Annotated in this window: 392 protein-coding genes, 4 tRNA genes, 3 rRNA genes, 9 pseudogenes and 2 riboswitches (1 of these 410 only partly in view); of the genes and pseudogenes, 242 read left to right on the top strand and 166 right to left on the bottom strand. The window is 66.9% G+C overall.

Annotated elements, in window-relative coordinates:
* Both ACVWZ8_RS02040 and ACVWZ8_RS02035 read left to right on the top strand, forming a co-directional pair.
* Positions 1-1,125: the 3' portion of a thioredoxin domain-containing protein gene (locus ACVWZ8_RS02040; protein WP_456503630.1), read on the top strand. It extends 1,176 nt beyond the left edge of the window; 1,125 of the gene's 2,301 nt are visible here — the last part of the coding sequence; the start codon falls outside the window, past its left edge; the stop codon is at positions 1,123-1,125.
* Positions 1,122-1,565: an HAD-IA family hydrolase gene (locus ACVWZ8_RS02035; RefSeq protein ID WP_426976530.1), complete on the top strand. Its 444-nt coding sequence runs from the start codon at positions 1,122-1,124 to the stop codon at positions 1,563-1,565. Before ACVWZ8_RS02040 ends, ACVWZ8_RS02035 begins: the two co-directional genes overlap by 4 nt.
* Before the next feature lie 52 nt (positions 1,566-1,617).
* Here the strand turns inward: ACVWZ8_RS02035 and trhA are convergent, their stop codons facing one another.
* The gene (trhA, locus tag ACVWZ8_RS02030) at positions 1,618-2,337 is read right to left on the bottom strand and encodes a PAQR family membrane homeostasis protein TrhA (protein WP_426976531.1); all 720 of its coding nucleotides are present in this window, start codon (positions 2,335-2,337) and stop codon (positions 1,618-1,620) included.
* Positions 2,338-2,488: 151 nt separating this feature from the next.
* Here trhA and ACVWZ8_RS02025 point away from each other — a divergent pair, with 151 nt between their 5' ends.
* Both ACVWZ8_RS02025 and ACVWZ8_RS02020 read left to right on the top strand, forming a co-directional pair.
* Positions 2,489-3,250, top strand: a complete 762-nt coding sequence (locus ACVWZ8_RS02025; RefSeq protein WP_426979830.1) for an isoprenyl transferase — start codon at positions 2,489-2,491, stop codon at positions 3,248-3,250.
* Positions 3,251-3,480: 230 nt separating this feature from the next.
* A complete protein-coding gene (locus tag ACVWZ8_RS02020; protein WP_456503629.1) occupies positions 3,481-4,923 on the top strand; it encodes a PhoH family protein in 1,443 nt (480 codons plus the stop codon).
* 54 nt (positions 4,924-4,977) lie between these two features.
* On the opposite strand, the gene lepB is transcribed toward ACVWZ8_RS02020, so the two are convergent.
* The 5 genes from lepB to ACVWZ8_RS01995 form a co-directional block, all read right to left on the bottom strand.
* Complete coding sequence (lepB, locus tag ACVWZ8_RS02015; RefSeq protein ID WP_456503628.1) at positions 4,978-5,463, bottom strand: signal peptidase I; 486 nt, start codon at positions 5,461-5,463, stop codon at positions 4,978-4,980.
* A 5-nt stretch (positions 5,464-5,468) separates the two neighbouring features.
* A complete protein-coding gene (locus ACVWZ8_RS02010) occupies positions 5,469-7,067 on the bottom strand; it encodes a multicopper oxidase family protein (RefSeq protein ID WP_456503627.1) in 1,599 nt (532 codons plus the stop codon).
* 114 nt (positions 7,068-7,181) lie between these two features.
* The gene (locus tag ACVWZ8_RS02005) at positions 7,182-7,712 is read right to left on the bottom strand and encodes a hypothetical protein (RefSeq protein WP_456503626.1); all 531 of its coding nucleotides are present in this window, start codon (positions 7,710-7,712) and stop codon (positions 7,182-7,184) included.
* A gap of 68 nt (positions 7,713-7,780) precedes the next feature.
* A complete protein-coding gene (locus ACVWZ8_RS02000; protein ID WP_456503625.1) occupies positions 7,781-8,431 on the bottom strand; it encodes a GNAT family N-acetyltransferase in 651 nt (216 codons plus the stop codon).
* Positions 8,432-8,467: 36 nt separating this feature from the next.
* Complete coding sequence (locus ACVWZ8_RS01995) at positions 8,468-9,289, bottom strand: hypothetical protein (RefSeq protein ID WP_426976537.1); 822 nt, start codon at positions 9,287-9,289, stop codon at positions 8,468-8,470.
* Between the two features lie 59 nt (positions 9,290-9,348).
* Between ACVWZ8_RS01995 and ACVWZ8_RS01990 the strand changes: the two genes are divergently transcribed.
* The 3 genes from ACVWZ8_RS01990 to ACVWZ8_RS01980 all read left to right on the top strand — a co-directional run bounded on the left by ACVWZ8_RS01990 (position 9,349) and on the right by ACVWZ8_RS01980 (position 11,199).
* The gene (locus tag ACVWZ8_RS01990) at positions 9,349-9,924 is read left to right on the top strand and encodes a prepilin peptidase (protein ID WP_456503624.1); all 576 of its coding nucleotides are present in this window, start codon (positions 9,349-9,351) and stop codon (positions 9,922-9,924) included.
* Between the two features lie 113 nt (positions 9,925-10,037).
* On the top strand, positions 10,038-10,676 hold the full coding sequence (locus tag ACVWZ8_RS01985) for an META domain-containing protein (RefSeq protein ID WP_456503623.1): 639 nt from the start codon (positions 10,038-10,040) through the stop codon (positions 10,674-10,676).
* A 52-nt stretch (positions 10,677-10,728) separates the two neighbouring features.
* Positions 10,729-11,199 carry an NUDIX hydrolase gene (locus tag ACVWZ8_RS01980; RefSeq protein ID WP_456503622.1) on the top strand — a complete coding sequence of 157 codons (471 nt, stop codon included), beginning with the start codon at positions 10,729-10,731 and terminating at the stop codon, positions 11,197-11,199.
* A gap of 114 nt (positions 11,200-11,313) precedes the next feature.
* On the opposite strand, the gene ACVWZ8_RS01975 is transcribed toward ACVWZ8_RS01980, so the two are convergent.
* Positions 11,314-12,999, bottom strand: a complete 1,686-nt coding sequence (locus ACVWZ8_RS01975; RefSeq protein ID WP_456503621.1) for an MDR family MFS transporter — start codon at positions 12,997-12,999, stop codon at positions 11,314-11,316.
* Positions 12,996-13,667, bottom strand: coding sequence for a TetR/AcrR family transcriptional regulator (locus tag ACVWZ8_RS01970; protein ID WP_426976541.1), 672 nt, complete (start codon positions 13,665-13,667; stop codon positions 12,996-12,998). Before ACVWZ8_RS01970 ends, ACVWZ8_RS01975 begins: the two co-directional genes overlap by 4 nt.
* 151 nt (positions 13,668-13,818) lie before the next feature.
* Between ACVWZ8_RS01970 and ACVWZ8_RS01965 the strand changes: the two genes are divergently transcribed.
* On the top strand, positions 13,819-14,487 hold the full coding sequence (locus ACVWZ8_RS01965; RefSeq protein WP_456503620.1) for a VWA domain-containing protein: 669 nt from the start codon (positions 13,819-13,821) through the stop codon (positions 14,485-14,487).
* Between the two features lie 134 nt (positions 14,488-14,621).
* Here ACVWZ8_RS01965 and ACVWZ8_RS01960 read toward each other — a convergent pair whose 3' ends face one another.
* From ACVWZ8_RS01960 to ACVWZ8_RS01950, 3 genes are all read right to left on the bottom strand, one after another.
* On the bottom strand, positions 14,622-16,058 hold the full coding sequence (locus tag ACVWZ8_RS01960) for a class II fumarate hydratase (protein ID WP_426976543.1): 1,437 nt from the start codon (positions 16,056-16,058) through the stop codon (positions 14,622-14,624).
* A 74-nt stretch (positions 16,059-16,132) separates the two neighbouring features.
* Entirely contained in the window at positions 16,133-16,747 is a 615-nt protein-coding gene (locus ACVWZ8_RS01955; protein WP_426976544.1) for a carbonic anhydrase, read from the bottom strand.
* A 9-nt stretch (positions 16,748-16,756) separates the two neighbouring features.
* Positions 16,757-17,437, bottom strand: a complete 681-nt coding sequence (locus ACVWZ8_RS01950) for a DUF4245 domain-containing protein (RefSeq protein ID WP_426976545.1) — start codon at positions 17,435-17,437, stop codon at positions 16,757-16,759.
* A 221-nt stretch (positions 17,438-17,658) separates the two neighbouring features.
* Between ACVWZ8_RS01950 and glpX the strand changes: the two genes are divergently transcribed.
* A complete protein-coding gene (gene glpX / locus ACVWZ8_RS01945; protein WP_426979832.1) occupies positions 17,659-18,681 on the top strand; it encodes a class II fructose-bisphosphatase in 1,023 nt (340 codons plus the stop codon).
* A gap of 10 nt (positions 18,682-18,691) precedes the next feature.
* On the opposite strand, the gene ACVWZ8_RS01940 is transcribed toward glpX, so the two are convergent.
* From ACVWZ8_RS01940 to ACVWZ8_RS01915, 6 genes are all read right to left on the bottom strand, one after another.
* Complete coding sequence (locus ACVWZ8_RS01940) at positions 18,692-19,681, bottom strand: endonuclease domain-containing protein (protein ID WP_426976546.1); 990 nt, start codon at positions 19,679-19,681, stop codon at positions 18,692-18,694.
* Positions 19,682-19,891: 210 nt separating this feature from the next.
* Positions 19,892-20,872 (bottom strand): lipid II:glycine glycyltransferase FemX, encoded by a 981-nt coding sequence (locus ACVWZ8_RS01935; protein WP_426976547.1) that lies wholly within the window; start codon positions 20,870-20,872, stop codon positions 19,892-19,894.
* A 4-nt stretch (positions 20,873-20,876) separates the two neighbouring features.
* Complete coding sequence (gene manA / locus ACVWZ8_RS01930) at positions 20,877-22,169, bottom strand: mannose-6-phosphate isomerase, class I (protein ID WP_426976548.1); 1,293 nt, start codon at positions 22,167-22,169, stop codon at positions 20,877-20,879.
* A 103-nt stretch (positions 22,170-22,272) separates the two neighbouring features.
* Positions 22,273-23,916, bottom strand: a complete 1,644-nt coding sequence (locus ACVWZ8_RS01925; RefSeq protein WP_426976549.1) for an LCP family protein — start codon at positions 23,914-23,916, stop codon at positions 22,273-22,275.
* 10 nt (positions 23,917-23,926) lie between these two features.
* Positions 23,927-24,529: a 5-(carboxyamino)imidazole ribonucleotide mutase gene (gene purE / locus ACVWZ8_RS01920; RefSeq protein WP_456503619.1), complete on the bottom strand. Its 603-nt coding sequence runs from the start codon at positions 24,527-24,529 to the stop codon at positions 23,927-23,929.
* Positions 24,526-25,722 carry a 5-(carboxyamino)imidazole ribonucleotide synthase gene (locus ACVWZ8_RS01915; protein ID WP_456503618.1) on the bottom strand — a complete coding sequence of 399 codons (1,197 nt, stop codon included), beginning with the start codon at positions 25,720-25,722 and terminating at the stop codon, positions 24,526-24,528. Before ACVWZ8_RS01915 ends, purE begins: the two co-directional genes overlap by 4 nt.
* Positions 25,723-25,960: 238 nt before the next feature.
* Here ACVWZ8_RS01915 and ACVWZ8_RS01910 point away from each other — a divergent pair, with 238 nt between their 5' ends.
* Positions 25,961-26,524 carry a GtrA family protein gene (locus ACVWZ8_RS01910; RefSeq protein ID WP_456503617.1) on the top strand — a complete coding sequence of 188 codons (564 nt, stop codon included), beginning with the start codon at positions 25,961-25,963 and terminating at the stop codon, positions 26,522-26,524.
* Positions 26,525-26,560: 36 nt separating this feature from the next.
* On the opposite strand, the gene ACVWZ8_RS01905 is transcribed toward ACVWZ8_RS01910, so the two are convergent.
* On the bottom strand, positions 26,561-27,265 hold the full coding sequence (locus tag ACVWZ8_RS01905; RefSeq protein WP_456503616.1) for a TIGR03089 family protein: 705 nt from the start codon (positions 27,263-27,265) through the stop codon (positions 26,561-26,563).
* A 369-nt stretch (positions 27,266-27,634) separates the two neighbouring features.
* On the opposite strand from ACVWZ8_RS01905, the gene ACVWZ8_RS01900 reads away from it, so the two are divergent.
* Genes ACVWZ8_RS01900 through ACVWZ8_RS01890 form a run of 3 tightly spaced genes read left to right on the top strand, consistent with a single transcriptional unit; the run spans position 27,635 to position 33,433 of the window.
* Positions 27,635-28,180 (top strand): WhiB family transcriptional regulator, encoded by a 546-nt coding sequence (locus ACVWZ8_RS01900; protein WP_426976553.1) that lies wholly within the window; start codon positions 27,635-27,637, stop codon positions 28,178-28,180.
* Positions 28,181-28,209: 29 nt separating this feature from the next.
* Positions 28,210-31,680 carry a glycosyltransferase family 2 protein gene (locus ACVWZ8_RS01895; RefSeq protein WP_456503615.1) on the top strand — a complete coding sequence of 1,157 codons (3,471 nt, stop codon included), beginning with the start codon at positions 28,210-28,212 and terminating at the stop codon, positions 31,678-31,680.
* Positions 31,673-33,433 carry a DUF5719 family protein gene (locus ACVWZ8_RS01890; RefSeq protein WP_456503614.1) on the top strand — a complete coding sequence of 587 codons (1,761 nt, stop codon included), beginning with the start codon at positions 31,673-31,675 and terminating at the stop codon, positions 33,431-33,433. The genes ACVWZ8_RS01895 and ACVWZ8_RS01890 overlap by 8 nt, the downstream gene beginning before the upstream one ends.
* Before the next feature lie 57 nt (positions 33,434-33,490).
* On the opposite strand, the gene ACVWZ8_RS01885 is transcribed toward ACVWZ8_RS01890, so the two are convergent.
* Positions 33,491-34,027, bottom strand: coding sequence for a metallopeptidase family protein (locus tag ACVWZ8_RS01885; RefSeq protein WP_456503613.1), 537 nt, complete (start codon positions 34,025-34,027; stop codon positions 33,491-33,493).
* Positions 34,028-34,184: 157 nt separating this feature from the next.
* On the opposite strand from ACVWZ8_RS01885, the gene ACVWZ8_RS01880 reads away from it, so the two are divergent.
* From ACVWZ8_RS01880 to ACVWZ8_RS01855, 6 genes are all read left to right on the top strand, one after another.
* Complete coding sequence (locus tag ACVWZ8_RS01880; RefSeq protein ID WP_456503612.1) at positions 34,185-34,574, top strand: DUF3499 domain-containing protein; 390 nt, start codon at positions 34,185-34,187, stop codon at positions 34,572-34,574.
* Positions 34,575-34,656: 82 nt separating this feature from the next.
* The gene (locus ACVWZ8_RS01875) at positions 34,657-34,890 is read left to right on the top strand and encodes a Trm112 family protein (RefSeq protein WP_456503611.1); all 234 of its coding nucleotides are present in this window, start codon (positions 34,657-34,659) and stop codon (positions 34,888-34,890) included.
* Positions 34,891-35,060: 170 nt separating this feature from the next.
* Positions 35,061-36,539 (top strand): adenosylhomocysteinase, encoded by a 1,479-nt coding sequence (gene ahcY / locus ACVWZ8_RS01870; RefSeq protein WP_426976559.1) that lies wholly within the window; start codon positions 35,061-35,063, stop codon positions 36,537-36,539.
* A gap of 146 nt (positions 36,540-36,685) precedes the next feature.
* Positions 36,686-37,909, top strand: a complete 1,224-nt coding sequence (locus ACVWZ8_RS01865) for a L,D-transpeptidase (protein WP_456505894.1) — start codon at positions 36,686-36,688, stop codon at positions 37,907-37,909.
* A 180-nt stretch (positions 37,910-38,089) separates the two neighbouring features.
* Entirely contained in the window at positions 38,090-39,289 is a 1,200-nt protein-coding gene (locus ACVWZ8_RS01860) for a L,D-transpeptidase (RefSeq protein WP_426979836.1), read from the top strand.
* 160 nt (positions 39,290-39,449) lie between these two features.
* Positions 39,450-40,694 carry a TIGR01906 family membrane protein gene (locus tag ACVWZ8_RS01855; protein ID WP_456503610.1) on the top strand — a complete coding sequence of 415 codons (1,245 nt, stop codon included), beginning with the start codon at positions 39,450-39,452 and terminating at the stop codon, positions 40,692-40,694.
* A 21-nt stretch (positions 40,695-40,715) separates the two neighbouring features.
* Here ACVWZ8_RS01855 and ACVWZ8_RS01850 read toward each other — a convergent pair whose 3' ends face one another.
* Together ACVWZ8_RS01850 and ACVWZ8_RS01845 are read right to left on the bottom strand one after the other, a co-directional pair.
* Positions 40,716-42,545 (bottom strand): AMP-dependent synthetase/ligase, encoded by a 1,830-nt coding sequence (locus ACVWZ8_RS01850; RefSeq protein ID WP_456503609.1) that lies wholly within the window; start codon positions 42,543-42,545, stop codon positions 40,716-40,718.
* Between the two features lie 59 nt (positions 42,546-42,604).
* On the bottom strand, positions 42,605-44,317 hold the full coding sequence (locus ACVWZ8_RS01845) for a dolichyl-phosphate-mannose--protein mannosyltransferase (RefSeq protein WP_456503608.1): 1,713 nt from the start codon (positions 44,315-44,317) through the stop codon (positions 42,605-42,607).
* Positions 44,318-44,528: 211 nt separating this feature from the next.
* Between ACVWZ8_RS01845 and rsmI the strand changes: the two genes are divergently transcribed.
* Positions 44,529-45,350 carry a 16S rRNA (cytidine(1402)-2'-O)-methyltransferase gene (gene rsmI / locus ACVWZ8_RS01840; protein ID WP_354242865.1) on the top strand — a complete coding sequence of 274 codons (822 nt, stop codon included), beginning with the start codon at positions 44,529-44,531 and terminating at the stop codon, positions 45,348-45,350.
* Between the two features lie 225 nt (positions 45,351-45,575).
* Entirely contained in the window at positions 45,576-47,075 is a 1,500-nt protein-coding gene (locus ACVWZ8_RS01835) for an NAD-dependent succinate-semialdehyde dehydrogenase (protein WP_426976563.1), read from the top strand.
* A gap of 42 nt (positions 47,076-47,117) precedes the next feature.
* Here the strand turns inward: ACVWZ8_RS01835 and ACVWZ8_RS01830 are convergent, their stop codons facing one another.
* The 3 genes from ACVWZ8_RS01830 to ACVWZ8_RS01820 are packed head-to-tail and all read right to left on the bottom strand — an operon-like array spanning position 47,118 to position 52,236.
* On the bottom strand, positions 47,118-49,643 hold the full coding sequence (locus ACVWZ8_RS01830; RefSeq protein ID WP_456503607.1) for a transglutaminase family protein: 2,526 nt from the start codon (positions 49,641-49,643) through the stop codon (positions 47,118-47,120).
* Positions 49,640-51,076 (bottom strand): DUF58 domain-containing protein, encoded by a 1,437-nt coding sequence (locus tag ACVWZ8_RS01825; protein ID WP_456503606.1) that lies wholly within the window; start codon positions 51,074-51,076, stop codon positions 49,640-49,642. The genes ACVWZ8_RS01830 and ACVWZ8_RS01825 overlap by 4 nt, the downstream gene beginning before the upstream one ends.
* An 11-nt stretch (positions 51,077-51,087) precedes the next feature.
* The gene (locus ACVWZ8_RS01820) at positions 51,088-52,236 is read right to left on the bottom strand and encodes an AAA family ATPase (protein WP_426979837.1); all 1,149 of its coding nucleotides are present in this window, start codon (positions 52,234-52,236) and stop codon (positions 51,088-51,090) included.
* A 234-nt stretch (positions 52,237-52,470) separates the two neighbouring features.
* Here ACVWZ8_RS01820 and ACVWZ8_RS01815 point away from each other — a divergent pair, with 234 nt between their 5' ends.
* The 5 genes from ACVWZ8_RS01815 to ACVWZ8_RS01795 all read left to right on the top strand — a co-directional run bounded on the left by ACVWZ8_RS01815 (position 52,471) and on the right by ACVWZ8_RS01795 (position 58,949).
* The gene (locus ACVWZ8_RS01815; RefSeq protein ID WP_426976566.1) at positions 52,471-53,358 is read left to right on the top strand and encodes a TatD family hydrolase; all 888 of its coding nucleotides are present in this window, start codon (positions 52,471-52,473) and stop codon (positions 53,356-53,358) included.
* A 281-nt stretch (positions 53,359-53,639) separates the two neighbouring features.
* Positions 53,640-54,818, top strand: a complete 1,179-nt coding sequence (locus ACVWZ8_RS01810) for a transglycosylase family protein (protein WP_456503605.1) — start codon at positions 53,640-53,642, stop codon at positions 54,816-54,818.
* Between the two features lie 232 nt (positions 54,819-55,050).
* On the top strand, positions 55,051-55,986 hold the full coding sequence (rsmA, locus tag ACVWZ8_RS01805) for a 16S rRNA (adenine(1518)-N(6)/adenine(1519)-N(6))-dimethyltransferase RsmA (protein WP_456503604.1): 936 nt from the start codon (positions 55,051-55,053) through the stop codon (positions 55,984-55,986).
* A 94-nt stretch (positions 55,987-56,080) separates the two neighbouring features.
* The gene (locus tag ACVWZ8_RS01800) at positions 56,081-57,043 is read left to right on the top strand and encodes a 4-(cytidine 5'-diphospho)-2-C-methyl-D-erythritol kinase (RefSeq protein ID WP_426976569.1); all 963 of its coding nucleotides are present in this window, start codon (positions 56,081-56,083) and stop codon (positions 57,041-57,043) included.
* Positions 57,044-57,119: 76 nt separating this feature from the next.
* Positions 57,120-58,949 (top strand): ABC-F family ATP-binding cassette domain-containing protein, encoded by a 1,830-nt coding sequence (locus ACVWZ8_RS01795; protein ID WP_426976570.1) that lies wholly within the window; start codon positions 57,120-57,122, stop codon positions 58,947-58,949.
* A 446-nt stretch (positions 58,950-59,395) separates the two neighbouring features.
* Here the strand turns inward: ACVWZ8_RS01795 and ACVWZ8_RS01790 are convergent.
* Positions 59,396-59,596 (bottom strand): annotated as a pseudogene (locus ACVWZ8_RS01790) (TetR/AcrR family transcriptional regulator); the annotation flags it as partial.
* A 186-nt stretch (positions 59,597-59,782) separates the two neighbouring features.
* Here ACVWZ8_RS01790 and ACVWZ8_RS01785 point away from each other — a divergent pair.
* From ACVWZ8_RS01785 to ACVWZ8_RS01675, 23 genes are all read left to right on the top strand, one after another.
* A tRNA-Gln gene (locus tag ACVWZ8_RS01785) sits at positions 59,783-59,854 on the top strand.
* Positions 59,855-60,067: 213 nt separating this feature from the next.
* A complete protein-coding gene (gene glmU, locus ACVWZ8_RS01780; protein WP_426976571.1) occupies positions 60,068-61,558 on the top strand; it encodes a bifunctional UDP-N-acetylglucosamine diphosphorylase/glucosamine-1-phosphate N-acetyltransferase GlmU in 1,491 nt (496 codons plus the stop codon).
* Between the two features lie 5 nt (positions 61,559-61,563).
* A complete protein-coding gene (locus tag ACVWZ8_RS01775) occupies positions 61,564-62,544 on the top strand; it encodes a ribose-phosphate diphosphokinase (protein WP_426976572.1) in 981 nt (326 codons plus the stop codon).
* A gap of 241 nt (positions 62,545-62,785) precedes the next feature.
* Positions 62,786-63,382 carry a 50S ribosomal protein L25/general stress protein Ctc gene (locus ACVWZ8_RS01770; RefSeq protein WP_426976573.1) on the top strand — a complete coding sequence of 199 codons (597 nt, stop codon included), beginning with the start codon at positions 62,786-62,788 and terminating at the stop codon, positions 63,380-63,382.
* Positions 63,383-63,512: 130 nt separating this feature from the next.
* Positions 63,513-64,100 carry an aminoacyl-tRNA hydrolase gene (pth, locus tag ACVWZ8_RS01765; protein WP_456503603.1) on the top strand — a complete coding sequence of 196 codons (588 nt, stop codon included), beginning with the start codon at positions 63,513-63,515 and terminating at the stop codon, positions 64,098-64,100.
* Positions 64,101-64,305: 205 nt separating this feature from the next.
* Positions 64,306-67,047 carry a LuxR C-terminal-related transcriptional regulator gene (locus ACVWZ8_RS01760; protein ID WP_456503602.1) on the top strand — a complete coding sequence of 914 codons (2,742 nt, stop codon included), beginning with the start codon at positions 64,306-64,308 and terminating at the stop codon, positions 67,045-67,047.
* Positions 67,025-69,739: a LuxR C-terminal-related transcriptional regulator gene (locus tag ACVWZ8_RS01755; RefSeq protein WP_456503601.1), complete on the top strand. Its 2,715-nt coding sequence runs from the start codon at positions 67,025-67,027 to the stop codon at positions 69,737-69,739. Before ACVWZ8_RS01760 ends, ACVWZ8_RS01755 begins: the two co-directional genes overlap by 23 nt.
* Positions 69,740-70,052: 313 nt before the next feature.
* A complete protein-coding gene (locus ACVWZ8_RS01750) occupies positions 70,053-72,791 on the top strand; it encodes a LuxR C-terminal-related transcriptional regulator (protein ID WP_456503600.1) in 2,739 nt (912 codons plus the stop codon).
* Between the two features lie 59 nt (positions 72,792-72,850).
* Entirely contained in the window at positions 72,851-75,529 is a 2,679-nt protein-coding gene (locus ACVWZ8_RS01745; RefSeq protein WP_456503599.1) for a LuxR C-terminal-related transcriptional regulator, read from the top strand.
* Positions 75,530-76,864: 1,335 nt separating this feature from the next.
* The gene (locus ACVWZ8_RS01740; RefSeq protein ID WP_456503598.1) at positions 76,865-78,403 is read left to right on the top strand and encodes a sugar transferase; all 1,539 of its coding nucleotides are present in this window, start codon (positions 76,865-76,867) and stop codon (positions 78,401-78,403) included.
* Between the two features lie 69 nt (positions 78,404-78,472).
* Positions 78,473-78,919 (top strand): adenylyltransferase/cytidyltransferase family protein, encoded by a 447-nt coding sequence (locus tag ACVWZ8_RS01735; RefSeq protein WP_456503597.1) that lies wholly within the window; start codon positions 78,473-78,475, stop codon positions 78,917-78,919.
* A gap of 108 nt (positions 78,920-79,027) precedes the next feature.
* On the top strand, positions 79,028-80,209 hold the full coding sequence (locus ACVWZ8_RS01730; RefSeq protein ID WP_456505893.1) for a DUF1972 domain-containing protein: 1,182 nt from the start codon (positions 79,028-79,030) through the stop codon (positions 80,207-80,209).
* Positions 80,206-80,979, top strand: coding sequence for a CDP-alcohol phosphatidyltransferase family protein (locus tag ACVWZ8_RS01725; RefSeq protein WP_456503596.1), 774 nt, complete (start codon positions 80,206-80,208; stop codon positions 80,977-80,979). Before ACVWZ8_RS01730 ends, ACVWZ8_RS01725 begins: the two co-directional genes overlap by 4 nt.
* Before the next feature lies 1 nt (position 80,980).
* Positions 80,981-81,742, top strand: coding sequence for a hypothetical protein (locus ACVWZ8_RS01720; RefSeq protein ID WP_456503595.1), 762 nt, complete (start codon positions 80,981-80,983; stop codon positions 81,740-81,742).
* A complete protein-coding gene (locus ACVWZ8_RS01715) occupies positions 81,739-86,268 on the top strand; it encodes a PKD domain-containing protein (RefSeq protein ID WP_456503594.1) in 4,530 nt (1,509 codons plus the stop codon). Before ACVWZ8_RS01720 ends, ACVWZ8_RS01715 begins: the two co-directional genes overlap by 4 nt.
* Positions 86,269-86,284: 16 nt before the next feature.
* The gene (locus ACVWZ8_RS01710) at positions 86,285-87,328 is read left to right on the top strand and encodes a glycosyl transferase (protein ID WP_456503593.1); all 1,044 of its coding nucleotides are present in this window, start codon (positions 86,285-86,287) and stop codon (positions 87,326-87,328) included.
* Positions 87,325-88,500 carry a glycosyltransferase gene (locus ACVWZ8_RS01705; RefSeq protein ID WP_456503592.1) on the top strand — a complete coding sequence of 392 codons (1,176 nt, stop codon included), beginning with the start codon at positions 87,325-87,327 and terminating at the stop codon, positions 88,498-88,500. Before ACVWZ8_RS01710 ends, ACVWZ8_RS01705 begins: the two co-directional genes overlap by 4 nt.
* Positions 88,487-89,428 carry a glycosyltransferase family 2 protein gene (locus ACVWZ8_RS01700; protein WP_456503591.1) on the top strand — a complete coding sequence of 314 codons (942 nt, stop codon included), beginning with the start codon at positions 88,487-88,489 and terminating at the stop codon, positions 89,426-89,428. The genes ACVWZ8_RS01705 and ACVWZ8_RS01700 overlap by 14 nt, the downstream gene beginning before the upstream one ends.
* A gap of 100 nt (positions 89,429-89,528) precedes the next feature.
* Positions 89,529-90,407 carry a glycosyltransferase family 2 protein gene (locus tag ACVWZ8_RS01695; protein WP_456503590.1) on the top strand — a complete coding sequence of 293 codons (879 nt, stop codon included), beginning with the start codon at positions 89,529-89,531 and terminating at the stop codon, positions 90,405-90,407.
* Between the two features lie 8 nt (positions 90,408-90,415).
* Positions 90,416-91,300, top strand: coding sequence for a hypothetical protein (locus tag ACVWZ8_RS01690; RefSeq protein WP_456503589.1), 885 nt, complete (start codon positions 90,416-90,418; stop codon positions 91,298-91,300).
* 22 nt (positions 91,301-91,322) lie between these two features.
* Positions 91,323-91,724 carry a hypothetical protein gene (locus tag ACVWZ8_RS01685; protein WP_456503588.1) on the top strand — a complete coding sequence of 134 codons (402 nt, stop codon included), beginning with the start codon at positions 91,323-91,325 and terminating at the stop codon, positions 91,722-91,724.
* Positions 91,717-93,075, top strand: a complete 1,359-nt coding sequence (locus ACVWZ8_RS01680; RefSeq protein WP_456503587.1) for a hypothetical protein — start codon at positions 91,717-91,719, stop codon at positions 93,073-93,075. Before ACVWZ8_RS01685 ends, ACVWZ8_RS01680 begins: the two co-directional genes overlap by 8 nt.
* A gap of 348 nt (positions 93,076-93,423) precedes the next feature.
* A complete protein-coding gene (locus tag ACVWZ8_RS01675; protein WP_456503586.1) occupies positions 93,424-95,859 on the top strand; it encodes a right-handed parallel beta-helix repeat-containing protein in 2,436 nt (811 codons plus the stop codon).
* Positions 95,860-96,021: 162 nt separating this feature from the next.
* Here ACVWZ8_RS01675 and ACVWZ8_RS01670 read toward each other — a convergent pair whose 3' ends face one another.
* Entirely contained in the window at positions 96,022-97,623 is a 1,602-nt protein-coding gene (locus tag ACVWZ8_RS01670; protein ID WP_456503585.1) for a lipopolysaccharide biosynthesis protein, read from the bottom strand.
* Positions 97,577-98,656 carry a polysaccharide pyruvyl transferase family protein gene (locus tag ACVWZ8_RS01665; protein WP_456505892.1) on the bottom strand — a complete coding sequence of 360 codons (1,080 nt, stop codon included), beginning with the start codon at positions 98,654-98,656 and terminating at the stop codon, positions 97,577-97,579. Before ACVWZ8_RS01665 ends, ACVWZ8_RS01670 begins: the two co-directional genes overlap by 47 nt.
* Positions 98,657-99,129: 473 nt before the next feature.
* On the opposite strand from ACVWZ8_RS01665, the gene ACVWZ8_RS01660 reads away from it, so the two are divergent.
* Positions 99,130-100,443: a SufS family cysteine desulfurase gene (locus ACVWZ8_RS01660; protein WP_426976593.1), complete on the top strand. Its 1,314-nt coding sequence runs from the start codon at positions 99,130-99,132 to the stop codon at positions 100,441-100,443.
* Positions 100,444-100,455: 12 nt separating this feature from the next.
* Positions 100,456-100,911, top strand: coding sequence for a Fe-S cluster assembly sulfur transfer protein SufU (gene sufU / locus ACVWZ8_RS01655; RefSeq protein WP_456503584.1), 456 nt, complete (start codon positions 100,456-100,458; stop codon positions 100,909-100,911).
* A gap of 21 nt (positions 100,912-100,932) precedes the next feature.
* Here sufU and ACVWZ8_RS01650 read toward each other — a convergent pair whose 3' ends face one another.
* The 5 genes from ACVWZ8_RS01650 to ACVWZ8_RS01630 form a co-directional block, all read right to left on the bottom strand.
* A complete protein-coding gene (locus ACVWZ8_RS01650; RefSeq protein ID WP_456503583.1) occupies positions 100,933-102,246 on the bottom strand; it encodes a UDP-glucose dehydrogenase family protein in 1,314 nt (437 codons plus the stop codon).
* A gap of 27 nt (positions 102,247-102,273) precedes the next feature.
* Positions 102,274-102,720: a VanZ family protein gene (locus ACVWZ8_RS01645; RefSeq protein ID WP_456503582.1), complete on the bottom strand. Its 447-nt coding sequence runs from the start codon at positions 102,718-102,720 to the stop codon at positions 102,274-102,276.
* 128 nt (positions 102,721-102,848) lie between these two features.
* Complete coding sequence (locus ACVWZ8_RS01640; protein ID WP_456503581.1) at positions 102,849-103,070, bottom strand: SCO4848 family membrane protein; 222 nt, start codon at positions 103,068-103,070, stop codon at positions 102,849-102,851.
* A 4-nt stretch (positions 103,071-103,074) separates the two neighbouring features.
* The gene (locus ACVWZ8_RS01635) at positions 103,075-103,572 is read right to left on the bottom strand and encodes a DUF2505 domain-containing protein (protein WP_456503580.1); all 498 of its coding nucleotides are present in this window, start codon (positions 103,570-103,572) and stop codon (positions 103,075-103,077) included.
* Between the two features lie 46 nt (positions 103,573-103,618).
* Positions 103,619-105,130 carry an SDR family oxidoreductase gene (locus ACVWZ8_RS01630; RefSeq protein ID WP_456503579.1) on the bottom strand — a complete coding sequence of 504 codons (1,512 nt, stop codon included), beginning with the start codon at positions 105,128-105,130 and terminating at the stop codon, positions 103,619-103,621.
* 244 nt (positions 105,131-105,374) lie between these two features.
* Between ACVWZ8_RS01630 and mfd the strand changes: the two genes are divergently transcribed.
* On the top strand, positions 105,375-109,067 hold the full coding sequence (mfd, locus tag ACVWZ8_RS01625) for a transcription-repair coupling factor (protein WP_456503578.1): 3,693 nt from the start codon (positions 105,375-105,377) through the stop codon (positions 109,065-109,067).
* A gap of 6 nt (positions 109,068-109,073) precedes the next feature.
* On the top strand, positions 109,074-109,904 hold the full coding sequence (locus ACVWZ8_RS01620; RefSeq protein WP_456503577.1) for a metal-dependent hydrolase: 831 nt from the start codon (positions 109,074-109,076) through the stop codon (positions 109,902-109,904).
* Between the two features lie 44 nt (positions 109,905-109,948).
* On the opposite strand, the gene ACVWZ8_RS01615 is transcribed toward ACVWZ8_RS01620, so the two are convergent.
* Entirely contained in the window at positions 109,949-110,326 is a 378-nt protein-coding gene (locus tag ACVWZ8_RS01615; protein ID WP_456503576.1) for a hypothetical protein, read from the bottom strand.
* A gap of 60 nt (positions 110,327-110,386) precedes the next feature.
* Complete coding sequence (locus ACVWZ8_RS01610) at positions 110,387-111,475, bottom strand: metallophosphoesterase (protein WP_456503575.1); 1,089 nt, start codon at positions 111,473-111,475, stop codon at positions 110,387-110,389.
* Between the two features lie 166 nt (positions 111,476-111,641).
* Between ACVWZ8_RS01610 and ACVWZ8_RS01605 the strand changes: the two genes are divergently transcribed.
* Entirely contained in the window at positions 111,642-112,352 is a 711-nt protein-coding gene (locus ACVWZ8_RS01605) for a response regulator transcription factor (RefSeq protein ID WP_426976602.1), read from the top strand.
* Positions 112,353-112,364: 12 nt separating this feature from the next.
* Here ACVWZ8_RS01605 and ACVWZ8_RS01600 read toward each other — a convergent pair whose 3' ends face one another.
* The 7 genes from ACVWZ8_RS01600 to nirB all read right to left on the bottom strand — a co-directional run bounded on the left by ACVWZ8_RS01600 (position 112,365) and on the right by nirB (position 121,299).
* The gene (locus ACVWZ8_RS01600; RefSeq protein WP_426976603.1) at positions 112,365-113,774 is read right to left on the bottom strand and encodes a sensor histidine kinase; all 1,410 of its coding nucleotides are present in this window, start codon (positions 113,772-113,774) and stop codon (positions 112,365-112,367) included.
* 311 nt (positions 113,775-114,085) lie between these two features.
* Entirely contained in the window at positions 114,086-114,319 is a 234-nt protein-coding gene (locus ACVWZ8_RS01595; protein WP_426976604.1) for a hypothetical protein, read from the bottom strand.
* Between the two features lie 53 nt (positions 114,320-114,372).
* Positions 114,373-115,110, bottom strand: coding sequence for a deoxyribose-phosphate aldolase (deoC, locus tag ACVWZ8_RS01590; RefSeq protein WP_426976605.1), 738 nt, complete (start codon positions 115,108-115,110; stop codon positions 114,373-114,375).
* 182 nt (positions 115,111-115,292) lie between these two features.
* Entirely contained in the window at positions 115,293-116,153 is an 861-nt protein-coding gene (locus ACVWZ8_RS01585) for an FAD-dependent oxidoreductase (protein ID WP_456503574.1), read from the bottom strand.
* A 147-nt stretch (positions 116,154-116,300) separates the two neighbouring features.
* Positions 116,301-117,404, bottom strand: coding sequence for a uroporphyrinogen-III synthase (locus ACVWZ8_RS01580; RefSeq protein ID WP_456505891.1), 1,104 nt, complete (start codon positions 117,402-117,404; stop codon positions 116,301-116,303).
* 101 nt (positions 117,405-117,505) lie between these two features.
* Positions 117,506-118,540: a uroporphyrinogen-III C-methyltransferase gene (cobA, locus tag ACVWZ8_RS01575; protein ID WP_426976607.1), complete on the bottom strand. Its 1,035-nt coding sequence runs from the start codon at positions 118,538-118,540 to the stop codon at positions 117,506-117,508.
* A gap of 2 nt (positions 118,541-118,542) precedes the next feature.
* Positions 118,543-121,299: a nitrite reductase large subunit NirB gene (gene nirB / locus ACVWZ8_RS01570; protein ID WP_426976608.1), complete on the bottom strand. Its 2,757-nt coding sequence runs from the start codon at positions 121,297-121,299 to the stop codon at positions 118,543-118,545.
* A gap of 270 nt (positions 121,300-121,569) precedes the next feature.
* Here nirB and nirD point away from each other — a divergent pair, with 270 nt between their 5' ends.
* Positions 121,570-121,962, top strand: a complete 393-nt coding sequence (gene nirD / locus ACVWZ8_RS01565; protein WP_426976609.1) for a nitrite reductase small subunit NirD — start codon at positions 121,570-121,572, stop codon at positions 121,960-121,962.
* A gap of 30 nt (positions 121,963-121,992) precedes the next feature.
* Here the strand turns inward: nirD and ACVWZ8_RS01560 are convergent, their stop codons facing one another.
* Positions 121,993-123,735, bottom strand: coding sequence for a phospho-sugar mutase (locus tag ACVWZ8_RS01560; protein ID WP_426976610.1), 1,743 nt, complete (start codon positions 123,733-123,735; stop codon positions 121,993-121,995).
* Positions 123,736-123,864: 129 nt separating this feature from the next.
* Between ACVWZ8_RS01560 and ACVWZ8_RS01555 the strand changes: the two genes are divergently transcribed.
* Positions 123,865-124,350, top strand: coding sequence for an RrF2 family transcriptional regulator (locus tag ACVWZ8_RS01555; protein ID WP_456503573.1), 486 nt, complete (start codon positions 123,865-123,867; stop codon positions 124,348-124,350).
* 106 nt (positions 124,351-124,456) lie between these two features.
* On the opposite strand, the gene ACVWZ8_RS01550 is transcribed toward ACVWZ8_RS01555, so the two are convergent.
* Both ACVWZ8_RS01550 and ACVWZ8_RS01545 read right to left on the bottom strand, forming a co-directional pair.
* Positions 124,457-124,723: a GlsB/YeaQ/YmgE family stress response membrane protein gene (locus tag ACVWZ8_RS01550; RefSeq protein WP_456503572.1), complete on the bottom strand. Its 267-nt coding sequence runs from the start codon at positions 124,721-124,723 to the stop codon at positions 124,457-124,459.
* A gap of 171 nt (positions 124,724-124,894) precedes the next feature.
* On the bottom strand, positions 124,895-126,160 hold the full coding sequence (locus ACVWZ8_RS01545) for an MFS transporter (RefSeq protein WP_456503571.1): 1,266 nt from the start codon (positions 126,158-126,160) through the stop codon (positions 124,895-124,897).
* 134 nt (positions 126,161-126,294) lie between these two features.
* Between ACVWZ8_RS01545 and ACVWZ8_RS01540 the strand changes: the two genes are divergently transcribed.
* Positions 126,295-127,191, top strand: a complete 897-nt coding sequence (locus tag ACVWZ8_RS01540; RefSeq protein WP_456503570.1) for a helix-turn-helix transcriptional regulator — start codon at positions 126,295-126,297, stop codon at positions 127,189-127,191.
* Between the two features lie 85 nt (positions 127,192-127,276).
* Here ACVWZ8_RS01540 and ACVWZ8_RS01535 read toward each other — a convergent pair whose 3' ends face one another.
* On the bottom strand, positions 127,277-128,095 hold the full coding sequence (locus ACVWZ8_RS01535; RefSeq protein ID WP_456503569.1) for a purine-nucleoside phosphorylase: 819 nt from the start codon (positions 128,093-128,095) through the stop codon (positions 127,277-127,279).
* 104 nt (positions 128,096-128,199) lie between these two features.
* Between ACVWZ8_RS01535 and ACVWZ8_RS01530 the strand changes: the two genes are divergently transcribed.
* Complete coding sequence (locus tag ACVWZ8_RS01530; RefSeq protein ID WP_456503568.1) at positions 128,200-129,615, top strand: NAD(P)H-quinone dehydrogenase; 1,416 nt, start codon at positions 128,200-128,202, stop codon at positions 129,613-129,615.
* 154 nt (positions 129,616-129,769) lie between these two features.
* Here ACVWZ8_RS01530 and ACVWZ8_RS01525 read toward each other — a convergent pair whose 3' ends face one another.
* Positions 129,770-129,916 (bottom strand): hypothetical protein, encoded by a 147-nt coding sequence (locus ACVWZ8_RS01525; protein ID WP_456503567.1) that lies wholly within the window; start codon positions 129,914-129,916, stop codon positions 129,770-129,772.
* A 93-nt stretch (positions 129,917-130,009) separates the two neighbouring features.
* Here ACVWZ8_RS01525 and ACVWZ8_RS01520 point away from each other — a divergent pair, with 93 nt between their 5' ends.
* Positions 130,010-130,189, top strand: a complete 180-nt coding sequence (locus ACVWZ8_RS01520) for a hypothetical protein (RefSeq protein WP_426976616.1) — start codon at positions 130,010-130,012, stop codon at positions 130,187-130,189.
* An 11-nt stretch (positions 130,190-130,200) separates the two neighbouring features.
* Here ACVWZ8_RS01520 and ACVWZ8_RS01515 read toward each other — a convergent pair whose 3' ends face one another.
* From ACVWZ8_RS01515 to ACVWZ8_RS01500, 4 genes are all read right to left on the bottom strand, one after another.
* The gene (locus ACVWZ8_RS01515; protein WP_456503566.1) at positions 130,201-130,893 is read right to left on the bottom strand and encodes a hypothetical protein; all 693 of its coding nucleotides are present in this window, start codon (positions 130,891-130,893) and stop codon (positions 130,201-130,203) included.
* Positions 130,894-131,088: 195 nt separating this feature from the next.
* Positions 131,089-132,645 carry an FAD-dependent oxidoreductase gene (locus ACVWZ8_RS01510; RefSeq protein WP_456503565.1) on the bottom strand — a complete coding sequence of 519 codons (1,557 nt, stop codon included), beginning with the start codon at positions 132,643-132,645 and terminating at the stop codon, positions 131,089-131,091.
* Entirely contained in the window at positions 132,642-134,870 is a 2,229-nt protein-coding gene (locus tag ACVWZ8_RS01505) for a molybdopterin oxidoreductase family protein (RefSeq protein ID WP_456503564.1), read from the bottom strand. Before ACVWZ8_RS01505 ends, ACVWZ8_RS01510 begins: the two co-directional genes overlap by 4 nt.
* Before the next feature lies 1 nt (position 134,871).
* Positions 134,872-136,296, bottom strand: coding sequence for an MFS transporter (locus ACVWZ8_RS01500; RefSeq protein ID WP_456503563.1), 1,425 nt, complete (start codon positions 136,294-136,296; stop codon positions 134,872-134,874).
* 302 nt (positions 136,297-136,598) lie between these two features.
* Between ACVWZ8_RS01500 and ACVWZ8_RS01495 the strand changes: the two genes are divergently transcribed.
* Positions 136,599-138,011 (top strand): MFS transporter, encoded by a 1,413-nt coding sequence (locus tag ACVWZ8_RS01495; protein WP_456503562.1) that lies wholly within the window; start codon positions 136,599-136,601, stop codon positions 138,009-138,011.
* A gap of 100 nt (positions 138,012-138,111) precedes the next feature.
* Here ACVWZ8_RS01495 and ACVWZ8_RS01490 read toward each other — a convergent pair whose 3' ends face one another.
* The 3 genes from ACVWZ8_RS01490 to ACVWZ8_RS01480 form a co-directional block, all read right to left on the bottom strand.
* Complete coding sequence (locus ACVWZ8_RS01490; RefSeq protein WP_456503561.1) at positions 138,112-138,843, bottom strand: glutamine amidotransferase; 732 nt, start codon at positions 138,841-138,843, stop codon at positions 138,112-138,114.
* A 64-nt stretch (positions 138,844-138,907) separates the two neighbouring features.
* Positions 138,908-140,689: an acetyl/propionyl/methylcrotonyl-CoA carboxylase subunit alpha gene (locus ACVWZ8_RS01485; protein WP_456505890.1), complete on the bottom strand. Its 1,782-nt coding sequence runs from the start codon at positions 140,687-140,689 to the stop codon at positions 138,908-138,910.
* Positions 140,690-140,891: 202 nt separating this feature from the next.
* Positions 140,892-141,596, bottom strand: coding sequence for a Maf family protein (locus ACVWZ8_RS01480; protein ID WP_426976624.1), 705 nt, complete (start codon positions 141,594-141,596; stop codon positions 140,892-140,894).
* Positions 141,597-142,363: 767 nt separating this feature from the next.
* On the opposite strand from ACVWZ8_RS01480, the gene ACVWZ8_RS01475 reads away from it, so the two are divergent.
* The 3 genes from ACVWZ8_RS01475 to ACVWZ8_RS01465 all read left to right on the top strand — a co-directional run bounded on the left by ACVWZ8_RS01475 (position 142,364) and on the right by ACVWZ8_RS01465 (position 145,948).
* On the top strand, positions 142,364-143,698 hold the full coding sequence (locus tag ACVWZ8_RS01475; RefSeq protein ID WP_456503560.1) for a DUF222 domain-containing protein: 1,335 nt from the start codon (positions 142,364-142,366) through the stop codon (positions 143,696-143,698).
* Between the two features lie 92 nt (positions 143,699-143,790).
* Positions 143,791-145,035, top strand: a complete 1,245-nt coding sequence (locus ACVWZ8_RS01470; protein WP_456503559.1) for an ISL3 family transposase — start codon at positions 143,791-143,793, stop codon at positions 145,033-145,035.
* 487 nt (positions 145,036-145,522) lie between these two features.
* Positions 145,523-145,948, top strand: coding sequence for an N-acetyltransferase family protein (locus ACVWZ8_RS01465; RefSeq protein ID WP_456503558.1), 426 nt, complete (start codon positions 145,523-145,525; stop codon positions 145,946-145,948).
* Positions 145,949-146,086: 138 nt separating this feature from the next.
* Here ACVWZ8_RS01465 and ACVWZ8_RS01460 read toward each other — a convergent pair whose 3' ends face one another.
* The 3 genes from ACVWZ8_RS01460 to ACVWZ8_RS01450 form a co-directional block, all read right to left on the bottom strand.
* Complete coding sequence (locus ACVWZ8_RS01460; protein ID WP_456503557.1) at positions 146,087-148,630, bottom strand: MMPL family transporter; 2,544 nt, start codon at positions 148,628-148,630, stop codon at positions 146,087-146,089.
* A gap of 1 nt (position 148,631) precedes the next feature.
* The gene (locus ACVWZ8_RS01455) at positions 148,632-149,366 is read right to left on the bottom strand and encodes a TetR/AcrR family transcriptional regulator (protein WP_456503556.1); all 735 of its coding nucleotides are present in this window, start codon (positions 149,364-149,366) and stop codon (positions 148,632-148,634) included.
* 72 nt (positions 149,367-149,438) lie between these two features.
* Positions 149,439-149,828, bottom strand: coding sequence for a YbjQ family protein (locus ACVWZ8_RS01450; protein ID WP_456503555.1), 390 nt, complete (start codon positions 149,826-149,828; stop codon positions 149,439-149,441).
* A 193-nt stretch (positions 149,829-150,021) separates the two neighbouring features.
* Between ACVWZ8_RS01450 and ACVWZ8_RS01445 the strand changes: the two genes are divergently transcribed.
* Complete coding sequence (locus ACVWZ8_RS01445; RefSeq protein WP_456503554.1) at positions 150,022-150,615, top strand: hypothetical protein; 594 nt, start codon at positions 150,022-150,024, stop codon at positions 150,613-150,615.
* An 88-nt stretch (positions 150,616-150,703) separates the two neighbouring features.
* Here the strand turns inward: ACVWZ8_RS01445 and ACVWZ8_RS01440 are convergent, their stop codons facing one another.
* The 4 genes from ACVWZ8_RS01440 to ACVWZ8_RS01425 form a co-directional block, all read right to left on the bottom strand.
* The gene (locus ACVWZ8_RS01440; RefSeq protein ID WP_456503553.1) at positions 150,704-152,158 is read right to left on the bottom strand and encodes a dicarboxylate/amino acid:cation symporter; all 1,455 of its coding nucleotides are present in this window, start codon (positions 152,156-152,158) and stop codon (positions 150,704-150,706) included.
* 168 nt (positions 152,159-152,326) lie between these two features.
* A complete protein-coding gene (locus tag ACVWZ8_RS01435) occupies positions 152,327-154,021 on the bottom strand; it encodes a DUF885 domain-containing protein (RefSeq protein WP_456503552.1) in 1,695 nt (564 codons plus the stop codon).
* 68 nt (positions 154,022-154,089) lie between these two features.
* Positions 154,090-154,317, bottom strand: coding sequence for an acyl-CoA carboxylase subunit epsilon (locus ACVWZ8_RS01430; protein WP_426979842.1), 228 nt, complete (start codon positions 154,315-154,317; stop codon positions 154,090-154,092).
* A gap of 14 nt (positions 154,318-154,331) precedes the next feature.
* Positions 154,332-155,915, bottom strand: coding sequence for an acyl-CoA carboxylase subunit beta (locus tag ACVWZ8_RS01425; protein ID WP_426976631.1), 1,584 nt, complete (start codon positions 155,913-155,915; stop codon positions 154,332-154,334).
* Between the two features lie 242 nt (positions 155,916-156,157).
* Between ACVWZ8_RS01425 and ACVWZ8_RS01420 the strand changes: the two genes are divergently transcribed.
* From ACVWZ8_RS01420 to ACVWZ8_RS01385, 8 genes are all read left to right on the top strand, one after another.
* Complete coding sequence (locus ACVWZ8_RS01420; protein WP_456503551.1) at positions 156,158-157,048, top strand: SDR family oxidoreductase; 891 nt, start codon at positions 156,158-156,160, stop codon at positions 157,046-157,048.
* Between the two features lie 79 nt (positions 157,049-157,127).
* Entirely contained in the window at positions 157,128-158,075 is a 948-nt protein-coding gene (locus ACVWZ8_RS01415; protein WP_426976633.1) for a biotin--[acetyl-CoA-carboxylase] ligase, read from the top strand.
* Positions 158,068-158,679: a PH domain-containing protein gene (locus ACVWZ8_RS01410; protein ID WP_456503550.1), complete on the top strand. Its 612-nt coding sequence runs from the start codon at positions 158,068-158,070 to the stop codon at positions 158,677-158,679. Before ACVWZ8_RS01415 ends, ACVWZ8_RS01410 begins: the two co-directional genes overlap by 8 nt.
* Entirely contained in the window at positions 158,669-159,970 is a 1,302-nt protein-coding gene (locus tag ACVWZ8_RS01405; protein WP_456503549.1) for an adenylate/guanylate cyclase domain-containing protein, read from the top strand. The genes ACVWZ8_RS01410 and ACVWZ8_RS01405 overlap by 11 nt, the downstream gene beginning before the upstream one ends.
* A gap of 86 nt (positions 159,971-160,056) precedes the next feature.
* A complete protein-coding gene (locus tag ACVWZ8_RS01400) occupies positions 160,057-160,920 on the top strand; it encodes a PP2C family protein-serine/threonine phosphatase (RefSeq protein ID WP_456503548.1) in 864 nt (287 codons plus the stop codon).
* A gap of 14 nt (positions 160,921-160,934) precedes the next feature.
* The gene (gene ligA / locus ACVWZ8_RS01395) at positions 160,935-163,184 is read left to right on the top strand and encodes an NAD-dependent DNA ligase LigA (RefSeq protein ID WP_456503547.1); all 2,250 of its coding nucleotides are present in this window, start codon (positions 160,935-160,937) and stop codon (positions 163,182-163,184) included.
* Entirely contained in the window at positions 163,181-164,011 is an 831-nt protein-coding gene (locus ACVWZ8_RS01390) for an inositol monophosphatase family protein (RefSeq protein WP_426976638.1), read from the top strand. The genes ligA and ACVWZ8_RS01390 overlap by 4 nt, the downstream gene beginning before the upstream one ends.
* Positions 164,012-164,132: 121 nt before the next feature.
* Positions 164,133-164,636, top strand: a complete 504-nt coding sequence (locus ACVWZ8_RS01385) for a GNAT family N-acetyltransferase (protein ID WP_456503546.1) — start codon at positions 164,133-164,135, stop codon at positions 164,634-164,636.
* A gap of 274 nt (positions 164,637-164,910) precedes the next feature.
* Here the strand turns inward: ACVWZ8_RS01385 and ACVWZ8_RS01380 are convergent, their stop codons facing one another.
* Together ACVWZ8_RS01380 and ACVWZ8_RS01375 are read right to left on the bottom strand one after the other, a co-directional pair.
* A complete protein-coding gene (locus tag ACVWZ8_RS01380) occupies positions 164,911-165,591 on the bottom strand; it encodes a response regulator (protein WP_456503545.1) in 681 nt (226 codons plus the stop codon).
* A complete protein-coding gene (locus ACVWZ8_RS01375) occupies positions 165,584-167,323 on the bottom strand; it encodes an ATP-binding protein (protein WP_456503544.1) in 1,740 nt (579 codons plus the stop codon). The genes ACVWZ8_RS01380 and ACVWZ8_RS01375 overlap by 8 nt, the downstream gene beginning before the upstream one ends.
* Before the next feature lie 99 nt (positions 167,324-167,422).
* Between ACVWZ8_RS01375 and ACVWZ8_RS01370 the strand changes: the two genes are divergently transcribed.
* The 4 genes from ACVWZ8_RS01370 to gatB all read left to right on the top strand — a co-directional run bounded on the left by ACVWZ8_RS01370 (position 167,423) and on the right by gatB (position 172,677).
* The gene (locus tag ACVWZ8_RS01370) at positions 167,423-168,931 is read left to right on the top strand and encodes a CitMHS family transporter (protein ID WP_456503543.1); all 1,509 of its coding nucleotides are present in this window, start codon (positions 167,423-167,425) and stop codon (positions 168,929-168,931) included.
* Positions 168,932-169,278: 347 nt separating this feature from the next.
* On the top strand, positions 169,279-169,575 hold the full coding sequence (gatC, locus tag ACVWZ8_RS01365) for an Asp-tRNA(Asn)/Glu-tRNA(Gln) amidotransferase subunit GatC (RefSeq protein ID WP_426976643.1): 297 nt from the start codon (positions 169,279-169,281) through the stop codon (positions 169,573-169,575).
* A gap of 4 nt (positions 169,576-169,579) precedes the next feature.
* A complete protein-coding gene (gatA, locus tag ACVWZ8_RS01360; RefSeq protein WP_456503542.1) occupies positions 169,580-171,175 on the top strand; it encodes an Asp-tRNA(Asn)/Glu-tRNA(Gln) amidotransferase subunit GatA in 1,596 nt (531 codons plus the stop codon).
* Positions 171,172-172,677 (top strand): Asp-tRNA(Asn)/Glu-tRNA(Gln) amidotransferase subunit GatB, encoded by a 1,506-nt coding sequence (gene gatB / locus ACVWZ8_RS01355; RefSeq protein WP_456503541.1) that lies wholly within the window; start codon positions 171,172-171,174, stop codon positions 172,675-172,677. The genes gatA and gatB overlap by 4 nt, the downstream gene beginning before the upstream one ends.
* 93 nt (positions 172,678-172,770) lie before the next feature.
* On the opposite strand, the gene ACVWZ8_RS01350 is transcribed toward gatB, so the two are convergent.
* Positions 172,771-173,679, bottom strand: coding sequence for a LysR family transcriptional regulator (locus ACVWZ8_RS01350; RefSeq protein WP_426976646.1), 909 nt, complete (start codon positions 173,677-173,679; stop codon positions 172,771-172,773).
* Between the two features lie 165 nt (positions 173,680-173,844).
* Between ACVWZ8_RS01350 and tdh the strand changes: the two genes are divergently transcribed.
* From tdh to ACVWZ8_RS01315, 7 genes are all read left to right on the top strand, one after another.
* Positions 173,845-174,891, top strand: a complete 1,047-nt coding sequence (gene tdh, locus ACVWZ8_RS01345) for an L-threonine 3-dehydrogenase (protein WP_456503540.1) — start codon at positions 173,845-173,847, stop codon at positions 174,889-174,891.
* 73 nt (positions 174,892-174,964) lie between these two features.
* Entirely contained in the window at positions 174,965-176,182 is a 1,218-nt protein-coding gene (locus ACVWZ8_RS01340; RefSeq protein WP_426976648.1) for a glycine C-acetyltransferase, read from the top strand.
* 2 nt (positions 176,183-176,184) lie between these two features.
* Positions 176,185-177,294: an NAD(P)/FAD-dependent oxidoreductase gene (locus tag ACVWZ8_RS01335; RefSeq protein ID WP_456503539.1), complete on the top strand. Its 1,110-nt coding sequence runs from the start codon at positions 176,185-176,187 to the stop codon at positions 177,292-177,294.
* Positions 177,295-177,305: 11 nt separating this feature from the next.
* Positions 177,306-178,529: an imidazolonepropionase gene (locus tag ACVWZ8_RS01330; RefSeq protein WP_456503538.1), complete on the top strand. Its 1,224-nt coding sequence runs from the start codon at positions 177,306-177,308 to the stop codon at positions 178,527-178,529.
* A 67-nt stretch (positions 178,530-178,596) separates the two neighbouring features.
* On the top strand, positions 178,597-179,994 hold the full coding sequence (locus ACVWZ8_RS01325; RefSeq protein WP_456503537.1) for a phenylacetate--CoA ligase family protein: 1,398 nt from the start codon (positions 178,597-178,599) through the stop codon (positions 179,992-179,994).
* A 148-nt stretch (positions 179,995-180,142) separates the two neighbouring features.
* On the top strand, positions 180,143-180,937 hold the full coding sequence (locus ACVWZ8_RS01320; protein WP_456503536.1) for a cytochrome P450: 795 nt from the start codon (positions 180,143-180,145) through the stop codon (positions 180,935-180,937).
* A 145-nt stretch (positions 180,938-181,082) separates the two neighbouring features.
* Positions 181,083-181,322, top strand: a complete 240-nt coding sequence (locus ACVWZ8_RS01315; protein WP_426976653.1) for a hypothetical protein — start codon at positions 181,083-181,085, stop codon at positions 181,320-181,322.
* A 242-nt stretch (positions 181,323-181,564) separates the two neighbouring features.
* Here ACVWZ8_RS01315 and ACVWZ8_RS01310 read toward each other — a convergent pair whose 3' ends face one another.
* The 3 genes from ACVWZ8_RS01310 to ACVWZ8_RS01300 all read right to left on the bottom strand — a co-directional run bounded on the left by ACVWZ8_RS01310 (position 181,565) and on the right by ACVWZ8_RS01300 (position 182,828).
* Complete coding sequence (locus ACVWZ8_RS01310; RefSeq protein ID WP_426976654.1) at positions 181,565-181,813, bottom strand: helix-turn-helix domain-containing protein; 249 nt, start codon at positions 181,811-181,813, stop codon at positions 181,565-181,567.
* 213 nt (positions 181,814-182,026) lie between these two features.
* Entirely contained in the window at positions 182,027-182,230 is a 204-nt protein-coding gene (locus ACVWZ8_RS01305; RefSeq protein ID WP_456503535.1) for a thioredoxin family protein, read from the bottom strand.
* Between the two features lie 118 nt (positions 182,231-182,348).
* On the bottom strand, positions 182,349-182,828 hold the full coding sequence (locus ACVWZ8_RS01300; RefSeq protein ID WP_456503534.1) for an HAD-IC family P-type ATPase: 480 nt from the start codon (positions 182,826-182,828) through the stop codon (positions 182,349-182,351).
* 311 nt (positions 182,829-183,139) lie between these two features.
* On the opposite strand from ACVWZ8_RS01300, the pseudogene ACVWZ8_RS01295 reads away from it, so the two are divergent.
* Positions 183,140-183,346, top strand: a pseudogene (locus tag ACVWZ8_RS01295) (Tn3 family transposase); the annotation flags it as partial.
* A 104-nt stretch (positions 183,347-183,450) separates the two neighbouring features.
* On the opposite strand, the gene ACVWZ8_RS01290 reads toward ACVWZ8_RS01295, so the two are convergent.
* Positions 183,451-185,946 (bottom strand): ATP-dependent Clp protease ATP-binding subunit, encoded by a 2,496-nt coding sequence (locus ACVWZ8_RS01290; RefSeq protein ID WP_456503533.1) that lies wholly within the window; start codon positions 185,944-185,946, stop codon positions 183,451-183,453.
* 624 nt (positions 185,947-186,570) lie between these two features.
* On the opposite strand from ACVWZ8_RS01290, the gene ACVWZ8_RS01285 reads away from it, so the two are divergent.
* Positions 186,571-186,939, top strand: coding sequence for a hypothetical protein (locus ACVWZ8_RS01285; RefSeq protein WP_456503532.1), 369 nt, complete (start codon positions 186,571-186,573; stop codon positions 186,937-186,939).
* A 12-nt stretch (positions 186,940-186,951) separates the two neighbouring features.
* Here the strand turns inward: ACVWZ8_RS01285 and ACVWZ8_RS01280 are convergent, their stop codons facing one another.
* Entirely contained in the window at positions 186,952-187,632 is a 681-nt protein-coding gene (locus ACVWZ8_RS01280; protein WP_456503531.1) for a histidine phosphatase family protein, read from the bottom strand.
* Positions 187,633-187,720: 88 nt separating this feature from the next.
* Between ACVWZ8_RS01280 and ACVWZ8_RS01275 the strand changes: the two genes are divergently transcribed.
* Complete coding sequence (locus ACVWZ8_RS01275; protein ID WP_456503530.1) at positions 187,721-188,554, top strand: CPBP family intramembrane glutamic endopeptidase; 834 nt, start codon at positions 187,721-187,723, stop codon at positions 188,552-188,554.
* A 127-nt stretch (positions 188,555-188,681) separates the two neighbouring features.
* On the opposite strand, the gene ACVWZ8_RS01270 is transcribed toward ACVWZ8_RS01275, so the two are convergent.
* The gene (locus tag ACVWZ8_RS01270; protein WP_426976665.1) at positions 188,682-189,320 is read right to left on the bottom strand and encodes a VOC family protein; all 639 of its coding nucleotides are present in this window, start codon (positions 189,318-189,320) and stop codon (positions 188,682-188,684) included.
* A 202-nt stretch (positions 189,321-189,522) separates the two neighbouring features.
* A riboswitch (SAM riboswitch) is annotated at positions 189,523-189,638 on the top strand.
* 64 nt (positions 189,639-189,702) lie between these two features.
* Here ACVWZ8_RS01270 and ACVWZ8_RS01265 point away from each other — a divergent pair.
* The 3 genes from ACVWZ8_RS01265 to ACVWZ8_RS01255 all read left to right on the top strand — a co-directional run bounded on the left by ACVWZ8_RS01265 (position 189,703) and on the right by ACVWZ8_RS01255 (position 194,096).
* On the top strand, positions 189,703-191,019 hold the full coding sequence (locus tag ACVWZ8_RS01265; protein WP_426976666.1) for a bifunctional o-acetylhomoserine/o-acetylserine sulfhydrylase: 1,317 nt from the start codon (positions 189,703-189,705) through the stop codon (positions 191,017-191,019).
* 114 nt (positions 191,020-191,133) lie between these two features.
* Positions 191,134-191,249, top strand: a riboswitch (SAM riboswitch).
* Positions 191,250-191,260: 11 nt separating this feature from the next.
* On the top strand, positions 191,261-192,496 hold the full coding sequence (gene metX / locus ACVWZ8_RS01260; protein ID WP_456503529.1) for a homoserine O-acetyltransferase MetX: 1,236 nt from the start codon (positions 191,261-191,263) through the stop codon (positions 192,494-192,496).
* Positions 192,497-192,713: 217 nt separating this feature from the next.
* Entirely contained in the window at positions 192,714-194,096 is a 1,383-nt protein-coding gene (locus ACVWZ8_RS01255; protein ID WP_456503528.1) for an MFS transporter, read from the top strand.
* A gap of 143 nt (positions 194,097-194,239) precedes the next feature.
* Here ACVWZ8_RS01255 and ACVWZ8_RS01250 read toward each other — a convergent pair whose 3' ends face one another.
* On the bottom strand, positions 194,240-195,139 hold the full coding sequence (locus ACVWZ8_RS01250; protein WP_456505889.1) for a LysR family transcriptional regulator: 900 nt from the start codon (positions 195,137-195,139) through the stop codon (positions 194,240-194,242).
* A gap of 169 nt (positions 195,140-195,308) precedes the next feature.
* Between ACVWZ8_RS01250 and mmsB the strand changes: the two genes are divergently transcribed.
* Both mmsB and ACVWZ8_RS01240 read left to right on the top strand, forming a co-directional pair.
* Positions 195,309-196,211, top strand: a complete 903-nt coding sequence (gene mmsB / locus ACVWZ8_RS01245) for a 3-hydroxyisobutyrate dehydrogenase (protein WP_456503527.1) — start codon at positions 195,309-195,311, stop codon at positions 196,209-196,211.
* A 92-nt stretch (positions 196,212-196,303) separates the two neighbouring features.
* Positions 196,304-197,788, top strand: a complete 1,485-nt coding sequence (locus ACVWZ8_RS01240; protein WP_456505888.1) for a CoA-acylating methylmalonate-semialdehyde dehydrogenase — start codon at positions 196,304-196,306, stop codon at positions 197,786-197,788.
* An 87-nt stretch (positions 197,789-197,875) separates the two neighbouring features.
* Here the strand turns inward: ACVWZ8_RS01240 and ACVWZ8_RS01235 are convergent, their stop codons facing one another.
* From ACVWZ8_RS01235 to ACVWZ8_RS01225, 3 genes are all read right to left on the bottom strand, one after another.
* Positions 197,876-198,355, bottom strand: coding sequence for a hypothetical protein (locus tag ACVWZ8_RS01235; RefSeq protein ID WP_456503526.1), 480 nt, complete (start codon positions 198,353-198,355; stop codon positions 197,876-197,878).
* Positions 198,356-198,457: 102 nt separating this feature from the next.
* Entirely contained in the window at positions 198,458-199,624 is a 1,167-nt protein-coding gene (locus tag ACVWZ8_RS01230) for a winged helix DNA-binding domain-containing protein (protein WP_456503525.1), read from the bottom strand.
* Positions 199,625-199,652: 28 nt separating this feature from the next.
* Positions 199,653-200,504, bottom strand: a complete 852-nt coding sequence (locus ACVWZ8_RS01225) for an SGNH/GDSL hydrolase family protein (RefSeq protein ID WP_456503524.1) — start codon at positions 200,502-200,504, stop codon at positions 199,653-199,655.
* Between the two features lie 106 nt (positions 200,505-200,610).
* On the opposite strand from ACVWZ8_RS01225, the gene ACVWZ8_RS01220 reads away from it, so the two are divergent.
* Complete coding sequence (locus ACVWZ8_RS01220) at positions 200,611-201,261, top strand: alpha/beta hydrolase (RefSeq protein WP_426976673.1); 651 nt, start codon at positions 200,611-200,613, stop codon at positions 201,259-201,261.
* A gap of 76 nt (positions 201,262-201,337) precedes the next feature.
* Here ACVWZ8_RS01220 and ACVWZ8_RS01215 read toward each other — a convergent pair whose 3' ends face one another.
* Complete coding sequence (locus ACVWZ8_RS01215) at positions 201,338-201,574, bottom strand: RNA-binding S4 domain-containing protein (protein ID WP_426976674.1); 237 nt, start codon at positions 201,572-201,574, stop codon at positions 201,338-201,340.
* A gap of 33 nt (positions 201,575-201,607) precedes the next feature.
* Here ACVWZ8_RS01215 and ACVWZ8_RS01210 point away from each other — a divergent pair, with 33 nt between their 5' ends.
* The 3 genes from ACVWZ8_RS01210 to ACVWZ8_RS01200 all read left to right on the top strand — a co-directional run bounded on the left by ACVWZ8_RS01210 (position 201,608) and on the right by ACVWZ8_RS01200 (position 205,167).
* Positions 201,608-202,576 (top strand): DMT family transporter, encoded by a 969-nt coding sequence (locus ACVWZ8_RS01210; RefSeq protein WP_456503523.1) that lies wholly within the window; start codon positions 201,608-201,610, stop codon positions 202,574-202,576.
* A gap of 213 nt (positions 202,577-202,789) precedes the next feature.
* On the top strand, positions 202,790-204,175 hold the full coding sequence (locus ACVWZ8_RS01205; protein WP_426976676.1) for a glycine--tRNA ligase: 1,386 nt from the start codon (positions 202,790-202,792) through the stop codon (positions 204,173-204,175).
* A 2-nt stretch (positions 204,176-204,177) separates the two neighbouring features.
* Positions 204,178-205,167: a GNAT family N-acetyltransferase gene (locus tag ACVWZ8_RS01200; protein WP_426976677.1), complete on the top strand. Its 990-nt coding sequence runs from the start codon at positions 204,178-204,180 to the stop codon at positions 205,165-205,167.
* 54 nt (positions 205,168-205,221) lie between these two features.
* On the opposite strand, the gene ACVWZ8_RS01195 is transcribed toward ACVWZ8_RS01200, so the two are convergent.
* From ACVWZ8_RS01195 to ACVWZ8_RS01180, 4 genes are all read right to left on the bottom strand, one after another.
* Positions 205,222-206,643: a short-chain fatty acid transporter gene (locus tag ACVWZ8_RS01195; RefSeq protein WP_456503522.1), complete on the bottom strand. Its 1,422-nt coding sequence runs from the start codon at positions 206,641-206,643 to the stop codon at positions 205,222-205,224.
* 74 nt (positions 206,644-206,717) lie between these two features.
* Entirely contained in the window at positions 206,718-207,548 is an 831-nt protein-coding gene (locus ACVWZ8_RS01190) for a lysophospholipid acyltransferase family protein (protein ID WP_456503521.1), read from the bottom strand.
* 2 nt (positions 207,549-207,550) lie between these two features.
* Positions 207,551-208,426 (bottom strand): DUF1295 domain-containing protein, encoded by an 876-nt coding sequence (locus tag ACVWZ8_RS01185; protein ID WP_456503520.1) that lies wholly within the window; start codon positions 208,424-208,426, stop codon positions 207,551-207,553.
* A complete protein-coding gene (locus tag ACVWZ8_RS01180) occupies positions 208,426-209,178 on the bottom strand; it encodes an alpha/beta hydrolase (protein WP_426979847.1) in 753 nt (250 codons plus the stop codon). The genes ACVWZ8_RS01185 and ACVWZ8_RS01180 overlap by 1 nt, the downstream gene beginning before the upstream one ends.
* 374 nt (positions 209,179-209,552) lie before the next feature.
* On the opposite strand from ACVWZ8_RS01180, the gene ACVWZ8_RS01175 reads away from it, so the two are divergent.
* From ACVWZ8_RS01175 to ACVWZ8_RS01145, 7 genes are all read left to right on the top strand, one after another.
* Positions 209,553-210,926, top strand: coding sequence for an FAD-binding oxidoreductase (locus ACVWZ8_RS01175; RefSeq protein ID WP_456503519.1), 1,374 nt, complete (start codon positions 209,553-209,555; stop codon positions 210,924-210,926).
* Between the two features lie 150 nt (positions 210,927-211,076).
* Complete coding sequence (locus ACVWZ8_RS01170) at positions 211,077-212,513, top strand: YibE/F family protein (protein ID WP_426976682.1); 1,437 nt, start codon at positions 211,077-211,079, stop codon at positions 212,511-212,513.
* Positions 212,514-212,578: 65 nt separating this feature from the next.
* A complete protein-coding gene (gene dusB, locus ACVWZ8_RS01165) occupies positions 212,579-213,760 on the top strand; it encodes a tRNA dihydrouridine synthase DusB (protein WP_456503518.1) in 1,182 nt (393 codons plus the stop codon).
* Positions 213,753-215,042 (top strand): deoxyguanosinetriphosphate triphosphohydrolase, encoded by a 1,290-nt coding sequence (locus tag ACVWZ8_RS01160; RefSeq protein ID WP_426976684.1) that lies wholly within the window; start codon positions 213,753-213,755, stop codon positions 215,040-215,042. Before dusB ends, ACVWZ8_RS01160 begins: the two co-directional genes overlap by 8 nt.
* A 63-nt stretch (positions 215,043-215,105) precedes the next feature.
* Positions 215,106-217,046 carry a DNA primase gene (dnaG, locus tag ACVWZ8_RS01155; RefSeq protein ID WP_456503517.1) on the top strand — a complete coding sequence of 647 codons (1,941 nt, stop codon included), beginning with the start codon at positions 215,106-215,108 and terminating at the stop codon, positions 217,044-217,046.
* An 89-nt stretch (positions 217,047-217,135) separates the two neighbouring features.
* Positions 217,136-217,208: transfer RNA gene (locus ACVWZ8_RS01150), tRNA-Asn, on the top strand.
* 135 nt (positions 217,209-217,343) lie between these two features.
* Positions 217,344-217,416, top strand: a tRNA-Asn gene (locus ACVWZ8_RS01145).
* 77 nt (positions 217,417-217,493) lie between these two features.
* Here ACVWZ8_RS01145 and ACVWZ8_RS01140 read toward each other — a convergent pair.
* Both ACVWZ8_RS01140 and ACVWZ8_RS01135 read right to left on the bottom strand, forming a co-directional pair.
* Positions 217,494-217,901 (bottom strand): hypothetical protein, encoded by a 408-nt coding sequence (locus tag ACVWZ8_RS01140; protein WP_426976686.1) that lies wholly within the window; start codon positions 217,899-217,901, stop codon positions 217,494-217,496.
* A gap of 304 nt (positions 217,902-218,205) precedes the next feature.
* Positions 218,206-219,429, bottom strand: coding sequence for a multidrug effflux MFS transporter (locus ACVWZ8_RS01135; RefSeq protein WP_456503516.1), 1,224 nt, complete (start codon positions 219,427-219,429; stop codon positions 218,206-218,208).
* A 180-nt stretch (positions 219,430-219,609) separates the two neighbouring features.
* Between ACVWZ8_RS01135 and ACVWZ8_RS01130 the strand changes: the two genes are divergently transcribed.
* The 6 genes from ACVWZ8_RS01130 to ACVWZ8_RS01105 all read left to right on the top strand — a co-directional run bounded on the left by ACVWZ8_RS01130 (position 219,610) and on the right by ACVWZ8_RS01105 (position 224,999).
* Positions 219,610-220,485 carry a phage holin family protein gene (locus tag ACVWZ8_RS01130; RefSeq protein ID WP_426976688.1) on the top strand — a complete coding sequence of 292 codons (876 nt, stop codon included), beginning with the start codon at positions 219,610-219,612 and terminating at the stop codon, positions 220,483-220,485.
* A 55-nt stretch (positions 220,486-220,540) separates the two neighbouring features.
* The gene (locus tag ACVWZ8_RS01125; RefSeq protein WP_456503515.1) at positions 220,541-221,164 is read left to right on the top strand and encodes a CDP-alcohol phosphatidyltransferase family protein; all 624 of its coding nucleotides are present in this window, start codon (positions 220,541-220,543) and stop codon (positions 221,162-221,164) included.
* A complete protein-coding gene (locus ACVWZ8_RS01120) occupies positions 221,164-222,069 on the top strand; it encodes a DMT family transporter (protein WP_426976690.1) in 906 nt (301 codons plus the stop codon). Before ACVWZ8_RS01125 ends, ACVWZ8_RS01120 begins: the two co-directional genes overlap by 1 nt.
* Before the next feature lie 112 nt (positions 222,070-222,181).
* Positions 222,182-223,372 (top strand): glycosyltransferase, encoded by a 1,191-nt coding sequence (locus tag ACVWZ8_RS01115; protein WP_426979848.1) that lies wholly within the window; start codon positions 222,182-222,184, stop codon positions 223,370-223,372.
* Positions 223,373-223,472: 100 nt separating this feature from the next.
* A tRNA-Ile gene (locus ACVWZ8_RS01110) sits at positions 223,473-223,546 on the top strand.
* 262 nt (positions 223,547-223,808) lie between these two features.
* Positions 223,809-224,999, top strand: a complete 1,191-nt coding sequence (locus ACVWZ8_RS01105) for an acyl-CoA dehydrogenase family protein (RefSeq protein WP_456503514.1) — start codon at positions 223,809-223,811, stop codon at positions 224,997-224,999.
* Between the two features lie 78 nt (positions 225,000-225,077).
* On the opposite strand, the gene ACVWZ8_RS01100 is transcribed toward ACVWZ8_RS01105, so the two are convergent.
* Positions 225,078-225,602, bottom strand: a complete 525-nt coding sequence (locus ACVWZ8_RS01100) for a M23 family metallopeptidase (protein WP_456503513.1) — start codon at positions 225,600-225,602, stop codon at positions 225,078-225,080.
* 509 nt (positions 225,603-226,111) lie between these two features.
* On the opposite strand from ACVWZ8_RS01100, the gene rpsB reads away from it, so the two are divergent.
* The 6 genes from rpsB (at position 226,112) to ACVWZ8_RS01070 (ending at position 231,312) form a co-directional block, all read left to right on the top strand.
* Entirely contained in the window at positions 226,112-227,053 is a 942-nt protein-coding gene (rpsB, locus tag ACVWZ8_RS01095; RefSeq protein WP_426976693.1) for a 30S ribosomal protein S2, read from the top strand.
* 171 nt (positions 227,054-227,224) lie between these two features.
* The gene (gene tsf, locus ACVWZ8_RS01090; RefSeq protein WP_426976694.1) at positions 227,225-228,061 is read left to right on the top strand and encodes a translation elongation factor Ts; all 837 of its coding nucleotides are present in this window, start codon (positions 227,225-227,227) and stop codon (positions 228,059-228,061) included.
* Between the two features lie 236 nt (positions 228,062-228,297).
* On the top strand, positions 228,298-229,035 hold the full coding sequence (gene pyrH, locus ACVWZ8_RS01085; RefSeq protein WP_426976695.1) for a UMP kinase: 738 nt from the start codon (positions 228,298-228,300) through the stop codon (positions 229,033-229,035).
* A gap of 129 nt (positions 229,036-229,164) precedes the next feature.
* Complete coding sequence (gene frr, locus ACVWZ8_RS01080; protein ID WP_426976696.1) at positions 229,165-229,722, top strand: ribosome recycling factor; 558 nt, start codon at positions 229,165-229,167, stop codon at positions 229,720-229,722.
* Positions 229,722-230,642, top strand: coding sequence for a phosphatidate cytidylyltransferase (locus ACVWZ8_RS01075; RefSeq protein ID WP_426976697.1), 921 nt, complete (start codon positions 229,722-229,724; stop codon positions 230,640-230,642). Before frr ends, ACVWZ8_RS01075 begins: the two co-directional genes overlap by 1 nt.
* A gap of 43 nt (positions 230,643-230,685) precedes the next feature.
* On the top strand, positions 230,686-231,312 hold the full coding sequence (locus ACVWZ8_RS01070) for a DivIVA domain-containing protein (RefSeq protein WP_426976698.1): 627 nt from the start codon (positions 230,686-230,688) through the stop codon (positions 231,310-231,312).
* 9 nt (positions 231,313-231,321) lie between these two features.
* Here ACVWZ8_RS01070 and ACVWZ8_RS01065 read toward each other — a convergent pair whose 3' ends face one another.
* The 4 genes from ACVWZ8_RS01065 to ACVWZ8_RS01050 are packed head-to-tail and all read right to left on the bottom strand — an operon-like array spanning position 231,322 to position 235,170.
* On the bottom strand, positions 231,322-232,788 hold the full coding sequence (locus ACVWZ8_RS01065) for a sodium/solute symporter (protein ID WP_426976699.1): 1,467 nt from the start codon (positions 232,786-232,788) through the stop codon (positions 231,322-231,324).
* Positions 232,789-232,795: 7 nt separating this feature from the next.
* Entirely contained in the window at positions 232,796-233,188 is a 393-nt protein-coding gene (locus tag ACVWZ8_RS01060) for a hypothetical protein (RefSeq protein WP_456503512.1), read from the bottom strand.
* Entirely contained in the window at positions 233,185-233,904 is a 720-nt protein-coding gene (locus tag ACVWZ8_RS01055; RefSeq protein WP_426976700.1) for a LytR/AlgR family response regulator transcription factor, read from the bottom strand. Before ACVWZ8_RS01055 ends, ACVWZ8_RS01060 begins: the two co-directional genes overlap by 4 nt.
* Before the next feature lie 48 nt (positions 233,905-233,952).
* Positions 233,953-235,170, bottom strand: a complete 1,218-nt coding sequence (locus ACVWZ8_RS01050) for a sensor histidine kinase (protein ID WP_426976701.1) — start codon at positions 235,168-235,170, stop codon at positions 233,953-233,955.
* Between the two features lie 207 nt (positions 235,171-235,377).
* On the opposite strand from ACVWZ8_RS01050, the gene ACVWZ8_RS01045 reads away from it, so the two are divergent.
* Positions 235,378-235,758, top strand: coding sequence for a DUF485 domain-containing protein (locus ACVWZ8_RS01045; protein ID WP_426976702.1), 381 nt, complete (start codon positions 235,378-235,380; stop codon positions 235,756-235,758).
* Entirely contained in the window at positions 235,755-237,371 is a 1,617-nt protein-coding gene (locus ACVWZ8_RS01040; RefSeq protein ID WP_456503511.1) for a solute symporter family protein, read from the top strand. The genes ACVWZ8_RS01045 and ACVWZ8_RS01040 overlap by 4 nt, the downstream gene beginning before the upstream one ends.
* Positions 237,372-237,483: 112 nt before the next feature.
* Here the strand turns inward: ACVWZ8_RS01040 and ACVWZ8_RS01035 are convergent, their stop codons facing one another.
* A complete protein-coding gene (locus tag ACVWZ8_RS01035) occupies positions 237,484-237,987 on the bottom strand; it encodes a hypothetical protein (protein ID WP_426976704.1) in 504 nt (167 codons plus the stop codon).
* A 145-nt stretch (positions 237,988-238,132) separates the two neighbouring features.
* Complete coding sequence (locus tag ACVWZ8_RS01030) at positions 238,133-238,606, bottom strand: Lrp/AsnC family transcriptional regulator (RefSeq protein WP_426976705.1); 474 nt, start codon at positions 238,604-238,606, stop codon at positions 238,133-238,135.
* 196 nt (positions 238,607-238,802) lie between these two features.
* On the opposite strand from ACVWZ8_RS01030, the gene pdhA reads away from it, so the two are divergent.
* From pdhA to ACVWZ8_RS01015, 3 genes are read left to right on the top strand one after another with little or no spacing between them, the layout of a single operon-like run.
* Positions 238,803-239,981 (top strand): pyruvate dehydrogenase (acetyl-transferring) E1 component subunit alpha, encoded by a 1,179-nt coding sequence (gene pdhA, locus ACVWZ8_RS01025; protein WP_426976706.1) that lies wholly within the window; start codon positions 238,803-238,805, stop codon positions 239,979-239,981.
* Entirely contained in the window at positions 239,981-240,991 is a 1,011-nt protein-coding gene (locus tag ACVWZ8_RS01020; protein ID WP_426976707.1) for an alpha-ketoacid dehydrogenase subunit beta, read from the top strand. The genes pdhA and ACVWZ8_RS01020 overlap by 1 nt, the downstream gene beginning before the upstream one ends.
* On the top strand, positions 240,988-242,445 hold the full coding sequence (locus ACVWZ8_RS01015) for a dihydrolipoamide acetyltransferase family protein (protein ID WP_456503510.1): 1,458 nt from the start codon (positions 240,988-240,990) through the stop codon (positions 242,443-242,445). Before ACVWZ8_RS01020 ends, ACVWZ8_RS01015 begins: the two co-directional genes overlap by 4 nt.
* A 206-nt stretch (positions 242,446-242,651) precedes the next feature.
* Here ACVWZ8_RS01015 and ACVWZ8_RS01010 read toward each other — a convergent pair whose 3' ends face one another.
* A complete protein-coding gene (locus ACVWZ8_RS01010; protein WP_456503509.1) occupies positions 242,652-243,308 on the bottom strand; it encodes an SACE_7040 family transcriptional regulator in 657 nt (218 codons plus the stop codon).
* A 189-nt stretch (positions 243,309-243,497) separates the two neighbouring features.
* Here ACVWZ8_RS01010 and ACVWZ8_RS01005 point away from each other — a divergent pair, with 189 nt between their 5' ends.
* The 7 genes from ACVWZ8_RS01005 to ACVWZ8_RS00975 all read left to right on the top strand — a co-directional run bounded on the left by ACVWZ8_RS01005 (position 243,498) and on the right by ACVWZ8_RS00975 (position 251,659).
* Positions 243,498-245,105 (top strand): carboxyl transferase domain-containing protein, encoded by a 1,608-nt coding sequence (locus ACVWZ8_RS01005; RefSeq protein WP_456503508.1) that lies wholly within the window; start codon positions 243,498-243,500, stop codon positions 245,103-245,105.
* 7 nt (positions 245,106-245,112) lie between these two features.
* On the top strand, positions 245,113-247,341 hold the full coding sequence (locus ACVWZ8_RS01000; RefSeq protein WP_456503507.1) for an ATP-binding protein: 2,229 nt from the start codon (positions 245,113-245,115) through the stop codon (positions 247,339-247,341).
* Between the two features lie 100 nt (positions 247,342-247,441).
* A complete protein-coding gene (locus ACVWZ8_RS00995; protein WP_456503506.1) occupies positions 247,442-248,605 on the top strand; it encodes an acyl-CoA dehydrogenase family protein in 1,164 nt (387 codons plus the stop codon).
* A gap of 66 nt (positions 248,606-248,671) precedes the next feature.
* On the top strand, positions 248,672-249,490 hold the full coding sequence (locus ACVWZ8_RS00990) for a CoA transferase subunit A (RefSeq protein WP_456503505.1): 819 nt from the start codon (positions 248,672-248,674) through the stop codon (positions 249,488-249,490).
* Between the two features lie 2 nt (positions 249,491-249,492).
* Entirely contained in the window at positions 249,493-250,245 is a 753-nt protein-coding gene (locus ACVWZ8_RS00985; RefSeq protein WP_456503504.1) for a CoA transferase subunit B, read from the top strand.
* Positions 250,242-250,829 carry a MaoC family dehydratase gene (locus ACVWZ8_RS00980; RefSeq protein ID WP_456503503.1) on the top strand — a complete coding sequence of 196 codons (588 nt, stop codon included), beginning with the start codon at positions 250,242-250,244 and terminating at the stop codon, positions 250,827-250,829. Before ACVWZ8_RS00985 ends, ACVWZ8_RS00980 begins: the two co-directional genes overlap by 4 nt.
* Positions 250,826-251,659 carry an HpcH/HpaI aldolase/citrate lyase family protein gene (locus ACVWZ8_RS00975; protein WP_456503502.1) on the top strand — a complete coding sequence of 278 codons (834 nt, stop codon included), beginning with the start codon at positions 250,826-250,828 and terminating at the stop codon, positions 251,657-251,659. The genes ACVWZ8_RS00980 and ACVWZ8_RS00975 overlap by 4 nt, the downstream gene beginning before the upstream one ends.
* Positions 251,660-251,933: 274 nt before the next feature.
* Here ACVWZ8_RS00975 and ACVWZ8_RS00970 read toward each other — a convergent pair whose 3' ends face one another.
* The 4 genes from ACVWZ8_RS00970 to ACVWZ8_RS00955 are packed head-to-tail and all read right to left on the bottom strand — an operon-like array spanning position 251,934 to position 255,477.
* Positions 251,934-252,335, bottom strand: a complete 402-nt coding sequence (locus ACVWZ8_RS00970; protein WP_426976717.1) for a universal stress protein — start codon at positions 252,333-252,335, stop codon at positions 251,934-251,936.
* Positions 252,332-253,966 (bottom strand): tripartite tricarboxylate transporter permease, encoded by a 1,635-nt coding sequence (locus ACVWZ8_RS00965; protein WP_456503501.1) that lies wholly within the window; start codon positions 253,964-253,966, stop codon positions 252,332-252,334. Before ACVWZ8_RS00965 ends, ACVWZ8_RS00970 begins: the two co-directional genes overlap by 4 nt.
* Positions 253,967-254,470: a tripartite tricarboxylate transporter TctB family protein gene (locus tag ACVWZ8_RS00960; protein ID WP_456503500.1), complete on the bottom strand. Its 504-nt coding sequence runs from the start codon at positions 254,468-254,470 to the stop codon at positions 253,967-253,969.
* On the bottom strand, positions 254,467-255,477 hold the full coding sequence (locus ACVWZ8_RS00955) for a Bug family tripartite tricarboxylate transporter substrate binding protein (protein ID WP_456503499.1): 1,011 nt from the start codon (positions 255,475-255,477) through the stop codon (positions 254,467-254,469). Before ACVWZ8_RS00955 ends, ACVWZ8_RS00960 begins: the two co-directional genes overlap by 4 nt.
* A 276-nt stretch (positions 255,478-255,753) precedes the next feature.
* Between ACVWZ8_RS00955 and ACVWZ8_RS00950 the strand changes: the two genes are divergently transcribed.
* Together ACVWZ8_RS00950 and ACVWZ8_RS00945 are read left to right on the top strand one after the other, a co-directional pair.
* On the top strand, positions 255,754-257,331 hold the full coding sequence (locus ACVWZ8_RS00950) for a sensor histidine kinase (protein ID WP_426979849.1): 1,578 nt from the start codon (positions 255,754-255,756) through the stop codon (positions 257,329-257,331).
* The gene (locus tag ACVWZ8_RS00945; RefSeq protein WP_426976721.1) at positions 257,328-258,014 is read left to right on the top strand and encodes a response regulator; all 687 of its coding nucleotides are present in this window, start codon (positions 257,328-257,330) and stop codon (positions 258,012-258,014) included. Before ACVWZ8_RS00950 ends, ACVWZ8_RS00945 begins: the two co-directional genes overlap by 4 nt.
* A 13-nt stretch (positions 258,015-258,027) precedes the next feature.
* Here the strand turns inward: ACVWZ8_RS00945 and ACVWZ8_RS00940 are convergent, their stop codons facing one another.
* Positions 258,028-259,524, bottom strand: coding sequence for a lipase maturation factor family protein (locus tag ACVWZ8_RS00940; RefSeq protein WP_456503498.1), 1,497 nt, complete (start codon positions 259,522-259,524; stop codon positions 258,028-258,030).
* Between the two features lie 112 nt (positions 259,525-259,636).
* Here ACVWZ8_RS00940 and ACVWZ8_RS00935 point away from each other — a divergent pair, with 112 nt between their 5' ends.
* The 8 genes from ACVWZ8_RS00935 (at position 259,637) to ACVWZ8_RS00900 (ending at position 267,059) form a co-directional block, all read left to right on the top strand.
* Positions 259,637-260,341: a sulfite exporter TauE/SafE family protein gene (locus ACVWZ8_RS00935; RefSeq protein ID WP_456503497.1), complete on the top strand. Its 705-nt coding sequence runs from the start codon at positions 259,637-259,639 to the stop codon at positions 260,339-260,341.
* 113 nt (positions 260,342-260,454) lie between these two features.
* Entirely contained in the window at positions 260,455-261,639 is a 1,185-nt protein-coding gene (gene dxr, locus ACVWZ8_RS00930; RefSeq protein ID WP_456503496.1) for a 1-deoxy-D-xylulose-5-phosphate reductoisomerase, read from the top strand.
* Positions 261,640-261,676: 37 nt separating this feature from the next.
* Positions 261,677-263,008, top strand: a complete 1,332-nt coding sequence (locus tag ACVWZ8_RS00925) for a M50 family metallopeptidase (RefSeq protein WP_456503495.1) — start codon at positions 261,677-261,679, stop codon at positions 263,006-263,008.
* A gap of 308 nt (positions 263,009-263,316) precedes the next feature.
* Positions 263,317-264,075, top strand: coding sequence for a MarR family transcriptional regulator (locus tag ACVWZ8_RS00920; protein WP_456503494.1), 759 nt, complete (start codon positions 263,317-263,319; stop codon positions 264,073-264,075).
* Positions 264,072-264,572 (top strand): hypothetical protein, encoded by a 501-nt coding sequence (locus ACVWZ8_RS00915; RefSeq protein WP_426976727.1) that lies wholly within the window; start codon positions 264,072-264,074, stop codon positions 264,570-264,572. The genes ACVWZ8_RS00920 and ACVWZ8_RS00915 overlap by 4 nt, the downstream gene beginning before the upstream one ends.
* A gap of 127 nt (positions 264,573-264,699) precedes the next feature.
* Positions 264,700-264,993, top strand: coding sequence for a YciI family protein (locus ACVWZ8_RS00910; protein ID WP_456503493.1), 294 nt, complete (start codon positions 264,700-264,702; stop codon positions 264,991-264,993).
* 49 nt (positions 264,994-265,042) lie between these two features.
* The gene (ispG, locus tag ACVWZ8_RS00905) at positions 265,043-266,209 is read left to right on the top strand and encodes a flavodoxin-dependent (E)-4-hydroxy-3-methylbut-2-enyl-diphosphate synthase (protein ID WP_456503492.1); all 1,167 of its coding nucleotides are present in this window, start codon (positions 265,043-265,045) and stop codon (positions 266,207-266,209) included.
* The gene (locus ACVWZ8_RS00900; protein WP_426979851.1) at positions 266,172-267,059 is read left to right on the top strand and encodes a GNAT family N-acetyltransferase; all 888 of its coding nucleotides are present in this window, start codon (positions 266,172-266,174) and stop codon (positions 267,057-267,059) included. The genes ispG and ACVWZ8_RS00900 overlap by 38 nt, the downstream gene beginning before the upstream one ends.
* On the opposite strand, the gene ACVWZ8_RS00895 is transcribed toward ACVWZ8_RS00900, so the two are convergent.
* Genes ACVWZ8_RS00895 through ACVWZ8_RS00885 form a run of 3 tightly spaced genes read right to left on the bottom strand, consistent with a single transcriptional unit; the run spans position 267,056 to position 269,327 of the window.
* Complete coding sequence (locus ACVWZ8_RS00895; RefSeq protein WP_456503491.1) at positions 267,056-267,748, bottom strand: TetR/AcrR family transcriptional regulator; 693 nt, start codon at positions 267,746-267,748, stop codon at positions 267,056-267,058. The two genes, ACVWZ8_RS00900 and ACVWZ8_RS00895, sit on opposite strands and share 4 nt — an antisense overlap.
* A complete protein-coding gene (locus ACVWZ8_RS00890) occupies positions 267,745-268,488 on the bottom strand; it encodes an ABC transporter permease (protein ID WP_426979852.1) in 744 nt (247 codons plus the stop codon). Before ACVWZ8_RS00890 ends, ACVWZ8_RS00895 begins: the two co-directional genes overlap by 4 nt.
* Before the next feature lie 8 nt (positions 268,489-268,496).
* A complete protein-coding gene (locus ACVWZ8_RS00885) occupies positions 268,497-269,327 on the bottom strand; it encodes an ABC transporter ATP-binding protein (protein WP_456503490.1) in 831 nt (276 codons plus the stop codon).
* 441 nt (positions 269,328-269,768) lie between these two features.
* Between ACVWZ8_RS00885 and ACVWZ8_RS00880 the strand changes: the two genes are divergently transcribed.
* The 3 genes from ACVWZ8_RS00880 to ACVWZ8_RS00870 are packed head-to-tail and all read left to right on the top strand — an operon-like array spanning position 269,769 to position 273,895.
* Positions 269,769-271,580 (top strand): proline--tRNA ligase, encoded by a 1,812-nt coding sequence (locus ACVWZ8_RS00880; protein WP_456503489.1) that lies wholly within the window; start codon positions 269,769-269,771, stop codon positions 271,578-271,580.
* 29 nt (positions 271,581-271,609) lie between these two features.
* The gene (locus ACVWZ8_RS00875; protein WP_456503488.1) at positions 271,610-272,404 is read left to right on the top strand and encodes a sulfite exporter TauE/SafE family protein; all 795 of its coding nucleotides are present in this window, start codon (positions 271,610-271,612) and stop codon (positions 272,402-272,404) included.
* A 57-nt stretch (positions 272,405-272,461) separates the two neighbouring features.
* Positions 272,462-273,895 (top strand): pyridoxal phosphate-dependent decarboxylase family protein, encoded by a 1,434-nt coding sequence (locus ACVWZ8_RS00870; protein ID WP_456503487.1) that lies wholly within the window; start codon positions 272,462-272,464, stop codon positions 273,893-273,895.
* Here ACVWZ8_RS00870 and ACVWZ8_RS00865 read toward each other — a convergent pair.
* From ACVWZ8_RS00865 to ACVWZ8_RS00855, 3 genes are all read right to left on the bottom strand, one after another.
* Positions 273,892-274,974 carry an aminoglycoside phosphotransferase family protein gene (locus tag ACVWZ8_RS00865; RefSeq protein WP_426976735.1) on the bottom strand — a complete coding sequence of 361 codons (1,083 nt, stop codon included), beginning with the start codon at positions 274,972-274,974 and terminating at the stop codon, positions 273,892-273,894. The genes ACVWZ8_RS00870 and ACVWZ8_RS00865 overlap by 4 nt on opposite strands.
* A 55-nt stretch (positions 274,975-275,029) precedes the next feature.
* The gene (locus ACVWZ8_RS00860) at positions 275,030-275,755 is read right to left on the bottom strand and encodes a VIT1/CCC1 transporter family protein (protein WP_426976737.1); all 726 of its coding nucleotides are present in this window, start codon (positions 275,753-275,755) and stop codon (positions 275,030-275,032) included.
* Positions 275,756-275,954: 199 nt separating this feature from the next.
* Entirely contained in the window at positions 275,955-277,112 is a 1,158-nt protein-coding gene (locus ACVWZ8_RS00855) for a ferritin-like domain-containing protein (protein ID WP_456503486.1), read from the bottom strand.
* Positions 277,113-277,199: 87 nt separating this feature from the next.
* Here ACVWZ8_RS00855 and ACVWZ8_RS00850 point away from each other — a divergent pair, with 87 nt between their 5' ends.
* From ACVWZ8_RS00850 to rbfA, 5 genes are all read left to right on the top strand, one after another.
* Positions 277,200-277,817 (top strand): ribosome maturation factor RimP, encoded by a 618-nt coding sequence (locus ACVWZ8_RS00850; protein WP_456503485.1) that lies wholly within the window; start codon positions 277,200-277,202, stop codon positions 277,815-277,817.
* Complete coding sequence (gene nusA / locus ACVWZ8_RS00845) at positions 277,817-278,797, top strand: transcription termination factor NusA (protein WP_426976742.1); 981 nt, start codon at positions 277,817-277,819, stop codon at positions 278,795-278,797. The genes ACVWZ8_RS00850 and nusA overlap by 1 nt, the downstream gene beginning before the upstream one ends.
* Positions 278,798-279,020: 223 nt before the next feature.
* Positions 279,021-279,362 carry a YlxR family protein gene (locus ACVWZ8_RS00840; RefSeq protein WP_456503484.1) on the top strand — a complete coding sequence of 114 codons (342 nt, stop codon included), beginning with the start codon at positions 279,021-279,023 and terminating at the stop codon, positions 279,360-279,362.
* A 152-nt stretch (positions 279,363-279,514) separates the two neighbouring features.
* Complete coding sequence (infB, locus tag ACVWZ8_RS00835; RefSeq protein WP_456503483.1) at positions 279,515-282,463, top strand: translation initiation factor IF-2; 2,949 nt, start codon at positions 279,515-279,517, stop codon at positions 282,461-282,463.
* Between the two features lie 245 nt (positions 282,464-282,708).
* Entirely contained in the window at positions 282,709-283,218 is a 510-nt protein-coding gene (gene rbfA, locus ACVWZ8_RS00830) for a 30S ribosome-binding factor RbfA (RefSeq protein ID WP_426976746.1), read from the top strand.
* A 94-nt stretch (positions 283,219-283,312) separates the two neighbouring features.
* Here rbfA and ACVWZ8_RS00825 read toward each other — a convergent pair whose 3' ends face one another.
* Positions 283,313-283,720 (bottom strand): ScyD/ScyE family protein, encoded by a 408-nt coding sequence (locus ACVWZ8_RS00825; RefSeq protein WP_456503482.1) that lies wholly within the window; start codon positions 283,718-283,720, stop codon positions 283,313-283,315.
* A 118-nt stretch (positions 283,721-283,838) separates the two neighbouring features.
* Positions 283,839-284,486, bottom strand: a pseudogene (locus ACVWZ8_RS00820) (ScyD/ScyE family protein); the annotation flags it as partial.
* Between the two features lie 189 nt (positions 284,487-284,675).
* On the opposite strand from ACVWZ8_RS00820, the gene ACVWZ8_RS00815 reads away from it, so the two are divergent.
* Positions 284,676-285,161 carry a nucleoside deaminase gene (locus ACVWZ8_RS00815; RefSeq protein WP_426976750.1) on the top strand — a complete coding sequence of 162 codons (486 nt, stop codon included), beginning with the start codon at positions 284,676-284,678 and terminating at the stop codon, positions 285,159-285,161.
* A gap of 125 nt (positions 285,162-285,286) precedes the next feature.
* A complete protein-coding gene (gene trxA / locus ACVWZ8_RS00810) occupies positions 285,287-285,709 on the top strand; it encodes a thioredoxin (protein WP_426976752.1) in 423 nt (140 codons plus the stop codon).
* Positions 285,710-285,836: 127 nt separating this feature from the next.
* On the opposite strand, the gene ACVWZ8_RS00805 is transcribed toward trxA, so the two are convergent.
* Positions 285,837-286,046 (bottom strand): hypothetical protein, encoded by a 210-nt coding sequence (locus tag ACVWZ8_RS00805; RefSeq protein WP_426976754.1) that lies wholly within the window; start codon positions 286,044-286,046, stop codon positions 285,837-285,839.
* 164 nt (positions 286,047-286,210) lie between these two features.
* Positions 286,211-287,368, bottom strand: coding sequence for a pyridoxal phosphate-dependent aminotransferase (locus ACVWZ8_RS00800; RefSeq protein ID WP_456503481.1), 1,158 nt, complete (start codon positions 287,366-287,368; stop codon positions 286,211-286,213).
* Between the two features lie 106 nt (positions 287,369-287,474).
* Here ACVWZ8_RS00800 and truB point away from each other — a divergent pair, with 106 nt between their 5' ends.
* The 3 genes from truB (at position 287,475) to ACVWZ8_RS00785 (ending at position 289,316) form a co-directional block, all read left to right on the top strand.
* Positions 287,475-288,473, top strand: a complete 999-nt coding sequence (gene truB, locus ACVWZ8_RS00795) for a tRNA pseudouridine(55) synthase TruB (RefSeq protein WP_456503480.1) — start codon at positions 287,475-287,477, stop codon at positions 288,471-288,473.
* Positions 288,473-288,826 (top strand): hypothetical protein, encoded by a 354-nt coding sequence (locus ACVWZ8_RS00790; protein WP_426976758.1) that lies wholly within the window; start codon positions 288,473-288,475, stop codon positions 288,824-288,826. Before truB ends, ACVWZ8_RS00790 begins: the two co-directional genes overlap by 1 nt.
* An 88-nt stretch (positions 288,827-288,914) precedes the next feature.
* Positions 288,915-289,316, top strand: a complete 402-nt coding sequence (locus ACVWZ8_RS00785; protein ID WP_456505887.1) for a hypothetical protein — start codon at positions 288,915-288,917, stop codon at positions 289,314-289,316.
* Here the strand turns inward: ACVWZ8_RS00785 and ACVWZ8_RS00780 are convergent.
* From ACVWZ8_RS00780 to ACVWZ8_RS00765, 4 genes are all read right to left on the bottom strand, one after another.
* Positions 289,273-289,806, bottom strand: a complete 534-nt coding sequence (locus ACVWZ8_RS00780) for a VOC family protein (protein ID WP_456503479.1) — start codon at positions 289,804-289,806, stop codon at positions 289,273-289,275. The two genes, ACVWZ8_RS00785 and ACVWZ8_RS00780, sit on opposite strands and share 44 nt — an antisense overlap.
* 52 nt (positions 289,807-289,858) lie before the next feature.
* Positions 289,859-290,458, bottom strand: coding sequence for an NUDIX domain-containing protein (locus ACVWZ8_RS00775; protein ID WP_456503478.1), 600 nt, complete (start codon positions 290,456-290,458; stop codon positions 289,859-289,861).
* A gap of 325 nt (positions 290,459-290,783) precedes the next feature.
* The gene (locus ACVWZ8_RS00770) at positions 290,784-291,230 is read right to left on the bottom strand and encodes a hypothetical protein (RefSeq protein WP_456503477.1); all 447 of its coding nucleotides are present in this window, start codon (positions 291,228-291,230) and stop codon (positions 290,784-290,786) included.
* A gap of 570 nt (positions 291,231-291,800) precedes the next feature.
* Positions 291,801-292,190 (bottom strand): hypothetical protein, encoded by a 390-nt coding sequence (locus ACVWZ8_RS00765; protein ID WP_456503476.1) that lies wholly within the window; start codon positions 292,188-292,190, stop codon positions 291,801-291,803.
* 262 nt (positions 292,191-292,452) lie between these two features.
* On the opposite strand from ACVWZ8_RS00765, the gene ACVWZ8_RS00760 reads away from it, so the two are divergent.
* From ACVWZ8_RS00760 to ACVWZ8_RS00730, 7 genes are all read left to right on the top strand, one after another.
* A complete protein-coding gene (locus tag ACVWZ8_RS00760; RefSeq protein ID WP_426976767.1) occupies positions 292,453-293,472 on the top strand; it encodes a bifunctional riboflavin kinase/FAD synthetase in 1,020 nt (339 codons plus the stop codon).
* Positions 293,473-293,560: 88 nt separating this feature from the next.
* Positions 293,561-294,415 (top strand): tryptophan 2,3-dioxygenase, encoded by an 855-nt coding sequence (gene kynA, locus ACVWZ8_RS00755; protein ID WP_426976768.1) that lies wholly within the window; start codon positions 293,561-293,563, stop codon positions 294,413-294,415.
* A 35-nt stretch (positions 294,416-294,450) separates the two neighbouring features.
* The gene (locus ACVWZ8_RS00750) at positions 294,451-295,746 is read left to right on the top strand and encodes a kynureninase (protein WP_456505886.1); all 1,296 of its coding nucleotides are present in this window, start codon (positions 294,451-294,453) and stop codon (positions 295,744-295,746) included.
* Between the two features lie 139 nt (positions 295,747-295,885).
* The gene (gene rpsO / locus ACVWZ8_RS00745; RefSeq protein WP_354244612.1) at positions 295,886-296,155 is read left to right on the top strand and encodes a 30S ribosomal protein S15; all 270 of its coding nucleotides are present in this window, start codon (positions 295,886-295,888) and stop codon (positions 296,153-296,155) included.
* A 247-nt stretch (positions 296,156-296,402) separates the two neighbouring features.
* The gene (locus tag ACVWZ8_RS00740; RefSeq protein ID WP_456503475.1) at positions 296,403-298,652 is read left to right on the top strand and encodes a polyribonucleotide nucleotidyltransferase; all 2,250 of its coding nucleotides are present in this window, start codon (positions 296,403-296,405) and stop codon (positions 298,650-298,652) included.
* Positions 298,653-298,755: 103 nt separating this feature from the next.
* Positions 298,756-300,099 carry a M16 family metallopeptidase gene (locus tag ACVWZ8_RS00735; protein ID WP_426976772.1) on the top strand — a complete coding sequence of 448 codons (1,344 nt, stop codon included), beginning with the start codon at positions 298,756-298,758 and terminating at the stop codon, positions 300,097-300,099.
* Positions 300,100-300,210: 111 nt separating this feature from the next.
* Positions 300,211-300,678 (top strand): DUF1579 domain-containing protein, encoded by a 468-nt coding sequence (locus ACVWZ8_RS00730; protein ID WP_456503474.1) that lies wholly within the window; start codon positions 300,211-300,213, stop codon positions 300,676-300,678.
* Here the strand turns inward: ACVWZ8_RS00730 and ACVWZ8_RS00725 are convergent.
* Entirely contained in the window at positions 300,675-300,941 is a 267-nt protein-coding gene (locus ACVWZ8_RS00725) for a MoaD/ThiS family protein (protein ID WP_456503473.1), read from the bottom strand. The two genes, ACVWZ8_RS00730 and ACVWZ8_RS00725, sit on opposite strands and share 4 nt — an antisense overlap.
* A 7-nt stretch (positions 300,942-300,948) precedes the next feature.
* Positions 300,949-302,103 (bottom strand): GTP 3',8-cyclase MoaA, encoded by a 1,155-nt coding sequence (gene moaA / locus ACVWZ8_RS00720; protein ID WP_456503472.1) that lies wholly within the window; start codon positions 302,101-302,103, stop codon positions 300,949-300,951.
* Between the two features lie 237 nt (positions 302,104-302,340).
* Here moaA and ACVWZ8_RS00715 point away from each other — a divergent pair, with 237 nt between their 5' ends.
* From ACVWZ8_RS00715 to ACVWZ8_RS00685, 7 genes are all read left to right on the top strand, one after another.
* Positions 302,341-303,966: a molybdopterin-dependent oxidoreductase gene (locus ACVWZ8_RS00715; protein ID WP_456505885.1), complete on the top strand. Its 1,626-nt coding sequence runs from the start codon at positions 302,341-302,343 to the stop codon at positions 303,964-303,966.
* Between the two features lie 84 nt (positions 303,967-304,050).
* Positions 304,051-305,274, top strand: a complete 1,224-nt coding sequence (locus tag ACVWZ8_RS00710; protein WP_456503471.1) for a molybdopterin molybdotransferase MoeA — start codon at positions 304,051-304,053, stop codon at positions 305,272-305,274.
* A complete protein-coding gene (gene moaC / locus ACVWZ8_RS00705; protein WP_456503470.1) occupies positions 305,262-305,813 on the top strand; it encodes a cyclic pyranopterin monophosphate synthase MoaC in 552 nt (183 codons plus the stop codon). Before ACVWZ8_RS00710 ends, moaC begins: the two co-directional genes overlap by 13 nt.
* On the top strand, positions 305,810-306,322 hold the full coding sequence (locus ACVWZ8_RS00700; protein ID WP_426976782.1) for a MogA/MoaB family molybdenum cofactor biosynthesis protein: 513 nt from the start codon (positions 305,810-305,812) through the stop codon (positions 306,320-306,322). The genes moaC and ACVWZ8_RS00700 overlap by 4 nt, the downstream gene beginning before the upstream one ends.
* Positions 306,312-306,827: a molybdenum cofactor biosynthesis protein MoaE gene (locus ACVWZ8_RS00695; RefSeq protein ID WP_456503469.1), complete on the top strand. Its 516-nt coding sequence runs from the start codon at positions 306,312-306,314 to the stop codon at positions 306,825-306,827. The genes ACVWZ8_RS00700 and ACVWZ8_RS00695 overlap by 11 nt, the downstream gene beginning before the upstream one ends.
* Before the next feature lie 118 nt (positions 306,828-306,945).
* Entirely contained in the window at positions 306,946-307,701 is a 756-nt protein-coding gene (gene dapB / locus ACVWZ8_RS00690; RefSeq protein WP_456503468.1) for a 4-hydroxy-tetrahydrodipicolinate reductase, read from the top strand.
* A gap of 5 nt (positions 307,702-307,706) precedes the next feature.
* Positions 307,707-308,198: a hypothetical protein gene (locus ACVWZ8_RS00685; protein ID WP_426976786.1), complete on the top strand. Its 492-nt coding sequence runs from the start codon at positions 307,707-307,709 to the stop codon at positions 308,196-308,198.
* Here ACVWZ8_RS00685 and ACVWZ8_RS00680 read toward each other — a convergent pair.
* The gene (locus ACVWZ8_RS00680; RefSeq protein WP_456503467.1) at positions 308,195-309,430 is read right to left on the bottom strand and encodes a heparan-alpha-glucosaminide N-acetyltransferase domain-containing protein; all 1,236 of its coding nucleotides are present in this window, start codon (positions 309,428-309,430) and stop codon (positions 308,195-308,197) included. The two genes, ACVWZ8_RS00685 and ACVWZ8_RS00680, sit on opposite strands and share 4 nt — an antisense overlap.
* 116 nt (positions 309,431-309,546) lie before the next feature.
* Here ACVWZ8_RS00680 and ACVWZ8_RS00675 point away from each other — a divergent pair, with 116 nt between their 5' ends.
* From ACVWZ8_RS00675 to ACVWZ8_RS00640, 8 genes are all read left to right on the top strand, one after another.
* Complete coding sequence (locus tag ACVWZ8_RS00675) at positions 309,547-309,948, top strand: hypothetical protein (protein ID WP_426976790.1); 402 nt, start codon at positions 309,547-309,549, stop codon at positions 309,946-309,948.
* Positions 309,949-310,006: 58 nt separating this feature from the next.
* Positions 310,007-310,747, top strand: a complete 741-nt coding sequence (locus tag ACVWZ8_RS00670) for a carbon-nitrogen hydrolase family protein (RefSeq protein WP_426976792.1) — start codon at positions 310,007-310,009, stop codon at positions 310,745-310,747.
* Between the two features lie 58 nt (positions 310,748-310,805).
* Positions 310,806-311,714 carry a 4-hydroxy-tetrahydrodipicolinate synthase gene (dapA, locus tag ACVWZ8_RS00665; protein WP_426976794.1) on the top strand — a complete coding sequence of 303 codons (909 nt, stop codon included), beginning with the start codon at positions 310,806-310,808 and terminating at the stop codon, positions 311,712-311,714.
* 59 nt (positions 311,715-311,773) lie between these two features.
* A complete protein-coding gene (locus ACVWZ8_RS00660) occupies positions 311,774-313,465 on the top strand; it encodes a ribonuclease J (protein WP_354244566.1) in 1,692 nt (563 codons plus the stop codon).
* A gap of 210 nt (positions 313,466-313,675) precedes the next feature.
* The gene (locus tag ACVWZ8_RS00655) at positions 313,676-316,627 is read left to right on the top strand and encodes a DNA translocase FtsK (protein ID WP_456503466.1); all 2,952 of its coding nucleotides are present in this window, start codon (positions 313,676-313,678) and stop codon (positions 316,625-316,627) included.
* A 9-nt stretch (positions 316,628-316,636) separates the two neighbouring features.
* Positions 316,637-317,278, top strand: coding sequence for a CDP-diacylglycerol--glycerol-3-phosphate 3-phosphatidyltransferase (pgsA, locus tag ACVWZ8_RS00650; RefSeq protein ID WP_426976796.1), 642 nt, complete (start codon positions 316,637-316,639; stop codon positions 317,276-317,278).
* A complete protein-coding gene (locus tag ACVWZ8_RS00645; RefSeq protein ID WP_426976797.1) occupies positions 317,275-317,781 on the top strand; it encodes a CinA family protein in 507 nt (168 codons plus the stop codon). Before pgsA ends, ACVWZ8_RS00645 begins: the two co-directional genes overlap by 4 nt.
* A gap of 138 nt (positions 317,782-317,919) precedes the next feature.
* Positions 317,920-318,372, top strand: coding sequence for a helix-turn-helix domain-containing protein (locus ACVWZ8_RS00640; protein WP_426976799.1), 453 nt, complete (start codon positions 317,920-317,922; stop codon positions 318,370-318,372).
* A gap of 153 nt (positions 318,373-318,525) precedes the next feature.
* Here ACVWZ8_RS00640 and ACVWZ8_RS00635 read toward each other — a convergent pair whose 3' ends face one another.
* Positions 318,526-319,047, bottom strand: coding sequence for a MarR family winged helix-turn-helix transcriptional regulator (locus tag ACVWZ8_RS00635; RefSeq protein WP_426976801.1), 522 nt, complete (start codon positions 319,045-319,047; stop codon positions 318,526-318,528).
* A 41-nt stretch (positions 319,048-319,088) separates the two neighbouring features.
* Here ACVWZ8_RS00635 and ACVWZ8_RS00630 point away from each other — a divergent pair, with 41 nt between their 5' ends.
* The 6 genes from ACVWZ8_RS00630 (at position 319,089) to dapF (ending at position 324,892) form a co-directional block, all read left to right on the top strand.
* Complete coding sequence (locus ACVWZ8_RS00630; protein WP_426976803.1) at positions 319,089-319,307, top strand: DUF3046 domain-containing protein; 219 nt, start codon at positions 319,089-319,091, stop codon at positions 319,305-319,307.
* A 261-nt stretch (positions 319,308-319,568) separates the two neighbouring features.
* The gene (gene recA / locus ACVWZ8_RS00625) at positions 319,569-320,621 is read left to right on the top strand and encodes a recombinase RecA (RefSeq protein WP_456503465.1); all 1,053 of its coding nucleotides are present in this window, start codon (positions 319,569-319,571) and stop codon (positions 320,619-320,621) included.
* Between the two features lie 190 nt (positions 320,622-320,811).
* Entirely contained in the window at positions 320,812-321,291 is a 480-nt protein-coding gene (locus ACVWZ8_RS00620; protein ID WP_456505884.1) for a regulatory protein RecX, read from the top strand.
* Positions 321,292-321,366: 75 nt separating this feature from the next.
* Positions 321,367-322,944 (top strand): tRNA (N6-isopentenyl adenosine(37)-C2)-methylthiotransferase MiaB, encoded by a 1,578-nt coding sequence (miaB, locus tag ACVWZ8_RS00615; protein WP_456503464.1) that lies wholly within the window; start codon positions 321,367-321,369, stop codon positions 322,942-322,944.
* A gap of 63 nt (positions 322,945-323,007) precedes the next feature.
* Positions 323,008-323,943, top strand: coding sequence for a tRNA (adenosine(37)-N6)-dimethylallyltransferase MiaA (gene miaA / locus ACVWZ8_RS00610; RefSeq protein ID WP_456505883.1), 936 nt, complete (start codon positions 323,008-323,010; stop codon positions 323,941-323,943).
* Positions 323,936-324,892, top strand: a complete 957-nt coding sequence (dapF, locus tag ACVWZ8_RS00605) for a diaminopimelate epimerase (RefSeq protein ID WP_456503463.1) — start codon at positions 323,936-323,938, stop codon at positions 324,890-324,892. The genes miaA and dapF overlap by 8 nt, the downstream gene beginning before the upstream one ends.
* Here dapF and ACVWZ8_RS00600 read toward each other — a convergent pair.
* Positions 324,873-325,487: a class I SAM-dependent methyltransferase gene (locus tag ACVWZ8_RS00600; protein ID WP_426976813.1), complete on the bottom strand. Its 615-nt coding sequence runs from the start codon at positions 325,485-325,487 to the stop codon at positions 324,873-324,875. The genes dapF and ACVWZ8_RS00600 overlap by 20 nt on opposite strands.
* A gap of 555 nt (positions 325,488-326,042) precedes the next feature.
* On the opposite strand from ACVWZ8_RS00600, the gene hflX reads away from it, so the two are divergent.
* Together hflX and ACVWZ8_RS00590 are read left to right on the top strand one after the other, a co-directional pair.
* Positions 326,043-327,611 (top strand): GTPase HflX, encoded by a 1,569-nt coding sequence (gene hflX / locus ACVWZ8_RS00595; RefSeq protein WP_426976815.1) that lies wholly within the window; start codon positions 326,043-326,045, stop codon positions 327,609-327,611.
* Positions 327,604-329,793 (top strand): ATP-dependent DNA helicase, encoded by a 2,190-nt coding sequence (locus ACVWZ8_RS00590; RefSeq protein WP_456503462.1) that lies wholly within the window; start codon positions 327,604-327,606, stop codon positions 329,791-329,793. Before hflX ends, ACVWZ8_RS00590 begins: the two co-directional genes overlap by 8 nt.
* A gap of 90 nt (positions 329,794-329,883) precedes the next feature.
* On the opposite strand, the gene lexA is transcribed toward ACVWZ8_RS00590, so the two are convergent.
* Positions 329,884-330,633, bottom strand: a complete 750-nt coding sequence (gene lexA / locus ACVWZ8_RS00585) for a transcriptional repressor LexA (RefSeq protein WP_426976819.1) — start codon at positions 330,631-330,633, stop codon at positions 329,884-329,886.
* A 371-nt stretch (positions 330,634-331,004) separates the two neighbouring features.
* Here lexA and ACVWZ8_RS00580 point away from each other — a divergent pair, with 371 nt between their 5' ends.
* The 8 genes from ACVWZ8_RS00580 to ACVWZ8_RS00545 all read left to right on the top strand — a co-directional run bounded on the left by ACVWZ8_RS00580 (position 331,005) and on the right by ACVWZ8_RS00545 (position 337,457).
* Positions 331,005-331,442 carry a LysM peptidoglycan-binding domain-containing protein gene (locus ACVWZ8_RS00580; protein WP_456503461.1) on the top strand — a complete coding sequence of 146 codons (438 nt, stop codon included), beginning with the start codon at positions 331,005-331,007 and terminating at the stop codon, positions 331,440-331,442.
* A 123-nt stretch (positions 331,443-331,565) separates the two neighbouring features.
* Positions 331,566-332,684 carry a histidinol-phosphate transaminase gene (locus ACVWZ8_RS00575; protein ID WP_456503460.1) on the top strand — a complete coding sequence of 373 codons (1,119 nt, stop codon included), beginning with the start codon at positions 331,566-331,568 and terminating at the stop codon, positions 332,682-332,684.
* Between the two features lie 69 nt (positions 332,685-332,753).
* Complete coding sequence (hisB, locus tag ACVWZ8_RS00570) at positions 332,754-333,374, top strand: imidazoleglycerol-phosphate dehydratase HisB (protein WP_426976824.1); 621 nt, start codon at positions 332,754-332,756, stop codon at positions 333,372-333,374.
* Entirely contained in the window at positions 333,371-334,141 is a 771-nt protein-coding gene (gene hisH / locus ACVWZ8_RS00565; RefSeq protein ID WP_456503459.1) for an imidazole glycerol phosphate synthase subunit HisH, read from the top strand. The genes hisB and hisH overlap by 4 nt, the downstream gene beginning before the upstream one ends.
* A complete protein-coding gene (locus tag ACVWZ8_RS00560; RefSeq protein WP_426976826.1) occupies positions 334,142-334,300 on the top strand; it encodes a hypothetical protein in 159 nt (52 codons plus the stop codon).
* Positions 334,301-334,355: 55 nt separating this feature from the next.
* Positions 334,356-335,102, top strand: coding sequence for a bifunctional 1-(5-phosphoribosyl)-5-((5-phosphoribosylamino)methylideneamino)imidazole-4-carboxamide isomerase/phosphoribosylanthranilate isomerase PriA (priA, locus tag ACVWZ8_RS00555; protein ID WP_426976827.1), 747 nt, complete (start codon positions 334,356-334,358; stop codon positions 335,100-335,102).
* 13 nt (positions 335,103-335,115) lie between these two features.
* Positions 335,116-336,042 carry an SseB family protein gene (locus ACVWZ8_RS00550; RefSeq protein WP_456503458.1) on the top strand — a complete coding sequence of 309 codons (927 nt, stop codon included), beginning with the start codon at positions 335,116-335,118 and terminating at the stop codon, positions 336,040-336,042.
* A 74-nt stretch (positions 336,043-336,116) separates the two neighbouring features.
* A complete protein-coding gene (locus ACVWZ8_RS00545) occupies positions 336,117-337,457 on the top strand; it encodes an MFS transporter (RefSeq protein ID WP_456503457.1) in 1,341 nt (446 codons plus the stop codon).
* 130 nt (positions 337,458-337,587) lie between these two features.
* On the opposite strand, the gene ACVWZ8_RS00540 is transcribed toward ACVWZ8_RS00545, so the two are convergent.
* Complete coding sequence (locus ACVWZ8_RS00540) at positions 337,588-337,974, bottom strand: DUF1844 domain-containing protein (RefSeq protein ID WP_426976830.1); 387 nt, start codon at positions 337,972-337,974, stop codon at positions 337,588-337,590.
* Positions 337,975-338,418: 444 nt separating this feature from the next.
* On the opposite strand from ACVWZ8_RS00540, the gene infC reads away from it, so the two are divergent.
* From infC to ACVWZ8_RS00520, 4 genes are all read left to right on the top strand, one after another.
* The gene (infC, locus tag ACVWZ8_RS00535; RefSeq protein ID WP_456503456.1) at positions 338,419-339,495 is read left to right on the top strand and encodes a translation initiation factor IF-3; all 1,077 of its coding nucleotides are present in this window, start codon (positions 338,419-338,421) and stop codon (positions 339,493-339,495) included.
* 115 nt (positions 339,496-339,610) lie between these two features.
* Positions 339,611-339,805, top strand: coding sequence for a 50S ribosomal protein L35 (rpmI, locus tag ACVWZ8_RS00530; protein ID WP_009358635.1), 195 nt, complete (start codon positions 339,611-339,613; stop codon positions 339,803-339,805).
* Between the two features lie 120 nt (positions 339,806-339,925).
* Positions 339,926-340,375 (top strand): 50S ribosomal protein L20, encoded by a 450-nt coding sequence (rplT, locus tag ACVWZ8_RS00525; RefSeq protein ID WP_426976832.1) that lies wholly within the window; start codon positions 339,926-339,928, stop codon positions 340,373-340,375.
* 64 nt (positions 340,376-340,439) lie between these two features.
* On the top strand, positions 340,440-341,348 hold the full coding sequence (locus tag ACVWZ8_RS00520; protein WP_426976833.1) for a TrmH family RNA methyltransferase: 909 nt from the start codon (positions 340,440-340,442) through the stop codon (positions 341,346-341,348).
* Between the two features lie 152 nt (positions 341,349-341,500).
* On the opposite strand, the gene ACVWZ8_RS00515 is transcribed toward ACVWZ8_RS00520, so the two are convergent.
* A complete protein-coding gene (locus tag ACVWZ8_RS00515) occupies positions 341,501-341,770 on the bottom strand; it encodes a GlsB/YeaQ/YmgE family stress response membrane protein (protein ID WP_354247576.1) in 270 nt (89 codons plus the stop codon).
* Positions 341,771-342,021: 251 nt separating this feature from the next.
* On the opposite strand from ACVWZ8_RS00515, the gene ACVWZ8_RS00510 reads away from it, so the two are divergent.
* Positions 342,022-342,942 (top strand): cation diffusion facilitator family transporter, encoded by a 921-nt coding sequence (locus tag ACVWZ8_RS00510; protein ID WP_426976834.1) that lies wholly within the window; start codon positions 342,022-342,024, stop codon positions 342,940-342,942.
* A 57-nt stretch (positions 342,943-342,999) separates the two neighbouring features.
* Here the strand turns inward: ACVWZ8_RS00510 and ACVWZ8_RS00505 are convergent, their stop codons facing one another.
* On the bottom strand, positions 343,000-344,208 hold the full coding sequence (locus ACVWZ8_RS00505) for an MFS transporter (protein WP_426976835.1): 1,209 nt from the start codon (positions 344,206-344,208) through the stop codon (positions 343,000-343,002).
* 159 nt (positions 344,209-344,367) lie between these two features.
* Between ACVWZ8_RS00505 and ACVWZ8_RS00500 the strand changes: the two genes are divergently transcribed.
* The 6 genes from ACVWZ8_RS00500 (at position 344,368) to mctP (ending at position 350,276) form a co-directional block, all read left to right on the top strand.
* Positions 344,368-344,823: a (deoxy)nucleoside triphosphate pyrophosphohydrolase gene (locus tag ACVWZ8_RS00500; RefSeq protein WP_426976836.1), complete on the top strand. Its 456-nt coding sequence runs from the start codon at positions 344,368-344,370 to the stop codon at positions 344,821-344,823.
* Between the two features lie 69 nt (positions 344,824-344,892).
* The gene (locus tag ACVWZ8_RS00495; RefSeq protein ID WP_456503455.1) at positions 344,893-346,050 is read left to right on the top strand and encodes a Re/Si-specific NAD(P)(+) transhydrogenase subunit alpha; all 1,158 of its coding nucleotides are present in this window, start codon (positions 344,893-344,895) and stop codon (positions 346,048-346,050) included.
* Between the two features lie 63 nt (positions 346,051-346,113).
* Positions 346,114-346,437, top strand: coding sequence for an NAD(P) transhydrogenase subunit alpha (locus tag ACVWZ8_RS00490; protein WP_426979859.1), 324 nt, complete (start codon positions 346,114-346,116; stop codon positions 346,435-346,437).
* Entirely contained in the window at positions 346,434-347,807 is a 1,374-nt protein-coding gene (locus tag ACVWZ8_RS00485; protein WP_426976839.1) for an NAD(P)(+) transhydrogenase (Re/Si-specific) subunit beta, read from the top strand. Before ACVWZ8_RS00490 ends, ACVWZ8_RS00485 begins: the two co-directional genes overlap by 4 nt.
* A gap of 565 nt (positions 347,808-348,372) precedes the next feature.
* A complete protein-coding gene (locus ACVWZ8_RS00480) occupies positions 348,373-348,585 on the top strand; it encodes a DUF3311 domain-containing protein (RefSeq protein ID WP_456503454.1) in 213 nt (70 codons plus the stop codon).
* Positions 348,582-350,276, top strand: a complete 1,695-nt coding sequence (gene mctP / locus ACVWZ8_RS00475; protein WP_456503453.1) for a monocarboxylate uptake permease MctP — start codon at positions 348,582-348,584, stop codon at positions 350,274-350,276. Before ACVWZ8_RS00480 ends, mctP begins: the two co-directional genes overlap by 4 nt.
* A gap of 100 nt (positions 350,277-350,376) precedes the next feature.
* Here mctP and ACVWZ8_RS00470 read toward each other — a convergent pair whose 3' ends face one another.
* The 3 genes from ACVWZ8_RS00470 to ACVWZ8_RS00460 form a co-directional block, all read right to left on the bottom strand.
* Entirely contained in the window at positions 350,377-351,570 is a 1,194-nt protein-coding gene (locus tag ACVWZ8_RS00470) for an Rv2578c family radical SAM protein (protein WP_456503452.1), read from the bottom strand.
* A 179-nt stretch (positions 351,571-351,749) separates the two neighbouring features.
* Positions 351,750-352,388, bottom strand: coding sequence for an SIMPL domain-containing protein (locus tag ACVWZ8_RS00465; protein WP_456503451.1), 639 nt, complete (start codon positions 352,386-352,388; stop codon positions 351,750-351,752).
* A gap of 1 nt (position 352,389) precedes the next feature.
* The gene (locus tag ACVWZ8_RS00460; RefSeq protein WP_426976849.1) at positions 352,390-352,863 is read right to left on the bottom strand and encodes a hypothetical protein; all 474 of its coding nucleotides are present in this window, start codon (positions 352,861-352,863) and stop codon (positions 352,390-352,392) included.
* A 255-nt stretch (positions 352,864-353,118) separates the two neighbouring features.
* Here ACVWZ8_RS00460 and pheS point away from each other — a divergent pair, with 255 nt between their 5' ends.
* From pheS to ACVWZ8_RS00445, 3 genes are read left to right on the top strand one after another with little or no spacing between them, the layout of a single operon-like run.
* Positions 353,119-354,180, top strand: a complete 1,062-nt coding sequence (gene pheS / locus ACVWZ8_RS00455; RefSeq protein ID WP_426976851.1) for a phenylalanine--tRNA ligase subunit alpha — start codon at positions 353,119-353,121, stop codon at positions 354,178-354,180.
* Positions 354,181-354,182: 2 nt separating this feature from the next.
* Entirely contained in the window at positions 354,183-356,726 is a 2,544-nt protein-coding gene (pheT, locus tag ACVWZ8_RS00450; protein ID WP_426976853.1) for a phenylalanine--tRNA ligase subunit beta, read from the top strand.
* Positions 356,727-356,753: 27 nt separating this feature from the next.
* Positions 356,754-357,485, top strand: a complete 732-nt coding sequence (locus ACVWZ8_RS00445; RefSeq protein ID WP_456503450.1) for a 4'-phosphopantetheinyl transferase family protein — start codon at positions 356,754-356,756, stop codon at positions 357,483-357,485.
* Here ACVWZ8_RS00445 and ACVWZ8_RS00440 read toward each other — a convergent pair.
* From ACVWZ8_RS00440 to ACVWZ8_RS00425, 4 genes are all read right to left on the bottom strand, one after another.
* Entirely contained in the window at positions 357,478-358,845 is a 1,368-nt protein-coding gene (locus ACVWZ8_RS00440) for a M1 family metallopeptidase (protein WP_426976857.1), read from the bottom strand. The genes ACVWZ8_RS00445 and ACVWZ8_RS00440 overlap by 8 nt on opposite strands.
* An 81-nt stretch (positions 358,846-358,926) precedes the next feature.
* A complete protein-coding gene (locus tag ACVWZ8_RS00435; protein WP_456505882.1) occupies positions 358,927-362,805 on the bottom strand; it encodes a Pls/PosA family non-ribosomal peptide synthetase in 3,879 nt (1,292 codons plus the stop codon).
* Positions 362,806-362,999: 194 nt separating this feature from the next.
* Positions 363,000-363,965, bottom strand: a complete 966-nt coding sequence (locus ACVWZ8_RS00430) for a quinone oxidoreductase family protein (RefSeq protein WP_426976858.1) — start codon at positions 363,963-363,965, stop codon at positions 363,000-363,002.
* Positions 363,966-364,117: 152 nt separating this feature from the next.
* On the bottom strand, positions 364,118-365,221 hold the full coding sequence (locus ACVWZ8_RS00425; RefSeq protein ID WP_456503449.1) for a fatty acid desaturase family protein: 1,104 nt from the start codon (positions 365,219-365,221) through the stop codon (positions 364,118-364,120).
* A 223-nt stretch (positions 365,222-365,444) separates the two neighbouring features.
* Here ACVWZ8_RS00425 and argC point away from each other — a divergent pair, with 223 nt between their 5' ends.
* From argC to ACVWZ8_RS00375, 10 genes are all read left to right on the top strand, one after another.
* A complete protein-coding gene (gene argC / locus ACVWZ8_RS00420) occupies positions 365,445-366,488 on the top strand; it encodes an N-acetyl-gamma-glutamyl-phosphate reductase (RefSeq protein ID WP_426976860.1) in 1,044 nt (347 codons plus the stop codon).
* Positions 366,485-367,651 carry a bifunctional glutamate N-acetyltransferase/amino-acid acetyltransferase ArgJ gene (gene argJ / locus ACVWZ8_RS00415; protein ID WP_426976861.1) on the top strand — a complete coding sequence of 389 codons (1,167 nt, stop codon included), beginning with the start codon at positions 366,485-366,487 and terminating at the stop codon, positions 367,649-367,651. The genes argC and argJ overlap by 4 nt, the downstream gene beginning before the upstream one ends.
* A gap of 57 nt (positions 367,652-367,708) precedes the next feature.
* Positions 367,709-368,668 carry an acetylglutamate kinase gene (argB, locus tag ACVWZ8_RS00410; protein WP_456503448.1) on the top strand — a complete coding sequence of 320 codons (960 nt, stop codon included), beginning with the start codon at positions 367,709-367,711 and terminating at the stop codon, positions 368,666-368,668.
* Positions 368,665-369,936: an acetylornithine transaminase gene (locus tag ACVWZ8_RS00405; protein WP_426976863.1), complete on the top strand. Its 1,272-nt coding sequence runs from the start codon at positions 368,665-368,667 to the stop codon at positions 369,934-369,936. Before argB ends, ACVWZ8_RS00405 begins: the two co-directional genes overlap by 4 nt.
* Positions 369,933-370,910, top strand: coding sequence for an ornithine carbamoyltransferase (gene argF, locus ACVWZ8_RS00400; protein ID WP_456503447.1), 978 nt, complete (start codon positions 369,933-369,935; stop codon positions 370,908-370,910). Before ACVWZ8_RS00405 ends, argF begins: the two co-directional genes overlap by 4 nt.
* The gene (locus ACVWZ8_RS00395; RefSeq protein WP_426976866.1) at positions 370,910-371,446 is read left to right on the top strand and encodes an arginine repressor; all 537 of its coding nucleotides are present in this window, start codon (positions 370,910-370,912) and stop codon (positions 371,444-371,446) included. The genes argF and ACVWZ8_RS00395 overlap by 1 nt, the downstream gene beginning before the upstream one ends.
* A 70-nt stretch (positions 371,447-371,516) precedes the next feature.
* Positions 371,517-372,722 carry an argininosuccinate synthase gene (locus tag ACVWZ8_RS00390; protein ID WP_456503446.1) on the top strand — a complete coding sequence of 402 codons (1,206 nt, stop codon included), beginning with the start codon at positions 371,517-371,519 and terminating at the stop codon, positions 372,720-372,722.
* Positions 372,719-374,194, top strand: coding sequence for an argininosuccinate lyase (gene argH, locus ACVWZ8_RS00385; protein ID WP_456503445.1), 1,476 nt, complete (start codon positions 372,719-372,721; stop codon positions 374,192-374,194). Before ACVWZ8_RS00390 ends, argH begins: the two co-directional genes overlap by 4 nt.
* A 90-nt stretch (positions 374,195-374,284) precedes the next feature.
* Positions 374,285-374,815 carry a pyridoxine/pyridoxamine 5'-phosphate oxidase gene (locus ACVWZ8_RS00380; RefSeq protein WP_426976869.1) on the top strand — a complete coding sequence of 177 codons (531 nt, stop codon included), beginning with the start codon at positions 374,285-374,287 and terminating at the stop codon, positions 374,813-374,815.
* Positions 374,816-374,852: 37 nt separating this feature from the next.
* Complete coding sequence (locus tag ACVWZ8_RS00375) at positions 374,853-375,590, top strand: maleylpyruvate isomerase family mycothiol-dependent enzyme (protein WP_426976870.1); 738 nt, start codon at positions 374,853-374,855, stop codon at positions 375,588-375,590.
* A gap of 61 nt (positions 375,591-375,651) precedes the next feature.
* On the opposite strand, the gene ACVWZ8_RS00370 is transcribed toward ACVWZ8_RS00375, so the two are convergent.
* Both ACVWZ8_RS00370 and ACVWZ8_RS00365 read right to left on the bottom strand, forming a co-directional pair.
* Positions 375,652-376,179, bottom strand: a complete 528-nt coding sequence (locus ACVWZ8_RS00370; protein ID WP_426976872.1) for a methylated-DNA--[protein]-cysteine S-methyltransferase — start codon at positions 376,177-376,179, stop codon at positions 375,652-375,654.
* Positions 376,176-377,711 carry an AlkA N-terminal domain-containing protein gene (locus ACVWZ8_RS00365; protein WP_456503444.1) on the bottom strand — a complete coding sequence of 512 codons (1,536 nt, stop codon included), beginning with the start codon at positions 377,709-377,711 and terminating at the stop codon, positions 376,176-376,178. Before ACVWZ8_RS00365 ends, ACVWZ8_RS00370 begins: the two co-directional genes overlap by 4 nt.
* A 90-nt stretch (positions 377,712-377,801) precedes the next feature.
* Between ACVWZ8_RS00365 and ACVWZ8_RS00360 the strand changes: the two genes are divergently transcribed.
* The 7 genes from ACVWZ8_RS00360 (at position 377,802) to rrf (ending at position 388,998) form a co-directional block, all read left to right on the top strand.
* Complete coding sequence (locus ACVWZ8_RS00360) at positions 377,802-378,446, top strand: DNA-3-methyladenine glycosylase (protein WP_456503443.1); 645 nt, start codon at positions 377,802-377,804, stop codon at positions 378,444-378,446.
* A gap of 53 nt (positions 378,447-378,499) precedes the next feature.
* Positions 378,500-379,105, top strand: coding sequence for a hypothetical protein (locus tag ACVWZ8_RS00355; protein ID WP_456503442.1), 606 nt, complete (start codon positions 378,500-378,502; stop codon positions 379,103-379,105).
* A gap of 165 nt (positions 379,106-379,270) precedes the next feature.
* Positions 379,271-381,499 carry a HelD family protein gene (locus ACVWZ8_RS00350; protein ID WP_426976877.1) on the top strand — a complete coding sequence of 743 codons (2,229 nt, stop codon included), beginning with the start codon at positions 379,271-379,273 and terminating at the stop codon, positions 381,497-381,499.
* Positions 381,500-381,603: 104 nt separating this feature from the next.
* The gene (gene tyrS / locus ACVWZ8_RS00345) at positions 381,604-382,917 is read left to right on the top strand and encodes a tyrosine--tRNA ligase (protein ID WP_456503441.1); all 1,314 of its coding nucleotides are present in this window, start codon (positions 381,604-381,606) and stop codon (positions 382,915-382,917) included.
* Between the two features lie 558 nt (positions 382,918-383,475).
* Positions 383,476-385,001 (top strand): 16S ribosomal RNA (locus ACVWZ8_RS00340).
* A gap of 527 nt (positions 385,002-385,528) precedes the next feature.
* A 23S ribosomal RNA gene (locus tag ACVWZ8_RS00335) occupies positions 385,529-388,667 on the top strand.
* 214 nt (positions 388,668-388,881) lie between these two features.
* Positions 388,882-388,998: ribosomal RNA gene (rrf, locus tag ACVWZ8_RS00330) — 5S ribosomal RNA — on the top strand.
* Together the 16S, 23S and 5S rRNA genes form the textbook arrangement of a ribosomal RNA operon.
* Positions 388,999-389,139: 141 nt before the next feature.
* Here the strand turns inward: rrf and ACVWZ8_RS00325 are convergent.
* The 10 genes from ACVWZ8_RS00325 to ACVWZ8_RS00280 all read right to left on the bottom strand — a co-directional run bounded on the left by ACVWZ8_RS00325 (position 389,140) and on the right by ACVWZ8_RS00280 (position 400,341).
* Complete coding sequence (locus ACVWZ8_RS00325) at positions 389,140-390,864, bottom strand: amidase (protein ID WP_456503440.1); 1,725 nt, start codon at positions 390,862-390,864, stop codon at positions 389,140-389,142.
* Positions 390,861-391,934, bottom strand: a complete 1,074-nt coding sequence (locus ACVWZ8_RS00320; RefSeq protein WP_456503439.1) for an agmatine deiminase family protein — start codon at positions 391,932-391,934, stop codon at positions 390,861-390,863. The genes ACVWZ8_RS00325 and ACVWZ8_RS00320 overlap by 4 nt, the downstream gene beginning before the upstream one ends.
* Before the next feature lie 52 nt (positions 391,935-391,986).
* Positions 391,987-393,627, bottom strand: a complete 1,641-nt coding sequence (locus tag ACVWZ8_RS00315) for an amidohydrolase (protein WP_456503438.1) — start codon at positions 393,625-393,627, stop codon at positions 391,987-391,989.
* A 38-nt stretch (positions 393,628-393,665) separates the two neighbouring features.
* A complete protein-coding gene (locus tag ACVWZ8_RS00310; RefSeq protein ID WP_456503437.1) occupies positions 393,666-394,913 on the bottom strand; it encodes an MFS transporter in 1,248 nt (415 codons plus the stop codon).
* 111 nt (positions 394,914-395,024) lie between these two features.
* Entirely contained in the window at positions 395,025-395,639 is a 615-nt protein-coding gene (locus tag ACVWZ8_RS00305; protein WP_426976884.1) for a TetR/AcrR family transcriptional regulator, read from the bottom strand.
* A 202-nt stretch (positions 395,640-395,841) separates the two neighbouring features.
* Positions 395,842-396,627, bottom strand: a complete 786-nt coding sequence (locus ACVWZ8_RS00300; RefSeq protein ID WP_426976885.1) for a DeoR/GlpR family DNA-binding transcription regulator — start codon at positions 396,625-396,627, stop codon at positions 395,842-395,844.
* Positions 396,624-397,472 carry a class II fructose-bisphosphate aldolase gene (locus ACVWZ8_RS00295; RefSeq protein ID WP_426976886.1) on the bottom strand — a complete coding sequence of 283 codons (849 nt, stop codon included), beginning with the start codon at positions 397,470-397,472 and terminating at the stop codon, positions 396,624-396,626. The genes ACVWZ8_RS00300 and ACVWZ8_RS00295 overlap by 4 nt, the downstream gene beginning before the upstream one ends.
* Positions 397,469-398,458: a 1-phosphofructokinase family hexose kinase gene (locus ACVWZ8_RS00290; protein ID WP_426976887.1), complete on the bottom strand. Its 990-nt coding sequence runs from the start codon at positions 398,456-398,458 to the stop codon at positions 397,469-397,471. Before ACVWZ8_RS00290 ends, ACVWZ8_RS00295 begins: the two co-directional genes overlap by 4 nt.
* Positions 398,455-399,420, bottom strand: a complete 966-nt coding sequence (locus tag ACVWZ8_RS00285) for an ROK family protein (RefSeq protein ID WP_456503436.1) — start codon at positions 399,418-399,420, stop codon at positions 398,455-398,457. Before ACVWZ8_RS00285 ends, ACVWZ8_RS00290 begins: the two co-directional genes overlap by 4 nt.
* Before the next feature lie 3 nt (positions 399,421-399,423).
* A complete protein-coding gene (locus ACVWZ8_RS00280) occupies positions 399,424-400,341 on the bottom strand; it encodes an SIS domain-containing protein (RefSeq protein ID WP_426976890.1) in 918 nt (305 codons plus the stop codon).
* A gap of 424 nt (positions 400,342-400,765) precedes the next feature.
* On the opposite strand from ACVWZ8_RS00280, the gene ACVWZ8_RS00275 reads away from it, so the two are divergent.
* The 14 genes from ACVWZ8_RS00275 to xerD all read left to right on the top strand — a co-directional run bounded on the left by ACVWZ8_RS00275 (position 400,766) and on the right by xerD (position 417,073).
* A complete protein-coding gene (locus ACVWZ8_RS00275) occupies positions 400,766-402,010 on the top strand; it encodes an extracellular solute-binding protein (RefSeq protein WP_426976892.1) in 1,245 nt (414 codons plus the stop codon).
* A 107-nt stretch (positions 402,011-402,117) separates the two neighbouring features.
* Positions 402,118-403,077, top strand: a complete 960-nt coding sequence (locus ACVWZ8_RS00270) for a carbohydrate ABC transporter permease (RefSeq protein ID WP_456503435.1) — start codon at positions 402,118-402,120, stop codon at positions 403,075-403,077.
* The gene (locus ACVWZ8_RS00265) at positions 403,077-404,003 is read left to right on the top strand and encodes a carbohydrate ABC transporter permease (protein ID WP_426976894.1); all 927 of its coding nucleotides are present in this window, start codon (positions 403,077-403,079) and stop codon (positions 404,001-404,003) included. Before ACVWZ8_RS00270 ends, ACVWZ8_RS00265 begins: the two co-directional genes overlap by 1 nt.
* Before the next feature lie 82 nt (positions 404,004-404,085).
* Entirely contained in the window at positions 404,086-404,808 is a 723-nt protein-coding gene (gene nagB / locus ACVWZ8_RS00260) for a glucosamine-6-phosphate deaminase (RefSeq protein WP_426976895.1), read from the top strand.
* Positions 404,809-404,846: 38 nt separating this feature from the next.
* On the top strand, positions 404,847-405,983 hold the full coding sequence (nagA, locus tag ACVWZ8_RS00255) for an N-acetylglucosamine-6-phosphate deacetylase (RefSeq protein WP_426976896.1): 1,137 nt from the start codon (positions 404,847-404,849) through the stop codon (positions 405,981-405,983).
* Positions 405,984-406,519: 536 nt separating this feature from the next.
* Entirely contained in the window at positions 406,520-408,514 is a 1,995-nt protein-coding gene (locus tag ACVWZ8_RS00250; protein WP_456503434.1) for a hypothetical protein, read from the top strand.
* A gap of 6 nt (positions 408,515-408,520) precedes the next feature.
* Positions 408,521-409,510 (top strand): HAD-IIA family hydrolase, encoded by a 990-nt coding sequence (locus ACVWZ8_RS00245; RefSeq protein ID WP_426976898.1) that lies wholly within the window; start codon positions 408,521-408,523, stop codon positions 409,508-409,510.
* A gap of 9 nt (positions 409,511-409,519) precedes the next feature.
* Positions 409,520-409,864: a hypothetical protein gene (locus ACVWZ8_RS00240; protein WP_456503433.1), complete on the top strand. Its 345-nt coding sequence runs from the start codon at positions 409,520-409,522 to the stop codon at positions 409,862-409,864.
* Positions 409,861-410,682 (top strand): TlyA family RNA methyltransferase, encoded by an 822-nt coding sequence (locus ACVWZ8_RS00235; protein WP_426976900.1) that lies wholly within the window; start codon positions 409,861-409,863, stop codon positions 410,680-410,682. Before ACVWZ8_RS00240 ends, ACVWZ8_RS00235 begins: the two co-directional genes overlap by 4 nt.
* A gap of 13 nt (positions 410,683-410,695) precedes the next feature.
* The gene (locus ACVWZ8_RS00230; RefSeq protein WP_426976901.1) at positions 410,696-411,721 is read left to right on the top strand and encodes an NAD kinase; all 1,026 of its coding nucleotides are present in this window, start codon (positions 410,696-410,698) and stop codon (positions 411,719-411,721) included.
* Positions 411,722-411,724: 3 nt separating this feature from the next.
* Positions 411,725-413,464 (top strand): DNA repair protein RecN, encoded by a 1,740-nt coding sequence (gene recN / locus ACVWZ8_RS00225; RefSeq protein WP_456503432.1) that lies wholly within the window; start codon positions 411,725-411,727, stop codon positions 413,462-413,464.
* A gap of 100 nt (positions 413,465-413,564) precedes the next feature.
* Positions 413,565-415,352, top strand: a complete 1,788-nt coding sequence (locus ACVWZ8_RS00220) for a CTP synthase (protein WP_456503431.1) — start codon at positions 413,565-413,567, stop codon at positions 415,350-415,352.
* A 27-nt stretch (positions 415,353-415,379) separates the two neighbouring features.
* Complete coding sequence (locus ACVWZ8_RS00215; RefSeq protein WP_456503430.1) at positions 415,380-416,042, top strand: NUDIX domain-containing protein; 663 nt, start codon at positions 415,380-415,382, stop codon at positions 416,040-416,042.
* A gap of 104 nt (positions 416,043-416,146) precedes the next feature.
* On the top strand, positions 416,147-417,073 hold the full coding sequence (gene xerD / locus ACVWZ8_RS00210; RefSeq protein ID WP_426979861.1) for a site-specific tyrosine recombinase XerD: 927 nt from the start codon (positions 416,147-416,149) through the stop codon (positions 417,071-417,073).
* A 124-nt stretch (positions 417,074-417,197) separates the two neighbouring features.
* Here xerD and ACVWZ8_RS00205 read toward each other — a convergent pair whose 3' ends face one another.
* Positions 417,198-417,602 (bottom strand): hypothetical protein, encoded by a 405-nt coding sequence (locus ACVWZ8_RS00205; RefSeq protein WP_456503429.1) that lies wholly within the window; start codon positions 417,600-417,602, stop codon positions 417,198-417,200.
* Positions 417,603-417,798: 196 nt separating this feature from the next.
* On the opposite strand from ACVWZ8_RS00205, the gene ACVWZ8_RS00200 reads away from it, so the two are divergent.
* On the top strand, positions 417,799-418,290 hold the full coding sequence (locus tag ACVWZ8_RS00200; RefSeq protein WP_456503428.1) for an 8-oxo-dGTP diphosphatase: 492 nt from the start codon (positions 417,799-417,801) through the stop codon (positions 418,288-418,290).
* Positions 418,291-418,351: 61 nt separating this feature from the next.
* On the opposite strand, the gene ACVWZ8_RS00195 is transcribed toward ACVWZ8_RS00200, so the two are convergent.
* From ACVWZ8_RS00195 to ACVWZ8_RS00170, 6 genes and pseudogenes are all read right to left on the bottom strand, one after another.
* Positions 418,352-419,557: an IS30 family transposase gene (locus tag ACVWZ8_RS00195; protein ID WP_456505881.1), complete on the bottom strand. Its 1,206-nt coding sequence runs from the start codon at positions 419,555-419,557 to the stop codon at positions 418,352-418,354.
* Positions 419,558-419,794: 237 nt separating this feature from the next.
* Positions 419,795-419,962 (bottom strand): annotated as a pseudogene (locus ACVWZ8_RS00190) (transposase); the annotation flags it as partial.
* 104 nt (positions 419,963-420,066) lie between these two features.
* On the bottom strand, positions 420,067-421,206 hold the full coding sequence (locus ACVWZ8_RS00185; RefSeq protein ID WP_426976907.1) for a bifunctional 2-methylcitrate synthase/citrate synthase: 1,140 nt from the start codon (positions 421,204-421,206) through the stop codon (positions 420,067-420,069).
* A 63-nt stretch (positions 421,207-421,269) separates the two neighbouring features.
* Complete coding sequence (prpB, locus tag ACVWZ8_RS00180; RefSeq protein ID WP_426976908.1) at positions 421,270-422,172, bottom strand: methylisocitrate lyase; 903 nt, start codon at positions 422,170-422,172, stop codon at positions 421,270-421,272.
* Complete coding sequence (locus ACVWZ8_RS00175) at positions 422,172-423,692, bottom strand: MmgE/PrpD family protein (protein ID WP_456503427.1); 1,521 nt, start codon at positions 423,690-423,692, stop codon at positions 422,172-422,174. Before ACVWZ8_RS00175 ends, prpB begins: the two co-directional genes overlap by 1 nt.
* Positions 423,685-424,346 (bottom strand): annotated as a pseudogene (locus ACVWZ8_RS00170) (GntR family transcriptional regulator). Before ACVWZ8_RS00170 ends, ACVWZ8_RS00175 begins: the two are co-directional and overlap by 8 nt.
* Positions 424,347-424,535: 189 nt before the next feature.
* Between ACVWZ8_RS00170 and ACVWZ8_RS00165 the strand changes: the two are divergent.
* Positions 424,536-426,437 carry an AMP-binding protein gene (locus tag ACVWZ8_RS00165; protein ID WP_456505880.1) on the top strand — a complete coding sequence of 634 codons (1,902 nt, stop codon included), beginning with the start codon at positions 424,536-424,538 and terminating at the stop codon, positions 426,435-426,437.
* 63 nt (positions 426,438-426,500) lie between these two features.
* On the opposite strand, the gene ACVWZ8_RS00160 is transcribed toward ACVWZ8_RS00165, so the two are convergent.
* From ACVWZ8_RS00160 to ACVWZ8_RS00095, 14 genes and pseudogenes are all read right to left on the bottom strand, one after another.
* On the bottom strand, positions 426,501-427,979 hold the full coding sequence (locus tag ACVWZ8_RS00160; RefSeq protein WP_456503426.1) for an aminopeptidase P family protein: 1,479 nt from the start codon (positions 427,977-427,979) through the stop codon (positions 426,501-426,503).
* Positions 427,980-428,453: 474 nt separating this feature from the next.
* The gene (locus tag ACVWZ8_RS00155; RefSeq protein WP_456503425.1) at positions 428,454-429,929 is read right to left on the bottom strand and encodes an aldehyde dehydrogenase (NADP(+)); all 1,476 of its coding nucleotides are present in this window, start codon (positions 429,927-429,929) and stop codon (positions 428,454-428,456) included.
* A 39-nt stretch (positions 429,930-429,968) separates the two neighbouring features.
* Positions 429,969-431,474 (bottom strand): FAD-dependent oxidoreductase, encoded by a 1,506-nt coding sequence (locus ACVWZ8_RS00150; RefSeq protein ID WP_456503424.1) that lies wholly within the window; start codon positions 431,472-431,474, stop codon positions 429,969-429,971.
* Positions 431,471-431,788: a (2Fe-2S)-binding protein gene (locus ACVWZ8_RS00145; protein ID WP_426976914.1), complete on the bottom strand. Its 318-nt coding sequence runs from the start codon at positions 431,786-431,788 to the stop codon at positions 431,471-431,473. Before ACVWZ8_RS00145 ends, ACVWZ8_RS00150 begins: the two co-directional genes overlap by 4 nt.
* On the bottom strand, positions 431,785-432,969 hold the full coding sequence (locus ACVWZ8_RS00140) for an NAD(P)/FAD-dependent oxidoreductase (RefSeq protein ID WP_456503423.1): 1,185 nt from the start codon (positions 432,967-432,969) through the stop codon (positions 431,785-431,787). The genes ACVWZ8_RS00145 and ACVWZ8_RS00140 overlap by 4 nt, the downstream gene beginning before the upstream one ends.
* Entirely contained in the window at positions 432,966-433,694 is a 729-nt protein-coding gene (locus ACVWZ8_RS00135; protein WP_456503422.1) for a GntR family transcriptional regulator, read from the bottom strand. Before ACVWZ8_RS00135 ends, ACVWZ8_RS00140 begins: the two co-directional genes overlap by 4 nt.
* Complete coding sequence (locus ACVWZ8_RS00130) at positions 433,691-434,638, bottom strand: ornithine cyclodeaminase family protein (RefSeq protein WP_456503421.1); 948 nt, start codon at positions 434,636-434,638, stop codon at positions 433,691-433,693. Before ACVWZ8_RS00130 ends, ACVWZ8_RS00135 begins: the two co-directional genes overlap by 4 nt.
* Positions 434,635-435,636 carry a proline racemase family protein gene (locus ACVWZ8_RS00125; RefSeq protein ID WP_456503420.1) on the bottom strand — a complete coding sequence of 334 codons (1,002 nt, stop codon included), beginning with the start codon at positions 435,634-435,636 and terminating at the stop codon, positions 434,635-434,637. The genes ACVWZ8_RS00130 and ACVWZ8_RS00125 overlap by 4 nt, the downstream gene beginning before the upstream one ends.
* 99 nt (positions 435,637-435,735) lie before the next feature.
* Complete coding sequence (locus ACVWZ8_RS00120; protein ID WP_456503419.1) at positions 435,736-436,641, bottom strand: dihydrodipicolinate synthase family protein; 906 nt, start codon at positions 436,639-436,641, stop codon at positions 435,736-435,738.
* Positions 436,642-436,785: 144 nt separating this feature from the next.
* A complete protein-coding gene (locus ACVWZ8_RS00115; protein ID WP_426976920.1) occupies positions 436,786-437,658 on the bottom strand; it encodes a substrate-binding periplasmic protein in 873 nt (290 codons plus the stop codon).
* A gap of 51 nt (positions 437,659-437,709) precedes the next feature.
* Entirely contained in the window at positions 437,710-438,363 is a 654-nt protein-coding gene (locus ACVWZ8_RS00110; protein ID WP_456503418.1) for an amino acid ABC transporter permease, read from the bottom strand.
* Positions 438,360-439,004: an amino acid ABC transporter permease gene (locus tag ACVWZ8_RS00105; protein ID WP_426976922.1), complete on the bottom strand. Its 645-nt coding sequence runs from the start codon at positions 439,002-439,004 to the stop codon at positions 438,360-438,362. Before ACVWZ8_RS00105 ends, ACVWZ8_RS00110 begins: the two co-directional genes overlap by 4 nt.
* A 1-nt stretch (position 439,005) precedes the next feature.
* Positions 439,006-439,791 (bottom strand): amino acid ABC transporter ATP-binding protein, encoded by a 786-nt coding sequence (locus ACVWZ8_RS00100; RefSeq protein WP_456503417.1) that lies wholly within the window; start codon positions 439,789-439,791, stop codon positions 439,006-439,008.
* Positions 439,792-440,078: 287 nt separating this feature from the next.
* A pseudogene (locus ACVWZ8_RS00095) lies at positions 440,079-440,369 on the bottom strand (transposase); the annotation flags it as partial.
* A gap of 107 nt (positions 440,370-440,476) precedes the next feature.
* On the opposite strand from ACVWZ8_RS00095, the gene ACVWZ8_RS00090 reads away from it, so the two are divergent.
* From ACVWZ8_RS00090 to ACVWZ8_RS00080, 3 genes are all read left to right on the top strand, one after another.
* The gene (locus ACVWZ8_RS00090) at positions 440,477-441,658 is read left to right on the top strand and encodes a sensor histidine kinase (protein ID WP_456503416.1); all 1,182 of its coding nucleotides are present in this window, start codon (positions 440,477-440,479) and stop codon (positions 441,656-441,658) included.
* Between the two features lie 46 nt (positions 441,659-441,704).
* Complete coding sequence (locus ACVWZ8_RS00085; protein ID WP_456505879.1) at positions 441,705-442,391, top strand: response regulator; 687 nt, start codon at positions 441,705-441,707, stop codon at positions 442,389-442,391.
* Between the two features lie 126 nt (positions 442,392-442,517).
* Positions 442,518-442,679, top strand: a complete 162-nt coding sequence (locus tag ACVWZ8_RS00080; protein ID WP_456503415.1) for a hypothetical protein — start codon at positions 442,518-442,520, stop codon at positions 442,677-442,679.
* 69 nt (positions 442,680-442,748) lie between these two features.
* Here ACVWZ8_RS00080 and ACVWZ8_RS00075 read toward each other — a convergent pair whose 3' ends face one another.
* Positions 442,749-444,005: a sensor histidine kinase gene (locus ACVWZ8_RS00075; protein WP_456505878.1), complete on the bottom strand. Its 1,257-nt coding sequence runs from the start codon at positions 444,003-444,005 to the stop codon at positions 442,749-442,751.
* A 442-nt stretch (positions 444,006-444,447) separates the two neighbouring features.
* On the opposite strand from ACVWZ8_RS00075, the gene ACVWZ8_RS00070 reads away from it, so the two are divergent.
* Complete coding sequence (locus tag ACVWZ8_RS00070) at positions 444,448-444,912, top strand: MepB family protein (RefSeq protein WP_456503414.1); 465 nt, start codon at positions 444,448-444,450, stop codon at positions 444,910-444,912.
* A gap of 190 nt (positions 444,913-445,102) precedes the next feature.
* Here the strand turns inward: ACVWZ8_RS00070 and ACVWZ8_RS00065 are convergent, their stop codons facing one another.
* From ACVWZ8_RS00065 to ACVWZ8_RS00030, 8 genes and pseudogenes are all read right to left on the bottom strand, one after another.
* A complete protein-coding gene (locus ACVWZ8_RS00065; RefSeq protein WP_456503413.1) occupies positions 445,103-447,586 on the bottom strand; it encodes an ABC transporter permease in 2,484 nt (827 codons plus the stop codon).
* Between the two features lie 3 nt (positions 447,587-447,589).
* Positions 447,590-448,344, bottom strand: a pseudogene (locus ACVWZ8_RS00060) (ABC transporter ATP-binding protein).
* A gap of 261 nt (positions 448,345-448,605) precedes the next feature.
* Positions 448,606-448,827 carry a helix-turn-helix domain-containing protein gene (locus ACVWZ8_RS00055; RefSeq protein ID WP_456505877.1) on the bottom strand — a complete coding sequence of 74 codons (222 nt, stop codon included), beginning with the start codon at positions 448,825-448,827 and terminating at the stop codon, positions 448,606-448,608.
* Positions 448,813-449,016, bottom strand: a pseudogene (locus tag ACVWZ8_RS00050) (recombinase family protein); the annotation flags it as partial. The gene ACVWZ8_RS00055 and the pseudogene ACVWZ8_RS00050, both read right to left, overlap by 15 nt.
* A gap of 57 nt (positions 449,017-449,073) precedes the next feature.
* On the bottom strand, positions 449,074-449,886 hold the full coding sequence (locus ACVWZ8_RS00045) for an AAA family ATPase (RefSeq protein ID WP_456503412.1): 813 nt from the start codon (positions 449,884-449,886) through the stop codon (positions 449,074-449,076).
* A complete protein-coding gene (locus tag ACVWZ8_RS00040) occupies positions 449,883-451,310 on the bottom strand; it encodes a Mu transposase C-terminal domain-containing protein (RefSeq protein WP_456503411.1) in 1,428 nt (475 codons plus the stop codon). Before ACVWZ8_RS00040 ends, ACVWZ8_RS00045 begins: the two co-directional genes overlap by 4 nt.
* A 41-nt stretch (positions 451,311-451,351) precedes the next feature.
* Positions 451,352-451,963 (bottom strand): recombinase family protein, encoded by a 612-nt coding sequence (locus ACVWZ8_RS00035; protein WP_456503410.1) that lies wholly within the window; start codon positions 451,961-451,963, stop codon positions 451,352-451,354.
* A gap of 362 nt (positions 451,964-452,325) precedes the next feature.
* Positions 452,326-453,096, bottom strand: a complete 771-nt coding sequence (locus tag ACVWZ8_RS00030; RefSeq protein WP_456503409.1) for a hypothetical protein — start codon at positions 453,094-453,096, stop codon at positions 452,326-452,328.
* A 197-nt stretch (positions 453,097-453,293) separates the two neighbouring features.
* On the opposite strand from ACVWZ8_RS00030, the gene ACVWZ8_RS00025 reads away from it, so the two are divergent.
* The 3 genes from ACVWZ8_RS00025 (at position 453,294) to ACVWZ8_RS00015 (ending at position 458,086) form a co-directional block, all read left to right on the top strand.
* Entirely contained in the window at positions 453,294-454,700 is a 1,407-nt protein-coding gene (locus ACVWZ8_RS00025) for an IS1380 family transposase (protein ID WP_456503408.1), read from the top strand.
* A 515-nt stretch (positions 454,701-455,215) separates the two neighbouring features.
* Positions 455,216-455,797 (top strand): recombinase family protein, encoded by a 582-nt coding sequence (locus ACVWZ8_RS00020; RefSeq protein ID WP_456503407.1) that lies wholly within the window; start codon positions 455,216-455,218, stop codon positions 455,795-455,797.
* A 1,017-nt stretch (positions 455,798-456,814) separates the two neighbouring features.
* The gene (locus ACVWZ8_RS00015) at positions 456,815-458,086 is read left to right on the top strand and encodes a choice-of-anchor P family protein (protein WP_456503406.1); all 1,272 of its coding nucleotides are present in this window, start codon (positions 456,815-456,817) and stop codon (positions 458,084-458,086) included.
* Here the strand turns inward: ACVWZ8_RS00015 and ACVWZ8_RS00010 are convergent.
* Positions 458,004-458,429 carry an IS3 family transposase gene (locus ACVWZ8_RS00010; protein ID WP_456503405.1) on the bottom strand — a complete coding sequence of 142 codons (426 nt, stop codon included), beginning with the start codon at positions 458,427-458,429 and terminating at the stop codon, positions 458,004-458,006. The genes ACVWZ8_RS00015 and ACVWZ8_RS00010 overlap by 83 nt on opposite strands.
* Positions 458,430-458,799: 370 nt before the next feature.
* Here ACVWZ8_RS00010 and ACVWZ8_RS00005 point away from each other — a divergent pair.
* Positions 458,800-458,988, top strand: a pseudogene (locus ACVWZ8_RS00005) (transposase); the annotation flags it as partial.
* Positions 458,989-459,267 lie beyond the last annotated feature (279 nt).

Here is a 459,267-nt window from a genome sequence, read left to right as displayed (position 1 = left end):
ACCGAGGGCGCCAGCTATCTGTGGACCCCCGCGGAACTGGCCGGGCTGCTGGGACCGGGCGACGGCGCCGCTGTCGCCCGGCTGATGAACGTGAAGGCCCACGGCACCGTGACCGCCGGAGAATCCCCGCTGCACCCCGCGCGGGAGTTCAGTGCGGAGGACGCCGTGCTCTGGCAGCGGGTGCGGCCGGCACTGCTCGGCGCGCGTTCACGCCGGCCGCAGCCGGCCCGGGACGACAAGGTAGTAGCGGGCTGGAACGGGCTGGCCGTCGCGGCGCTTGCCGAAGCCGGCGCCGTGCTGGAACGGCCCGCGCTGGTGGCGGCCGCGGAACGGATCGCGGCGTACCTTGAACGGGTGCACTGGAGCGCAGGCGCCGAGGGGACCCCGGGCAGCCTGGTGCGGGTCTCGCATGACGGCGCCGCCCGGGGCATCGGTGGCCTCCTGGAGGACTACGCTTTCTGCGCCGAGGGACTGCTCGCGCTGCACTCCGTCACCGGCCGGACGCGCTGGTACCGGCTGGCCGAGGACATCCTGGCTGCTGCCTGCGCCCGGTTCGTCACGGAAGGCGCCCTGCAGGACACCGCAGGAGAGTCGGAACAGGTGTTCAACGCCCAGGGCCGCAGGGCAGCGCTGGATCCCTTCGACAACGCCGCCCCCAGCGGCGCGGCCGCCTTCGCCGGCGCGCTGCTCTCCTACTCCGCCCTGTCCGGCTCCAGCAAACACCGGGCACTGGCCGGTAAAATCCTCGGCCTGCTGCCGCCGCTGGCGGTCCGGGCGCCCCGGGCTGCCGGCTGGCTGCTGGCGACGGCCCAGGCAGCGCTCGCCGGTCCGGTGGAGGCAGCGGTCACCGGCCCGGACACGCCGGAGCGTGCCGCACTGCACCGGGAGCTGCTGCTCTCGCCGAGTCCCGGACTCGTGATTGCCGTCCAGGACACGACCCAGCCGGACACTACCGGGCCGGACACCGCCCAGCCGGACGCCGCGCCGGCCGTGCCGCTGTTGCGCGGCCGGGGACCCGCCCCGGACGGCTCGCCGCAGGTGTTCCTGTGCCGCGGGATGGTCTGCGAACTTCCCGTGGGTTCTGCCGCCCAGGTGCTGGCACGCCTCGCTAGCATGGCGGAATGACCTCTTTCAGCCGGCCGTCCCGGTGCGACTTCGAGCTTGTGGTGTTCGACTGCGACGGCGTCCTGGTGGACTCCGAAGTGATCGCTGTCCGGGTGGACCAGCGGGTGCTGGCGGACCTCGGCTGGGAGCTGGGGCTCGGGCAGACCGGTCTCCTGCACCGCTTCGAAGGAAGGATCTTCAGCGCCACTGAAGTCGCAAACGGCAAGCCGGCCCCGGATCTTTTCCTGCATGCCGCGGCTCGGCTCGGAACACCCCCGGAGCGGTGCGTCGTCGTCGAGGACAGCGCCTACGGGGTCCAGGCGGCGCGGGCGGCCGGGATGCATGTCCTGGCCTACGCCGGCGGCGTGACCCCGGCAGAGCGGCTGGCCGGCCCCGGCACCACGGTGTTCCACGATATGCGGCAGCTGCCGGAGCTGGTTGCCGCGGGACGTCCCGCCTGAGTTGGCCTCGTGAGGGAACCGCCCAGGCCCCCGGAACGGCCCAGTCCCGGGCTCAGCTCAGGACCGCGATGGCAATCGCGATGAAGTGCGCGGCAAAGGCGAAAACCGTGAGGGCATGGAACAGCTCGTGGAAACCGAAGTGCTCGTAGCTGAAATTCGGCTTCTTCAAGGCGTAGAAGACGGCCCCGGTGATGTAGAGGACGCCCCCGACGCAGATCAGCACGGCTGAGGCCACATTGGCGGCGAAGAAGTCCGGCAGGTAGAACAGGGAGCCGCAGCCCAGGGCGATGTAGATCGGCACGTAGAGCCAGCGCGGGGCGTGGGTCCACAGCAGCCGGAACAGCACGCCGAGGATGGCTCCGGACCAGATCACCCACAGCAGCAGTTCGGCCTTTGGCCGCTCCAGCAGGGCCCACGCCAGCGGCGTGTAGCTGCCGGCGATCACCAGCATGATGTTCGTATGGTCCAGCCGCTTCAGCACGATCTTAACGCCCGGGGACCAGTTCCCGCGGTGGTAGGTGGCGCTGATGCCGAACAGCAGGACCCCGGTGAAGGCATAGACGGCGGAGGCGATCTTCAGGTCCGGCGTCGGGGCCAGAATCACCAGCACGAGACCGGCTGCCAGCGCCAGCGGGGCCGTCACGGTGTGGATCCAGCCGCGCCATTTAGGCTTGATCATCAGCAGCTCGGCAAGCCGCACCGCGGCGTCGTCCACCGGGGTTCGACGTTCCGCCGGGCGCTCCGGCAGGGGCTCAGGACTGTTGCTTTCCATCCCGCCATAATATCCTACGGCTGAGTAAGTTACTGATCAGTAGCAGCTGCTTCGACGCGACATCGCGACTGCCCTGCACACGCCACCGCCCTCCGGCAGGTAGCCTAGGATGTGCACTGAAGTCGTACAAGGAAGCCAGGTGAATCTCCGGATGGAACTGCCCGGGTTCCTCTATGGCTTCTACGAGCGCAGGCTCCAGCGGTCCCTTGACCCGGGGCGGATCCCCAAACACATCGGCGTGATGGTGGACGGCAACCGGCGGTGGGCCCGCCAGTTCAACGCCCCGACAAGCCAGGGGCACCAGGCCGGGGCCGACAAGATCCACGAGTTCCTCGGCTGGTGCCAGGAGCTCGGCGTCAAGGTGGTCACGCTCTACATGCTCTCCACTGATAACATGAACCGCTCGGGCGAGGAACTCGACCTGCTGATGGGCATCATCGCCAACACCCTGGACCGGCTGGACGACGACGCCGACATTTCGGTCCACGCCATGGGGGCCCCGGAGCTGCTCCCGGACTATCTCGCCGAGCGGCTCAACAACCTCACGGCCCGCACTCCCGTGCGCGAGAAGATCCACGTCAATGTCGCCGTCGGCTACGGCGGACGGCGCGAGATCGTCGACGCCGTCCGTGAGCTGCTGCACGACGCCGTAGCCCGGGGCGCGGACATCGGGAAACTGGCCGACGAGCTCACCGTGGACGATATCTCGCGGTTCCTCTACACTCGCGGCCAGCCTGATCCGGACCTCGTGATCCGCACCTCGGGGGAGCAGCGGCTTTCCGGGTTCCTCATGTGGCAAAGCGCCTACAGCGAATTCTATTTTTGCGAAGCGCTGTGGCCCGCCTTCCGGAAGGTGGACTTCCTCCGTGCCCTGCGCGACTACGCCGGCAGGCAGCGCCGTTACGGCACCTGAGGCGTTCACCCCGAGTTCACAGGACCGCAACAAGAATCGCCGAAAAATAGGCGCGGGAATGCCGCGTTCGGGACGTACGTTAATCCCATCAGCAGGCAAACCGCCGGCTGATCGGGGAGGCCAACACGTGGAGCGGATATTCGCACCGGATGTATGGGAGGCCCGTCCGGCCTCCGGGCCGAGCCGCCTCACCAATAACAAATCCGGGCACGCCCGGGGCTGGAGTCGATGTGGCTAATTCTGAGCAACTGCCCGACGTCATTTCCGACCAGGGAGAGAAAGCTAGCTCTCGCGCCAAGCGAGCCACCACAAAGACCGGTGCAGCAGATTCTGACGCTGCGGCCGGTCTTGCTGTTTCCGGGGAAGAAACAGCAAGCGGAGCCCGGGCCCGGAGCTACGTGATCGACACCTCCGTACTGCTTTCGGACCCGCGGGCTATTCTGCGCTTCGCCGAGCACGAAGTTATCTTGCCAATCGTCGTCATCACCGAGCTCGAAGGCAAGCGGCACGATCCCGAACTCGGCTACTTCGCCCGCAAGGCGCTCCGTCTCCTCGATGACCTTCGGGTGGAGCACGGCGGACTGGACCGGCCCATCCCGCTCGGACACGACGGCGGCACGCTGATGGTGGAGCTGAACCACATCTCCGCAGAGGTGCTCCCCGCCGGCTTCCGCGGCGGGGACAACGACAGCCGGATCCTCGCCGTCGCCAAGAACCTCGCCAACGAGGGCCGGGACGTAACGGTGGTGTCCAAGGATCTGCCGATGCGCGTCAAGGCCTCTGCCATGGGGTTGCAGGCCGACGAATACCGCAACGAGCTCGTCAAGGACTCGGGCTGGACCGGGGTTGCCGAGATCGACGCCAGCGAGGAGGAAGTCTCCACGCTCTACGGCCACGAGCCGGTCTTCATCCCGGAAGCGGCCGAGATGCCGGCGAACACCGGACTGGTGCTGCATTCCAACCGGGGATCGGCACTGGGCCGGGTGGGGGCCGACAAGCAGGTCCGGCTCGTAAAGGGTGACCGCGACGTCTTCGGACTGCACGGGCGTTCCGCCGAACAGCGGCTCGCGATCGACCTGCTGATGGACGCTTCCGTCGGCATCGTCTCCCTCGGCGGGCGTGCGGGTACCGGCAAGTCCGCGCTCGCCCTGTGCGCTGGCCTGGAAGCCGTCCTGGAACGCCGGGAACACCGCAAGGTGATCGTCTTCCGGCCGCTCTACGCGGTGGGCGGCCAGGAGCTGGGCTACCTGCCCGGCTCCGAGGCGGAGAAGATGAACCCGTGGGCGCAGGCGGTCTTCGATACCCTCGGCGCGCTGGTCAGCCAGGAAGTCGTGGAGGAGGTCATGGACCGCGGCATGCTCGAGGTGATGCCGCTGACCCACATCCGGGGGCGTTCGCTGAATGACGCCTTTGTGATCGTGGACGAGGCGCAGTCCCTGGAGAAGAACGTGCTCCTCACGGTGATGAGCCGGATCGGCCAGAACTCCAAGATCGTCCTGACCCACGACGTCGCCCAGCGTGACAACCTGCGGGTCGGCCGGCACGACGGCGTGGCCGCCGTCGTCGAGACGCTCAAGGGCCACCCGCTCTTCGGCCACATCACGCTGACCCGCTCGGAGCGCTCGCCGATCGCGGCCTTGGTGACGGAGCTGCTGGAGGGGGCGGAGATCTAACTGTGTTGGCCTGGCCTGGCCTGCCGCTCGCCGTCGGCAGGCCAGGCCGGGGCTCTAGTTGCCGCCGGGAACGGTGCCGATGACCGCGGAGACGGGGATCGGTCCGAAGTCGCGGGAGTCGATGGATGTCTCCCGGTTGTCCCCGAGCACGAACAGCTCCCCGGGCGGTACGGCCACCCTGCCGAAGTAGACGCCGTCGATGGTCTTTTGGTCCACATAGGGTTCCGTTGCCGGCGTCCCGTCGACGTACAGCAGGCCGTCCAGGATCGAGACGGTCTGCCCTCCTTCCGCCACGACGCGCTTGAGTAGGATGCCGCCGTCCCGCCATCCGCCGCTGTCCGGTTCACGGAAGACGACCAGCTGTCCGGAATGGAGGTCCGCCACGTGCGGGGCGACCTTATTCAGCCAGACGACGCTGCCGGCCGCGATCGTGGGTTCCATGCTTCCGGAACTGACCGTGATCGGTTCAAGGACCCAGAGCCGGAGGCACAGCAACCCGCCCAGGCATACGGCCGCCGCGGCCAGGGTCCGGCGGTGCATGGTGATCAGCCCTGGACCGGATCAAAGACCGCCGGGGCCGCCGTGATCGGATCGTTCGGGTCGGCCTGGTCTGCGCGGAGGCCCACCCGGAACTGGAGCATCATGGCATGGTCCTCGTGGGTCAGGTTGTGGCAGTGCACCATGTACCGTCCGCGGTGGGGGCCGAACTGGACAAGCAGCCGGACGCTTTCTTCCTCGCCCACGTACACGACATCCTTGGGCCCCTTCTCATAGGCGAATGGGCGCTTCCCATTGCGGCTGAGGATCTGGAAGTCCACGAGGTGCAGGTGTATGGGGTGGAACCAGCCACCTGCGGTGTTTCGAAGCTCCCAGATTTCCACGGCGTTCAGGGCGGGCTCCGCCATGACCTTCTTGAAGCCGCTGGCGATGACGTCCTCCCAGGTCAAGTCATCGATGCTCCAGGTGTCGTCGTGGCGCTTGACCCGGAACTCGCGGGTCTTAGTGGCGGCAGCTGCCGTGAGGTCCATCGCATGGCTGGAGGCGAGTGTGGTCGGGATCCTGTTCCAGCTTGGATCCTTGGTGTCGACGGCATCGGCAACGACGTCGAACGCCATGATCTTGCCGGTGTTGTCGAAGTCGCGGTTGTTGTCGTTGGAAAGATTGCGGAGTTCGATCCGCGTGCCCGCCGCATACTTACGAAAATCAATCAGGACCTCATAACGCTCCGCATTTCCGTGGCGCCAGGATCCGACGGTCTGCGCGGCGGGCATCAGTCCGCCGTCGGTGGTGACCATGATGACGGGTTCCCCGTTGCTGAGGGTGAATCTGTAGGACCGCGAGACGGAGGCGTTGAGGATCCGGAAGCGGTAGACGCGCCGTTGGACCTTCATCACCGGCCAGGGCATTCCATTGACCAGGATGACGTCGCCCCACAGACCGGACTGGTCGCGGTCGTCAAACGCAAGCGAGCCGTTGGCTGCAAACATTGCGTCGCTGACGGTCAGCGGAATATCAAAGTTTCCCTGGGGAAGCAGGCCTTTCTCGACCGGATCGCTGATCAGGTACTGGGCGGCGAGTCCGGAGTAGACGTTCTGCGCGGTGAAATGAACGGCGTGATCGTGATACCAGAGGCTCCGCGCCGACTCGAAGTTCGGGTACTGGTAATCCTTGTAGAAGCCGGGCAGGGTGAGGTCATTCGCGTAGCCGTCGAACTGGGGAAGCGACGCGGAACCGTGCAGGTGCGTCGAGGTGGGCAGGGCATGGCCGAGGGTCGGGTGTTTGGCCGGCAGCTGGTTCCGCATGTGGACCACCGCCCGGGTGCCCTGGTCAATCCGGATGGTGGGCCCGGGGAAGATTCCGTTATAGCCGAGGATAGGCGTGGCCAGGCGGGGCAGTGTCCGCGCGTTGGCCAGCCTTTCCGTCACGGTGTAGTGCCGGGTCTTGACTCCGTTTGCGTCGACAGTGGTCTGGAACGCCAGCGGGGGCGGAATTGTCAGCGGCGTCCGGTACGGGCGGGGCATGTCGCTGTCACTGAGAGTGCTGGCAGATTTGGCACTGACACCCGAAATCGGGACGGTCACAATGCCTGCGCCGACCATTCCCAGCCCGCTGAAAAGAAGCGCCTGCCGCCGTGTTACGGACATGATGATCAGCCTTTCATCCGGTTACCCGGTTGTTCTTCCGCCAGAGTGGGCCATGGGACTTGGAATAACCTATGCCCGCGCCGCCAGGCCGATTGCGCGGCGGCCCGCGACTTGCTAGCCGCTGTGGTGTGCCAGGCCCAGGGACAGGCGGGAGTCCCCGGGGCCCTCCAGGACGAGGGCGACGGCCTTGTCCGGGACTTCGAAGACCAGGGTTTCGCCGAGTGATTCCCCCTGCCGCAGCCACATGTTCGACGCCGAGCTCCACACCGGCTGCGCCTTGAGGGAGCCGAGGCCGGACACCGAGAAATCGCGGGCATCCAGCTGCACGCCGCCGCTTTCCAGTGCGGTGATCCGGACCACGAGCCGCACCCTGTGGCTCCCCTCCGTCGGGTTGCCGGACAGTGAACCGCCGACGCCGGCCGGGGCCCAGCCGTCGACTTCCAGCGGGACGATTTCGCTGATGCTTGCCATGCCTCCCGGAACGATAGCCGAAGCGCCCAGTGGAACACTGGGCTCCGGTTTGGCCGTGAGGAACAGGTATGCCAGCGCGATCGCCAGGGCGCACAGCAGCGTGAGGGGGATCAGCAGGGCCCGCCGCCGTCCGGTGGACGGGCGGGGCCTGGTCTCGATCGCTGGGCCGGACATGCGGTCATTCAACCCCGGGCAACTTCGGAAAAGCCTGTGCCCGCTTTCCCCGGGCGGGCCCGCCCTCGCTAGCTGCCGATGCCCAGGTATTTTGCGGTTGGCTCGTGTCCCTGGACTTCCAGAGTCCAGTCGGGGCGTTTGAACGACTGGGGCGTGAGGCGGACTTTCTGGACGTCCTGCGCCTTGCCGCCCCAGGCGGCGCGGGTGACGCCGTTGAGTTCGTAGCCGAGGGAACGCGAGACGCCGAGGGACTGCTGATTCCACGCTGCGGCCTCGGATTCCGCGACCTCTGCGCCGAGGTGGTCGAAGGCGTACTGGGCGACGGCGGCGCGCATCTCCGTGCCGAGTCCCTGGCCTTGGGCGCTTTGGCGGAGCCAGGAGCCGGTGGTGACCGTCTTCAGGGTAGCGAAGTCCTTGGCCGCGACGTCCTGGCAGCCGATGAACTCGCCGTCGTGCCAAATCCCCAGCAGCAGCGTCCATTCTTCCGGGGACATGCCTCCACGGCAACGCCAGTACCACTGCGCCATATTCGGGCCGAGTTCGTGTGCCGGGGCTTCGGTCCAGGGGTTGCTGAAGGGCCTGCGGCCCGGTTCATGGATGCCGCTGAGGGCCGCTTTGACTGCCGCCGGAATCTCCTCGTCGCGGATGGGCCGGAGTTCCAAACGGGGCGTGGTCAGTGTGAGGCCGAAAGGCGGCCAGTAGGGGGCGAGTTCAGTCATCCCGGAAGCCTAACGGCGCGGGGCTGCGGCTGCCAGTCACACGCCCGGCGACACGTCCCAGCTGATGTGCCGGCGCACATCGGTGAGGTTCATGGATTCGGCGAGGAACAGATCGTCCAGCATGTACTCGTCTACGGCCAGGATCCGCATCCAGTGGCCATAGCCGTCCGAGTCATCCTCAAGCCAGCGGCTCGAGACGCAGACGCCGGTGCCGGCGTCGATCCTTACCAGGGTGCGTCCCGGCCGGCAGAGCGGCGCGTCCGGGTCCGCCGGGCGGTAACCGGCATTGGGCGTGACTGTGGTTTCAAGTGCGGGACGGCCCTCATGGTCCACGTCGGTGATGGCGCCCAGTTCCACGGCGTTGGAGTTGGGGAACTCAAGGGGGACCGGGGCGTTGCCAGCCAGCTCAACAGGGTCCAGGGCGGCGCCGAATCGGCCGTTGCCGAAGCAAGGCTCGCCGTAGGCCGCTTCAGGCCGGCGCCGGACCAGGCCACCGTCATCGTAGACCGGGGTGACGAGTTGCGGCGGCAGCAGCCACGACTTCCGCGTGGAACTGACGTAGAACACGTCGCGGGAATCATTGATGCCCGTGGTGCTGTGGAGGACAAGACCGTCGGCGGTCTCGAGCCGCAGGGCTCCAGGACGCCGCAGCCACGCGCGGACCAGGTCGGGAGCGCCGCCAGCGGCCTCGCCGGACGTCTCCGCGTCGGAACCGGGCAGCGGCCGGTCCAGGTACTCGAACCGCAGCGACTGCCACTTCCACGGCGAGGAACGGCACAGGTTTCGGAAGGCGGCCTGCTCCGCCGGCCCTCCGGGCGTGCGCGGCCCGGGCCGGATCCTGCTGTCCCATGCGGCCATATCCACAGTTTACGCGCGGGCCCGGCCACGGCTGCCGCAAAATCCCGTAGCATCCGAGGGTGATCCAACTGCTCGGGAACCTCGTTCAAGCGGCCCCGCTGGCCTTCTGGCTGGTGGCGGCTGCCTGCGCCTACTTTGCGCTGATGGCCGTGCGGCTCGCCGTGATCGACATCCGGTACCACCTGCTGCCGAACCGGATCGTTTTTCCCTCCTATGCAGTGGCCGGTGTCCTCCTGCTCGGCGCGGCAGCCAGCACCGCTTTCCTGGGCGTGCCGGCAACGGATGTCACGCCGGACGTCACCCCGGACGGCGCGGCCGGCCTGTTCGGCGTGCCGGGACTGCGCATTGTCGCCGGGGGAGCGGTGTTGTGGCTGTTCTATTTCCTGTTGCGGGCCCTCTACCCGCCGGGCATGGGTTTTGGCGACGTCAAGCTTGCCGGCGTCCTGGGGATGTATCTGGGCTTCCTCGGTTGGCCTCATGTCTTCGCCGGCACCATTGCCGCGTTCCTTTTGGGGGGATTGTGGAGCCTGGGCCTGTTGGCGTTGCGGCGCGGCACCCTGAAATCGAGCATCCCTTTCGGGCCGTTCATGCTGGCCGGCACGGCCGCAGCCATGGTGCTGCTGCCTGCCGCCTGACGCCTCGGCCAACTCACTCCCGGACGTCTTCCTTGTGCACCACGGGAGGCAACGGGCAAACTGGGCTCAACAATGCGGGTGGCCGCAATCGGACACCAATCGACGGGGGAGCCATGGCAGGATCACGGGGGCGCACCACGGGCGAGCGCGGCAAGCTGCGTCAGGTCCTGATCCTTTTTTGGCTGGTGGCCGCCCTTGGCGGCTGCGGAGGGTTGCCGGGGGATCCGGCTCCCAGCCCGCCGGAACCCATGCGCCCGGGAGGCTCCCCACCAGCGGTTCCGGGTGCTACGCCCGGATCCTCCGCTCCGGACTTGACGTCGGGTTCCAGGTCTCCGGTGGTCACAGCGTCCTCCACTCCCGGTCCGCAGACCCCCTATTGCGAGGGCGGCCCGTTGGGTTGCAGAATCTACCGCTCAGTCGGTGGGCGGGACGGTTCGGGTGAGCTTGGCTGGCTGAGGACGCAGCCGCTGGAAGTGTCGAGTGTGTTCGTTAACGGAACGTGGACGATTGGAGTCAAGACCCCGTGCAACCATCTGGGTGTCGAGGTGGATGTGCGGGCCGGTCAGTTGATCCCGGGCCGGACCATCTCGACAGCCATGGGCTGCCTCGGCCCTGAAAGCGGATACGAAGATTGGGCCATGCAGCTTTTTCGGCAGCCCGTCGACTGGGAACTGGACGGCGCCTCACTCATCCTCCGGAATGGACACGGGACTGTGGAATTCGACGACGCCGGCCCAAACACCCAGCTGTAGTTTCCGTGCCGCACGGCCTCGCGGCAGCGCTTCCGGCGGTTAGGCTGGCGGCATGGCTACCCCCGGCTTCATCCGCAGGCTCCGCGAAAAGATCGGCCACGAGATGCTCTGGCTTCCGGCCGTTCGGGGAGTGGTAATTGACGACGCCGGCCGGGTGCTGCTCGGCCAGCGCGCCGACAACGGCCAGTGGGGCCTGATCACCGGAATCCTGGAACCGGGAGAGGAGCCTTCGCCGGGTCTGCTGCGCGAGATCCTGGAGGAGACCGGCGTGGTGGCCCTTGCGGAGCGACTCGTCGCGGTGGACGCGGCGGGCCCGGTGACATACCCGAACGGCGATTTGTGCCACTTTCTTACCCTGGTTTTCCGCTGCCGGCACCTCTCCGGTGAGGCGATGGTCAATGACGACGAATCCCTCGCCGTGGGTTGGTTCCGTCCCGAGGAGTTCCCGGAGCTGACGCCCGGTCACCTCGAGTCGGTCCGGCAGGCGATGGAACCGGATGGTGCCGCCCACTTCCTGCGATGATGCGTTCCCGCCGAGTAAACCGGCCGTGGACCGACACAGGGAGCCGCACCCACCAACAGTGCGGCGTCCCTGCATGTGGCGTGGCGCCGAGCCGGGCGGCCCAGCTCCGCAGCTTTAGCCGCGCGGGCGCGTCAGCCCGGCGTCGTCCGCGGAAGCCGAAGCCTCAGCGTCCTTGGCGGCCGCGCAGTCCTGGTGGGCGTGGCGTTCGGCTTCCAGCCGCTCGGCCTCTTCGCCCCCCACTGCCTCGCCGCGGGCCACCATTCCGGCGGTGTCCGATAGCGGGATCTGCTTGAGGGTCAGTGCCAGGACCAGGGCGATCGCGAGGAAGGGCAGCAGGTACCAGAACACGGGCGCCAGCGAATCCGCGTAGGCACCGACGATGGCATCCTTGAGCTGGCCCGGGAGCCGGCTGAGGGCCTGCGGGTCCAACGTCCGGGTGGACTGTGAGGCCTGCTCGGCGGAGGCGCCGGCGCCCGTGAACGCCTTGGCCAGGGACTCGGACAGCCGGGCGGTGAAGATGGATCCGAAGACCGCGACGCCGAGGGAGGCGCCGACTTCGCGGAAGTAGTTGTTCGTGCTGGTGGCCGTGCCGATCTGCTCGGCCGGCACGGAGTTCTGCACCACCAGGACGATCACCTGCATGATCGAACCGAGACCGGCGCCGAACACCAGCAGCTGAACACAGATGACCCAGAGGGGGGTCGCCGCGGTAAGCGTGGTCAGCCAAAGCATCGCGGCGATGGTCAGGGCAGCCCCGAGGATCGGGAACAGCCGGTACTTGCCGGTTTTGGAAATGCGGATACCGGAAAAGATGGCCATGCCCATCAGTCCCGCCATCATGGGCAGCATCAGCAAACCGGACTCCGCGGCGGATGTGCCGGAGGACATCTGCAGGAAGGTGGGGACAAAGGCGATCGCGGCGAACATACCGAGGCCCAGGGTGAAGCCGATCGCCGTGGAGTTCACGAAGATCCGGTTCTTGAACAGGCTCAGCGGGATGATCGGATCCTCGGCACTGCGCTCAACCAGCACGAAGGCGGCGGCGGCCAGCACCGTGCCGGCGCCGAAGGCCCAGGTCAGCGGCGAATCCCAGCCTTCGTCCTTCTTGCCCCCGAAGTCCGTGAAGAAGATCAGGCAGGTGGTGGCTGCGGAGAGCAGCAGCACGCCGAGGACGTCGATGCGCTTCTCGGCCTTCTTGTTTGGCAGCGTGAGGGTGAACCACGCGATGGCGAACGCCGCGACGCCGATCGGGATGTTGATGTAGAAGGCCCATTCCCAGGTCAGGTGGTCCACGAAGTAGCCGCCCAGCAGGGGGCCGGCAACGGCAGAGAGACCGAAGATCGCGCCCAGCGGGCCCATGTATTTGCCGCGGTCCTTGGCCGGAACGATGTCCGCGATGATGGCCTGCGAGAGGATCATGAGGCCGCCGCCGCCCAGGCCCTGGACGGCGCGGAAGATCACGAAGCCCCAGAAATCGGTGGCGAAGGCGCAGCCGAGCGAAGCCAGGGTGAACAGCGCGATAGCGACGAGAAACAGGTTGCGGCGGCCCAGGATGTCACCGAACTTGCCGTAGATGGGCATCACGATGGTGGTGGCCAGCAGGTAGGCGGTGGTGATCCAGGCCTGGTGCTCGACTCCGCCGAGTTTGCCGACGATGGTGGGCATGGCAGTGGAGACGATCGTCTGGTCCAGGCTGGAGAGCAGCATGCCGGCGATGAGGGCGGAGAAAATGATCCAGATGCGTTTCTGGGTCAGCAGCAGCGGTTCGGCTGCCGGTTTGGGGCTGACGGCGGTGCTCATTGCGTTCCTTCGGGGGAAGTTGAGGGGGAAAGTTCAAAAGGCAGCGAAAAGAGGGTGCGTGCGGCTCCGACGTTCTCGAGCAGCATGTCCTTGTACGGGCGCGTGTTGCCTTCGGAGAAGTAAGCGGCGCTGGTCTTGCGGGCGATGGTGCCCAGGAGGACCACCGCCATGCGCACCACGGGGTGGTCAGGCGGGACGCCCTCCCGGGCGGAGAGCATCCGGGCGAACTCGGCCTCGCGCTCTTCGGAAGCGCCGATGATCCGCAGCATCAGCTGGGGTTCCTTCTGGATGACGCCGATCAGCTGGCGGGTCTCTTCCTCCGAGGCGCTCATCTGTTCGGACAAGCGGAGCGTCAGTGCCACCAGATCCCGGAAAAGGGTGGAGGAAATCTCCCCGCCCGGGGAACCCGCGCCGCCCCGGATGAAGTCCTCGAAAATTTCGGCCGGGAGTTCGTCGTCGACGTGCCCGATAATCGCGTCTTCCTTGGAACGGAAGTAGTTGAAGAAGGTGCGGCGGGAGATGCCCGCCCGTCCGCAGACTTCCTCCACGGTGTAGCCGTTGAGACCGCGCTCGGCCGTCAGGGACCGCGCGACGGCGGTGATGGCCGCACGCGTCGCGGCGCGCTTGCGCTCGCGGAGGCCGCCCTCGATATTTGCACTGTGACTCATAAAGTGTATTTTTGCACTGAAGTGACATAAGTGCAAAGCGTGAAAGATGATCCAGCGGGCCCTATATTGTCGGTGCCCGGCCGTAGCCTGTTCGTGTCCAGTCATCCGCTGGAACAGTTGGCCCGGGCGTCCGGGCCGGAAACGGGGAAACATGACAGACTCTGCTTTGACACACGTGTACGTCCTCCTGGACCGATCGGGGTCCATGAGTGCCATCGCCGACGACACGGTGGGCGGATTCGCGGCCTTCGTCCGTGAGCAGCAGTCGGTGGCCGGCCGCTGCCGGCTCTCCCTTGCACAGTTCGACGACAGCTACGAGCGGGTCTACGCCGCAGAGGACATCCAGGATGTGCCTCCCCTGGACCTGCAGCCGCGCGGCAGCACTGCCCTGCACGATGCCATGGTCCGGCTGATCGGGGAGGCCGGCGCGGAGTTGGCCGCCCTGCCGGAGGACCGGCGACCCGGCACGGTTCTCGTGGCCGTCCTGACTGATGGCCACGAGAACTCGTCGCGGGAGGCCACGGGCGCCATGGTCAAGTCGCTGGTCGAACGTCAGCAGAGCCAGTGGGGGTGGCAGTTCACCTACCTGGGCGCAAACCAGGACGCCGTGCTGACGGCCAGCGGCCTCGGAATCCGGGCAGAGGACGCTTTGACGTATGCCGCGGGAAACGTGGACGCGGCCTTCTCGGTCCAGTCGGCCAAGACCCGCCGGCTGCGTGAGGCCCGGATCGGCGGCGCCAGCATGGCGGATGCGGCCGCGGCAGCGGCCTACACGGCGGAGGAGCGGGAGGCAGCCGGGGGAGATCCGCCCGGGGTCTGAGGAGAGGCGCCTTGGCCGGGGTCCGGCGGCCACGAACGACGTCGGCCGGCAACCTTCAAGGAAAGCTGCCGGCCGACGTCGGACGTTCTTACGGAGTGCGGGTGCCGCCCGCGGTCACTACGACTTCGCGGTCACTAGGCCTTGTGCGGCGGACGCGTCATGGACATGACGTCCAGTGCGGTGTCCAGCTGCTCCTCGGTCAGTTCGCCGCGCTCCAGGAAGCCCATGGCCACCACGGTCTCGCGGACGGTCAGGCCCTCGGCCACGGCCTTCTTGGCGATCTTGGCGGCGTTTTCGTAGCCGATGAACTTGTTCAGCGGGGTAACGATGGACGGGGAGGCCTCGGCCAGGAAGCGGGCGCGTTCCACGTTGGCGGTGATGCCGTCGATCATCTTGTCCGCCATGACGCGGCTGGTGTTGGCCAGAAGGCGCACGGACTCGAGCAGGTTGGCGGCCATCACGGGGATGCCCACGTTCAGTTCGAAGGCGCCGTTGGTGCCGGACCAGGCGATGGCGGTGTCGTTGCCGATGACCTGGGCGCACACCATGATGGAGGCTTCGCAGATGACCGGGTTGACTTTGCCCGGCATGATCGAGGAGCCCGGCTGCAGATCCGGGATCGCGATTTCGCCGAGGCCGGTGTTGGGGCCGGAGCCCATCCAGCGCAGGTCGTTGTTGATCTTCATGAAGGAGATCGCGATGTTGCGCAGCTGGCTCGAGGCCTCGATCAGGCCGTCGCGGTTGGCCTGGGCCTCGAAGTGGTTGCGGGCCTCGGTCAGCGGCAGGCCCGTGTCGGCGGCGAGCAGTTCGATCACGCGCTCCGGGAAGCCGGCCGGGGTGTTGATGCCGGTGCCGACGGCCGTGCCGCCGAGGGGAACTTCGGCCACCCGGGGGAGGGAGGCGTTGATGCGTTCGATGCCGTAGCGGACCTGCGCGGCGTAGCCGCCGAACTCCTGGCCCAGGGTGACCGGGGTGGCGTCCATGAGGTGCGTGCGGCCGGACTTCACGACGTCCTTGAACTCGACGGCCTTGCGTTCCAGCGAGTCCGCCAGGTAGCCGAGGGCCGGGATCAGGTCGTTGATCAGCGCGGACGTGGCGGCCACGTGGACCGAGGTGGGGAAGACGTCGTTGGAGGACTGGGAGGCATTGACGTGGTCGTTCGGGTGGACCACCTTGCCGCTGCCGGCGGCCTTGAGGGCCCGGGAGGCAAGCTCCGCGATGACCTCGTTGGTGTTCATGTTGGAGGACGTGCCGGAGCCCGTCTGGAAGACGTCGATGGGGAAGTCGCCGTCGTACTTCCCGGCGGCAACCTCATCGGCAGCGTCGGCGATCGCCTGGGCCAGCTCGCCGTCGAGCACGCCCAGTTCTGCGTTGGCCTGGGCGGCAGCCTTCTTGACCCGCGCGAGGGCCTCGATGTGGGCGCGCTCCAGGGTCTTGCCGGAGATGGGGAAGTTTTCGACTGCACGCTGCGTCTGGGCGCGGTACAGGGCGTTCACGGGGACGCGGACTTCGCCCATCGTGTCGTGTTCAATGCGGAACTCTTCAGTGTTCAACTCTTCAGTGGAAGTCATGGGGCTAGCTTATTGGGAGGGGGCGCCCCATCGAAAACCGTGAACCGGCTGGCGGAAGGCGGCCGCCGGCGGGACTACAGTTCGCCGATTCCAGAAACGCGGTCGGCATGGCCGTCGGCCAGGCTGTAGGCGAGCCCGATCACGGCGGCACGGCCGCTGTCGATGGCGTCCGAGATCACGCGCGAGCTGTCCACCAGCCGCCGGGAGGTCTGCTTGACGTTCTCGACCACCATGTCGTTGATGCCGTCCTGATTGTTACGCAGTGAGGCCAGCACCGAGGGCGTGATCCGCTCGACCAGGCTGCGCATGAAGCCGACCGGCATCTCCCCGGTTTCCACGGCTTTTTTGGTGGCCGTCACGGCGCCGCAGTTATCGTGGCCGAGTACCACGATCAGCGGCACATCCAGGACGCTGATGCTGTATTCCAGCGAGCCGAGCACGGCGTCGTCGATCACCTGCCCGGCGGTGCGGACCACGAAGGCGTCCCCCAGGCCGAGGTCGAAGATGATTTCGGCGGCGAGCCGGGAATCGGAGCAGCCGAAGATCACGGCGAAGGGGTGCTGGTTCTCCACGAGGGAGGAACGGCGCGAGGCGTCCTGGTTGGGATGGGAGGATGCGCCGGTAACAAAGCGCTCGTTGCCTTCCCGGAGGCGCTGCCAGGCTAGGGCGGGAGTCAGGTAAGTGGCCACGGCAATACCTTACGGTGATGGAGGGGCGGAGGGTGAAACTGTTGCTTCGGGATTGTTGTCCAGGGACGTCACGACGGCGGCGGCCAGCACCGTGAACTCGTCGAGCTGCGCCGGGCCGCTCAGGATGACGGTAGTGCCGCGGTGGACGAGCACCATGCTCTTTTCGCCCTTGCCGGTGTCCCGGAGTTCCCAGTCGCGTCCCCCCGCGTTCCTGGTCCCCGTCAGGGGAGCATTTTTCACCTGCTGCAGCAACCACGTGGGATTGGACTGCCGGGTCTGCACCAGGCCGATGAAGGACTGCTTGGGCGTGATGTAGCCGACCTCCCAGGTCGCGACACCGGTACCCGTGCCGGACTCCCACCGGGCGTAATTCGGCCGGAATGCGTCGCCCGTGGAGGGGGCCGCCGGTGTGAATCCCGCCACACCTGCGGCATTCTTCGCAATGCCGCTGACATCGATGTCCGGCCGGTAGCCGTCGCTCTTCGGCGACGGGTTCAGGAGGACGATCGGCAGGAAAACGGCGATGCTCAGCGCCAGCGCAATGAACATACCGATCACCGAGGCGTTCGCGCGTTTCGCCGCCCCGGCGGCGATGACGGGCTTGACGGGCGGCTGGCCGGCCTCGGCCGGGGCTCCCTGCGCGGCTCCGCCGGCGGGGGGCACTGGGGCTGCGGGGGACGTATCCTGCATTTCACTCACCCCTCTATAGTCGCCCATCCCGGTGCCGATCTCACATTCGGGAGTACCGGCCCGTGGCAGAGTGAGGTGTTTCACGGCGTGGTCATGCCGAGACGTAGCATTCCCGGCGCGACTATGATCAGTAACAGACGAATCACCGCGACGGATCGATCTTGGCCGTCCGGGTTCAACGATCGCCACTCGAAGAAGAGGTTCACGTGTCACCAGCGTCCATGACCCAGAAGTACTCCACGCTTTCCCCGTCTCTCGCCGTCGGGATCGACGAGCCTGACCGCAACCTTGCACTGGAACTGGTCCGCGTCACCGAGGCCGCGGCCATCGCCGGCGGCCACTGGGTTGGTTTCGGCGACAAGAACAAGGCAGACGGCGCCGCCGTCGACGCCATGCGCTCCTTCCTTCAGACGGTCCACTTCAACGGCGTTGTGGTCATCGGTGAAGGCGAGAAGGACGAGGCCCCGATGCTCTTCAACGGCGAGAATGTCGGTGACGGCACAGGCCCCGAGTGCGACGTCGCCGTCGACCCCATCGACGGAACCCGCCTCGCTGCCCTCGGCATCAACAACGCCTTGGCCGTCCTGGCCGTGGCGGAGCGCGGCTCCATGTTCGACCCCTCCGCGGTCTTCTATATGGAAAAGCTCGTGACCGGCCCGGAAGCGGCCGACATGGTGGACCTGCGCCTGCCGGTCAAGCAGAACCTGCACCTCATCGCCAAGGCCAAGGGCGTCAAGGTCAACCAGCTCAACGTGATGATCCTGGACCGGGACCGCCACCGTGGGCTCGTGGAGGAAATCCGCGAGGCCGGTGCCCGCACGAAGTTCATCATGGACGGCGACGTCGCCGGTGCTATCGCTGCCGCGCGCGCCGGTACCGGTGTCGATGCCCTGATGGGTATCGGCGGTACGCCGGAAGGCATCGTCTCGGCCTGCGCCATCAAGTCCCTCGGCGGCGTGATCCAGGGCCGCCTGTGGCCCACGAGCGATGACGAGAAGCAGAAGGCCATCGACGCCGGCCACGACCTGGACCGTGTGCTGTCCACCAACGACCTCGTCTCCAGCGACAACTGCTACTTCGCGGCCACCGGCATCACCGACGGTGACCTCCTCAAGGGCGTGCGCTACTCCAAGGACAAGGTCCTCACGCAGTCCATCGTGATGCGCTCGAAGTCCGGCACCATCCGGTTCGTGGACGGCGAGCACCAGGCCAGCAAGTGGGAAGGCTACGCCCGCAAGAACTAGGCCGCTCCCTTCAGGTAGCGCGAACGTACGCTTGGGGCCCCGGATCGACGCGATTCGGGGCCCCAGCTGTACGCTCGCGCTGTTCTTGGCGGCCCAATGCGGCCCGGACCTTTTCGACGACGAACGGGTGGTCTCCCTCCAGGTCGTCCTTGGAAACCCTGATCTCCCGCCAGCCAAGGCGTTCGGTCGCCGTCTGGCGCAAGATGTCGAGCCTGTACTGCTGTGGGTCCCCGTGGTGTGCGCCGTCGTACTGCAGGGCGATCCGGTGTTCCGGGTAGGCCGCATCAGGCCAGACGGCGGGCCGGCCCCAGCTGTTGCGGACCATGTAGTTGAGGACAGGTTCACCCAGCCCGGCCCGGCAAAGGACGAGCCGCATTTTCGTCTCCTGCGGAGAATCCGCCCCCACCCGGATATCGGCCAGCGCTGCACGCGCCGTCCGCACCCCGCGCATACCGGGATGCGCGGCGACCATCCGCTGCAGCTCGCCGATCGAGGCCAGTGCAACGCGGGGCGCAGGAAAGTCCCGGCCGTGTCCGACGACGATCGAGTCGCCGGCCGCCACCAGCTCGTCCGGGGCCAGCAAGGACGCCAGATCCAGCCACGTCCGGGCCGCTGAGGTGACGCGCAGGCCGTTCAGATTGACGACCTCGCCGGCAAGGAAGGTCAGGCGGTGCCCGACGACATTCCGGCGCCGGGGTTTGCTGCAGTTGCGTTCCCTCGCCACATGGATCCGCCAGTCCTCCTGCAGCCACGCCGGGAGGCTCACACCCCAGACCAAGCCGCCGGAGTGATGGGTAATGATCGACACGCCGTCGAGGGCTGTGAAGGCGCGCAGGTTGGACGCCGCGCCGCCGGGACCCCCGGCGGGGATCCTGATGCCGCGGGAAGGAATGTAGACGTCCGGCCGGCGTGTGCGTTTCCGGGTCAGTCCGGCGTCATCCGAGGCGGCGGCTGTGAAGGAGCCAGCCAGGAGTTCCGGCGGCAAAGGCAGGCGGGGCATGCTTCAGTTTCGCCGGTCCGGGACCCCCGCACCCGGTTATCCACAGGCCGGGCCCCGCCTGACAGCGCGAACGGGCACCTGGCGCCCGGAAAACCGCGGTTCCGGGGCGCCAAGTGTCCGCTCGCGCGAGGGGAGAGAGGGGAGAGAGGGGGGAGAGGGGAGAGAGGGGGGAGCGAGGAGGAGGGAGAGGGAGAGCCCGGGGTGGAGGGGTTACTTCCGGAGCCGGGCGCGGACGCCCGTCTGCAGCCCCTTGACCAACGTCTTCGCGGCCTGGGCACACCGGCGGGCCAGCTGGTACGCGCCGTAGCGCAGCTTCCGCACCGGCAGGTCCCAGGTGCCGGGATAGGCCACCCCGCGTCCGCCGAAGGACTTCTTGAACACCGTGAAACCGGCCCACTTGTGGTCCGGCTGGTCTTCGGGGGCCACGCCCCAGAGGTCGACGTGCTTCAGGCCCTTGTCCCTGGCGTCGGCGATCAGGGTCACCAGCAGCGGAATGCCCGCGCTGAGCTTCCGGTGCGTGTCATCCAGCGCGGCGTGCGCGTAGGTGCGGGTGTCCGCCGAATCGTACGCCAGGGCGGCGGCGATCGGAGTGCCCTCCAGCTCGGCAATGAAGAGCGTCGCGGCCCCGGCCGGCATCAGGGAGCGGGCCACCTGGCTCAGGTACTCATCGCTCTGGGGCTTGAAACCGTTGCGCGCCGCGGTCATATGCAGGAAATCCAGCAGCACCGAGACCTCGGCCGGATCCTGGCTGGAGCGGAACGTCACACCCTTCTTGTGGATGTTCCGGTACAGGTTGCGGTTCACCGGCTTCATGTCCGCCAGGACGTCCTTGAAATCGCGGTCCAGGTCCACAATCCAGCTGAGCTCGGGCTGCTGGTTCGCCGGCGCGGGCTGCAGGCCGCGGCTGCGCAACACGGCGGCGGCGGGCGCTGGCAGGCCGGCACCTACCGGCTCAATCCGGACAAACACTGCCCCGCGGCTGCGCGCCAGATCCGTCAGGGCCGCCAGCGCGGCGTCGAACGCCTCCAGCGTAGAGGCCACCGGGCCGTAGGGTGCGTACAGCAGCTTCCCCGCCGGGTTCGTCTCCTCGACCGCGAGGAAGCTCCAGCCGGGCCCGGACTTTTCATGGACGGTCCGGCCCAGCGCGCGTTGGAAGTCGGCCCACGGGGGGCTCTGCAGGAAATAGTCCACGGTGTCAGGCTTTCAGTGCGGTGGTGACGGCAAAGGCCAGGGCTGCCTCGGTGGCGCCGGAGACGGCGTGCACGTTGACCGGCGCTTCGGCGGCGGGCAGGAAGGCGCTCGCGCCGCGGCCCAGGCGCAGCTCGCCCTTGGGGGAGTCGAGGAGGACGGCGCCGGCGACCACGATGATCACGGCGGCTCCGGACTGCGCCAGCGGGACCGGCTCGCCGCCGGGCTCCAGGTCCACCCGCTGCAGCTGGAATTCCCGGAACGGCGGCCGGAAGAGCTCCTGGCCCAGCATCGTGGTCCCGGCGCCGAGCATCGGCACGCCGACGGCCTCGAACGCAACGGTCTTGAGGAGCTCCGGCACGTCCACGAACTTGGGCGTCAGCCCGCCGCGGAGCACATTGTCCGAGGAGGCCATGACCTCGATCCCGAGGCCGTGGAGGTACGCGTGCACATTGCCGGCGGGCAGGTACACGGCCTCACCCGGCGCCAGCGAAATCCGGTTCAGCAGCAGCGAGATCAGCACGCCCGGGTCGCCGGGATATTCGCCGTTGAGCTCGACGACGGTCGACAGCTCCGCCTGGTAGGAGGCCGTGGGGGCGCCCGAGACCAGGGCGGCGACGACGGCGGCGGTCGCGTGCGAAACGTCCTCGCCGCCAGCTATCAGCCGTTCGAAGGCGGCGCGCAGGGCAGCCTGTTCGTCGGGTTGGGCCAGGTCTTCCAGCAGCTGCGGAACCAGCGGAGGGAGCTCGAGCCCAGCCAGGTCAAAGCACGCCGCCAGGTGCAGGAAGACGCCGCGGGATTCCACCGCCGGACGGAAGCCGCACAGTGCCTCGAAATCCGTCAGCGCGAAGATCATTTCCGGCTTGTGGTTGTCGTCCTTGTAGTTGCGCCCGGGGGCGGAGTGATCGACGCCTGCGGCCTCCTCCCGGGCAAAGCCTTCCCGGGCCTGGCGGAGCGTGGGATGCACCTGCAGGGAGAGCGGTCTGTCCGCGGCGAGGACCTTGAGCAGGAACGGCAGCCGGGGGCCGAACTCGGCGATGCTTTCGCCGCCCAGGTGATGCTCCGGGTCTTCCGCGATCAGCTCGTCCAGGGGCCGGCGTCCGTCGTCGTCAGCCCCCGCGGCGTGCGCTCCGCCGGAACCGGACGCGGCATACGACAGCGCCACGGACGGGGAGTCCGGGTGCGCGCCGATCCACAGCTCGGCCTCGGGCCCGCCGGACGCGGGCCTGCCGAGCAGTTTCGCAATCGCCGTGGTGGAACCCCAGGCGTAGGGCCGGAGGACGTTCTCGAGTTCGTACACTGCCTGGTCCCTATCTGGTTACTGACGTTCGGTCGCTAAAAGTTGGGTGGACCGCCGGATCAGGTCAAGTCCGCGTCCCGGATATCCGGAGCGCTTCCGGAGTCTAGAGCGGCGCGCACTGGCCGTTGGTCGCGACCAGATCGCGGATCGACTGTTCGTCGCCCTGACGCTTGAAATCGTTGAGCATCTCCTCCGTGATCGGCTCGCCGTCGGGCGTCGTGGTCACGGGGGTGAAGTCCGACGGCGGCGGCGGGGGCTGCGTGCCGGTTACCCCGCCGGCGGCGGAGAGCGGTCCGGGCGCCGCGGCCTGCGGGAGCAGGCTGTCATCGGCCGTTGCCGAGGCCTTCGCGGCGAGGAGCCGGTCCACCCGCTCGTGGATCTGATCGAAGTCCGGAACCGTTGAGAAGGAGGCGTCGAAGTCCGGCGGCCCGATGGTCAGGCGGCTCACTTCCTGGCCCTTGGCCTTCATCGCCAGGTCCACGAAGCTTCCGAGCTGGCCAGCGGAAATATTGGAGTCCACCACCTTGGTGCCCGCCTTGGCGATGTCTTCGAACTTGGACAGCAGCGTGGCCGGGTCGAGCTGCTTGAGCATCGCCTGCTGGACGCACTGCTGCCGCTGGATCCGGGCGTAATCGTCCACGAATTCCCGCGAACGGCCGTACCAGAGGGCGTGGTAACCATCCAGCGTCTGGTCTCCTGCCGGGATCCAGCCCAGCGGCATGCCGTGAATGCCGTTGGCCTCATCGACCATGTCGCCGCTCATCGGGACCCAGCCGCCCGCCTTGATCCGGATGCCGCCCATGGCATCGATGAGCTTGGAGAAGCCTTCCATGTCCACCAGCACGTAGGCCTGGACCTTGATGCCGAGCGTTCCGGACACCGCCTCCAGCGTGGCCTGCGCACCCGGGTCTTCCACCCCGGGGTAGAGGTCCTGGTGTTCGTTGGTGACTTCGGTGTTGATGGCGTTGATGAGGCATTCGTCGCCGCAGTCGTAGCCGTCGGGGTATATCTTGCGCATGGGGGAGTCTTCGCTGAACTGCGCGTTCTGGAGGTTGCGGGGCACCGAGATGATGGCGGTTTTGCCGGTCTTGGCGTCAACGCTGATGACGGAGAGGCTGTCCGGGCGGCGGCCCGTGCGGTCCGCTCCGGCGTCGCCGCCCATCATCAGGAAGTTGTACCGGCCCTCGGACGGCTCGATCGTGGGGCCGTTGGAGGAGAAGATGCTCCCGATTGCGTCCCGTCCCACGTTGAGCAGGTAGGCCGCATAGCCCAGTGAACCGCTGCCAAGGACCATCGCCAGCACGAGGGCCAGCACGACGGCGGGGCGCACCCCGGGTGCCAGCAGCGCCGGGCGGATCAGGCGCAGGGTGTTGTAGAACAGGGCGGCCCAGCCGATGGCGAGGACCGCGAGGCCGATGACCAGCAGGAGCGAGGCGATGGGGTTCGTCAGGAGGTTGATCAGCGTGGAACGCGCCGTCAGGAGAAGCACAACCGCCGCAAGGGTCAGTGCCCAGACGGTGAAGGTGACCCGCAGCGCGATCCTTCCGAGCCGCTTGTTGCCCGCGACGATCTGGGCGCTGCCGGGAACCAGCAGCGTCATCAGGACCAGCAGGAACGCGCGCTTGGTCAGGACCGGTGCCGCGGCGCCCGAGGGAAAGCGGACAGGGTCCGTCAGGGACGGCTGCGGCTGGTTCTGCCGGTCCGGCCGCCGTTTGTTCTGCGGAGCAGGGGCGTAACTATTGGTCATCGGGTGATCCTTAACGGCTGCTCCGCGTGGCTGTGCTTCCGTTCCCGTCGGAGAACACTTCGCTCACTTTTTGCCGGAGGTTGGCGCCTTTGCGCGTGGCGACGTCGTTGAGTTCCTGGGCGAACTCGACGAGGTCGGCCCTGAGCTGGGTGGCGAGGTCATCGGTGCCCGAGGCGAGCATCCGGACGGCGAGCAGCCCGGCGTTACGCGCGCCGCCGATGGACACCGTGGCGACGGGAACCCCGGCGGGCATCTGCACGATGGACAGCAAGGAATCCATGCCGTCGAGCGTCTTGAGCGGCACCGGTACACCGATCACGGGGAGCGGCGTGACGGAGGCGAGCATCCCGGGCAGATGGGCGGCGCCTCCCGCGCCGGCGATGATGACGCGCAGTCCGCGCGCGTGCGCGGTCTGCCCGTAGCGGATCATTTCGGCGGGCATGCGGTGGGCGGAGACGACGTCGGCCTCAAATGGGATGCCGAACTCGGCGAGCGCCTCGGCGGCAGCCTCCATCACGGGCCAGTCCGAGTCCGAGCCCATGACGAGGCCAACGATCGGGCCGCCGCTGAGTGGTTCGCTGCTCGCGGCGGGCATTTCGGTGCTGGCGCTCATGCGGTCTCCTCGGAAAGTCCAGATGGGGTGCCGGGCTGCGCCCGGCCGTTCCTGATGATGTTGGCCACCGTGGTGGCCCGCTCCCGGAGGGAGTCCACCTCCGCCGCGGACGTGCCGACAAGGTTGACGTGGCCGATCTTGCGTCCCGGCCGCACGGCCTTGCCGTAGCAGTGGACCTTCGCGGCGGGTTCGCTGGCGAGGGCTGCGGGGTAGGCGGAAAACAGGTCCTGGTTGTCGCCGCCCAGGAAATTCTTCATCACGACGACGGGGCCGAGGACGTCGGTGGCGCCGAGCGGCAGGTTAAGGATGGCGCGGAGGTGTTGTTCAAACTGGCTCGTGACAGAGCCGTCCTGCGTCCAGTGGCCGGTGTTGTGCGGGCGCATCGCGAGTTCATTGATCAGGAACCCTGCGCCGACGCCGGGCGTTTCGAACAGTTCAACGGCCATGACACCCGTGACGCCCAGCTCGTTGGCAATCCGGAGGGCTGCGTTCTCTGCCGCAGCGGCCACCTCGAGCGGGATGTCCAGGGCGGGGGCGATGACTTCGTCGCACACACCGTCGACTTGGATCGTGTGCACCACCGGCCAGGCCCTGGATTCACCGTCCGGGGTCCGGGCGACGAGCGCCGAGAGTTCGCGGCTGAACTCCACCTTGGCCTCGGCCAGCAGGGGCGACATCGCCTCGAACCACGCCGAGGTCCCGGCGGCGTCAGCGGCGGAATCAACAATCCGCACGCCCTTGCCGTCGTAACCGCCGCGGGGGGTCTTCAGGACCACGGGCCAGCCGGTGGCCTCGCCGAAGGCAGTCAGCTCCGCCACATCGGCGACGGCGGCCCAGCGCGGGTTGGGGAGTTCCAGCCTGTCGATGGCGGCGCGCATCACGAGCTTGTCCTGGGCGTGGACCAGGGCGTCCGGGCCGGGGTGGACGTTGACGCCGGCCCGGATCAGGGAGCGCAGATGCTCGGTGGGGACATGCTCATGATCGAAGGTCAGGACGTCCAGGCCGCGGGAAAACTCGAGCAGGTGGTCCAGATCGGTGTAGTCACCGACCGGGGCGTTGGCCACGGCAGAGACGGCAGAGACGCCCTCCCCTTCGGCAAGGACGCGGAGCTCGAAGCCCAGGGCGGTGGCCGCCGGGGCCATCATGCGGGCCAGTTGGCCGCCGCCAACAACACCGATTACAGGAAAAGTCACATCACCCAGCCTACCGAAGACCTCACCTTATCCCCGACTTAACCCCGAATTTGCGCCGTCGGACGCGGCAGGGACGGCGAATCCCGCCACATCGAGTCCGCGCTCCGACCAGGTTGGGAGGGCGCCCGTGCAGCTCCCAAGGCCCCCAGTTACCCCCTGCGGGGCGAGCTCCCGGCAATCGGCGCTAAAATAGTCCCTTGGCCCAATGGCCGACAGTTCCAGCAGGCCACGGAGGGTCATGATTACTACACTTAATGAGCGCATGCGCGGGCTTGCCTCGCTCTTCTGGCGCGAAGTGGCCAAATTCGGTGCCGTTGGAGGTGTTGCGTTCGTCATCGACAACGGACTCACGTACTACCTGATGCACGGTCCGATGACCGACAGCGAGGCCAAAGCCCGGTTTGTCGGCGCCAGCGTCGCCACCGTCTTCTCGTGGATCGCAAACCGCTTCTGGACCTTCCGGCGCCGCCGCCAGGACAACGTGGTGCGCGAGTTCCTGATGTTCATCCTCATCAACGGCATCGGCATCGGCATCTCCACCGGGTTCACCGCCCTCGCCAAGTACAGCTTCGGAATTACCGACAAGAACATGCTGTTCCTCGCGGGCGTCGTCGGCATCCTCGTGGCCACCGTGATGCGGTTCTTCGCCTACCGCTTCCTGGTCTTCAACAAGGAACTCGACGAAGAGCCGGAATTCTCCCACGACCACGAAATCATCGAGCGGCACCGGCACGCGGCTCCCGGCGTCCGGGTTCCTGAAGAGCAGGTCAAGGATCCCGAGCTGCCGGGCCCGCACTCCTAGGGTCCAGGGGCTACGGCCCGGCTTTAAGGACGGCGCCTAGCGGCCGTCGACGCGTTCCTCGCTGAGCAGCTTCTCCGTCACATCGACGTCGGGGTGCACCAGCACCACCGAACCGTCGGTCTTCCAGACGCCCAGCGACCGGGCCAGGGCTGCCTCGAGGCCGTCTCCGGCCGGCACCAGCAGCCGCAGTCCGGCGTCCTGCACCGAGGCGAAACTGTCCAACAGCCCGGCGTGCGTGTGCGCCGTCCCGGCGGTGCTCAGTACGGCCGGCCGGGATGCTTCCGGATCCACGTGCGGCATGAAGACGTCGCCGTGGGACCGGACTTCGGCGGCGTAGTCGACGACCCCGCTGGGCAGCTCGCCCGGCCAGCGCATGGCCAGGGCCGGCAGCGCCACTGCCAGGACGGCGTCGAACGCCCCTTCCGCGGCGGCAGGCCCCGGATCGGCGGTGGCCACAAGGTCCGCTTCTCCGGCATCGAGCACCAGTTCCATCCCCAGTTGCCAGGCCGCGAGGGCGAGGATCAGCGACTTCCAGTGCGCGGGCAGGTCCAGGCGCAGCCGCGTACCGGGCTCGGCGTCGAGCTCGTCCTGCAGGAGGTTGCTGGTTTTCGCCACCCAGTTGTCCAGGACCCGGCCCGAGAGTTCAACGCGTTCGCCCTCCGGCCCGTACCAGGTGAGCCGCGGCGAGGTGGACTGGCCGGAACGCAGGGCTGTCATCAGATCGAATGCCGGGATGCTCATGCCTTCATCTTGCCACGGCCGTCTTGCCGGGGTGCGCGGACCCGTGATCTTCGTCATAGGCGCGCCGGAGGCTTTGCTCCGGACGCCATCCAGCCCGCCCGGAAGATCCCCGGGATTTCGGTAAAAACGTCCGGAAGTACTCAGCACCCTGACAACTACGGTGCCGCCGTGCGGGGGGCGGGCGAAAAATCCCGGGCGTGGCGTGCCTCCGCAACAGGTCTCAAGTTGATTATTATCTCCGCCGCGGCTTGACTCCCGGATACTTACACACGTGTAATTAGGTATCGAAGGCCAATGCGTAGAAACCGGCACACAACCGAGTGTCCGAGTGTCAGGCAAAAGGCTGCAAAATCAGAGAGGGAAACGCCAATGGGGCTAGCAGAGCGTATCCATGAAGATGCCGTCGTCGCCGGCCAGGCCACGGCGAAATACCGTTCACGCGGAGTGCCGAGTGACTGGTACGTAGATCCGGCCGATCCGGTCGCAGCCGACCGTTACAACGAACACACTCGAGACTCACTCCAGGACCAGGCCACGGCCTTCCTGGCGGCGCACGATGAACTTCTGGCCGGCAGCCCGGACCAGGACAACGATCTTCACGACCCGCCGATGGAACTGCACGCACTCCGCGCAGGCACCACCGCGCAGCCGGTCTGGATCGGGTTGCCGTCCCGGCAGGACTTCGACGATGAAGGCGAGCTCGGATGGCAGACGGATGCGCTGTGCGCACAGACGGACCCGGAGGCATTCTTCCCTGAGAAGGGCGGCTCCACGCGCGACGCAAAGAAAGTCTGCGGGGCCTGCAACGTGCGTTCGCAGTGCCTCGAGTACGCCCTGTCCAACGACGAGCGCTTCGGCATCTGGGGTGGCCTCTCCGAGCGGGAGCGCCGCCGGCTTAGGAAGCGAGCAGTCTAATTCTTCAGGAAGTACGAGTCACCGCCGTCGTGGTCTCCCACGACGGCGGTGACTTTCTCCCCAGGACCCTGGCAGCGCTGGCGGGCCAGACCCGGCCGGCGGACGCTGTGATAGGCGTCGACACCGGTTCCCGCGACCACTCTGCAGCTCTCCTGGAGCAGGCGTTCGGCAAGGCCAACGTCGCTCACTTCGCCCAGGCCAGAGGCGGCATGGGCGCCGCCGTGACTGCCGGACTCGCCGCCCTCGCGCCATGGCCTGCGAAGGGCGGGACGGCGGGGGGCAGCGGCTCAACCGGCCGGCCCGGTTCGGAATGGATCTGGCTGCTGCACGACGACGCCGCACCGGCACCCGAAGCCCTCGCCGAACTGCTCCATGCCGTGGAACGGGCCCCGTCCGTCACCGTGGCAGGCTGCAAGCAGCTGGACTGGCACGCCGAGCGGCGGCTGATCGACGTCGGCCTCTCCACCAGCCGCTGGGCCGAACGGTTGACCCTCATCGACGCCGACGAACTGGACCAGGGACAGTACGACGGCCGCAGCGACACCTTTGCCGTCAACTCCGCCGGCATGCTCGTCCGCCGCGACGTCTGGGAGGAACTCCGGGGCTTCGACCCCGCACTTCCGGGCAGCGGCGACGACGTCGACTTCTGCTGGCGCAACCGGCTTGCCGGACACCGGGTGGTGGTGGTGCCTGCCGCCAGGATGTTCCACGTTTCGCACCGGCCCCAGGCGATGGGCAATGCGAAGGCAGCCCGGAAGGCCCAGGTCCACCTGCGGCTCAAGCATTCGGCTGGCTGGAAACTTCCGCTGCATGCGGCGGGCGCACTCCTGGGGAGCCTTTTCAAACTTGTCCTGAGCATCGCTGTCAAGGACCCCGGCCACGGTTTCTCCCAGCTGCTCGCTACCTTTGGCGGCCTGGGACGCCCCGCTGCCGTGATCCGCGGCCGGCGCAATGCCGCGCGGACCCGCCGCATCCGCCGCTCCGTCATCAAGGGGCTGCAGACACCGCGGCGTGAGGTCTGGGCCCACCGGCGCTCCCTGATGGAAGCCCTGGGCGCGGACGACGCCGGCGAGGCCCTCACCGGCCACGAACTGGCCGAGCAACCCAGCGGCGACGCCGCGGACGACTTCGCCGCCCTCGCCACCTCCGAGCGCGGATGGGTGGGCAACGGCGCGCTGCTCGCCGTGCTCGTCACCACGGTGGCGTCCCTGATCGGCCTGCTCAGCCTCTTCCAAGCCGAGGCGGTCTCCGGAGGCGCACTGATTCCCGTCTCGCTCCGGCTGGGCGAGGTCTGGGACCACGCCTCCGGCTGGTGGATCACCCTCGGTGCGGGCCTTCCGGGGCACGGCGACCCCTTCGGCTACGTGCTGTGGCTGCTGGGCGTGCTGGGCGCGGGGGATGCCAACGCCGCCCTGGTCTGGCTGCTGGTCCTCGCCATGCCGCTGTCCGCGCTCGGGGCCTGGTTCGCGGCCGGTGCGCTGACGCAGCGCCGCCGGCTCCGCCTGGCCGCCGCGTTCGTCTGGGCCGGTGCCCCTGCCCTTCAGGTGGCACTCAACCAGGGACGCGTCGGTGCGCTGCTCGCCCACGTCATGATGCCCCTGCTCGTGCTCGCCCTGCTGCGGGCCACCGGCACCGCCGTCGGCCACGGCCGTCATGCTGTTCAGGCCCCGGGGGAGAGGCGCACTAGCGTGCAGCCTCCCGCCAGGCTGCAGCCTCCCGCCAAGCTGCAGCCTCCCGGCAGGCTGCAGCCTCCCGCCAGGGCGGGTATTAACGGAACCCCGTCGTGGACCGCGGCGGCTGCAGCCGGGCTCGCGCTGGCCGTGGTCACCGCGGCTGCCCCGGCACTGCTGGTGCCCGCCGTCGTCGTCGTGGTCCTTTGCGGTGTGCTCCTGGGCCGGCGTGGCCGCACCGTGTGGTGGGCCCTGCTTCCCAGCGCGGCACTGTTTGTGCCGTTCGCTGTCTCCGTCATGGACCGGCCCCGGGCCGTGCTTGCCGATCCCGGCATGCCGCTGGGCTTCGACGCGGCGCCGCTCTGGCAGCAGGCGCTGGGGCAGCCGCTGCGGTTCGCAGCCGACGGCGGCCTGACCGGCCTCCCGTTCTTCGGCGGTTTCGGCGCAGCGGCGATTGTTCCCTGGGCGTTGCTGCTTGCACTGCTGATCGGCCTGCCCGCGCTGCTGCTCGCCGCGGCCGCGCTCTTCCTGCCGGGGCGGCCGGGCGTTGCCCGCTGGCTGTGGGCGGCGGCTGTCCTGATGCTGGCCGGGGGCTGGCTGGCGGGACACGTCGCCACCGGTGCCAGCGCGAGCGTCCTGGTCACGCCGTTCACGGGACCCACGGTGTCCGCTGCCGCGTTCGCCATCCTCGGTGCCGCGTTGCTCGGTGCCGAAGATTTGCTGGATTCTGCCGACCGGGCCGCCGCAGCGACGGCCGGGCGCAGGTTCCTGATCCGCGCCACCGCCGCCACGGCCACCGTCCTCCTGCTGGCCGGACCACTGGCAGGGCTCACGGCCTGGACCGCGCAAAACCTTCTCCAGCCCCCCACGCCGGCCGCGGAGTCCGCGGAGTCCGCCGACGCACCGTCAGCTGTGGATTCCACAGCGGCCGCCGGCCTGGTTGCCGGAACGGGAAGCCTCGGCACGCCACGGCTGGTCCGGCCGGCCATGCCCCGCACCCTCCCGGCCACCGCGGTCGACCGCGGCCAAGGCCCCGAACAGGCCCGGACCCTGATCATCACCGTCACCGGAAACGACGGCTACGGCGCCACCCTCATGCGTGGTGCCGGCACCACCCTGGACGCGCTGTCCACGGCCGCCGCCGCCCGCCCCATCCTGGGGCAGCCGGGCAGTGAGACGGTCCGGGACGACGACGCCGTCGCCGGTTCCCTCCGCGGTGTCGTCGCCATGATCGTCGCCGGACAGGGGGTGGATCCCCGCGAAGACCTGGAGCGGCTCGGAGTCGGCTTCGTGGTCCTGCGGGCCTCCGACACCGCGGCCCAGCTCACGGCCAGCAGGATGGACGCCGTCCCGGGACTCGTCGCCGTCGGCAAGACGGATGTCGGCTGGCTCTGGCGGATCAGCCCCCTGAACCAGCCGGTCATCGAGGCCGCCGACGTCGCGCACCGCGTGCGCATCGTCGACGGCGACGGTGCGGCCATCGGGCTGCTCCCCTCGGAGGCGGTGTCCGCCTGGGCCCCAGTGCCTGCCGGCCCGGAAGGCCGCCTCGTCGTGCTCGCCGAACGCGCCGATCCGGGCTGGAGCGCCTGGCTCGACGGACGCCGCCTGACCGCCACCACCTCGGGCTGGGCCCAGGCCTTCACCCTGCCCGCCGAGGGCGGCCAGCTGAGCATCCGCTATGAGGCTCCCTGGGCCCTTTGGGCAGGAATCGCGCAGGCCGTCGTGATCGGGCTGACCGTCCTGCTCGCGATTCCCATGCCGGCGCGCCGGCCGAAAACCGGGCTCTCACGGGACGAAGGCTCCCTGCGTAAGGAACATCAGCATGCATAAGGAAGCCAGCGACGGCGCGAAAGACAGCCCCGACGCCCCTGAACAGCAGGTAGCTGAACAGCAGGTAGCTGAACAGCAGGTAGCTGAACAGCAGGCAGCTGAACAGAAGACGTCGGGCAGGCCGGCCAGCCGAAGGGCAGCCGGCCCGGTGCCGACACGCCTGAAAATACCGCGGCGCGGGACAGTGGGGCGTGTCCTTTCCGCCCTCGCTCTCGTCGCCGCCGGCGGCGGGCTCGTGTCGGCGGCGTCGCTGGTGCCGCAGGAACGTGGCAGCAGGCAACTCGAGGCGCCCGTGGCGGCCGTCCCGGCCGGCGGCAACATCGGCGTCTGCCCGGGACCTGCCCGGCTGCTCGAAGGCACACCGGTGGGCACCGATCCGCAGTTCAGCCCGGAGTCTGCCAGCGCGAAAAGCGTCGTGAATGCTGTCGTGCTCAGCTCAACCGCGGGCACCCTGCCCGGCAGCCGGCTCGCCTCGCTGAAGGGCAAGACCCTCGTCGAGCTCGCCAAGGCCGCAGACCCGTCCGCGTCGGCAACCGCCGCCAAGCCCGCCGTCGGTGCGCCCGCGCCGCTGGCCGGGGTGGTGCGTGAGCGCGCCGTGGACGCGGTCAGCGTCCTGAGCGCCGATGCGCAGGCAAACCGCCAGCCCTCCGCCGGCGCCATCATGAGCTTCACGGCCGACGACGGGGACCTCCGCGGTTCAGCTGCCGCGGCCTGCCAGCAGCCTGCCAACGATCTCTGGCTGGTCGGCGCGAACACCGCGCTCGGCCGGACCGCCGTACTCAACCTCAGCAACGCCTCAACCACCCCGGCCACCGTCAGCCTGGACCTATACGGGGCAAAGGGCCTGATCCATGCGCCCGGAAGCCGAGGGCTCCTCGTGGCGCCCGGCAGCACCCGCTCCGTCATCCTGGCCGGGCTGGCCCCCGGTCAGGAACGGCTGGGCGTCCGGGTGCGCAGCGCCGGCGGCCCGGTTGCCGCCGTGATCCAGCAGAGCGTGCTGCGCGGGCTCACCCCTGGCGGAGTCGACTTCATCGTGCCGGGAACGGCCCCCGCGGCCCGCCAGGTGATCTCCGGCGTCGAGGTACAGGATCCCGCCGCCCTGGCGGCCCTCACTGCGAAGTCCGGTTCCGCTGAAGCCGGACCATCCCTTCAGATCGCGGTGCCCGGCTCCTCCGACGCTGTGGTGGCCGTCAAGCTGTACGGACGGGACGGGCAGAAAGCACTGCCTGGCGGGGGCGTCGTGGAGGCGAAGGCCGGAGCTGTCACCGAAGTCTCGCTGGCGGGTCTGCCGCAGGATTACTACACCGTCGAAGCCAGCTCGGACGTCTCCTTCACCGCTGCCGCCCGCGTCACGAAGGGACTGGCCTCGGAGGATGCCTCCGACGTCGCATGGTCGCCCGCCTCGGCCAGGCTCGGAAGCCAGCATGTTGTTCCGGTGCCCGCCGCCGGGGACCGCTTCCTGGTATTCGGGGCGCCGGGCGGACAGGCCACGATCTCTTACACCCCAATCACCGCTGACGGAAAAATTCGGACGGCCGCGGCCGCGGAGATCGCCGGTGGAACCACGGCGTCCTTCAAGGTGCCGGCCGAGGTGGAGGGTTCGCCGATCGTCGGCTACCAGCTGTCCGCCGCTGGTGAACCGGCCTACGGCGCGGTGCTGCTGCAGCAGGACAGCTCCCAGGACATCTCAACCATCGCGGTGGCGCCGGGAGCCGCAGGCCAGGAACAGGTCCCGGTTTCGCTGGGGTACTAGTCTGTTTTATTCGCTGAGGGACCGGCTGTTGTAGTCCGGGAGCCGGGCACGGCCGGGTCAGTAACGGCGGCGGTAGACCGGATCCAGGGATTCGGGGGGCACCCCGAGCATCTCGGCGGTGTGCTCCACGACGACGTCGTGGACGAGGTCCTGGAGTTCCTCCCGGCTGCCGCAGGCTTGTTCCACCACCCGGCGGAACAGGGTAATGACGGGACCTTCCTCGGCCGTGGCAGGGGTGTAGGCGCCCATCGGGGCGGGAGTGCCGTCCGATACGAGCTGCTCCAGGCCCGGCGGGATCTCGTCGACGGCAAAGCGGACACCATCCAGGGTCTTGCCCCAGATGTCATGGAGCCGCTGGGCTGAATCGAGCACGAAGTCATCAAAACGCTCGGAGCGGGTCCGGTACCCCGGCAGGGTGGGCAGCGTCAGCTCGCCCCGGAGCCCCCGGCCGTGCCTGTTCCTGCGGCGCTGCCTGAAGTTCTTCGGGGCAGCGGTGCGGCCGGAACCGGCCGGCGCGGAAACGGCGTCCGTGGCTGCGTTGTCGGGGTCAGCCAAGCGGACCGTAAAACCCGGATCTTGGTGCGATGACTGCATATCTTGACTCTAAACCCGGCAGATGATTTACGCGACACGGACCCCGCGACCCGCCGCCGCGGCCCTTGCGGCGGACCCGGGGATCCGGCAGGACCCGGCCGGACCGGGGTGTTTCAATGCGACGTTCCGGCGCCGAGGGGGAGTAGTCTGTGATCTCGTGGGTGCAATTCGTCTTTGTTCAAGGTCAGCCTGCCGCAATTCAGCGGTGGCCACTTTGACGTACGTCTATGCCGACTCCACCGCCGTTCTCGGACCCCTGGCAACCTACGCCGAACCGCATTGCTACGACCTCTGCGAACAGCACGCGGGATCCCTGACCGTCCCCCGGGGCTGGGAAGTCCTGCGGTTGGCCATGCCCGCTACGCCGGCAGGACCCGGCCCGGATGATCTGCTGGCACTGGCCAACGCCGTTCGTGAGGCGGCGTCGCGGCCCCCGGCATCCGAGACGAACCAGGGGCAGCGGAGCGCGCACCCCGCCCTGGAAGCGCCGGCCGCAGTCGAAGGCACCCGCCGGGGGCACTTGCGCATTCTGCGCGAACCCTCGTGAGCTGCAACTGGCGGTAGGCTGGGAACTGCAAAATCCGTAAGCCACCGGCGCCTGCTGCGGCGTCCACCAGGGAGCGTTCACCATGCCGAATCTCAGTCCCGAGCTGTTGTCTGTCCTGCGATGCCCCGTGACCGGATCCGCGCTGGTCCAGGAAGGCGAGGAACTCGTCGCCACCACGGCTGATGCAACCGGCGCGAAGCCTCGTTACCGCATCGAGGACGGTATCCCGCTGCTGCTGCCGCCGGAGCTGCTCTCGGCAGCCACCTCTGCCCCCTCCGACCAGCACGACGCCGGTCCCCGCCACACCGCCGAATAGGCCCCGCCGCTGGGGCCCGCCGAATAGGCCTCGCCGCTGGGCCCCGCCGACCAGGCACGGCACAGCTCCCTCGGGCCGCCCTTCGGCACCGAACCGCTTTCTAGTCACCGACAAGCAAGGTCACCAAACGCAGGTGCCCGACCCCCAGCCGGCTACAACAAAGGATTCACATGACTTTCGATTACAGGATTGCGGACATTTCCCTGGCCGAGGCGGGCCGCCACCAGATCCGCCTCGCCGAGCACGAAATGCCCGGACTCATGTCCCTGCGCGAGGAATTCGGCGCCGGCCAGCCCCTTAAGGGTGCCCGCATCGCCGGATCCCTGCACATGACGGTCCAGACCGCCGTGCTGATCGAGACCCTCACCGCCCTCGGTGCCGAGGTCCGCTGGGCTTCCTGCAACATCTTCTCCACCCAGGACGAGGCCGCCGCCGCCGTCGTGGTCGGCAACGGCACCGCCGAGGCCCCGCAGGGCGTCCCTGTGTTCGCCTGGAAGGGCGAGACGCTCGAGGAATACTGGTGGACCGCCCAGCAGATCCTGACCTGGCCGGGCGCGGACGCCAACCCCGACCTCGGCCCGAACATGATCCTGGACGACGGCGGCGACGCCACCATGCTCGTCCACAAGGGCGTCGAATTCGAAGCCCTCGGCGCCGTGCCGTCCGCCGCCGCGGACGAGTCGGAGGAAGGCCGCGTGTTCCTCGAGGTGCTGCGCGCCTCGCTGCAGGAGGACCCGCAGAAGTGGACCCGGATCGGTTCCCGCCTGCTGGGCGTCACCGAGGAAACCACCACCGGCGTTCACCGCCTCTACCAGCTCGCCGAGCAGGGCAAGCTGCTGTTCCCGGCGATCAACGTCAACGACTCCGTCACCAAGAGCAAGTTCGACAACAAGTACGGCATCCGCCACTCGCTGCCGGACGGCATCAACCGCGCCACCGACGTCCTCATGGGTGGCAAGGTCGCCGTCGTGTGCGGGTACGGCGACGTCGGCAAGGGCGCCGCGGAGGCCTTCCGCGGCCAGGGTTCGCGCGTGATCGTCACCGAAATCGACCCCATCTGCGCGCTGCAGGCGGCCATGGACGGCTACCAGGTCGCCAAGCTGGAATCCGTCCTCAGCGAGGGCCACATCTTCATCACCACCACGGGCAACAAAGACGTCATCATGGCCGAGCACATGGCGGGCATGCGGGACAAGGCCATTGTCGGCAACATCGGCCACTTCGACAACGAGATCGACATGGCCGGCCTCGCCAGGATCCCCGGCATCAAGAAGGTTGAGATCAAGCCGCAGGTGCACGAATGGGTCCTCGACGCCGGCGCCCCGGAAGAGCGCTCCATCATTGTCCTCTCCGAGGGCCGGCTGCTCAACCTCGGCAACGCCACCGGCCACCCGTCCTTCGTGATGAGCAACTCCTTCGCGAACCAGACCATCGCGCAGATCGAACTGTTCACGAAGCGGGACCAGCCCGAGGGCGAGCGTGAGTACGAAAAGCAGGTCTACGTGCTGCCGAAGATCCTCGACGAGAAGGTGGCCCGGCTGCACCTGGATGCCCTCGGCGTGGAGCTGACCGAGCTGTCCAAGGACCAGGCCGAATATCTGGACCTCGAAGTGGCCGGCCCGTACAAGCCGGAGCACTACCGCTACTAAAAGCCGGTGCCGGCTGGAAAGGGCTCCCGACCCCGCGGTCTGGAGCCCTTTCTTTGCGACCGGATCGTGGCGGAACGCGCGGTCGGGTTCCGCCACGAATTCGCCTATGCTGGCAGGAGAGCGTCTGGAAGGACCTGAGTATTGTGATCGCCCCGAGAAGCTGGAGCACCGGCTGCAAGCTGGCCGTGCTCGGAGCGGTGTGCGCCCTGGCCGCGGGCGGCGGAGCGTTTGCGGCGACAGGTCCGCTGGCCCGCGCATCCTTCGCGTCCGAGGCCACGTCGCCGGAGCGTTCGACGCCGGGACTGGCCTTCCCGGTTGTGGCGTCGGCAGAACTTGACGTCTCGCCGGCGGACGACGCCAAGCCGGTCAACCCGGCCGCGCCGGTGACCTTGAAAGTCAGCAACGGCCGGATTGAGCGGGCGGCACTCACAAGCGGTTCCGGCGACGCGGTGGAGGGAACCCTCAGCGCCGGCCGCTCCAGCTGGACCGCGTCGGAGCCGCTGAAGTTCAACACCCGCTACTCCTTCACCTTCTCCGTGGTGGACGCGGCCGGACGCAAGACCAACAACACGCGCAGCTTCTCCACGGTTTCCGCCGCCAATGAAGCCGATGCCGCAATTTACCCGCTGGACGGCATGAAGGTCGGAGTCGCACAGCCGCTGCAGATCACCTTCAGCGAACCCGTGCTGAACCGGGACGCCGTCGAGAAGGCCATCAAAATTACCTCCAGCGCGGGCCAGGCCGGGGACTTCCACTGGTTCAGCAACACCATGGTTCGGTACCGGCCGGAGAGTTTCTGGACCGCGAACAGCACCATCACGATGGACATGCAGCTGTTCGGAGTGGACCTGGGCAAGGGGCAGATCGGTAACTTTAATAAGTTGGTCACGGTCCACATCGGAGACAAGAAGCTCGCGGTCGCCGACGCCGCTGCGCACACCTTCTCGATCAGCATCAATGACCAGCCGGCCGGATCCTGGCCCGTCACGATGGGCGATCAGCGCTTCCCCTCCGCCCGGGGATACCTGGTTCTGATGGAGAAGCACCGGTACGACCACTTCGTCGCCGCGAGCATCGGCCTGAAGCCGGGGGATCCGGCGAACTACGGGGAACTGGACGTTGAGTATGCCACCCGGCTCACTCCCAGCGGCGAGTACATCCACCAGGCCCTGGATTCCGCGCTGCCCTACATCGGCAACACGAACGTGTCGCACGGCTGCATCGGCATGACGGCGGACCGGGCCGCCTGGGTCTTCAACAACATGACCAGCGGTGATGTGGTCCAGGTGGTCAACACGGAAGGCGACTTCGCGAATTTCGACGACGGCTTCGGGGACTGGAACATCCCCTGGTCGCAGTACGCGAACTGAGGCGGGTTCCGCGGGCAGTTCCGCGGACACCAGGAGTGGAATGACGTTGGGGGACGAAACATAAACATGGCCAAAATGACAAGAGTCAGGCGCCTCGGGCGCCGACGCGGAGAATCCGCAGGCCGCCTGCGGCCCGGGCGACGGAGCCGCGGAAAGTTCACCGGCCGGATCACCGGCAAGATGCTTGCCGTCGTCGGGATCTGCGCTGCCGTCGGCGCCGGCGCGCTCGGCGTCGCCACCGCACCGCAGTGGGCCCACGCTGACATGCCGTCAGAATCATCGGCGCCGATGCGGAACGTGCCGGGCCTCGCGGTTCCAGTGGTGAAGCCCGTCGAGCTCGGTGTGACGCCGACCGACGGCGCCAAGAGCGTCAACCCGGCCGCGGCACCCTCCGTTAAGGCGGTCAACGGCCTCGTGAAGGACGTGGTGCTGGAACCCGCCACCGGCGGTGGCCGGGTCCCGGGCAGCACCAGTGCCGACGGCTCCACCTGGACTGCGGAAGATCCGCTGGAATTCGACACCAAATACAAGTACAGCTTCACGATCGTGGACCAGGCAGGCCGGGAGACCAAGAAAACCCAGACCTTCAGCACGGTGGCGAAAGCGAACGAGGCCGATGCCGCCGTCTACCCCCTCAACGGCACCACCGTCGGTGCCGGACAGCCCATCGAGATTGTCTTCAGCGAACCGGTCCTGAACAAGGAGGCGATGGAGAAGGCGGTCACCGTTACCGCCTCCTCCGGCCAGGCCGCCGCCTGGCGCTGGTACTCGGACCGGCGCGTCCGGATCCGGCCCGAGGCGTTCTGGGCCGCCAACAGCCAGATCACGGTGGACCTGAAGCTCTTCGGGGTGGATTTCGGCAACAAAATGATCGGCAACTCGGACATGCTGGTGTCGTTCAAGGTGGGACCGCAGCGCCTGGCCGTCGTGGATGACACCACCAAGACGATGAAGGTCTACTTCGACGGGCAGCTGGTCAGGACCGCGCCGGTGACGCTCGGCGGCTCGGACTGGCTGTCGCCTTCGGGCTTCGCCGTCATCATGGAGCAGGAACGCAACTCGAAATTCAACGCCGGCAGCATCGGCCTGAAGCCGGGCGACAAAGGCTACTACCCGCCGCTGACGGTGGAATATGCCAACCGGCTGACCAGTTCGGGTGTCTACGTCCACCAGGCCCTCGCCTCGGCGTGGGGCGCTGTCGGAAGATTCAACGTCTCGCACGGCTGCGTCGGCCTCCTCCCGGCAGACGCCGAGTGGTTCTTCAACAACATGACGAGCGGAGACGTGGTCCAGACCCTCAATACCGGCGCGCCTCCGGTCGAACCGCTGGAAGGCTTCGGCGACTGGAACATCCCTTGGGCCCAGTACGCCAGGCGGTGATGGCGGGCACGGCCGCTACGCCTAAATAACCTCCGGAAATACCGTCACACGGGGTGGCACCTCGCCCGGCCAGAGGGTCTGGCGGTAGGCTCGGAGACAGATATGTTGCGTTGCCGGGCGCAGTCCTGGCGGCACGGAATCCTACGGAAGCGAAGCTGCAGTGACTGACACAGGTCCCACCCCTCCGAATCGACAGGATCCGCAGCTGGATCCGGCCGACGACGGCGATGAACCCGCTTTCGATTGGATGAAGCCGTCACCAGCAGGCACACGGGAATCGGGCAGCGACGAGCGGTCCGCGGGGACCGGAGCCAGCGCGACGCCTGGCAGCCGCGCCGACCGCAAGGCCGCGGAAGCGGCCGCCGGATCGTCGGCCGCCGGGCCCGGATCGCCCGCCAGCGAGCCGCTGCACACCTCCGCGCTGCAGATCCGTCCGCCTGAGGAGGACGTCGAGCGCCGCAATGCCGAACGCGAGCACGCGGCGAATACCAAGCCCGTCCTCCCGCGCGTGATGCAGGTCCTGTTGGCCATCTGCTACCCCATCATCCTGCTGGTGCTGGCCGTCCGGGCCGTGACCAGCCCCTTGTTCCTGTGGGTCGAGTACAACCGGCCCGGATTCCCGGGCGACGGTTACGGCTTCAGCACGGACGACCGCATGACCTACGGCTCCTACGCTGTGGACTACCTCAGCAACTGGGCCGGCCCGCGCTATCTCGGTGAGCTCGTCAACCGCGGCGGCGACCAGCTCTTCAAGGACGGCGAAGTCAGCCACATGGCGGACGTCAAGCTCGTCATCCTGGCCGCCTTCGGAGCCGGCATCCTGCTGCTCCTGCTCAGCCTCATCGCCGTGATCTACCTGCGGCGTCGCAGCACCGGAGGAGTCCGCCGCGGACTGTTCGCCGGCTCCATCATCACCCTCGTGATCATCATCGGCTTGGCAGTGCTGGCCGTGCTCGGCTGGGAGCAGTTCTTCACCGAGTTCCACCGCATCTTCTTCGCCAACGGCACGTGGACCTTCTCCTTGCAGGACACCCTGATCCGGTTGTTCCCGGGCCAGTTCTGGGTGGACGCCGGGATTGTGATCGGCGCCCTTGTGCTGCTCGCCTCCCTAGTCACACTGATCCTCACCTGGCCGACGCGGAAGCGCCGCGGCCCGCTGGAGAACGCTGCGGCCGCGGACAGCGTGCCCGCCGACGGCGCGGCCACGGAGGACGCGGCCGGAGAGTCTGCCGGAACGCGGTCCCGCGTCAAGCGCGTCAAGGCCCGGAGGGCCCGAGCCGGGGATAGTTCCGCGGAGGAGCCTGAAGACTCGGCGGCAACGGACGCCGACGCCGATACGGTGGCGGACACGGATCCGGCCCCGGCGGAAGGCCAGGCGTCCCGGGGTCACTCCAGCGCCGTCTAGGGGGCATTAAGCCGCCCGGATTCAGCCGTAAATCCGGTTGATCTGCGCCTGGAAATCCCGCACGACGGCGGCCCGCTTGAGTTTGAGCGACGGGGTCAAGTGCCCGGATTCCACGGTGAAGTGGGCGTCCAGGATGACGAAGCTGCGGATGGATTCAGCCTGGGACACGAGCGAGTTCGCCTCGTCTATGGCGCCCTGGATTGCCGCCCGGACCTGTTCGTTGCCCGTGGCTTCGGCCAGCCCCAGGGCTGGGACCTTGTGCGTGGCGCACCAGTTTTCCAGGCCTTCGGGATCCAGATTGACGAGGGCCGAAACGAACGGCCTGCCGTCGCCCAGGACGACGACCTGGCCCACGAGCTGATGCTCGCGGATCTTTTCCTCGAGCGGCCCGGGGGCCACGTTCTTCCCGCCGGCGGTGACCAGCACGTCCTTCTTCCGCCCGGTGATCGTCAGGAAGCCGTCCTTGTCAAGGGATCCGAGGTCCCCGGTGCGGAAGAATCCGTCCAGGAACGCTTCGGCGTTGGCGGCGGCGTCGGCGTGGTAGCCCTTGAAGACGCCGATCCCTTTGACCAGGATCTCGCCGTCGTCGGCGATCCGGATGGTGGTTCCGGGGACCGGGATGCCGACCGTCCCCACCTTGGTCCGGCTCGGGGTATTCGCGGTGCAGGGCGCCGTCGTTTCGGTGAGGCCGTAGCCTTCGAGGACCGGGACGCCCGCGCCCCGGAAGAAGTGTGCGTCGTGGGAGCTCAGCGGGCTGGCACCGGAGACGGCGTAGCCCAGCCGGCCGCCGAACGCCTGCCGCAGCTTCGGGTACAGCAGCCGGTCGAAGAGGGCATGCCTGGCGCGGGACGCCAGGCCGGGGCCGGGCCCCTTGCCCTGCGCCGCTGCGTCGAGGGCCTTCGAATAGTCGATCGCGGCGGCGGCCGCCGCCCCGAACAGCCGTTCCTGGCCGGCCAGCGCCGCTTTGTGCGCGGCTCCGGCATAGACCTTTTCCAAGATCCGGGGCACCACCAGCAGGAAGGTGGGCCGGAAACTGGACAGGTCCTCCAGCAGTTCCTTGGCGTTGGAGGTGTGGCCCAGGGTGGTTCCGGCGCTCAGGCAGATGACCTGGACGGCTCGGGCGAGGACGTGGGCCAGGGGGAGGAACATCAGGGTGCGGGAGCGGGGCTGCAGCAGGATTTCGGGAAGGAACAGCACAATGTTCCTGGCCACGAGGGCGAAGTTGCCGTGGGTGATCTCGCAGCCCTTGGGCCGGCCCGTGGTCCCGGAGGTGTAGACCAGCGAGGCCACGTCCGCCAGTCCCGCCGTGGCCCGGTGCCGTTCGAGCTCCCCGTCGCCCACACCGGTGCCGGCGGCGGCGAGGCTGGCCAGGTTGGGGGCGTCGCCGTCGTACTCCATCCGGACCACCGGGACCAGACGGTCCCCGAGCAGCTCGGAGGAGTCCAGAACGTTCTGGACGAGGGTGACCCTGGCCTGGTTTTCGGCGAAGACGCGCCGGGCGCCCGAGTCGTGGAGGATCCACTCGACCTGGCTGGGGGAGGACGTCTCATAGATGGGGACCGTCACACCGCCGGCAAACCAGATGGCAAAGTCCACCACCGTCCACTCGTAGCGGGTGCCGGACAGGACGGCTACGGTTTCCCCCGGCGTAATGCCGCCGGCGATCAGGCCTTTCGCCAGGGCCGTCACCTGGTCCAGGAACTGCTGCGCGGAGATGTCGGCCCAGCCGGCCGGTCCCCTGCGGGAGTAGAGCGCATGGACGGGATCCTTGGCATGTTGTGCCAGCAGCAGGTCCGTCACGTTGCTGTCCGGGTCCAGTTCGACGAGCAGTCCCGTACTTGCTTCTCTCACAGCCTGGTCTCCGTTCCGGGTCCGCGCGGGTGGCGGCGGACTTACCCTGTCATCCTGCCCTAGATCCAGGACGGCATCCACATCCGGAACCGCCAGTCCTGGTAGGGGATGGTCTCGGCAGCCCAGACGGGGTAGAAGAATGCGGACACGACGACGGCGGTGACCACGAAGAGCGTGACTAGGTACAACCCGGAGCGGCGCCGCCAGGGCGGATCCGTCCGTTTGCCCAGGACGAGGCCCAGGCAATAGACGAGGGCCAGCACGAGGTAAGGCTCGAAGGACACGGCATAGAAGTAGAACATGGTGCGTTCGGGATACATGAACCAGGGCAGGTAGCCCGCCGCGACTCCCGCGAGGACGGCCCCGGCCCGCCAGTCGCGCCGGCCGGCCCACCAGAAGAGCAGGATGCCCAGGCAGATGGCGGCGCTCCACCAGATCAGCGGATTGCCGACCGAGAGGATAGCCATGGTGCAGCTGCCCGTGCCGCAGCCGGGGCTGCCCGGTTTGGGGGATTCGTAGAAGAACGAGGTGGGCCGGCCCAGCACCAGCCAGCTCCAGGCGCTCGCTTCATAGGGATGGTCCGAGCTGAGCCCCTGATGGAACTTGTACGCCTCGAGGTGGTAGTGGGCCAGGGACCTGACGGCGTTGGGCAGCCAGCCCCAGTCCGCCGACGGGTTGGTCTCCGCCCAGTGCCGGAAATAAGCGTCCTGGGACCGGAACCAGCCGGTCCAGCTCGCGGCGTAGGTGAGAGCCGCGACCGGGACAATGCTCAGGAAGGCCGGGATACCGTCCTTGAGGATGCCGCCGCTGATCCAGCCGTGGATCCCGGCGATCCGCCGCGCGCTGAGGTCCCAGAAGACAGTCATCAGTCCGAATCCGGCAAGGAAAAACAGGCCGGACCATTTTGTCCCGACCGCCAGTCCCAGGCACACTCCGGCCGCAAGGCGCCACCAGCGGATGCCCAGCCACGGGCCGGAGGCGAGCTGGAGCGGGGAGGGCCGGCCGTCGGCGGAGGCCGCGGCCTGCCTGCCGAGCCGTTCCGCGAGCCGGCGCCGGCCGTCGTCGCGGTCCATCAGCAGCGCGCCGAACGCGGCAAGGACCCAGAACATCAGGAAAATGTCCAACAATGAGGTGCGGGACATCACCAGATGGTGTCCGTCCACCGCCAGCAGCAGCCCGGCCACAGCCCCGAGCGTCAGCGAACGGAACAGCTTCTGCGCAATCAGTGCCAGCAGCAAGATCGACAGCGTGCCGGTCAGGGCCGCTCCGAAGCGCCACCCGAAGGGGTTGTCGGGGCCAAAATGCCACATGCCGGCAGCGATCATCCATTTGCCGACCGGCGGGTGGACCACGTATTCGGGCGAGTCCAGCAGGACTCCGGGGTTGCCGGCGATGAAGGAATCGTTGGCCTTCTCCGGCCAGGCGCGCTCGTAGCCGCTGATCAGGAACGAATAGCCGTCCTTGACGTAATAGGTTTCGTCGAAGACGAGGTTGCGGGGCGTGTCCAGCCGGACAAAGCGCAGGACTCCGCCGAGGGCGGCGGTGAGGACTGGGATGAGCCAGAACCACAGGCGCAGCGACGGCGGATAGTCCCGCCAGCTGCGGACGCAGCCGATCAGGCGCTCCTTGAGAGCCTCGGGGGTGTTGGCCTCCGAGGGACGGCTGACCCAGCGATGCCCCTCCAGGTTGCGTCCGGAAGGTGCAGCTGAGGCCGCCGATCCGGCTGAACCGGCCTCGGCGGGCCGCGTGGGGGTCTGCGTCACGTTGCCCATGCTACCTTTCGCGGCTGTGCCCGTCGGGCCGCCCTGCCGCCCGCAGTAGGCTGGTCATGTGGACCCTCAACTCAGCACCTCCCCGAATCATCCCGACAGCGCCGGAATTCCGGCCGACCGCGCCGGGACTGACACCGGGCAGGACAACGCCCCTGACACCGGGCAGGACACCGCCCCGGCAGCCGCAGCGTCGCCCGGCGGACCGGGCCGGATCGTGCTGGCGGCGACCCCGATCGGCAACGTCGGCGATGCCTCGTCCCGGCTGATCGAGCTGCTCACGACGGCGGACATCGTCGCCGCCGAGGACACCCGGCGGCTGCACCGGCTGGTCCAGAACCTCGGCGTCACCGTGGGCGGCCGGGTGGTCAGCTACCACGAGCACAATGAGGCAGCCAAGACTGGCGAGCTGCTGGACCAGGTCCGGTCCGGGAAGACCCTGGTGATGGTGACCGACGCCGGGATGCCGTCGGTCTCGGACCCCGGCTTCCGCCTGGTCGAAGGAGCCGTGGCGGCCGGCCTTACGGTCACGGCCGTCCCCGGGCCCTCCGCTGTGCTCACGGCTCTGGCGCTCTCCGGGCTGCCCACCGACCGTTTCTGCTTCGAGGGGTTCCTGCCGCGCAAGGCCGGTGAACGGTCCTCCCGGCTGGCGGATCTCGATGCCGAGCGGCGCACCATGGTGTTCTTCGAAGCCCCCCACCGCCTGGAGCCGATGCTCCGCGCCCTGCGCGAACGCTTCGGCGCCGACCGCCGGGCCGCCGTCTGCCGGGAACTGACAAAGACGTACGAGGAAGTCATCCGCGGCAGCCTGCGCGAACTGCTGGAATGGGCCGAGAGCAACGAGGTGCGTGGCGAAATCGCCGTCGTGGTGGGCGGCGCCCCGGAACGGGAGCCCGGGAAACCGGAAGACCACGTGGCCGCGGTGAACGCGCTGATGGCGCAGGGGATCCGGCTCAAGGAAGCAGTCGCAGCGGTGGCCGAAGAGGCCAGGGTGAGCAAGCGGGAGCTCTACTCGGCGGTGCTCGCTGCGCGTTAGCCCGGCTGCCACCCCGCCGCATGGATCCGGCCTGTCGCCCGGTCGGCTGTGTAGCTGTGTAGTTGAGTAGCTGTGCAGCTGCACAGCGCATCCCACTGGACGTAGTGCGGACATGCGTAGACACTCCGGAGAATCCGGCAGTACCGTGGCAGTAAATCCAGCGCGGTTTCCACAGCGCTGAACCCGTTCCTAGTTCACCCCGAATTGCTGACGAGGGAGTCAACCGTGACTGTAACTGCCCAGCCCATTGTTACCGCCGAGCGCGAAAGCGCCCTGCTGGCCGCTGTTCCGACCGGCCTGCTGATTGACGGCCGGTGGCGCCCGGCCGCGTCCGGAAAGACCTTCGATGTGGAGGACCCCGCCACCGGCAAGGTGCTGCTGAGCATCGCCGACGCGGGGCCCGAGGACGGTGCCGCCGCCCTCGACGCCGCGGCCGCGGCACAGGATTCCTGGGCCAAGGTGCCGCCGCGTGAGCGAGGCGAGATCCTGCGCCGGGCCTTCGAGCTGGTGACCGAGCGCGCCGAGGACTTCGCGCTGCTGATGACCCTGGAAATGGGCAAGCCGCTTGCCGAGGCCCGCGGCGAAGTCACCTACGGGGCTGAGTTCCTGCGCTGGTTCTCCGAGGAGGCCGTCCGGGCCTTCGGCCGCTACTCCGTGTCCCCGGATGGCAAGTCCCGGCTGCTGGTGACGAAGAAGCCGGTGGGCCCGTGCCTGCTGATCACCCCCTGGAACTTCCCGCTGGCGATGGCCACCCGCAAGATTGCCCCGGCCGTGGCCGCGGGCTGCACCATGGTGCTCAAGTCCGCCAACCTCACCCCGCTGACCTCGCAGCTGTTCGCAGCCGTGATGATGGAGGCGGGCCTGCCGGCCGGCGTCCTGAACGTCATCCCCACCTCTACCGCGGGCGCGACCACTGGCCCGCTGATCAAGGATGCCCGGCTCCGCAAGCTCTCCTTCACCGGCTCCACCGAAGTCGGCCGCCGCCTGCTCTCCGACGCTTCCGAAAACGTGCTGCGGACCTCGATGGAACTCGGCGGCAACGCCCCGTTCGTGGTCTTTGAGGACGCCGACGTCGACGCCGCCGTCGCCGGAGCCATGATCGCGAAGCTGCGGAACATGGGCGAGGCCTGCACTGCCGCCAACCGCTTCATCGTGCACGAGTCCGTCGCCGATGAATTCGCCGCCAAGTTCGCGGCGAAGATGGCAACGATGACCACTGCACGCGGAACGGAAGCTGACTCCAAGGTCGGCCCGCTCATCGATGCGAAGAGCCGGGACAAGGTCCACGAGCTGGTCAGCGATGCCCTCGCCGCCGGCGCCACAGCCGTACTCGGCGGCGCCCCGGTGGAAGGTCCCGGCTACTTCTACCAGCCGACCATCCTGAAGGGCGTCACGGAGGGGACCCGGATCCTGTCCGAAGAGATCTTTGGCCCGGTGGCCCCGATCATCACCTTCAACACCGAGGACGAGGCCGTCCGGCTCGCGAACAACACCGAATACGGTCTCGTGGCCTACGTCTTCACCCGCGATCTGAACCGCGGCATCCGGATGGGCGAACACCTCGAAACCGGCATGCTGGGCCTGAACGCCGGCGTCATTTCCAATGCAGCCGCACCGTTCGGAGGCGTCAAGCAGTCCGGGCTCGGACGTGAAGGCGGTCTCGAAGGCATCGAGGAATACCTCTACACGCAGTACATCGGCATCGCCGATCCCTATGCCGGCTAGGTCCCACGCAGGTTAGCGGTCCACGCAGGCTAGGAAGCCAGCCTAGCTCCGGCGCACCCGGCGGAACACGTCGCGGGTCCTCAACCAGGAACCCGCGACGCCGCGCCGGGTGCGCTTTGCTGTCCGCGACACGGCGCGGAAGGGTTCGGAGATTGACTTCCGCCAGCTCGCCATGACCGACGGCGGCAACCAGGCCGCACGGAGGCGCACGAGCGGCCGCGCATTGACGCGCAGTGCCGCCTGGACCGCGGCGATCCTGGCGGCAGCCGCGCGGGCGGAGCCGTGGTCGGAGCCGCTGGTGGTCCCGCCTCCGGCGCCGCCAGGGCGGCCGTACTGGTGGCGTTCGAAGTCGCCGGTGAGGGAAACCACCGCCGCGTGACCGGCAGCGTCAACGCCGTCCGGCTGTCCCAGCGCGGCCGAGGCCCGCAGGCGCGCGCTGAAATGCCGCGGCGTCTCGCTGGTCAGCGGCGGCACGCCGTAGTCCGTTGCGAGATCACGCAATTCCGCATAGGCCGGCGGCGCAGATCCATCGCCGTCGGATCCGCCGCCCCCTTTCAGACGCCTGCGCCGGAGGCCGTTGCGTGCCAGCTGGGGGGAGGCCGCCAGCAGCGCCAACAGCAGCAGCGCACCGGCACCATACAGTGCGGGCAGCAGCAGGTTGCCCGCATCCGTCGTCGCTCCCCCACCCGGAACCGGGACCGGCGCGGCGCCGGGCAGCGGGGTGGGTTTGCCCTCGTCGGCCGGAATCAGGCCGTCGTTGCTTTCGTTGGTGCTGGCGCCGCTGGGAGGGGCGCTTTCCGTGGCGTAGGACGGCACCACCCCGCGGGAAGGCGTCGGTTCGAACGCCACCCAGCCCACGCCCTGGAAGTAGAGCTCCGGCCATGCATGGGCGTCGCGGGCGTCCACCTCGAACTCCGGCAGCGCCCCTTGGTCCGCGATCGACACCGTGCCGCCGGTGGGACGCCCCGGGGCGTAGCCGACGGCAATCCGGCTGGGGATTCCCTCCAGCCGGGCCATCACAGCCATGGCCGAGGCGAAATGGATGCAGTAGCCGCTCTTCTGGGTGAGGAAGTCCGCCAGCACGGAGAGCCCGTTGCCGTCGTAGCCGCCCTGCACCGGGGACTGGAGTGAGTAAGTGAACTCTGCGGAGCGGAGATACTTCTGGATGGCCATTGCCTTCGCGTAGGCAGTCGGGCTGCCGGAGGTCACGGCTTCGGCCGTCGTGCGCACGATCTCCGGAACGTTGTTCGGCGGCCGGAGGAACAGCTCGGGGACTCCCTGGGCCGGGGCAGGTGCCTGGGCCAGCAGATGCGGCGTCAGCTGCGGGGCAACGGAGAGCACCACATACTGCTGGTTCCTGGAGTTAGTGTCGACTCCCTTGATACTGAGCGTTGCCGGATCCCAGCTCCAGCGCCCGGTCAGGCCGTTGACAGCCTCGGGGGCGTAGGGCGCGGGGAGGTAGGGGCTGGTGAACTGGCCGGTGTTGACGGCGGTGACAACCCGGAGCTCCGTCGCGATGGACTCGAGTCCCGAGTCCATCCTTCCGGTGCCCGCCCGGCGGGTATCCTCCCGGTCATCCGGAGCCCAGGAATCGCCGTTGAAGCTGTCCACGGTCACGGACCGGAGGTATGGCGCGGACGGTGCATTCGTGGCAAAGGTGATGCGGCCGTCCCCGGTCGGACTGCGCAGGCTGTTACCGAGGCTGATCATCGGGTTGAGTCCGGTGGCTGCGCTGAACGGGTTCAACCGCGAGCCCTGGGGAAAGGTGCCCTGGTCAAAGCCGGGGAGCACCAGCTGGAGCAGCAGCGTGACGGCCAGCGCCAGGGCTCCGGTCAGCGAGGCCCGCCGGAGCTGTCCGGGGTTGCGTGCAGTGTCCGCCCGGGTCCGTGGGTCCGGAGCGAACCACTGGCTGCTGGCCAGGATCATCAGGTAACCGACGGCGGCGGCCGCGAAACCGAGCGCGCCGACGCTTTGCGGCTTGACCACCGCCGGGACCACGAGGATGGCCAGGATCCCGAGTCCGCTCGTGGCGGGCAGCGCCAGCGGGAGCGCCAGGGCGTCAACCAGCATCACCAGCAGCCCGAGGACGGCGCAGATCAGCAGCACGATTCCGGCGTTGGGGGCCACGGGGGAGCTCTCCGCGAGGATCGTTTCGCTGGCACGGCGCAGATAACGGCCCAGCTGGGTCATCGTGGCGCCGGACGGGATGAAACCGATGAAGCTGTGCGGGCGGAAGAAGGTGAACGTCAGGATCATGACGAGCGACGCCAGGCCGCCCAGACCCACGAACACAGTGCGCCACCGAAGTGCCCGGAGGCCCGCCATGGCCAGCGAGACGGTAAAGACCGTTGAAAGCACGGGGGAGTACCAGGCCCAACCCCTCAGGACCCCGTTGAGGCCAAGCGCGGCCCCCGCGACGGCCGTGGCGATCGCCAGGGCCATCACCCACGGTTGCGCTCCCACTCGTTCCCGCCGCCGAGGATCGGCCGGGGCAAGGACGGCCGCCTGTCCTCGGGTCCCGGACACGCCGGTGCCTGCGCGGGAGTCCCGCTGCGGTGTGAGTGTCATGGCCTGGCCCCAACGCCACGCCGCACGTCGGCGGTGCCCGGAGGAGGAACCGATTCGTCCTGGTCGAAGGCTGTCCAGGCAGCCCGGAGCGCCGTCGAGGCGGAGACGGCAACCGCCCGCCAGCCGCCGCGCCGCAACGCTTCAAGGACTGCGCCGGAGTCCTGCGCCTGCTCCGTGATGACGAGGGCAAAAGCATTGGCCCCGAAGGCGGCCGCCGGGGCGAGATCCCGGGCCTCACCCAGCGAGAGGTTCCCCAGGATGGCCAGGACGGGCCCCCGCAGACGGTGCGCAGCCAGCTTGTCCATGAGCCGGTCGTCGAACGCTTGCGGCCCGGCCTCGGTTCCGGCGGGAGTCCCGCGCCGGGCAGCATCCTTCGTCTCCCGGTGCGGGTGCTGGGGTCCGCTGAGCTGGATGGCGGCCAGACTCTCGGCGACGGACTGCAGCCCGGTGGCGCCGATGTATTCCTCGGTCTCAGGTTCGGGGGCGGACGGGGAATGGAGGAAGGCAGGCTCGCCTGCGGCATCCAGGAAGCGCAGCGCGTAATTGCGTTCGGACAGGTGGGCGCCGATCGACATCGCGGCCGTCACCGCCCATTCGAAGGCCTCGCTCGTGCTGAGCTCATGACCGTCCGCGTCCGCAACTCCGGAGGCCTTGGCATAGGAATGGGCGCCATGCGGGAACGCCGCAAGCCGCTGGTCCAGGATGATGGTGGCCTCCGGGGTCGTGACGGATTCCTCCTGGCGGACCATGAGTTCACCATGACGTGCGGTGGCGGCCCAGTGCACTCGCCGCATCGGATCACCGTAGCGGTATTCGCGGGTCATGACGTCGTCGTCGCTCGGGTTGGCGCGGAGCCTGGTGGCAGTAATGCCGTCGTGGCCGCGGGCGCCGGCCAGGCCTGTCACCGGCAGATCGACGGCGGCCGGAGTCACGGTGAGTATATCGCCGTCGTCGATCGCGTGACGGTGCAACGAGAGCCCGAAGGGGTCGCTGAATTCGGCCATAACCGGTCCGATCCGGAACTGGCCGCGTTTCCCGGACCGCAGATGGTATTCGTAACGGCTGGTCCCGCCCACCGCGGAACGCGCCGGAAAGCGGAAGGCGGGCGATTCCCCGAACCGGGCAGGAAGGTGCTCCTCCATGAGGGCATGTCCGGATCCGGTCCCGATCCGGGCCACGGCCAGGCGGACCGTCGTGGTGGCAGCAGTTTCGACGGTTGACGGATTGAACTCCCGGTAAACCCGGAACCGTGGCTTGAGGACCCGGGTCCCGGCGAGCGAGAGCAGCGGCAGGACGGTCACGAGGATGGCCAGCGCCAGCAGGTCGCGGCGCCCCATCACCTGGGCCGCCAAAAGGAAGACGCCACCCGCTCCCAGCAGGCCCCAGCCGCGCGTGCTGAAGATGTTTCTGGGAAACCGGTCCATCAACGACACGGCGGGGCCACCTAGCGGAGATTCGGCAACTGGGACGCCGGTCCGGCCGCCGGGACAGGGCCCGGCTTCCGGCCGTTGGCGGACGCGGGGGCCGCACCGAGCTCCGGGTTGACCGGGATCCTGGCCAGGATGGCCCGGACGACGCTTTGCGGCGTCTCGCCGGTGCTGGCGGCCTTGCGGTCCAGGATGATCCGGTGGGCCAGGACCGGCTCGGCAACGCTGACGACGTCGTCCGGCAGCACAAAATCCCGGCCCGCGAGGGCCGCCGTGGCCTTGGCCGCCCGAAGCAGCTGGAGCATGGACCGGGGACTGGCCCCGAGCCGGAGCATCCCGCTTTCCCGGGTGGCGCGTCCCAGCGAAACCGTGTACTCCTTGATCGACTTTGAGACGTAGACCTGCTGCACCGTGGCAATCATCGCGGCCACGTCACCGGCGGTGACCACAGCCGTCACACGCGTCAGCGGTGACGTCGCCTGGTGGGTCTCCAGCATTTCCATCTCGGAGTCCTTGTCCGGATAGCCCATGGAGATCCGCGCCATAAAGCGATCCCGCTGGGCCTCCGGAAGGGGGTATGTCCCTTCCATCTCGATGGGGTTCTGCGTGGCCACCACCATAAAGGGCTCATCCAGTTTGTAGGACTTGCCGTCCACAGTGACCTGGTGTTCCTCCATGCACTCCAGCAGCGCCGACTGCGTCTTGGCCGAGGCACGGTTGATCTCGTCACCGATGACGATGTTGGCGAACACCGCACCCGGCCGGAACTCGAACGACCGGGAGGCCTGGTTGTAGATGGACACCCCGGTGACATCGGAGGGCAGCAGGTCCGGCGTGAACTGGATCCGGCTCACCGAACAGTCGATGGTGCGGGCCAGCGTCTTGGCCAGCAGGGTCTTGCCGACGCCCGGGACGTCCTCAAGCAGCAGGTGCCCCTGCGCCAGGAGCACGGTCAGCGCCAGTTTTGCGGCATCCGCTTTGCCGTCGATCACGGTGTTGATGGCCTGCAAGACGCGCTCGCTGGCCGCGCGAAACTCCTCCGCAACCATGGCTGCGGGCAACCGCGCCGGGCGCCTGGCAGTTGCGTTTCCCTCCACGGCGGAGCCATCCTGGAAGCCCTGGCCTTCAGGGAGAACTTCGTCTACGGAGGTGCGGTGGTAGTCCATCGGCAGCCTTTCAGCCCTGGTGCGTTCCTTGGCGGGACCGGCGCGGATTGCCGGGCCCGTCATCGCGTGTTCGCCCTTATTGCTATCAGAGTACTAACAGAACTGCCGGGGCTGACAGAGAGTTCCGGGTAAATCTCCGGCACCGGCCCGGAGACGGATTAACCCGCCCCGGTTAAAACGGCCGGTTAAGCCAGCCCGTTAAGCCAGCCCGCGGCTCCCGGTTAAGGTAGACGGATGCGCAATCCCCTCACTCCGGCCCCCTTCCGCGCCCCGGGCAGCGACGGTGCGGGCCGGCAAGGATACCCGCCCGCGCCGGAACCCCTTCCGGTCCCGGTCATGGACAACCACACCCATCTGGACTTCCCCGACGCCGAACTGACGGTCAGCATCACGGACGCCCTGGACGCGGCCGAGGCGGTCGGGGTCCATGGTGCCGTGCAGGTGGGATGCGACCTGGAGTCCTCCCGGTTCACCGTCCGGGCCGTGGAGCTGGACGCACGGCTGCTGGGCGCCGTCGCGCTCCATCCCAACGACGCGCCCGGCTACGCCGCGCGCGGGGAGCTGGAAGACGCCCTCGCCGAGATCGAGGCGCTCGCCTGGCATCCGCGGATCCGGGCAATCGGGGAGACGGGGCTGGACTATTTCCGCACAGAAGGGGAAGGACTGGCGCATCAGCGCTATTCCTTCCGCCGGCACATCGACATCGCCAAACGCCTCGGGCTGACACTGCAGATCCATGACCGGGACGCCCACGAGGACGTGGTGCAGGTGCTGCGGGAGGAAGGCGCGCCGGAGCGGGTGGTCTTCCACTGTTTTTCGGGCGGGGAGCCGCTGGCCAGGATCTGCAACGACGAAGGCTGGTACATGTCCTTCGCGGGGACCGTGACGTTCAAGAACGCGGTGAATCTGCGCGATGCCCTGGCGATCGCGGAGCCGGAGCGGATCCTCGTTGAAACCGATGCCCCCTTCCTCACGCCGCACCCGCACCGCGGCCGCCCCAATGCCAGCTACATGGTGCCGTACACGGTCCGGGCCATGGCCGAATTGACTGGAAGCGAGCTCTCGGGGCTATGCGCCCGGATCAGCGAAAATACCGTGCGGGCATACGGATCCTGGGCCTGAAAGTGCCGCCCGCCACCGACTTTCGAGCATACCTGGTATGCACAAAATCTTGGTGGCTTTATAACGCTACGGTTACAGTGGTCAACTATTAGCCGGGGTCGGGGAAGGCCTACGGATAACTTCACTCCTGCAGGGCGTGCATTGTGGCCAAGGTTCCACATGCGCGCTCTCGTTTGTGAGTGTGGCAGTGCACAAAGCTGCCGCGAACAGCCGGACCCGTTCCGGAGCTGCCCCTGGGGTGTTTGCGACGGCTGATCCTGTGCGCTTTTCCCCGTGCCCGGATGGTCCAAGAGATACGGGCAATCGTGGTCAAGTTCTTCACTTCGGACGGCAAGTTCAGCTTCGTCAAGGTCGGCACGCAACTCGTGGTGCTTGTGGCACTCGTGCTCGGCCTCGTGGCCTTCGTCGGCAACAACAAGACAGTCACGCTCAATGTCGACGGAAAAGTCAGCTCCGTGCAGACATTCGGCGGCACCGTCGGCCAGGTCGTCAAGGGCGCCAAGGTTGAACTGCAGCCGTCCGACAGGGTGTCGCCCTCGGCGGACGCCCATGTGCAGGACGGATCGGTCATCAACGTCAACCTCGCCAAGGCCGTCAAGGTCAGCCTGGACGGCGCCGAGCGGACCATCAACACCACCTCGCCCACCGTCGAGGGCCTCGTGACGGAACTCGGCGTCGCCAGCGCCTCGGAAGTGTCCGTCCCGAAGGACGCCCAGCTGTCCGTCTCCGGCTCCTTCGTGGCGATCTCGACGCCGAAGACGGTCAGCATCGTCGCGGACGGCAAGGCCGCCCGGACCACCACAACGGCAGCCACCGTCTCCCAGCTCCTCGCTGACGCGGGCCTGTCCTTGGGCGCCAGCGACCGGAGCTCACAGCCGGGCAACGCACCGGTCGTCAATGACATGGTCATCAAGGTCTCCCGCGTCGACGTCAGCAAGAGGGCGGATGTAACCGAGCCCGTGCCGTTCGAGACCCTCACCACCGAAAGCCCGGAGATGCTCAAGGGCGAGAAGGACGTGACCCAGGCAGGCGTGGCGGGCGCCAAGAACAAGAGCTTCAAGCTGGTCCTCGTGGACGGCCGGGAAGCGTCCCGGACCCTCGTGTCAGAGTCAGTCAGCGTCCCGCCGGTCACCGAGAAGATCACGGTCGGCACCAAGGAAAAGCCCAAGTCCGCGGCCCAGGCCGGAAACACCGGCGCCGCCGCCCCGGGGATGATGAACGAAGCCATGTGGGACAGGATCGCCCAGTGCGAGTCCACCGGCAACTGGTCGATCAACAACGGCAACGGCTACTACGGCGGCCTGCAGTTCGACGTCCGGACCTGGCTCAGTGCCGGCGGCGGAGCGTACGCCCCCAACGCCAGCCTGGCCTCCAAGGCCCAGCAGATCGACATCGCCAACCGGGTGTACGCACAGCGTGGCCTGCAGCCGTGGGGCTGCGGCTGGGCCGCCTCCCGCTAAGACCGGCAGCTCCGGCTGACCAGCACATGATTCACAACGGCTGCCGCAGCGTCTGACCACGGCTGCGGCGCCCGGCAGAGGCCGGGTCCGGTACTCCGGACCCGGCCTCTGCCATGCCCGGCTTTTGATCTGCCCGAGTTGTGGTGCGCGCCCTGTCCGCTGCCGGGGGACCGGCGCCGGCGCCCGGCTGCCCGGGCGCAGCGGACTCAAGCCGGCGGGATAGGATACTTAGGTGACTGAACCGACCCCCTCCGCGCCCGCCAACGTGGCCGGAACCGAGCGCGCCAGCGCGTCCGGAACCGTGCCCGGAACCACGCCTGCACCCCTCATGGGTGCCTCCGACATCCGCCGGCTGGCCGAGGAAATCGGGGTGCGTCCCACCAAGACCCTGGGCCAGAACTTCGTCATTGACGGCAACACCATCCGCCGGATCGTGGCAGCCGCGGACATCCACCCGGACGAGACCGTGCTGGAGGTGGGACCCGGGCTGGGCTCGCTCACGCTCGGCCTGCTCGACGCCGCCCGCGCCGTCGTAGCCGTCGAAATCGATCCGGTCCTCGCCGCGAAGCTTCCGGCCACCGTGAGCCAGTGGCGCCCCGAGGCCGTGAAGAACTTCCACCTGGTCCTCGCCGACGCCATGAAGGTCACCGGGCTGCCCGTGGAGCCGACGGCGCTCGTGGCAAACCTTCCTTACAACGTTGCCGTCCCGGTGGTTCTGCATCTGCTGCAGCATTTCCCCGGCCTCCGGCACGGACTCGTCATGGTCCAGGACGAGGTTGCCGACCGGCTCGCGGCCGGACCCGGCTCCAAGACCTATGGCGTGCCGTCCGTCAAGGCGGCCTGGTACAGCAGCATGCGCAAGGCCGGCGTGATCGGGATGAACGTCTTCTGGCCCGCGCCCAAGATCCACTCCGGCCTCGTCGCCTTCACGCGCAGGGAGCCGCCGGTCACCACGGCCACCCGGGAACAGGTCTTCGCCGTGATCGACGCAGCCTTCGCCCAGCGCCGCAAGACCCTGCGCGCCGCGCTGGCGGGCTGGGCCGGAAGCGCGGCCGAGGCCGAGCGTTGCCTGCGGGCGGCCGGCGTCGACCCCACCGCCCGCGGCGAAGTGATCGACATCGCGGCGTTTTCCCGGATTGCCGAAGCGCACGCCCGGCCCGAGGCCTGAACACCCCGCCTGCGTCCCCAGGCAGCCCCTGGGCGGACGCGATGTATTCGGTCAACGCTTGGAGCCTGGCACTGCCATGCCATAGCGTGGAGCCATGAACGCAGTGAGAGGGCGCTTTGCCGCGAGGACCGTCCGGGTCAAGGCTCCCGGCAAAGTAAACGTCTCACTCGACGTCGGACCCCGGCGCGGTGACGGCTACCACTCCGTCGCCAGCGTGTACCTCGCGGTGTCCCTCTACGAAGAGGTCGCCGCCACCAGCACAGACACCGGCGAGATCACGGTCAGCCTCAGTCCGGCAAGCACGCTGGACCTCGACGGCGTCGACATTCCACTCGATAAGCGAAACCTGGCCTATCAGGCCGCCGCCATCATGACCGATGTCTCGGAGCACTCCACCGGGGTCCACCTCGAGATCACGAAGCGCGTTCCCGTGGCGGGCGGCATGGGCGGCGGCTCGGCCGACGCCGCCGCCACCCTGCTCGCCTGCGACGCGCTGTGGAACAGCGGGCTCTCCCGCGATGAGCTGGCGCACCTGGCCGCTGAACTCGGCGCCGACGTGCCGTTTTCCCTGCTTGGCGGCACGGCCGTCGGACTGGGCCTGGGCGACGACCTGTCCCCGGCCCTGGTCAAGGCCCAGACGGACTGGGTGCTCGTCACAGCCGATTTCGGCCTGCCCACCCCGGAGGTCTACCGGACCCTGGACCGGCTGCGCGCGGCGGAAGGACTCGTCGTGGAGGAACCCACGGCCGTGGACGCCATGATCCTCAAGGCGCTGCGCAGCGGAGACGCCGATGCCCTCAGCCGGGTCCTGGTCAACGACCTCCAGCGGGCCTCCATCGAGCTGGCGCCGGAGCTCCGGGACACCCTGGGGCTCGGCGAATCGTGCGGCGCAATCGCCGGCATCGTTTCGGGCTCCGGACCCACCGTGGCCTTCCTCGCGCACAGTCCCGCGGCGGCCGCCGGACTGGCCGAGGACCTGCGCCACCATGGCCTCGAGGCCATGGCCGTCCACGGCCCGGTTCACGGGGCACGCATCATCTCCGATACGCTCCTTTAATAGCTCCGATGGCTTCGGTGCCATCCGCATGACCTTTTTCGCTTGACCATATTCTTATCTAGGAAAGCAGTTCCCAGTGGCACACCTGCTCGGCGGCGAGAACCTCACGGTTTCGTATGCAACCCGTACCGTCCTCGATGGCATTACCCTCGGCCTTGAAGAGGGCGACCGGATCGGCATGGTGGGCCGCAACGGTGACGGCAAGTCGACCCTCATGCGGCTGCTGGCAATGCGCTCCACCCCGGACTCCGGCCGCGTGACCAAGCGCAGCGAGGTCAACACCGGCTACCTGGACCAGAGCGACGTGCTCGACGGCGACCTCACCGTCGGTGCTGCGATCGTCGGGGATCAGGCCGACTATGAATGGGCCCGCAACCCGCAGATCCGCGAAGTCATGGGCGGACTCGTGTCCGACGTCGACTGGCACGCCAACGTCCACGCGCTCTCCGGCGGGCAGAAGCGCCGTGTGGCGCTGGCCAAGCTGCTGATCGAGGACCACGACGTCATCATGCTCGACGAGCCCACCAACCACCTCGACGTCGAAGGCGTCGCGTGGCTGTCCCGGCACCTGAAGACCCGCTGGCGGGCCAACCAGGGCGCCTTCCTCGTCGTCACCCACGACCGCTGGTTCCTGGACGAAGTCTGCACCAAGACCTGGGAAATCCACGATGGCATCATGGACCCGTTCGACGGCGGTTACGCCGCCTATGTGCTGGCCCGGGCCGAACGTGACCGCTCCGCTTCCGTGGTGGAAAGCAAGCGCCAGCAGCTCGTGAAGAAGGAGCTGGCATGGCTGCGCCGCGGCGCCCCGGCCCGCACCGCCAAGCCCAAATTCCGGATCGAGGCGGCCAACGCGCTGATCGCCGACGTCCCCGAACCGCGCGACTCGACGGCGCTGAGCAAGATGGCCACCGCCCGGCTCGGCAAGGACGTCTTGGACCTCGAGCACGTCTCGCTGGACTTCCTCGGCGGCGAGCCCGGGCAGAAGCTCTTCGACAACATCACGCTGCGGCTTGCGCCGGGTGAACGGCTGGGCCTCGTGGGCGTCAACGGCGCCGGCAAGACCACCCTGCTGAAGCTCCTCAACGGCGAAATCGAACCCACCTCCGGGAAGGTGAAGCGCGGCAAGACGGTTGTCACCGCGGTCCTGACCCAGGAGGTCAAGGAGCTCGACGACGTCTCGGACCTGCGCGTGATCGAAGTGATCGAGCGCGAAAAGCGTTCCTTCAACGTCGGTGGCAAGGAATTCACCGCCGGCCAGCTCGTGGAACAGCTCGGCTTCACCAACGAGAAGCAGTGGACCCCGGTCAGGGACCTCTCCGGTGGCGAACGCCGGCGGCTGCAGCTGCTGCGCCTGCTCGTGGGGGAGCCGAACGTGCTCATGCTTGACGAGCCCACCAACGACCTCGACACCGACACCCTGGCCGCCGTCGAAGACGTACTGGACGGCTGGCCGGGCACGCTCGTCGTCGTCAGCCACGACCGTTACCTGCTCGAGCGCGTCACGGACCACCAGATGGCGCTGCTGGGCGACGGCAAGATCCGCGCCCTGCCGCGCGGCGTGGACCAGTACCTCGAACTGCGCGAAGCCGCGCTGGCCGGCTCCACCATCACCGGCGGCGGCAACCCCGTCATCTCCTCAAGCTCAGGTTCCGCCCCCGCCGCAACCGGCTCCTCGGAAGCCGAGAAGCGCGACGCCCGCAAGGCCAAGAACCGGATCGACCGCCAGCTGGGCAAGCTCAAGCAGCAGGAAGACAAGATCCACGCCCAGATGACCACCGCCGCCGCCGATCCCTCCGCCGCGGGCCAACTCGCCGAATTGAACAAGAAGCTCAAGGACCTCGCCGGAGAACGCGAAGCCCTCGAACTCGAATGGCTAGGGGCCCTCGAAATCCTCGGCGAGTAATCTCCTGGCGGCCCGGGGGAGACAGGCCCAGTGTGTTGCGGCACGGCTGGACATGTCCCTCGGACCACTCAAGACCCTCAGGACATGTCCCTCGGTGCAGGCCACGGATGGACATATTAGTGTTATGTCCATTCCTCGGGGCCGGGGGAGCGCATGTCCCGCGGAGCGTTCGGAGCCCTGAGGACATGTCCCGCGGAGCATTCTTGGCGCCCGGAAGACAACTCCCTTCGCGCAGGCCAGCAATGGACATGTCCCTCGGTGCAGGCCTGGGATGGACATCTCCCTCAGAGCGCTGGAAACCCCCGGGACATGTCCCTCGGTGCACGCCACGGACGGGCATATTGGTGTTATGTCCATTCCTCGGGGCCGGGGGAGGGCATGTCCCGAGGAGCGCCGAAGACTCTCTGTCCCGCGGCAACAAGCGTGCCCCGCACCCGGCTTGGGATTCAGTCGTCGCTGCGGAGTCCGGGGTCCTTTTGCGGGCCGGTGAGGCCGTTCCAGGCGAGGTTGACCAGGTGTGCGGCGACTTCGCGTTTGTCCTGGGCGCGGCTGTCCTGCCACCGTTGGCCCGTCATCGCGACCATCCTCACCAGCATGTGGGCGTACATGGCGCCGTCGGCCGAGGCGAAGCCGCGGCGGGCGAATTCGCCGGCCTGGCCTTCCGCCCCGCCGGATGCCCTTGTGCGCTTGCTCACAGCACGATCACGCCCTGCGCGCCGTACCCCCGGCAGTCTGCGCCGGGTCCGGCCGGGCTTCCGGCGGCTGAGTCGCACGAGGCTCAACCTTCGTGGCAGAATTGGTTCTCGTGCCACCGGCTGAACGCCTGGGCATGGTCCGCCCTGGTGTAATGGCAGCACCCCGGCCTTTGGAGCCGTGGAGTATAGGTTCGAATCCTATGGGCGGAACCGCCGCGCATCGGCGGGGCGTGGAACATCCCCCGACGGGCGGGGACCGTCTGGGTCCAGTAGGATGAAGCTGACGCCGTGACCGGATTCTGGTCCGGTCAAGCCGCGCGGATCCGGCAGGCCAGGTGCAGCAACAGGGCCTCAGCCGCGGGGCAACTCAGATCCACCGAACAGAGGCGCTGAGCCGCGCCGCTGAGCAAGGAGAGCCCGTACGTGAGCCCCGAGAATACCGGCCCAGCCGCCGTAATCGTCCTAGCTGCAGGTGCCGGTACCCGGATGAAATCCCGTACCCCCAAGATTCTCCACGCGATCGGCGGCCGCTCCCTCGTCGGGCATGCGCTCGCCGCCGCCCGCGCCATCAACCCGCAGCAGTTGGCGCTCGTTGTCCGGCACGAACGCGATCTCGTGGCCTCCCACGTCGCGACGCTGGACCCTGAGGCCCTGATTGTTGACCAGGACGAGGTGCCCGGCACCGGCCGCGCCGTGGAAGCCGCCCTTGAGGCGCTCGACGCGCTCGACCCCCAGGGTTCGCTCGGCGGCACGGTCGTCGTCACCTACGGCGATGTTCCCCTCCTTACCGGAGCGCTGCTGGCCGAGTTGGTTGCCTCCCACGAAGCAGACGGCAACGCCGTCACGGTCCTCACCGCCGTGCTGGACGACGCCACCGGCTACGGGCGCATCCTTCGCGCCGCGGACGGAACGGTCACCGGCATCCGGGAGCACAAGGACGCCACCGACGCCGAGCGCGACATCCGCGAGGTCAACTCGGGCATCTACGCCTTCGACGCCGGCGTGCTGCGTGACTCGCTCACACACGTCACCACCAACAACGCCCAGGGCGAAAAGTATCTCACCGACGTACTGGCGCTGGCCCGTGAAGCCGGCGGCCGGGTGGCCGCCGTCGTCACGGATGACCGCTGGCAGGTCGAAGGCGCCAACGACCGGGTCCAGCTTTCGGCCCTCGGCGCCGAGCACAACAGGCGCACCGTCGAAGCCTGGATGCGCGCCGGAGTGACCGTCGAGGATCCGTCCACCACCTGGATCGACTCCACCGTGACCCTCGACGAGGACGTCCGCCTGCTGCCCAACACCCAGCTGCACGGCGCCACCACGGTGGCGCGGGACGCCGTCGTCGGCCCCGACACAACCCTGACCGACGTCCGCGTGGGCGAGGGCGCCACGGTGATCCGCACGCATGGTTCCGGCTCCACGATCGGCGCGAACGCCAGTGTCGGACCGTTCACCTACCTGCGCCCCGGCACCGTCCTGGGGGAGACCGGGAAGATCGGCGCCTTCTACGAGACCAAGAACGTCACCATCGGCCGCGGCTCCAAGCTCTCCCACCTCGGCTACGCCGGCGACGCCGAGATCGGCGAGGGCACCAACATCGGCTGCGGCAACATCACGGCCAACTACGACGGCGAGAAGAAGCACCGCACGGTCATCGGCTCCGGCGTCCGCACCGGCTCAAACACCGTCTTCGTCGCCCCCGTGCAGCTCGGCGACGGCGCGTACAGCGGCGCCGGCGCGATCATCCGCCGCGACGTCCCCGCCGGCGCACTTGCCGTGACCGAGGCCAAGCAGCGGAACACCGACGGCTGGGTCCTCGCGAACCGCCCCGGTACCGTCTCGGCCGCACTGGCCGAGGCCGCCGGCGCCACCCCACCATCCTCCAGTACCCCGGCATCTACAGAAGAGGGCTAGCAAACATGAGCGAAATTACGGCACGCGGCGAGAAGAAACTGGTGCTTGCCGCTGGGCGCGCACATCCCGAGCTGGCGAAGGAGATCGCCAAGGAGCTCGGCACCGAGCTGCTGCCCCTGGATGCTTATGATTTCGCCAACGGCGAGATTTATGTGCGGGCCGGCGAAAGCGTCCGCGGCACCGACGCATTCGTCATCCAGGCCCACCCGGCCCCGCTGAACAACTGGCTGATGGAACAGCTGATCATGATCGATTCGCTGAAGCGGGCCTCTGCCAAGCGCATTACCGTGGTCTCGCCGTTCTACCCCTACGCCCGCCAGGACAAGAAGGGCCGCGGCCGCGAACCGATCTCCGCCCGGCTCGTGGCGGACCTGTACAAGACGGCCGGCGCGGACCGGATCATGAGCGTGGACCTGCACACCTCGCAGATCCAGGGCTTCTTCGACGGCCCGGTGGACCACCTCATGGCCATCCCGCTGCTCGCGGACTACATCCGTACCCGCGTCGCAGCCGACGACATCACAGTTGTATCCCCGGACACCGGCCGCGTCCGGGTTGCCGAGCAGTGGGCCGAGCGGCTCGGCGGAGCGCCGCTGGCGTTCGTGCACAAGAGCCGCGACCTCACCGTTCCCAACCAGGCCGTGTCCAAGACCGTGGTCGGGCAGGTCGAAGGCCGCACCTGCGTCCTGATCGATGACATGATCGACACCGGCGGAACCATCTCCGGGGCGGTCCAGGTGCTTAAGAACGCCGGTGCCAAGGACGTCATCATCGCGGCCACCCATGCAGTGTTCTCCGATCCGGCCGCCAGGCGACTCGCCGAATCCGGCGCCCGCGAGGTCGTCGTCACGGACACCCTGCCGATCAGCGCCGACAAGCGCTTCCCGCAGCTCACCGTTTTGTCCATTGCTCCGCTGATCGCCCGGGCCATCCGCGAAGTGTTCGACGACGGTTCCGTCACCAGCCTCTTCGACGGCAACGCCTAACAGCGCTGCTCGAGCCGGGTCCGGTTTCATAAACCGCGCCCGGCGCTGGTAGCCTTGTACCGAAACCTTGGCGAGGGAGAGCACCGGTAATCCGTATTCACGGTGAACCGGACTGCTGGTCTCCGTTATCGACTGGGTCTGAATCTCCCTTCGGAAGGGTGGCCTCGCGGCCACCCGGCGTTGAAGGTCGCAAACAGACCTCCGCCCTTGCTGAACACCGCTAGTCCACTAGGAGATACCCATGGCTGAGCAGAAGCTCGCAGCAGAAGTACGCACCGAATTCGGCAAGGGCTTTGCCCGCCGCGCCCGCATGGACGGCCTGATCCCCGCGGTGATCTACGGCCACGGCGCAAAGCCGATCCACATCACCCTGCCGGCCAAGGCGACCACGCTGGCCGTCCGCGCTGCCAACGCCCTGCTGACCTTGGACATCAACGGCGAAAAGCACCTCGCCCTCGTCAAGGACATCCAGCGCAACCCGATCAAGCAGATCATCGAGCACCTTGACCTCCTGACCGTCCGCACCGGCGAGAAGGTCACCGTGGACGTTCCCGTGCACCTGACCGGCGAGCTTGCCCCGGGCAACGTCTACAACCAGGAAATGACTGTTGTTTCCCTCGAGGCCGAGGCAACCCACCTGCCCACCGCCGTCGAGGTCAGCATTGAGGGCCGGACCGCGGGCGAGCACATCCACGCTTCCGACCTGGTCCTGCCGAAGGGCTCCGTCCTGCTGGCCGACGCCGAGTCCCTCGTCGTGCACATCTCCGAGGCCACCGAGGTCACCGAGGAAGCGGCTTCCGAAGGGGCCACCGCGGCTTCCGAGGCTGCAGCCGAGTAATTCCGGCGAATTTTGCGGTGGCCGGGTCCCTTTGGGGCCCGGCCGCCGTCGTCTCCGCCGCCGGGACGTCGACGCGGCTCCGGCCGCCCACGCCCCCTGGAACCGGACCGCCCCACAGAAGGACTGATCCATGACTGACAACTGGCTGATCGTAGGGCTGGGCAACCCGGGAGCCGAGTATGCCCACAACCGGCACAACGTCGGGCAGATGGTCCTCGACGAACTCGCCGCTCGCGTCGGCGGCCGCTTCAAATCCCACAAGTCACGGGCCCAGGTAATGGAAGGGCGGCTGGGCATCGGCGGGCCCCGGTGCGTGCTGGCCAAGCCGCTGAGCTACATGAATGTTTCCGGGGGCCCGGTTTCGGCGCTCGCCAGGTTCTACGACATCGATCCCGGCCACGTCATCGCGGTACACGACGAAATCGACATCCCCTTTAACACTGTCAAACTCAAGATCGGCGGCGGCGAAGGCGGCCATAACGGACTGCGGGATATCTCCAAGGCCCTCGCCACGAAGGACTATCCGCGGATCCGGGTGGGCGTCGGACGGCCACCCGGGCGGATGGACACCGCGGACTACGTGCTGAAGGATTTTTCCGCCGCCGAGAAGAAGGAACTGCCGTTCCTGCTGGATTCCGCGGCAGATGCGGTGGAGGTCCTGGTCCGGGACGGCCTGCTCGCAGCCCAGCAGCAGTTCCATCCCGCGAAAGCCCCGTAGGCCCCGTAGCCCCCGTTTTTGGGTTTCCTGCCCGGACCGCCGGGCGGGCGCCCGGCGCCGCCCGCAGCCACGCCGCGGGCATTCCTTCCAAGCATCCGGGATTCCCGCTATGATCTCTCTACTCTCATGTCGGGGGATAGGGATACGCTACTTCTAAGCGGGCAATCTGGGGTTGCTGTCCGCAAAGCGGTACGAAGGAAACTAGATGTCGAGGGATTCACTGGGCTGGGGAAATGTTTCCACTACATTGGCACCCGCCGAAGAGCACGCTGCCGGTCCGGTCAACAGGCACAGGTGGTCCGGTCTTGCGCGCGCCGCCGACGCCGACCGCGTCCGCGAAGCATTGCTTGCCGACGGCCGGACGGGCGTGGTCATCACCGGTGACCGCGGCGTCGGCAAGTCGCTGGTGGGCCGCACCGCTTTGGCCGGGTTCGGTCCGGACATCTACACCCTGCAGCTCCGGAGCTCGGGACCGGGGTCAGCGACCCCGTACGGCTGCCTGGCGTTCACGCTGGCGCGCCTGCCGCAGAGCTCCCTTGGCTCCCCGACCGCCATTCTGCACGGGATTACCTCGTTGATCCGCGACGACGCCGCCGGGCGGCCATGCGTCATTTTGCTGGACAATGCCGGTGCGCTGGACGACCTGAGCACCGGGGTCCTGCTCAACCTGCTCCAGACTCAGACGGCCCGCCTCATCGCGACGGCCCAGCGCACCAGCGACCTGCCTCCTGATTTCTACTGGCTCATCACCTCCGGCCAGCTGGCCGAGGTCAGGCTCGCGAACCTTACGGAACTCGAAACCCTGGACGTGCTGCAGACGGCGCTGGGCCACCGCGTCTCGAGCGCTCTCGCCAACCAGATGCACCAGCTCGTCGGCGGCAGCCCGACGTTGCTCCAGGCCGTGGTCTCCGAGCAGATCGAGCGCGGAAACCTCGTGCTGTCCGGTTCCGTCTGGACCCTGCTTGACGAAGTGGTCCTGGACGGACGCACCGGGCTGGAAGACATTGTCAGGGCCCGCTATGCCCGCGAGACTCCGGTGGCCCGGGAAGTCATCGAAGTCCTGTCCTGCGCCCGGACCATGGCGCTGTCCCGGCTCGCGAGGATGTACGGGGCGGGCGTCATCGCGGACATGGAGGATGCGGGCCAGATCATCGTCGACCGCACCGACCGCCACTTCGTGACCCTGGGTGACCGCTATCTGGGTGACATCGTCCGGAACTGGCTCAGCGTGGAACGCCGCCTGGAGTTGCGGGACAAGGTGCCCGGTCATCGGCCGGACGAGCTCGGCGAACTGACCGTCGAGGACCTGCTCGCCTACGCGGCCTGGACCCACGACTGCCAGGCCCCGCTCGCGCCGGCGTACGCGCTGGCGGCAGCCGAGGCGGCTGTGAAACTTTTTGACCCGAAGTTCGCGCTCGAATGCGCCGGCAGCCTGTCCCGGGGTGACCGGGAATGGGCCGAAGGGCAGCTGCAGAAATCGGCGGCGTACCTGCAGCTGGGTCTGCCGCTGCAGGCGATGGCGGCCCTCGACGATATTTCGGAGGAACAGATCAACGCCCTGGGCGCGGGGGTGTTTGCGGAGCTTGTCGCCGCCAAGGCTGATGGCATGTCGTGGCTGGAGGACCGGTCCGGCAAGGTCCCTGAGCTGATCCGGCAGGCCCGGCTTCGGCTGCAGGAGCTCAGTCTGAATGAGCTCCCTGAGCCCGAGGAGGAGCTGGCCCGGGCGGGACGGTGCCTGGACCTCTGTGAGTTCAACTTTCTCTCCTTCATCGGTGATTTCGAGCCGATGATGGACAGGCTCACGGCAGCGGCAACCGCCGAGGGGCCAGGCATCGATCCGGTGCACAGGCTCAGGTGCGCCATCATCCTGATGGAAGCCCTGTGCATGACGGGCAAGGAGCTCGACGCGCGAAGACTCATGCGCGAAATCGGCGGCCAGCTGGGCGAATGGTCCAACGTCCCCCGGATCCGCGAGAATTTCGCCTGGAGATCGTTCAACGTGCTGCTGCTGTCCGGGTACTGGCGCCAGAGCATCGACATGCTCAAGGACGCCAGCGGACGGGCGGGGCACGGACTGCATTCCGGAAGCGCTGCCACGGACCTGGCTGTCGGGCTCGCGTATGTCTACGCCGGCCGCGGCTACATGGCGCTGGATCCGCTGCTTGCCGCAATTGCCCAGCTGGAGGTGCGGTCGAGTCTGCACTCCCTGCGGCAGGCCTACGCCGCAACCGCCTTTGCCTACGCCCAGACGGGCAATTCAATGCAGGCGACCATCTACCTCGACCGGGCGCGGTCCGCGGACGGCCCGGCACGGTTCGCGATCAGCAGCTCCGCCGAGTTCTGCATGGACATGGCCTCGCGGTGGCTGGGGGACCCGGAAGCGAGGAACCGGCTGGTGCACACGGCTGAGGGCCACTTCCGCGCCGGCCGCTTCACTCTGGCCGGCATCTTCATGCTTGGTGCCACCGTCAACGGAACCGCCAAAGACTTCCTCTTTATGGAGGACATCGCCGCCAGGCGGCAGGGTCCGATGGCGGAGCTGTCCCGGACGGTCGCCGAGGGCAGCCGGAAGAAGGACGCCGCGATCATGCTGGCGGCCGCCGAGCTCTCCGCCAACCTGGAACTGGACGCCGTCCAGGCCAGATGCGCCGCCCTGGCCTTCGACTTCGCCCAGGCCGCGGGACTGAGCGGAACCGCCAGCACAGCTCACACCATGCTGGAAAAACTTTCAGAGTCCGTCCCGGCCCTGCCGATCACGCCCCGGAACAAGGGCCCGCTGCTGACGGAAAGAGAACGGCAAATAGCCACCCTCGCCGGCAACGGCGTCTCAAACAGGGACATTGCCCTTGATATCGGCATTTCCGTGAGGACCGTGGAGGGCCACCTGTACCAGGTGTTCACGAAGCTCGGAGTATCTTCGCGGAGTGATCTGCTTGGACTCATCTAGGGCCCGCGCAACGTCGCCCGGAGCAGAGGCGTCAGCCGTCCTGACCGGGCGGACGGAAGACCTGAAATCAGCAGTGGCGGCCATCCGGGGCGGCACCCACGTCGCCGTCATGCTGCTTGGGGACAGCGGCATCGGAAAATCCACCCTCATGGAAGCGGTCGTTGCAGAGCTCGGACCGGAAGTGACACCGATTCGTATTCACGGCAGCCCCTCGCTGACGCACGTCCCTTACGGAGTGCTGGGTCCGTTCATCGTTGGCCTCCCGGTGCAGGAGGCCACTTCTCAACTGGCCGTCCTCAGGACGTTGTGGACCCATCTGGAGGAGGAGCGGCGCGCAACCCAGAAACCGCTGCTTCTGATAGTGGACGACGCCCACGACCTCGACGAGGCAACGGCGGGGATCCTGGTGGAACTTGCCGCCGCCGGCTGGGTGAAACTGCTGGTGGGGGCAGCCGCACGGCCCGGGCTGCCCGAACCGCTGCTGCAGCTATGGTTCGAAGGCATCGCCGAGCGGCACGATCTGCGTCCCCTGACGCAGCCCCAGACGACGGAAATGCTGGAGCAAACGCTGGGCCCCCAGGTCCTTCCGAACGTCGCCGAACTACTCTGGGAGGCGTCCGAAGGTAACCCGCTGCTGCTCAATTCCCTGATCGACGACGCGAAGAACGACGGAACGCTCCTTCAGCGCAAGGGAGTCTGGCTGCTGACACGGCCCCCGAACAGTCATGGCGACCGTCTGACCGACGTCGTCCGCCGCCAGCTGCTGCGGCGGTCGCCGGAGGAAAGGCAGGCGCTGAACCTCGTGGCGCTTGCCGAGCCGGTGTCCAGGGAACTGATTGAGGCCGTGGTCGGCGAAGACGCCGTGGCGGCACTGATCGTGCACGAAATGATCCGGGTCTCGGCCGCTCCCGCTCCCGAACTGAGGCTGCGGCACGCCGTGTACGGTGACACGCTGCGCAACCTGATCTCCCCCGCGCGCAGCCTGCAGCTGCGGCAGAGCCTGCTGCGGCTCATGGACACGGAACCGACATCGGCCGAAGGGCTGCTGCGGCAGGTCAGCTGGTCAATGGAATGCGGAGCGGAGATGGAGGACCGGCAGCTGCTCAGGGCGGCGGTGCTGGCGAGCCGGCTCTACCAGGATGATCTGGCCCGCAAGGCCGCGTCCCTGGTCCAGGACCCCGAACTGCAAATAGCGGCACGGTCAGTGACGGCGCGGACCCACTACAACACCGGTGATTTCGCCGTCGCACAGGGTATTCTTGAGGCTGACTTCGGCACCGGGCACAGCGTTTCAAGCCTGCTGACCGGAACCCTGCTGTGGGCCGCCGTGCTGTCCGCGCAGGGCCACACACCGGCGGACATTATGGCCCGGGCGGGCGCGCTCGTGCAGGCCGGCGAGCGGCTGGCCCGGGAAAAACCGGCCGACGCCGGACGGATCCGCGCTGCGACGCAGGAACGGTACATGACGATTCAGAGCATGGTCCTGGCACTGGCCGGTGAGCTTGGCGGGGAAACGCCCGCGGAAGCAGGCGCAGCCCCTCCCGAGCCGCCGGTTAACCATCTGGACGAGGCATTCAGGCTCTCCCTTGAGTCCGAACGGCTCCTCGTCGCGGGCAAACCCGTCAGTGCCTTCGAGGTTGCCTCCAACGCGCTGAGTGCCGCTGGTGCCGGGCATGACGAACTGCACTTCCTCACGGGCTTCCTCGTTGTGCGGTCCGCCGCGGCCGTGATTCACGGCGGCGACTGGCAGGCCGCCGAAACGCTGCTGGCTCGCTTTGCCGCCGGAACCGGGCCAAGCCTGATCTCTTTCGGCGGCGGTGTCCATGCCGCGCACGGCATCATCCTGCTGTACCAGGGGAAGGCCGCCCAGGCCCTGAACACGCTGAGCGGTGCCCTCGAGTCGCTGCGGCTCGCGGATCCCCAGCAGCTGTTCGGCCTGACCGCGGCGATGGCATTCGCCGCCGCCGCGGAAGTCGGCGCCAGGGAGAAAGCCGATTCATTCCTCGCGGACTATGGGTCCCTGCGGCCGGCTATCTCGCGCTACCCGCGCACGCTCGCCGAGATGGCCGTGGTGTACGGCAAGGCTCGCCTTGGAAACCATCCGGAGGCCATCGCTGAGCTTCGGCTGCTGGGTCAGCCCGATCCCGGGCAGAACACTGCCGGGCTGGAGTTCGACGCGCTGGCATTCTGTCTCGCCCTGGGGGACCGTAACGCGGCGGCCCGGCTGCTCGAGCTGAAGCCCCAGCTGGAGGGCCGAAGACCGGCAGCGATCTGCGACTATGCGGCCGCCGTCAGCACGGACCTGGCCGCGGACCACCTGTCGGCCGCCAAGAGCTGTGAAGACGCCGAACTCTGGGGCTTCGCTGCTCTTGCCTATGATGCTGCCGCACACGCCTACCGGACGGCCGGCGACTCCCTGCGGGAACGCATGGCGATGTCCCACCGAAAGAGGTGCCTGGACCGGGCAGACAATGCCCCCGGACAGGAGCCGGAAGGCATCGATGATTCCCTCGGACTCCTGACGCGCCGGGAACGGGACATCGTGGCCCTGGCCGTCCGCGGGTTCAGCGACCGGAGGATCGCCGCCGAGCTCCAGGTATCCATCCGCACGGTTGAAGGCCACTTGTACCGGAGCTACGCCAAACTCAACGTCAAAGGCCGCGACGAGCTCCCCGGCATCCCCGGAAACTAGTGTCGCCGGAAACTAGCATCGCCGGACGCCAGCTTGCCCGTTAGGCCGTCTACCCGGGCCGACAGGCCGTCTACCCGGGCTGACACGCTGTCGGCGCCGTCGGGTCTGCAGACGCTACGGCCAACGACACTCGGGTGCCTTGCCGACTACTTGGTTTCCGCACGCGGGTGTCTCGACCGATCTGAGTACATCCACGTAGACCCGGGTCAAGTACGCGCCACGTATTCGAGTACTACTTACGCATCCCGAAGAGTCCCGCGCTCCATAGTTTGGATATATCACTGGTCAACCATTGATTGCGAAGGTCTCACTCATGTTTCAGCAGGACGTCGGGCTGCCCGCGGGCAGCGGCAAAACAGATGCGATAAATCCGCCACAGCGCTTCGCCCAGGGGCGCTACGAGAAACCCTTCATCCGCAATCAGATCGTTGCGGACGTCGTCGAGACGCTGACAGCAGGCTCCGGCTGCGGCGTCGTCCTAGTGGGGGAGCACGGGGCCGGAAAGTCCTTCATCGCCCAACGCGCTCTCGAGCAACTCGGCCCGGAATACGCAGTGGTCCAGGTCCGGGGCAGCTCCATTTCCTCAAAACTTCCCTACGGCGCCCTGAGCGTTCTGCTCAACGACCTCGACGCTTCCCACCTCGAGCACCCCCTCATGGTGCTGCGGGGGCTCACCCAGGTGCTCCACAACAAGGCCCAGGGGCGGAGCATCGTCTTGTTCGTCGACAACGCGCACGACCTGGACGATCTGTCCAGCATGATGGTGGCCCAGCTCAGCGCCGGGGCTCATGTCACCCTGCTGGCCGCGTGTGTCGACCTTCCCCATGTGGGCGGGGACATCATGGGTCTCTGGAAGGACGACCTGCTGCGCCGGATGGACCTCGCGCCGTTCGACTTCGCCGAGGTTGCGGCCTCCCTCAGCCACGAATACGGCGGTCAGTTCTCACACACCGCCGCCCGGGCCCTGTGGAGCGCCAGCGGGGGAAACGCACTTTTTCTTCACTCGCTCGCGAGGGAGCAGATCAAACTTGGAACGATCGTCCGCCAGGACGCTGCCTGGGTCCTGAGCAACGGCCCCATCGCCCTGACGGGGGAAATCCGCGATGTCGTGAAGGCCCGCCTGAACCGGCTCAGCTCGGGCCAGCGCGATGTCTTTGAACTGTTGGCCCTGGCCGGCGCCGTCCCGCTGCAGACGCTCATGAGTATCGCGAACCCCCAGGACATGGATGCCCTGCAGGAGCGTGCCATGATCCGCGTCAGCCATGATCACCCGCCCATGGTCAGCGTTGCCAACCGGCTGTCGGCAGGGATCGTTGCAAGTGTGGTTCCCCCCGGCCGCAGCGCCGAGCTCCGCCGGCGGCTGACGGCGGTTCTCCAGGATTCGGAGCAGAGCGACGCCAGCGGATCAGCCGGCGTCGCCTGGGCACTGGACTGTGGCGAGCAGATTAGCCCGGAGACGGCCCTGGCCGCGGCACGCACAGCGAACAACTCGTCCGATCCGGCCGCGGCGCTGAGATTCATCCACGAGATCCGGGATGTCGATTCCGTCTCCCGGACCGCTGTCGAATCGGTCCATGCCTACGTCTCGTCCGACAATCATGACTCCGCGCGTCGTGTTCTTTCCGCACTGGATCACTCTGCCGGCGACGAAATTCCGCTGGCTGACTGGATCTCGCTGCAGCTTTTCCGGGCCGAACTGGACAAGCGAAGCATCTTGACGGCCGCAGGTGCCAAAGCCAGGCTGCAGGAGATCGGGCGGAGGCTCTCTGCTGAGCCCGACGGGGACCCCGCTGGGATGGATTCGGCCTGGCAGCGATTGCATCATGCTGAGGCTGAGCTCGCTGTTTTCGAAGGACGCTACCACGACGCCCTGTCCATCACAGATGTCCCGGACGTCGGCAGTCTGGACACCGAGTCACGGATTCTGATGGCAAGCCTGCGCTGCGAGGCCATGGCTGTCACCGGAAACGTTATCGGTGCCCTCGGGCTTGGCAAGCAGATCCTGTCGTCGGCAGCTACGGTGCCCCTCGCGGACCGGGCCATGCGGGAGATCAGGGGCCGCTTCCTGCAGCTGATGCTGCTCTCGGCCAAGTTCAGGGAGGCATCCGCCTTCCTGGCGGGTTCCGCCGGCACGGCTGACCCCCAGGAACGGATGGGCGGGATGTTCGAGATCGGGCAGGGAGTCATCGAACTTCATGCCGGACTTCTCGACGAAGCGCTCCCACGGCTCCAAGCCGGCATGGACCAGCTTCTGGCTCGGGACCCCGATGCAGTGGCCGGTCTGGCCATGGCAGCCTTCGCCTACGCCGCCGCACTCCACGGTGACGAGGAGAAAGCCAGCCTTCAGTTGCTGGAGCTGGCGCAGCTGCAGCCACACGCGTCCTGGCTGGTGACCCGGATGACACGGTATTTCGAGCTGTGTGCCCTGGCTGAACTCGGACAGCGGGCGACGGCAATCCGGGCGCTCGTGGCAGAGGCAGACAGCGACACGGAAGCGTCGGCGTTGGCCCCCGGGCTGCTCTTCTTGTCCGCCGCGGCCCGGCTCGGAGACCGTCAGATGGCACTGAAGCTTGGAAGTCTGGCCGGAAGGGTCACCGGGCACTTCTCAGGCCTGTGCTCGCGGCTGGCTGACGGCGTGAAGGTGTCGGACAGCGAGCAGTTGCTGGCCGTCTCGAAAGACTCCGACGCCGCCGGCAACGCCATATTCGCCAGGGACGCGGCCCGCAAGTCCGTCAGCTGCGCCAACGACGCCGGAAACCGGATCGCGTTGCGGACCGGTCAGCGTACGCAGCAGTCTCTCGACGACAGGTTCGGCAGTCCGAAAAACGGTCTTCACTCGCTCACGACGTCGACGCTGACGGCCCGGGAATGTGAAGTCGCTGTCAGGGCAGCTGCGGGTACCTCCAACCGCAAAATCGCGGAACAGATGCATGTTTCGGTCCGCACGGTTGAGGGTCACCTTTACCAGGTGTACTCAAAGCTCCATGTGGCCAGCAGATCGGAACTCAAAGATGTCATCTCCACACCGACGGAAAGCGCGCGTCTCGGCTGAAACCGGGCCAGCCCTACGGGCTGCCCGGGATCGTCCGGGTAGCCGGGGAGGTGCCCGGGATGGAAAGCCTCGCTGAAACCGCCCCCTTGATAGGGCTGTCCGGCCTGGTCAAGGATGTGGTGCGCTGCCTACGCGACGACTCCAGATCCGGTGCCCTGATCGTCGGGGCCGCCGGAACCGGAAAAACGGCCGTGTTCAAGGCGGTAATCCGCGACTTGCGTCCCCGCGGGACGGTGATTCGCCTCATAGCTACCCGTGCCTTGGCCGCGGTGCCGTTTGGAGCCTTGGCGCCCTATCTGTCGGAACTGCCGGACCACGAACTGGATTCCTATGCTGCCGTCCTGCGGGCAATGACGGGCCGGCTCAGGTCCGAGGCAATCCGGCCTCTGTTCGTGATCGACGACGCGCAGTGCCTGGACCGGGGGACGACACAACTGCTCGCGCGGGCCGTAGCCACAGGGGCCGCGGGCATCCTCGCCACCAGCCGGCCGGGGCCGTTGATTCCTGAGGAATTTCTGGCTCTTTGGGACGACGGGCTCCTTTCCAAGTTCGAACTCTCACGGCTCAGCCGGCCGGGCGTCCACGAGCTCTGCGAACAGGTGCTCCGGGCGGACGTCTCGCCCTGGGTGAGCGCGGTGTTCTCCGAGGCAGCCGAAGGCAACCCGCTGATGCTCATGTCCCTGATCGAGCACGCGCGGAGCAGCGGTGCCCTCGTGCTTCGGCACGGCGTGTGGTTTCTACAGGCCAATCCCGATCTGGCCGGGGTGCCTGCGGCCGACGTCGTCGACCAGCAGCTGCGCTCCATGACCCCGGAAGAGAGGACCGTCGCTACCATCGTGGCCCTGGCCGGCCCGCTCTCGCTGGGCCAGATTCTGAAGTTCAGCAGTCCCAAAGCCGTTGACGCATTGGAGGCGGCTGGAATCATCACCGTCTCCCCGGGACATGACCGTACCGTCAGGCCGGCCAGTCTGTTGCTGGGCGAAATCATCCGCCGCCGTGCCCCGGCGGGACAGAGTGCGGCCTTGCGGGCGAGTCTCTTCGCGCTGCCGTCGGCGGGCGCGGTTCGTCCCGAGGCGTTTCTGAACCAGCTGCGCTGGTCCTTGGACTGCGGAGCGCGTGTCCCCCCTGGGCAGCTGCTACAGGCCGCCGCGGCGGCCAACACCGATTTGGACCCGGCTGCCGCGATCCAGGCTGCCTGGGCTGTCCGGGACGCGCAATTTCTGCCGGAAGCCAGACTACAGCTGGCCTATGCGCATCACATCCTGGGCCGGCCCGAAGATGCCGTCGGCTACCTCCTGACGGCCTGGCCCCTGCGCTACGGGCGTGCGTCGTACCTTGCGGCGCGCCTCGCTGCCCTGCTCCCGGCTGCCGTGAAGGTGACCTTGCCCGGAAGCGGGACTGAGACGGCCCGCGGTGACGGACCGGACCTGACCTCGAACGAACCCTTGTGGTCGCGGTCGCCGGCAGCCGGCATGGCGGCAGGCATCATGTACCGCCGTTGGGACGGGCCGTTCTCGGACCTTGAGGCAGGACTGCAGGATCTGATCGACGCAGCTGCAATGAATCCGGATATCCGCCTACCGGCTGTCTCCCTCCTCGCCGAATTGAGAGGCGCCGAAGGCCGCCTCCTGTCGGGACTGCGGCTGGACCGCGAAGCGTGGGCAGGCATCCGCAACGGGGGCCTGACCCTTCCGCTGGTCCGTGAGGAGCTACTGGCACGCCATTGCCTGAGCCTCATTCGGGCCGGGGAATGGGCGGAGCTCGCCGTTGCCCTGGACGACTACGCCTCGGACCATCCTGCCCGGCTGCTGTACAGCGGGGGGATGCTGCACGTGATGCGTGGGTTCTCGCTGTTGCGTCAGGGACGGATCCCAGAAAGCCTTGCGGAGCTTTTCCTGGGCGTTGAAGAACTCATCATCGCCGATCCCCTGGAAATGCTGCCCTTCGCGCACGCCGTAACCGGGTACGCTGCCGCCTTGGCCGGGCGCCCGGGGGAGGCCCAGGAACAGGCTCTGAAGTTCCGTACTGCCGCCTACAGTGGGCTGCAGAGCCTGCAACTGCTCTCCGAAGCGTATTGCCTTGCGGTTGAACGCCTCACGGGCCGGGATGACGGCCGGCGCGGCCTCGGAGACTTGGCAGACCAGGCGCAGCGCCAAGGTTTCAGGGGAGTTGAAACCGACATCAGGAGGCTGGTCCTCCGGAGCGGCGACACCGGCGGTGCCCCGGCTTTGGCTTCCAGCAGCAGCGCAGTGGAGGGGGCGGAAGCCCGGCTACTCGAGGCTTTTGCCCTCGCCGTGTCAGCGTCCGACGCAGCCGGACTGATCGGGATCAGCGACGAAGCGGCGGCTGCCGGACACGGGCTTCTGGCTTTTGAGGCCGCCCAGCAGGCGGCGGCCTGCCTTGAACACAGCCCGGATCGGTGGAGACTCTCTGCGGCCCAGCGCAGAGTCCATCACCTGATGGTGGATGTCGGCATGTCCGGGCACATGGACGTTGTCCGGAGCGAGCGGGGACCCGGGCTGACGGCACGGGAAACGGAGATTCTGGAGCTCGTGGCCGGCGGGTCCAGCAACGCCAACATCGCCACTGCCCTGTCTTTGTCGCCGCGAACGGTCGAGGGGCATCTGAGCCGGATATTCGCCAAACTTGGGGTCAGCCGCCGCGCGGAGCTCCTCGATGTTAAGCGGGAGAACCATCGCCCCCTATCGGCGAGCAAAGATGCCCCTGAGCTGCGGTGATACTGTCGGCCACACGCGACCTGGCGCATGAGCTGCGGTCAGTCTGCGTACTGCACGGGTGGCCGGTGGGCCCGGCGGGAGTATCACCAAGTAGTGGGACCGAGCGTTGGGAAACAGAAATCGGGTAAACGCTACTCGTGCACAGATTAGGCCTGGGGGCTTCAATTAAGACAGTTCACGAAAAACCATAAAGGTCTCAAAATGAGAAACTTCAGGGCGGACATCGGCCGCGGGCTAAACCAGCATAAAAGTGTCGTCCCAGGACTCCTCTTGATTGCTGGCGCAGCTACTGCCACCATTGAAGGTGGTCGCGCCAATACCTCCCATCTCCGTACTCCTTCATTGGAATCGCACGGTGCCTTAGCCGGCAGCTGTGCGCCAAGGTCGGAGCCGGCGGCGTCAGAGCCTTCTGAGACCGAGGCTCTCCCCCCAGCCGCCGCCGGCTCCCTTAACGGTCTGCGCCACTGAACGACGTGGAACCGGCATGTGCGCCATGAATGAGCGCCGCCGGGGGAGCCGGGGGAATCGTCCAGGGGGCTCGGGTGGAGTCGTGGAAGTCCTGGGCTCAGGCGTGTCCCTCAAATAGCTTGGCCGCCGGCTGCATGACGCGGACTTCGCGATCGTGACGATCGCCGTCGCGGCCGCCTATTCTTCAACGTCGACGCCGGCTGACCCTTCCTCGCACTGCCCACGGCTGGTGTCTCCTGTCTGGCCGCCCGCATGCCACTCTCGTGCCGGGCCCGCCCTCCAAGAGACGGCACCCAAGAGACGGCCTCCAAGAGACGGCACAGTGAAGAGACCTTCCAGGAATCGGCTCCGAGGAATACGGGCGGGTCCTGGATGCCACCTTGGCGCCTTCTGAGGCATCGCCATGCTCGTCTTCCCTTGGACATCGACGTCGAACAGGGCGTCCGCCAGTTCGGCAGCTCCGCCAGGTAGCCGGTGGTAGAAACAATGCTGGAGCGTCCCGAACGCCCGTGTCAGCCTGGCGGTAGCCCTTCCGCACCGGCCGCTGCGCAGGCCGGGGCGGGCCGCCTGGCCTTGGGAAGCCGGCTGGCGGGTAGTCCATTGGCGGTGGCACGTAGCGACTACCCGTGTGGCGCCACTCCGCCGGGTAGTCCAGGGTGCCGGGGGCAGGAACGGTGCCGCGAAGATAGGTGGGACGTACTCGTGTGACCCGCACGTCCGGCTCATAGGTTAGCGATAGCAGTCAGTCAGTAATCGCTACGGCTACCAAGTGGGTCTCGATATGTGCTCTTCAATGCCTTGCGCCTTTGCCAGATTTTCCCTAATTTACAACACACGCGTAGCTGCGTGCCAGACCGGAGTCCGCCCGTGAGCGCGCTCCGTGAAACCAGCACTGCTCCACTCCTGACCCGACCCGTCCTCAGCTTTCCCAAGGTTTCCGCACCGCCGCTGCTGCGGCACCGGGTCCGCGTTGTCCGGGAAGGGACGCGCTGGAGCAACAAGTACCGCCGCGTGCTGGCCGTCAGTGACGGTTCCGTCATCTTCTCCGTTGCCGTAATCGCCGACATAGCCCGGTTCGGGCTCGATGAGGCCCAGGTCGCAGTCGGATGGTTCGACGTCGGCTATCTCCAGATTTCGATCCTCATCGCGGTGGCCTGGATGCTGGCGCTGGGCGCTTACCGTACCCGGGACCCCAGAATCGTGGGGATCGGAGTGGATGAGTACAAGCGGGTGATCAGCGCGACGGTGGCCCTTCTCGGCATCCTCGCCATGGTTTGCCTCGTCTTCCAGGTCGACATCGCACGCAGCTACTTCGCCCTGGCTTTCCCTCTCGGAGTGGCCGGCCTGATCGGCTCACGCTGGGTGCTCCGACGCTGGCTCAGCCGCCAACGCACCAAGGGGCATTTTCTTTCACGGGTCCTGGTACTCGGGAAACCGCGGGACGTGAGCTACGTCGTCAACCAGATTGAAAAGAAGTCTGGAGCCGCCTATCACGTTGTCGGAGTGTCCCTGACGGGAGATTCCGGGATGCCGTGGCTGAATCTCGGCCGGCGGACAGTTCCCGTAGTGGCGGAATCCTGCTCCATCGTCGACGCTGTCCGTGAGCTTGGAGCCGATGCGGTGATCGTTGCCGGTGCCGGCAAAGGTGGCGGCGAGTATATCCAGGAACTTGGCTGGCAGCTGGAAGAATCGGCCACCGAGCTGATCCTCACCACCGGCCTGACCAACGTGGCCGGCCCGCGGATCCATGCCCGTCCCGTCGAGGGACTGCCGCTGATGCACGTTGAGCTCCCGCAGTACACGGGGGCCCGGCACACCCTGAAACGACTATTCGACATTCTGGCTTCCGCCTCGGCTCTGCTGGTCCTGCTTCCGGTCTTCCTGACGCTCGCCTTCCTGATCAAGCGCGACGGCCCGGGCAAGGTCCTGTTCCGCCAGGAACGGGTAGGCAAGGGCGGCAAGAAGTTCCTCATGGTCAAGTTCCGTTCCATGGTGGAGACCGCCGAGGAAGATCTGGCCGGCCTGCTGGATCAGAACGAAGGGGCGGGAATGCTCTTCAAGATGCAGCATGATCCCCGCGTCACTGACGTAGGTCGTTGGCTGCGGAAGTACTCCCTCGACGAACTCCCGCAGTTCTGGAACATCCTCAAGGGGGATATGAGCCTGGTCGGCCCCCGGCCTCCGCTTCAGCGGGAGGTCGACGGGTACAACAGCCGGGTACACCGCCGGCTCTACATCAAGCCGGGGCTGACGGGAATGTGGCAGACCAATGGCCGCTCCGAGCTGAACTGGCAGGACAGCGTCCGCCTGGATCTGTACTACGTGGAGAACTGGTCGCTCGCCGGGGATCTGATCATCATCTGGCGTACGGCGCTGCAGATGATCAAACCCGTCGGGGCATTCTGATGCGGCTGCCTCCCGGTGCAGCAGCACTTTCCCGTTCCCGAATCTGACCCGCAGCCTCAAGGAGATGCCATGAGCACACGTATCGGCTACGCCGCCGGAGCCTTCGATCTGTTCCACATCGGTCACTTGAACATCCTCCGACATGCCAAGAGCCAGTGTGACTATCTCGTTGCCGGCGTCGTCTCGGACGAATTGTGTGAGGCCACCAAAGGAACCCGACCGGTCGTTCCGCTGGTGGAGCGGCTCGAAATCGTTTCCAGCATCGGCTGCGTGGACCGGGCAGTCGCCGAAACCCACCCGGACCGGCTGGACACCTGGAAGGAAGTCGGTTTCAACGTTTTCTTCAAGGGTGACGACTGGCGCGGAACCCCGAAGGGAATCCGGCTGGAACGTGCCTTCGCCAAGGTCGGTGTGGAAGTCGTGTACTTCCCGTACACCGTCCACACCTCAAGCACCGCCTTGCGCCGGACGCTCGAGGCCATCACGGCCTCGGCCCGGCGCGAGGCGGTCCACTAGAAACGCAACAGCTTCTTCCGTGCTGACAGTCCGGTCTCACCTGCCAGGACGCGCACATCCAACCCTTAGGAGGTCGGCGTGAAAAAATTCACAGCTAACCCTGCACCGATGCGGATAGCGATGGTAGGAACGCGCGGCGTCCCGGCCCGCTACGGTGGTTTTGAAACGTGCGTTGAGGAAGTGGGCAAGCGGCTGGCTGCCCGTGGGCACAAAGTCATCGTTTACTGCCGGGCAGCAGAGGACACGGACACCTCACAAACGGAATACCAGGGCATGCAGCTGATCCACCTGCCGGCCCTGAAGCGCCGCTCCCTGGAGACGCTGAGCCACACGGGACTCTCCGCCGGACACCTGTTCGCGAACCGGGTGGACGCGGCCATTGTCTTCAACGCCGCCAACGCACCCTTCCTGCCGGTACTGCGTGCCGCCGGAATCCCGGTTGCCACCCACGTGGATGGTCTTGAATGGAAGCGGGCCAAGTGGGGAGGAATGGGCAAGCGCTACTACCGGCTGGCGGAGTCACTGGCTGTGCGTTGGTCCGATGCCCTTATTGCCGATGCCGCGGGCATCCAGGACTACTACCGCCGCGAATTCAACGTGGACACCACGTACCTGGCCTACGGTGCGCCGATCCTGGAATCCGGGGCCTCGCACCGGCTCCGTGAAATGGAGCTGGAGGCCGGGAAATACCACTTGGTCGTGGCCCGTTTCGAACCCGAAAACCATGTGCACCTGATCGTGGAGGGCTACGCCCGCAGTTCGGCGACTCATCCGCTCATTGTTGTGGGTTCCGCCCCTTACGCGGACGAGTACACCCGGCATGTCAAGTCACTGGGGGATGAGCGGGTCCGCTTTGTCGGCGGCGTCTGGGACCAGGAACTGCTGGACCAGCTCTATGCCAATGCCCTGATCTACTGGCATGGACACTCCGTGGGAGGCACGAATCCCTCCCTGCTGCGCGCGATGGGGGCAGGCGCCGCAACTAACGCCTACGACGTGACATTCAATCGCGAAGTGCTCGGCGAGGCCGGCGAGTACTTCGCTGACGCTGCGGCAATTCCGGACCTGGTCGCAAGCGCCGAGGACCCCACCTCGGACACGGTGCTGCGCGGGAAAAAGGCGCAGGCGGAAGCCCTGCGGTACGACTGGGACTGGGTGGCGGAAGGTTATGAGGAGTTGTGCCGCAGCCTGGTGGAACGTCGCTCGCCCCTGGACGGTACCAACAACGGACGCCGGACCGGCGCCTATCCGCTGGAGCCCTCCCGGCCGCTGACCGGAGCGCGGTCATGACCAGCACCCGCATCCCGGCACGGCCCCCCTCCGCCCGGGACCGCGGGTATTGGGAGATTGTCGCGCAGTTGGCGGCGGCCCAGAAAACAGCCGCCCGCAGCGCACCGGCCTACTCGCTCTATATCAACCGCAAGCTGGGCCGGCTGCTCGCGGCCTGGGCATACCGGGCCGGCCTGACACCGAACGCTGTCACGGGCATCAGCGCGGCTTTCACGTTCAGCGGTATCGCGCTGCTGGTGGTCTTTCCGCCCTCTGCTTGGCTGGGCATCGCCGTTGCACTGCTGCTGGTCACCGGCTACGCCTTTGACTCGGCCGACGGCCAGGTAGCCCGGCTCCGTGGTGGAGGCAGCCCGGCCGGCGAGTGGCTGGACCACGTGGTTGACGCCACCAAAGTCTCGATGCTGCCGCTTGCATTGGCCGTTGGCCTGTACCGTTTCGGCGCCGTCGACACCGCATGGCTGCTGGTTCCGCTGGCATCCGCCGTGGTATCGGCCGTGCTGTTTTTCGGCATGATCCTCACGGAGCAGTTGCGCCGGCAGCACGGGGTCACGGCATCCGAGGCAGTACAGGGCCGCGGCTCGTGGCTGCGGCCGCTGCTGGTTCTGCCCATGGATTACGGCGTGTTGTGCCTGTCCTTCCTGCTGTTGGGCTGGCCGGCGGTTTTCGCCACTGCCTACACCCTGATCTTCGCCGGAACGACAGCATTTCTGTTGGCAGCCCTCCCCAAGTGGTATCGCGATCTCGCCTACGCCGGAAAGCAGGAACGCTGACATGGCAGTAACGCCCCCACGCAAAAGGCACACCATCATCGTCTCCGCCGCGGCGCTGCTCCTGGCTGCCGGCGTGACCACAGCTGCCCTTCAGCTCAATGCGGAAGCTGAAGGCAGCCACGCCGCACAGCCGGTGACGATCACGCCCGAGGCAGGCTCGAAGGCATCCGAGTCAATCCAGGGCCCCGGGGCAGCCGCCACGGCCGCAACCCCGGCGCCCGCGGAAGCGGGCGCAGCAACGTCGGAGCGTCCGGCAGACTCGGCACAGCCTGCGGCTCCCGTCCCCGCGCCGGCGGCACCCGAGGGAGCAGTGGCCGGAATGAGTGTTGTGGAACTCGCGGAAATCAAGCAGCCAGTCTCTGCCGCCGCCCTGGATGAACCGATCGCGATCGGTCCGAGAGTGGAGGCACATCTGGGCCAGCTGGAAGCCGTTGACGGCGAAGCGGCCGGCGTCGGGGAAGTGTCCGGGCCGGCTGTTCGCTTCGTTGTGACCTTGACCAACAGAACCGGTCAGGACCTGCCGACGAACAACACGGTGGTGACTGCCAATGCTGGTCCGGACGAGAGGCCTGCCCTGCAACTCAGCGGGCCGGGTGCAACCAGCCTCCCGGCAGTGATTCCGGCCGGCCAGGAAATATCAGCGAACTTCGTGTTCCTTATCCCTCCTGAGCTCAGGAACCAGGTCCGAATCTTTGTCAATTATGAAGCCAGTTCACCGATTGCTGCCTTTGCAGGAACCGCACCAGGAGCGAAGAGCCAATGACCAACACTCATGAATCCACACCTGTTGAAGGCACCGGAAACCACCGGACCAGGCGGCCGCGGTCCCGGTTCTCCGCCCTGTCGGCCATCGTCGGGATCATCAGCTGCGCCGCGGCCCTGACGATCTTGCCGCCGGCCGGGGCGGACACGATGCCCGTCAATGCCGCGGATCCCGCCACGCCCGAAACCGTGTCCGCCGACGCTCTGCCCACCGCGCAGATCGACGGCGTGGTCTGGCAGCAGGTCATCGTCGGGAACACTGTCTACGCGGCGGGCAACTTCAAGACAGCCAGGCCGGCGGGATCGGCTGCCGGGATAAACACCGTCGCCAGAAGCAACATTGTTGCCTACAACCTGGATACCGGCGCCATTGTCCCCGGGTTCGCTCCTACCTTGAACGCCGAGGCGCGGAGCATCACGGCGTCCCCGGACGGGTCGAGGATCTACGTCGGGGGCAGCTTCACCAGCGTCAACGGCACAGCTGTCTATAACATCGCTGCGCTCAACGCGACAACGGGTGCGCTGATCACCAGCTTCCGGCCTCTGATGGGCGCGCGGGTGAACTCCATTGTGGCGACAAACGAGACCGTCTACGCCGGCGGCTGGTTCACCTCGGTCGGTTCAGTGGCACGCACGCGGCTGGCGGCCCTGAAGGCCAGCAACGGCGCGCTGCTGCCTTGGAACCCAACCGCGGATATCGGAGCGGTCAACGCCATGGTGCTCTCCCCGGACGGATCGAAAATGGTTGTTGGCGGTGCCTTCACCAGCCTCAACGGCTCCGCGAACCCGGGCTACGGTCTCGGCGCGGTCGACACCGTCGCCGGCGCCTCCCTTCCCTGGGCGTCGAACAGCCTGATCCGGAACGGGGGTACCAAGGCTGCCATCCTTTCGCTCAAGAGCGACGGAACCAACGTATACGGCAGCGGCTATGTCTTCGGAACGGGAGGCAACCTGGAGGGTGCCTTCTCCGCAAACTGGAACGACGGCTCCGTCAAGTGGGTCGAGGACTGCCACGGCGACAGCTACGACGTCTACCCTTCATCAACGGCGGTGTACGTAGCCTCCCACTCCCATGCATGTGAAGGGGTCAACGCATTCCCGCAGACAGACCCGTGGACCATGCATCACGGAACCGCCTACAGCAAAGCGGCAACACAGACGTTGTCGGCGACGCCGTACAGCGCGTATTACAACTTCAAGGGAAAGCCCGGGCCCTCACAGCTGAACTGGTATCCGGACTTCACCATTGGCACCTTCACCGGCCAGGGGCAGGCGACTTGGGCTGTGACCGGCAACGGCAAGTATGTGGTGATGGGGGGAGAATTCACGGCCGTGAACGGGCAGCCTCAGCAGGGGCTCGTGCGCTTCGCCACAAAAGATATCGCACCCAACAAGCGCGGACCAATGGCCGGTGGCAAGACTTTCCAGGCGTCGGCGGCTTCCTTCCAGCCCGGTACGGTGCGTGTTTCCTGGCCGGCGAATTGGGACCAGGACAACAGGAATCTCAGCTATGAACTCGTGCGGGACAACAAGATCGCTACACCCATCTACAAGACGTCCGTCGAGTCGACGTTCTGGAACCGCCCGCTGCTGAACTTCGTGGACTCCGGCTTGAACGCAGGGTCCAGCCATAGCTACAGAGTTTATGCCAGGGACCCCTTCGGCAATGTGATCCAGTCTCTCACCGCGAACGTGACCGTTGCGACGGCAGCCACAGCAAGCCCCTACGCCGATGCTGTCCTGGCGGACGGCGCAGCGAATTTCTGGCGCCTGGGCGAAGCCGGCGGGACCACAGCCATGGACACGGCCGGCAGTACGACGGCGACGGTCGGCACAGGCGTGACGCGCGGTATCGACGGCGCCATCAACGCGGACCCTAACAAAGCCTCGGCTTTTGACGGTTCGGTCAACGGAATTGCCGTTTCGGGTAACAAGGCTGCCGGACCGTCCGTGTTCAGCGCAGAAACGTGGGTCCGCACCACATCCACCGTTGGCGGAAAAATTCTCGGCTACGGAAACGCTGCCACCGGGAACTCGACCAGTTACGACCGGCACGTGTACATAGACGCCGCAGGCAAGGCCTGGTTTGGGGTAAATTCCGGTGGAGCCAAGACGGTGAACTCCACCCAGAGCATCAACGATGGCCAATGGCACCACATCATGGCGAGCCTGAGTGGGGCCGGCATGCGGCTCTTCGTCGACGGCAAGCTGGTGGCCCAGCGCACTGACGTGACGTCAGGCCAGGCTTACAGCGGTTACTGGCGCATCGGAGGGGACAACTTGGGCGGCTGGCCGTCGGCGCCGTCGAACGCCTACCTGTCCGGGGACATAGACGAGGTCGCCATCTATCCGACGGCGCTGACCCGGGGCCAGGTGCAAAGCCACTACCAGAAATCCGGCCGGACACTGAACCTGCAGCCGGCACCGGCTGACGCATACGGCAAAGCAGTTTTCGAGGCGGATCCGCAACTGTATTGGCGGTTGGGTGAAACCAGCGGGACTCAGGCCAGCGATTCGGGGCTGATGGGCAATCAAGGAACGCTGTATCCCGGCGCTACCCTGGGGGCGGCGGGCGCCATCTCGGGTACGGCGGACTCGGCGGCCGGATTTGATGGAGTGGGCGGCCTGTTGACCAGCAACAATCTCGCCAACAACCCGACGGTGTACTCCGCCGAGCTGTGGTTCAACACCACGACGTCGAAGGGCGGCAAGCTGATCGGATTCGGCAATCAGAAATCGGGTCTGTCATCCAGCTATGACCGGCACGTTTACATGGAGACTTCGGGAAAACTGACCTTCGGCGTGTACACCGGCAGCAAGATCACAGTCACCTCGCCCGGCTCCTACAACGACGGTAAGTGGCACCATCTGGTGGCCAGCCAGTCCTCCTCGGGGATGGCCCTCTACGTCGACGGCGGATTGGCGGGCGCCAACCCGGAAACACGGCAGCAGGCCTACGACGGCTATTGGAGGGTCGGCGGCGACCGGACCTGGGGTCCGCAGCCGTACTTTGCAGGCCTTATCGACGAAGTGGCCGTCTACCCCACGGCGCTCACGGCTGCAGCCGTGGCCACGCACTATTCGCTGGGGGCGGGGACGGCGGTCAATGCCGCTCCGGTGTCCTCGTTTGCGGCGGCGGCGTCGGATCTGGTGGTTGCCTTTGACGGGTCCGGTTCCTCGGATGCTGATGGGACCGTGGCTTCCTATGCCTGGGACTTTGGTGATGGCACGGCTGCCGGAACGGGGCAGAAGGTCTCGCACACCTATGGGCAGGCCGGGACGTATACAGCCCGTTTGACGGTCACCGATGATGCCGGCGCCACGAATGGGAGCTCGCAAAGCGTGACCGTTGTTGCTGCGGCGGTCAATGCCGCTCCGGTGTCCTCGTTTGCGGCGGCGGCGTCGGATCTGGTGGTTGCCTTTGACGGGTCCGGTTCCTCGGATGCTGATGGGACCGTGGCTTCCTATGCCTGGGACTTTGGTGATGGCACGGCTGCCGGAACGGGGCAGAAGGTCTCGCACACCTATGGGCAGACCGGGACGTATACAGCCCGTTTGACGGTCACCGATGATGCCGGCGCCACGAATGGGAGCTCGCAAAGCGTGACCGTTGTTGCTGCGGCGGTCAATGCCGCTCCGGTGTCCTCGTTTGCGGCGGCGGCGTCGGATCTGGTGGTTGCCTTTGACGGGTCCGGTTCCTCGGATGCTGATGGGACCGTGGCTTCCTATGCCTGGGACTTTGGTGATGGCACGGCTGCCGGAACGGGGCAGAAGGTCTCGCACACCTATGGGCAGGCCGGGACGTATACAGCCCGTTTGACGGTCACCGATGATGCCGGCGCCACGAATGGGAGCTCGCAAAGCGTCACCGTATCGCAGGCCCCTGTTACGGTGCTTCCGCTTGCCAAGGACGGCTTCGAGCGGAGTGTTACCGGAGGACTGGGTGCTGCTGAAGCCGGAGGAAACTGGACGCTCAGCGGGTCAGGCTCCTTTTACTCAGTGGGCAGCGGAAGCGCAGTTATCTCGACCCCGGCAGGGAAAGGACCGGCTGCCTATCTTGGTTCAGTCGCTTCGGCGGCCGCCGACTCTGCGGCTACCTTCGCCATTGACAAGCTTCCAAGCTCAGGTGCAATTTATGTTTCGATGATCGGCCGGCGGGTCGGTACCTCGGAATACCGGGCGAAATCCTGGATCACCACCTCAGGTGCTCTGCAGCTGCAGGTGACCAGGGTCGTCGGCGGAGTGGAAACGGCGATCAGCACGGGTATAGTTCCCGGCACGTACGTGGTGGGTGACTCCTTGCGGTTGCGGCTGGCTGTTTCCGGTGCCGCCCCGACGACGGTGCAGGCCAAGATGTGGAAGATTGGCTCGGCGGAGCCGGCCGGCTGGCAGGCCAGTGGCACGGATTCGACGGCCGGGCTTCAGACCGCGGGGTCCGTCGGAGTGCTGACCTACCTCTCCGGTATCTCCGCAAACGGACCTGTCAGCGTCAGGTTCGATGACTGGCTCACAGAAGAAATCAAGTGAGGGGAAAGCCATGACATTGCTCGAACGGCGCAGGTTCAATGATCGCGGGCGGAAGCACGATCAGCCGATCACGGTTCTGCAATCGTTTCCCGTTCCCCGCCCGCACAGCAATCCATATACCGAGCTGCTGAGCCGCAGCCTCCGGGACCTGCCAGACGTCACGGTGGTGAACTTCTCCTGGCGCCGGGCCCTCACCGGCCGTTACGACGTCTTCCACGTGCACTGGCCCGAGATCCTGGTGGACGGGCATTCCCCGGTCAAGAAAGCGGTGCGGCAGCTGCTGTCGCTCGTCTTGTTGGCAAAGCTGGCCGCCAATGGAATTCCAATTGTCCGGACGATGCATAATGTCGGGCTGCCGCAGGGGATATCGCGGCGGGAGAAATTTCTGTTGCAGGTATTCGAGCGGCGAACCGCCTTGTGCATTCGACTGAACGCACTCACCCACGTACCTCCGAGGCTTCACGCCGTCACCGTTCCGCATGGCGACTACCGGTCGTGGTACGCCCCGCACCGGAAAAGCGGGGCGGTCACCGGACAGTTCGGCTACGTAGGACTTGTCCGGCGCTACAAAGGGGTGGAATCCCTGGTCGAAGCTTTTGCTGCCACCGCCGGGACCCACCCAGGTCTGACCCTTCGCATCGGCGGCAGGCCTTCAACAGCTGAACTGGCAACTACCATCCAGGATCTCGCGGGCGGCGACGGCCGCATTCAGCTGGATCTGCGCCAACTCTCCGATAGCGTGCTCGTGGACATCGTGACGTCCTCGGAGCTTGTGGTGCTTCCTTACCGGTTCATGCACAACTCGGCCGGCGCGCTGACGGTACTGTCGCTGGGCAGGCCGGTCCTGATGCCGGAGAACGAGGTCAATCGGTGCCTGCTCGAGGAGGTGGGCCCGGGCTGGGTCTATTTGTACCAAGGCGATCTGGTGGCTGAGACTTTGGTAAACGCACTGCAAGCTGTCCGGTCCGGCGTCCGTTCCGCGGAGCCCGATCTGTCCCGCCGCGGATGGGACGAGACTGGGCGGTTGCACTTGGACGCCTATCGAAAGGTACTCTCATGACCGGCCGGCCCCGAGTGCTGATGGCCCACCCCGGCGCTGAAATGTATGGCGCCGATCGGGTCTTCCTTGAAAGCGTCGCAGCGGCGGTCAACCACGGTGCAGCCGTCACCGTGGTGCTTCCGCAGACCGGCCCGCTTGTTGCCGAACTGGAACGGCTGCGGGTTCCTGTGCTGTTCTGTCCTACCCCCGTGCTCCGGAAATCGATGCTCCGTCCCAGGGCGCTCCTCGGCCTTGCCGGCCATTCCCTCAAGGCCTCTGTCAATGGCTGGCGGCTGATTGCCGGCGCCCGTCCAGACGTGCTGTACGTCAGCACGCTGACCATCCCGTTATGGGGTTTGCTGGGACGGCTGGCCGGGAAACCTGTGCTGACGCACGTGCATGAAGCGGAGGAATCAGCTCCTGCCATTCTGCAGCGCCTCCTGGCGGCGCCGTTGGCCCTTTCATCGTCCATCGTGTCCAACAGCCAATTCAGCGCGCGCCTGCTGGCCCGCTCGCTGCCGCGGCTATCCGGCCGCACCCATGTCTTGTACAACGGTGTTCCGGGGCCGGACAGCGTTGAGGGGGCACGGACGCCGATCCAGGGGCCGCTGCGCCTGCTGTATGTCGGCCGCCTCTCGCGGCGCAAGGGGGTGGATGTGGCGGTGGAAGCGGTGGCCCGGGCCCGGCAGGAAGGGGTCAACGTTTCGCTGGACATTGTCGGCGGCGTATTTCCCGGCTACGAGGAATTTGAAGAGGACCTTCACCGCCGAGTGCACGAGCTGGAATTGGACGACATCGTGACGTTCCACGGTTTCAAAGACGACGTGTGGCCCCTTCGGAAGGAAACGGACGTTGCCATCGTGCCGTCGAGCTTTGATGAACCCTTCGGCAATACGGCCGTCGAGGCGATCCTGAGTGCGCGGCCTCTGATTGTCAGTGATACGTCCGGCCTGCGAGAAGCGGCAGCGGGCTACGAATCGGCCCAGCTCGTTCCGCCAGGGGATATCGACGCGTTTGCGCGGGCGATTGTGCTGGTGTGGGCCAAATGGAATCACTACCGTCTGGCGGCGGTGCGCGACGCCGGGCATGCAGCGGCCCGCCACAGCGTGGAGACGTACGCTGAAGGCCTGAACGAGCAGCTGGACGCCCTTGTCGCCGGCTCGATCCAAGGGAGGACCCATGTCTTGCGCTGATGCTCATGTTGTTATCGCCGTGCTGACATATCTCCGGCCGGAGGGGCTGCAGGCGCTGCTCCCTCTGCTGATACAGCAAGCCGCCGGGGCGCCCCTGGCCACCAAGGTACTGGTGGTTGACAACGATCCTAAAGCGTCTGCGCGGAGCGTCGTCGATTACTTCGGATCCGATGTCCTCGTGTATGTGAACGAGCCGCGGCCCGGCATTGCGGCAGGGCGAAGCCGGGCCCTGCTGGAAGCGCGTGGTGCACGTGTCCTCGCCTTCATCGACGACGATGAACTTCCGTCCGCCGGCTGGCTGCGTTCTCTGCTGGACACCTACCACCGGACGGAGGCGGCGGCAGTGGTCGGGCCTGTCGTGTCCGAATTTGCTGTCAAACCGGAGGACTGGATCTCCAGCGGCGGGTTCTTTCAACGCCGCCGGCTCCCGACAGGAACTGAGGTTACGGTCGCTCACACGGGCAATCTATTGTTGGATCTGGAACAGATCTCCCGGCTGGGACTGGACTTTGACTCCCGGTTCGGATTGACCGGGGGAGAAGACACGCTCTTTACGCGTCAGATCATTCAGCGCGGCGGCAAGATCGTCTGGTGCGATGAGGCGTTGGTTGCCGACATTGTTCCCGGGGACAGATCCACGCGCAAGTGGGTCCTGCAGCGTGCCTTCAGCAGTGGGAACACCTGGAGCCAGGTCAGCCTCGAACTGGCCGGTGGGGGATCCGGCGGGCGATACGGCCGTCTTGGAGACCACTGTCGCCTCGTGGGAGCGGGCTGCGTGCGATCCCTTGGCGGCGCCTTAAGATTCGTCTACGGGGTCGCCACCCACTCGGTGGCTGACAACGCCAAGGGGCTACGGACCTGCGCGCGCGGAGCGGGAATGCTCGTCGGCGCGTTGGGCTACAGCTATCAGGAGTACCGCCGTGGCTGAGACTAGTGTGCAACATATGGATGATACTGGGGCAGCACCGTGGGCTATTGTGGTCGTGAATTATGGGTCGCACCGCCTTCTCGAAGCCAATCTCCTTCCCATGGCCAGGCAATCACCCGAGGCGCACATCGTCGTCGTTGACAGCTTTTCGACGGCTCCTGAGCGCACGGCTGTCCGGGTGCAGGCCCGCAGCAACGGCTGGCATCTGCTGGCGCCCGAGGTTAACGTCGGATTTGGCGGCGGCATGAACCTCGGCGTTGCCAGGGCCATCGAGCTCGGCGCTGAACGCATGCTCTTGATCAACCCCGATGCGACTATGGACCGCCGCGATGTCGAGTTACTGCAGGCCGAGGTTGCGGCCTCTCCCATGACCATGTGTGCCCCGGTAATCCGCACGTCCGAGGGCGCGGTGTGGTTCGCCGGAGCGGACCTGTATCTCCGCGATGGCAGCATCCGATCAGAGCGACGTCGCGGTGAAGTGAACGCCCCGTACCAATCCTGGCTGACCGGCGCATGCCTGATGATCAGCAGGCAGCTATGGGAGGTAGTGGCCGGCTTTGACGAGGACTATTTCCTGTACTGGGAGGACGTCGACCTTTCGCACCGCATCCTCCAGGCCGGTGGGCGACTGACCTGCGTAAGGACTGCGACCGCAATCCACGACGAAGGGGCCACCCACACTGACGACGCATCCGGAAACCGTCACCGCGCCAAGTCGCCGACCTACTACTACTACAACATCCGCAACCGCCTCATGTTTGCCCGCAAGAACCTCGACCTGAAAGACCGGCGCCGGTGGCAGCGTGGCTCGCTGAAGGCGGCCTACGAGATTCTCCTCCGGGGAGGGCGGCGGCAATTCCTGCACCGGCCCAGCCAGACCATCAAGCCTGCGCTTCGCGGCCTGAAGGATGGCTTGCGCCTGAAGGGCATCACCCCCGGCTCCGGCGGCGCCGCAACCGGAGGGCAGGTGCCGGGATGACTGGAAGTGTGGCGACGGAAGTGAACGGCGACCTGCTCACCGGGGTCGCAGCGGTGTTGGCCGTGCTGCTGGTGCTCGCGCTGCGAAAGTACCCGACGCTCGGCTTCTGCCTGTGGGCGTTCACCCTTTGCTTCGTGCCGATCTGGGTTGGTGCCGGCAGCAAGGTGTTCCTTCCAGGCCTTGTCCTGTTGTCGGCGCTCGCGGTAGTCGCCTGGGCGGGGAAGCCGGTGGCGGGTATTTCCGTCGTCGACGTCGTCGTGCTGGTGATCGCCGTTCTCTACGGTCTTGCGTTCCTCCTCGGCCTTGAGCGGATTTCGGATGGGCTCACGTTGTTCACCTACTGGATTCTCGCCTATGTGTTGGGGCGCCTTGCGCCAGCGCGCATCTCCGTTCCGGTGCTGTACCGGATCCTCGTTATCGTCTTCGCAGCAGTAGCCGTACTGGCCTTGGTCGAGTACCTGAGGGGCGAGAATTTATTTGTCAGGCTCTTCCCCTCCTCCAACGCCCAGTTCATGCTCTGGGGCCAGATCCAGCCCCGCGGGGGCGTGCTTCGTGTCGAGGGCGCCTTCGGCCATTCGATAGCACTGGGCGCCTGCCTGGCGCTGACCCTGCCCCTGGCCATGGCTGCGAAGTTTCCTCTCTGGATCAGAATGCTGGTGGTTGCGGGTCTCTTGGGGGCGGCTGCGCTCACCTTTAGCCGGATCGGGATCATTACGGCCGTAACGGCGCTCGTGCTGACGGTGGTGTTTCTTCCCTCGGGGCTGACGGCGCGGAACCGCTTGGCTTTCCTGGCCCTGCTGGCGGGTGCGGCGGCTGCGGCCTTGCCGCTCCTGACCGGGACTTTCCTGGAGGCTGGGGAGAGAGGCCTCAGGGAGCGCCGAGTACCGGGCTGATCTCTTGGGTCTCGTTCCGCAAATGAGGCTGCTGGGCGTCGCCGATGTCTTCCAGGTGTTGCCTGACGGAACAGCGTATTTCGGGAATTTCCGTTCCATAGACAGTGCCCTGATTCTCCTGGGGCTCTCCTTCGGACTCATTCCCCTGCTCGGGGTAGGGGGCCTGTTGGTGGGGGCCGTGGTCCTTGTGCTTCGCCGCAAAGCCACCCCGCCGACCATCGCCCTCGTCGCGCAATTGCCCAGCTTCGCAACCGTGGCTCTTATCACGCAGTACTCTTTTTTCCTGTGGTTTATGTGCGGTCTCGCAGTCAGCACGCAGATGATTCAAAAAGAGCGCAAGCAACTAATCACTCCGGAATTCAGGACGCCGCCAGCCGGCCGCATTGACTTGAACCGGCCGAAACAGGGGGTAAGCAATGAATGAGAAGCGCAAGGAACTCGAGTTCCTGCGGCGTCACTGGATAACGTTTATCGTATTCATCATGCTGGGTGCGGCAGGGGGCTGGGCGGCCGATCAGTTTAGTGATCCCCTCTATAAATCTCAGTCCAGCGTCTATTTTTCCCTCGATTTCTCGCAGTCCGCAACGGACCTTAACCAGGGCTCGAACTACACCCAGAAACAAATGGTGTCGTTTGCAAAACTGGCCGCTGCCCCGATTGTGCTGGACTCAGTTATTCGGGATTTATCCCTGGATACGTCCTCGCGGGCGCTGGCGAATTCCCTTGACGTCTCCTTTTCGCCTGACTCCGTGATTCTGCAGATTGTCGTGGCAGACCGGTCGGCCAGCCAAGCCAGGGACATAGCCAATGCGGTGGCACAAAACCTGACTCTGGTGGCGGAGCAAATCGGGCCAAAGTCCGGTGCCGGGAAGGGCAGCATCAGCGCCCAGACTATTGAGCAGGCGACGGCGGGATCCAGCCCTGGATCGTCCGATGTGAGGATCAACATTGCGGCAGGAGGCTTTTTAGGACTCCTGCTGGGCTTCCTGATGGGCCTCATCCGGGAGACACTACGCTCGCGTGTGCGGGGAGTGAGTGACCTTAAGTCCGCGGGTCCGGTAGCCGTTATCGCCGTCGTGGAACCCCGTCCAGCCGGTGTGCCTCTTATGGTGGCCGAGCCTTCATCCACGTCCGCTGACCAGTATCGCCGCGCCGTGATGAACCTCCAACAGCTCCATGGGGCGGAAGGGCCGTTAAGCATTGTTGTGGCTGCCGCCTCGCGCCAGCGGTCCAACTGTCAGGTTACGGACAACTTGGCCGCCGCCTTCGCGGAGCAGGACACCCAGGTCATCGTGGTGCATGCATACCAGGGGAAGGATCCCACGGGAGGGCACGGCCTTTCGGACGTTCTGGAAGGCGACGTGGAGCTGGAGGAAGTGGTAAGCCCCGCCGCTGGCGGAACCTACGACGAGCTGATGGCCGGAACAACGGGAGCGAACCGCCACCGGCAGTTGGCGTCCAAAGGATTCGATGGCTTGATTGAGCGTCTGCAGTCGCTGTACGACGTCGTGCTCGTCGAAGCGGCGCCCCTTGATCAGGCGGCCGACGCCCTGCAGATCGCACGACGCCTTGATGGTCTGGTGTTGACAGTCGAGGACGGAAAAACCCGGCGCCGCGACGTGCGGACGCGGTTGGAGGAGGTGCAGGCCGCTGGGGTTCAGATTTCGGGAGTGGTCTTCTGCCTCCGGAAGAGGCGATCGAAGAACGGAGGTGTCCGCACATCCCAGCCGGCCCGCGAGCAGGCGGCTCCTGCTCCCAGACACGAAATGGTTTGACCGCCTGGAAATTTGACCCCCTGGAAACAGGTGCTTCGGAAGGGAGGCGGGCCCGCAGCCCGATGATTTCGACAGGCTGCGGAACGCATTTATCCATCACCGGCCGCATGTTTGCGTATATACCGTTTGTCAAACGTCGAGCGATTTGGACGCCTAAGCAGGGGAGCTGAGGGCCAGATTGCCCGGGGTGGCAGCCTTCAAGCACCAGTGCTAACGGTCTCATGAGTACGCGAACAACCGGACGGCCACGTTCCTTCGGTTTGCAACGTTCACCGACGCCTGGAGTTGTTAAGCATGCTCTCACCTCATCGCTCATGTTTCTCCCCGGCCAGGCTGGCCGCCCTCGCCGTGCTGTCCATTGCACTCGCGAGCACGCCGCCAGCCCAGGCCGCAACGCCCGCCAGCGTGCATGTCCAAGACGACTTTTCCAGCCCGCAGTCCGCGGGATGGGGGACGCCCGACAAAGGTGGACCATACTCGTACAGCAGCGACAAAGGACTGCGGGTGGTGGACCATTCGGGTGTCATCGCAATCGACGAGCCGGGATCGGCCCGCGACGTCACCTATGCCGGCGCCAGGGTCAACGACGTGCGGGTCTCAGCCAATGTGAATGTACGGGAACTGCCGCAGCAGGGCTGGGGTGCCACCTTCGCTCTCCAGGCCCGAAAATCCGGCGGATGGTCGTACCGCTCAACTGTGCGCACCACGCCCGACGGATCCGTTTACCTGGGGACCAGCCGCGTCGACGGTGCGCCGGAGACGGTCACGGAGCTGGGAGCTGAGCAACTGAGCGCCATAAACGCAGGCGCCGGCCAGAAGCTGAACATTCAATTCGAAGTCACGGGCGCGGATCCAGTGACGTTGAAGGCCAGGCTTTGGGTCGCCGGCAGCGTCCAGCCGGACTGGCAGGTGGTGGCTGACGACGCGTCGCCAGGCCGGATCCGAGCGGCAGGAACGACCGGCCTGTGGGCATACACGTCCACCGGATCCAATGCTGTGCGCTTCGGAGTGCAGCGTTTCGAAGCAACGGAGCCAGGAACTCGCGCAACTGCACCGGCTCCCGCACCGGCTCCCGCACCTGAGCCGGTCCCCGCGTCCAGTGCTCAGGCCGGATCCCTGCCGGTCGGGCGGGCAGCCTATCCCTACCCCGCCGGCGCCGTGTTTGTGGCATCCTCCGGGTCCGACACCGCCAGCGGCAGGATAGGCGCCCCCCTTCGGACCCTGCAGCAAGCGGTTCGTTCAGCCCCCGCGGGGGGCACGATCGTGCTGCGTGGCGGTGATTACCACGAATCGGTGATGCCGGAGAACAACAAGAAGCTGATAATCCAGAACTATCCTGGCGAAGCCGCTTGGCTGGATGGCAGCGAGGTAATTAAGGGATGGACTAAATCAGGCAATGCCTGGGTTCGTGCGGACTGGAATACGAACTTCGATGCAAGTCCCACCTATCGCCGCGGTGCGGCAGATAACACCGTCCCTGGCTGGTCATTTATTAGCGCGTTGCACCCGATGGCTGCCCACCCCGACCAAGTCTGGATTGGCGGCGCGGCACAAAAACAAGTGGGCAGCCGCGGCGCAGTCACAGCGGGTACTTTCTATGTTGATCTTGCCGGGAAACGTCTTTACGTGGGCAGCGACCCCGCCAGCCAAACCGTGCGCGCCAGTACCCTCAACAAAGCCATCTCCCTCCGCGCGGACGGCAGCGTGCTGCGGGGAGTGGGCGTACGACGCTACGCTCCGTCGGTGCCCGATATGGGCGCCATCGAAGTTAGCCAGCTGGCAGCCAACGGTCTGGTCGAAAACGTAGTGACAACTGACAACGCGACAACAGGGTTGACTGTCGGTGCACCCAACGTCGATCTGCGAAGGGTCACCAGCTCAAACAACGGCTTCCTCGGCATCCATTCTGTTTACGCCGATCACCTTCTCGCGGACGGTGTTCGGGTAACGAATAACAACACGGAGCACTTCAACCAAACGCCGGCAGCCGGCGGATACAAGATTACTCGTAGCCGGGATGTCACGGTGACCAACAGTGCGTTTTTGAACAATGACGGCACGGGCCTATGGATGGATGAGTCCGTCTACAACTTGGCAGTGACAAATAACGTGATCTCCGACAATCGGAGGCATGGCCTCGTCGTCGAAATTTCCGATACTGCTGTGGTCGCGAACAATCGGATGAGAGGCAACGCCCGGAACGGAGTGTACCTCATCAACACGGGGCACGTGGCTGTCTGGAACAACACCATCGTGGGAAACCAAAACGGGATTCACGTCGCGCAGGATCAAAGGTCTGCCGCAAACCGCGGCACCGCCGGCCACGACCCCCGCCAGGTCAACCCGGACCCCACCATGCCGTGGATCAGCCAGGACATTCGGATCAGCAACAACATTGTTTCCGCCGGCCCGGACGCCGCGGGCCAGTTACTGGCAGTGGTGGATCAGACCGGCAAGAAGACGGGCCAGCAGATGGGCGTAGTGGTCAACGGCAACCTGTACCATCGAAGCTCTGCAGCGGCTCAACCCTCGTTGTTCTCATGGGCCGTTGGGACAACAGGCAGCAGAAATTACGGCGACTTGACGTCCTACCGCCAAGGCACGGGCCAGGACGCCAGAGGAATGCTGCTCACCGGCCCGGCGGCGGTGACACCGGCCGGCGAAGTCTCGGTTGCGGTTACTTCAGCCATCCCCTCGGTGGCTGTACAGATACCCGCCCGGATCAGGGCGCTGACCGGATTCTCGACAGACCCCAGGCTGGGTGCGTCTGTCAGCGGACGATGACCTCGTGGCCGCGACGGCGGGCAGCGTTCCCGGCCTGGCTGCTACCCGGCAGCGCAATTCGGCGACTCTTGGTGTTCCACCGGTTTGGGTGTGCCGGTCGGTTGCCGTTGGCGAGGACCTCTCACAGAGCCAGCAGGAGCGGATCCCATCGTCAATGCATTGTCACAACGAGCCCTTCCCGTCCTTCGAAGATTTTTCGTCGTCGCGTGAAGATCCACCCTTACCGTGCCCGCGGCGGGTGGGCCGCAGCATGCGTCGGGCGACGTCCAGGATTTCCTGGGCGTCCCGTCGGATCGGCGGAATGACCAGGGCAAAGCAGGCGCAGATGATCAGGGCAGCCCCCACGGCGGAGAGGAGAGCCATCAGCGCCGGCACATCCGCCAGAGCGGTTGCGACCACCCAGGAGGTTGCCGCCGCGACAAATGACATGATCACGATGCGGAGGGCCCCTCCATAGAGGCTGCGTACCGGCACGGGAGTGCAACGGGAGAGCCACCAGAAGGACAAAGGCCACGTCAGGGCAGGGGCAAGAGCGTAACCGGCGGCAACGCCGATGACGCCCCACTGGCTGCCGAGGAGGACTAACAGCACTTTGACGACGGACGAAACAACCGAGTACTGCACGAGGTTCCGCGTCAATCCACGAGTGACATAAACCCAGTAGCCAACGAAGGCAAGCATCTGGAAAATTCCGGAAATGGCCAACAGCGAAAGGATGGGAGCCACCCCGCTCCACTCGCCGGCTCCCAGGAAAACGGCCGTCAAGGGCACACATGCGCCCGCGCCCGCGCCCAGCACGAAGCCCAGACTGTGGCCCAGTGCGCTCTGTCCCCGGAGCAGAAATGCCGAATAGCGTTTCTCATCGTCCTGCAGGCTGGCAAGGATCGGAATCGCTATCCGGGTGACTGGGGCGCGCACCTGGTTTAAGGGGTTCATCAGCAATTGGAAGGCTCGGTTGTACTGGCCGAGCGGGTCGGCTCCATATCGCAGCCCGATGATCACCGAGTCTGCATTGCTGCTGACGTAGCCGATGAGCTGGGTCGCTACGATATTCCAGCCGAAACGGAGCATCCCATCCATCGATGTGGCTCTGGACGGCCTACCCGGCAACCAGCGCGCACCTGCCACTACTATGACGAGCATGACGGCGAACTGGACCAGCTGCTGGGCGACCAGCGCCCAATAGCCGGCACCACCGGCTGCGAGCCCGGCCGCAACGCCAAGCGCGACGACGGGGCCAGCCACATCGGCCGTTGCGAGCAGTGTGAACCGCAGGCTTCGGTTGAGGTCCGCACGGTATTGGGTGGCTATGCCGTTCAGGAGGAACGTCCACGCCAGGCTCTGCGCGATCGGAACCAATGAGGGCTGTTGATACAGCGTGGCGATCAGCGGGGCAGAAATCCAAACGAGGATTGAAAGCAGCAGTCCTATGGACGTGTTGATCCAGAACAGATTGTTGCGCTGGCTCTTGGAGAGGGTCCTGGCTTGGATTGCGGCCGTGGACAGGCCAAAATCCCGAAAGATGTCGGCAACGCCGATTACTGCGGCAACCATGGCCAGAAGGCCATAGTCTGCCGGCGAGAGCAGCCGCGCGAGGATGGCAACCGAGAGTACCTGAACTGCTATTCGCAGGGCTTGGCCGGACATCGTCACGAGGACGCCCCGCGCGGCTTGGTTTGCGAGCGATGGCACCACCGCTACATTGCTCTTCACCCGGTCACTGGACCTTGTCTCGCTGAAAGGATTCCAGCGACCGCTGCGCAACAGCCAGCAGGTCCGCCGCCTTTGCCAGCACAGCGTCCACCTGCCGCCCGAGGCCGGGGTCGGCACAGACGGCAAGCACCGCGGCCACGGGATCCGGATGGCTGCGGAGATCAACCGTGTGGTTCCACCCGAGATCCTGGAACAGGGGAGCGAACTTGCGCGAGTAGGCCAGGGGGACAGCCGGAGTGCCCGACGAGAGCGCGTTCAGGCAGGCATGCATCCGTGATCCAATCACTATGCTGCCACTTGCCAACAGCTCCCTGACGCTGGTGAGGGACGTCGGTATCAGCACCTCGGCCCCCGGGGCGTGCGCAGCAGCGAACTCCCGGATAGCCGGAACATCATTGTCGGCAACAGGGGAATCAAGGACGTGGGCCACGAGGCTCACGCTCCTTCCGTCGCGGAGCAGCTCCTGATACAGGGCCGTGACGGTCCTTCGGTAATGCTCCGCGTCCACGTGGGGACCTGGAGTCCACAGGAGTCCGGAGATGTTGAGGATCACGTCACGCTGTGCCGTCCGCGGGGCCTGGGGCAGCGCGAACACGACATCCGTGCTTTCCACGTCCACCGGCCGTCCCAGCTTTTCGGCATGGGCCGCGCTTGCCGAGTCCCGGGACATCACGGCCGCCGCCGTCTTAAGGCTCCGTCGTCCTAGTGCCCGGCCGGCCGCAGAAACGAAGGGACCGATGGTCTGTGGCCCGAGAATAAGCGGTACGCCGGCCCGGCGCACAAGTTCCGCGACCATTCCCATCGCAAAGAGGCGCTCCACTCCATACAGATCTGCAAAGCTGTCTCCCGAGCGGGTATCGATCACCACGTCAAAACTTTGGAGCCACTTTTTCAGTCCGCGGTTGCCTGTCACCCACTCCTTAGCCAAGGATTTGGGACTGCTGATAGGCATGGGTGCGGTGCCCTTGCCATAATCCTGAAATTCGATTTCGGCATCCGGCCACGCGCGCTTAACTAACGCAGCTGTTCCTTCCGCCAGGACATGGAGCCCCAAGTTCGCCGAATCCTGATGAGCCCATAACACTAAAACCCTCACGGCGCCGCGTTCCTTGGCTGGGAGAGAAAGGTCCGCCGAATGTCCAATTTTCCCCTAAGCTCGTCGTGGCCCTACGGAAGCATGAAAGCCGCCGGCAGTCCTCTAATTCGTCCGTGGAATAAGCAGAATCAATCCCAGATCCAGCTGCCGGGCCGGTTGCCCTGAATATCCACCAGATGCCTGCGTCTAATGTAGTTTGCAAATGTTGTTTTCTCCAGAGGTGAAGCAGGGTACACCGACGTGCGGCGGCCTGCGGCAGAAGTGGTAGTGGCCGGTCCGCACGAGCGACTGTCGCACCGCGACTTCCTGGCACTCCTGCCGGCCCTGCTGCTCGTGCGGCACTACTGCAGGAGGTGCAGGGCGACGGCCTTGACCGCTCCTTCCGCAGCACATGAGATGATTACGTAAGGATTGTATTGCGTAATTGGCCCATACTTGGGCCGCCAAGGGAGGAATCAACGGTGACAACAGTTTCAGCTTCGACGTTCCCGGGTCCTGTTGCCACCGCACTGGACAACGCAGAGGTCCTGCGGATCCGCAACGACTTCCCGATCCTGGGCCAGTCCGTCAACGGCAAGCCCCTGGTGTACCTGGATTCCGGGGCCACGTCGCAGAACCCGCTTAGCGTGCTGGAAGCCGAGCAGGAATTCTATGAACAGCGGAACTCGGCGGTCCATCGCGGTGCCCATCATCTCGCCGTTGAGGCCACCGAGGCCTTCGAAGACGCCAGGGAAACGGTTGCAGCCTTCATCGGGGCCGAGCCGGACGAACTCATCTGGACCTCGAACGCCACCGAAGGCCTGAATCTGCTCAGCTACTCCTTCCTGAACGCCTCCCTGCCCGGGGCGGCCCCCGAAGCGGCCCGCTTTGCCCTGTCCACCGGTGACGAAATCGTGGTCACGGAGATGGAACACCACGCCAACCTGATTCCGTGGCAGCAGCTGGCAGAACGGACCGGAGCCGCACTGCGCTATATCCCCGTGGATGACCGCGGCGCCCTGGACCTCGACGCCGCCGCCCGCATCATCGGCAGCCGGACGCGCATCCTTGCCTTCACCCACGCCTCCAACGTCCTCGGCACCATCAACCCGGTGGCGGCGCTGGTCGCGCTGGCCCGGTCCGCCGGGTCGCTCGTCGTGCTGGACGCCTGCCAGTCCGCGCCGCACCTGCCTCTGGACGTCAAGGCACTTGACGTGGACTTCGCTGTCTTCTCCGGGCACAAGATGCTGGCTCCGACCGGAATCGGCGGGCTGTACGGCAGGTCCGAACTGCTCAACGCGATGCCACCGTTCCTGACCGGCGGCTCCATGATCACGACCGTCACCATGGAGCGGGCCGGATTCCTGCCCAGCCCGCAGCGCTTTGAGGCCGGAACCCAAAAGATCTCGCAGGCCGTGGCCCTCGCCGCCGCCGCGAACTACCTGAGCGAAACCGGGCTGGACCGGATCCATGCCTGGGAGTCCGAGCTCGGTCAGCGCCTGGTGGAGGGCCTTGAGTCCATCCCGGGGATCCGCGTACTGGGACCGGCTGCGGGCCAGGAACGGATCGGGCTGGCCGCGTTCGACGTCGCGGGCGTCCACGCGCACGACGTCGGGCAGTTCCTGGACAGCCGCGGCATCGCCGTGCGGGTGGGGCACCACTGTGCCCAGCCGCTGCACCGCCGGCTTGGACTGACGGCGACGACGCGTGCCAGCACCTACCTTTACAACACCACGGACGATGTGGACGCGTTTCTGCAGGCCGTCGCCGATGTCCGCGGATACTTCCAAGCCTGAGGACGGCAGTACATGAGTCTCGACCAGCTGTACCAGCAGATCATCCTGGAGCACTCCAAGGCCCGGCACGGCAGCGGGCTGGCCGGCGCAGTCGTCCCCGACGGCGCGAGCAGCGGCCAGTCGCATCAGCTCAATCCGGTGTGCGGGGACGAAATCACCGTCCGGGTTGCCGTGGCGGACGGCAAGGTCAGGGAAGTGCGCTGGGACGGTGACGGCTGTTCGATCTCGATGGCGTCAGCGTCCGTGCTGACGGACCTCGCCGAAGGCATGGCTGCCGAAGAGTTCCGCGCCGTGATCGACAGTTTCCGTGAGGTGCTGCGCTCCCGCGGGAAAGTGGCCGCGGATCCGGAAGTGCTGGGAGACGCCGCCGCGTTTGAGGGCGTGGCACGCTACGCAGCCCGGGTCAAATGCGCCATGCTGTCCTGGGTCGCCGCCGAGGACGCGCTCGGACAAGCTCTCGTAGGCTGACCCTGCCCGGGCCTGCACGGCTCAGGGCCGGCCGAGGCCCTTGTAGGTCCAGCCCGCGGCGCGCCACTTGGCCGGATCCAGGACATTCCGGCCGTCGAGGATGCGCGGAGCGGAGACGAGGGCCCGGGTGGCGTGCGGGTCCAGCTCGCGGTACAGCTTCCATTCGGTCAGCAGCAGGACGGCGTCTGCCCTGCGCAGGGTGGTCTCCAGGTCCGGTTCCAGCGGGAGCTCCGGAAAACGCTTGGCCGCATTCGTGAGGGCCTGCGGGTCGGTGACTGTCACCACAGCGCCCTGAAGCTGGAGCTGTGCTGCGGCGCTCAGCGCCGGTGAGTCCCGGACGTCGTCGCTCTCGGGTTTGAAGGCGGCGCCGAGCACGGCGATCCGCTGCCCCAGCAGCGAACCGCCGCAAAGTTCCCGGGTCAGCTCGACGACGCGGGTCCGGCGCCGCATGTTGATCGCGTCCACCTCGCGCAGAAACGTCAGAGCCTGGTCCGCGCCCAGCTCGCCGGCGCGGGCCATGAAGGCCCGGATGTCCTTGGGCAGGCAGCCGCCGCCGAAGCCGATGCCGGCATCGAGGAACTTCCGGCCGATCCGTTCGTCCAGGCCGATGGCGTCGGCCAACTGGGTGACATCCGCGCCGGTTGCTTCGCAGACCTCGGCCATCGCATTGATGAAGGAAATCTTGGTGGCGAGGAACGAGTTGGCGGCGGCCTTCACGAGCTCGGCCGTGGCATAGTCGGTGACCAGCCGCGGCGTCCCCTTGGAGAGGGGCAGCTTGTAGACCTGGTCCAGGACGGCCACCGCGGGGTTTTCCTCGCTTCCGTCCGGGACACCGTAGACGAAGCGGTCGGGGTTCAGCGTGTCCGTAACCGCATGGCCTTCGCGGAGAAATTCGGGATTCCACACCAGCGTGGCGCCCGGTTCGGTCTCTGCGAGGATGCCGGCGAGCCGCGCCGCAGTCCCGACCGGCACGGTGGATTTACCGGCGATGACGTCGCCCGGGGACACCTGGGCGGCCAATGACTCCACCGCGGCATCAACGAAGCGCAGGTCGGCGCCGTTTTCGCCGCGCTTTTGCGGGGTGCCCACACAGATGAAATGGACCTCGGACCCGCGGGCGTCCGACATGTCATGTGTGAACCGCAAGCGTCCCGATTCCTCGAGCTCGGACAGCAGCTCGTCCAATACGGGTTCGTAGAACGGCGCCTGCCCCCTGGACAGTTGCGCCACTTTGCTCTCGTCAAGGTCGATGCCGACCACATCGTGACCGAGCTTCGCCATGCACGCCGCGTGGACTGCGCCAAGATACCCGCAGCCGATAACCGATATCCGCATTCCGTGGTCCTCCCGCAAAGGGTGTGATCACAGAGTACGTGGTGGGGACGGGTTTGGCACGGGCTTGCGGAGAGTCATGACCAGCAGCGTGAGCAGGCTCCCGAGCGTGGCCCCTGCGGTGTTGGCGGCGACATCCAGCAGTGTGGGGTAGCGGGCCGGCAGGAAGAGGAGCTGAGCGAGCTCGATCAGACCGGACAGCAGCATTCCGGCGGCCACGCCTGCCCACCAGCAGCGCCTGCCCAGGATACGGACCACCAGGGCGCCCAAGGGAACGAACAGAAGCACATTGGACGCCGACTCCACGAAGGCGTAGTCAATCCACCCGGGAATCCCCCAGCGGTGCAGCTTCCTGAGCGCCTTCACCAGCAGCCCGGCTCCGGCGCGGTCCACGGGGGTAGGCCACAGGGCGATGGCGGCCAGGATGATCGCGTAGGCGGTGAATTCCCACCCGGCCACACGGCGGCGGGGTCGCAAGGGGCAACGCCTTTCGGTGGGTCGCGCGGATTTCCCCTGAGTCTAGTGCCCCGAGCGCGGTGGGACCCGGTAAAAGGTGCGCCGCGCGCGGCGGCAGCGGCGCACCAGCCGGCCCGCCGCGGGCTCTGCTAGGCCAGCAGCCCGGCAATCCCGATTGCGGCCGTCGCCGCGCCCAGCACCATGGAGATGCTGACAATGACGATGTGGACCGTCAGGAAACGGGTCGCCCGGCCGCCGGCGTCGCGGGAGCGCGGGTCCTTCATGACCCGGCGCAGGAACTGCGGCCAGACGGCGAGCGACCAGATGCCGGCCACGATCAGGACGACGGCCAGGACTGTGGGCAGTTCCACGCCGCTAGTGGCTTTCGAGCCAGGCCTGGGCCTGCTGCGACTGGATGTTCAGGGCCTTGCCCACCATCGGCTCGGCCGCTTCGGCGATCTTGCTGCCGAGGAACGGAACCGAGGAGGTGACGGTGCCTTCGAGTTCGATCCGGGTGCTGCCGGCCCCGGACACAAGGCGCTGGACGGCGTTGACGTCCAGCGGGGCCCCGGCGACCTTCATCGAAATGCTGCTCTGCCGTGAACCGTCAGCGGCGGGTGCCGCCCAGGTCTCGACCTGCGTCACCTTCAGGCTTTCACCGACGAATTTCCGGGCGATGTCCGGCATCCGGGTGGTGGGGATCGTCCGGACGGTGGTGGTGACGAACGCGCCGGCAGGGTCGCCGTCCACGGCAAAGGATTCCAGCGTGCCGCCGACGTATTCGCTCGTGTGGCGCAGGAACTCCTCGTTCACGAGAACAGCGGTGACGCGGTCAACGCTGTGGGGCAGGGTGGTGGATGCACTCAGGGGCATGGGATCTCCAATGCAGGTGTACTGGACGTTTCGGGCTCCCAATATTCTAAGGGGTGTGCCTGCCCGGCTCCGATTCGAGGTTCTGCAGATCCCGGGCGGCTGCCGTGATATTCCGTGACATGGCGGGGAAGATGAGGCTGTGGAACGGCAGCACGGCGAGCCAGTAGAGGCGTCCGCTGAGGCCCTTGGGGAAGAAGATCGCCCGCTGCCGGTAGCGGCTCCCTGTGCCTTCGGGTTCCACCGAGAGTTCCAGCCACGCCCGGCCGGGCGCCCGCATTTCGGCACGCAGCCGGAGCAGCCGGCCACGCTCGATCCGCTCGGCCCGCCACCAGTCCACCACTTCACCTTCGGCCAGCAGGTGCGCGTGCCGCCGGCCGCGCAGCAGGCCCGCCCCGCCGGTGAGCTTGTCCAGCCAGCCGCGGACGCGCCAGGCCAGGGGAAGGGAGTACCAGCCGTTGCGGCCGCCGATGCCTTCGATGATGGTCCAGACGTGCTTGGGGTCCACCGCGCTGGCGTAGGTGCGTTCGTCAAGGTAGACGCGGTGGCCGGCCCAGTCCGGGTCGGACGGGAGCGGATCGGCGTCGGCTCCGGCGCTGGCCCACGTGGTTTCAACCTGCCCGTCGCGCTCCTTGCCCAGGGCGAGGGCCACCGCCCGACGGTAGGGGGTGAGTCCGCCGTCGGGCAGCGGGAGGTAGGAATCGATGCCGTGTTCGCGGGAGACGGCGTCGTGCTGGAGCGATTCCACCAGCGGCAGCGACATGGACAGCGGTATCGGCGTCACCAGCGCGACCCACAGCCCGGCCAGCTTGGGAGCCGGCACGGGCAGGGCCAGGACCCAGCGCCGGGGGAGCCCGGCCTCGGCCGCGTATTCCATCATCATTCCGGCATAGCTCAGCACCTGGCGCGAGCCGATGTCGAAGGTGCGGTTGATCGGGCCTGCCAGCGACGCGGAGCCTACGAGGTAGTGGAGCACGTCGCGCACGGCGATCGCCTCGATCTTGTTCCGCACCCAGCTGGGGGCGGGCATCACCGGAAGGGTCTCGGACAGGTGGCGGATCATCTCGAACGACGCCGAACCCGAGCCGATCACGACGCCGGCCTGGAACACGATGGCGTCCACCGGGCTGTCGAGGAAGACCTTGCCCACGGCTTCCCGGGACCGCATGTGGGTGGACAGTTGCGCGTTGGCCGGGTGCAGGCCGCCCAGGTAAACAATCCTGCCCACACCGGCATCGGCAGCCGCCTTGGCCGCGGTCTCGGCCATCGCCCTTTCCTTCGACTCGAAGCCCGTCCCGGTGGCCATGGAATGCACCAGATAGTAGAGAACGTCGACGCCGTCCAGCGCCTGGCGAAGCGCCATGCCGTCGTCGAGGCTGCTTCGGACCACCTCCACGTCCTCCAGCCACGGCGCGCCGGCGATCTTCGCCGGCGTCCGGACGAGCACCTTCACCGTGTGCCCGGCCTCGAGCAGCCGGGGGACCAGCCGCCCGCCGATGTAGCCGGTGGCGCCGGTGACGAGCACCGTCTTCGGCGTCGCCGCTGTGGGGGTGCCGTTCATGGTTGGCTCCTCGTGATTGCCCGGAAATGCGTCATTGCCCATAAAAGCCATTCGGAGCGCCGGCCGCCGCGGACTGCAGGGGGACGGGCGCAGTGCCAGCTTGGTTGCGGGGCTAAGGGCCAGCTTAGCCCCGCAGGGCGGACCGTCCCGGGCCTCGCGGTAGGCTTGGAATACCCCGGGATTCTCACGAATTTCGGGTATTCGTGTTGCCTGCACCCCCGTGATCCCATCAGGAGCAACAGCTATGAGCCTCAACGGCCCCTCTCTCACCGGTTTGCGCCGTGTCCTCGCCGAAGACCGGAACTACGCCCGGATCCGGGCCGAGGCCGCCCGCGGTTTCGCCGCGCGCAGCGAGGACTACCAGATCAGCGCCCCGGCCGGCATGCGGTCCGCGCTGCTCGCGGAAATGGCCGACGGCCTCAGGGCTTTAGCGGAAGTAACAGCGGAGGCAGGAGCCGCGGAAACCGGCTCTGCCGAAGACAGCCGCCGGGCCCCCGTTGTCCTCGCCGTCACCGCGACTGGACGCGAGGCCGAGGACCTGACCGCGGCCCTGCGCGCCTTCCTGCCGGCAGACGCCGTCGCCGAGTTCCCGAGCTGGGAAACCCTGCCGCACGAGCGGCTCTCCCCGCGCTCGGATACCGTCGGCCGGCGGCTGGCCGTGCTGCGCAGGCTGGCCCACCCCGAAACGGCCCCAAGCGGCGCGCTGCGCGTCGTGGTGGCCCCGGTGCGCGCCGTCGTCCAGCCGATCGTGGCGGGCCTGGGCGAACTGGTGCCGGTCACCCTGAAGGTGGGCCAGGAGGTCCCCTTCAGCAGTGTCGTGAAGAGCCTCGCCGATGCCGCCTACGCCCGGGTGGACATGGTGACCCGCCGCGGCGAGTTCGCCGTCCGCGGCGGCATGCTGGACGTCTTCCCGCCGACCGAGGACCACCCCGTCCGGGTCGAGTTCTTTGGCGACGAGGTGGACCAGATGCGCTGGTTCGCCGTCGCCGACCAGCGCTCGCTGACCGGGCCCGGCCTGCACCACCCCACCGAACTGCACGCCCCGCCGTGCCGCGAAATCCTGATCACGCCCTCAGTGATGTCCCGCGCCGCGACGCTGAAGTCCCAGCTCCCGGCGGCAGCGGACATGCTGGAAAAGATCGCCGGCGGCATCGCCGTCGAAGGCATGGAGTCGCTGGCCCCGGTCCTGGTGGACGCCATGGTCCCGTTCCTGGACCAGCTCCCGGCCGGTTCCATCTCCGTGGTGATCGAGCCGGAGAAGGTCCGGACCCGCGCCCACGATCTCGCCGCCACCAACGAGGAATTCCTGGAGGCGGCGTGGTCCACGGCGTCCGACGGCGGCAGGGCACCGCTCGATTTGAGTGCCGCGGCGTCCGAAGCCCTGCACTCCGCCAGCTTCCGTTCGCTGACCGAGACCCGCTCGGCGGCCCTCGCGCACGGCGTCTCCTGGTGGTCCATCACGTCCCTCGCCACCGACGAGGAGCTGCTGCCCGACGTCGACGTGCTGAACCTGCACGCCCGGGAACCCCGCGGCTACCAGGGCGACGTGGCGGAAATGATGGACTTCATCGGCTCCCATATCCGGGACCAGTGGCGGATGGTCGTGGTGACCGAGGGCCCCGGCCCGGCGCAGCGCCTCGCGGAACTCTTCCACGACAACGACATCCCGTGCGCCCGGGTGGAATCCCTCGACGACGAGCCGCAGGCCGGGCTGATCGAGGTGACCACCGCCGCCGTCGGACGCGGTTTTGTGCTGGACCCGCTCAAGCTGGCGTTGCTGACCGAGGCTGACCTGCTGGGGCGCACGTCCCCGGGCTCCACGAAGGACATGCGCCGGATGCCGTCCAAGCGGCGGAACGCCGTTGACCCCCTGCAGCTGGTGGCCGGTGACTCCGTGGTGCACGAACAGCACGGCGTCGGCCGGTTCGTGGAGCTGATCCAGCGCAAGGTCGCTGGTGGTGGCGACGGAGTGCGCGAGTACCTCGTGCTGGAATACGCCCCCTCCAAGCGCGGCGCCCCCGGCGACCGGCTCTTTGTGCCCACCGACCAGCTGGACCAGGTCACGCGGTACGTCGGCGGGGACACCCCCGCGCTGAGCAAGATGGGCGGCTCGGACTGGGCCAGCACCAAGTCCAAGGCACGCAGGGCCGTCAAGGAAATCGCCGGCGAGCTGATCCGGCTGTACTCGGCCCGGATGGCCTCCCGCGGCTACGCCTTCGGCCCGGACACCCCGTGGCAGCGCGAACTCGAGGAAGCCTTCCCCTATGTGGAAACCCCGGACCAGCTGACCACCATCAACGAAGTCAAAGCCGACATGGAACGCGAGATCCCGATGGACCGGCTGATCTCCGGCGACGTCGGCTACGGCAAGACCGAGATCGCGGTCCGGGCGGCCTTCAAGGCGGTCCAGGACGGCAAGCAGGTCGCCATCCTCGTGCCCACCACGCTGCTCGCCCAGCAGCACTACGAGACCTTCACCGAGCGGTTCTCCGGCTTCCCGCTCGTGGTCAAGCCGCTGTCCCGCTTCCAGGGCACCAAGGAAGCCAAGGAGACCGCAGCAGGGGTCAAGAACGGCTCCGTCGACGTCGTGATCGGCACCCACCGCCTGCTGTCCAAGGACTTCGCCTTCAAGGACCTCGGCCTCGTGGTGGTGGACGAGGAGCAGCGTTTCGGCGTCGAACACAAAGAGGCGCTGAAGAAGATGCGCACCAACGTGGACGTCCTGGCCATGAGCGCCACCCCGATTCCGCGGACCCTGGAAATGTCGCTCACCGGCATCCGCGAGACTTCCACCCTGGCCACCCCGCCGGAGGAACGCCACCCGGTGCTGACCTATGTGGGCCCGTACACGGACAAGCAGACCTCCGCCGCGATCCGCCGCGAATTGATGCGCGAAGGCCAGGTGTTCTTCGTCCACAACCGGGTTTCCACGATCGACCGCACCGCGGCGAAGATCCGCGAGCTCGTCCCGGAGGCCCGGGTGGAGGTGGCCCACGGGCAGATGTCCGAGAGCCGTCTGGAACAGATCATCGTGGACTTCTGGGAAAAGCGCTTCGACGTGCTGGTCTGCACCACCATCATCGAGACCGGCCTGGACATCTCCAACGCCAACACCCTGATCGTGGACGGGGCGGACAAGTACGGCCTCTCCCAGCTGCACCAGCTGCGCGGACGCGTGGGCCGCGGCCGCGAACGTGCCTACGCCTACTTCCTCTACCCCTCCGAGAAGCCGCTGGGCGAGGTGGCGCTGGAACGGCTCAAGGCCGTCGCCACGCACAACGAACTCGGCGCCGGCATGCAGCTGGCCATGAAGGACCTGGAGATCCGTGGCGCGGGCAACCTGCTCGGCGGCGAGCAGTCCGGCCACATCCAGGGCGTCGGCTTCGACCTCTACATCCGGCTGGTCGGCGAGGCGGTGGCGGAGTACCGCGGCGAGGCCGAGGAGAAGGCTGCGGACATGAAGATCGAGCTGCCGGTCAACGCGCACCTGCCGCATGACTACGTGCCGGGCGAACGGCTCCGCCTTGAGGCGTACCGCAAGCTGGCCGGTGCCATCACCTACGAGGCGATCGACGAGGTCCTCGCGGAGCTTGTTGACCGCTACGGCGAGCTGCCGCTGCCCGCGAAGAACCTGATCGACGTCGCCCGGTTCCGGGTGGGCGCCCGCGAAGCCGGCCTGAGCGACGTTGCCCTGCAGGGCAACTTCATCAAGTTCTCCCCGGCGGAACTGCCGGAGTCCAAGCTCATGCGGCTCACCCGGATGTACCCCGGCGCGCAGGCAAAGCCGGCCCTGGACGCGGTGCTCATCCCCAAGCCGAAGACGGCCCGGATCGGCGGCCGGGACCTGCAGGACGCCGAGATCCTCGAATGGGCCAACGGCGTCATCCGCAATATCTTCTCCGACGCCGCTGTTGCTGCCGAACAGACGAGGAGTTAGCCCGTGATGGGAGGACACCACGCCGCTTCGGGAGCCGCGGCGTGGGTGGCTATTTCCTCAACCGGGCCGTACGCCCTGGGCTGGTATCCGCTGGACGCCACCGGGATCGTGATCGGCGGGATGGCGACGGCGGGGACGGCCCTGGTCTGCGACTGGGACCACCGCTCCAGCACGGTGGCGCATTCGCTGCCGCCGCTGTCCAATGTGATCGCCGTCGGCATCGAGAATGCCAGCGGCGGGCACCGGCAGGGCACGCATTCCCTGCTCGGTGCGGCGTTCTTCGTGCTGCTCGCGGCCATGGCCGGGCAGCTCCAGCTGCAGACAGAGTGGGGACTGCTGTCCCTCGGCGCCGGCCTGCTGTGCATGTTCATGATCAATATCGCGGCCAAGGCCTTGAAGCTCTTCCCGAAGTACGGCTGGATCAGCAACTGGGTCTTCGCCCTGGCCATGGCCGGGCTGGTGACGTGGCTCGCGCCGCACCAGTGGACCTGGCTCCCGGTCTCGATGCTCACCGGGGTGCTGGTGCACATCGTGGGGGATATGATCACGACCGGGGGAGTGCCGCTGCTGTGGCCGCTGGTGATCAAACCGCCGAAGTTCCTCCGGAAGGTGCCGCTGTTCAAGGACGTCTGGAAGGCCAACGGGGCATTCTCCATCCCGCTGCTGGGCCGCGCCGGTTCACGGCGGGAATGGTTCGTGCTGATCCCGGTCAGCGCCTACGCCATGATCGGCATGTTCGGCGCAGCGCTGGCCCTCGGCAAGGCACACTTCCCGGCCGCCGTCGCACTCGTTAGCGAGCTCGTCAGCAGCGTGTTCGGCCGGTCCCTGGCCGGCTAGTGTACCGTGTCATTGATTCCTTCAGGTCTAGTTTCGGTCAGCTCTCAGTCTGCGTCCAATTCCTCTTCTTTCGAGAGTGCTTCCACGAACTCGGGAGGCAAGGGGAGGCCGCTTGATGGGTAGAGGAACAGGGCCAGCGATATGGAGTCGGTTGTGGTCAGAAACATTTCAATGGGCTCGGTCCGGCCCGCGGTTTCAAGGATTAGGGTGAAGCCTTCGGTCCCCATGCTGGGGCGGAGAGACCATCTCTCCAGCGCCGGCGCAATATCCTGGTCCATCACTACGTGGTCTCCGCAGAGATCCCAGTGCGCACCGGAGTCGACCTTCGCCTTGTGCTCGGCACAGACGTAGACCTCGTGAAAATCGGCGCTTCTATGCCCCGCCACCACGAAGGCGGAGCCGGGATTCTGGCATCGGAGCACGGAACAAGTCCTCATGCTTGCTACGTTACTGAGGAGAAAGTGAGAAAAGGCTGAGCAGGGTCAGTACCGGGCGATGGTGAATGCGTCGGTGAAGGTGTAGCCCTTGGCCGGGACGAACCTGGCGGAGAGCTGGTCTGCTGTTGCTGTCACGTCCAGGGTCCCGAAGGCCGGGTCGCGGTTCCCGCCGGACCAAGTGGTGAAGTATCCGGCTTCCGAGTCGTTGTTGTTCACATCGTAGAGGCTTTCGCCGCCAACACCGACCGTGACGAATACCGTTCCGGCGCCCTTGGCCATGCTGGAGTCGGAATCGGTGATGCAGTTTGGCGAAAGTTCATTGGGTACCAGGGCAGGGCAAGCCGTGCCGAGAGCGAGCTGGTGGGTGCGCTGGTAGATGTGGTCATGGCCGGTCAGTACCAGATCCACTTTCTTCTCCAGCAGCATGGTTGCGAAGTCCTGGCCGACCTTGCAGTCGTATTTGCCCACGCTCAGGCACGGTGCGTGCATGCCGACGACCGTCCAGGGAATCTTCGCGGCTGTGGCCCCGTCGATGGCGTTCGTGGTCCAGTTCCAGCGGTCGCTGCCCTTGGAAAAGTCCAGGTGTTGCTGGTTCTGGAAGTCGATGCCCGGTGAGACCATGACGAACCGCACCAGGGGGTTCGTCTCGGGGACATCGACATACCATTGCGTTCCGTACTCGCCCTGGATTCCCGGCAGCTTGTTGGGCAGGCACTTGGCGATGTTGGCGATGTCGCCGTCGCTGCCGTCGCTTTCGTGGTTGCCGGTGAGGACTTCGTACGGGAAGTTTTCGCCGAGCTTGCCCGTGACCATGTCGCAGAACTGCTGTTCGATCCCGGCTTTGTAGGTGAAGTCGCCGAGGGCGAGGTTGAACTGGGGTTTGAGGTCGGCGATGGTGTCCAGCACGTGCTGGGAGGTTTTCTTGACGCCGATGTCACCCTGGGTGGTGAAGTGCACCGACGCCGCCGCATTCGCCGGAGCGGACAGTGTCGGTTCCGAAGGCCCGGGCGTGGCCGAAGAGCCCGGCGGCGACGGCGCCGGGCCGCCCGCCTCGCACCCCGCCAGAAGCAGAGCCAGACTGACTAAAGCCGCAGTGAGGATGGTGCCCGTTCCGCGCTTTGCTGAGTTCCTCATGGTGCCTCCTGCCGGATCCGGAAATCATGAATACGATGCATTACCAGCGTCGCCCGGCGGTGCTGAGAGATCACTGAGCACCGCCGGCGTCGACCCGGACCGGAGGTTTCTCAGGTTCGGCTCAAACCGTTGCGACATACTGCCTGTATGAAGGAGAGGGGTCCCGATGAGGATTCTGGTCGTGGAGGATGAAAAGGGTCTCGCCGAAGCGGTCCGCCGGGGACTGACGAATGAAGGGTTCGTCGTGGACGTCATGCACGACGGCGTCAGTGGTCTGTGGGCGGCGACGGAAAATCCTTATGACGCGATCCTGTTGGATCTGATGTTGCCGCTTATGAACGGTTATGAGGTCCTGAGCGTGCTTCGGGAACGCAAGGTCTGGACTCCGGTGCTGATGCTCACGGCGAAGGACGGCGAGTACGATCAGACCGATGCCTTCGATCTGGGGGCTGATGACTATCTGACAAAGCCATTTAGCTTTCTCGTGCTGGTGGCACGGATCCGGGCGCTGATCCGCCGCGGGGCGCCTGAGCGTCCCGTGGTGTTGACGCTGGGTACCCTGACGCTGGACCCTCTTCTTCGCAGCGTCCGTCGGGGGGACACGGCGATCAAACTCACCCCGCGGGAATACGGGCTCCTGCAGTACCTCATCCGGCGTCACGACCAGGTCGTGACGAAGGCGGAAATACTCGACAACGTTTGGGACCCCGCTTTTGAGGGCGGCGACAACGTAGTGGAGGTCTACATCGGCTACCTCCGGCGCAAGATCGACGCTCCCTTCGGCGTGCAGACATTGTCCACGGTCTGGGGGATGGGCTATCTGCTCAGCGCCGACGGGGACCCGGGGAACGTTTCCCCCCGATCCTCCGGGACGTAGTGGCGCCGCGCCTCACACGTTAGGTCCGGGGAATTCCAGCTCGAAGCGGCAGTGGCCCAGCGGGCTTTCGGTGGCGCGGATAGAGCCGTGATGGGCTGACATGATTCCGGCCGCAATGGCTAATCCCAGTCCGCTTCCACCGCCTTCCCGGGACCTGCTCTCGTCGAGCCGGACGAACCGCTCAAAGACCCGTTGCCGGTCCGCTTCGGGCACCGGGTCGCCGTCGTTGTCCACGGTGATAACCGCGCCGGCTCCGGCCTCACCTGAGTTCAGGCTGATCTGGATCCGCGAGAAGGCGTACCGGTCGGCGTTGTCCAGGACGTTTCGAAGTACCTGTCCCACCCGGCGCGCGTCCCCGCTGATCCGCACGGGGGTGAGATCTGCTGTGATGACGTGTGTGCTTGTGGAGCGGAGCCTGCGGGTTTCGCGGTCTACGACGTCGTCGAGGTCAACGTCCTCCTCGTTGAGCCGAAAGCCCCCGTCATTGGCCTTGGCGAGGGTCAGAAGGTCTTCGACGAGGTAGTGCATGCGGGACGTCTCTTCGGCGAGAATGTCCGTCAGTTCGTGCCAGGTCTCGCCCGACGGGTCCGCGGCAGCGACCTCCACCCCGGCGCGCAGCGTCGCCAGGGGACTGCGGAGTTCGTGGCTGGCGTCCGAAATGAACCGGCGCTGCTCGCGGTCCGAGGACTGCAACCGTGCCAGCATCTTGTTCATGGTTAGCGCCAGAGACTGAATCTCGTCGTTGGTACGCGGAACGTCGACTCTTTCGTCCAGGCGCGCGCCGTCGATGTTGGAGACCTGCCCGCGGATCCTTTCCACCCGTTGCAGAGACCGCCCCACCAGTAGCCAAACCGAGACGCCGACCACAAGCAGCAGCAATGGAGTAGCGCCGAGCAGGAACCAGGAGACTGTGGAAACCGTTTCCGCCAGGAGCTGTACCGGGGACGCGACGACCACCGTGTAGGGCCCGTCGTCCAGCCGGACAGCGGTCGCGATGATCCGGAAGTCATCGGGGTCGCCGAGGCTCTCCAGGCTGGATACATCCTCCGTCAGGATCTGGTCCGGGGCAGGCCGCAGGGAGGTCAACGGCCGGTCCCCCGCGGTGGGCACTGACGCGGCCACGACGGCGCCGGCCGGGTTCAGGATTTGGACGATCTGTCCTCCGTGCGCGGTGGCGGCAATGTACCGTCCTGCTTCGGCGACATCCTGGTCCTGAATCTGGACGATGACTTCCAGGGCCTCGTGCCGGGCGGCCGACTCGGTCGAGGCGATCAACGCCCCCTGGAGCAGGACCAGAAGGGTGACCCCGCCGACCAGCAGCGCCATGGCGACGACGCCTAGGGCCGTCGCTGTGGCGCGCTTGCGAACTCCCCACTCTCCCCTGCGGGACGCGGGCCGACCGGCAAAGGGCTCGACTTTCATGTTTCAAGAATGGGCTAACAGTTGGTCACCGACAACTGGCCCCGTCCGGCTCTCAGCTCCGGCACAGGTACCCTAAGACGCTACTCAACGGTGGCGGACCACACCGGATCCACAGCCAACCATCGCGGCGGCGCCGGCAAACATTCAACCGTTATGAAAGGAACCGATCATTGCCACATAAACCATGACTCAAGTCTGATCGAAACCAGACCTAAAGGAATCAACGACACACTACAGTAGCGGTGCGCGGTTCTTAGACGACTGAAGCTCCGGAAAAACCCGGAGCTTCAGTCGATTAATTATTGCGGTGCCTAGCTCTCGCCAGCCGAGTCCGAGCGGCCGAGGATGGTCTGGGGGATCCAGAACGAACCGGCGAACAGGGCCAGGCAGGCGGCCATCGGCCACGGGTTGCCCAGCGTCAGGAAGGACAGCGAGTACAGGGAAGCGAGGAACAGGACCATCATCACGGAAAAAATGACAATGGTGGAGCCGAGGCCGTTCTCGGCCTGCGGGTTCTGCTGGGTCTTCGCGGTGTTGCTGGACATTCGTTCCTCCTCGGCCCCGGGGGGCTCAAAACTGTGGCGGCTGCCGGAGCGGATCAGTACGCGGACGAACCCTGTTCGCCCTTGACGATCGCGATGCCGGAGCTGGCGCCAATACGTGTTGCACCAGCAGCAATCATAGCCTGTGCATCGGCCCGGGAACGCACGCCGCCGGAGGCCTTGACGCCGAGCGTGGGGCCCACCGTGCGGCGCATCAGGGCGACGTCCTCGGCCGTGGCTCCGCCGCCGTTGAAACCGGTGGAGGTCTTCACGAAATCGGCACCGGCTTCCACTGCGGCCTCGCAGGCCAGGACCTTCTGTGCATCATCCAGCAGGGCGGTTTCAATGATGACCTTGAGGATGGCCCCACCGTCGTGGACGGCTTCGGCGACGGCGGCGATGTCATCGACCAGGGCGCCCTTGTCGTTGGCGCGGGCGGCGGCGATATCGATGACCATGTCGACCTCCTCCGCGCCGTCCAGCACGGCACCGCGGGCTTCGAAGGCCTTGACGTCGCTCGGGGTGGCGCCCAGCGGGAAGCCGACCACGGAACACGTCAGCACGCCGGAACCCTTCAGCGCTGTCTTGACCTTCTTGACCCAGATGGGGTTGACGCAGACAGACTTGAACCCGAATTCGGCGGCCTCCGCGCAGACCTTGAGGATCTCGGCCTCGCTGGCCTCCGGCTTGAGCAGGGTGTGGTCAATGTAGGAGGCAATGCTGACGGCGCTGTCCCCGGACTCCTGACCGGCGGGGGCGGCGCTTCCGGCGGCCGTGGGGGCTTCGTTGCTCATGGTGGTCCCTTTCCTGGCGGGCCGTGGACTGTCTTGTCCCTCTGGGAGGTTGTCCCTCTGGGAGGCCCCGGGGGCCTGCCGACACCGCGGCTCTCGTGGCTTCTCGGTGTCCATCTTGCCATAACAGGAACACGCTCCGGCGGCCCCGGCGGCCGCCCCGGCGGCGGCTCCGGCGCGCGCGGCTAGGCTGCCCTGACGAGGGGGTCAGCCAGGGTGGCCTGGAGCAGCTGCGAGGCGCAGACCGAGGCGGCGGACGCGGCGGCCACGAGCAGTCCCAGCCGCACGCCGTCGAACGCGGCAGCATCCCCGATGGCCCAGATGCCCGGCACCGAGGTGCGGAAGTCCTGGCCGATCACGATGCCGCCCCGGGGAGCGGTCTTGAGCCCGGCACTCACCGAGAGGGCGTCGCGGGCGATCCGTTCCTCCGCCAGGACCACCAGGTCGCCGTTCATGCGGGAACCGTCTTCGAACACGACGCCGGCCGCCGGCAGCATTGAGCCGGCAAGGTTCGGAACGACGGCCGCGGGACGCTGCGTGGTGCGGACGGGACGGACGCCCCGGGCGCGGAGCACCGCTTCCGCCTGCCCGGCGGCAGTTCCGGTGCCCACGAGGATGCCCAGGGGCCGCCTGCCGAGGACCCGGGTGACGTCCCTGACGGCCTCGCCCAGCCGGGTGGCGTCGTCGATCGTGGAGTAGCTGAGGCACCGGCCGGCGCCCTCCAGGGGTGCTCCTGCCGGGGAGGAACCGGTGGCGATCACCAGCTGGTCGTAGCTGAACTCCAGGCCGTCCGCCGTGGTGACCCGCTGTCCGTCGGGATCGATGTAGCTGACCGGCTGGCCGAACCGCAGCGAAACCTGCGGCAGGGCGGCGAGCTCGAGCAGCTCGGCGGGAGCGTCGTCCCGGTTGCTCAGCACCGTGATTCCGCCGGCGAACGGGGTCCGGGCCAGCTGCCGGACGAGGGCCTGCGCGGCCGGGCCGGCCCCGGCGATGACGATCCGGGGCCGGGTCCGGGAATCGGGTGTTGCGCTGGAGACGTTGGACATGGTGGGCCCTTTCGCTGGTGGCCGGTGGTGTGGCCTGCGTGCTTGATGCACCCAGCGTAGGCGGACGGGTTTTCCTGCGTGTTTCCCGGGTGTTGCCGTTTTTCCGGTGCCCGTTCGCCAATATTTACCCGCCGGTAATGCCCTGCGTCACACCCGGAGCCGGTAGCCGCGCTTCACCACGGTTTCCACGAGGCCGCCGTCCGGCAGCGAGGAGCGCAGCCGGCTGACCGTCATGTCCAGGGCATGGACGGACCCGCGCAGTTCCAGCAGTTCGGACAGCGCCTCCCGGGAGAGCACGGCCCCGCCGGCGCCCAGCAGGGCCCCCAACAGCAGCAGCGGGGCCGGCGCCATGTCCACGGCCTCGCCGTCGATCCGCAGCGAGCGGCCGCGGAGCTCCACGCTGCCCGAGGGCGTGTCCAGCCGGCGGACGTGGTTCAGGGCCAGGTGTTCGACGACCAGCCGGATCAGGGCGCCCATCCGGAACCGCTCCGGGACCAGCGGCTGCACGCCGGCGTCGAGCAGCGGCTGAGCCGTGACCGGACCCACGACGGCGGTGGCGACGTTCGTTTTGAGGCTCTCCACGAGCTGTTTGTACAGGCCCATTTCGTGCGCCGTGCTCCACATCGCGTCCACGGCCGGGGCGCTCGTGAAGGTCAGCACGTCCAGGTTGCTGCTGCAGGCGGCCTCGATCAGCCGCGGCAGCCGGTCGGCGCCGTCGGGCTTGACCCAGCGGTACGGGGTGACGGTCAGGACGGTGGCGCCGGACATCCGCAGCCGCTCCAGCTGGCGCACGTCGGTGTAGCCGTGCAGCTGGACGGCCACGGTCTTGCCGCGCACCCCTTCGGAAAGGAGCATGTCCACCAGTGTCGCGGTGGTTTCGTCGCTGCTGATCCCGACGTCGGCGAGTCCGGCCGCGCGGACCGCACCGCGGGCCTTGGGGCCGCGGACGAACATCCGGGTGGCGCCCAGGGTTTCGAGGAGCTGTTCGCCGATGCCGAAGGTGTCCGCGGCCTCGCACCAGCGGCGCATCCCGTAGGCGGTGGTGGCGATGCAGAGCTCGGGCCGGGCATCGATGATGGCCCGGGTGTCCTCGATCAGCCGCAGGTCCTCCTGCACCGGGGCGATCTTCAGCGCCGGTGCATGCAGCACCTCGGCGCCGCGCCGTTCCAGGGCCTCGATCAGGTCCTGGGAGCGCCGGTGCGAGGTGACGCCGATCCGGAACCCCTCGAGGGGCAGTTCCGACTTCGCCAGGGCGTCCTCGGGGCCGACGGCGTCCGGGGCCCCGAGGACTCCGGCCCCGGCAGCTCCGGAGAGGGCAGCCGGAGCAATGGCATTGAGCGCACTCACGGCTCTCACGCGCCCATCAGCGACGCGGCGAGGCGGTCCAGCTCGGCGGTGGCTTCGGCGCAGCCCCGGTTGGCCTCGGCCACCCGGACGACGTCGCCGATCACCAGCACGGCCGGGTTGGTGCAGTCCGCGGCTGCGGTGGTGATGGTGCCGAGTTCGGCGATGGTGGTGCGCTGGCCGGGACGGTAGCCGCGTTCGACGACGGCCATCGGCATGTCCGCCCGCATCCCGGCGCGGCGCAGGCCGGCGGCGAGCTGGTGCAGAGTGCCGATGCCCATCAGGACCACGATGGTCCCGCCGAGCCCGGCAAGGTGCGTGTGTTCCTTCTCGGTCAGCGGGGCGTGGCCGGAGACCACGGTGAACATGTGGCTGACCTCGCGGTGGGTGACCGGGATCCCGGCCGCGGCGGGGACGGAGATGGCGCTCGTGACGCCGGAGATGACCCGGACGGGCACGCCGGCCTTCACACAGGCCGCCACTTCCTCGCCGCCACGGCCGAACACGTACGGGTCGCCGCCCTTGAGCCGCACCACGTTCCTGCCTCCCAGGGCGGCTGCCACCATGAGTTCCTCGATCCCGGACTGGCTGACCGGGTGGTGGCCGGGCCGCTTGCCTACGTCCACCAGTTCGGCAGTGCTCAGCGAGGGAAGTTCCTGGTACGGGGCGAGCCGGTCGTAGAACACGACGTCGGCGTCCCGCAGTGCCTTGATGGCCGCCACGGTCAGCAGTTCGGTGGTTCCGGGGCCGCCGCCTACGAGAGTGACGTGGCCGGCGGGTCCGGCGGCGGGCTCGGCGGAGACGGGGATGCCGGTCCCGCGGCAGCGCTCCAGCAGGGCATCCCAGCCGGGCTGGCCGTCGTCGACCGCGGCCACGAGGAAGGGCCGTTCCGGCAGGGGGCCGTCGTTGGACGAGCCGCCGGGAGCGGTGAGCCGGGAGACAATGGCGCCGGCGGCTTCATAGCGCCGGACCGCCTGACGGGCGGCGGGGTCGGAGCCGGTGACGAGGACTTCGCGGCCGCTGAGATCGATGCTGAGCTGCATGGTTAGACCTTGCTTTCCTGGGCGGAGCTGTCCCGGTCGGGGCGTCCGGTGGCGGTGCTGCCAGTAACGGCGGCGTCGGCTGGCCTCATGGGGATGGAAGCTCCGATCAGCACTGGTTCCTGGCTGGCGCGTGTCTGAACGGCGAGCGCCTTCTCCTCGGCGGTGGCCGGACGCATCTGCCCGCGCTCGTCCGGGACGAAGGTGATGGAATCGTCCTTCTGGTCGGGGGCGTTGACGAAGGAGCGGAACCGGCGCAGGCGCTCGGGATCCTTCAGGGTGTCGGCCCACTCGTCCACGTAGGTGTCAACGTGCCTGGCCATGGCGGCTTCGAGTTCCTCGGCGATGCCCAGGGTGTCGTGCACCACCACGTCCTCGACGTGTTTGATGCCGCCGTCGAGCTCCTCCTGCCACCGGGCGGTGCGCTGCAGGCGGTCGGCCGTGCGGATGTAATACATGAAGTAGCGGTCGATGTACTTGAGCAGCGTTTCGTCGTCGAGGTCCTTGGCCAGCAGCTGGGCGTGCGCCGGGGTGGCGCCGCCGTTGCCGCCGACGTACAGGTTCCAGCCGTCCGCGGTGGCGATGACGCCGACGTCCTTGCCGCGGGCCTCGGCGCATTCGCGGGCACAGCCGGAGACGCCCATCTTCAGCTTGTGCGGGCTGCGGAGGCCGCGGTAGCGCAGCTCCAGCTGGATGGCCATGGCCACCGAATCCTGCACACCGAAGCGGCACCAGGTGGAACCGACGCAGGACTTCACCGTGCGCAGGCTCTTGCCGTAGGCCTGGCCGGACTCGAACCCGGCGTCCACGAGTTCCTTCCAGATCTCCGGAAGCTCCTCCAGCCGGGCGCCGAACATGTCGATTCGCTGGCCGCCGGTGATCTTGGTGTAGAGGTTGTACTTCTCGGCCACGGCGGCGATCACGCCGAGCTTCTTCGGAGTGATCTCGCCGCCGGCGATCCGGGGGACCACGGAGTAGGTGCCGTCCTTCTGCATGTTGGCCAGGGCGCGGTCGTTGGTGTCCTGCAGGGTGCCGCGGCCGGCGTCCAGGACGTAGGCGCTGTTCTGGCTGGCCAGGATGTTGGCGATGGTCGGCTTGCAGATATCGCAGCCTTCGCCGGTGCCGTACTTGGCCATGACCTCCTCGAAGGAGGTGAGTTCCAGGACGCGAATGGTCTCGAAGAGTTCCTGGCGGGACAGCTCGATGTGTTCGCAGAGTGCCTTGGAGACGGCGACGCCGGACTTGGTCAGTTCGGTTTCGAGCAGCTTCTTGAGCATCGGCACGCAGGAACCGCAGCTGGTCCCGGCGCGGGTGCAGCCCTTCAGCTCGCCGAGCTCCTGGACGGGAGCGTTGCCGTCGCAGGCCCCGCAGCCGTTGACGGTGTCGCGGATGGTTCCGGCAGCCACGTTGTTGCAGGAACACAGGATGGCGTCGTCCGGAAGCTCGGTGTCCGGGGCCTCGCCGCCGCCGGCCGCGGTGAGGTAGGCGCCGGGTTCGGCGGCCAGTCCGCGGCCCAGCATGGGCCGCAGGGAAGTGTACGGGGTGGCGTCGCCGACGAAGATGCCGCCGAGCAGGGTCTTGGCATCGTCCGTGGTGACGATCTTCTGGTAGACGCCGCGCGCGGGGTCGGCGTAGACGATCTCGAGGGCGCGCTCGGTTCTGGCGAAGGCGTCGCCGAAGCTGGCGACGTCGACGCCGGAGAGCTTGAGTTTGGTGGCGGTGTCGAAGCCCGGGAAGGTCGCAACGCCCCCGTGCAGCCGGTCCGCGACGATCTCGGCCATGGTGTTGGCCGGGGCCACGAGGCCCAGGCACATGCCGCCGAAGTTGGCCACCTCGCCGATCGCCCAGATCCCGGGCACCTCGGTGGAGCAGTCGTCGGAGATGACGACGCCGCCGCGCGGGCCGAGCTGGAACTGCGGGGCGGTGCCTTCGGTTTCCGGGCCGTTGGCCGCGCGGAACAGTTCGTCGCGGGGCTTCACGCCGATCGCGACGATCACGAGGTCGGCTTCGATGATGCGGCCGTCGGCCATGAGCACACCGGTGACCTGGCCGTCGTCGTCGGAGATTACTTCGGAGGGGAACACGCCGCCGTGGACGGTGAATCCCTTGGCCTCGATCAGGCGGCCAAGGGCCTGCCCGGCGCCCTCGTCCAGCTGGGTGTTCATGAGCCAGGGGGAGCCGTTGATGACGATGGGGTTGGCGCCGAGCTGCTCGGTGCCGGCCGCGGACTCGAGTCCCAGGAGGCCGCCGCCGATGGTGACGGCGTTGACCCGGCGGCCGAGTTTGGCCGTCAGCTCCGCGATCGCCTTGTTGATGGCCCGGACGTCCTCCAGGGTGCGGTAGACGTGGGTGAGTTCGGAACCGGGGATGGGCAGGCGGGCCGCGTCGGAACCGGTGGCGACGACGAGCTCGTCGTAAGGGTACACGGTGCCGGCCGCGGTGGTGACGTTCTTGCCGGCGGTGTCGACGCCGGTGACGCGCTCGCCGGTCTTGAGGCTGAGGGCCTCGTGGTCCCACATGGAAGCGCTGCCGAGGGTGAGGTCCACGCCGCTGTCCGTGAGGGCCTTGCTCAGCGCGACGCGGTCGTAGGGGAGGTGCGCTTCCTCGGTGAGGACCGTCACGTGCCAGCCGTCGAGGCCCCGGGAGTGCATGGCATCGGCGAAGCGGTGGGCGGCAGGACCGCCGCCGGCAACCACGATGCGGCGCGGTGTTGTAGTGCGCTCTGCGCCCTGGTTCTGGGGGCTTGAAGTCTGTCCGGTCACTGTGGGCCTTTCGCATGGGCCGCAGTCGGTGCTCTGCGACCTTCTCAATCGAAGTGTCCCTCCAGACTAGGCAAGCGCAGTTTCGCTTCAGTTTCCCTTATGTTTCGTGATCTTAACTTCTGCATCACGAACGCGTTTCCGGCCGCGTGAGTTCTCTTTTACCCGCCGGACACATTCGCTGCACGCCGCTGAAACACCGCGGCCCTAGCTTGGGTATGTGGCCGCAGGAGCGGCTGAGCCCGTGAGGGATGGATCAGAGAGGGGCCGAAAATGACTGCCGTACTTGAGAGCGCAGTACACGACCTTGAGGATCAGGCCGCTGGGCAGGCTGTTGTATCCGCAGCCGGCTGGCACCGCGTGTGCGCCGTGGAGGATCTGGAGCCGGCCTGGGGCGAGGCAGCACTGATTGCCGGCCGCCAGGTGGCCGTGATCCGCACCGTGTCCGGTGAGGTTTTCGCCGTCGCGCAGGAGGACCCGGCCACCGGGGCGCATGTCATGGCCCGCGGCATTACGGGGTCCCGCGGGGCACGCCCCACCCTGGCCTCGCCGCTGCACAAGGAGGTCTACGACCTTGGAACGGGTGAGTGCCTGGGCGCCCCGGGACTCCGTCTCGCCACCTTCGGTACCCGGATTGTGGGCGGGTACATTGAGGTCGAGCTCTAGGCCGAGCTACAGCCCGAGCTCTAGGCCGAGCTACAGCCCCAGGGCTTCGCGGACGTCGGCGAGGACGCCGTCCAGGGCGGTGCGTGCCTCGAGCCGTGCCGCAGGAAGTTCGGCCGCGGAGCCGACGCTGCGGATGACCTCCAGGTAGCACTTGAGCTTCGGCTCCGTCCCGCTGGGCCGGATGATGACCCGGCTGAGGTCCTTCGTCAGGTACAGCAGGCCTTCGGTCGGCGGGAGGTGCTCGCTGCCCTCGGCCAGGTCCGTGACCGTTTCGACGGCGGAGCCGCCAAAGGATTCCGGCGGCGAGACGCGCAGCCGGTTCATCATGGCGTCCAGCAGGCCCAGGTCCGCCACCCGGATGCTGAGCTGGTCGCTCGCGTGCAGGCCGTGGACGAGGTACAGCTCGTCCAGGGTGTCGAAGATGGTCTTGCCCCCGGCCTTGGCCGCGGCGGCGAATTCCGCGATCAGCACCGCGGCGGAAATCCCGTCCTTGTCCCGGGCGAGGGACGGCGCGACGCAGTAGCCCAGTGCCTCCTCGTAGCCGTAGAGCAGTCCGGGGACGCGCGCGATCCACTTGAAGCCGGTCAGGGTTTCCTCGTGGGCGTAGCCCGCGGCAGCCGCGATCCGCGCCAGCAGCCGCGAGGACACGATCGAGTTCGCGAAGACGCCGGCGGGGGCCGAGTCACCGGCGGCCGCCAGCCGGGCCACGACGTGTGCGCCCAGCAGGGCGCCCACCTCGTCGCCGCGCAGCATGCGCCAGGCGCCCGTGTCCGGATCCTTCGCGGCAACCGCGGCGCGGTCGGCGTCGGGGTCATTGGCGATCACAATATCGGCGTCCACGCGGGCCGCGGTCTCGAGGGCCAGGTCCAGCGCACCGGGCTCCTCCGGGTTCGGGAAGTTCACGGTGGGGAAGTCGGGGTCCGGCTCCGCCTGCTCCGTGACCAGGGTGACGTCGGCAAAGCCGGCCGCGTTGAGCGCCGCCACCGCCGTCCCGCCGCCCACGCCGTGCATGGGCGTGAGGACAATCTTGAGCTCCCGGGCCGGGAAGCGCGCGGGAACTGCCAGCGCTGCGACGGCGGACACGTAATCGGCGGCGATGGAGCGGTCCAGCACCGTCCAGCCGTCCGTGGCCAGGACCACTGAGTCCAGGGTGCCGACAGCGTCGATCCTCGCCGCGATCAGGGCGTCGTAGGGCGCAACGATCTGCGCGCCCCGGCCGCTCTCTTCGACGGCATGCCGGCCGAGGTAGACCTTGTAGCCGTTGTCCTGCGGCGGGTTGTGGCTGGCAGTCACCATCACGCCGCCGTCGCACTCCAGGGCCCGCACGGCGTAGGCCAGCAGCGGCGTCGGGAGCGCGGCCGGCATCAGGAAGGTCTCGACGCCGGCGGCAGTGAGGATCGCCGCGGTCTCTTCGGCGAAAACATCTGAGTTGTAGCGGGCGTCGTAGCCGACGACGGCGCGCGGCCGGGTGCCGGGGGCGGCCTGCGCGACGGCGTCGGCCAGGAAAGCGGTGAAGCCGGCCGCGGCGCGGCGCACGACTGCGCGGTTCATCCGGTTCGGGCCCGGTCCGAGGGCTGCACGCAGCCCTGCGGTGCCGAACTGCAGGGTGCCGCTGAAGCTGTCCGCCAGTTCCTGCCGGGCTGCGGCGTCGCCGTCGTCCGTGAGCCGGACCAGCTCGGTGAGGGCAGCGGCGGTGGCCGAATCCGGGTCCTGGGCAGCCCAGGTGCGGGCATCGCTCAACAGTCGCGAAAGTTCGGCATCAGAAGACGTCATGAGTACCAAACTATCCGCAATCGCGGAGGAATCGTCGCCCCGACGAGCGGGTTGGCCTTACGGTTCGGTCACGCCGGGGGCGCCCCATGGCCTTGACACCGATTTTTCCGGACACGTAACGTCTGGAATATGAAGATGGGCCGTGGGGTGGAATGGGCCGTGCACAGTTGCGTCAACATGGCGTGGACACCGGCGGGGGAGGCGGTCAACAGCGCCCGGCTGGCGGAGTACTACAAGCTTCCCGGCGCCTACCTGAACAAGCAGCTCCAGGCGCTGGTCCGCGCCGGTGTCCTGACCTCGGTCTCGGGACCCCGGGGAGGTTTCCACCTGGCACGCAGGCCCGAAAACATTACGGTCCTGGACGTTGTCCTGGCGCTCGAGGGTCCCGAGCCGGCGTTCCGCTGTGAAGCCATCCTGGGAAGCATCCCCGAGCCCGACGCAGGAGTGAACCATGTCCGGACCTGCCTCATTTCGCAGACCATGCGCCAGGCCGAGCTGGTGTGGCGGCAAGCCCTGGCGCGCCAGACCATCGCCGGAATCGCCGATTCGATGGAGCGGCGGTTCCCGGACGACAGGCAGAAGGCGCTGAAATATCTTGCCACCGAACCCTACTAGAGCTTGGCATCTGGATCGCCTGGCTGCTGCCTTGGGAGGTGGAGGAACGCTTTCAGGACAGTTTGTCGATAGTGCGTGCGAAGGCCGGCCCCGGCCGGGTTGGTCGCTATGCCCTGCTTCTGCGGCCGGCAACGGCGCCAAAGATCAGGAGCACAATGACGGCACCGAGGATGGAGAGGAGCCAGGTCCGAAGATCGAAGAAGTCACCGAGGCCTCCACCGAAGATCAGCGAGCCGATCCAGCCGCCGAGGATTGCTCCCACGACACCCAGAACGAGTGTGACCACCCAGCCGCCTCCCTGCCGGCCGGGAAGGACCGCCTTGGCGATGGCTCCTGCGATAAGCCCGAGGATGAGAAATGCGAGAATTCCCATGACTGTACTTCCTTTCGGTAGACCGGTCGTGGAATGCGGCCGTAACCACGATTTAATCAGCATGCTTAGTGGCATGCAATACCCGGCACCCAAGGGCCGACGAAGGTCGCTCATGCGTCAATGGGATGGGCTGTGGTGTTGGGGGCGCGGCTGGGGCCATTGCCTGCAGGACTACGGTTTCGTGGGGAATGCCGTGCGGCGCCCAACAAATGCGACCGTCAGCGCCGTCAGGGCAAGCCCGCTCATGACGACCGGAAGGGCGATGCCGTCAAAGTTGCCGATGACGACGGCGCCGATCACGCCGGCGGCGAAGATGGCGACGTTGAAGGCGACGCCGAGCATGGAGTTCGCGACGTCGGCGTTCTCGCCGCTTGCCATGCTGATGGCCGTTTGCAGTTGAGCTGCTGCGCCCCCGAAAGCCAGTCCCCAGAGGACGATCGCGACAAGGACCGCGACGATTGACTCGTGGCCGATGATGAAGACCACACCGGCGGCGATGAACAGTGTGATGCTGCCAAGGACCAGTGGCCGGAGGGCGCGGTCAATGACGGCGCCGGTGATGCCGATACCGATCAGGGCTGCGACGCCAAAGGTCACCAGCGCGACGTCGACGGAGAGCCGGAGGTTGCCGGAGCGGAGGTAGGCGGAGATATAGGTGTAAACGATGTTGTGCGCGAGCATCCAGGTGACGATGACGGCGAGGATCACCGCGACGCCGGGAATGTGGAGGATGCGCACCAGCGGGACGCGGGAGGCCACCGCCTGGCCGGGTGCATCGGGGACGAGGGCCGCGGCGAGCAAGGCGGTGATGAGTGTCAGGACCGCCAGCGTCCCGAAGGACCAGCGCCAGTCGAACGTTGTTCCCAGCCATGAACCCAGTGGGGTCCCGACGGCCAGGCCGATCGGAGTGCCGATCGAGGCGATCGCCAGCGCCCTGCCGGCGTATTTCGGGGCGGTGATGCGCCGTGCATATCCGGCGAGCATTCCCCAGATCAGGCCGGAGAAGGCCCCGGCAAGGAAACGTGACGCGAGGGACAGCGCAATCTCGCCGGAGAACGCCGTGATGATGTTAGCGACAAGGAATCCGAGGACTCCCACGATGAAGACCGGCTTTCGGCGCATGCCCCGGGTCAGGGCGACAGCGGGCATCGTCGCGATGACCGTTCCCAGGGCGTAGGCACTGACGAGCTGTCCAGCGGTGCCCTCGCTGGTGCTCAGGCCGGCGGCGATTTGCGGCAACAGGCCAGCGGGCATGGTTTCGGTGGCGATGAGGATGAATCCCATGAGCGCCATGACCAGGAGAGCGGCCAAGGGCAGGCGGTCGCCTGGAACCGGCGAGTCCGCAGAACCCGGAACGGCTATGCGACCCATCGGGGCGTCCGCCGCCCCGTCGGCGACGCGGACCTCACCGGGGGCCTGCATGATGACTCCACGCATGATGGGTCCTCTCCTCGCTATCGGTTCGTCCTTCCATACAAGGACACCACTCATCGCGCGGACCTGGGAGTCCCGGTTGGTGGAGGTACCGACAGGGACCACCTCGGCATGCGGACATCGTTTAGCGTGGACGTATGGACAATCGAGCGGAGGTGCGGGAGTTCCTGATCTCGCGTCGTGCCAAGGTGACTCCGGATCAGGTCGGTCTCCCATCCGGCGCCAATCGACGGGTCGAGGGGCTGCGCCGCAGCGAGGTTGCGACCTTGGCAGGGGTGAGCGTCGAGTACTACACGCGGTTGGAGCGCGGCGCGATCAGCGGCGCCTCACCCGAGGTCCTCGACAGCCTGGCCAGGGCCTTGGACCTGGATGACGCCGAGCGCGCGCATCTGTTCGACCTCGCCCACGCGGCAAGCCCGGTGGCCAGGCCGCCGCGGCGACGCAACTCGAAGACGTGGGTCCCTCACCAGAGCCTGCAGTGGGCGCTCGACGCGATCACCGCCGGCCCGGCATTCGTCCGCAACGGACGCATGGACCTACTCGCCGTCAACACTCTGGCCCGCGCGTTCTACAAGGACGTCTACGACATGCCGGGCCAGCCGCCGAACATCGCCCGGTACACCTTCCTCGATCCCCGCGCGCGCGACTTCTACCCCGACTGGGACCTATTCGCCGAGGTGACCGTCGCCATCTTGCGCACCGAAGCCTCCCGGGACCCACACAACAAGGAACTCCACGACCTCATCGGAGAGCTCAGCACCCGCTGCGAGGAGTTCCGGCGCCGGTGGGGCGCGCACAACGTCCGTCATCACGGCACCGGCTTCAAGACGTTCCACCATCCGGTCGTCGGCGAACTCACGCTGGCCTTCGAGGGCTTGGAAATGGCCGCCGAACCCGGCCTGACACTCACCATCTACACCGCAGAGCCCGGCTCCGGTTCCGAACAGGCGATGCGCCTGCTCGCCTCATGGGCCGCCAGTGAATACGGAACCTCGATACCCTTGTCTCCGGCAAGGGAATCCACCGACCGCTGACCCTGGCCGTAACGGCGAGTCGGCCCGAACCCTCATGGCGCCGCGCGGGACGCGCCACTCGCAAGCCCGCGCACGATGTGGGTTTCTAGAGCTTGGCGATGATCTCCGCGAGCAGCCGGGAGATGCGCGGGCCCGCGGCCTGACCGGCTTCGAGGACTTCCCCGTGGCTGAGCGGAACCGGGCTGATGCCGGCGGCGAGGTTGGTCACGAGTGAAATGCCGAACACCTCCAAGCCGGCGTGCCGGCCGGCGATGGCCTCAAGCGCCGTGGACATGCCCACGAGGCTGGCGCCGATCCGCTTGGCGTACTGCACCTCGGCCGGGGTCTCGTAGTGCGGTCCGGTGAACTGCGCGTAGACGCCCTCGTCCAGCGAGGCGTCGACTTCGCGGGCCAGGGCGCGGATGCGCGAGGAGTACAGGTCCGTCAGGTCCACGAAGGTGGCGCCTTCAAGCGGGGACGTGGCGGTGAGGTTGATGTGGTCGCTGATCAGCACGGGCGTGCCGGGCGTCCAGTCCTCGTTCAGGCCGCCGCAGCCGTTGGTCAGGACCAGGGTCTTGCAGCCGGCCGCCGCGGCGGTGCGCACACCGTGGACCACGGCGCGGACGCCCTTGCCCTCGTAGTAGTGGGTTCGCGCGCCCAGGACCAAGGCCCGCTTGCCCTCCCTGGTCAGCACCGAGCGGATGGTGCCCGTGTGGCCCACCACCGACGGCGAGGAGAACCCCGGGACCTCCGCCGCGGACAGGGTAGCGGTGGTCTCGCCGATCAGTTCGGCGGCATCGCCCCAGCCCGAACCGAGCACAAGGGCCACGTCGTGGGCCTCGACGCCCGTCTCTTCGGCGATGTAGTCGGCGGCGGCGCGGGCGGCGTCGAAGGGATCAGTGTTCAGGAATTCTGTTGTACTCACCGGTACAAGTTATCGTGCCGGTGCCGTGCTGCCCAGCACCGCGTGCGGCATGGTGCGGGCCCGTTTCTTGGTGGGCCGGGGCGGATGGGGGACAATGGATGATTGTGACTACGCATCCCGATTTCAGCTCACCCCGCATCGCAATCCTCGGCGGGGGGCCGGGTGGCTACGAAGCCGCCATGGTCGCCGCGTCACTGGGGGCGAAGGTCACCATCATCGAACGTGCGGGGCTCGGCGGCTCCGCGGTGCTGACCGACGTCGTACCGTCCAAGACGCTGATTGCGACGGCGGACCTGATGACCCGCGTGGGCGAGGCCGGCGAGCTGGGCGTCAAGTTCGACGTCGACGGCGGTGATTTCGCTCCGGTGATGCGGGCCGACCTCAAACACATCAATGACCGCCTCCTGGGCCTCGCGCGGAAGCAGTCCGACGACATCCGGGCCGGCCTGGAGCACCAGGGCGTCCGCATCCTGATCGGCTCCGGCAAAATGCTGGACAGCCACACCATCGAGGTCCTCACCGTCGACGGCACCGAAACCGTCGAGGCCGACGCGATCCTGCTGGCCGTCGGCGCCCACCCGCGCGAACTCCCCACGGCGCGGCCGGACGGCGTCCGGATCCTGAACTGGGCCCAGATCTACAACCTGGACGAGCTGCCCGAGGACCTGATCGTGGTGGGTTCCGGTGTCACCGGCGCCGAGTTCGCCTCCGCCTACAACGGCCTGGGTTCCAAGGTCACGCTGATTTCCAGCCGAGACCGCGTGCTCCCGGGTTCGGACACGGACGCCGCCGAGGTCCTGGAAGGCGTCTTCGAGCGCCGCGGCCTCAAGGTCCTCTCCCGTTCCCGCGCCGAGTCCGTCGAACGCACCGAGGACGGCGTCGTTGTCACCCTCGGCGACGGCTCCACGGTGACCGGCAGCCACTGCCTTGTCTGCGTCGGCTCCATCCCCAACACGGACGGGATCGGCCTCGAGGAGGCCGGCGTGGCGATTACCGAGAGCGGCCACATCAAGGTCGACGGCGTCTCCCGCACCACCGCGCCGAACATCTACGCCGCGGGTGACTGCACCGGCGTCCTGGCCCTGGCCTCCGTGGCTGCCATGCAGGGCCGGATCGCGATTGCCCACTTCCTGGGCGACAGCGTCATGCCGCTCAAGCTGCACCAGGTGGCCTCGAACATCTTCACCTCGCCGGAGATCGCCAACGTGGGCGTCTCCGAGGCAGAGATCGAGTCCGGCAAGTACCAGGGCGACGTCGTCAAGCTTTCGCTGAAAAGCAACGCCCGCGCCAAGATGCGCAACCACAAGGACGGCTTCGTCAAGATTTTCGCCCGGAAGGGTTCCGGCACCGTGATCGGCGGCGTCGTGGTGGGACCGAACGCCTCCGAGCTGATCTTCGCGATCTCCCTCGCGGTGACCCAGAAACTGCACGTCGACGACGTCGCCAGCACCTTCACCGTGTACCCGTCCCTGAGCGGTTCCATTTCCGAAGCCGCGAGGCGCCTGCACGTCCACATGTAGTCTCCGGGCGGGCCCGCCCAAGCAGAGTCCCCGCACCCTGCGGCGTCTGGACAATGCACAGCACCACCGACCCCGGGTCCTCCTGCCCCCGGTACTTCCGCAGCGCCCTCGGATCGGCATCAACGGTCGGGATCTCCATCCGGTGGCGTGACGATTACTCCTTCAGCGTGGAGGTCTGAGACGGCGTGGACCTGAACTGGGACCTGACGCTGGCCGCGACGCCGGTGAGCCGGCTGATGTCCGCGGTGTCCGGCGCGGTTCCGGAGCCGCTGTGGCGCAGCCGGACATTCCTGCGCGCCATGGGGGCTGTCGCCGGCCCCGCGCTGGGGGCGGGGCACATCGGGCTGACGGGCCGGGTGCCCAACGGCCAAAGCTTGGGGCGCGGCCCCGGCGGATGTGGTTTGTCCGCGAGAGCAAGGCGCACCTGCAGGGGCACAGCCTGGGTCAGACTTCAGCGCTGTCCGTCCAGGACAGGCTCGGTGACTTCTGGATCCCGCAGCGCGGCATCTTCATGATCGGCTCGTCCTTGTTCGAGCCCTTCGACCCCGCCACGCACCTCGCCAGGGGGCCCTGAGCCGCCCCGGGTCAGGAATAGGCGTACGGCGGAACGGTGTCGCCGGGGGCGAAGGGTTTGAACCAGTGCTCGAAGTCCAGTTCGCTGGCGTCATCTTCGAGATCATCGAGCCTGTCCGAGTACAGGGCCTCACTGTCCGCGTCCTCCAGCAGGACTTCTTCGACGTCGGCCCGCCAGTCTTCCGGAAGGTCCAGTTCGTAGATGTCCTCGGTGATTTCGGCCTGGTCGAGCAGGCAACGGATGGCGAGTTCGGCGGCGAGGCAGCCGGGGGCGGTCCAGCCGCGGACCAGCGATGCGGTGACGTCGGCTGCGACCACGATGAACTTCTGGGTGAACTTTGCGTCGTAGCTGGCGGCGAACTGCGGCGGCAGCGACGACAGGACGGAGGTTCCGGCGATCTCGGTGGGCGTGGCGGCTTCCAGCTGGCTCAGCGTGCCAAGGTCACGGAAAAGCTGGTCGATGAGGATGCTCGACGAGTTCCACAGCAGGCCTGCCAGCAGGCGCGTCTGGCGCACTAACTTCTCACGATCCTCCGGCGTGACGGCGGCCATCTCCTCCAGGTCTTCCGGGTCGAACTGGAGCCGCTGCTCAGCTGTCATGTCATCGGGATGCGGGTCGAGCCCCAGGAGCTCCAGGCTCAGCCCGGTCAGCTTCTCGGCGTCAGCCAGCAGTTCTTCGGTGATGTCGTCCTCGTCGGCGCTCATGGCCCCGATGCTACCGGGCAACCGCTCCCTGCCCGATTCCTGTGACGCGAACGTGTAGGGCCGATTCTGGGCTGGCGCTGGATGGAACCCGTCGGAACATGGTGTGCGGAAACCGCTATTTGGTCTCGGGACACGTAATGATGCGCGCTGATCGCCCTGAACTCGGGCCTGCCCAAGTTGAGGACACCCCAGCCCCTACGCCACCGCCCCCTCGAAGTGCTTCTCGATGATCCCCTTGATGTCGTCATGGCACCCGCCGCAGCCGGTGCCCGCCCGCGTCGCGCCTGACACCTCAGCCACAGTCCCGCACCCGTCACCAACGGCTGCAGCGATCTTCGTCCCGCTCACCCCCGCGCACCGGCACACGGTCCGCTCCGGATCCGCGTCACCCGCAGCAGACGCCTGGTCCGGACCGTCCAGGCGCAGCAACAAGGACCGGTCCGCCGGCAGCTCCGCGCCGCGTTCAAAGAGCTGCACAAGCTCGGCCGCGGTGCGGGGCATGCCCACGGACACAAGGCCCTCAAGGACGCCCGCCCGCGTTGTCATCTTGACGTAGCGGCCGTGCTCGGGGTCGGCCCACTGGGCGATCTGCAGGCGGGCCCGCCCGTTCACTGCTCCGGCGGTCAAAACGTCCTCATCCCACGGGTCTGCCGAAACATCTCCGGCCACGGCCATGTTCATCCCGCGCGCCTTGAGCACAATGACGCCCGGCAGCTCCGGCGCCAGCACCGGCAGAGCCCCAGAGTCCGGAGCTCCGGAAGCCAGCAGCACCAGGTACTCCGCGAGCCATTCCGCCTGGCGCCACCCCGGACCTACCAGCCCGGACGGACCACGCGCGGTCCGGCACTCGACGCACTCCGGATCGGGGCAGCGGACCTCGGCGCAGTCGCCGATCGCAAAGATGTGGGGTTCGTGGTGGGCACGGAGCTTGTGGTCCACCAGGATGCCTGCCGCCGTCGAAAGTCCGCAGCCTTCCGCCAGTTCGGTCCGGGGCCGGACACCGCAGGAGAGCACCAGCAGGTCGCCGTCGATCGCGGAGCCGTCATCGAGCAGCAGCGCCGAGAATCCGCCGTCGGGCGCGTTGTGTTCCACCCCGACGGACCGTGCGTTGCCGGCCACCCGCACGCCGCAGTTCCGCAGGCTCGCCGCGAGGACGGCGCCGCCGCCGCGGTCGATGTTGCGGCCCAGCGGATGCGGTCCGTTGTGCACCACGGTGACCGTGGCACCTTCCTCGGCCGCGGCCAGGGCTGTCTCCAGGCCGAGCACGCCGCCGCCCAGGACCACCACGCGCTTGCCGCCCGCCACCGCGGCCTGCAGCACCGAGGCGTCGCGCAGGTCGCGGAGGGCAGTCACGCCGGCAGGCAGCACGGGGGCGGCCGGATCCGGGTTCAGCCCGGTGAGGTTGGGGATCACGGGGCGGGACCCCGTGGCGAAGACCAGCCGGTCGTAGCCGGCGGAGGTGCCGTCGCTCAGTTTCAGCTGCTGCCGGGCACGGTCCACCCGGCGGACGCGCACGCCGAGCCGGACGTCGACGCCGTCGGCAATCAGTGTGGCGGCGTCGGACAGGGCCAGGGCGGAGGCCGTGGTCCGGCCGACCCCGAGGTCCGCCACGAGCACGCGGTTGTACGCGGCCTCCGCCTCCTCGCCGATCACCGTCAGGTGCGCCAGTCCGCTGCGCACCGCCGGCAGCAACTCATCAACCAGCCGCGCGGCCACCGGCCCGAAGCCCACAACAACAATCCGCTCAGTCATGAGGCACCCTCTTTCTGCAGTACATCGACGCCGAGATTGGCAGCGCCCGGCCGGACCCACACCTTGCTGGTTTTGAACTCGGGCATCCCGGAAATCGGGTCCGTGGCGGCCTCGGTGAGACGGTTGGCGCTCTCCAGCTCCGGGAAATGGAACGGCAGGAACACCGTCTCCGGCCGGATGTCCGTGCTCAGTTCGGCGCGGCAGCTGACCTCGCCGCGTCCGTTGGAAATCGAGACGAAGTCGCCGTCGGCGATGCCCTGCGCGGCGGCGGCCGCAGGATGGATCTGCAGCCTTGCTTCCGGCTGGGCGGCGGCGAGGGCGGCGACCCGCCGGGTCTGCGCGCCGGACTGGTAGTGCTCCATCAGCCGGCCGGTGATCAGGGTCATCGCCGTTCCGGCCCGGTCTGCGGCTGATGCTGCGTCCGCGGCGGAAGGCGTACGACGGCGGGGTGTCACCGCCGTGAACACCGCCCGGCCGTCCGCGTGGGCAAAGGAGTCCAGGAACAGCCGCGGCGTGCCGGTGCTTCCGGACGGGTAGGGCCAGTAGGCGGCCTCGCCGCGGTCCAGCATGGCGTAATCGATCCCGGAGTAGTCGGCCAGGCCGCCTTCGGACGCGAGCCGGAGCTCCTCGAAAACGGTCTCCGGATCCTCGCTGAACATTGACGGCGCGTCCAGAGCTTCGGCCAGCCGGGTCATGATCCACAGCTCCGTGCGCACCCCAGGCGGGGGAGCGAGGGCGCGGCGGCGGCGGAGCACGCGGCCCTCGAGGTTGGTCAGGGTGCCCTCCTCCTCGGCCCACTGGGTGACCGGCAGGATGAGGTCCGCTTCGGCAGCGGTCTCGGAGATGAAGAAATCGCAGACCACCAGGAAGTCCAGGCTCCGCAGTCCTTTGATCACGGCGTTCGCGTCCGGGGCGGAGACCGCCACGTTGGCGCCGTGCACGAAGAGGCAGCGGACGCCGTCGGGCTGGCCGAGGGATTTGAGCAGTTCGACGGCGGGAACGCCAGGTCCGGGGATGAGCGCTTCCGGTACGCCCCAGACGCGGGCCATGTGGGCGCGGGCGGCGGGATCGGTGATTTTGCGGTAGCCGGGGAGCTGGTCGGCCTTCTGGCCGTGTTCGCGGCCGCCCTGGCCGTTGCCTTGGCCGGTGAGGGTGCCGTAGCCGCTGCGGGCGGAGCCGGGCAGGCCCAGCAGCAGCGCGAGGTTGATGGCGGCGGTGGCGGTGTCCGTGCCGTCCACGTGCTGTTCCACGCCGCGGCCGGTGAGGATGTAGCTGCCGCCCTGCCGGGCGCCGTCGGCCAGCCTGCGGGCGGTGTCCCGGATCAGCCCGGCAGGGACGCCGGTCAGGGACTGCACGCGTTCCGGCCAGTAGGAGGCGACGCTCCGGACCAGGGCCTCGTAACCCGAAGTCCGGGAGGCGATGTAGCCCGAGTCGGCGAGGCCTTCGTGGATCACGACGTGGGAGAGGCCGAGGAGCAGGGCGAGGTCGGTGCCGGGCAGCGGCTGCAGGTGCAGCCCGCCGCCGTCGGACGTGAACGCAGCGGTGGCCGAGCGGCGGGGGTCCACCACGATCAGCCCGCCGGCGTCGCGGGCGCCCTGCAGGTGCTGCACGAACGGCGGCATGGTCTCGGCGACGTTGGAGCCGAGCATCAGGATGGTGCTGGCGGCGTCGAGGTCCTCCAGCGGGAAGGGCAGGCCGCGGTCCAGGCCGAAGGCGCGCATCCCGGCTGCGGCGGCCGAGGACATGCAGAACCGGCCGTTGTAGTCGATCCGGGAGGTACCCAGGGCCAGCCGGGCGAACTTGCCCAACTGGTAGGCCTTCTCGTTGGTCAGCCCGCCGCCGCCGAAGACGCCGACGGCGTCGGCCCCGTAGCGGGCCCGGGTGTCCTTGACCGCGGCGGTGATGAGGTCCAGGGCCTTGTCCCAGCTGACCGGGCGGTGCACGCCGTCGGCGTCCTTGAGCAGCGGTTCGGTGACGCGGCCGGGGTGGGTCAGCAGCGAGGCGGAGGTCCAGCCCTTGCGGCAGAGGCCGCCGCGGTTGGTGGGGAAATCGCGTCCGCTGACTTCGAGGGGCGCCTCAGCGGGCGCCTCGAGGACGGGGGAGTCAGCGGCCGGCACGGGGTCTGACCCCGGCTGGGTAGCCGGGGTCAGAGCCGCTGGGGACTTCAGCGTCATGGCGCACTGCAGCGCGCAGTAAGGGCAGTGCGTGTCGGCGCTTTTGGTCATGTTAGACGTGTCCCATCGCGTTTCGGTTGGCGTTGCGGATGTAGCAGGCCCAGCAGACGATCAGCATCAGGACGTACGCCCCGACGAAGCCGTAGAACGCCGGGGTGTAGGAGCCGCTGGCGCTGTTGGAGGCATTGAGCACCTGCGGGATGACGAACCCGCCGTAGGCGCCGATGGCCGAGATGAGGCCAAGGGCCGAGGACGCGAGTCGCTGGGTGGCCACCGTGCTGGCGCCGGACTTTGCTGCCCGGCTGGAGGTGGCGAAGATGACCGGGATCATCCGGTACGTTGCGCCGTTGCCGAAGCCGCTGGCGGTGAAGAGCATCAGGAACAGGACCAGGAAGAGCCAGAAGTTCTTCAGCGGCAGGGTCCAGATCATGGTCAGGGTGATGACGGCCATGGCGGCGAACGCTGTGACGGTCATCCGGGCGCCGCCCATGCGGTCGGCCATCCGGCCGCCGTAGGGTCGGGCCAGCGAGCCGACCAGCGGGCCCAGGAATGCCAGCGAGAGTGCCACGGTGCCGACGCCGATCGATGAGAACGCCGGGAAGTAGTCCTTGATGAGCTTGGGGAAGACGCCGGCGAAGCCGATGAAGGAGCCGAAGGTGCCGATGTACAGCAGCGCCATGATCCACAGGTGCGGTTCCTTGAGCGCGGCGAGCGAGCCCGCGACGTCGCCCTTGGCGCTGGTGAGGTTGTCCATGTACTTCCAGGCGCCGAACGCGGCGAGCAGGATCAGCGGGACCCACATGAGGCCGGCCATGGGCAGGTTGACGGTGCCGGCGGCCAGGAGGGTGATGGCAATCGGAACGGCAAGCTGTGCGACGGCGGCACCGAGGTTGCCGCCGGCGGCGTTCAGTCCCAGCGCCCAGCCCTTTTCGCGGGCCGGGTAGAAGAAGGTGATGTTGGCCATCGAGCTGGCGAAGTTGCCGCCGCCGAAGCCGGCGAGGGCCGCCACGAAGAGCATGGTGCCGAACGGGGTCTCCGGGTTGGAGACGCAGAGGGCCAGCCCGGTCGAGGGGATCAGCAGCAGCAGGGCGGACACGATGGTCCAGTTGCGGCCGCCGAAGCGGGGGACCATAAACGTGTACGGGATCCGGAGCGTGGCGCCCACCAGGCTGGGCATGGAGATCAGCCAGAAGACTTCCGAGGTGGTGAAGGTGAAACCGGCCGCGGGCAGCTGCACCACGACGATTGACCACAGCTGCCAGACCACGAAGCCCAGGAACTCGGCGAAGATGGACCAGTTCAGGTTGCGCCGGGCAATGGGGCGGCCCAGGGTTTCCCACTGATCTTTGTTCTCGGCATCCCAGTTGGCGATCCAGCGGCCGGGACGGTACTCAAGGGCGGGCCCACCGAGGGTGGTGCCGGCGTGGATATCGGGGGAAACGCCGGTTTGGGCGTTTGCGGTGCGTTCAGCAGTCACGGGGACCTCCTTGGGGGTGTTGTCCTTCCACGGTAGAGAAGCCGCGTTTCCGGGACCGTCGCCGTTTGTTAACGTGCTGTGACGTTTGCCTATCGGCGCGTTGGTTGCAGCGTGAGGGAAGCCGTGGGGCATAGTGTGATGACCACCACGTGAGACAAATATGAATGTCCAAATAGTGGAACGTTTGTCCAGTCAGTGGACGGCGGGAACTATTATCAGACATATACCAATCCCTTAGCCGAACGGCCCGGGGCCCCGCGCCCTGCAGCAACTCCGTCCGGTCTTGATGAAAGTGCTACTACATGCCATCCACTGCCACTTCCACGGAGCTTGGGTCCGCCAAACCGGTGAACTCGCGCGGCCGCGTGATCGTCGCCAGCCTGATCGGCACCACCGTGGAGTTTTACGACTTCTACGTCTACGCCACAGCCGCGGTACTCGTTTTCCCGAAGCTGTTCTTCCCGGGCCAGAACGAGACCACCCAGCTGCTGAGCTCCTTTGCCGTGTTCGGCGTCGCGTTCGTCGCCCGCCCGCTCGGCTCAATTGTCTTCGGCCACTTCGGTGACAAGTTCGGACGCAAGGGCACCCTGGTGGCGTCACTGCTGACCATGGGTATTGCCACCTTCCTCATCGGCTGCCTGCCCACGGCGCTCGTCCCGGGCTGGACCTTCTGGGCCCCGGCACTACTGGTCGTCCTGCGCTTCGCCCAGGGCCTGGCCCTCGGCGGCGAATGGAGCGGGGCGGCCCTGCTGGCCACCGAGAACGCCCCGGCCAACAAGCGCGCCATCTACGGCACGTTCCCACAGCTGGGTGCCCCGATCGGCTTCATCATTGCCAACGTGATCTTCCTGGTCTTCAGCTACACCCTGACTCCGGCGGCGTTCGAAGCCTGGGGCTGGCGTGTGCCGTTCCTGATCAGTGCCGTCATGGTCATCATCGGCCTCTACGTCCGCCTCAAACTCATCGAAACGCCCGCCTTCACCAAGGTGCTGGAATCCAAAGTGGTCGCCAAGCTGCCGCTGGCCAGGGTTTTCAAGACCAGCTGGCGCCAGCTCATCCTGGGCACGTTCATCATGCTCGCCACGTACGTGCTCTTCTACCTGATGACCACGTTCACGCTAACCTACGGCACCCGCGCCTCCAGCCTGGGCGCCGCCAAGGCAGCCGCAGAGAAGGCCGGCAAGCCGATGACCGAGGCCGCCGCGGCCGCCTTCGTGCCCGGCCTGGGCTTCACCCGCAACGACTTCCTCTGGATGCTGATTGCCGGCGTCGTCTTCTTCGGCATCTTCACCCTGATCTCCGGCCCGCTGGCCGAAAAGTTCGGCCGCCGCAAGATGCTGATCGCCGTCACCGCCGGCATCTTCGCCTTCGGGCTGCTGTTCGTCCCGCTTTTCAGCGGCGGCTTCATCGGCACCATGGCCCTGCTGATCCTCGGCTTCTCCCTGATGGGCCTGACGTTCGGGCCGATGGGCGCGCTGCTGCCGGAGCTGTTCCCCACGAACGTCCGGTACACCGGCTCCGCCATCAGCTACAACTTCTCCAGCATCCTGGGCGCAGCGGTGGCCCCGTTCATCGCCGTCTGGCTCTGGGAAATGGCGAAGGGCAGCCCCGTGCTGGTCGGTGTCTACCTCACCGCCATGTCGGTCCTGACCCTGGTGGCACTGTTCCTGAGCAAGGAAACCCGCGACCTGGACTACGAGAACAACGTGGCCTGACGCTCGTTCCTCGTTCCTGAGGAAAAAGCCCGGCGTGTTCACTGAACACGCCGGGCTTTTTCGCGCCGGGCTTCTTCAGGCGGGGCTCAGCCCGGACCCGTCAGCTGGCGTACAGCTCCACGAAGTTCCGGAGGATCTTCATCGGTTCCGTCGCCGTGAACTGCCGGGCATCCTCCATCAGCGTTTCGGCTGATTCCGGCGGGAAGTAGCCGGCGTGGCGGTAGATGTCGATCCTGGTGACCAGCCCTTCCGCGTCGAGCTCGGGGTGGAACTGGGTGGCGTAGAGGTTGGTTTTGATCCGGAACATGTGCACCGGGCAGGGGGCGGAACTGGCCAGGAGCACCGCGTGGGAGGGGAGAACGCTGCAGGCTTCCTTGTGGCCGGTGAAGGCCGTGAAGTTCTCCGGCAGGCCCTTCAGCAGGGGGTCCAGCAGCCCTTCTTCCGTCAGCTTGATGGTCACGCCCCCGAGCCCTTCGCCGTAGGTCCGGTCGATCACGGCACCCTGGTGCAGGCCCAGCGTGCCCACCCCGTAGCAGGCGCCAAGGAAGGGAAAATCCTCGGCCACGATCCCGTCCAGGAGCGCGGCAAGCTCCCGCTCCACCCGGTGCTGGGCGGCACTTTTTTGCTCGGGCGGGTCGCTGGAGGTGAAAGGGCTTCCGCCCACGATCACTCCCGAATACGCCGAGAGATCCAGCTCCGGCAGCGGAGCCGCCTCCATCCGGATCCGGTGCAGCTGCGCGGGTTCGAGCCCGGTATAGCGCAGGTAGGCGCGGTATTCGTCCTCGGCGGCTTTGTCCTCGGCACGCGAGGCGAGGAGCAGGAATGGCTTCACGGACCAAGTCTGCCTGCGCCGGGCATGGTGGCGCCAGAGGCGCGCCCGTGCCCGGCAGCGGCGGCTATTCGGCGGCGGCGTCCTCGATCAGGGCTATTACGGCGCCCGCGGAGACGGTCTCGCCGGCGGCTGCTGCCAGCCCCATCACGATTCCGGCCCGGTGCGCGGTCAGCGGCTGTTCCATCTTCATGGCCTCGAGCACGACGACGAGATCGCCTTCGGCAACCGCGTCGCCCTCGGCGACGGCCACCTTCACGATGGTGCCCTGCATGGGGGAGGTCAGGGCGTTGCCGCTGGCCGCGACCGGGGCACCGCCGCTGCGGGAACGCTTCTTGGCCTTCGCCGGCTTGCCGCCGCCCCCGCTACCGGAAGTAACGGAGCCCAGCGACGCCGGGAGCACGACCTCCAGGCGCTTGCCGCCGACCTCGACGACGACGCGCTGCCGTTCGCCGGCGTCGGGCGCTTCAGCGTCGGTGCCGGTGGGCGTCCAGGCGGGGATGTCGTTGACGAAAGCCGTCTCGATCCAGCGGGTGTGGACTTTGAACGGTCCCTCGGCGGGGGCGAAGTCCGGGTTGCTGACGACGGCGAGGTCAAACGGGATGACGGTGGGGATGCCATCGACCACCATCTCCTCGAGGGCGCGGCGGGCGCGCTGGAGGGCCTGCGGGCGCGTGGCGCCGGTGACGATGAGCTTGGTGAGCATCGAGTCGAAGTTGCCGCTGATGACATCGCCCTGCTCCACGCCGGAGTCGATCCGGACGCCGGGGCCGGTGGGGTTCAACAGGCGCGTGATGGTGCCGGGTGCGGGCATGAAGTTCCGCCCCGGGTCCTCGCCGGTGATGCGGAATTCGATGGAGTGACCGCGGACCTCGGGATCCCCGTAGCCGAGCTCCTCGCCGCGGGCCAGCCGGAACTGCTCGCGGACGAGGTCGATTCCGGTGACTTCCTCGGAGACACAGTGCTCCACCTGGAGCCGGGTGTTGACCTCGAGGAAGGAGATGGTGCCGTCCTGGCCCACGAGGAACTCACAGGTGCCGGCGCCGAGGTAGCCGGCTTCCTTGAGGATGGCCTTGGAGGATTCGTAGAGCAGTCGGTTCTGCTCTTCGGTGAGGAAGGGTGCCGGGGCTTCTTCGACGAGTTTCTGGTTGCGGCGCTGCAGCGAACAGTCGCGGGTGGAGATCACCACGACGTTGCCGTGGGCGTCGGCGAGGCACTGGGTCTCGACGTGGCGCGGGGCGTCCAGGAAGCGCTCGATGAAGCACTCGCCGCGGCCGAATGCGGCGACGGCCTCGCGCACTGCAGATTCGAACAGTTCGGGGATTTCCTCGCGGGTGCGGGCCACCTTGATGCCGCGTCCGCCGCCGCCGAAGGCTGCTTTGATTGCGACCGGGAGGCCGAACTTGTCCACGAACTCGAGGATTTCCTCGGCGGATTCGACCGGGTCGGCCGTGCCGGGGACCTGCGGGGCGCCGACCTTTTCCGCGATGTGGCGGGCCTGGACCTTGTCGCCGAGGGCGGAGATGGCCTCGGGGGAGGGGCCGATCCAGGTGATGCCGGCGGCGATCACCTTGGCGGCGAACTCGGCGTTTTCGGCCAGGAAGCCGTAGCCGGGGTGGATGGCGTCGGCGCCGGAGCGGTGGGCCACCTCGATCAGCTTGTCCATCACGAGGTAGGACTCGGCGGCGGTGTTGCCGCCCAGGGCGTAGGCCTCGTCCGCGAGGCGCACGTGCAGGGCGTCCCGGTCCGGGTCCGCGTAGACCGCCACGGAGGCGAGGCCTTCATCGCGTGCGGCGCGGATGATGCGCACGGCGATTTCGCCGCGGTTGGCAATCAGCACTTTGCTCATCGGATGGGTGCCGGCGGCGTTGCCTTCCCGGGATGATCGCTGCACGGGTTTTGCGGACTGCTCCGAATTTACTGACAAGGCGTCTCCTTCTTTCCTTCAGGGAGCCTAGCGCGGTTTTGTGGGTTCGGCCGATATTACTTGCGGATTCCGCGCGTAAACGGCCCATCCTTTGTAGGATTGCTACAAGGAGCAGCGAATTGACTCACTCAGCCCGCACCTCAGCAGGGTCCACCGCCCCTTCGGTCCAGAGTTCGGTGATGCCCACCTTCGCCTGGCCCAGCAGCCCGCGGAGGGTGGAAATGGAGAGCCCGACGACGGTGTGCGGGTCGCCGTCGACCTTGCGGATGAAGGCCCCGCCGTAGCCGTCGATCGTGAAGGATCCGGCGCACTGCAGCGGCTCGCCGGTGGCGATGTAGGCATCGATTTCCTCTGCGCTCATCTCCATGAAGTGCACCTCGGCGGAGGTCACGGAACCGATCGTCGCGCCGGTGCCGCGTGCGGTGACGCCGCCGTCGTCGTATGCCCCTTCGCCGTCGGTGTCGCCGTCCATGTCTCGGCAGTCCACGAGCCAGTGGCCGGTGTGCAGCACGCCCATGCTGCCGCTCATCCGGAGCATCCGTTCCCTGGCGACCTCGGCCGTGTACGGCTTGCCGTGCGCCTCGCCGTCGAACTCGAAGACCGAATCGCAGCCGAGCACCAGGGCGCCCTCCGCCTCCGGCAGCGATGCCACGGCCTCGGCCTTGGCGCGGGCCAGCAGGAGGGCGGTGTCGTGCGGGTCGGTCACGCCGTAGCGGGCCTGGACGGCGTCCTCGTCCACATCGGAGACGAGGATCTCGTGCCGGATGCCGGCGTAGCTGAGCAGCTTGGTGCGGGCGGGGGACTGGGAGGCAAGAATGAGGCGGGTCACCGCTCCAGCCTAATTCCCTTGTGGCTATATTGTCGTAGGTCACTAGGACAGTTGGCTCATGGGCGGCAACCGGGAGCCCGAAGTGGTTCGGGGCGCACGCGGCGCTGGGCGCGGCGCTGGAAGCGGTGCGACGGTTGCGGATGTCGCCCGCCTGCTCGCGACCGTCCGGCCCTGCAACCTTGACAGCAACGGCGGTGCCGGCTGCGGAAGGTACACCGGCCAGCTAGGCACTTTGACCCGGGCGTGGGCCTGCTTTGGGCGAAGGCTTATTTTGTCGGACCCATTCGGAAGACTCTAGCTATGGACGGCAATTGGGTGCCCGAAGTGGTTCAGGCAGGACGCGGCGGCACTGAAAGCGGCGCGACGGTTACCCATGTCGCCCGCCTGCTCGGAACCGTCCGGCCCTGCAACCCCGACCCCGACGGCGGTAACGGCTGCGGAGGGCACAGTGGCCAGCTGGGCGTGGGTCTGCTTTTGGCGCAGCGGCCAACTCGGCACTTTGCCCCGGGCGTGGCCTGCTTTTGGCGAAGGCTTATTGTGTCAGACCCCCTCAGTAGACTCTCAGCTATGGACGGCAATCGGGAGCCCGAAGTGGTTCAGGCAGGACGCGGCGGCGCTGAAAGCGGCGCGACGGTTACCGATGTCCCGACCGATACGGCGGTAACGGCTGCGGAGGGCACAGCGGCCAACTCGGCACTTTGCCCCTGGGCCTGGGTCTGCTTTTGGCGCAGGCTAATTTTGTCGGACCCCTTTGGAAGACTCTAGCTATGGACGGCAATCGGGAGCCCGAAGTTCAGGCAGGACGCGGCGGCGCTGAAAGCGGCGCGACGGTTACCGATGTCGCCCGCCTGCTCGGAACCGTCCGGCACTGCAACCCCGACCCCGATGCCGGCTACGGCGGTGACGGCTGCGGCGATGCCGGTGCCGGGCTGATTGACCAGCTCCGGCAGCTGGAGGATCTGAAGTCCGCCGCGGCCGCGCTGCAGGCCAGCATCGCGGTCGCCTTCGATGCCGCCCAACGCCGGGTCCAGCGTGCGCAGGGGATGCCGGCGGCAGAACTCGGCACCGGGGTCGCGGCGCAGATCGCCCTGGCCCGCCGCGAATCCCCGGCCCGCGGCGGACGGCTCCTGGGCCTGGCAAAAGCCCTCGTGACCGAAATGCCGCATACCCTCACCGCCCTGCACACCGGCCAGCTCAACGAATGGCGCGCCACCCTCCTCGTGAAGGAAACCGCCTGCCTGAGTGCGGCGGACCGCTGCGCCGTGGACGAGGAACTCGCCGCCGACACCGGCACCTTCGCCGGCGTCGGGGACCGCGCCATCGTTGCCGCGGCCCGGGCAGCGGCGTACCGGCGGGACCCCCGCTCGGTCACGGACCGGGCCGGCCATGCCGCCGCCGAACGGCATGTCAGCCTCCGTCCCGCGCCGGACACCATGTGCTATCTGACCGCGCTGCTCCCGGTCTCCGCCGGCGTCGCGGCCTATGCCGCCCTGACCCGGCACGCCGACACGCTCCGTGCCGGCGGCGACCCCCGGGGCCGGGGCCAGCTCATGGCCGACGGCCTCGTCGAACGCCTCACTGGCACGCCGGCCGGGTTCACGGGCATCGAAATCCAGCTCGTCATGACCGACCGCACCCTCTTCCAGGGCGACAGCGAACCCGCGAGCCTCCCCGGCTACGGCATCGTCCCCGCTGGCTGGGCCCGGAACCTGATCAAAGACGCCGGCTCCGTTCCGGGCATCAGTTCGAGCCCGGGCCGCACCGACCCTGGCCCCGGAGGCAACGGCAGTGGAGACGGGGGCGGCACCGGAGCGGGCGCCGCGGTAGCCGGCGTCGCCCTGCAGACCTGGCTGCGGCGGCTCTACACTGCCCCAGGCAGCGGGGACCTGGTCGCGATGGATTCGAGGGCACGGCTCTTCCCCGCCGGGCTCCGACGCTTCCTCCAGGCCCGTGATGACACCTGCCGCACTCCGTACTGCGATGCCCCGATCCGGCACATGGACCACGTCATTCCATGGTCCGAGGGTGGAGCGACCACTGCCGCCAACGGATCCGGACTCTGTGAAGCCTGCAACCACACCAAGGAAAAGGGGCTCTCCTGACGTACGTGTGGGTCAGGGTTTGTGTGCTATGAGGGCATGGGTAGCCCGGTAGATTTGGGAGTTCTCACACTGTCCAAATTTCGGAGCTACCCATGCGTGCTACTACTCTACTCAACCGCGTCTTGAACCTGACGGGGGTCCGGGTTGTTGATGTTGATCCCGGCTCCGGTGGTCCCATGCTGGTGCGGGTGGCGTTGAAGGCCCGCAAGCGCCTTGACTGCCCGCACTGCAGTTACTCAACGATGGCGGGATATGACACCCGCTGGGCGGAATCCACGTGGCGGCATCTGGATTTCTCCGGCAGGGTCCTGGTGCTCACAATGCTCCGCCGGCGCCTGGTCTGCCCCGGCCACGGCGTCGTGGTGCAGGGCGTGCCGTTCGCCCGGCCCGGCTCCCGGTTCAGCACGGACTTTGAGGACATGATCGCCTGGCTGGTCATCCGGGCGGACAAGACCACCGTCTCCCAGTTCGCCCGGATAGCGTGGCGGACCGTCGGGGCGATCTGTGAACGCGTCGTGGCCGAACAGCTCGACGAGAGCCGCTTCGAAGGCCTGCTCAATATCGGGGTGGATGAGATTTCCTGGCGCAAACACCACCGCTACCTCACCCTCGTCTCCGACCACTCCACCTCGAAGATCGTCTGGGGTGCACCGGGGAAAAACGCGGCGACACTGGATGGATTCTTCAAAGAAATCGGACCGGTGAACACGACGGCCATCGAGGCCGTCAGCATGGACATGGGGCCCGCTTTTGCCAAGTCCGTGAAGACCAACGCCCCGGACGCGGTCATCTGCTACGACCCGTTCCACGTCATCCAGCTAGCCACGAACGCGCTGGAATCCTTCCGCCGTTCCATCTGGCAACGCGCCCGTGAACTGCCCGATCAGCACATCGCGAAGAAGTTCAAGGGAACCCGCTGGGTGCTGCTGAAAAACCCGCAGAACCTGACCGAAAAGCAACAAGTCACCTTGGCCGGGCTCGAACGCACCGGAGGGCTGCTCTGGGACGCCTACCAGCTCAAGGAATCCCTCCGGGAAGTCTTCGCCGGCGACCTCAACCCCAATGACGTGATGGAGATGATCACCACCTGGTGCGACCTCGCCGCCAAATCCAACATCCGCGAGTTCGCCAGGGCCGCCGCCACGATCCGATCCCACACCGAAGGGATCTACGCCGCCGTCACCAGGAAACTCTCCAACGGCCGCCACGAAGGACTGAACAACAAGATCCGCACCATGACCCGCCGCTCCTACGGATTCCACACACCCGAAGCCGCCCTCGCCCTGATAATGCTCGCCTGCGGCCCCGTCGAGATCGAACTCCCATACCAGAAATAACCGAACCCACATTCACGTCAGGAGAGCCGGAAAAGCCCGGCTGGAAAAGCCGGCCACGACCCGGGCCCGCCGGTACCAACGAAATCAGACACGCGCTCGAGCTCACCACCCCCACCGGCCACAGCTACTACTCCACCGCGCCACCCCTGCCCGGCACCCCGCTACGGGGCGGCGCAGAGGCTGGAAGTCCGCTGGCCGGGTCAGCGGCCTCAACGGCACCTAACACTCGACGCGAACTCCGACACCACGCCAAGATGCTGAAGCGAGCCCGGGCGCTCGGCTCACTGGCCGCCTGATCGCCGCTTGCTCTGATCGACGCTTGCTCGATTGGCCGACAAACCGCTCACCGACTCCACCCTGCTAACAGTCGCACTCACTCCAACCCTTTGAGCTGTCTTACCAACGGTCGTTTTAGGCCTGCCTGTGTTGCCGCGCTCAGGACGCAAGGAGTTGGGATTCCGCTGCAACGCCAAAGTAGGGTAATTCCATGCTCATAGTTCGCGAAGGATGCACCGCCGACGCGCCCGGCCTTGCGAGGCTAAGAGCGACGTGGGCCGCAGAACAGGAGCCCGCACTCAAGGAAGATCCAGACTTCGAAGACAACTATCGCGAGTGGATGGACGCCAATCCTCGAAAATTCTTTGTGGCCGAGCGGGAAGGCGAACTAATCGGGATGCTCAACCTCATGATCTTCGAGCGGATGCCCAAACCAGGGAAGGAATCCTCCCGGTGGGTCTACCTGGGAAACGCTTATGTGCTTCCAGAATTTCGTAACACCGGTCTTGGAGGCCGGCTCGTCCGGGCATCGATTCAGTTTTCGCAGAGCATCAAGCGGCACGAATGGTCCTGTCTCCCTCAGCCGAATCACGAGGCTTTTACGCGCGACTGGGCTTCCAAGCTGCCGAGGAATTGAACATTCGCAGGTTCTAACTGGCCGGGACCCCGGGAACACGACAAAGCCGCCCGCCGATCAACATGATCGACGGGCGGCTTCAGCACCTCGTGGGCGGCGCTAAACATCAGCGGCCCCAAACGTCAGCCTGCGGCAATGTCAGCGGACGGTGACCTCCGCAGGTTCCTCCGCGGAATCGCCGGCCGCCGTCGTGCCCGGCGTGCGGAGCTGTGCACCTTCCACATCCACGTCCGGCAGGATGCGTTCCAGCCAGCGGGGCAGCCACCAAGCCTTCTCGCCGAGCAGGTACATCAGCGCCGGGACGATCGTCATGCGGACCACGAAGGCGTCCACCAGCACGCCAAACGCCATCGCGAAGCCCAGCGGCCGGACCATGAACAGGCGCGAGAAGATGAAGCCCGCGAACACGCTGACCATGATGATCGCTGCCGCAGTGACCACCGCGGCGGCGTGGCTGAAGCCGGAGCGGACCGCGTGTTTGGCGGATTCGCCGTGCATGTAGGACTCGCGCATGCCGGAGGCGATGAACACCTGGTAGTCCATGGCCAGGCCGAACAGCACACCAATCAGGATGATCGGCAGGAAGCTGAGCACGGCGCCCGGGTTCTCGACGCCGAAGATGGCCCCCAGCCAGCCCCACTGGTACACCGCCACGACGCCGCCGAAAGCCGCGGCCAAAGAGAGCAGGAAGCCGCCGGTGGCCAGGAGGGGCACAACGATCGAGCGGAACACCAGCAGAAGCAGGATCAGGGAGAGTCCCACCACGATTGCCAGGTACGGCGGCAGGGCATCGCCGAGCTTGGTGGAGACGTCCACGTTGCCGGCGGTCTGGCCGGTGAGGCCGATGCTGACGCCGGTGGAGTCCTTGATCGCGCCCTTTTCAGTGCGCAGATCGGAGACCACCTGGACTGTGGTGGCGCTGGCCGGACCCTCCTCGGGGATGACCTGGAACACCGCGGTGCGGCGGTCTTCGCTGAGAGCCACGGGGACGGCGGCTGTGACGTTTCCGGTGCTGCGGAGAAAGTCAGCGACGTCGAGCTGCTTGGCCTGCGCCTCGGGAGCGCTGAGTCCGGCCGGGAGGTCACCTACGACGACGATCGGACCGGTCATGCCTTCGCCGAAGCTGCGTCCGGTGACGTCGTAGGCCTTGAAGGCCTGCGAATCGACGGGTTCGGAACCGCCGTCGGGCAGGGCGAGCCGCAGTTGGCTGGCAGGCAGGGCCACGATCCCGAGCAGCAGGACGCCGGCCAGCACTGCCATCACGGGGTGCCTGGTGACCAGTCCGCCCCAGCCGTGGCTGCCGCGGTATTCGTCCCTGGCACGGTCTTCGGTCTCGTGGCCGGGAGCAGTGTTGTGATTCTCCGCCTTGGCCCAGGCCCGCTGGGAGATCAGCTTCCGGCCCACCAGGGAGAGGACGGCCGGGGTCAGGGTCAGGGCGACGACGACGGCGACGGCCACCGTGCCGGCGGCGGACAGCCCCATCACGGCCAGGAAGGGCAGGCCCGGGATGACGAGGGCGGCGAGGGCGATGATGACGGTCAGGCCGGCGAAGAGCACGGCGTTGCCCGAGGTGCCGGTGGCGAGGGCCACGGATTCCTCAGGATCCATGCCGGCAAGCAGCTGGCCCCGGTGCCGGTTGACGATGAACAGGGAGTAGTCGATGCCGACGGCGAGGCCGAGCATCAGCGCCAGCATCGGGGAGATGGAGCTCATGTCGAAGGCGCCGCTGAGGGCAAAGGTGCCGCCCACGCCCACTGCCACGCCCACGACGGCCATGAGCAGGGGGAGGCCCGCGGCGATCAGGGTGCCGAGCATGACGATGAGGACCAGGGCGGCGATCGCGATGCCAAGAATCTCGGAAATGCCGAAGAGTTCGGAGACGTCCTCGGTGATTTCTTTGCTGGCCAGGGCGGTGACGCCGGCGGAGGAGACTTCCTTGACGATGTCCTGGACGTCCTGACGGACCTCCGGCTTGAGGCCGTTGATGGAGGTCTTGAACTGGACCTGAGCGATCGCGGCCTTTCCGTCCTCGGAGACGAAACGCATGCCTCGGGAGGCGTCCAACTGGCGCTGACCGAGTGCGAGCTTCCCGTTGCCGGTCTCACGTTCCTTGGTGCCGGCGTCGAGCTTGTCCTGCCCCGCGGCCAGGGCCGCCTTCTGCTGGCCGAGCTGTGCCTCGATGGCGGCCGCGGGGAGTCCGTCGGCGGCCATCTGCTGCTCGGCAGCTTCAAGCTGGGACTTGCCATCGGCGAGTTCGCCTGCGGCCTGGGCCAGCTGGGCCTCTCCGGCAGCTGACTGTTGCTGGGCGGTGGCGAGGTCTGCGGCGGCTTCTTCCAGCTGCGCCTGGGTGGCGAACGGATCAACCGTCCCTTGGACGTCAGGGAGGGCCTTCAGCTTGGTCAGCGCGGCGGACACGGCGTCCTTGCCGGCCTGGCTGAACCGGGCGTCATTGGCTTCGAAGACGATGCTGGCAGAGCCGCCCGAGGATCCGGGAAGTTCCTTCTTGAGCTTGTCCGCCATCTGCTGGGTTTCGGTGCCCGGTATCTGGAAGTTGTTGGACAGCGTGCCGTGGAAGGCCGCTGCAGCCCCGCCGACGGCCACCATCACTGCCAGCCACAAGGAAATGACGAGCCAGCGGTGCCGGTAGGAGAATTTGCCGAGGCGGTACAGCAAAAGTGCCATGTCAGAGCCGATCTGGGGAAGGGGTGGCGGTGGACGGGGCGGCCGGGCGGGCTGCCTGAGGAACAGCCTGGGCAGCGGCCGGGCGGGCGAAACCCGAGCCCAGCAGGCTCATGGAATCGATCAGGAGCTGGCGCAGGGTGGAGAGCGATTCCGGGGTCAGGGACCCGCCGCATCGGGCCAGCCAGACGTCCATGGCGGCCTTGCCGCAGGAGATGACGGAGCCGGCCAGGGCGCGGAGGTACAGTTCGTCGAGTTCGACGCCGGCGCCCGCGCCGAAGCGCTCGCGGGCCGCGGCAATGATTTCCGCGGTGCAGTGGTCCCAGGCTTCCAGCTCGGACCGGCTGAGCTGCGGATTGGACTGGCCCAGGCTGTACAGCTCGGCCATCGGGGCCACAGTCATCGGGTCTGCCAGTTCCACGAGGGCTGCGCGGGCCGATTCCAGAAAGGGTTCCCCGGCCGGGCGCAGCCGGAACTGCTGGAGCGCCTTGTCCAGGAAGCCGAAGGTGACGGCGGCGATCGCCGCTTCGGTGCTGTTGAAGTAGTTGAAGAAGGTCCGGCGGGAGATCCCGGCGTCGTCGGCGATGTCTTCGACCGTGAAGTTGCCCGGCCCCCTGGTGCGGAGCAGGCCCAGGGCCGCCTCCGTGATGGCCTGGCGCGTGGCTGCCTTGTTGAGCTCGCGGCGGGAGAGCGCTCCGCTCTCCGGAGGCGCGGCCGCAGGGATCTCGGGGGAGTGCACACAGTTACACTACGTGCATGTTTGCACTGTGGGCAAGTTTACGAAGTGGGCAAGTTTATCCAGTGGGCAAGTTTACGCGGGCTGCTGTTTCCCCTGGCCGGTGAGGTAGATGGACTGGCCGGTGGCGCCGTCCTCCCCTTCGGCCAGCGGGATCGCGAACACGGCCGTGCCGTACGCGCAGACTTCCGTCCAGTTGGGTCCGAGCTCCGAGGTGTCGAAGCGCATGGCAACGATGGCGTTGGCGCCGCGCTGCTCCGCCTCGGTGACCATCCGGGCCATGACCTGCTGCCTGCTTTCGTAGAGGGCGCGGGTCATTTCGGGCAGCTCCCCGCCGCCGAGCGAGCGGAAACCTGCCATCACCTGGGCGCCGATGTCCCGGGAGCGGACGGTAAGGCCCATCACTTCGCCGAAGACGGCGTCGATCCGGTGGCCGGGGATCTTGTTGGACGTGACGATCAGCATGCCCCGAGCCTACCCACTTCCCGGGCCGTCGGATGGGAAGGATTCACAGGAAGATGAAAGCTTCCCGACAGCTCCCGCTGATGCGTCCGCCGCAAACTTGAACTACGTCTTGGAACAAAGACCCAACAACAAAGAGCACAACACAGAGCACCACACAGAGCCGTGGCGGCACGGCAGATCCAGGAGACAGTCCATGTCAACCACAAAGAGAATCACGCTCGGCGTATCGGCCGCGGCTTTGGCACTCGGCGCCGGCCTGGGAGTCAGCGGAATGGCTTCCGCGACCACCACGCCGGCCCCCAGCCCCAGCTCGACGGCCTCGCCAGACAGCTCCACCGGAACCACCGACGGCCAGGGCATGCGCGGTGGCCACGGGCACGGCGGCCGTGGCGGCGTGCAGGCTGCCGCCCTTGCCACCAAGCTCGGCGTCGATGAGGCCAAGGTGACCGAGGCCCTGAAGGCCTTCCGTGACGCCAACAAGCCGGCCACCCCGCCGGCTGAAGGTACCCCGCCGGCTGAAGGTACCCCGCCGGCTGAAGGTACAAAGCCGGACCGCGCCGCCAGGGAGGCTGCCCTTGCGAAGTCGCTGGCGTCGTCGCTCGGCCTTGAGGAGTCCAAGGTCACCGCGGCCCTGGAGGAGCTCCGGACCGCGGCCCGGGCCGATCATGCTGCAGCACTGAAGACCAGGCTGGACAAGGCCGTCACGGACGGCACCCTGACCCAGGCAGAGGCCGACGCGGTCACCAAGGCCGTCGAAAAGGGCGTCATCGGCGGAGGCGGCCGCTAAGCCCGGCGGGATTCAAGCCGACCTCGCTTAACCAGAGAAGTCCCCGGGATCTCCCGGGGACTTCTCCTGTAAACGCTCGTTGCAGTCGCTACGCCTTCGCGTCCGCCAACTCGCGTTCTTCCCGCCCGGCTGCGGGAGCAGCGGCAGCCGAGGGGTCGACGGCGGCCGTGCCGGCGTCGTCGGTGGCTTCGTCACTGAACGGGTCACCGGTGCGCGGTGCGTTGTAGAGCGACTCGTTCAGGATGCCCTGGCGCTTGGCCACGATGGTGGGGACCAGTGCCTGCCCGGCCACGTTGACGGCGGTGCGGCCCATGTCCAGGATCGGGTCGATCGCCAGCAGCAGCCCGACTCCGGCCAGCGGCAGTCCCAGCGTGGATAGCGTCAGGGTCAGCATCACGACGGCGCCCGTGGTGCCGGCCGTCGCAGCGGAGCCCAATACGGAGACGAGGGCGATCAGCAGGTACTGGGTGAAGTCGAGCTGGATGCCGAAGAACTGGGCCACGAAGATCGCGGAGATGGCCGGGTAGATCGCGGCGCAGCCGTCCATCTTGGTGGTGGCGCCCAGCGGCACGGCGAAGGAGGCGTAGGCGCGGGGGACGCCGAGGCTGCGCTCGGTCACGCGCTGGGTCAGCGGCAGGGTGCCCACCGAGGAGCGGGAGACGAACGCCAGCTGCACGGCAGGCCAGACGCCGGAGAAGTACTGCTTGACGGACAGGCCGTGGGTGCGGACCAGGACCGGGTAGACCACGAACAGCACGAGGGCCAGGCCCACGTAGATGGCGAAGGTGAACTTGCCGAGCGAGCCGATGGTGTCCCAGCCGTAGATCGCCACAGCGTTGCCGATCAGGCCGACGGTGCCGATCGGGGCGATCCGGATGATCCACCAGAGGACCTTCTGGATCACGGCGAGGGCGGAGGCGTTGAGGTTCAGGAACGGCTCGGCCGCTTTGCCCACCTTGAGCGCTGCGATGCCGACGGCGATCGCGATCACCAGGATCTGGAGCACGTTGAAGCTCACGGCCGTGGTGGCGACGCCGTCGGTGACGGTGGTGTTGGCGCCCAGGCCGAGGAAGTTCTTCGGGAACAGGCCGGTCAGGAAGGCCCACCAGTCACCGGACTTGCCGGCGTACTTGGCTTCCTGCGTGATGCCGGTGCCGGCGCCGGGCTGCAGCAGCACACCCAGGCCGATGCCGATCAGGACCGCGATCAGCGAGGTGATCGCGAACCAGAGCAGCGTGTTCCAGGCCAGCCGGGCGGCGTTGGACACCGCGCGCAGGTTGGAGATGGAGCTGACGACGGCGGTGAAGATGAGGGGGACCACGGCGGTCTGCAGCAGCGAGACGTAGCTCGAGCCGATGGTCTGCAGCGTGGTGCCGAGGGCATTCGGGCTTGCCTTGGTGCTGCCGGTGTACTTGGCCAGCAGGCCCAGGCCCAGGCCGACGATCAGGGCGGCGATGATCTGGAAGCCGAACGAGCCGGCCCATTTGGGCAGCTGGGAGCCGGTCTTTCCGGCGGGTGCGGGGGTGCTTGTCTGAGTGCTCACCCGAACACGCTAGGACCGGGCTGGTTATCACGACGAACCGATGTTGAGAAATGTTACGCCGTCACCAGCGGGTATCCGGCGCGGAATCCCCGGTATCCCGGCGTCACGCAAGGACAATGTGAAGTTATTCCAGCCTCCGGTGTGGCGATTGTCTCGGTGGCCGGGGACTTACCCGAGCAGGGCGCGCTTGAGCGTGTCCAGGCCTACCGAGCCGATATTGAGCGCCTTGCTGTGGAACTCCTTGAGGTCGAAGCCGGGGCGGGATTCGAGCTCGGCACGGATCTGTTCCCAGAGCCGCTGGCCCACCTTGTACGACGGCGCCTGGCCCGGCCAGCCGAGGTAGCGGGTGAACTCGAACCTGAGCTGGCCTTCGCTGATGGCGAGGTTGTGCTTGAGGAACTCGTAGCCCTTGTCCGGGGTCCAGGTGCCGGAGCCCCAGCGCTCGGGGACCTCCAGCTCCAGGTGCACGCCGATGTCGAAGACGACGCGGGCTGCCCGCATGCGCTGCATGTCCAGCATGCCCATGTGGTCGCCCGGATCCTTCAAGTAGCCCAGTTCCTGCATGAGCTTCTCCGCGTAGAGAGCCCAACCCTCGCCGTGCCCGGAGGTCCAGCAGACGTTGCGGCGCCACTTGTTGAGCAGCTCGCGGCGGTAGGTGGCGGTCGCGACCTGCAGGTGGTGGCCGGGGACGCCCTCGTGGTAGACCGTGGTGGTCTCGGCCCAGGTGGTGAAGGTGTCCTCGCCCGGCGGCACGGACCACCACATGCGGCCCGGTCGGCTGAAGTCGTCCGAGGGGCCGGTGTAGTAGATGCCGCCTTCCTGGGTCGGGGCGATCTTGCACTCGAGCGTCTTCATGACATCCGGGATGTCGAAATGCACTCCGGCCAGATCCGCCACGGCCCTGTCGGAGAGCTCCTGCATCCAGGTCCTGAGGGCATCGGTGCCCTTGAGCTGGCGGGCGGGATCGCCATTGAGGATCTCCTTGGCTTCCTCGATGGTGGCGCCGGACCGGATCTCTCCAGCCACCCGCTCCTGCTCGGCAATCAGGCGGTCGAGTTCCTGCACGCCCCAGGCGTAGGTCTCCTCGAGGTCCACCGTGGCGCCGAGGAAGGAACGCGAGGCCAGAGCGTAGCGCTCGCGGCCCACCGCATCTTTTTCCGGGGCGAGCGGCAGCAGTTCGGCTGACAGGAAGCCGGCGAGCCGGGAGTAGGCCACACGGGCGGCGGCGGCGCCGGCGTCGAGCCTGGACTGCACGTCCTCCGGGAGCGCGACTTCCGCCATCTTGGCCTCGGCGGCAAGCTTGGCGAAGAAGCCGTCGTCCGCGGCATGCTTGGTGGCCTGTTCGATCACGATCGAGACCTGGCGGGCGGCGGAAACCTTGCCGTCCTCCTTGGCCGAGCGCAGCGACTCGATGTAGCCGTCGATCGCGGCCGGCACGTTGTGGGCGCGTCCCGCGATGTGGTCCCACTGCTCCGCGGTGTCCGTCGGCATGAGATCGAAAATCGCGCGGATATCCTGCGGGGGGGAGGCGATGTTGTTCAACTCGGCCGTGTCCCAGCCCGAATCGTGGATTTCCAGCTGCAGGCCCAGGCGTTCCCGCATGGCATCGAGGGTGACGGCGTCGACGTCGTCAACCGGCTCCAGTCCCTCGAGCGCGGCAAGCGCCCCGCGCGCGGCGGCGGCGAATTCCCCGCGCCCGGCGGGGGAGAAGTCCTGGTATTCGGTCTCGTGGCCGGGCAGCCCGAGTTCCGTGGCGAGGCTCGGGTTAAGCCGGATCAGGGTCTCCGTGAAGCCATCGGCGACGGCATCGATGGCCGTCTTCGGGCGCGCGGGGGCTGTGTGTTCAGTGGTTTCGGTAGTCACCCGAACGAGACTAGCCGGGCGCTGGCGGTTATGAAAAGGTTACTGAACTTTTCCGGCGGGGGCGGTCGTCAGCCCCGGCTGCGCTTCCACGCCCCGGGACCGGGCTGGGGTGCCAGCCGCAGTTGCTGCCGCCGGACCCAGTGCCGGACGCCGGGCTTCTCCGGTGCCGCTGTTTCGACGCTGCCGAGCGAGAGGACGACGGCGGTCAGCGCCGCCAGTTCCTCCGCCGTCGGCTCGCCCTTGACGACCGACAGCAGGCTTTCCGCGGGGGCCGCGGCCGGCTCGGCAGGGTCCATGGGCTCGAGCCCGCTCACAGCGGGATGTTCCCGTGCTTCTTGGCGGGCAGGCTGGCGCGCTTGTCCCGCAGGGCGCGCAGGCCCTTGATGATCTGCATCCGGGTCTCGGAGGGCGCGATGACGGCGTCCACGTAGCCGAGCTGGGCGGCCTGGTAAGGGTTGAGCAGCTCTTCCTCGTACTGCCGGATGACCTCGGCGCGCTGGGCCTCGACGTCGCCACCGGCCTCCGCCACCGCGGCCAGTTCGCGGCGGTACAGGATGTTGACGGCGCCCTGGGCGCCCATCACGCCGATCTGCGCGGTGGGCCAGGCCAGGTTGAGGTCCGCGCCGAGCTTCTTGGAGCCCATCACGATGTACGCTCCGCCGTAGGCCTTTCGGGTGATGACCGTCAGCTTGGGCACGGTGGCCTCGGCGTAGGCGTAGAGCAGCTTGGCTCCGCGGCGGATGATGCCTTGGAACTCCTGGTCCTTGCCCGGCAGGAAGCCCGGCACATCCACGAGCGTGATGATGGGGATGTTGAAGGCGTCGCAGTGCCGGACGAAGCGGGCGGCCTTCTCCGAAGCGGCGATATCCAGGGTGCCGGCGAACTGCAGGGGCTGGTTGGCCACGATGCCCACCGTGTGGCCCTCCACCCGGCCGTAGCCGATCATCACGTTGGGGGCGTACAGGGACTGCATCTCGAGGAAGTGCGCGTCGTCGACAATCTGCTCGATGACCTTGCGCATGTCGTAGGGCTGGTTGGCGGAGTCCGGGATCAGCACATCGAGGGCGAGGTCGTCGTCGTCGAGCTCCAGCTCCTGCTGGTGTTCCAGCACCGGGGCCTCGGCGAGGTTGTTGGAGGGCAGGAAGTCCAGCAGTTCGCGGACGAACTCGATCGCGTCGGCCTCGTCGGAAGCGAGGTAGGTGGAGGTGCCCGTGTTCGCGTTGTGCTGGCGGGCACCGCCGAGGGTTTCCATGTCCACATCTTCGCCGGTGACCGTCTTGATCACGTCCGGGCCGGTGATGAACATGTGCGAGGTCTTGTCCACCATGACCACGTAGTCGGTCAGCGCGGGGGAGTAGGCCGCGCCGCCGGCGGAGGGGCCCATGATGAGGGAGATCTGCGGTACGACGCCGGAGGCATGCACGTTGTTGCGGAAGATGTCCGCGAACATGGCCAGCGAGGCGACGCCTTCCTGGATCCGTGCCCCGCCGCCGTCGAGGATGCCGACCACGGGGCAGCCGTTGCGCAGCGCGAATTCCTGGACCTTGACGATCTTTTCGCCGTTGACCTGGCTCAGCGAGCCGCCGTAGACGGAGAAGTCCTGGCTGTACACGGCGACGGGGCGGCCGTCGACGGTGCCGTAGCCGGAGACGAGCCCGTCGCCCAGCGGCTTCTTCTTCTCCATGCCGAAGGCCGTGGAACGGTGCACGGCCAGCGCGTCGAATTCGACGAAGGAACCGGCGTCCAGCAACAGGTCGATGCGCTCGCGGGCGGTGTTCTTGCCGCGCGCATGCTGCTTCTGGATCGCTTCGGGGCCGGAGGGCTGCTCGGCACTGGCCTGGCGGTCGCGGAAGTCTGCAATCTTTCCCGCAGTCGTGGTCAGATCGTGGCTCATCAAGTGTCTCCGGCTCTGTCGCTGATAGTTCTGGCGCTGGTTGTTCTGAAGTTTCCTGGCCCTGTCCCGTGCGGCGGGTTTGGCCGGATTCCACAAATCTGGAAAACCGGACGGGGGCCTGCTGGCAAGTCTAGTGACGTAACGAGCCCAGGCCGCTGTAGAAAACCTACAATTTTCCCAGATTCTCCCCACCGTGACAGCGATGTTACTCGTCAGTAATATAACTCCGCTAGAGTGTCCTCATGACTTTGAGCAATGACGCTTCGGGCACCGCTGCAGGGCCGTACCAGGCCGCCGGTTCCCTCCAGGGCCGCACCGTCCTCATCTCCGGGGGCAGCCGCGGCATCGGCCTGGCCATCGCCACCCGCGCCGCGCGCGACGGCGCGAACATCGTCCTGATGGCCAAGACCGGCCAGCCGCACGCCAAGCTGGAAGGCACGGTCTACTCCGCCGCCGAACAGATCGAGGCGGCCGGCGGACAGGCGCTGCCGCTGGTCGGCGATGTGCGCAACGACGACGACGTCGCCGGCGCCGCTGCCGCCGCCGTCGAACGCTTCGGCGGGATCGACATCGTCATCAACAACGCCTCCGCGATCGACCTGTCCACGACCGACGCCGTGGACATGAAGCGCTACGACCTCATGCAGGACATCAATGTCCGCGGCACCTTCCTGCTGTCCAAGCTCGCCCTGCCCGCCCTGCGCGAATCCGGCGCCGGGCACATTCTCACCCTCTCCCCGCCGCTGAACCTGGATCCCAAGTGGGCTGGCATGCACCTGGCCTACACCATGGCCAAGTACGGCATGAGCCTGACCACCCTGGGACTCGCCGAAGAGCTCAAGGCGGACGGGATCAGCGTCAACTCGCTGTGGCCCTGCACTTTGATTGACACCGCCGCAATCCGGAACATGCCGGGCGGGGAGCTGATCGTCAAGGGCGCCCGCGGCCCGGCGATCATGGCCGACGCGGCCCACGCCGTGTTGACCGGCAGCAACGCCACGCCGGACTCCGGCAGCCGGAGCGGCAACTTCTACACCGACGAAGAAGTCCTGGCCGCCGCCGGCGTCACGGACTTCACGCCCTACAGCCTTGGCGCCCCGGAGAACCTGCTGGTCCCTGACATTTTCCTCTGAGTTTCCTGCCGGTCCCGGGATCCGGGCAGGCGGAGCCGGAGCCGGAGCCGCGGTGCCCGTTACTCGGTAGGATTCAAGCATGGAAGCCGCGCAGGAAGCCCCGGACCGTCCGCCCCTTGACGTGAACGCCCTCAGTGATGAGTCGTTCCTGGCTGCCCACGGCATCCCCCAACTCACCGTGGTGGAGTCCACCGGTTCCACGAACGCGGACCTGCTGCGCGGCGCCAGCGAGGATCCGGCCGCCTATCCGGACCTGACCGTGCTCACCGCCGAATACCAGAGCGCTGCCCGCGGACGGCTGGACCGCCGCTGGGAAGCCCCGGCCCGAAGCTCCGTCTCCGTCTCCCTCGTGCTCCGGCCGGTCAATTCCGATGGCCGGCCGTTGCCGACCCAGAGCTATTCGTGGCTGTCGCTGCTCGCGGCGCTGGCCCTGCGCGACGCGCTGCTGGAAACGGCAGGCATCCCGGCCGAACTCAAATGGCCCAACGACGTCCTGGTGCGCGGCCGGAAAATCGCCGGTATCCTGGCCCAGCTTGGGCCGATGCACGGCGGGGCGGTGCCGCCGGTGGTACTCGGCACCGGGCTCAACGTCTCCCTCACGGAGGCCGAACTGCCGGTTCCCAACGCCACCTCCGTGCTGTTGGAGCACCCGGCCACCGTGGACCGGACCGTGCTGCTGAAGAGCTACCTGTCCCGTTTCGCCACCCTGTACCGGAGCTTCTGCAACGCCGACGGCGACCCCGCCGCCGGGATGGCAGGCGGCCACTCGCTGCACAAGCGGGTCGAGGCCGTGCTGGCGACGCTCGGCAAGCAGGTGCGAGCCCACCTGCCCGGCGACCATGAAATCATCGGCCATGCCTCGCGCCTGGATGACTACGGCTCGCTCATGGTGGTTGACTCCGGCGGCCACGAGCACGTCGTGACGGCGGGCGACGTGGTGCACCTGCGGCCCTGGACGCCGCCCGCCCAGGAGCCGGACGGCAGGGCCGGCGGGAAGCCTGGCAGCGCCGAAAGTGGCTATGCGTAAAGAGCTTCTCCCGGGCGAGCAAGTCATTGCGGTGACCCGGCCCCAGCCCAGGACGCTGATGGTCCCGGCGCTGTTGTTCATCCTTGTTCCCGCCTTGGCCGCCTACGCCAGCGCCTTGATTGTGAAAGGCGGCCCCGCCAAGCTGGTTCCGCTGGTAACACGGGACTGGACGGTCTGGCTGACAGGAGTGTGCGTGGCGCTGGCGGCTTGGGTACTGCTTGGCTACTGCCTGCCCCGGGTGCTGACGTGGCACGCCACCCGTTACACGCTCACGAACCAGCGCTTAGTTGCCCGTTACGGCATGTTGCGGCGGCGCGATCAACAGGTCTACTTGGCCGCCGTCCGAAATGTCGAGATCCACCAGTCGTTGCTCCAACGCGTATTGCGGTCCGGGAATATATCCTTGGATACCGGGTACCCCTCCAGCACGGTGGTCCCCGACGTCCCGGAGGTGGTGACGTTCCGAAACTTCATACTTGACGCCATCAATGAACTCCCGCAGGGTGGGGGATTTGGGGCCGAGGGCATGATGCACAACCCCGACGGCACCCGCTACGGCGCCTGGCCATGGGAGACGAGAGAAGGTGGAAGAGATGAGCGCTGAGAACGTCCACCATGAAACCGGACTTCTGGCGGAGGATCCGTCGCACGTTGAAGACACCGTCGTCGAGGCCGCCACGCTCGAAGCAGCCGTCCTCGACTCCGCTGCCGGGACCTTCGCCGACCGCGACAGCGCGGCAGCGGACGGCACCCACGCAGCAGTTCTTCCCGTTGATTCCGCCGGCACGGACTCCGCGGACAGCGTTCCCGAGGCGGGCCCGGAACCTGCCTCCGCGCCGTCCACCGGAACTATTTCCGCCGAACGCATCGCCGTGAAAGCCCTGGAACACCGGCTGCTCGGTGGGGAGCGCAAGCTTCGCCGCCGTGAAGTCGCGGCTGGCGCCGGGCTCTCGCTGCTCTCCGCCCGGAAACTTTGGCGTGCCCTGGGCTTCCCCAACCTGGGCGATGAGGACGTCGCCTTCACCGAACGCGACCAGGCCGCGCTCAACACCATCGTGGACCTGGTCCGGGCCGGCAAGCTCACCGAGGAAGCCGCCATCTCCGTCACCCGCGCCATCGGCCAGATGACGGACCGAATGGTGGTGTGGCAGATCGAGGCGCTGGTGGAGGACCTGGTCCACCAGCAGGGCGTTCCGGACTCCGTGGCCCGCAAGCGGCTGGTCAGCGAGTTGCCCTCCCTGGTGGACGCCCTTGAAGAGATGCTGGTCTACTCCTGGCGCCGCCAGCTCAACGCCGGCATCCAGCGGCTGGCCGTGCGGGCCGAGGCAGGGCTCCAGTCCAGCGAGGAGGGCCGCGAAGGGGACGAGGACGACACGCCGCTGCCGCTCGCCCGGGCCGTCGGCTTCGCCGACCTGGTTTCCTATACCAGCCTGTCCCGCCGTATGAACGAGAAGACGCTTGCCCAGCTGGTGCAGCGCTTCGAGAACAAATGCGCCGAAATCATCTCCGTCGGCGGCGGCCGCCTGGTCAAAACCGTCGGCGACGAAGTCCTTTACATCGCCGAAACCCCCGCGGCCGGCGCAGAGATCTCACTGGCCCTGTGCCGGGCCTTCACCGAGGACGAGATCCTGCCGCAGGCCCGGGTGGCCATGGTCTGGGGCCGCATCCTCTCCAGGCTCGGTGACATCTACGGGCCCACGGTAAACCTCGCGGCGCGGCTGACCGCCCTGGCGGATCCCGGAACGGTGCTCGTGGACTCCATGACTGCCGCCGCCCTCGAGCAGGATGAACGCTTCGTCCTGCTTCCGCGCCCCGCCGAAGACGTCCGTGGCTTCGGCGAAATCCACCCGGTCCAACTGCAGCGCGGCAGCGGCCGCGGCCTGGTCCTGGACTGACTTCTGTCCCGCTGCCCGATCCCGGGTAGGATCCCCGTTATCGCGGGCCCCAAGCCCGGTGACCGCTCCTTCTACCTAGGACAGGCATGAAATTCCAGCCGGACGCCGTTCCCCCCTCTGCTGATTCAGCATCCCGCTCCGTGGGGAGTCCCTCCAGTGCCCCCGGCAGCGCCCGCAGCCTCCGACTCAGCTGCGGCTACGGCACTGACCGTGGCCTGCGCCGCGAGATGAACGAGGACTCCTTCATCGCCGCCGATCCCGTCTTCGCCGTCGCGGACGGGATGGGCGGGCATGAGGCCGGCGAGATCGCCAGCGGCATCTGCGTGCGCACCCTCGCCGGGATCCCCCAGCTGGCGAGCGGAGGGCGGGACGCGACTGCCGGCGTCGTGCAGGAATACCTGCTCCTGGCTGACGCAAGCATCCGCGAGGCGACCGGATCCCGGGCCGGCACTACGCTCTCCGGCGTCGTGGTGGTGGAACAGCTGGGGATCCCGTACTGGCTCGTGGTGAACATCGGCGACTCCCGGACCTACCGGCTCAGCCAGGGCACGTTCAGCCAGGTCAGCGTGGACCACTCCAAAGTGCAGGAACTGGTGGACGCCGGCCAGATCAGCCGTGCCGAGGCAGCGGTGCACCCGCGCCGGCACGTGGTCACCCGTGCCCTCGGCGCCGGGGACGAGACCGGGGCCGACTACTGGCTGCTGCCCGTGGAGGAGGGGGACCGGATCCTGGTCTGCTCCGACGGCCTCAACGGCGAGCTGGACGACGGGCAGATCGCCGCCATCCTGGGCTCCGAAGCTGATCCGCAGGCGGCCGTCGACGAACTCATCCAGGCGGCCCTGGGCAGCGGGGGACGGGACAACGTCACCTGCATCGTGGTGGACGCCTCAAACGTCCCGGCCGCCGTCGATCCTCTGCCCGGCGCTGACCGGACAATGTCGGGGATCTAAGGCAGGATAGGTCTGTGAGCATAGGGAAGACCGCAGCAGATACCGACGCCCAAAGCCCTGCCGGGGAGCTGGTCCCGTCCGAGGATGTGCGCGAAGAGTACGAGGACCTCGTGGAGCAGGTCCGCAAGCACCGCTTCGCGTATTACCAGGAGGACGCGCCGATCATTTCCGACGCCGAGTTCGACGAACTCTACCGGCGGCTGGAAACGATCGAGGCCATGCACCCCGAACTCGTGGCCAACGATTCGCCCACCCAGGAGGTGGGCGGCGAGGTGTCCGCAGCCTTTACCGCCGTCGAACATCTGCAGCGCATGTACAGCCTGGAGGATGTCTTCTCACTCGAAGAGCTGGAGGCCTGGGTTGCCAAAGCGGAAGCCAGCATCACAAGGCTCGGCAACGGGACGCCGTCGTGGCTGACCGAACTCAAGATCGACGGCCTGGCCGTCAACCTGCTCTACCGCGACGGCGCGCTGATCCGGGCCGCCACCCGCGGCGACGGCACCACCGGGGAGGACATCACGCACAACGTCCTGACCATCAAGGAAATCCCGCAGCAGCTCAGCGGCAGCAACTTCCCGGCCGAGATGGAGATCCGCGGCGAGGTCTTCATCCCCTCCAAGGCGTTCGCGGAATTCAACGAGGCCCTGATCGAGGCCGGCAAGGCGCCGCTGGCCAACCCGCGCAACGCCGCCGCCGGTTCGCTGCGCCAGAAGGACCCCGCGGAAACCGCCAAGCGGCCGCTGCGGATGTACGTGCACGGCATCGGTGCCCGCGAAGGGCTCGAAACGGCCAGCCAGTCGGACACCTACGCCCAGCTCGCCGCCTGGGGGCTCCCCACGAGCCCGTACTTCGAGGTCCTGCCGGGGCTGAAGGACGTGCTGGAGTTCATCACCCGCTACGGCGACAAGCGCCACAGCCTGGCCCATGAAATCGACGGCATCGTGGTCAAGGTGGACGACTTTGCCACCCAGCGGGCGCTCGGCTACACCTCACGCGTCCCGCGCTGGGCCGTCGCCTACAAGTACCCGCCGGAGGAAGTCCACACGAAGCTGCTGGACATCGCGGTCAACGTGGGCCGCACCGGCCGCGTCACCCCGTACGGCGTGATGGAACCGGTCAAGGTCGCCGGCTCGACGGTGGAGATGGCCACCCTGCACAACCAGGAAGTCGTCAAGGCCAAGGGCGTCAAAATCGGCGACATCGTGGTGCTGCGCAAGGCCGGGGACGTCATTCCGGAGATCGTCGGGCCGGTCCTTGCCCTCCGGGACCTGCAGGATCCGCCGGTGCGGGACTTCGTCATGCCCACCGAATGCCCGGCCTGCGGCACACCCCTGGCGCCGGCGAAGGAGGGGGACGTGGACATCCGCTGCCCCAACTCCCGCTCCTGCCCGGCGCAGCTGCGCGAACGCGTCTTCCACCTCGCCGGCCGCGGCGCCTTCGACATCGAGGCACTCGGCTGGGAAGCCGCCATCGCCCTGACCCAGCCGGCCGAGCCGGAAGCCGCGCCGCTGACCACCGAGGCGAACCTGTTCCGGCTCACGCGCGAAGACCTCGCCGACGTCCGCATCCGGCGCGAGAAGCGGTCCAAGGGGGTGGCCACCGGCGAGTTCGAGCTGGTGCCGTACTTCTACAGCAAGGGCACCGCCAAAACCCCGTCCAAGCCGACGGCCACCACGGAGAAACTCTTCCGGGAACTGGACAAGGCCAAGGCCCAGCCGCTCTGGCGTGTCCTCGTGGCGCTGTCCATCCGGCACGTCGGACCGCGGGCCTCCCGGGCGCTTGCGACGGCCTTCGGCAGCATGGATGCCATCCGGCAGGCCTCCGAGGAGGAGCTCGCCCACGTCGACGGCGTCGGCCCGGTGATCGCCCAGGCCCTCACGGAATGGTTCGCCGAGGACTGGCACCGCGAGATCGTTGACAGCTGGGCAGCCGACGGCGTCCGGATGGCGGACGAGCGCGACGAGTCCACACCCAGGACGCTGGAAGGACTGACCATCGTGGTCACCGGAAGCCTCGAGGGCTTCAGCCGGGACGAGGCCAAGGAAGCCATCCTGGTCCGCGGCGGCAAGGCAGCCGGCTCTGTCTCGAAGATCACGAGCTACGTGGTGGCCGGCGAGAACGCCGGTACCAAGCTGGACAAGGCCGAACAGCTGGGTGTGCCCGTGCTGGACGAGGACGGCTTCCGCGCGCTGCTGGCCACCGGCCCGGCCGCCGGTTCCGACGCTTCCAACGAGGAAGAAACCCAGGAAGTGGTTGCCGAATGAGTGCGGATCCCGCCGCCACCCCGGAACTGACAGTGCTGCTCGAACTGGCCAAGGCGGCTGCGGCGGCCGGAGCTGCCGTCCTGGCCGGCCGGAACGCGGCCGAACTGGAGGTCAGCAACAAGGGCGATTCCGGGGACTGGGTGACAGCCTTTGACCTCGCCGCGGAAACAGCCGTCCGCGATGTCCTCACCGCCGCACGGCCGCGCGACATCATCACGGGGGAAGAGGGCGGCACCGTCCTTCCGGATACCCCCAGCGGCTACCGCTGGTCCGTCGACCCACTCGACGGCACCACCAACTTCATCCGCAACATCGTCTACTACGGCACCTCCGTGGCCGTGGCGGACCCCGACGGCGTCTGGCTGGCCGGCGTCGTCAACGCCCCGGCGCTGGGACGAACGTACTACGCCTCCCGGGGCCACGGTGCCTGGCTCGAGGAGAAGGGCCGGCAGACGCAGCTGTTTGGGCCCGTGACCGGGCGCAGCGGGCAGATCCTGGCCACCGGTTTCAGCTACGACCCGGCCGTCCGCTCGGAGCAGGCAAGCGGCCTGGGCTCTCTGATGGACGGCTTCGCCGACGTCCGCCGGCTCGGCTCCGCGGCCCTGGACCTCTGCCTCGTGGCGGACGGCAGCGTCGATGCCTTCGGTGAACGCGGCCTCAATGAGCACGACTTCGCCGCGGGTGCCCTAATTGCCGAAGAAGCCGGCTGCTGGGTGCGCCGGCCGCGGCTCACCAGCCCGCTGGCGGGCGGACCCTCCGACGATGATCGGCTGGCAGCATGGACCTGCGCCGGGCCCCTGGAGCTCTCCGGCAAGTTCCCGCTCTGAACGGGCACTGTGGCAGGCCCCTGTCCGAGTGCCGGCCTGCTTTCCTTGTCAAACTGATAGTTCAGTCACGGAAACGTCCCATCTGGCGGCTGCCGGCAGTGACCGACCGTACCATGGACAGGTGCCTTCGCAGATCCTCATTCGCCCCGCTGTTCCGGCTGACTACGACGCCGTTGCGCGCATCACCCGGGACGCCTACCTGGCGGCAGGCTACTTTGCGAGCGCCGACCACCCCTACATGCGGCAGATCCAGAACGTCGCCCAGCGGGCGGCGAAGGCCACGATCTGGGTCGCCGAGCGCGACGGCCGGATCGTGGGCTCCGTGACGCTTGCCGTCGCCGGTGAGCCTTACGCCGACATCGCCCTCAGCGATGAACTGGAGTTCCGGATGCTCGTGGTGGACCCGGCGGTCCAACGCAGCGGAGCCGGCAAGGCCATGGTGCAGGCCATCATCGAGCATGGCAGGTCCCTGCCCGGCGTCCACGCCGTGGCGCTCACCACTGGTATGACCTGGGAAAGCGCCCACGGCCTCTACCGGAAGACCGGCTTCGTGCGGGTTCCGGAACGCGACTGGCTGGTGCCGGGCACAGACATCAAACTGCTCGTTTACCGCCAGGAGCTGTAAGCCCCGGTTTGGGCTGGACACCTGGGAGACGAGGCCCGCGCCCAGATTGAGGCCCTCAGCCGGTCCGACCCCAACGGAGCCACTGCACGTGCCCCCGGACAGGACATGCCCCGCGCCGGGCCCGGCCGATGGACATATTCCGGATATGCCCGGTCCCCGGGTCGAAGAATGGGCATGTCCCCCGGGGACGTGGCCCGACGCCCCAGCGGAGCCACTGCACGTGCCCGGGCGCGAAGACTGGGCCTCAACCCCCGACAATTAGCGAAAATGACCACTAACCTCCGCCGACTGCAGGCGGCAGGCCGTAGCGGTAGCGGTGTTCCGGACGGCCGGTGGTGCCGTAGCGCAGCTGGATGTCGACGGCGCCGTCGTCCGCCAGCGCGGACAGGTATCGCTGGGCGGTGGCCCGGGAGACGCCCACGCGCGCGGCGACGTCGGCCGCCGAGTACTGCTCGCCGGGCACCAGGGATTCGAGCACCGCTGCCTCGGTGGCGGACCGGGGCCGGGCCGAGGCGGTGACGTCCCCCGGGATCAGGGCGCGCTTGGCCCGCTCCACGGTGTCCTGACTGACGTTGCCGGGCGGGGCGAGGATCCGCCGGTAGCGCGCGTAGGAGCGGAGCTGCTGGGAGAGGGATTCGGCCGTGAAGGGCTTGAGCAGGTAGCCCAGGGCGCCGCGACGGAAGGCGAGCCGGAGCGAGGCCGTGTCCGAGGCCGCGCTGAGGATCATGGTGTCCACGTCCAGCTGGCGCAGCAGATCCAGCCCCGAGGCATCCGGCAGGTAGACGTCCAGCAGCACCAGGTCCGGGCGCAGGCTGTGGATCGCCTGCAGCGCCTGCGACGCCGAACCCGCCGGCGGCAGGGCCAGGAATCCGGCCACCGAATCCACATAGGCCGCGTGCAGCTTGGCCACGTGGAAGTCATCATCGACAATCAGCACCCTGAAATCTTCAGACATCGTTGTCCCTCCGTAGTGAACCGGTCTGGTCGCCGCCGGAGGTAGTCCCGGGCAGCGTCGCGACGAACACGGCTCCCGGGCCGCCGGGGGAGCCCGGATCCAGCACCCGCACGTCCCCGCCGCGGCGCCGCGCGAGCTGCCGGGACAACGCCAGTCCCAGCCCCTGCCCGGCGCCTGCCCGGGCCGGCCGCTCCGACGTCGTGAATCCTTCCGCGAACACCGCCTCGGTGTCCGTCGCGGCATCGGGTCCGAGAGCGATTCCGTCGCCGGAATCGCCGACGACGATATGCAGGGTTCCCCGTCCGGTGGCGCCGCCGCCCTCCCCGGGTTCGTCCAGCACCTCCACCTCGACCCAGCGCTCCGGTGCGGAGCCGGCGACGGCGGCATTCACGGCGTTGTCGATCAGGTTCCCCAGGACCGTGGTGACCTCCTGCGGCTCCGTGACATGGCCGCGGACCAGGGTTTCCGGGCCGAGCCGCAGGCTCACGCCACGCTCGTCAGCTTCCACGCCCTTGGCACCCAGGAACGCCTGCAGATAGGGGTCCTGGAGCAGCTCGGCCTGGTCCACCGGGAATTTCAGCGGCCCGGTGGCCGCCAGACGCGCCAGGTAGTCACGCGCCTGCTGGTGCTGGCCGATGCTCATGAAACCGGCGATGGTGTGCAGCTGGTTGGCGAACTCGTGGCGCTGGGCGCGCAGGGCGGCGGACATGGTGCCGACGGCGTCGAGCTGGCGGGTCAGCTGCTGCAGCTCGGTCCGGTCACGCAGCATGACCACCCAGCCGAGGTCCTCCCGGCCGTGCAGGGCCTTGCGGGCGCTCGCCACGACGACCCGGCCGCCGGCAACCAGCTCCACCGCGTCGCCTTCGGTGGCGTCGGCCCGGGTCAGGGCCTTGAGCTGGCCGGGGACTGCTGCCGCGGCCCAGGGGGTACCGGCGAGGTCGGGCTCGCCGAGCAGCCGCTGGGCCGCGGCATTGAAGACACTGATCCGGCCGTCCGCGGAAACGCCGATCACGCCGTCGTCCACGCCCTGCAGCACGGCGACCTGGTCGTGGACCAGGGTGCTGATCTCCTCCGGTTCGAGACCCAGCGTGAGCCGCTGCAGCCGCCGCCGCAGCAGGAAGGACGCGAGCACTCCGGCGAGCAGGGCGCCCGCGGCCGTCAGGGCGATGGGGACGATGTCCCGGGCCAGGCTCTGCCCGATGGTCTCGGTGGAGTAGCCGACGCTCACCTCGCCCACCACGGCGGCGGAGCCCGGCGCGTACACCGGGACCTTGGCGCCGGCGGACGGGCCCAGGGTTCCGGTGTTGCGGGTGGTGACCTCCTTGCCGGCCAGCGCCTCGGAGGGGTCCGTGCTGACCCGTTCGCCCAGCCTCTCGGCGTCGGGGTGGGCCAGCCGCAGGCCCGTCTCGTCGGTGATGACGACGAACAGCGCTCCGGTGCGGGCCCGCGCGCCCTCGGCGGCGGCCATCAGCGGGCCGGCCAGGAGCTCGGCGGCCGGGGGAGTGCCGGGGAGGGCGCTGATCGAGGTGACTTCCGCCCGAACCGAGGGGTCCGAGGCCACGGTCCGGGCCAGCGTGAGCGCCTGGTTCTCGGCTTCGCGGCCCAGCCGGTCGTAGGTCAGCCAGGCATGGACGGCGCTGGTGAGGAGCACCACGAGTGCCACCACCCCGAGCTGCAGCAGCAGCGTCTGGGTGGAAAAGCGCAGGGGAATCCGGCCTTTGAGCGTCTTCATGGCGGCCCTCCCCGTTGAGTCGAAAAATCCGTGAGCAAAATGAGCAAAATGCTTCCAATAAGCAGTATGCCAATCAATTGAGCCAAAGACCCAGCCGTGATGCGCGCCACCCTAACGTCTGTAGTGCGCATCACACCGGAGTGGTGCCATTCAATGAAGAAGGAGCCGGCCGTGCTGGTATTACTTGGATTCGCCATGATCGCGGTATTCATGGTGCTGATCATGACGAAGAAGCTGACGCCAGTGCTGGCGCTCATCATCGTCCCCACAATCTTCGGACTTTTCGCCGGCGCCGGTCTCGGGATCGGCGCCATGGTGCTGGAATCCATGAAGTCCATGACGTCCACCGCCGCGCTGCTGATGTTCGCCATCATCTACTTCGGCCTGATGATCGACGTCGGACTCTTTGATCCGCTGGTGCGCTTCATCCTGCGCAAGCTGGGCAACGACCCGGCCAAGGTGGTCCTCGGCACCGCGATCCTCGCTGCGGCGGTCTCCCTCGACGGGGACGGCTCCACCACGTTCATCCTCACGACGGCGGCCATGCTGCCGGTTTACCTGCGGCTCAAGATGAGCCCCGTGGTCCTGACCTGCGTGGCGGGCCTGGCCAACGGCACCATGAACATCCTGCCCTGGGGCGGCCCCACGGCCCGCGCCGCCTCCGCCCTGAAGATCAGCGTCTCCGAGGTCTTCGTCCCGATGATCCCCTCGCTGATCGCCGGCCTCGTGGTGGTGTTCGTCTTCGCCTGGCTGCTGGGCCTGCAGGAGCGCAACCGCCTCCGCGCCGTGGCTCCGGAGATCTGGGCCGAGGGTGTCGAGTTCGACGGCGGTGCAGGCACCGGTGGTACCGGCCGCAAGGGCGCCCGCCGCAACAGCGGAGCCCCTGCCGGAGGGTCCTCCGTTGCAGTCCTGGAACGGACCGAGGACCTCGTCGGCGAGCGCGATTCGGCCATGGCGGACACCGCCCTGGACCCCAACCGCGCCACCCTGCGCCCCAAGCTCCAGTGGTTCAACCGGGGCCTCACCGTCGCCATCATGGTCCTGCTGGTCGCGGACCTCGTGCCTTTGCCCTTCGTCTTCATGGTGGGCTCCGCGATCGCGCTGCTGGTCAACTTCCCCAAGCTCAAGGACCAGAGCGCCCAGCTCATCGCCCACGCCCCGTCGATCGTCGCCGTGGTCAGCATGGTCATGGCCGCCGCGGTCCTGACGGGCGTCCTGAAAGGCACGGGCATGGTGGAGGCCATGTCCACCTGGCTGGTGCAGATCATCCCGTCCGACATGGGACCGTTCATGGCCGTCATCACCGGCGTGCTGAGCATCCCGATGACGTTCTTCATGAGCAACGACGCCTTCTACTTCGGCGTCCTGCCGGTGCTCAGCGAAACCGCCGGCCACTACGGCATCAGCGCGGCGGACATGGCCCGCGCCTCCATCACCGGCCAGCCCTTCCACCTGCAGAGCCCCCTGGTCCCGGCCATCCTGCTCCTCGTCTCCCTCGCCAAGGTGGACCTGGGCGACCACCACAAGAAAGTCCTCTGGCGCACAGCGGTCATCTCCCTGGTCATGCTCGCAGTAGGAGTCCTCACCGGAGCCATAGGAATCGGCTAACAAGCCACGAGCACCACAAGAAATAACAACGAGACTGTCGAGTCCGGAGATTTTCCGGACTCGACAGTCTTGTTTTGTCTGTTTCCGCATTCCCAAAGGCGAGAGGAGCACATCGGTGGCAGGACGGGCATCCGGAAGCGTGCGTCTAAGCGAGGGCCCACGCCGTCAGGGTTCCCTGCCCGAGCTTGCGAGGGGAGGGGGACAGCGGGGAGGACGAGCGAGCACGCGGAGGATCGTCCGGCCCGGCGCCGGAAAGGTGACCGCCGGCGCCGCCCACGAGTGCGGAACGCCAGCCAAGGGGCACGTAGACTGGGACGGAAAATAATCCGAACTTGCAGGGGAGATCCATGGCTGCGATCAACCGCGACGACGTCGCGCATCTCGCGCAACTCGCGCACATCGAGATGAGTGCTGAAGAGCTGGACAGGATGGCCGGCGAACTCGCCGTCATCGTCGATTCAGTGAAGTCCGTCAGTGAAGCCGCCGGTGATGACGTCCCGGCCACGTCCCACCCGATCCCGCTGACGAATGTGTTCCGCGAAGACGTCGTGGGCCACACCTTCACGGCCGAGCAGGCACTGTCCGGCGCCCCCGACGCGTACGAAGGCCGCTTCAAGGTCCCCGCAATCCTGGATGAGGACTAAGAACATGACTGAAACCAACTCCGAGCTGATCCGCTCCTCCGCCGCGCAGCTCGCCGACAAGCTCGCCGCCCGCGAGGTCTCCGCCGTCGAGGTCACCCAGGCGCACCTGGACCGCATCGCCGCCGTCGACGGCAAGGTCCACGCCTTCCTGCACGTCAACACTGATGAGGCGCTCGCCGTCGCCGCCGAGGTGGACGCCATCCGCGCCGCCGGCGGCGCCGCCGCCGGGGAGCTGCACGCGCTCGCCGGTGTGCCGATCGCGGTCAAGGACCTCATCGTCACGGTCGGCCAGCCCACCACTGCCGGCTCGAAAATCCTCGAGGGCTGGCACAGCCCCTACGACGCCACCGTGGTCAAGCGCCTGCGCGCCGCCAGGATGCCGATCCTGGGCAAGACCAACCTGGACGAATTCGCGATGGGCTCCTCCACCGAGCACTCCGCCTTCGGCCCCACCCACAACCCCTGGGACCTGGACCGCATCCCCGGCGGCTCCGGAGGCGGCTCCGCTGCCGCCGTCGCGGCCTTCGAAGCCCCGCTGGCCCTCGGCACGGACACCGGCGGTTCCATCCGCCAGCCCGGCGCCGTCACCGGCACTGTCGGCGTCAAGCCCACCTACGGCGGCGTCTCACGCTACGGAGCGATCGCCATGGCCTCCTCACTGGACCAGATCGGCCCGGTCTCCCGCACCGTGCTGGACTCCGCCCTGCTGCACCAGGTCATCGGCGGGCACGATCCGCACGATTCCACCTCGCTGCAGGATCCGCTGGAGGACCTCGTCGCGGCCGCCCGGAACGGCAACGTGGACGGCATGAAGATCGGCATCATCAAGGAGCTCCACGGCGAGGGCTACCAGGCCGGCGTCGAGAACCGCTTCAATGAGTCCCTTGAGCTGCTCAAGGCCGCCGGCGCCGAGATCGTCGAGGTCTCCTGCCCCAACTTCAAGTACGCCCTGGGCGCCTACTACCTGATCATGCCCTCCGAGGCCTCCTCCAACCTGGCCAAGTTCGACGGCGTCCGGTACGGCCTGCGGGTCCTCCCCGAAGACGGACCGATGACGATTGAACGCGTCATGGGAGCCACCCGCGCCGCCGGCTTCGGCGACGAGGTCAAGCGCCGCATCATCCTGGGCACCTACGCCCTGAGCGCCGGCTACTACGACGCCTACTACGGCTCGGCCCAGAAGGTGCGCACCCTGATCCAGCGCGACTTCGAGGCCGCGTTCGCCAAGGCCGACGTGCTGATCTCCCCGACGGCCCCCACCACGGCCTTCAAGCTCGGCGAGAAGCTCAACGACCCGCTGGCGATGTACCTCAACGACGTCGCCACCATCCCCGCCAACATGGCAGGCGTCCCGGGGCTCTCCCTGCCCGGCGGCCTGGCCGATGAGGACGGGTTGCCGGTCGGCGTCCAGCTGCTGGCCCCGGCCCGCCAGGATGCCCGGCTGTACCGCGTCGGCGCGGTGCTCGAAGCCCTGCTCGAGGCCCAGTGGGGCGGGCCGCTGCTGGACAAGGCTCCTTCACTGACGGCCCCGTCCCTGACTGATTCTGCACCGGCGGTTGCTGCTGGCGCCCCCGCGAGCCACGGAGGTTCACACTCATGACTGACGCAACCCTCAGCTTCGAAGAGGCCATGGAGAAGTACGATCCCGTCCTGGGGTTCGAGGTCCACGTGGAGCTCAACACGAAGACCAAGATGTTCTCCTCCGCGCCGAATGTCTTTGGCGACGAGCCCAACACCAACGTCAACGAGGTGGACCTCGGCATGCCCGGCGTGCTGCCCGTGGTGAACCGGACCGCGATCGAGTCCTCGATCAAGATCGGCCTGGCGCTCAACTGCACGATCGCCGAAACCTGCCGCTTCGCCCGGAAGAACTACTTCTACCCGGACACCCCGAAGAACTTCCAGACCTCCCAGTACGACGAACCCATCGCCTACGACGGCCACCTGGACATCGAGCTGTCCGACGGGACCATCTTCCGCGTCGAAATCGAACGCGCCCACATGGAGGAGGACGCCGGCAAGCTGACCCACATGGGCGGCGCCACCGGCCGCATCCAGGGCGCGGACTACTCCCTCGTGGACTACAACCGCTCCGGTGTGCCGCTTGTCGAGATCGTCACCAAGCCGATCGAGGGCGCCGGCAGCCGCGCCCCCGAACTCGCCAAGGCCTACGTGGCCGCCGTCCGCGAAATCGTCAAGAACCTCGGGGTCTCGGACGCCAAGATGGAACGCGGCAACGTCCGCTGCGACGCCAACGTCTCGCTGCGCCCGCACGGCCGCGAACGCTTCGGCATCCGCTCGGAGACGAAGAACGTCAACTCGCTGCGCGCCGTCGAACACGCCGTCCGCTACGAGATCCAGCGGCACGCCGCCGTGCTGGATTCCGGCGAGCCGGTCATCCAGGAGACCCGGCACTGGCACGAGGACACGCGGACCACGACGTCCGGCCGGGCCAAGTCCGACGCCGACGACTACCGCTACTTCCCGGAACCTGACCTGGTGCCGATCACCGCGTCCCGCGAATGGGTCGAGGAACTGCGCGCCACACTGCCCGAGCCGCCGGCCGCCCGCCGCAAGCGCCTGCAGGCCGACTGGGGCTACTCGGACCTGGAGTTCCGCGACGTCGTCAACGCCGGCGTCATGGACGAGATCGAGGAAACCATCGCCGCCGGCGCCACCGCCACGGTGGCGCGCAAATGGTGGATGGGCGAGATCGTCGGACGCGCCAAGAACGCCGACGTCGATCCCGGCCAGCTCGGCGTCGCACCGGCCACCATCGTGGAACTGAACCGGATGGTAGAGGACGGCAAGATCAACAACAAGATGGCCACCGAGGTCCTCGACGGCGTGCTCGCCGGCGAAGGCACCCCGGCGGACATCGTGGAGAAGCGCGGCCTCGCCGTGGTCTCCGACGACGGCCCCCTCCTGGAAGCCATCGACGCGGCCCTCGCCGCGCAGCCCGACGTCGCGGACAAGATCCGCGCCGGCAAGTTGCAGGCGATCGGCGCGATCGTCGGCGGCGTCATGAAGGCCACCCGCGGCCAGGCCGACGCCGGCCGCGTCAAGGAGCTGATCCTGAAGCGCCTCGGCGTCGAAGGCTGAGGCAACGGACTTAACCCAACTGGGTCGCAGTTGTTGTCGTTTTGAACCCTCAGAACGACAACAACTGCCACCTACTTGGGTTCAGGGGTGCGTTCAGGCGTTGACGAGCCCGGTCATGATGGTCTGCAGTGCTTCGCAGACCATCATGACCGATCTGCGCTTCAGGTTTTCCGGCCGGGCCAGGATGTCGATCCGGCGCCGGGTGCTGATGCCCGCCAGCGGGCGCAGCACGATCTCCGGGTTCAGCACAGGCCGCGCGGTATGCCGCGGCAGCAGGCCGATCACGCTGCCCGTCGCCACGAGCGCGGCCACCGTGGAGTAGTCGTTGATCCGGTGGACGATGTTCAGTTCCCCGCTGGAGACGGCGGCGACGGCGGACAGCACGTCCGCGGGGGAGTAGCCGGCGTGGCTGGTCACCCACGGCTCGCCGACGACGTCGTCCGCCGTCACCGCCCGCTGGCCGGCCAGCCGGTGTCCGGCAGGCAGCGCGACATCGAGCGGCTCGTGCGCGAGCGGGATCACCGCGACGCGCTCCTCCGGCCAGCGCGGGCTGTGGTCCATCCGGTGCGCGAGGACCAGGTCATAGCGGGCGGTCAGGGCGGGGAAGTCCTGCTGGGCCACATCCTCGTCGGAGAGCAGGATCCGCGGCTGGTCCGGGGCGGCCAGCAGCCGCGCGAGCGGAGCGAACAGCGCCTGGCCGGCACTGTGGAAACCGCTGAGGGTCACGGGAGCGACGGGCGAACCGTGGTAGGTGCCGATCGCCGTCCGTGCGTCCGCCATGGCGCTGACGACGGCGGCCCCGGCATCCGCAAGCACCTGCCCGGCCTCGGTCAGGACCAGGTTGCGGCCTTCCTTCCGGGTCAGCGGAACCTCCACGGTCTTCTGCAGGGCGGCCAGCTGCTGCGAGACTGCCGAGGGCGTCACGAGCAAGGTTTCGGCGACGGCCTTGACGCTGCCGAGGGCCCCCAGTTCCCGGAGCATCTCAAGCTGGTGGATTTCCATGCCTGCCAGTCTATGCGGAAGAAAAAGCTAAATCGTCGATTGAGATAAATCGGGTTGTGCTAATGCTTTGTGCCCGGTGTAATGGGGTGAGTTGTCCCACACCTTCTTGTCCCGCACAGCGGGGCAACCCACCCCGCAGAGTAAACAGCACAGTTAGGAAGGCCCATGAAGGCTCTCTACAAGTCCGGCTCGCACGCAGGATTCGAGCTGGTGGACCGCCCGGAGCCGGAAGCCGGCGCGGGTGATGTCAAGATCCGCGTCATGACCACCGGCATCTGCGGCACGGACCTGCACATCCAGTCCTGGGACGCCTGGGCCCAGGGCATCATCAACGCGCCGCTGATCGCCGGCCACGAGTTTTACGGCGAGGTGGTGGAGATCGGCGAGGACGTCCTGGACGTCAAGGTGGGGGACCGCGTCTCCGGCGAGGGCCACATTGTCTGCGGCATCTGCCGCAACTGCCGCGCCGGCCGCAAGCAGATGTGCATCAACACCGTCAGTGTCGGCGTCCAGCGCGACGGCGCCTTTGCCGAGTACGTCGTGATTCCGGAGACCAACGTCTGGGTCCACCAGGACCCGTCCGTGACGCCGGAACTCGGCGCAATCTTCGATCCCTTCGGCAACGCCGTCCACACCGCACTCAGCTTCCCCCTGGTCGGCGAGGACGTGCTGATCACCGGCGCCGGGCCCATCGGCCTGATGGCCATCGCCGTCGCCCGCCACGCCGGGGCGCGGAAGATCGCCATCACCGACGTCTCCGCGCCGCGGCTGGAACTCGCCCGGTCCCTCGGCGTCGACCTCGCGATCGACGTCTCCAGGATGCGCGTCAAGGACGCGCAGCGCGAACTCGGCATGCGCGAGGGGTTCGACATCGGCCTGGAAATGTCCGGACACCCCACGGCCCTGCCTGAGATGATCGACAACATGAACCACGGCGGCCGGATCGCGATGCTGGGACTGCCCAGCCAGTCCATCGACATCGACTGGGGCAAGGTGGTCACGCATATGCTGACCCTGAAGGGCATCTACGGCCGCGAAATGTTCGAGACCTGGTACGCGATGAGCGCCATGCTGTCCTCCAACCCGGTCCTGCACGCGAACATCTCCGCCGTCGTCACGGACACGCTGCCCGCCGCGGACTGGGAAAAGGGCTTCGAGATCGCCCGCGCCGGTGTGGGCGGCAAGGTGGTCCTGGACTGGTCCGGCTTCTAGGCTGTTCGCTTTCCGGACCCCCACCCGCTGCCGATATCCGGCACCTGACATAACCAGCTGAGGAGCACAACCCATGTATTCAGCCATCAAGGACCAGTTGCAGCGCGAGCTCGACGAGATCCGCAGCGCCGGCCTGTTCAAGACCGAGCGGCACATTGACTCGCCCCAGGCCAACCGCATCAAGGCCGGGCAGATCGGCGAGTCCGGCGCGGACGTGCTGAACTTCTGTGCCAACAACTACCTGGGCCTGGCGGACCACCCGGAGATCATCGCCGCCGCCAAGGCCGCGATGGACCAGCGTGGCTTCGGCATGGCCAGCGTGCGCTTCATCTGCGGCACCCAGGACCTGCACCTGGCCCTGGAGGAGCGCGTCTCGACGTTCCTCGGCACCGAGGACACCATCCTGTTCTCCAGCTGCTTCGACGCCAACGGCGGCGTGTTCGAGTCCCTCTTCGGCCCGGAAGACGCCGTCATCTCCGACGCCCTGAACCACGCCTCCATCATCGACGGCATCCGGCTCTGCAAGGCCCAGCGCTTCCGCTACGCCAACCAGGACATGGCGGACCTCGAATCGAAACTGATCGAGGCCACCACGCAGGAGAACCCTGCCCGCCGCAAGATCATCGTCACGGACGGCGTCTTCTCCATGGACGGCTTCCTCGCGCCGCTCGAAGCGATCTGCGACCTCGCCGAAAAGTACGACGCCATGGTCATGGTGGACGATTCCCACGCGGTGGGCTTCATGGGCTCCACCGGCGCCGGAACGCCGGAACATGCCGGCGTCTCGGACCGGGTGGATATCTACACCGGAACCTTCGGCAAGGCCCTCGGCGGCGCGTCCGGCGGCTATGTCTCCGGCCGCGGCGAGGTGGTCGCGATGCTCCGCCAGAAGGCCCGCCCGTACCTGTTCTCCAACTCGCTGGCCCCGGCCATTGTCGCGGCCACGCTCACGGCCCTGGACCTCGTGGAGAACTCCGGCGAACTGCGCAGCAAGCTCTTCGCCAATGCGGAGCTGTTCCGGAACCGCATGAGCGAAGAGGGCTTCGAGCTGCTCCCGGGCGAACACGCGATCGTCCCGGTCATGTTTGGCGACGCCGTGATGGCCGCCAAGATCGCGGACCAGATGCTGCACCACGGCGTCTTCGTGACGGCATTCAGCTACCCCGTCGTGCCCAAGGGCGCTGCCCGGATCCGGGTGCAGCTCTCCGCCGCGCACAGCGCCGAAGACGTCGAGGCCTGCGTGCAGGCGTTCGTCCGGAGCCGGGCGGCGGTAGCTTCTGCAAAGATGTAACCATGTCAGCTCATTACGATGTCGTGATTGTCGGCGGCGGTATCGCCGGCCTGTCCCTTGCCTCCACCCTCGCCGGACAATGCAGCGTCGCCCTGGTCGAGGCCGAGCAGACCCTGGCATACCACACGTCCGCGCGCTCGGCCCGGCAGCTGATTCCCAGCTACGGCCCGCCCGTGGTCCAGGAGCTCACCCTCCGCACCCTGGAACTGATCGCCGCGCGCGAGGCCGAACGGCCGGAGCCGGTGCTCTCGCCCCGCAGTTTCATGCTGATCGGGGACGACGCCACCGTCGGTGCGGCAGCAAGTGGCCACATGCGCCGGATCACCCACGCTGAGGCCATGGAGCTGTGCCCGGTCCTGGTCCCCGAATCCTTCAGCGCCGCAGGCCTGGATACCGGATCCTTCGCTTGCAACGCCCCCGTGCTGCTCGAGGACCACCGCCAACGTGCCGAGGCCGGAGGCGTGGACATCATCACCGGCGCCAGGGTCCATTCCGCCCAGCGCCTCGGCACCGGCTGGGAACTCGGCGCCGGGCAGGAAGGCTTCCAGACCGCCGTCGTGGTCAACGCCGCCGGTGCCTGGGCGGACGAACTCGCCGTCCTCAGCGGTGTCGAGAAGGTCCAGCTGCAGCCGTACCGGCGCACCGCGGCGATCGTCGACGTCGAACATCCCCTTCCGGACGGCACCCCCATGGTGGCCGCCGCCGACAAGTCGTTCTATTTCAGGCGGGACGGTGAGCAGGTGCTGATCTCGCCCTCGGAGTCCGTTCCGAGCGGCCCCGAGGACGCCCAGCCGATTCCGGGCGACGTCGAGGCCCTGATCGTCCGGCTCAACAGCATCACCACCCTGGGCATCCGCGGCGTCCGCAAGGCCTGGACAGGGCTTAGGACCGAGGCGGCCGACGGCGTCCCGGTGGTGGGATTCGACGCCGAGGCCACCGGATTCTTCTGGCTCGCAGGCCAGGGCGGTTACGGGTTCCAGACCTCCTCCGGCATCGCGGAACTGGCCGCCGGGCTGATCCTGGCCGGACAAGGCACCGGAGCCGGGGCCGCTAGTCCGGCATCCCGGACAGTGGAGGCGCTGGCGGCTACGCGCTGGTCCATCAGGCGCTGAAGAATGGACTCATGAGCACCCTCATCACCAACATCGCCGAACTGATGACCCAGGCCGCGGATCACCGGGTCCTGAAGAACGCGGCAGTGGTGATCGAGGGGGAGCGGATAGCCTGGCTCGGCGCCGCTGCCGATGCGCCGGCCGCGGACGGGGCCGTCGATGCCGGCGGCCGTGCCCTGCTGCCGGGCTGGGTGGATTCGCACACCCACCTGATCTTCGCCGGGGACCGGACCGCCGAGTTCGAGGCCAGGATGGCGGGGGAGAGCTACAGTGCCGGGGGCATTGCCGTTACCACCGGCGCTACCCGCAGCACAAGCGACTTCGACCTGACCCGGCTGGCGATGGGGCGGGTGGCCGAGGCCGTCTCGCAGGGCACCACTTACCTGGAGACCAAGACCGGCTACGGCCTGGACGTGGAAAACGAGGCCCGCAGCGCCCGGATCGCCTCGACCGTGGCGGACGAGGTGACCTACCTCGGCGCCCACCTCGTGCCCGACGGCCTGGATTCCGAGGAGTACACGGACCTCGTCTGCGGACCAATGCTTGCGGCGGTCCGCCCCTACGTCCGCTGGGCGGATGTCTTCTGTGAACGCGGTGCCTTCACCGAGGACCAGTCCCGCCGCGTGCTCCAGGCCTGCAAGCAGGCCGGCCTGGGGCTGCGCGTCCACGGCAACCAGCTGGGCGTTGGCCCCGGCGTGCAGCTCGCCGTCGAATTTGGGGCGGCAAGTGTGGACCACGTGAACTTTCTTTCCGCCTCCGACTTCGAATCCCTCGCCTCGAGCTGGACCGGCTGGGAGGCGGCGGACGGTGTTGGCGGTGTTGGCGGCAAACGGGGAACGGTGGCCACCTGCCTGCCGGCCTGCGACCTCTCCACCCGGCAGCCGCTGGCTCCGGGCCGGGAGCTGCTCGACGCCGGGGTGCAGCTGGCGCTGGCCTCCAATTGCAACCCGGGCACCTCGTACACGAGCTCCATGGCGTTCTGCGTCACCACCGCGGTGCTGCAGATGCGGCTCAGCGTCCACGAGGCCGTGCGTGCGGCGACCTACGGCGGCGCTTTGGCTCTCGGCCGGGAGTCCGGGAACGACGCCGACGGCGAGCGCGCCGTCGGTTCGATCGCCGTCGGACACCGCGCGGATCTGCACCTGCTCAACGCTCCTTCCGCAACCCATCTGGCTTACCGGCCGGGCATCCCGCTCACCCACGCCGTGTGGCGGGCGGGCGTCCGCGCCCGCTGACTGCGCCGTTCAACCGCGCAGTTCGACTCCGCAGTCGACTCCGCCCCTTGAAATCCAGGAGGACCGCATGGCTTGGCAGGAGAGCCAGCTGCGCGTCATGGTGGATCTGCTGCGTGCCCAGCGCGAGGGTGTGCCCGGACTTGCCCGGCGCCAGGAGCAGCGGCTCGCCGCCCTCGTGGCCCAGGCCCGGACCAGCTCGCCGTTCTACCGCGAGCTCTACCGCGGGCAGCCGGCCGGCACCGTCCTGCTGGGGGACCTGCCGCCGGTGACGAAGCCTCAGCTCATGGAGCGCTTCGACCACTGGGTCAGTGACTCCGGCGTCACGCGGGCGGGCGTCGAGGCGTTCGTCGCCGATCCCGACTTGATCGGCAGCCGCTACCGCGGGAAGTACTTCGTCTGCACGAGCTCCGGGACCACGGGACATCCCGGGCTGTTCGTGCACGACGCCGGCGCTGTCGCCGTGTACCGGGCCCACGGCGTCCGGATCGCCCGTGCGTCGGTCACCACGGGGACCGTCGGCCGGTTGCTCGCCCTGCTTCAGAAGAAATTCCGCGCAGCCGTGGTGGTGGGCACCGGCGGTCACTTCGCCGGTGTGGCCTGGATCGAGTCCGAGCGGCGCCGCAGCCGGGGGCGCCGGCACGCGAACCGCGTGTTTTCGGTGCAGCAGCCGCTCGCCCGGCTGGTCGCCGGACTCAACGACTTCGATCCGGCAATCCTCGTCGGCTACCCGAGCGCGCTCGAGCTCCTGGCTGAGGAACATGCGGCCGGGCGGCTCCACGTCAGGCCCGCGGTTGTGGGGCACAGCGGCGAAGCCACCGGCGAGGACACCCGGGCGCACCTTGCCGCGGCGCTGGGCGGCGCGGTCCACAACGTGTACGCCGCCTCGGAGTTCACCCCCATTGCCTTGGACTGTGCCCGCGGCTGGCTGCACGTGAACAGCGACTGGGTCATCCTGGAACCGGTCGACGCCGGCTACCGGCCCACGCCGCCGGGAGAACCGTCCCACACTGTGCTCCTGACCAACCTCGCCAACCGGGTGCAGCCGTTGATCCGCTACGACCTCGGCGATTCCGTACTGGCCAGGGCTGATCCATGCGAATGCGGCAGCCCCCTGCCCGCCATCCGGGTCAGCGGCCGGCGCGACGACGTGTTGCGACTCGACTCGGCGGAGGGGCGCCCGGTGAGCATCCTTCCGCTCGCCATCACCGCCGCCGTCGAGGACACGCCCGGAGTGCGCCGCTCCCAGCTCCTCCAGAGCGGGCCGGCGGCGATCCGGCTGCGCCTTGACACCGAGCCCGGGGTCGATGCGGGCGCGGTGTGGCGCACGGTCGAGGCGGCGCTGGCCAGCTACCTGGCCGGGCAGGGCCTGTCCAACGTACGCATCGTCCGCGCTGCGGAACCCCCGGAACAGAGCGCTCGGAGCGGGAAGTTCCGCCAGGTCATCGCGCGGCCCCGGCCCAACTAGCGGTCATCCGGGAGGCTTCTCCGCGACGTCACCGGATTCATAGTGCCCGGGATCAGACGGGAGTATCGTGGATCCAAGCCGGACAGTGCCGTCCGGCCAGGCAGCAATTAGCGGTCCAGCGCCGCTTGGCAATCGCCTAGGAGTGGTCATGACTTCGCCCACCATCCCCATACCCCAGCCTCCGCCGAAGCCGGTGGTCGGCAACCTGCCCGATATCGACTCCAGCAAGGGCGTCCTGGGAATAGTTGAGGTGGCCGAGCGGTACGGCCCCATCGTCCGTATCCAGTTCTTCAACCGCAGCGTCGTCGCCGTCTCCTCTCAGCAGCTCGTCAACGAAGTATGCGACGAATCCCGTTTCGGCAAGGTGCTGGGCAATGCCCTGCGGGAGGTGCGGGATTTCATCGGCGACGGCCTGTTCACCGCAGAGACACAGGAACCCAACTGGCAAAAGGCGCACCGGATCCTGATGCCGGCGTTCGGGCCTGCTGCGCTGAAACGGATGTTTAGCGGTATGGACGACATCGCCGAGCAGCTGCTCCTCAAGTGGGAGAGGCTCGGCCCCACCGTCCGGATCGACGTTCCGGACAACACCACCCGGCTGACGCTGGACACCATCGCCCTGTGCTCGTTCAGCTACCGTTTCAACAGCCTCTACCGGGAGGAGCTGCATCCCTTCGTCGGGGCCATGGTCCGTGCCCTGGTCGAATCCGGTGATCGGTCACGCAGGCTCCCGGTCCAGAACAAGATCATGCTGCGCAGACGGCACCCCCAACGGACCACGACTCGTCTGAGCCGTCGCCCTCGACGCCCCCGGGCACTCATGCACTGGCACGACCAGATCGGAGCGACCCTAGCCCACACCCCGGGTGAGCCGCGCACCGCGGCATTCGGAGAGCGGCTGCGCCTCACACCGGTCAACACCCCGCGTCCACGCAAGCCGTGAGATACAACTGCGGTTTCCAGGTTCATTTTGCCCTTGTTTTCACATAAATACAGGAGTGGGCTAGACATGGGCGCGCTGCGGCCCGTTGTGTGACCATGTGGCGGAGCCTATCCAATAGTGACGGAACAACCGCTAGGAGAAAGTCATGTCCACACCACCGAGTGAGCAAAAAGAAATGAAGCCGTATGTCTTCCACGTGATGCCAATTGAAGGCGAGGACGAAAAGAAGTGGGACCTGCACAGGTTTCGGACAGCCAAACATGAGCACTTCCACACCGTGCAGCAGGCAGTAACGGCCGCACACGAGGAAGCCGGAACGCACTCGGCCCACATTGTCATCCACGCCCTCGACGGGCATGCCTACCGGGAGTATGACCTGCACTGAAACGAAAAACACCTCAGGGTATTGCCCACGACAAGTCAACGACGAAGGCGCTTCCTTCACAGTCATTTCAACGAAGGAAGCGCCTCGCTTGGCGGTGACGGAGGGATAGGAAACGTTTTAGCCCCGCAGGCCAGGAGCTCAAAGCGTGATCCATCCACTTAATAGGGGTGGCTTGTGAAGTAGTGGAAAATCCGACGTGAGTGTTCTGTCCGGCGTCGCTGTGGGGACCAGCTCACGGAACGTTAAAAAATACCACGGCAGCGGGTGTGGGCTCGGATCCAGCGGTAGAGGGTGGGCACGGAAATACCAAGGCCGCGGGCGACGTCACGGGGTGGGGTCCCATCAGCGAGGAGTTTCTTCGCCGAGGTGATTTTGCTGTCGGTCATGATTCGTTTGCGTCCGTGAGTGCCTGCGCGGGTGCGATCATGAAGGCCCGGGCGAAGATCAGGAACGCGGCTGTGGTCAGGGGCGCCCAACAGCAGGCGCGGCATCCCAGTGGAAGACGCTTCCCTCGCTGTGGTGGGCCGGGGGCCGCTGACCGCGGGCGGGCTGGTTATCGTGGGGCCGAAAGCGCATGGCGCCTCCAAAAGTAGGTGTCGAATCAACGTGGCCGGGCGCACTTGGCGGGAAGCTGGCCGGTGCGGTGCAAGGGATGGCGATGTCCCGGCCCGTTCCTGTTGTGTTCCGGTCCCCGCCCGGCCGGCTCAGGGGGGCGGTGTGACGATCTGTTCCAGGTCGGTGTCGCCGCTGGTCCCGTCGAGGCGTCCGGTTTCTTCTCCGTTGCACAAGACGATGACCGTGGGGATGCTCATGACGTTGTAGCGGGCGGTGAGCCGGGGCTGGGTGCCGACGTCGACGCGGTACTCATCGAAGGCAGCAGGGAGGTTTCGGTGAAGTGTTCGAGGCATGGCTCGAGCGCCCCGCAGGGGGCGCAGGATTCCTGCCAGAAGTCGAGCAGGTCCAGGCCCGGACGGAAAAGAGCGTGGACCAGTCCGGTTTCGTCGATCAGCGGGAAGGTGTTGTTCCTTATTCGTTCCCGGTCCTGCCCCGGGCTTTGACGCTGCGGATCGCGTCGACGAGCGGTGCGGGGCGGGTGCCGATGGAGTTGAGGAAGATCGCCGTGACGGAGGCGGCCATGGCTGCCATCGCCCAGACCGGGTAGACCAGCCCGGTGGCGGCCAGCGGGACGCCGATGCCGTTGAAGACAAAGGCCAGGGCCACGTTCGTGCGGGTCCGCCGGTAGGCGCGGTCGCTGATGTCGCGGGCTTCCATGTCTGCTGTCACATCCTCGCGCAGGAGCACGATGTCCGCGGACTCCACGGCAATGTCGGTGCCGCCCCCCGCGGCGATGCCGACGTCGGCCTGCATCAGGGCCGGTGCGTCGTTGATGCCGTCACCGACCATGGCGACCCTGGTGCCGTCGGCCTGCAGCTCGCGGATGATCGCGGCTTTGCCTTCCGGCAGTATCCCGGCCCGAACCCGGGTAATCCCGGTTTGTTCCGCCACCCGGCGGGCAGGCGTACCCTGAGCACACCGGAGTGCGCCACCGGGGAACCGGGCTAGCGGGCAGGCGGCGGTCCTCCGGACAGGGATGTTCAAGGCCTGAGGGGGCGGTTAGCGAGGGGTGTCAGGGCGCACCGACCGACCGGTAGAACATTGGTGCTCAATGAGGAGTGGCTGGTAGTGGAGGACGTGACGGCGGAGGTGTCAAAGGTGTTCCACGACCCGGACGGGGCGTTGCCCTTCACATTCCCTCTTCGGCAGCTCGGATGACGGCACGGTGGTTGCAGTCTCCCGGGTCTGGGCAGCGCCGTGGAGCCATTATTCTCTGGAAGACGGTCTACCTTGACCGCACCATAACCACCCTGAACAGCAACGGCGACACCACGAACCCGGACATCCTGCGGTTCCTCTCACGCCTGGGATGGGAACACATCAACCTCACCGGCGACTACACCTGGCCACGCACCAACCACATCAAACCCGGCAAATACAGGCAACTACGACGCCCGGCAAGACCTTAGCTCGGATATTTCACTTTTTCACAAGCCACCCCTACTTCGCCTTCCCGGCAGCTGCGAGGTGCGGCTGCAGGTCCCCCTTCGACGCGGGCGCCGCCGCTTCGTCCTCAACCCGGGAGCGGCAGGGCGTCCGGGATGCGCGGCTTGGCGTTGCCGGCGAAGGTGAACTTGGCGTCGTCGCCTTCGCCGTCCACATCCACCACCACGACGTCGCCGGCGTGCAGCTCGCCGAAGAGGATCTTCTCGGAGAGCTGGTCCTCGATCTCACGCTGGATGGTGCGGCGCAGCGGCCGGGCACCCATCGCCGGATCGTAGCCGCGGGTTGCCAGGAGCACCTTGGCCGCGGGGGTGAGCTCGATGCCCATGTCCTTGTCCGCCAGGCGCTTCTCCAGCCGGCCGATCATCAGGTTCACGATCTCGATGATCTCGTCCTGGGTCAGCTGCGGGAAGACAATGACGTCGTCAACACGGTTCAGGAACTCGGGGCGGAAGTGCTGCTTGAGCTCCTCCGTGACACGGGCGCGCATCCGGTTGTAGCCGGTCTGCGTGTCCGTGCCGGACTGGAAGCCGGTGGCAACGCTCTTGGAGATGTCCCGGGTGCCGAGGTTGGTGGTCATGATGATCACGGTGTTCTTGAAGTCCACCACCCGGCCATGGCTGTCGGTCAGGCGGCCGTCTTCCAGGATCTGCAGCAGCGAGTTGAAGAGATCGGCGTGTGCCTTCTCCACCTCGTCGAAGAGCACCACGGAGAACGGACGACGCCGGACCTTCTCGGTCAGCTGTCCGCCCTCGTCGTAGCCCACGTAGCCCGGAGGGGCACCGAAGAGCCGCGAGACCGTGTGCTTCTCCGAGTACTCGGACATGTCCAGGGTGATCAGGGCGTCTTCCTCGCCGAACAGGAACTCGGCAAGCGCCTTGGCGAGCTCGGTCTTGCCGACGCCGGTGGGACCGGCGAAGATGAACGAACCGCCCGGACGCTTCGGATCCTTCAGACCCGCACGGGTCCGGCGGATAGCCCGCGAAACCGACTTAATCGCCTCATCCTGGCCCACCACACGCTGATGCAGCTCCTCTTCCATCTTCAGCAGGCGCGAGGACTCTTCCTCGGTCAGCTTGAACACCGGAATGCCGGTGGCATTCGCCAGCACCTCGGCGATGAGGTCCTCATCGACTTCGGAGATGTCGTCCATGCCGCCGTTCTTCCACTGGCGTTCCTTCTCCTTACGCTCGGCGGCGAGCTTCTGCTCCTCATCGCGCAGTGACGCGGCACCCTCGTAGTCGGAGGCGTCGATCGCGGCGTCTTTGGCCTTCCTGACGGCAATGATTCTTTCGGCAATAGCCTTAAGCTCCGGCGGGGCCGTCATCCGGCGGATGCGCAGCCGGGCGCCGGCCTCATCGATCAGGTCGATCGCCTTGTCCGGCAGGAACCGGTCCGAGATGTAACGCTCCGAGAGGGTCGCCGCGGCGACCAGCGCGCCGTCGGTGATGGTGACCCGGTGGTGTGCCTCGTACCGGTCGCGGAGGCCCTTGAGGATCTCGATCGCGTCGGCGACAGAGGGTTCCTTGACCTGGATCGGCTGGAAGCGGCGTTCCAGGGCGGCATCCTTCTCGATGTGCTTGCGGTAGTCATCCAGCGTCGTCGCACCGATGGTCTGGAGCTCGCCGCGGGCCAGCAATGGCTTCAGGATCGACGCCGCATCGATGGCACCCTCGGCCGCACCGGCACCCACCAGGGTGTGGATCTCGTCAATGAACAACAGAATGTCGCCGCGGGTGCGGATCTCCTTGAGGACCTTCTTCAGCCGCTCTTCGAAGTCACCGCGGTAGCGGGAGCCTGCCACCACGGAGCCCAGGTCCAGGGTGTACAGCTGCTTGTCCTTGAGAGTCTCCGGGACATCGCCGCGGACAATCGCCTGGGCGAGGCCTTCGACGACGGCGGTCTTGCCGACGCCCGGTTCACCGATCAGGACAGGGTTGTTCTTGGTGCGGCGGGACAGGACCTGCATGACGCGTTCCATTTCCTGCTCGCGCCCGATCACGGGGTCAAGCTTGTTCTCGCGCGCAGCCTGGGTCAGGTTGCGGCCGAACTGGTCCAGGACCACGGAACCGGAGGGAGTCGCTTCAGCCTGGTCCTGGCTCGGGCCAACGCCGGTGCTTTCCTTGCCCTGGTAACCCGAGATGAGCTGGATGACCTGCTGGCGGACCCGGCTCGGATCCGCACCGAGCTTGACCAGCACCTGGGCGGCAACACCTTCACCCTCGCGGATGAGGCCGAGCAGGATGTGCTCGGTTCCGATGTAGTTGTGTCCCAGCTGCAGGGCCTCGCGCAGCGAAAGCTCCAGCACCTTCTTGGCGCGCGGAGTAAAGGGGATATGGCCGGACGGGGACTGCTGGCCCGGGCCGATGATCTCCTGCACCTGCTCACGCACGCCCTCGAGCGAAATGCCAAGGGACTCAAGAGCCTTGGCGGCAACACCTTCACCCTCATGGATCAGTCCCAAGAGGATGTGTTCGGTACCGATGTAACCGTGGTTCAGCATGCGTGCCTCTTCCTGGGCAAGCACAACCACGCGACGGGCACGGTCCGTAAATCGCTCAAACATTTCGCCACACTCCCGGCTACCCCCTCCTTGATGCTACGTCGCCGCAGGCCCACTTGGGGCGTTCGCGGGAGGCAAAATATTAGAGAGCCGGATTCATCCGACGTCCGGGTAAGTGGCAGGTTTTCGCACCGCTATCCGGCGTGCCACGGCGAGTGGACTCCGCCGCCATGACACCTCCTGCCGTTGGATGCCGATTCAATTCCCGCACCCAATCGGACCGGTTAATGACGGATGGCGGTTGAGCCCAGGCCGAGATGGTTGTTCCGGCTGACGCCGACGATCAGGGTTGCGGCAGCCTCGATGAGGTCATCAATTCCGTGTGCATCTCACACGCCGACGGATGCAGGGCAATCCGGTGAGAAACCCTGGCATTTCCCAATCGGTGAGCTGGCCGGATCTACGAATACGCTGACCGGCTGCGGCCACAGAATGCTGATGAGGCTTCTCGAAGCGCTCCATGGAGCAGACGGGCTCGTCACTGGGCCGCCGCCAACTTTCCACTACCGGAAGGGGCGCGGAATCCGTCATGCGCGGAGCGGGGATTCTGCATCGCCGGATCCATGAGGCAAGCTTTCCACCGGTCACGACAGAGGAAGGGAAAGCCGCTCCAACTTGGTCATTTTGATGCTTAGCGCTACTTTTCCGCGCAGTGGTCCTCGACCCCCGAGACAGCGCCGGTGGCCGTCGAAGAACTCCGGCAAGATTCCTGAACGCTGCCCCCAGGTCCGGCCGGTCTTTTCCACTGCTCCCGACGATGGCCGGAAGTACGTCCAGCACCGGCTCTGGGCGGACCGGGCCGATGTGGTCGAGCTGGTCAAACAGGGCGCCACGGTCTACGTCTGCGGCGACGGCAAGCACATGGCGCCGGAGGTCCGCGACACATGTGCGCTCATCTACCGGGAGGCGACCGGGGCCTCGGCGGCGGACGCCGATGCGTGGATGGATGAGGTGGAACGCACCCACGGCAGGTACGTGGCCGACATCTTCACGTGAAGATGCCACCGGTCAGAAGAACATCGGCGGGGCGTCCAGGACGGTCTCGTCCACGCGCCGGTCCACCCACTGGCTGAAGGGCTTGTCCAGTTCATACTTGCCGCGGTCGGTCCGCAGTAGCGTCCGGACCTCGGCGTTGTCCGGGTTGTTCAAGGACTCGAAGTACTCCACGGACCAATGGAACCAGCGCATGCAGAACAGCCGCATCGTGAGCCCGTGTGTCACAAACAGGGCGTTCGGGGCATAACTCGGCTTGGACCAGTGCCGGTACAGCGTCTCCATGAACGAGGAGATCCTGTCGTACACATCGGAGCCGGACTCGCCCTCCCGGAAACGGTAGAAGAAGTGGCCGTAGGCGTTCCGGAGCTCCTTCTGGTCCTCGATTTCGCCGGCGATCTGGAAGTTCGCCCAGTCCTGCTCGCGCAGCCGCGGCTCCTCGATGACCCGTTCCGTCAGCGGACCCAGGTTCAGCGCCTCGAGGGTCTGGTACGCCCGTAGATACGGGGATACATAGACGCAGACCTGGCGGCCATCGAGCAGGCGCCGGACCTGCTCGCCGGCGGCCCGGGCCTGCTCGAGGCCCAGCCCCGTCAGCGGAATCCGGTAGTCCGGCACCCGGTTGTAAATGGAGGTGTCGGCGTTGGCGGCAGACTGGCCGTGCCGGATCATGATGATTTTCCCGGGCGCACTCATAAATCCCAAGCATAGGGCTCTGCTGCCCGGCGGATCCGCCAGAGCCCGGAAGCAGGCAACTGCCAGCAACTGCAGGCAAGATAGGAACATGTTGGTTCCCTCCCGCCGTCGGCTGCGGATAGAAGTGTTGATTGTCCTGGGCCTGTCACTGGGGCAGTCGGCCGTGTATTCAGTGGTGCAGCTGCTGGACAAGATAACCAGGGCGCCGCTGGCGCAGGGGACCTCCACGCTGAACCGCTCGCAAAGCAGCCGCGAGTACTTCGACCTCACCTACCAGCTGCTGGACATCATCTTCGCGCTGGTGCCGGTGGCCCTGGTGATCTACTTCCTGACCGAGCACCGGGCCGGCCTGCCCGGAGGCAGCAGCCTTTCCGGAAGCAGCAGCCTGTCCGGAAGCAGCAGCCTGCCCGGAAGCAGCAGCCACGGCGCCACCGCCTTCGGCAAGCTGGGCTTCAATTTCGCCCGGCCCGGCAAGGACCTGCTGCAGGGGCTGGGCCTGGCCGCGCTGATCGGGATTCCCTCGCTGGGCCTGTACGCCGGAGGCCGGGCGCTGGGGATCACGACGGCGATCATCCCCAGTGCGCTGGACTCCTACTGGTGGACGGTGCCGGTGCTGATCCTCTCCGCGGTCCGGCACGGGATCGTGGAGGAGGTCATTGTGGTGGGCTACCTGCTGGACCGGCTGGGCAAGTTCGGCTGGAGCATGCCCGTGGCAATCTTTGCCAGCTCCATGCTGCGCGGCAGCTACCACCTGTACCAGGGCTTCGGGCCGTTCATCGGCAATGCGGTCATGGGAGTGATCTTCGCGCTGATTTACACCCGGACCCGCCGGGTGATGCCGCTCGTCATTGCCCACGCGCTGCTGGACATCGTGGCGTTCGTCGGGTTCAGCCTCTTCGGCAAGGCCATCGGTCTGGGCTGAGCCGGCCCGGGCTGAGGCGCCCGCGGCCGGCGCGCCAGGCCGGCCGTTAAACGATCTCGGCCGCCATCAATGGGTGACGTCATTGGCACCCGCTGATGGCGGCCGAAGTGTTAGGGCAGTGAAGGCCTCAGATGGTGACGGCTCCGGAAGCGGTTTCGAAGGTGACGGAGAGGATGCCGGGCGTGCCATGCGGGGCAAGCCAGTTGACGGCGACATCTTCCAGCGGCTTCTCCACCTGTTCACCCAGCCATTCCGTGACGCGGTCTGCCGAGCCGGCGATGGTCAGGGACGTCATCTTGACGTCGCTCGGGTAGGCGTTGGAGGGGTGCAGCTCCGGATCGCCCTCCCACTTGAGCATGTACGGGACCTGGGGGTCGGCGATGAGTCCCAGGATGCCGATCTGCTTCCAGACCAGCTCGCGGCCGTCGGGGAACTTCCGGTTGCCGTTGACGGCAGCGCGGCCGAGCCGCTCTTCGAACGGTGCCAGGTCGTCAACCTCGACGCACCAGCCCATCCAGCCGCCGCCCGCTTCGGAGCGGGCGCGTACGGCTTGGCCGAAGGGAGCCTTGTCCGAAGCCGGGTGGTTCAGGACCTCGACGACTTCCAGGTACTTGTGTCCCGCGAGCGGGATAATCATGTTGCGGGTCCCGAAACGGGGGTGTACTCCGCCCTTTACGGCTTCGACGCCGAGGGCAGACGCAATACGGTCGGTGGTGGCTGCCAAACCATCTCGTTCACAGGCGTAAGAAACGTGATCCATGCGCATGCCATCATCTTGGCACTTTGTGATGGAGCTCTCAGCTTAGGGCATCCTAAGCGAGATGGGATGTCATTCTGTGGTGGTGCGGGCGCCATCGTTGCGCCCGTCACGGCAGGACTCCGCCCGCGGACCCGGGGTGCCGGAGGGCGGGCTTCATCTTTGTCACAAAGCTATCCAAGGCCCGGGGAGCGTTCCTACACTGAAGCCAGGTCATGAGTGCCAGCGGATAGCCCCGGCTTGCTGGCCGGCAACCCTCGTATCGCGGTGGGGTGCCCCGGGTGAAGACCTGGCCGTCCGGCGCCCGCCGGAGGGCAAGCGCGGCGCCTGCACCGCCCCCGGGCCGATGGCCTGTGGGGTGGGCTGTGCCCGGTCCTTGAGGAGTATTCCGATGTCCAATGCCTGGTCCTTCGAAACCCGCCAGATCCACGCCGGCCAGGAACCGGACAGCGCCACCGGCGCGCGTTCCCTGCCCATCTACCAGACGACGTCGTTCGTGTTCCCCAGCGCCGAAAGCGCCGCCAACCGCTTCGCGCTTGCCGAACTCGCCCCCATCTACACCCGGATCGGCAATCCCACCCAGGATGCCGTGGAACAGCGGGTGGCCAGCCTTGAGGGCGGCCTCGCGGCCCTGCTGCTGAGCTCCGGCCAGGCCGCGGAGACCTTCGCGATCCTGAACGTCGCCGAGGCCGGCGACCATGTGGTGGCCAGCCCCAGCCTGTACGGCGGAACCTACAACCTGCTGGCCCACACGCTGAAGAAGTTCGGCATCTCCGTGACCTTCGTGGAGGATCCGGACAACCTGGAGCAGTGGCGCGACGCCGTCCGGCCCAACACCAAGCTGTTCTTCGGCGAAGTGGTCTCCAACCCCCGCCAGGACGTCCTGGACATCGAGGGCGTCTCGAAGGTAGCCCACGAGGCCGGTGTCCCGCTGATCGTGGACAACACCCTCTCCACGCCGTACCTGATCCGGCCGATCGAGTGGGGCGCTGACATCGTGGTGCACTCCGCCACCAAGTACCTCGGCGGCCACGGCGCCGCAATCGCCGGCGTGATCGTGGACTCCGGCAACTTCGACTTCGGGAAGGACCCGGAGCGGTTCCCCGGCTTCAACACGCCGGACCCCACGTATAACGGACTCGTCTACGCCCGGGACCTCGGCAAGGACGGCGCCCTCGGCGCGAATCTCTCCTACATCCTCAAGGCCCGCGTCCAGCTCCTGCGCGACCTCGGCTCCGCCGTGTCGCCGTTCAACGCCTTCCTCATCGCCCAGGGGATCGAGACCCTGAGCCTGCGCGTCGAGCGCCACGTCGCCAACGCCACCAAGGTGGCCGAATGGCTCGAGGCCAGGGACGACGTCGAATCGGTCGCCTATGCGGGGCTGCCGTCCAGCCCCTGGTACGAGCGCGGCCGCAAGTACGGCCCCAAGGGGACGGGCGCCGTCGTGGCGTTCAACATCGCCGGGGGAGCGGAGGCCGGCAAGCGCTTCGTCGACGCCCTCGAACTGCACTCGCACGTCGCGAACATCGGCGACGTGCGCTCGCTGGTCATCCACCCGGCGTCGACCACCCACAGCCAGCTGTCGCCGGAACAGCAGACAATTGCCGGCGTCAATCCTGGACTCGTACGGCTTTCGGTGGGTCTGGAACACATTGACGACATCATCGCGGACCTCGACGCCGGCTTCCGCGCGGCCAAGGGCGTCTGAGTCCGCCGGTTCCCGGCACCCCTGCCGCGCAGGGGTGCCGGGAACCACGGCCTCGAGTCACATAGCCGTCATAATCTTCGCCACAACGGCGCCTCGTTTCGTAAGCTAGTGGCAGGTCATGAGTGCCAGTGACAGCCCCGGCTTGCTGGCCGGCAACCCTCCTTTTGCGGCGGGGTGCCCCGGGTGAAGACCTGGCCTGCCGGTCTGCCGACGGCGGGCAAGCGCGAAGTTAGGTCCTCACATGACGATTGCCGTCACCCGCACGGGTGTACCCGGAAGCAAAACCGCCCATATGCCAGCCACCGGCCCGGTCGTCGCGGTGCCCGAAACAGTGCCTGGCGCAGTGCCCGAAACACTGCCCGAAACAGTGCCCGGCGCAGTGCCCGATACCGTGCCCGACGGGACCGTCCGGTACCTCCGGATCGGCGGCCTGGAACTCGAATCCGGCGCCCGGCTGCCCGATGTCACCCTCGCCTATGAAACGTGGGGGACCCTCAACGCGGACCGCTCCAATGCGGTGCTGATCGAGCATGCCCTCACCGGGGACACCCACGTCACCCGCGGTGCCGGCGAGGAGCCCGGCTGGTGGGAGCAGCTCGCCGGGCCCGGCGCCCCCGTGGACACCGACAGGTTCTTTGTTGTCTCCATCAACATCCTCGGTGGCTGCTACGGCTCCACCGGGCCCTCGACGCCGGCTCCTGATGGCCGGCCCTGGGGCTCCCGCTTTCCGCTGGTCACCCTGCGGGACACCACCGCCGCCGAAGCCCGGCTGGCCGACGCCCTGGGCATCCGCAGCTGGTACGCCGTGCTCGGCGGATCCCTCGGCGGGGCGCGCGCCCTCGAGTGGGCCGTGACCTTCCCGGAGCGGGTCCGGCGCTGTGCCGTGATTTCCATCGGGGCCAGCAGCACTGCTGAGCAGATCGCCTTTGCCCAGGCCCAGACGCTCGCCATCCGCCAGGATCCGAGTTTCAAGGGCGGGGACTACTACGGCGGCCCGGGACCGGAAGCGGGCCTGGCCCTGGCGCGCCGGATCGCGCACATCACGTACCGCTCCGCCGCCGAACTGGACGGACGCTTCGGCCGGAATCCCCAGGCGTCCGAGGCTCCGCTGGAAGCCGGCTCCCTGGCGGGCCGCGGCCGCTACCAGGTGGAGAGCTACCTCGACCACCAGGGCAACAAGCTGGTCCGGCGCTTCGACGCGAACAGCTACATCGCCATCACCGAGGCCCTCATGAGCCACGACATCAGCCGCGGCCGCGGGGCGCTCGAGGAGGCCCTGGCGCCGGCCACGGCCGAGTTCCTGGTGGCGGCCGTGGACTCGGACCGGTTGTATTTCCCGGCGCAGTCCCGGGTGCTCGCCGAGGCGCTGCCCGGCGAGGTGGAGGTGCAGCTGATCGAGGCGCCGATCGGCCACGACGGCTTCCTGACCGAGATCGGGCAGCTCAGCGGCCAGCTCAGGGAAGGTTTCTTCAGCTGACCCTGCCCGCCGCCCGTCAATGGCCTTAAACCGCCATCGCCTCGGCCGAAACGGCCGCCGATTGTGCATTTTTGCAGATGCGCTCTGCACTAATGGCCGTTGAGGCCGGGGCCGGGAGCGACCATACTCATTGGGAATGATGCCGCGTGTCACAAATCACAGGCGTCCTCTGCCCAATGGTCCATAGGGTGTCGACGGAGACACCGAAGGAGTCACGATGAGTACGGAAAACGCGGCCGCGAGGCGCGCAGAAGAGCCCGACGTCAAAACGTCCGGCCTGAAGAAGGTCGTTGCCGCCTCCATGGCCGGCACCGTGGTGGAGTGGTACGAGTTCTTCCTCTACGCGTCCGCCGCCACCCTGGTCTTCGGCAAGATGTTCTTCCCCAACTCGGGGACCGAACTGGACGGCATCCTCGCCGCTTTCCTCACCTACGCGGTCGGCTTCATTGCCCGCCCCATCGGCGGGATCGTCTTCGGCCACTTCGGCGACAAGTTCGGCCGCAAGCAGCTCCTCCAGCTCAGCATCATCCTGGTCGGTGCCTCCACCTTCGCGATGGGCTGCCTGCCGGGCTTTGCACAGATCGGCTACTGGGCCCCGGCCCTGCTGGTCTTCCTGCGCTTCGTTCAGGGCTTCGCCGTCGGTGGTGAATGGGGCGGCGCCGTCCTGCTGGTTGCCGAGCACAGCCCCAGCAAGTCCCGCGGCTTCTGGGCCAGCTGGCCGCAGTCGGCGGTTCCGATGGGCAACTTGCTCGCCACCGGTGTGCTGTTCACCCTGTCCTCCACCCTGTCCTCCGCTGACTTCCTCGGCTGGGGCTGGCGGATAGCGTTCTGGCTCTCCGCCGTGATCGTCGTCATCGGCTACTACATCCGTACCAGGGTCAGTGATGCCCCCATCTTCCTGGAAGCCCGCAAAGAGGTCGAGGCCGGCCACAAGGGGTTCGGTGTCGCCGAGGTTTTCCGCCGCTACCCGCGGGGCGTCTTCACCGCCATGGGACTGCGTTTCGCGGAGAACATCCTGTACTACCTCGTGGTCACGTTCTCCATCACCTACCTCAAGACGGTCGTCCACACGGACACTTCGCGGATCCTGCTGCTGTTGCTCGTTGCGCACTTCGTGCACTTTTGTGCCGTACCGATGGTCGGCAAGCTTTCGGACCAGTTCGGCCGCAAGCCCGTCTATATGGCCGGCGCTGTCCTCGGTGCGACCTGGGGCTTCTTCGCCTTCCCGATGATGGACACCGGGAACGACCTCGTCATCCTCGCCGCGATCACCATCGGCCTGCTGTTCCACTCGCTGATGTACGCCGGCCAGCCAGCCATCATGGCCGAGATGTTCCCGACCCGGATGCGCTACTCCGGTGTCTCGCTGGGCTACCAGGTCACGTCGATCGTCGCCGGCTCGCTGGCCCCGATCATCGCCGTCGCGCTGCTGAGCGCCTTCGGCTCCTCCACCCCGGTGGCCATCTACCTGCTGATCGCCTGCGCCATCACGGCAGTCGCGGTCTTCTTCCTGAAGGAAACCCGCGGCATCTCGCTGCACGACGTCGACGCCGCCGACGCCCAGGGCACGGCCGACCTGCTTGCCGCAGGCAAAAAGTAACAGGCAAAAAGTAACAGGCAAGGAGTAACAGGCAAAAAGCAGGCTCAACCAACAGCCCCTGTCCCCGCACTGCGGGGACAGAGGCTGTTGTTCTGTGCGTGCTGTGCTCAGCTGGCGAGGACGCCTCAGCCTGCCAGAACGCCTCAGCCTGCCAGAACGTCCTGGCGGCCGGCGACCTCGGTGCGGATCGCTTCGAGCACGGCCTGCACGGGGGCCGAGCGCAGCGATTCCGAGCGCGCCACGGCCCAGATGGGGAGTTGCCGCTGGAAGTCGTCCGGCAGCACCGGCAGGAAGTCGGGATTCCCGACCACCAGGAAATTGGGCAGCAGCCCGATCCCGCCGCCCCGGCGCACGGCCTCGAGCTGGGCGAAGATGCTGGTGGCCTGGAAGCTGGACCGGGGCACGGGAAGCTGGGTGGAGCGGTGGCCGAGTTCGGCGACCTGCAGTGCCGATTCCACGTAGGAGACAAAGCCGTGCTGCCTCACGTCGTCGAGCGTGAGGGGCAGGCCACGCTCCTGCGCATACTGCGGGCTCGCATACAGCCGGAGGAAGTAGTTGCTGAGGAAGATGGTCTGGGCGTTGCTGACGTCCAGGTTCCCCACCACCACTTCGAGGTCCACCCCGGAGCGGTTCTGGCTGACCTTGCGCGTGGCGCTGAGCATTTCCACGTTGAGCGTCGGATGTTCCTGCTGCAGCCGCACGAGCGCCGGTGCGACGAAGCCGACGCCGAAGCCGTCCGGCGTCGCGATCCGGACCAGGCCGGAGAGCAGGTCCCCGGTCCGGGTGATGCGGCTGGACAGCGCGCCGAGGGTGCCCTCGATAGCCTCGGCCGCGGCGACCGCCTGGCTGCCGAGTTCCGTCAGCTCCCAGCCGTGTGGGCTCCGTTCCAGGGTGCGCCCGCCCAGCTGCTTGTCCAATGCGAGGATCCGGCGCGAGATGGTGGTGTGGGTGGTGCCCAGCGTCTCGGCGACCGCATTGAACCGGCCCAGCCGGGCCACGGTCAACAGGATCAGCAGGTCATCCGGGCTCGGAAGCCGTCTCAAGTCCACAATGACCTTCCTCCCACGTCCATGTGCATCCATGCACATGCCATCTGTAGTTTTTTACCTTGATTGCACTGTAACAGGATGTGATGCTGGACACGGAACATCCGGCGTCGAGGCCGGACCACGCAGCACAAAGCACGCAGCACAAAGCAAAGGAGCTTATGCCATGGCAGTAATCGCTTGGATCGGACTGGGGAACATGGGCGGGTCCATGTCGGTGAACCTGGCCAAAGCCGGGCACGACGTCCGCGGCTTCGACCTCAACGCCGAGGCAGTGGCCGCCGCCGAAGCCGGCGGCGTCAAGCCCGCCGGCAGCATTGCCGAGGCCGTCGACGGCGCCGACGTCGTCTTTACGATGCTCCCCAAGGGCGAGCACGCCCGCGCCGTCTACCTCGGCGAGGACGGCGTCCTGGCCCATGCGGCTACCCGCACACTGCTCGTGGACTCCTCCACCATCGACATCGCCTCCTCCCAGGCCCTGCACGACGCCGCGGCCGCCGCCGGCTTCCGCTTCGTCGACGCCCCGGTCTCCGGCGGGATGAGCGGCGCGAAGGCCGCAACCCTGACCTTCATGATCGGCGGCGAGGCCGGCGCCGTGGCCGAGGCCACCGAATACATCCAACCGATGGCGGCGAACATCATCCCGACCGGCGGCGCCACCACCGGCCAGGCCGCGAAGATCTGCAACAACCTGATGCTCTTCATCAACCTGGCCTCGACGGCCGAGGGTGCCGTGCTGGCCGAGCGGCTCGGCCTGGACAAGCAGGTGTTCTGGGACATCGCCTCCGTGTCCTCCGGCGACAGCTGGGCCCTGCGGACCTGGTACCCGGTGGCCGGCGTCGTCCCCACCGCGGCCTCCAACAACGACTTCGCGCCCACCTTCACCACCGAGCTGGCCAACAAGGACATCGGCCTCGCCATCAGCGCCGCGCGCGACACCGGCACCCCGCTGGAAATCGGCGAGCACGTGCAGCAGCTCTTCCAGCGGCTCGTCGATTCCGGCCAGTCCGGCAAGGACTGCTCAATGATCATCAAGCTCGTCGACGGCTCCCTCGAGTCCGCCAACTAGCCATGCTGCACTGCACCAAGCTGCACTTCACCAAGCTGCGCTGCACCAAGCTGCACGCTTCGAACCCGCACCACACGAAAGAGACCCACCCCATGGAACGCATTCCGCACTTCATCAACGGCGCCCTCATTTCCGACGCAGACCGCTTCGGCCCCGTCTTCAACCCGGCCACCGGCGAACAGGAAAAAGAGGTCGCTCTGGCGTCCGCCGCCCGCGTCGAGGAGGCCGTCCAGGCTGCCCGCGCGGCCTTGCCGGACTGGCGCGCCACGAGCCTGGCCAAGCGCACCACCATCTTCTTCAAGGTCCGTGAACTGCTGATGCAGCGCCGTCCCGAGCTGGCGGCCCTGCTGACCAGCGAACATGGCAAGGTTCTCTCCGACGCCGAAGGCGAAATCACCCGCGGCCTGGAGAACATCGAATTCGCCACCGGGCTGTCCCACATGCTCAAGGGCGAGCGCTCCGAACAGGTGTCCGGCGGCGTCGACGTCCACTCGGTGCGCCAGCCGGTCGGCGTCGTTGCCTGCATCACGCCGTTCAATTTCCCCGCCATGGTGCCGCTGTGGATGATCGGCAGCGCCCTGGCCTGCGGCAACACCGTGCTGCTCAAGCCGAGCGAGAAGGACCCGTCCTCCGCCATCTTCATCGCCCAGGTCTTCGCCGAGGCCGGCCTGCCGGCTGGCGTGCTGAACGTGGTCCACGGCGACAAGGAGGCCGTGGACGTCCTGCTGGAACACCCGGACGTCAAGGCCGTCAGCTTTGTCGGCTCGACGCCGATCGCGCAGTCCATCTACAAGCGTGCCGCGGACCACGGCAAGCGCGTGCAGGCCCTGGGCGGCGCCAAGAACCACATGGTGGTCCTGCCCGACGCGGACCTGAGCATGGCCGCCGACGCCGCCATCTCCGCCGCCTACGGTTCCGCCGGGGAGCGTTGCATGGCGGTCAGCGTGCTGGTGGCCGTCGGGAACATCGCCGATGAGCTGGTGGACGCGATCACCACCCGGATGGCCACGCTCAAGATCGGCCCCGGCACGGACCCTGCCTCGCAGATGGGACCGCTCATCTCGGCCGAGCACCGCGACAAGGTGGCCTCCTACGTGGCCGGCGCGGCCAACGAAGGAGCCACCGTGGTGGTGGACGGACGCACGCAGGAGTTCGACTCCAAGGGCTTCTTCATCGGCGTCAGCCTGATCGACAACGTCAAGCCCGGCATGAAGGTCTACGACGACGAGATCTTCGGCCCCGTGCTCTCGGTGGTCCGGGTCGAGACGTACGCCGATGCGGTTAAGCTCGTCAACGACAACGAGTTCGGCAACGGTGTGGCGATCTTCACCCGCGACGGCGGCGCCGCCCGGCAGTTCGAGTTCGACGTCGAGGCCGGCATGGTGGGCGTCAACGTGCCCATCCCGGTGCCGGTGGGAACTTTCTCCTTCGGCGGCTGGAAGAGCTCGCTCTTCGGCGACACCCACATGTACGGCCCCGAGAGCATCCGCTTCTACACCCGCGGCAAGGTGGTCACCACCCGCTGGCCGGACCCGTCCACCTCGGTGATCGACCTCGGTTTCCCGCAGGTCGACTGACACAGCCGGCCCGGCGCCGGTGCACGTACGAAGAGAGGCCCCGCAGCGGCGGGGCCTCTCTTCGTACGTGCCTGGCAGGGCGTGGGGCTAGCCCTTCATGATCTCCGCACGCTGGGCCATGTAATCCTCCATAGCGAGCTCACCGTTGCTGTAGCGCTGGTCCAGTTCCGCCAGCTTCCGCGCCCGGAAGCCCTGCGGGGCCGACGGCGGCGGCGGAACCGAAGGGCCCGACGGCTGCTGCTGCGCGCTATCCTGCCGTCCGGAACCCTGCTGTTCCGGCCGCGGTTGCGGCGGATTGTTCAGGTACTCGGGGCTGTCCTCGTAGGGGACGGGCGCCTGGTAGCCCTGCTGGCCCGGGAACTGCTGACCGGGGTACGGCTGGTTCGCGGGCGGCCGCGGGGCGCCCAGCTGGCCGAACCCGCCGTAGTAGTCCTGCTGTGTGTAGCCGTCCCGAGGTTGCTTGCTTTGCCCGCCGGGGAATTGGCCGAACTGTCCCGAAAATCCGCCGGGCCGGGACTGGTCCTGGTTCCGGCCGCGCACCGATTTCCTGTACAGGCGCATCGCCATCGGGACCAGGAATGATAATACGATGATCCAAAAGAACAGACTGTTCACGGTACCGCGCCTTTCAGAGGGTGTCCTTTCAGCTTAACCCCATCGCCTCCGGGGTTAGAGCCGGACGGCCGGCATCCCGAGGAAGCCGGCGTAGGCAGCCACGGCCGCCTCGATCGACTGCCCCCTGTCGGCCCCGGTGCCCGGCTGCAGACGGATATCCAGTTCGCAGCGGCCCCGGACGAAGCTGTGCCGCCACACCCCCGCGAGCCGGCCGTCGCGCAGGACGAGGTGCATGGGCTGGCCGGCCACGGGAGCGAACGGTGCGGTGCCGCCCAGGAAATGGCGCGATCTCGAGTACCCCATGACGTACTCGTCGTAGCACTGGATCAGGTCGATTCGCCCTGCCTGTCGGGTGCCAGCCTGTCCCGTGCCAGCCCCGCTGAAGTCTCCGCCGCCGGCGTCCCCGGCGTCCCCGGCGTCCCCGGCGTCCGGCGTCGGACGGGCGTAGAAGACGACGCCGTCGATCACTGTCGGGTCGAGTGACCCCGGGGCTGCTTCCCGGGCGAGCCGCAGCCCGGCCCGGATGTCCGCCACCGTGAGCCCGGACCAGTCGGCGCAGTCCTTTTCCGTCGCCGGGCCGCGGCTGGTGAAGTAGCGGCGGACCAGCTCGGCCAGGGCCAGCGGTCGGTCCATCAGTCCGGCCCGTGCAGCGGGCACGCGTTCGTCAAAGAGGGCATACGTCTGTCTCAGCGCTCCGCCGGCGCTGCGCACCGGCGCCCCGCTGACCAGCACGCCGCTGGCTTCGGCGAACATGATCCGGTAGGCCAGCCCGAGGCCGCCGTCGGCGAACCCCGCTGTGAGGAGTGCGGCCGCGAGTTGCTCCCGGGTCTTGTGGGCGCCGCCGGCCACCGCCGCCGCCAGGACGCAGTTGCTCCGCGCGCCGTCGGCGGAGTCGATCCCGGACCGGCGGTACATCCCGGAGTTACCTTGGTGCAGCCGGGGTGCGGAGAGCGCCAGGAGCCAGCGCAGATCGTCGCGGTGCACGAAGTGCCAGGTGGGCCGCAGGATATGGGTGCGAAGGATCGTGCCGTCAGACACCGCCTGTTCCACGTCGGCAGCCGAGGCGCCCGCGGTGCGCTGGGCCAGCGTCCAGCGCGCGTAAGGGAACTCCTGCGACTGGACAGCCAGGAGGTTCCTCACCGCCTCATCGACCGTTGCGGCGAAAGGTTCGCGCAGCTGCTGCCCGCGGAGCCGCAGCCTCACGACGTCGTCGGCGTCCATCCGTCCCGCCGGAGCTGTCCGGGCCGGCTCAGGACCGCGCTGGCTCTTCCGCGCCCGGCGGGCCTTCGCCGGAGCCCAGCGGTACCCCCGGGCCGAAAACGGGACCGGGCAGGGGGCGCTTGGCCGTGATGCCGTCGCCGGAGGAGCGGTGCCGCAGCCGGCGGACCACCCACGGCACGAAGTACTCCCGGGCCCACACGAGATCGCCCGAGCGGGCCTCCCGCCAGCTGCGTTGGGGCAGCGGCTTGGGGGAGAGCGGCTCCAGCGTGTGCTGGACGTTCAGGGAATCCAGCACCATGGCGGCGATGGTGTGGTGGCCCAGCGGGGAAAAATGCAGGCGGTCCGCGTCCCACATCCGGGGATCGTTCAATTGCCGCAATGACCACATGTCCGCGATGACGGCATCGTGCCGGGCGGCGATGGTGCGGAGGTTCTCGTTGTAGATGGCCACCTTGCTGCGGATCCGGCCCAGCACGGAGGAGCCGGTGTCCGGGCCATTGAACAGGACCACCGTGGCCCCGCCCAGGCTCAGGATCTGCACTACCGAGTCCAGCTTTTCAGCCAGCACATCGGGGTCGCCGCCGGGCCGGATCAGATCGTTTCCGCCGGCAGACAGGGTCACCAGGTCCGGTTTGAGGGACAGGCAGTGCGCCAGCTGTTGGTCAACGATCTGCTGCAGGAGCCGGCCGCGTACGGCGAGGTTGGCATAGGCAAAGTCTTCGTGGCCGCGGCTCAGTTCCTCTGCCACGCGGTCCGCCCAGCCGCGGTGGCCGCCGGGGCTTGCCGGTTCGGGATCGCCGATGCCTTCCGTGAAGGAATCGCCCATGGCCACGTACCGGGTCCAGGGGTGGCTCAAGGCGCGTTCTGGTGGATTCTCCATGGCTTCGGATTCGCTCCGTTCATATCCTGCACTGTTCCTGCAAAGCTACGCCACCGTAGCTTGTTACCGGCAGGTAACGGGAGGAGCGAACTGCAAGAATGGACCCATGACTCAAGCTGATGCCTTTCCTGCCCCCGTTGTCCTGTGGTCCAAGCCCGAGGAGGAGCGCGCCGGCAAGCCGCTCCTGGTCCTGCTGCACGGCTACGGCGCCAACGAGCAGGACCTGCTGAGCCTTGCGGACATGCTTCCCGGAGAATTCACGGTGGCCTCGGTGCGGGCTCCCCTTGTCACCGGCCCCGGCTTCACCTGGTTCCCGCTGACCGCCTCCATCGACTATTCGCTCGACGCTGTCAAGGCGGCGTCGGGGTATGTGCTGGACTGGATCGACTCCGTCAAGGCCAACCACTCCTCGGTGACGCTGCTGGGATTCTCCATGGGCATGGCGATGGCCACCACGCTGCTGCGGCAGCGGCCCGCGGACTTTGCCGCCGTCGTCGGGCTGTCCGGTTTTGCGGTCAACGCCGACTCGGACCCGAGCTTCCGGGACGCCGAACTCGACGGAACCGTGCCGATGTTCTGGGGCCGCGACCAGCAGGATCCGGTGATTACTCCGGACAAGATCGAGTTCACCATGGGCTGGGTGCGCCAGCATGTCAAGCTGACCAAGGTGCTCTACACGGGGATGTGGCACGGCATCAACCAGCAGGAGGTCGGCCATGTCTCCGAGTTCCTCACGCACGAGGTGCTGAGCAGGTAGCGCGCCCGACGGCGACCCGCAGGAGCGCGCCCAGCCAGGCGCGCCGGGACGCCCGCGGCGGCTACGCGCCGGGCGGTTAAGCCCCGGCCGGGGTGGTGATCCGGACGGTCTGTCCGTTCACGGTCACGGTGTCGCCGTGGTGGAGCTGGCGGCCGCGGCGGTCCTCGATCTCACCGTTGACCTTCACGAGTCCGCTCCTGATCAATTCCGCAGCCTCCACGCCGTCCTCCACCAGGCTGGCGAGCTTCAGCAGCTGACCGAGGCGGATCATGTCGTCGCGGATGGGGATGTCTTCAATTTCCGGGTTGCTCATACAAGCAATAATGCCTGACGTAAGGTGTCACCAATGACCCACGCACCACGCCTCCCTCCCCTCGCCGGCCTGCCCTTGGCGGTGGCGGCCGGGCTGCTTCTTCCGGTGCAGGGCCGGATCAACGGCGCGCTCGGCACGGCCCTGGCGGACGGCATCGCCGCCGCGGTGGTCAGCTTCACCACGGGGCTGGTCCTGGTGGTCGCCATCTCGCTGGCGCTGCCCAAGGGCCGGGCGGGCCTGGCGCGGGTCCTGCCGGCCGTCCGGAACCGGGAGTTCCCGCCCTACTACGTCCTGGCCGGCTGCATCGGCGCGTTCTTCGTGTTCACGCAGTCCTTCACCGTCGGCCTGCTGGGCGTCGCCCTGTTCACCGTGGCGGCCGTGACCGGACAGACGCTCAGCGGGCTGCTCGTGGACCGGATGGGGATCGGCCCTGCCGGAAAAAGGCCCATCACCGGCATCCGGGTGCTGGGCAGCATCCTGACCATCGCGGCCGTCGCCTGGGCCGTGTCCCCGCGCTTCTCCGGAGCCGAATCCGGGACCGCCCAGTTGCTGGTTCCGGTGCTGCTCCCGGTACTGGCCGGCTTCCTGATGAGCTTCCAGCAGGCCATGAACGGCACCGCGACGGTCCACTACGGCACGCCCATCACGGCCACCCTGGTGAACTTCGTCTCCGGCACGGTCCTGCTCTGGGTCGCCTGGCTGGTCAAACTCGCGGTCGCCGGCGCCGGCAACCCGCTCCCGGGGGAGTGGTGGTACTACCTCAGCGGCCCCATGGGCTGCGTCCTCATCGGGGTGGGCGCCCTGCTGGTGCGCAGCCTGGGCGTGCTGGTGACGGGTCTCGGCATGATTTCCGGCCAGCTCCTGGGCTCGCTCGGCCTGGACCTTGCCTTCCCGGCACCCGGCACCGTGGTGGCACTTCCGACGGTGCTCGGAACCGTGCTGACTCTCGCCGCGATCATCCTGGCCACCCTGCCCTGGCCCCGGGGCGCCCTGAAGCGGTAGCCGTGAAGCGGGTGGCCCTGAAGCGGTCGCCGTGAAGCGGGTGGCAGCCCGGTAGGCTAGGAGGCGCAGCTTCCTGCACCGCAATCCCTTGCACCACAGCTCTTTTGTTTTGCGTTTTGTTTTGCGTTTTAGTGCCCCGTCCGGCAACCAGCCGGGGTTCCGGGGCTGAGACCGCGGACCGCACCCAGCGGCCCTGTAGAAAGTGGAGTTCCCATGGCAGCAAAAACCGTCCTCGACCAGATCATTTCCCTCGCCAAGCGCCGGGGTTTCGTATTCCAGGCCGGTGAAATCTATGGTGGCTCACGTTCTGCCTGGGACTACGGGCCCCTCGGTGCCGAGCTCAAGGAAAACATCAAGCGCCAGTGGTGGCAGTCCGTGGTCCGCGGCCGCGAAGACGTGGTGGGCCTGGACTCCTCCGTCATCCTGCCCCGCCAGGTCTGGGAAGCGTCCGGCCACGTCGATGTGTTCTCCGACCCGCTGGTTGAATGCCTCTCCTGCCACAAGCGCTACCGCGCGGACCACCTCGAGGAGGAATTCGAGGAAAAGAAGGGCCGCCCCGCCGAGAACGGCCTCAAGGACATCGCCTGCGCCAACTGCGGCACCCGCGGCGAATGGACCGAGCCGCACGAGTTCTCCGGCCTGCTCAAGACCTACCTCGGCCCCGTCGCCAGCGAAGAGGGCCTGCACTACCTGCGCCCCGAGACGGCCCAGGGCATCTTCGTCAACTTCAGCAACGTGCTCACCACCTCCCGCAAGAAGCCGCCGTTCGGCATCGGCCAGATCGGCAAGTCGTTCCGCAACGAAATCACACCGGGCAACTTCATCTTCCGCACCCGCGAGTTCGAGCAGATGGAAATGGAATTCTTCGTGGAGCCCGGCACGGATGAGCAGTGGCACGAGTACTGGATGAAGGAGCGCATGTCCTGGTACACCGGCCTGGGCATCCGCGAGGAGAACCTGCGGTTCTTCGAGCACCCGCTGGACAAGCTCAGCCACTACTCCAAGGGCACCACGGACATCGAATACCGCTTCGGCTTCCAGGGCTCGGAGTGGGGCGAGCTCGAGGGCATCGCCAACCGCACCGATTTCGATCTCTCCACCCACGCCAAGGCCTCCGGCACGGACCTGAGCTACTTCAACCAGGCCACCAACGAGCGCTACACGCCGTACGTGATCGAACCCGCCGCCGGCCTGACCCGCTCCTTCATGGCGTTCATGATCGACGCGTACACCGAGGACGAGGCACCCAATGCCAAGGGCGGCGTCGACATCCGCACCGTGCTCAAGCTTGATCCGCGGCTGGCGCCGGTCAAGGCGGCCGTGCTGCCGCTGAGCCGCAACGAGGACCTGTCCCCGAAGGCCAAGGACCTCGCCGCCCAGCTGCGCAGGAACTGGAACATCGAGTTCGACGACGCCGGCGCCATCGGCCGCCGCTACCGCCGCCAGGACGAGATCGGCACGCCGTTCTGCATCACGGTGGACTTCGAGACCCTGGACGACCAGGCCGTCACCATCCGCGAACGCGACACCATGAGCCAGGAACGCGTCTCCCTGGACAAGGTGGAGGGTTACCTGGCCGCACGGCTGATCGGCGCCTGATCATGGCGATCGAATACCGTGAATGGCGCGAGGGCGACGACCTTGCCCTGTTGGAGATCTGGGGCGGCCCGGAAACCGTCCAGGCCGGGCAGTTCCGCGGCACACTGGCGCCGTCGGGCAACTCCCCGTGGCGCCGCTGCATCGTGGCCGAGGACGTCGTCGACGGCGTGGCCATCCCCGTCGCGGCGGGCGTGGTCCACGAGGCCTCGCTGCACCCGCAACGGCTCTGGGCCTACATCGAGGTGGACCGGCAGCACCGCCGGACCGGCGTCGGCTCCACGCTGCTGACCATGCTCCGGCACGAGGCCGCGCAGTCGCCGTCGGGAGTGACCCGGCTCCGCTCCAAGGTGGAGCCCGGCACCGCGGGGGCGGCCTTCGCCGAGGCGGCGGGACTGGCCCCGATCCAGCGCTCCCGGCTCGTCGTCGTGGAGCCCGGGGCGCTCAAGCTGCCGGTCTTCGGTGACGGTTCCGAGGCTGCCGCCTCCGAGCAGGTCGAGGATCTCGCCACCGGCTCGGTGGAGCTCAGCGACGTCGTAGGCCGCTACTACACGGCAGCGCACGGCTGGGACAGCCCCGGGGACCTGAGCATCGCCACGGTCCAGCGGCTGTTCCTGGACGAGCTGAGCGGAGCCCACGGCGCCATTGTGCTCCGGTCGCCGAGGGCGAGCGCCTTCGGCCAGGGCGTGCCGGCCAGCAGGAAGGGCCGGCTCGAGGCGTTCGCGATCAGCTACGCGGAGCTTGCCCCCGCCGAGGGGGAGGGCGGGGCCAGCTCCGGGCAGCCCACCGAGGTGTTCCTAGGCCATGACCCGGCGCTCTCGCTGGAAGAGGCCCGGGCCGCGGCGCGTGATCTGCTGGCGCTGATCGCGTTCCAGCATCCCGTGCTGCTGGAACTGGACGATTCGATGACCGCGGTGGGCGACGTCGTCGAACCGCTGCTGCAAAGCGGCAAGGCCCGCGTCCAGGGTGCCGAGACCCTCGTCGTCTCCGACTGACACCGCCCGCAGACCCATCTGACCCGCAGACTGACTGTCAGTTGGGCTAAAGGACTACTGGCCGGCGGGCATCACCGGAGCGACGAAGCTGAACGTCATTCCCAGCAGCCAGACCAGCAGCAGGACCACCGGCAGATGGAAGATGAACTGCAGGAAAGTGAAGCCCACCAGGTCGCGGGCCCGCAGCCGCAGGACCGCCAGCAGCGGGAGCATAAAGAACGGGTTGACCAGGTTCGGCAGGGCCTCGGCGATGTTGTAGATCTGCACGGTCCAGCCGAGGTTCATGTTCACATCGGTGGCGGACTGCATCACGTACGGCGCCTCCACGAGCCACTTGCCGCCGCCGGACGGCACCAGGAGGCCCAGCACGGCGGTGTACAGCGCAATCACGACGGCGAACCCGCCGCTGCCGCCGATGTCCGAGAAGAACTCGGCCAGGTGCGCGGAGATGGTCATCCCGCCGTGGCCGGTGGCCTTGGTCAGGATCGCGGCCATCGCGGCGTAGAGCGGGAACTGGACCAGGATGCCGGCGGTGGCCGGGACGGCCTTGGTGACAGCCTGCAGGAAGTTCCGCGGCGTGGCGTGCAGCACCAGGCCCAGGATCAGGAAGACCAGCAGGTAGCCGTTGAGGCTGCTCACCACGGTCAGGAACGGCTTGGTCAGGAACTGCGAGACGAGCCAGCCGAGCGTCAGGATGCCTGCCAGGACGGGCAGGATCATGCTGTATTCGAGCCATTCGCCTGGGCGGGAGCGCGGCGCCGCTTCGCTGGGTTCGTCGTCGAGGTCGACGCCGAGATCCTCCGCGGTGCGGATGGCGCCGCCCTGGGGTGCGGAGAAGTGCGCGATCACGGTGGTGAGGGCCATCAGGATGGCCAGGGTGAGCAGCGACTGCCAGGTGAAGATCGTGGTGCCGAAGTCCAGGATGCCCGTGATCTTCAGCAGCGCGGGCGGCAGTGAGGCCGCGGTGGCCTGCAGCTGTGCGGCGGAGGAGGACAGCCCGAGCGCCCAGACGGCGCCGAGGCCCATGAACGCGGCCGCGCCGAGTGCGCGGTAGTCCACGGTCAGGTCCTTGCGGCGGGCAATGGCACGCGCCAGCAGGCCGCCGAAGATGAGGCTGAGGCCCCAGTTGAGGAAGGAGACGGACATCGACATCAGCGCCACAAAGCTCACGGCCGTGCGGCCCGTGGCCGGGATGAGGGCGAGACGGTTGATCAGCTTGGCCACCGGCGGGGAGGTCGCCACGACGTAGCCGGTGAGCACAACCATGGCCATCTGCAGGGTAAAGGCGGTCAGGTCCCAGAAACCGTTGCCGAAGGAATCGGCGATCGACTGGGGTGAGGCGCCGATGGCCAGGGCGGCCAGGGCGAAGATGTAGGCGTCCGGGAACCACTTCTCGGTCCACGCCGCCATCCGTTGGGCTATTCGGGCGAGACCGCGTTCTTCGATGCCGCTTTTGGTCAGGACTGTGTTTGCCACAGAGGAGTACCTCTCCATTGAGTGCGATTTTGTACCCGATGGAGCTTAGTCAGGACGCTGCCGGGAACCTAAGCTTATCGACGGCGGCCGCGTGCGCGCCGCGGGCCCTCGGCCTCGTCCAGCCGCTGCCGCTCCTCGTCGCTGGGGGCTCCGCCGCCGAGGTCCGCCGGCATCCACCATGCGCCCGGGGCCGGGTCCAGCGGGAAGTCCGCGATGCCGGCGTCGATCCCGGTCTGCAGGACCTTCCGCAGCCTGGCCGTGGCCGCCTGGACGTCCTCAGCCGCGGCGACGAGCATGGGCTCGGCGACGTGGATGCGGACCGGGGCACGCCAGGCACGGCGCGGCGAGAAGCCATGGTGGCGGGTCATCAGGCGGTGGGATCCCCAGACGGAGACCGGGATGACCGGCACCCCGGCCTCCGCGGCCATCCGCACGGCCCCGGTCTTGCATTCACGGACCCGGAAGCTGCGGCTGACACCGGCCTCGGGCAGGATGGCGATGTACTCGCCGTCGCGGAGTTTCTGCACGGCGGCGTCGTAGGCGTGGGAGCCCGTCTCGTAGCCGACGACGACGTGCCCGGCGGCGCTGACGGCGGGTCCGGCGAACCAGTGGTCGGCCGCGCCCTGCGTGACCAGGAACCGCATCTGGGCCCTGCTGTGCCACCACAGCAGCAGTTCCGCGAAGGCGAAGTCGAGGTAGCCGAAGTGGGTGATCGCGATGACGGCGCCCCGGCCCGGGGCCGCGCGCCGGGACGAGCCCGCGGGGTATTCGGCGGGTCGCTCCGGTGCCGGGAGATTTTCCCGCCCGGTGACGATGACGCGGATCCGGAACAGCCGGTGCAACGCCAGACCTGTGCGGACGATGACGCGGTAGAAGCGGTCGTTGGGCTGGGGCCGCCAGGCCATGGTCAGTTTCCACCTGCCCGGTGTCCGCCGGCCGGGCGTCCGCCCGACTGTTTTCTGCCCGTCGGGTGTCCGCCCGTCCCGCGCCCGTGGGGCGGCAAGGGCAGGAACCCGGAGGTGGACTCGATGTACTCCTTGTAGCCGGGACGGGCGGACATCGCCTTCTCGGTCAAGGGCTTGCCGGTCTTGCCGGCGAGCGTCCAGATCATCAGCGCGGGGGAGAGGATGGTCAGCACTCCGGGCCAGGAGTCGGCGGCGACGAGGAAGAGGCCGGCCCAGACGGCCGCGTCACCGAAGTAGTTCGGGTGGCGGGTGTAGCGCCAGAGGCCTGTGTTGAGAACTGTGCCGCGCTTGGCGGGGTCGGCCTTGAACTGTGCGAGCTGCCAGTCTCCGACTGTTTCGAAGACGAAGCCCACGATCCAGAGCAGGACCCCCAGCACGGCGAGCCAGCCGAGGCTCCCGGTGCTGAACATGCCGACCTGGACGGTGAGCGAGACGAAGAACAGCACCACGGCTTGGGGGAGGTACACGCGGCGCAGCGCGTAGTTGTCACGGGAGCCGGGGGCGGAGGAGAGCATGTCCACGTACCGCTGGTCCTCGTGGCCGCCGCGGGCGCGGAGGCCGATGTGGACGGCCAGCCGGATGCCCCAAACGGCCACGAGGGCCAGGAGCAGCAGGCGGCGGCCGCCGTCGCCGTGCCCGGCGGAAAGCAGCCAGGAGATAGCGGCCACAACGACGAAGCCGAGGCCCCAGACGGTGTCGATGACGGAGTGGCGGCTCTGGCGGACGGCAATGGCGAACGTCACGGCCAGCAGCACCACAAGCCCTGCCGCCACCCACGGCAGGCTGGCCAGAAACGCGTCGAGCGGGAAGGCCGGCATCAGAGCACCACCGGCAGGCGCGCGCCGGCGGCTGGGAGCAGGCTGCGGAAGGCCTCGGTGCTGCCAGGCATGTCGGCTCCGCTGTTGTTGCCGAACGCGTCCAGGATGAAACCGTTGGCGAGCGAGTTCCACAGGCCCACCCTGCGGATCATGAAGTGCCCCGTGCCCTTGAGGGAAACGTAGTCCACGGATTCCGCTACGCCCTCGGCCCGGCGGGCGTAGGCGAGCGAGTTGGCAGGGCTCGTCCAGCGGTCCTCGGTGCCGTGGACGATCAGCACCCGGCGTCCGGCGACGGGTTCCACCGGGGTTTTGCTGTCGAGCCACGGCGCGAGCGCCACCACGGCTTCCACCTGCGGGTCATCGGCAACACAGAGTGCGGTCAGCCCGCCCATCGAGTGGCCCAGCAGGTAGACCGGCACGCCGGGGTGCTCGCGGCTGATGTGGGACAGTGCCCAGCGCGCGTCCTGGACGGGGGACATGTCCTCCCCGTTCCAGCCGCGGTAGCGGTTCCGGAGCGTCCACACGGCCAGCCCGTGGGGGCCGCCCTGGGTCCGGAGGGCCCGGGCGAAGGGGAGCATCCGGGCCGGGCTGAGGTGCCGGGCGCGGACGGAGTCGTAGCTCTCCGAACGGCCGCCGTGCAGCACCAGGGCGACTCCCCGGGTTTCGCCGCTGGCCTCAGCGATGCTCAGCACTGCCTTCGCGTCAGTCCCGGGGCCAGCCATCCCGGCTTCGCGGTTGTCTATCTTGCGTATCGCCACGCCGGTGTCCTCCAGATCGTTCGTCCCTCAATTACCAACCATATGGCGCCGCGTCCGCAGTTCAAGGTCTGCAGCTGATCCGTTGATCGGCTGGGCCCGCCCGGGTTCCTGGGGACATGCCCATGGAACATTCGGAGCGGCGGCGCCCAACGATGGGACGGATGGATTGCCGCCGGCTGCGGGCTCCCTGCTGCGGCACCCCAGGCCCGGGCATTGGGCAGGGCCTGGATCCTATTGACGGCGCAGGGCTGGAGGAGTAGGCCTGTGCTGGTAAACCTCCGGACGCCATGCCGGCTGGGAGTGCAGATCACCGTCCGGGCCGGGTCTCATGACGAATATCCCGATACAGAAAATGAGACGGTACAGAAATGAACGGAATCAGCTTCGATAGCCTGCGCGAGCAAGTCCGCGGGCAGATCATCACGCCCGGCGACGCCGGTTACGACGCGGCGCGTGCGGTCTTCAACGGCATGATCGATAAGAGGCCGGCAGCGGTGGTCCACGTATCCCAGGTGGCCGATGTCATCTCCTGCGTCGACTTCGCCCGGGACAACTCCCTGGACCTGGCGGTCCGCGGGGGAGGACACAGCGCCCCGGGCTTTGGCACGTGGGATGACGCCTTGGTCATCGACTTCGTAAACACCACCGGGGTCCGGGTCGATCCCGCAGCCGCGACGGCGCGCGCGGAGGCCGGTGCGACGTGGGCCGATTTCAACCACGCGACCCATGCCTTCGGGCTGGCAACTCCTGGCGGCATTGTCGGCTCGACCGGCATCGCCGGGCTGACCCTCGGCGGCGGCATCGGCTACCTGAGCCGCAAGTATGGGCTCAGCTGCGACAACCTCCTCTCGGCCGACGTCGTCACGGCCGAGGGAAAGTTCCTTACCGCCAGCGAAAGCGAGAACGAGGACCTGTTCTGGGCGCTGCGCGGCGGCGGCGGGAACTTCGGCGTCGTGACGTCATTTGAATACCGGCTGCACCCCGTGGACATGGTCCACGCCGGCATCATCATTTACCCCATCGAGCATGCGGAGACGGTGGCAACGTTTTACCGGAACTACATGGCCACCGCCCCTGAAGAGTTTGGGGCGTTCCTGGGCTTCCATCAGGGCCCTCCAGTTCCGTTCCTGCCCGAGCAGTGGCATGGCAAACCCGTGTGCGTCATCGTCGGCATGTGGACGGGCGATCTGGCGGAAGGTCCGGCACGCTGGCAACCGTTCCTGGACGCCGCGCCGGCGGCGGGCTCCATGGTGGGGCCAATGCCTTACCCCGCCTTGAACACGGCTTTCGACCCGCTGCAGCCCCCCGGCATGCAGGCCTACTGGAAAGCGGATTTTCTGGCGGAGCTCAACGACGGCGCCATCGCTGCGCACATCGAACACGGCAGCAAAGTCCCCAGCGTGCAAACCGCGGTACACATCTACCCCATCGATGGTGCTGTCCAGCGGGTGGGCGCCACGGACACGGCGTTCGCCAACCGGAACGTGAAGTTTTCGCCCGTAATCGCGGCGCAGTGGCTGGACCCCGCGGAAAACGAGGCAAACATCGCCTGGGTGCGGGACTACGCGGCCGCGCTGCGGCCCTACTCGGCTCCCGGCGGCTACATCAACTTCATGGACGGAGATGATCTGCCCAGGATCGCGGAGAACTACGGGGAGAACTACAAGCGACTGAGGGAGGTCAAAGCTAAGTACGATCCGCAGAACCTCTTCCACGTCAACCAGAACATCCCGCCCGCGTAACGTCCGGCGCGCCCCGCGCCCCGCGCGTCGCCGTCGCCGTCCGGTGTCGTCCGTCCGGCGTCGTCGCCCTCGGTGTCGTCCGTCCGGCGTCAGCCGTCCGGAGGGGCCTCGCCAACGCCGTAGAGTTTCCGGCATGAGGTTGAACTGCTGATGGGCGCCGGACATTCACATGCGCACACGGGACATGCGGAGCCGACGCCCCAGGCGCGCGCCGCGCGGAAAAAGGCGAACTGGATCCTGGCCGCCGTCCTGATCCCGCTGACCCTGCTGACGCTCGCGGCGATGGTCATGCTGTGGCCCTCGGGCAGCAAAGAGGGCATCAAGCTGGCCAGCCCCTATGCGGCGGCGCCCGGCGTCACCTTTGACACCGGGAAAATCCAGCGTGTCGTCACCGGCAGCTGTACGGAGCGTGCCCAGCCCGGCGGCGATGCTGCCGGCCAGGCTCCGCAGCAGGGCGCGGAGTGCACCTTCGCCTTCACCGAGCCGGACAAGGGCGGCAACCCCGTCAAGGTGGTTATCAACCCCGACGTCGCCAAGTCCCATGGCGTCAAGGTCGGCGACAACATCCGCTATTTGAATCTTTCCAAAGCCCAGGGTGCCGCCGAGGCCCAGGGCACACCGGCCTACGTCTTCGTCGACTTCGTCCGGACGCTGCCCATCATCTTCCTGGCCGTGCTCTACGCCGTCGTCGTGATCGCGGTGGCTCGCTGGCGCGGCCTGCGGGCGCTGATCGGGCTCGTCGGGGCCTACGGGGTACTCGTGGCCTTCATGCTCCCCGGACTCGTGGAAGGCAAACCGCCGCTGCTGCTGGCGCTGGTGGGATCGACCGTGATCATGATCGGCGTACTCTACTTCGCCCATGGCTTCTCCGCGCGGACCTCGACGGCGCTGCTCGGCACCATGTTCGGCCTAGGCATCACTGCCCTGCTGGCGGCCTGGGCCACCGACGCCGCGAACCTCGCCGGGGTGGGCAGCCACGACGCCGCCACGCTCACGAACATTTCGGACAACATCTCGATCTCCGGCATCATCCTCTGCGGGCTCATCATCTCCGGCCTCGGCGTCCTCAACGACGTCACCATCACGCAGTCCTCTGCGGTGTGGGAGCTATGGGAGCTCGCCCCGGAAACGTCCGCCCGGCAGCTGTTCGCCTCGGCCATGCGGATCGGCCGGGACCACATCGCCTCCACCGTCTACACCATCGCCTTCGCCTACGCCGGTGCGGCACTGCCGGTCCTGATCCTGGTGATGCTCTACGAGCGGCCGCTCGGCGACGCCCTCACCAGCGCCGAACTCTCCGAGGAAGTGATCCGCACCCTCGTCGGCTCCGTCGGGCTGGTCCTGGCGATCCCGGTCACCACGATCATCGCGGTGCTGGTGGTCAAGGCCACCGGTATCCGGGGCGCCGCCAAGGTTCCCGACGCCGTCGGACGGGAGGCGGACGACGCCGTCGACCGGTCTGGCGACGTCAGGGACCGCATCGTTCTCGACCAGCGCACGTCCGCCGCCGGACCGGACGCAGACGATGGCGTCGTGGAACCAGCCCCCGAATCGCGCCGCGGGCGCCGGGCGGCCGCACGGGGCTGACCGCCGCGTATCCACATAGCCGGCTCGGATCCCGCCGATTTGCCCGGCTTTGAGACAATGATCTGGTGACTGTTGTAGCAACGACTCCCGCCCCCAAGCTGGAACTCCCGCCCCTGAAGCTCGGGCCCATCACGGTGGACACCCCCGTGATCCTGGCCCCCATGGCGGGCATCACCAACTCCGCCTTCCGCAGGCTCTGCCGTGAATACGGCGGAGGCCTCTACGTGGCGGAGATGGTCACCTCCCGCGCCCTCGTGGAGCGCACGCCCGAATCGCTGCGCATCATTTCGCACGACGACGACGAGAAAGTCCGCTCCGTCCAGCTTTACGGCGTGGACCCGGTGACCGTCGGCCAGGCCGTCAGGATGCTCGTCGAGGAGGACCGCGCGGACCACATCGACCTGAATTTCGGCTGCCCCGTCCCGAAGGTGACCCGGCGCGGCGGCGGATCGGCGCTCCCGTGGAAGATCGACCTGTTCACCTCGATCGTCCGGACCGCTGTGAAGGAAGCCTCCAAAGGCAACGTCCCGCTGACCATCAAGATGCGCAAAGGCATCGACGATGACCACCTCACTTACCTGGATGCCGGTCGGATCGCCCGGGATTCCGGGGTCGCCGCTGTTGCGCTGCACGGCCGTACCGCCGCACAGTTCTACTCCGGCCAGGCCGACTGGTCCGCGATCGCCCGGCTGCGCGAGGCCCTGCCGGACATCCCGGTGCTCGGCAACGGCGACATCTGGTCCGCGGAAGACGCAATCCGCATGGTCCGCGAAACCGGCGTCGACGGCGTTGTGGTGGGCCGCGGCTGCCAGGGGCGCCCGTGGCTGTTCGGCGACCTCATGGCCGCCTTCGAGGGAAGCGACGAGCGCCACAAGCCGGCCCTGCGTCAGGTGGCGGAAGGCGTGTACCGCCATGCTGAGCTGATGGTCGAAACCTTCGGCAACGATGAAGGCAAGGCGCTCCGCGAGATCCGCAAGCACATGGCGTGGTACTTCAAGGGCTACGTGGTCGGCAGTGAACTGCGGACCAAACTGGCGATGGTGACCAGTCTTGAGGTGCTGCGCGAAACACTGGACCAGCTGGACCTTGATTCGCCGTACCCCGGGGTTGACGCCGAGGGCCCGCGCGGCCGCGCCGGCTCGCCCAAAAAGCCTGCCCTGCCCAAGGACTGGCTGCTGGACCGCAACATGGACGCCGAGCAGTCGAGCGAGATCTGCCACGCGGAACTGGACGTGTCCGGTGGCTGAAACCAGGACCACCGCCCCGGTGCTGGACGGCTACATTGCCCGCGACACCGCCCGCTGGGTGGAGGAGCCTGCCAAGAGCACCTACCGCTCCGACTTCGAACGTGACCGCGCCCGCGTCCTGCACTCCTCGGCGCTGCGCCGGCTCGGGGCCAAGACCCAGGTCGTGGCACCGGACACCGACGACTTCGTCCGCACCCGGCTCACCCACAGCCTCGAAGTGGCGCAGGTGGGCCGCGAACTCGGCCGGGCGCTGGGCTGCGACCCCGACGTCGTGGACACCGCCTGCCTCAGCCATGACCTTGGCCACCCGCCGTTCGGCCACAACGGCGAATCCGCCCTGAACGAGGTGGCCCATGCCATCGGCGGCTTCGAAGGCAATGCCCAGACCCTGCGGCTGCTGACCAGGCTGGAACCCAAGGTGCTGGCTCCGGACGGGCGCCCCGCCGGGCTGAACCTGACCCGGGCAAGCCTCGATGCCGCCGCCAAGTACCCGTGGTCCGCCGAGAACGCCCCCGTCATCCACGGCCAGCGGACCAGCAAGTTCGGCGCCTACGAGGACGACCTGCCGATCTTCGACTGGATCCGCGAGGAGGCCCCCGGACGCCGCTCCTGCCTTGAGGCGCAGGTGATGGACCTCGCGGACGATATCTCCTACTCCGTGCACGACGTCGAGGACGCGATCGTAGCCGGCCATTTCCAGCTGAGCTGGATGGACAACCCGGACCACCGCGCCCGGGTGGTTGGCTACGCCAAGCAGTGGTACCTGCCGCACAACGATCCCGCCGCGATCGACGCCGCACTGGCCCGCTTGGAGGCCACGAGCGTCTGGGTGCGCGAGGCTGACGGCAGCCGCAAGTCGATGGCCGCCCTCAAGGACATGACCAGCCAGCTCATCGGCCGCTTCTGCCAGAGTGCATTGGAGACCACGCGCGCCGTTTACGGACCGGAGAACCTGACCCGCTACAACGCGGAACTCATCGTCCCCGATGGGACTGTGATGGAAATCGCCGTGATGAAGGGCCTGGCCACCACTTTCGTGATGACCACCGAGCACCGGCAGCCCATCTACGAGCGCCAGCGCGAGGTCCTGCACGCCCTCGTCACGGCGCTGAGCGCCACCGGAGACCGCCACCTGGAGCCGATGTTCGCCGCCGACTGGCGCGACGCTGAGGACGACGGCGCACGGCTGCGCGTCGTGATCGACCAGGTCGCGTCGCTGACCGACGGTTCCGCGCTGGCCACGTACGAGCGGCTCGTCGGCAGTCTGCCGTCACTGTGGTGACTGCCGGGTGACGGGCGCCATAGCCGGCCCTTCGGCGTCGTGCCCGGGTATTAGGATGGCATTGTGGCTGGCCTGATCAAGCGTGAAGATATCGACGAGGTACGCCAGCGCACCGACATCAAGGAAGTCGTTGACGGCTACGTGACCCTCAAGGGCGCGGGTCTCGGTTCCTTCAAGGGTCTGTGCCCCTTCCACGATGAGCGCTCGCCCTCGTTCACCGTCCGCCCGCAGGTGGGCAGGTACCACTGCTTCGGCTGCGGCGAGGACGGCGACGCCATCTCCTTCGTGCAGAAACTGGACCACACCTCCTTCCACGAGGCCGTCGAAAAACTGGCTGCCCGGATCGGCTTCGAACTCCGGTACGAGGACGGCGGCTCGGGCCCCAACCGCGAGGACACCGGCCGGCGCCAGCGGCTGCTGGACGCCCACAAGGTTGCCGACGAGTTCTTCCGCGCCCAGCTGCTGACGCCCGGCGCCACCGAGGGGCGCAACTTCCTGCATGGCCGCGGGTTCGACCGCGGCGCCGCCGAACAGTTCGGCGTCGGCTACGCCCCGCAGGGCTGGGACTCGCTGCTCAAGCACTTCCGGGGACGGGGTTACACGGATTCCGAGCTTAAGTTGACGGGCATGTTCTCTGAAGGCGGCCGGGGGATCTACGACCGCTTCCGTGGCCGGCTGATCTGGCCCATCCGGGACATCGCCGGGGACACGATCGGCTTCGGGGCCCGCAAGCTCTATGAGGACGACCAGGGCCCCAAGTACCTCAACACCCCCGAGACCGCGCTCTACAAGAAGTCCCAGGTCCTCTACGGGATCGACCTCGCCAAGCGAAACATCGCCAAGGAACGCCAGCTCGTTGTGGTGGAGGGCTACACCGACGTGATGGCGTGCCACCTCGCCGGGATTACGACGGCGGTGGCCACCTGCGGTACAGCCTTCGGCACCGAGCACATCAAGATCGCCCGACGACTGCTGTCCGACGACGGCAGCGGGGGAGAGGTCATTTTCACCTTCGACGGCGACGCCGCCGGCCAGAAGGCCGCGCTGCGGGCCTTCGAAGAGGACCAGCGCTTCGTGGCGCAGACCTACGTTGCCGTGGAACCCAACGGCGCCGACCCCTGCGAGCTGCGCCAGTCCAAGGGCGACTCCGCCGTCCGGGACCTGATCGGCACCCGCCGCCCGCTCTTTGAATTCGCCATCCGCGCCACCCTGAAACGGCACAACCTGGACACAGTGGAGGGCCGGATCGGCGCCTTGCGGGAATCCGCGCCGGTGGTGGCCCAGATCCGCGACGCCGGCATCCGCCCGGCCTATGCCCGCGAACTGGCCGGCTGGCTGGGCATGCCGGTGGAGGAGGTCAGCCGTGCCGTCGGAGCGGCGGCCAAGCGTGCCACCCAGGGGCCATCCGGCGGGTCCGGGCACAGGGGACCGGGCCAGGGGTATGCTCCGGCTGCTGGCGGCGGAGCTCCGGCGCGGTCCGCTCCGGGTGTGGCGCCCTTGCCGCCGTCGGCCGTCCTTCCGTCTTTCAACCGGCCGGACCCGCGCGATCCGGTGGCCGCCATGGAGCGTCAGGCGCTTGAGGTCGCCCTGCAGGAGCCCGCGATGCTGGAGGGGGAGACCTGGCAGCGTTTCTCCGAGGCACGGTTCTCGACGCCGGCGTATCTGGCCATCCATGAGGCCATCCGGGCGACCGGTCTGGCCTTTACCGGGGATCCTCTGCGCTGGGTGGAAGGGCTGCTGCAGGAAGTCCCCGAGCCGCTGCGGCCGCTCGTGTCCGAACTCGCCGTCGTGCCCCTGCCGGCCAGCACGGCAGAAGGCGTGCAGCGGTACTGCAAGGACATCCTGGCGCGCCTGTTTGAGCTGCAGATCACCCGGGTCAAGGCGGACAAAATGGGCCAACTGCAGCGCCTGGACGCCTCGGCGGATCCTGAAGACTTCCAGCGGCTGAACCGTGAGCTCATGCAGTTGGAGGTGCAGCGGAGGTCGTTGCGCTCGGATGCCTGATTGTCCCGCCGTGTTGTCCCTCCGTGTTGTCCCTCCGGGGGCAATTTCACTTCCCGGCAGAGTGTTTGCTAGGCTTATAGCCGCTTCATTCCTCCTTAGCTCAATTGGCAGAGCATTCGACTGTTAATCGAAGGGTTGCTGGTTCAAGTCCAGCAGGAGGAGCGCGCAGTCCCCGTTCCGGGTTACCGGGACGGGGACTTTTTTATACCCGGAGGGGTATTTGCGGCGTTCTCTGGGCAGGGCGCGCGGCCGATTTCCTAAGCGGCAAATCCTTTGCTAATGTCATACCTGCTTCATTCCTCCTTAGCTCAATTGGCAGAGCATTCGACTGTTAATCGAAGGGTTGCTGGTTCAAGTCCAGCAGGAGGAGCGGACAGGTCCCGCGGCCGGTGAACAGCCGGCCGCGGGACCTTTTTTGTGCCCTCTTACGGCGGCTCATGGATTGGCTCAGACGAAGTACATCTCCACCTGAAGGAAGCGTTCGGCTTCGGCCACCGCGGCTTCGAAGGCCTCGTGCTCAGTGGGGGACTTCCGCGGCTCGCGGGGGTGCCACTCGTGCGGAGCGGAGTGAACCTGGGTGAAGCCGCCTCCGGGCGGAGCGAAGAAAATGCCGAAACGCTGCACGGGCCATTCAGGTGAAGATTCGGGGGCCACCAGCAGGGCCGAATCATAGGCCGGGTTGTACCACTGCGCGATCGGGCGCCGCCGGTCTTCGGTGAACAGTCCTGCGGCGAAGAGGGCGGCGGACTGGCGGCTGGTCTGACTGCACAGCCGATCCCACCACAGCGGCAGTATCCCGGCATCACACCGCTGCCACGTGGCCGGGAGGGGCGGAGGGTCCTGCCAGTGGGGCACGTTACAACTTTATCGCCCGCAGCGGACCGGGAACAGGGTCGTGGGACAGGGGTCACGGGTCAGGGCCTCGTGGCCAACCCGCACGTGGGGGACATGCCCCGCGCTGGGGTTGGCGGGTGGACATAGGCCCGGTATGTCCAGTCCCGGGCCCCAGGAATGGGCATGTCCTCCAGGCGGAGTTGTCCTGTGCTCCGCGCCGCCCTCGGGCATGTCCCGCGCTGGGGTTGGCGGGTGGACATAAGCCCGGTATGTCCGGTCCCGGGCCCGAAGACTGGGCATGTCCCCCCGGGGGAGTTGCCCAGCGCTAGTGGATTGAGGGCACGCTCCGGGGCCGGACGACGAGCCAGAGGGCGGCGGCGGCAAGGAAGATGCAGGCTGCCTGCACCCCGCCCATCGGGGTGGCGGAGCCGAGGCCGAGCCAGCCGACGACCGGCGAGATCAGGCCCGCCATCATGAATGTCGCCGCTCCCAGCAGGGAAGCGGCGGTTCCCGCCTGCGCGCCGTGCTTGGCCAGCGCCAGGACCTGCACACACGGGAAGGTGAAGCCGGCGCCGAGGATGTAGAACCAGAGCGGCACCATGACGCCCCACAACCCGAAGTCCAGCTGGTCGAACACGACGATCAGCACGGCCATGAGGAACATCCAGGCCGTGGAACATCCCAGGATCCACTGGGGCGGGACCCGGCGGATCAGCCGGGAGCTGGTCTGGACGCCGGCCACGATGCCCAGCGAGTTGACGCCGAAGAGCAGCCCGTACTGCTGGGGATTGAAGCCGTAGACGTCCTGGAAGAGGAACGGTGAGGCGGAGAGGTAGGTGAAGAGGCCGGCGAAGTTCATGCCGCCCACCATCAGCAGGCCAACGAAGATCCGGTCCGCGAACAGCACACCGTAGCGCTGGCGCACCGTCATGCCGGTCTTCCCGCGCAGCTCGCGCGGCAGGGTCTCGCGGACCACGAACACGGCTGCGATGATGACGCAGGTCCCGTAGCCGGCCAGGAAGACGAAGATGCCCGGCCACGGGGTCAGCAGGAGCAGCTGGGAGCCGATCACGGGGGCGAGGATCGGTGCGAGGCCGTTGACGAGGGCCATCCTGGAGAACATCCGGACCATGGCGTAGCCGCTGAACAGGTCCCGGACCATGGCCATGGCCACGACGCCGCCGCCGGCCGCGCCGACGCCCATCAGGACACGGAAGAGGCCAAGCGTGCCGATATCGGTGGACAGGGCGGCGCCCAACGAGGCCGTGATGTGCACCGCGGTCGCCAGGATCAGCGGCATCCGCCGGCCGAACTTGTCGCTGAGCGGCCCCACCACGAGCTGGCCCAGGGCGAAGCCCAACGTCGTGCCCGTGAGCGTCAACTGCACGGCCGCCTCGGAGACGCCGAGGCTGGCTTCCAGCGCCGGGAACGCCGGCAGGTAGAGATCCACCGTGAAGGGCCCCAGGGCGGTCAGGGCGCCGAGCATCAGAATGTAGAGGAGCTTGCGGCGGCGGCTCAGGGAATCGCCGGGATTGGGGGGTGTACTCACAGGGGTCAATCCTAGGCCCGGCACAGCTGCCGGGCGCGGCAGCGTGGCGCGCCGCACCGTGCCCGCACGGCCCGGCCCGGGGCCAGAATGGTAGTTTTGACACCGGAGTGTGCGTCAAGCGGCGCGGACCGGCAAGCCCGCGTGAGCGGAATCACAGGTGTAACCAGTTAGGCGGGACCGATGAGCGGACGTCACAGCGGCGGGACAAATGGCGGGCTGCGCATTTCCGCGGTGCCCAGAACCCTGAAACTGATCTTCAAGCTGGCCCCCCGGCAGCTCAATGACGAGATCGCCCTCGCGAAGATTGAAATCAAGCGCAAGGGAATCCAGGTCGGTATCGCCGCCGCCTTCTTCGCCGTCGCGCTGGCTTTTGTCGCGTTTCTGGTGATCGGCCTTGTCGTGGCTGCCATCATGGGCCTGGCCACGATCATGCCCGCCTGGCTTGCCGCGCTGCTTGTCTGCGGCGTCTTCCTGCTGGTCGCCCTCATCGTTGGGCTGCTGGGACTCCGGAAGTTCAAAAAAGCCATGCCGCTGATGCCGGAAGACACCATCCGCGGCCTCAAGTACGACCTCGGCATCGCCAAGGAAGGCTCCGCCTTCGATCCGGCGGTCCTGGACCCCGACTCCGAGCAGTACAAGGCCGCCAAGGCCGCCAAGGCTGTAGCCGCCGCCAAGGCAAAGGCCGAGAAGGCAGCCAAGAAGGCCGCTGAACCGGACTTCGGCCCGCCGCCGACCGAAACGGAACTGCGGCGCCGGCTGGAGCAGCGCCGCACACACCTCACCGGGGTCCGCGACGAACTCAACGAGGAACTCGACGTCAAGACCCAGGCACAGGCCGTGCTGGCCGCGGCCCAGGTCCGGCTGCAGGACGGCAAGGAGCGGCTCAGCGACAACGTGGCCGGCTTCCGCTCGGCCCGTCGCTCCGCGAAGAAGCCCGCGACGTCGACCGGCCGCGGTGCGGCGGAACAGCTGAGCCAGCGCTGGAAGCCGCTCGCAGCGCTGGCCGCCTCGAGCGTTGCGTTGGTGTTCCTCCTGCGCAAGCTGATCAAGGACTAGGCAGCCCGTTGAACTGCAAGGCCCGAACGTTGCCGGCCACGGAAAGGGGCACTGGATGAAGTTCATCGGCGCTGGTTCCCGGCCTGGTCGGCCCGAGATCCACCACGACGGGGTCTTCACCATCCCCAATGTGCTGACGGTGGTGCGGTTCCTTGGCGTCCCGCTCTTCATCTGGCTCGTGCTCGGGCCGAAGGAATACGGCTACGGCGCCCTCGTCCTGGCCATCATGGGCAGCACCGACTGGGTGGACGGCTACATCGCCCGGCGCTTCAACCAGATGTCCAACCTCGGCCGGGTCATGGATCCCATCGCGGACCGGCTGGCGCTGATCGCCGTTGCTGTGACCCTCGTGATCGCCGGCGTCGTGGAGTGGTGGTACCTGGCGGCACTGCTGGTCCCTGACGCGATCCTGCTCTGGGTGTCGTTGTATTACTTCCACAGCCATCCGGACCTGCCCGTCAGCCGGGTGGGCAAAATCCGGACGGGCCTGCTGCTGGTAGGAACGCCGCTTCTGGTGCTCTCCAAACTCCCGATCCCGGCCACCGAGGTCTACGCCGTCGCCGCCTGGATCTTCCTTGGCCTGGGGCTCGTGGGGCACTGGATCGCCGGGTACAGCTATTTCTGGGCCATCATCCGCAAGGGCAAACAGCTTAAAGCAGTCGACGGCGGCCTCGGCTGATGGTCTGGATCGCAGTACTGCTGGCGGTGCTCGGCGCCTTCTTCCTGGCCTTTGGCGCGCAGCGCCAAGGCAGTGCAGTCAAGGCCGATACCGGCGGCCTGGCGCTCAGCAGCCACGGGCTGCTCCGCCTCCTGCGCAGTCCCCGCTGGATGTTCGGGCTGCTGCTGCTGTGTACGGGCATGGTCATGAACGCCATCGCCCTGGTCTCGGCGCCCCTCACCGTGGTCCAGCCGATCGGCGCGATTGCCCTTGTCATCACCACGATCGTCAACGCCAAGGACCAGGGGCTGAGCATCAACCGGGCCACGGTGGTGGCCATTTCAGCCTGCGTCACGGGCTCGGCGCTGTTCGTCGTGCTGGCTGTCAACGTGACCCAGGAAAACCACCACGTCAGTTCCTCTGATGAGCTGACGATCGTGCTGCTGCTGGCCCTGGCGGTGGGCCTGTTCGGTACGCTCGCCGTGATGTTCAAACACCGGACGAGCGCCTTCGTCTACATCCTCGGCGCGGGGGTTCTGTTCGGCTTCGTGGCCGTGCTGACCCGCATCATCGGCAGGCACCTGCTGGACCCGAATGGTCTGGCCCTGCTGAATGTCCAGTGGTATTCAGTGGTCGCGATCGTGGCTGCGGGCGGCCTCGGCTCGTGGTTTGTGCAGAGCGCCTATTCAGGCGGCCCCCCGGACCTGGTGATCGCCGGACTCACGGTGATCGACCCGATTGTGGGGATCGCGATCGGCATCGCGATCCTGGGCGAGCTCCGCCCTGATGTCCACGCCGTGATGGCGATTGCGATGGGGACGGCCGCTTCCCTTGCTATCGTGGGAGTGATAGCCCTCTCCAGGCACCACCCCGAGGTCACCAAGCGCAGGAAGGATGCGCGGAGGGCCTCGGGCCGGCCGTCCTAGGGCAACAGATCCAGACTTCAGCAGTAGGCCCGGCGCGCCTGCGCCGACGGCCAGCCGGCCACCACAGCCCCAGCTGCCCGCACCGTGACCACCAGGAGCTTTCCACGTGACCATGTCCGACAACCAGAAACCGCTGACCATCCTGATTGCCGCGGACACGTACCCGCCCCACGTCAACGGCGCCGCCATGTTCGGCTACCGCCTCGCCAAGGGCATGACCGCCCGCGGAAACAACGTGCACGTCCTGGCCTGCCGCCCGAGCAAGGGTCCGAGCTACAGCGAGTTCAGCGATGAAGCCACGGTCCACCGGATCCGCTCGCACTCGGTGCCCACCCACGAATACTTCCGCATCACGTTCCCGTGGGAAATCAAGAAGGAAATCAGCCTGCTGTTCGACCGCATCCAGCCGGACGTCGTGCACATCCAAAGCCATTACATGATCGGCGAGCATGTGCTCTATGAGGCCGTCAAGCGCGGCATCCGGATCGTGGCGACCAACCACTTCATGCCCGAGAACCTGAACCCGTTCCTGCCGTTCCCGCAGTGGTTCAAGGATATTGTCGGGCGCATCTCGTGGAAGGACATGGGCAAGGTCATGGGCCAGGCCGACGTCGTGACCACCCCCACGCCGCTGGCAGCCAGGGCGATGCACCAGCATGCCTTTCTCCGGAAGGTCCTCCCGCTCTCCAACGGGATCGACGCCGCCGCCTACGAGCTCCGGGCCGGCGAGACCCTGGAACGCCACACCAGCCCCACTGCGCTCTTCGTCGGCCGGCTCGCCGAGGAAAAGCATGTCGACGTGCTCATCGACGCCGTCGCCAAGACACCCGCGGACCTGGATATCCACCTCGAAATCGTCGGCGGCGGGGAAGTCCGGCCGGCCCTCGAAGCGCGGGTGGTCCGGCTGGGACTCCAGGACCGGGTCAAGTTCCTCGGCCTGGCGAGCGAAGCCGAGCTGAGGGAGGCCTACCTCGCGGCGGACGTCTTCTGCATGCCCGGTACCGCCGAGCTGCAGTCCCTCGTGACTCTCGAGGCGATGTCCGCGTCCACCCCGGTGCTGCTTGCGGATGCGATGGCGCTGCCGCATCTGGTGCGCGACGGCGAAAACGGCTACCTGTTCACGCCGAATGACAGCGACGACCTGGCCGCAAAGCTCATCCGGCTGTTCACGCTTCCCGCAGACGAGCTCGCGGCCATGGGCAAGACGAGCCGGGAGATGGTGGAGAACCACAGCCTCGGACGCACGCTCCAGACGTTCGAAGACCTCTACCGCGGCGCCAGCTACGACGACCTGGTCGTCTGAGCCCAAGGCTCTGCTGGCACGTAACAGTGAATAGTATTGTTAGAGTGTTTTTGCCCGGAAGCAGCCCGGCCCTCAGGGGCGGGACGGTCTCCGGGAGCAAGGGGCTATAGCTCAGCTGGTTAGAGCGCGGGACTCATAATCCTAAGGTCCTCGGTTCAAGTCCGAGTAGCCCTACTTTTCTGCGGGAATCCCGTCCGGGTCCGCACCACGGGAGCCGTGGCCGATGTTTCGACGTCGGCCACGGCTCCTTTCGTTTCCCCGGACGGCACCCGGTTTCTTCCCGTCCGACCGCGGCGGCTCCTTGCCCTTCTGACCGGAACCTGGCCATCCGATTGTGGGACACCCGAAGCCTGGGGTATGTTACTCATGAGTAACATACCCCGGCGCGACACCCCCGTGTCCTTTGGTCGCTGCTGATCACAAGTGAAGGAAGACCATGTCTAAGGCTGCAATCGACGTCAACAACCTCCCGTACGCTGATGGCGACTTCTTCGCCTTCGAGCAGTTGCTCAGCGGCAAGGAACAGGACCGGCTGGCCGAAGTCCGTGGGTTCCTGGCCCGCGAGGTCAAACCGATCGCCGTCGACTGCTGGAACCGCGGCGAATTTCCGATGGAACTGATCCCGAAGCTGGCCGAGATCGACTTGGTCAGTCCGGTGAAACGACAGGGCTATTCGAACCTCTTCGCCGGGATCATGCATGCCGAGGCCACCCGCGCCGATACATCCATCGCCACCTTCATGGGAGTCCACGACGGGCTCTTCACCGGTTCCATCGAGGCCCTCGCCTCGCAGGAGCAGCAGGAGGCCTGGCTGCCGGACATCTACTCGCTGAAGAAGATCGGCGCCTTCGGCCTGACCGAACCCCTCGGTGGCTCCGACGTCGCCGGCGGCACCCGGACCACCGCAAGGCGTGAAGGCGACAGCTGGATCCTCAACGGCGAGAAGCGCTGGATCGGCAACGCCACGTTCTCCGACTGGGTGGTCGTCTACGCCCGCGACCTTGCTGACAACCAGGTCAAGGGCTTCCTCGTCGACACCAAAACCGAGGGCTACAGCGCCACCAAGATCGAAAACAAGATCTCGCTGCGCACCGTGCAGAATGCCGACATCATCCTGGACAATGTCGTGGTCCCGGACTTCTTCAAGCTCGCCAACGCCAACAGTTTCCGGGACACCAACAAAGTCCTGAAGGTCACGCGCCTCTCCGTCGCCTGGCAGGCCGTGGGTCAGCAGCTCGCAGCGTTCGACGTCGCGCGCCGTTACGCCGTGGAGCGCAGCCAGTTCGGACGCCCGATTGCCTCCTTCCAGCTGATCCAGCACCAGTTGGTCCAGATCCTCGGCAACGCCGTCAGCTCGATGGGCATGATGGTTCGGCTGTCCCAGCTCGAGGATGCCGGGGAAGCGAAGGATGAGCAGTCGGCGCTGGCCAAGGCCTTCACCACGGCCCGCATGCGCGAGAGTGTGGCCTTGGGCCGCAGCATCCTTGGCGGCAACGGGATCGTGACCGACTATGAGATGGCCAAGGTCTTTGCCGACGCGGAAGCCATCTACTCCTACGAAGGCACCCACGAGATCAACACCCTCGTCACGGGCCGTGCCATCACGGGAATCTCCGCGATCGTCTAGGGCTCGCCCCCTCTGGGGTAGCCAGGGACCCTGCATCACGAACAGCGGCCTTCATCTTGCGGTCGCCGGCCCGGACGCCTACGCCGGCGCCGGATCCAGAGGTGGCAGCAGGATGGAGGGCCGGTAGTCCATCACGAAGGCCAGCGGGTTGAGATACTCCTCTCCGCCCCTCACGCCCCAGTGCACACAGGGAACAGGTCCACAGTGGCCGGACAACACCTTGCCCAGGATCCCGCCGTCGGCCACCAGGGCCCCCGCTGCCAGCTGGCTCTCCACCGGCTCGAAACTGCTCCGCAGGCCGTTGCCGTGGTCTATCGTGATGACCGGCCGGTCCACCACGACTCCGACAAAGCTCACGGTGCCGGACGCGGGCGCGGTGACCGGGGCGCCGTCGGACGCCGCCTCAAGGTCCACGCCGCGGTGGCCGCTCAGCCACGGCCTGGCCGGCGGGTCGAAGGCCCGCAGTACCGCAGACCTGGGGCTCAGCGGCCAGCTCCAGGCGGCGGACCCCACCGGTGCGGGAGACGCGGCCGTCGCAACCGGGGCAAGCGCCAGGAATATGGCCGCGAGGAGCGCGGGGATCACTGCGGACCGAGTCTTCATGGACCCAGCCTGCCGACGCCGCCGGGTGTACAGAAGTACCCGCCCCGGCTATGTGGAAATGCCCCGGAGCAGGTCCCGGCGCAGGCCCCGGCGCAGCCCCCGGCAGTACCCGGAGCAGCCCACGGATCAGCCCACGGAGCAGGCCCCGGAGCAGGCCCCGGCAGTACCCGGAAACCGTCCAATCCGGCAGTGTCCCTGTAGTACACTTGCTGGAGCAGTTTGCTGTGCCCTCATGCTTGTTCAATTTAGATTGTCTAAGCCGGCACGTCTCATTCAGAGGTGCGGGGGAGCAGTGGCTGACTACGCGTATCCAGCCCTCCCTATCGATGCTTTTCTTCCGGTGCGGAGGACTGCGCCTCTTGCGGTCCGGACCCCAGGTCCGGGTAAGAAGCGCAGTGGATGCCAGGAGCAGCGCCCGCCCGGGTGTCTGCTAATTAACCGTCAACTATTGGCAGGGTAAGACAGCCTAAGGGCTGTCTCATGAATGACCTGCCGGAAGGAGCGCCGGCATGCCCGTCGTAACTATGCGCCAGCTGCTTGACAGCGGCGTCCACTTTGGACACCAGACCCGCCGTTGGAACCCGAAGATGAAGCGATTCATCTTCACGGAGCGCAACGGCATCTACATCATTGACCTGCAGCAGTCGCTGTCCTACATCGACCGTGCCTACGAGTTCGTGAAGGCCACCGTTGCGCACGGCGGCACCGTTCTCTTCGTCGGCACCAAGAAGCAGGCGCAGGAATCCATCGCCGATCAGGCCACCCGCGTTGGCCAGCCGTATGTCAACCAGCGTTGGCTCGGCGGCATGCTGACCAACTTCCAGACCGTCTCCAAGCGCATCCAGCGCATGAAGGAACTGGAAGAGATCGACTTCGACGACGTCGCCGGTTCCGCGTACACCAAGAAGGAACTGCTGCTCCTTCGTCGCGAACTCACCAAGCTGGAAACCAACCTCGGTGGTATCCGCAACCTGACCAAGGCGCCTTCCGCGCTGTGGATCGTTGACACCAAGAAGGAACACCTTGCTGTAGACGAAGCCAAGAAGCTGAACATCCCGGTTGTTGCCATCCTGGACACCAACTGCGATCCGGACGAAGTCGATTTCCCGATCCCGGGCAACGACGACGCCATCCGCTCCGTCAACCTGCTGACCCGCGTTGTTGCTGACGCCGTTGCTGAAGGTCTCATCGCCCGCAACCAGCGCGCCACCGGCACCACGGAAGCTCCGGAAGAGCCGCTGGCCGAGTGGGAGCGCGAGCTCCTCGAAGGCAGCAAGACCGAAGAGGCTGCTGCCGCTCCGGCCGCTGAAGAGGCTCCGGCCGCTGCTGCCGCTCCGGCCGCTGAAGAGGCTCCGGCCGCTGAAGAAGCACCCGCCGCTGCTGCCGAGGAAGCTCCGGCAGCTGCCGAGGCCGCCCCTGCTGCTGACGACGCCGCTGGCGAAACCAAGTAGCAGGCCAGGCATCTGCCAGCTCAGCTGACAGGTATGTCTGACAAGTAAAACCGGATCTCCCCACACGCTCTCGGCAGCGCAAGGGGGTACTGACAGGATGGCCGCTCACTGGGTTAGCAGCCGTCCTGTCGGTCCGTACACCACACAAAATTTCTAGACAGAGGGGTTCACATGGCGAACTACACTGCCGCTGATATCAAGGCTCTGCGCGAGCGCACCGGCGCCGGCATGATGGATGTCAAGAAGGCTCTTGACGAAGCCAACGGCGACGCCGAGAAGGCCATCGAAATCATCCGCATCAAGGGCCTGAAGGGCGCTACCAAGCGCGAAGGCCGCTCCACCGCAGAAGGCCTGGTTGCTGCCAAGGTCGACGGCGGCGTCGGCGTGATGATCGAAGTCAACTGCGAGACCGACTTCGTCGCGAAGGCCGACAAGTTCATCCAGCTCGCCGACAAGGTTCTGGCCGTTGCAGTCGAGTCCGGCGCTGCCGACCTCGAGACCCTGCTGGCCACCGAGGTTGACGGCAAGGCGCTGTCCGAGGTCGTCGTCGAAGAAGGCGCCGTTCTGGGCGAAAAGGTTGTTGTCCGCCGCATCTCCCGCATCGAGGGTGCAACGGTCGACGCTTACCTGCACAAGACCTCCAAGGACCTCCCGGCCCAGGTCGGCGTCCTGTTCGCTGTTGGCGGCGAAGGCGAAGCAGCTGCTACCGCAGCCCACGACGTCGCCGTCCACATCGCCGCGATGTCCCCGAACTACCTCTCCCGCGAGGATGTTCCGGCCGAGCTCGTCGAGTCCGAACGCCGCATCGCCGAGGAAACCGCCAAGGCTGAAGGCAAGCCCGAAGCTGCAATGACCAAGATTGTGGAGGGCCGTGTCACGGGCTTCTACAAGGGCGAGGTCCTGCTCGACCAGGCATTCGCCAAGGATGCCAAGAAGTCTGTCGCGCAGATCCTCGAAGAGGCCGGCGTCAAGGGCGCCGCTTTCGCGCGATTCCGCGTCGGTTCCTAGTCAGACACCAGTCAGACACCTGTCGGCTCCTAGTCAGACACCTGTCAGACACGCTAAGGGGGTGGTCACCGCGGTGGCCACCCCTTTTGCATGCACCCGGAGCAGGCACCCGGGGCCCGCCCCTGAAGCACGCCCCTGAACGCACCCGCCAGGGGCATGCACCGGCCAGGGTGGAATGACGCCTTTGGCCCCCGGCACGATAACCTTTTTTCAGAGTTCACCAACGGGAAGGCACCATGGAAACCGTCACCACTTCAGCCCAGCCAAAGAAGAGCCGGCGCAGAGTCCTGTTGAAGCTTTCCGGCGAGGTCTTCGGCGGCGGGAAACTGGGCGTTGACCCCGATACCGTCCGCGGCGTGGCCAAGCAGATCGCGGCCGCAGTGCCCGACGTCGAGGTCGCAATCGTCGTCGGCGGCGGAAATTTCTTCCGCGGCGCCGAACTGTCGCAGAGCGGCATGGACCGCTCCCGCGCCGATTACATGGGGATGCTCGGCACCGTCATGAACTGCCTGGCGCTGCAGGACTTCCTGGAGCAGGCCGGCGTTGAGACCCGCGTGCAGAGCGCCATCACGATGGGCCAGGTCGCCGAGGCCTACATTCCGCGCCGCGCCATCCGCCACATGGAGAAGGGCCGCGTGGTGATCTTCGGCGCCGGGGCCGGACTCCCGTATTTCTCCACGGACACCGTGGCGGCGCAGCGGGCCTTGGAGGTCCACGCCGACGTCGTCCTGATGGCCAAGAGCGGGGTCGACGGCGTCTACACGGCGGACCCGAAGAAGGACCCCATGGCCGAGAAGCTCCACCGCCTCAGCTACGACGATGCCCTGCGGCGCGATATCCGTGTCATGGACCAGACCGCGATGACCATGTGCAAGGACAACAACCTCACCATGGTGGTCTTCGGCATGGAAGGCGAAGGCAACGTCACCCGTGCCATCCTCGGCGAGGACCTGGGCACCGTGGTCACCCCCTAGCAACGGCTAGGATGTTTTCAGGACAGTTCCGCGCCCGGACCGGGGCATGACCAGGCGGAAGACACAGACGGAACCAACACCGTGCAGCACTCCCGTCCGCCGGGAGGCACCAATTTCTGAGGAGAGACCGTGATCGAAGAAACCTTGCTCGAAGCCGGGGACAAGATGGACAAGGCGGTTGAGGTAGCCAAGGAAGACTTCGCCTCGATCCGTACGGGCCGGGCGACGCCGGGCCTGTACAACCGGGTGCTCGTGGACTACTACGGATCGCCGACGCCGCTGCAGCAGCTGGCCTCCTTCGCCGTTCCGGATGCCCGCACGATCCTGATCACCCCGTTCGACAAGACCTCGCTGCGCGACATCGAGCGTGCCCTGAGCGACTCCGAGGTGGGCGCCAACCCGTCCAACGACGGCAACGTCATCCGGATCACCATCCCGGAACTGACGCAGGAACGGCGCAAGGAATACGTCAAGATCGTGAAGTCCAAGGGCGAAGACGCCAAGATCTCCATCCGCAACATCCGCCGCAAGGCCAAGGAAACGCTGGACAAGCTCGTCAAGGACGGCGACGCCGGCGAGGACGAGGGCAGCCGCGGCGAAAAGGAACTCGACGCCATGACCAAGGCACACGTCGACGGCATCGACGAGCTGCTCAAGCGCAAGGAAGCCGAGCTGCTCGAGGTCTGATGGGTCAGGCACAGCAGGCCCCCGGACCACACGTCCGGGGGCAGGGGAAGCAACGCAGTAACCCGACGCCCAAAGCCGGCAGGAACCTTCCTGCCGCCACTGCGGTGGGCCTTGGCATGCTCTTCCTCGTCCTGGGCGGACTGCTGTTCCTGCCGCTGGGCTTCGTGCTCATCACCACCGCCTTCGCGGTTTTCGGCGTCTGGGAGATCTTCCGGGCGCTGGAGGCCTCGGGCACGAGGCTGCCCGTCATCCCGGTGATGACGGGCACGGTAGGCATGCCCCTCGCCGCCTACTTCGGCGGCCTGGAAAGCCTGCTTTTCGCCATGCTGCTCAGCAGCGTGGCCGTGCTGCTGTGGCGCTCCCTGGAGGGCGCGGCCGGTTCGGCGCGGAGCATCTTCGCCGGTGTCTTCACCCTGACCTGGGTGCCGTTCCTGATCAGCTTTGCCGTGCTGCCCCTGCATACCTCCGGCGGCGAGACGCCGGTAGGACTCTGGCCCGGCGGCGTCGTGCCCCCGGGTGCCTGGCAGATCGCCACCCTGCTGCTGCTCGTGGTCTCCAACGACACCTTCGGCTACCTGGTGGGCGCCTCGCTGGGCAAGCACCCGATGGCCCCGAAAATCAGCCCCAAAAAGACCTGGGAGGGCTTCAGCGGCTCGATCGCCGGTGCCATGGTGATCGGCGTGCTGGCCAGCGTCTTCGTGCTGGGCAAGCCCTGGTGGGTGGGCGCGGTGCTGGCCGTGGGCATGGTCGCCGCGGCCACAGCCGGGGACCTGGCCGAATCCATGGTGAAGCGCGAACTGGGCATCAAGGACATGAGCAGCATCCTGCCGGGCCACGGGGGAGTGATGGACCGGCTGGACTCGATCGTGTTCGCCTCGCCCGTGGCTTTCATCCTCTTCTCCGCCGTTGCCGGCACCTAGCGCGCGCCCGGTTCCAACTTCGTTCCAACTTCCGGCCCTTAGAATGGTGCCAGCAAACCAGCCGAACGGCATTGAAGGAAACATAGTTACAGTGGACATTCAACAGCAGATTCCTGCTTCCTTTGACCGCGTGCAGCGGAACCAGTACGGCTACAACGCCAAGCAGGTCGACCAGTTCCTGCAGCGCGCACGGGTGTCTTTTGAGGCCCCGAATGCCGCGGGCCGTCCGGTCAAAAGCGCCGACGTCCGGGCCGTCACCTTCGACCCCGTCAAGGGCGGCTACGCGGCGGCCGGCGTCGACGCCGCCCTGGACCGGCTCGAGGATGCGCTTGCGCTGCGGGAACGCGATGAACTGATCGGGGAACGCGGCGAGGAAGCCTGGCTCCGCGACATCGGCCGGCTGGCCGGCCTGCTCCGCGGACGGCTCCACCGTCCCGACGGCCAGCGCTTCCGACGCCCGGCCAAAGCCAAGGTCCGGAGCTACAACACCACGGACGTGGACGACCTGTGCCACGAGCTGATCGGCTACCTGGAAGAGGACAGGCCGCTGAGCGTGGACAACGTCAGGCGCGCCGTGTTCCGGCCGGCTGTGGGCCGCGAAGGCTATGAGGAAAGCCAGGTGGATGCCTTCCTGGACCGCGCCGTTGAACTGATGGCCGCCATCGACTGACGGTCGCCGTCAGCGTTCGGTGGCCAGCGGCCGTTCGGGTGTGTGCAGCCTGGTCATCAACCGGGTGATCGACCGCGGCACGCGGTGTCTGGTTGCCCGGGACACCAGGACCACGACGGCGAAGGCTGCCGGGACCGTCCAGGCGGCGGGCTGTGCAAGCCACGACGGCGTGCCGGCACCCCCCAGCACGGAGCCGGCCACCATGGCTCCGCCGCAGAGCAGCCCGCCGGTCACCATGCCGGCGATCGCCCCCGCGTCCGTCAGCCCGCGCCACCAGATGCCCAGCAGCAGCACCGGGCAGATCGTTGACGCCGTGAAGGCAAACACCAGCCCCACGCTGCCGGCCAGCCCCAGGGAGTCCGTCATGGACGCGATCCCCAGCGGCACGATTGCCGAGATGACCGCCGCGAGCCGGAAGCCCCGCACACTGCCGCCGAGCACGTCCTGGCTGATCACGCCCGCCAGCGAGACCACCAGTCCGGACGTGGTGGAGAGGAACGCGGCGAACGCGCCGGCCACCACGAGGGCGGACAGCAGATCCCCGGCGCTCCCACCGATCAACCGGCCCGGCAGCAGCAACACCAGCGCGTCGGCCTGGCCGCTCTGCGCCAGCCCAGGCGTGAAGAGGCGCCCGATCAGGCCGTAGGCCGTAGGGAAAAGGTAGAAGACCGAAAGCAGGCCCAGCACAATCAGCGTGGTCCGCCGGGCGGACTGGCCGTCCGGGTTGGTGTAGAACCGCACCAGCACATGCGGCAGCCCCAGGGTGCCGAACAGCAGCGCCACCAGCAGGGAGACGTTCTGGTACGGGCTGGCCGGAGCGGCGGCGGTGGGATTCACCCCGGCCTCGGCCACCGCGGGGGCGCCGGTACCGGCCAGCGCGAACAGGATGAAGAGGACCGGCACGGCCAGCGCCGTCAGCTTCAGCCAGTACTGGAAGGCCTGGACGAAGGTGATCGAACGCATCCCGCCCGCCACCACGCTGACGGAGACGACGGCGACCACCGCCACCGGCCCCACCCACGCCGGCAGGCCGGTGGTGATCCGGATCGTCAGCGCGGCGCCGTGGAGCTGCGGGACGATGTAGAGCCAGCCGACCAGCACCACCACCACGCTGGTGACACGGCGGACCGCCCGCGAGTCGAGCCGGGCTTCGGTGAAATCGGGGATGGTGTACGCGCCGGAACGCCGCAGGGGAGCGGCCACGAAGAGCAGCAACATCAGGTAACCGGCGGTGTAGCCCACGGGGAACCACAGGGCGTCGGTGCCGGAGAGCAGGATCAGCCCCGCGACGCCGAGGAAACTGGCGGCGGAGAGGTACTCCCCGCCGATCGCCGAGGCGTTCCACCACGGCCGCACGGTGCGCGACGCCACGTAGAAGTCTCCGGTGGTGCGTGAGATCCGGAGCCCGTAGAAACCGATGACAGCCGTGGCCAGCGAGACTGCGGCGAAGGCCGCGACGCCGACGACCGGGTTCACCGGCGCCTCACTTGTCCCCGGCCAGGTCCCGGTAGCGGGCCTCGTTCCGTGCCGCCGTCCGCACATAGAGCCACGCACTGAGCCCGATCACGGGATAGATACCGGCGCCCAGCAGGACCCAGTCGAAGGGAAGGCCGGCAATCGTCGAGTCCGCCAGCCCGGGAACCAGCCCCAACATGAGCGGGAACGCGAGCAGGATCAGCAGGAAGCCGCCTGCCACCACGAGTCCGAGCCGCAGCTGGGAGCGGATCAGCGAGCGGACGAAGACCTGTCCGGCGTCGGATTCCTCCGCCGCTTCACGGGCATCAGTGGCTGACCGGGCGGCGGGCAGCGCCGTACCTCGAAGTGCCATGCTGCCCGGTGTCACGCTGCGCGGTGCGGTCACGCGGACGCGTGTCATGCCTGCGGCCGGATCCGGGTCGACTGCAGCTTCTCCCGTACGGACGGCAGGTGCCGGCGGCTGATGGGAAGCTCGGCCCCGGCCACGGTGACGCTGGGGCGCGCCGCCGCAAGCTTCATATGGCTGACGTGGTTCAGTGCGATCAGGTAGGAGCGGTGGGTGCGGATGAATCCGGCGTCGGCCCATTGCTGCTCAAGGTCGGCCAGCGGGACCCGGATGAGGTAACTCGCGTCGGCGGTGTGGAGCCTGGCGTAGTCGCCCTGCGCCTGGACGTAGGTGACGTCCTCGCGCCGGATCATCTTGGTGTGGCCGCCGAGGTCCACGGTGATCATCTCCGGCGCTGGGGCGCCGTCCTTGAGCAGCTCGCTGATCCGGCCGATGGACTTTGCGAGCCGTTCCGCCCGCACGGGCTTCAGCAGGTAGTCCACGGCAGCCAGCTCGAACGCTTCCAGCGCGCGGTCCTCGTCGGCCGTCACGAACACAACGGCCGGCGGGTGGGAGCTGCGGGAGATGACGCGGGCGATGTCCAGCCCGGACAGGGCCGGCATATGGATGTCGAGGAAGACGGCGTCGACCTCCTCGGCTTCGAGCGCACGGAGGGCCTCGGCGCCGGAGGAGGCACGGTAGATCGTGCCGATCCGGTCATCTTTGCGGAGCAGGAAAGCCAGTTCCTCGACGGCGGGGAACTCGTCGTCGGCGACGAGGACGTTAATCATGGTTCAAGACTACTGCCAGAGGCATTTTGACCTGTATCAGGCCAACGATCAGGCGTCGTGACGGGGCTGCGACTTGGGCACCCGCATGGTGATCAGGGTGCCCTCCCCGGGAGCCGTTTCGATCACGAGCCCGTTGTCTTCGCCGTAGACCTGCCGCAGCCTGGTGTCGACGTTGCGGAGCCCGACGTGGTCGCCATCGGTGTGCCCGGCGAGCACGGAGCGCAGCTGATCGGGATCCATGCCCACCCCGTCGTCCTCGATGGTCACCTCGGCAAAGGCGCCGGAGTCATTGGCCGTGATCGAGATGTGCCCCGGCCCCTCCTTGGCTTCGAGCCCGTGCCGGACCGCGTTCTCCACGAGCGGTTGCAGGCTCAGGAACGGGATCACGGTGCTGAGCACTTCGGGCGCGATCCGCAGGCTGACCTGCACCCGGTCGCCGAAGCGGGCGCGTTCCAGGAGCAGGTAGCGGTCGATGCAGCGCAGCTCCTCGGCCAGGGTGGTGAAATCGCCGTGCCGGCGGAAGGAATACCGGGTGAAGTCGGCGAATTCCACCACGAGTTCGCGCGCCCGCACCGGGTCCGTGTTGATGAAGGACGCGATCGCGTTCAACGAGTTGTAAATGAAGTGGGGGCTGATCTGGGCACGGAGCGCCCGGACCTCGGCCTCCATCAGCAGCGTACGGGAGGCATCGAGCTCAGCCAGTTCCACCTGGGTGGCCACCCAGTCGGCCACCTCGCTCGTGGCGCGCACCAGTCCCGCGCCGGCCGACGGGGCGAAGGCCGCCACGACGCCCACCACCCGCGTGCCGGCCTTGATCGGGGCGATCACGACGGCGCGTTCCACCTCCGGGGTGAGCGTCCCGGGTGCGGTGCCGCCGGCAAGCAGCTGCAGCTCGCCGGCCGGGATCACGGCCGTGTGGCCGCCGTCGAACACGCGGGCCGCGAGCCCCATCAAAGCGGGCTTGAGTTCCTCGCCGGCGCCGTCCCACGCGAGGACGCCCGTCGTGTCGGTAATCGCCAGCGCGTCGCTTCCCAGCAGGCTGCGCAACTGCCGGCTGGCCTTGGCCGCGCCGGCGGGATTGAGTCCGGTCCGCAGGTGCTGGCCGGCCAGGGAAGCGGCGTGCAGGGTCTTGTACGTAGCCTGTTCCGCGTCGGTGCCCAGCTCCCGGAACGAGCGGAGGACCTTGAGGCCGACGGCGACGACGACGGCGATCGCCATCGCGATCACGGCGATGGCGGCGGCGGTAAACAGCGGAGAGTCCGGCATGCTGCCAGCGTATCGCGGGCACCGCCGGGGCGTTGCGCGGCCGCCGTTGAGCGCAGCATCAGGACCGTTGAGCGACGCCGGCACGGCGACTATGGACTGTAGTGCACATCACGATGCACAGTGATTGTAGTCACATCGGCCCGGGGGACTGTTTCCATCAGGCTAACGCAGCCGGTGTCGACTAGCCAGTCTCAATGAGGAGGAACGATGGGTCACCACGCCCAAGAAGCGGACGCAGCGGCGGCCGTGGACTTCAAGGAAGTCCAGTCGACGGAGCGGTTCCAGCAACTACGCAAACGTCACCGCAGCTTTGTCTTTCCCATGGCCATTGCATTCCTGCTCTGGTACTTCGCCTACGTCGTGTTGGCCGACTACGCGGTCGGCTTCATGTCCACCAAGGTCTGGGGCAACATCAATATCGGCCTGATCCTGGGCCTGCTGCAGTTCGTGTCCACATTCGCCATCACCGGCTGGTATGTCAGCTACTCGAACCGGAAGCTTGACCCCATCGCCGCCGAGATCCGCCACGAAATCGAAGGCCACGAGTTCGACAAGCACGGCAATCAAATTGGCGGGGCAACAAAATGACATTCATGGTTCCCACAGTTAACGTTTCGGACCTCAAGGACACCACCCTGCTGAACATGGGCATCTTCGCCCTCTTCGTCGCCATCACGATGGTGATTGTGCTCAGGGCCAGCCGCAGCAACAAGACGGCGGCGGATTACTACGCGGCCGGGCGTTCCTTCACGGGGCCGCAGAACGGCACGGCCATCGCCGGCGATTACCTCTCGGCGGCGTCCTTCCTCGGGATCACCGGCGCGATCGCCGTCAACGGGTACGACGGCTTCATGTACTCCATCGGCTTCCTTGTGGCCTGGCTCGTCGCCCTGCTGCTCGTCGCCGAACTGCTCCGCAACACGGGCAAGTTCACCATGGCGGATGTGCTCTCCTTCCGGCTCAAGCAGCGCCCCGTGCGCATCGCGGCTGCCATCTCCACCCTCGCGGTCTGCTTCTTCTACCTTCTGGCCCAGATGGCGGGAGCCGGCAGCCTGATCTCCCTGCTCCTGGGCATCAGCGACTGGGGCGGTCAGGCCCTGGTGATCGTCGTCGTCGGCGCCCTGATGATCATGTACGTACTGATCGGCGGCATGAAGGGCACCACGTGGGTGCAGATCATCAAGGCGATGCTCCTGATTGCGGGCGCCGCCGTCATGACCTTCTGGGTCCTCGCGATCTACGGCTTCAACCTTTCCGACCTGCTCGGCGGGGCGGTGGAAACCTCGAAGAACCCGAACATCCTCAACCCGGGCCTGCAGTACGGCAAGTCCGAGACGTCCAAGCTGGACTTCATGTCCCTGGGCCTGGCCCTTGTGCTCGGCACCGCGGCCCTGCCGCACGTGCTGATGCGCTTCTACACGGTTCCGACCGCCAAGGAAGCCCGCAAGTCCGTGGTGTGGTCCATCTGGCTGATCGGCATCTTCTACCTGTTCACCCTCGTCCTGGGCTACGGCGCGGCCGCGCTGGTGGGCGCTGACACCATCAAGGGTGCCCCGGGCGGGGTCAACTCCGCGGCACCGCTGCTGGCCTTCCACCTGGGCGGACCGCTGCTGCTCGGCTTCATCTCGGCCGTTGCCTTCGCCACCATCCTGGCGGTTGTCGCGGGCCTGACCATCACCGCGGCGGCATCCTTCGCCCACGACATCTACGCCAGCGTGATCGCCAAGGGCAAGGCCGACGCCGACACCGAGGTCAAGGTGGCGCGCCGCACCGTAGTGGTGATCGGCCTGCTCGCCATCATCGGCGGCATCTTCGCCAACGGACAGAACATCGCGTTCCTCGTGGCGCTCGCCTTCGCCGTGGCCGCCTCGGCGAACCTGCCCACCATCGTGTACTCGCTGTTCTGGCGCCGTTTCACCACCCAGGGTGCCATCTGGAGCATGTACGGCGGCCTTGGTTCGGCCATCATCCTGATCACGCTCTCCCCGGTGGTCTCGGGTACGAAGACGTCCATGATCCCGGGCGCCAACTTCGCGATCTTCCCGCTCAGCAACCCCGGCATTGTCTCCATCCCGCTCGCGTTCTTCCTGGGCTGGCTCGGTACAGTGCTGGACAAGAAGCTGGAAGACACCACCAAGCAGGCCGAAATGGAAGTCCGCTCCCTCACGGGTGTGGGCGCCGAAAAGGCCACCAACCACTAGCCGCCAACCAGTAGCCACCAACCAGGGGCCGTGTGGACGCCGTCGCGTCCGTTGGCCGAAACTACAGGAGCCCCCGTGCGACCCACGGGGGCTCCTGTAGTTTGTTCCTGGCTCAGGCCGCGGGCCTGAGCCGGATATTGACCATCTTGAGCTCGTCCCTGCCCTGGAAGCGGTAGTTCAGTTCGACCCTCTTGCCGTCGCAGTCGAGGGAGCCTGCGACGTCGGCCCCGTTGATGCCGTTGTCGGAGCTGACCAACAGATCCGTGTAGTTCGGCTTGCAGGAACCGTCCAGCTCCAGGCCCTGGACGCCGGCGGCAAAGTCCTCCTTGGAGAGCTTGTCCATGAGGGCCGGATCCAGGTACATGTCGTACGCCGTGCCGGTGTCCCCGGCAATGATCAATTTGTTGAAGTCATCCGCGAGTCCCTTGGCTTTGTTCGTTGCCCCGCCGACGACGCTCAGCAAAACCCCGACGCCGATCGCCACGAGCAGCAGTACCCCGCCGACAATTCCCAGCACGATCCACAGCCCCTTCCGGCTCCTCTTCGGAGGCTGGGCGGGCGGCTCCTGTGCGGGCTCCCGCGGTGCCGGGTGGTGGGGATCCTGAGGAGTGCTCAAGAGTCATGCCTTTCTGGCGGTCCGCAAAGCCACTGCCTGGGTCGCAGGGGCCGCGTTCCGGAACCCTTGGGAGTCGATGCGACCCAGCCTATAGCCACGCCCAGAGCCCGGCACTTCAAAGCGGCGGTGCCACGCCGTCGTTTGCTCAGCCTTCCGCGGAACCGCGTTCCAGCAGCGGCTGGATCCGGAACGGAATCAGCTCACCCATGGCCAGTGCGGTATCGGTCCGGTCTACTCCGTCGCAGGCCAGGATCTTGCCGTTTATCCGGAACAGATCCTCGGCGTCGAGCGCCACAACCCGCAACAGGAGGTCCGCCGAGCCGGTCAGGCCGAAGCCCTCCAGAATTTCCGGGATGCCGGCGAGCTCAACGGCCAACTGGCCCAGTTTTTGCTGCTGGACGTGCACGGAAATAAAGGCCATCAGCGGATACCCCAGCGAGGCCGGATTGATGCGCCGCTCGAAGGAGAGGAACACGTGTTTTTTCTCCAGCTGGGCCATCCGCGCCTGCACGGTATTCCGGGACAGGCCGAGCTTCTGGGCCAGGGCGACGACGGTGCGCCGGGGGTCGCTGGCCATGGCCGAAAGCAGGCGTGTGTCGGTGCCATCCAAGGTTTGCATAATGCGCAAGATTAGCACGGCCGGCCCACTCCAGACAGGGCATAATGCTCAATATTTTTGCGGGTGGTTGTACCCGATGAGCATTGTGAGTAGGGTCACAATTATCCGGGGCAACGGCGCCCGGGCGGCTGGCGCGCAGCGGGATCACGAGTCCTGCGAGCACCGGTCAGACGACGTCAGAAGGTTGCGGACAACTGTGTTTACCGACGACGCGGGCAAGGGCGGCATTGCCGCCGGAGGCCCGGGCAACAGTGCAGAATCAAACCGGCGCACGGGCGGGGATCTCGTCCAGCTCATCACTCCGGGGGGTGAACGTGTAAGCCATCCCGAGTTCGACCCCTGGGTTCAGGATGTCAGTGACGAGCAGCTCGGCGCGCTCTACGAAGACATGGTGGTGATCCGCCGGATCGACGCTGAGGCCACCGCCCTGCAGCGCCAGGGCGAGCTTGCCCTCTGGCCGCCGCTGCTGGGCCAGGAAGCTGCCCAGATCGGCTCGGCCCGGGCCCTCCGCGACGACGACTTCGTCTTCCCCAGCTACCGCGACAACGGCGTCGCCTACTGCCGCGGGGTACACGCGGAGGACCTCGTGCGCGCCTGGCGTGGCAACGCTTTGGCCGGCTGGAACCCCTACACGGTGAACGTGGCCACGCAGCAGATCATCATCGGCTCGCAGACGCTGCATGCCACCGGCTATGCCATGGGCATCCAGAACGATGGTGCCGACTCGGTCGCCGTGGCGTACTTCGGCGACGGTGCCACGAGCGAAGGCGACGTCAGCGAGGCCTTGGTCTTCGCCGCGAGCTTCCAGGCGCCGGTCGTGTTCTTCTGCCAGAACAACCACTGGGCCATCTCGGAACCCGTCCGGATCCAGTCCCACATCCAGCTCGCGGACCGCGCCTCCGGCTTCGGCATCCCCAGCATGCGGGTGGACGGCAACGACGTCCTGGCCGTGATGGCCGCGACCCGTATCGCCATCGACCGCGCACGGCGCGGCGGCGGACCCACCTTCATCGAGGCCGTCACCTACCGGATGGGCCCGCACACGACGGCGGATGATCCCACCCGCTACCGGGATGCCAACGAGCTGGAGGACTGGGCCGCCAAGGATCCGATCGCGCGGCTGAAGTCCCTGCTCGACCGCAAGGGCCTGCTGAGCGAAGATTTTGAAGCCGCCGTCGCCACCAAGGCGGACGCCGTGGCCAAGGCGCTGCGGGCCGGCACCATCAACATGCCCGAGCCGCAGCCAATGGACATCTTCAAGCATGTCTACAGCACGCCCAATTCCTCGCTGGACCGCCAGCAGGACCACTACTCCCGTTACCTGGCTTCCTTCGGCGATCCCGCAGAAGCCGCTTCTGAAGAAGGTGCAAGCTGATGACGCAGATGACCTTTGCCCGAGCCATCAATTCGGGCCTGCGCAAGTCCCTCGAAAATGATCCCAAGGTGATCCTGATGGGGGAGGACATCGGCGCCCTCGGCGGCGTCTTCCGTGTGACGGACGGCCTGCAAAAGGACTTCGGCACGCACCGCGTCGTTGACACGCCGCTCGCCGAGTCGGGCATCATGGGCACCGCCGTCGGACTCGCGTACCGCGGCTACCGCCCGGTGGTGGAGATCCAGTTCGACGGCTTCATCTACCCGGCCTTCGACCAGATCGTCAGCCAGGTCGCCAAGATGCACTACCGCACCCAGGGCGCCGTCAAGATGCCCATCACCATCCGCGTACCCTTTGGCGGCGGCATCGGTTCCCCGGAGCACCACTCCGAATCGCCCGAGGCCTACTTCACCCACACCTCCGGCCTGCGCGTGGTCAGCGTCTCCAACCCGCAGGACGCCTACACCATGATCCAGCAGGCCATCGCCTCGGACGACCCGGTCCTCTACTTCGAACCGAAGCGCCGCTACCACGACAAGGGTGAGGTGGACGAGTCCCTTGACCTCAGCGCCGCCCTGTCCATGGAGAAGGCCAGGGTCGTCACCGAGGGCAAGGACGTGACCCTTGTGGCCTACGGCCCGCTCGTCAAGACCGCCCGTGACGCCGCGCTCGCCGCCGCCGACGAGGGGGTTTCGGTCGAGGTCATCGACCTCCGCTCGCTGGCCCCGCTGGACTTCGCAACGCTGGAAGCCTCGGTCCGCAAGACCGGCCGGCTCGTTATCACCCACGAAGCCGGCCAGTCCGGCGGCCTCGGCGCCGAAGTGGCCGCCAGCATCACCGAACGCTGCTTCTTTCACCTCGAAGCGGCCCCGGTCCGGGTCACCGGCTTCGACGTCCCCTACCCCTACTCAAAGCTTGAAATGCACCACCTGCCGAGCCTTGACCGGATCCTCGACGGCGTCGACCGTGCCCTGGGCCGCCCCAACTCCCTCAGCGGGCTGGAAGGATGACCGCCACCATGATCAAGGAATTCAGGCTCCCGGACCTCGGTGAGGGTCTCACTGAATCGGAAATCGTCGCCTGGAAGGTCGCGGTAGGGGACACCGTCGCGCTCAACCAGATCATCGCGGAGGTGGAGACGGCCAAGGCCGTCGTCGAGCTTCCCTCGCCGTACGCCGGCGTGATCACCGCCCTGCACGAACAGCCGGGCACCGTGGTGGAGGTGGGCAAGCCGATCGTCTCGTTCGAGATTGAGGGCGACGACGGCGGGGCCGGCTCGGTTGACTCTGACGCCGGTGAGGCGGCCGCCAAGCGTGAGCCGAATCTGGTCGGCTACGGCGCGGTCCTCGAGGACTCCGGCCGCCCGGCCCGCCGCGCCCGCAGCTTCGCGGCCCCGGCTGCTTCGGTCGTCGCGCCTGTCACAGTTGCCGAAGCTGTTAAAACCGCACTGGTAGTTGAAACGGCTCCGGTAGTTGAAACGGCTCCGGTAGTTGAAACGGCTCCGGTAGCTGAAACGGCTCCGGTAGCTGAAACCGCTCCGGTGGTGGCCGCGCCTGCCGAACGTCCGCGGTCCACGCCGCCGGTCCGGAAACTCGCCAAGGACCTCGGCGTCGACCTCGAAGCCGTCACCGGCACCGGGGAGCACGGGCTCATCATCCGGGACGATGTCCTGAACTTCGTCGGCGGAGGGGACCTTGCCGCGGTGTCCCAGGAGCTGGCGGGAACCCAAGCTGCAGGCCTTGGCGCCGGCCAGGGGCAGGGTGAGCGGGAAACGCGCACTCCGATCAAGGGCGTCCGCAAGTTCACGGCCGCCGCGATGGTGTCCAGCGCCTTCACCGCGCCGCACGTCACGGAGTTCCTGACCGTCGACGTCACGCCCACCATGGAACTGCTGGCCAGGCTTAAGGCCAGCCGCGCGTTCGCCGGCTACAAGCTCACACCTTTGACCATCGTGTCCAAGGCCGTGCTCATCGCGCTGCGGAACCACCCGACGCTCAACACCCGCTGGGATGAAGCCAAGCAGGAGATCGTCCAGTACAACTACGTGAACCTGGGCATCGCGGCGGCGACTCCCCGCGGCCTGACCGTGCCGAACATCAAGGATGCGGACCGGATGTCCCTGCTGGAGCTCTCCACGGCCTTGGCGGCGCTGACGGACACGGCGCGGGCAGGCAAGACCTCCCCGGCCGAGCTCTCTGGCGGCACCATCTCCATTACGAACATCGGTGTCTTCGGCATCGATGCGGGCACACCCATCCTCAACCCGGGCGAGGCCGCCATCCTCGCTCTCGGCGCGGTCCGCAAGATGCCGTGGGAGTACCAGGACGAGGTCGCACTGCGCCAGGTCATGACGCTGAGCCTCTCGTTTGACCACCGGCTGGTGGACGGCGAGCAGGGCTCGCGGTTCCTGCAGGACCTCGGCGCCATCCTGGCGGACCCGGGCATGGCGCTCGCCATGGTCTAACCGGTCACCGGCCTTACCAGGCTGCCGGCTGTTCCCTTCCAGGGGAGCGGCCGGCAGCCGTATTTCGTGGAGAGGTGTTCGGTGCGGGGGCACTTTGAGTGCAATGTTCGACGGCGGCGCCACGGTTCACGGCCTGTCCGCGCCAAAGTGCCCCCGGACGGAGTCCTGGAGTCCTGGCGTAGCTGGGTGCGCGGTGGGGGAGTTGCTTAGCCGAGGGGTTCGGGCGCGGCCGGGGCCATGAGGGCGGCCAGCGCCATGCTTTCGAGCAGCGGACGGGCACGCTTCACCGCGATCCGGCGCCCGTGGCTGCGCACCGAGTGTGGTGTGGAGTTGATCAGGCCGAAGGTGGCGTGGGCGCGCATCCGCAGCTCGGCGGCTTCGGTATCGGCGTGCAGCCTGGCCAGGACCTCAACCCAGAGCTCCACGTAGTTGCGCTGGAGCGTGCGGACCTCGGCATGGTCGTCGTCGGCCAGGTTGCTGAAGTCCTGGTCCTGCACCCGGATGACGTCGGGATTGCTGAGTGCGAAGTCCACGTGGAACTCCACCAGCCGGGCCAGCGCCACCGCGTCGCCGTCGGATTCGGCCACCACCCGCCGGCCGCCGTCGAGCAGCTCCTGGCTGACGCTCAGGAGCAGGGCCCCGAGAACGGCCTGCTTGCCGGCGAAGTGCCGGTATACCGCCGGCCCGCTGACTCCCGCCGCGGCGCCGAGGTCCTCCAGCGAGACGCGGTTGAAGCCGTCGACGGCGAACAGCGCGGCGGCCGCGGAGAGCAGCGCCTGCCGGCGGTTCTCCTTGGCCTGGCTGCGCTGGGTTGCTGGAGGCTGGGTTGAAGGGGCCTGGATAGTCTGGCTGGGTTCGGTCACCGGCACATCCCTCGTTTCACATTCCGCGTGGCCGTTCGGCTTATTTGCGCGGCCCCGTGTTGGACATCACAGTTAATAGAGACTAACCTAAATCTCAGTTATGCGGTACTAACCGAAGTGGCTGGAACGGGCGCAATGAAGGCCCCCAGCATGCAGCCCCAGCATGAAGGTCGAGAACGGAAGCAGTCAATGGAGACAATCGCCAGCCAGGTCGACGCCGCGAGCGCCGTCTACGCCGCGAACCGGGAAGCCCAGCTGGGGCTGGCCCGTGAGCTGAAGGAACGGCTCGCCACCGCCGCGCTGGGCGGCCCGGAAAAGTCCCGGGAGCGCCATGTGGCCCGCGGCAAGCTCCTCCCGCGCGAACGCATCGACCAGCTGCTCGATGACGGCAGCCCCTTCCTGGAAATCGCACCGCTCGCGGCCAACGGCATGTACAACGACGATTCACCCGGCGCCGGTGTAATCGCCGGGATAGGCCTCGTGCACGGCCGCCAGGTCCTGGTCATCTCCAACGACGCCACCGTCAAGGGCGGCACCTACTATCCCATGACCGTGAAGAAGCACCTCCGGGCCCAGGAAATCGCGCTGGAGAACCGGCTGCCCTGCATCTACCTCGTGGACTCCGGCGGAGCCTTCCTGCCCAAGCAGGACGAGGTCTTCCCGGACAAGGAGCACTTCGGCCGGATCTTCTTCAACCAGGCCAAGATGTCCGCCGCCAGGATCCCGCAGATCGCCTCGGTGATGGGTTCCTGCACCGCCGGCGGCGCCTACGTTCCCGCGATGAGCGACGAGACCGTGATTGTCCGCAACCAGGGCACCATCTTCCTGGGCGGGCCGCCGTTGGTGAAGGCCGCCATCGGCGAGATCGTCACGGCCGAGGAACTCGGCGGCGGGGACGTCCACTCCAAGATCTCCGGCGTCACGGACCACCTGGCCGAGAACGATGGGCATGCCCTCCAGATCGTCCGGGATATCGTCTCCACGCTGCCCCGGCCGGCAGCCCCCGTCTGGGACGTGGACACCGCCGTCGAACCCCTGGCGGATCCGGAAGAGCTCTACGGTGCCGTTCCCACGGACGTCAACGCGCAGTACGACGTGCGCGAGGTGATCGCCCGGCTCGTGGACGGCAGCCGCTTCCACGAGTTCAAGAAGAACTACGGCACCACCCTGGTCACCGGTTTCGCGAAGCTGCACGGCCACCCTGTCGGCATCGTGGCCAACAACGGGGTGCTCTTCAGCGAGTCCTCGCTCAAAGGCGCCCACTTCATCGAACTGTGCGACCAGCGCGGCATCCCGCTGATCTTCCTGCAGAACCTCTCCGGCTTCATGGTGGGCAAGGACTACGAGCAGGGCGGCATCGCCAAGAACGGCGCCAAGATGGTCACCGCCGTCGCCACCGCACGGGTCCCCAAGCTCACGGTGGTGATCGGCGGCTCCTTCGGCGCCGGCAACTACTCCATGTGCGGGCGGGCCTATTCGCCGCGCTTCCTGTGGATGTGGCCGGCCAGCCGGATCTCGGTGATGGGCGGCAACCAGGCCTCGAGCGTGCTCGCCACCGTGAAGCGGGACCAGTACGAGGCGCGCGGGGAGGAATGGTCCGCCGAGGACGAGGAAGCCTTCAAGGCCCCGATCAAGGCCCAGTACGAGGACCAGGGCAGCCCCTACTATTCCACCGCCCGCCTCTGGGACGACGGCGTGATCGACCCCGCGGACACCCGCACCGTCCTGGGACTGGCGCTCGACGTCGTCTCCCGCACCCCGCTGCCGGAGACCTCCTTCGGCCTTTTCCGGATGTGAGCCAGCAGTGACTATTTCTTCGCCGACTACAAACTCCCCGAAGCCCCTCTTCGGCACCGTCCTCGTGGCGAACCGCGGCGAGATCGCCTGCCGCGTGATCCGGACCCTGCGTGCCCTGGGCATCCGTTCGGTTGCCGTCTATTCCGACGCCGACGCCGGCGCCCGGCACGTGCGCGAAGCCGACCTCGCGGTGCGGATCGGCCCGGCTGCCGCCGCCGAGAGCTACCTCAAGATCGAGGCCATCATCCAGGCCTGCCGCGACACCGGTGCCGAGGCCGTCCACCCGGGCTACGGTTTCCTGAGCGAGAACGTCGACTTTGCCCGCGCCCTGGAAAAGGCCGGCATCACCTTCATCGGTCCCGGCGTGGAATCCCTCAATGTCATGGGGGACAAGATCCGCTCCAAGAATCACGTCGCGGGCTACGGGGTTCCCGTGGTTCCGGGCATCGCCGAGCCCGGGATGACGGATGCGCAGCTGATCGAGGCCGCTGCCGGCGTCGGCTTCCCGCTGCTGATCAAGCCCTCCGCCGGCGGCGGCGGCAAGGGGATGCACATTGTGGAACGCCCCGAGGAGCTGGAGGCCACCCTGGCCACGGCCCGCCGGGTCGCGGCAAGTGCCTTCAGTGACGACACCCTGTTCCTGGAGCGGCTGGTGCTCACGCCGCGGCACATCGAGGTGCAGGTCCTCGCGGACAACCACGGCAACGTCATCCACCTGGGGGAGCGCGAATGCTCGCTGCAGCGCCGCCACCAGAAGGTCATCGAGGAAGCGCCGTCGCCGCTCATTGAGGCCATGAACGACGGCGGCGCCACCCGCGCCCGTCTCGGCGAGGCCGCCTGCAACGCCGCGCGCAGCGTCAACTACTCCGGCGCCGGCACCGTGGAATTCCTGGTCTCGGACAACGCCCCGGACGAGTTCTTCTTCATGGAAATGAACACCCGGCTGCAGGTCGAGCACCCCGTCACCGAGATGGTCACCGGCATCGACCTCGTCGAATGGCAGGTCCGGATCGCCGCCGGCGAGGTGCTCACCGTGGCGCAGGACGACGTCGTGCTCAACGGCCACTCGGTGGAGGCGCGCGTTTACGCCGAGATCCCGGAACGGAACTTTCTGCCGTCCGGCGGCGAGGTGGTGCTCCTGGATGAGCGGGGCACGATCTTCACAGCAATGGACGATCTTGACTCCTTGACCCCGGCGTCGGCCGATCCGACCATCCGGATCGATTCCTCGCTGCTGGAGGGACTCGAAATCTCCAGCGACTACGACCCCATGGTCTCCAAAGTAATTGCCTGGGGGAGCGACCGCACCGCTGCGCTGGACAAACTCGATACAGCCCTCGCCCGGTACACGGCGCTGGGCATAGACACCAACGTCGAATACCTGCGCCTGCTGATCAACGACGGCGACGTCCGCGCCGGCCGGCTCGACACCGGCCTGATCGAGCGCAAAATGCCGGACTTCACCTTCCGCCGGGCCGGCGATGCCGAACTGATCGCCGCGGCCATGCCATTCTGGGTCCTGGCCGAGGCGCCGCCAGCGGTGGGATCGCCCTGGGACACCACCACCGGCTGGCGGCTGGGCGCGCCCGCGCCGTGGAGGATGAGCTTCGGCGTTCCGGGCGGCGGGATCGCCACCGTGGCAGTCACCTGGCTGAGCAACACGGATCTCGGGCGCGCCCGGGTGCGGGTCAACGGCGGACCGGATCATCTCGTGGTGGTCATCGGGCTGTCGAGTGACGATGTTTATCTGGAGATCGACGGCGAGGAACTGCGGTTCGCGCAGGTGGCGTCCTGGCGGGACTACCCACGGGAGGACTACCCGCCGGAAGGCAATCCGCAGTTCGTCTATCTGGGCAACGAAGGCTGGTCCTGCCGGCTGGAGCCGCTGAGCCGCGAGGCGAGGCTGGCCCGGATGCTGGCCGCGATCGAACGCGACGAGGGCGCCGCAGACCCGGAGGTGCGCTCGCCGATGCCCGGCACTGTGGTGTCCGTGTCCGTGAGCAACGGCGACACCGTGGAAGCCGGGCAGGTGCTGCTCTCGGTGGAGGCCATGAAGATGGAACACCAGCTGGTGGCGCCGCTGGACGGGACAGTGCACGTCAGCATCACGTCCGGCGACCTGGTCAAGGCGGACCAGGTCCTGGCCACCATCCACGCTCCCGTTCACGCGCCGGAGCCGTCCAAGGCCGAGGACACGATCGAGGAAGCCGTCATCGCCATGGGCGCGGCGGAGTAACAGTCGCCCCACAACAGGCTCGGCAACAGAGCCAGGCTTTCAGCACCAGACCACAGACAAAGCGGTACAGGCAATCAGTACAGACGAAGGAGTCACCCCCATGGCAGATTTTGAACTCAGCGAGGAATACCAGGACCTCAGTAACACCGTCCGCGAATTCGCGGACGACGTGGTGGCCCCGGTCTCCGCCAAGCACGACGAGGAGCACAGCTTCCCCTACGAGGTGGTGTCCCAGATGGCAGACATGGGCCTGTTCGGCCTGCCCTTCCCGGAGGAGTTCGGCGGCATGGGCGGGGACTACTTCGCCCTGGCGCTCGCGCTCGAACAGCTTGGCCGCGTGGACCAGTCCGTCGCCATCACCCTAGAGGCCGGCGTCTCGCTCGGCGCCATGCCCATCCACCGCTTCGGTAACGACGCCCAGAAGCAGGAATGGCTGCCGCTGCTGGCCTCCGGCAAGGCGCTCGCAGGCTTCGGCCTGACCGAGCCGGAAGCCGGCTCCGACGCCGGCGGCACCAAGACCACCGCTCGGGTTGAAGGTGGGGAGTGGGTCATCAATGGAAACAAGGAGTTCATCACCAACTCCGGCACCGACATCACCAGGCTCGTCACCGTCACCGCGGTGACCGGCCAGGAGGAGCGTCCAGACGGCAGCATCAAGAAGGAGATCTCCACCATCCTGGTGCCCACCAACACCCCCGGCTTCAAGGCGGAGAAGGCCTACAACAAGGTCGGCTGGAACGCCTCGGACACCCACCCGCTGACGCTCAACAATGTCCATGTCCCGGAAGCCAACCTGCTGGGCACCCAGGGCCGCGGCTACGCCAACTTCCTCTCCATCCTCGACGAGGGCCGCATCGCCATCGCCGCCCTCGCCGTCGGTGCGGCCCAGGGCTGCGTGGACCAGTCGGTGAAATACGCCAAGGAACGCAGCGCATTCGGGCAGAACATCGGCAAATACCAGGCCATCGCGTTCAAGATCGCCCGGATGGAAGCACGGGCCCACACCGCCCGGCTGGCCTACTACGACGCTGCCGCCCGGATGCTCGCCGGCAAGCCGTTCAAGACGCAGGCCGCCATCGCTAAGATGGTCGCAGGCGAGGCAGCCATGGACAACGCGCGGGACGCCACCCAGGTGTTCGGCGGCTATGGCTTCATCAACGAATTCACCGTGGCGCGCCACTACCGCGACTCCAAGATCCTTGAAGTCGGCGAGGGCACCACGGAGGTCCAGCTGATGCTGATCGCCCGCGAACTCGGGCTCTAACCGGCCCGCTGGCCGCAACTTTCCACCCGGTGGTCGAGCTTGTCGAGACCCCTGAAAGGATCAACGATGATTGACAAAGTTGTTGCCAGCGCCGCCGAGGCAGTGGCGGACATCCACGACGGTGCCTCGCTCGCGGTCGGCGGCTTCGGGCTCTGCGGCATTCCCGTGGCCCTGATCGATGCCCTGCACCAGCACGGCACCAGGGACCTGGAAACCGTCAGCAACAACTGCGGAGTGGACGACTGGGGACTCGGGATCCTGCTGAAGGACGGCCGGATCCGCCGCACCATCAGCTCCTACGTGGGGGAGAACAAGGAGTTCGCCCGGCAATACCTCTCCGGCGAACTCGAGGTGGTCCTCACCCCGCAGGGCACCCTGGCTGAGAAGATGCGTGCCGGCGGGGCGGGGATCCCCGCGTTCTACACTCCGGCCGGCGTCGGCACCCAGGTGTCCGAGGGCGGGCTGCCGCAGAAGTACGACGCCGAGGGCAACATCGCGATCGCCTCGGCGCCGAAGGAGGTCCGCAGCTTCAACGGGGCCGACTATGTCCTGGAGGAATCGCTGAACCCCGACTTCGGCCTGGTGCACGCCTGGAAGGGCGACCGGCACGGCAACCTGGTCTTCCACGCCACCGCGATGAACTTCAACCCGCTCTGCGCCATGGCCGGAAAGATCACCATCGCCGAGGTCGAGGAACTCGTGGAACCCGGCGAACTGGACCCGGAGCACATTCACGTTCCCGGAATCTTCGTCCAGCGTGTCGTACTCGCGCCGCAGGTCCAGAAGCGCATCGAAAAGCGGACGGTCGCAGCGGCGCCGTCCGGGAACACCTCCGGGACCTCTTCCGGGAACACCTCCCGCAACATCGACCAGGCAGGAGCATAACCGTGGAAACGAACAGCTCGCAGGGCGCCCCTCCCCGTCCGGAAGCCGTCCGCCACGAATACCGGCGATCCGCCGTCGAACACCCCGAAATCAAGGGCTGGACCCGCAACGAACTGGCCGCCCGGGTGGCGCAGGAGCTGCATAACGGCCAGTACGTGAACCTGGGCATCGGCATGCCCACGCTGATCCCCAACTACATCCCGGCCGGCATCGAGGTTGTCCTGCATTCCGAGAACGGCATTCTCGGCGTCGGACCGTACCCGCGCGAGGATGAGGTCGACCCGGACCTGATCAACGCCGGCAAGGAAACCGTCACGGTGAACAAGGGCGCCGCGTTCTTCGATTCGGCCGCCTCGTTCGGCATGATCCGCGGCGGGCATGTGGATGTGGCAGTGCTCGGCGCGATGGAGGTCGCCGCCAACGGCGACCTCGCCAACTGGATGATCCCGGGCAAGATGGTCAAGGGCATGGGCGGCGCCATGGACCTCGTCTTCGGCGCCAAGAAGGTGATCGTGATGATGGAGCACGTGGACCGGAACGGCAAACCCAAGATCGTGGAACAGTGCACACTGCCGCTGACCGGCAAGGGCTGCGTGGACCGGATCATCACCGACCTCGCCGTGATTGACGTCGTGGCCGAGGGCGGTAAGCCCCGGCTGGTGCTCCGTGAACTGGCCCCCAATGTCTCGGTTGAGGACGTGGTTGCGGCCACAGGTGCCGAGCTTTTCGAGGAAGACCAGGAACTGACCGTATGACAACGAACCCTGCGCCACAGCGCGTGCCCGAACCCCGGGTCATTGAGCAGCGCGGACTCTACTTCGATGAACTTGAGGAGGACGTGGTCTACGCGCACCGTCCCGGCCGGACCGTGACGGAGACGGACAATGTCCTCTTCACCACCATGACCATGAACACCCAAGCACTCCACCTCGATGCCGCCTGGAGCGCCGAGCAGCCGTTCGGCCAGCGCCTGATGAACTCGATGTTCACCCTGGCCACGGTGGTGGGGCAGTCGGTCCCGCAACTGACCCAGGGCACCATCATCGCCCAGCTGGGAATGACGGATGTGTCCTTCCCGCACCCGATGTACCACGGCGACACGCTGTACACGGAGACCGTCGTGTCCGGGAAACGGCTGTCCTCCTCCCGGCCGGGCCAGGGGATCGTGACCATGAAGCACACCGGCCGGAACCAGCACGGCGACGTCGTGGCCCTCGCCACGCGCAGCTGCCTGATGTGGACGCGCGAAGCACACACCGCTGCGCAGAAGGACAACGCTGCGCAGAAGGAAAACGCTGCGCAGAAAGAACGCGCGGAAAAGCGGAGAATAGACACATGAGTTTCCTGATGGGCCCTGCCCTGCTGTTCTGCCCCGCCGACCGCCCCGAGCGCTACCAGAAGGCCGCCGAGCGCTCTGACGCCGTCATCGTGGACCTGGAGGACGCCGTCGCGCCGGCTGACAAGCAGCGCGCCCGCGGCGCCATCCTGGCCCAGCTCGGTTCCACCGGCGACGTCCCGGAATTGGACCCGAGCCGGACCATCATCCGGGTCAACCCGGCGGGCACGGAGGAGTTTGAGAAGGACCTGCACTGCCTCAAGCACACCCCGTACCGGCACGTCATGCTTGCCAAGGCCGAAAGCGCAGCCCAGCTCAAGGAGCTTGAGGGCTACGGCGTGATTGCACTGTGTGAGACGGCGGCCGGGATCCTCAACGCGGCCGCCATCGCTGCCGAGCCCAATGTTGTGGGATTGATGTGGGGCGCCGAGGACCTGCTCGCCTCCCTCGGCGGCACCTCCAGCCGGACCGACGTCGGCGCCTACCGTGCTGTGGCGCTGCACGCCCGCTCCGCGGTGCTGCTGGCGGCGAAGGCATTCGGCAAGGAAGCCATCGACTCGGTCTACGTCAACATCCCGGACCTTGACGGTCTGGCCGTCGAAGCCGGGGACGCCGTCGCCTCAGGCTTCGGCTCCAAGGCCTGCATCCATCCGAACCAGGTGGCGGTGGTCCGCGGTGCCTACGCGCCCTCCGAAGCCGACGTCGCCGCGGCCACGGAACTGCTCGACGCCGCCGCCGGAGCAGGAACGGGCGTGTTCCAGTACAAGGGCAAAATGATCGACGGGCCAATCCTCAAGCACGCCGAGTCCACCCTCCGCCGCGCCGGCCGCTAACTTCAGGAGGTTCGTGCCGTCGTCCCGCTGGCCACCGAAATGTGGCGAGGTGGCGGCTCCGCAGGTCTGAACCTCGTCGATTCGCCAGCAATGGCCGGATTGGCGGGCCCTATTGCGGCCATCTGCGTCGAATGGGTGCTCCGTTACGCTCATCCCGGCCATACGCGTCAAGCGGTACCTCCGGACGGTTGCTGAAGACATACGACAAAGGGCCAGAAGTCGTGAGACTTCCGGCCCTTGCCGCGTGCACCCTTGTCAGGCCAGGCCAGGCCAGCTAGGTCGCCGGGGCTGCCTTGACGGCGAGGATGGGGCAATCTGCCTCAAGGAGGATCTGCTGCGCGGTGCTTCCCATGATCAGTTTGCCCACGGGCGTGCGCTTCCGCAGACCGATGACGATCAGCTCCGCACGGTAGTCCTCGGCGGCCTGCAGGACCTCGTTGGCCGCGTCGTTGCCCCGGACCGGCTGCAGGATGTGGTGTTCCACGCCCTCACGTCCCAGCCGCTCTTCGATGCCCGCGATGTCGCTGCCCTGGGCATACCGTTTGTCCACCGTCGCGTCTCCGCGCGACGAGTTGATGATCACCAGGAGCGTGCTGTTCCTTCGTGCCTCTGAGATGGCACGTTCCAGTGCCGCTTCCCCTTCGGGAGTGGGCACGTATCCGACGATGATGCTCACAGTTTCTCCTGTCGTGCTCGGGCGTGGCCGGCGTCGACGTTGCTGCCGGCATGTTCTGAAGCCTGGGTGCCGCCGGCTGCGGGCGCTTCGGACACTGTATTTTCCGGCCCCAGGTCCGTCCCGCCAGTGGAGACGGGTGCGGTGGCGGGCCTGGATTTACGCCACAGTTTGAGCACCAGCGGCCAGACGAGGATGATCGCCACGATGACGTAGATTCCGACGGCGATGGGCTCGCTCCAGAGACCGGCGGGGTTGCCGGCGCTGAGCTGCAGGGTCTGGCGCAGCTGGCCCTCGAGACGCGGCCCCAGGATCACGCCGAGGATGAGTGGGAGCACGGGGAGTCCGAACCGCCGCATCATGAACCCGAGCGCGCCGAGCACCAGCAGGAGCACCAGGTCGAACGCCTGCAGGTTCACCGAGTAGGCGCCCAGCGTGGCGAAGAACAGGATTCCTGCATACAGGTAGGGACGCGGCAGCTGCAGGAGTTTGGCCCACAGGGGTGCCAAGGGCAGGTTGATGATCAGGAGCAGGAAGTTGCCGATGAAGAGGCTGGCAATCAGTGCCCACACCAGGGGCCCCTGGCTCTCGAACAGCTGAGGTCCGGGCTGGATGCCGTACCCGGTGAACGCTGCCAGCATCACCGCCGCGGTGGCATTGGTAGGTAGCCCCATCGCCAGCAGCGGGGTCAGTGTGCCGGCCGCGGATGCGTTGTTCGCAGCTTCCGGCCCGGCAACACCCTCGATGGCGCCATGTCCGAACTCCTCGGGGTGCTTGCTGAGGCGCTTTTCCGTGACGTAGGACAGGAAGGTGGGGATCTCGGCGCCGCCGGCCGGAAGCGCACCGAACGGGAAGCCGAAGGCGGTTCCCCGCAGCCAGGGCTTCCAGGACCGCTTCCAGTCCTGCTTGCCCATCCAGGGATTCCCCACCGGGATGACGTTAAGGGGGGTCCGGCGCAGGTGGGCGGCCACCCACAGGGCTTCACCCACGGCGAAGATGGCGACGGCCACCACCACAATGTCCAGGCCGTCGGTGAGCAGCGGTTGGCCGAAGGTGAGCCGCCGCTGTCCCGTGACAGAGTCCATCCCGATCAGGCCGATCGCCAGGCCCAGGCCCAGCGAGGCAAAGCCGCGGAGCCGGGAGGACCCCAGCACGGCAGTAACGGCAAGGAGAGAAAGGACCATGATGGCGAAGTAGCTGGGGGATCCCAGACTGACCGCGAATTTGACCACGATAGGTGCACAGACGGCCAGCAGTGTGGTGCCGATGGTGCCGGCCACGAACGAGCCGATGGCTGCCGTCGCCAGCGCCTGGGCGGCCCTGCCGGCCTTAGCCATCTTGTGGCCCTCGATGGCCGTGACCACCGAGGAAGACTCACCGGGCGTGTTGAGCAGGATGGAGGTGGTGGATCCGCCGTACATGCCGCCGTAGTAGATGCCGGCGAACATGATGAAAGCGCTCGTGGGCTCCAGTACAGACGTCACAGGAAGCAGCAGGGCCACGGTCATCGCCGGGCCCAGTCCCGGCAGGACGCCGACGGCGGTGCCCAGGATAACGCCGATCACGGCGTAGAGGAGGTTCATGGGTGTCAGGGCGGTGGCAAAGCCGTCCATGAGGGAGGTGAAGACGTCCATTTAGAGAATCCCTTCCAGCAGGCCGGCGGGGAGCGAGATCCCGAGGCCGAGGTAGAAGCCGTAGAAGGTCAGGAGGGACAGAGCTACGGAGATGAGGCCGTCGCGGACATAGCGCCGGCTGCCCAGGGCCAAGACGCTGCCCCAAAAGAGGACGGTCCCGGAAATGACCCAGCCGGCCCAATCGATCAGCAGGATATTGGCTATGAAGGCGGCAGCCAGGGGAAGGACCGTTTTCCAGTCCGCCGGGTGGGTCAGGTCCACATCTTCGCCGCCTTCCGCTTCGCCGTGGCCGCCACCGAGAACGTTGATGGCCAGCATTACCGCGCAGATGATCAGCAGGCCCGCGACGATGTAGGGAACGGTCTTGGGTCCGACAGGGTCCGACTTGGAGTAAGGAGTGACAAGGCCGGCGGCGTCCCACAGGACGAGCCCGCCGGCCGCCCCGAGCAGGAGGGCGACCCCCAGCTCGGAGCGGCCTTTGAGTTTGGTGGCTAAGGAACTCACGCCAGCCCAAGCTTGGTCAGTACGTCGGCCACCCGCTTGTCCTGCTCGGTCAGGAAGGTCTTGAACTCATCCCCGGTGAGGAACGCGTCGGTCCAGCCCCGCGTCTTGAGGACGTCCTTCCAGGACTGGCTTCCGTGCATCTTCTCCAAGGCGGCGATCAGGGATACCTTGTCCGCATCGCTGATGCCGGGAGGCGCCACGATGCCGCGCCAGTTGCTGAAGACCAGGTCAATGCCCGATTCCTTCAGGGTGGGGGCATCGACGCTGTCAAGACGCTTGTCCCCGCTGGTGGCCAGGACGCGGACGTCGCCGGACTCGATCTGCTTGAGGAACTCACCGGCACCGGACGCGGCGAAACCCAGCTTGTTTCCGAGGATGGCCGGAAGAAGAGCGCCGCCGCCGTCGTAAGAGACAAAGTTAACCTTCGTGGCGTCAATGCCAACGGCTCCGGCCAGCTGCATCGGCAGCAGGTGGTCAGGGCCGCCGGGGGAGGAACCGCCGCCTACGCTGATGGAGGCCGGATCTGCCTTCCACGCTGACACGAGGTCATCGATCGTCTTGTAGGGCGAATCCTTGCCGACCATGATCGCGCCCGGCTCTTCGATGAGCTTGGCCAGGGGAGTGGTGTCCGTCAGCTTGGATTCGGTCTTGTTCGTGTAGCTCGCGCCCACCACGCCAAGGCCCATCAGCATGGCCAGGTCGCCGTTGCCCTTCTCATTGACCACCCGGGCCAGCCCCACGGTGCCGCCGGCGCCGGCGAGGTTGAACACCTCGGTGTTCGTGGCAATCTTCTCGTCGTCGAGAACCTTCGCCGCCGCCCGGGCGGTGGTGTCGTAACCGCCGCCGGCGGTGTTGGGGACCAGGATCTGCAGCCCCGTCACGGGGCCTGCAGCGGCGCCGGAGCTGGCGGGAGCGGTGGTGCTCTTGGTGGTCGCACCGCAACCGGTGGCCATCAGGGCGATGCCGGCAGCGACGGCGGCAATTCGCAATGCGCGGATCTGGCGCATGGTGTTCCTCTTCTCAATAAACTGACCAGCAAATCTGACTGGTGATCTGATGCTAGGTGCGGAAGTGATAGGCATCACTCTTGTGTAACCAGAGAAAGTTAAGTTCATTGCGTTCATATTTCCGGTTTCCAACAGCTGCCAAACATATCGCGGGGCCGGTGCTGCACCTTGGGGTATAGTCCACTGTGCCGGACGGACCCCGGTGCGCACCCCCTCCAGCCCGGACGGCGGCTGAACCACGCACAAGGAAGACAGCACGTGACTCGACGAAGAGGGATGTCCCTTGCCGGGCAATACCTGGTCCTTCAGCTGCTGATCGTTCTGGCCGTCCTGGTGGCTGTCGTTGCAATCTCCCTCGCGCAGTCGGCAGCCGCCTTCGAGCGGATTGAGGGGCGCCGGGCGCTCTCTGCCGCGGAGGCGCTGGGCAACAATCCCACTGTCCGTGCGTTGCTGCCGAGTGCAGAGTCCCGGGGCGGTTCGGCGCTGCCGGCCGTGGCTGAATCGGTCAGGACTGTTTCCGGATCCTCCCAGGTGGCGCTCGCCTGGCCGAATGGAACCGTCGTGGCCTCATCGGATCCATCCCTGCTGGGCAGGGGACTTGAGCTCGGCAGCAGCCGCGTGATGGAGGGCCGCGCCTGGACCGGCGTGGTGGGCGGGACCGCAACCGCGATGCTGTCGGCGCACGTCCCGGTCCTGGACGATACCGGGGCGATGATCGGCATTGCGGCCATCAGCAGGAACTACCCCTCGACCTGGGAGCGGCTGGGCGATGCCGTGCCCAACCTCTTGACGTACCTCGGCGTTGCGAGCGTCCTGGGCGTGGCCGGGTCGCTGCTGCTCGCGCGCCGGGTCAAGCGCCAGACGCTGGGAATGGAGCCCACCGAGATCACCGGCCTGGTGGAAAACCGCGAGGCCATGCTGCACGGCCTCAAGGAGGGTGTGGTGGCCCTGGATCCGAACGAGCGGATCACCGTGGTGAACGAAAGCGCCCGCCAGTTGTTGGGTCTGGCGCCGGACTGTGTGGGAAAGAGCCTCAATGCCTTGGCCGTTGAACCGGCACTGCGGGACGTGCTGACACGTGACCAGCCCGGCCCGGACCGCTTGGTGCTGGTCGGTGAACGGCTGGTGGTCCTCAACCGGATGCCAATGTTGTCGCACGGGCGGACCATCGGTTCGGTGACCACCCTGCGCGACCGTACGGAGCTCGCCTCCCTGGAACGGGAACTCGGCGCCACGCGCACCGCGACGGATACGCTCCGCGCCCAGGCCCACGAATTTGCGAACCAGCTGCACACAATTTCCGGGCTGATCCAGATCGGGGAGTATGACGCGGTGGTGCAATTCGTGAACGGCACAACCCTGGACCGGACCCGGCTCAGCGACGACGTCACGAGCCGGATCGAGGACCCGGCGCTGGCGGCCCTGCTCATCGCAAAATCGAGCCTCGCGGCTGAGCGCGGAGTGACCCTGCAACTTTCCCCCGACTCCCGTCTGGAACGGGTGGACGACGAATTGTCGAGGGATCTGACCACCGTCGTAGGCAACCTGGTGGACAACGCTTTGGACGCCGTGACGGGCACGGCCGACGCCGCCGTTCAAGTGTTCATCGACGGCCGGGACCAGAAGCTGAGCATCGTGGTCCGCGACTCGGGCCCCGGCGTTCCTCCCGAAGTCCTCGAGGAGGTGTTCCGGCAGGGGTTCACTACGAAACAGCCCACCTCGGAAGGCGGCCGGGGCTACGGGCTGGCGCTGTCACGGGTCGTATGCCAGCGGCGGGGCGGACAGCTTACGGTGCACAACGACGGCGGTGCCGTCTTCTCTGCCCGGCTCTTCCCCAGGAGGTTTCAGCCATGATCAGGGTCCTGATCGTCGACGACGACTTCATGGTCGCGAAGGTCCATGCCGGCTTCATCCAGCGCAGTCCGGGATTTGCGGTGGTCGGGGCGGCCCACAGCGGTAGCGAAGCCCTGGCCAAGGCCAGGGAACTGGCGCCCGACCTCGTCCTGCTGGACATCCATCTACCTGACGTCAACGGGCTTGACCTGATCTCGCAGTTGCGCGGCATAGTGCCTGACCTGGACGTCCTGGTGATCAGCGCAGCACGGGAGAGCGAGACGGTGCGGCGGGCACTCCGCGGCGGCATCGTGCACTACCTGATCAAGCCGTTCTCGCAATCGGACCTGCAGGAGCGGCTCGCGCACTACCTGAGCGCCTATCACGGCCTGGACGCCTCAAAGGATGTGGCCGGGCAGTCGGATGTGAACCGGGTTTTCGGTGTTGAGCGCATGGAGCCGGGGGAGTTTCCGTTGCCCAAGGGATGCAGCGTCGAGACGCTGAGGTTGGTTGTAGGGGCGCTTCGTTCAGCCGACGCAGACCTCTCGGCCGCAGAAGTCGCCGACCTGTTGGGAGCATCACGGGTAAGTGCCCGCCGGTATCTCGAGTACCTCCACGATTCGGGCAGGGCGGACGTGCGGCTCAAGTACGGGGCGGGGCGGCCGGAACGGCGGTACGTGCTGAAGCCGGGCGCCCGGCCGTAGCACCGGCCCCGTCTCAGTCCTCCGGCGGCAGGGACATCGGCGCGATGGCTACGTACAGCGGGATCCGGATCCACCGCTGGCCTGTCGCGCGGAACTCGGCCCGGCTGGAGAAGCGGTAGAGGTAGCTGCGGGCCCGCACCCAGCGGGGGCGTTCGCCGTCGAACGGGTCGTGGCGCAGCAGCCTCAGTGTGGGCCGGTCGGCGGCGAGCAGCCTGGCCAACAACGCGTAGAACCATTCCTCGTGCACGGTGCGCAGCGGTAGGAACCACATCAGCCAGTCCAGCCGCAGATGGTAGGGGGCGTACTGGCGCGGGATGCGGCGGACATCGCCGGGTTTGCCCTTGAAGCCATACTCCCGCCACTCTGTGTCATCCCCGGGCTCCGCGTCGAGGGTCCCCTCCACGACGATCTCGATCCGCCGTTTCGTGACAGTGCCGAAGGCACCATAGGTGTTCACGAGCTGCCACCGGTTGAAACTGGCGTTCATCAGCTGGTAGTGGGAGAACAGGTTCTCGATCGGCCGGTAGCTGAGCACCACATGCAGCACGGTGGCGAGCAGGACCACCACGAGCCACGGGACCGGCGCCAGGCTGCCGGCGCCGGTGGCCGTCCCGCCGCCGGCGGCAGCACCAACACCCCACGCTGCGGCGTGCCAGTCGAGCGGGATCGCCGGCAGCACGGCGTGCGCCACGGGATCACTGACCGCGGCGAACGCGAGCAGGATCGCCATCCAGTTGAGCCAGGCGAAGTTGCCGCTCGCCACGAGCCAGAGCTGCGTGAAGATGATGATCCCGGCCGCGGCACTGCCCAGGGGCTGCGGGGCGAAGAGGAAGAACGGCACCACCAGCTGGGCGAAATGGTTGCCCAGGACCTCCAGCCGGTGCCACGCCTTCGGGAGCAGATGTGCCTGCCGGCTCAGCGGCCCGGGCATCGGCTGGGTCTCGTGGTGGTAGTACAGGGCCGTCAGATCCCGCCACTCCCGGCCGCCCCGGATCTTGATCATGCCGGCACCGAACTCCAGCCGGAACACCAGCCAGGCCAGCAGGATCAGGATCGGCCGCGGCGGGGGAGTCTGGTCGGAGCCGAGGAACGCCACCGTGAACCCCGCCTCCAGCAGAAGCATCTCCCAGCCGAAGCCGTAGAACGTCTGCCCCACGTTGACGATCGACATGTACAGCAGCCACAGTGCAAGGAACGCGAGCAGCGGAAACCACGGCGGGCCCAGCTGGGGCAGCCCCACAATGAGCGTGGCGGCAACGGCCATCCCGCTCCAGCAGACGCCGCGCAGCAGCCGGTCCGAGTAGCGCCACTGGAACAGGCTGGGCCGGCGCAGGCGGCTGAACCCCTCCAGATACTCCGGCACCGGCAACAGGCCGCGCTCGCCGAGGAGGGCCGGGAACTGGTTGAGCGAGGAAAGGAAGGCCACAAAGTAGAGCGTGGCGATGCCGCGCTGCAGCACCTGCCGGGCGAACTCGTACTCCGGCGCGTCGAACCATGCGGTCCACTCCACGATTTCCACGTTACGCCTGCGGTGCGGGCCGTCAATCGGGGGCGGTATTCGCTGCGGCACTAAGATCGAATCATGTTTGCTCTGGTCCTCATCGCCGTCGTGGCCCGGGGCATTGGCTCAGCGGCTTGCCGGGCTTGGCTTCGGCCTGCTCGTATCCCCGGTGCTTGTGGTTCTGCTCGGCCCCTTTGACGGGGTGATGATCGTCAACCTCTGCGGTGCGGCGTCGTCGCTGCTGATCCTGTCCAGGGTGTGGCGGCATGTTCAGTGGAGACGCTACGCGGGCCTCGCCATCTCTGCCCTGCTGGGGGTGGTCCCCGGTGCATGGCTGGCCAGCCATGCACCGGAGGCACCGCTGGAAATCTGCATCGGGGTGCTGCTCATCATCGCCCTGCTGGCTTCGCAGCGGCTGAACCGCAGCTCATGGCGCGCCGCCGGCCCGGTTCCCATGGTGTCACTCGGATTTTCCAGCGGTCTCATGAACGCCGCGGCCGGCGTCGGTGGGCCGGCGATCACTGCCTATGCCATTGCCACCCGCTGGGATCAGAAGAGCTTTGGCGCCACCCTGCAGCCCTACTTCGTCACCACCGGGCTGTCCTCGTTGCTGAGTAAATACTTATTTTCCGGTGGCCATCTTCCAGCCTTGGAGGGCTGGCAGTGGCTGGGCATCCTGGCGGCCATGGTGCTCGGCATCGCGGCCGGCGATCTCCTGTCAGGGCGGATCCGGCCCGGGATTGTCCGCCGGATTGTCGTCGTCATTGCCTACACGGGGGCGGCATCCACGATGACGAAGGGCGTGGTGGAGCTTGCGTTCGGGTAGGCCTTCCCCGGGTGCGTCGGTTCGCCAAAAATGGCTGGGCAGGGCAAAGTCTGCCGTTACGTGTCAACTCGATGAGGAACGCAGGGCCCCACGCGGTGCGGGATACTTAAACCATGCAGCCGCGCAAGATCGTCCTCCTCGGATCCACCGGTTCCATCGGCAGGCAGGCGATTGACGTCGTCGACGGCGCTCCGCATCTTTTCGAGGTCGTGGCGCTCAGCGCCGGCGGCGGCAACCTGGAACTCCTCGCCGAACAGGCCGTGCACACCCGCGCCCCCGCGGTCGGCGTCGCTTCCGGCGACGCCTCCGTACTGCAAAAGCTGATCGACGACGCCGCCCGCGCCGCCAGCGTCACAAGCTACCGCCCGGACATCATCACGGGCCCGGATGCCTCCACGCGGATCGCGGAGACCGACGCCGACGTCGTGCTCAACGGCATCACCGGCTCCATCGGCCTGGCGCCCACCCTCGCCGCACTCAAATCCGGCGCAACCCTGGCCCTGGCCAACAAGGAGTCCCTGATCGTCGGCGGCGCCCTCGTCAAGGCTGCGGCGCGCGATGGCCAGATTGTCCCGGTGGATTCGGAGCACTCCGCGATCGCCCAGTGCCTGCGCTCCGGCACCGCCGCCGAGGTGGACCGGCTGGTCCTCACCGCCTCCGGAGGGCCATTCCGCGGCAAGACCCGCGAGGAGCTTCAGGTCGTCACACCGCGGGAAGCCCTCGCACATCCCACCTGGGACATGGGTCTCATGGTCACCACCAACTCCGCCAGCCTGGTCAACAAGGGCCTGGAAGTGATCGAGGCGCACCTGCTCTTCGACATCCCGCTGGACCGGATCGACGTCGTGGTCCACCCGCAGTCCGTGGTGCATTCCATGGTCCAGTTCATCGACGGCTCCACCATCGCCCAGGCCTCCCCGCCGGACATGCGCCTGCCCATCGCCCTGGGCCTCGGCTGGCCGGACCGCGTGCCCCAGGCCGCCCAGGCCTGCGACTGGACCCGGGCCACCAGCTGGACCTTCGAGCCGCTCGACACGGAGGCGTTCCCCGCCGTCGGGCTGGCCAAGGATGCTGCCAGGCGGGGGAGCACTTACCCGGCCGTCTTCAACGCCGCGAATGAGGAGGCCGTGATGGCCTTCCACGCGGGCCGGATCCGCTTCACCGACATTGTCGATACCATCGAAGCCGTACTCAGCGAACACACAGGGTCCTCCGGGCTGACGGTGGAGTCCGTGCTGGATGCTGAAAGATGGGCACGTGCCCGCACCCACGAACGTTTAGCCGTCAGAAGCGTCTGAACAGCCGAGAAGCGTCTAGGAAGCAGCAGATCGAAGCATGAGCCCCGTCCTCCTCTTTATCCTCGGTGTCGTCTTTGTGGCGATCGGCATCGCCGTGTCCATTGCCCTGCACGAGGTGGGACACCTGCTGCCGGCCAAGCTGTTCAAGGTCCGCGTCACCAAATACATGATCGGCTTCGGGCCCACGCTCTGGTCCCGGAAGAAGGGCGAGACCGAATACGGTTTCAAGGCCATCCCGCTGGGCGGCTTCGTGTCCATGATCGGCATGTACCCGCCGAACAAGGAGGACGGCACGGTGCGCCCCTCCAGCACCGGGATGTTCCAGTCGCTCGCCAGCGACGCCCGCTCCATGGCCCACGAGGAAGTCGGCCCCGAGGACGGTAACCGCGTGTTCTACCGGCTCCCGGTCTGGAAGAAGATCATCATCATGCTCGGCGGTCCGGCCATGAACCTCCTGATCGGCGTCGTGCTCACGGCCGTGCTGCTGATGGGCTTCGGCGTCGCCACGCAGACCACCGCCATCGCCGATGTCTCCAAATGCCAGGTCAAGGCCGGCGAGACCGTGGACCCGAACTCCGCCGACTGCAAGCCCACGCCCGCCGCGGCCGCGGGGCTCAAGCCGAACGATGTCATCACCTCCTTCGACGGCAAGTCCGTGACCAGCTGGGACGAACTCACCGGCTGGATCCGCTCCTCCGCGGGCAAGCAGGTCAGCGTTACGGTGCAGCGCGACGGCGCCCCCGTCACCACCACCGTCACCCCAGTGCTGTCCGCGCGGCCGGTCATCGGCGACGACGGCCGGCAGGCCAAGGACGCCGAGGGGAAGCTGCAGTACCAGGATGTCGGTTTCCTGGGCATCGGCGCGCAGACCATGCTCGTGCAGCAGCCGGCTTCGGCGGTGCTGCCGATGGCTGGCGAGAACATCAAGCAGATCGCCGGCGTCGTGGTGAACCTCCCGGCGCGGGTGGCAGGTGTGGCGAAGGCGGCCTTCAGCGAAGAGCCGCGCGACCCCAACGGACCCATCAGTGTGGTGGGCGTGGGCCGGGTGGCCGGTGAGGTCGCCGCGATGGAGCAGGTCCCGCTGCAGTCCAGGATCGGCGCCCTGGTGGGCCTGCTGGCCGGACTGAACTTCGCCCTGGCCGTCTTCAACCTGATCCCGCTGCTGCCGCTCGACGGCGGCCATGTGGCCGGCGCGCTGTACGAGGGCGCCCGGCGCAGGATCGCCAAGCTGTTCGGCCGTCCGGATCCCGGTGCCTTCGACATTGCCAAGCTGCTGCCGGTGACCTATGTGGTGGCGGTGCTGCTGATGGGCATGGGCGCCCTGCTGATCTACGCGGACATCGTCAAGCCGGTCAACCTCTTCGGCTGACGCCGAGGTCGGCCGGCTGACCTGACCCTGACCACCGCTAAACAAGGCCCCAAACCCCAGCCTGCGATCCAGGCCGGCTTTAGCCCGCGGTCCGGGGGCACTTTGCCGCGGTCCGGCGTCGAAACGGACGACGGCGCCCGGCGTTTCGTGTCAAAGTGCCCCCGGACGGCGCCGGGTAGCCCCGCCGGCCCGCGGCCCGCCGGCTAACCGGACTGCGCTGATTTGTATTTCTCAGCTTATCTCAGTTTATTTTCAATAATCAGTTGAAAATGATTGATTATCAAAGATCAGCCCTTTAGGCTGGAGCTATGTACGTCATGACCATCGACCAGCGCGGCAGTACTTCCGACGTCGACCGCGTGCCCGGACTCCTCGCGGAGCTGGCGGCACTGTCCAGCGCCGGGCGTTTCGAGCGCTCGGTCGGCGACGAAGTCCAGGGCGTTCTCGAACACCCCGAGGAAGTCGTGGAGATCGCCCAGCATGCCCTGCGCAGCGGCCGCTGGTACGTCGGAATCGGGGTGGGGGCGGTGGACCTTCCGCTGCCGGCCAGCCCGCGCGAAGGGTCCGGCCCGGCCTTCGTCGCGGCCCGGCTTGCGGTGGACCGGGCCAAGGCCGCGGCGGCCCATGTGCCGCTCGCCGTCGTCTCCGGCGGCGCCGGCAGGGGAGCGCCGTCACCGGAGGCATCCGCGGGGGTGAGGGCCTGCGCCAATGCCGAGGCGGTGCTGCGGCTGATCGGGCGGCTGGTCCAGGACCGGACCGAGGCGCAGTGGAGGGTGCTGGATGTGCTCCGCTCTGTCCAGCACGGCCATTCCGGCACCCGTGGCACGCAGAAAATCGCGGCCCGAACACTCGGAATCACGGAACAATCGGTGAGCCGCGCACTCCTGCGGTCCGGCTGGCAGGAAGAATGGGCCGCGAGGCCGGCTGCCGAAATGCTGCTGTCCCTCGCCCACGGACTGATCATCGGGACGGATGACGCCGCCGCCCAGCCCAAGGACCAGAGCGCCAAGGACAACAGCGCCAAGGACACCCGCGCTAAGGACGACAGCGCAGAAGGAGACAGGTGAACGCCCTCTGGATCACCCTGGCCCTGCTCACGGCCGGTTTCGTTGGCTGGCCGGTCACCGCGCTGGTCTTCCGGCTCGCCCGGACCATCGACGACCGGGCCGACGCCGGCGCACATGCCGCCGGCTCTGACCCCGCCGGCTCTGATCCCGCCGGTGCGGAAGCTGCCGTTGAGGATCCCGCCGCGGACACCACCACCGACGTCGCGAACCCCCAGCCGGCCCTTCAGCCAGCAGCGGACGCCGCCACGGTCAGCAGCTCCCGCATCCTGCGCGGTGGAGCGATTATCGGCGTCCTGGAGCGGCTGGCGGTCTGCGTCGCGGTCCTGGCCGGCCAGCCGGTAGCCATTGCCTACGTGGTCGCCATCAAGGGACTTGGCCGCTTCGCCGAACTGAAGGAGACGCCGGTCGCAGCCGAGAGATTCATCATCGGAACCCTTACGTCCATGCTGTGGGCGGCCGGCATCGCTGCCCTGGCGAAGCTGCTTTTCCTCAACTGAACACAGGCCAGCCGGGGCTGGTCACGAGCCGGCTGGTCGAGCAGCGCAGTCCGAGCCTTGCAAGTCCGTGCCGTGCCTGGCCGGCCGCCGGATGGGTACCTGGCCGCCGGGGCGATAGTGTATCCGTATGACTGTTTTTGCTGTTGAGTACGTATACGACGCCGAATCCTCCGAAGCCCGTGACGCCAGCCGCCCCGCGCACCGCGAATGGACCGCTGCACTGGCGCAGGAGGGCGCGCTGCTCGCCAGCGGACCCTACGGCGACGGCGCCGGTGCGCTCCTCATCTTCAAGGCGGCCGACGAGGCGGCCCTGAACGAGATCCTCAAGCAGGATCCGTTCGCCGCCGCCGGCGCCATTTCCGGAACCCGCACGACCGTCTGGGCACCCCTGACCGGCCTGCTGGCCGGCCACGCCGCCTAGCCCGTCCCCGCAACCAGCCCATCGATCCTTCGATCTACAAGGAGTCCATGTGACCTCGGTCAGCCTGGGAATGCCGTCAGCACCGCCCCCCGTTCTTGCTCCCCGTCGGAAGACCCGCCAGATCAAGGTGGGCTCGGTCGGCGTCGGCTCCGATTCGCCGATCAGCGTGCAGTCGATGACGACGACCCCCACCACGGACATCAACGCCACCTTGCAGCAGATCGCCGAGCTCACGGCCTCCGGCTGTGACATCGTGCGCGTGGCCTGCCCGTCCGCCGACGACGCCGCGGCCCTGCCGATCATCGCCCGGAAATCCCAGATCCCCGTGATCGCGGACATCCACTTCCAGCCGAAATACGTCTTCGCAGCCATTGAAGCCGGCTGCGCCGCCGTGCGCGTCAACCCCGGCAACATCCGCAAGTTCGACGACCAGGTCAAGGAAATCGCCCGGGCCGCCAAGGACCACGGCACCTCGATCCGGATCGGCATCAACGCAGGCTCCCTCGAGCCGGGCATCCTGAAGAAGTACGGCAAGGCCACTCCGGAAGCCCTCGTGGAATCCGCCGTCTGGGAAGCCTCGCTGTTCGAAGAGCACGGGTTCTACGACTTCAAGATCTCGGTCAAACACAATGACCCGGTCATCATGGTGGCCGCCTACGAAATGCTCGCCGAACAGGGTGACTGGCCGCTGCACCTCGGCGTCACCGAGGCCGGTCCGGCGTTTCAGGGCACCATCAAGTCCGCCACCGCCTTTGGTGCCCTGCTGTCCCGCGGCATCGGCGACACCATCCGCGTTTCACTTTCCGCGCCGCCGGTCGAGGAAATCAAGGTGGGCAACCAGATCCTGCAGTCGCTCAACCTGCGGCCGCGCAAGCTTGAGATCGTCTCCTGCCCGTCCTGCGGCCGCGCCCAGGTGGACGTGTACACGCTCGCCGAGCAGGTCACGGCAGGGCTGGAAGGCATGGAGATTCCGCTGCGCGTTGCCGTCATGGGCTGCGTCGTGAACGGCCCCGGTGAGGCACGCGAGGCCGATCTCGGTGTAGCCTCGGGCAACGGCAAGGGCCAGATCTTCGTGCGGGGAGAGGTCATCAAGACTGTCCCTGAGGACCAGATTGTTGAGACACTGATCGAAGAGGCCATGCGTATCGCTGAAGAGATGGGGGAGGCCGATGGCGAAGATGCTGTCAAGGGTAGCCCCGTGGTTAGCGTCTCGTAGGGACGGCACCGGCTCCGGCGTCGCAGTCCGTGCCCTGAACGGCCCGGACACAGCACAACTGCTGGACCTGGCCGGGCAGGACGCCGTCGCCAATGTCTTCATCCTCTCCCACCTGGAAAGCTCCGGCACGGCGGCTCCCACCGCCGGGGGAGCCAGCATCCTCGGCGTGTTCGACGGCGCTGCCCTGGTGGGTGCCTGCTGGGCCGGCGCCAACCTGGTACCGGTGCAGCTTGACCCGGAATTTGCCGGGCTCGTGGCCATGGCCGCGCACAGCTCCGGGCGCCGCTACGCCTCCATCTTCGGTCCGGCCGAGACTGTGATGGCCCTCTATTCCGGGCTGGAACGGCTAGGCCAACCCGCGCACGAAGTCCGGGACGACCAGCCGCTGATGACCATTTCCGGGACTCCTGCCGTCCCGCCTAATCCGGCGCTGGGCTTCGGCCAGCTCGCGGACTTCGACAGAATACTGCCTGCCTGCGCGGCAATGTTCGAGGAGGAAGTGGGCTATTCGCCCTATCTCGGCGGCCGGGAGTATTACAGCCGGCGGGTGAGGGGCCTGATCCGCCAGGGACATTCGCTGGTCCATCTGGACCCGGACGGCGAGGTTGTCTTCAAGGCCGAGCTTGGCGCGGTGACGCCCGGCGTAAGCCAGGTCCAGGGGGTCTGGATGAACCCGGCCTTCCGCGGACTGGGTCAGAGCGCCGGCTACATGGCCGCCGTCGTGGTCCTGGCCCAGACTCTCGCGCCGGTGACCAGCCTGTATGTCAACGGTTTCAACACCCGGGCCCGTGCCACCTACGAGCGCGTGGGCTTCCGGCAGGTGGGCACTTTCGCAACCGTTCTCTTCTAGGCGTCTCTCGTCCGGGTGCCGTTTCCGGAGGCGATCCCTCCCGCCCCAGCCCCCGGTTCCGGCGCTTCCTCCGCCGGATCAGCCGGCAATTCTCCCGTGAGGTATCGCTCGATGGTGGGCGCCAGGAGCCTGACTACCTCGTCCTGGCTCGCGGAGGCCAGCGGCTCGAGCCGGATGACGTAGCGCACCAGCATCGCCCCCACCAGTTGGGTGGCGACGAGGTTCCCGCGCAGGGCGACTTCCTCCGCGGGCCCGGGAACGCCGGCCATGATCCGGGACAGGATGGCCCGGCTGGCCACTTCCCGGAGCATTGCCGTCTTCGCCTTTGAACCGATCGTGCCCCGGAGGAAGGCCACGAGGCCAGGCTGCGCGGGGCTTTCCCAGAGTCCCAGCACCGCCCGGAGCAAGGGCTCGGCCCGCTGTGAAGGATCGCGGCGGTCCAGCCCGGCCAGCACCAGTCCCGGGTCGGCGGGCAGTTCAACGCTCAGGGCAAAGAGTTCATCCTTGCCGGTGAAGTAGTGGTGGATCATCGCCGGGTCCACGTTGGCTTCGCGTGCGATCCGGCGCAGGCTGGTGCCTTCGAAGCCATGCTCCGCGAACAACCGCCGGGCCGACGCGAGGATCTGGCTGCGGGAGTCTGTGTCGCCTGCCCGGCGGCCCCGCCGGACCTCGGGCCGGCCGCCGCTCACCCGCTCCGCCTGCGCAGGGTCAGCGAGGCCAGAACCAGCACCGCGAGGACAACCACGGACAGGATGCCGGTGTCCTGCCACAGTGGCTCCGTGGCATCTGCGTGGCCGGCGATCTCTTTCAGGGCATCCACCGAAAACGTCAGGGGGAGCACATTGGAGACGGCTTGCAGCACCTCGTTCATCCGGTCCCGCGCGACGAACAGCCCGCACAGCAGGATCTGCGGCACCACCACCACGGGCATGAACTGGACGGCCTGGAATTCGGTGCGGGCAAACGCGGAGCACAGCAGGCCCAGCGCCACACCCAGCACCGCATTGACGACGGCGATCATCACCACAAGGCCCGGGCTGCCCTTGATCTCCAGGCCGAACACCCAGTACGCGACGCCGGTGGCTACGAGTGATTGGAGGGCTGCCATGACCGAAAACGCCAGCCCGTAGCCGAACAGCAGGTCCGCTTTGTGGATGGGGGTGGTCAGCAGCCGCTCCAGGGTTCCTGACGTCCTTTCCCGGAGCATCGTGATCGACGTGACGAGGAACATCACCACAAACGGGAAGATCGCCAGCATCATGAGGCCCACCCGGTCGAAGGTCCGGGCGGCGCCTGGCGGGACGGTTTCGTTCTCGTAGAGGAAGTACACCGCCGTCAGCAGCAGGGCGGGGACGGCGAGCATCAGCGCCACGCTGCGGTGGTCGTGCCGCAGCTGGTCCAGCACGCGGGCCGTCGTGGCCAGCATCATGCGGAGATTCATTCCGTCACCTTCGCTTCAGCTGCCCGGCGCGTTTCACGGCCCGGATCCGATCCGGCCGCTGGGCCCGGGGGCGGCCCGTCGGCGGCCTCCGCCTGCCGGATTACGTTCAGGAATGCCAGCTCCAGGTCTTCGCTGCGGCCCCGCGCGCTGAGCTCGGCGGCGGTGAGGGATGCGAGGAGCCGGCCCTGCCGCAGGAGCAGGAGGGACGCGCAGTGGCTGGCCTCTTCCATGACATGGCTGGAGATCAGCAGGGTGCTCCCTGACCTGGCCATGGCCCCGAAGCGATCCCAGAGATCTGCCCGGAGGACGGGGTCCAGGCCCACGGTGGGCTCATCGAGGATGAGCAGCTTCGGGCGGGCCACGAGGGCGCAGGCCAGCGACACGCGGCTCACTTCGCCTCCGGACAGGTCCGCCGTCCTGGTGCGCGCCTGCCCTTCCAGCCCGACGGCGGCAATCACCTCGGCGGCATCGCGCCTGTCGGTGCCGTGCATGGCGCCGAAATAGCGAACGTTGGCTTCGACGCTGAGGTCAGGGTAGACGCTGGCCGACTGGGTGACGTAGCCGACTTCCTGCCGGAGGGACGGATGGCCGGCGGGCCTGCCGAGCACGGTCACCGAGCCGGAGGTTATGCGCTGGACTCCCACAATGGTGCGCATCAGGGTGGTCTTGCCGCTGCCGGAGGGGCCCAACAATCCGGTGATCCGCCCCAGGGGGATGGCGAAGTCGACGTCCTGCAGAATGTTCTTTCCGGCCTTCACGATGCGCAGGCCGTTCACCTGCACCGCTGCTTCCCCGAGGGGGACGGCGCCCGCCGCTGAATGGGACATGGTTTCCTCTGCCGAAAAGGGCAATGCCGATAAGGGCAATGCGATTCAATTCATCAACTGATGAATTGAATCTAGACCCCTGGAAAGGTTCGGTCAACGGAAAAATAACCGGATGCGGACTCTTGTTTTCGGCCCGGAAATCACATAGGTTCTACCTAGCCGTGCCGCAAGGGCGCGTGCGGCCCGCGGAGAACCCGGGGCCGCAAATGCCTTCAAGGGCAACACAAAAGTAGCTCACTGCCGGAGATCTGGCGGCGTTGGGGGCCGCAGAGCCACGCCATGACGGGATGACCAGCCGGAGACGGCCAGGGGCTTCCAGCTGTGATGGCGTGGCTCTTCCGTGTCCGGGCTGACGGTAGATTAGTACCTAGACGCTTTTGCTCAGTTCTGCCCGGTTTTACTGGGTTTTCCCGGCACCTCCCAGAAACGGATACTCCTCCAGTGGTCCTTCGACTCTCCAAGCTGTTCCTGCGCACCCTGCGTGAAGACCCCTCCGACGCCGAAGTGGCCAGCCACCGGCTCCTCGTCCGTGCCGGCTACATCCGCCGCGCCGCGCCGGGCATCTACACCTGGCTGCCGCTCGGGCTGAGCGTGCTGCGCAAGGTCGAGCGGGTGGTCCGCGAGGAAATGACGGCCATCGGCGCCCAGGAAGTCCACTTCCCGGCACTGCTGCCCAAGGAGCCCTACGAGGCCACCAACCGGTGGACCGAGTACGGCGATGGGATCTTCCGACTCAAGGACCGCAAGGGCAACGACTACCTGCTCGCCCCGACGCACGAGGAAATGTTCACCCTGCTGGTCAAGGACCTGTATTCCTCGTACAAGGACCTGCCGCTGAGCATCTACCAGATCCAGAACAAGTACCGCGACGAGGCACGCCCCCGGGCAGGCCTGCTGCGCGGCCGCGAATTCATCATGAAGGACTCCTACTCCTTCGACGTCGACGACGCCGGCCTGGACGCCAGCTACGCCGCGCACCGCGGCGCGTACCTGAAGATCTTCGAGCGCCTCGGCCTCGAGGTTATTCCGGTTGCCGCCACGGCCGGCGCCATGGGCGGCTCCAAGAGCGAGGAATTCCTGCACCCCACCGAGATCGGCGAGGACACCTTCGTGCGTTCCGCGGGAGGCTATGCGGCCAACGTCGAGGCCGTCACCACCGTGGTCCCCGCGGACATCGACTTCAGCGACGCCCCCGCCGCGGAAGTCCGGGACACCCCGGACACCCCGACGATCGACACCCTGGTCGACGCCGCCAACCTCCTCGTTCCCCGTGCCGAGTCCGACGGCGGCGCCTGGACTGCCGCCGACACCCTCAAGAACGTCGTGCTCGCCGTGACGCTGCCGACCGGCGAACGCCAGATCGTCGTCATCGGGCTGCCGGGCGACCGCGGCGTCGATCTCAAGCGGGTGGAAGCGAACATCAGTTCCTTCCTGCCGATCGCCGGCGAGATCACGCTGGAGGCCGCCAACGACGAAGACCTCAAGAAGCAGCCGCTCATCGTCAAGGGCTACCTCGGCCCGGGCCTGTCCCTGGACGCGCCACTGCTGGGCACCGAGGGCGCCGCGAAGGTGCTCTACCTCGTGGATCCCCGCGTCGTCAGCGGCTCCGCCTGGGTCACCGGCGCCAACGAGGCCGGCCAGCACGTGTTCGGCCTGGTCGCGGGCCGCGACTTCGGCTGGGACGGCGTGATCGAATGCACCGACGTGCGTGCCGGCGACGAGGCCCCCGACGGGTCCGGACCGCTGGAAACGGCGCGCGGCATCGAAATGGGCCACATCTTCCAGCTCGGCCGCAAGTACGCCGAGGCCCTCGGTCTGTTGGTCCTGGACCAGAACGGCAAGCAGGTCGTCGTCACCATGGGCTCCTACGGCGTCGGGGTCACCCGTGCCGTCGCCGCCCTGGCCGAATCCAACCATGACGACAAGGGCCTGGTCTGGCCGCGCGCCGTCGCACCGGCCGATGTCCACGTGGTGGCTGTCGGCCGCGGCGAAGAAATCTTTGCCGCCGCGGAAAAGCTGTCCCTCGAGCTCGAAGCCGCCGGCCTGGACGTCATCTATGACGACCGCCCCAAGGTGTCCCCGGGCGTGAAGTTCGGCGACGCCGAACTCGTCGGCGTGCCCACCATCCTCGCCGTAGGGCGCGGACTCGTGGACGGGGTCGTGGAGATCAAGGACCGCCGCAGCGGCAATGCCGAGAATGTAGCCGTTGACAAGGCTGTTGACTACGTAGTCAACGCCGTGCGCAACAGCTGATGCTGCACAGTCCTGGGCCGTACTAAGTAATGGTCTCCGGACTCGAGTCGATCCAGCTCGGAACTGTCATCCTGATCGTCGTGGCCGGCCTGGCCGCGGGCTGGGTCGACGCCGTCGTTGGTGGCGGCGGGCTAATCCAGCTCCCGGCGATGCTCCTGGTGCCGGGCATCAGCCCGGTCCAGGCGCTGGCGACCAACAAGATGGGCTCCATCTTCGGCACCACCACGAGTGCGGTCACGTACTACGGCCGTGTCCGGCCCGATCTGCGCACCGCCCTGCCCATGGCGGCGATCGCGATGGCGGGCAGTTTCGGCGGGGCGGCGGTGGCCGCCAACCTGCCGGCGAGTGTGTTCAAGCCGATCATCGTGGTGGCGCTGATCGCCGTCGCGCTTTTCACCGCCTTCCAGCCCGGCCTCGGCGAGCTGACCAAGCTGCGCCACGCGGGGCACCGGCACTACGTGGTGGCCTGCGTGATCGGCGGCGTGATCGGCTTCTATGACGGCATGATCGGTCCCGGCACGGGTTCGTTCCTGATCATCGCCCTCGTCTCGGCCATGGGCTACGCCTTCCTGGAAGCCAGCGCCAAGGCCAAGATCGTGAACGTTGCCACCAACGCCGGTGCCCTGCTGTTCTTCGTGCCGCACGGTGCCGTGCTGTGGGGGCTCGGGCTGCTGCTGGGCCTGGCGAACATGGCCGGCGGCTACGTCGGCGCCCGGACTGCGGTCCGGCAGGGCAGCAAGTTCATCCGGATCGTGTTCCTGGTGGTCGTGGCCGCGCTGATCATCAAGCTCGGCTCCGACGTCTGGCAGGACAACTTCACCTAGGCCCGCGGCTCCCGCAAGGGACTCCCGGTCCGCTGGACCCGGGCGTAGCATGCAGCTATGTCAGCAGGTGAGGAACGCTACCGCGATGCCCTCGAAGCCGCGGCCGCTCACGCGCGCCGGTGGCTCGAGAGCCAGGGAACACGCCACATCGGACCGAAGTCCACGGCGGCCGAGCTCGCGGCCGACTTCGGCGGTCCGCTGCCCCGGAAAGGAATGCCAGCCGCAGAGGTCGTGGACTACCTGGCCCGAAAGGCCGAACCCGGCCTGATGGCGATGCCCTCCGGACGGTTCTTCGGCTGGGTCATCGGCGGCACCCTGCCGGCCGCACTGGCCGCGGACTGGCTGGTCAGCGCCTGGGACCAGAACACCGGGTTGCGTTTCGCCACTCCCGCGACGGCCGCCATCGAAGAAGCCGCCGGCAAGTGGCTGCTCGAGCTGCTGGGGCTTCCGGAAGAGTCCGACGTCGGCTTCGCCACCGGTGCCACGATGGCGAACTTCACCGGCCTGGCCGCGGCACGGTGGCGCCTGATGGCCGACGCCGGCTGGAACCTCGACGGCGACGGCCTCAGCGGGGCGCCCCGGATCCGCTGTTTCGTGGGCCAGGAACGGCACGACACTATCGACCTCGGCCTGCGGTACCTGGGGCTGGGGCGGCCCACGGTGGTCCCCGCGGACCGGCAGGGCCGCATCAACCCTGCGGAACTCGACTGCGCCTTGGACGGCGCCCTTGCCAATGCGTCAGTCGGTGCCAACGGATCAGGCCCGGCCCCGCTGCTGGTCTGCCTGCAGGCCGGGAACCTCCATTCCGGAGCCTTCGATCCCTTTGTGGAGGCGATCGCCGTCGCGAAAGCCCACGGGGCCTGGGTGCACGTGGACGGTGCGTTCGGACTCTGGGCCGCCGCCGTGCCGGAACTGTCTGCCCTGACGGCCGGGCTGCAGGGGGCCGATTCCTGGGGCACCGACGCGCACAAGACCCTCAATGTCCCCTACGACTGCGGGATCGCGGTCGTGCGCGACGCCCGGCCACTGCGATCGGCGATGGGGCTGCACACCAGCTACCTGATCCAGGACGCGGACGGCGCGGCGGACCCGTTCGAGACGGTTCCGGAGCTGTCCCGCCGTGCCCGCGGCGTGCCGGTGTGGGCGGCGCTGAAATCGCTGGGCCGGAACGGCGTCGCCGGCCAGGTCCGCGGGCTCGTGCGTCGCGCCTCGCAGCTGGCGGAGGAATTGTCCGCGCTCGACGGCGTCGAGGTGCTTAACGACGTGGACTACACGCAGGTCTCGCTGGCCTTCGGCGACGACGCCGTGACCCAGGCGGTGACCGAAAGGATCATCAGTGACGGCCGGGTCTGGATGTCCGGCTCGCGCTGGCAGGACCGGGACATCCTGCGGATTTCCGTCAGCAACTGGAGCACGGACGACGCCGACGTGGCGGTCGCCGTCGACGCTGTCCGGGACGCCCTGGCCGCGGTCCGTGGGCGCCACGCTTAGCCTGCCGCTTCCCCCGGAGCCGGCAGTTCGTGCGGTGAGGGCAGCTCCGGCAAGGTGCGTCCGGCGAGGGTGCTGGCAACCCAGAGCGAGCGGGCCAGGTCTCCGTGGTGGCCGGGTTTCGAGGCGTACCAGAGGGCGTTGTCCACTTCCCGGGCCAGGCTCCACTGGCGGGCGGTTTCGGCGTCGAGGCCGGCGGCGGCGCTGAAGTCCCGGCAGCGCTCCAGCAGTCCCCGCTCCGGATCCGCCCGTGACAGCTCGGGAATCCGGTTCCACAACAGCGGAGCCACCGCGAATTCCGCCTCGCCGATCATGGGCTGCGGATCGATCGCGGCGTAGCTTTCCGCGTCGGCAACTTCCGAACCGTCCGCATCCTCCGGCCCGCCGGGCCGTACCGGACGGGCCAGGATGTTCAGGTAGTGCAAATCGGTATGGACCAGCACATCGGTCCCCGAGCGGCGGCCGACGGCTCCGCGGGTCTGGCACACCTCGAGTGCCGCCTCCAGCAGCCAGCGTGGGAACGGGCGGCCCAGTTGCTCCCAGCTCTCGGGCAGCTCATCGCTCCATTGCTCGGCCCGGGCCGCAATATGGTCGAATTCCTGCCACTCCGGCCGGCCGGCTGGCGTCAGGTCGGGCACCAGGCTGAGCCGGCGCACCACGGCTCCCCAGACGGCCACAGCCGAGTCCAACGGAAGGTCCTGCAGGGAGCGGGCAGCGTCCAGGCGCTCAAGCAGCAGCGCGCCGGCGTCGGAGTCGGCCGCCAGCAGCCGGACGGCGCCGTCCCCGCCCCACAAGGTGAGCGCGTGCCGTTCCACGAGCGCCTCGTCGTGCGGATAGGCGATTTTCAGGACGGCAGCTTCCCGCATCCCGCTGTCGGCGCCCATACGCCGGACCGGCACCACGATGGCCCCATGTCCGGTCCACGGCAGCCAACCCGGCGCAAGGTCCAGCACCAGGTGCCACTGGTCCAGGCAGCGGTTGACCAGCCGGGGGAGCGACGCCAGCCAGTCGCGGCCGTGGACCGTGCCGCTGTACCGGCGGCTGAGATCGGGCGGGATAGGGACATCTGCGGGCTGGCTCATCGGGTCCAGCGTAGTGGCTGAGGAGCGGAAGCACCGCCGGCAGGGGACGGGGAACCTAGACGACGCCGCTGGCGCCGAGCAGGTTGCCGATGATGAAGGTGGCCGCCAGGGCCAGCGCGCCGCCCATCACCACGCGGACCGCCGCCCTCAGTTTCGAGCCGCCGCCGATCCAGGCGCCCAGCGCTCCCGTGATCGCCAAGGCCACGAGGACGGCACCGAAGGTCAACTGGACACGGATGTTCTCCGGCGGCAGCAGTATGGCCAGCATCGGCAGGATGGCACCGATCAGGAACGCGACGAACGAGGCGAAGGCGGCGTGCCAGGGGCTGACGATATCGGTCTCGTCGATGTTAAGCTCCGCCGAAAGGTGAGCGGCCAGGGCGTCGTGCTTGGTGAGTTCGAGGGCCACCGTGCGGGCAGTCTCTGCGCTGAGTCCTTTGGCCTGGTAGATGGCAGCAAGTTCTTCCAGTTCCTCTTCGGGCTCGTCCAGCAGCTCCCGGCGTTCCTTCGCGATCAAGGCCCGCTGGCTGTCCTTCTGGCTGCTGACGGAGACGTATTCGCCCAGGGCCATGGAGATGGCGCCGCCTACCACGCCGGCGGTGCCGGCGACCAGGATGGGTCCGGAGTCCGTGGTGACGCCGGCGACGCCGACTACGATAGCGGCGACCGAGACGATTCCGTCATTGGCGCCCAGCACACCGGCACGAAGCCAATTGAGGCGGTGGGCGAGGTCGTTGTGATGGGGCTCGTTCTCATGCAGTGTGGGTGCGCGGCTGTCCATGATTACAGCAAAGCACCAGTGCCACGGGCTGGCCAGTATTACGACCCTAAGCAAGTCAAGCCAAGGCTCGGTCCGACGCCAGCTTCGCTTGCACTTTCGCCCTCCGGCGGGCCGGGCGGGGGCACTTTGACACGGACTCGCCGCGTTCTAGCCAGTCATCGCCCGTTGGGGGGGCTCAAAGTAGCCCCGGACGGTGCGGTCACCCTGCCTGCGAGCGACCGGGGCTGGACGACGGAGGAAGTGTCGGCAACGGCGGGAAGGCGTCCGGGTCTGCCGCCAGGCCGGGCACGGGCCCGGGCTCTGCGCCCCACAGCACGGCCCGGCGGGCGGAACCCACGAGAGCGGAGAGGGCCCATTGCCTGGTTTCTCCCTCGCTCAGGGCCACCAGATCGGCGTAGACCGGCAGTGCGGCGGTTTCAAGTCCGGCGAGTCCGGCGGCGGGCGAGGCCAGGAAGGACGGCGCCAAGGCATAGCCGGCCTCCTGCGATGGAGGGGAGACACAGTGGCCGCGGCTTAGGGATTCCGCGCCGCTGACAAGCGCTTCGTGGCGGGCCAGCTGTTCAGCCGCCGATTTCGCCGCGTCGCCGCCCAGCCTGGTCAGGGCAAGCTGATAGCCGTAGATGCTTTGGAGTTCTGTCCGCACTGCCGCTTCAAGCGCCGCCTCAATCGTCGGGCCACCGTCCCCGGCGCTCGTGCCGGCCGGGGAGGCCGATGCCGATGGGCCGGGGCAGGCTCCGGACAATTGTGGCGGCGCCGGGTCCGCCTGCAGGTGTGCCGGGGCGCCGGAGGCCGCCGCGAGCGAGGACGCCTGAAGAAGCTGCGCGGTCCCGACGGCGGCCAGTAGCCGGGCCATACCGCCGTCGGCCACGGCAGCGTCAGCGATCCGCTCGGAGCCGCTGCCGGCGAGGGCGGCGGCGAGCCCGGCGGCTGTGTCCGGCAGGGGAGGCGCCGGGGAGGACTGGTCACCGGTTGCGGACGGGTTTGACTGCAAGGACGGGGTTGACTGCACGGACGGGGTAATCAGCGCAGCCTGGGGGGCCAGAAGCGCCCGGGCCTGGGTTGTCAGCAACGTCACAGTCTGCGAAAGGGAGGACTGGCCGGCGCCCGATGCGGAGTTGCCGAGCTGCTCTCCGGCTGCCCGGAGCCGCAGGGTTTCGGACAGTGCCGCAGCCCGCGCCCGCTCAGAAAACGGCGGTTCCCCGGGCGCTTTGGGGCTCCGGGGAATCAAAGCCACGCCGAGGCTGGCCACCACCACGGCGATACACGCCAAGAGGGCGAAGCGGGGCAGGAACCGCGGAGTGAGCCCGCGCCAACGCTTTTCCCTGGTGTCGTCTTTCACAACAGACCATGTTGTCATGCCGGCTGGGAACTCCGTGCACCATGGTGCCTGGAAAATCGCTAGGCTAGTACACACAACATCATCTAGCGGGAGGCGGCCGGCATCATGACCAACGCAGAAGCCACGACTTCAACAGACCGGACCGGGACGGGGAAGGCTGAAGCCGCACCCGCTCAGAATTTGGAGGCCGAGCGCCTTCGCGCCCTCCTGGAACCCGCAGTCCTGGCAAACCGCCTGTACCTTGAGGACGTTTCCATCCACGTCGCCGGCGCCAACCGGGTGGTCCACGTAGTGGTGGACCTGCCCCAGGAAGAGACAGGCGGCGTCACCCTCGATGTCATCGCCGAGATTTCCAAGACCCTCTCGGACATCCTGGACAACGATCCCAGCACGGACGCCCGCCCGTACGAGCTCGAGGTCTCATCGCCCGGCGTCGGGCGTCCCCTCGCCGAGGAGCGGCACTGGCACCGCGCCCGCGGGCGGATGGTCACGGTCAAAGTCCTGCAGGGCGAAAACGTCACCGGCAGGATCCAGTCCGTCGATGACGGCGGCGTCAGCCTGGTCCCGGAAATCGCCGTCAAGAAGGGCATGAAGCCGAAGCAGGGCGAGCCGGTCAAGATTCCTTTCGACAGGATCCGTAGCGGAAAAGTCGAGATAGAGTTCAGCCACCTCGAAGAGGCCGGGCTGGAAGACGCAAACAATGGACCTTCTGAGGAGGCCTGATGGATATTGACATGAGCGCACTGAGACTCCTGGAGCGTGAGCGTGAAATCCCGCTGGATCTCCTGATCCCGACCATCGAGCAGGCCCTGCTGGTGGCCTATCACAAGACTCCGGGGGCCTTCGAGAAGGCACGCGCCGAGCTGGACCGCAAGAGCGGCCACGTGACCATCTGGGCCACCGAGATCGACGACGACGGCGCCCCGATCGGCGAGTTCGAGGACACCCCCGCGGGCTTTGGCCGCATTGCTGCAAGCACCGCACGGCAGATCATCCTGCAGCGTCTGCGCGATGCTGAGGATGACAACGTCCTCGGCCAGTTCAAGGGCCGCGAAGGCGAACTCGTGGCCGGAACCATCCAGCAGGGCAACAACCCGCACATGATCCAGGTCAACCTCGGCACCGTGGAGGCGCTGCTCCCGCCGCCCGAGCAGGTTCCGGGGGAGAAATACATCCACGGCAACCGGCTCCGCGCCTTCGTGATCGATGTGCACCGGGGCACCAAGGGCCCCTCCATCACGCTGTCCCGCTCGCACCCCGGGCTCGTCCGGAAGCTCTTCGAACTGGAAGTTCCGGAGATCGCGGACCGTTCCGTGGAGATCGTCGCCCTGGCCCGCGAAGCCGGTCACCGCACCAAGATTGCCGTCAAGGCGAAAACCCCGGGGATCAATGCCAAGGGCGCCTGCATCGGTGAAATGGGTTCCCGCGTCCGGGCTGTCATGACCGAGCTGAACGACGAGAAGATCGACATCGTCGACTACAGCGATGACCCGGCAAGCTTCATCGCCAGCGCGCTGTCGCCGTCAAGGGTGAATTCCGTCACGATCATGGACGAAGCGACCCGGTCCGCCCGCGTCGTCGTCCCTGACTACCAGCTCTCCCTCGCCATCGGCAAGGAAGGCCAGAACGCGCGGCTCGCCGCCAAGCTCACCGGCTGGCGGATCGACATCGTCTCCGACGCCGTCGTCAACCGCGACAAATAGGCCGCACTTCCGGTCCGCCCGTCAGCGTCGGCGTCCGCTCAAGTTCGGGGTCCGGGCGCTGGAGGGGCTAGAATGGTCATGACCGCGCCTATGGGCCGGTGTCCGCGTGCCCTCAGCGCATCCGGGTTTTCGCTTGGCAAAGTCGTAGTTCCCAGACACTTCGCCGGGCGGGCTCCGGAATCCACGGGCAGGCAGACAGGTACTGGCAGGAAGATACTCGGACGTGGCACAAGTGCAACACCTCGAGAATCAGCCGCAGCGCACCTGCATCGGATGCCGACAAAAAGGCTCGCGGTCTGAGTTACTCCGGATCGTCTCCGGCGGCAGCGGTTCATCCGCCGTCGTAGTGGATGAACGACGCCGGATGGCTGGCCGGGGTGCATGGCTGCACCCCAGCGAAAAGTGCCTGGCACTGGCGGTCAAACGTCGAGCGTTCGGACGCGCCCTCAACGGCGTAACCGGTACAGACGACGTCGAGCGCCGGATCATGGCAGGCACGAAAGCCGCGGGCACTCCGGTGGCCGCAGCAACAACCGTCCAACCTGAAAGCGGGTCAGAAAACTGATGGAAACCCGATGAGTTCCCAGCGATGAGTGCGCAACGATGACAACTTTGTTGCGCTCTGCAATGGGCCTTTCAGCTGCACTCGCGGCGGAGGCCCGCATTAAGAAGTAGACGGTTCGTGCCTGGCTCGGTGCGGACCGAGACAGGAGAAATGTGGCCAAGGTCCGCGTACATGAGCTTGCAAAAGAGCTCGGTATTACTTCCAAAGATGCAGTAACCAAACTGCAGGAACTGGGCGAATTCGTTCGCTCTGCCTCTTCCACCATTGAGGCCCCCGTTGTGCGGAAACTCCGCAACGCATTCCCCGACGCGGCAGCTTCGAAGTCAGAAGCGCCCGCGTCCGCCCCCCAGGCACCCGCCAGCCCCTCGGCAACCCGTCCGGCGCCTGCGCCGGCCCCGGCTGCGCCCGGTGCCCCGGCTGCGCCCGGTGCCCCGGCGCAGGCAGCAGCAAGCAAGTCCGAAGCCCCGGCTCCGGCAGCAGCTGCCCCGGCACCCGCCGCACAGGCAGCACCCGCCGCTGCGCCGGCTGCGGCCAGCGCCGCACCGGCGGCTCCCGCTGCCCAGGCTCCGGCCGCTCCCTCGACGGCTCCGTCGACGGGCATCAAGCCCGGCGCGCGGCCTGCCCCGAAGGCTGAAGCTCCGGCTGCTCCGGCACGCCAGGGTTCGGCACCCCGTCCGGGCGGCCCCCGTCCCGGCAACAACCCCTTCGCCACGTCCCAGGGCATGCCCCGGGGCCGCGGCGGGGACAACGAACGTCCCTCGCGTCCGGGTAACAACCCGTTCGCTCCTTCCCAGGGCATGCCCCGTCCGGGCGGAAGCCGTACCGAGGGCGAACGCCCCGGCGGCCCGCGTCCCGCAGCAGGCGCAGGGGGTCCCCGTCCGGGTGCTCCCCGCACCGGCGGCGCTCCGGGTGCACGTCCGGGTGCTCCCCGTCCGGCTGGCGCTCCCGGCGCAGGCCGTCCGGCAGGCGCTGGCGGAAACCGTCCGACTCCCGGCATGATGCCTAACCGCACCGAACGTCCGGCACCGGCTGGTGCAGGCCGTCCCGGCGGCGGTGCACGTGGTCCGGGCCGTCCGGGTGGCGCTCCAGGCACGGGTGCTCCCAGTGCCGGTGGCGGCGCTCCGGCCGGCGGTGGCTTCGGCAAGGGTGGCCGCGGCCGCGGTGGCACCCAGGGTGCTTTCGGTAAGGGCGGCGCAGGCCGTGGCAAGCAGCGCAAGTCGAAGCGCGCCAAGCGCCAGGAACTCGAGCAGATGAGTGCTCCGTCGCTGGGCGGCGTGAGCGTACCCCGCGGCGACGGCAACACCGTAGTCCGGCTTCGCCGTGGCTCGTCCATCACGGACTTTGCCGACAAGATCGAGGCGAACCCCGCCGCGCTGGTGACCGTGCTCTTCCACCTCGGCGAAATGGCCACGGCCACGCAGTCGCTGGATGAAGAGACCTTCGCACTGCTCGGCGAGGAGCTTGGCTACAAGCTCCAGGTCGTGTCACCGGAGGACGAGGAGCGCGAGCTGCTCTCCGGCTTCGACATTGACTTCGAAGCCGAGCTGGAAGCCGAAGGCGATGAAGACCTCGAGGCACGTCCTCCGGTTGTCACCGTCATGGGTCACGTTGACCACGGTAAGACCCGGCTGCTGGATGCCATCCGCAAGTCCGACGTCATGGCGGGCGAGCACGGCGGCATCACGCAGCACATCGGTGCCTACCAGGTCAGCCACGAGCACGAAGGCATCGATCGCAAGATCACCTTCATCGATACTCCGGGCCACGAGGCGTTCACCGCCATGCGTGCCCGTGGTGCGAAGGTCACCGACATCGCCATCCTGGTGGTCGCAGCGGACGACGGCGTGATGCCGCAGACCGTTGAGGCCCTCAACCACGCACAGGCGGCCAACGTGCCGATCGTCGTGGCTGTGAACAAGATCGACAAGGAAGGCGCCAACCCGGAGAAGGTCCGCGGCCAGCTGACCGAGTACGGACTGGTTCCGGAAGAGTACGGTGGCGACACCATGTTCGTCGAGGTCTCTGCCCGCCAGAACCTCAACATCGACGAGCTGCTCGAGGCTGTCCTGCTCACCGCAGACGCTGCCCTCGACATGCGCGCCAACCCGAACAAGGATGCCCGCGGTATCGCGATTGAAGCCAACCTGGACAAGGGCCGCGGTTCCGTTGCCACCGTCCTGGTTCAGTCCGGCACCCTGCACGTCGGCGACACCATCGTGGCAGGCACGGCCCACGGCCGAGTCCGTGCGATGTTCGACGACGACGGCAGCGTCCTGACCGAGGCCGGCCCGTCCCGCCCCGTGCAGGTCCTGGGTCTGTCCAACGTCCCGCGCGCCGGTGACACCTTCTTCGTGACCGCTGACGAGCGCACCGCCCGCCAGATCGCCGAGAAGCGTGAAACCGCCGACCGCAACGCCGCCCTGGCCAAGCGCCGCAAGCGCATCAGCCTGGAAGACTTCGACCAGGCTGTCGCCGAAGGCAAGATCGACACCCTCAACCTCATCCTCAAGGGTGATGTGTCCGGTGCCGTGGAAGCCCTCGAGGACGCGCTGCTCAAGATCGACGTCGGCGAAGGCGTCCAGCTGCGCATCATCCACCGCGGTGTGGGTGCGATCACGCAGAACGACGTCAACCTGGCAACGGTCGACAGCGCCGTCATCATCGGATTCAACGTCAAGCCCGCCGAGCGTGTTGCCGAACTGGCAGACCGCGAAGGCGTGGACATGCGCTTCTACTCCGTCATCTACGCAGCAATCGATGACATCGAGATGGCCCTCAAGGGCATGCTCAAGCCCGAGTACGAAGAGGTCCAGCTTGGCACCGCCGAGGTCCGCGAGGTGTTCCGTTCCTCCAAGTTCGGCAACATTGCAGGCTCGATCGTTCGCTCGGGTGTTATCCGACGCAACGTCAAGGCCCGCATCACCCGCGACGGCAAGATCATCGGTGACAACCTCGCCGTTGAGACGCTCAAGCGCTTCAAGGACGACGCCACCGAGGTCCGCACGGACTTCGAGTGTGGTATCGGTCTTGGCTCGTTCAACGACATCAACGAAGGTGACATCATCGAGACCTTTGAGATGCGCGAAAAGCCGCGCGTCTAAGGCGGTTTAGCGTTACAGGTGCGGGGCCGTTGGATTTTTCCGGCGGCCCCGCCCCTACGCTGGGCGGCATGGGATCTGCGATCCCTTGCCGCCCAGCTCCGGCAGGCCCGATGCCACTCCCAGGCCGCCGGAAAAAATCCAACGGGAGTCCGTCGTAGACTCGCCTTAGGCGCGTGGCAAAAAACCCAACGTGTGTACGCCAGTTGTTAACGCGCCGTCGTACATCCAAATTTTTAGGAGTGGAAATGGCTGATCCCGCACGGGCTGCCAAATTGGCGCAGCGGATTAAGGTTGTTGTTGCCGAGGCCCTGGGCCGTAGGGTCAAGGATCCGCGGCTTGAGGGCATTACCGTCACGGATGCGCGCGTGACCAACGATCTGCAGCACGCCACGATCTACTACACGGTGTTTGGTGACGAGCTGGTCCAGGCCGAGGCTGCCAAGGGGCTGGAGAAGGCCAAGGGTGTGCTCCGGCAGGAAGTCGGACGGAACATCACTGTCCGGCTGACCCCCACCCTGGAGTTCGTGGCGGACCAGATTCCGGTCAACGCCTCCAACCTGGAGGAACTGCTCCGGGCCGCCAAGAAGCGCGACGCCGAAGTGGCCGCGCTGGCCGCTAGCGCGACCCACGCCGGCGACGCCGATCCCTACAAGAGCGATACTCCCGAGGACGTGGAGCTCGACGAGGACGACTTCGACGAAGAGGACATCGACCTCAGGCCGGACAGCGATCTGGACGAGGACAGCAACACGTAGTCCCGAACACCGCACCTTCCTAAACAGCGCAGTGTTCTAACACCACAATGAAATGGCCGGACCCGGCGAGGGTCCGGCCATTGCTGTGTCCGGATCAGTCGTCCGAATCGCGGGAATCCCGGCCCAGCTTCAAGGTTGCGACCTGCCCGTTCGGGGGCGCGGGGTCGGACGGCAGCGCATACACGGTGGCGTAGAGCGTTGAACCACGAAGATCGACGTCGGCCGTCGAGCCCGCGGCCAGCACCACGCTGGTCTTGCCAGTGTGTCCGTCCAGCTTGAGGACTCCGTCGCCGAACAAGGACGCAAGGTACACATCGCCGTTCTCGTCCACGGCAATCCCAGTGGGGGACATGATCCCTTCAGCCAGCAACTTAACGTGCCCGTGCTCCGGATCGACTGTGAAGACGGCCCCGCGGGCTCCGGCGGCGGGGCTCTCCGGCCCGCCCGGCAGGGTTGACACGTAGAGCCGGCCGTCCGGGCCGGCCGCGACATCCGTCGGCACCGGCTCGAAGGCGTAGGACCGGCCCACCACACAGGGCGGCAGGTGCGAGCTCTGCCGCAACAGCGGCCGAGATCCGGGACGGACGTGGCGGCAGTACCGCGACGGTTTCCGTCTTTCCGGACCGAAGATCTACCGACACCACGGTGTTCGCCCCGGCATCGGCGGCGTAGACGGTGCCATCGGAGACTGCGATCCCATAGGGATGGGAGTCCACCTCGCCGGTATAGGAGGCGGGAAGCTCCGGCGGGAGCTGCGAAACACAGTCTGCGGGAAGATCGCGGAAGCCGTAGTGGGCACCGCCGTCGGCGTTGTCCTTCTTTTCCAGTGCCGCGAAGTCACCGATGGTGCGCTGGCCGCCGTCGTCCTCAATGATCCGCACGTGGGCGGCGAGATCCCGATGGTCCTCGGGTCCGGCCCCCTGGCTCTCAAGGACGTAGGTGGCGGAACCATGGTGGGTGTTCCCGGCGACATCCCACTCGGTGTTTTCGTAGAGTACCTTTTTCGTGCCGTCAGCGGCGATCCGGGTCAGCCTGCTGGCGAACTCCTCGCTGACCGTCACTGAGCCGTTGCGGCCGGCGCTGACATGAAGTGGTCCCACGAGGCCATCAGTCAGCCGGACGGCGGTGTTCCCTGCGGGGCCGCCCGCGGGGTTGCCTGCGGCGTTCCCTGCGGAGGTCCGTTCCGGCGCTTCAGCAGCCGCAGGACCTGCAGCGATGAAGAGAACCGCTGTGGCGGCCGCAGCCAGCAAAGAGAATTGTTTTCTCATGGTGAGCTCCAAGGCGAGTGATGAACAATCCACAGCTTTGAGACCATTTCGACCACCCAATGAGGCCGGGCAGGCGGCCGGAAAACGCAGCTGCCCTATGGGCGGATTTTATTCGGTAGCGCCGGCAAAGTCGACGTCCCGAAGGTCATCCTCCGCGGCCGAAGGCAGGCCACTGGCTATGATCGGAACATGGATACGCCCCGCACAGCAGCCGAGACCGGCGAGTACCTGAACCAGGCAATCCGCCTCGCTGTCCGCAATGTGGCCGACGGCGGCGGGCCCTTCGGAGCAGTCGTGGTCACCGCGGACGGCCGGGCCTATGACGGCGTCAACCGGGTGACCCGGGACAATGACCCGACGGCCCACGCCGAAGTCGTGGCCATCCGCAGTGCCGCCTCCGCGACTGCCAGCTTCGACCTCAGCGGCGCCGTACTGTACGCCAGTTGCGAGCCGTGCCCGCTCTGCCTCGCTGCGGCCTTGTGGGCCCGGGTGGGTCAGGTGTACTTCGCGGCCGACCGGAATGCTGCTGCCGCCGCCGGCTTCGACGATGCCCTCTTCTATGAGTACTTCGAGGGGGCACGCCCGGAACTGATGCCGGTGCGCCAAGCTGCCGTTCAGGCGTCGGACCTGCCTTTCCAGGCCTGGCGCGACAACCCGGACCGCACCGAATACTAAGCTAAGCGCGTGTCCTTGAGAAGGGCGCCGGCGCCGCCGGAGGGACTTTTGACTCTAGGCCGGGTCTCCGCAGTGGCGTCACATGGAACCATGACGGCGGGTACACGGGAAAACAGCGGCGGGCCGTGGTCTCGGGCCTGATCAAGTGTCCCCGTTGCGGGAAAACCAACCGGATTCCGACGGCGGCGTCCGGACACCCGCGTTGCGGCCACTGCCGAACGGACCTTCCATGGATCGTAGAGGCCAGCGACCCGGACTTCGGAGTGATTGCCGAACAGTCCTCGACACCGGCCCTGATCGACTTCTGGGCGGCGTGGTGCGGGCCGTGCAGGATGGTCAGCCCCGTCCTGGACAAACTGGCCCAGGAACGGGCCGGGCGGGTCAAGCTCGTCAAGGTCGACGTCGACAAGTCGCCCCTGCTGTCGCGCCGCTTCGACGTCCAGGCCATTCCCACCATGCTCGTGATCCGGGACGGAAAAGTCGTGGCCCGGCAGACGGGGGCTCCGACGGCGGCTGCCCTCCGCAGCTGGCTTGACGGGGCACTTTGACGGGGCACTGTCCTGGAAACCCACTTGAGCGTCCGCTCTTGACGCCTCACGAGGACACGCCTCCCGACGTGCCTCCCGAAAAGTGACGGCGATTCCTTCAGCGTTGATTCCTTCAGCGTTGATTCCTTCAGCGGCGCCTGCCCCGGGCCCCGCGGGCACCCAGGCCGCCCAGCAGGGGCGAACCCATACCTAGCAGGAACCCGAAGTCGTACCAGTTTCCGGCGCGGGCGGTGTTGTAGAAGGGGAACTCGCCCCACTGCCCAAAAACATGGACGATCAACACAATCCACGCCGTCAGCCCGTTCCAGATGCCCCAAAGCAAGTCCTGCCACCACATGCCTTACCTCCCCGACGGAACCATGTAACCCGGCTGCCCTGCGTCCTGGGTTCAGGCTAAGGGCGACGACGCCGGGGCGGTAGGGTCTATGGGCCCTTCAGCCGGCCCTGCCGGGTCGGGCGGCGGTTGAGGCCTGCCGGGCCGCGCTTCAGCCCCTCCGGTCTTCAGCCCTGCCGGGCCGGGAGCCGGCTGAGGCCTTCCACGAGTTCGTCCAGGCTGCTGCAGAGCGCAATCCGGATCCAGCCCTCGCCGATCGGGCCGAAGGCAGTGCCGGGGGCGAAGGACACCCCGGAGCCGGCCAGGAAACGCCGGACCCAGGAGCGGACGTCGCCGCCGCTGACGTGGGACACATCCGCCCAAAGGTAGAAGGCCCCCTGAGCCTTGAGGAACGGGATCCCCTTGGACTCCAAGACGGCCGAGGCGGCGTCCCGGTTGGCCCGGTAGTGGGCGTGGGCATGGCTGACGTAGTCCTGCGGGCCCGTGAGCGCGGCGAGAGCCGCGTACTGCGATGGCGAGGCGACACAGGAGACAATCGACTCCATCACGTTGTTCATCTTCTGCTCCAGACCGGGCGGGCAGATCAGCGCCCCGATCCGCAGCCCCGTCAGACCGTAGGTCTTGGACAGTGTCAGCGAGGTGAACACGCGGGCTTCGCCCGGGACGTCGCTGTCGAAGCGGGCAGCGCTCACATGCGGGACGTCGTAGGTGAACGCCTCGTAGCATTCGTCGGAGATGATCCACAGATCGTGGCGCCGGGCCAGTTCTACCAGGCTGCGCGTGAGCTCCTCGCCCAGGACAGCCCCCAACGGGTTGGACGGCGAATTCAGGATCAGGACCCTCGTCCGTGTCGTGATGAGCTCCTCGATGTCCTCGATCCGCGGCTGGAACTCGTGCTCCGGATACAGCGGGTAGCGCACGGGGACTCCATGAAGCAGGCTGCTCGTCATCGCGAACGTGGGATAACCCGGGTTGGGAATGAGGATTTCGTCGCCGGGGGAGAGCAGCAGGCTCATGGCGAAGTGGAGTCCCTGCTGGGCGCCGGCGACGACATGGACGCGGTCCGCTCCGACCGGCGTCGCGTTGTGTTCCCGGAACCGCGCCGCAAAAGCCTCCCGCAGTGCGGGGATGCCGGCGTTGGGCGTGTAATTGGTTTCGTCACGGTCCAGGCAGGCCATGCCGGCCTCGAGGATGTGGCGGGGGAGGGCGAAGCCCGGCTCGCCGATGCTCAGGACGATGGCGCCGGGAGTGCCCCAGGCAGCTTCGGTGATCTCGCGGATCTGGTTGATGGGGACGTCGCGGACGTGGGCGGCAAGCTCTGGCATGTCTGCCATCCTAACCGCCTGCGGGTTCCCGGAACGGCTGTGGGCGGGGTGCCCGGCCGGGGCTGGCCGTCTGGGGCGGGCCCCGCGCGCAGATATACTGGGAAGCGTGCTTTCTGGACTGGTGATAGTGGACAAGCCGCAAGGCTGGACCAGCCACGATGTGGTTGGACGGATGCGGCGGCTCGCCGGTACCCGAAAGGTGGGCCACGCCGGCACCCTGGACCCGATGGCCACCGGCGTCCTGGTGATCGGCATCAACAAAGCCACCCGGCTGCTGACCTACATCGTGGGCACCTCCAAGACCTATACGGCGACCATCCGGCTGGGCGAATCAACCGTGACAGACGACGCCGAGGGTGAGGTCACTGCCACGCACAGTGCCGCCTCGGTCACCGAAGAGGCCGTCCTGGCCGGCGTTGCCGCCTTGACTGGCGAGATCGAGCAGGTTCCAAGCAGCGTCAGCGCCATCAAGGTGAACGGCGAACGCGCCTACGCCCGGGTCCGTTCCGGCGAGGAGGTCAAACTGGCCGCCCGTCCGGTCACCATCCACCGCTTCGACATCCACGAGGTCCGCCCGGCGCGCGACGGCGAGGCGCTGGACGTGGACGTCACGGTTGAATGTTCCTCCGGCACCTACATCCGGGCCCTCGCCCGCGACCTGGGCAACGCGCTCGGCGTCGGCGGCCACCTCACGGCGCTGCGAAGGACCCAGGTGGGTCCGTACACGCTTGACCAGGCGCACACCCTCGAGCAGCTGGCTGAACAACTGGACGTGCTGGAAATGTCCCGGGCCGCGCGGGCACTGATGCCGAACCGTGAACTCAGCGACGAGGAAACCACCGAGATTTCCTTCGGCCGGAGGATCGCCGCCGGAGCGGCCTCCGGTACCCCCGAAGCCGCGACGGCGGACAAGCCGGCCGCGGCCTTCGCCCCGGACGGCACCCTCGTGGCACTGCTGGCCGACGCGGGAAGTTACGCCAAGCCCGTGCTCGTCTTCGCCCCGGACAACGAGAAGCGCGCCGCCACGCAAGCGGCTCCGGAACAGCAGGGCCCAGGGCAGCAGACGGCAGCACGGCAGGCCCCATCCCAGCAGGCCGGGCAGTAGTGGACGCGTATTTTTACATTATCCTGGCGGTCGGGCTGATCTCCAGCGTCATCTGCCTCACCGCCGGCATCCTCAAGAAGGCTCCGAACGACACGACGATCCTGTCCGTGGCCGCCGTCGAGCTGTCCCTGCTGGTGTACCTGGTCGGCTCAATCGTCCGGGTCGCGGGTGGAGAGCGGATTGCGGGGGAGCCCTGGGAGTTCTGGGGCTACCTGCTGACTGCCCTGATGCTGCCCGTCGGCGCGGTGTACTGGTCCATCCTGGAGCGCACGCGCTGGAGCAACTTTGTCCTGGCGGCCGTCGGCGTCACAGCACTCGTGATGGCGGCACGTATGAACCAGATCTGGTACTGACTTGGAAGAGGCAAGAAACGTGACGGCAAAACCTTCGCACCAGGAAACCGGGGCGCACACCACTGCGACAGAATCCGCGGCGGCGGCGTTGGACACCCGGAATACCGGTCCCGGCCGGCTGTTGATCGCCGTTTACGCGGTGTTTGCCCTTTCGGCGACTGCCCGGGCCGGCTACCAGATCCTCACGAAGTTCTCCGAGGCGCCGCTGGCCTACCTGCTGTCTGCCTTCGCCGCCGTCGTCTACGTCGTAGCCACGGTATCCCTCGCGAAGACCGGCCGCACGTGGTTCAAGGTGTCCGTCTGGGCTGTGTTGGTGGAGCTGATCGGAGTGCTGGTGGTCGGGGCGCTCAGCGTGTTCGACTCCGTGAACTTCCCGCACGAGACCGTCTGGTCCCTGTTCGGCCGCGGCTACGCCTTCATTCCGCTGGTGCTGCCCGTCCTGGGCCTTATCTGGCTGTACCGCCGTCGTCCGGCCCCGAAGCAGGCCTGACGCGTTTTAGTTGCTTAGCCGGGGTTGCCGCCCGGGTCCGGGCCGCTTTATTCCGGGCCGCTTGGTTCCGCCGCCGGGTCCAGCTCCTGGAACAGCGTGATCTGCAGCCCGTCGGCGCGGTGAGCCGGGAGTTCAGGGACCGCCACGGCGTTTCGCGCGGCTCCGCGATCAGGGTTCCCCCGGCGGCCACGAGATCCCGGGTGGCGGTTTGCGAGTCCTCGACTTCAAACGCGACCCGGAGCTTCGCACTCGGCTGGCCGTCGGCCTCGACCTGATCGATCATCCTGACCTGGGCCGGATTTGAGAGCTCCAGCATGGCCCGGCCCGCTTCCAGGATGGTGATGCGGGCATCCCCTTCGCCTTGGATGACCTCGCGTTCGACCAGCCCGAGAACGTCCCGGTAGAACGTCACCGCGGCCTCGTAGTCTTCTGTCTCGACGACGAGGCGTAGCTGCCGGACAGGGGGTGGGATTCGCTCGACGCTGTTCATGCTCGAACTGTAGGACCTCACCGGCCGTCGGGGAATGGCTGCCGGTGAATTGTCAGTGCGCTTCGGTGCCTGTGGCCGACTCAGTCTCCATGCCGGTTTCCATCCCAGTCTCCACACCGGTCTCCATGCCCAGAAGCCGGCGGCGCAGTGCCGGCCAGGCTGCGGCAAAACCCGGGTGCAGTTCCTTGTCGCGGACCTGGTCTACCGGGACCCACTGGAGCTCCAGACTTTCGGGGTCGCTGATGGCTGGCTCAAACAGTTCAATAACCTGCACCGCGACGGTGGTGTAGCTCCAGTACCCGATGTCGAATACCGAGGTGAAGAGGACGCGGACGTGGCCGGGCGGGACGGCGGCTTCTTCCTGGGCCTCCCGCAACGCCCCGTGGATGGCCTCTTCCCCCTGGTGCAGGGCGCCGCCGGGGAGTCCCCAGGTTCCGCCCTGGTCGCTCCACAGGGCGCGGTGCTGGAGCAGAACTCCCTTGGCGGCGTCGTGAACAAGGAGCCCGGCCGAGCCGAAGCGCCCCCAGAACTTGCCGCGGCCGCCGTCGACCCATGCGTCGCCCGGATCGCGGGCACCGAGCGGCCGGCGGGGTTCGCCGGACAGTGGCCCTGCGAACGGTTCCCCGGGTTGCGGGACGAAGGTGCTATCCATCCCTACAGCTTGCCACGGTCTGGGTCAGTGCCGGACGTCGAGGGCCATGTTCGGTTGCCGGGTGCGGCGCCGCCCGCAGGTGCTCAACGGGGGCACTTTGACACGGACTCGCCGCGTACTAACCGGTGATCGCCCGTTTGGGGGCTCAAAGTAGCCCCGGACGGTGCAGTCACCCTGCCTGCGAGCGACCCGGGCTGGACAACGGAGGAAGTGCCGGGAGGTGCGGGAAGGCGTCGGGGTCTGCCGCCAGGCCGGCCACGGGCCCGGGCTCGGCGCCCCACAGTCTGCCCAGCTTGTCCTGAAGGGCGCCGGCCCCCTGTAGGGCTCAGCCTGTCCTGAAGGGGAGCGGTGTGCCGCTTTCGAACGGCACAGCACCTTGGGCAGGGGTCTGCGTGAACCATCCACCGTCCTGATTGCGGGCATAGATCAGCATCCGTTGATTCCCGTCGAGCGGATCGCCGTCCGGATAGGACTGGCCGCAGGTTACGGGTGTTGAGGCGATGCGGAGTGGTCCGGCCGCCGGGTCGCCTTTGAGAACAGCCTCTACTTCCACCAGATGGATCCGTGCCCGGTAGCCGTAGATTTTGGTTTCCCCGTCCGTGCGGATGGGTTTCCCGATGACCACCAGGGTCGCGTCGTCGAACTGCTGCTGCGGTGACTCAAAGCGGATCCAATCGACACATGTGTCGGTGGCTGCGCCGGGCAATAGGCTGCAGCCAGCCGTCAGGGTGGAGGCCAGTAGTCCCAGAACCGTCAGCATTGGCGTCCGCATACCCCGAACCTAGCTGGCTGAGTGCAGGCGGTCTACAGGGGAAACGGAGTTGTCGGTCCCGGCCGCGGAGATTCAGTTGGGACAGCCACAGCGACTACCGGAACCGGGCGATGACCCGCACCGGTTCCGGGCGGAACTCTGCGCCTTCGGTGAGTCCCAGTGCAGGTAGCAGATAGTCGCGTCGTCGGAGATCGCACGGGCCAGATCCACAAGTTCACTGCAGGCATTCCGGGCGGTCACAATGTAGGAGGAATTCCGGATGGCCGAGGTGAGCACCTCAGGTTCCCGGGTGTAGGCGGACCAGCCCACTGATTCGTACTACGCCAGTACTTCGCGGTCCGGGAGGTCTCTCTCGGCAAGGATGGTGAATTCAGGCATCGGATCAGTGTGGCACACCGCCATTTCCCCGGATCCCGAGATGCCCGTGATCTTATTCCGCCGTCCCCGGGACCTGGAGGCCTGGCTCGAGCAGCTGGCAGTCGCCGCGGGACGCGCCGGAAGCCTCCGAACGCCCGACGACGGAACGTGCCTGCGCCGGGTAGCTGACGGACCGCCGGAGGCCGATGCAGGCTAGCGCAGGGGAATTCCGTTGACGTCCACGCGGAAGCTCTCGATGACCTTGTTCGTCGCGGTGTCGATGATGATCACGGAATCGGCTGGCCAAGAGGGGTCAGCTACAACCGTGTACGGAACGTCCGAGACGTGAGTCGGGCGGCCGGCCTCGTTGATCTTCCGGTTGAAGGCATCCACCACGGTGTTCGTCCGGGTGTTGACCGCCACGTTTTCCTGGGGCAGCCCCGGCGTGTCGCCCGAAGCGGGCGTGGCGTTCCACCAGCCCTCATAGCCGCCGACGACAGTCGCCGGCGCTGAAGCCGGCGCCGGCGATGCGGCACTCGCGGCGCCAGTGGCACCTGCGGCAGCTGGAGCGGCTGCGGAGGCCTGACCGCCGCAACCGCTCATTGACGCTCCAGCCGCGAGAATCAGACACGCAGCGGCAAGGCGTTGTGAAGTGCGGATGTGTCCCAAAATAATGTCCCCCAACAATGCGTGCAGCCGGTGTTCTCCGGCATCGATGGAATGACCCTACCAGCGCGGAAGACAGCTTCGGGAGGGCCGGCCGGGCCGTCCGGGGCCTGCGGCGATTGCGGGTAATCTTAGAGAGTTCCGGAGCCGGCACCGTGGTCCGGAAGAGCTCATGGCAGGCAGCAAAAAGGCGAGGTTGATGGTCCACATCTGGAACGATCCGTCCGAAGTCCCGGCGGACTTCGGTCCTTCCGTTGTCACGTTCGGCAACTTCGACGGCGTGCACCGCGGCCACCAGCAGGTGCTCTCCCAGCTCATCCGGATTGCCCGGTTGAACCACGCCCGCGCCGTCGCCATCACCTTCGATCCGCACCCCGCGCAGGTGCACCGGCCGGAGTCCGCGCCGGAACTGATCATGGGGCTGGAGGACAAGTTGGCGGCCCTCGGCGAGCTGGGCCTCGATGCCGTGCTGGTGATGAAGTACTCACTCGAGCTGGCCAGCCTCACACCGGAGGAATTCGTCTCCACAGTTCTCGTCGACAGCCTCCGGGCCAGCCACGTGGTAATCGGCCACGATGCCCGCTTCGGCCGCGGCAACTCCGGGGACCTGCACACGATGCAGGAACTCGGGAAGAAGCTCGGCTTCGAGGTGCTGGTCATCAGCGAGTTCGGTTCCGAGGGTTTCCCCATTCACGACGACGCCGGCAAGGACCGCCGCTGCTCCTCCACCTGGGTCCGCGAGGCCCTGCGCGAGGGCGACGTCGCCACCGCCGCCGCCGTCCTCGGCCGTCCGCACCGGATGCGCGGCGAAGTCGTGCACGGCGCCGCCCGCGGCCGCAACCTCGGATTCCCCACCGCCAACCTCGCCTCCAGCTCGAGCGGCTACATCCCCGCGGACGGCATCTACGCCGGTTGGCTTGTGGACCAGGCCGGCACCCGCTGGCCGGCCGCCATCTCGGTCGGCTCCAACCCCACCTTCGACGGCGTCAGCCGTCAGGTGGAAGCTCACGTGATCGACCGTCCGGACGAGGCTCCGGAGGACTTCGATCTGTACGACCAGACAGTAGTGGTGGAATTTGTCGCCAGACTGCGCGGCATGGTGGCGTACCGTGGCCCTGAAGCGTTGGTGGACCAGATGCGTTTGGACGTGGTCCAGGCCCACGACATCCTGTTTGCGCACCGACCGCCCACCCAATCTGCGCACCAACCGCACCACTGATTCAGCTGGCGCACCGGCGGTCCACTACTGGGTCCCCGTGTCGATTCGCGGAATGATTCACAGCCATTTGGCAAGGAAGGCAAGAGAAGTGACCCTTGATAAGAATACGAGGGAGCTGGACAAGGATATTGTCCGCGACTTCAGCTCCCGGATGAGCTATGCGTCCTATCTGCAGCTGCCCACGCTGCTGAGCGCCCAGCAGCCCGTCAGCGCCCCGGAGCACCACGACGAGATGCTGTTCATCATCCAGCACCAGACCACGGAACTGTGGCTGAAACTGGTCCTGCATGAGCTCCACAGCGCCGCCGACTGGCTCCGCGCCGACGACCTCGGCTCGGCCCTGAAGGCGATCGCCCGGGTCAAGCACATCCAGAAGACGCTGACCGAGCAATGGTCCGTGCTGGCCACCCTCACTCCCACCGAGTACTCGCAATTCCGCGGCTTCCTGGGCAACTCCTCCGGGTTCCAGTCGAGCCAGTACCGCGCGGTCGAGTTCCTGCTCGGCAACAAGAACCGCAAGATGCTGCCGGTGTTCGAATCCGATCCGGAGGCCCACGCGATGCTGCTGGAGCTCCTCGAAGCCCCCAGCATCTACGACGACTTCCTGGCCTACCTCAAACGCCAGGGCTTCGACGTCCCGGCATCCTTGCTCGAGCGCGACGTCACGAAGGCCCACGAGTTCTGCCCCGAACTGGTCCCGGTGTTCAAGTACATCTACGAGAACGCGGCTGGCAACTGGGGCGCCTACGAAGCCTGCGAGGAACTCGTGGATCTGGAGGACAATTTCCAGCTCTGGCGCTTCCGCCACCTGCGCACTGTCCAGCGCACCATTGGCATGAAGTCAGGCACCGGCGGCTCCAGCGGAGCCGCCTTCCTGCAGAAGGCTCTTGAGCTGACCTTCTTCCCCGAGCTCTTCGCCGTCCGGACGGAGATCGGCCAATGAGCACCGGCACAACACCCGAAGACTCCGGCACTGAAATGGCAGCAAGCCCCGCGGCAAGCGCTTCGCGGGACGCCATGCGGCAGCGCGCCCAGGAACTTGACGCTGCCGACCCGCTGGCCGCCTACCGCGGGCACTTCATCGGCACGGACAAGGAGCTGTCCTACCTCGACGGCAACTCCCTCGGCCGCCCGCTCAAACGCACCGTCACGGATGTCGGCAGCTTCATCCAGGAGAGCTGGGGCGGCCGGCTGATCCGCGGCTGGGACGAGGAATGGATGGAGCTCCCGCAGGCCATCGGCGACCAGCTCGGACGGGCCGTCCTGGGCGCCGCGCCGGGGCAGACCATCATCGCCGACTCCACCACAGTGGTGCTGTACAAGTTGATCCGCGCCGCGCTGGCCGCCGTGAGGGACCCTGCGCGGACCGAAATCGTGCTGGACACGGACAATTTCCCCACCGACCGCTACCTCGTCGAGGGCATCGCCCGCGAAGAGGGACTGACGCTGCGCTGGATCGACGCCGATCCTGCCTCCGGTGTGACAGTCGAGCACGTGCGGGCCGCCACCGGGCCGGCCACCGCCGTCGTGGTCCTGAGCCAGATCGCCTACCGCTCCGGGTTCCTCGCAGATCTGCCGGGGATCACCGCTGCCGTGCACGACGCCGGCGCGCTCGTCGTGTGGGACCTGTGCCACTCCGCCGGCTCGGTGGAGATCGGCCTGGACGCGGCCGACGTCGATTTCGCCGCCGGCTGCACGTACAAGTACCTGAACGGGGGACCGGGCTCGCCTGCGTTCGCCTACGTCAACGCCCGGCACCTGCCCGGCCTGCAGCAGCCGATCTGGGGCTGGATGGGACGCAAGGACGCCTTTGAAATGGGCCCCGGCTATGAGGCCGCCGCCGGCATCCGGGGCTTCCTCAGCGGCACCCCGGCCATCTTCGGGATGCTCGCCATGCGCGGGACGCTTGACCTGCTCGAGGAAGTCGGGATGGCAGCCGTGCGGGAGAAATCGCGGAAGCTGACCGCGTTCGCCGTCGAACTCCACGACGCCTGGCTCGCCCCGGCGGGCGTTGAACTCTCGACGCCGCGGGATCCGGAACTGCGCGGGAGCCACATCACGGTGGACCACCCCGCGTTCCGGAAGATGACCGCGGCGCTGTGGGAGCAGGACGTCATCCCGGATTTCCGGGCTCCGCAGGGCATCCGGATCGGGCTGTCCCCGCTCAGCACTTCCTTCACCGAGTTGTACCGCGGCGTGGCCGCCATCCGCGAACGGCTGGAGAGCGGTGCGGGCAGCCGTTTCGACAAGATTAGCGGCGTGCCGGTAAACTAAACGTTGGATCCGGCTGCAGTCCGTGGCGGCTGGTTCTTGTTGTGTACGGAAAACCCTCTGTTTCAGAACGGCGATCCGCGCGGCACCCCCGGCAGTGAGTTACTGTTTCGGGCCTCACGGCACATCTCTAGGAGTTATCGTGGCACTTGAAGCCGCTGTAAAGCAGTCCATCATCAAGGATTTCGCAACGTCCGAGGCCGACACCGGTTCGCCGGAGGTCCAGGTTGCAGTCCTGACTCAGCGGATCAAGGATCTCACTGAGCACATGAAGGTGCACAAGCACGATTACCACACCCAGCGCGGTCTGCTGGCCATGGTTGGTCGTCGCAAGCGCATGCTGACCTACCTCAAGAACACTGACATCACCCGCTACCGTGCGCTCATCGAGCGTCTCGGCCTGCGCCGCTAGTCAGCTTTAAGGGGCGGCCCCTTCCGTGACGGAAAGGGCCGCCTTCTTCAAACAAAACTCAACAGGAGGATCAACCGCATCACGCATTCGCGGTCCTCGGTAGTGATCCCCGGGAACGGCTTCAAGGAAGTGTTGCCCGGCCCGTGGGTCTCGATCGATGACCGGGTGCAGTGCAGGCCAGTAGACAGATGCTGGACTGGGTTGATGCGGCTGGGCTCCGTGAACCATGAAACGGAGGTGACTCTCTATGGAGGGTCCCGAAATCCAGTTCTCAGAAGCAGTCATTGATAATGGCCGCTTCGGCAAGCGTGTAATCCGCTTTGAAACCGGCCGCCTTGCCAAGCAGGCAGCCGGCGCAGCGATGGTCTACCTCGATGAAGAGACCGCGCTGCTGTCCGCCACCACCGCCGGCAAGCACCCGCGTGAAGGTTTCGACTTCTTCCCGCTGACCGTTGACGTCGAAGAGCGTATGTACGCCGCCGGCCGCATCCCGGGCTCGTTCTTCCGCCGCGAAGGCCGCCCCTCCACGGAAGCCATCCTGGCCTGCCGCCTCATGGACCGCCCGCTGCGCCCCGCCTTCGTCAAGGGCCTGCGCAACGAGGTCCAGATCGTCGTCACCGTGCTCTCCATCAACCCCGACGAGCTTTACGACGTGGTCGCGATCAACGCGTCCTCGATGTCCACCCAGCTCTCCGGCCTGCCCTTCTCCGGCCCGATCGGCGGCGTCCGCGTTGCCCTCGTCGCCGATGAGAACGGCTCGCAGTGGGTTGCGTTCCCGAAGCACTCCCAGCTGGAGAACGCCGTCTTCAACATGGTCGTAGCCGGCCGAATCGCCGGTGACGACGTGGCCATCATGATGGTTGAAGCCGAAGCCACCGACAACTCCTGGAACCTCATCAAGGAACAGGGCGCCACCGCCCCGACCGAAGAGGTTGTCTCCGAAGGCCTCGAGGCTGCCAAGCCGTTCATCAAGGCCCTTTGCGAAGCACAGTCCGACCTGGCAGCCCGCGCCGCCAAGCCGACCGTCGAGTTCCCGGTCTTCCTGGACTACCAGGACGACGTTTACGCCGCTGTGGAAGCCGCCGGCGCCGAGAAGCTGGCCGCCGTCTTCCAGATCGCCGACAAGCAGGAACGCGACACCGCCTCCGACGAGCTCAAGGACGAGGTCACCTCCTCCCTGGCCGGCCAGTTCGAAGGCCGTGAGAAGGAGCTGTCCGCAGCCTTCCGCTCGGTCACCAAGCAGGTTGTGCGCCAGCGCATCCTGAAGGACCAGATCCGCATCGACGGCCGTGGCCTGACGGACATCCGCCAGCTCACCGCCGAGGTAGAGGTCCTGCCCCGCGTGCACGGCTCGGCCATCTTCGAGCGCGGCGAGACCCAGATCATGGGTGTCACCACGCTGAACATGCTCAAGATGGAACAGCAGATCGACTCGCTGTCTCCCGTGACGCGCAAGCGCTACATGCACAACTACAACTTCCCGCCGTACTCCACCGGCGAGACCGGCCGCGTCGGTTCCCCGAAGCGCCGCGAAATCGGCCACGGTGCCCTTGCAGAGCGCGCCATCATGCCGGTGCTGCCGTCCCGCGAGGAATTCCCCTACGCCATCCGCCAGGTGTCTGAGGCGCTCAGCTCCAACGGTTCGACGTCGATGGGTTCCGTCTGCGCCTCCACGCTGTCCCTGCTCAACGCGGGTGTGCCGCTGAAGGCCGCCGTTGCCGGTATCGCCATGGGCCTGGTTTCCGACCAGGTTGACGGCCAGACCCGTTACGCCGCCCTGACCGATATCCTCGGCGCCGAAGATGCCTTCGGTGACATGGACTTCAAGGTTGCCGGTACCTCCGAGTTCGTCACGGCGATCCAGCTGGACACCAAGCTCGACGGCATCCCGGCCTCCGTCCTGGCCGCTGCCCTGAAGCAGGCCCGCGAAGCCCGCCTGCACATCCTGGATGTCCTGAACTCCGCGATCGACACCCCGGACGAGCTCTCCGAGTTCGCGCCGCGCGTCATCGCGGTCAAGATCCCGGTAGACAAGATCGGCGAGGTCATCGGGCCGAAGGGCAAGATGATCAACCAGATCCAGGAAGACACCGGAGCCGACATCTCGATCGAGGATGACGGCACGGTCTACATCGGCGCCACGAACGGCCCGTCTGCCGACGCAGCACGGTCCGCGATCAACGCCATCGCAAACCCGCAGATTCCGGAAATCGGCGAGCGTTACCTGGGCACGGTCGTCAAGACCACGACCTTCGGCGCCTTCGTTTCCCTGACTCCGGGCAAGGACGGCCTGCTGCACATCTCCGAGCTGCGCAAGATCGCCGGCGGCAAGCGCGTGGACAACGTCGACGACGTCGTCTCCGTGGGCCAGAAGATCCAGGTGGAAATCACCAAGATCGACGACCGCGGCAAGCTCTCCCTGTCTCCCGTAGTGGCAGACGGGGCAGGCTCCGAGAACGCCGACAACGCCGAGGTCTCCGAGGAGTCCGCAGAGTAGTCTTCTGCACCAAACAGCGGGGCCGGTGGATCATCCACCGGCCCCGCTGCCGTTACAGGTAGGATTGCAGGCAGATTTGGCACATGTTTACTGAAAGGCCTTGATGACTGTCGTACCCCTGCCGCTTGAGCAGAATCAGCATGCCGACACCCTGATCCATGGAGCCGACGGCGGTTCCGAAGTGCGCCGCTCGGTCCTGCCCGGCGGAGTCCGCGTGCTCACTGAAGCTATGCCCGGCCAGCGCTCGGCCACCATCGGTTTCTGGGTCGGAGTCGGCTCCCGCGACGAGGCTCCCGGCCAGCACGGCTCCACGCACTTCCTGGAGCACCTCCTCTTCAAGGGCACCAAGCGCCGCACCGCCCTGGAGATCGCCTCAGCCTTCGACGAGGTCGGCGGGGAATCAAACGCCGCCACCGCGAAGGAAAGCACCTGCTACTTTGCCCGGGTGCTGGACACCGACCTTCCCATGGCGATCGACGTCATCGCGGACATGATCACCGGTGCGGTCCTGGACGCGCAGGAGATGGAGCAGGAACGGGACGTCATCCTCGAGGAAATCGCGATGGACAGCGACGACCCCACCGACGTCGCGCACGAGAACTTCGTCGCCGCCGTGCTGGGAACCCACCCGCTCGGCCGCCCGATCGGCGGCACCCCGGACGCCATCCGGGCCGTCGCCCGCGACTCGGTCTGGGACCACTACCGCCGCTACTACCGCCCCGACGAACTCGTCATCACCGCGGCCGGGGGACTGGACCACGACGTCGTCTGCGGCCTTGTGGTGGATGCCCTGCATGCCGCCGGCTGGAGCCTTGAGCCGGATGCCGCTCCGGTCCAGCGCCGCCCCACGCAGCGCGCCGACATCGCCGGAACCGCCGGGCTGCACGTGGTCAAGCGTCCCGTCGAGCAGGCCAACATCATCATGGGCTGCCCCACGATCGTCGCGACCGACGAGCGCCGCTTCGTCATGAGCGTACTCAACGCGGTGCTCGGCGGCGGCATGTCCTCCCGGCTGTTCCAGGAAGTGCGGGAGAAGCGCGGGCTGGTCTACTCGACCTACTCCTTCGCCTCCTCCTACGCCGACGCCGGCTACTTCGGCATGTATGCCGGCTGCACGCCGTCGAAGGTCCGTCAGGTCCTCGAGCTCCTCGGCGCCGAACTGGACAAGCTGGCCGAGGGCGGCATCTCCGACGAGGAGCTCCGCAAGGCCGTCGGTCAGCTCTGCGGCGGAATCGTGCTGGCCCTCGAGGACACCGGCTCCCGGATGTCCCGGCTGGGCCGCGCCGAACTGGTGTCCGGCGAATACCAGGACATCGACGAGACGCTGCGCCAGATCAAGGCCGTGACCGCGGCCGAGGTCCAGGAGCTGGCCCGTGAGCTGGCGGCCGCCCCGCGGACCGTCACCGTGGTGGGACCCTTCGAGGAAACCGAGACCTTCGGCCTCTGAGCTGCGGCTCCGGCTCGCCCGGGACCAAGCTCGCCCGGGACCTAGACAGCACAGGCGGCACCGCGTGATGATGGGGGCGGGGTCACTCGGGAGGACCCCTGGAAGGAAAACATGGACCGGCCGCTGCCAGGCAGTGCACACGAGGCGCTTGAGGCGTTCCTGGGGCATTGGACCGGCACCACGCAGTGGGAGGCCACGCCCTGGGGGCCGGCCCGGACAGCGGCCATTGAATTGACCTTCGCCCGGGCGGCAGCCGGCCTGGCCGTCACCCAGAGTTACCGGCACACGGAGGCCGACGGCAGCCGCTCCGAGGGCCACGGCGTCTTCACCATGGACCCCGACCGACCGGACACCCTCTGGTACCACGTGAACAGCGGCGGACTGCCCCCGGAGCCGCCCGCGCGCGCCAGCTGGCAAGAGGGTGTCCTCACCATGGAGCGGCGCAGCGACCGCGGCACCGCGCGGCATACCTTTCGGGTGGACGACGGCGTGCTGACGCACAGCGCCGGACTCCGGCTGGGCAAAGCAATCGAGTTCACCCCGTTCATGACCTCGATCTGCCGACGCGTGGCCGCCTAACCGCCGGCGAAGGGCGGCAGCACATCGACGACGTCGGCCGGCTTGAGTGCCGTGGCACGGTTCCGCACGGCAACCTCGTTGAGCAGGAAGCTGCTCCGGGACAGGATTCGGGCCAGCGGCGGGGTCCCGGCCGGGGGTTCCGGGCGCTCGACGGCGAGGATGGCGTCGAGCAGGGTCGCGAGGGTGTCGCCGCCGGACAGGTCAAAGAGTTCCTCGTCCACGCCGGCGGCGGCGCGCGCGGCAGCGAAGTAACGTACGTTCACAGGTGGTTCAGCCTCCGATGGCGCTCATGCTGCGATCCGGCTGGACGAAGTCCGGAGCGTCCAGTCCGACGTGGTCCATACCGTGGGCCTTGGGCTTGATCCACATGGCGTCCTGCCAGCGTTCGGCAAGTTGTTCGTCGCTGGCGCCCTCGCGGAGCAGCCCCAGCAGGTCGACTTCCTCGCGGGAGAACAGGCAGCTCATGATCTTGCCCTCGGCGGTGATGCGGGTGCGGCGGCAATCGGAGCAGAAGGGCTCGGTCACGGAGGCGATGATTCCCACGGTTCCCAGCACGGGGCCGGTCGCCTCGGCCGTTCCGGGCACGCGGGCCCGGACCTCGAAGCGTTCGGCCGGGGCGCCGTCGCGGTCCCGTGGATCGGCGCTGAGCACATAGTGCACGGAGAGCAGCTCACGGATCTCAGCGGCCGTGATCATGTTCCGGCGGGTCCAGCCGTGGTCGGCGTCGAGCGGCATCTGCTCGATGAAGCGCAGCTCGTAGCCGCGGTCCAGCGCCCAGGCCAGCAGGGCCGGGGACTCGACGTCGTTGATGCCCCGCATCAGCACGGCATTGAGTTTCACGGGACCCAGCCCGGCGGCCCAGGCGGCGTCCACGCCGGCCAGGACTTTGTTCAGGAAGGGGCGCCGGGTCAGCTTGGTAAAGGTCTCCTCGTGCAGCGAGTCCAGCGAGACGTTGATCCGGGAGAGCCCGGCGGCCTTGAGCCCGGCGGCCTTTTTGTCCAGGCCCACGGCATTTGTGGTCATGGAGATCGGCAGCTCGGGGTGGGCCTGGCGGAGCGCCGAAATGATGTCCAGCAGGTCGGCCCGGACCAGCGGTTCGCCGCCTGTCAGCCGAAGTTCGCGCACGCCCAGCGTGTCAACGCCGATCCGCACGATCCGGACAATTTCCTCCGCGGACATCACGGCCTGCTTGGACAGCCACTCCAGGCCTTCGGCCGGCATGCAGTAGGTGCAGCGCAGATTGCATTTGTCCGTCAGGGAAAGCCGCATGTCCGTGGCACGGCGGCCGTATCGGTCCACGAGGCCGGCAGGCATCCCGGCCGGGCGTCCGGGCAGCGACGGGGTTCCGGCAGGGCCCGCGCCGGAAACACCTCCGACGGAGCCGGTTCCTTCACGTGGCTGGGGCATGCCAAGCTGAACACTCATAAAGTCAGGCTACGCCACCTCAGGGCAAGCATCACGCCCGTTGAGCCACGGATCGTGCGGATTTTCTCCGGCTGGACCGGCCATGCCACGCCGAGCCGCTGTACCGGCCCCCGGGGGCGTGACATGGCCCGTGCCCCGGGCGGGTTGCGACCCTATGCTGGAAGGGTGAAGACCTTCCAGAGTGCGCCGGCAGCAGCGGTTTCCGGAAACCGGCGAAAACCGGACCGGCCGGCCATCATGTGGGCAGCCGCAGCCGGAGTGGCTGCTGTGGGCAGCGGGGTTGTCCTGGGGGAAGCCGCCGCCGGTCTCCTGAGTCCCTCCATCTCGCCCGTGACGGCCGTCGGCGGCGCCGTGATCGATGTGGTCCCTCCGGGCGTCAAGGACTGGGCCATTTCGCTCTTCGGCACAGCCGACAAGGTCGCGCTGCTGGGCGGCATGGCCCTGGCCATCGCGACGCTTGCTGCCCTGTCCGGGGTCCTTGAGCTCCGCCGCCGCTTCGCCGGGGTGGCCGTCATTGCGGTTTTTGGAGCCGTGGGCGTCGTCGCCGTACTGGGGCGGGCCGACGTGACCGCCAACGCGATCCCCGTCCCGCTGCTGGCCGCGGCGGTAGGCATCGGGCTGATGCGCTGGCTGGTCCGGCGGCTGGGGGAGTGGCAGGCTGAAGCCGGCCTTGTGGCCGGCCCGGCTGTGGAAGGCCGGACACCCGACGCCCCGACGCAGAGCCGGACGCCGGAGGCCGCGACGACGAGCCGGACACCGGGGAGCCCGGCACAGAGCCCGACGCCGTACAGCCCGGCCCGCCGCCGCTTCCTGCAGGCGCTCGGCGGAACGGCCGCCGTCGCAGCTCTTGGCGGGGTGCTCGCCGCCACGCTGAGGGGAGCCGCAGCTGCCGTCAGCGAACTGCGCAGCAAACTCGTGCTCCCGGCGCCCGCGTCGCCCGTGCCGCCGATCCCGGCCGGTGCCGAGCTGGGGCTGGACGGCATCGGCCCGCTGGTGACCCCGAACAAGGACTTCTACCGGATTGACACCGCACTGCGCGTCCCGGTGGTGGACCCGGGCCAGTGGACCCTGAAGGTCACCGGCCTCGTGGAGCGCGAGATCTCACTGGACTTCGCGGCCCTGCTGGCCAAGCCCCTGATCGAACGGCACGTGACCATCGCCTGCGTCTCCAATGAAGTGGGCGGGGACCTGATCGGAAACGCCCGCTGGCTGGGCTGGCCGGTCCGGGATCTGCTGGCCCTGGCCGGACCCAAACCCGGTGCAGACATGGTGCTGTCCCGCAGCACCGACGGCTGGACCGCCGGCACCCCGCTGGAAGTACTCATGGACAGCAGGGATGCGCTGCTGGCTGTCGGCATGAACGGTGAACCGCTCCCGTTGGAGCACGGATTCCCGGCCCGGCTCATTGTTCCCGGCCTCTACGGCTACGTCTCGGCGACGAAATGGGTCACCGAGCTGAAGGTGACACGCTTCGCGGACGATGTTGCCTATTGGACGCCCCGGGGCTGGAGCGAGCGCGGCCCTGTCAAGATCTCCTCCCGCATCGACGTTCCCCGGGGCGGACGCTCCGTCGCCGCCGGGACGGTGGCATTCGGCGGCGTTGCCTGGGCCCAGCACACCGGTATCGGCAAGGTGGAGCTCCGGGTCAACCGCGGTGACTGGCAGCAGGCCGAGCTGGCGCCCGGGATCTCCAAGGACACCTGGTACCAGTGGAAGCTGGCCCTGCCGCTGACCCCGGGGCAGTACGAGGTGCAGGTCCGGGCCACGGACTTCAACGGCGTCGCGCAAGTGGAGGACCGCGCCGCCGTGGCGCCCAGCGGGGCCACCGGCTTTCACACGGTTACAGTTGACGTGAAGTCGTAGCGGGCCCGGCAACCACTGTTCCGGCAATCAGCGTCCAGGCATAGAGCCACGACAAAGGGTCATCACGAGGGGTCAAGAAAACGTATGCACCGCACCCAGACACTGCGCGTCAGCGTGGAAGCGCACCGCGAGGCGGTCCGCCGGCTGCTGGCCCAGCTCCGCACACCGGACCGGATTGAACGGCTCCCGCTGCTCGCGGCCCTCGGACGGGGACTCGCGGCGGACATCGTGGCGCCGGTGGACCTGCCGCCCTTCGCGAACTCGCAGATGGACGGCTTCGCCATCCGCAGCGCGGACGTACCCGACGGCGGCACCGAGCTGCGCGTCGTGGCGCCCATCCCCGCCGGTGCCGCTCCGGACGGACTCGCCCCGGGCACGGCCGCCCCGATCATGACCGGAGCCATGATGCCGCCGGGAGCGGACGCCGTCGTGCCGATTGAGCAGGCGGTGCCGGACTCCTTTCCCGCGCCCGGAGAGCCGGCCACGGTCACCCTGCCCGCTGCCCCGGCCGGGAATTTTGTCCGCGACGCCGGCAGCGACATCCGCACCGGGGAGCTGGCGCTCGCCGCCGGGACGTACCTGGGACCGGGACAGCTGGGACTGCTGGCCGCGCTCGGGCTCACCGAAGTGGCGGTCTACCGCGCCCTGCGGATCCTCCTCGTCACCACCGGCGACGAAGTCGTGGAACCCGGCAGTCCGCTCGGGCCCGGCAAGATTTACGACTCCAACGGAACCCTGCTCGAATCAGCCATGCGTCAGGCGGGCCTGGCGGTGACCAGAACCGGCATCTCCACGGACCGCCCCGAGGAGCTCGCCGCACTGCTGCGCCGGCACACCCCGGACGTGGACCTGATCGTCACCACCGGCGGCGTCAGCAAGGGCGCCTACGAGGTGGTCCGGCTGGCGATGGACGGGCACGACGTCGAGTTCCTCGGAGTCGCCATGCAGCCGGGCGGCCCGCAGGGGATCGGAACGTTCGACGGCGTCCCCGTCCTCGGGTTCCCGGGGAACCCGGTGAGCTGCCTCATCTCCTTCGAAATGTTCCTGCGCCCCGTCCTCGGCGCCCTGTTCGGCTCGCCCGCCCCGCGTCCCAAGGTCCGGGCGCGGCTGGCCGAAGCCGTGACGTCCCCGCCGGGCAAGCACCAGGTCCGGCGCGGCACACTCCAGCCGGACTGCACAGTCCGCCTCGAAGGCGGCGCAGGCTCGCACCTGGTCAGCGCCCTGGCACACTCGAACGCCCTCATCCACGTCCCCGAAGGAATTGCTGCGCTCGCCGAAGGCGCAGAGGTGGAAGTATGGATGCTGTGAACGATGCAGAAATCCCCACACCGGGAAACCCGGCAGCTGTTAACGCGGACGCCGTTACCGATGAAGCCAGAAAACCGGTCCTGACCCACCTGCGCCAGGACGGCACCGCCCAAATGGTCGATGTGTCCAACAAGGCCGAGTCAACGCGGGAGGCCACGGCCACCGCCACGGTCAACAGCACGGCCGAGGTCCTGACCCTCCTCGGCGACGGTGACCTGCCCAAGGGCGACGCCCTGGCCGTCGCCCGCATCGCCGGCATCATGGCGGCCAAAAAGACCCCCGAACTCATCCCGCTGTGCCATCCGCTGCCGATCGCCAAAGTCACCGTCGACTTCGAACTGGACACCGCCTCCATCACCGTGTTCGCCACCGTCAAGACCCTCGGCGTCACCGGCGTCGAGATGGAAGCACTGACCGCTGCCTCGGTGGCCGCGCTCAGCCTCTACGACATGATCAAGGCCGTGGACAAGCACGCGGTCCTGAACGACATCAAAGTGCTGGCCAAAAGCGGCGGCAAGAGCGGGGACTGGACCATATGAGCATGCCCGAACCCCACCGTCACGGCGAAGCGACCGGGCGGAAGGCCGGCGTCGTGATTGCCTCGACGCGGGCCGCGGCCGGCGTCTATGACGACCTCACCGGTCCCGTCATCATCGACTGGCTCACCGAACACGGCTTCGAGCCGTTCCCCCCGCTCGTGGTGCCGGACGGGGAGCCGGTGGGCGCCGCCCTCCGCGCCCTCCTCACCCAGCAGCCTGCCGTCATCATCACGAGCGGCGGCACGGGCCTCAGCGCCACCGACGCCACCCCGGAACAGACCCTGCCCCTCCTGGACCGCGAGATTCCGGGCATCATGGAAGGCATCCGGAGCGCGGGAACGGCCAAGACGCCCATGGCTATGCTGAGCCGGGGACACGCGGGGGCAGCCGGACAGACCTTCATCGTCAATCTCCCCGGATCCCCGAAGGGCGTCATGGACGGCCTGAGCGTGCTGGATCCCATTCTCGGACATCTCTGCGACCAGCTGGAAGGCAGCCATGGGCACTGACACAGGATTTGAAATCGTCCACGCCGTCCTCAGCGACGAACCGATCTCCGTGGACCAAGCCATCGCCGCAGTCGAATCGGACACCGCCGGGGCCGTCGTCAGCTTCAGCGGCGTCGTCCGGAACCACGACGGCGGCAAACCCGTCCAACGGCTCAGATACAGCGCGCACCCGACGGCGCACCAGGTGATGGCCGACGTCGTTGCGGCCCTCGTCGCCGAGCAGTCGAGTGCCGGCGGACCCGGCGGTGAACCCGCCTCCGGGCAAGACCAGCCGGGGCAGGGCCAGCCGGGGCAGGGCCAACCGGTGCGGATCTGGGCGGCGCACCGGATCGGCATGCTGGAGATCGGCGACCCGGCGCTGGTCTGTGCCGTCTCGGCCGCACACCGCGGCCAGGCCTTCGCGGTCTGCTCGGAGCTCGTGGACCGGATCAAGGCGCAGGTCCCCATCTGGAAGGAACAGTTCTTCACCGACGGCACGGTCGAGTGGGTCGGCGCGGGCGAGTAGCGCCAGACGGCGCGGGCGGGTAGCGCCAACCGGCGCGGCCCCGGACCGGCCAGGGCAGGACCTGTAACGCAAGGCCCCGGTTCAAGGAGGCACGGGCCCCGGCGGTAGGGTTGATGGCATGACCGAACAACTCGCAGTCGCCGTGCTGGGCGCGAACGGGCGCATGGGCGCCGAGGCGGTGAAGGCTGTTGAAGCCGCCGCGGACCTGAAGCTTGTGGCGGCCCTCGGCCGGAACGATTCCCTGGACACACTCGTGGACGCCGGCACCCGGATCGTGGTGGACCTGACGGTCCCGGAAAGCACCGAAGCCAACGTCCGTTTCGCGGTCGAACACGGCATGCACGCCGTCGTCGGCACCACCGGCTGGGACGCGGACCGGCTGGCACGGCTCGAGGAACTCCTCGCCGGCCAGGAAATCGGCGTCCTGATTGCCCCCAACTTTGCCCTCGGCTCGGTCCTCGCCTCGGCCTTCGCCGCCAAGGCCTCCCGGTACTTCGAATCGGTCGAAATCATCGAACTGCACCACCCGGACAAGGTGGACGCCCCCTCGGGAACGGCCGTGCGGACTGCCCAGCTGATCGCGGCCGAGCGGGAAGCCGCCGGTGTCCCCGCCAGCCCGGATGCCACTACCAGCGAACGCCCCGGTGCACGCGGCTGCGAGGTCGACGGCGTCCGTGTGCACAGCGTCCGGCTGCGGGGGCTCGTGGCGCACCAGGAAGTCCTGCTCGGCGGGCCGGGGGAGCAGCTGACCTTCCGGCACGACTCCTTCGACCGCGCCTCCTTCATGCCCGGCGTGCTGCTGGGCATCCGCAACGTTGCCGCGAACCCGGGCCTCACCGTGGGCCTCGACGGCTACCTGGACCTGGGACTCTGAGCGCCGTGGCCAATGTGCTGACCGCCCTGAAAGCCAACCGCACCAAGATCTGGGTCGGGGCCGTGACCCTGCTGCTCGTGTTCTACCTGGTGGTGTCCTTCCAGCGCTCCGTGCTGCTGATGTCCGATCCCAACCTCGTGGCGAAAGCCATCGGCGTGGCGTACCTGGTCCTCCCGCTGGTCGGTGCCTGGGCCCTCGTCCGGGAGCTGGTGTTCGGCGCCCGTACCGAACAGATGGCGAAAATCCTCGAAGCCGAGGTCGGACTGCCGGAGGACACGCTCCCGCGCACCCCGGCCGGACGGATCATCCGGGAGGCCGCGGACCTCGAATTCGAAAAGTACCGCGCCGAGACGGAAGCGGCGCCGGAGGACTGGCGCTCGTGGTTCCGGCTCAGCTGCGCCTACGACGCCTCGGGTGACCGCAAGCGCGCCCGCGCCTCGATGCGCGACGCCGTCCGGCTGTTCCGTTCCGGCTCGGCCGGGACGCCCGCGGCCTAACGGATGCGGGCCGGCTGGTACCGGCCCAGCTGGTTGGCCGCATGGGCCACCCATTCCAGCGGCCCGCGCCAGGCCAGGGCCGCGAAGATCCCGCCAATAATCACGACGGCGGCTGCCTGCGCCCAGTACACACCGTCCACCGTCCACCCGGACGGCAGCGGCTTCTGGTACAGGGCCGCCATGACGCACAAATGGGCCGTGTAGAGACTCAACGTCAGGGCGCCGGCGCCGCGCAAGGGGAGCAGCAGGTCCAGCTCGACCCATTCGGCAAGCCGGCCCAGCAGCAGGCAGAAGCCCACGACGGCGGCCGCGACCCCCGAAGTATGCAGCAGATCCAGCGTGCTGCCTGAGTGCGGGGCACTCGTGGCCAGCCACCACCACGATCCGGACTGCTCCACCCCGGCAACATTGACCTGCAGCAGGCTCCCCAACGGGTACGAGGGGTCCGCCAGTTGCTCTTCCAGCGCCCTCCGGCCGCCCCAGTCCTCCATCATGACGACGCTGGCCCATTTGGCCAGGACGGCCACCATGGCACCGCCGGCCAGCAGCAGCGCCGGAACGGCCGCCGTCGTCAGGGCCATCCGGCCGATGGCGAGGCCGATCAGCAGGTAGGCGATCCACTGGAACACGGGGTAATAGCCGGTCAGGAAAAGATCGCCGAGCAGGGCCGCCGGCGTGCCGAGGTCCTCCCAGCCGGGGTTGTGTCCGAGGTGCAGCGGCGGGGTGGCCGCCAGGAGCCAGGGCCGCAGCAGGAAAGCCAGCACCGGCGGCATGACGATCCAGAGGGCGGCGAGGGGCAACAGTTGTTTGACCCCCAGCCCAAGGAACGGAAGCACGCAGAGGAACAGGACTGCGTAATGGACCAGGATGATGGCGATATTGACTTCGAGTCCGCCCAGCGAGAGCCCGACGGCGCCGACCACGAGGGCGCGCAGAGTGATGCCGCGCCGGGCCGCCCATAGTTCCGGGCCCTGGAGGGGTTGCTGCTTTCCCGTTGACAGGGCCAGACCGATCCCGGCCAGCACGGCGAACAAGGCGGACGCTCGTCCGGAGAACACCAGCCCCACCCACGTCGGGGTGAGCTGGGCATTGGACTCGAAGGTGGGCAGCACGTGGGTTGCCATCATGCCAAGGAGCGCCAGCCCGCGGGCGGCATCGATGCCTGTCAGCCGGGCGCCGGGCCGCTTGCCCCGGGCGGTCCGGGAATGTGAGGCCGTTGCGCGCTGGGTCATCTTTCGATCGTCTCATGTCCGGCTGGCGCCGCGCCCCCGCAGGCAGTGGCCCTGAACATGTTCACAGGAGCTCCACAGGCCTTGTATTCGAATATATGTTCGAATACCATGATGCCATGAACAACGCATCAGAGCCCGCTTTCCACACTCAGGCATTGCAGGGTCAAGCATTGCAGGGTCAAAAATTGCAGGGTCAAGCATTTCCGGATGGGGCGCCCGGCGTGCTGAAGGCGATGAGTCCTGGCGTCGTGGATTTCCTCTTTCGGCAACTCGTCGCCGGCGAATCGGCGGAGGACTTCCAGTGGCATCGGGAGGGCATGGCGTTGTCGGCGCAGACACCCGGTGCCGAGCTTGCCCGCCGCCTCGCCGAGACCGACCTCGAAGCGCTGACGCCCACCGAACTGTTCCACTACGTGCGCGCCGCGCAGCGCCTTTCCGCCTGGGCAGAGTCCCTGCGCGAACACGCAGTCGGCCGCTACTGCGCAACGCCCTCAGCCGATGCCTCCCCGCCGCGGTGACCCGCCGCCGTGACCCGCGAGTTGTCCGCCGGGCCGCAGGGCTGCCTAGGATGGCAGGGTGACCACAGCGCTGACGCTCTCCGCCATCCAATACCGGGCCCTCGACGGCGGAATCGCCGCCAATGTTCCGGAGCATATCCGCCTCATCGAGGATGCGGACGCCCATGGCGCGCGGCTCGTCCTTTTCCCGGAGCTGTCCCTCACGGGCTACGAGCTCGATCCGCTGGCGGACCCGGATCGGTGGGTGACGGCCGGGGACGGGCGGCTGGACGGAATCGGGGAAATCTGCCGCCGGACCGGCATTACGGCAGTCGTCGGTGCCCCGTTCCAGGAAGCCGACGGCACACCGCGGCTGGCCTCGCTCGCCCTCCATCCCTCCGGTGCCGTGGACTACGCGTTCAAGTCGAGGCTCCACGGCCCGGAGAACCGGTTGTTCACGCCCGGGGACGGGGCCGTCCTCCTCGAACTCGACGGCTGGAAGATCGCCCTTGCCATCTGTTTCGACGCCGCCCACTCCGAACACGCTCTGGATGCCGCGGAGGCAGGGGCGGACGTCTACGCCGTCTCGGCCCTCTACACCGCGGGGGAGGACAGCCGGCTGGACAGCCATCTTGCCGCCCGGGCCATGGACAACCGGATCTTCGCCGTGCTCGCCAATCTGGCCGGCAGCACCGCACTGGGGCCGTCCTGCGGGTTGAGCGGTTTTTGGGGGCCGGACGGAATGGTCATCCGCCAGGCCGGCGGCACGGGTACCGAGGTGCTGACCGTGACCCTGCAACACCCTGCCGGCCGAGTTTGACGATCATCACGCTGCCTCCATTGCCCTAACATGCCGAAGACAGGGTAACGTTTTTACCATGGCTGACTCTGACATTCGCTCTTACACGTTCGGAACCCTCGTGACCGCCATGGTCACGCCTTTCACCACCGACGGTGAGGTCGACTATCAGAAGTCCGCAGAGCTGGCCAACAAGCTCGTCGACGACGGCAATGACGCCCTCGTCATCTCCGGCACCACGGGCGAAACCTCCACGCTGGAAGACGACGAAAAGGAAAAGCTGTTCCGTGTCATCGTTGAGGCCGTGGGGGACCGCGCCAAGGTGATCGCCGGGACCGGCACCAACCACACCTCGCACTCGATCGAGATGGCCAGGCGCGCCGTGAAAGCCGGAGCGCACGGCCAGCTGATCGTCACGCCGTACTACAACAAGCCGAGCCAGGCCGGCATCCAGGCCCACATCGAAGCCGTCGCCGACGCCGCTGACCTCCCCGTCATGGTCTATGACATTCCCGGCCGCGCCGGCGTCCCGATCCTGCCCGAAACCATGATCCGGCTCGCCGACCACCCGCGCATCGTCGCGCTCAAGGACGCCAAGGCCGATTTCGCTGCGGTGACCCGCGTCCTGGCGAATACTGATCTGGATGTCTACTCGGGCGACGACGGACTGACCCTGCCATGGATGGCAGCGGGCGCCGTCGGCCTCGTCAGCGTTTCGGCGCACGTGGCCACCAAGCAGTTCCGCGCCATGATCGATGCCGCACTTGCAGGCGATTTTGCCACCGCCCGCACCATACATTTCGAACTGGACCCCGTGGTCCGTGCAGTGATGACCCACATTCAGGGTGCTGTTGCTGCAAAGCAAGTTCTTAAGTGGCAGGGAGTCCTGCCCAACTCGGTTGTCCGTTTGCCCCTCGTGGAGCCGGGCGAAGCCGAGATCGAAACCATCCGCGAGGACTTGGCGGAAGCGGGACTGGTCTTTTCCTGATCGGGGGTTTTTCTGATTGGCAACGACCTCTCCGGCAACCGCCTGGAAAGTAGTGCACTATGACCCAAACCGCCCTTCCCGGCCTTGTCACGCCGCCGAAACTGCTCAAGGACACCCTGCGGATCGTGCCGCTCGGCGGCCTGGGCGAGATCGGCCGCAACATGACCGTCTTCGAAGTTGACGGCAAGCTGCTCATCGTCGACTGCGGTGTCCTCTTCCCCGAGGAAACCCAGCCCGGCGTCGACCTGATCCTGCCCGATTTCTCCTACATCGAGAACCGCCTCGATGACATCGTCGCCGTCGTCCTGACGCACGGCCACGAGGACCACATCGGTGCCGTCCCGTATCTGCTACGACTGCGCGCCGACATTCCCCTGGTGGGCTCCCGGCTGACGCTGGCCCTCATTGAGGCGAAGCTGCAGGAGCACCGGATCAAGCCCGTCATGCAGACGGTCACCGAGGGACAGGTTCAAAAGTTCGGCCCGTTCGAATGCGAATTCGTCGCGGTCAACCACTCGATCCCCGATGCCCTGGCCGTGTTCATCCGCACGGCCGGCGGCACCGTGCTGCACACCGGCGACTTCAAGATGGACCAGTTGCCCCTGGACGGCCGGATCACCGACCTCCGCCACTTCGCCAAGCTCGGCGAAGAAGGCGTGGACCTGTTCATGTCGGACTCCACCAACGCCGACGTCCCGGGCTTCACCACCGCAGAGAAGGACATCGGGCCCACCCTGGACCGGCTCTTCGGCCAGGCCAGCAAGCGCCTGATCGTGGCCTCGTTCTCCTCGCACGTGCACCGTGTCCAGCAGGTCCTCGACGCCGCCGCCAACCACAACCGCAAGGTTGCCTTCGTGGGCCGCTCGATGGTCCGCAACATGGCCATCGCCGAGAAGCTCGGCTACCTCGAGGTGCCGGCGGGCATCCTGGTCGACATCAAGAACATCGACAACCTGCCAGACAACCGCGTGGTCCTGATGTCCACCGGTTCCCAGGGCGAGCCGATGGCCGCGCTGTCCCGTATGGCCAACGGCGACCACCGGGTCGTCGTCGGCCAGGGCGACACCGTCATCCTCGCCTCCAGCCTGATCCCGGGAAACGAGAACGCGGTCTTCCGCATCATCAACGGCCTGCTCAAGCTCGGCGCCGACGTCATCCACAAGGGCAACGCCAAGGTGCACGTCTCCGGCCACGCCGCCGCCGGCGAGCTGCTGTACTGCTACAACATCCTCGAGCCGCTCAACGCGATGCCGGTGCACGGCGAGACCCGCCACCTGATCGCCAACGGCAAGATCGCTCTGGACTCCGGCGTGCCGGAGGAAAGCATCCTGCTCGCGGACAACGGCACCGTCATCGACCTCCGGGACCACCAGGCCGACATCGTCGGCCAGGTGGAGGTCGGCTTCGTCTACGTCGACGGCTCCAGCGTCGGCGAAGTCACGGAAGCCGACCTGAAGGACCGCCAGACGCTCGGCGATGAAGGCTTCATCTCCATCATCACCGTGATCCACCGCGCCACCGGCAAGGTCGTCTCCGGCCCCGAAATCCACGCCCGCGGCGTGGCCGAGGACGACTCCGTCTTCGACGAGATCATCCCCAAGATCAATGCCGCCCTGGAAGAAGCCGTGCTCAACCGCACGGACCACACCACGCACCAGCTCCAGCAGGTTGTCCGCCGGGTGGTGGGCACCTGGGTCAACCGGAAGCTTCGCCGCAAGCCCTTGATCATCCCGGTGGTCCTGGAGGCCTAAGCGCCTGCCCTCGGAGCCCTCTGCAGGTGAACCGAGACGGCCTTCCTGACCCGCCCCAGCCCTTTGGCCGGGGCCGGCCAGGAAGGCCGTTTTGGCTTGCCGGTGGAACGCGTCACCGGCGCCCGGGGAAGGCCGTGGGTCCGCAACATGATCCCCGCGGAGGCCCGGAAATCCGCGGTTTTCGGCCCGGTGTCCGGTACCGTAGCGGGTATGGCGACACGTACTTCCTCCGCGCCTAGAGGAAACCCAGGCGGTAAATCAGGTAGTTCCACGGGCCGGGGCTCGGGCACAGCTGCGTCCAAAGCACGGCCCTCAGGTTCGGCGGGCACCGCACGGACCCGCCAGTTGGCCACCGTCGAACCCAAACAGCCCTGGCTGGTGCGGGTCGTTGCCGGCGCGTGGCTGGGGATTGCCCACGTCGTCGGCGCCGGGGTCCGCCGGGTCGGCTCTGACGTCAGCGACCTCGCCCCCGAGGACCGCCGCGACGGCGCAGCCCTGTTCAATCTCGCGCTCGGCGTCTTCGCCGCCACCTTCGCCTGGTGGGGCTTCCAGGGCTGGTTCCCGGACATGGTCTACGGGATCGTCAACGGCACCTTCGGCTGGATGTCCCTGCTGCTGCCTCTCATGCTCTTCGTCTGCGCTTTCCGCCTGTTCCGCCAGCCCGTTGACGGCCGCGGCAACAACCGGATCGGCATCGGTTTTCTGCTCATGACCTTCGCCGGCACCGGCCTGGCGCACATCATCGGGGGCGAGCCGACCGTCGCCGACGGTTTCGACGGCCTGCGCCAGGCCGGCGGCATGCTGGGCTATCTTGCCGCCGCACCGCTGGCCGCCATCCACGCCGCCGTCCCCGTGGCCGTGTACAGCGTGCTCGCCTTCACCTCGCTGCTGATCGTCACGGCCACACCCTTCGGCGCCATTCCCAGCCGGCTCAGGGACGCCTACGAGCACCTCATGGGCATCGACTTGGAGGAACACGACGCCGACGACGACCACGACCGTAGCTACCTCTACGAAAACGACATCGCTGCCCCGGCGAAGAAGAAGCGCCGGCGGCTCTTCGGCAAAGACGCCGACGCCGACGCCGGCCTGGAAGGCTACGTCGGGGACGAAGCTTTCGAACGTGCCCTTATCGAAGATGAGGAAGCAGCCAAGGAAGCCGAGGCCGCGAAAGCCGCCAAGGGCTCCAAATCCGTGGCTCCCGGCGTGCGCCGGCCCACCCAGGCCGAGATCGCCGTCGAAAAGATCAAGGCTGCCCAGGGCCTCGGCGCCGCCGCAAACGTCGGGGAGAACGCCACCGAGGCGATCCCGCTCGTCACCCCGGGAATGGTGGCCGCAGGGTCCCTGAACCCTGCCGCCGGAACTGCGGCGGCGGCCGCCGCCAAGGTCCCCTCCAACCCGGTGGCGCCGGCGCCGCTGCCCACGCCCATTCCGCAGCGCACCGAACAGCTCTCCCTGGCCGGGGACGTGACGTACACGCTGCCGGCGTCGGACGTCCTGACCCCTGGCTCCATCCCCAAGGAACGCACCGAGGCCAACGACGCGATCGTCGCCTCCCTGACCGAGACCCTCAACCAGTTCAACGTGGAAGCCCAGGTCACCGGCTTCAGCAGGGGCCCCACCGTGACCCGGTACGAGATCGAGCTCTCCCCGGGCACCAAGGTGGAACGCGTCACCGCCCTGTCGAAGAACATCTCCTATGCCGTCGCCAGCTCGGATGTACGGATCCTGAGCCCCATCCCCGGGCGGTCCGCGATCGGCATCGAGATCCCCAACACGGACCGCGAAACCGTGTCGCTGGGGGACGTGCTACGGAGCCAGAACGCCCGGCGGACGGAGCACCCCATGGTGATCGGTGTCGGCAAGGACGTCGAGGGCGGCTACGTCGTGGCGAACCTCGCCAAGATGCCGCACCTTCTGGTGGCCGGTGCCACCGGTGCCGGCAAGTCGGCATTCGTGAATGCCATGATCACCTCCATCCTGATGCGCGCCACCCCGGACGAGGTCCGCATGGTCATGGTGGACCCCAAGCGGGTGGAGCTGACAGCCTATGAAGGCGTCCCGCACCTCATCACACCCATCATCACCAACCCCAAGAAAGCCGCCGAGGCGCTGCAGTGGGTGGTCCGCGAGATGGACGCCCGTTACGACGACCTCGCCAACTACGGCTTCAAGCACATCGACGACTTCAACAAGGCCGTCCGGGCCGGCAAGGTCCACCCGCCGGAGGGTTCCAAGCGGGTCATCCGGCCGTACCCGTACCTGCTGGTGATCGTGGACGAACTCGCCGACCTCATGATGGTGGCCCCGCGCGACGTCGAAGACTCCATCGTCCGCATCACCCAGCTGGCCCGTGCGGCCGGCATCCACCTGGTCCTGGCCACCCAGCGCCCGTCCGTGGACGTCGTCACCGGCCTGATCAAGGCCAACGTGCCATCCCGGATGGCCTTCGCGACCTCCTCCGTCACGGACTCCCGCGTGGTCCTGGACCAGCCGGGCGCCGAGAAACTCATCGGCCAGGGCGACGCTCTCTTCCTGCCGATGGGCGCCTCCAAGGCCATGCGAGTCCAGGGCGCCTGGGTCACCGAGTCCGAGATCCACAAGGTGGTCGAACACGTCAAGGGCCAGCTCAAGGCCGTCTACCGTGACGACGTCGCCCCGGAGGCGCAGAAGAAGCAGATCGACGACGACATCGGGGACGACCTCGAGGTGCTGCTGCAGGCCACCGAACTGGTGGTCACCACCCAGTTCGGTTCCACCTCGATGCTGCAGCGCAAGCTGCGCGTCGGCTTCGCGAAGGCAGGCCGGCTCATGGACCTGCTCGAGTCCAGGGGAGTGGTGGGTCCCTCCGAGGGCTCCAAGGCACGCGACGTCCTGGTCAAGCCGGACGACCTCGCCGCCGTCCTCGCCGCCATGAAGGGCATGGACATGCCCGCCGTCGCTGATTCCCAGACCGCGGCACTGAGTGACAACGCCAACGCCAACATCGCCCAGGGCGGTTACGCGGAAGACCTCGTGGCGGCAGACCTGGACAAGCGCAGCCAGAAAGTTGAGTACTTCGACGGCGCAGACGGCTCGGACGGCTCTGACGGTGGCTCCAGGGGGGCCTCTGATGAGGACGACAGTGGTTCCGAGGACGCCTGGTCGCTCACCGGACGGTAGCCTAGGAAGGTGACTAGCGCCGACGCCAGAAGTGCCGGGTCCGCCTCGCGGATCTGGAACCTGCCCAACATCCTGACGATGCTGCGGATTGTGCTGGTGCCATTTTTCGTCTGGTTCCTCGTCGTTGACGCCCCCGGGCTGGACAGCCAAAACGGCGTCTGGCGCTGGGTCGCGGCGGCGACGTTCGCCGTCGCCATCTACACGGACAAGCTCGACGGCGACATCGCCCGCAGCCGGGGACTCGTCACCGATTTCGGCAAAATCGCCGACCCGATCGCGGACAAGCTCCTCATCGGCTCCGCCCTCGTGATGCTCTCCCTGCTCCAGGAACTCCCGTGGTGGGTCACCGTCCTGATCCTGGTCCGCGAGTGGGGCATCACCGCGCTGCGCTTCTTCGTCATCCGCTACGGCGTGATCCCGGCCTCGCGGGGCGGAAAGCTCAAGACCGTCGTCCAGACGGCGGCCATCTTCCTGTACGTCATTCCGCTGGCCTCCCTGGTGCCGTGGCTGGGGGTTGTGGCCTTCGCCGTCATGATGGTGGCCCTGGCCATCACGGTCTGGACGGGCGGAGAATACGTCATCGAGGCCCTCAAGCTGCGCGCCAGCGGCATCCGGGCACAGCACCAGCAGGCCCAGGAGGGCAAGCCATGACCACTCTGCATCCCAACCTTCACCGCATCGCCGAACAGGCCGTGACCGGAGCCATCGACCGCGGGCTGACCGTCGCCACCGCCGAATCCCTCACCGCTGGCATGGTCGCGGCGGTCCTGGCCGATACCCCCGGTGCCTCCGGGATGCTGCAGGGTGGTGTGGTGTCCTACCAGAACTCGGTCAAGGCCGATGTGCTCGGAGTTCCCCGGGACCTCCTGGACGCCGTCGGCGCCGTGGACGGGCAGGTCGCCGCCGCCATGGCCGACGGCGCCCGGCGGATCTGCGGTGCCGACATCGGCGTGTCCACCACCGGCGTCGCCGGCCCCGAGCAGCACGGAGGTCAGGACGTCGGGTCGGTCTATATCGGCATCGCCACCGCGGACGGGTCGGCCTCGTACGCGTACAGCTTCGAGGGAAGCCGGGCGGAAATCCGCTCTCTGGCCTGCGCGGCGGCCCTGGACCGCCTGCTGGAGGTACTGGCGCCGGCAGGCTACCCTGCGTAAAGTTGCCGGGAACAAAAGTTGATTCCTAATAGTTGTTAGATTGTGTCGCCTCCGAATATGGGAGGCGCCTAGGATGAAAGCATCAATAGTTCGCCCTCTAGCGGCGGACTCGACATACGAGGGAGCAAGGCGATACAGATGGTAAAGCAGCCCGTATCCGTAAACGGCGTTGTCCGCTGGAAGGATGTGGGCCTCGCCGATCAGGCTAAGAGCGAACAGAAGGAGCGCAAGATGGTTGTACTTCGTCACGAAATCGGCGATGTTCTGCGCGATGTCCGCCAACGCCAAGGCCGTACCCTCCGCGAAGTCTCGCACAGCGCCCGCGTTTCACTGGGCTACCTGAGCGAAGTGGAACGCGGCCAAAAGGAAGCCTCCTCGGAGCTCCTTTCCTCGATCTGCTCGGCCCTCGATGTTCCGCTCTCCAGCATGCTCCGCGAAGTCAGCGACCGCGTCGCCGTCGTCGAGGGTGTGGCAGTTCCGGACACCGTCCCGCAGGAGTTCGCACAGCGCTACGGCCGTGACCTGGACCGTGAGCTCAACTCGGACCTGAACGACGAGTTGGCCAAGGGCCTTCTCTCCGGGGCGCGGTAGCCCCGGCCCCATTCGATCTAAGGAAGGTCCCCGGCGGTGTGCCGGGGACCTTTTCCGTGTCCGGGACGGAGCGCCGGACGACAGTTCACGGCAGTGTTCCGCCGCAACACTGCCGTGATGTGCCCTCCGGCGGAGTATTGGGCTCAGGCGTAGTTACGCGGACTCGTCCCTGGGGAAGCCGTCGCGCTCGTACGTGGCGTTGAGCTTGGCCATATAGGCCGCGAGGGCCTGCAGTTCCTCGGCCGGCCACTCTGACAGCCGCTCCCGGAAGACCTCACGCCGGGCGTCCTGGACCTGGTGCATCTTCTCCTCCCCCTTGGCCGTCAGCCTGATCGACTGGGCCCGGCCGTCGAGCGGATCGGCCTCCTTGGACACCAGGCCGAGGTTTTCCAGGAATGCGATCTGCCGGCTCACCGAAGGCTTGCCGACGCCGATGCAGGAGGCCAGCTCGGTCAACCGGATCGGACCCTTCCGGCGGATCACGCTGAGCAGGCCGTAGGCTGCCGGCTCCATGTCCGGATGGACCTGCCGCGAGAGCTGCTGGGACACGGACCGGGCGCGGCGCCACAGCACGCTCAACTGGTGCTCTACAGCGGTCAGGGCGGCGTCCGCGGGATCCTCGGCGTTCCCGGGAGAATTCAGTGAATTTTCGGGGCCCTCGGGTGGGTTGCTCATGGCAACCATTCTAGAGTCCCGGACCGTGAGAGACTTTATTGGTGCGAATCAGTGACTTTTGGCGGCTCATGGACGACGAGTTCGGAGCAGGCTATTCCCGGGTTCTCAGCAGCTCGCTGGTCCTGTCCGGGGTGGGTGGCCGCACCGCGGACCAGGCGCTCAGTGCCGGGGTGCCGCCGCGGCAGGTCTGGCTGGCCCTCTGCGAAGTCCAGGATGTACCGCCTGAGCGCCGGTTGGGCCGCGACGTCAAAACCCGCTGACCCGCGGCGGGACCAGGCCGGTCGAACACACCGAACACTGACACGCCGAACACTGACATGCCGAACACTGACACGCCGCCGGATTGTTCGAATATCTGTTCGGGTGGGACTATGCTTTTTTTAGAGCGCTTTCCACATACGCGATGCAGGCCGGCAACTCTGTCGGTGGGTGCCATTAGCGTCAGTGAAGACAGGTCAGCGATGACAGACGAAGGGCCAATACGGCCACTCCACAGCGAGAAAGCATTAGAGGTGTGAACCATGGCCGCAGCCCCGGATCGCCAGAAGGCGCTCGACGCAGCGCTTGCCCAGATTGACAAGCAGTTCGGCAAAGGCTCGGTCATGCGCCTGGGCGACGAAGTCCGTGCACCCATCGAGGTCATCCCGACCGGCTCCATTGCACTGGACATAGCCCTGGGAATTGGCGGGCTGCCCCGCGGCCGCGTCGTTGAAATCTACGGTCCGGAATCCTCCGGTAAGACCACCGTGGCACTGCACGCGGTGGCCAGCGCTCAGCGTCTGGGCGGCATCGCCGCCTTCATCGACGCCGAACACGCCCTGGATCCCGAATATGCGGCCAGGCTGGGCGTGGACACCGACGCCCTGCTCGTTTCCCAGCCGGACACCGGCGAGCAGGCCCTGGAGATCATGGACATGCTCATCGGCTCCGGCTCGCTTGACGTCATCGTCATCGACTCCGTCGCCGCGCTGGTTCCCCGCGCGGAAATCGAAGGCGACATGGGCGACAGCCACGTCGGTCTCCAGGCCCGCCTGATGAGCCAGGCGCTGCGTAAGATCACCGGCCGCCTGAGCCAGACCAAGACCACCGCCATCTTCATCAACCAGCTGCGTGAAAAAATCGGCGTGTTCTTCGGCTCCCCGGAAACCACCACCGGTGGTAAGGCCCTGAAGTTCTACGCCTCGATCCGTATTGACGTCCGCCGGATCCAGACCCTCAAGGAGGGCGCGGACTCCGTCGGTAACCGCACCAAGGCCAAGATCGTCAAGAACAAGATGGCCCCGCCTTTCAAGATCGCCGAGTTCGACATCATCTACGGCCAGGGCATTTCCCGTGAGGGCGGCATCATCGACATGGGCGTCGAGCACGGCCTGATCAAGAAGTCGGGATCCTGGTTCACGTACGACGGCGACCAGCTCGGCCAGGGCATGGAGAACTCGCGCCGCTTCCTGCGCGACAACCCTGAGCTCGCCTCCGAACTGGAGCGTCTCATCAAGGAGAAGCTCGGCGTCGGGGTGAAGGCCCCGGCCGAGACCGAAGCATCGCCGAAGCTGAAGGCCGTTGACGGCTTCTGACGGCCTGGTGTCCGAAGGCACGCCTTCACGACGCGGAGCGCGCAAAGGGGCAGGATTCTCATCCGGGAGTCCTGCCCCGGGCGTTGCCGACCGCGCCGGGCGTGAGGACAGTCCTCAGGACGGGCGCCGTCGTTCCCGTCCCTCGCCCGAGCAGCGCCGGGACGCAGATCCGGCGGCGGTAGCCCGGGCCATCGTGCTGCGGCAGTTGACGTCGTCGCCCAAGAGCAGACTTCAGCTTGCCCGAAAGCTGGCCGAGCGAAACATCCCCGGCGATGTCGCCGAAGCCGTACTGGACCGCTTCGAAGAGGTCCGGCTCGTCGACGACGCGGAGTTCGCGGACATGTGGGTCCGGAGCCAGTCCCAAAGCCGAAAGCTCGCGAAAGGCGCCCTGCGGCGGGAACTCGCGGACAAAGGCATCGACGCGGACACCGCCGCCATCGCCCTGGAACAGCTCAGCGACGAAGACGAGGAGGCCGCGGCCCGGGAACTCGTCCAGCGCAAACTTCGCGGCGTCACCGGATTCGAAGACCGCGAGGTGCGGGACAAGACCACGCGCCGGCTGGCCTCGATGCTCGCACGCAAGGGGTACCACCCCTCGCAGGCCTTCAGGATCGTGGGCGAGGTGCTCGAAGCCGTGGCAGCGGGGGCGGAAGCAGACCCGGACTATTGAATCCGGAGTCTACTGAACCCGGAGTCGGGTGAACCCTCCGGCACGGCGGCGGCGCGGACCCGTTACCCTTAACAGGTGAGTTTGACCATTCCCTCCCCAGCAGCCGGTACCACGCCCTCCCTGGACTCCTCGTCTGCAGCTGACGCCTTGCCCGCGCATGCTGCCGCGCAGCCGCGTACCTACCAGGTGCGCACTTTCGGCTGCCAGATGAACGTGCACGATTCCGAGCGGATGTCCGGGATGCTCGAAGCCGCCGGCTACGTCCCCGCCGCAGGTGAGCTGGCCGACGTCGTGGTCTTCAACACCTGCGCAGTCCGGGAGAACGCCGACAACAAGCTCTACGGCAATCTCGGCATGCTGGCTCCGGTCAAGGCCGCCAACCCCGGCATGCAGATCGCCGTCGGCGGCTGCCTGGCGCAGAAGGACCGCGACACCATCTTGAAGAAAGCACCCTGGGTGGACGCAGTCTTCGGCACCCACAACGTCGGTGCCCTTCCCGCCCTGCTGGACCGGGCGCGGCACAATAACGAGGCGCAGCTGGAAATCCTCGAATCTCTCGACGTCTTCCCCTCCACGCTTCCGACCAAGCGGGACTCGGTCTACTCAGGCTGGGTGTCGATTTCCGTGGGCTGCAACAACACCTGCACCTTCTGCATCGTCCCGGCCCTGCGGGGCAAGGAAAAGGACCGCCGGCCCGGTGACATCCTGGCCGAGATCCAGGCCCTCGTTGACGACGGCGCCATCGAAGTCACCCTGCTGGGCCAGAACGTGAACTCCTACGGCGTCGAATTCGGCGACCGGCAGGCCTTCTCCAAGCTCCTGCGCGCCTGCGGGGACATCCCCGGCCTGGAACGCGTCCGGTTCACGAGCCCGCACCCGGCCGCCTTCACCGATGACGTCATCGACGCCATGGCCGAGACCCCCAACGTCATGCCGCAGCTGCATATGCCGCTGCAGTCCGGCTCGGACAAGGTCCTCAAGGACATGCGCCGTTCCTACCGCTCCACGAAGTTCCTCGGCATCCTGGACAAGGTCCGGGAAAAGATCCCGCACGCGGCCATCTCCACCGACATCATCGTCGGGTTCCCCGGTGAGACTGAAGAGGACTTCCAGGCCACCCTCGACGTCGTGGAGAAGTCGCGCTTCGCCACCGCCTTCACCTTCCAGTACTCCAAACGCCCCGGCACCCCCGCCGCGGACCTCCCGGACCAGCTGCCCAAGGCCGTGGTCCAGGAACGCTTCGAACGCCTCACCGCGCTGCAGGACCGGATCGCTGCCGAGGAAAACGCCCGCCAGCTCGGCCGCCGTGTCGAGGTCATGGTCACGGCCCAGTCCGGCCGCAAAGCCGAGGAAACCCACCGGCTCTCCGGCCGCGCCCAGGACCAGCGGCTGGTCCACTTCTCCGTCCCCGCCGGCGCCGAAGTGCCCCGCCCCGGCGATCTCGTGACCGTCACCATCACCGAGGCTGCGTCCTTCCACCTCGTCGCCGACCCGGTGACGGCGGCGGACGACTACAGCCTCCGCCGCTCCCGCGCAGGCGATGCCTGGGACAGGTCCCAGGCCGACTCCTGCGGCGCGCCGGCGCCGGGGGCCGCCTCCGGCAGGACGGGTGTGTCTTTGGGCATGCCCACCCTACCGGTCCGCGGCCGCTAGCCCGTGGCAGGTCCGGAGGGCATTCCGGCCGGCAAGGCACAGGAGGACACTCAGGCCGTCGCAGTGCGGGACGCACCGCCGGTGATAGCCGTCGTCGGGCCGACCGGTTCCGGCAAGTCCGACCTTGCCGTCTCGCTCGCGCTGGAGCTCGACGGCGAAGTCATCAACGCCGATTCCATGCAGTTCTACCGCGGCATGGACATCGGCACTGCCAAGATCACCGACGCCGAACGCAGGGGGGTGCCGCACCACATCCTGGACATCCTGGACGTGACCGAGGAAGCCAGCGTCTCGGACTTCCAGCAGCAGGTCCGCGCGCTCATCACGGACATCCATACCCGCGGCAAGCGCGCCATCCTCGCCGGCGGCTCCGGGCTCTACGTCCGCGCCGCCCTTGACGTGCTGGAATTCCCTGGCACCGATCCTGCCATCCGCCGCCGGCTGGAGGCGGAACTGGAAGCGGACGGCCCCGCCCCGTTGCGGGCCCGGCTGGAGACCGTGGATCCGGTGTCCGCCGGCCGGCTCGGCGATGCCCGCCGCATCATCCGAGCCCTCGAGGTCCACGAACTGACCGGGCGGCCCTTCAGTTCCTTCATGCCCACCCGCGAGTATTTCCAGCCTGCCGTCCAGATCGGCCTCGAGGTGGACCGCGAACTGCTCAGGGAGCGGCTCGCCCGCCGCGTCCACGCCATGGTGGACCAGGGGTTGCTCGAAGAGGTCCGGCGGCTTGATGGGGCCGGGCTCCGGCTGGGCAGGACCGCCCCGCGGGCCCTCGGCTACGCCCAGTTCCTCCGGGTCCTCGACGGCGAGGCCGGCCTCGAACAGGCGGCCGAGGAGACCATCGTCGCGACCCGGCAGTTCGCCCGCCGCCAGCTGACCTGGTTCCGGGCGGACCCCCGCATCCACTGGCTGGACTGGCAGGATCCCGGCCTCGTGACCAAGGCCGCCGCACTGTGCCGCCCCGGCCATCCGGGACCGGTAACCTTGAATCATGGATGAAACCCTCGCCGCAGCCGTTGACCGAAACGCAGAAGCCAATACTGCGGCCCTGAGCGGACTCAAATTCTCCAAAGGACACGGCACGGGCAATGACTTTGTGCTCCTCGCCGACCCGAACGGCACCCTGTCCGTCACCCCGGAGCAGGTCGCAGCACTGTGCGACCGCCACCGCGGCATCGGCGGAGACGGCCTGATCCGCGCCGTCCCCTCACGGCTGCTCCCGGAAGGCCAGGAGCTGCTCACGGAGCACCCGGACGCCGAATGGTTCATGGACTACCGCAACGGCGACGGCTCGCTCTCGGAAATGTGCGGCAACGGGGTCCGCGTCTTTGTGCACTTCCTGATCGCCGAAGGCCTCGTCGAGCTGCCCGCCGGGGAATCCCTGACCATCGGCACCCGCGGCGGGGCCAAGACGATTGTCCGCACCGCGGCAGGGTACGCCGTCGACATGGGCCCCTGGGAGTTCATCTTCCCGGGCGAGGCCACCGCGCGGGCCATGGATTCGCTGGTCAGCGCCACAGGACTTGAGGTCGCGCGGCCCGCTCTGTCCGTGAGCATGGGCAACCCGCATACCGTCGTTGCACTGGCCGAACTGGCAGAGCTCGAGGCCACGCAGCTGTTCACCGCTCCCCATGTGGATCCGACGCCGCCCCACGGCACCAACGTCGAGTTTGTTGTGCCCTCCGAGCCGCTGGTGCACGACGGCGTCGGAACCATCACCATGCGCGTTCACGAGCGGGGTGTGGGCGAAACCCAGTCCTGTGGCACCGGCGCCTGCGCGGCCGCCGTCGCGATCCGCCACTGGGCCGGCCAGGGCGCCCCGGACGTCTGGAACGTCCACGTGCCAGGCGGTGTCGTCGGCGTGAAATTCTTCCTCGGCACCGAAGGCCACGAGCATGTCGAGCTCAGCGGCCCGGCCGTGCTCGTGGCTAGCGGGACGCTTTCCTGACCCGCAGGATGCGGAACGACTTCGAGGTGCTCTCGCGCGTCACGGTGAAGCTGCTGTCCAGCTCGGCGGCAAGCCAGCGCTGAAGCGAATCGGACCCCAGGTTCTTCTGCACCACGAGCCAGGCCGAGCCGCCCTCGGCCAGCCGCGGCAGCCACAGGAGCAGCAGGGCATGAAGCTCGTCTTTGCCGATCCGGATCGGCGGGTTGGACCAGATGGTGTCGAAACGCAGCTCCGGATCGACGGCGTCGGGTGTGCTGGCTGTGAGATTTCCCAGCCCCAGGAGCGCCGCGTTCTCGTTCGTCAGCGTCACGCAGCGCTCGTTCACATCCACCGCGCAGACGCGTGAATGAGGTGCCCGCAGCGCCATGGTCAGCGCGATCGGGCCCCAGCCGCAGCCGATGTCCAGAAGGTTTCCCTGTGGCGCAGGGGAGGGCACATCGGCCAGCAACACGGCCGTTCCCTTGTCGATGCCGTCCGGGCTGAAGATTCCCGAGGCGGTCTGCAGGTGGCGTGTCTCACCGGCAAGCTCCACGGTCAGTGGCTTGCGGGTGAACGGCCCGGCCGGCTGGGCGCTGAAATAGTGTGCAGACTCCATAACTGGCCAGATTAGTTGGCCCTCGACCTGTATGGGAAACCGATGGGAACCGCAGGGGAAACCGATGGGAACCGATGGGAAACCGATGCGAACCCCGATGCGAACCCGCCGGGAAGCAGTGGCCGCCCCGCCGGGCGCCTGCCGGTCCGGGCAGAATGACAGTCTGCTAGTCTTTGAGGCATGTTCTTGAACTTCAAGTAGCCGGCACGGGTTAAGTCCCGTCCCCGCAGCGACGCAGGTCCCTACCTTCCGCAAGTTTCTTTCGTGCAGCGCGCCCAATCCAGTGATTCCTTCCCTGTCCGGCGCCCGCATCACTTGGAGTCCCGCAATGCTCAGCGAATGAACATCCCTCGAAAGCGGCCTGATCCGCCAGGATCGGTCCTTAGTTTCCGCCCACTTCTCCCGCTCCCACCCGGAGCCCACCCTGCCCCGGCACCGCCGCCGCGGGCATCCCAGGAGGCCCGTTTGACCAATAGTCGTCAGCCCAGCGCGAATTCCGCCCCACACGGCACCGATCGGCACTATTCTGAAATTGCCGAACCTTCAAAGGAGACCATGACCAGTCAGCCCAACACCGGACCCGATTCAGCAGCCCAGGACATGAGTCCTGCGGAAATCCAAGCTGTCATCGACCGGATCCTCTCCAAGGAAACCCCTGCCCGGAAGGCGTCCCCGGCCGCCGGCGAGTCCAAGTCGGTGCTCGGCAAGGCCCAGGCGATCTCACGGCCGGACGAGGAACACAGCAACTACGACGGCGACCAGCAGGACCTTGAGGAACGGCACGCACTGCGCCGTACCGGCAGCCTGTCCACCGAACTGGAAGACGTCACCGAGGTCGAATACCGGCAACTGCGCCTCGAACGCGTCGTCCTCGCCGGTCTCTGGACTGAAGGCACCCTCGCCGACGCCGAGAACTCGCTGCGCGAACTCGCCGCCCTGGCCGAGACCGCCGGCTCGGAGGTCCTCGATGGGATTGTGCAGCGCCGCCAGAAGCCCGATCCGGGCACCTTCCTTGGCTCCGGTAAGGCCCAGGAACTCAAGGACATCGTGATGTCCACCGGCGCGGACACCGTCGTGGTCGACGCCGAACTGGCTCCGTCCCAGCGCCGCAGCCTGGAAGACATTGTCAAGGTCAAGGTCATCGACCGCACGGCCCTGATCCTCGACATCTTCGCGCAGCACGCCAAGAGCCGCGAAGGCAAGGCCCAGGTCGAACTGGCCCAGCTCGAATACCTGCTCCCGCGCCTGCGCGGCTGGGGTGATTCGATGTCCCGCCAGGCCGGTGGGCAGGTGGGCGGCGCCGGTGCCGGCATGGGCTCGCGTGGTCCCGGTGAAACCAAGATCGAACTGGACCGGCGCCGGATCCGCACCCGGATGGCCAAGCTGCGGCGCGAGATCGCCGCGATGAAGCCAGCCCGGGAAACGAAGCGCGCCAACCGCCGTCGTAATGCAGTGCCCTCGGTGGCAATCGCCGGCTACACCAACGCCGGCAAGTCGTCACTGCTGAACCGGCTGACCGACGCCGGCGTCCTGGTGGAGAACGCACTGTTCGCCACCCTCGACCCGACGGTCCGCAAGGCCGAAACCTCGGACGGACTGGGCTACACCCTCGCCGACACCGTGGGGTTCGTCCGCTCGCTGCCCACCCAGCTCGTGGAGGCTTTCCGCTCCACCCTGGAAGAGATTGCCGACTCGGACCTGATCCTGCACGTCGTCGACGTCTCCCACCCGGATCCGGAGGGCCAGATTGCCGCCGTCCGCAAGGTCTTCAGCGAGGTCGACGCCCGCAAGGTGCCGGAAATCATCGTCCTGAACAAGGCCGACGCCGCCGACCCGTTCGTGATCGAACGGCTCAAGCAGCGCGAACCGCGCCACATTGTGGTGTCGGCACGCACCGGCGAGGGCATCCCGGAACTGCTCAAGGCCATCAGCGAGGGCATCCCGCGGCCCAGCGTGAAGCTGGAACTGATGATCCCGTACAACCGTGGGGACCTGCTCAACAAACTGCACGAGACCGACGCCGAGATCCTCAGCCTCGACCACGAGGAGACCGGCACCCGCGCCGTCGTGATGGTGCGCGAGGGCCTGGCCGCTGAACTGGATTCGTTCATCAGCAATGACTGAGGCAGCGGTGGCCGGGGGGGACCCGGACGCGAACCGCCCGGCGGGGGAGGACCCGGAAGGGGACGCGTCCGGCGGAAAGGCTTCAGCAGGCAAGGCTTCATCAGGCAAGGGTTCAGCAGGCAAGGGTTCAGCAGGAACCGGCGGACCACCCGGCGAGGAGTTCGTGATCGATCTGCTCGACAGGGCGGTGTCAGGCATGGGCGGACAGAGCCGCAGCGGCCAGCACGAGATGGCCCGGCAGGTGGCGCAGGCAATCGACACCGGCGACCATCTGCTGGTCCAGGCCGGCACCGGCACTGGCAAGTCCTTGGCCTACCTGATCCCGCTGATCGCGCATTCCCTTGTCAGTGACAAACCCACCCTCGTCTCCACCGCCACGCTGGCCCTGCAGACCCAGATCGTGGGCCGCGACCTGCCCAGGCTGCTCAAGACCATCACCCCTGCCCTGGACCGCCCGGTCAAGGTGGCCCTCGTCAAGGGCCGCTCCAACTATGTGTGCAAACACAAGCTCGAGGGAGGCTTCCCTTCCGAAGAACCCTCCGAGGGCCAGCTCTTCTCCCTCGGCGAGGACACGTCCGTGCCGCACTTCGCTGCCGCCATGGGCGGCCCTTCCTCCCAGCTCGGCAAGGAAGTCGTCCGGCTGCGCGAATGGGCCGAGGAGACCGCCACCGGGGACCGTGACGAGCTCATGCCCGGTGTGACGGACCGCGCCTGGCGCCAGGTCTCCGTCACGTCGATGGAATGCCTCGGCGCGCAGAAGTGCCCCCTGGCGGCCGAATGCTTCAGCGAACTGGCCCGGCAGAACGCTGCCGACGCCGACGTCGTCGTCACCAACCACGCCATGCTGGCGGTCAGCGCCTTCGAAGGCCTCGCCGTGCTGCCCGAGTACGACGTCGTGGTGGTGGACGAGGCGCACGAGCTGCAGGACCGCGTCACCGGGGCCGTGTCCGGCCAGCTCTCCGTGGCAATGGTGCATGTCGCCGCCTCCGGGGCCCGGAAGCACACCGGCATCACGGTGGACGCGCTCAACAACGCCGCGTCCAACCTCGAGCTTGCCATTGAAGGCGTCCCCAGCGGGCTGATGCCCAACGGGCTCAACAGCGAGCAGCTCGACTCCGTGGACCAGCTGCGTGACGCCTGCCGCGCCGCGCTCTCCGATTCCAAGGGGGACAGCGCCAACACCGCCGACGGCGGGCGCCAGCTCGCGCGCTCCCGCCTCATGGTCATCCTGGAACTCTGCGAACGGCTGCTCGCTGCCCGCGAAAACCGCGAGGTGGTCTGGTTTTCCCGGAACAGCACTTTCGACCCTGCGCAGGGATACTCCCAGCCGGACGAGAGCGCACCGGCCCTGATCAACGTGGCCCCGCTGAGCGTCGCCGGACGGCTCCGCGAGGGTCTGTTCGCGGACCACACGGTCATCCTGACCTCGGCCACCCTGGCCATCGGCTCCGCCTTCGAACCGGCGGCCGGAGGTCTGGGCCTGGTAGGCCCCGGCGCGCCCAGCTGGACCGGAGTCGACGTCGGCTCGCCCTTCGACTACCCCAAGCAGGGCATCCTCTATGTTGCCAAGCACCTGCCCAAGCCCGGCCGCGGCACGTCCCCGGAGGCGCTGGACGAGCTGGAAAAACTGATCCGGGCTTCCGGCGGAGGGGCACTGTGCCTCTTCTCGTCCCGGCGGGCTGCCGAGGACGCCGCCGAGGCGATGCGCCCCCGGCTGGACATGACCATTCTGTGCCAGGGGGATTCGACCATGACGGCGCTCGTGCGCCAGTTCGCCGATGAACCGGACACCTGCCTCTTCGGCACCATGTCCCTGTGGCAGGGCGTCGACGTCCCGGGGGGCTCCTGCCGGCTCGTAGTCATCGACAGGATTCCGTTCCCGCGGCCGGATGACCCGCTCATGACAGCGCGCTCCCGCGCGGTGGCCCAGGCCGGCGGCAACGGATTCATGAGTGTGTCCGCAACCCACGCCGCGATCCGGCTGGCCCAGGGAGCCGGACGGCTGATCCGCACGACGACGGACAAGGGAGTCGTGGCGGTGCTGGATTCGCGGCTGTCCACGGAACGCTACGGGGGATTCCTCCGGGCCGCTCTGCCGCCGTTCTGGCCGACCACCGATCCGGCAATTGCCATGGCGGCTTTGGAACGGCTCTACAAGGAGTCGGCGCAGACCGCCAAGTAGGCGGACGGAGCACCCCGCAGCAGGGAATGTGTTGGGCCCCGCCGGCATCCCCCGTCCGGGGGACGCCGGCGGGGCTCTGTGTGGCAGGTGCTAGAGGGAGCGCAAGACCGAGACGACCTTGCCCATAATGACGGCGTGGTCGCCGAGGATTGGCTCGTACTGCGTGTTCTGGGGCAACAGCCAGGTGTGGCCGTCGCGCTGGCGGAACGTCTTGACCGTGGCCTCGTCGTCCAGCAGTGCGGCAACAATGTCGCCGTTCACGGCGTCACCCTGCCGGCGCACCACCACCCAGTCGCCGTCGCAGATGGCGGCATCGATCATCGAGTCGCCCGCCACCTTCAACATGAAGAGCTCTCCGTGGCCCACCAGCTGGCGCGGCAACGGCATGACGTCTTCCACAACCTGGTCCGCGAGGATGGGGCCACCGGCCGCGATACGGCCGACGAGGGGGACCATTGCGGTATCCGTAGCGCTGGCCAGTTCCGAGACGGACAGCCCGCCCACGGCACGCAGGCCGCTGGACTTCGCCACTCCCGAGACCTTGGAGCTGCCCTCGTCAAGGGTCAACGGCATGAGCACTTCCATGGCGCGCGGCCGCTTGGGATCCCGCCGCAGGTAGCCGAGCTTCTCGAGTTGGGAGAGCTGGTGCGTCACGCTGGAGAGACTCGCCAGTCCCACGGTGTCGCCAATCTCGCGCATGGAGGGAGGGTAGCCGTTGTCCGTCACCGAACGCTGGATGGTTTCGAGGATCTTCTTCTGCCGGACGGTCAGGCTCTTGGGAGGCCTGGCTGACTGCGGGCTCCGTTGGGACGCCCGGCCGCCGGTGGCTGGTGCTGCCATATTCGCCAATGCCTTTCCAATCCGCCCGGCTGCCTTGCGGCAGTTACCGGGACCTTCCGGCCTGAATGTCAGACCCCGCTGATCAACTACTGATGATCGACTGCAGAAGTGGTTGTCCTGTGACTCAAACGTAGGCCAGCCACACAGTTTTTTCAAACATTTGTTCTAGCGAGTCTCGACAATGTTCGTTAATAGGTGCTAAAACTGGACAGGTGAAGTTCGAAGATGTGTTCGAACCTCCGGGGGCTGGATGAGAGTATCGCAGTTGGATGAGGGCGTTTGTTCGGTTCTATGTTCGAAGGTTAGGCCGGTTGGCGGCAGGTACGTGGAGTACACCGGGCGGCACAGTATGGTCCAGGAGGGCTCAGTTCATGTCAGCATCAAGCGCGTTTCACGACACTTTCGGCCATGACGCATCCGGCGGGTATGGCCGGTCCGTACCTCGGGTTTCGTTCCGTCCGGCCGCTCCGGCCGGCGGTGCGTCCCGCACCAAGCAGGCACCCCTGCGGCTGACCAGGCGGGGCCGGTTCGTCTTCTTCGGAGTGCCGTTGATCCTGCTGGCCGCCCTGATCCTTTCCTTCAGCGGCTTCCTGAATGCACCTGCCAAGGCTTCCGAATCTGTTGAGGAGCTGTCACTGACCCCCACCGTCTCTGTCACGGTGCAGCCCGGGGAATCGCTGTGGGCCATCGCCGGGACCGTGGCACCCGGGCGCGACCCCCGCGACATCGTCGCCGACATCGTCCAGCTCAACAACCTCGATGCCGCCCGCGTCCTGCCCGGCCAGACGCTCTTCGTCCCGGCCCAGTAGTCCAGCCCAGTAGTCTTCCGGCCCCGGGAACGTCGCGTACCAAGCAGCCGCCAAGGCGCCGACGGACCTGGCCCGAGCCGTCACAGTTTCAGGGCCCGCCGCCGTCTCACTTAAACTACTGAAGTGACTGACCAGTTAGAGCGCCTGAACCGACTTCCCCTCCGGACCAATCTGCGGGGAATGAGCCCCTACGGGGCACCCCAGCTGGACGTCCCCATCCTGCTCAACGTCAACGAGAACACCCACGGTGTGCCGGCGGACGTCCGAGCGGCCATCGCCGCGGCCGTAACAGAGGCAGCGGCCGGCCTGAACCGGTATCCGGACCGCGAGTTCACGGAACTGCGCGAAGCCCTGGCGGAATACCTCGGTCACGGGCTGGGCGCGGAGCACATCTGGGCAGCGAACGGCTCCAACGAGGTGCTCCAGCAGATCCTCCAGGCCTTCGGCGGACCCGGACGCACGGCACTGGGCTTCCCTCCCACGTACTCCATGTACCCCCTGCTCGCCGCGGGGACGGACACGGAATACATCGTGGGGGTGCGGGCCGATGACTACGGGCTGAGTGCGGAGTCGGCGGCGCGCCAGGTCCGCGAACTTCAGCCCAACATCGTCTTCCTCTGCTCCCCGAACAACCCCACCGGCACGGGCCTGGGCCTCGAAGTGGTGCAGGCTGTGTACGAGGCCGGCCAAGCCAGCCAGACGATCGTGATCGTCGATGAGGCGTACCACGAGTTCGCCCACGACGGTACGCCGAGTGCGCTCGAGCTGCTGCCGGGCCGGGAACGGCTGATCGTCTCGCGCACCATGAGCAAGGCCTTCGCCCTTGCCGGCGCGCGCGTGGGCTACATGGCGGCAGCCCCCGGGGTGGCCGACGCCCTTCGCCTCGTCCGGCTTCCCTACCACCTCTCCGCCATCACCCAGGCAACCGCCCTTGCCGCCCTGCACCACCGCGTGGCGCTCATGGCCGACGTCGAGGACATCAAGCGGCAGCGGGACAGGATCGTTGCCGAACTGCAGCGGATGGGCCTCAAGCCGTCCGCCTCGGATTCGAACTACGTCTTCTTCGGCGGTCTCCAAAACCCGCACGCGGTTTGGCAGGGACTGCTGGACGCCGGGGTGCTCATCCGGGACGTCGGCATCCCCGGCCACCTGCGCGTCACCGCCGGCACTGAGACGGAAACCACAGCTTTCCTTGAGGCCCTCGACCAGATCCTGAGCAGCCCCGCGAAACAGCGGGCCTAGACTTGACTCCGGGTCAAGTACAACGCCAGAACGCCTAGCACCGCCTTCATCACAAAAGGACACCTGCACATGAGCATCACCGGATCAACCGCTGCCCGGACCGCCCGCCTGGAACGGACCACCAGCGAGTCATCCGTCCTGGTCGAGATCAACCTGGACGGCACCGGCGTCTCGGACATCAGCACCTCGGTCCCGTTCTATGACCACATGCTGACGGCGCTGAGCAAGCACTCCCTGATCGACATGACGGTCAAGGCCACAGGCGATACGCACATCGACGTCCACCACACGGTGGAAGATGTCGCCATTACCTTTGGCGAGGTCCTGCGCACCGCGCTGGGGAACAAGGCCGGCATCCGCCGCTTCGGCGAGGCGACGGTGCCGCTGGACGAAGCCCTGGCGCACGCCGTCGTCGATGTCTCCGGGCGGCCGTACCTGGTCCACGGCGGCGAGCCGGCAGGCCAGGAATACCACCTGATCGGCGGACACTTCACGGGTTCCCTGACCCGGCACGTCTTCGAGGCGATCACCTTGCACGCGGGCATCTGCCTGCACATGAATGTCACCGCCGGCCGGGACCCGCACCACATCGTCGAGGCCCAGTTCAAGGCTTTCGCCCGCGCCCTGCGCGCCGCCGTCGAGCCGGATCCCCGCGTCGAAGGCATCCCGTCCACCAAGGGTGCACTGTGACCGGCAAGGTGCTGCAGGACGGCGCCATCCTCAACCCCGACGCCGGCCGGAAGCCCGTCTCACCCGAGGGCAAACCCACCGTTACGGTGCTGGATTACGGATCCGGCAACGTCCGCTCGGCCGTCCGTGCCCTCGAGCGGGCCGGCGCCGAGGTCATCCTCAGTGCCAGGCCCGAGGACGTCCTGAACGCCGACGGCCTTGTCGTCCCCGGTGTCGGAGCCTTCGAAACGGTCATGCGCGAGCTCAAGGCCGTCGACGGGATCCGGATGATCGGACGCCGCGTGGCAGGCGGCCGTCCCGTGCTGGCTATCTGCGTGGGCCTGCAGGTCCTGTTCGAGGCCGGTGTGGAACACGGCACCGAGGCCCCGGGGATGGGGGAGTGGCCCGGCAAGGTGGAACTGCTGCCTGCCGAGGTGGTGCCGCACATGGGCTGGAATACAGTTTCGGTGCCGGAAGGTTCGAAGCTGTTCGCCGGTGTCGAGAACGAGCGATTCTACTTTGTGCACTCCTACGGCGTCCAGAACTGGGATTTCGACGTGATCCAGCCCCGGATGATTGCGCCGCTGGTCACTTGGTCCGAACACGGCGCCCCGTTCATCGCGGCGGTTGAAAATGGTCCGTTGTGCGCCACCCAGTTCCACCCGGAGAAGTCCGGCGACGCCGGCGCACGCCTGCTGCGCAACTGGGTCGAGGGCCTGCGCAAGGGGTCCCCGGACGCGGCTGCCCCGGGCAGCGCAACCGGCGCCGGCCCGGAACAGGCCGCCTAGATGTGGTCCATCGTCCTGATGGGGCTTGCCGGCCTGCTGGTTGGCGGGGCGCTGTCCTTCCGGCAGCAGAAGAGTCCGCGCTGGGTCCAGATCGTCTTCTACGTGCTGGCCGGGATGTCGCTTCTGGCCGCCTATTTCCTGACGCTGCCCGCCTCCTAGCGGTCCCGCAGCATTCCCGACCATCCGCCGCCACCTGAGAAGCTGAGGATCCCCGATGACCACCGAAACCCCGCTGCCCGTGCTCGAGCTGCTGCCCGCCGTCGACGTCGTCAACGGCCAGGCCGTCCGGCTCGTTCAGGGCGAAGCCGGAAGCGAAACGAGCTACGGCACCCCGCTGGAGGCCGCACTCAACTGGCAGCAGCAGGGGGCCGAGTGGGTCCACCTCGTGGACCTTGACGCCGCTTTCGGCCGGGGATCCAACGCCGAACTGCTGCGCGAAGTCGTGGGACGCCTGGACATCAAAGTGGAGCTCTCCGGCGGCCTGCGCGACGACGAATCGCTCGAGAAGGCCCTCGATCTCGGCGTCGCCCGGGTCAACCTCGGCACCGCGGCGCTGGAGAACCCGGAGTGGACGTCCCGCGTGATCGAGCGCTTCGGCGACAAGATCGCCGTCGGCCTGGACGTCCGCGGCACCACCCTCGCCGGACGCGGCTGGACCAAGGAAGGCGGCGACCTCTGGGAGGTCCTGGCCAGGCTGGAAGAGGCTGGCTGCGCCCGTTACGTCGTGACGGACGTGACCAAGGACGGCACCCTGCAGGGTCCCAACGTCGAGCTGCTGCGCCGGATGGTGGAGAAGACCGGCAAGCCCGTCGTCGCGTCCGGGGGCATCTCCAGCCTCGAGGACCTCAAGGTGCTGCGCTCCCTCGTCCCGCTCGGCGTCGAGGGCGCGATTATCGGCAAGGCCCTCTACAACGGAAACTTCACGCTGCCCGAGGCACTCGACGCCGCCGGCCGCCGCTAACCGGACCGCAGCCATGGAACACCAGCCGGCAGGCACCAACCCGGCGCCGGACGCAGGCGGGAACACCGCCCCGCCCCGGCATCTGCCCGGGCACATCGCGGCAGCACTGGCGGGCGCCGGCGGTCCGGCCGACTCGGCCGGCCAGCCGTGGGCCGGGCGGAGCCTCGCCGGCGACGACGCCAGGATCCACAATTTCGAAGACGACGACGGCGCGGCGGACGCCGGTTACCTGGCGGCCCTCGCGCGCCTCGCCAGCGGCGACGGCGACGAAGCCGCAGTCATCGCCTCACTCGCCACCGCACGCGTCTTCGTGCCGATCCTTGCCCGGCTCGCGGAACAGGGCGAAGGCTCGACCCGCCCGGCAGGGGACAAATTGCACGGGGACAAGGAGTCCGACATGGCCCTCGTCACCCTCAAGGCGCCCGACGGCCGGACGGCCATGCCTGTGTTCACCTCGGCCGCGGCGCTTCAGGCCTGGCATCCCGAGGCCCGCCCGGTTGCCGTGTATACGGCCCGGGCAGCGCTGTCCGCCGTCGCCGAGGGCGCCGAGCTGCTGGTTCTGGACCCCGGCTCGGACCTGACGTATGTGGTGCGCCGGCCCGCCGTCTGGGCCCTCGCTCAGCAGCAGCCGTGGACCCCGTCGTACGCTGATCCTGTGCTGGCGCAGTCCCTAGGCGCGGCCGCGGTAGGCTTTCCGGAGGTCCGGCGTGTTGAAATTCATCCAGGCGGTGGAGTTGCCTCAACTGCGGCTGATGGACGGCAGCTTCCCGGCGGAGGTGCGGGCCCGGAACTCCGGGTGGTCCTCTACCTCGAGGACGGGCTCGACGCCGCGGGGGTGCAGTCCATCGTGGCCGGCCTAAACAACGCCTGGGCCCGGAATGAATTGTTTGCCGAGCGGGTTGACTCGATCGAAGTCAAGTTGCAGCGCGCAGCACCATAGCTGACGGCCAGCGGGGGACTCCTGCCGGAAGCAGTACCAGGCTGCCGAGGGCAATACCAAAAGGGATGTAGTCCGTGAACTTCACGCTTTACCAGGAGCTGCTGGCCGTCCGGCCGATCAGGCGGATCCTGCTGGTCGGGATGATTGCCCGCATACCGCACTCCGCCGCGGGCGTGCTGCTGACCCTGCACATCGTCCTGAGCCTGGGCCAGGGCTATGCCGCCGCCGGCGCCGCGGCAGCAGTCATGACAATCGGCATCGCCGTCGGGGCGCCCTGGCGCGGACGGCGTGTCGACACCGCGGGCCTGCGCAAGGCCCTGATCCCGTCCGTCATTTCCGAAACCGTCATCTGGTCGATCGTGCCGCACGTGTCCTACGAGCTGCTGCTGCCGCTGGTGTTTGTCGGCGGCCTGCTGACGCTGCCGATCTTCAGCGTCGTGCGCCAGTCCCTCGGCGTCCTGGCCACAGGGGAGCAGCGGCGCGCCGCGTTTGCCCTCGATGCGATCTCCACCGAACTGGTCTTCATGATCGGCCCCGCCGCCGGCGCCCTCGTCGCCACCGCCGGCTACTCGGTCGTAGGCCTGACCATCGTCGGCATTGCCACCTCGGTGTCCGGGCTGTTCCTGATGTGGTTCAACCCGCCGACCCGCAGCCCCGTGGCCGGCCGCGGCCTCGACGCCGGGCTCGAGGCGGGACTCGATGCGGATGAACAGAATTGCGCGGAGGCCGCCGTCGTGGCTGCCGCCCCGGCACACCTGCAGGAAGCCGCCGCAGAGCTGGCCCCGTTGGCAGCCGCCGCCGAGCAAAGGCGGCAGCGGCGCGCCGGGCTACGCCACAAGGTCAACCATAATTTCGCCTGGTTCACGGCGGCCGTGGCTGCCGTCTTCGCCGTCGCGGCCGGGGCCGGCATGGTGCTCAGCGGCACCGACGTCGGCATTGTGGCCGCCCTCGAGACCGGCGGCCACCAGGCCGAGATCGGGCTCGTCTTCCTCTTCTGGTGCGCGGCCTCGGTGGTCGGCGGGCTGATCTACGGCGCCATGCACCGGCCGATCTCGCCGATCTTGCTGCTGCTCGGCATGTCCGCCCTGGCCATCCCGATGGCGTTCGCGACAGACACCTGGACCCTGAGTCTGCTCTCGCTGCTGCCGGGACTGCTGTGCGCCCCGGTGCTCTCGGCGGCTTCGGAGAAGGTCGCCGAACTCGTCGACGAGAGCCGCCGCGGAGAGGCGATGGGCTGGTACGGATCCGCCCTGACCGGCGGCGTCGCCCTCGGGGCGCCGCTTGCCGGGCTCTTCATCGACGGCGTCGGCCCGGGGGCCGGGTTCGTCTCCGTGGGGGCTGCCGGCGTTGTGCTGTGCCTCGTGGGGCTGGTGCTGCAGCACCGTCGTCGTCGACTGCTGGCCTCGGCAGCCTAGCCAAGGCGTGTGGCTGGGCAGCGCCTCGGAACGCCGTGCAGGGAACTCGACGCACCGCGGTTAACGACGGCGACGGGCGGACCGCTGAGGTCCGCCCGCCGCCGCGGAGTGAGTAGCTTGTGCCCGGTTCCTAGTTGACCGGTCCGGTGTATTTCTCGCCCGGGCCTTTGCCCGGGGCGTCCGGAAGGATGGACTCCTCGCGGAAAGCCAGCTGGAGGGACCTCAGTCCGTCACGCAACGGTCCGGCGTGCTGCGAGCCGATCTCGGGGGCAGCAGCCGTGACCAGGCCGGCAAGAGCCGTAATCAGTTTGCGGGCTTCGTCCAGGTCCTTGAGCTCTTCTGCGTTCTCCTCGGCGGCGAGGCCGAGCTTGACTGCTGCTGCGCTCATCAGGTGCACCGCTGCGGTGGTGATGACTTCGATCGCGGGGACCTCGGAGATGTCGCGGATCTGCTGCGAGACGTCGGCCTGAGAGCCGGCGGGCTCATAAACGTGTGAATTACTGTCTGAAGTGCTCATGCTGGTAAGCTTGTCACAGACCAACTGAATGTCGTTATTTCGATTTCTTCACTGTGGCAGCTGAACTGCCGTAGTGAAGGAACTCCCCTTGGGAAGCCCCCGATCCATACCTGCTTCGTCGAGTATGTGCGCCGGACGGGATTCTTTGGGTAGAATCGATTTCAGTTTGCAAGCGGAGTTCTCTCCCACCCGCGTCAGCCGCTCTCCTTCGGGAAGCTTCGGAAGAAGCAAGGTTGCCGGGTACCTGGTCGGGCATTTCCCTGAGGCGTCAGCCTGGCGGGAACGCATGCCGCCTCCTACGAGGCAGGCAATTCCGATCTTCGAGGCCTTCGATTGCTCCGGCAATTGGGGGCCTTCTCTATTTGCCGGTGGAATGCCACTCACGAACACAGGAGCTTTAACATTAGCGAGCCAAGAATCAATGAGCGTATCCGCGTCCCCGAGGTGCGGCTGGTCGGCCCTGCAGGCGAACAAGTAGGAGTTGTCCGTATTGAGGATGCCCTGCGTTTGGCTGCCGAGTCCGATCTTGATCTCGTTGAAGTTGCACCGCAGGCCAAGCCTCCGGTGTGCAAGCTGATGGACTTCGGCAAGTACAAGTACGAAGCTGCGGTCAAGGCACGCGAGGCCCGGAAGAACCAGACCAACACGGTTCTGAAAGAAATCCGCTTCCGCCTGAAGATCGACACCCACGACTATGAGACCAAGCGCGGCCACGCGCTCCGGTTCCTCGGTGCCGGTGACAAGGTCAAGGCCATGATCCAGTTCCGCGGCCGTGAGCAGCAGCGCCCCGAGATGGGCATTCGCCTGCTGCAGCGCTTTGCCGACGACGTCGCCGAAGTCGGCGTGGTGGAGTCAAGCCCGCGGATCGATGGTCGCAACATGGTCATGGTGGTGGGTCCCCTGAAGAACAAGGCCGAGGCCAAGGCGGAGGCACGCCGTGCGACGCAGCGCGCGGAAGCCAAGGCTGAGAACGAAGCCAAGGCCTCGGGGGCCCCGGGCCGCATGGACGTTTCCGGCGACGACAGTGCGCCGCTGACGCAGTCCCTGGCCGACCTCCTTCCGGAGGGATACCAGATCAAGACGGAGGCTCCGGCAACGGAAGCAGCTCCCGCCGTCGCCGAGGCCCCTGCCGCGGACAACGCGGTCAAGGACGAAGCAGTCGAAGAAACCGTAGCCACGGAGGCCCCCGCCGCCGAGGTCAAGGTGCAGGAAGCGTCGGCAGCAAAGGCTCCCGTCCAGGAAGCGCCCAAGCAGGAGGCCCCCAAGGCCGCTCCGAGGCGTGAAGCTCCGAAGGCAGCTTCCAAGCCGGCAGTTGCCAAGGCTCCGGCTGCGCCCAAGGCAGCAGCCGCCAAGGCCCCTGAGGCTGCCAAGGCGCCCGAGGTTGCGAAGGCACCCGAGGCTGAAACGGCCGCTCCGGCAGCGGCACCGAAGCCGGTGCCGCGCCCCGCGGCGCCGAAGCCTCCTGTGCGGCCTGCCGCTCCGAGGGCAGCCGCCAAGCCGGGCACCAAGAAGACCAACTAGTTCACGGCCGCCGGACAGCAATGTCCGGCAGCAAGCAACCAGCACGCCGCCCGCAGGGGCGGCTGCACGAAAGACTGCAGACCCTGTCTGCGGATACGTAAGGAGATCGGTTCCCATGCCGAAGATGAAGACCCACAGCGGTGCTAAGAAGCGCTTCAAGCTGACCGGCAGCGGCAAGCTGCGCCGCCAGCAGGCCAACCGCCGCCACTACCTCGAGCACAAGTCCTCCAGGCTGACCCGCCGCCTCGCCGGCGACAAGATCGTCTTCAAGGGCGACGCCAAGGTCATCCGGAAGATGCTCGGCATCTAAGTTCCAAGTTCTCTGACTGATTGCCACCTGGCAGCAGTCAACTACCAATAAGGCTTCTCAGGCCAGCCGGTTGTTCCGGCAGTAGACGCTTGGGATCAGAATTTTCGAAGGAGTACGCACGTGGCACGTGTGAAGAGGGCGGTAAACGCCCACAAGAAGCGCCGGGTTATCCTTGAGCGCGCAAAGGGCTACCGTGGACAGCGTTCACGCCTGTACCGCAAGGCCAAAGAGCAGCTGCTGCACTCGTTTGTATACAGCTACGGCGACCGCAAGAAGAAGAAGGGCGACTTCCGCCGCCTGTGGATCCAGCGCATCAACGCTGCATCCCGCGCCAACGGCCTCACCTACAACCGTCTGATCCAGGGCCTGAAGGCCGCTGAGGTCGAGGTTGACCGCCGTATGCTGGCCGAGCTTGCCGTTTCCGACGCCAACGCCTTCACCGCGCTGGTCAAGATCGCCAAGGACTCTCTGCCCGCCGACACCTCCGCTCCGGCCGGGACGGCTCCGAAGGCCAAGGCCGCCAAGAAGCCTGCTGCCAAGAAGGTTGCTGCTGAGGCGGCTGCTAAGTAGTTCCCGTAGTCCTCAAAAACTACGTCGTTCAAGAGCCGGCTGCGAAAGCAACTAAGGTTCTTATATGAACGAAACCGGGCGCCCGCAAGACTTTCCACTTTCCAATCCTCGAGCTGATCGGGTGAGGAAGGTGGCACAACTTGCCGGGCGCCCGGCCCGTTTAAAACGCAGCGAGTTCCTGGCGGAGGGCCCGCAGGCTGTCCGGGAGGCCCTGGTCCTGCACCAGAAAAGGATTGCCGCGGGGGAGCCCGGCGTCGTCCATGAGGTGTACGCAAGCGAGGCCTGCCTCGACCGGCACCCGGATCTGGAGACACTCGCGGAGGGCACCACCGCATACCTCGCCACCGACGAAGTGCTGGCCGCCATGGCGGACACGGTCACCCCGCAGGGCATTCTCGCGGTCTGCGGGTTCCTGGACGTCAGTATCGAACAGGTGCTCGACGCCGGCCCCCGGCTGATCGCCGTGCTGTGCCAGGTCCGCGACCCAGGGAACGCCGGCACGGTGCTGCGGGCGGCAGACGCCGCCGGCGCGGACGCCGTCGTGCTGACCGCCTCCAGCGTGGATATCTACAACCCCAAAGCTGTGCGCTCGACGGCGGGGTCCCTCTTCCACCTGCCCGTCGTCCTTGGCGCCGAAGTGGAAGAGCTCGTGGCCCGGTGCAAGGAGCGCGGCATCGGTGTGTTGGCCGCTGACGGCGGCGGCCAGCTGAACCTGGACCGGCTCCAGGACGAGAACGCGGCCCGCCGCCTGGGGGCATCCGCCGCCGGCTCCGACTACGCCCTGGAAAAGCCCACGGCCTGGCTGTTCGGCAACGAGGCCCAGGGCCTGTCCGAGGAAGAACTCGCGCTGGCGGACCACCGCGTGGCCGTGCCTGTGTACGGAGCGGCCGAAAGCCTCAACCTCGGCACCGCCGCGACGGTCTGCCTCTACGCCAGCGCCCGCTCACAGCAGGACGGCGCGTCGGGCCACTAGCGCATTGATGAGCCGGCCGGCCGGGCCACGGCGGCCGGACATACAGAGAAGGCCGGACATAGAGAAGGCGGGGGTCCACCGAATGGTGGGCTCCCGCCGTCGTTGCTGTCACCGCCCTGGCACTGTGCGCGCCGGGCCGGTGGCCTGTGCAATTACGTAGTTGTCTTGTTGCGTCCGGTAACGGCGCCGTAGATGCCGGCAACCACGAGGCCACCGACAATGGCCAGGATCCAGGAACCGAGATTCCAGAATTCCATCTTGCCGCCGCCGAATAGCAGGTCGCCGATCCAGCCGCCGACAATGGCACCGACAACGCCGAGCACGAGGCTGGTGACCCAGCCGCCGCCGACCTTGCCTGGCATGACTGCCTTAACGATTGCACCTACTATGAGTCCGAGAATGATCCAGCCTAGAAAGCCCATGTCTCCTCCTACATATTCGTCGGCATCCAAATTATGAATCCCGATTATGGCTTCAAGCTAACACCTGCGGCATCAAATGTCAGCAGGATCACCTCCAATCGTTACCTGCCTGCATCCGGCCTGAGATCGGCATGTGCCCGGGCATTGCGCGGTGCGGCAGCACGGTCCAGCGGGTACGGTATTCCATGCGGGTACGGGCGGATTCCGGTGCCCGCCAACACCCCAGTAGAACCCCCTAAGGAGAAGCTCACTTGGCTGCAAATGGCGGTACCAAGGCGATTGTTGCGGCGCTAGCTGCCAACCTGACCATCGCCGTCCTGAAGTTCGTCGCGTATTTCCTGACGCTGTCCTCCTCGATGCTCGCGGAGGCCATCCACTCGCTGGCGGACTCCGGCAACCAGATCCTCCTGCTCGTGGGCGGCAAGCGCGCCCAGAAGGCGGCGAGCCCGGAACACCCCTTCGGCTACGGACGCGAGCGCTACATCTACGCTTTCATCGTCTCGATCGTGCTGTTCAGCGTCGGCGGCCTCTTTGCGCTCTATGAAGCGTGGGGAAAGATCCAGCACCCGCACGCCATCGAGGGCGACTTCTGGTGGGTGCCGCTCGCGGTACTCATCGGCGCCATCATTGCCGAGTCCTTTTCCTTCCGGACCGCGATCATCGAGTCCAACCACGTCCGGGGCAAGCAGGGCTGGGTCAAGTTCATCCGCAGCGCCAAGCAGCCCGAGCTTCCCGTCATCCTGCTGGAAGACTTTGGCGCCCTCCTGGGCCTGGTCTTCGCGCTCTTTGGCGTGAGCCTGACGCTCCTCACCGGCAACGGCATCTGGGACGCGCTGGGCACCGGCATGATCGGCCTGCTGCTCGTCGCGATCGCCGCCGTGCTGGCCGTTGAGACGAAGTCCCTGCTGCTGGGCGAATCCGCGACCAAGGATGACGTGGCGAAGATCCGCTCCGCAATCGGGGCCGACGGCACCGGCATCATCCATCTCAAGACCCTGCACCTTGGCCCCGAAGAACTGCTGGTGGCTGCCAAAATCAGCATCGGCCGGGCGGACACCGGCCAGGAAATCGCCAAGGTGATTGACGACGCCGAGACCAGGATCCGTGAGGCCGTGCCGATTGCCCGGGTCATCTACCTTGAGCCGGATGTCCAGCGCGTCAGCACACCCTGACCGACTGCCCGGCCGACAGGAAGTCCCGGGGCCGCTGGCACGGTAGCCGCGATGCGGCTACCGTGCCAGCGGCCTCTTGCGTTCCACCACGCCGCTGATGACAGCGACGCCGAGACCCAGGAGGGCCAGAACGGCGCCCACGAGGGCGGGGGCGACATAGCCCCAGCCCCAGGCGATCACGAGGCCGCCAAGGAAGGCTCCCAGGGCGTTGGCGACATTGAGCGCGGCATGGTTGAGCGAGGAGGCCAGCGACGGGGCGTCGGGGGAGGCATCCAGCAGCCGGGTCTGCAGGGCCGGGACCAGCATCGAACCTGCCCCGCCCACCACAAAGACCATGACATAGGCAGACCACGGCCAGTGCACTGCCACGGCGTAGACCACCAGCGCCACGGCAATTGCGGGCAGCACCCAGTAGATGGTTCCCATGACGGACTTGTCAGCGAGGCGGCCGCCGACGATATTGCCCGCCACCATGCCCAATCCGTAGAGCGCGACGACGAGCGGCAGCCAGGCAGAGGGGATGCCGGCCACGGAGGTCATGGTGTGGGCAATATAGGTGTATGTGGCGAAGAAGCCGCCAAAGCCGACCACGCCGATCAGGAGCGCCAGCCAGACCTGGAGCCGCTTAAGAGCCCCAAGCTCGCGGCGGATGCTGGCATCGGCGTGGGGCTTCTGGTACGGCACGAACCTCCACAGCATCGCGAGCGTGATGATTCCGATCAGGCCCACCAGCAGGAAAAGCAGCCGCCAGCCGAACGCCTGGCCCATCCAGGTGGCGAAAGGCACGCCGATGACGTTGGAGATGGTCAGGCCGGCCATCACCATCGAAATCGCCCAGCCGCGCTTGGTTGGGGCCACCATCGACGCCGCAATGACGGCCGCGACGCCGAAGAAGGCGCCGTGCGGCAGCCCGGCGGCGAAGCGGGACACGAGCATGGTCCCGTAGTCCGGGGCGACGAAGGACGAGAGGTTGGCGATGCTGAAGAAGAGCATGAGCCCCAGGGCCAGGTATTTCCGCGGCAATTTGGCACCTACGGCGGCCAGCAACGGGGCGCCGATAACGACGCCGAGGGCATAGGCCGAGATCAGGTGGCCAGCCTCGGGAGTGCTGATGTTAAGGCCTTGCTCCACTTCCTTGAGCAGCCCCATCATGCTGAATTCCGTGGTGCCGATGCCGAATCCGCCCATGGCAAGGGAAACGATGGCGAGGGCAAGATGGCGGGTGCCGGTTCTGGGCGTCGCCGAGGCTTTTTGCGTGGTTGTCATTCGTCTGCTTTTCGAGGAAGATCCCGGCCGATGGCCAGGAGAATGCGGCATCTTAAATCTGATTTATGTAACGTCCGGGGCGCGTCCGGTATTCCGGGGAATCAGGAGGGCGGCTGCCTCCATTCTCCCCTAAGCGGGCACCGCCCTAGACTTGGTGACGTGACTGGACTCATTGACGTCGTTGGCGGCGCGGTACTGGATTCGCTGGCAGACCCGGGCCGGCTGCTCGTGGCGCGCCGGACCGCGCCCCCGCAATTTGCCGGCCTGTGGGAGTTCCCCGGCGGAAAGGTGGAGTCCGGGGAAACGGCCGAACAGGCCCTGCACCGCGAACTGCTGGAAGAACTTGGCGTCAACGTCCGGCTGGGCGCCGAACTCCAGGCCGCGTCCGCCTCCGGTTGGCCGCTGAACGACCGCGCCGCGATGAGGGTCTGGTTTGCGGAGCTCGTCGACGGCGATCCGCACCCCCTGCAGGACCACGATGAGCTGCGCTGGATCGACCTCGGGAACCGCCGGGAGGTACTGGCGCTGCCGTGGATCCCGGCCGACCTGCCCATCGTCGAGGCACTCCTTGACGCGCTGCAGGATTCGGTCCGCACCGCCCTGCCCGCGCACTGATCCCCGGCCTGCCTCTCGCCAAAGCGCGAAGCATGTGACTACTCTGAAGCGAATCGAGAGGAGTCGTCCGTGCAGGTCGGTGTCAGACGGGAGCAGCGAGCGGGGGAACGCCGGGTCGCGGCCACACCTGAGACGGTGCAGCAACTAACGGCTCTTGGCCTCGACGTTGCCGTGGAGAGCGGAGCAGGGAACGAGGCCGGTTTCCCGGACGCCGCGTTCGCCCAGGCTGGTGCCACCGTAGTCCCGGACCTCCTGCCCGAGTCGCTGGAGGTGCTCCTGCACGTCCGGCCGCTCAGCCCGGAGACGGCTGCAGGGCTGCGGCCGGGCACCATCACCGTCGGTTTCGGCTCGCCCGCCTCTGAACTGTCCACGGTACGGGCCCTTGCCGACGCCGGGGTCACCTCCTTCGCGCTGGAGCTGGTCCCGCGGATCTCCCGGGCACAGTCCATGGATGCGCTCAGTTCGCAGTCCCTCGTCTCGGGCTACCGGGCGGTGCTGGAGGCGGCCCTGCGCTACCCCCGTTTTTTCCCGCTGTATATGACCGCCGCCGGCACGATCCCGCCCGCACGGGTATTGGTCCTCGGCGCCGGGGTCGCCGGACTGCAGGCCATCGGCACCGCAAAACGCCTCGGCGCCAGGGTCTCCGCCAATGACATCCGGGCGGCTTCGGCGGACGAGGTCGCCTCGATGGGCGGCACCTTCATCCATCTGGACCTGGACAGTCGAAATGCGGACGCCGCCGCGGAAGGCAGTGGGGGCTATGCACGCGAACTCGGCGAGGACCGGGCCAAGCGCCAGCGTGGCCTGCTCGCACCCCACGTCGCGTCGGCGGATGTCCTCATCACCACGGCAGCCATCTCCGGCCGTGCGGCACCCTTGCTGGTGACACTGGACATGGTGGCCGGCATGCGGGCCGGATCCGTTGTCGTCGACCTTGCCGCCGAATCCGGCGGAAACGTCGAAGGTGTCATTGCCGGCCGGGACATCGAGGTACCCGTGGACGGCGGGTCCGTGACCCTGGTGGGGCTGCAGGACGCAGCCTCGGCGATGCCGTCCGATGCTTCCCGGCTGTACGCCAAAAACGTCGCCAATCTGCTCGCCCTGATGACTGCGGACGGCCAGGTCAGTCCGGACTTCGACGACGAGGTCGTCGCCGGAGCCTGCCTGACCCACGGCGGCTCGGTCCGGCACGCGGGGACTTCCGAGGCCATGGAGGCGCTGAAGTGATGGGGCCTGAAATGATGGAGGCTGAAGTGATGGAGACCCGGACGTAATGGAGACGCTGCAATGATGGATCCGATCACGCTGCTGACCGTAGTGGTGCTTTCTGTCTTCGTCGGCTTCGAAGTCGTCTCCAAAGTGACCAGCAAACTGCATACGCCGCTGATGTCCGGTGCCAACGCCATCCACGGCATCATCCTTGTCGGCGCCATCCTCGTGGCGGGGCAGGCCAGCGATCCATGGTTGCTCACGATCGCCCTGATCGCCGTGATTCTGGCGACCGCCAACCTGGTGGGCGGATTCGTTGTCACCGACCGGATGCTGGAGATGTTCGGCGGCCGGAGGCCAGCCAGGCCACGTGCTGAAGGCCGCGCAGGGGAGGACGGCACATGAGCCTCCTAGCCCCCGCGTGGACCGCCCTGTTCTACCTGGCGGCGGCCATCTGCTTCATCCTGGCGCTGAAGGGCCTCAGCTCGCCCCGGACCGCCCGCCGCGGAAACGCCATCGGCGCCGGGGGCGCGCTCGTCGCCGTGGTCACGGTCTTCCTTTCCGCGAGGCTGGAGAATATCCCGCTGATCCTGGCCGCGATCGCCGTCGGCTCCGCCGCCGCTGTCCCGGTGGCCCGGCGCGTGCAAATGACCCAGATGCCCCAGCTCGTCGCGTTGTTCAACGGGGTCGGAGGCGGGGCCGCCGCACTCGTGGCAGTGCTGGAACTCGGCCACAGCGCGGACCCCTGGGTGCGCCTGGCAGTGGCCTTCACCATGCTGGTCGGCGCCGTGTCCTTCGCCGGCTCCGCGGTGACGGTCGGCAAGCTGCAGGAACTGATCAGCACCCGCCCGCTGCTCTTCCCCGGCATGCCCGTGGTGATGGCCGTTGCGCTGGCGGGCGCCATCGCGTCCGGCGTCCTGGTCATCATCAGCGGTTCGACCGGCTGGGCCCTTGCGCTGCTGGTGCTGGGACTGGCAGCCGGGCTGCTGCTGGTGCTGCCCGTCGGCGGGGCAGACGTGCCGATCGTCATCTCCCTGCTCAACGCCTTCACCGGCCTCGCAGTGGCGGCGTCCGGCATCGTGCTCGGCAACGTGCTGCTGGTGGTCGCCGGCACGCTTGTGGGGGCCAGCGGCACCATCCTGACCAAGGTGATGGCCTCCGCCATGGGCCGGGGCGTGGCGGGCATCATGTTCGGGGCGTTCCGGGGAGGATCGACGGCGGGCTCGACCGTGCAGAGCGACCGCCCGGTGCGCTCCTCCTCGCCGGAGGACGTGGCCGTCCAGCTCGGCTACGCCCAACGCGTCGTGATCGTCCCCGGCTACGGGCTTGCCGTGGCCCAGGGCCAGCACACCGTCGCCGAGCTCGCCACCGCACTGCAGGCCCGCGGCATCGAGGTGGTGTTCGCCATCCATCCGGTCGCCGGTCGGATGCCGGGCCACATGAACGTGCTCCTGGCGGAAGCGAACGTGCCCTATGAGGCGCTCCGGGAGCTTGAGGAAGTCAACCCTGAATTCCCGAACACCGATGTCGCACTCGTGGTGGGAGCCAATGACGTGGTCAACCCGGCGGCCAAGTCCACGCCCGGGGCTCCGATCTACGGGATGCCGATCCTCGAGGTGGCACTGGCCGGCCAGGTGGTCTTCCTGAAACGCTCGATGCGCCCGGGATTCGCGGGGATCGAGAACGAACTCCTGTACGACCCGAAGACCACACTCCTGTTCGGCGATGCGAAAGACTCGCTGGCCAAAGTCCTGGGCGCGGTGAAGGCCCTCTAGGCTGAAGTTACGTGAGTTAAGACAGGAAGATCCCCGGGTTGGCTGCTGTGCCGGACGCTCTTCGTGTGAGGGCTTCGAAGAATTGGCCCCCTGCCGCCCCGCGATGACCCGACCGCTGACTGAGAGACGCGACATGATCGCCGGATAAGGACATGACGGCGCGGTTATCTGCTGGGTATCAACGTATCCGACAGACTGGAGGCTGTTTTGGTGCACCTATGGGCCGGTATCGATGCCGGCAAAACCCATCATCACCGCGTCGTGATCGGCGCTGATGATCTCCCTGCAACTCGCCCACGGCCAGAACATCCTCTACGTCCCCGCCAAAATCAGAATCCTATAAAACCGCCGCTAAACGCGGGGCGCATTGCCCTGTTGGACAATAAATCCAGTGTGTATTCTGTTCGTAAAGACCGCTGCGTCACACGGTCCTCAGGCCGCCGGCACGTCCCGGGAAGCCTTCCCGCTCCGGGGCCGTCTCGATGAGGAGGCGTCGATGTCCAGTCCTGATGTGCCAACGCGTGGGCCGGCCAGATCCGGTCCATACATCATCACCGGAATCCTGTTGACCATCGCCGTTGTGGTTCCGTTGTTTGTGCCCGCGTATTCGGTCGATGAGCCGCGCTTGGCCGGTATGCCGTTCTTCTACTGGTATCAGATGATGTGGATTCCGGTCACCGCTGGCCTGGTGGGGGTCTCCTACTGGCTGGTAAGCAAGGAGGATCGCCGCCGGCGCGAATCCGTGCGGGGCATGACCAGCGCCGAGGAGGAGCCATGAGCGGGGCCACCGTGCCGCTGGCGGTTCCGGACCGGCCCATTAGCGGCGTTGCGCTCGCCATTGTGATCATTCTCTTCGTCTTGGTGGCGGCCTTGGGGTTCGTTGCTGCGCGGTGGCGCCGGGAAGAGGCGACAGGGCTGCACAGCCTGGACGAGTGGGGCCTCGGGGGCCGCGGTTTTGGAACATGGGTGACCTGGTTCCTGCTCGGCGGCGACCTATATACGGCCTACACTTTCGTGGCCGTTCCGGCTGCAATGTGGGCCACTGGAGCAGTGAGCGGTTTCTTCGCGGTGCCGTACACGATCGTTCTGTACCCGATCGTGTTCCTCCTGATGAGCCGGTTGTGGTCCGTCTCGCACCGGCATGGGTTCGTCACGCCGGCCGATTTCGTTGGCGGCCGCTATGGCAGCAAGGCGCTTTCTTTTGCCGTCGCCGTCACCGGCATCGTCGCGACCATGCCTTACATCGCGCTGCAGCTGGTCGGCATAAAGGCCGTGCTCACGGTGCTGGGCCTGGGCAGTGCGGAGAACGTGCTGCTGACGGACCTGCCGCTGATCATCGCGTTCGTGGTCTTGGCCGCCTATACGTACACGTCGGGTCTGCGGGCTCCGGCCCTGATCGCCGTTGTGAAGGATCTGCTGATCTATCTGGCAGTGATCGTTGCGGTAATCTACCTGCCGATCAAGTTCGGGGGCTGGGGCACCATCTTCGACGCCGCCGAGGCGAAACTGGGTGCGGTCAACCCGGCTACCGGTAAACCCGTTGGAGTCTTCATTCCGGGCGCGGGCAGTTACTCCGCTTACTGGACGCTGGCTCTGGGCTCGGCCTTGGCGCTGTTTATGTACCCGCACTCGATCACGGGCGTCCTGGCGAGCAAGAGCAGGAATACGATCCGTAAGAATGCCGCGGTGCTGCCGCTGTACTCGTTGATGCTGGGGTTCCTGGCGCTGCTGGGCTACGCGGCTATATACGCCGGTACCAAGCCCATCGACTTGAACGGCACCGTCAACCCGCAGCTGGTAGTGCCGCAGCTGTTCCTCGATCACTTCCCGGACTGGTTTGCCGGTATCGCCCTGGCCGCCATCGCCATCGGTGCTTTGGTCCCGGCCGCCATCATGTCAATAGCCGCGGCGAACCTGTTCACCCGCAACATTTACCGCGATCTGATCAAGCCTGACGCCAATCCGCGGCAGGAAGCAAAAATCTCCAAGATCGCATCGCTTGTGGTGAAATTCGGTGCACTGGTTTTCGTTATTGCCATGGACCAGTCGGCAGCAATTAACATGCAGCTCCTCGGCGGTATCTGGATCCTGCAGACCTTCCCGGCGATCGTGGCAGGGCTCTACACCCGCTGGTTCCACCGGTGGGCGCTTTTCGGGGGCTGGGCAGCCGGAATCATCTATGGCACTGTCGCGGCCTACAACGTGGTCAACCCCGTCACCAAAGCCAACTTTGGCGGCTCCATCGCGGCCATCCCCGGCACCGACATGCAGGTCTACATCGCTGTCGTCGCGTTTGCGATAAACCTTATCGTTGCCGCAGGCCTGTCTCTGATCTTCCACGCAATGAAGCTCCCCGAGGGGAAGGACATCACCCGCAGCTCGGACTACGGCGCCGACGAGAACGATCCGAAGGTCGCCCAGATCCGGCGCGACTACCCGCTCGCCGAGCCCGGAGCCCCCACGTTCTGAGTCACTGGGGGCCTCGACACCGTAAAGGAACCCGACTGACCTTATCCGCAGTGCCTCTTCGGCGACCAGGTAGGACGCGTCACTTGGCTGCCGGACGTCTTCAGAACAACGAGGGCTGCACGGCTTGCTCTGCCGGGCTTCCATGCCGGCCGGAGTGGCCGGCCGTCCCGGGGATGCTGCCGGCCGGATATTGGGCCTCTTCCTCCCGGGGATCCAAGTCATTGGCATCACCGTTGAGCTCCCGGTGGCTGAAGCCCTGCGAGCCGGAAAAGCCATGCCGGGCCTTGAAGTAACGGATGCGTCCGGCCAGCCAGGCGCGGTACTCCTTCGAGGCATAGGAGCCGCTGCCGTACAGGCGCCGGTATTTGCCGGCGAGCTGGGGGTGCTCCCTCGCAAGCCACTGCATGAACCATTCACGCGTTCCGGGCTTGAGGTACAGGGCACCGGCCGTGACGCCGGTGGCGCCGGCCGCCGCGAGGGAACCGAAAAGGGAATCCAGGGCCTCGTCGCTGTCCGAGAGCCACGGCAGGATGGGCATGGCCATGACCCCGCACGGCAGGCCGGCCTCCCGCAGCCGGGAGACCAGCTTGAGCCGAGCCCGGGGACCAGGCGTGCCAGGCTCCACGGCTTCTGAGAGCCGCTCATCGGTCATCGCGAGCGAGATGCCCACCCCAACGGGGACCTGGGCCGCGGCGTGCTTCAGGAGCGGGATGTCCCGGGCGAGGAGGGTGCCCTTGGTCAGGATGGACAGGGGAGTGCCGGAATCGGCGAGCGCGCCAATGATGCCCGGCATCAGCTGGTAGCGGCCCTCGGCCCGCTGGTAGGGATCGGTGTTGGTGCCCAGGGCGACATGCTGCCGTCCCCACGAGGGCTTCGCCAGCTCCTTGCGCAGGACCTCCGCGGCGTTGATCTTGACCACCACCTGGCTGTCAAAGTCCAGACCGGCGTCGAAGTCCAGGTAGGTGTGGCTCTTGCGGGCGAAACAGTAGACGCAGGCGTGGCTGCAGCCGCGGTACGGGTTGATGGTCCACTCGAACGGCATGCGGGAACCGGCGACCACCTTGTTGAGCACCGATTTGGCGGTGACCTCATGGAAAGTGACCCCGGCAAACTCAGGGGTTGAAACGGAACGCACAAGACCGAGCAGCGGGAGCAGTGCATCGGCGGCTGGGGCGGCCGGGGATTTACTGCTTCCACGGGGCGCTCCGGGTGCTCCGGGTGCTCCGTTGCCAGGCGCTTTGTTGCCAGTCGCTTTATTGACGGCAGGGCTGAGTGCTTGTGCGTCCCATCTCATGCCTACATTCGAATGTATGTTCGAGTTTAAGTCAAGCCTCCCGCCGGGTGGTTCGGGCGCTCGCCGTCACCGTCCGCACCGCGCTGGCCACCACGGCGGACCTGAAGCTTGCCGCCGGCGGGCTTCACTCCGCAACCCGCCACCAGTGCGCCGACGAGCGGCGGACCGCCATCCGGAAATCAGTCGAGCAGTTCCCAGACCACACCCACCTTGGCGCTGACGCTGGACTCGCCGGCTTCCACGGCGAGCGATTCCACCGCGACGGCGCGCTGTATCCCGGCCACCGGAATGGGCGCCGGGAAACCGGACTGCTGGGCAACAGAGACCACCTTGCCCAGTGCGGCGCCGGCGAGGGACGCGAAGTGCCCGGCCGTGACGAGGGCGTCGGCCCATGCGGCTTCCCGGGCCCGGACGGCGACGGCGGCGGGATCCGCGAAGCCGAGCTCCAGCCCGTTGAGCCGGACGTGGTTGCCGCCGGCCGCGACGGCCGCGGCGATGATCTCCGAGGACGCTGCCAGCTCGCGGATCCGGACACTCAGCATGCTGGAGGCCAGGTAGCCGGACACCGTCTGCCCACGGCCCTCCTGCCAGTTGAGCTCGGCGCGGACATTGAGCCCCGAGGTGGTGATGTCCCTGTCCTGGATGCCGTGTTCGCGGAGCACGGCCGTGATCGCGGCCGAGGCCCCTCCGGCGTCGCCGTAGGCAGCGCCGACGTTTTCCCGGCGGCACTCGACGCCGATCGAGAGGGTCAGCAGATCCGGCTCGGCCTCCGCGCTGCCGGAGCCTGTGACTGAAATGGTCCTGGGGCTGTCCGTCATGTCATGCCTCGTTCCGCTCGGGGGCCGGGGATCCCGGGGTGCCGGTGGTCTGTGAGGGGCCTACCTCCGCGGATCCCGGCTCCGGATAGCCGCCGGCCTGCAGCCCGGCGTGCCGCTCGAAGACATTGCCGGAGCCGGAGTTGCCGGTCCGCCAGAGCGACCAGCCCGCCGCGAGAAAATACAGCGGCAGGAAGGGCACACCGAGGCACCAGGCGTACTGGGTGCTGTGACGCTCCTCGTGGCCCAGCAGAACCTGATTGCCGAGGGCCTCGTCCGGTCCGGCGCGGAACAGCACCACATTGCCGACCGTGAACGCGCCGGCGAAGGGCAGCCGCCAGCGGTAGCCGGTGGCGATCAGCAGGCCGCGGGGTCCGCGGCGGACGGGGGTGCGGGCACAGGCAGCGAGGAGCAACCCCAGCGGGGTCGAAGCATTCAGCACGTTCGCGATCTGCCGCAGCCGTTGTCCGGACGTCATGAGGCCATGCTAGTCCGGGGGGATCCCCGCCGGTCAGGGATCTGTGCAGTCCAGGGATCTGTGCAGTTCAGGGAGAGGGCGGCTCCGTCACGTTCGGGCCCGCCGGTGCAGTCAACTAGACTGGAGACGAGTGCCCGCCGGAGCGATTTCGGCGTGCCTGCCCTTTGTTAGTGCCCTTTGTCAAAGCCCGGTGTCATGACACTGTTCATGGCTCCGAGCTGTTGGCATGAACCGACTCGTAGCTAAGAACAGTAGATGACTGAAACTCTGCCGGGCGCCGCCATCCCGAATCCTCTGGATGAAGCCGCCATCACTGCCGCCGTAGACCAGGCCGTTGCCGCCATAGCCGCCGCCTCCACGCTCGATGAACTCAAGGCCGTGCGTCTTGCGCACACCGGCGAAAAGTCCGCCCTGAGCCTCGCCAACCGTGAGATCGGCGGACTGCCGAAGGACCAGAAGGCCACCGCCGGCAAGCTCATGGGGGCCTCCCGCGGACGCGTCAACAAGGCGCTCGCGGACCGCACTGCCGAACTCGAAGCCGAGAACGACGCGCGGATCCTTGTCGAGGAGACGGTCGACGTCACGGCGGCTCCGCGCCGCCGTCGTGCCGGTGCCCGGCATCCGCTGTCCACCCTGCAGGAACGGGTGGCGGACATCTTCGTCGGCATGGGCTGGGAGATCGCCGAAGGCCCCGAGGTCGAGTCCGAGTGGTTCAACTTCGACGCGCTGAACTTCAAGCCGGACCACCCGGCCCGCGAAATGCAGGACACCTTCTTCGTCGAGCCGCCCGAGGCGCACCTGCTGATGCGCACGCACACCTCCCCGGTGCAGGTCCGCTCGATGCTGGAACGCGAAGTGCCCATCTACGTGCTGTGCCCCGGCAAGGTGTTCCGCACGGATGAGCTGGACGCGACGCACACCCCGGTCTTCCACCAGTTCGAGGGCCTCGCCATCGACAAGAAGCTCAGCATGGCGGACCTCCTGGGCACCCTGGAGCACTTCACCCGGCAGATGTTCGGCGCCGAGGCCCAGATCCGGCTGCGCCCCAACTACTTCCCGTTCACCGAGCCCTCCGCGGAGCTGGACATCTGGCACCCCGGCGCCAAGGGCGGCCCGCGCTGGATCGAATGGGGCGGCTGCGGCATGGTCAACCCCAACGTGCTCCGCGCCGCCGGCATCGATCCGGACATCTATTCAGGTTTTGCCTTCGGCATGGGCATTGAGCGGGCGCTTATGTTCCGCAACGAGGTGGGCGACATGCGAGACATGATCGAAGGCGACGTACGTTTCAGCGAGCACTTCGGGATGGAGATCTAACAGTGCGTATCCCACTTTCCTGGCTGCGTGAATTCGCGCAGGTACCGGCCGGAGCAACGGCCGAGGACGTCATGGCCGAACTCGTCAAGGTCGGTTTTGAAGAAGAAGCGGTCCACCGCCCCACGGACACCCTCCAGGGCCCCATCGTGGTGGGCCAGGTGCTGAGCATCGTCAAGGAGCCCCAGACCAACGGCAAGACCATCAACTGGTGCCAGGTCCGGGTTGTCCCCGAAGGCCAGCAGCAGACCCTCACGGGCGACGGCATCGACCCCTCCGGCGTGCAGGGCATCATCTGTGGCGCCCACAACTTCGTGGAGGGGGACAAAGTAGTCGTCACCCTTCCCGGCGCCGTGCTGCCCGGCGACTTCCACATTTCGGCGCGGAAAACCTACGGCCACCTGTCCGCGGGCATGATCGCCTCCGTGCGCGAACTCGGCATCGGCGAGGACCACGACGGCATCCTGGTGCTCGCAAGGATCGGACTCGATCCGGAAATCGGCACCGACGCCATGGAGCTCCTGGGCCTTCATGACGAGGCCGCCGAGATCAACGTCACCCCGGACCGCGGCTACGCGTTCTCGATCCGCGGCGTCGCCCGCGAATACGCGCACGCCACCGGCACGTCCTTCACTGACCCAGCGTCCAAGGTCTCGGCACCCGCGGAACTTGCCGGAGGCTACGGCGTCAAGCTCAATGACGACGCGCCCATCTACGGCAAGCCCGGCTGCGACCGCTTCGTGGCCAGGACCGTCCGCGGCGTCGAGGCCACAAAGCCGACGCCCCCGTGGATGACGTCCCGGCTGCGTCTTGCCGGCATCCGCTCCATCTCCCTTCCGGTGGACATCTCGAACTACGTCATGCTGGAACTTGGCCAGCCCACGCACTGCTACGACCTGGACGCGCTGTCCGGCGACATCGTGGTCCGCCGCGCCGTGGCGGGGGAGAAGATCACCACCCTGGACGACAAGGAGCGCGCGCTCGACGTCGAGGACCTCCTGATCACGGACGGCTCCGGCGCGATCGGCATCGCCGGCGTGATGGGCGGCGCCGCCACCGAGGTCAGCGATTCGACGTCGAACGTCCTGGTCGAGGCGGCGCACTTCGACGAAGTCTCCATCGGACGCTCCCGCCGCCGGCACAAGCTCCCGTCCGAGGCCTCCAAACGCTTTGAACGCGGCGTCGACTGGCACGTCGCCAACGTTGCAGCCCAGCGCGTTGTCGACCTCCTGGTGGAACTTGCCGGGGGCAAGGCCGACGAGGCCGGGACCGACGTCGGGACCGCGCCGGACGCCGTGACCATCGCCCTTCCGGCCGGCTTTGCCGCCGCCCGGATCGGCATTGACTTCGGCGAAGAGCAGATTGTCACCTCGCTCGAGGACCTGGGTGCCGTCGTGGTGAAAACCGACGACGGCTGGATGGTCACCGCCCCGAGCTGGCGCAACGACCTGGAAACCAAGGAAGACCTCACCGAGGAGATCGCGCGGCTGGTCGGTTACGACAAGATCCCCGCGAGCCTTCCGGTGGCGCCTCCGGGCCGCGGACTGACCCGCGTCCAGCAGCAGCGCCGGCGCCTGGTCCAGTCCCTGGCCGCCTCCGGCCTCACCGAGGTCCTCGCGTACCCGTTCGTCTCCAAGGCCGCCAACGACACCTTCGGCATACCCATGGAGGGAACGCCGCGCAAGGCGCTCAAGCTGGCCAACCCGATCAGCGAGGAGCAGGGCTACCTGCGGACCTCGATCCTGCCGGGCCTGATCGAGGTGGCCAAGCGCAACCACTCCCGCGGCTTCCGCGACCTGGCGCTGTTCGAGGCCGGGCTCGTGTTCCTGCCCGGTGACACGCTCGGCACCGCCACGATCCCGCCGCTGGGCGCCAAGCCGGCCGACGAGGTGCTGGATGCCCTGTACGACGGCGTCCCGGACCAGCCGCTGTATCTCGCCGCCGTGCTGACCGGCCACGATTCACCCGCCGCGGCGGGCCACACGCCCCGAGCCTGGGACTGGGCGGACGCACTGGACATCGCCCGGCTCGCCGGCGACGTGCTTGGCGTCGAGATCGTCATCAGCCAGGGCCAACACCAGGCCTTCCACCCGGGACGGGCCGCGCAGCTGGCGCTCCGCACCGGCGAAGTCCTGGGCTACGCCGGCGAACTGCACCCGAAGCTGCTGGCCGCGCATGACATGCCCGCGCGCTCGGTGGCGCTCGAGTTCAACGCGGATGCCCTCTTCGAGGCCGCCGCGGACGTGATCGTCGCCAGGCACATCTCCACCTACCCCGTGGCCAGCCAGGACGTCGCCCTCGTGGTGCCGCAGGAGGTTCCGGCCGAAGAGGTGCTCGCCGCCCTGCGCGATGGTGCCGGCGAACTGCTCGAAGACGTCGCACTTTTCGACGTGTACGCGGGCAAGGGCATCGAGGACGGCAAGAAGTCGCTGGCGTTCAGCCTGCGGTTCCGGGCCGAGGACCGCACGCTGACGGCGGACGAGGCGTCCGCGGCCCGCGAAAGCGCCGTGGCCGTTGCCCACGAGCGCTTCGGAGCGGTCCAGCGCTGACGCACTGACCATCCCGGGAATCTGCCGATGCCGCCACTGCTCGTCGTGCGTTCCTGTCCTCCCTTCGGCCGTTCCGGCCACTCCGAAGGGCAGCCGGGAGGACAGGAACGCGACGCGCAGGAGCTGCTGGACGCCGTCGAACGGGAGCGTGCCGACGCCATGATGCCTGGCCCGAGGGCAGCTTTCGTGGCCGGCCGGCTGGCACAGCGGCGCTTCGCCGCCGAGCTGCTGGAGGTGCCGCCCTCGAAGCTGACCGTGGACTACAGCTGTCCCCGCTGCGGGACCGGGGCCCACATCTCACACGGCCGGCCCGGCTACTCTGTGACCGGTCCGGGTGCCAGGAGCACCGCCGCCCCGCTGCTGCTGAGCCTGTCCCGGAGCTCGGGGTGGACGCTGCTGGCAGCCGTGGTTCATCCGGAACCGGGCCTGCGGCTTGGTGTGGACGTCGAGGATCCCGCACGGACGGATTTCGCCGGTTTCGACGACGTCGCGCTGGCTCCGGCGGAACGCCGGGAGCTGCAGGGACGTCCGGCCCGGGCACTGCCGCGCGAACGTGCGCGGTTCTGGGCCCGGAAGGAAGCCTGGCTGAAGATGACCGGCGACGGGCTTCGGACAGCCCCGGACACCCTCGAGGTGTTGCACCGTGCCGGACTCCGGGACCTCGCTCCGGCGGAGACGGGCCTGCCCCAGGACCTCGCCGCAGCCGTCGCGCTTTCGCTCGGCACCAGATTCTCGGCGCCAGACCGACGCCCTAACTGACCGGCAGCGGCGGGAGTGCCTCCTCGTACAGCCAGGGGTGCAGCAGGGCCTCGGTGTCCAGGCCGGTCGCCCGATCCGCGGCGAGGATGAACTGGGCTGTTGACACGGAGCCGTGGCGGTTGCGGTCGGCCCAGTCGTGCAGCAGCGCGAAGAAGGCCAGGTCGCCGCAGCGCAGCCGCAACGCGTGCAGCGCGAGGGCGCCGCGCTTGTAGACACGGTCATCAAACATCAGTTCCGGCCCCGGGTCACCCACCAGCAGATCCTGGCTGCCGGCGTCGAGCCTCCGCCAGGCGGCCGCGGCGCGGTCCGCGAGCGGCAGGACGCCGGCTTCCTCGGACCAGATCCATTCCGCATAGCAGGCGAATCCCTCATGCAGCCAGATGTCCTTCCAGGACGCGGCCGTCAACGAATTCCCGAACCACTGGTGCGAGAGCTCATGGGCCATCATCCGCTGGGACTCCCACTCCAGGCCCAGATGGTTGCGGCCCAGGATGGAAAGGGTCTGTGCCTCGAGCGGAATCTCCAGCTCGTCCTCCGTCACCACCACCGTGTACGCCGGGAACGGATAGGGTCCGAAGCAGTTCGTGAACGTGCGCATCATCTCCGGCTGGCGCGCCAGGCCCTCGCGGGCAGCGCCCGCCAGGTCCGGCGGCACTGCCACGAACTGCGGCACCAGTCCGGCCGCGTGGGATGGATTGAGGGCCACGAGCTCATAGCGGCCGATCTGGACCGTCGCGAGGTAGGTGGACATGGGCTCGGATTGCTCGTAGACCCAGGTTTCGCGGCTGGACCGGCTGCTGTGCGAGAGCAGCACCCCATTGCACACGGCCCTGTAGTTGGCGTCCGTGGTCACGGTCATCCGGTAGCTGGCTTTGTCCCGCGGGTGATCGTTGCAGGGGAACCAGGAGGCCGCGCCGTTGGGCTGACCGGCCACGAGCGCCCCGTCGGTGAGTTCCTCCCAGCCCACTTCGCCCCAGAGGCCGCGGCGGGGGACCGGGTTCCCTTCGTACCGGATGTCCAGGGTGAATTGCTCGCCTGGCAGCAGGGCAGCATCCGGGACGACGACGAGCTGATCGGCGCGCTGGCTGAACTTGCGCACCTTCCGGCCGCTGAGCTGCACCTTGGTGGCCCGCAGCCCGGTCAGATCCAGCACGATGGCCGAGGCAGGATACTGCGCGACCGCGTGCAGGACAGCGCGTCCGTTCAGGCGGTTGCTGCTGAGCCTGTAGTCCAGTTGGAGTTCATAGCGCGTGACGCGGTACGCGTTGGTGCCGTGGCCTGGCAGGTAGGGATCCGGCGCCCCCGCTTCCTCTTCCGAGGGCAGGGCACGCCCGGTGCCGGCAGCTGTGCTGGAACTCATACGCTGGGATTCATGCGACTGGGGGTCATCGGAGCGGGCCTTCGGGATTGCGGGTGCGGGGACTGGCCTTGCGGAGCGTGGCTACCTGGGCTTGTGGGCCGGCTGGCCCGGTCCACCCCAGGGGCTGACGGGATTTCCCATCCAGTACGTCGCGGCCGGCACCGTTTCACCCCGCATCACGAGGGACGCCGGCCCCACCGTGCCGCCGGCGCCGATCCGTGCCTGGGGGAGGATGACCCCGTGCGGTCCAATGGTTGCTCCGTCTTCGAGCGTAACAGTGTCGATGCTCATCACACGGTCGTGGAACAGATGGGTCTGGACGACGCAGCCGCGGTTGACGGTGGAGTTCCGGCCCAGGGTCACGAGGTCCGCTTCGGGGAGCCAGTAGCTTTCGCACCAGGTGCCGGCGCCGATCTTCGCGCCGAGGGCGCGGAGCCACCAGACCAGTGCCGGCGTCCCGGTGGCCGCGCGGGCAAACCAGGGGGCACTGACCATCTCGATGAAGGTGTCTACTACCTCGTTGCGCCAGATGAAGGAGCTCCACAGGGGATGCTCGCCCGGATGGATCCGCCCGACCAGGACCCATTTAGCCACCACGGCGCTGCCCGCGGCCACGGCGCCGGCCAGCAGGACCACGACGCCGCCCAGTGCCGCGGCCACCCCGTAGTTGAACGTCGTGGCCAGCCAGTCAAGGGCGAGAAGGACCCCGGCGGCGATCGCCACGGTCGCCACCACCGGCACGAAGCGGCCCAGCTCCCACAGGGCGCGGGCAAGCTTGAGCCTCAGCGGCGGCTGGTAGGTCCGGGTGTCGTCGGAGGCGATCGCGGTGCGCCGCAGCCTGACCGGCGGGCTGCCCAGCCACGAGGTCCCGGATTTGGCCTTCGCCGGCGTCGCCGAAAGCACCGCGATGAGGGAGTTCTTGGGCACGTTGCGGCCCGCGCCCGTCATGCCGGAATTCCCCAGGAAGGAACGCTTGCCGATCTTGGCCGGGGCAATCCTCAGCCAGCCGCCGTCGAGCTCGTAGGACGCCACCAGGGTGTCGTCGGCGAGGAAGGCGCCTTCGCCCACGGTGGTCATCTTGGGGATCAGCAGGACCGTGGAGGCCTCGACATTCCTGCCGATTTTGGCGCCCAGCAGGCGCAGCCAGACCGGGGTGAAGAGGCTGGCATAGATCGGGAACAGCAAGTCGCGGGCCAGGTCCAGCACGCGTTCGGTGGCCCAGACCTGCCAGCCGATCCGGCTGCCCACCCGGTAATAGCCTTCTGCCAGCCCCACGCCGAGGAGACGGGTGGTGAGGAGGATCAGCACCAGGTTGGCCAGGAACCAGACCAGCGCGGCCAGCGGGAGGGACAGCAGAAGTTGGGGCAGTGCGGCGGAGAGGGATGCGCTGCCGCGGATGAAGAGGAACATCACCAGGGCGGCGGCCGCCGCGGACAGCAGGGGGATCAGGGCCAGCACCGCTGACGCGGCAGCGAAGCCGGCAAACCAGAGCCGGCCGATCAGGGGATGCTCCGGCCAGGAGTGCCTGGCTTTGCCACGCCGTTCCGCGGGGGATCCCGCCACGAGCTGGCCGGCCTTCACCTTGCCCAGCACGGCCGAGCCCGGCTCCACCTGGGCCCCGGCGCCGATCATGGCTCCCGGCATCAGGGTGCTTCGTGCGCCGATTGTTGCGCCGGCGCCGATGTGGATGGCGCCGATGTGGACCCGGTCGCCGTCGATCCACCAGCCCGAGAGGTCAACTTCAGGCTCGACGTTGCAGCCGCTGCCGAGGGAGAGCAGGCCGGTGACGGGCGGGAGCGAGTGGAGCTGGACGTTAAACCCGATCTTCGCCCCGAGCGCCCTGGCGTAGTAGGGCACCCACGGGGCACTCGCCAGGCTGATGGCGCCGGCGAGGTCTTGGATCTGCTCGGCGAGCCAGAGGCGCAGATGCACGCGGCCGGAGCGGGGATACGTTCCCGGCGTTACCGTTCGGAGCAGCAGGCGGGCGGCGGCCACGGAGATCAGCATCCGGCCCGGGGGGCTGACGAACACCAGCCACGAGGCGCCCACCCACCACCAGGACACCGTGGGGGCGGCGCTGAAACCGGCAAGGGCGGAGAGCAGGTTGTTCGCCGCCATCAGGTAGCTCAGCCAGCGCATGCCCACAAGGACGTGCAGCGGGACACCCATCAGGGTCTGGAAGATCTGCGACTTGCGGGCGGTGGGGCGGACGGTGCGTTCCGGGGCGGGCCCGGCGCCGCCTTCGGGAAGCGACTGGCGGGCGGCATCCACGAGCGCGCCGAGCCGCGGGGTCGCGTAGATGTCGGCCACCGTGATGGTGGGGTAGCGCACGCGCAAGGCCGAGACGAGCTGCGCGGCCGCGAGGGAACCGCCGCCGTAGGCGAAGAAATCGGCGTCGAGGTCGGCGACGCCGCTGCCCAGCACCGCGGTCCACTGCGCCACGATCCATTGGGCGTCGTCGGGAAGGTTCAGTGGCGCCTTCGCCGCATCAGCGGCACCGGCGTCGGCAAGCGGCCAGGGCAGGGCGTGCCGGTTGACCTTGCCGCTGGTCTTGGTGGGAAGCGAGTCAACGAGCGTGAGCAGGGGGATCAGCGGGGCCGGCAGGCTGGCGCCGAGCAGCTCCCTCGCGGCTGCCAGATCAAGCTGCTTGCCCGCGGCCGGGGCGAGATAGCCGACAAGGATCTGGTTGCCCGCGGCCGTGGTCTGCACCGCGGCGGCCGCGCCGGCAACATCGGGAAGGGCCTGCAGCGCAGCGTCGATTTCGCCGAGTTCGATCCGGCGTCCGCCGAGCTTGACCTGCTCGTCGGCACGGCCTTGGAAGATCAGCCCGGCGGCTTCGTAGCGGACCAGATCCCCCGAGCGGTAGGCCCGCTCCCAGCCGAGGGAGGGCATCGGGGCGTATTTTTCGGCGTCCTTCGCCGGGTCCAGGTAGCGGGCCAGCCCGACGCCGCCGATGATCAGCTCGCCCACCTCGCCTTCGGCGACGGGGAGGCTGTTGGCGCCGACGACGGCGAGGTCCCAGCCGTCGAGCGGCAGCCCGATCCTGATCGGCCCCGGGCCGCCGAGCGGTGCAGCGCAGGCCACGACGGTGGCCTCGGTGGGGCCGTAGGTGTTCCAGACCTCGCGGCCCTCGACGGCGAGCCGGTCCGCGAGTTCCGGCGGGCACGCTTCACCGCCGAAAATCAGCAGCCGGACGCTCTCAAGGGATTCGACCGGCCAGAGGGCGGCCAAGGTGGGCACCGTTGAGACCACCGTGATGCCGTGGCTGATCAGCCACGGTCCGAGGTCCATACCGGTCCGGACCAGGGCACGGGGAGCCGGGACGAGGCACGCACCGTGGCGCCAGGCCAGCCACATTTCCTCGCAGGAGGCGTCGAAGGCGACCGACAGGCCGGCCAGGACCCGGTCCTGCGGGCCGATCGGATCGTCCTGCAGGAAGATCCTGGCCTCGGCGTCGACGAAGGCCGCCGCGGAGCGGTGCTGCACGGCGACGCCTTTGGGTGTTCCGGTGGAGCCGGAGGTGAAGATCACCCAGGCGTCGTCGTCCGGGCCGGGAAGCCTCTGGGCGGGAAAGGGCCGGGTCCGCCGGGGGTCCGCCACATTCTGTCCACCGGCGCGCAATATTCCGGCCACCGCCGCCTCACCGAACACCAGTTTGGCCCGTTCGTGTGGGTCGTCCGCGTCCACCGGAACGTAGGCTGCCCCGACCAGGAGCACGGCCAGGATGGCAATGTAGAGCTGGTTGGTGCCGGACGGAATCCGGACGCCGATCTTGTCTCCCGCGCCGAGGCCGGCCCGGTGCAGCTCCCGCGCCCTGGCCCGGACTGCCGCCAGAAGCTGGGCGTAGCTCAGCGATTCGTGGCCGTCGTCGAGCGCGGAGGCGTCCGGGAACAGCGAGGCGGTCTCCTGCAGGATCTCGACCAGCGTCCGCTCCGGTGGCCCGGCCAGTGACCCCGGCAGCTGTGCCCGATGAACCTGACGAACGGATACCGGCCCGGCGGCGCCTGCGGCGGACGGCGGAAGATCGCTGCGGTGCGGTTGCTGCTCAGTCACAGGGGCATTGTCTCCGGGCAAGATGAACAGCAGGGGTCTTGCACTGTTGGTGCGTTGTCCGCATGATGTTCCCTGGCGTGCCTTCCGGATCCTTGCTGACCCTACGGGACCAGGATGACCTTGCCGGTGGTGCGGCGCTGCTCCAGGTCCGTGTGGGCCTGGGCGGCCTCCGCCAGGTCGTATCGGGCGCCGATCCGAACCTTGAGGGTCCCGTTGGCGGCCGCCGCGAAGATCTCGTCGGAGCGCCAGCGGCGTTCCTGGGGGTTGAGCAGGAAGTGGCCGATCGTGGGCCGGGTCAGGGACAGCGAGCCGCCGGCGTTGAGCCGCTGCGGGTCGAAGGGCGGGACCGGGCCGGAGGCGGCACCGAAGAGCACCAGTGTGCCGCGGATGCGCAAGGCGGCGAGGGAACCGTCGAAAGTGTCCTTCCCGACGCCGTCGTACACCACATCCGCGCCGGTTCCGTCGGTCAGTTCGCGGACCCGGGCGGAGAAGTCTTCATACCGCAGCACATGGTCGGCTCCGGCCTCGCGGGCCAGCTGCTCCTTGTCGTCGGTGGACACGGTGGTGATGACGCGTGCGCCCTTGGCCTTGAGCAGCTGGATCAGCAGCAGGCCGACGCCGCCGGCTCCGGCGTGGAGCAGTACGGTGTGGCCCGGCTCGACCCGGAAGGAGGAGTTGATCAGGTAGTGCGCGGTGATGCCCTGCAGCGGGAGGGCGGCCGCGGTGAAATCGTCGACGCCGCGCGGGACCGGCAGCGCTTTGGCCTCGTCGACCAGGGCGTAGCCGGCGTAGCTGTTGACGCCCTCGGCCGTGGCGACCCGGTCGCCGGGGGAAAACCCCGTGACGCCCTCGCCCACTTCCTCGACGGTGCCGGCCGCCTCGGAGCCCGGGGTGAAGGGAAAGGGCACCTTGTACGCACCGCTGCGCTTGTACGTGTCAATGAAGTTCACGCCGACGGCGGAAACTTTGACCAGCAGCTGGCCGGGCCCCGGTACCGGACGCTCCACTTCGGTCAGCTCCAGGACCTCGGGTCCCCCCGCTTGGCGGGCGACGATTGCATGCATCATTGCGTCTCCTTCTCCGGCCGGGGATTTCCTGGTCCGGATCCTCGATCCATCCTAGGGACACCGGCGCCAACGACGAAGTGACGGCCGGTAAACGGCCGTCACTTCGGGGCAAACACGTGGAGCGGCGCGGACGCCGGTAGCGGTACGGCCGCCTAGTAGCGGCGCGTCACTGTTGCCATCGGGCATTCGAAGTGCCGCCCGGCGGCGAGCCCGACGTCATTAAGATAGCGGACGATGATGCCGTAGGACTGCAGCAGCGTGGTTTCGGTGTAGGGAACCTGGTGCTTCTTGCAGTACTCACGGACGATCGTGGCGGCCTTGTCCAGCTGCGGGCGGGCCATGTCCGGGAAGAGGTGGTGCTCGGCCTGGCGGTTGAGGCCGCCCAGCAGGATGTCCATGAAGCGGCCGCCGGAGATGTTGCGGGACGTCAGGACCTGCCGGCTGAAGAAGTCCACCCGGCTGTCCGCGGGCAGGACCGGCATGCCCTTGTGGTTCGGGGCAAAAGAAGCCCCCATGTAGAAACCGAAGACTGCGAGCTGGACGCCGATGAACGCGAACGCCATGCCCAGCGGCAGGAAGGTGAAGGCCAGCACCGGGAGCAGGCTCAGGCGCGCCACGAGGATGGGGATTTCAACCCAGCGGTGCGTGACCTTGGCGCGGCGGAAGATGAACTTGACCGAATCGATCTGGAGCCCCAGGCCCACTAGGAACAGCAGCGGGAAGAAGAGCCAGCCCTGTTTGCGGGTCAGGAACGAGAACCGCCCCTGCCGGGTGGCCGCGGCTTCCTCGTGGAAGGCGATCGCGCCGGTGGCGATGTCCGGGTCCTTGGAGATGACGTTCGGATGGATGTGGTGCGCGCCGTGCTTCTGCTCCCACCAGGAGTAGCTCATGCCGGCCACGGAGGTGGCGAGCAGCCGGGCGGTCCAGTCGTTGGCGCGGCGGGAGGCGAAGATCTGCCGGTGCCCGGCCTCGTGGGCCAGGAAGCTCAGCTGCGTGCATAGGATGCCCAGGGCCGCCGCGATGAGGAGCTGGAACCAGCTGTCACCGATCAAAGCGAAACCGAACCAGGTCGCGGTCATCAGCAGTACCAGCACGGAAAAGACGGTGACGTAGAAACCGACACGGCGTTCCAGGAGACCGGCGGCCTTGACGCTCTTGAGCAGTTCCGAATAGCTGAGAACGACGGCGTTGGGCTGCCGGACCCGCGATTTTGGGCGCACAGAAGTTGTCGCAGTGGCAGGGAAAGTGGTGGTCATCTAGGGCGTGCCTCGTAACTGTTTCGGGTAACGCTGCATCCGACACTCGGACCGCACGGTCTGGATCACCCTTCTACCAAGCATACGGCCCGGGGCTTCGCTGGCCTCCCGGACCGGACCGGATCGGCTCTCGGCGGAACGCCGGGTAGGAGAAAAGCGGGCACACTCAAGCGCATGCATAAATATCGGCACCTATGCATACTCTTGCTGTATAGTGGTGGCTATGACTATTTCTGTTGCCGTCTCCGGGGCGAGCGGTTATGCCGGCGGCGAGGTCCTGCGGCTCCTCGCTGGTCATCCCGACGTTACGATCGGCGCCATCACGGCCCATAGCAACGCCGGTTCCAGACTAGGGGAACTGCAGCCGCATCTCCATGGTCTGGCCAGCCGCATCCTGGAGGACACCACGGTCGAGAACCTGTCCGGACACGACGTCGTGTTCCTGGCCCTGCCGCACGGCGCCTCCGCCGGGATCGCGGCCCAGCTGCCTGCCGGAACGGTCGTGATCGACGCCGGCGCCGACCACCGCCTGGCGGATCCGGCTGCCTGGGAAAAGTTCTACGGGTCCCCGCACGCCGGAACCTGGCCCTACGGTCTGCCGGAGCTGCCCGGCCAGCGCGACGCGCTCCGCGGCGCCACTCGGATCGCCGTCCCCGGCTGCTACCCGACGTCGGCCCTGCTGGCCCTCACCCCGGGCTTCAGCAACGGCCTCCTGCAGACGGACGACGTCGTGATCGTCTCCGCCTCCGGTACCTCCGGGGCCGGCAAGGCCGCCAAAGTCAACCTGATCGGCGCCGAGGTCATGGGCTCCATGAGTCCGTACGGCGTGGGCGGCGGACACCGGCACACGCCGGAGATCGAACAGGGCCTGTCCAAGGCCGCCGGCGGGCCGGTCACCGTCTCCTTTACGCCCACGCTGGCGCCCATGAGCCGCGGCATCCTCACCACGGCGACCGCGAAGATCCGGCGCCAGCCAGGGCGCAGTGTGACGGCTGAGGAACTCCGCCGCGCCTGGAGTGAAGCGTACGACGACGAGCCGTTTGTCCACCTGCTCCCGGAAGGGCAGTGGCCCTCCACCAAGTCGGTGCAGGGATCCAATCACGCCGTGATGCAGTTGGCGCTCGACGAACACACCGGCCGCGTGATCATCACGTGCGCCATCGACAACCTGACGAAGGGGACCGCCGGCGGCGCCGTGCAGTCCATGAACATTGCCCTCGGCCTGGCGGAAACCGCAGGCCTCGAACTGCAGGGAGTCGCACCGTGAGCATCACCGCCCCCCAGGGATTCCGTGCCGCCGGCGTCACCGCCGGCCTCAAGGCCTCCGGCAACCCTGACCTGGCCCTCGTTGTCAACGACGGGCCCTCCAAGGCCGCCGCGGCCGTCTTCACCTCCAACCGCGTGGCCGCCGCCCCGGTGCACTGGTCCCGCGAGGTGGTCAAGGACGGCCGGGTGGACGCCGTCATCCTGAACTCCGGCGGCGCGAACGCCTGCACCGGTCCGCAGGGCTTCCAGAACACCCACACCACCGCGGAGAAGACCGCCGAAGCGCTCGGCGTGTCCGCCACGGACGTCGTGGTCTGCTCCACCGGCCTGATCGGCGAACAGCTCCCGATGGAGAAGATCCTTGCCGGGATCGGCGCCGCCTCGGCTGCACTGGACCCCGACGGCGGAGCCGCGGCCGCCACGGCGATCATGACGACGGACTCCGTGTCCAAACAGGCCGTCTTCACCGGCATGGACGCCGCAGGGAGCCAGTTCACCATCGGCGGCATGGCCAAGGGCGCCGGCATGCTCGCTCCCGGCCTCGCCACGATGCTGGTGGTCCTCACCACGGACGCCGACGTCCAGCCGGACATGCTCGACGTCGTACTCCGCGACGCCACCCGGGTCACCTTTGACCGGGCGGACTCCGACGGCTGCATGTCCACGAACGACACCGTGCTGCTGCTTGCCTCCGGTGCGTCCGGAGCCGTGCCGTCCGCCGTCGACTTCGGCACGGGCCTGACCCAGGTCTGCGCCGAGCTGGCCCGCAAGCTGATCGGCGACGCCGAGGGCGCCAGCCATGACATCGCGATCCGGACCTTCAACGCGGCCAGCGAGCGGGACGCGGAAACCGTCAGCCGCGCCGTCGCCCGCTCCAACCTGTTCAAGACCGCGATTTTCGGCAAGGACCCCAACTGGGGCCGCGTGCTCTCGGCAGTCGGCACCACGGATGCCGTTTTTGAACCCGACCAGCTGAACGTTTCCATGAACGGCGTACAGATCTGCCGCAACGGCAGCATCGGCGATGACCGCAACCTCGTGGACCTGGAACCGCGCGAGGTCCTCGTCGAGATCGACCTCCAGGCCGGCGACGCCGAAGCCACCATCCTGACCAACGACCTCACGCACGACTACGTCCATGAAAACAGCGCCTACTCCAGCTAACCCCCTGGAAGGACGAACAGTAGGACGAACAGTAGGACGAACGGTAGGACGAACAGTATGAACACCCAGACACGCGAGACCACATCCATGTCCGATGCCCAGAGCAAGGCCGGCACGCTGATCGAGGCACTGCCCTGGATCCAGCGCTTTGCCGGCAGCACCATGGTGATCAAGTACGGCGGAAACGCCATGGTCAACGATGAACTCCGGCGCGCATTCGCCGAGGACGTCGTCTTCCTTCACCATGTCGGCATCCACCCCGTCGTGGTGCACGGCGGTGGCCCCCAGATCAACGCAATGCTCAGCCGGCTCGGCATCGAATCCGAGTTCAAGGGCGGCCTGCGGGTCACCACCCCCGAGGCCATGGACGTGGTCCGCATGGTCCTCACCGGCCAGGTCGGCCGGGAACTCGTGGGCCTGATCAACTCGCACGGCCCCTACGCCGTGGGCATGTCCGGCGAGGACGGCGGCCTGCTCCGCGCCGTCCGCACGGGGACCGTCGTGGACGGCGAAGAAGTGGACCTGGGGCTCGTCGGCGAAGTCGTCGGCGTGAACCCCGAGGGCATCCTGGACATCGTCGCGGCCGGCCGGATCCCCGTGATCTCCACCGTCGCCCCGGAGATCTTCGATGACGGGGAACGCGACGGAGCAACAAAACAAGCGCAGACCACCGGGCAGGTGCTCAACGTCAACGCGGACACCGCCGCCGCGGCCCTCGCCGAAGCCCTCGGCGCTTCGAAACTGGTGATCCTGACCGACGTCGAGGGGCTCTTCGCCAACTGGCCGGACCGCTCCTCGCTGATTTCCTCGCTCACGGCCTCCGAGCTGCGCGAGCTCCTGCCGCGCCTGGAGTCCGGCATGATCCCCAAGATGGAAGCCTGCCTCAAAGCCGTCGAGGGCGGCGTGGAACGCGCGCACATCGTGGACGGTCGGCTGCCGCACTCGATGCTGCTGGAAACCTTCACGACCGCGGGCATCGGCACGCAGGTCGTCCCGGATGAGGAAGTAAAGGCATGAACCAGATCGCAAAGTCACCAGAGCTTACTGAAATCATCGAGACCAAGGGCCACGCCACCGGCGCGCAGTGGCTGTCCCGCTACTCCTCCTCGCTGCTGGGCGTCTTCGGCACCCCGCAGCGGGTCCTGGTCCGCGGCTCCGGCTGCCTCGTCTGGGACGCCGACGGCAAGGAATACCTGGATCTGCTCGGCGGGATCGCGGTCAACGCACTGGGCCACGCGCACCCCTTCGTCACCTCGGTGATCTCCAGCCAGCTTGCCACCCTGGGCCACGTCTCCAACTTCTTCACGAGCCCCACCCAGATCGCTTTGGCCGAACGGCTGCTGGAACTCAGCAAGGCCCCGGCCGGCTCGAAGGTGTTCTTCGCCAACTCCGGCACCGAGGCCGTCGAGGCCGCGTTCAAGCTGGCGCGCCGCAATACGGGCGCCAGCCCGAACGGTACGGAACAGCCCCGGACAAAGATCATCGCGCTCGAAGGGGCCTTCCACGGCCGCACCATGGGCGCCCTCGCGCTGACCGCGAAAGAGGCCTACCGGGCGCCGTTCGCGCCGCTGCCGGCCGGCGTCGTGCACATCCCCTTCGGTGACATCGACGCGCTCCGCGCTGAAGTGGACCACACCGTCGCCGCGGTGTTCCTCGAGCCGATCCAGGGCGAGGCGGGCGTCCGTCCGCTGCCCGCGGGCTACCTGCAGGCGGCCCGGGAAGCCACCAGCGCGGCCGGCGCGCTGCTGATCCTGGACGAGGTGCAGACCGGGATCGGCCGCACCGGCAAATGGCTCGCCAGCGAGGACGCCGGAATAGTGCCCGACGCCGTGACGCTCGCCAAGGGCCTGGGCGGCGGCTTCCCGATCGGCGCCCTCCTCACGTTCGGGCCCGAGGTCTCCTCGCTCCTGTCCGCCGGCCAGCATGGCACCACCTTTGGCGGCAACCCCGTCGCCACCGCCGCGGCACTGGCCACCCTGCATGTCCTCGAAAACCAGCAGGTCCTGGCCCACGTCCGGGACGTGGGGGAGCACCTGCGCTCGGGCCTCGCCGGGATCGACGGCGTGACCGAAGTCCGCGGTGAAGGGCTGCTGATCGGCTTCGACCTCGACGCCGACGTCGGCCCCGCCGTCGTGACGGCCGGCCTCGAGGCGGGCTTCATCGTCAACAGCCCCGGCCCGCACACCATCCGCCTCGCGCCGCCGCTGATCCTGACCACCGGCCAGGCCGACCGCTTCCTCGCGGCGCTGCCCGCCCTCCTCCAGACCGCAAAGGACGCCCAGTGAACGCCACAGCAGCCACCCGCCACTTCCTCAAGGACACGGACCTCAGCCCCGCCGAACAGGCCGAAGTCCTCGAGCTCGCCGTCCGGATGAAGGCCGCCCCCTACAGCGTGCAGCCGTTTGCGGCGGAAGGCAGCGGCCGCAAGACCGTCGCTGTCATCTTCGACAAGACCTCCACCCGGACCCGGGTCTCCTTCGCCACCGGCGTGGCGGACATGGGCGGCAACGCCCTCATCATCAACCCGGGCGAGGCGCAGATCGGCCACAAGGAATCGGTCGAGGACACCGCCAAGGTGCTCGAGCGCATGGTCTCCACCATCGTGTGGCGCACCGGCGCGCACTCGGGACTCGTCGCCATGGCGGAAAACTCGAAGGTCCCGGTGATCAACGCACTCTGCGACGACTACCACCCCTGCCAGCTGCTCGCCGACCTGCTGACCATCAAGGAACACAAGGGCGGGCTCAAGGGCCTCACCATGAGCTACCTCGGCGACTCCGCCAACAACATGGCCAACTCCTACCTGCTCGCCGGCGTCACGGCGGGCATGCACGTGCGTATCGCCGGCCCCGAGGGCTACCTGCCGTCCCCGGAGATCATCGCCGCCGCCGAGGACCGCGCAGCGGAAACCGGCGGCTCGGTGCTGGTCACCGTCGACGCCGCCGAAGCGCTGCTGGGCGCCGACGTCGTCGCCACCGACACCTGGGTGTCGATGGGCCAGGAGGACGAGAAGGAAGCCCGGCTGCTGCTGTTCCGCGACTACGCCGTGGATGAAGCGGCGATGAAGCTCGCGGCGCCGGACGCCGTCGTGCTCCACTGCCTGCCTGCCTACCGGGGCTACGAGATCTCCGCCGGGGTCATCGACGGAGCGCAGTCCGTGGTCTGGGACGAGGCCGAAAACCGGCTGCACGCCCAGAAGGCGCTGATGGCCTGGCTCATGCACCGCTCCGGCCTGGCCGTTGTTGACGGGCTCGACTAGTGTCCGTCCAGCCGAGCTCCCCGGGGGCCAGCCCGGCCACCAAGACGGCCCGGCAGGCGCGGATCACCGCGATCCTCACCGGTGAGTCGGTCCGCTCGCAGGCGGAACTGGCGGCACTGCTGGCGGACGACGGCGTCCAGGTCACCCAGGCCACCCTGTCCCGGGACCTCGTGGAACTGGGCGCGGTCCGGGTGCGCGGCAAGGACGGCGTGCTCGTCTACGCGGTGCCGGGGGAGGGCGGAGAACGCGCGGCCAGGAGCGGCGTCACCCAGGAGATCCTCGACGCCCGGCTGTCCCGGCTCTGCGGGGAGCTGCTGGTCACCGCCGAAGCATCCGCGAATATAGTGGTGCTCCGGACGCCGCCGGGCGCGGCCAATTTCCTTGCCCTCGCGATCGACCACTCGGTGATGCCTTCGATTCTTGGCACCATCGCCGGGGACGACACCGTGCTGCTGGTCACCCGCGATCCGCTCGGCGGCGCGGCCCTCGCTGCGCGCTTCCTCCAGTTCGCCGAGGAAGCCGGCCCCAGCCAGTAAGCTGCCCGGCTTTGTGACAGGCTTTCACCAGACAAACAAATAACCAACCAACAACTAAGGAGCATTTGAAGTGACTGAGCGTATTGTGCTGGCCTACTCCGGTGGCCTGGATACTTCCGTAGCCATCGGCTGGATCGGTGAAGCCACCGGAGCCGAGGTCATCGCCGTGGCGGTCGACGTCGGACAGGGCGGCGAGTCGCTGGAGACGATCCGCCAGCGTGCCTTGGGTTGCGGCGCCGTCGAAGCCTATGTGGCCGACGCGAGCGACGAGTTCGCCAATGAGTACTGCATGCCCACACTGAAGGCCAACGCCCTCTACCAGGGCCATTACCCGCTGGTCTCCGCGATCTCCCGCCCGGTGATCGTCAAGCACCTGGTCAAGGCAGCCCGCGAATTCGGCGCCACCACCGTGGCCCACGGCTGCACGGGCAAGGGCAACGACCAGGTCCGCTTCGAGGTCGGCATCCAGACCCTCGGCCCGGACCTGAAGTGCATCGCCCCGGTCCGCGACCTCGCCCTGACCCGCGACAAGGCCATCGCCTTCGCCGAGGAAAAGGGACTGCCGATCGAGACCACCAAGAAGAACCCGTACTCGATCGACCAGAACGTCTGGGGCCGCGCCGTCGAAACCGGCTACCTCGAGGACATCTGGAACGCCCCCACCAAGGACATCTACGACTACACCGCCACGCCGGAATTCCCGCCGACCCCGGATGAGGTCACCATCTCCTTCGAAGCCGGCGTCCCGGTCGCGATCGACGGCGTCAAGGTCACCCCGCTGCAGGCCATCAAGGAACTCAACCGCCGCGCCGGCGCGCAGGGGGTCGGCCGGATCGACGTCGTCGAGGACCGCCTCGTCGGCATCAAGTCCCGCGAGATCTACGAGGCACCGGGCGCCATGGCGCTCATCACGGCGCACAAGCACCTCGAAGACATCACCATCGAGCGCGAGCAGGCCCGCTTCAAGGCCACCGTCGGCCAGCGCTGGTCCGAGCTGGTCTACGACGGACAGTGGTTCTCCCCGCTCAAGCGCTCGCTCGACGCCTTCATCGAGGACACCCAGCGCTACGTCACCGGCGACATCCGCATGGTGCTGCACGGCGGCCAGGCCATCGTCAACGGACGCCGCTCCGGGACCTCGCTCTACGACTTCGACCTCGCCACGTACGACACCGGCGACACCTTCGACCAGTCGATGGCTCGCGGCTTCATCGAGCTGTGGGGTATGTCCGCCAAGGTTGCCTCCAGCCGCGACCTCCGGGTCGCAGGGCAGTGAGTCAGCAGCAGGGCCCAGGGGCGCAGGGGTCCCCGGCCGAGCGAAGCGAGGCCGGGGTGCGCTCGGGGACCAATGAAGGCGCGCTGTGGGGCGGCCGGTTCGCCGGCGGCCCCGCGGACGCCCTCGCCGCCCTGAGCAAGTCCACGCACTTTGACTGGCGGCTGGCCCGCTACGATATTGCCGGGTCCAAGGCGCACGCCCGCGTGCTGCACAAGGCCGGGCTGCTGGACGACGCCGAGCTCGAAGGCATGCTCGACGCCCTGAGCCGGCTGGACGACGACGTCGCCTCCGGCGCCTACCTGCCCGCGGAATCCGACGAGGACGTGCACGGGTCGCTGGAACGCGGGCTGATCGAGCGCGCCGGCACCCAGCTCGGCGGCAAGCTCCGCGCCGGACGGTCCCGCAACGACCAGGTGGCCACACTGGGGCGGATGTTCCTGCGCGACCACGCCCGGATCATCGCACGCGGTGTGCTCGCCACGATCGATGCCCTCGTGGAGCAGGCCAAGGTTCACCGGGGTGTGGCCATGCCGGGCCGCACCCACCTCCAGCACGCCCAGCCGGTGCTGCTCAGCCACCACCTTCTGGCCCACGCCTGGGCGCTGTTGCGCGACGTGCAGCGGCTCCAGGACTGGGACAAGCGCGCCGGTGTCTCGCCCTACGGCTCGGGCGCCCTTGCGGGCTCCTCGCTGGGGCTGGACCCTGAGGCCGTCGCAGCAGAGCTGGGTTTCTTCTCGGCGACGCACAACTCGATCGACGGCACCGCCTCCCGCGACGTCTTCGCCGAATTCGCCTGGATCACGGCCATGATCGGCGTGGACCTTTCCCGCGTCTCGGAGGAAGTCATCCTGTGGGCCACCAAGGAGTTCTCCTTCGTCACCCTGCACGATTCCTACTCCACCGGGTCCTCGATCATGCCGCAGAAGAAGAACCCTGACGTGGCGGAACTGGCACGCGGAAAGGCCGGCCGGCTGATCGGCAACCTGACCGGGCTGCTGGCCACGCTGAAAGGCCTGCCGCTCGCGTACAACCGCGACCTGCAGGAGGACAAGGAACCGGTCTTCGACGCCGCCGACACGCTGGAGGTCCTGCTCCCGGCGGTCTCCGGCATGATCGCGACGCTGACGTTCAACACGGAGCGGATGGAGTCGCTGGCACCGCAGGGCTTCGCGCTGGCGACGGACATCGCCGAATGGCTGGTCCGCCAGGGTGTCCCGTTCCGCGAGGCGCACGAGCTCTCCGGTGCCGCGGTCAAGCAGGCCGAAAGCCGCGGCGTCGAACTCTGGGACCTGACGGATGATGAATACGCCGCCATCTCGGAGCACCTGACGCCGGAGGTCCGCACCGTCCTGAGCACGGAGGGCTCGCTCAACAGCCGGAACTCCCAGGGCGGCACCGCCCCGGCCGCCGTCGAGCGCCAGCTGCTCTTCCTCGAAGGCGAGCTCGCCGGCGTCCGCGCGTACGCGGGGTAGCGACCGTTTCTGCGCGAGATGGCATTTCGCGGCAATGTTCTTCGATAACACTGCCGCGAAGTGGCGTCTCGCGGCGCTTAAGGTGGTTCCATGAGCGAATCCTTCCGACAGTACCTGCGCTCCCTGCCCGATTTCCCGGAGGAGCTCCCGGACTTCAATCCGGCCGCGGCCCACGCGGATCCGGCGGAGCTGTTCCGCCAGTGGCTGGCTGAGGCGCTGCAGGCCGGGGTTCCGCAGCCCAACGCGTGCAGCCTGGCCACTGCCGATGAGCAGGGCCGTCCCTCCGCCCGGATGCTGATCCTGAAGAACATCGACGCCGACGGCTGGCACTTTGCGTCCTCGCGGGCCTCCCGGAAAGGCCGTGAGCTCACGGCCAACCCGCACGCGGCGTTGAACTTCTACTGGCCGCAGCAGGGCCGGCAGGTCCGCGTCGTGGGCCCGGTGGCGGAGCTGGGCGCGGAGGCCTCCGCTGCCGACTGGCACAGCCGGCCCGGGGCGGACGGCAGCGACAATCGGGACTGGCAGCTCTACGCCATCCGGCCCCGCGAGATCGAATTCTGGCAGGCCCGTCACGACCGCCGGCACATCCGCCACCGCTTCGGTCCGGAGGAGCTGAGTTAATCCCGGTTAATCCGGGAGCTCGGCTAGGATGGGCGCTATGACCGAAATCACCCCGCAAGAGCTTCTGGAAGAACTTCACCGCGCCGCCGACGTCGTGGCCGGAATCACCGCCGAACTGACGGATCAGGGCGTCTTGGCGCCCTCGGAGCTGCCGGGCTGGACCCGCGGCCACGTGCTGGCCCATGTCGCCGGCATCGCCAACGCGATGGCCCGCCAGCTGGAATTCGCAGCCCGCGGCGAAAGCATCGAGCTCTACGACGGCGGATTCGAAGGCCGCACCCGCGCGATCGACATGGCCGCGGGCCACGGCATCGAGGAACACCGCGCCGATGTGGAGGCCGCCCTGGAACGGGCCCTGCGCGCCTTCGGGGCGCTGGATGCAGCCGGCTGGCAGGCCCCGATTACCTATCGCGGCGGAGTGGTGTTCGACGGCGGCCTGGCGCTCTGGCGCGAGCTCGTCATCCACGCCACCGACCTGGGCACGGGACGTGGTCCCGAGACCTGGAGCCGGCCGTTCTGCGAGCACCTCTTCGACTTCCTGGCCGCCCGGGTGCCGGCGGGCGAAAGGTTGGTGCTCCAGCCGCTGGGCCTCCCGCCGGTGGCCATCGGCAGCGGCGGCAAATCGACGGTGATCAACGGCATGCTGACCGACATCGCCGCCTGGCTCGCCGGCCGCAACCCCACCCTCGGCAGCCTGCGCGCCACTGCCGCGGCCGACGGCGTCGACCTTCCGGAGCTGCTGCCGTGGCCCGCCGGCGCGCCCGTCACCCGTTGACACTCACGCGAGGTGAGACTTCGCGCCCATGACTTTGCCTTCCAGGCATGGGCGCGAAGTCTCACCTCGACGCTGATTGCGGGAGGGCCAGGGCCGCCTGGTGTTCCCGGTCCAGCAGGCTTTCCTTGATGGCCAGTCCCCAGCGGAAGCCGCCCAGGGTGCCATCGGTCCGGATGACGCGGTGGCAGGGCACGAACAGTGCCGCCGCATTGAAGGCGCAGGCACTGGCCGCAGCCCGCACGGCCTTCACATTCCCGGACAGCTCCGCGTATTCCGTGTAGGTCACCGGATGCCCGGGCGTCACCGTCCGGAGCATGTCCCAGGCGTGGTTGCGGAACGGGCCGGACTTCTGCAACACCGGAACGCCCATGGCGGGGGCAGGATTGCCCGCGTAGAACTCCTCGACGGCGGCCGAGATTCCGCCGAGCTCGGTGACGGTCTGGTACTCGCCGGGGAGCAGCTCCGGATGGATCTGGCCGGTCAGTTCCCCCGGAACCGCGGTCCAGCCCGAGGCCAGCACCGTCCCGTCCCGGGCAATGATGGTGAAGGGGCCGTCGGGGGTGGACATGGTCAACAGCTGGGCTTTCATTGCGTCACTTTCTTCCGGGTGGGGGTCTTTGCCGGCGCGCCGGACAGTGTTGCAGCGCGCGCGGCGGCCTGCGCAGCCGAGGCCGCGCGCCAGAGGTGCATGGTGGCGTAGGAACGCCACGGGCTAAGCTCACGGAAATCAGGGCTCAGTTCCGGGCCATTCCTGCCTTGGGCGAGGGACCGGATGCCGTTCCGCACGGCAGCGTCACTGGCGAGGAAAACATCCGGGGCGCCGATCACGCGCATCGCGACATAGCCGACGGTCCACGGCCCGACGCCGGCCAGCGGAAGCAGCTTGGCCTCGAGCCCGGGCAGGTCGTCGCCGTAGCCGAAATCGAGGTCCCCTGAGGCCATCGCCGCGGCCGCCCCGCGGACGGAGTCGATGCGGCGCTGCGGGCCCCGGAGCAGTTCGAAACCGGACTCCGCGATCTGCGCCGCCGTCGGAAAGAGCCGGTGAAGGCCGTCGGCGGGAACCAGGCTTTCACTCCCGGCCGGGGACAGCTGGACGAGGGCCGTGCGTGCGGCAGCCACGGTGATCTGCTGTCCGATCATGGCCCGGACCAGCAGCTCCTGCGGGTCCACCGCTCCCGGCATCCGCATGCCAGGCGCGTTGGCGACGCTGGCGGCCAGCCGCGGATCCGCGGCCAGGGCAGTATCGATCGCGACCGGGTCGGCGTCGAGATCCAGCAGGCGGCGGACCCGGCTGAGCAGGGAGGGCAAGTCCCGCAGGTCAACGGCCCCGATCGTCAACACGAGCGGCCGGCCAGGGGCGCCGGCGTCGTAGTCCACCCGGAACCGGGCGTCCCCGTTTGCCAGCCGCAGGGTCCGGGCGTAGGAACGCGATGTTCCTTCCTCGATGCCGGGGATGGCGCGGACGGCGAGGAAGTCGAAGACGCCCGGATCAAACGGTTCACGGTAGGGGAGGTTCAAGGTCAGCGCCGTCGACGACACCGCGGTCAAGGCTGGCGCCTGGTGGCGCCGGGCGGTGGCCCGCAGCGCCGAGGGCGTCATCGCGAAAACCTCGCCTATGGTCTCGTTGAACTGGCGCACGCTGCTGAAGCCGGCGGCGAAGGCGATGTCGGCCACTTTCATGGACGTGGAGACGAGCAGGGTCCGGGCCGTCTGGGCACGGCTCGCCCGGGCCAGCGAGAGCGGCCCGGCTCCGAGCTCATGGCTCAGGATCCGGTTCAGCTGGCGGGAGGAATAGCCCAGCCGGGCGGCGAGCCCTTCGACGCCGTCGCGGTTGATCACGCCGTCGTTGATGAGGCGCATGGCGCGGCCCGCGATGTCCGAGCGAAGGTTCCACGCCGGCGTCCCGGGGACTGCCTCCGGCAGGCAGCGTTTACAGGCGCGGTAGCCCGCGTCGTGGGCCGCCGCCGACGTCTCGTAGAAGGTGACATTGCCCGCTTTGGGCGTCCGGGCGGGGCAGGAGGGCCGGCAGTAGATGCCGGTGGTCCGGACAGCGGTATAGAACTGCCCGTCGAAACGGGTGTCCCGGGCGTCGATTGCCCTGTAGCGCTGCCAGAAGTCCATGAGTTCATCCTGCCAGCTTCCCGGTACGGCTGCTAGCGGAAATCGGACACGGCCGTGGAGCAGTGCACGGGTCTTTGTTAAAGTCGGACCATGACGTCCAACCCGCCGCCTGCCGCGAGCCTGCGGGAGCTGCTGTCCGCCGATGCCCGGCAGGTGGCGCCGCTGCTGCTCGGCGCAGTCCTGACGCATGAGGGGCGCGACGGCACGGTCTCGGTCCGGATCACCGAGGTGGAGGCCTACATGGGTCCGCATGACTCCCGGCACCCCGACCCCGGTTCGCACACCTTTCGGGGCGCGACTGCCCGCACTGCACCGATGTTCGGCCCCGCCGGGCACCTCTACGTCTACTTCACCTACGGCATGCACCATTGCGCCAACATCGTCTGCGGTCCGGACGGCGTGGCCTCCGCGCTGCTGCTGCGGGCCGGCGAAGTCATCGAGGGGGAGGAGCTGGCACTCGCCCGGCGTCGGACGTCGAAGTCCCCCAAGGACCTGGCAAGCGGACCTGCACGGCTCGCCACCGCGCTCGGACTGACGACGGCGGACAGCGGCCGCGATGCGCTCGAAGCCCCGTTCCGGCTTGAGCTGCCTCACACCCCTGCCACGGACATCAGCTCCGGGCCGCGGGTTGGCGTGTCCGGGGCCGGCGGCACGCACCACTATCCCTGGCGCTTCTGGCTCACCGGCGATCCGACCGTCTCCCGCTACAAGGCCGCGAAGGTGCGGACGGCGTAGCTGAGTGGGCAACCTGAGTCCTAAGCACCGGCAGTGGGGGATGATGAAGCCTTATGGGCGAGGGTAAACGTGGAAAACCAGCCAGCGAGCTCGAAAGGCTCCAGATTTTTGAGCCGCTGGCCACCGAGTACTTCCGAATGGTTGAGCTGTTCAAACCCGGTGGAGGACCGGTGGCCCTAAACTCCGTCGAGGGGGAGCGCAGGCACTGGGTGGAGCTCTTCCGTGCGGCGCTGTTGCGTAAATTTATCGTTCGTGATGAGCACGTTTCGCTCAAGCTAGTGGTGAGGGCCCTGCGCCTATGCAACTACACGGGGGACCGCAAAGTGGCTGAGGGCGCCGAACAAGTGGCTAGTCTCTTCACCGACGAGATGGTTGGGGACCGTCATACGTTGATGTCAGGACTCGCCCCATCTAATGAGCATGACCTTTTCGAAGACGTTCTCTATGGACGGCTCTTGCATGGTGACGCCGACAGGTTCCACCGTTCCGGATGGGCCGACGACTACGCCCGGATGAGTGCCGTAGCGGCCGGACGGTTCGACGCGGAGCGCGCGCTCAGGAAGGCGCTTGAAGTCGTCAGGTACGGGCTCGCGAATGAACTCCTGCAGTCCCCAGGTGTACCGACAGATGATACCGAGCCTCCGGCGAACAACAGGTAGGTAGGTCTACAAGGCAGCGAAGGAGCGGAGCGCGCCCTGCTGCGCGTATAGCTGGACGATTCCCGACTCCTCGGTAGAATGCCTGCAAAAACGGACACATGCCGTCGGGTTGACCGGAATGGTTGTAGAATGGTTGGTCTGTCTTTTTCGATAGGGGAACGCCCGATGCACGACGCTGATTTGGCCCATGAACGCGACTATGTAGCCGGACTCTACGCCCGGCTCGATGAGTTGCGGGCAGAAAAGCGCGCCCAGCTGGCCCAGGTCCGCCGCGCCGGTGCCGTAGGTACCATGCAGAATGTCTCCGAGCGTGACGCGTTCGCGGCGCTCTATGAGGACCGCCTCGCCCAGCTCGACGCCGTCGACGACCGCCTGGTGTTCGGCCGGCTGGACCTCGATTCTGGGGAGGCGCAATACATCGGCCGCATCGGCCTGACCACGGAGGACCTCCAGCGCCTCATGGTGGACTGGCGCGCGCCGGAAGCCGGCCACTTCTACCAGGCCACCGCTTTCGACCGGCAGGGAGTCCGCCGGCGCCGGCACCTGATCCTGCAGGGCCGCGAGGTCAAAGCGATCGAGGATGACGTGCTCGACGCCGACATGCTCGCCGATGGCGATTCGCTCCAGGGCGAGGGCGCCCTGCTGGCAGCGCTCAATTCCAAGCGGACCGGCCGGATGTCGGACATCGTCGGGACCATCCAGTCCGAGCAGGACCGGATCATCCGCTCCTCGATTTCCGGCGCCCTCGTCGTCCAGGGCGGCCCGGGCACCGGCAAGACAGCCGTCGCCCTGCACCGCGCCGCCTACCTGCTGTACACCCACCGGGACCGCCTCAAGACCGCCGGCGTGCTTCTGGTGGGCCCGTCGTCGTCGTTCATGAAGTACATCGAGCGGGTGCTGCCCTCCCTCGGCGAGACCGGCGTCGTGATGGCCAGTGTGGGCCGGCTGATGCCCGGCATCCATGCTGTGGCTGAGCCGGAATCCGCCGTTGCCGCCATCAAAGGCCGGCTGGAGATGGCCCAGGTCGTCGCGAATGCCGTGGCCAACAGGCAGCGCATCCCCGCCGGGAACAGGGTCCTCGAAGTCGACGGGCGCAAGCTGCTCCTGACCCCGCGGCAGGTCCGCCGGGCCAGGGACAAGGCACGCGCCGCCGGCAAACCGCACAACGAGGCCCGTGTCTCGTTCGTCAAGATCCTGCTGCGCGAACTGACCGAACAGTTGACCGAACTGGTGGAGGCCGGAAGCATCGGCAACAACGCCGACCGCTCCTACCTGGCCGAGGACGTCCGCTCCGCCCGGGACGTCCGCATAGCCCTGAACCTGTGCTGGATGCCGATGACGCCCGAGAAGCTCGTGGGGGAGCTCCTGAGCAAGCCGGCCATCCTGGCGGCGTGCACACCGAACCTCAGCCCGGCCGAGCGCGCCCTGCTGCTCCGGCCCGCCGATTCACCGTGGACCGAGGCCGACGTGCCGCTGCTGGATGAGGCCGCCGAGCTGCTCGGCGAGCTTGACGCGGCGGCCGGCAGGGGACTGGCACAGCAGGAACAAGACCGCGCCCGCGATCTTGCCAACGCCAAGCAGACCCTGGTCAACATGGAAACCGCGGGAGTGGACGTCCTCATTTCCGCCGAGGATCTTGTGGACCAGAACCAGGAGCGCGAAGCCCGGCTGACCGCAGCGGAGCGAGCCACGACCGACCGCAGCTGGGCCTTCGGGCACATCGTGGTGGACGAGGCGCAGGAGCTCTCGCCGATGCAGTGGCGCCTCCTCGTGCGCCGTTGCCCGCTGAAGTCCTTCACGATCGTGGGGGACATTGCCCAGACCAGTTCCGTGGCCGGCGCAAATTCATGGCAGGGCGCCCTCGCCCCGATGTTCGGGGACCGCTGGCAGCTCGAGGAACTCACCGTCAACTACCGGACGCCGTCCCAGATTGCCGAAGCGGCCGCCCGGATGGCCAACGCGGCCGGGCTGGTTGTTTCCGCGCCCAAGGCTGTCCGTGAGGGACGCTGGTCGCCGATCATCGACCGGGTCGAGCCGGGCCAGATCGTCAGCAAACTTGTGGAGGTTCTCCCGCAGGAACTGGATGCCCTCGAGGGCGGCCTGCTGGCCGTGATCGCCGACGGCGACCTCCTCCCGGAGGCCACCGCCGCGCTGCGCGCCGTCTATGGCCGCCGCGTCGGGACGGATGCCGGCAGCTACGTGCAGGACATTGTGGTGATCAGCCCCCGCGAGGCCAAGGGCCTGGAGTTCGACGGCGTCGTGGTGCTGGAGCCGACGGCCATGCTCAACCATGAGCACGGCCGCGTCGGCGACCTCTATGTGGCTATGACCCGGCCCACCCAGCGGCTGCGGCTCATCGCCGCCGCCGGTGTGCCGGCCGGCATCGAGGACTGAACCTGCCGCCGTCGGCCGCTCCTGGCCGGCGGCGCTGCGGGGACACCGCGTCCCCTGACGGTCACACACGCTGAGCGGGTCCCGATCCTGCTAACTTAGATTCCGTGTCCCAGCTAAATGATCTCGATTCCCAGCAGAATGACCCAAGCTTCGCCAATATCTGGCAGGAGCTGAAATGGCGCGGCCTCGTCCACGTCTCCACGGATGAGGCGGAGCTGGAAAAGCTGCTCGCCGGGGACCCGATCACCTATTACTGCGGGTTCGATCCCACCGCGCCGAGCCTGCACCTGGGCAACCTGGTGCAGCTGCTGCTCATGCGCCGGATCCAGCTGGCCGGCCACAAGCCCCTGGGCCTCGTAGGCGGTTCCACCGGCTTGATCGGTGACCCGCGCCCGACGGCGGAGCGCACCCTCAACACCAAGGACACGGTTTCGGAGTGGGTCGGGTACCTGCAGGCCCAGGTCCGCCGTTTCCTGAGCTTCGAGGGCGACAACGCAGCCCGGATGGTCAACAACCTGGACTGGACGGCGCCGCTGAGCGCCATCGACTTCCTGCGCGACATCGGCAAGCACTTCCGTGTTGGCACCATGCTGCGCAAGGATGCCGTCGCGTCCCGCCTTGGCTCCGACGAGGGCATCAGCTACACGGAGTTCAGCTACCAGATCCTGCAGGGCATGGACTACCTCCAGCTGTTCCGCGACTACGGCTGCGCGCTGCAGACCGGCGGCTCTGACCAGTGGGGCAACCTGACCAGCGGCACCGAACTCATCCGCAAAGTTGAGGGCAAGCATGTCCACGCACTGGGCACTCCCCTCATTACCAACTCCGACGGCACCAAGTTCGGCAAGAGCGAAGGCAACGCGATCTGGCTGGATCCGGACATGTGCAGCCCGTACGCCTTCTACCAGTTCTGGCTCAACACGGCGGACGCCGACGTCGCGGCGCGCCTTAAGGTGTTCACCTTCCTGAGCCGTTCCGAGATCGAAGCCCTGGAGGCTGCCATTGCGGAACGGCCGTTTGCCCGGGAGGGACAGCGGAAGCTGGCGTACGAAGTGACCTCCCTCGTGCACGGTGTGGACGCCACGGAGAAAGTCATCGCAGCATCGGCAGCACTGTTCGGCAACGGTGACCTGACCGTGCTGGATGAGGCAACCCTGCAGGCCGCGACGTCAGAACTGCCCTCCGCCACCGTCGACGCCGGCGGGTTGGGAATCGTTGAACTGCTGGTGGCCTCCGGCCTGTCCGAGAGCAAGTCGGCGGCCCGTCGCACGGTGGGGGAAGGCGGGGCCTACGTGAACAACGCCAAGGTGTCGGATCCCGAGGCTGTTATCGCCCCCAGCCAGCTGCTGCACGGACGGTACCTGCTGCTGCGCCGGGGCAAGAAGAGCCTGGCAACTGTGGAAGTCTCCGCGACTTAGTCTTCGTCCTATCGTTCGGGCCTCCGGGTCGTTCGGTGTCCCGGCGCGTTTGCCGGCGTCCAAAAATGTCACCTACACGCTCCTTCCCCGCCGAGTTGCAAGGCAGGGGAGGAGCGTGTATTGTTTTTTGAGTCGCCGCCGCTGAGTGGCGACAAACCCCCACTAAATAGAGAAGCAATTTTTTCTGCGCATTGGCGCAGATATGAAGAATTGCTTCACATTTTGCTGGGCGGATTCGTTCCACCGGTAAATTTCGAGAGAATATCTTGGATTTGCAAAGTGGAAATGAATGAAATAAGCTCTAGATATCGCAGCGAAGAAAAGCGAAACACGGAATTCAAATGAATTGTTTCGACAAGTATTCGAATGTGTCTGTTGTTTGAGAACTCAATAGTGTGCCAAGTTTGTTGATACCAATTTGTTTATATGGATTGGTTGAATTTGCCGGATCCCGCCACCCCGTGGTGTGGTCTGGTGTTTTTGGCTGGTTTCAAATTTTGTGCAGCCTTCGCGTCCCGTTTTCCCGGGGGTGTTGGTTGTGTCTGTTTTTGTTTTACTTCAACGGAGAGTTTGATCCTGGCTCAGGATGAACGCTGGCGGCGTGCTTAACACATGCAAGTCGAACGATGACCCGGTGCTTGCACCGGTGATTAGTGGCGAACGGGTGAGTAACACGTGAGTAACCTGCCCTTAACTCTGGGATAAGCCTGGGAAACTGGGTCTAATACCGGATATGACTCCTCATCGCATGGTGGGGGGTGGAAAGCTTTATTGTGGTTTTGGATGGACTCGCGGCCTATCAGCTTGTTGGTGAGGTAATGGCTCACCAAGGCGACGACGGGTAGCCGGCCTGAGAGGGTGACCGGCCACACTGGGACTGAGACACGGCCCAGACTCCTACGGGAGGCAGCAGTGGGGAATATTGCACAATGGGCGCAAGCCTGATGCAGCGACGCCGCGTGAGGGATGACGGCCTTCGGGTTGTAAACCTCTTTCAGTAGGGAAGAAGCGAAAGTGACGGTACCTGCAGAAGAAGCGCCGGCTAACTACGTGCCAGCAGCCGCGGTAATACGTAGGGCGCAAGCGTTATCCGGAATTATTGGGCGTAAAGAGCTCGTAGGCGGTTTGTCGCGTCTGCCGTGAAAGTCCGGGGCTCAACTCCGGATCTGCGGTGGGTACGGGCAGACTAGAGTGATGTAGGGGAGACTGGAATTCCTGGTGTAGCGGTGAAATGCGCAGATATCAGGAGGAACACCGATGGCGAAGGCAGGTCTCTGGGCATTAACTGACGCTGAGGAGCGAAAGCATGGGGAGCGAACAGGATTAGATACCCTGGTAGTCCATGCCGTAAACGTTGGGCACTAGGTGTGGGGGACATTCCACGTTTTCCGCGCCGTAGCTAACGCATTAAGTGCCCCGCCTGGGGAGTACGGCCGCAAGGCTAAAACTCAAAGGAATTGACGGGGGCCCGCACAAGCGGCGGAGCATGCGGATTAATTCGATGCAACGCGAAGAACCTTACCAAGGCTTGACATGAACCGGAAACGCCTGGAAACAGGTGCCCCGCTTGCGGTCGGTTTACAGGTGGTGCATGGTTGTCGTCAGCTCGTGTCGTGAGATGTTGGGTTAAGTCCCGCAACGAGCGCAACCCTCGTTCTATGTTGCCAGCGCGTGATGGCGGGGACTCATAGGAGACTGCCGGGGTCAACTCGGAGGAAGGTGGGGACGACGTCAAATCATCATGCCCCTTATGTCTTGGGCTTCACGCATGCTACAATGGCCGGTACAAAGGGTTGCGATACTGTGAGGTGGAGCTAATCCCAAAAAGCCGGTCTCAGTTCGGATTGGGGTCTGCAACTCGACCCCATGAAGTCGGAGTCGCTAGTAATCGCAGATCAGCAACGCTGCGGTGAATACGTTCCCGGGCCTTGTACACACCGCCCGTCAAGTCACGAAAGTTGGTAACACCCGAAGCCGGTGGCCTAACCCCTTGTGGGAGGGAGCTGTCGAAGGTGGGACTGGCGATTGGGACTAAGTCGTAACAAGGTAGCCGTACCGGAAGGTGCGGCTGGATCACCTCCTTTCTAAGGAGCACCTACAAACCCAGCGCCCGTGTATGCGGGACGGATGAGTTTGTCAGGAGTACGCCCGTTGCGCAGACGCTAGTTCTGCGGCGGGTGCTCACGGGTGGAATATCAGCAGATAGCGGCCGCGTGTTCTTCTCCTTACCCAGTACGGATCCTCTCTTGAGGGGTTCCTGGAACGGTGCGGGGGCGGGTTGCATGCGGTTTAGTGTTTGGCACACTGTTGGGTCCTGAGGCAACAGGACCATGGCACGGCCGGGTTTCCCTTACGGGGAGGCTGGGTTGTGGTGTGGGTTTTGTTTGTTTCTGGTTTCCTGGCTGCACCGATCATACGGTTGTGCCCCTGTTGCGGGGGTTCGTGTGGGGTGTGTGGTACGGGGTTGTTGTTTGAGAACTACATAGTGGACGCGAGCATCTTTTATAAGAAGCAATTTCCAAGAATATGAACCTGGATCTGTTGTTCTGCCTTTCTTAGGTGGAGTGATGGTTTTCATGGTTCTCTCGTGAATTAGTTTTTGATCTTTTGTGGTCAAGTTTTTAAGAGCACACGGTGGATGCCTTGGCATTAGGAGCCGAAGAAGGACGTAGGAATCTGCGATAAGCCTGGGGGAGTCGATAACCGGACTGTGATCCCAGGGTGTCCGAATGGGGAAACCCCGCCGGGGGCGCGAGCTGCCCGGTGACCCGCATCTGAACACATAGGGTGTGTGGGGGGAACGCGGGGAAGTGAAACATCTCAGTACCCGCAGGAAGAGAAAACAATAGTGATTCCGTCAGTAGTGGCGAGCGAACGCGGATCAGGCTAAACCGTTCCATGTGTGATAGCCGGCGGGCGTTGCATGGTCGGGGTTGTGGGACTTCCCGTTCTGTCTCTGCCGGGACAGTGGGGTGAGTAGTACAGGCATAGGTGAACGGTCTTGAAAGGCCGGCCAGAGAGGGTGTGAGCCCCGTAACCGAAATGTTGTGTACCGCCTGGTGAAGTATCCCAAGTAGCACGGGGCCCGAGAAATCCCGTGTGAATCTGTCAGGACCACCTGATAAGCCTAAATACTCCCTAATGACCGATAGCGGACCAGTACCGTGAGGGAAAGGTGAAAAGTACCCCGGGAGGGGAGTGAAACAGTACCTGAAACCGTGTGCTTACAATCCGTCGGAGCCAGTCTGATTCTGGTGACGGCGTGCCTTTTGAAGAATGAGCCTGCGAGTTAGTGTTACGTCGCGAGGTTAACCCGTGTGGGGAAGCCGTAGCGAAAGCGAGTCTGAACAGGGCGTTGCAGTGGCGTGATCTAGACCCGAAGCGAAGTGATCTACCCATGGCCAGGTTGAAGCGACGGTAAGACGTCGTGGAGGACCGAACCCACTTCAGTTGAAAATGGAGGGGATGAGCTGTGGGTAGGGGTGAAAGGCCAATCAAACTTCGTGATAGCTGGTTCTCCCCGAAATGCATTTAGGTGCAGCGTTGCGTGTTTCTTACCGGAGGTAGAGCTACTGGATGGCTAATGGGCCCTACAAGGTTACTGACGTCAGCCAAACTCCGAATGCCGGTAAGTGAGAGCGCAGCAGTGAGACTGTGGGGGATAAGCTTCATAGTCGAGAGGGAAACAGCCCAGACCACCAACTAAGGCCCCTAAGCGTGTGCTAAGTGGGAAAGGATGTGGAGTTGCGAAGACAACCAGGAGGTTGGCTTAGAAGCAGCCATCCTTAAAAGAGTGCGTAATAGCTCACTGGTCAAGTGATTCCGCGCCGACAATGTAGCGGGGCTCAAGTACACCGCCGAAGTTGTGGATTTCAGATGATAGCCAAGCCGCCCCCTCGTGGGGTTGGTTCAGGCGTCTGGAGTGGTAGGGGAGCGTCGTGTGGGCAGTGAAGTCGCGGTGTAAACCAGCGGTGGAGCCTACACGAGTGAGAATGCAGGCATGAGTAGCGAAAGACGGGTGAGAAACCCGTCCGCCGAATGATCAAGGGTTCCAGGGTCAAGCTAATCTGCCCTGGGTAAGTCGGGACCTAAGGCGAGGCCGACAGGCGTAGTCGATGGACAACGGGTTGATATTCCCGTACCGGCGAAGAACCGCCCATGCTGAACGGGGGACACTAACCGCCCGAAACCTGCCTGACCGCCCTTCGGGGCGGGAGGGTTTTGGTGGAGCGCGGGACCTGATCCCGGGAGGCAAGCGTATTAACAGGTGTGACGCAGGAAGGTAGCCGAGCCGGGCGATGGTTGTCCCGGTCTAAGGAGGTAGGGCGAACGGTAGGCAAATCCGCCGTTCATGATGCCTGAGATCTGATGGGACCCCCTCACGGGGGGATTCGGTGATCCTATGCTGCCGAGAAAAGCATCGACGCGAGGTTCCAGCCGCCCGTACCCCAAACCGACACAGGTGATCAGGTAGAGAATACTAAGGCGATCGAGAGAATTATGGTTAAGGAACTCGGCAAAATGCCCCCGTAACTTCGGGAGAAGGGGGGCCCCCATCGTGATGGACACTAGCTGTCCGGAGCGTGCAGGGGCCGCAGAGACCAGGGGGAAGCGACTGTTTACTAAAAACACAGGTCCGTGCGAAGTCGCAAGACGATGTATACGGACTGACTCCTGCCCGGTGCTGGAAGGTTAAGAGGACCGGTTAGCCGCAAGGCGAAGCTGAGAATTCAAGCCCCAGTAAACGGCGGTGGTAACTATAACCATCCTAAGGTAGCGAAATTCCTTGTCGGGTAAGTTCCGACCTGCACGAATGGAGTAACGACTTCCCCGCTGTCTCAACCATAAACTCGGCGAAATTGCAGTACGAGTAAAGATGCTCGTTACGCGCAGCAGGACGGAAAGACCCCGAGACCTTTACTATAGTTTGGTATTGGTGTTCGGAGTGGCTTGTGTAGGATAGGTGGGAGACGTTGAAGCCCGGACGCCAGTCCGGGTGGAGTCATCGTTGAAATACCACTCTGGTCACTTTGGACATCTAACTTCGGCCCGTAATCCGGGTCAGGGACAGTGCCTGATGGGTAGTTTAACTGGGGCGGTTGCCTCCTAAAAAGTAACGGAGGCGCCCAAAGGTTCCCTCAGCCTGGTTGGCAATCAGGTGTCGAGTGTAAGTGCACAAGGGAGCTTGACTGTGAGAGAGACATCTCGAGCAGGGACGAAAGTCGGGACTAGTGATCCGGCGGTACATTGTGGAATGGCCGTCGCTCAACGGATAAAAGGTACCTCGGGGATAACAGGCTGATCTTGCCCAAGAGTCCATATCGACGGCATGGTTTGGCACCTCGATGTCGGCTCGTCGCATCCTGGGGCTGGAGTAGGTCCCAAGGGTTGGGCTGTTCGCCCATTAAAGCGGTACGCGAGCTGGGTTTAGAACGTCGTGAGACAGTTCGGTCCCTATCCGCTGCGCGCGCAGGAAATTTGAGAAGGGCTGTCCTTAGTACGAGAGGACCGGGACGGACGAACCTCTGGTGTGTCAGTTGTACTGCCAAGTGCACCGCTGATTAGCTACGTTCGGATGGGATAACCGCTGAAAGCATCTAAGCGGGAAGCTCGCTTCGAGATGAGATTTCCATACACCTTGTGTGTGAGAGGCCCCCAGCCAGACCACTGGGTTGATAGGCCGGATGTGGAAGCGAGGACTAACGACTCGTGAAGCTGACCGGTACTAATAGGCCGATAACTTACACCACACACTCTCTTCGTGAACGGATTCAAAAGACGTTCACACCATGGGGAGGGTACAAAGAAACAAGACTGCTTGCGTCCACTATGTGGTTCCCAGACAACAAACCCGTTCACACGGCATGTTGTCCCAGGAACCTTCAACTGAATAACAACACCACAGTTGTAACACCAGATTTCCCACCCCCACAGGCCACGGCCAGGAGGGTCGGGAGCAAGGGTTACGGCGGTCATAGCGTGGGGGAAACGCCCGGTCCCATTCCGAACCCGGAAGCTAAGACCCACAGCGCCGATGGTACTGCACCCGGGAGGGTGTGGGAGAGTAGGTCACCGCCGGACAACCATTAAACACGGTCGAGAGCCTCCAGACACAGTCCGGAGGCTCTCCCGCATTTAACGGCTTGTATCTGACCTCACGGATCGCGGCTGCCATTTCCTGAAGCGCGCATATTTCTGGTTGTGAGCCGCCTAGCTTTTCACCTATCCGTCCAGCGGCGGAGTACGCGGGGGAGCGGTCCGACGGGTGCCTAACGCCTCAACGGCGGCGGCGAGGTGCAGTAGCGCGCTGTCGTCGTATGCGCGGCCGGCGATTGTGAGCCCTACGGGCATACCGGTGTCGGCCATGGTGCCCATCGGAACGGTCACGGTCGGTATGCCGAGGTGTCGGGGTACGAGGTTGCCGTTGGCCACCCACACGCCGTTACACCAGGCGTGGGCGGCGGATGCCTCGTTCGCGTCGGCGTCCGCCGGGCCGACGTCGGCGACGGCCGGGAAAATGACAGCGTCCAAGCCGCGCTCGTCCATCCATTCCTCGAGGTCCTCGCGGCGGGTTTCCTCCAGTCCCCGCAGTCCTTCGGCGAGGTGTGGGATTGCATGAAGCGGTGGGATTCCTTCCTCCCGCGCGCGTACGGCGTATTGGGCGAGGTCGAAATCCAGTTCACCGTAACGGTCCGGCAACGCACCCTCCGGATGGGGGAAGATCCGCGGCCCGTCGACGTCGGCGAGGCGGTGCAGGTCCGGGTCGCCGTTGGCGTCGAGGAAGTCGTTCCAGGCCCACATCGACAATTCCCACAGTTCGTGTTCCAGGTACTCGGGGCTGACCAGTCCGCGGGTGTGGATCATGGGCGCACCGGGGCGGTCGCCTTCGTAGTTGGTCACGACGGGGAAATCGATTTCTACAACCTCGGCGCCGGCGGCCGACAGGTCACTGCGCATGGTCTCCCAGAGGTCGAGCACGGAGGGCCGGGTCTTGATGCGTTGTCCTGTGGGCCCGCCGATGCCGGGGGAGGCGCCCGTGCCCGCGTCGGGGTCGGCGTTGATGTACATTCGTGGAACTCCGAGCCGGGTGCCCGCGAGAACCCGTGCGGCGGCCGTGGCGTCGGTTAAGGCGAGGGTGCGGTAGGAGTCGGGGCGCACGCTTGACGCCGCGGGGATCTCGACCCACGGCTGCACGCGCCAGAAGTCGCCGCGGGCCTCGGTGTCGTTGGCGACTACCACGTCGAGCACCTCGAGTAGGTCGCGCATGGTTCGGGTGTGCGGGACGACGACGTCCATCGTCGGTACGAGTGGCCAGTTACCTCGCACGGAGATGATCCCGCGTGAGGGTGTGTATGCGCACAGCGCGTTGTTCGAGGCCGGTGCACGGCCTGAGGACCAAGTCTCCTCACCGAGTCCGAACGCTGCGAAGCTCGCCGCCGTCGCCGTGCCTGAACCATTGGAGGAGCCTGAGCCGAAGGCCGCGGTCAGGTAGTCGGCGTTGTAGGGGCTCTCTGCGCGTCCGTAGACACCCCGCTGCATGCCGCCATTGGCCATCGGGGGCATGTTGGTCAGTCCGATGAGCACCGCTCCGGCCGCGCGCAGTCGTTCGATAGTGAAGGCGTCGCGCTGGGCGACCAGGTGCTCGAAGGCTGGGGAGCCGGCCGCCACGGTGAGCCCGCGGATCTGGAAGCTGTCCTTGGCGGTGTAGGGGATGCCGTCCAACGGCCCCGATACCGCGCCGCGGGCACGGCGCTGATCGGAAGCGCTGGCCTCGGAAAGGGCGTCGGGGTTCATGACGACGAGGGCGTTGAGGCAGATCCCGGTCCGGTCGTAGGCCGCGATCCGGTCGAGGTAGAGACGGACCAGTTCCTCGCTCGTCACGCGGCCGGACTCCAGTGCTGCCCGGAGCTCGGCGATAGTAGCCTCGACGACGTCGAAGGTGCTCATCGGCGGTCCTCCGCACCCATTGCTGTCCGCCGGGGAGACGGCTGCTGCTGGGTGATGCAGTGGATGCCGCCGCCGAAGGCGAAGATGTCGCGGGCGTCAACCAGCTCGATAGTGCGGCCGGGGTAGGCATTCGCCAGGATCCCCGCCGCGACGGCGTCGTTCGCGTCGTCGAACGCGAACAGGATGACCGCGTCGTTGGCGACGTAATGGTTGATATAGGACCAGTCGACGAAGCCGTCGCCTGCGTCCAGGACCGTGGGGGCGGGAACATCGACGATGTGCAGGCGGCGTCCTGCGGCGTCGACGGCGTTCTCCAACACTGATCGGATCTCCCTGCTGATCTCGAAGTCGGGATGGCGCGGGTTCTCCTGCCGATGGACCAAGACCGTCCCGGGACCTGCGAACGCGGCGACGATGTCCACGTGGCCGCGGGTGCCGAACTCGTCGTAGTCACGGCTCAGCCCGCGCGGGAGCCAGATCGCTTTCGTGGTGCCGAGGCGGGCGTGGATCTCCGCCTCCACCTCGGCCTTGGTCGCCCCGGGGTTGCGGCCGGGGTCCAGCTGCACGGTCTGGGTCAGCAGGACGGTGCCCTCGCCGTCGACGTGGAAGCTGCCCCCTTCGTTGACAAGGAGGCTGGGCCGCAGTTCGGCGCCCGCCTGGCCGGCGACGAACCGTCCGACGTACTGGTCCTTTTCCCAGGCTGCCCATTCCTGGGCGCCCCAGCCGTTGAAGACCCAGTCCACGGCCACCAGGGTCCCGTCGGGCCCGTGTGTGAAGGTGGGTCCGGAATCGCGCAACCAGGCGTCGTCCAGGGGCGCGTGCACGACCGTGATCCCCTCACCGAGTGCGGCGTGGGCCGCTTCTGCGTCGGCGGGTTCAGCGACGACGGTCACGGGCTCGTGGCGGGCGATGGTCCGGGCGACGGCGGTCCAGGCGCGTCGAGCGCGCTCCAGGGTGTCGCTGCCGGCGGCACCGAAGGTGTCGTTGGGGGTGGGGAAGGCAATCCAGGTCCGGTCGTGGAGGTGCCACTCTGCGGGCATGACGGTGTCCGTTGCTATGGCAGGTTTCATGGCGGGTATTTCTTTCGATGAGTGAGGGATGGGGAGGCAGGCAGAACCGTTGCTATGGCGCAACCGCCGCGACGGTGGCGTCGAAGGCGACACGTCCGCCCACGACTGTGAGGCGCGTCCGATTGGTCAGCAGCTGCTCGGCCTCGGAGAGGAAAGGATTGGTGTCGAGGAGGGTGAAGTCGGCGAAGTGGCCGGGCACGATGCGGCCCTCGCGGTCCTCGGCGCGGCAGGAGTAGGCAGCGTCGCGGGTTCCGTGGCATAGGGCGTCGGCCAGGTCTAAGGCGTAGTCCGGCTGGTTTGGCGGCAACGAGGGGTCGATAGCGGACTTCCGAGTCGTGGCGATGTACATGTTGGGCAGCGGCTGGTGCGGGGCGGTGGGCGCGTCCGTGCTCAGGGCCAGGGTGGCTCCGGCTGCGACGAATTCGGTCCAGGGGTAGGCCCGTTCGACTCGGTGGTCGCCCAGCACGGCCTTCCAGTTGTCCTGGATTGCAGGGTCGGCGTGGACGGGTTGCACGGAGGCCACCACACCGAGGGCGGCGAGCCGCCGCACGTTGGCGTCGGTGACGGTCTCAAGGTGCTCGATGCGGTGCCGGCGGTCCATGGGGCCGTTGACCCGGTGCGCCTCTTCGAGGGCGTCCAGGGCGATGTCCGACGCTTCGTCGCCGATGGCATGCAGGGCAATCTGCATGCCGGCAGCGTCGGCGGCGACCACGATCGGGATCAGGGACTCCCGGTCCCAAATGGGTTCACAGCGGCTTCCGTCGGCGTAGGGCTCCTTCATGGCTGCAGTGCAGCTGTCGATGACGCCGTCGATGACGATCTTGATTCCGCAGATTTGCAGCCACTCGCCCGAGAGCTCCGCGGCCAATTCTGCGGTCCGGTGGACCTGGGCGAGGTTGTCCTGGTCGGCCGCGTGTCGGAAGACGAGCCAGTGGCCCTTTACCCGCAGGGGCAGGGAGCCGCCGTGGCGGTGCAGGGCACGTCGGAAGGTGTCGAGGTCGTCGTCCTGAACGGCCATGTCCACGGCGCTGGTGACGCCGGCGGAGAGGTAATGGTCGAAGGCCGCCTCGAGGTGCGAGTCGCGGTCCGTGTCAGTGGCGGCCCGGGCCAGGGCGGGCCAGACGATCTGCTGCGCGGCTGTCTCGTAAAGCATTCCGTCGGCCGCCGCGGTGGCCGGGTCGCGGCCGATCCGGCCGCCGATCGGGTCTGGCGTGGCATCGTCGATACCGAGTTCCGCCAGTGCTGCGCTGTTGACCCAGACTGAGTGCAGGTCGTTGGCGTCGAGGTACACGGGTCGGTCGGCGACGGCCTCGTCAAGGATCTGGCGGGTCGGCGCAACACCCCCCAAGGCGCTGTAAAGCCAGCCTGCGCCCAGGATCCTGGGCGCCTGTGGGTTCTCCGCGGCCGCCTCACGTAGCCGCTGCTGAATGTGGGCAAGGTCCGAGGCGTCGCGCAGGGCCACCTTCTGCACGGCCTGTCCCATCATCAGCAGGTGAGTGTGGGCGTCGACGAACCCGGGCAGGACGAAGCCACCGGCCAAGTCGACCTCCGCGGCGTCGGGCCCTGCGGTCCGGCGCGCGTCGGCCTCGGTCCCGACGTAACTGAACCGGGACTCCTCGACAACAAAGGCTTCAGCAGTAGTGCCGTCTGCGGTGAAGACGGTGGCATTGGTGTAAAGGGTGCGCTCGTTCAAGGTTGGACTTTCATGTGGTGTGGACGGGGTGGCGGACATCAGGCGATCGCCGCCTGGGGGAACCCGGGCTCCGGCGACCGGCCGGCCGAGGCGGCCTCGATGCGAACGGAGATGCGGGAGATCACGATGAGCGGGATCAGAAGCGCGAAGGTCATGCACGCCAAGACGATGCCCATCCCGGCGTAGCCCATCCCGGCCGAAAGGGATGTCCCGAAGACGGGGGCGAAGGAGGATCCGATGAGGTATACGCCCAGCAGTGGGGCAGACCAGCGTCCCGAGGCGTCCAGCGCGACGGCGACAGCGAGGATGTAGACAAACGCGGCCGCGTAGATCGTGTTCCAAGCGATGATGACCGCCAGGTACCATCCCGGTTCGGTCACGGTCCCGGAGAGAAGCTTGAGAAGACCGCCCGTCACGAGAACTAGAGCAAGGGGCACGGTGCGTCCCAGGCGCCGCCCGAACACGCCGACTAGTGCTGTGGCAACCAGTCCGCCCAATGCGGACAGGCTCAATGCCAAGCCCATCCCGGTCTCGTCGAGGCGGGCCTGGTCTGCCCCCATAGTGGCGGCCACGGCCCACAGCGAGTCCTCGCTGAGCGCCCACAGGGCGAAGCATGCCAACAGCCCGACCCCCGCAAATGTCGTAGTGCGGGAGGACCCAAGGGTTGTTGTTGCGGGCAAGGAGGACCCTGAGGTGGATGTGGGGGCGGGTCGGTCCGGCAGCCATGCCGTGGTCAGCAGGGCAGCGGCAGCGAGGCCGGCAAGCAGTCCGAAGGCACTGCCCATTCCGGCCCCCAGAGCAGGGATCGCGAACAGGACGACCGACACGATGGCCCGGTTAGTGAAACCGTTGATGCCCGAAGCGCGGTCAGGGTTGCGCAGGGCGCCCAACGCAGCACCGCCGGCGGAGACGGCCCCGCCGGCGCCCATGCCGCCGATGACGATGCCGGCGATAACTACGGGTACTGACGGAACAAATGCGGCGGCACCGAAGCCCAAAGCGGTCAAGGCCAGGCCCACACGGGCAACTACATACCGGCCTCCACCGGCTGAGGACCATCGGGAGGTCAACAGACACGACGCGGCGCAGGCCAGCAGGGACGCTGTGATCAGGACACCCGCATCAGTGACGGAGAACCCGAGCTCGCCGGTCAGGGCCACGATCATGACCGGTACCAGGTTGGCGGTCATGAACCCCACGACGCTGATCCCGAAGACGGAGACGGCGCGCCTGGCCGTCAGCTGTACGCGGCCGGAGCCCTCTGGCTCCACACTGTTTTTGGACATGGTCTTCCTTCGAGGGGTGGACTAGATGTGAATGCCGTCACTAAATGAAAGGCATTCATTTAGTGTGGGGCATCTTCCGCCTCACCGCAAGAGGTTACTGAAAGGCTTTCATTAAATCTTCTGGAGCGCCCTGGCCCGCACCCCGGCAACGAGCAGATCCAAGCCGAAAACGAAGGCCGCCTCCGCCCGCTTCTCAACGGAGCCGGAATTTGCGACCGCACGATGAAGCGCGGGGAACTGCCCCTCCGGCGGTGACCAAACAACCTCCGGTGCGGTCAAGTCAAGGGCCGCCCCCAGAGCTAGATAGTCAATCGTGGCGATCGCCGGGCCGATTTGGCCCTGCTCCAGGCCGGCCCTCTCGAGCGTGACGGCAATATCCTCGTAGAGGCTCACCACGCCGAGATCCTGAACGGTTTGCGTGATCAGCAGGGGCACGAGCCGCGGGTGGGCGGCGAATCCGTCGCGGTAGGCGCGCACGAGGGCACGCAGGGCGTCCTCCCAGGGGAGACTTTCGATCCGAGGCGGAACCTGTGAGGCGAATAGCCGCCCCCGCATCAACTCGATGATGTGCTCACGATTTTCGATGTGGTTGTACAGGGCTGACTGGCTTACGCCGAGCCGGCGCGCCATCTTCGGGAAGCTGAAGTCCCCCGCCTCATCAACGAGCACTAACGCCGCCGTGACGATCGCATCGACGGACAACAGCGGAGAGTGGGGACGAGGCATCTGAGACTCCTTGGGTAGCGCAACTCCTCTGAATGTACTCTCAAATCCGTGGCGGTGAGGGCGGATGAGCCAGGGCCATGGACGCCTGCCACCTCAGAGGTCTGAGAGCGGTAAATGATCTAGCCACGGTGACACCGCCGGACCTTCGCGAAACCTGGGTTCTGTCGTTGTCCGCGGGTTCTGTCGTTGTCCGTGGGTCCGGTCAGCGGGCGATGATGACTTTGACGCCGCTGGCTTCAAAGGCGGCCTTGTCGGCGGGGGTGATGCCGGCATCGGTGATGAGGTTGCGGAAGACGAATCCGCTCATGGTGGCGAAGGATCTTTGGCCGATCTTGGACGAGTCCGCGACCATGTATGCCTCGGACGCGCGCCGGGCCATGAGCGAGTTGACGGTGGCTTCGCCTTCGTCGTTCACGGTGGGTCCCAGTATGGGGTCCGCACCGTTGACGCCGATGAAGGCGAGGTCCAGCGCCACTTTCTGAAGGGTCGCGTCCGCGAAGGGGCCCACCAGTTCGTATGAGCGGGCGTTGACGATTCCGCCGGTCACCATGATTTTGATGTTGGGGCGCACGGCGAGCTGGGCTGCGATGTTAATCGCGTTGGTCACGACGGTCAGTGCCGGCCGGTTCGATGGAACGTTCAGGTCCGCTCTGGTGGACAGCACCTGGGCGATGGCGGTGTTGGTGGTGCCGCCGGAGAGGCCGACCACGGCGCCGTAGGGGATGAGGCTGCTGGCGGCCTGGGCTATGAGCTGTTTTTGCAGGGAATTGTCATCGCGGTTGTAGCGGCCGGGCAGATCGTAGGCCACGGAGCCCTTGACCGCTCCGCCTCTTGTACGGGACAGCAGTCTCTGGGATGCCAGGCCGTCAAGATCACGCCGGGCCGTGGCCGGCGACACGGCCAGCTTTTCAACGATTTCGTCCACTTCAACCTGTCCGCTTTCGGCAAGCAGGTTCAGGATCGCGTTAAGCCGCTCGGTCCGGTTCATGAGTCTGGCTCCAGAGTGGTGAAGAGCGTCAGCAGTCTGGCCGCCTCGGGCACGAGCGCGTCCCTGCCTGCCCGGAAGTATCTGCGTGAGTCGACCAGGGCCGGATCGGTGTCGAGGCAGGTGCGGACGGCCCGGGTGAAGAACCCGTTCAGGTGGGTGGAGACGTTGATCTTGGTCATTCCGGCGGAAATCGCGGCGACGATGTCCTCGTCGGCAACCCCCGAGGATCCGTGCAGCACCAGGGGAACATCCAGTGTCTGGTGAAGGCGGGCGATCAGTTCCAGATCGAGCGCGGCGCTGCGTTCGGTCATCGCGTGGGAGGAGCCGACGGCGACGGCGAGGGCGTCGACTCCGGTTGCGGCCACGAAATCGGCGGCCTCCGTCGGGTCTGTGCGCACGCCGGGTGCGTGGGCTCCGTCCTTGCCTCCGACCTTGCCCAGTTCCGCTTCCACGTATACGCCCATGGCATGAGCATATTCCGTGACCCGCGCTGTGGCCGCGATGTTGTCCCCGTAATCGAGGTGGGCTCCGTCATACATGACGGAGCCGAAGCCCAGATCCACGGCCTGCATGGCCAGTTGCTCGTTTTCTGCATGATCGAGGTGAAGGGCGACGGGCACGCTCGCCGTTCGTGCCAGGGCCAGCGACGCCAGGGCCAGCGGTTCGAGTCCGCCGTGGTATTTGGCGCAGTTTTCGGAGATCTGCAGGATGAGCGGCAGGCGGGCCCTCTCTGCGCCCGCGATCAGGCCTTCCACTGTCTCCAGATGGATGACGTTGAAGGCGCCCTGCCCGACGCCGCGGGCAACCGCGTTGCCCATGAGTTCTGCTGTGGGTGCAAGGGTCATGGCGTGTTCTCCTCCTGGGTGATGATCAGGTCCTGTGCCAGTTCGGCGTGGCGCGGTGAAATTTCGCCGGCGGCCGGCATGAGCACGGCGGCCGCCGACCAGGCGGTGGCCGCGCGCAGGATTTTCTCCGGATCTCTCTCGCCCGAGGCAAGGGCAACAGCGGCAGCGGCGACGGCCGCATCGCCGGCACCTGTGGGGTTGCCGGTCAGGGGCTGGGGCAGCCGCGCTTTCCAATGGCTGCCCGGGGCTTGGTCCGTGAAGGCGTACATGCCGTCGGCGCCCGCGCTGACGAGAACCATCCGTGCCCCCAGGTCCAGGAGATGGCGCGCTGCCCGGGGCAGGTCGCTCTGGCCCGTGGCGTCCATCAGTTCCTCGTGGTTCGGCTTGAGGAGGTCCGCTCCTGCCCGTGCCGCGTCCAGCATTCCCCGGCCGGAGGTGTCGATGACCGCGGGCAGGTCATGCCTGTGCGCGAGCGTGACTAGTTCCGGATAGAAATCGTCGGGGGCGTGTGCGGGGAGGCTGCCGGATCCGACGAGAACCCCGCAGCGCGGTGCGCCGCCGTCCGGGTTCCTGTCCAGGGCCTGTGCGACGGCGGCGGTCAGAGCCTGCCACTCGGAAGCCCCCAGTGGGCGTCCGTGTTCGTTGAATATGGTGGTTAACTCCCGTGCGGCGTCGACGAAAGCGATGCTTCGACGGGTAGTTGCGGTAACCGGGATGAGCCTGTGGGGCATGCCGCTGGCCTCCAACTCGGTGCGGAACACGGTTGCGGTGGTGCCTCCCACCGGTGCCACAGCGAGGACGGGGTGGCCCATTTGGTGGGCGACGCGTGCGACGTTGAGTCCTTTGCCTCCTGCCCGCTCCAGTGGTGGGGAGACGCGGTGCGTCCGGCCCGGGTGGATGCCATTGACGTGGTAGGTCATGTCCACTGCGGGGTTGGGCGTGACCGTGACGATGAGGCGCCCTGGGGCTGTTGACGGGGAGTTCATAGGGCCTCGATGTCAGATTCGATGGTGTCCAGGAGTTCACGGGCTTTGAGTGCGGAGCCGATCAGTCCGGCGTTTTGGCCCAGCGTCGCGGGAACGATCAGGGGGCGCCGGTGGATGGTCAGCAGTTCCTCCACGCGGGTCCGCAGGGGACCGAGCAGCGCCTCGCCGGCCTGGGAGAGACCGCCGCCGATGACGATCGTCTGGGACCCCAGGATCGAAACGCAGTGGACGATGCTGAATGCAAGCGCGTCGATGGCCTCGTTCCAGACCCGGCCTGCGTCCGGATCTCCGGCTGAGGCGAGGGCCAGAACCTGCTGGGCGCCGCCGGCCACGCTGCGACCGGTGGCGGCGGTGTAACGGGCAGCAACGGCTCCGGCCGAGCCCACGGCTTCGAGAATGGTCGTTGAGCCTGGCCGGTCGGGATCCGGTACCGGGGCGTGACCGAGTTCGCCGGCGTATCCGCCGCCGGTCAGGCGCTTGCCGTCGCTGAATACTGCCCCGGCGATGCCGGTTCCGATCACCAAGACGACCGCGTCGGCCGTGCCCCGGGCTGCCCCGAACCGGAACTCGGCGTCCCCCGCTGCCCCGACGTCATGCCCGAAGGCAACAGGGAGTCCGAGTGCGGCCTGTGCCCGTGCAGCGAAGGGGAAGTCTTTCCACCCCAGGTTCGCTGAGAGAATGCCTGTGCCCGTTACTTCATCGACCAGGCCGGGGACGATGAGTCCGGCAGCGCTGAAGGGAAAGTTCGCATACCGCTCCCGGAAGTCCGCCGCCAGTTCCGCGATCTTTTGAATCACGGCTCCTCCCGTGCCTTCCGGGTGCTTGGGGGTGGGCAGCCGCTGCAGGCCGATGATGCGCCCGGAGGGCAGGACGATGCCTGCCTTCATATCAGTTCCGCCGACATCGAAGGCCAGCACTGCCGGCCGGGTTTCGGCGCCGAAACGTCCGCCGTCATCATTCATTGGCTAGGCATCCAGAATGACGGATCGGCTCAGGTTCCGCGGCTGATCGGGATCCAGGCCGCGGGCGCGGGCACGTTCCAGGGCAACTTTCTGGGCCCGCACAAGCTCGGCAAGCGGTGCCGTGTCGCGGTGGATGTACAACCCCCCGGTGCCTGCCATGTCCGAGGCCAAGCCTTGCGGCTCCTCTCCGAAGAGCCAGGTGACGCGGTTGGGGGCGGCGATGGAGATAGGCCCGTGCCGGTATTCCATCGCGGGGTAGGACTCGGTCCAGGACTGGGAGGCTTCGCGCATCTTCAGGGCTGCCTCGTGGGCCAGACCGACGGTCCAGCCGCGGCCCAGGAAGGTGAACTGTTCAGCGTCGATAAGCTCCGGGGCTACCGGTTCCAGCACGGCAGCACCTGCATCGGTGATGGCCGAATCCACCGGGAAGCCCAGCGCGGTCTGCAGGTAAACCAGCGCTGTGGTGGCGAACCGGGTCTGCACGACAGACTTTTCATCCGCGTACGGCAGGCCGACAACGGAGCCGGCGACTCCCGTGATGGGCGAGCCGGTGTCACCGACGAGAGCCACGGTCGGGATTGTACCCTGCAGCCGGTCCAGGACTTCAAGGACCTCGGTCGTCGTCCCGGAGCGCGTGATCGCAACGACCGCGTCATAGCCGCGGTTGACAAAGGCCTCGGACGCCGCGAAGGCGTCCGTCACCCCACGGCCTCCCGATTCCCTCAGGGCCGCATAGGACTGGGCCATGAACCAGGACGTGCCGCAACCGATGACGGCGATCTTCTGCCCGTCAGCGGGCAGCAGGCGGCGGGCTTCGGAACGGGCCTGCTCGGAAGCCCGCGCCCAGACCTCGGGCTGGGAAGACAGTTCGGCTTCCATGTGGGCACCAATCAGGGGACGGACGAGATGCGGCTCAGTCATGAGGACAGGCTCCTTCTGGAGAGGGATCAGATACAGGTCATCAGGGAACATGAACGCATGCAGCAGGCGGCGCCGTTCAAACTCACCCAACAGGATGATTATTGCTGATTGCATTGACCATGTAAACATCACTAACAAGCTAATGACGTCTTTGGATCCTGGCCGTGCAAAAAATGACCGGAAATTGCCCGGTCCTGAGCGGGGAGGTGCTATCGACGTTCACCCGAGGAGAAGGCTTCCGCTGCAAAAAGGGTTGACCTGAGGGCTGGATCACGAGACAATCAACGGGCAGCATGATTGCAAATGATTGTAATCTTGGCGCTCACATCACATATCGTCACAACTGCTTCTCAGCTTGCGTAGGCTTTCCTGCTTCAAGCCCGCGGCGGAGGCGGGTGACGTCCGTTGAAAGTAAAGGAAGACCATGAAGAAGCCCTTGCGCACCGGCGCACTCGCCTCAATCGCGGCAGCCAGCATGCTGCTCTCCGCCTGCGGGTTCGGCGGATCCGGCGGCGGCAACGCCGGCGCCGCCGAAAACACCATCAACCTTTTGGTCCCGAGCTATTCCGACGGCACCAAGGGCCGCTGGGAAGGCATCATCAAGGACTTCGAAGCCAACAACCCGACCATCAAGGTGAACCTTGAAGTCCAGTCCTGGGACAACATCAACGATGTCGTGAGAACCAAGATCCAGGGAAAACAGGCCCCGGATATCCTTAACATCGATGCTTTCGCCGGCTTCGCCAAGGACCAGCTGCTGTACCCGGCGAAGGACGTTCTCTCGGAGTCCACGGCGAAGGACTTCCAGGACACATTCGTGAAAAACGCCTCCGTAGCCGGTACCCAGTACGGCATGCCACTGATCGCTTCCGCGCGCGCTCTCTTTTACAACAAGGACCTCTTCGCCAAAGCCGGAATCTCCGCGCCGCCGAAGACCTGGGATGAGCTGGAAGCGGCTGCGCAGAAGATCACCGCGGCCGGCACCCCCGGGTACGGGCTCCCGCTCGGTTCTGAGGAGGCGCAGGGCGAAACCGGGATCTGGTTCTATGGTGCCGGCGGCGGCTACGGCGACGCCGAGAAAATCACCGTGGACACTCCGCAGAACCTCGAGGGCGCCAATTTCATGAAGAAACTGGTGGATGAGAAGGTCACGCAGGCCAACGCCGGCGCCACCAACCGCACCCCGCTGATCAACGTCTTCATCCAAGGCCAGCTGGGCATGATCGAGGCCCTGCCACCGACGGTGGGCCAGATCAAGGAAAAGAATCCGGCCCTGCAATACGGTGTGGCCCCAATCCCCACCAAAGACGGATCGCCTTTCACCCTCGGCGTCGCTGACCACCTGATGGCCTTCAAGAACGACGGGAAGAAGCAGGAGGCGATCAAGAAGTTCCTGGACAACTTCTACTCGACCGACGTTTATGCCAAGTGGGTCTCAGCTGAAGGGTTCCTGCCCACCACCAAGTCAGGCGCCGACAACCTCTCATCCAACCCGGATACAAAACCCTTCCTTGACCTGCTGCCCAACGCCAGGTTCTACCCGTCCACCAATAAGGCCTGGACCGCAACACAGGGCGCGGTGAAGTCACTGATTGGTCAGATCGCGCAGGGCACAGACCCGGCTTCAGTGCTGAAGGACATCCAGGCCAAGGCCGACGCCGCTTCCTAGACCCCCAGACGCCGCTTCCTAGACCCCCAGGGGATGGCCGGTGACTGACGAACATGTCACCGCCGGCCATCCCCGTACAGACCCGCTGAGACCCCGGAGAATCTCCCATGAGTACAACAGTCGCCAAGGGCGATACCCCAGACACCCCCGCAGCCGGGCCTGCTGCGCCCCGGCGCCCCAAGACCGGCCGTGGCCGGGACAGCATCTGGAAGGCGCTGCCCTGGATCGCCCCCTGCCTGGTGCTGATTTTCGGCATCGTCCTTTTCCCCGCCGCCTACATGATCTACAACGCGTTCCGCTCGATCAGCAGCTACGGGACGGACACCGGCTCCGCGGGGCTGAAGAACTTTACGTTGGTCTTCGCCGACCCTGCCCTGCCCCGCATCCTAACCAACACCGTGGTGTGGGTTGCCGCAGTGGTCATCATTACCGTGGTGCTGTCCCTGGCGCTGGCACAATTCCTCAACAAGCCCTTCCCCGGGCGGACCCTGGTCCGGATGGCTGTGATTGTGCCCTGGGCGGCCAGCGTGGTCATGACCACTACCGTGTTCGTTTACGGCCTGGACCCCTTCTACGGCATCATCAACAAATTCATGGTGGACCTGCACCTGATAGATGTCCCCTTCGGCTATACGAAAAGCATGCCCTCGGCTTTCATCGTAGCGATCCTGACCGCAGTCTTTGTCTCCCTGCCTTTCACCTCCTACACCATCCTCGCCGGCCTGCAGGGCGTACCCGGGGAAGTACTCGAGGCCGCAAAAATGGACGGCGCCAGCCCAGCCCGCACTTACTTCAGTGTGATCCTGCCGCAGCTTCGCGACAGCCTCGCCGTGGCGGTACTGATCAATATCATCAACGTCTTCAACAACCTCGCGATCCTGAAACTCATTACCGGCTCCCTACCCGGATACGACGCCGACACCCTGATCACCCGCATGTTCAAGTGGATCCAGGTCGACCAGCGGCTGGATGTTGCCAGCGCCATGAGCGTTGTCAACTTCGCCATTGTCCTGGTGATCGTGGCCGCCTACGTCAAGATCGTCAAACCCATGAAGGAAGTGGACTAATGGCACATTCGACGCTCCCACCCATGGCCGGCACGACGCCGGCAGGTCCCGCCGTCGTCAGCACCGCACCGCGCAAGACGCGCTATGGCAGCGACCAGGCCAGCGGCCCTCGTGTCGCTCTGCGCATGGTGGCCGGCCTAATCATCGCGCTGATCTTCATTTCTCCCTACGTGATCATGGCCATCGGGTCACTGAAGAGCCGCCCGGAGATCCTGGGCGTCCCCCCCGAATACCTGCCGGCGACGCCCCGCTTCGACAACTACGCCACCATGTGGTCAACGCCGGAGACACCACTGCCGCAAAACCTGATCTCCACCATCATCATCGCCTCCTGCGCCACCATCCTGGTGCTGCTGGTCGCCACCCCCGCCGCGTACTACACGGCCAGGTTCAAGTTCCCGGGAAAAATGGTCTTCATGTTCCTGGTGATCGTGACGCAGATGCTGCAACCGGCAGTACTGACCGCAGGCCTGTTTCGGGAGATGCTCGCCCTGAACATTGCCGACACCTGGCTCGCAATGATCCTTATCAATGCCGCCTTCAATCTCTCCTTCGCGGTATGGATCATGCACAGCTTCTTCGCCGGTGTGCCGAAGGAAGTCGATGAGGCGGCGCAGATTGACGGCGCCGGCAGATTCAGTGTCCTGTTCAAAATAAACCTCCCCCTCGTGTGGCCGGGCATCGTCACCGCCATCATCTTCACTTTCGTCTCCTGCTGGAACGAGTTCGCGGCCAGCCTCGTGATCCTGCAGACTGCCGGAAACCAGCCGCTCTCCGTCGCCCTGACCAAATTCGTTGGACAGTATGACTCCGCATGGCAGTACGTCTTCGGTGTCTCAATCGTCGCCGTCGTGCCCGTGGTGATCCTGTTCATGCTGATCGAAAAACGACTGATCGGGGGACTGACCGCCGGCAGCGTGAAGTGAACACCGGCAGAACGCCACGACATTCCAAGCCATCCGACGCCGGGAACCTCCCCGGTTCCACGACAGGAACAACGAAACTCACGTGAAAATCATCAAGACCGGCACCTCCGCCCAAGCCGGTGTCCGCGCCGCCCGGATCGTTGCCGCACTGATCAGGGAAAAGCCCGATGCAGTCCTGGGGTTGGCCACCGGCTCCTCACCCCTGCCCTTGTACGAGGCACTCGCCCGGGAGAATCTCGATGTGCGGAACGTGCGCGGATTCTCCCTCGATGAATACCTCGGACTGGGCTCCACGCACAAGCACAGCTACGCCCAGGTCATCCACCGCGAAGTCATCGACCGGCTCGGTCTAACCCCCTCCCTCATCCACACCCCGGACGGACAGGCGCAGGACGCCGCCCTGGAGGCTTCAGACTTTGAAGCCCGCATCCGCACCGCCGGCGGCATCGACATCCAGATCCTCGGCATCGGTTCCAACGGACACCTGGCCTTCAACGAACCACCGTCCTCATTTACCTCCCGGACCCGAGTGGTTGAACTGGCGGACAGCACACGAACAGACAACGCCCGGTTCTTTGACTCGCTGGAGGACGTTCCCATCCACGCCATCACCCAAGGCCTGGGCACCATCTCCGAAGCACGGCACCTGCTGCTGATCGCCCACGGCCAGCGCAAAGCCGAGGCCGCGGCGCGGGCCATCGAAGGGCCCGTCACCGAGCAGTTCCCGGCATCCATGATCCAACTCCACCCCCACGTCACCGTCATCCTCGACGAGGCAGCCGCAAGTAAACTGCAGCGCAACTGACACGCCGCAGCTGGGCCAACGAACGAAAGCATGACGTCATGATCATCGAAGCAGCACGCATTTTCAGCGCCGGCCAATGGCTGGAGCCCGCGTGGATCGAAATATCCGGGACACTCATCCAGGCCATCGGCCGGGGGAAGCCGGCCCGCGAACCCGACATCAGGCTGGAAACGGCCCTCGTTCCGGGATTCATAGACGCCCACGTGCACGGAGGCGGAGGGTTCAGCTTCAATGACACGGACCCGGACGCTGCAAACGGAATAGCTGAAACCCATCTGCGCCACGGAACTACCTCGATCATGGCAAGCTTGGTTACCGCGCCTCTGGATCAACTCGAAGAACACGTCCGGGCCCTTGCGCCAAAAGTCCGCAACGGCGTACTGGCCGGCATCCATCTCGAAGGGCCCTGGCTCAGCCGTTCACACCAAGGAGCGCACGCGCCGGAACTGCTGCGCACCCCGGACCCACACGAAATCAAACAGCTCCTGCAGGCAGGCGCCGGAACCGTGCGCATGGTGACCCTTGCTCCCGAACTGGAAGGGGGCCTCGATGCCCTACGCCAGATCCTGGACCACGGAGCCATCGTTGCAATCGGACACACGGACGCCTCCTACGAGCAAACCCAGGCAGCCATCCGTGCCGGGGCCACCGCGGGAACCCACATCTTCAATGGGATGCGGCCCATCCACCACCGGCAGCCCGGACCGGCCATAGCGTTACTGGAAGACCAGGAAGCGTTCGTCGAACTGATAGCCGACGGCGTCCACCTCCACCCCGCGATGATCCGGACAATCTTCAACAGCCCGGCGAGCGCAGTCCTCGTGACCGACGCCATGGCAGCGGCCGCAGCCCCCGAAGGCCGCTATAGGCTCGGGCACCTGGACGTTGACGTCCACGACGGGCAAGCCCGCCTGACGAGCAACGGCAGCATCGCCGGCAGCACGCTCACCCTGGACGCAGCACTCCGGTACGCCGTTCAGACCGCCGGCGTCCCGCTCACCGAAGCCCTCAAAGCACTGACCCAGCACCCCGCCAACATGCTGGGACTGACAGACGTCGGCCTGCTGCAACCCGGCAAACGCGCCGACCTCCTCGCACTCGATCCCGACCTCACCGTCGTCGCAGTCATGCGCGCCGGACAATGGATCTCCCACCCCTCATCCAGCGGCTTCTAAAATCGGGGCCTCATCCTTTGTCGACTCTGACCTCACCCAGCGCGACGCGGAACCGATTCCCACCCGATCTACCCGACATACGTGCGCTGTTATCGGCCGTCACGACGGCCGCGCCGGGCAGCCCGATACTGAGAACAGGGCGAACACGGGATGCAGGACCTCGCCAGCCGGCCGCATCGGTTTCCTTGGCAGGCTCCTGTGCGCCCGAGCAGCCCGCAGTCCGGTCAATGCAGCCGGGCTTCAGGCCGCCGATAATCACCGCAAGGCCAAGTTCGAAGCCGAGACGGCCGCGCTCGTGGGACTAGCCGGCCGTCAGCGACCCCTCGGAAGGCACGGTCTGGAACCTGGCCTGTGACACTTGCCACCGGGAGGGCTCTAATGGCCAGTGCCGTTAGCCGGTCACTGTGTACTCGCCTAGAATTGGATGAGATGTACGGACTTCGAAGCGCTTGATTTCGGGTTGCGTAGTGAACGAAACACGGAACAGAGCGGCTGCGATTGCGCCAGTGGTCAGCTCATAACAGGAGGAATCCAGCATGGCTGAGCACAACGACGGCGGCGGCAAAGACCGCGGCAACTTCGGCGGCGGACGAAACACAGGCGGTGGCGGGTTCCGCGGAACAAACAATGCCGGTGGCGACCCCCGAGGATTCCGAGCCAGGGACGACCGTGGCTCCGAGGGCTCCCGCCCCTCCTCCAACGATCGTGATCGAAAGCCTCCCTACAGCGGTGGTGGGGATCGTGATCGTAAGCCTTTCGGTGACCGCGGCCCGCGTGAAGGCGGGGGAGAGCGTCGCAGCTACAGCGGTGGTGGCGATCGTGATCGTAAGCCGCCCTACAGCGGTGGTGGCGATCGTGATCGTAAGCCCCCCTACAGCGGTGGTGGCGATCGTAAGCCCTATGGTGACCGTCCTGTTCGCGACGGGGATCGTAAGCCGTTCAGCGGAAGTGATCGTAAGCCGTTCAGCGGAGGTGGCGATCGTGACCGCAAGCCTTTCGGTGACCGCAAGCCTTTCGGTGACCGCAAGCCTTTCGGTGACCGTGGCCCGCGTGAAGGCGGGGGCGAGCGTCGCAGCTTCAGTGGTGGCGATCGTGATCGTAAGCCGCCCTACAGCGGTGGTGGCGATCGTAAGCCCTATGGTGACCGTCCTGTTCGCGACGGGGATCGTAAGCCGTTCAGCGGTGGTGGCGATCGCGACCGTAAGCCGTACGGTGATCGTGCCCCACGTGAAGGTGGCGGAGAGCGTCGCAGTTTCGGTGACGGAGATCGTGATCGTAAGCCTTTCAGCGGTGGTGACAACCGGAAGCCGTTCGGCAGCCGTGATGACCGTCCGGCCCGCAGTTTTGACCGAGATGACCGTCCGGCCCGCAGCTTCGACCGCGGCGGTGACTCGGGCCCGCGCCAGTTCGGCCGCGACCGTGCCGAGGACCGCCCGGTCCGTGTACCCAATGCACGGGACCTTCGCAGCGCCAATCGCCCCGACCGTGAGCGTTCACCCCAGATCGACGAAGACGTCACCGGCAAGGAACTGGACCGCGCTACGCAGCACCAGATCAAGACCCTGGAAGACAACAGCGCCGAGTGGGTTGCACGCCACTTGGTCATGGCCGGCCGCCTCATTGACGAAGAACCCGAACTCGCTTTCCAGCATGCCCTCGCGGCCAGCCGCCGCGGCGGACGCCTCGCGGCAGTCCGTGAAGCCGTCGGCCTGACTGCCTACGCCGCCGGGCACTACGGCGAGGCCCTGCGCGAATTCCGCACCTACCGGCGGATCAGCGGCTCCAACATGCACCTGCCCGTCATGGCGGACTGCGAACGTGGTCTCGGCCGCCCGGACCGTGCCCTGGACATGGCACGCTCGGACGAAGCCAAGGATCTCGACGCGCCCGGCAAGGCGGAACTGGCCATTGTGGCTGCCGGCGCCCGTACCGACCTGGGTCAGCTCGACGCCGCCGTCTCCGAATTGGAGATCGCACAGCTCGATATCAACCGGGCCTTCTCCTACAGCCCCCGCCTCTTCCGTGCCTACGCCGATGCCCTGGCAGCAGTGGGCCGCACGGCCGAATCCGAGAAATGGCAGCGCCAGGCCGTCGTCGCCGAGAACGCGCTCGGCCTCGACGTCTCAGAGGATCCGGACATCATCGACCTCGGCTGGGACGAGGAAGAGGAAGCGCGCGAGGAAGAGCAGCAGCGCCGGCTCCTCACCCAACAGGCTGCCCAGCAGGAATCTGCCTCGGCCGCGGAAGAGGCGGCCCCCCGTGCTGCCACGGCCGCAGCAGTGGCCGGCATCACGGAAACGCCCGCAGCGGAGGCCGGACTCACCGCTCTGGAGGAAGGCTCCGACGACGTCGAGTCCGACTTCTTCGAATCCGACGACGCCGAGTCCGATGAAGACTCTGTGGAAAAGGACGCCCTGGACCGCTCAGAAGTTCTGGCCGGGGACGAGTCCGAGGATGCAACAGACTCCGACGACGACGTCGACGCGGATCACGCAACGGACTCCGGGCAACCGGACCTCACCGAGGACTAGACGCGGATGGACGGCAAGGACCTGATCTCTACGTTCGACGCGCTGCTCGCTGATCTGGATGGCGTGGTCTACGCAGGACCCCACGCCATCCCGGGAGCCGTGGAGTCCCTCCGCAGGCTCGCCGGAATCGGCGTCGGGCTGGGCTACGTCACCAACAACGCGTCCCGGACGCCTGCACAGGTAGCCCAGCACCTGCGCGAGCTCGGGGCGCCGGCGGAGGACCATCAGGTGGTCAGCTCCTCGCAGGCCGCAGGGGAGCTGCTGGCTTCGCTGCTGCCTCGCGGCGCCCGCGTGCTGATCACCGGCGGAGACGCCCTGGCCCGAGAAATTGAACTTGTGGGGCTGGTCCCGGTCCGGAGCGCAACGGAGGAACCTGTTGCGGTGGTGCAGGGATTCCACCCCGACCTCGGCTGGAAGGACCTCGCGGAGGCCTCGTATGTCGTCGCCGGCGGCGCCCTGTGGGTGGCCACCAATACGGACATGTCCATTCCCCAGGCCCGGGGCATCGCCCCGGGCAACGGCACGCTGGTCGCCGCGGTGACCGCGGCAACCGGGCAAAAGCCGCTCGTTGCCGGCAAACCGGAGGCACCCCTCTTCCACGCGGCCGCCAAGCGCCTGGCCGCCGACCGGCCCCTCGTCGTCGGCGACCGGCTCGACACCGACATCCTCGGCGGCAACAACGCCGGATTCGCCACGGTGGCCGTGCTGACCGGCGTCGACACGCGGGAGTCCATCCTCGCCGCACGCACCCTCGAACGGCCCGGGTTCCTCATCAACGACCTCACGGACCTCTATCGCCCCTACCCGGCGGTGGAGCACGACGCCGGACGGTACGGCTGCGGCGCCGCCTCCGCCGTCGTGGACGGACAGACAGTCCACGTCAGCGGAGATCCCGACGATCTCAATGCCTGGCGTGCCGCGTGTTCCGCATGGTGGGCCGCCAACCCTGAGACCCTCAGTCCCCTGTCGCCGGTTCTCGAGTGGCTGGATCACTAGAGTGGATGCATGACCGAGCTGAACCCTGCACTTGAGACGGAAGCTGCAAACGAGCCAACCCTGGACGCGGACACAGCCACAGACACAGCCACAGACACGTACACAGCCACGGACACAGCCACTGCGACGGACCCGGAGATGCTGGAAACCCGGGTGGACTGGCCGTCCCTTCCGGCCGGGGCAGCCGCCCAGGACCCGTATGTGGACGCCCTGCTCGAACGGCTCGGCACACTGCCCGGGCTGCCCGTCGCCGTCCACGGCGAAGTCTACGCAGGCCTGCATGACGATCTGTTGGAGGCGTTGAACGAGGACGTATCAGGACCCATCAACACGGCAGGGGATACCGCATCATGAGCAGGCTTGACCAGGCCCTCGTCGGCCGCGGGCTGGCGAGGTCCCGAACCCATGCCGCACGGCTCATCGCCGAGGGCAAGGTCAGCTCCGGCGGCGAAGTGCTGGCCAAAGCCTCCCTCCAGGTGAACGACGATACGCACCTGGACGTCGCGGCCACCGACGAGGACAACTACGTCAGCCGGGCAGGGCACAAGCTGGCCGGCGCGCTGGACGCCTTCCCCGCCGTTGCGGTGGCGGGCAAGCGCTGCCTCGACGCCGGTGCCTCCACCGGCGGATTCACCGAGGTGCTGCTCCGCCGCGGCGCGGACCACGTCGTGGCTGTCGACGTCGGCCATGACCAGCTGGTCCCGCAGATCCGGAGCGACCCGCGGGTCTCCGTGCATGAGGGCCTCAACGTCCGCTACATGACGCCGGCCGAGATCGGCGGGCCCGTCTCCCTGACAGTGGCGGACCTGTCCTTCATCTCCCTGACCCTGGTGGTTGCGCCCCTGGCCGCCTGCACCGAGCCCGGCGGAGACCTCGTCCTGATGGTCAAACCGCAGTTCGAGATCGGCAAGGACCGGCTGGGCCGCACCGGCGTCGTGACCTCCGACCGGGAGCGCCGCCTGGCCGTGGGCAAAGTTGCCGCCGCCGCGATGGATGCGGGCCTGGAACTGCAGGGCCTGGCCAGCAGCCCGCTGCCCGGCCAGGACGGAAACGTCGAATACTTCCTGTGGATAAAGCGCGGGATCCGGACAGACCTGCCTAAGATCGAGGAGCGGGACGCAGCCGTTGCTGCGTTACTGGGAACGATCTGGCCAAAGCAGCAGCAGCACTAGAAGGCGGAACCCGATGAGCAGGCGTGTCCTCATCCTTGCCCACACCGGCCGCGAGGAATCCCTCAAGGCTGCCTGGGAAGCGTGTGCCCAGCTCCACGCTTCCGGCATTGTTCCAGTGATGCAGAAGTCCGAGCTCGGCGACATGGTCCGGTTCTTCGGCCGCCTGGACCACCCCGTCGAGGTCCTGCACGACCACGTGCAGCTGCCCGACGTCGAACTCGTCATGGTCCTCGGAGGGGACGGAACGATCCTGCGTGCGGCGGAACTGGTGCGTGAGGTGGACGTGCCGCTGTTGGGCGTCAACCTCGGGCACGTCGGGTTCCTGGCCGAAAGTGAGCGGGCGGACCTGGCGCAGACGGTCGAATGGATCGCCAGCCGGGAATACACCGTGGAAGAGCGGATGACCATCGACGTGCAGGTCTGGGTCCGCGGGCAGAAAATCTGGCACACTTGGGCCCTCAACGAGGCGGCGATCGAGAAAGGCAACCGGGAACGGATGCTCGAAGTGGTCACCGAAGTCGACGAGCGTCCCCTCACCTCGTTTGGCTGCGACGGCGTCGTCCTGGCCACTCCCACCGGCTCCACGGCCTACGCCTTCTCCGCCGGCGGCCCCGTGGTGTGGCCCGAGGTCGAAGCCCTAGTGATCGTGCCGATCAGCGCCCACGCGCTTTTCGCCAAGCCGCTGGTGGTGTCTCCTCGCTCGAGGCTTGCCGTCGAGATCCTGAACCGGACGGGTGCCCAGGGGGTGCTCTGGTGCGATGGCCGCCGTTCGGTGGACCTGCCGCCCGGCGCCCGCGTGGAAGTCACCCGCTCCGCCACGCCCGTGCGGCTGGCGCGCACCCACCAGACCCCCTTCTCCGGACGGCTGGTCCGCAAGTTCGAGCTCCCCATCCAAGGCTGGCGCGGCCCCATGCCGCAGGCCGCGGCCATCCACACCGGGCCGATACCGGTCATCCGTACCCCGAGGCCCATGCCCCCGCTGCCCACACCCCGGCACGCCGGGCCCGGCGAAACAACAGATCCCTCGACTGCGAAGTGACCCATGCTTGAAGAACTGAGAATCCGCGACCTCGGCGTCATCACCGACGCGACGCTGCCCCTCGGACCGGGGCTGAGCGTCGTGACGGGTGAAACAGGTGCCGGCAAGACCATGGTGGTGACCGCCGTCGGGCTGCTGCTGGGCGCCCGGTCCGACGCCGGCGCCGTGCGCAGCGGCGCGAAGAGCGCCTCCGCGGAGGCGATTGTGAAACTCGACGCCGGACACGCCGCGGTGGCGCGGGCCCGTGAAGCCGGGGCGGACGTCGAGGAGTTCGACGGCGGCGCCGAGCTGCTGCTGGCGCGCAGCGTTGGCGCCGACGGCCGGAGCCGGGCGTACCTCGGCGGCCGGGTAGCGCCTGTGGGGGTGCTCGCCGAGATCGGCGAAACCCTCGTGGTGGTCCATGGCCAGTCCGAGCAGATCCGGCTCAAGAGCCCGGTGGCGCAACGCGGCGCCCTGGACAAGTTTGCGGGGGAGAGCCTCGCCGGGACCCTGGCCGCCTACCAGGACCTGCACGGGCACTGGAAGACCATCCAGGCCGAACTGGACTCGCTCCGCAGCGCCGCCCGGGAACGCCTGCGCGAGGCGGAATCGCTGGAGGCGGCCCTCGGCGAGATCGATGCCGTGGACCCGCAGCCGGGGGAGGACGATTCGCTCAAGGCCGAGGCCGTCAAGCTTGCCAACGTCGAGGAACTCCGGATCGCGGCCACGACGGCGCACCAGGCACTCATCGCCGAAGACTTCGGCGAAGGCAGCGACGCCACCGCCCTGGTGGATGCCGCCAAGCGCACCCTGGAGCACGTGGCCGAACACGATGAGGAGCTGGGATCCGCGGCGGCACGGCTGGCCGAGGTCGGCTTCCTGCTCAACGACATTGCCACCGAACTTGCCAGCTACCAGGCGTCCCTCGACACGGAGGGCCCGGAACGGCTCGCCGAGATCGAGGACCGGCGGGCGGCTCTGGCAAGACTCGTGCGCAAGTACGCGCCGAGCATCGATGAGGTGCTGGTCTGGGCCGAGGAGTCCCGGGCCCGCTACGAGGAGCTGCAGGACGACTCGACCCGGATCGAAGCGCTGGACGCCGACGTCACCCGCACCGAGGCCGGGCTCCGGAAGCTGGCGGCCGCCATCAGCAAGGCGCGCAAGAAGTCCGCCAAGGAGCTCTCCGCCCGGGTCAGTGCGGAACTGAAAGCGCTGGCCATGGCCGACGCGACCCTCGTCATCAACGTCGACCCCGGCGAGCAGCTGGGCCCGTTCGGCGCCGACGACATCTCCTTCCTGCTCCAGCCGCACTCCGGCGCACCTGCCCGCCCGCTGGGCAAGGGTGCCTCCGGCGGCGAGCTTTCGCGTGTGATGCTCGCCATCGAAGTGGTGCTCGCCGCGGTGGATCCGGTCCCGACGTTCGTCTTTGACGAGGTCGACGCCGGCGTCGGCGGCCGGGCCGCCGTCGAGATCGGCCGGCGGCTGGCGATGCTGGCCCGGCACGTCCAGGTCCTCGTGGTCACGCACCTGCCGCAGGTGGCTGCCTTCGCGGACCAGCACATCCGGGTCACGAAGACCTCCGTGCGGGGCGCTGACGGGGCAACGGCAACCGGCTTCACCTCCAGCGACGTCCAGCTGCTCGATGCCGCGGAGCGCGTCCGTGAGCTGGCCCGGATGCTGGCCGGCCAGGAGGACTCGGAATCCGCCCAGGCGCATGCCCAGGAGCTGCTGGACGACGCCAGGCTCCTGCCGCAGCAGGCCTGACAACTCTCACGACCAGCAAACGACCAGCAAACTACAAGCAGACGGCTGGGATGACAATCACAGTTGCCGCCCGCAAACACACCCTTCCAAAGCAGAATCGATGATAGGCTCGAACTCCGTGGTGCAGCGATCAAATTCCCGTGTAAATTCCCGGTTCCCGGGCTCGTCCAAGACGACCAAACACATCTTCGTCACCGGTGGTGTGGCGTCCTCGCTCGGCAAAGGACTGACGGCTTCGAGCCTCGGTCACCTGCTGCGGGCACGCGGTTTGTCTGTAACAATGCAAAAGCTCGATCCCTATCTGAACGTGGATCCGGGCACGATGAACCCCTTCCAGCACGGCGAAGTCTTCGTGACCGACGACGGCGCCGAGACGGACCTCGACGTCGGTCATTACGAGCGCTTCCTCGATGAAAACCTCGAAGGCTCGGCCAACGTCACCACCGGCCAGGTGTACTCCACGGTCATCGCCAAGGAGCGCCGCGGCGAGTACCTCGGCGACACCGTCCAGGTCATCCCGCATATCACTGATGAAATCAAGCGCCGGATGCGCCTGCCCGCCGAGGGCAAGAACGCCCCCGACGTCATCATCACCGAGATCGGCGGCACCGTAGGAGACATCGAGTCGCAGCCGTTCCTCGAGTCCGCCCGCCAGGTCCGCCAGGACATCGGCCGCGGAAATGTCTTCTTCCTCCACGTTTCCCTCGTGCCGTACATCGGCCCGTCGCAGGAACTGAAAACCAAGCCCACGCAGCACTCCGTCGCGGCGCTGCGCTCCATCGGCATCCAGCCCGAGGCGATCGTGATCCGTTCGGACCGCGAAGTCCCGCAGCCGATGCGCGACAAGATCGGCCGCATGTGCGACGTCGACATCGACGCCGTCATCGGCTGCCCCGATGCCCCGAGCATCTACGACATCCCGAAAACCCTGCACTCGCAGGGCCTGGATTCCTATATCGTCCGCGCCCTCGACCTTCCCTTCAAGGACGTTGACTGGACCAGCTGGGACAAGCTCCTCGACGCGGTCCACAACCCCAAGCACGAAGTTGAGATCGCCCTGGTCGGCAAGTACATCGACCTGCCGGACGCCTACCTCTCCGTGACGGAAGCCCTGCGCGCCGGCGGGTTCGCGAACAACACCAAGGTCAAGATCCGCTGGGTCCCCTCGGACGAATGTGAAACGCACGAAGGCGCGGTCAACTCCCTGGACGGCGTGGACGCGATCTGCGTTCCCGGCGGCTTCGGCATCCGCGGCCTCGAAGGCAAACTGGGCGCCCTGAAATACGCCCGTGAAACCAAGCTCCCGGTTCTGGGCCTGTGCCTCGGCCTGCAGTGCATGGTGATCGAGTACGCCCGCAACGTGGTCGGCCTCGAAGGTGCTTCCTCGTCCGAGTTCGAGCCGGATTCCAAGTACCCCGTGATTGCCACCATGGAAGAGCAGCTAAACATCGTCGACGGCAAGGGCGACCTGGGCGGCACCATGCGCCTGGGCCTGTACGAGGCCAAGCTGGATGAAGGTTCCGTGGTCGCCGAGACGTACGGCACCACCAAGGTCAGCGAACGCCACCGCCACCGCTATGAGGTCAACAACAAGTACCGCGAGCAGATCGCCGCCAAGGGCCTGGTGTTCTCCGGAACGTCGCCCGACGGCAAGCTCGTGGAGTACGTGGAACTTCCCCGCGACGTCCACCCGTATTACGTGGCAACGCAGGCGCACCCGGAGCTCAGCTCACGGCCCACCCGGCCGCATGCGCTGTTCTCGGGGCTGGTCAAGGCCGCCCTGGATCACCAGAAGACCGACGACAGCCGGCAGGGTGCCGCCGAGGAAGCCCCTGCCAAGGATGCGGCCGCCCCTGCGAAGCCGTCATCAGCTGTAGCGTCCAAGTAACTCACGACTTAATCAAAGGACGGCGCGATGCCCGGTAGGTCTGAGACCCCCAATGCTGCACGGCAGGTTTCGGATCAACCGAGCCCGCGCCGTCTTTTGTCATCCCAGACGGTCTACGAAGGCCGGATCTGGGATGTTGTCAGCGACAGCTTCCAGCTCACCGACGACGGCGATGCCCTCGTCCGCGACTACATCGAACACCCGGGCGCGGTGGCGGTTTTGCCGATGAACGACGCCGGCGAAGTATTGCTGATCAAGCAGTACCGGCACCCGGTGGCCATGGACCTCTGGGAGATCCCGGCGGGACTGCTCGACGTCGAGGGCGAGGACTTCGTCGCAGGAGCCGCCCGCGAACTGGCCGAGGAAGCCGACCTCGTCGCGTCGCAGTGGAACGTGCTGGCGGACTTCTTCAACTCGCCCGGGTCCTCCAGCGAAGCCATCCGGATTTACCTGGCCCGCGGACTCAGCGATGTGCCCGGTCACGAACTGCACGCCCGCACCGACGAGGAAGCCGAAATCGAGCTGCATTGGACACCGCTCGACGCCGCCGTCGCCGCGGTGCTGGAGGGACGCCTGCACAACCCGTCGGCTGTCGTCGGCATCCTTGCCGCCGCGGCGGCCCGCGCCGACAACTTCGGGAGCCTCCGCCCGGCCGACGCGCCGTGGCCCGCCCATCCCAGCCAGCGCTGATGGTGGAACTGGTGGCGGCCGGGCCACCCGCCCCGCAGGAAGAGGGCGCCCTGCAAGAGCGTCCCGGCGCCCCGGCCCGGGCGCCGACAGCGATTGACCGCGCGATGACGGATTATCTTCAGCACATGGGCGTGGAACGCGGACTCGCGGCCAACACCCTCTCGGCGTACCGTCGGGATCTGGCCCGCTACGCCAAGCACCTTGCGCAGTCGGGCCGGCAGCTTCCCGCAGAGGTCACCCGGCACGACGTGACCTCCTTCGTCCAGGCGCTCTCCAACGGCTCCGACGGCGGTTCCGCCCTGGGCATCCGGTCTGCCGCCCGGACAGTGGTGGCCGTCCGCGGCCTGCACAAGTTCTGGGCGCTGGAAGGTGTCACTGCCACGGATCCCGCCAGCGATGTCCACCCGCCCATGCCCGGCAAACGCCTGCCCAAGGCCATCAGCGTCGACGAAGTGACGAGGATCCTCGAGGCGGCCGGCGCGGACACCGCGACGGGTCTGCGGGACCGGGCCTTGCTGGAGTTCCTGTACTCCACCGGTGCCCGCATCAGCGAAGCCGTGGGCCTCGATGTCGACGACATCTCCCTGCAGGGCGAACAGCAGGCCGACGAGACGGGCCCGGCAATCGTCCGTCTGTTCGGTAAGGGATCGAAGGAGCGGCTGGTCCCGCTGGGGTCCTTCGGGGCCAGGGCCCTCGACGCCTATTTGGTCCGTGGCAGGCCGTTGCTCGCGGCCAAGGGGAAGGGTACTCCCGCGCTGTTCCTGAATGCCAGGGGCGGCCGGATCAGCAGGCAAAGCGCCTGGACCATCCTCAAGACGGCCGCCGGGAAGGCCAACATCACCAAGGACGTCTCGCCCCACACCCTGCGGCACTCCTTCGCGACCCACCTGCTGGAAGGCGGGGCCGACGTCCGTGTGGTCCAGGAGCTGCTTGGCCATGCTTCAGTCACCACCACCCAGGTGTACACGCTGGTCACTGCCGACACCCTGCGCGAGATCTACGCCGCGGCGCATCCCCGGGCGCTCGGCTAGAAGCGTTCGGGGCACCGTCGACGTCGGACTTCACCGCCGGAACGCCGACGCGCTGTCCCAGGCGTCCAGCTGCTCCGCCGCGGGAATCCAGACCTCACCTGCGTCGATTTCCGAGTGTGCAGCGCTACTTCCACTCGAACAGGCGGCCTTCGGACTTGCCGTCGGCCACCTGGTACTCGAACAAGACCGCGATCCCGTTGAGGCTACTCAACTCGTCGGAGGTGGATTCGTAGAACAATGCACCCCGCCAGGCGAGTTGGCCCGGACCAGTGAATCTACCGACGCCGCTGCCGGTGAAGGTCGCAGTCTGCCCGCTTGCGGTGACGACAAAACCGTTTCCGGTGCCGGCGACCGTGCCGCTGGGACGAATCGTGCCGATGTAGGTGACCGTGACGTCAACTTGGACACCGCAGAGCGTGCCGACCTGATGATCGGTCACTTCGCTGCGCGGACCGAGACCAATGTCTTCCAGAACCCGCGTGCTGACGGCTTGTCCGTTGAATTCCCCGATTTGCTCTCCGAGCATCATGATCTCCTTGCCAATTGGATCGGTGCATTTACCGGAACGAATGCCACGTCGACTGACGTGACGCTCCAATCGTAGGGCGGAGACCGCTCGAGGTCGACGTCGATCCGGTGCCCGTTTCCGACAGTTCGGATGAGCCCGATCCACGCGAATAACGGCGGCAACGGCGCGGGGCCCCTGCAGCGCTAATCTTGGAGTCATGACCTCCGCCCCCGTCACCCTGTGCTTCCTGCTCCGCGATGCGCCCGGCGGAGGAACGGAGGTCCTGCTTGGCCTGAAAAAGACCGGCTTCGGCAAAGGCAGGATCGTCGGGCTCGGTGGCCACGTCGAACCGGGGGAGAGCGACGCCGAGGCAATTTGCCGGGAGGTTCTCGAGGAGGCCCGGATTACAGTGCGGCAGCAGGACCTGAGCGACGCCGGCGTGGTGGAATTTGTCTTCCCGGCCAAACCAGAGTGGAACATGCACACGCGTCTCTTCACCGCCCGTCTGTGGCACGGCCACCCCCAGGAATCTTCGGAGATTATTCCGGAGTGGTTCCCTACGGGGGCGCTGCCCGTGGACCGGATGTGGCAGGACGCGGATCACTGGCTGCCCCTAGTGCTGGAAGGCGGGACGGTGGATATTGTCGTCACACTGAACGCCGACAACGAAACTGTTGCTTCGTCTGTGAGTATCCTCCGGAGCCCATAAACGACGGCGGGCCGGTCGCCTCCCAGGCGAATTCTATGGGTCGTCGCAACATCGCTGGTGGCTAGGTGGTTAAGAGTAGATCACGCAGACGCTCGGCTGGGGTATTCCAGCCGAGCGTTTTGCGTGGGCGTCCGTTGAGTTCCTGGGCGACGTGTTCGAGGTCCTCTGGCCCGTAGACGGACAGGTCGGTGCCTTTGGGGAAGTATTGGCGGAGCAGCCCGTTGGTGTTCTCGTTGGAGCCGCGTTGCCAGGGGCTGGCGGGATCGCAGAAATAGACGGGCATGTCGGTGGCAAGGGTGAAGGATTTGTGGGTGGCCATTTCCGCGCCCTGGTCCCAGGTCAGGGATCCTCGCAGGTGCGCGGGCAGGGTGGCCATGGTCTTGACGAGGCCGTCGCGGACGGTTTCGGCGGTGTGGTCATGTGGCAGGTGGACGAGCATCACGTAGCGGGTGGTCCGTTCGACCAAGGTCGCAATCGCTGACTGGTTGTAGGCGCCAGTGATGAGGTCCCCTTCCCAATGGCCGGGCACGGCGCGGTCCTCGATCTCGGGTGGACGCTCAGAAATCATGACCATCGGGTCCAGGAACCTGGGGGTGCGTTGCTCGCCGGTGCGGTGCGGTTTGCGGCGGGTCCGGCCGGTGCGCAGCGCTGCCTGTATCTCGCGTTTGAGTCCGCCTCTCGCCTGGACGTAGAGGGCTTGATAAATCGTCTCTGGGCTCACACGCATCTCCGGGTTGTCGGGGAACTCTTCGACCAGCGTGTGGCTGATCTGCTCCGGAGACCAGCGTATGAGCAGCTTGTCCTTCACATAGTCACGCAGCTCCGACTCCGCAGCGAGCTTGGCCGTCTTGGGCCGCGCCCGCCGGGCAGCGGCCTTCCGATGCGCCCCGTGCGGCAGGTAGCCCATCCGTGCATCGGCATTTCGGCGAAACTCACGACTGATCGTAGAAGGGGAACGTTCAAGCGCCTGGGCGATCGCCCTGATTGAAGAGCCGGCAGCCTTCAGGTCCCGGATCATCTCCCGCTCCTGCACGGTCAGGAAGCGCGGATCGATAGGTTTCTCCAGCACGGCCACCGGGATCGGCGGGGCCAAGACCGTTCCGGTCGTGCCAGCGGGAGGGGTCATGGTGGTCACACCACGTTTGTAGTCGACCACCCGGCCATCCGGGTAAATGCGTCGGCCGCCGGACTTACGGATCCCTTGGTCCCACTCTTCCGCGGTCCGGAGATGTATCCCGACCGCTGCGGCAGCTTTGCGCCGACTCACGCCGGTCTTGCGCAGCCGGAAGTACTCATCCCGGCCTGGGTGAGGACCCGTCCCCGTTTTCCCATGGCTTTTCAGCCCGGCTTTACGGACCCAACCGGCGCAAGTTGCGGGATTCAGTCCCAGTTCCCGTGCGGCCTGCCTCGTGCTCCTGACGCGATCGAACACGACGAAGAACTCAGCCTTCTGCTCACGTGTGTATTTCCTCTGGCCAGCCTGCCGATTCCGCGAGGCCCCTTGAGAGGGTGCCGCTTTGCGGGCCCACTGGTAACACGTCATCTGATTGAATCCGAGCTCCCGCGCGGCCGCGCTCACACCCCCAAGCCGGTCCAGCGCCGAAACGAACTGCTCCTTCTGCTCCGGCGTGTACTTCCTCCGGCCGGCAGCTTCTTCCGTTAAAGACGACACGGTCGTTGCAACTCCCAAAAATTCTGGGTGTTGCAACGACCGCTAGAACTCGCCCCAGAGGTAACCGGCCCGCCGTCGTGCGCTGTTCCGTTGTTAAGTCGTAGTTACGGCACGTGCCGTTCCTCGACGCCGTTGTATTCGCTCAGCGGACGGATCAGCGAATTCGCGTCCAGCTGCTCCATGATGTGCGCGGTCCAGCCGGTGATGCGGCTGGCGACAAACAGGGGAGTGAAGGTCGCGGTGTCGAAGCCCATGAGGTGGTAGGTGGGACCGGTCGGATAATCGAGGTTCGGCTTGATCGCCTTGGCCTCGTCCATCGCCGTTTCCAACCCGTTGTACAGGCCCAGCAGCTCGGGGCGGCCGTAGTGCGCAATCATCTTGTCCAGGGCGGCCTTCATGGTGGGCACGCGGGAGTCGCCGTGCTTGTAGACGCGGTGGCCGAAGCCCATGACCTTCTTCTTCTGGGCCAGGGCGTTTTCCATCCAGGCCTTGGCCCGGGTGTGCGCCTCGTCCAGTGACTCCTCCGGCCGGATGCCGATCTCGTCGAAGGTGTGCATGACGGCCTCGTTGGCCCCACCGTGGAGCGAGCCCTTGAGCGCGCCGATGGCCCCGGTCACGGCCGAATGAAGATCCGAGAGCGTGGACGTGATCACCCGGGCCGTGAAAGTGGAGGCATTGAAGGAGTGCTCGGCGTACAAAATCATGGAGACATTGAACGCGTCGACTACTTCGGGGACGGACTCCTCGCCGAACGTCATCCAGAGGAAGTTGGCGTCGTAACCCAGATCCTCGCGGGGTTCCACCACGTCCTGGCCGTGACGGCGCCGCTGGTCGTAGGCGACCACGGCGGGCATTGCCGCGAACAGATCAATGGCCTTGGCCAGATTGGCCTCGCGGGAGGAGTCCTCAGCGAGGGGGTGCCGGGCACCCATCACGGAGGCCGCCGTCCGGCAGACATCCATCGGGTGGGAGGTGACCGGCAGAGCGTCGATCACCTGTTTGACGACAGGGTCAAGCGCACGTCCGGCGCGTTCCCTGGCCATGAATTCCGCCAGTTGCTCCGGGGTGGGCAGCTCGCCATTCCACAGCAGGTAGGCAACTTCCTCGAAGCTGCACCTGGCGGCCAGCTCCTGCACGGGGTAGCCCCGGTACAGCAGTGAATTCGTGTCCGGGTTTACCTTGGACACCGCGGTGTAGTCCACTACGACGCCGGCGAGGCCCTTTTTGATCTCTTGTTCAGCCATGCTGAAACTCCTTTGTTCCTGTCGCCTGTTGTGCCGGCCGGAGCCGGAAATCGGATGCGGGGATCACTGACCGGGGATCTGGAAATTGAAGACCCCGGTGTCAAAACGGTTGTAGGCCTCATAGTCCACGAGGTCATACAAACGCGCACGGGTCAGCATGTTTCCAACCTGTGACTCCTGTGTTCCGTCGTCCCTAATCGATTCCAGAGTACGCTCCGCAGCGCCCATGGCACTACGGAGCAGCGTCACCGGATAAATGATCATGTTGACCCCGACGCCGGCCAGCTGCTCCACCGTGAACAGTGCGCTCTGGCCGAATTCGGTCATGTTGGCCAGGATCGGCACGTCGACGGCGTCACGGATCGCCTGGAACTCGCTGAGGTCCTTCATCGCCTCGGGGAAGATGGCGTCCGCCCCGGCGTCGACGAGGGCCCGCGCCCGGTCCTGGGTGGCCTGCAGCCCGTCGGTGGCGCGGATGTCGGTCCGTGCCATGATCAGGAAGTTGGGGTCACGCCGCGCGTCGGCCGCCGCGCGGATGCGCTTGGTGGCGGTGTCGAGGTCCACGACGTTCTTGCCGTCAAGGTGGCCGCAGCGCTTTGGGTTGAACTGGTCCTCGATGTGGCAGCCGGCCAGGCCCGCGTTCTCCAGTTCCTGCACGCTGCGGGCCACATTCATCGGCTCCCCGAAGCCGGTGTCGGCATCGACGATGCAGGGCAGGTCCGTCATCCGGGCGATCTGCCCGGCCCGGGTGGCCACTTCGGTGAGGGTGGTGAGGCCGATGTCCGGCAGGCCGAGGTCGTTGGCCAGGACGGCGCCGGAAATGTAGACCCCGGCGAAGCCCTTCTCCTCGATCAGCCGTGCCGAGAGCGGGTTGAACGCGCCCGGGAACTGCTGGACGGTTCCGGAGGCCAGGAGCTCGCGGAAGCGGGTCCGCTTCTGCTCCGGCGTGACCTTCGAGTACAGCATCAGAAGAGCCCCTTCGGTGCGGCGGCGGGGTCGATCACGCCGTCGGCCGCCTGGATGTTGAGCTGGTCCAGTTCACCGGCGGCGAGTTCGGGCAGCCTGGCGGCGGCGGCGAGGAAGCGTTCGATTTCTTCGTCGGCCACGAGCCCGGCGGCGAGGGTGCGGAACTTGTTCACGTACTGTTCCCGGGCGAACGGCCGGGCACCCAGCGGGTGCGCATCGGCGACGGCGATCTCATCGGTGATGACCGTGCCGTCCTTGAGCGTGATCTCCACGGAACCGCCGAAGGCCTTCTCGGCGATGTCGAGGGAGTGGTAGCGCCGGGTCCATTCCGGGTCCTCGACGGTGGTGACCTTGTGCCAGAGTTCCACGGTGTCCGGACGCGCCGCGCGTTCGGGGGCGTAGGAATCGACGTGGTGCCACGCGCCGTCCTGCAGTGCGACGGTGAAGATGTACGGGATGGAGTGGTCCAGCGTTTCGCGGCTGGCCGTGGGGCTGTACTTCTGCGGATCGTTGGCGCCGGAGCCGATCACGTAATGGGTGTGGTGGCTGGTCTTGATCAGCACCGACTCCACGTTGGCGGGGTCCTTCAGCTCGGGATGCTCGCCGTGCAGCTTGCGGGCGAGGTCGATCCAGGCCTGCGCCTGGTATTCGGCAGAGTGTTCCTTGGTGTAGGTGTCCAGGATGGCGCGCTTGGCTTCGCCGGCTTCGGGCAGCGGCACGGTGTAGTTGGCGTCGGGGCCGTCCAGCATCCAGGCGATGACGCCGTCTTCGCCTTCGTAGATCGGCACCGGGGAGGTCTGGCCGCGCATGGCACGGTCCGCGGATTCGACGGCCATCTTGCCGGCAAATGCCGGTGCGTGGGCCTTCCAGGTGGAGATCTCGCCCTTGCGGGACTGCCGGGTGGCGGTGGTGGTGTGCAGGGCCTGGCCGATCGACTGGAAGATGGTCTCGACGTCGAGCCCCAACAGGGTCCCGATGCCGGCGGCAGCGGAGGGGCCGAGGTGTGCGACGTGGTCGATTTTGTGTTCGTGCAGGCAGATGGCCTTGACCAGGTTGACCTGGATCTCGTACCCGGTGGCGATGCCGCGGATCAGGTCCTGGCCGCTGGAACCGACGTGCTGGGCCACGGCGAGGACCGGCGGGATGTTGTCACCCGGGTGCGAGTAGTCCGCGGCGAGGAAGGTGTCGTGGTAGTCGAGTTCACGGACCGCGACGCCGTTGGCCCAGGCCGCCCATTCGGGGGCCACCCGCTCTTCGATGCCGAAGACCTTCGAGCCTTTGCCGCCGGTGGTCGGGCCGTGGGTCAGCGCCTGCGCGCGGGCGGCGACGATCGGTGCACGGTTCAGCGAGGCGATGGCCACCGAGGCGTTGTCGATGACGCGGTTGATCACCATGTCGGTGACCTCGTCGGTGACGGCGACGGGATCCGCGGCCACCTTGGCGATCTTGTAGGCGAGCTGGTCCTCGCGGGCCAAGTTTTCCTCGCTCTTGTAAACGCGGACGTGGTGTTCCTTAACCATGGTGCTCCTTTTTTAGTGAAGTATGTGCGTGGCTTTGACGTGGGAAAGACTGCGGTGCAGATGGAGCGTCGTGGCGGCTTCGGCCAGCCGGGGGTTGCCGGCTGCGATCGCCTCGGCAATGGCTGCGTGTTCGGCGGCAGCTGCGGTGAGCCGGGCCGCGTCGTCGGCCGCGAGCCGGCGGACCCGGACCAGGTGCACGCGCAGGCTGCGCATCGCCTGGGCCAGGTAGGAGTTGGAGATCGCGGCGTCGATGGCCGAGTCCAGCCTTCCGACGAGCCCGTAGTAGTCGTGCCGGGCCGGATCCCCGCCGTTGATCAAGGCGGGGGCCTGGAGCAGTTCGTTCCGCAGCTGCTCAAAGGTCGCGCGGTCGCCGCGTTCGGCGGCCAGGGCGGCGGCCTTCCCTTCCAGGGTTTCGCGCAGCTCGAACAGCTCATCGATGTCCTCGAGCGAAATGTCGGTGACGACGACGCCGCGGACGCCCGCCGTCGTCGTCAGGCCCTCTGCGGTGAGCCGGCTCAGGGCCTCCCGCAGCGGGGTGCGTGAGATGCCGAGCCGTTCGGACTGCTCTACTTCCGCAAGCACCGTTCCGGGTAGGAGACGCCATTCAATGATGTCGTCGCGTAGGGCCGCGTAGGCCTTGTCGCTGGCGCGCATCCTGCCTCCTTCGGTGCTGGGCCCTCAGTGATGGACCAGAAACAGTGTATACACGCGCGGGCCATTTGGCCAGTAATTCTCCAATATCGGGCCGCAAAGCACCAGCTGTGTATACACAGGCCCTTGTGCTGTCCGCCGGGGCCGGGCTACCATGAGCTCCATCACAACGTCGTGGACGGGATTCATTTCATGGTCACCAAGAGCTACCGGGACAGTTACGAACGCAGCCTTGAACAGCCCGCAGAATTCTGGCTGGAAGCCGCGCGCAGGATCTCGTGGTCGACGCCGCCGCGGCAGGCGCTCGATTCCAGCCGGGCACCGCTCTACGGCTGGTTTCCGGACGGGGTCCTGAACACTTCCTACAATGCCCTGGACCGCCACGTGGCGGAAGGCCGCGGCGCACAGGACGCCCTGATCTACGACTCCGCCATGCTGGGAACCCAGCAGCGCTTCAGCTATGTCGAACTCACGGAGCTGGTGGCCCGCTTCGCCGGGGTCCTGCGCAGCCACGGCGTGGGCAAGGGCGACCGCGTCGTGATCTACATGCCCATGATCCCCGAAGCGGCCATCGCGATGCTCGCCACCGCCCGGCTCGGCGCCGTGCACTCCGTGGTCTTCGGCGGCTTCGCGCCCAAGGAACTCGCCGCCCGCATCCGGGACGCAGCCCCCGCCGCAGTGGTGACGGCGTCCGGTGGCCTCGAGCCATCACGCCGGGTCGAATACCTGCCCGCCGTCGCAGACGCCCTGGAACTGGCGGGCACGCCGGACACCCCGGTGCTGGTCAAGGCCAGGGAAGGCTTCGACTCCACTGTGGCCGACCACGCCGGCTGGCTGGACTGGGACACCGAGATGGCCGCCGCCGAGCCGGCCGCACCGGTCGACGTCAAGGCAACCGATCCGCTCTACATCCTCTACACCTCGGGAACCACGGGCGCCCCCAAAGGCGTCGTGCGGGACAACGGCGGCCATGCAGTGGCGCTCAGCTGGACCCTGGAAAACATTTACGACGTCGGCCCGGGGGACGTCATGTGGACCGCCTCCGATGTCGGCTGGGTGGTGGGGCATTCCTACATCGTCTACGGGCCGCTGCTGGCCGGCGCCACCACCGTCCTGTACGAGGGAAAGCCGGTGGGGACGCCCGACGCCGGCGCGTTCTGGCGGGTGATCCAGGACCACAATGTCAACGTGCTGTTCACCGCGCCCACCGCGCTGCGCGCCATCCGGAAGGCCGACCCCGAGGCAAAGCTGCTCGAACAGTACGACATTTCCGGCCTGCGCACCCTGTTTGCGGCCGGTGAGCGGCTGGACACGGACACCTTCCACTGGGCCTCCCGGGTCCTGGGCGTCCCGGTGGTGGACCACTGGTGGCAGACCGAGACCGGCTGGGCCATCTGCGCCAACCCCCGCGGCCTCGATGAGCTGCCGATCAAGGCAGGCTCGCCCAGTGTCCCGATGCCCGGCTTCAGGCTCGACGTCGTCGATGGCACCGGCGAGGACGTCGAGGCCGGCACGGAAGGCAACATCGTCCTGGGACTGCCGCTGCCGCCGGGCACGCTCACCACGCTCTGGCGCAACGACGAACGCTACATTTCGTCCTACCTTCAGGCGTTCGAGGGCTACTACGCCACCGGCGACTCCGGCTACCGGGACGAGGACGGCTACGTCTTCGTCATGGGCCGGACCGACGACATCATCAACGTGGCCGGACACAGGCTCTCCACGGGTGCGATGGAACAGGTGATCGGGCAGCATCCGGCGGTGGCCGAATGCGCCGTGATCGGTCTCGCCGACCCGCTCAAGGGCCAGCGGCCCAGCGGTTATGTGGTGCTCAAGTCCGGGGTGGACGTGCCCGAGGAGACTCTGGTCAAGGACCTCATTGCCCTGGTGCGGCGCGACATCGGGGCGGTGGCGGACTTCAAGCACGTCACCGTGGTGGAGGCCCTGCCCAAGACGCGTTCGGGAAAGATCCTGCGCAAGACCATGCGTCAGATCGCCGACGGCGACGACTACGTGGTGCCGTCCACAATCGAGGACGCCGGCGTGATCGACCAGCTCATCGGGACCCTGCGCCCCGCCGCAGGTGGGGAGTAGCGGCCCGGGAGTAACAGGCGGGGGAGCAGCGGCCGGCACTTGGGTCGTCCTTGTGTTGCAGAGTTACCGTGAACCTGGGGTTTGCTGTGCCAACTTCATCCATGCCTCAATGCCGGTGGCATCCAGCGGAAGGGCGTCGGAGATGACGTCAGAGCCCGAGGAAGTGACCACAATATCGTCCTCCAGCCGGACACCGATTCCGCGCAGCTCCGGCGGCACGGTGAGGTCGTGTTCGTGGAAGTACAGCCCCGGCTCCACCGTCAGCACCATGCCCGGCACCATCGGGGCACCCTGGTAGCTCTCGTAGCTGGACTGCGCACAGTCGTGGCAATCCAAGCCCAGGTGGTGGCCCACCCCGCACACCAGGTAGCGGCGGTGGTGCTGGCCTTTCGGAGACAGCGCCTCGTCCACGGAGACCGGCAGCAGGCCCCAGTCGTGCAGGCCGTTGGCAATGACCTCCATGCAGGCCTGGTGGAAGTCGGCGAAGTACTTGCCCGGCCCCACCTGGGCAAGCCCGGCCCGGTGCGACTTTTCCACGAGGTCGTGGACCTGCCGCTGGATAGGGCTGAAGGTACCCGAGCCCGGGAACGTGCGCGTGACGTCGGCGGTGTAGAAACTGTTGGTTTCCACACCCATGTCCAGCAGCAGGACCTGGTCCTCCAGGACGGGGCCGTCACACCGCACCCAGTGCAGCGTGGGGGCATGCTTTCCACTGCCCACAATGGTGGCGTAGCCGACTCCGTTGCCGTAGGCACGGGCGTGCCGGTCAAAGGTGCCCTGCAGCCAGCGTTCGCCGCGGCCGGAAATGGCCGTGGGCACCTCGGCCAGCACGGCCGCAAAACCTTCAACCGTGTGGTCCACGGCCTCGCGCAACTGGGCGATCTCCCATGGATCCTTCACCATGCGCAAGGTAGAGAGCTCCCTGCCCAGCATGGCACCGGCGTCGATGCCGTGGCGGGCGGCAAGCCCGGCAGGCAGGCTGCCGGCACCCAAGGTGGCGGACCCGGGCCGCATGGCCGCGGTGATGCCGGCGTCCAGCTCGGCCAGCGGCTTCACGGGCAGCGCCAAGGCTTCGGCCCAGTCGGAAAAATCGGGTGCCGAGCCAACCCACATCTCCCCCTGGGCGGCATTTGTGAAGAACTCGGGGTTGTCGGCATAAAAAGGTGCCGGGATGTAGAGCACGGAGTCGTGCCCGGCGGCCGACGGCGCCATGACCAGGACCGCGCCGTCAAGCGGGGCACCGGTCAGCCAGTAAAAATCGGAGTCCGGGCGGAAGCTGTAGTAGGTGTCATTGCTGCGCACGGGGGCCGTTCCGGCGCCGATGACCAGGGTCTGGCCGCGGAACGCCTCGGATGCCCGGGCCCGGTGCTCCCCGGCCGCTGCTGCAGCACCGGCCACGACGGGCGGCGTCCGGTCCGGGGTGCCCCATCCCTGGCTCATGTAATCGGCGAACGCCGGGATGTTTGCCAGCCGGGGCAGGCGGGGGTCCGTCCCAAGGGGTGCCGGCATGGAACGGATGGCGGTGGCGTCTGTTGAAGTCATACGAGTTTGTTTTCCCATCTCCACCTCAATGCGCGGGGCACAGGAGCACCTCCCCACATTTGTGGCGTACTTTTTGTTGTAGCGAATTGTTCGTTTTGCACTGGTTGAAGCCGGTGCTCAATATCTCCCAGGTGGCTGCACAGGATGGCTGTTTCCTGCATAGGCACCGAATCCCGGAACGTGCGTCCCGCCGGCGAGTATCCACCAGAAGGGATCATCGCCATCGAGGCGTCGCCTCAGGATCTCTTGTCCCGGGCTCGCCCGCCGGCGTCGCCAGCGGACAAGGTGCGAGGCGGCCGCCTGCAGCCAGTTTGAAGCAACCATCAGTTCAGTTCCTTTCGCGTTGCGAGTGCAGGGGAAGGGGCCGGCCCCGTGCCCGGTGTTTCGGGCGTCCCCTGCGGTACCCCCGCAGGGTGGCCCGACGTGCAAGGTTGCGCACTCCGCCATGCATGGCGTGCTAATGGCGTAGAGCGGCTACCCGTTCCGGCGTCCGTCTACGAGGCGCGGCAGTCCGAGCGGGTTTTCCTCCCGCAGGGCGTCGGGCAGCAGATGCTGCGGGAAGCCCTGGTACGCGACGGGTCGGAGGAAGCGTTCGATCGCGGCGGTGCCGACGGAAGTACTGCCAACAGCAGTCGTCGCCGGGTAGGGACCACCGTGCTGCTGGGCGTAGGTGACCGAGACGCCTGTGGGCCACTGGTTCCAGACCACGCGGCCGGCCTTGCGGGCGAGGACTTCTACCAGGTCTGCGACATTGCAAGATTCCGTGCCATGGATCGTGGCAGTCAGCTGCCCCTCGAAGGTCCCGGCGAGTTCCGGGAGTTGGGACTCGTCGTCGTATGCCACAACGACGGCGGCCGGGCCGAAGCATTCTGTCTGGAGCGTTTGCGGCTCAGCAAGCACGTCCGCGGCCGTGGTGAGCAGGAGGGTGGGGCCGGGAGGGGCGGCCAGAGGTGCCGGGCCCTGGGCCAGGACGTCGATGCGGGGGTTGTCCTGCAGGCCAGCGAGCACCGCTGTGTAGCCGGACTGGATCCGTTCGTTGAGCAGTGGAGCGGCAGGCGGCAGGGTGGCATTGCGCAGCGCCTCCACGACGCCCGAGCCGGCCGGGACGAACAGCATGCCGGGCTTGGTGCAGAACTGCCCGGCCCCCAGGGTGAAGGACCCAAGGAACCCTTCGGCGATCTCCGCGCCACGCTCGGCGGCTGCGGCTTCGGTGACGAATGCCGGGTTGTTGCTGCCCAGCTCGCCGAAGAAGGGGATCGGTTCGGGCCGGGAGCTGGCGATGTCGAAGAGTGCCCGTCCGCCGGGGATGGAGCCGGTGAAAGCTCCGGCTTTGACCCGGGGGTCCCGCAACGCCGCGGAGCCGGCGGCGGTACCGGTGATCAGAGCGAAGGCGCCCTCTGGTGCTCCGGCCGCGCCGAGGGCTGTTGTGACCACTTCGCCGGTCATCCGGGAGAGACCCGGGTGCCCGGAATGGGCCTTGAGCAGCACGGGGCTGCCCGCGGCAAGGGCGGAGGCGGTGTCGCCGCCTGCCACCGAGAACGCGAAGGGAAAGTTGCTGGCTGCGAACACGAGGACCGGGCCCAGGGGCACCAGCATGCGGCGCAGGTCTGGCCGTGGCGCGCCCATGGGCCAGTCGGCGTCGGCGTGGTCCACACGGGCGTCCAGGTAGGCGCCATCCCGGAGCACCTCTCCGAAGAGGCGCAGTTGGAAGGTGGTGCGCTTTAGCTCGCCCCGGAGACGGGCCTCGGGCAGGTTGGTCTCGCGTTCGGCCACCGGGATCAGCTGGTCTGCCGCTGCGTCGAGGGCGTCCGCCACGCTCTCGAGCAGCGTGGCGCGCTCAGCCGGGCGCAAGGCCGCGAGCGGCGCGGCGGCCGTATGCGCGGCGGCGACGAGCGACTCAAGTTCGGCATCAGCGGTGGGCTCTACTATGGCGGGGGCGATCGCGGTCATGTGCGGTGTCCTTCCGGAACGGGGTCAGTGGTATTGGTTTCAGCTGTCTGCAATGTCGAGGGAGGCGAGTTCGCCGATGCTGACGGGCGCGCCGAGCGGTCTCTTGGCGGCGTCTTTCAGGGACTGGGCGGAGGCCGAAGCACCCGGCCCGGCCCCAAGGCAGGCTGTTGCGAAACCGCAGACCCTGCCCTGGCACCAGCCCATGCCGGCACGGGTGAAGGATTTTAGGCTGCGGCTGTCGCGGGCCTCAAGCGTTTCCCGGGCCTCGGCGAGCTGGCCGGCGGTGACCTCCTCGCACCTGCACACGGTCGTGTCGGGTGTGAGCCATTCCTGCCAAGCGGCGGGCACCGGGTGGGCCCGGTGCATGGCCTCGGCGAAGCGCCGATGCCGTGCGGCGCGGGACGGTTCGGCGCGCGACGGTGCGGCGTAGGCCCCCGCGCCGGGCTCCCGGACTGCTGCCGCGCCTGCCGTGAGACCTTCAATTACGGCCAAGGATGCCCCTCCGACGCCGGTGACTTCCCCCGCCAGGAACAGGCCGGGGATGCTGGACTCCTGACGCTCATCGACGATGCCGACAAGCGAGCCGTCGGCGTCGAGCCTGGTATCGGCCCCGAGAGCCACGGGCAGTTCCATCTGGGGAGTGAAGCCCCAGCCAAAACCGACCACATCGACGTCGTCGTAGACGCCTTCGGTGCCGGGGCGGACCCTGCCGTCGGCATCGACCATGGCCGTCCGCACGCCTGAGGCACGGTCCTGGCCGAGGATTTCGGTGACGATGCTGCGGGTACGGTACGGGATCCGGTGCCGGGCGAACACTGCTGCGTACTCGGCCCCTTCAAGGGCCTTCCCGGGAACGCCGGCGGCCGCGCGCAGATGCGGCAGCCATGCTGTCGGGGAGGAGGACTCGAGCACAGCAAGGACCTTGCCGCCGGCTTCCGCGATTCCGGCCGCCACCGGGAGCAGGAACGGGCCGGTGCCGGCGACGACGAATCTGCGACCTGGCAGTGTTCCGTTTCCTTTCAGGAAGGCCTGGATGCCTCCGGCGGCCATGACCCCGGGCAGCTCCCAGCCGGGGACCGGCAACTGCCGGTCGTAGCCTCCCGGGCACAGCACCAGACGGCGCGCGACGACGGTCCGCCCGACGCCGGCGCCAGAGCCCGCTGGGCCGTTGCCGGCCGCGTCTTCGGATCTTGCCCCGGCCACAGTTGGCGTCGTGCGCAGGGTGAAGCCGACGTCGTTCTTCTCCGGCATCCAGACCTGGAGGCCGGGAAGGTAGGTGATTTGCCCACGACGGCGCGCCGTGTCGAAGCGGGCACGGAGGTCAACGTAATTGCGCCAGCCATGGTGCCCGGCACCGTCTGGCTCCGGCACTACGGTCTCGGGGCGATGGCGCCAGAACTGCCCGCCCGGCTGGGCGCCGGCGTCCACAACTGCGACCAGGGCCCCTGCCTCGGCGGCCGCGACGGCCGCGGCCAGGCCGGCGGGTCCGGCGCCCACGACGGCTACGTCAGCCTTTACGAGGCTGCCAACCTCGCCAGGGCTCACGGCCGGCCTCCCTCAGCATGAGGGTACGAGCCGTCAATCTGCATGCCATCACTTACTTCAACGAGGCACGCACGCTGGTTGGCCGCGCCGTCGACGGTGACAAGGCAGTCGAAGCATACGCCGATTCCGCAGAATAACCCGCGCGGCCTCTCTCCCTTGCGCGTGCTCCGCCAGGCGGTGATGCCATGGGCCACCAGGGCGGCGCCGACGCTCTGGCCGGGTGCAGCCTTGAGCGGGCGGCCGTCGAAGCGGAGGGTTAGTTCATCGGTAGACCCGCCGGGCGTCTCTGCCGCGCTCTGTGCCTGGGTGCTCATGCGGTAGCCTCCTGGTGATGTGTCGGGGTGGGATCAGCCGCCAAGCCGAAGCGGGCCGGCGCGAAGGGGGAAAGGTCCAGTTCCGGGGACTGGCCGGCCAGGGCCTGGGCCAGGAGCTTGCCGGTTCCGGCGGACAGGCCGATGCCGGCGCCCTCGTGCCCGGCGGCGTGCCATAGCCCGGGGGCGCGCTCATCGTGTCCGATCACCGGCAGGTGGTCCGGGCAGTATGGGCGGAAGCCGTGGTAGTGGCGGATGGCCTTGACGTCCTCAAGAAAAGGGAAGAGGGCGGTCGCGTTGCGGGCAAGCAGGCGCAGTGCGCTGGTGCTCACCGAGCGGTCAAAGCCCACGCGCTCCCGCGTCGAGCCGATCAGGATGGTTCCTCCGGGGGTGCTCTCAACCACCGGCGAGGCCTGCAGCCCGGCGTCTGAACTGCCGACGTTGTCGATGTATTCCGCCGCGTAGACCTTGTGGTGGACCATCGGCGGGAGCGGCTCGGTGACCAAGACGAAGCCCCGTCTGGGCAGGACCGGTACGTTGACGCCGGCCAGTGCGGCGAGTTCCCCCGCCCAGGTGCCGGTGCAGTTCACGACGGCGCCGGCGGCGAAATCCCCTCGAGGGGTCCGCACACCGGTCACGCGGTCCCCGCTGCGCAGGAACCCCGTCACGGGCGTCCCCGCCAAGAAGCGGGCCCCCGCCTCGGTTGCGAGTCGGACGAGGTGCGCCGCGACGAGCATCGGCTGGACCTGGCAGTCCTCGCGGTAACTGGCCCCGCCAAGGGCCTCGGGGGAAATATGTGGCTCTGCTTCCCGGAGCGCATCGCGGTCAAGCTCCTCGACGGCGACGCCGTAGCCGGTCTGGACGGTCATGACGCGGTGAAGGGAGGCGAGGCTGCTTTCGCGGGAGGCCACGATGATCCCGCCCTTGGACTCAAATTCCCAGAGCTTCTTGTGCTCGCCCAGGTCTCCGTGCCATACCTCCAGGGAGTAGCGTGTCAGTTCGAGTTCGGGGCCGAGTTCCTTGTCCGAGACCAGAATGTTTCCCTCGCATGCGGAGGATGTGCCGCTGGCCGGCAGGCCCTTGTCCAGGACTGTGACGGTCAGGCCCTGCTGCGCGGCGAAGTACGCGGTGGCCGCACCGACGACTCCGGCGCCAATGACGAGTACGTCGCTGGCTGCGTTCATGGCTGTTGCTCCTGGTCTGGTTTTTCGTGCTCACCGGTGGCCCAGAGGCCGCGGGCGTGGCCGATGTGGCGGCGCATGAGCTCGCGTGCCGCCGGTCCGTCGCCTGATTCAATGAGGTTGAGCAACTCGTGGTGTTCTTGGGCCGAGTCGGCCAGGCGGTCGCTCTCGCTCAGCGTTTTGAGACCGTACATCCGGGTGCGTGCGCGAAGACTGGTCGCGAGCTCAACAAGCTGGTTGTTGCCGGTGTAGCGCAGAAGCTCGGCGTGGAAATCACGGTCGGCGGCCAGATATGAGGCCAGGTCCCCCTCACGCGCTGCGTTGACGATGGCGTCTGCCATCGAGCGAAGTGTGGTGATGCCTGAGGGCGGGACGGTCCCGGCAATGTCGGCCATCACGGGAGGCTCAAGGAGCAGCCGGATCTCCGAGAGCTCGTCGAGCTCACGGTCGCTCATGCTGGTGATGCGGAATCCCTTGTTCTTCATCGTCTCGACCAGGCCTTCGCGGGTCAGATCCATCATGGCTTCCCGCACGGGCGTGGCCGAGACGCCGAAGGCCGCGGCCAGGGCGGGCGCAGAGTACAGGGTGCCTTCCTTGAGCGTGCCGGCGATGATGGCGGTGCGCAGATACTCTGTGACGGATTCGCGCAGGCTGTACTGGCGGCCGAGCGGTGCTATCGGGAGTTCGTTGTTGACTGACACGGTGAGAACTCCTTGTGCGGTCTTCATGGCGTGCTTCTTCCTTGTTCATACACCACGGCGGCCGTGACGAGGTCTTCCCATGCCATGCCAACGCCGGCGTACAGGCACGGCCGGCCGGGCGTGCGATTAAACCGTCCGGTGACCAGGTCTTGAAGGTTGGCGGGACGGATGGCTTCCCACTCCTGGACGGTTCGGGCCGGGATAAGGTCCCCGGCCTCGCGCCAGGCGGAGGCGCGTCCCTCCACGACGACGTCGCTGCGGCGCACGAGTGCGGCGTCAACCTCGCGCGCGTCCACTCCGTGCTGACCCACCGCGGCGACCACGGCTCCGGGGGCCACCAGTCTGCCGTCGAAGAGCGGAGTGCGCGAGGAGGTCGTGCAGAGCACGATGTCCGCGTCGGGCACCTCTGCGACGGTTCCCGGGCGGAGCTCGATGTCCTCGGTGGCCAGCTGCGCGATGAGCGTCCGCACGCGCTCGGGGCGCAGTCCGACGACTGAAAACTTTGCATCGGGGATGACCGCTTTCGCCGCACGAACGTGGTTGAGTGCCTGGGTTCCGGCGCCGAACACGAGCACCCGGGGAGGCTCCGGGGCGCCGCCGGACGCGGCGCCCAGGATGTGCTTTACGGCCAGGAGCGTGGTGGCAGGCGTGCGGATTGCGGTGAGTTCGTTGCCGTCCATCACAGCCAGCGGCGCCAGGGTGCCGGAGTCGACGAGGAGATAGACGCCTTGGATCTTCTCCAGTCCGCGCGCGGGGTTGCCCGGGGCAACGGTGAGGGCCTTGATGCCGCTGTAGCTGCGGCCGACCGCCGGCATGAGGAGGAATGCCCCGCCCGGGGCGGGGCTGAAGAGCCTCGGACTGTCCTCCTCCGGATCCACGCCGTTCCGGAGGGCCCGCTCCAGGGCCGCGATCGCCGTCGTCCACGGGGCGGCCGCGCGAACGGCCGCCGCATCAAAGTAGGGAAGGCTCACAGCAGGAACCCTGCTGGAAACGGATCGGTGGGATCGAGGAAGTACTGCGCCGTGCCGGTCAGCCACGCCCTGCCTGTCACTGTTGGGACAACGGCCGGCCGGCCGGCCACCTCGGTCTCCTCGATCAGCCTGCCGGTGAAGCGCGAACCGATGTAGGACTCGTTGACGAAGTCGGCGCCCAGGGCGAGCTCGCCGCGGGCGTGCAGCTGAGCCATCCTGGCGCTGGTGCCGGTGCCGCACGGTGAGCGGTCGAACCAGCCCGGATGGATGGCCATGGCATGGCGGGAGTGCTCGGCCGTGGAACCGGGAGCCTTGAGGTAGACGTGGTGGCAGCCGCGGATGTCGGCACGCTCGGGGTGCACGGGCTCGTCCGCGGCGTTAATGGCGTCCATGATCGCGAGGCCGGCCTTGAGCAGGTCATCCTTGCGCGAGCGCTCAAAGGGCAGTCCGAGGCTGTCGAGGTCTACGATCGCGTAGAAGTTCCCGCCGAAGGCCAGGTCATAGGCGACGGTGCCGTAGCCGGGGACTTCCACCGTGGCATCGAGCCGGTCCACGAAGGAAGGGACGTTGCGCAGCGTGACCGACGCCGCCCTCCCGTCCTCGACGGATACTTCGGCGATCACCAGGCCGGCCGGCGTGTCCAGCCGCACCGTCGTGACCGGCTCGACCACCTCGACCATTCCGGTCTCCACCAGCACGGTCGCGACGCCGATGGTGCCGTGCCCGCACATGGGCAGGAGCCCGGACACTTCAATGAAGAGGACGCCGAAGTCCGCATCCGGCCGTGTGGGCGGTTGGAGGATGGCCCCGCTCATGGAAGCGTGGCCGCGCGGCTCGGTCATGAGGAGGGTGCGGATCCAATCGCTGTGCTCCATGAACCACAGGCGGCGCTCCGCCATGGTGGCGCCAGGGATCGTCCCGATGCCGCCCGTGATGACGCGCGTGGGCATGCCCTCGGTATGCGAGTCCACGGCGTGGAAAATGCGGTTGGTTCTCATCGGGTACTCCTTGGGTTCCTGTGGTGTCGGATCCCGGTGCGGCGCGCGGCGCCGCACCGGGAAGGCAGGCTTGGCCTGGAATCTGGCGTGGACCTGAGGTTACTTGTAGCCCTTGGCGAGGGCCGCCTCGGTGTCGCGGACGACGGCGTCGCGCACTGCTGCGCTGAGCGGTCCGCGCGGCGGGCGGCAGACGCCACCGCGCAGGCCCACGACGTCCATGGACAACTTGATGGCCTGGACGAATTCCGTCTTACTGTCCCAACGCAGCAGGGAGTGCAGATCACGGTAGATCTCACGGGCGCGCTCCAGATCCGAGACGTCGCCCGAGGTGGAGAGCCGGTAGAGCTCGAGGGTGGACTCCGGAATTGCGTTGGGGTAGCCGGACACCCAGCCGACGGCACCGGCCAGGCCCATCTCGACTACGGTGTCGTCGGTGCCGATGAGCAGATCGACCTCGGGGGCCAGCTCCTTGATTTCGTAGGCGCGGCGCACGTCGCCGGTGAATTCCTTGACGCCGACAATGAGGCCTTCGCCGTGAAGGCGGGCAATGAGCTGCGGGGTCAGGTCCACCTTGGTGTCGATGGGGTTGTTGTATGCCACGATCGGCAGCCCGACGGCGGCAGCGCGGCGGTAGTGGTCCACCACCTCGTCGTCGTTGGCCCGGTAGGCGTTCGGAGGGAGCAGCATCAGCGAGCTGGCTCCGGCCTCGGCGGCCTGCTCCGCCCACTTCAGCGTCTGCAGCCCCCCGTAGGCGCCCACTCCTGCCATGACGGTGAAGCCCTCGGGCGCCGCCTCGACCGCCGTCGTGATGACGCGGGCGCGCTCTTCCTCGCTCAGGGTCTGGTATTCGCCCAGGGAGCCGTTGGGGGCCACACCGTCGCAGCCTGCACTGGCCAGGAACTGGACGTGTTCGGCATAGGCGTCGTAGTCGATGCTCAGGTCGTCGTTGAACGGCAGTGCTGTCGCGACGAGTACGCCGTGCCAGGGCTTGCGGGTTTCGGTCATGATCATGTCCTTTCATGGGGCACACGCGGCGCCGTCATTGTGTTGCCGTGAGCTGCCTCACAGCCAGTCTACCATGTGACATTGCACAGGTGGTCTAAATGTGGTGCCGGGCCGAAGCCCGGCACTCTGGGTCGGTCGGCGGGGTCAGCTTGCGGGAACCACGTACTGCTTCGAGGCAACCTTCCCGAGCCCCTCGGACAAGCCGGCGTCGGTCAGGAGCTTGGTGATGGTCCCATCCCCGCGCTGTGCGGTGATGCCGGCGTCGAGCGCTTCGCGCAGGCTATTGTTGCCCTTGGTCATCGGGAAAGCGGCCTCGGGTGCGTTGGCGATTGCCCCCACCCGCGGGTCCGGCTTCTCATTCGCAAGCGCCACCTTGACGCCGGCGACATCCTTGAACTGGAGCACCTGCACACCATAGGCGTCGACGTCCGCGTCGAGTCGGCCGGCGTCGAAGTCGGCCTTGAGCTCAACACTGCTTGGGTAGGTGACAAGCTTGTCGCCCAGGATCTTCTTGAGGTCTTCAACCCACAAGTAGCCGTCGATCGTGCCCACCTTGTTCATCTTCTCAAGGTCCGTGACGGTGGTGGCGCCGGTCTTCGAGGTGATGCCCATGCCGTCCAGATATGTGGAGGCGGAGAAGTCAACGGCCTTGAGGCGCTTCTCGGTTGCGTCGATCGTGCCGACTGCCAGGTCGATGTTGCCGCCGGAAATGGACTGGACGGCATCCGCGTAGGTGGCCTGCTGGTAGGCCGGTTCGAGGCACTCGTCCTTGGCGATCTTGTTGACGATTGCGATGTCGATGCCGTTGGGCTTGCCGCTGTTGTAGCTGCTGAACGGCGGGATATCGATGACGCCCACCGTGAGCTTGCCCGGGGCGACGGTCTGGATTCCCGAATGCTGGGGTGTGCACGACGATGTGCTCGCATTCGTGGATCCGCCGCACGCCGTTAGTGCGAGGCCGAGGGTGATCGCGGTGGCAGTCAGGATGCCGGCGCTCTTGAGGGGGTGCGTTTTCATGGTTTCTCCTGGGTGTGTTGGGGATGGTGCGGAGTAGGTGGGGTGGAACGGTCAGGTGTGGCGGCCCATGCGCTTCTCGAAGAAGACGGTGATCCACGTGGCCGGCATCGAGATGACGGCATAGCAGAGGCCAGCGAGGGTGAAGATTTGCAGGTAGTTGAAGTCCTGGCTGCCGATGTTGTAGGCCGTCTTCATCAATTCAGGGACGGCAATGCCGTAAGCCAGCGACGTTCCTTGGAATACCTGGATCGCGACGCCCATCAGTCCGGGGATCGCTGAGCGCATGCCTTGCGGCATGATGACCCGGAAGAAGGTGTCGCGCCGCGACAGGCCTAAGGCGTTGGAGGCCTCCTGCTGTCCGCGGGCCACGGACTGGAGGCCCGCTCGCATGATCTCGCTCGAGTACGCTGCCGAGTTCCAGGTGAGGGCGAGGCATGCGGCTGTGATGCTCTCGAATGCGATCCCGAACTTCGGCAGGCCGTAGTAGAAGAGGTAGAGGATCACCAGGGCCGGTGCGCCGCGGCCGATCTCGACGACGGCGAGTCCGAGAGTACGGACGGCCAGGTTCTTGGCGGTCACCATGAGGCTGAGGCCCAGACCCAGCGGATAGCCGAAGAAGATTGAGATGCCTGCGATCAGGAGGCTGACGCCGAGGCCGGACATCATCTGCGGGAGGTAGCCCACCCATTCTGTAAGCCAAGTCATGCGTAGATGGCCTTCCTCATGCGGGAGTCGAGTCGACGGGACAGATAGGCAACCGGCAGGCTAAGCACGATGTAGAGGACGCCCACGATGATGTAGGGCAGGATCCCCTCGACCGTGGGGTGCTGCCGTGCGAAGGCCTGGGACTGGAACACCATCTCGGTGACGATGATCGTCGAGGCGATCGAGGAGTCCTTGAGCAGGCCGGTCAGGTAGGTGGCGATGGACGGGGATACGATGCGGAAAGCCTGCGGGGCCAGCACACCGAAGAACGTGGCCGCCGGGGCCAGCCCCAGGGCGTGTGACGCCTCGCCCTGACCTCGGGGGACAGACTGCAGACCGCCGCGAAAGATCTCGGCCAGGTAGGCCACGGAGACAATACCGAGGCCGACGATGGCCGCGCTGACCGGGTTGAACTTGAAGGTGCCGATCTGGATGCCGAACTTGAGCAGGAACAGCCACACGATGATTGGCACCCCCCGGACAAGATCAACGAAGAGCCGGGAGGCCAGCCTCACCGGCAAATTCGATGATGACAGTCCGATGGCGAGGGGAACGGCACCGACAATGCCGATGGCGAACGCCGACAGGGTCAGCCCCAGGGTCATGGGCAGCCCCTGCAGGACGGCGGAGAGCGCATCCATGTCAGCGCTCCAGCACGGCGCGCAGGAAGCGCCGGGTACGGGCCTCCTGGGGATCGCTCATGATGGCCCGCGGATCGCCTTGCTCGATGATCTTGCAGTCGGCCATCACGACAAGCGTGTCCGAGACGTCACGGGCGAACTGCATCTCGTGGGTTACGACGATCATCGTCATCCCATCTGCCGCCAGCTCGCGCATCACGGCCAGGACTTCAAGCCCCACCTCGGGGTCGAGGGCTGAAGTCGGTTCATCGAAGAGCATGATGCCCGGGTCCAGGGCCAGAGCCCGCGCGATGGCAATGCGCTGCTGCTGACCTCCGGAGCACCGGCCAGGATGCTGGCCCGCTTTCTCCTTCAGGCCCACCCGCTCAAGCAGCTGCATCGAACGCTCATCGGCTTCCTCCTTGCTGCGGCCAAGAACCTTCTGCTGCGGAAAGCTGATGTTCTTCAGCGCGGACATGTGCGGAAAAAGGTTGAAGGACTGAAAAACCATGCCGACCGTGCGCCGCAGCGCGGCAAGGTCCGAGGCATTGACGTCTTTACCCGGCTGAATGGTGTGTTCGCCCACCTGGATGGTGCCGGAGTCAGGCCGCTCCAGGAGGTTGATGCACCGAAGGAATGTGCTCTTGCCGGCGCCGGAGGGGCCAATGAGCGCCGTTACCGTCCCGGGCTCGACGTGCAGGGAGACATCGTCAAGGACGACGTGGTCGCCATAACGCTTTGAGATATTGTCCAGCTTGATGCCGGTACGGGGGGCGAGCTTGCCGTTCGCGATTTCTGAAAGGGTCATAGCGATCTTCCATGTGTGGACTAGGTAAACACGGTCCCTGTGGGCCGTGTCACATCATATGTGCAATGGTACATGACACTACCGGGCTGGGGAAGACTTTTATTTAGCCCGGATTTTTCATCGGACGGCGGTCGGGGCGCCGGGCCCGGTTTTTGCCGTCCCGGCGGGCTGAATCGGATTTCGGGCGTGGCTGAAAGGCCCCGGGTCGCCGGGCGCGGCGGGGGCTTCCGCTGATCCCGTTGGTGGGCGTTCTTCTTTCCTGCTCGTTGGTTGGCGGGGCTGCGATGTCAGGTCCGCAGCAGGAGTGCGGGGCGGTCCGCGGCTGCGGCGATCCGGCTGATCGCTTCGAGCAGTGCGGCGATGAGGGGTTTCTCCGGTGCGGCGTCGGGCAGCAGCAGGTGGTTCCGGCGGGCGCGGGTGATGATCTTCCCGGCGGTGGCGAAGAGCCGGTAGCGCCAGCGTTTGATGTCCCAGCCCCGTGCCTTGTGGCCGTCGGGCAGGGCGGCGAGCTGGAGCCAGGAGACCAGGTTCGCGGCCAGGACCGCGAGGTTCGCCCATGCCGCCTGGTTCGCGGCGAAATCCAGGGTGCGGCGGTTGGCTTGATCGGAGTGCCGCGCGGCCCCGCCTCGAGGCCTCCGCCCGTGGGCTGAGGCGCCAGTCCTCATAGCCCGATTAGAGTTTCAGGGTGGACAGACGGCATGGCATCTATAACTGGTTCCGGGACAACCCCTTCAAGGTGGACCTCGTGGCCATGCTCGGAGTTCTCCTGGTAGCCGGGCCGGTGTATCTGTTCGCCGACCGACTGCACCTCTTCCTCTTTTCGTGCGCGTTGGTAATCCCCCTCGCTTTTCGGCGGACTAAACCGGTGCTTGCCGCCACGGCCGTTGCTGCCGTTTGCCTGCCGCAATGGGCAGTGGGCGCCGAACCCGTGGTGGGGCAGGTCGCAGTACCGCTGGTGGTCTATGCGACGGCGGCATACGGGCCGGCCTGGGCCAGCCGCGCAGTTCTTGCCCTCGGGCTGGCTGGCGGGGTCATGCTTACCATGCGGTACTTCACCGGCCCGGCTGAGTCGGGCGTCTTGGGGCTGACCATCGGAGCGGTGTACACCGTTCTGGTTTGGATGCTTGTCCTGTTCAGCTGGACCTTGGGCGATCTGACCCGGGTACGCCGCCTCCAGGTTCAGGCCCTCTCCGACCGTGCCCGGCGCCTGGAGACCGAGCAGCGGCAGGAACGTTCACTCGCGGCCGCGGACGAGCGCGCCCATATTGCCCGCGAGATGCACGATATTGTGGCCCACTCGCTCTCGGTGATCATCACCCAGGCGGATGGGGCACGGTACGCCGCTGCCGCCGACCCGGCTGCCGCTCCCCGGGCGCTGGAAACAATTGCGGCAACAGGGCGTGGCTCACTGGCCGAAATGCGGCGGCTCCTTGGCGTCCTGCGGAACGACGACTCCGCCTCCTTGCGCCCCCTGCCCGGGCTGGCGGACCTCGATGAACTCTTTCTGGGTTTCCGCGCAACAGGGCTCCAGCTGGGCTTCGGGAAGTCCGGCGTGCCGCGGCGCACACTGCCGCCGGGAGCGGAGCTCACGGCATACCGCGTAGTTCAGGAAGCCCTGACAAATGTCCTCAAGCACGCCGGCCCCAACGCCTCCGCAAACGCTGCCATCCAATGGCAACAGCGCGGCGTCGAGATCCTAATCAGCGACGACGGCAGGGGCGCCGCAGCGGACTTCCCGGACGGCTCAGGTAACGGATTGCGGGGGATGCAGGAGCGCATCAGCCTTTACGATGGAACGTTGGAGGCCGGACCGGCCACCGGCGGCGGCTTCCAGGTCTCGGCCTTCATCCCCTACACGGAAGCCTGAAGTGATCACAGCAGCGGACGCACAGCCTGACGGAGGCGTTATCCGGGTGGCCCTGGTTGATGACCAGAGACTGGTCCGCTCAGGGCTGGGCATGCTGATCAACTCGCAGCCCGACCTGGAAGTTGTGGTCCAGGCAAGCACCGGATTTGAGGCCGTCCAGACGCTCAGTTCCACGTCGGCCGACGTCGTCCTGATGGACGTCCGAATGCCCGGAATGGACGGCATCGAAGCAACCAGGCGCTTGCTGGAAATCGCCGCCACAGCACCGGCAGGTTCGCCTCGTGCAGATGTACGCATCATTGTGCTGACCACTTTTGACCTCGATGAATACGCCTTGGCAGCCATCAATGCCGGCGCCAGCGGCTTCCTCCTCAAGGACGCACCGCCAGAGGAGCTGCTTGCTGCCATCCGCACGGTGCACCGCGGGGACGCGGTGATTGCGCCCTCCACCACCAGGCGCCTCCTGGACCACGTCGCCCCCATGCTCCGCGCACAGGCATCCGCATCGCCCGTGCATTCCGCCGCCGTCGAAAGCCTGACAGCGAGGGAAGGGGAAGTGTTTGGACTGATGGCCCAGGGAAGGTCGAATCCGCAGATCGCAACCGCCCTGTTTGTCTCCGAAGCCACCGTCAAAACACATGTTGGACACATCCTGGCCAAGCTTGGCGCGCGGGACCGCGTCCACGCCGTGGTCATCGCCTACGAAACCGGCGTGGTCACGCCCGGAGGGTGACATCTCAGGACCACGCACAGGGTGAGTTGAAGGCATAGCCCCTCAACCCCAGGTATGAGTCCGGGAGTTCCGGAACCATCCCCCGGCGTGATCCGGCCGCGGAGGGCTTGGAAATAGCTTGGAAGCATGACAACTTCCGTGCATAACCACCACTCCATCGATGAGGGCGGAGCCACCGCCGCACCAGCTGTGCAGGCCATCTCGCTGGCCAAGACCTACGGCCGCGGGGACACTCGGGTTACCGCCCTCAGCGGGTTACTACAGAAAACGGACGTTATTGTGTCGTAAGGACCAATACGTCACCAGGCAAGGCGACGCTCAACACCAGGGCGACGCGGATGGGGTTGGAAGTCATTGTTAGGTCTCCGTGTAGGGGATGAAGGCTGTGATGCCGAAACCGCCGCCGGCCAGGGGCTTGGCGTCCAGGGTTCCATCGTAGAGTTTGACGCGCTCGGCCATGCCGCGCAGTCCGTTCCCGCCGCACTCGCGAGGATCCGCCGCGGCGGAGGGACCGCCGTCGTAGGTGGGGAGGGGGCCGGTGTCAGCGAACGACGCCGAGGCGCCCCTGCCGTCGTCAGTCACCGACACGTCCAGGCCGCGGGCACTCCACGCCAGGGTCACGGTGGCCATCACCTTGGGCCCGGCATGCTTCATGACATTGGTGAGCCCCTCCTGAACCATGCGGTAAGCGGTCAGTTCGGCACCGGCAGGCAGCATCCGTCGTGGTTCACCCTTGACCTCAAAAGCGACCGGCAGGCCGGCGGCGCGGATGCCCAGCAACAGCTCATCCAAATCCGCTAGGCCGGGAAGAGGACGCATGGAGGCTGAGGCATCGCCACGCAAAACACCGAGCAGGCGTCGCATCTCCTGCAGTGAGGCCCTGCCGGTCTCGGCAATCGTGGCCAAGGTGGCGGGGGCCACCTTGGGGCTGGCCGCGGCAGCGTACCGGGCGCCGTCGGCCTGGGTAATAATGACGGAGAGCGAGTGCGCCACTATGTCATGCATTTCTCGGGCAATGTGGGCGCGTTCGTCACTGGCTGCCAGCTCGCGCTCGTGCTGGGCCTCAATCTTCAGGCGGTGGGCGCGGTCCTCGAGGGCTTGCTCGCGCAGGCGCTTGGTGCGCGTCAAATCCCCGGCTGTCCAGCTGAATAGCACCAGGACCCAGACCACCAGGATGAGCACAGCCCCGTACGGCAGATCGGCCAGCGAGGTGGAGGTGAGGTTGTAAAAGTAGCGGGTGACCAGCATGACGGCGCCCACCAAAGCCAGCCCGAGCCCGCCCAAGCTGGCCCAGCGCGGGCCAAAGGCGGCGAGGGCATAGACAGCCAGCGGCACGGCAATGTTCGCCGGCATGGGCTGGACATGGAGCGCCCACTGGGCAATGGCCACAACGGCGATGATGATGCCGGCCATGGCTGTGCGGGTTCGCCGCCATGCTAGCGGCACGATCAGTGCCGTGGCGAAAATGGCTCCGGCGATCGCGTTGATGAGCTGGTCGTCGAAGGAGCGCGCTGTCATCAGGCTTAGGGGCATGGTGGTCAACCACAGCACGGCCATGAGGACGAAGTCCATGGCAAAGCGGTGCTGCCGGAACCAGTCGTAGATGGAATGCATGATCACTTGCTTCACTTTATGCGCCCGGGCGGACGCTCGGCATCCTGCCCAGGGTGGAGACTGGCTGGGATTACTCCCAGTCGTTGGGCCCTGTCAACGCGGCCCAAAGTCGGATTCTGGCGGTGATCCTGTTGCCCATGGTCTTGAAGATGATGCTGTGGAGGGCAAGCACCGCCATCCAGTACAAGCGTCCGGATAGCCCCGCTGGCGTAAAACGCTTCCATGCGCAACCCCGGCCTGCAGTAACGGGGTGACCCCAAATTCGCACCACCAAAAGGGAACCTACAACTACACCAAGAAATGGAACTGGGGTAGACCCCATCCAATCCAGAACGGCCCCAAGGGGACCCCCGCCCGGGCGGGTTTCGGGTTGAAATCTGGAGTGAGTACACTACGGAAAGTGATCTTTCATGCGCTCGAACGCCTTATCGCCACTTCGCCGATGCCTGAGAATACGCAAGAACTCGTCGTACACGCAGAGGAACAGAATAGCGAATACGAATCTGGGATGGCACTGATCGGGAAGGACTGGTGGCGAATCCGCACCGCCCGGATCACGCCGACGAAGCCGGGCGCGTTCGTGGCAGTGTGGAAGCGAGACGAAAACGGATCGACAAGACCCTTCACGACTGATGAGGCAACGACAGGACTGCTCGTCTTCGTCGAGGACGGGCAACGGTTCGGTGTCTTCCGGTTCACCTCCACACACCTAAAAGCGCTCGGGTACGTCACCTCCGAATCTCACCCTGGAAAGCGGGGCTTTCGTGTCTATCCTTCCTGGTGCGCCAATCTGAACCCTCGAGCTTCACGCACCCAGCGCGCGCAAGCCGCAGCCTTCGAAGAACTTCCTGCGCACAGCGCATCACAGGCCCTCACCACTGCCGGTCACGCGGGACTGTCCGATTAACGGTGTCTTAGGTGTACTACTGATGTGAGTCGACCTTGTTGCACGACGAAACCGGTTCGCGATGGCGGATATGTAAGGCGCCAGGATCAGGCCTTGAACACGGAAGGGACGGCGCTTGCGTAAAAAGCTGGTGGTTAGAGCACCATCCTTTTTACGCAAGCGCCGTCCCTTTCTGCCTGCCGGGTGGAGATTAGTCCATGGCCAGGCCCTCTACGGGGGAGAGCTTGGCTGCACGGTGGGCGGGCACCACGGAGGCGAGCAGCCCGGCAATGGTAGCCACGGCCACCACGGCCATGATCTGTCCCCACGGGATGACGGGCGTGACCTCGGCGAAGTTGCTGAGGGCTGATTGCGCTCCGGCCCAGCCGTAGACCGTGCCTAGTACGGAGCCGATGATGGCCGCAACACCGGCGATCAGAGCGGCTTCCAGTGCCAGCATGCCACGCAGTTGCCCACGGGTCAGGCCCAGTGCCCGCAACAGTGAGTTCTCCTTGGTGCGCTCGAGCACCGACAGGGACAAGGTGTTGGCCACGCCGATCAGGGCGATGAATACTGCCACGGCCAACAAGCCGGTGACGATCAGCAGCAGCATATCGATCAGCTGGCTAAACATGGCCTTTTCCAGGACGTCCCCGCTTACCAGGGACTCATCGGTGTTCAGTGCCTTGGCGATGCTGGTGCGCAGGTCTGTCATAGCATCGGTGGACAGTCCGGGTTCAACGGAAAACCAAACCTGTGGCCAAATGCGGGAACCGGCACGGTCTCCGGCGGGCAGGGGCGCAAAGGCGCTGAGGGAGACCAGGCCGGCAAAGTCGCGACTGGTTCCGGGCGTGGTGGTGACGGAGGTGCTTTGGGACCCTGAGACAAGCGAAACTTGTGTCTCTTTGATGTCGCTCGGCACCACCACCGAGTGGCCTTGGGGGCGGTTGGCCGGGTTGACCAGCAAGGCGGCAGCGTCGGCGTCGGAAATCCCGTATACCCCGAGGACCCTCGGACCTACGGTCACGGCACCCACCGGTTGGAGCGCCACGGCCTTCTTTACTCCGGGCAGTGCCGCAACTTTGGCAAGCTCTTGGGGTGAAAAAGTGGTGCTGTCGTCGATTCTAGAGGCGGTGATATCCACCGGGTATTTCCCGTCCAGCTTTGATTCAAACGCGGTCCGGGCAGTCGCGGCACCGGTCATCATCATGGTCACCAAGGTGACGCCGATGAGCAGGGCCGAGGCGGTCGCCGTCGTTCGGCGCGGGTTGCGCACAGCATTGGCGGCGGCCATCTTCCCCGGCACGCCCGCTGGAGAGGCTAACTTCCCTGCCAGCGAGACGAGCCTGGGGATAAACAACGCCGAGGCCATGAGGAAGCCGACAAAGGACGCGGCGCCGGACGCCACTGCAATCACCAAGGTTGCCGACAACCCGCCGTATACGAGCCCCACACCACCGGCCAGAATCAGCACCACGCCGATCGTCAGGCGTACCCGGCCACCGGCGTTGTGCACCGACGCGTCCTCGGCTGGTCGCAGTGCGGCCAGCGGGGCTACGGCGGTTGCGGCCCGTGCGGGCACCAGGGCGGCCAGGACCGTCAGCAACGTTCCCACCAGGATGCCTGTGACAATGGCCGACGGTGGCACCGACAAGGTGGCGAAGGCGTGGTCGGGGTTGGTCCTTAGCAGGCCAAGGACGGTCGCCATGGTGCCGGTGGCGGCAAGGACACCTAACACTGACGCGGTGAAGCCAACCACCAGTGCCTCAACGATCACGGAGTTGTGCACCTGTGTGCGGCTTGCGCCAACGCAGCGCAGCAACGCCAGCTCGCGGGTCCGCTGGGCCACCAGGACGGAAAAGGTGTTGGAGACAACCAACGCGGAGACCAACAGGGCCACGGCGGCAAAGGCCAGCAGCACGATGGTCAGTTGGTCCTGCCCGCCGGTGAACTTGGCGACCACCTTCGTGGTCACTTCCTCGGGCGTGAGAATGGTGGACGCGGGTTGGCCCAGGGCGGTGGCCAGTGAGGTCTTGGCGTCATCGATGGAGACGCCGTCGCGCAGGTTCAGCAAAACCTGCCCAAAGCCCTGATCAGTACCGGCGAGTGTGTCCACTGCCGCCTCGGTGCCCACAAATTGGGCGAATCCGGAGGCTAGGGGATTCGAGGCGGAAGCCGTAATGCCGGAGATTGTTGCCTTCAAAACTGGTGCGGAAGGTGATTTCGCGTCGGTGTTCCCGGTGAACGTGACGGTTTGTCCCACCGCCAGCTTCCGGTGGTCAGCCGTGGCCTGGTCGATGGCCACCTGGGAATTCGAGTCCGGCCAGGTCCCGGAAAGGAGCTTGAGGGGTGCCAGCGACCGCGTGGCGGGCATGTTATGCAAGGTGACCTGGAAGGACGCCGTGCCGGAGTCGGCGCTCAAGTTGACCGAGCGTTGGGCATACGACGCGGCCACAACGTCGGAGCCGGCCACCTTGTCCACGGCGGACTGGGACAGGGAGTCGCTTCCCGACGGGGAGATGACAAGGTCCGCGGCGGCGTAACTTTCGCCCAAGCTGGCAACCAGCGAGGCCTTGGCGGAGGAGTTGACCATGAGGGTGGCGGATAAAAAGGCGACGGCGAGCAGCACGGCCAAGGTGATGGCAATGAAACGCCGGGAATGGGTTCTAAGTTGGCTCAGGGCTACCTGCAACATGACTTACGCCCCCAGCCGCGTCAGCGACGCCAGCACAGATTCCGCAGTGGGGTTTTCCAACTGGCCCACCAATTCGCCGTCGTTCATCAAGACCACGCGGTCGGCATAGGAAGCGGCCACGGGGTCGTGGGTGACCATGATGATGCTCTGGCCCATTTCGCGCGAGGAACGACGCAACATGCCGAGCACCTCGGCGCCGGAGCGTGAGTCAAGGTTGCCCGTGGGCTCGTCGGCAAAGATGACGTCGGGACGGGTCAGCAGGGCACGGGCCACGGCCACCCGCTGCTGTTGTCCGCCGGAAAGTTCGTGCGGCTTGTGCTTGAGCCGATCCGTCAAGCCCAGGGTCGTGGTAACGGAGCTGAACCATCCCCTGTCCACGGTGCCCCCGGCCAAGGCCACGGGCAAGGTGATGTTGGCTTCGGCGGTGAGGGTGGAGACCAGGTTGAACGCCTGGAAAACAAACCCGATCCGATCCCGGCGCAATTGCGTCAGCGCCTTGTCATTCAGGGACGTCAGCTCGGTCTCGCCCAAGTGGATGGTGCCGCTGGTGACGGAATCAAGGCCAGCCAGGCAATGCATCAGAGTGGACTTGCCGGAGCCGGAAGGGCCCATAATGGCGGTGAACTGGCCGGCCGGGAACTCCAGGTCCACCCCTTTCAGCGCCGTCACCTCGGTGTCAAACCCTTGCCGTACGTTTTGCGCAAACCGCGAGCCTGAACCGCCATGGTGCGCTGGGAATTCTCAGTAATGATCGTCATGGCCTCAGCCTATTGGCAGCCCCAACCGAGCGGATCGGAGCACGGGTGGATATATGCCCTGTGTTCGACGCCGTTCCCTCCTACCAGGGGATGAGCTGTGTGCTGGTGCGGTGTCAATGTCTACTCCGCTGCCCACAGGGTGCCTCATGATGCACTTATCTTTGTCAAGTGGGACGCTGCGGAAAACGGAACCTATTGTGTCGTAAGGGAGGGGGGCTCGGTGGTTTTGCGGCACATTGGAGTCCGTTTTCCGCGCTGAGGCTACCCGTTGGGATGTTTGATTATTCGCAGCGCTTGAGGGCGGGGCTCTCCGGTGGGTGAGACATACCGGTAGAGGGTTTGCCGGGAGACGCCGAGTTCTTTGGCGAGTTTCCCGATATGAGTCTCGGGCTGGCCCATGGCAGACATCGCGAGACGGATCTTCGCTGGCGTCATTGTGAAGGGTCGCCCGCCCTTGTGCCCCCGGGCCCGGGCTGAAGCCATGCCCGCTTTGGTCCGTTCGGAAATGAGTTCGCGTTCGAACTCGGCGAGGGCGGCAAAGATCCCGAATATTAGCTTCCCAGCCGCAGTTGTTGTATCGATTGTCGCCCCCTGCCCGGTGAGTACCCTTAGCCCGATTCCTCTGGTAGTGAGGTCATGGACGGTGTTCACGAGGTGGTGGAGATTTCGCCCGAGGCGTGTGACTGTTAGTTGGCAATGGCGGTTTTTTCACAGTTCGGTTTGGCGGTTCTAACTGATTCCGATGACGAGGGTTGAGCGTGCGGCCTCAACGACGTCGTCGGTGATGGTGCTGAGTTCATTGATTTTCATGACCCGTTCGATTTGGGTGAAGAGCCGGTCGATGAGGCGGAAGTTGCCTCGGGTGATCCGGGCGACGGCGGCGATGGCTTGGGCATCGGTGAAATCTTCGGGGTTCAGGGTCTGGCCGAGTTTGTGCCATCGGCGCTCGAGGACGAAATTCAGTTCTTCCTGTGCGAGTGGGCGGTATTCGTGGGCGAAGCCGACCCTGCTGTAGAGCTGTGCGTAGCGGCTGAACAATTTTTCAATCCCGGGCATGCCGATGAGGATCAGGGCTATGTTGTCCCGGTCGTAGCGGTCGCGCAGCAGTTCCAGCGCGGTGGCGTTGAGCCGCTCAGACTCGTCAATGATGAGCAGCTCGACATATTTGTTGACGCGGGTGTGGGGCCCTGTCCCCTTGCCAATGTCTGACAGGTGTTGGTCCACGCAGATCGACACGCGTGAGTTGGTGTGCTCGATATCCGCGTGGATCTGTTTGGGTGTGGTGAGCACGGCGGGGGTGTAGAAGACGGTGCGTGAGCGGGCGAGTGCGGCGTAGACCTGGTGATCGGATTCTTCCCGGGGTCCCCACTCCTCCAGGAGCTTCTGCGCCTTGTGCCAGTTCGCGTAGCGTCTGGCGGAGAGCGTCTTTCCGATCCCGGCCTGTCCGTAGCAGATGCCGATCGTATGCTGGCGGCGCACCGCGTCCGCGAACTCCACAAACCGGCGGTGCTCCTTGGTGGCAATGAAGCTTTGTATTGTCATCGGTCATCCTCCAGGTAGGTGCGTAGCTTCGGGCGCTTCTTGGGTTGATCAACAGGGGCCGGGGCGGGAGCCGGTTTCGCTGATGCCAGGTCCGGCAGGTGCCGGGCCACGACGGCGATGCGCTGGTTGATTTGTCCGCGCAGTTCCCTGCGGCGCGCCGATCGTGCGGCCTGGATGTCCTTCAGGGTGAGGGTGGAGGTTTCGTGGTCGGGGTCCACGGCTTTGCAGATGAACTGGTTTTTGTGGAAGACGCGGATCTCGGTCACGTCCCGCGGGTCGTAGCGGACAACGACGGGTTCGCGGACATAGGCGGCCAGCAGGGGCGAGACGTATCTGAGTCCTTGGAAGTGCACGCCGTCGCGGTGGACGATCCGGGGTTTGGCCACGGTCAACAGGAGCAGGTTCAGCTCGTCCATGGATGCCGGAAGCCGGGGCAGCCAGCCATCACCTACCCAGGCATCATGCGGTGTTGTCCTGATCTCGGGGTGCTCGCGCTGGTGGTAGTCCTCCGAGATGAAACGGCTGATCGCCGTGTCCAGCTCCTTGAGTGTCAGTACCGGCGCCGGGTGCGGGTGCCCGCGGGCCAGGCGTCCGGGCAGTTCGGCCAGCAGCTCCGTATTAATGGTGCCGTAGAACCGTTCGATCTTTCCCCGCCCTTGGGGTCTTGCGACCGTTGAGTAGGTGATTTCGAAGTGCAGGTCCTTCGCGGTTTGGGCCAGGTGATGGCTGGTGAAGTCTGAGCCGTGGTCGACGTAGAGAACGTCGGGGATCCCGCACATCGGCCACCCTGTGCCGGCTTTGGGCCAGATTCCCTGCCGCAGTGCCAGCGCGGTGTTCAGGGCGGACGGTGCTCCAAGGAAGAGCATGTAGCCGCAGATCGCGCGGGAGTAGTCGTCCATGATCGTGGTCAGCCACGGACGCCCGGGTTTAAGGTTTGCGTCCAGGACAAGGATGTCCAGTTCGGTGTGGTCTGTCTGCCAGATGGCATTGGGGCGTTCGGCCCGGTGCCGCCAGGCCAGTTCATAGGTGTCCCGGTAGGCGGCCGTTCCCTTCTGGGCGAGCATTCTCATGCCGGGGTCAAGGCCCGTGGTGATGGAGCGGACCGTGCTGTAGGAGAGGGGCGGCCAGTCGTGGCCGGCGGCGACGCGGTTGGCTTTGCGGGCGATGGCAGCTATAGGCAGAGGCGGTTTCACCAGGGCCAGACCTTCAATGAGTGCGACTAGCTCGGGGGTGCTCCTGCGTCGGGTGGTCCCGCGGTTGGCTGTGGCCAGTCCGTCGATGCCGTCGCGTTTGTGGGCCGCGTGCCAGCGTTGCAGTGTCCGAAGCCCGATGCCTTCGTGTGCCGCGAGGGTCGTCAGCGGCACGCCCTCTTCGATATGCCGGCGCAGGATCTGCCAGCGCACCAACGCTGTCTGATCAGGCATGGAGGCAGTGTCCCCGGTGAGGGTGCCGCTGCCTCCGGCCGTCACCGGACTGTTTTCTGTGTGGCTGTTGAACGCCGCCGCGGCGCAGCAGGGGCCGGCTCGCGCCGGAGTGCCCGGTAAACGGTGGTCCGGCTGACGCCCAGAACCTCGCCGATTTTCTCGACCGTCATATCCTTCTGCTCATACATCCGGCGGGCGGTCCGGAGCTTGTCCTTCGTCAGCAACTGGGGCCGGCCACCAACGCGCCCGCGCGCCCGCGCAGCCTGAAGGGCTGCGTTGGTCCGCTCACGGATCAGATCCCGCTCAAATTCGGCCAGTGCCGCGAACACGTGAAAGACAAGACGTCCGCCTGAAGACGTAGTGTCGATTGCCTCCTGCAGGGACCGGAACCCAATGCCACGCTCTTGAAGATCGGCCAGCTGGTCGATCAGATGCCGGATGGACCTGCCGAGCCGGTCCAGCCGCCACACAACCAGCGTGTCCCCGGGCCGGAGCTGATCCAGAACCTTCGTCAGTTCAGGCCGGGACTCCAGAGACCCGGAAGCCGTGTCGGTGAAGATCCGGTAGCAACCGGCAGCCTTCAACGCATCCTGCTGCAGAGCCGCGTCCTGATCACCGGTCGATACACGGGCATAGCCCAACAGATGTCCCATGCGCCCAAATGTACCAATACCCGTCAATTAGCAGAAGAACCGGCACATAGAAACCGGCACAGAGTTTCGCTACAAGAATCGCGGGGGCATTGAATCTCTTTGTGTCATTTTCAGAAGTCGTCTGCACTGAATGTCAGAAGTCCTCTGCACTAAAGCCATTGGGCGGCAGAGTGCCGTGGCCGAAGTGACCTTAGTGCAGAGGAGTATCGAGCAGAAGCGGCGTTAGTGCAGAGGAGTATCGAGCAGCCAGTGTTCAGAAGTCATCCGCACTACCCCCGAAATCACGGGGAAGTCAGTGGCAGTCAGCTTCTGAAAATGACGGAGGCGGGGTCGGCGCCCCGCAGGCGGGATCGCCTATCGCATCAGCTGGTAACCTGTCGGACCTTGAACACGATCGAGTCGAAGACGGTGCGTGCTTCTCTGGTCAGCTCTGGATTGATCGATTCGTGGAATTGAACCACCCAGAACATGGCGCGCTGGCCGTTCAGGTTGACCACCCGGTAGGTTTCCCGCTCAGCGGCGGTCGAGTACCAGCGGGTGCATAGGTTCGAGTATTCTGAGTGAACGCAAAACTGACCGTTGTCGCAGGCTTTGATGTCCACGTCGCCCTCGACGGAGTGGTCGAACTCGACACCGGAGTAATCGCCCACCACGACCTCGACGGGAGGGGTGCTGGACGTTGACGTCTGGGCCGTCATCGCGTCGACGAAGGCCTTAGCCGACGGATTGACCTCGACGAGCGCGCCCTGCCACGCGCATGCGTCCGTCGGCACATGGTCGGAGGGCCACCAACCCACGAAAACCGCCATATCATCCGGGTGATCCGGGTCGTCCTTTCCCAGGCCATCGCCGTCGGCCGACCAGCCGTCTGGGACGGTGATCTCGAAATTCTCTGCGAAGCTGGTGACGAGGTATGTACCAGCGTCGATGTCGCCGCTGTCCGGCAGCGGTGAAACCGTGGGCAGCGGTGGGACCGTGCGAGCCTCCGTAGTCGATGCGGGGGGCGGCGTCTCGGTAGTCGATGCGGGGGGCGGTGCCTCGGTGGCGGTGCAAGCCGAGAGGCCGACGGGCCCGAGTAGTCCGACGGACAAGATCGATGCCAAGGCTATAGCGCGGCGTAGCAGCGAGGACATGGAGGCCTCCAAGGGCGAGCTTTGTGATGGGCACGTTACGCCCACGTGTCAGCGGCTACAAGGGGTAGGTACTAAGCCTTGATCCACCGATGTTGATTGGGGCTACGTCGGCGTTTTAAACCGAGAATGGCCGCCTTTTCAAGGAAAATGAAGTTTGTCTAGAACTCATTTTTCACCGAAAAGAGGCCATCTCGTAGATGCAAGTTTCCCACAAACCATCCGCGGTGTCGGTTTCCTTTGACGAGCCCAATCTCGTGTCGGCTGCCGGGCTGCTGCCGGTCATGACGCTGGCCCGGGACGCCGGGCTGCACGAGCTCGCCCAGGACTGGCTGACGGTGCCGACGGATAAGGGCGCGAACGCCGGGCTGAAAGTCGCTTCCCTGGTCGCCGGGATGGTCGCCGGGGCAGACTCGATTGATGACATGACCCTGTTGCGCCACGGCGGGATGAAGCGGCTCTTCACCGCCTGCTACGCGCCCTCGACCCTGGGCTCGTTCCTGCGGTCCTTCACGTTCGGGCACGTGCGCCAACTGGACGCTGTCGCCTCCCGTTTCCTGGCCGGCCTGGGGACCCGGGCCCCGCTGCTCGGGAGCCCCGGGGCGGAGGACTTCGTGTTCGTCGATGTTGACGACACGATCATCGAGGTCCACGGCTACGCCAAGCAGGGTTCCGGCTACGGGTACTCCGGGGTCCGCGGCCTGAACGCCCTGCTGGCCACGGTCTCCACCAAAGACACCGCCCCGGTAATCGCGGCCCAGCGGCTGCGCAAGGGCGCGGCGAACTCGGCCCGCGGAGCCAAACGCCTGATCACCGATGCCCTGTCCACGCTCAAAGGCCTCCAGACCGGAGGGCAGAGTCGCGGGCGGGTGCTCTGCCGGTTCGATTCGGCCTTCTATGGCCATGCAGCGGTTTCCGCCGCGCTGGCCGGCGGGGCCGAGGTCTCGGTGACCGTGCGCATGGACCCGGCCGTCAAACGGGCTATCGCCGGGATCCCGGAGACGGCATGGGAAATGATCGAATACACCGACGCGGTCTTCGACGAGACCACCAACACCTGGGTCTCGAAGGCTGAGGTCGCCGAAACCGTGTTCACCGCGTTCTCCTCCCGGAAAAAGGCCGAGCAGGTCACCGGCCGGCTGGTGGTGCGCCGCATCCCGGAACTGAACAAGAAAGCCAGCGACGGACAACCCACCTTGTTTGAAACCCATCGGCACCACGCGTTCTTCACCACCGTGGACGCCAAGGTTCTGGACACTGTCGCCGCGGACCAAACCCACCGCAAACACGCTCAGATCGAGCAGGTGAACGCCGATCTGAAGGACAGTGCGCTGGCTCATATGCCCTCAGGTGTTTTCGCGGCGAACTCCGCCTGGCTGGTTGCCGCGGTCATGGCCTATAACCTCACCCGCGCCGCCGGGCTCCTCGCCGCAGGCCCCTTCGGCAAGGCCCGGACCGGCACGATCCGCCGCAAACTCATCCACGTCCCGGCCCGCATCGCCACCAGCGCCCGGAAAATCCGGCTTCATCTCCCCGAAGCCTGGCCCTGGCAAACAGCATGGCAGGGCCTCTTCGAGCACCTCTACCCGCCGCCACAACCGGCCTGAACCCACACCAACCAGCCACACGGCGCAACCAGGACCACCAGTGGAACACCCCGACAGCGAGGCCGGATGATCCACCATGCCCAAACACCTCACCGCAGCCAGCCCGGAATTACGCCCGGGACCGGCTGCCGATCGGTGGATCAAGGCTAAGGCCATGAGCCCGCTTCAAGGTTCTGGGAAGACCGGAATACCCGCCGGCGACTGTGGTCATCCCCGCTGGTTCGCCACGAATCCAGCCCCCCTGTGCCTGAAAAGCCGCTCTCGGGACTGTTGGTGAGATGCCCCGCAGAGGTGTGCTCCCCATTGAATTGGTTCTCTTAAACGAAGGATTTCAAGAACACCTTGAAATCGAGAATGACGGCGCTTCCCGTGCGGAGCCGGAAAGCCACGCCGTTCTGCGGGAAACCGCCATTGTGACGAAAAGCCGCCCCAGGGCCCATGGTTCTCATAAATAGTTCTCGAAACTGTACAGTCGAGCCAGGAGCCCGAATCGAGTTTTGAGAAGAGAAACCCATATGGCCGCACACCGTATCGGCTACGCCAGAGTCTCCACACGGGACCAGAATCTTGACCTCCAGCGCGATGCGCTGCGGGCCGCAGGATGCGACCGCATCTTTGAAGACACGATGAGCGGGGCCAAGGCCGGCCGCCCCGGTCTCGCCAAGGCACTGGATGCGCTCCGGGAGGGCGATACCCTCATCGTCTGGAAGCTGGACCGTCTCGGCCGGAGCGTAAAAGACCTCCTGGACTTCGCCAGCAGCCTGAACGAAAGCGGCATTGGTTTTATCAGCCTGACTGACGCTATCGACACCACGACCGCTTCCGGGCGCTTCTTCTTCAACGTGATGGCATCGCTGGCCCAGATGGAACGGGAGCTTATGGTCGAACGTACCCAGGCCGGCCTGCGGGCGGCGAGGGAACAAGGCAGGGTCGGTGGCCGCAAACGCGTCATGACGGATTCCAAAATCCGCTCCGCACGAAAGCTCCTCAGCGAGGGCACGCCGCCCAAGGAAGTCGCCAAGAACCTCGGCGTCTCTGTACCTACCCTCTACCGCTGGGTCCCGGCAACGAAGACCGTCAAGGTTTCAACTCCGTAGCTGCTGCTGTTGGTGCACGAGACTTCTGAACATTTGGATGACGGTGCACAGGACTTCTGACAACCCGATGTCAACAGTCCTCTGCACCCGCCCCGTACTTCCGCGGGATCCAGTGCAGCCGACTTCTGAAACCGACACTTTGATGAGTTGGCTCATTTGTAGCAGATACGGTCGTTTTTGAATCAGGACGGAAGAGAGCGGGTGTGGGTGGCTTAGCCTCGATGAAGCGATACGGGACCGCCGAGAGAAATAATTCTCTCCAGACGGAATTATATTTCTGTCCGGACGGAATTTAGTGTTGTCTGGTAACTACATTTTCCCAGGAGCACTTTTCGTTGTTTAAACACACCCCGACGAGCGCCACCTCATGAAAAACCGAGGCTAGGCGTCCCCAGGTCAAGATCGACGACGGAAATCACCGCTCCTGTATGCCCTGCTCGATACTGCGTTGGTGGTCGGTCTGATGGAGGCAACCACGTATGGTCGTCGCGACATCGGACACCACTCAGTCGAAGGCGAGAAGCCACGGCGAATTCAATTCGTCCCCTCAGACAGCATTCCGACTGGGATACCGTCCTGTCACTGGTATCCGTGACCTCCATCTTCAGGTGCTACTTCTAGTCCGGGCGGGACACCAAGAGTCGAATCGCGCCCTCGGAACTTCGACCAACCACTCAGGAGGTCCGTTAGGAGTCAGGTCCGATATGACACGTTCCCGGTTAAAACTGCCGCGAGTTACCCCGCTACTGACTCCGTCACGCGAGTACAAAAAAATTATATGGAAATTACTAGGTCTCCAGTGGGATTTGCGGTTAGGATCACAGCGTATTCGAACGGGCCGGTCCGGCGCAGACAATTCTATTGGCGGATCATGCTTCGCTTTGCTGATAAGTTGCGTACGCGGCTGGCCATGTCTTTCTTGGTCTGCATGTCACTCATGCTGGACGGGAGCCACCCCGCAGCAGCCATTGTGAACACCACGACAGGATAAATCTTTTACAACTTCGGGGGAGAAATATGAAACGAATACTGGTTGCATTCATGGGAGCGCTCGCGCTAGTGGCTGCGGGGCCTCTCGCCTCCGCCCAAGCCACCGACTCCAGCGTCACGCCCACGCAGGTTCAGACCGGGTTCTCGGTCTCGGCCTACGGATCCTACATTGTCAATGCCGACAAATCCCTCGTTTCGGGTCCGACGGCCTACTCGCTCATCTCATGCACCTCGGCCACCGGCAAAACGTCCACCAACAACGCTGCGGCCGTGAATGTCCCAGCAGTCGGTACGGTCGGTGTCGCCACGACAAGCGTCAGGACGCTCCTGACGACCACGGGCAAACGGGCCGAAGCGAGTTCGACGGTAGCAGGGGCCAACCTGCTGGGTGGACTGATCACAGCCGGCGCCATCACGTCCGAGAGCTCGGCCGACAAGAGCACCGCAGGCACGTTCTCGGGCGCCAACAAGACGACGATTGCCAACCTCAAGGTACTGGGTCTGCCAATTGGCGTTAACCCGGCCCCCAACACCATCATCGACCTCAACGTCCCGCCGCTTGGCTCGGTCGGCACGATCACGCTCAACGGTCAGGAGAAAAGACTGGTCCACGGCACGTATCAGGTGTCGACCACCGCTGTGCGGGTCCAGATCCTCAAGGCCGGCCTGCCCGGTCTTAAGGTCGGCACGGATATCCGACTCGGCGTCAGCACGGCCCGGCTCACGCCACCGCAAGCCGGCTACCTCACGGGTAGTGGCTTCAGCACCAAGGCGTCACTGCTGAACGGCCTGGTGGGATCCGGCGCAACGGCCTACGTTCCGGTGAAGTGCGCAGGCGGAACCAGCACGGCAAACGTTGCCGGAGCCACCATCCCTGGTGTCCTGACCGCGGGTGCGGCCACGACCAACACCACGGGAACACTGACGCCAACGCTCAAGGCCTCCGTGACCAACACGCTCGCGGGTTTGAACGTCCTCGGTGGTTTGATCACGGTCGACGCCATCAAGGCGGAAACCTCGGCCAGCCGGGCTCCCTCGGGCGGCTCAGTGACCCTGACCGATACGTCGACCTTCACTAATCTGAAGATCAAGGGGTTTGCCGGGATCAACGCCTCCGTTGCCCCCAATACGGTGGTTCAGGTGCCGGGACTCGGCCAGGTCACGCTGCACAAGGTGGTCAAGACGTCCTCGAGCGTCACGGTCACCATGATCGAGATCATCCTGAACCAGGCTCGCGGCTCCCTGCCGACGGGCTCGAAGATTCAGATCGGTTACTCCAGCTCGGGCGTGCGCAGCTGATATGTAGTGCTCGTCTGTCAAGGGCGGGGTGAAGGGGTCCCGGTCTGGGTTTGAACTGGTCCCCGAAGTTGGAGTGGCTAGCAAGACCTTGAGCCGCGAGGGTCTGAGCACGGTATTGCACCGGGCTCAGACCCTCGAGCTTTGTCGAGATTCTTTCGGTGTTGTACCAGCGGATGTATTCCTTTTGCTGCGCTGCCAGTGCGTCAGTGCTGAGGAATCGGACGTGGTGGAAGAGCTCTTCCTTGAGGTGTCCGAAGAAGTTTTCCATCACAGCGTTGTCGTAGCATTGCCCTTGCGGGACATCGATTGGACGGCGCCGGCGCTGATCAGAAGAGTCCGCCACGAGACATGCTGGTACTGGAAGCCCTGGTCTAAATGAAGAGCGGTTTCTGCCCGCACTCGAGCGCTGTCAGAGCCATGCTCAATGACGTGTTTTCGGAGGGGATTCCCGGCTCTTCGTGGTTGGTGGGGAATTGAGTTCGTGTCGTTGAAGACAAAGGGGCCCGTGGCCCTGCTGGGATGAGTGTGTCTAAGCATTCAACCTGGAACAGGACCACGAGCCTTGAACGAGCCTACCGGGGTCGCAGCCGACGCTGCCACCATCCTCTTCAACCTGCCCGACTACCGCGTCATCTCCACCACCGTCGCGGCCGGCCGCCGGCAAGTCATTGTCGAAACCGACCAGCCGGCGGGGTGCCCGAGCTGCGGCGTGGCTCTACCGCACCGTTTGCCGGTGGTGGAAAGAGATCGAGGTGCTGATCATCACCGGCGCCACGACGGGCAAGGTCGAGGCCAACAACACCTCGATCAAGAACATCAAGCGCACCGCCCGCGGGTACCGCAACGCCGCCAACTACAAATCAGTTATTCTCTTGAGAAGTGCCGTCCGGACGGCGGCATGATGCTCATCTCAGAGATCCATTTCCCCACGAACCGCGAAGAGCCGGATTCCCCGATGGCGGCCCCTAGCTCCCGGTCATGGCGCCTTCGCCGAGTTCGAACGCTCGCTGATCAAGGAGCAACAGCGTGCAGGTATCGAGGGCAGGGCCCTCCCAGCTCATCCGCGAATGCAGGCCCAGCCGGGAAACGGTGTCCCGTACCTGCGACGCCACCCTGCGGTGACCGGCAGAACCGCCATCCCCAACTGTGAATTAACCGCCATTCCCAACGAAGAGTCACAT

Source organism: Arthrobacter sp. UYCu723, from assembly GCF_054059215.1.
This window is presented reverse-complemented; position numbering and strand designations above follow the sequence as displayed.

Coding starts and splice junctions, on each gene's coding strand:
- ACVWZ8_RS00120 (WP_456503419.1), bottom strand. CDS start 436,641: ATGACCGAAACCCGCAAGCCCTGGCACGGCGTACTCGTCGCGACAGCA.
- ACVWZ8_RS01605 (WP_426976602.1), top strand. CDS start 111,642: ATGAGGATTCTGGTCGTGGAGGATGAAAAGGGTCTCGCCGAAGCGGTC.
- ACVWZ8_RS00025 (WP_456503408.1), top strand. CDS start 453,294: ATGCAAGTTTCCCACAAACCATCCGCGGTGTCGGTTTCCTTTGACGAG.
- ACVWZ8_RS01810 (WP_456503605.1), top strand. CDS start 53,640: ATGGTCCAAGAGATACGGGCAATCGTGGTCAAGTTCTTCACTTCGGAC.
- ACVWZ8_RS00205 (WP_456503429.1), bottom strand. CDS start 417,602: ATGATGCTCGGAGAGCAAATCGGGGAATTCAACGGACAAGCCGTCAGC.
- ACVWZ8_RS01600 (WP_426976603.1), bottom strand. CDS start 113,774: ATGAAAGTCGAGCCCTTTGCCGGTCGGCCCGCGTCCCGCAGGGGAGAG.
- ACVWZ8_RS01890 (WP_456503614.1), top strand. CDS start 31,673: ATGCATAAGGAAGCCAGCGACGGCGCGAAAGACAGCCCCGACGCCCCT.
- ACVWZ8_RS01505 (WP_456503564.1), bottom strand. CDS start 134,870: ATGACCAAAAGCGCCGACACGCACTGCCCTTACTGCGCGCTGCAGTGC.
- ACVWZ8_RS01240 (WP_456505888.1), top strand. CDS start 196,304: ATGGAACGCATTCCGCACTTCATCAACGGCGCCCTCATTTCCGACGCA.
- ACVWZ8_RS01030 (WP_426976705.1), bottom strand. CDS start 238,606: ATGCAAACCTTGGATGGCACCGACACACGCCTGCTTTCGGCCATGGCC.
- gatC (WP_426976643.1), top strand. CDS start 169,279: ATGGCTGCGATCAACCGCGACGACGTCGCGCATCTCGCGCAACTCGCG.
- ACVWZ8_RS00900 (WP_426979851.1), top strand. CDS start 266,172: ATGCTGTCAAGGGTAGCCCCGTGGTTAGCGTCTCGTAGGGACGGCACC.
- ACVWZ8_RS00425 (WP_456503449.1), bottom strand. CDS start 365,221: ATGACCACCACTTTCCCTGCCACTGCGACAACTTCTGTGCGCCCAAAA.
- ACVWZ8_RS00020 (WP_456503407.1), top strand. CDS start 455,216: ATGGCCGCACACCGTATCGGCTACGCCAGAGTCTCCACACGGGACCAG.
- ACVWZ8_RS00290 (WP_426976887.1), bottom strand. CDS start 398,458: ATGAACTCCCCGTCAACAGCCCCAGGGCGCCTCATCGTCACGGTCACG.
- ACVWZ8_RS01370 (WP_456503543.1), top strand. CDS start 167,423: ATGCGCGCCACCCTAACGTCTGTAGTGCGCATCACACCGGAGTGGTGC.
- ACVWZ8_RS00135 (WP_456503422.1), bottom strand. CDS start 433,694: ATGAAGACCGCACAAGGAGTTCTCACCGTGTCAGTCAACAACGAACTC.
- ACVWZ8_RS00445 (WP_456503450.1), top strand. CDS start 356,754: ATGCCGCCACTGCTCGTCGTGCGTTCCTGTCCTCCCTTCGGCCGTTCC.
- ACVWZ8_RS00675 (WP_426976790.1), top strand. CDS start 309,547: ATGAACAACGCATCAGAGCCCGCTTTCCACACTCAGGCATTGCAGGGT.
- ACVWZ8_RS01290 (WP_456503533.1), bottom strand. CDS start 185,946: ATGTTTGAGCGATTTACGGACCGTGCCCGTCGCGTGGTTGTGCTTGCC.
- ACVWZ8_RS00600 (WP_426976813.1), bottom strand. CDS start 325,487: ATGGAGTCTGCACACTATTTCAGCGCCCAGCCGGCCGGGCCGTTCACC.
- ACVWZ8_RS01630 (WP_456503579.1), bottom strand. CDS start 105,130: ATGAACGGCACCCCCACAGCGGCGACGCCGAAGACGGTGCTCGTCACC.
- ACVWZ8_RS00700 (WP_426976782.1), top strand. CDS start 305,810: ATGAGCATGCCCGAACCCCACCGTCACGGCGAAGCGACCGGGCGGAAG.
- ACVWZ8_RS00285 (WP_456503436.1), bottom strand. CDS start 399,420: ATGAATGATGACGGCGGACGTTTCGGCGCCGAAACCCGGCCGGCAGTG.
- ACVWZ8_RS01060 (WP_456503512.1), bottom strand. CDS start 233,188: ATGACACGCGTCCGCGTGACCGCACCGCGCAGCGTGACACCGGGCAGC.
- ACVWZ8_RS00540 (WP_426976830.1), bottom strand. CDS start 337,974: ATGAGCACTTCAGACAGTAATTCACACGTTTATGAGCCCGCCGGCTCT.
- ACVWZ8_RS01775 (WP_426976572.1), top strand. CDS start 61,564: ATGAGCGAAATTACGGCACGCGGCGAGAAGAAACTGGTGCTTGCCGCT.
- mmsB (WP_456503527.1), top strand. CDS start 195,309: ATGGCAGTAATCGCTTGGATCGGACTGGGGAACATGGGCGGGTCCATG.
- gatB (WP_456503541.1), top strand. CDS start 171,172: ATGACTGACGCAACCCTCAGCTTCGAAGAGGCCATGGAGAAGTACGAT.
- ACVWZ8_RS00280 (WP_426976890.1), bottom strand. CDS start 400,341: ATGACTGAGCCGCATCTCGTCCGTCCCCTGATTGGTGCCCACATGGAA.
- ACVWZ8_RS00040 (WP_456503411.1), bottom strand. CDS start 451,310: ATGCCTGATCAGACAGCGTTGGTGCGCTGGCAGATCCTGCGCCGGCAT.
- ACVWZ8_RS01700 (WP_456503591.1), top strand. CDS start 88,487: ATGTCTTGCGCTGATGCTCATGTTGTTATCGCCGTGCTGACATATCTC.
- ACVWZ8_RS01470 (WP_456503559.1), top strand. CDS start 143,791: ATGCGTGCTACTACTCTACTCAACCGCGTCTTGAACCTGACGGGGGTC.
- ACVWZ8_RS00780 (WP_456503479.1), bottom strand. CDS start 289,806: ATGAACAGCGTCGAGCGAATCCCACCCCCTGTCCGGCAGCTACGCCTC.
- ACVWZ8_RS01200 (WP_426976677.1), top strand. CDS start 204,178: ATGGCGATCGAATACCGTGAATGGCGCGAGGGCGACGACCTTGCCCTG.
- glpX (WP_426979832.1), top strand. CDS start 17,659: ATGACCCAGAAGTACTCCACGCTTTCCCCGTCTCTCGCCGTCGGGATC.
- ahcY (WP_426976559.1), top strand. CDS start 35,061: ATGACTTTCGATTACAGGATTGCGGACATTTCCCTGGCCGAGGCGGGC.
- ACVWZ8_RS01215 (WP_426976674.1), bottom strand. CDS start 201,574: ATGAGCAACCCGGAAATTGAAGACATCCCCATCCGCGACGACATGATC.
- ACVWZ8_RS01230 (WP_456503525.1), bottom strand. CDS start 199,624: ATGGACGCCGACGACGTCGTGAGGCTGCGGCTCCGCGGGCAGCAGCTG.
- ACVWZ8_RS01375 (WP_456503544.1), bottom strand. CDS start 167,323: ATGAAGACGCTCAAAGGCCGGATTCCCCTGCGCTTTTCCACCCAGACG.
- ACVWZ8_RS00185 (WP_426976907.1), bottom strand. CDS start 421,206: ATGGCTGAACAAGAGATCAAAAAGGGCCTCGCCGGCGTCGTAGTGGAC.
- metX (WP_456503529.1), top strand. CDS start 191,261: ATGACGATTGCCGTCACCCGCACGGGTGTACCCGGAAGCAAAACCGCC.
- ACVWZ8_RS01985 (WP_456503623.1), top strand. CDS start 10,038: ATGGCAGGATCACGGGGGCGCACCACGGGCGAGCGCGGCAAGCTGCGT.
- ACVWZ8_RS00030 (WP_456503409.1), bottom strand. CDS start 453,096: ATGTCCTCGCTGCTACGCCGCGCTATAGCCTTGGCATCGATCTTGTCC.
- ACVWZ8_RS01745 (WP_456503599.1), top strand. CDS start 72,851: ATGGAAAGCCTCGCTGAAACCGCCCCCTTGATAGGGCTGTCCGGCCTG.
- ACVWZ8_RS00865 (WP_426976735.1), bottom strand. CDS start 274,974: ATGAGCCAGCCCGCAGATGTCCCTATCCCGCCCGATCTCAGCCGCCGG.
- ACVWZ8_RS00355 (WP_456503442.1), top strand. CDS start 378,500: ATGGGCGAGGGTAAACGTGGAAAACCAGCCAGCGAGCTCGAAAGGCTC.
- ACVWZ8_RS01120 (WP_426976690.1), top strand. CDS start 221,164: ATGGTCTGGATCGCAGTACTGCTGGCGGTGCTCGGCGCCTTCTTCCTG.
- ACVWZ8_RS01400 (WP_456503548.1), top strand. CDS start 160,057: ATGAAATTCCAGCCGGACGCCGTTCCCCCCTCTGCTGATTCAGCATCC.
- prpB (WP_426976908.1), bottom strand. CDS start 422,172: ATGCTGTACTCGAAGGTCACGCCGGAGCAGAAGCGGACCCGCTTCCGC.
- ACVWZ8_RS00115 (WP_426976920.1), bottom strand. CDS start 437,658: ATGAAAACGCACCCCCTCAAGAGCGCCGGCATCCTGACTGCCACCGCG.
- ACVWZ8_RS01845 (WP_456503608.1), bottom strand. CDS start 44,317: ATGGGCAACGTGACGCAGACCCCCACGCGGCCCGCCGAGGCCGGTTCA.
- ACVWZ8_RS00440 (WP_426976857.1), bottom strand. CDS start 358,845: ATGAGTTCCAGCACAGCTGCCGGCACCGGGCGTGCCCTGCCCTCGGAA.
- ACVWZ8_RS00925 (WP_456503495.1), top strand. CDS start 261,677: ATGAGCCCCGTCCTCCTCTTTATCCTCGGTGTCGTCTTTGTGGCGATC.
- ACVWZ8_RS00995 (WP_456503506.1), top strand. CDS start 247,442: ATGGCAGATTTTGAACTCAGCGAGGAATACCAGGACCTCAGTAACACC.
- ACVWZ8_RS01760 (WP_456503602.1), top strand. CDS start 64,306: ATGTCGAGGGATTCACTGGGCTGGGGAAATGTTTCCACTACATTGGCA.
- ACVWZ8_RS01075 (WP_426976697.1), top strand. CDS start 229,722: ATGGGTCAGGCACAGCAGGCCCCCGGACCACACGTCCGGGGGCAGGGG.
- ACVWZ8_RS00715 (WP_456505885.1), top strand. CDS start 302,341: ATGTGGGCAGCCGCAGCCGGAGTGGCTGCTGTGGGCAGCGGGGTTGTC.
- ACVWZ8_RS01380 (WP_456503545.1), bottom strand. CDS start 165,591: ATGTCTGAAGATTTCAGGGTGCTGATTGTCGATGATGACTTCCACGTG.
- ACVWZ8_RS01620 (WP_456503577.1), top strand. CDS start 109,074: ATGGGAGGACACCACGCCGCTTCGGGAGCCGCGGCGTGGGTGGCTATT.
- ACVWZ8_RS00235 (WP_426976900.1), top strand. CDS start 409,861: ATGAGCAGGCTTGACCAGGCCCTCGTCGGCCGCGGGCTGGCGAGGTCC.
- ACVWZ8_RS02035 (WP_426976530.1), top strand. CDS start 1,122: ATGACCTCTTTCAGCCGGCCGTCCCGGTGCGACTTCGAGCTTGTGGTG.
- ACVWZ8_RS00860 (WP_426976737.1), bottom strand. CDS start 275,755: ATGGACAGCCGCGCACCCACACTGCATGAGAACGAGCCCCATCACAAC.
- ACVWZ8_RS01715 (WP_456503594.1), top strand. CDS start 81,739: ATGACCAACACTCATGAATCCACACCTGTTGAAGGCACCGGAAACCAC.
- lexA (WP_426976819.1), bottom strand. CDS start 330,633: ATGGCAGCACCAGCCACCGGCGGCCGGGCGTCCCAACGGAGCCCGCAG.
- ACVWZ8_RS01525 (WP_456503567.1), bottom strand. CDS start 129,916: ATGGCGCGCAGGAATGTCCGGCTGCGCCACAGCGGCTCCGGAACCGCG.
- ACVWZ8_RS01550 (WP_456503572.1), bottom strand. CDS start 124,723: ATGGGAATTCTCGCATTTCTCATCCTCGGGCTTATCGCAGGAGCCATC.
- ACVWZ8_RS00295 (WP_426976886.1), bottom strand. CDS start 397,472: ATGACCCTTGCACCCACAGCAGAACTCATGGGCAACGCGGTTGCCCGC.
- ACVWZ8_RS00770 (WP_456503477.1), bottom strand. CDS start 291,230: ATGCGGACGCCAATGCTGACGGTTCTGGGACTACTGGCCTCCACCCTG.
- nusA (WP_426976742.1), top strand. CDS start 277,817: ATGGATATTGACATGAGCGCACTGAGACTCCTGGAGCGTGAGCGTGAA.
- ACVWZ8_RS01925 (WP_426976549.1), bottom strand. CDS start 23,916: ATGACCAATAGTTACGCCCCTGCTCCGCAGAACAAACGGCGGCCGGAC.
- ACVWZ8_RS00490 (WP_426979859.1), top strand. CDS start 346,114: ATGGATCCGATCACGCTGCTGACCGTAGTGGTGCTTTCTGTCTTCGTC.
- ACVWZ8_RS00160 (WP_456503426.1), bottom strand. CDS start 427,979: ATGACTTCAACAGACGCCACCGCCATCCGTTCCATGCCGGCACCCCTT.
- argC (WP_426976860.1), top strand. CDS start 365,445: ATGACTATTTCTGTTGCCGTCTCCGGGGCGAGCGGTTATGCCGGCGGC.
- ACVWZ8_RS01185 (WP_456503520.1), bottom strand. CDS start 208,426: ATGCCGGCCTTCCCGCTCGACGCGTTTCTGGCCAGCCTGCCGTGGGTG.
- ACVWZ8_RS02025 (WP_426979830.1), top strand. CDS start 2,489: ATGGAACTGCCCGGGTTCCTCTATGGCTTCTACGAGCGCAGGCTCCAG.
- rbfA (WP_426976746.1), top strand. CDS start 282,709: ATGGCTGATCCCGCACGGGCTGCCAAATTGGCGCAGCGGATTAAGGTT.
- ACVWZ8_RS00460 (WP_426976849.1), bottom strand. CDS start 352,863: ATGACGTCCGGACAACGGCTGCGGCAGATCGCGAACGTGCTGAATGCT.
- ACVWZ8_RS01515 (WP_456503566.1), bottom strand. CDS start 130,893: ATGAGCGCCGACGAGGACGACATCACCGAAGAACTGCTGGCTGACGCC.
- ACVWZ8_RS00640 (WP_426976799.1), top strand. CDS start 317,920: ATGGTAAAGCAGCCCGTATCCGTAAACGGCGTTGTCCGCTGGAAGGAT.
- ACVWZ8_RS00405 (WP_426976863.1), top strand. CDS start 368,665: ATGAACCAGATCGCAAAGTCACCAGAGCTTACTGAAATCATCGAGACC.
- ACVWZ8_RS01005 (WP_456503508.1), top strand. CDS start 243,498: ATGGAGACAATCGCCAGCCAGGTCGACGCCGCGAGCGCCGTCTACGCC.
- ACVWZ8_RS00140 (WP_456503423.1), bottom strand. CDS start 432,969: ATGAACGCAGCCAGCGACGTACTCGTCATTGGCGCCGGAGTCGTCGGT.
- ACVWZ8_RS01980 (WP_456503622.1), top strand. CDS start 10,729: ATGGCTACCCCCGGCTTCATCCGCAGGCTCCGCGAAAAGATCGGCCAC.
- ACVWZ8_RS01125 (WP_456503515.1), top strand. CDS start 220,541: ATGAAGTTCATCGGCGCTGGTTCCCGGCCTGGTCGGCCCGAGATCCAC.
- ACVWZ8_RS02010 (WP_456503627.1), bottom strand. CDS start 7,067: ATGTCCGTAACACGGCGGCAGGCGCTTCTTTTCAGCGGGCTGGGAATG.
- ACVWZ8_RS01310 (WP_426976654.1), bottom strand. CDS start 181,813: ATGCCGCGCCTGCTGTTGGGCGCCCCTGACCACAGCCGCGTTCCTGAT.
- ACVWZ8_RS00310 (WP_456503437.1), bottom strand. CDS start 394,913: ATGTCCAAAAACAGTGTGGAGCCAGAGGGCTCCGGCCGCGTACAGCTG.
- ACVWZ8_RS00300 (WP_426976885.1), bottom strand. CDS start 396,627: ATGAACCGGACCGAGCGGCTTAACGCGATCCTGAACCTGCTTGCCGAA.
- ACVWZ8_RS01975 (WP_456503621.1), bottom strand. CDS start 12,999: ATGAGCACCGCCGTCAGCCCCAAACCGGCAGCCGAACCGCTGCTGCTG.
- ACVWZ8_RS00055 (WP_456505877.1), bottom strand. CDS start 448,827: ATGGCTTCAGCCCGGGCCCGGGGGCACAAGGGCGGGCGACCCTTCACA.
- ACVWZ8_RS01905 (WP_456503616.1), bottom strand. CDS start 27,265: ATGAGCATCCCGGCATTCGATCTGATGACAGCCCTGCGTTCCGGCCAG.
- ACVWZ8_RS00580 (WP_456503461.1), top strand. CDS start 331,005: ATGTCAGCATCAAGCGCGTTTCACGACACTTTCGGCCATGACGCATCC.
- ACVWZ8_RS01495 (WP_456503562.1), top strand. CDS start 136,599: ATGCCATCCACTGCCACTTCCACGGAGCTTGGGTCCGCCAAACCGGTG.
- ACVWZ8_RS01405 (WP_456503549.1), top strand. CDS start 158,669: ATGAGCGCTGAGAACGTCCACCATGAAACCGGACTTCTGGCGGAGGAT.
- ACVWZ8_RS00305 (WP_426976884.1), bottom strand. CDS start 395,639: ATGCCTCGTCCCCACTCTCCGCTGTTGTCCGTCGATGCGATCGTCACG.
- ACVWZ8_RS00815 (WP_426976750.1), top strand. CDS start 284,676: ATGGATACGCCCCGCACAGCAGCCGAGACCGGCGAGTACCTGAACCAG.
- ACVWZ8_RS01040 (WP_456503511.1), top strand. CDS start 235,755: ATGACATTCATGGTTCCCACAGTTAACGTTTCGGACCTCAAGGACACC.
- ACVWZ8_RS00270 (WP_456503435.1), top strand. CDS start 402,118: ATGAGTACAACAGTCGCCAAGGGCGATACCCCAGACACCCCCGCAGCC.
- ACVWZ8_RS01940 (WP_426976546.1), bottom strand. CDS start 19,681: ATGCCCCGCCTGCCTTTGCCGCCGGAACTCCTGGCTGGCTCCTTCACA.
- ACVWZ8_RS00470 (WP_456503452.1), bottom strand. CDS start 351,570: ATGAGATGGGACGCACAAGCACTCAGCCCTGCCGTCAATAAAGCGACT.
- ACVWZ8_RS00080 (WP_456503415.1), top strand. CDS start 442,518: ATGACAACTTCCGTGCATAACCACCACTCCATCGATGAGGGCGGAGCC.
- sufU (WP_456503584.1), top strand. CDS start 100,456: ATGAGTCTCGACCAGCTGTACCAGCAGATCATCCTGGAGCACTCCAAG.
- ACVWZ8_RS01545 (WP_456503571.1), bottom strand. CDS start 126,160: ATGCGTGGAGTCATCATGCAGGCCCCCGGTGAGGTCCGCGTCGCCGAC.
- ACVWZ8_RS00070 (WP_456503414.1), top strand. CDS start 444,448: ATGCCTGAGAATACGCAAGAACTCGTCGTACACGCAGAGGAACAGAAT.
- moaA (WP_456503472.1), bottom strand. CDS start 302,103: ATGAGTGTTCAGCTTGGCATGCCCCAGCCACGTGAAGGAACCGGCTCC.
- ACVWZ8_RS00800 (WP_456503481.1), bottom strand. CDS start 287,368: ATGCCAGAGCTTGCCGCCCACGTCCGCGACGTCCCCATCAACCAGATC.
- ACVWZ8_RS00710 (WP_456503471.1), top strand. CDS start 304,051: ATGCACCGCACCCAGACACTGCGCGTCAGCGTGGAAGCGCACCGCGAG.
- ACVWZ8_RS00100 (WP_456503417.1), bottom strand. CDS start 439,791: ATGACCCTTTCAGAAATCGCGAACGGCAAGCTCGCCCCCCGTACCGGC.
- ACVWZ8_RS01960 (WP_426976543.1), bottom strand. CDS start 16,058: ATGACTTCCACTGAAGAGTTGAACACTGAAGAGTTCCGCATTGAACAC.
- ACVWZ8_RS01280 (WP_456503531.1), bottom strand. CDS start 187,632: ATGAGTGCGCCCGGGAAAATCATCATGATCCGGCACGGCCAGTCTGCC.
- ACVWZ8_RS00680 (WP_456503467.1), bottom strand. CDS start 309,430: ATGACCCAGCGCGCAACGGCCTCACATTCCCGGACCGCCCGGGGCAAG.
- ACVWZ8_RS01460 (WP_456503557.1), bottom strand. CDS start 148,630: ATGGCACTTTTGCTGTACCGCCTCGGCAAATTCTCCTACCGGCACCGC.
- ACVWZ8_RS01720 (WP_456503595.1), top strand. CDS start 80,981: ATGGCAGTAACGCCCCCACGCAAAAGGCACACCATCATCGTCTCCGCC.
- ACVWZ8_RS01190 (WP_456503521.1), bottom strand. CDS start 207,548: ATGGCCTGGCGGCCCCAGCCCAACGACCGCTTCTACCGCGTCATCGTC.
- mctP (WP_456503453.1), top strand. CDS start 348,582: ATGAGCGGGGCCACCGTGCCGCTGGCGGTTCCGGACCGGCCCATTAGC.
- ACVWZ8_RS01270 (WP_426976665.1), bottom strand. CDS start 189,320: ATGCGCATGGATCACGTTTCTTACGCCTGTGAACGAGATGGTTTGGCA.
- ACVWZ8_RS01695 (WP_456503590.1), top strand. CDS start 89,529: ATGGCCAGGCAATCACCCGAGGCGCACATCGTCGTCGTTGACAGCTTT.
- ACVWZ8_RS00360 (WP_456503443.1), top strand. CDS start 377,802: ATGACGTCCAACCCGCCGCCTGCCGCGAGCCTGCGGGAGCTGCTGTCC.
- ACVWZ8_RS01235 (WP_456503526.1), bottom strand. CDS start 198,355: ATGGCGATGCGCCTGTACAGGAAATCGGTGCGCGGCCGGAACCAGGAC.
- ACVWZ8_RS01340 (WP_426976648.1), top strand. CDS start 174,965: ATGTATTCAGCCATCAAGGACCAGTTGCAGCGCGAGCTCGACGAGATC.
- ACVWZ8_RS00240 (WP_456503433.1), top strand. CDS start 409,520: ATGACCGAGCTGAACCCTGCACTTGAGACGGAAGCTGCAAACGAGCCA.
- ACVWZ8_RS00175 (WP_456503427.1), bottom strand. CDS start 423,692: ATGGTTAAGGAACACCACGTCCGCGTTTACAAGAGCGAGGAAAACTTG.
- ACVWZ8_RS01045 (WP_426976702.1), top strand. CDS start 235,378: ATGGGTCACCACGCCCAAGAAGCGGACGCAGCGGCGGCCGTGGACTTC.
- pheS (WP_426976851.1), top strand. CDS start 353,119: ATGACTGAAACTCTGCCGGGCGCCGCCATCCCGAATCCTCTGGATGAA.
- ACVWZ8_RS01800 (WP_426976569.1), top strand. CDS start 56,081: ATGAACGCAGTGAGAGGGCGCTTTGCCGCGAGGACCGTCCGGGTCAAG.
- ACVWZ8_RS00230 (WP_426976901.1), top strand. CDS start 410,696: ATGAGCAGGCGTGTCCTCATCCTTGCCCACACCGGCCGCGAGGAATCC.
- ACVWZ8_RS01315 (WP_426976653.1), top strand. CDS start 181,083: ATGTCCACACCACCGAGTGAGCAAAAAGAAATGAAGCCGTATGTCTTC.
- rpmI (WP_009358635.1), top strand. CDS start 339,611: ATGCCGAAGATGAAGACCCACAGCGGTGCTAAGAAGCGCTTCAAGCTG.
- ACVWZ8_RS00635 (WP_426976801.1), bottom strand. CDS start 319,047: ATGAGCAACCCACCCGAGGGCCCCGAAAATTCACTGAATTCTCCCGGG.
- ACVWZ8_RS01015 (WP_456503510.1), top strand. CDS start 240,988: ATGACCGCCACCATGATCAAGGAATTCAGGCTCCCGGACCTCGGTGAG.
- ACVWZ8_RS00155 (WP_456503425.1), bottom strand. CDS start 429,929: ATGACCGCGATCGCCCCCGCCATAGTAGAGCCCACCGCTGATGCCGAA.
- hflX (WP_426976815.1), top strand. CDS start 326,043: ATGACCAGTCAGCCCAACACCGGACCCGATTCAGCAGCCCAGGACATG.
- ACVWZ8_RS02005 (WP_456503626.1), bottom strand. CDS start 7,712: ATGTCCGGCCCAGCGATCGAGACCAGGCCCCGCCCGTCCACCGGACGG.
- ACVWZ8_RS01555 (WP_456503573.1), top strand. CDS start 123,865: ATGAAGATGGGCCGTGGGGTGGAATGGGCCGTGCACAGTTGCGTCAAC.
- ACVWZ8_RS00320 (WP_456503439.1), bottom strand. CDS start 391,934: ATGAAACCTGCCATAGCAACGGACACCGTCATGCCCGCAGAGTGGCAC.
- ACVWZ8_RS00075 (WP_456505878.1), bottom strand. CDS start 444,005: ATGCATTCCATCTACGACTGGTTCCGGCAGCACCGCTTTGCCATGGAC.
- ACVWZ8_RS01950 (WP_426976545.1), bottom strand. CDS start 17,437: ATGCAGGATACGTCCCCCGCAGCCCCAGTGCCCCCCGCCGGCGGAGCC.
- nirD (WP_426976609.1), top strand. CDS start 121,570: ATGACTGCCGTACTTGAGAGCGCAGTACACGACCTTGAGGATCAGGCC.
- trhA (WP_426976531.1), bottom strand. CDS start 2,337: ATGGAAAGCAACAGTCCTGAGCCCCTGCCGGAGCGCCCGGCGGAACGT.
- lepB (WP_456503628.1), bottom strand. CDS start 5,463: ATGCACCGCCGGACCCTGGCCGCGGCGGCCGTATGCCTGGGCGGGTTG.
- ACVWZ8_RS00485 (WP_426976839.1), top strand. CDS start 346,434: ATGAGCCTCCTAGCCCCCGCGTGGACCGCCCTGTTCTACCTGGCGGCG.
- recN (WP_456503432.1), top strand. CDS start 411,725: ATGCTTGAAGAACTGAGAATCCGCGACCTCGGCGTCATCACCGACGCG.
- ACVWZ8_RS00045 (WP_456503412.1), bottom strand. CDS start 449,886: ATGACAATACAAAGCTTCATTGCCACCAAGGAGCACCGCCGGTTTGTG.
- ACVWZ8_RS00990 (WP_456503505.1), top strand. CDS start 248,672: ATGATTGACAAAGTTGTTGCCAGCGCCGCCGAGGCAGTGGCGGACATC.
- ACVWZ8_RS00645 (WP_426976797.1), top strand. CDS start 317,275: ATGACCACTCTGCATCCCAACCTTCACCGCATCGCCGAACAGGCCGTG.
- moaC (WP_456503470.1), top strand. CDS start 305,262: ATGGATGCTGTGAACGATGCAGAAATCCCCACACCGGGAAACCCGGCA.
- ACVWZ8_RS00465 (WP_456503451.1), bottom strand. CDS start 352,388: ATGACGGACAGCCCCAGGACCATTTCAGTCACAGGCTCCGGCAGCGCG.
- ACVWZ8_RS00505 (WP_426976835.1), bottom strand. CDS start 344,208: ATGACAACCACGCAAAAAGCCTCGGCGACGCCCAGAACCGGCACCCGC.
- ACVWZ8_RS01735 (WP_456503597.1), top strand. CDS start 78,473: ATGAGCACACGTATCGGCTACGCCGCCGGAGCCTTCGATCTGTTCCAC.
- ACVWZ8_RS00035 (WP_456503410.1), bottom strand. CDS start 451,963: ATGGGACATCTGTTGGGCTATGCCCGTGTATCGACCGGTGATCAGGAC.
- ACVWZ8_RS00275 (WP_426976892.1), top strand. CDS start 400,766: ATGAAGAAGCCCTTGCGCACCGGCGCACTCGCCTCAATCGCGGCAGCC.
- ACVWZ8_RS00975 (WP_456503502.1), top strand. CDS start 250,826: ATGAGTTTCCTGATGGGCCCTGCCCTGCTGTTCTGCCCCGCCGACCGC.
- ACVWZ8_RS01830 (WP_456503607.1), bottom strand. CDS start 49,643: ATGACACTCACACCGCAGCGGGACTCCCGCGCAGGCACCGGCGTGTCC.
- ACVWZ8_RS01750 (WP_456503600.1), top strand. CDS start 70,053: ATGTTTCAGCAGGACGTCGGGCTGCCCGCGGGCAGCGGCAAAACAGAT.
- ACVWZ8_RS00125 (WP_456503420.1), bottom strand. CDS start 435,636: ATGAGAACCAACCGCATTTTCCACGCCGTGGACTCGCATACCGAGGGC.
- ACVWZ8_RS01910 (WP_456503617.1), top strand. CDS start 25,961: ATGATTACTACACTTAATGAGCGCATGCGCGGGCTTGCCTCGCTCTTC.
- ACVWZ8_RS01610 (WP_456503575.1), bottom strand. CDS start 111,475: ATGAGGAACTCAGCAAAGCGCGGAACGGGCACCATCCTCACTGCGGCT.
- ACVWZ8_RS00015 (WP_456503406.1), top strand. CDS start 456,815: ATGAAACGAATACTGGTTGCATTCATGGGAGCGCTCGCGCTAGTGGCT.
- ACVWZ8_RS01350 (WP_426976646.1), bottom strand. CDS start 173,679: ATGGAAATCCACCAGCTTGAGATGCTCCGGGAACTGGGGGCCCTCGGC.
- ACVWZ8_RS01330 (WP_456503538.1), top strand. CDS start 177,306: ATGAGCACCCTCATCACCAACATCGCCGAACTGATGACCCAGGCCGCG.
- ACVWZ8_RS01275 (WP_456503530.1), top strand. CDS start 187,721: ATGTTGGTTCCCTCCCGCCGTCGGCTGCGGATAGAAGTGTTGATTGTC.
- ACVWZ8_RS01415 (WP_426976633.1), top strand. CDS start 157,128: ATGGAAGCCGCGCAGGAAGCCCCGGACCGTCCGCCCCTTGACGTGAAC.
- ACVWZ8_RS01730 (WP_456505893.1), top strand. CDS start 79,028: ATGCGGATAGCGATGGTAGGAACGCGCGGCGTCCCGGCCCGCTACGGT.
- ACVWZ8_RS00765 (WP_456503476.1), bottom strand. CDS start 292,190: ATGAGCGGTTGCGGCGGTCAGGCCTCCGCAGCCGCTCCAGCTGCCGCA.
- ACVWZ8_RS01285 (WP_456503532.1), top strand. CDS start 186,571: ATGCTTAGCGCTACTTTTCCGCGCAGTGGTCCTCGACCCCCGAGACAG.
- ACVWZ8_RS01430 (WP_426979842.1), bottom strand. CDS start 154,317: ATGGACCCTGCCGAGCCGGCCGCGGCCCCCGCGGAAAGCCTGCTGTCG.
- ACVWZ8_RS01875 (WP_456503611.1), top strand. CDS start 34,657: ATGCCGAATCTCAGTCCCGAGCTGTTGTCTGTCCTGCGATGCCCCGTG.
- ACVWZ8_RS01410 (WP_456503550.1), top strand. CDS start 158,068: ATGCGTAAAGAGCTTCTCCCGGGCGAGCAAGTCATTGCGGTGACCCGG.
- ACVWZ8_RS00730 (WP_456503474.1), top strand. CDS start 300,211: ATGGACCGGCCGCTGCCAGGCAGTGCACACGAGGCGCTTGAGGCGTTC.
- ACVWZ8_RS01510 (WP_456503565.1), bottom strand. CDS start 132,645: ATGACTGAGCGGATTGTTGTTGTGGGCTTCGGGCCGGTGGCCGCGCGG.
- ACVWZ8_RS00980 (WP_456503503.1), top strand. CDS start 250,242: ATGACAACGAACCCTGCGCCACAGCGCGTGCCCGAACCCCGGGTCATT.
- ACVWZ8_RS01055 (WP_426976700.1), bottom strand. CDS start 233,904: ATGATTAACGTCCTCGTCGCCGACGACGAGTTCCCCGCCGTCGAGGAA.
- ACVWZ8_RS01050 (WP_426976701.1), bottom strand. CDS start 235,170: ATGCCGGACTCTCCGCTGTTTACCGCCGCCGCCATCGCCGTGATCGCG.
- purE (WP_456503619.1), bottom strand. CDS start 24,529: ATGAGCGCCAGCACCGAAATGCCCGCCGCGAGCAGCGAACCACTCAGC.
- ACVWZ8_RS01900 (WP_426976553.1), top strand. CDS start 27,635: ATGGGGCTAGCAGAGCGTATCCATGAAGATGCCGTCGTCGCCGGCCAG.
- ACVWZ8_RS01485 (WP_456505890.1), bottom strand. CDS start 140,689: ATGAGCAAAGTGCTGATTGCCAACCGCGGCGAAATCGCCGTGCGCATC.
- ACVWZ8_RS01585 (WP_456503574.1), bottom strand. CDS start 116,153: ATGTCCAACGTCTCCAGCGCAACACCCGATTCCCGGACCCGGCCCCGG.
- ACVWZ8_RS01220 (WP_426976673.1), top strand. CDS start 200,611: ATGACTCAAGCTGATGCCTTTCCTGCCCCCGTTGTCCTGTGGTCCAAG.
- ACVWZ8_RS01225 (WP_456503524.1), bottom strand. CDS start 200,504: ATGGAGAATCCACCAGAACGCGCCTTGAGCCACCCCTGGACCCGGTAC.
- recA (WP_456503465.1), top strand. CDS start 319,569: ATGGCCGCAGCCCCGGATCGCCAGAAGGCGCTCGACGCAGCGCTTGCC.
- ACVWZ8_RS00515 (WP_354247576.1), bottom strand. CDS start 341,770: ATGGGCTTTCTAGGCTGGATCATTCTCGGACTCATAGTAGGTGCAATC.
- ACVWZ8_RS01070 (WP_426976698.1), top strand. CDS start 230,686: ATGGTGCCAGCAAACCAGCCGAACGGCATTGAAGGAAACATAGTTACA.
- ACVWZ8_RS00920 (WP_456503494.1), top strand. CDS start 263,317: ATGTACGTCATGACCATCGACCAGCGCGGCAGTACTTCCGACGTCGAC.
- ACVWZ8_RS00380 (WP_426976869.1), top strand. CDS start 374,285: ATGAGCGAATCCTTCCGACAGTACCTGCGCTCCCTGCCCGATTTCCCG.
- ACVWZ8_RS01170 (WP_426976682.1), top strand. CDS start 211,077: ATGGGCGCCGGACATTCACATGCGCACACGGGACATGCGGAGCCGACG.
- ACVWZ8_RS01175 (WP_456503519.1), top strand. CDS start 209,553: ATGAACGGAATCAGCTTCGATAGCCTGCGCGAGCAAGTCCGCGGGCAG.
- ACVWZ8_RS01105 (WP_456503514.1), top strand. CDS start 223,809: ATGTCTAAGGCTGCAATCGACGTCAACAACCTCCCGTACGCTGATGGC.
- ACVWZ8_RS01860 (WP_426979836.1), top strand. CDS start 38,090: ATGCTTGCCGTCGTCGGGATCTGCGCTGCCGTCGGCGCCGGCGCGCTC.
- ACVWZ8_RS00850 (WP_456503485.1), top strand. CDS start 277,200: ATGACCAACGCAGAAGCCACGACTTCAACAGACCGGACCGGGACGGGG.
- ACVWZ8_RS00740 (WP_456503475.1), top strand. CDS start 296,403: ATGGAGGGTCCCGAAATCCAGTTCTCAGAAGCAGTCATTGATAATGGC.
- ACVWZ8_RS01305 (WP_456503535.1), bottom strand. CDS start 182,230: ATGCCTCGAACACTTCACCGAAACCTCCCTGCTGCCTTCGATGAGTAC.
- ACVWZ8_RS00065 (WP_456503413.1), bottom strand. CDS start 447,586: ATGTTGCAGGTAGCCCTGAGCCAACTTAGAACCCATTCCCGGCGTTTC.
- ACVWZ8_RS00550 (WP_456503458.1), top strand. CDS start 335,116: ATGGAACACCAGCCGGCAGGCACCAACCCGGCGCCGGACGCAGGCGGG.
- ACVWZ8_RS01445 (WP_456503554.1), top strand. CDS start 150,022: ATGTCAACCACAAAGAGAATCACGCTCGGCGTATCGGCCGCGGCTTTG.
- ACVWZ8_RS00520 (WP_426976833.1), top strand. CDS start 340,440: ATGAACGAAACCGGGCGCCCGCAAGACTTTCCACTTTCCAATCCTCGA.
- ACVWZ8_RS01965 (WP_456503620.1), top strand. CDS start 13,819: ATGACAGACTCTGCTTTGACACACGTGTACGTCCTCCTGGACCGATCG.
- ACVWZ8_RS01255 (WP_456503528.1), top strand. CDS start 192,714: ATGAGTACGGAAAACGCGGCCGCGAGGCGCGCAGAAGAGCCCGACGTC.
- pyrH (WP_426976695.1), top strand. CDS start 228,298: ATGGAAACCGTCACCACTTCAGCCCAGCCAAAGAAGAGCCGGCGCAGA.
- ACVWZ8_RS00945 (WP_426976721.1), top strand. CDS start 257,328: ATGATCAGGGTCCTGATCGTCGACGACGACTTCATGGTCGCGAAGGTC.
- ACVWZ8_RS01560 (WP_426976610.1), bottom strand. CDS start 123,735: ATGACGTCTTCTGATGCCGAACTTTCGCGACTGTTGAGCGATGCCCGC.
- ACVWZ8_RS00590 (WP_456503462.1), top strand. CDS start 327,604: ATGACTGAGGCAGCGGTGGCCGGGGGGGACCCGGACGCGAACCGCCCG.
- ACVWZ8_RS00220 (WP_456503431.1), top strand. CDS start 413,565: ATGATAGGCTCGAACTCCGTGGTGCAGCGATCAAATTCCCGTGTAAAT.
- pth (WP_456503603.1), top strand. CDS start 63,513: ATGACTGACAACTGGCTGATCGTAGGGCTGGGCAACCCGGGAGCCGAG.
- ACVWZ8_RS00350 (WP_426976877.1), top strand. CDS start 379,271: ATGCACGACGCTGATTTGGCCCATGAACGCGACTATGTAGCCGGACTC.
- tsf (WP_426976694.1), top strand. CDS start 227,225: ATGGCGAACTACACTGCCGCTGATATCAAGGCTCTGCGCGAGCGCACC.
- ACVWZ8_RS00370 (WP_426976872.1), bottom strand. CDS start 376,179: ATGAAAGCCCAGCTGTTGACCATGTCCACCCCCGACGGCCCCTTCACC.
- ACVWZ8_RS00250 (WP_456503434.1), top strand. CDS start 406,520: ATGGCTGAGCACAACGACGGCGGCGGCAAAGACCGCGGCAACTTCGGC.
- ACVWZ8_RS01130 (WP_426976688.1), top strand. CDS start 219,610: ATGAGCGGACGTCACAGCGGCGGGACAAATGGCGGGCTGCGCATTTCC.
- ACVWZ8_RS01320 (WP_456503536.1), top strand. CDS start 180,143: ATGACTTCGCCCACCATCCCCATACCCCAGCCTCCGCCGAAGCCGGTG.
- ACVWZ8_RS00200 (WP_456503428.1), top strand. CDS start 417,799: ATGACCTCCGCCCCCGTCACCCTGTGCTTCCTGCTCCGCGATGCGCCC.
- ACVWZ8_RS01465 (WP_456503558.1), top strand. CDS start 145,523: ATGCTCATAGTTCGCGAAGGATGCACCGCCGACGCGCCCGGCCTTGCG.
- ACVWZ8_RS00265 (WP_426976894.1), top strand. CDS start 403,077: ATGGCACATTCGACGCTCCCACCCATGGCCGGCACGACGCCGGCAGGT.
- dapB (WP_456503468.1), top strand. CDS start 306,946: ATGACCGAACAACTCGCAGTCGCCGTGCTGGGCGCGAACGGGCGCATG.
- ACVWZ8_RS00660 (WP_354244566.1), top strand. CDS start 311,774: ATGACCCAAACCGCCCTTCCCGGCCTTGTCACGCCGCCGAAACTGCTC.
- gatA (WP_456503542.1), top strand. CDS start 169,580: ATGACTGAAACCAACTCCGAGCTGATCCGCTCCTCCGCCGCGCAGCTC.
- ACVWZ8_RS00165 (WP_456505880.1), top strand. CDS start 424,536: ATGGTCACCAAGAGCTACCGGGACAGTTACGAACGCAGCCTTGAACAG.
- xerD (WP_426979861.1), top strand. CDS start 416,147: ATGACGGATTATCTTCAGCACATGGGCGTGGAACGCGGACTCGCGGCC.
- ACVWZ8_RS00560 (WP_426976826.1), top strand. CDS start 334,142: ATGTGGTCCATCGTCCTGATGGGGCTTGCCGGCCTGCTGGTTGGCGGG.
- ACVWZ8_RS00885 (WP_456503490.1), bottom strand. CDS start 269,327: ATGTCCCATTCAGCGGCGGGCGCCGTCCCCCTCGGGGAAGCAGCGGTG.
- ACVWZ8_RS01685 (WP_456503588.1), top strand. CDS start 91,323: ATGAGGCTGCTGGGCGTCGCCGATGTCTTCCAGGTGTTGCCTGACGGA.
- ACVWZ8_RS01995 (WP_426976537.1), bottom strand. CDS start 9,289: ATGGCCGCATGGGACAGCAGGATCCGGCCCGGGCCGCGCACGCCCGGA.
- ACVWZ8_RS01650 (WP_456503583.1), bottom strand. CDS start 102,246: ATGCGGATATCGGTTATCGGCTGCGGGTATCTTGGCGCAGTCCACGCG.
- ACVWZ8_RS01820 (WP_426979837.1), bottom strand. CDS start 52,236: ATGGACTACCACCGCACCTCCGTAGACGAAGTTCTCCCTGAAGGCCAG.
- ACVWZ8_RS02000 (WP_456503625.1), bottom strand. CDS start 8,431: ATGACTGAACTCGCCCCCTACTGGCCGCCTTTCGGCCTCACACTGACC.
- rpsB (WP_426976693.1), top strand. CDS start 226,112: ATGCCCGTCGTAACTATGCGCCAGCTGCTTGACAGCGGCGTCCACTTT.
- ACVWZ8_RS01325 (WP_456503537.1), top strand. CDS start 178,597: ATGGCTTGGCAGGAGAGCCAGCTGCGCGTCATGGTGGATCTGCTGCGT.
- ACVWZ8_RS00245 (WP_426976898.1), top strand. CDS start 408,521: ATGGACGGCAAGGACCTGATCTCTACGTTCGACGCGCTGCTCGCTGAT.
- ACVWZ8_RS01635 (WP_456503580.1), bottom strand. CDS start 103,572: ATGCCCCTGAGTGCATCCACCACCCTGCCCCACAGCGTTGACCGCGTC.
- ACVWZ8_RS00805 (WP_426976754.1), bottom strand. CDS start 286,046: ATGTGGTGGCAGGACTTGCTTTGGGGCATCTGGAACGGGCTGACGGCG.
- ACVWZ8_RS01335 (WP_456503539.1), top strand. CDS start 176,185: ATGTCAGCTCATTACGATGTCGTGATTGTCGGCGGCGGTATCGCCGGC.
- ACVWZ8_RS01390 (WP_426976638.1), top strand. CDS start 163,181: ATGAGTGCGGATCCCGCCGCCACCCCGGAACTGACAGTGCTGCTCGAA.
- ACVWZ8_RS01210 (WP_456503523.1), top strand. CDS start 201,608: ATGACCCACGCACCACGCCTCCCTCCCCTCGCCGGCCTGCCCTTGGCG.
- ACVWZ8_RS01020 (WP_426976707.1), top strand. CDS start 239,981: ATGACGCAGATGACCTTTGCCCGAGCCATCAATTCGGGCCTGCGCAAG.
- ACVWZ8_RS00955 (WP_456503499.1), bottom strand. CDS start 255,477: ATGCGCCAGATCCGCGCATTGCGAATTGCCGCCGTCGCTGCCGGCATC.
- ACVWZ8_RS00365 (WP_456503444.1), bottom strand. CDS start 377,711: ATGGACTTCTGGCAGCGCTACAGGGCAATCGACGCCCGGGACACCCGT.
- ACVWZ8_RS00910 (WP_456503493.1), top strand. CDS start 264,700: ATGACTGTTTTTGCTGTTGAGTACGTATACGACGCCGAATCCTCCGAA.
- ACVWZ8_RS00325 (WP_456503440.1), bottom strand. CDS start 390,864: ATGAGCACCTTCGACGTCGTCGAGGCTACTATCGCCGAGCTCCGGGCA.
- ACVWZ8_RS00430 (WP_426976858.1), bottom strand. CDS start 363,965: ATGATGCATGCAATCGTCGCCCGCCAAGCGGGGGGACCCGAGGTCCTG.
- deoC (WP_426976605.1), bottom strand. CDS start 115,110: ATGAGCAACGAAGCCCCCACGGCCGCCGGAAGCGCCGCCCCCGCCGGT.
- tdh (WP_456503540.1), top strand. CDS start 173,845: ATGAAGGCTCTCTACAAGTCCGGCTCGCACGCAGGATTCGAGCTGGTG.
- ACVWZ8_RS00735 (WP_426976772.1), top strand. CDS start 298,756: ATGACTGTCGTACCCCTGCCGCTTGAGCAGAATCAGCATGCCGACACC.
- ACVWZ8_RS00890 (WP_426979852.1), bottom strand. CDS start 268,488: ATGATGCTGGCCACGACGGCCCGCGTGCTGGACCAGCTGCGGCACGAC.
- ACVWZ8_RS01265 (WP_426976666.1), top strand. CDS start 189,703: ATGTCCAATGCCTGGTCCTTCGAAACCCGCCAGATCCACGCCGGCCAG.
- ACVWZ8_RS00655 (WP_456503466.1), top strand. CDS start 313,676: ATGGCGACACGTACTTCCTCCGCGCCTAGAGGAAACCCAGGCGGTAAA.
- mfd (WP_456503578.1), top strand. CDS start 105,375: ATGAGCCTCAACGGCCCCTCTCTCACCGGTTTGCGCCGTGTCCTCGCC.
- ACVWZ8_RS00105 (WP_426976922.1), bottom strand. CDS start 439,004: ATGGATGCGCTCTCCGCCGTCCTGCAGGGGCTGCCCATGACCCTGGGG.
- dapA (WP_426976794.1), top strand. CDS start 310,806: ATGGCTGACTCTGACATTCGCTCTTACACGTTCGGAACCCTCGTGACC.
- ACVWZ8_RS00775 (WP_456503478.1), bottom strand. CDS start 290,458: ATGGATAGCACCTTCGTCCCGCAACCCGGGGAACCGTTCGCAGGGCCA.
- ACVWZ8_RS01540 (WP_456503570.1), top strand. CDS start 126,295: ATGGACAATCGAGCGGAGGTGCGGGAGTTCCTGATCTCGCGTCGTGCC.
- dxr (WP_456503496.1), top strand. CDS start 260,455: ATGCAGCCGCGCAAGATCGTCCTCCTCGGATCCACCGGTTCCATCGGC.
- ACVWZ8_RS01725 (WP_456503596.1), top strand. CDS start 80,206: ATGACCAGCACCCGCATCCCGGCACGGCCCCCCTCCGCCCGGGACCGC.
- ACVWZ8_RS01115 (WP_426979848.1), top strand. CDS start 222,182: ATGTCCGACAACCAGAAACCGCTGACCATCCTGATTGCCGCGGACACG.
- ACVWZ8_RS01475 (WP_456503560.1), top strand. CDS start 142,364: ATGGACGGCAATCGGGAGCCCGAAGTTCAGGCAGGACGCGGCGGCGCT.
- ACVWZ8_RS01205 (WP_426976676.1), top strand. CDS start 202,790: ATGGCAGCAAAAACCGTCCTCGACCAGATCATTTCCCTCGCCAAGCGC.
- ACVWZ8_RS01770 (WP_426976573.1), top strand. CDS start 62,786: ATGGCTGAGCAGAAGCTCGCAGCAGAAGTACGCACCGAATTCGGCAAG.
- dapF (WP_456503463.1), top strand. CDS start 323,936: ATGGATGAAACCCTCGCCGCAGCCGTTGACCGAAACGCAGAAGCCAAT.
- ACVWZ8_RS01815 (WP_426976566.1), top strand. CDS start 52,471: ATGCGCAATCCCCTCACTCCGGCCCCCTTCCGCGCCCCGGGCAGCGAC.
- argB (WP_456503448.1), top strand. CDS start 367,709: ATGAACACCCAGACACGCGAGACCACATCCATGTCCGATGCCCAGAGC.
- ACVWZ8_RS00110 (WP_456503418.1), bottom strand. CDS start 438,363: ATGACTTGGCTTACAGAATGGGTGGGCTACCTCCCGCAGATGATGTCC.
- ACVWZ8_RS00855 (WP_456503486.1), bottom strand. CDS start 277,112: ATGACAACATGGTCTGTTGTGAAAGACGACACCAGGGAAAAGCGTTGG.
- ACVWZ8_RS01680 (WP_456503587.1), top strand. CDS start 91,717: ATGAATGAGAAGCGCAAGGAACTCGAGTTCCTGCGGCGTCACTGGATA.
- ACVWZ8_RS01520 (WP_426976616.1), top strand. CDS start 130,010: ATGTGGTTTGTCCGCGAGAGCAAGGCGCACCTGCAGGGGCACAGCCTG.
- ACVWZ8_RS00215 (WP_456503430.1), top strand. CDS start 415,380: ATGCCCGGTAGGTCTGAGACCCCCAATGCTGCACGGCAGGTTTCGGAT.
- ACVWZ8_RS01595 (WP_426976604.1), bottom strand. CDS start 114,319: ATGTCCAGCAACACCGCGAAGACCCAGCAGAACCCGCAGGCCGAGAAC.
- ACVWZ8_RS00695 (WP_456503469.1), top strand. CDS start 306,312: ATGGGCACTGACACAGGATTTGAAATCGTCCACGCCGTCCTCAGCGAC.
- ACVWZ8_RS01705 (WP_456503592.1), top strand. CDS start 87,325: ATGACCGGCCGGCCCCGAGTGCTGATGGCCCACCCCGGCGCTGAAATG.
- ACVWZ8_RS01420 (WP_456503551.1), top strand. CDS start 156,158: ATGACTTTGAGCAATGACGCTTCGGGCACCGCTGCAGGGCCGTACCAG.
- ACVWZ8_RS00870 (WP_456503487.1), top strand. CDS start 272,462: ATGTCAGCAGGTGAGGAACGCTACCGCGATGCCCTCGAAGCCGCGGCC.
- ACVWZ8_RS00875 (WP_456503488.1), top strand. CDS start 271,610: ATGGTCTCCGGACTCGAGTCGATCCAGCTCGGAACTGTCATCCTGATC.
- ACVWZ8_RS00965 (WP_456503501.1), bottom strand. CDS start 253,966: ATGGACGTCTTCACCTCCCTCATGGACGGCTTTGCCACCGCCCTGACA.
- ACVWZ8_RS01970 (WP_426976541.1), bottom strand. CDS start 13,667: ATGAGTCACAGTGCAAATATCGAGGGCGGCCTCCGCGAGCGCAAGCGC.
- ACVWZ8_RS00760 (WP_426976767.1), top strand. CDS start 292,453: ATGGTCCACATCTGGAACGATCCGTCCGAAGTCCCGGCGGACTTCGGT.
- ACVWZ8_RS01425 (WP_426976631.1), bottom strand. CDS start 155,915: ATGAGCCACGATCTGACCACGACTGCGGGAAAGATTGCAGACTTCCGC.
- nagA (WP_426976896.1), top strand. CDS start 404,847: ATGATCATCGAAGCAGCACGCATTTTCAGCGCCGGCCAATGGCTGGAG.
- ACVWZ8_RS01885 (WP_456503613.1), bottom strand. CDS start 34,027: ATGCAGTCATCGCACCAAGATCCGGGTTTTACGGTCCGCTTGGCTGAC.
- ACVWZ8_RS01100 (WP_456503513.1), bottom strand. CDS start 225,602: ATGAAGACTCGGTCCGCAGTGATCCCCGCGCTCCTCGCGGCCATATTC.
- ACVWZ8_RS00145 (WP_426976914.1), bottom strand. CDS start 431,788: ATGAGCACCCAGGCACAGAGCGCGGCAGAGACGCCCGGCGGGTCTACC.
- priA (WP_426976827.1), top strand. CDS start 334,356: ATGACCACCGAAACCCCGCTGCCCGTGCTCGAGCTGCTGCCCGCCGTC.
- cobA (WP_426976607.1), bottom strand. CDS start 118,540: ATGCAGCTCAGCATCGATCTCAGCGGCCGCGAAGTCCTCGTCACCGGC.
- hisB (WP_426976824.1), top strand. CDS start 332,754: ATGAGCATCACCGGATCAACCGCTGCCCGGACCGCCCGCCTGGAACGG.
- ACVWZ8_RS00750 (WP_456505886.1), top strand. CDS start 294,451: ATGGCAGCAAGCCCCGCGGCAAGCGCTTCGCGGGACGCCATGCGGCAG.
- ACVWZ8_RS00375 (WP_426976870.1), top strand. CDS start 374,853: ATGACCGAAATCACCCCGCAAGAGCTTCTGGAAGAACTTCACCGCGCC.
- ACVWZ8_RS01450 (WP_456503555.1), bottom strand. CDS start 149,828: ATGCTGATCGTCACGTCCAACAAGATCCCCGGCCACCGGATCGACGCC.
- ACVWZ8_RS00950 (WP_426979849.1), top strand. CDS start 255,754: ATGTCCCTTGCCGGGCAATACCTGGTCCTTCAGCTGCTGATCGTTCTG.